Genomic DNA, 450,294 nt, shown 5'->3' on the forward strand with positions numbered 1-450,294 from the left:
TCGTAGTCAATGAGGCCGGCCTCCGCCAATTTTGGCAAGTGATTGTGGTGGAGGTACATTCGAATTCGCTCGTGCGTGGTGTCACGCATCCTCTCTTGTTCCTCCATGTCCTGCTGGTCTCGCTCGGCGACGTAGTCGGCTACCTCGTCGAGTGTGACGACATCAAACTCGGTTGCATTGAGGTGATAGAGCGTGTAACGGCGGTGTCTATCGGCCAAGAGTCGAAGCAAGTGGTCAAGTGTTCTCTCAGTTTCAACGTCGCTTTCTCTGGACATAGCGTCAGACACCTTGCCATGGACTACCAGGCGCGTTCGGATATAGATTGTTTAATCCGCAACTGATTGATTACGGCTTTTGGCCACTATCGGCCCAATTATTGTTTATTCGGTAGTATTATCCTTGGAGTATGGATGTGAACTGGCTAAAATTCGAGGTCGTCGAACGCTTGGAAGTGGTGGGAAACCATAATCTCGGAACTGACTATCTCAAGGCCGAGGTCGTTCAACTCCTCGGTGATGGCAGTCAAGTCGTGGGTGTTCTGTGCGATGACCTCAATGAAGAGGTTGCGCTGGCTGGTCATCATCTCGCGGACGTCGACCACCCCTCGGATGGCGAGGGCGTCTGCGCTCAATCGCGCCCGATTGTCGGTCCGGGCAGTCGCGACGAACATCACGCGAAGTTGGTAGCCCGCGTTTTCGTAGTTGATGACCGGTTGGTACGCCTCGATGACGCCGGTTTCTTCGAGGTTCGCGATGCGATTCCGAACAGTGCTGGCCGAGACGTCGACTTCATCGGCAATCTCTTGGGCGGTACTGTTTCGGGCGTCCCGCTGGAGCGCGAACAGTATGCCTCGGTCAACGTCATCGAGTGAATAGTCGGGGGTGTCACCACCTTCGTTCGCCATGTAGTACTATTCGAGGCCACGCTCATGAGTGTTGGCCGACGGGGAGGTGACGATTCTGGGTAAACGAGACACCGTCCTTCAGCGGTGTCAATACGATCTCGAATCGCGTAAACCAGGGAAGAGTAGTCAGTCAGTGGGTGATTTACCACGCGACGCAGCTCCACCATTACTGGCAGGTTCTTTTTCCTCATCAACTATTGTAAATTCGAGAGAAAGACATTCAGCGCATGCAGGTTCGAAGGGTAGTACGTCACCACTCTTTAGCCGTGCCGTCCGAATTTCCCCGCATTGGACGCATTCAATCGTAAAGACAACCATTGTTAGGAGTCACACAGTGAAGACTATTAAACGTCATTACCGTTATGATTATTCCAGCACGATGCAGGAGGGAACGTAGCGCGCACGGCCCGACGAACTCTGACTTGACTACGACACCGGATTTCCGGTGCAACATGGCCTCGACTTGCGTTGGGTCTGTGACCTCGCCGACGTAGAGGGGGTGCGACTAACGGGATGCCCGAGACACGCTCTCTATCTATCGGTGAATCGAGCCTCCGTCTGTCGTAGCGTTCCCACGAGGACGCCAGTGCGACGGACCGTGACCGTCGAAGCGCAGAACGTCCGTCCCACTCCCCCGGCGCACATCGTCACCTTTAGGCCGGACACCCGCACGCTTTGGACCGATGAGTCTGCGCAGCGCGGTCGCCGCCCCGTTCCAGCAGAAGGGCCGCGAGCAGATGGCAGAGAGCGAGTTCGTCGTCGCGCTGTCGCTCGACCGCGACTGGTTCTCGCCCGACCAGGCCGAGCGCCTGCTCGACGTCGCGGCCGGCCAGGGCCTGCTCGCCCGCGAGGACGGCGACGTGGTGACCCAGTTCGACCCCGCCGACGTGGAGATTCCCGAGGAGTTCGTCCCCGACGAGAACATCCTCCAGGAGCAGTCGACCTTCGAGAAGGTGCTCGAAAAGGTGGTTTCGGCCGGCACCGACAAGCAGACCGCCGTCGCCGAGGTCAACCAGCTACAGGGCCGACTCGGCGTCACCATCGAAGCCGCTGCAGTCGTCTACGCCCGGCGCAACGGCGTCGACGTCGGCGAGGAGGCCGCCGCCGCCCGCGAGGAATTGAAGTAGCCCGGCGGCGGTCGGGCACGACCCGAAAGCCGAAGACTAATCGGCTCGGTCGCCCTCCCGGAAGGTATGGTCGAGGACCGAACCACCGACGGAAAGCGCATCGCCCAACTGCTCTCCTCGGAGGTGGACGGCCGCGAGGACTCGGGGTTCGCCGCCCTCGCGGTCGTCGACGCCGACCCCGACGTCGAGGGTTCGGCCGACGGCGAACTCGCGTACCGGGTCGCTCGCCGGGCCGAAGAAGCGACCGACGAGAGCGGCGAGGCCGAGGACGACGAGAACGACGAGGCCGATGAGATTCTCGCGGAGGTGTACGTCCACGACGACCGCGTCAGAGTCGAGTTCCGCGAGGGCGTCGACGCCGCGGCCGAGGCCGCCGGCGATGTCGGTCTGCGCGTCCGCCCCAAGGCGGTGCGACCGCCGCGGACGCTCGTGTTCGTCGAGGACGGCGCGGAGGTCAAGCGCGCGACCGACGTGTTCGTCGCGGTGCTACGGGCTCTCGGCGGAGGCGGCGAGTCCGTCGAGGATTCTCGGTAGCTCAGCGGCGAGTTCGTCGCGCTCGACGTAGGCGTCGACCTCCGGGGCCGGGTCGGGACCGCCCTCGAAGACGACCTGGACCGCGTACATCCCTGCGCCCTTCGCCCCGCGGACGTCGGCGTCGGGGTCGTCGCCCACGTAGACGGCCTGCTCGGGTTCGACGCCGAGCGCGTCGAGCACCGCCTTGAACGCGCGCTCGTCGGGTTTGCCGGCGTCGAGGTTGCCGGTGATTACCACGGCCTCGAAGTCGTCGAGCCAGTCGAATCGGTCGAGTTTGCTCTGCTGGGCGCGGACCGACCCGTTGGTGAGCAGGCCGAGTCGATACTCCTCCTTGAGGTCGGCCAGCATCCCCTCGACGCCCGGGACGGACACGAGCGCGTCGCCGACCGCGTCGCGGTAGGCCGCCGCGAGGGCGGCGGGGTCGGCGTCGGAGCCCTCCGCTTCGAGTATCTCGGCGAAGATGGGTTCGCGCGAGTCGGCGTCGAGGTAGCGGGCGTGGACCTCCTGGTACCGCGCTCGGGTGATTGGCGGTGCCCCGACCGACTCGGCGGCTTCCGCGAGAATGTCGTCTCGCGGGCGGTTCGGCACGGCCAGTGTGTAGTCGAAGTCGAAAACGACGGCGGCGATGGACATCCACCCGTCCCTTCTCGACCCGGTGTCTTGACACCTGCGGCGGAGAGTAAGGAACTTGACCCGGCGCCGGCAACCGGGGGTATGACCGCGACCCCCTTCGAGCGCATCGGGGAGCGAATCCGGGCCACCGACAGCGTCCTCTCGGTCGGCCTCGACCCCGCGCTCGACCGACTCCCCGACGCCGTCTCCGACTACGACTACCCACGGCGGGCGTTCAACCGCCGCATCGTCGACGCGACACACGAGCACGTCGCGGCCTACTCGGCGAACCTCGCGTTCTACGAGGACCCCGACGGCTGGACCGCGCTGGCCGAGACCATCGCCTACGCGCAGGGCAAGGGCGTGCCGGTCGTCCTCGACGGCAAGCGCGCCGACATCGGAAACACCTCCAGCCAGTACGCGAAACTCGCCGACTCGGCCGACGCGGTGACGGTGAACCCTTACCTCGGTCGAGACGCCCTCGACCCGTTCTTCGAGCGCGAAACCGCGGTCTTCGTCGCCTGCCGGACGCCGAACGCCGGCGCGGTCGACCTCCAGACGCGGGAGCTCGCCGGCGGCGAAACCCTCGCCGAGCGGGTGGCGTCGCTGGTCGAAGAGTGGGCCGACGACGCCGCGGCCGACGTGGGTCTGCTGGTCGGCGGCGACGCCGAGGCCGTCGAGGGCCTCCGCGAGCGCGCGCCGGACCTGCCGTTCTTCGTCGTCGGGGGCGCGAGAAACGACCCGGAGGTCGCCGCGTTCGCAGTGCCGGAGGGCGCCGGCGTCGGCCTCGTCAACGTCTCGCGGGAGGTCATCTACGCGGGCGTGGGGGTCGCCGGCGGTCGGGGTGGCGAGGACGCCTTCGCCGCGGCGGCCGGACAGGCGGCCCGGCGGCTCGCGCGCCAACTGAACCGGCACCGGTGAAATCGGCACGTCAACTCGACATCGGACCGGCGAGCGCGTCGGGGCCGGCGCGCCGGCCCCGACGCGCTCGGACTCGGAGTCAGAACCGCATCACTTCGTCGTCGTCCAGGTCCTCGGGCGAGACGCGACCGCCCGGTTCGCGGTTGACACCCTCGACCGTCGCCGCGCACTGGACGCAGAGGTCGAACTCCTCGTTCCAGTGTTTCTCGCAGGCGAGCGTGCCGCAGTTTGGACAGGAGTGTTCGGCTTCGCGGCTCTCGCAGATCTGGCAGAGGCCGGATACGCTCATGGGATTCGAACAGTTGTGTTCGCGGGCGTATCAGTCTGTGGGTCGGTTTCGCACGGTCGCGCGTTCGTCAGGTTTCGAGGACCCGGACGTCGCTCGCATACCGAAACCCACTTGCGGGTGTGCGGTAAACGAAAATCCGCGCGAGGGTTGCCCAGCCTGGCCAACGGCGGCGGGCTTAAGACCCGCTCCCGTAGGGGTCCGAGGGTTCAAATCCCTCCCCTCGCATCTCACCTTCCGGAAGCCTCGAGTCACCGAGGCGCACCTCCGTCCCGCAGTCGAAACCCACATTCCGGCCAGTCCCCTACCACGATGCAAGATGACCGACGAGACAGTAGACCGCGCGTTCCGCGAACACCCGTCGTTCGAGGCGGTCGGCGACGGCGAGTACGAGACGACCGGCAAGCCGTTCGAGGGGACCGTGGTCGCGAATGAAACGCACGGGTCTACCGGCGCGTCCGGCGGTGACGCCGCCGCCGAGTATCGCGTCGTCGTCCGCGTCCCGGTCCTCGACGCGGTGGTCGAAGGCGAGGAGGTCGCCGACGTCGTCCAGGACGGCTGGTACGAGACGCTGGAACTCAGACTCGAAGACGTCCACACCGTCGCGCAGACCGACGCGGCGTCGCCGCCCGAAATCGAGCGCGAGGGCGAGGAGGTCGTCGTGACGGTGACCTTCGAGCGTTCGGACCCCGAACTCGCCGCCGAGGACGCGCTGGCGATAGTCGACTACGTCGAGGGGACCTGGGTACAGGGCATCATCCCCGGCTACGACTACCGCGAACCGGCGGCGGGACTCATCGACCGGGCGACGCAGAACTACGACGAGGACGGTGCGGGGAGTCCGTCGGGCGGGCCACCCCTGTAGGGTGTCGGCCTCGCCTCGGTTTCGCGCTCTTCTGGCTCGGTTCTCAGTCCATCGCGATGTAGGTCTGGGTGTCCTCGACCCCGCGAATGCTCTGGATGCCGTCGGCCGCGATGTCCTTGACCTCCGCGGGCGAGTCCACGTCGAGTTTGGCGATGATGTCGACGTCCCCCGCCACGATGTGGGCGTCGACCACGCCGTCGATGTCAAGCATCGCGTTCTTCAGCCTGTCCGCCTCGCCCGTGTTCGCCTTGACCATGACGTACGCGGTGACCATCTCAGTTCCCTCCTGAGAGCGCTTGTGCGGTTTCGCGGCTGGCGTCGCCGACCAGTATCTGTCGCACGTCGCCCAGCACCTCGAAGTCGGCCAGCACCGCGAGGCGGTCGCCGACTTCGAGCGAGTCGTCCGGCAGCGGGATGTCCATCGGTTCGTCGTGCTTGCCGAACGCCAGAATCCGGGCGTTCGCCGGGAGCGAGAGTTCGCTGATGGAGTAGCCCTTCACCGGCGAGTCGTCGGTGATGGTGAGTTCGACGACCTGCAGACTCTGGGCGATGTCGGCGATGGCCCGGATGTTCCCGCCGAGTAGCGCGTTCTTCGCGCCGATGGCGCCGAGGCGCTCGGGGTAGACTACCTCGTCGACCTCGCTGGCGAACTTCCGGTAGATATCCTCGCGGTAGTCCTCGTCGATGCGCAGGACGGTCCGACAGCCGTGGTGCTTGGCGACCATGCACGCCGCGAAGTTGGCGTTCAGGTCGCCCGTGAGCGCGCCAGCGGCGTCGGCGGATTCGAGGTCGGCCTCCTCCAGCACCGACTCGCGCGAGCCGTCGCCCTCGATGACGTCGAAGTCGTCGTTGCGGGCGCGCTCGGCCTTGGTGGCGTCGCGCTCGACGAGCGTGACCTCGTGGCCCTCCTCCCGGAGGACGCGGGCCGTCCGAAGCCCCACTCGCCCCGAACCAATGATAACGAATCGCATGGTAACGAGTACACCGGACGGGTTGAATAATGTTACTCCGAGCGCGACCGGCGGCGCGCGCCGCCCGAGCGCCGGAACGCGGCGGGTGCGAGCGGCCCCAAAGGCTTTTCTCGTATGGTAGTGAATCGCACACCACTATGGTTCACGCCTTTATCATGGTGAAGACCGCCGCCGGGCGCTCGGAGGACCTGCTGGCGTCGATCCGCGAACACGAGCGGGTCACCGAGGCCCACGTCGTCGCCGGCGACTTCGACATCGTCGTGGAAGCTGACGCCGAGGAGGTGTACGACGTGCTCCAGACCGCCTCGTCGGGCATCTCCGGGATGGAGGGCGTCGCCGACACCAAGACGTACATGTCGCTCGACTGAGCTCCTTCTGGCGCGTTGCAGGCCCTCGGAAACCGACGACAAGCGTCAGCCTCGGGAAACGTTTACGCCCCGGCGGACTCCAGTTCGGGTATGGCCGCGAAGAGTCCGCTCCAGTTGTACCTCGTCGTCGTCTTCGTGCTCTTCGCGTCGCTCGCCGCGGCCGTGCTGTACGTGAGCGGCGACCGGAACCTCCGACGACACGCTCGACGGGTCGGGGTGTCGCGACGACTCGGAGTCGCGGTCGCCGCGCTCGGCATCCTCGTTCCCGCGGGCCTCGCGCTCGCCGGTTCGCTCCACGAGTTCGGTCGGTTCGCCGAGATGGGTCGCTACGAGTTTCGCTCCCACGCGCTCGGACTCCTGTTCGACTGGGCGCTGTTCGTCGGCGGCCTGCTCGGATTCGCGGCCGCGGCGGGGAACGCCCGGACGTACTACGGACTGACCCGCTCGCCGTCGCGCGACGGCGAGCGGGTCGCCGTCTCCGGCGTCGCGAAGGGCGACCCGGCGACGACGCCGGTTCGACGCCGACCGGCGCTCTGCTGGCGCTGGCGCTTCGAGGTCCACGACCCCTTCGCCACCGGCAACGACACCTGGCTGGTCCGGGGCGAGGGGAGCGACGGGGTCCCCTTCCGCGTCGAAACCGACGCCGGCCCGGTTCGCGTCGACCCGACCGACGCGCGCCTCGACCTCCTCGAAGAGCGCACCCTGTCGCTCGGTCCCGACGAGTCGCTGTCCGACTCGGTCGACCACGAGGACGCTCGGAAACTCGACCGGGAGCACGCCGGGAACCAGCGCCGGTACGTCGAGTCGGCGCTCGCGCCCGGCGCCGCCGCGACCGCCGTCGGACCGTGCGTCGAACGCGCCGACGGTCTGGCACTCGAAGCCGATGCCGCCGGGACGACGACGATACACGAAGGGTCGGCGGCCGCGGTCCGGTCCAGATACCGACTGCGAATCGCGGCGGCCGCGCTCCTCGGCGCGGCGGCGACCTGGTTCGGGTTCGCTTCGCTCCGGGCGTTCTTCGGCCTGTGAGTCTTCGACTCAGGGCGCCCCGAAAGGAGTCGGATTCTCGCGACCGAACTCAGTCGTCGACTTCCTGCACGTCGTGGTCTTCGAGGAACGAGTCGAGCCACGCCCGCTGGTCGCGGAGGCGCCCGGTGGGTTCGGCGTACACGTGGTCGAACACGTCGTGGGGGTCGGCCTCGGCCACCGACTCGGCGCGTTCGACCGCCTCGTCGAGTTCGGCGTCGGCGGCCTCCTCGACTTCCGCGACGAACTCGTCGTCGATGACGCCCTGTTCGCGGAGGTACCGCTCGTACCGTTCGAGCGGGTCGGCGGTCCGCCACGACGGCAGGTCCCGGCCGGCGTCCTCGTACTGGCTCGGGTCGTCGCTGGTGGTGTGGGCGCCCTGTCGGTAGGTCAGGCTCTCGACCAGCACCGGAGAGCCGTCCCGGGCGCTCGCGAGCGCGTCGGCGACCGTCTCGCGGACCGCCAGCGGGTCGTTGCCGTCGACCTCCACGCCCTCGAACCCGTAGGCGCGGGCCTTCTCGGCGATGGTTTCGCTGGCGGTCTGCCGGTGACGCGGGAGGCTGATGGCCCACTCGTTGTTCTCGCAGAAGAAGACGACCGGCGCGTCGAAGACGCCCGCGAAGTTCATGCCCTCGTGGAAGTCGCCCTCGCTGGTCGCGCCGTCGCCGAAGTAACAGAGTGCCGCGCCCTTCTCTCCGCTCTCTCCGTCGCCCTTCACGCGCTTCTCGTAGTTCATCGCCATCCCGGCGCCCGCGGCGTGGGGAATCTGGGTGGCGATGGGGACCGCCTGCGGGAAGTTCGGCACGTCGTGACCCGAGGCGAACTCGGGGCGACCCCGCCGGAAGAGCAGGATGTCGCTCATCGGCACGTCGCGGGCGATCTGCATCGCGTTCGAGCGGTAGGTGGGAAAGAGCCAGTCGTCGTCGTCCATCGCCAGCGCGGCCCCGACCTGCGACCCCTCCTGGCCCTTGTACGGCGGCCAACTGCTCATCCACCCCCGCCGCTGGAGCGCCAGCGCCCGCTCGTCGAACGCCCGCGCCCGGACCATCCCGCGGTACACCTCGCGCGCCTGCTCTTCGGAGAACCGCGTCTCCGAGAGGTCTCGCTCGCCGATGATGCGGTTCATGCGCGGGCGGTTTGCCCGCCCGCCGCATAGTGGTTCCGGTAACACTTGCGTCCGGGACGCCCGCGGGTCCTCCGTCGGCGTCCAGAAGCGTATCGGAAGTCGGCGTCGAACCGACGCCGACCGCTCCGGCCGCCGGTTCCCCAACGGTTAACGCCTCCGGCCCGCACGTCTCGGGTATGACAGCGGCGGCAGACCTCATACTCACCAACGCGAAGGTACACTCGCTCGCGTCCGGCGACGGTGGCGACCCGGACGCGGAGGCGGTCGCGGTTCGAGACGGCGAAATCGTGCGGGTCGACCGGGCGTACGAAGTCGACTTCCTCGAAGGCGTCGAGACGACGGTCGTCGACCTCGGCGGGCGCGTCCTGCTTCCGGGGTTCGTCGACGCTCACACCCACCTCCAGCACCTCGGTCGCTCGCTCGTCCACGCCGACCTCTCGGCGGCCGACTCGCCCGGCGACTGCGTCGACCTGCTGGCCGACCTGGCCGAGGAGACGGAAGACGGAGGAGGCGGGAGCGACGAGTGGATTCTCGGCTTCGGCTACGACGAGAGCACCTGGGACGACTCGCGTTACCTCACCCGCGAGGACCTGGACCGCGTGAGCGAGACGCGCCCGGTCGCGGCGTTCCGCGAGGACATGCACATCGCGGCGGTCAACGGTGCGGCGCTCGACCGCTACCGCGGCGAGATGCCCGACGACGACGTCCGCACCGAAGGCGGCGACCCCACGGGCGTCGTCGTCGAGGAAGCCGTCGACGTGCTCTACGAGGCCATCGAACCCGACGCCGCCGAAACCCGCGAACTCCTCGACGCCGCCCAGCGCGAGGCCCACCGGAAGGGCGTCACGAGCGTCCACGACATGGTCCGGGAGTCCCGGGCGCCGGAGGTGTACCGCCAGATGGACGCGGACGGCGACCTCGCGCTCCGGGTGCGACTCAACTACTGGACCGACCACCTCGACGCCGTGATCGAGACGGGCCTGCGGACCAACCACGGCAGCGAGTTCGTCCGCGTCGGCGGTATCAAATCGTTCACCGACGGAAGCTTCGGCGGCCGGACCGCCAAGCTATCGGAACCCTACGCGGACGCCGAAGACGAAACCGGCCAGTGGGTCGTGACGCCCGAGGAACTCCGGGAGTTCGTCGGCCGAGCGGACGCCGAGGGCCTGCAGTTCACCGCCCACGCCATCGGCGACGCCGCCGTCGACGCGGTGCTCGACGCCTACGAGGCGACCGACGACCCCGGCGCGGCCCGCCACCGGGTCGAGCACGCCGAACTCGTCTCCGACGAGGCGCTCGACCGGTTCGCCGACTCTGGCGTCGTCGCCTCCATGCAACCGAACTTCCTGAAGTGGGTCGGCGAGGACGGTCTCTACGAGTCGCGTATCGGCACCGAGCGCAGGCTGAAAGCCGACCGCCTCGCCGACCTCGCCGACGCCGACGTCCCGCTTGCGTTCGGGAGCGACTGCATGCCCCTGGACCCGCTGTTCGGCGTCCACCAGGCCGTCAACGCCCCATCGGAGGCGCAGCGACTCTCGGTGACCGAGGCCCTGCGGGCCTACACCGTCGGGGCGGCCTACGCCGGGTTCGACGATGACCGTCTCGGCACCGTCGAGGTCGGCAAGAAGGCCGACTTCGTGGCCCTGGAGCGCTCGCCGTGGGACCATCCTGAGGACATCGAGAACATCGACGTGGCGCTGACGGTCGTGGACGGCGACGTGGTCTACGACGCCCGCAAGTGAGTTCGGGGGTCAGTCGCCACCTTCGCCTCCTCCGCTTTCTTCACCTTCGTTCCGGCCTTCTTCGCCTTCGACCTCCGCCTCTCGCACGGCGTCGACGACGGTGGGGTAGACGTCCACGAGCCGTTTCGCGGGAAGTTTGGTCATCGGAACGTCCGCATAGTACTCACGGGTTTCGTCGAGCACCGCCTTCAACCCGACGAGCGGGCCGGCGGGCGAGTCGTCGTCCGCATCGGAATCCGTCGCCGTGTCCGCGTCCGCGGTTTCGTCCGACTCCTCCGTTCGGTCCCGGTCGGTGGCGGTTTCCGACTTCCGCGGTTCCTCCTCGGAGGTTTCTGCAACTCGGTCGAGAAGCGCTTCGACCGCGTCCGACCGGCGGCGAGGGAACGATTGGGCGAGCGACTCGACGGAATCGGCCCGACGACGGACGGCGTCGTCCACGCCCTGAGGAACGACCGACGCGAGTTTGCAGAGGGCCTTGGCCGCGTTGCGTCTCGTCAGGCGTCGCTCTTCCCCGTCGACGAACCGCCCGGCGAGCGGTTCGACGGCGTCAGTAACCAGTTCGGCCCGCCACTCGGCGACGCGACGGAGTGCGATGGCGGCGTTCCGACGCCCGCGTTCGGAGTCGGCGGACGCCTGCCGGACGACTTCGTCGAGCGTCGGTCCGACGAGTTCCCGACCCGCGTCCGTGCCGGCGACTTCGACCACGAGTTCGCCGATTCCTTCGGCGGTGCCCCGCCCGACTTCCGGGAGGTCCGCGCGGGCGTCGTCCAGGACCGACCGGACGAACTCCGGCCGTTCGGTCCCGAGAACCGCGAGCGGCCGTTCGGACTCGTCGGAATCGACGTCAACGAGCGGGGTCGCGAACTCCGGAATCACGCTCGGTTCGGCCTCGCCGAGACGCGATAGCGTTCTCGCGACCGACCTGCGTGCGGTCGAGTTCCTCGTCGCTAACTGCGCGGCGATATCGTCCGCCGCGGCCGAGACGAGCGTCGGGTCCCGCTCGGCGACCGACCGAATCGCCGTCGAGAGGTCGGCACGCTCGAAGCGTCCGAGTCGGTCGAGCGACCCCGCCATCCGTTCGACGACGGGTACTACCGTCTCCGGATACTCCGTCCCCAACCGGCCGAGCGTCTCCGCCGCTCGGTCGCGGACGTCCGAATCTGGGCTCTCCAACAGGTCGGCCAACACCGGCACCGCGGGTTCGACCGTGCGCCGGTCGGTCTCTGCGAGTTGCACGAGCAGGAATCCCTCGGAGCGGCGTCCGTCCGCTCGGAGGTTCTCGGCGAGTCCCGCAACCCGCCGGCCGACGAACTCGGGGTCCTCGTCCGCGAGCACCGAGAGCGGGTCGCCGATTTCACCGTCGGCGTCGGCGGCCGCGAGCGCCCGGACCGCCTCCGAAGCCTCGTCGGAGCGCTCCCGCCCGACGACCGCGAGCGCCCGTGCGACCGCCCTGCGACCCTCACGGTCCGGGGTTTCGAGGCCGGCTATCAGGGCCGGCGCGACGGCGGAGGCGTCGTCGGGGTCGTGACGAAGCACGTTCTCGACGACCGACGCGGCGTACCGTACGAGCACCGCGTCCTCCACCATCTCCGCGCATCTCGGGAGGGCGTGAGCCAGCGCCTCGGGGTGGTCTTCGGAGACGGACGCGACGGCTCGCATGACGTTGCCCCGGAGCGGACCGGCGTCCTCGGAGACGTAAGCGAAGAGGTCGTCGACCGCGAATCGGAACGCGTCTGGGCGTTCTCGGGCGAAGCTCCAGATCAGGCTCGTCGCGCGACGAACCAGGAGTTCGGAGTCTGCCTCCAACGCGTCCGCGAGTGCGTCGGCAATGCGTCGCCAGCGGTCCGGACCGAGTTCCATCGCGCGGGTCAACCGCTCCGCCCGGTCCAACACCGTCGTCGCAGTGAGGCGAACGCTCGTTCGGTCGTCGCGCAGGTGGTAGACGGCGGCGTCGACCGTCTCGGCTGCGCCGCGGTCGAGCGTGTCCTCGGTATCGAAGACGAGTTCGCCGAGCAGCGCGAGCGCGTTCGCCCGCACCGCCGGGTTCGGGTCGTCTGTGAGTTCCAGCAACGTCGGATCCACTCCGTCCAGTCGTCGGTCCAGTTTCCGCCTCGCGTGGTACAGCGTCTTCACGGCGTACTCCCGCACGGTCTCGTCTTCGTCTTCGAGGCGGTCGACGAGGGCGTCCGTCGCCGGTTCGAGCGAACCGGGGCTGGTCTTGCTCACCCAGAACAGGTACCGTAGCGTCCGCCGATGAGTCCCCTCCGTCGACAGTTCAGCGGCGAGTTCCTCGACGGGCGGAACGACCTCGCCCGCCGAATCGAGCGCCTCCCGGAGCGCACCGCCCGCGTAGGGCCGCGTTCGCTCGTCGTCCAGATGCGGTATCAGTTCGAACGCGACGGACTGGACCGCGTCCCCGGAAACCCGTGAAACGGCGTGGATCTGACGCAATGCCGGAACTCGGACGTCCGGGTCGCCCGATTCGAGGTCCTCGGCCACCGCTTCGACGGCTTCGGCTAGCGTTCCCGGACGCTCGGCGGCGAGACGTCGAACCGCGTCGGCGGACCCCTCACTCGCGTCCGATTCCAGTCGGTCCGCGAACGCCGCGAGCAGGTCCATCAATGGCGCACCCCCTCGATGCCGTGTTCTCGGCTGAAGTAATCGAGAACGTCACGACCCATGTACGACTCCTCACCGTTCACCGCGTCGCTGAACCGGAGCGCTCCGTCGCGGCGCTCGTAGAGGTGTCCGTCGGAGGCGTTCACGGTGTCGTTCGACGCGACGACCAGCGCCCGCTCGGCCGGAACGTCGAGTTCGGCCACCGTCCGGTGGTCGAAGCGACCGGTTTCCTTCCAGACGAGGGTGCCGGCGCGCTCGAACGTCTCCGGGTCCACGGTCTCGTCCCGGAGCGCCGATTCGAGCGACTCCAGAGACGTTCCCTCGGTCGGTTCCAGCGTGATTCGGGTCCACGAACTCATGTACGCCCACGTGTAACCTGACACGAATATACTTTCTCCCGATACGTCGGTTCGATTACTCTAGCAGATTCTCGCCGGTCATCGCCGCTGGCTGGTCGACGCCGATGAGCGAGAGGAGCGTCGGCGCGACGTCCGCGAGCGTGCCGCCCTCGCGGACGTGCCTACCGGCACCGTCGCCGTCGGGCGAGAGGTAGACGAGGGGAACCGGGTTGTAGGTGTGGGCGGTGTGGGGATTCTCGGGCGTCCCCATATCGTCGGCGTTGCCGTGGTCCGCGGTGATGAGGACGTGGGCGCCGCGGTCTTCGAGGACCTCGACGAGTCGACCCAGTTGAGCGTCGACGGCCTCGACCGCCTCGACGGCGGCGTCGAAGTCGCCGGTGTGACCCACCATGTCCGGGTTCGCGTAGTTCAACACCAGCACGTCGGGGTCGTCGCTCTCGACCACCGAGATGGCGGTGTCGGTGACGCCCTCGGCGCTCATCTCCGGTTGCCGGTCGTAGGTCGGCACGTCCGGACTCTCGATTATCTCGCGAATCTCGCCGTCGAACTCCACCTCGCGCCCGCCGTTCAGGAAGTAGGTGACGTGGGCGTACTTCTCGGACTCGGCGATGCGAAGCTGGGTGAGTCCGGCGTCGGCGAGCACCTCGCCGAGGACGTCCTCTGGCTGGTGGGGCGCGAACGCGACGGGCAGGTCGAACTCCTTGTCGTACTCGGTCATCGTCGCCAGCCGAATCTCGGGCGGGTTCGTCTCGAACTCCCAGACCGGGTCGATGTCGGCGAGCATCCGGGTGAGTTGACGGGCGCGGTCCGACCGGAAGTTGAAGAAGACCACCGCGTCGCCGTCATCGAGCTTGCCTCGATTGCTCGTCGAGCTTCGCTCGACGGTGTCCGAGAGGGCGGGGCCGCCCTCGACGAGCGTGGGTTCGACGAACTCGTCGGTGTCGCCGCGTTCGTAGCTCTGCTCGACCGCCTCGACCGCCGTCTCGGCCTCCCACTCGGCCTCGCGGTTCACGATGGCGTCGTAGGCCCGGCGGGTGCGCTCCCAGTTCTGGTCGCGGTCCATCGCATAGTAGCGTCCGGAGACGGTCGCCACGTCGCCCGTGCCGTACTCGTCGATCTTCGACTGGAGGGCCGTGAGGAAGTCCGCGCCGCTCTTCGGCGGGGTGTCCCGTCCGTCGGTGAAGGCGTGGGTGACGGCGTCGACGCCGCGCTCGGCGGCGAGTTCGATGAGCGCGTAGAGGTGGCGCTGGTCGGAGTGGACCCCGCCCTCGCTGACCAGCCCCGTGAAGTGGACGCAGCCGTCGTGCTCGGTCGCGTAGTCGAACGCCGAATCGATGGCCTCGTTCTCGCCGAGTTCGCCGTTCGCGATGGCGTCCTGGATGCGGGTGTACTCCTGTTTGACCACTCGTCCGGCGCCGATGTTGAGGTGGCCGACCTCGCTGTTGCCCATCTGGCCGTCCGGGAGTCCGACCCGCCGGCCGGTGACTTCGAGCGTGCCGTAGGCTCCCTCCGCGGCGTAGCGGTCGAAGTTCGGCGTGTCGGCGGCTTCGATGGCGTTGCGACCCCCGTCTTCGCTCCCGAGTCCCCAGCCGTCGAGGACTATCAGCGCGCCCTTCATGGACGAATCGTGGACAGCGGGGCGTAACTAATCTTCGCTTACGTCGAAATACGCGGGCAAAGACGGCTCCAGAATCGGAGGAGAAGGCCGGTATGATGGTGAAGAACAGCTAGAAAGCCCCCGGGCGCTCGCGGTCGCTCAGCGACATATCCGGCTCACGCCTTCGGCGCTCGCCCGATAGGGGTCGCTGAGACGACTGAAATGAACGCGAGCGCCCGGCCCCTTTCAGTCCCGCCCCGCCGGTTAGTCAGTCGAGCGTTCGACGGTGGACCAGTCCACCGAGTGTTTCGAGGGTGAACGTTCAGCATGGCGCGCGTTCATCTCGCGCCTTCTCCGTGCGAGGTCTGCGCGAGCGAAGCGACCGAGAAGCGCAGTCGGTTGGGGAGGGCGTGGCTGTCGCGGTGCGGTGCTGTCCGGGCGGATGAAAGGGGCGGGGGCTTTCGAAGTGTTCTCGTTGTCTGTCGGTACTGAATCCGGTGGTAATCAACCAGACGTTTCCGTGACGCATCCACTCCTCACCCAACCACGACGCGGTCGATGGAACCCAATACTTTTTCCCCATCGGGCGGGACGAGAGTGCCATGACCCTCGACCCCGTACACTTCGACGGCATCGCGGGGCTCGCCGACCACATCGACTACGACGCCGAGGACCGCGACCACCGGGAGTTCGCCGAAACCGTCTGGGAGAACTACCTCGACCCGCTCCGAGACGACGACGGCGGAAAGGTCCTCGAACCGATGGACGAACTCCGGCGGCGCCGCGTGAGCGTCGAGGAGGTGGCCCTCGAAGATGACGCCTTCCCGACGATGCACAGCCTCGACTCGGGGACGCTCAACCCCCGGCCGTTCAAGAACGGCCTCGTCCTCGACGTGGCCCACGCCGCCATGAGCGCGACGCCCTCCGACCTGGACCTCCACAACTCCCGAACGGTGGTGAAGGCGGTCCACTCCAACGACACCTCCCGCAACTTCGACACCGAGTGGGACGAGTACGACGAGCGGAGCAAGCGCCGAATCGTCCACACCCACCTCCCGGAGAGCCAGTACGAGGAGGACGTGGTCCACGCGCTGGCGCTCTACCTCGCGGAGAGTCGCCACGCGCTGGACAACGCCGAGAACGTGTCCGATTTCCTGCTGCTCGACGGACCCATCTACCCCAAGGGCGTCCTGCGGTGGTACTACCGGAGTTCCGCGCTGACCGACCTCTTCGAGGAGTCCGACCACGTCATGCGCATCCTTGACAACTACGTCCGACTGGTCGAGACGTTCGCCGAGCGGGGAGTTCCGCTCGCGGGGTTCGTCAAGAACGTCTCGGCGAAGTCGGTCGTCCGGACGCTCAAGGACAAGTCGACGGTCGGACCCGTGCCGTGGGCCCACGACGCCGGCTTCTTCTCGCAGGTGCTCGAACGCCGGGAACTGGTCGACGGCGAGTTCGAGCGCCTGACCGACGACCTCACGCTGACGAACTGGTTCACCTCCCACGCGGGGACCGACCAGTTCTTCAGCGACGAGAACAACCGGCACCTCGACCGGGAACTCGCCCCCGAGCGGTACCGCGTGACCTTCTGCGTCGTCTACGACCCGCGCCGCGATCTGATATTCAAGGTCGAAGCGCCCGCGGCGTTCACCGAGGACGAGGCGATGCGCGAGCGAATCGAGCGCCAGATTCTCAAGGAGGTGGCGATTCGGGGCGGGCCGCCGCTGGCGCTCACCAAGGCCGACAGCCTCGCCGCCATCGACCGCGGGAGCGTCGACTCGCTGATCACGTCGTTCGAGCGGTCGCTCGACACGGAGTTGGACGAGAACTACAACGCGGTCCGGTGGGGCAGAAACTACTGATAGACGGCGAAGACTACCTCGGCTCGGCGTGCTCGGCCTTCTCGACGGTTATCTCGACGTCCTCGGGGTCGACGCCGATGCGGGCGAACTGGGTCCGGACGTGGTCGCGGGCGGCCGCCTCGGCCTGGTCGCGGGTGTCGAACCCCCGCGGCATCGGCGACTCGAAGGCCACGTGGACCTCCTCGCCCTCGACCAACTGGACGGTCCCGCCGCTCTCGACCTCGTAGAATTCGTCGCAGACCCAGACGTACGGGGCGTCCTCGTCGGGCGCACCCTTGAACCGCGGCGCTCGCTCACCCCGCTCGTAGAGCGTTCCCGTGAGAGTGGTTCCCCCCGCTTCGCCACGGATGAGTAACATGGGACGACGATACGGCGTGAGAAGGTAAAAGGGACGCGCCCGGGCCGTCTTTCGAAAGACACACACCGAGGCGTCCCCGAAGGCCCGACCTCGCCCCCGGAGGGAAACGCGTTTGTCCCATGCGCTCATTGCCGGGGAACGATGACTGACCTCGGCGACTTCAGCAGGTCCGGCGGGACCGACGAGGACGACTCGGCGACAGCCGAGTCGGACGCCCCCGAAACCGCCGCCCGCGACGCGGACGCCACCGAGACGAGCGCCGGCGACGCCGCGACCGACGCCTCGGAAACCGACACCTCCGCGACCGCCTCCTCCGAAACAGACACCAGCGCGACCACCGACGACGATGCCGCCTCCGAGTTCGGTCCGAGTACCGACATCGGCGACTTCGGGGCCGGCGGGTCGGCGACCGACGCGTCGGATTCCGGCGCGACCGACGATCGCTTCGAGGAGATGGCGACCAGCCCCGTCGGGAGCGACCGGGGCATCGGGACCCTGACCGCCTCGGAGGGCCTGCGGATCTCCGAGGACGGCGAGGAGACCCACCTCCAGGCGTACGTGACCGCCGACAACCGCGAGGACGTCCGGGTCGGCAAATATCTGCTGGTTCCCTACCCCGATGGCGAGAAACTGTTCTGTCGTATCACCGCTTTGGAGTACCAGCGGGAGTTCCACAGCGACGACGCGACCGAGATTCACTCCCGGCGAGCGATGCGCCGCGACTCCATCGAGGAGGCCGACTACAAGTTCATGGCGACGCTCGACCCCGTCGCCGTGCTCTACGACGACGACGGCGAACTCAAGCGCCGGATGACCGACCGGGTTCCCAAGCCCGAGGCGGTGGTCCGCGAGGCCGCCGACAAGGACGAGATAAAGACGGGGCTGAAGATGCCGGGCGACGGCGTCTTCCTCGGCCACCTCTCGGTCGGCGGCGAGAAGGTGAAGACGGCGGCGCGACCCCCGACCATCGACTACCGGCTCAAGGACGATTATCGGGACGGCGACCCGCTGGTCTTCCGCCACACCCTCGTGGCCGGCGGAACGGGGTCGGGCAAGACCCACGGCGCGAAGAACATCCTCCGACAGTTCCTCGGTGAGGAGCGCCGCTACGACATGGAGGACGACGCCGAGCGCCGGGCCGCGGTCGTCCAGTTCGACCCGCAGGACGAGTACGCCCAGATGCACGACGACAACCCCGACGTGACCCCCGACGACGAGCGCCGGTGGGAGCGCGAGGGCGTCGCCTGCGGCGGCCACGACGACACCGTGGCGTTCGTCCCGAAGGTCGGCCGGAGCAGTTACGCCGCCGACCACCACCGCGCCGAGCAGGTCGAGTTCACGATTCCGTTCTCGATGGTCCGCCGACGGCCGTGGCTGGTCGCGGGCGCGAGCCTCAACGACAACCAGTACAACGCGCTGCGACTCCTGCTCGACCGCTTCTTCAACACGCACGGCGAATCGGGCACCTACGGCGACTTCGTGGACTTCGTCGACGACCCAGCGCTCCGGGAGGAACTCGACGAGAGCGGCCACGTCCACGAGGCGACCTACGACGCGGTCAAGCGCCGGGCCATCAGCGCGACGTTCAACGACGTGTTCGACCAGGACGCCCGACCCATCACCGACCAGGTCAAGAAGTTCGTCCGGCCCGGCGGCCTGACGGTGGTGCCGACCTACCACGTAAACGACTCGCGGGCGACCGAAGTGGTCGTGCTGGCGCTGGCCAGCCTGCTCGTCGACGAGAAGCTCTCGAACGACCCCCGGTACGGTCGCATCAAGGAGACGCCGCTGGTGGTCGGGATGGACGAGGCCCACAACTTCCTCACCGACGCCGAGAACGTCCAGGCCCGGAAGGTCATCACGAAGTTCACCGAGGCCGCCAAACAGGGCCGCAAGGAGCGCCTCGGCCTGTTTCTCATCACCCAGGACCCCCAGGACATCGCCGACTCGGTGTTCAAGCAGGTCAACACCACCGTCGTGCTGAACCTCGGCGACGAGGACGCCATCAAGAGCGTCAACATCCCGGCGGAACTGGAGGGGAAGGTCCCCTACATGGAGAAGGGCCAGATGGTGGTCTACTCGCCGGACAACTCCGAACCGGTCGAGATAATCGGGCTTCCGAAGTGCGTGACCAAACACGGGCGGGAGTAGGGAGATTTGCCGGGGCCGAACCGGCCCCGGCAAATCTCCGAATACGAGCGGCGAAGCCGCGAGTAGGAAGATTCGGAGTGAGCGAAGCGAGAATCTCCGAAAGAAGAGTAAACTTCTCGGACGCCAAGAATTGCCTGAAAGGTTAAACGAATAGAGAGCCTATCTTCGGGCATGGCCAAGAAAGTGCTCGTCCCCATCGACGGGTCGTCCCAGTCCGACCACGCACTCGAACACGCACTGGAGGAGTTCGCCGACGACGACATCACCGTCATCCACGTCATCGACCCCATCGACGCGGGGTACACCACCTCGGTCGGCATGCCGGGCGGGTCCCAGGAGTGGTACGACAACGCCCAGAAGGAGGCCGACGCGCTGTTCGAGGAGGCCCAGGAGGTCGCCGACGAGTACGGCGTGACCCTCGACACCGCCGAGGAGATGGGTCGGCCGTCCCGGACCATCGTGGAGTACGCCGAGGACGAGGGCTTCGACCAGATAGTGATGGGGAGCCACGGCCGTTCGGGCGTCTCGCGCATCCTGCTCGGGAGCGTCGCCGAGAACGTGGTCCGGCGCTCGCCGATGCCGGTGACGGTGGTGCGGTAAGCGAAAGCTCCGGACGACCGACCCGCAGGGCGCGAAGCGCCCGCACCAGTGGTAGCTAGATGCGACCGAGATGGCCGCGCGATGCGCGGCCATCTCGGTCGCGTGTCCTTTTTTGGCCCAGATTTTTTCGAGGAGCGGTGGCTGATGCGCCGCTTTGCGGCGCATCAGCGACCCGACGAAGAAAAAAGGTGGGAACGAAAGGTGGGTTAGAAGATATTCGCCTGCCGGTAGACGCTGATGCCCTCGTTCGTGATGGAGTAGGGTTTTATCTCCCGGGAGTGGTTGGCGTCGCGAATCTTCTGAATCTCGACCGCCAGCCTCGTCTCGCGGAAGTCGTCGGTGCTCCGGATGTACCGGAGGACGAACACCGCGTCGACGAGGTACTCGATGATGCCGTGCCGGGAGGCGTAGGGGTTGTCCTCGCTGGCCTCGCTGGTGAGCATCGTCGTCACGCCCGCCTCCTTGAGGCTCTTGGTGAAGTCGTACACCTCGTTGCGCCGGGTCGCCTGATTGTCGTACATCATCTCCAGCAGCGACACCGAGTCGAGCACGAGGCGGGAAGCGTCGAACTCCGCGACCAGTCGCGGGAGGTCGTTGCGGATGCTGGTGAGGCTGTTCGCCATCTCGATGGGGTCGAGGTCGATGACCGCCAGCCGACCCTCTTCGACGTACTCCTCGAACGGCCAGCCCTTCTCGGTGGCGGTGTTGACGATGCGGTCGTGGCTCTCCTCGAGGGTGATGAACACGGCGTTCTCGCCCTCCCGGAGCGCCTCGTGGAGGAACTGCAGGCCGAACGTGGTCTTGCCGGTGCCCGCCGACCCGATGGTGGTCATCAGCGTCCGCTCGGGCACCCCGCCTTGGATCATGTTGTCGAGGCCCTCGATGCCGACGTCCACGCGCGGGATGTCCGAGTCGAACTCCTCCTCGGCCGCGAACGCGTCCTCGTCGGCCGGACCGGCGTCGCCGAATCCGCCGCCGAAGCCGGCTTGCGCGCCCGCGCCGAACGCGGCGTCGCCGCCCCCGTTCGAATCGTCGCCGACGTCGACGCTCGGGGCGTTCGCGAACGCGCTGGCGAAGTCCTCCTCGAAGAGGTCGTTCCCGTCGGCGTCGGCGTCGTAGGGGTCTGCGTCGGCGAAACCTCCGGTGTCAGCACCGTCGCCGGCGTCGGTTTCTCCGGCGGCGTCGAAACTCGGCGCGTCGGCGTCTGCGAAGCCGTCTCCGCCGTCGGAATCGTCGGGCTCGGTGTGCTCGTCGTCGCTCGCTTCCTCGGCCGAGTCGGCCGGTTCGGCCGACTCGGCCTCCCCGCGCTCGTCGTCTTCCGCGCTCTCATCGTCTTCGCGGAGCGCGCGCTCGAACCAGTCGTCGTCGCTCACGCGAGCCACCTCCGGGTCGTTCGAGCGCGTCCAGTCATGTTCGACCCGTCGAACCCGCTCCATTTGAATGTTACTCGCTCGGCGTCCGGCGGATTTTTGCCCGGCGGCCGAGAAAGGCCAACGATGAACGTCGGTATCGTCGCCCAGAAGGGGAACGCCCAGGCGACCGCGCTCGCCGCTCGGATTCGCGAGACGCTGCACGAGGACGTGACGGTGATGCTCGACGCGGCGACGGCGGAGGCGCTGGACGCCGACTCGGCGGTCGCGTCCGCGTCGGTCGAAGGGCTCGCGGTCGAGGAGATGGACGACTGCGACCTCGTCGTCTCCATCGGCGGCGACGGGACCTTCCTCTTCGCGGCCCGCGGGGCCGGCCCGACGCCCGTGCTGGGAGTCAACCTCGGCGAGGTCGGGTTCCTCAACGGTGTCACGCCCGGCGAGGCGGTCGAGACCGTCGAACGCGTGGTCGAGCGCTACCGCGACACCGGCGACATCGCCGCCCGCGAAGCGCCGCGCCTCCAGGCCTCGGGCGAGGGCGACTGGGAGATTCACCCCGCGTTGAACGAGATCGTCGTACAGGGCCACCAGCGCGGCCACGGCAACGGCGTCGACTACGAACTGCTGGTCGACGGTCGGGCCTACGCCAGCGGCCACGCCGACGGCATCCTCGTCTCCACGCCGACCGGAAGCACGGCCTACAATCTCAGCGAGGGCGGCCCGCTCGTCCACCCCGAAACCGACGCGCTCGTCGTCACGGAGATGGCGGCGACCGAGTCGATGCCGCCGCTGGTCGTCTCCACCGACCACGAGGTGACCATCGAGGTGCTGGGCGCCGAGAGCGGTTTCATCAGCGCCGACAGCACCCGCAAGGCCATCGACGTCCCCCAGACGATCACGGTCGCGCCGGCCGACGAACCGGCCCGGGTCGCAGAGCCCTCCAGCGACTTCTTCGAGGCGCTCGACAAACTCGACTGAGTTCGCCGAAACGGAAAGCACTAACCCCGCCCGGCCGCTACGCCCCGACAATGGACGGACAACTGCCGGACGTACAGGCGACCGAGCCCGACGTGACGGTGGGGTTGAACCGCGTCGGCGTGACGGGCGTGAAGAAACTGGTCGAGATCGCCCGCCCCGACAAGCGACCCATCGTGCTGACCGCCGAGTTCGAGGTGCTGGTCGACCTCCCGAGTTGGCGGAAGGGCGCCGACATGAGCCGCAACATGGAGGTCATCGACGAGACGCTGGAGGACGCGGTGAGCGAACCCACCTACCGCGTCGAAGACGTCTGCGGCGACGCCGCCGAGCGCCTGCTCGACAAACACGACTACACCACCAAGGCGGAGGTCAGCATGGAAGCGGAGTACATGCTCAAGGACGAGACGCCCGAGAGCGAGCGCCTCTCGCAGGCGACCGTCGACATCGTCGCGGGCGCGACCGCCACCGAGGACGGCACCCGCGAGGAGATCGGCGCGCGCGTCACGGGCATGACGGTCTGTCCCTGCTCGCAGGGGATGATGAGCCAGACCGCCCGGGACAAACTCGAAGAACTCGGCGTCGGCGAGGCCGAGGTCAGCGAGTTCCTCCGGGAGGTCCCGCAGGCGGGCCACTCCCAGCGGGGTCACGCCACCCTCACCGTCGAGAGCGAGGGCGCGCCCGAGGTGGACCTGCGCGACCTCGTGGAGGTCGCCCGCGACTCGATGAGCGCCCGCATCTACAACCTCGCCAAGCGCCCCGACGAGGACCACATGACCTTCCAGGCCCACGCGAACGCGAAGTTCGTCGAGGACTGCGTGCGCGACATGGCCGAGGGCGTCGTGACCGAGTTCCCCGACCTCCCCGACGACGCGGTGGTCACGATGAAACAGAGCAACGACGAGTCCATCCACCAGCACAACGCCCACGCCGAGCGCGTCGCCGAGATGGAGACGCTCCGAGAAGAGCTGACAGACAACTAAGGCCGAATCGAAGGTCTTGGTGGCCGTGGAGGAGTTAGGTCGCTGCCCAACGTTTCTCGATTCTAATTGGTTCGTCTCCTTCAAATAGACCCCCTAAACACTGTCCGGATTCAATACAGAGAGCATAGACGGTAGAGGCTATCGTATTGAATCAAGGTAGTCCGTGAATTCAGGCCATAGCTCAGCATAGAATATCACGCTCATCCTTTCGTCTGGCTCAACGACTGCGGTTTCGGCTGAAACAGTGAGAGCGTTCAGACAGAGATTGTAGAGATGTTCATCGACGATACGGGCGAGTTGAAATGTGGATAAAATAAGTAGCGGAAAACGACTACCAAGTACGTAGTCATTCCAGAACCAGACTGCGAGAAGGTCACCAGTACTACCGTGGGGGACATTGTCATAAGCAAGAGCGTCAATGAGTGCAATCCGGACACTAACTGAGATGATAAGCAGCAGGGTAACAACTCCAAGGGCATATGCCCAAAATACACCCCATGATTGATGGGTAGAAGTAATTGCAACACCTGTGATTAGCCAACTTGCTCCAAACTCCCCTATCTCGAACTTCTGTTGGTTACTTACAGTGGCCTCACTTGCTCGTCTGCGGATGTCCTCTAATACAAGCCGTTTAGGATAGCCCTCGATTTCATGTCGTTCAACAGCCGCTGCCCCTGCACCCGAAAAGGCAACCATCATATCATCACGGATTTCTCGAAGGTCAGTAATTGAGACAGCGAGATGAAGCAGGAATGAGGGCATTTTAGCAAACATTCTGAAACGGCCGAGAACACCGATTAGAAGTGAAAAGAGGGAGAGAAGGACGAGAAACATGCGGAGCAATCCTCGAAGAAAACCACCGATAAGTTTCACCAGATGATGAACCATGTTAGACCTGAGAAAATCTAGTCATATGAAATATGGTGGTTAAATCTTTGACCACTCCTTCTCTGAGGACCAAGGCGGTGCTCTCACTCTTCTATCTGCCAGTAGAGGTACTGCTGGACGAACGACGAGAAGTGGTCGTGACCGCAGTCGGGGCAGTCGTAGCCCGCGACTTCGTCGACGCCGACCGGGTAGACGTATCCGCAACCGTTCTGGCACTTCTTTCCGCGGAACGTGGTCGCGAACTCCGCAAGCAGTTCGTCGCGGTGTTCGTCTTCGAGGTGCGTCCTGCTCCGGCCTTTCACGCGTTCGCTGGTAGCGTCTCGAATCACCGTATCGCAGAACGCGCAGTCCAATTGAAATCCGCCCATAACACCTGTCAGGTATACTTACTTGCTATATAAAGTCGGAGTACGGTCCCGGTCCGTCCCGACGTCCGAAACGTTCGACGACCGTTCCGTCTGCCAGTCTGGAGCGATCCGCGGGTCACAGCAGGACGAGCGGAGCGCGGCGACCCGACGAAGAAAAGCGGTCGACCGAAAAGAGGGTACTACTCGTGAATCTCGACGCGTTCGAGGACCACGTCCTCCTTCGGCTTGTCGTTGGGGCCGGTTTCGACCGAACCGATCTCCCGGACGACATCCATCCCGTCGGTTACCTCGCCGAAGACCGCGTGGCGGTCGTCGAGGTGCGGTTGGGCGCCGAGGGTGATGAAGAACTGCGACCCGTTGGTGTTCGGCCCGGAGTTCGCCATCGAGAGTTTGCCCTCGTCGTCGTGGCGGAGTTCGTCGTGGAACTCGTCGTCGAACTGGTAGCCAGGACCGCCCCGGCCGGTGCCGGTCGGGTCGCCGCCCTGAATCATGAAGTCCTCGATGATGCGGTGGAAGACGGTGCCGTCGTAGAGGCCGTCGCCCCGGACCTCGCCCGACTCGGGGTCCTCCCAGGTGGTCGTGTCGCGGGCGGGGTCGTCGTTCGCGGCGGGGTCGTGTTTTGCCAAGTTGACGAAGTTCTCGACGGTCTTTGGCGCGCGGTCGGCGAACAGTCGGACCTCGATGTCGCCGTGGTTCGTGTGCAGCGTCGCGGTCGGGTTGTCGCTCATGGTTCCGGGATGGCGCGCCGGGTAGAAAACAGTGCTGGCTTCGACTCGCGAGCGCGCCTGCCGACTGGCGTCGGCGAGCGACTGCACGGGGACCGACCGGAACTGTCCGCGCCGAAAGCGTTGACCGTCGCGGGCCACACCTTCGCACCATGGAACACGACAGCGAGCGCGTCGCGCTGGCGCGACTTCCCTCCGGCGTGGAGGTTTCGACGACCGTCCACACCTACCGGGGGAGAGACGGCGACGGGGGAAGCGGTGACGGGAAAGGCGGCGACGACCCGACCGTCTACGTCCAGGCCGCCCAGCACGGCCGCGAGATAAACGGCACCGAGGTTCTTCGCCGGATTCACGAGCGGTTCACGGACGAAGACCCGGCGCTCTCGGGGACGGTCGTGACGGTTCCGGTCGCCGACCCGCTGACGTTCGACCGGGTGTCGTACACCACGCCCGAGCAACTCGACAGCGTTAACCCGAACATGAACCGGGTCTGGCCGGGCGACGCGGAGGGGACGCTCCACGAGCGGATGGCGGCTCGCCTCTGGGAGTACGCCGGCGCCGCCGACGCCGTCGTCGACCTCCACACCGGGAGTCCCGACATGCTCCCCCACGTGGTGTTCACCGAGGGCCACGCCGAGTCGCGCGCGCTGGCGGAGGCGTTCGGCACCGACCTGCTCCTCTCCGAACCGATGGGCGAGGACGCGGACGCGGAGTGGGCCGACCGCGCCTTCGACGGGAAACTCCGGGTGACGGCCGCCCGCGAGGACATCCCGACCATCACGCCCGAGCTCGCACACAACAAGCAGTTCGTCGAGAGCGCGGTCGAAACCGGCGTGACGGGGGTGCTGAACGTCCTCCGGCACCTCGGCGCGCTCGCGGACGACCCCGAACCGAACGGGACGCCGACGCTGGCCCGCAACCACCTCGGCAGGGTCACGACCGACGACGCAGGCCTGTTCCGGGCCGACCCCGACCGGGCGGTCGGCCAGCGCGTCGAGGCGGGCGACCGACTCGGGACCGTCTACGACCCGACGACGTTCGAGACGCTCCAGATCGTCGAGGCCGACCGCGACGGAATCCTCTACGCGCTGACCAGGGAGGCGACCGTCACGGGCGGCGAGAAACTGGCGAACGTCGCGTTAGAACGAGATGAGTAGTTCGTCGCTGGCGTCGTTCACCGACGCGCGGTGACGTACAGCAGGGGCGCGACGATGAGGAGCGCGAGGCCGAGGAACTTGTAGTGAAGCGGCGCGAGGGTCGCGGGCGTCACCACGAAGAGGAGGCCGAACACGATGGAGTTGATCGACAGCAGTTTCCGGGAACCGAGCGGGAGCGCCGCCAGCACCGAGAGGATGAACAGCAGCAGCAGCGCCTGCCCGATGTTGTACTTGATCAGGAAGTCGTCGATGAGGGGCAGTGGGACGAACTCGATCATCGTTGTTCGAAACTCGACCCGAAAAACCCTTTAAAGTTCCGCTATACGGCGGTCACTCGGTCGCACCGTGCAAATCGAGCGGCCGAATCCAGATGTACCAGATGAGCAGTATCGCGGTGAGGTAGCCCGTCGCCCAGACGACCTGCGCGAGCGACTCGTACCCCGCAGAGCTGAGTGCGTAGTCGGCCAGTCCCGGGACGGTCACCCCGATGGCGAGCGCCGCGCCGAACCGGAGCTTCTCGGCCCGACCCATCAGCGACCGCCTCCACGTTCGGTCATGGTCGACGCTACGTGTTCGAGCAAAGTGAACCGCTCGGTTCGTCGCGCGCCGCGGCGACCGCTCGGAGGCGGCGTGCGGCCCGAAGGTGGAGGGGAGAGAGCGGGAGGCGGCGTCGACTGTGGCTGGTCAGTGACGTGGCTGGCGTACACTGGCGCGCGTACGCCGTGGCGGACGTACGCTGTGGCTGGCGTGTGGCGTGCGCGATGGTGCAGATGACAGGGTCTGCGTTTCGCACGACGAGCGTTTCGAGGCGTTCCGTGGCGAGACGGCGGCGGCACGCCACGTTCGAGTGGTCCGACCGCGTTCCCAAATAGCTCGCTAAGTGGACAACGTACCGGTCGGTATCGCTCTATTGAGAGTCGTCCCCGTGCGGAGAGCGAAATGCTAACCGGTATCACGGGGGAGTTCGTACCGACCGTCATGCCGACAGTCCGATTCCGCGGCCAGCGAATCGAGTGCGAGCGCGACACGGTGTTGCGCGACGTGTTGCTCGACGCCGACAGTTCGCCGCACAACGGGACGAGCCGGCATCTCAACTGCCGGGGCCGGGCCGCCTGCGGCACGTGCGCCGTCGAGGTCAGCGGCCCGGTGAGCGAGATGGACGACGACGAGCGAAAGCGCCTGTCGCTGCCGCCCCACGGAATCGAGTCCGGGCTTCGACTGTCGTGCCGGACGAAGGTCCGGGACAACGTCGAGGTCGTGAAGCACTCGGGGTTCTGGGGTCAGAGGGTCGAGCAGGACGACGAGGGGGACGCGGGGGACGCGGGGTCGGACTCGGTCGAGTCCGAAGGCGAGAAGTGAGCGGACGAAACGACTAATCGAACGACAGTATCCGTTTTCACAGGAGTTCGTCGACGTCGGCGACCGAATCGAGGACGAAATCCGGCGGCGCGCTCGCCTGCTCGGCGTCCACCTTGGTCGCCACGCCGGTCAGCACCAGCGCCGTCCGCATGCCGGCGCGTTCGCCCATGGCGAGGTCGGTGTCGAGTCGGTCGCCGACGACGAGGCAGTCGCCGGGCGCCGCGTCCAACCGCGCGAGCGCCGCCCGTCCCGCGCGTTCGGAGGGTTTGCCGAGCGTCGCGTCCGGGTCGCGGTCGGCGGCGCCGCCGACCGCGGCGACGATTGCTCCCGACCCCGGCACGGGTCGGTCGACCGCCGGAATCGTCCGGTCGGGGTCGGTCGCGACGAACGTCGCCCCGTCGAGCGCCCAGAGGGCGTCGCGCAGTCGGTCGTAGTCGAACTCGCGGTCTATCGAGGCGACGACCACCTCGGCGGCGTCGGGGTCGGAGGTGAGGTCGATTCCCCGGTCGCGGAGGAGCGCCCGCAGGCCGCGTTCGCCGACGACGAACGTCGGCGAGACGGGGAACTCGGCGGCGAGATAGTCGGCGGTGACCGCGCCACAGGTGAGGATCTCCTCGGGCGCGACCGCGAAGCCGAGTTCGGCCAGCCAGTCGGCGTAGTCGACCGGCGCGCGGGTCGGGTTGTTCGAGAACAGCAACACGTCCCGGCCCGCCTCGCGCAGGCGCTCGACGGCGTCGGCCGCGCCCGGTATCGGTTCGTCGCCGCGGACGAGCGTCCCGTCGACGTCGAGGATTACGTTCCCGAAGGTCACGAACGTATCGACGGGGCGGCGGCGCTTAACCCTCGGGGGCGACGCGCCGACGAACGCCGACGAGGTCGGCGTTCGTCGGCCACCGCTCGCCGGCGATGCGGCGGAAACGGTCAGGAAACGGAAAATTACCGGCCGCCCGCGGTCGCGTGGGTGTCATTCTGTGTCACGAGAACGTACCGGTTAGATTAGCGATAACGCCGGGCTACGAGAAGCGTGGAGTATGTGGGGTCTTTAAGGCGGGATTTACTTACCAACTTCGGGACCGTTTATACCGTTTAATCGCAAGACGTGAACGGATTGCAACAGTCTGAAAGTCACTGCTATCGCCAATCCGTTTTATATCAACCCGGTGTCTGCCTCCAGTTGGCCAATGAGCGTCGAAACGCAATCACCCTCCGACGAACCGGCGACGAGTTCGAAATCCGAGACGACCGAGGAACTGTCGGTCGACCAAGTGTTTCACCTCCTCCAGACGGAGCGACGTCGGAACGCGCTGAAGTACCTCGCCCGCCACGACGGCCCGGTCGAGATGCGCGACATGGCCGAGCAGGTCGCGGCGTGGGAGTACGACACCACGGTCGAGGGGCTGACCTCCGACCAGCGCCAGCGCGTCTACATCGGACTCTACCAGACCCACCTCCCGAAGCTCGACGAGGCAGGCGTCGTCGAGTACAACCAGAGCCGCGGTATCGTCGAACGGACGCCCGCCGCGTCCCAGTTCGACCGGTACCTGGACGACGCGCCCGGCGGCGCGGACGAGGAGTCCGACGACTCCGACGGGCGCGGGTTCGCCGCGCGAGTCGGCGACCGCTGGCAAGCGTGGCGGCGCCGGACCACGCTGTTCGGCGCGGGCGCGCTCACCACGCTCTGGTTCAACCTCGCCCAGTTCGCCTCGTACTCGAACCGAGTGTTGAGCGTCACGATGGGCGCGCTCCTCGTCGCGTTCGCCGGCTTCCAGTACGGCGCGAACCGCTAACCCCGCCGCCCGACCACGACGACCCCCGAACCGCCCGCGCCGCCCGACCGCACGACGGCGCGCGAACGTCCCCGCGAGAAATCGGCGGAAGCCGAATCCACTAAGTGGTGGCCCTGACCACCGTCGAAGACAGGCAGACCTCCAACAAACATGGCGAGACGTAGCAACCGACCGACCGACCGCTCCCTCGCGAAGGTTGCCCTCCTGGCGTGCCTCCTCCTGGCGACCGTCGCATGGGCCCCGGTAGCCGACGCCGCGGCGCGCGACGAGCGCCCGCGGGGTGTGTGGATCACCGGAACGAACCGAAGCGGCGATTCGGTCGTCCGGACGACCAACGCGACCGCGTACGTCTGGCACTCAGAGCGGCACTCGGTCACCGTGGACTTCCACTCTCAGCGAAAGAAGACCACGTACTCCGTGTGTCTGTACGGGCTCTCTAACGGCGAGAAGGGGGACCAAATCGGTTGCGACGTCGCCGAACGGGTCGCCAACGGCACGAACGCCAGCGTCACCGTCGAAGTCCCGAACCGGGAACTCGCCAACGGGAGCGCGCTGGTCGAACTCCGGCCGGCGTTCGCCGACTCGGGTCGGGAACCGCTCGACGTGCGCGTCCTCCGGTATCAGGTGCTCAAACGCACCGCCGACCCGGACGGCGACGGACTCTCCAACGAACGCGAGGTCGAGGAGGGACTGAACTTCTCGAACCCCGACATCGACACGGACGGCCTCCTGGACGGACGGGAAGTGACGGTCTACAAGACCGACCCGAAGAGCCAGGACAGCGACGGCGACGGTCGACCCGACGGCGCGGAGATTCGGGACGGGACCGACCCCACCGCGCCGACGACCACGACCCGGTCCACCCCCAGTTCGACCACGACGGAGTCCGGGACCACGCTCGCCGGTCAGTCGGACGCGATTCGCCGGGTGGCTATCGTCGCGGGCATCGTCATCCTCGGCGGACTCGGCGCGGTCCTCATCTGGCGGCGGGGCGGCGTGCCCGCCGCCGCGTCGGACGACCCGGCGACCGCCGCGCCGCCGTCGGGGCCCGAGCCGACTCGAACGGGCGAGTCGCCCGAGGGTCCCCGACCGCAGCGACCGCCGACGCCGTCCCGGTCGAGTTCCGAGGAGGAGGGAGCAGACGACCCGTCACCGCCGCTCTCCGACGACATCCTCCTCACCGACGAGGACAAGATATACGAACTCGTCTCCGACAACGGCGGCCAGATGAAACAGGCCAAGATCGTCGAGGCGATGGACTGGTCGAAGTCGAAGGTGAGCCGCCTGCTGTCGAAGATGGAGCGCAACGGCCGCGTGAACAAACTCCGAATCGGCCGCGGGAACGTCATCTACCTCGACGGGTCGATTCCGGATGCGGCCCGGAGCACCCACGACGAGGACGCAAACGGCGACGGCCGGGACGACGGCGAAGACGAGTGACCGGACGCGGCGTTCGGACGCGGCGTCCGAACGCCGCGTCCGGCGCGTTCGCGAACGGTACGTTCGCGAACGGAACGACATTTTAGCGACCGTCACGTACCCACTTCCATGACCGCCGGAGTCATCGTGGCGGGCGGACGGTCGACCCGGTTCGGCGACCGAGACAAGGCCGTCGCCGAACTCGCGGGGGTTCCGATGGTCCGTCGGGTCGCCGACCGTATCGAGAGACTGGTCGACGAACTGGTCGTCAACTGCCGGAGCGAGCAGGTGGACTCGTTAGACGATGCGCTGGAGGGGTACGCGCGGCCGGTCCGGTTCGCCGAGGACGAGGAACCCGACCGCGGGCCGATGGCCGGCATCCGGACGGGACTGCGCGCCGCCGAGGAGACGTACGCGTTCGTCGTCGCCTGCGACATGCCGTTCGTCGACCCCGCGCTCGTCGAACACCTCGTCGACCGGGCCGACGGACACGACGCCGCGGTGCCGCGGTTGGACGACCGATGGTTCCAGACCACCCATGCAGTCTACCGCGCCGAACCGATGGCAGCGGCGTGCGAGGACGCGCTCGAACGCGGCGAGCACAAGATACTCGAACCGCTGTTCGAACTCGACTACGTCGTCGTCGACGACGAGGAAGTTCGCCGGCACGGGACCGCCGAGAGCTTCGAGAACGTCAACACGCACGAGGAGTTCGAGGCGGCGGCGGAACGACTGTAATTGGGGTCGGTACCGACCGCCGTTACCGTCAGTCTTCGCTCTCGAGCGGTTCGTCGTCGCCCGCCAGTTCCTCGGGCGACGTCGGTTCGACGTCGGGGTCCGCGCCGAGCGGCCGGACCTGGACGTTCGTCACCTTGTACTGGGGAATCTTGCTCGTCGGGTCGAACTCCTCCTTGGTCAGCGTGTTGACCGCGCCGTGGACGAAGTGCATCGGGATGAACAGCACGTCCGGTCCGGACGTCTCCTCGACGTTGGCCCGCACGACGATTTCGCCCTGGCTGGACTCGACGGCGACGTACTCGCCGTCGGAGACGCCGAGTCGTCTGGCCGCCTCCGGGTGGACGGTGACGAAGCTCTCGGGCACCTGCTGCATCGACGCTCGCGCGCGGCGGGTCATCGACCCCGTGTGCCAGTGGTAGAGCACGCGTCCGGTGGTGAGCGTGAACGGGAACTCCTCGGTCGGCGTGGGGTAGCGCTCCTCGGCGAGTTCGGCCGGCACGAACCGGGCCTTCCCGTCGTCGAAGTTGAACTCCTCCTCGTAGAGGTACGGCGTTCCGGGGTGGTCCTCGTCCCAGCACGGCCACTGGATGCCGTCTTCGCGCGCTTCGAGGCGGTCGTACGTGACCCCACCGTAGATGGGTGCGAGGTCGTTTATCTCGTCCATCACGTCGGCGGGACCGTCGTAGTTCCAGTCGAAGCCCATCCGGCCGGCGAGGTCCTGGAGGATGGCGGCGTCGGTGCGGGCCTCGCCGGGCGACTCGACGGCGGGCCGGACGAGTTGAATCCGGCGCTCGGTGTTCGTGGCCGTGCCGTACTTCTCGGCCATCGACGCCGCCGGCAGCACCACGTCAGCGAACTTCGCCGTCTCGGTCATGAACAGCTCCTGGACCACGAGGAAGTCCAGCGCCTCCAGCGCCTCGTCGGCGTGGCTGATGTCGGGTTCGGATATCGCGGGGTTCTCGCCGACGATGTACATCCCGCGCAGGTCGGTGTTGCCCGGAGTGTAGCCCTCCTCGGCGCTCGGGTCGTCGGTCCCCCGCTCGTGCTCGTCGGCGGCGTCGTCGCCGCCGTACGCGTCGCTTCCCTCCCCGCCGGAGACGGTTCGTTCGACGCCCGGGACGGCGCTGAACATCTCGGTGATGCGGAGGCCGACCCGGTCGGGCGGCCGGACGCCCCACGCGTCCTCGAACTTGTCGAGCACGTCTGGGTCGTCGACCGGCTGATAGCCGGGCAGGTTGTTGGGAATCGGCCCCATGTCCCCGCCGCCGCCCTGGACGTTGTTCTGGCCCCGGAACGGCGACAGCCCCGAGCGGGGTTTGCCGAGGTGCCCGCAGACCAGCGCCAGGTTCGCGATGGCGAGCGCGTTGTGGGTGCCGTGGGCGTGCTGGGTCAGCCCCATCGCCCAGCCGTAGACGCAAGTGTCGGCCGCCGCGATGGTTTCGGCCGCGCGCGTGAGCTGGTCGGGTGGCACGTCGGTCACGTCCTCGACCAGTTCGGGGGTGTAGGGCTCGACGGCCGCCTTCAGGTCCTCGAAGTGCTTCGTCCGCTCCTCGACGAACCGCTCGTCGTAGAGGTCCTCCTCGACGATGTGGCGAATCAGCCCGTTGAGCCAGACTACGTCGGTGCCGGGCCTGGTGCGGGCGTACTGGTCGGCGTGCTCGGCGATGGTCATCTTCCGCGGGTCGAAGACGAACAGGTCGGCGCCGTCCCGGACGTTCTGGACGATGCGCGTCGCCAGCACCGGGTGGGTTTCGGTGGTGTTCGACCCAGTGATGAGATAGCAGTCGGTTTCGCCGATGTCCTCGTTGATGCGGTTGGTCATCGCGCCGAAGCCGACCGTCTGCTTGAGCGCCGCGACCGTCGAGGAGTGACACAGCCGGGTGCAGTTGTCGACGTGGGGCGTCCCCAACACCTGCCTGGCGAACTTCTGGGCGAGGAAGTTCTCCTCGTTGGTCGCCTTCGAGGAGGAGGTCACCGCCAGCGAGTCGGCGCCGTGCTCGTCGCGAATCTCGCCCAGTCGCTCGGCGACGCGGTCCAGCGCCTCGTCCCACGACGCCTCGCGGAACTCGCCGTCCTCCTTCACCAGCGGCGTCGTCAGTCGTTCGTCGGAGTCGACGAAGTCGTAGCCGAACTTCCCCTTCACGCAGGTCGAGAAGTCGTTGGCCGGCGTCTGCTCGGGGTCGGCCGGCCTGACGCCCAGCACCTCCTCGCCCTTGCCGTAGAGGTCGAACCGACAGCCGACCCCGCAGTAGGTGCAGGTGGTGTCCGCCACCGTGATGTTGCGTTTTCGCGCGCCGGCGACGCCCTGAGCCACGTCGAAGAGTTGGCCGACGGTCATCGACTTCTCGGCGACCCCCTCCGCCGACTGCTCGACCGCCTTGAGCGCCCCGTCTGTCGCCCGCTTCGAGACGTCCGACGCTCGCCGCTTGGCCTTCGCCATGAACGCCGCGACGCCCGAGAGTTCCTCGCCGTCGGCCGCGGTCGGTGCGCCGGCCCCGGCGCCGTCGCGGCCCTCCCCGGGCACGTCGCGGTTCGGCGCTTCGGCCGTGTCGGCCGTCTCCACGGGGTCTTCCTCCTTGACCGTCCCGATGGAGTTCTTCTGCGTGAACCCCGGCAACGGGATGGTGGTCGCGTCGGTCAACCCGTCCTCGACCAGCGACCCGGTCGGACAGACCGTCACGCAGTGGCCGCAGGAGATGCAGGTCGACTCGTCCATCGACTCGGCCTCGGGCTTCTGGAAGTCGACGTGGATGTCGTCGCCCTTCCCGGACATCCGGAGGACGCCCGCGTTCTGGACGTCGTTGCAGGCCTCGACGCACCGGTTGCAGAGGATGCACTTGTTGCGGTCGATCTGGATGACCGACGTGCTGTCGATGGGGGCGTACTCGTCGCGCTCGTCGAACACGCCGTAGCGGGGCTGGTTGACCCCGTGGTCGATGGCGGTGTCCTGGAGTTCGCACCGGCCGTTCTGGCCGCAGGTCGTACACCGCAGGTTGTGGTTCGCCAGCACGAGGTCGAGGTTGACGTCCCGGGCCTCCTCGGCGTCGGGCGCGTCGGTGCGCACTTCCAGGCCGTCCTCGGCGGGGAAACTACAGGCGGGGACGACCCCGTGCTCGTCCGTCTCGACCATGCAGGTCCGACAGGTACCCCGCGGCCCGATGTTGTCGCTCTGCTCGGTGTCGCGGTCGTAGTAGCACAGCGCCGGCACGTCGGACTCGACGTCGACCGTCTCGATGGCGTCGACGAGCGTCGACCCCGGCGAGACAGCAACGGGGTTGCCGTCTATCGTCACGGTCGCCATCTCCCCGCCGTCGAGGCCGACGTCGGGGTCGTTGGCCGTCCCCGTCCGGAAGTCATCGGTCAGCGGCGTGCTCGACCGCGGGTCCTCGACGTCCGGGACGCCGGGCGTCGCCTCGGTCGGCCCGTGCTCGGTCGGGCCGGGCGGGTCGTCCATGCTCACGGCTCGCTCACCTCGCAGGCGCCGGTCGGACAGCGGCCGTCTGCGTGGGCCTCGAACTCGGTTTCGAACCGGTCGAGGGCCGTCCCGACGCTCCGGGCGGCCGACTGACCGAAGTGGCAGATGCTCGAACTCCGCATCGTACGGGCAAGTTCGCGTATCATGTCGTCGTCGTAGTCTCCGTCGTAGACGCCGCGGAGCAGGTCGAGGACCTGCTTGGACCCCTCGCGGCAGGGGAAACACCGGCCGCAGTTCTCCTCGCTGGCGAACCGGGCGCGCTCGCCGACGGTCGCCACCGCGCAACGGTCCTCGCCGAGTAGTTCGACCGCGCCCTCGGTGCCGAGGTCGGCGCCGGTCAGCGCCGGCGCGCTCACGCCGCGGTCGAGCGACCGGGTGAAGCCGCCGAACTGCCCGCCGACGCACGCCATCTTGACTCGACCCGCCGCGTCGACCGCGTCCCGGACGGCGGCCAGCGACCCGCCGGTCGGCAACTCGACTGTCGCCGGCGTCTCGACGTCGCCGGCGACCGTGAAGACCCGCGTCCCGGGGTCGGCGTCCGCGGGGTCGAACGCGTCGGGGTCGAGGAGCGCCCGCCGCACCTGCGCGAACGTCCGCGGCGTGTGGACGACGGTCGGTCGACCGTACAGGCCGTGTCGTCCCGGGCCGGGCGGGCGAAGTCGGGCTTCGAGTCGGTCGTTGCCCTCCAGCGCCTCCAGCGCCATCGTGAACTCTCCGGCGATGTACTCGTCGGGGCCGGCCACGACCTGCGGCGGGTCGTCACCGCCCACGGTCGCTTCGTCGTCACCTCGCTCGCCGAACGCATCGGTGACGGCGGCCGCCGCGCGTCGAGTCCGCCGGCGGGCGAGGTCGTCGACCTCGTTCGTGTACACGACGACGTCGCTCGGTTTCGCGCCGACGACGGCGGCGACGGCGAGCGCCCCGTCGAGCACCGCCGCCGGCGCGCCGCCAAGTAGCGTGCGGTCGGTTTCGTTGCGGCGGTCGCTCTCGTTGGCGTTCACCACCACGACCGGGTCGCCCGGCGTCTCGCGGACGGTGGTCAGGCCGTCGGCGACGGCCGCGTCCTGGCTAGCGTCGCCCCGCCCCCTGCCCAGCAGTCCGACGGTTTCGAGTTGCTCGAGCGCCGCGGTCGGGTCCTCGCGCGCGAGCGACGCGGCCGCCGCGTCGGCCGCGACTTCGCTCTCGGGGTCGACCCAGCCGCACCGTCCGAGAACGCGTCGGGTGCCGACCGCCAGCGGTCCGTCCGGTGGGGTCGGCAGCGTCTCGGCGTCGGGGTCGTGGTCGACGACCCACGTCGCGTCCTCGTCGCCGACGTCGCCCGACTCGGCGCGTTCGACGAGCGTGCGCGCCCGTTCGGGCGACGCTCGCGGGTGGTACGCCGTCCGGCCCTCCTGCGTGACGAGAACGAGCGGTTCGAGCGCCCTGACGCCGGTCGACCCGACTTCGAGCACCGCCGCCTCCTCGGCGGTGGTTCGAGCGGCCTGGAGGGTCCGTCGCCCCCGTTCGCGTCGAGGCGGTTCGCCGTCGGCGCTCGCGTCGTTCGACCGCGACCCGTCGCTCGGCGGTTCGTCGGGGCCGACCGTGACGCGGACTACGGTCGAATCGCCCTCGGAGTTGCCCCGGAACATGCAAATCCCGTAGAAAGTCGTGAACGACGGTGGAAAGCGTTGTGGCCACGGCGGGGCGTCGTCTCCGGTCGCCCGATGCGGTCGGCCGATTTGGCCCTTCGTCCGTCGCCGACCGCCGCGACTTTATATGGGGTCGGTTCCCGGTTCGCGCTCGGGGTTGGGCTCCCCGTCGTCGCTTTCGCCGGACCGTCGCCGCGTCGCGCGTCGGTACGTCCGCGTGAGGGGTGCCTGCTTCCGCCACGCCCAGAACGCGGCCCCGCCGGCCGCCGCGAGCAGTGCGGCCGCTCCGGCGAGCGTTCGGACGCGGTTCGACGAGACGCTTAACTGGTCCATACGGGACGTTGGCTCGCGATGAAACGTAGGAGTTCGGTCCGATTCCAGTCTCTCGGCCGGTCCTGACCAGCGGTTCGCGGACCGGCGAGTGGGTACGAATGCGACGTGTCCGAGAACGACGTGCAGAGAATTAGCCCACGCTGTCGAAAGTGAAGTGCCGAAGTTAGATGGCTGGGGAGTTGACGGCCCCAGGCTCCGGTCGGCGAGGCCGACCGGAGAGGAGGTGGGCCAACGCGGATTTGAACCGCGAACCTCCCGGTTATCAGCCGAGCGCTCAACCTGATTGAGCTATTGGCCCAGGCGAGCGCATTTTCCGATTGCCCCCTCGGAGGTTTAAGAGTTTCCTTTCACCCCGGCTTCGGTACGCCCTCACGCGGTTAACGGCCCGAATTCGGGGTCGGTCAGTCTTCCTTCTCGTCGTCGAACTCGATGTCGTAGGCGTCGTCGTCCACGCGGTAGGTGTCCTCGGACCTGGCGCGCGACCGCCCCGAAGCGTCGGCCGCCGTTCCGCCGGCGGTCGCGTCTTCGGGGTTCGGGAAGCCGAAGGTGTAGAGGTTGCCCGAGGCCAGTCCGCCGGTCTTCTCGTCGAGGTAGGGCTTGACGACCCACTTCTGGACCGCCTCGCGCACGAGGATGCGCGAGGGCGGGAACGCGAGCAGGAAGCCGACGGTGTCGGTGACCAGCCCCGGCGTCAGCAGGAACGCGCCCGCCGCGATGAGCAGCGCCCCGTCGGTGAGTTCGTCGGCGGGCACCTCGCCCTCCGCAAGCGTGCGCTGGAGTTTTCTGACGGTGTGGCGACCCTCGGCCCGGACGAACAGCGTCCCGACCAGCGCGGTCAGCACCACGAGCGCGACCGTGAGCGCGGCCCCGAGCTGTGACGCCACGTAGACGAGGAACAGCGCGTCGAGCAGCGGGATGAGCAGCAGGCCCAACAGGAGGCGTTTCACCATCGTTCTTGTCCCGTCTAGCGGTCCCGAGGCTAAAACGCTTTAGGTGCCGAGAGGTTCCGCGGCGAGAATTAGCGCGTCGGAGTTGACGCCGGGCGTCAGTCGGCCGACGCCCCGACCGCACCGCCGAGTGCCCCGAAGGCGAGCGGGTAGACCGCGCCGGCCAGCAGCACCGCCGTCACGAGGTCGGGCGCGATGGCGGCCTCGGTGTTGCCGATGGAGTGCGAGACGGTGAACGCGACTCCCGCCGAGAGCGGGAGATAGCCCAGGACGATAGTCGCCCCTGCCGTCGCGCCGTCGCGGGAGTCGCGGGCGGGCGACTCGCCCGCCCGCGCTACGAGCCACCCCGCAATCGCCAGGAGGAACGGCGCGAGCGCCAGCAGGAGGATCGAACCGCCGCCCTCGGCGGTCACGAAGTTCTCCGTCCGGGTTCCGCCCGCGACGGTCGGAATCTCCGTGGCGACAAAGTGGGCGTTCAGGAAGAGCCAGGCGACGCCCTTCCAGGCCGGCACCGCCTCGCCGCCGAGAAGTCGGGAGACGAAGCCGATGCCCGCCAGGGCCTCGCGGACCGCGTCGGCCTGCCAGACGTAGACGACCAGGTAGCCGAGTAACCACGTCGAGACGCCCGCGAGCGCGCCGCGGGCGTACGGAAGCGGCGCGTCGCCGACGGACGCCGACCGACGTTGCGTGACTGACATGAGCGAGGGCACCGACCGACGCGACGAGTACCTTGTGGCCGAACGGGGTCAGAGCGACGCGTTCGAGAACGCGAATTAACACCGAACCGACGTGAGAGGGGATCGTTCAGTAGATTCAAAGGCGAGGGAGAACAACTAGCGACACGATGATTCTACGCGACGTTCGCCTGCTTGACGGGACCGGGGAGGTCTACGAGGACGCGGCGTTGCAGTTCGACCCTGAGTCGGGGCGCATCGGGGCGGTCGGCGACGCCGACCCCGGCCCCGAGGAGGCCGTCTACGACCTCCGGGGGAAGACGCTGGTGCCCGGTCTGGTGGACGCCCACGTCCACTTCTCGCTGTCCGGCGAGGCGAGCGTGGCCGACGTCGTCGACATGAGCGAGGGCGAACTGATGCTGGTCGAGGCGCGCAACGCCCGCCGGACGCTGGAAGCCGGCGTCACGGGCGTCCGGGCGATGGGGGCGAAGGACCTCGACGTGATACTCGCCGAGCGCGTCGCCCGCGGCGACGTGCCCGGCCCGCGGATGGTCGCCAACTGCCGCTCCATCACCATCACGGGCGGCCACGGCCACCACCTCGGCCGCGAAGTCGACGGGCCGACCGAGTGCCGGAAGGCGGTCCGCGAGCAGGTCAAGCGCGGCGCCCGGTTCATCAAGTTCATGGCGACCGGCGGGGTGACGACGCCCGGTACCGACCCCGAGAGCCCCGCGTTCACCCCCGAGGAAACCGACGCGCTGGTCGACGAGGCCCACCGCCGCGGCGCCCACGTCGCGACCCACGCCCACGGCGCGGAGGGTGTCAAGCAGGCCGTTCGCGCCGGAGTCGACACGGTCGAACACGGCACCTTCCTCGACGAGGAGGCCGTCGACCTGCTGGTCACCGAGGACGTCGCGCTGGTGCCGACCCTCTCGGCGCCGTACCGCATCGTCCGCAACGCCGACCACGCGACCGAAGAGAGCCTCCGGAAGTCGAGCGACGTCTACGAGCGCCACATCGAGTCGTTCCGGCGCGCGGTCGAGGCGGGCGTCGACATCGTCGGCGGCACCGACGCGGGGACGCCGTTCAACTACCACGGCACGAACGCGACGGAACTGTCGTTCATGGTCGAACACGGCATGGACCCGATGGACGCGGTGGTCGCGATGACCGGACGGGCCGCCGACGAAATCGGACTGGCGGACGCGGGCGTGCTTCGGCCGGGCGCGCACGCCGACTTCCTCGTCCTCGACGAGGACCCCCTCGCGAACATTTCGACCGTTCGCGACCCCGAGGCGGTCGTGAAGGGCGGAGAGGTCGTCTCCGGACGGTCGTTAGACAGAGTCTCCGAGGAGTAGCCTTCGGCCGCTTCAGTGCGTGAACACCAGTACTCTGTCGGACTCCCGGACGACGCACAATGGTCCGTCGGGTCGATTGAATTGATTCCTCCGGCGCTCGGATATCAGGAGTTCGGCGAACGCCTCCTCGCAGGCCGGACAGTCGAGGCCCTTGCGATTCTCCCAGAGTTGCGTGTCGCCGGTGTCCCTGTGGAGTTTCAGCGCGTTCCGGACGGCGTGGACGTCGAAGCGCTCCGTCTCGTCGTGTTCGCTCATCTGTTTCGTTCCCACGCTTCGCGGCCGACGGTATAACGATGGTAGTCGTCGACCCGGTCGCCCATCTGCACCCGGTTCCGCAGGCGACCCTCGTACTCTCCGCCGTACTCGGCGACGTACTTCTCGATGGCCCGGCGGGATCTCTCGTTGCCGGCGTTACAACCCGCTTCGACGATTTCGAGGTCGAGGCGGTCGAAGGCGAGTTCGAAGAACGCCCCGGCGCGTTCGCCCGAGTACCCCCAGCCCCAGAACGGCCGCCGGAGGACGAGTCCGAGTCGCGCGACCCGGCGGTCCTACTCGCAGTGGAGCGTGGCGTAGCCCGCGAGTTCGTCGGCTCGCGGTTCGCCGTCTCCGAGACGGTCGGCGGTTTCACCGCCTCCGGTTCGTCGGTCCTCCGACCCGACGCGCACGACGTACTCCGCGGCCCGGCCGTCGCGCCAGTTGGACTCGGCCGAGTCGATGCGGTCGCGGGCCTCATTCGGCGTTCGGTATGGTTCCTGGGGAACGTACTCGAAGACCGCCGGGTCGACCGCGCCGTCCGCGAACGCCCCGTAGAAGGCGAGGACGTCGACGTTCTCGTGACAGAGACGTTCGAACCGAAGTCGGTCGGTTTCGAACGTCGCGGGGAACAGTTCAGTCACGGCCCGTCTCCCACTCCTCCCGGGTGACGGTGTAGCGGCGCACGTCGACCGGACCGTCCGGGTACACCTCGAAGTTCCGGAGCGTGCCCTCGCACCGACCGCCCGCGCGCTCGACATACTTCTCGATGGCCCGCCGGGACTTCTCGTTGCCGACGGCGTGGGTGACCGAGACGACTTCGAGGTCGAGGCGGTCGAACGCCAGTTCCATCAGCGCCGCGGCGCGCTCGCCAGAGTAGCCCCGGCCCCAGAACGGTTTACGGAGCCAAGTGCCGAGGTCCGCGCTCCGGCGGTCCCACTCGAAGTGGAGACCGGCCGCGCCGGCGAACTCGCCCGCTTGCGGTTCGCCCTCCCTCGGGCGAATCGCGTAGGTCGCGTCCTCGTGGGCGTCCCACGACTCCTCGACCGTCCGCACGAAGTCGGCGGTCTCCTTCGGCGTCTCGTGGGGCTTCCACGTGAGATACTCGGTGAGTTCCTCGATGTCGGGGTTGTGGTGCGAGCAGTGTTCGTACAGCGCCAGCACGTCGACGTTCCGGGCCGAGAGCCGTTCGAGTTGCAGACGCTCGGTTTCGATTCGCTCCGGGAACATGTCGCCGACGACGGAAGCGGGGGCGAAAAGCGTTGTCCGCTTGCGTCACCCGGTGGCAGGCGGTCGCGTCCGGAGAACCGCGAAACCCTCGAACCGTCGAAATCGTCGCGTCACAGGAGGCTCCCTATCGCGGGCCGGAGCGCCCACTGGACCTTCCGCCCGGCGCCTTTTAGGTAGTGTTTCGTGCTCCGGTAGAGGGGCTGGCGGCGGCCGTATATCTCGGCGTCGCCGTCCTCGATGGCGGCCACCACCCGGTCGCCGTCGAGGTCGGCCTTCGAGGAGACGCCGTCGACGGTGAGTTCGGTGTACGCCCGGCCGAGGAACCGCGCGGAGTGGGCGTCGCTGGCGGCGACGCCGGGGTAGTCGTTCCGCGCCGCGAACCGCCTGGCGCGGCGGTTCCGGTAGCCGGTGAACAGCCAGGAGTTGAACACCTCGATGGCGTCGCACACGCGTATCTTGTGCTTGCGAACCCCGTGGCGCGTCCGCTGGAACGGGTGGGGGACGACGGCGGCGCCGCCCAGTTCGCGGATGCGCTCGACCGTCTCGACGAACGGGCGGTGGGGTTCGGGGCGTTCCTCGACGCCGATGGCGAGCAGGTGGCCCGCGGCGGTCGAAACCTCGACGCCGGGGATGCCGAGCAGGCCGTACTCGGAGGCGAGTTCGGCCGCCCGGAGCGACTCGTCTATCTCGTCGTGGTCGGTGACGACGATGCCGTCGAGGCCGACCTCGCTCGCCTGTTCGAGGAGGAGTTCGACCGGTTCGTGGCCGTCGTAGGAGCCTTCCGAGTGGACGTGGGGGTCGATGGTGACGGTGACCTCGCCGGCCATGGATGTCCGAGGATAGGCCCACAATACCAAAAGTTCCGGCGGCCGAAACGGAGGACGACCGCGATGGCCCGGAACGTCGCCCTGGAGGCCGAGGAGTGGTACGTGCTCTGCAACTGGCTTCGCGAGCGGGAGAACCGCCTGATGTACGCGCTTCGGCCTCGGTCGGCCGAGTGGGAGTTCATCCACGGGACGCGCCGGCGCATTGAGGACTCGCTCGCCGACGCCGAGAAGACCGGCGCCGAAGGGACCGACGCCGCCGAGGAAACCGGCGGCGAACTCCGGACGGTTGCGCTCTCGGACGCGCAGTTCGCCGGACTGGTGTCGTACCTTCGGCGGCGGTCACTGGTCCTCCGGTTCCTGCCGTGGCGCTACCGGGAGCGCCGGGACGTCGTCCACCTGCGGCGTCACCTGCTCGACGCGGCGGTTCGCGTCTCGGCCGACGGTGCTCGGTCGGGCGCGCGAACCGACTCGGCCTGAAGTCCGTCGCCCGAGCGCGGTGCTCCGCAACCACTAAACGCCGCTCGCACCTACCTCCCTCCAATGACCGACTGGACCGAGAAGTACCGGCCCTCCACCCTCTCGGAGGTCCGCGGGAACAACAAGGCCCGCGACAAACTGAAGGAGTGGGCCGAGACGTGGGACGAGCACGGCGAGGCCGTCATCGTCCACGGGAGCCCCGGTGTGGGCAAGACCTCCGCGGCCCACGCGCTGGCCAACGACATGGGCTGGCCGACCATCGAACTGAACGCCAGCGACCAGCGCACCGCCTCGGTGGTCGAGCGCACCGCGGGCGAGGCCGCAAAGAGCGGCACCCTCACCGGCGGCGGCGCGGGCCGACGACTCGTCATCATGGACGAGGCCGACAACCTCCACGGCAACGTCGACCGGGGCGGGTCGCGGGCCATCACGGGCGTCGTCAAGGACGCCGGCCAGCCGATGGTGCTCATCGCCAACGAGTTCTACGACATGTCGAACACGCTCCGAAACGCCTGCGAAACCATCGAGTTCCGGGACGTCTCCGCCCGGTCCATCGTGCCCGCGCTCCGGCACATCTGCAACGAGGAGGGCATCGAGTACGAGAAGGCGGCGCTGAAGGCCGTCGCCGACAAGAACAGCGGCGACCTGCGGTCGGCGGTCAACGACCTCCAAGCCATCGCCGAAACCAGCGAGCGACTCACCGAGGAAGACGTCGACGTCACCGGCGAGCGCGACAGCACCAGCGGCATCTTCGACTTCCTCGACGCGCTGTTCAAGGAAGAGGACGCCCGGGGGGCGCTCCGGGAGTCCTACGACGTCGACGAGACGCCCGACGACCTGATCAACTGGGTCGAGGACAACGTCCCGAAGGACTACGAGGGCGCGGAACTCGCCGCGGCCTACGACTTCCTGGCGAACGGCGACAAGTGGCTCGGGCGGGTGCGGGCCTCCCAGAACTACTCGTACTGGCGCTACGCGGGCGACAACATCGCTGCCGGCGTCGCCGCGGCCCGCGGGGGCGAGAAGGGCGGGTGGACCCGGTACGGCCCGCCGAGCTACTGGCGGAAACTCGGCAGTTCGAAGGGCAATCGCAACAAGCGCGACTACATCGCCCGGAAGATCGCCGAGCGAGACGGCGTGAGCATGTCGACCGCCCGTAGGGAGATACTACCCTTCCTCGCGGCGATGACCCACCACTGCAAGAACCGCGAACTGACCGTGGCGATGGCCGCCACCTACGACCTCGAGGAGGAACACGTCTCGTTCGTCACCGGAAGCGGCAAGACCACCAACAAGGTCCAGAACGTCGTGGCCGACGCCGAGGAACTCAAGGAGAAAGAGGCGGTCGAACACTCGGGCGGCGCGTTCGACGGCGCGAAGGCTTCCGAACCGGGCGTCGATGAAAACGGGGAGGACGGGGAGGCCGCGGAGGCCGAAGCGTCGGCGGGGACCGACGAGGAGGACGCGAGCGCCGGCGGAGACGACGACGGCGACGACGAGGCCCAATCGGGCCTCACCGACTTCGCCTGACCGTCGCCGGTCGGTCGCGCGACCCCGCGGCGCGAGCGCCGCGGGGTCGCGCGGCCGGAGCGGAGTTTACCGCGACGGCCAGACCAGTATCTCGCCGTCCGAGCGAACTCGCACGTCGTGGCCCTCGTACTCGAACGTCACGCTCGTCTTCGAATCGCTCTCGCGCATCGAGACGACGTACTCGTGGAGCGCGTCGGGGTCCATGTACTCGTAGAGCGGTGCGAGTTCCGTCATCGGCGCACCCGTCGCCCGCGAGACCGCACACGCGACCGCCGAATCGAGCGTGTCGGTGTCCGACCAGTCCGTGTGCACTCGCAGTGGTGTCTCGCGTTCGTACTCCGCCGTGCGTCTCGTGCGTCTTTCTACTTTTGACATGCTATCTCGCCACTCGCGTCTTCTTCGGCGACGGCCATCAACCCCCCAAACGCTGAAAGCCGATTACCGGGCCTGCGTGCGGTTTGGGACCGAATTAACCCGAGTTCAGAATCGAACCGGTGGCGTAACGCGAGGTAAGCACCGCCGGGAGTCGAGTAGCGTCGGATTGACGCTCGGTAACGCGGCGTGGAACGTCGACAGGGACGATAGGACGACCCAAAACAGCGCAACCCCTTTTTCGGTCGGCGACGGATGGACGAACAGATGGGGGTGCGACAGTCCGAGCGTGTCGCCATCGCCGTGGTCCTCTGTCTGACCGCGGCGTTCGGCACGGCCAGCGGTGCGACGGCGGGTCAGCCGACCGCTCAGGCTCAGGCCCAGGGTGTGACGCCAGACACCGTCGTCATGCAGGTCGAGGTCCACGAGAACGGGTCTGCGACCTGGGACATCGCCTACCGGACGCGCCTCGACGACCCGGAGACGGCCGCCGCGTTCAGAGGGCTGAAAGCCGACATCGAGAACAACTCCTCGCAGCACACCAAGCAGTTCGTCCGCCGGATGCGCGACACCATCGCCGGGGCCGAGCGCGCGACCGGCCGCGAGATGAACGGGACGAACTTCAGCGTCGACGCCGAGATTCGCGAGTTCCCCCAGCGGTACGGCGTGGTCACCTACTCGTTCCGCTGGAAGGGGTTCGCCGCGGTCGACGGGAACGATATCCGGGTCGGCGACGCGCTCTCGGGGCTGATCCTGAACGAGAAGACCCGACTGCTCATCTCGTGGCCCGAGAGGTACGAGGCGACCACGATTCGACCCTCGCCCGACGAGAAGCGCGAAACCGCCGCGGTGTGGACCGGGCCGACCGAGTTCGCCGGCGACGAACCGCGACTCGTGCTCGACGGGCCGGGAATCGGCCCGTTCGACCTCCCGATGTGGGCCGTCGCCGCGGTCGTTGGCGTCACCACCGCGGCGCTGGCCGGCGTCGGCGGTCTGTGGCTGTACCGCCGCCGGGACGCCGACGCTCCCGTGCACGACGAACCCGACGACCCCGACCTCCCCGAGGAACTGCTGAGCAACGAGGAGCGCGTGCTCCGACTCCTCGAACGCCGGGGCGGCCGGGTCAAGCAGAAGGCGGTCGTGAACGAACTCGGCTGGACGGAGGCGAAGACCAGCCAGGTCGTCGGCCAACTCCGCGAACAGGGCGAGATAGAGAGCTTCCGTCTCGGCCGGGAGAACGTCCTCGCGCTGGCGCAGGAGGAGCATAATGCCTGAATCGGCGTTAAATCGGATTAATCCGGATACAGTAACGGCGGCTTATTCCCGTTCGAGCGCGTCGAAACGGGTGATGAAAGCCGCTGCCCTCACCCTCCTCGGGGCCGTCGCGGTCGCCCTCGTCGTCTTCTCCGCCCCCGTCGCGGCAGACGCGGGGGGACCGCCGCTGGTTCCGAGTCAGAACGCGACCGTGAACGAAACGCCGGACGAGGACCCGTCCGTCGACGAGACGGTCGGCGAGCGACCGTCAACTCCGGAGACGCCGCCGACCGAACGCCGCGCCCCCACCGAGAGCACCCCGTCCGACGACGCGCCGTCCGACGGCGACGACTCCAACGACGCCGGCGAACCGGACGCGATTCAGGACGGGACGACCACCGCGACGTCCAACGGCGAGTCGGACGTCGCCCCGGGCCAACAGCTCGCGGGAGCGGTCGGTGCACAGGGGGCCGCCGTCCAGGGCGAACTCTGGAACCGGACGCTCTCGGAGCGACTGGCGAGCGCCTCCACGCCCGACGAGCGCGCGCAGGTGCTGGCCGACGAGGTCGAAACCATCCGCGAGTACGTCGACGCGCTCGAATCCGTCCGCGAGAACCTGACCTCGGCGTGGGAGCGTGACCGGATTTCGGAGGGGGAGTTCAGGGCGTCGCTGTCGACGTTCGTCGTCCGCGCCCGCACGGTCGAGCGGCGGGCCAACCGGACCGCCGCGGCGGTCGCCGAACTCCCCCGCGACGTCCGTAGCGAGTACGGCCTGAGCGTGGCCGAGGTCCGGAACCTCTCGGTGCGCGCTCACCAACTGTACCAGTTCGAGGACGAGACGGCCCAGCAGGTGGTCGAGGAGACGCTTCGCAACCGGAGTCGGCTGGCCGAAGCCGCGCCGGGGTCCGAACGGAACGCCGGGCCGTAGTCGAAGGACCGTCGCCGCGCCGAACTGCCGTCGAACCGCGCAGGCGGGTCGCCGCCCACGCGGTCGAGTCACCGCCTTCGCGGCCGGGTCGCCGTCCGTCGGACGGCGACCCGGCCGCGTTCGTTTTCGAGTCCGGACGACCGTCTAGGTGGACTTCTGCGAGACGCGAAATCGGGTACTCATCGGCGGGCCGCGCTCAGTACGGGATGACTTCGAACCCCTGCGGGAGGACGAAGCCCAGCAGGAGGAACAGCGCGCCCGCGATGGTCGCCGACGCCACCGCGTAGGGAATCTGGGTCCTGACGTGGACCATGTGGTCGCTCCCGCTGGTCGAGGACGCCAGCACGGTCGTGTCGGAGATGGGCGAGGAGTGGTCGCCGAAGATGCCGCCGCTGAACACCGCGCCGAGCACCAGCGGGAGGTTCGCGCCGGTCGTGAACGCCACCGGGATGGCGATAGGGAACATGATGCCGTAGGTCGACCACGAACTCCCGTCGGCGAAGCTGATGGCCGCCGTCGCGAGGAAGACGATGAGCGGGACGACCTCGGGCGGGACGCCCGAGAACCAGTCGGTGACGAAGCTCGAGATGCCGAGCGTGGTGACGCTGTTCTGTATCGAGGAGGCGAGCGTGAGGATGAGCGCCGCCAGGAAGATACCCTTGAATCCTCGAAGCATCGCGCTGGTCGCGTCGTCGTTGCTCGGGATGTCGCCCCGGAGTCGATAGAGGACGAACGCGACGACCAGCGCGGTGGTCGCGGCCAGGCCGAGTTTCACGCCGCCGATGTTGAACGCCCACGCGCCCTCGGGCGGCACCATCAGGCTGTAGCCGCCGAGCGAGAACAGGACGTTCTCTGGCGCGCCGGGGATGTGGACCACCGGGCTTCCGCGCCAGAACATCGCGCCGAGGCCGACGACCACCATCGCGGCGATGGGAACCGCGAAGTTGCGCCAGTCGGGGTCGGCGGTTTCGGCCATCTCGTACTCGTCCATCTCCTCGGAGATCATCGGGTCGTCGTCCGGGCCGACCACGCCGCCGCCGTTTCTGGCGCGGTGCTCCTCCTCGCCCATGCCGAGGACGTTCGGGACCACCTGCCAGGCCACGCCTGCGGCGATGACCAGCGCGGCCCACGAGTAGAAGCCGAAGAAGAGGCTGTTGAAGAAGAGCGGCCATATCTCGGAGGTGACCGCCTGCGGGCCGTTGTTCGACGCCTGGACGAACCCGCTCAGCCCGCTGGGTAGCACGCCCTGGCTCCGGGCGGATTCGAGGCCCGCGCCGATGAAGCCGATGAGCGCCGCGCCCCACGTCGAGTAGAACGCCAGACGGGACGCCGGACTCCCCGCGCTGTCGACGTAGTAGGCCAGTTTGGCCCGCGAAACCTGGTAGCGGTCGGTCAGCGGGCGCATCATCGACCCGACCACCAAACAGTTGAAGTAGTCGTCGATGTGGACGGCGACGCCGGCGAGGAAGGCGGCCTTCTCGGCGTCGGCCGGGGAGTCGGCCCAGTTCGCCAGCGCTTCGAGCACGCCCTGGATCGCGCCCGCCCGGATCATCAGTCCGATGGTGCCGCCGATGGCGAAGATGGCCAGCAGGACGTTCTCGACGTACCACGCGTCGTTGAACAGCGGCGCGGTGGCGACGAGAGTGGGTATCAGTTTCAGTCCAAACAGCGCGCCGACGACCGGCGCGAGCGGCGTCCCGACGATGTCGGGCGGGACGCCCACCGCGCTGGCGGCGGGCCGGAGCGCGCCGTACACCGGACCAGTGCTCGCGATGCCGACGAACAGGCCGATGATGGCGTCGCGGGTGATCCACGCCAGCGAGATGGCCAGAAGCGCGGGCACGATCGACCAGACGCCCGCGTCGATGGTTTCGAGAGCCATTTACCGCGAGTATGGTAGTTTCTACCAGATAGAGGTTTCGACCGATAAAAAGGCCAAACGGCGAGAAAGTGTGCGATTCTAAGGTTTCGGTGTCGATTTCGAAACGGGTCGAGCGGTCCACGGCCCTCGCCGAGAGACGACGAAACGCGACGGCCGGGCGACGCGTCGCCCGGCCGTCGCGCTATCCTTCCCGGCCCGCGACGTTGCCGACGCCGGGGATGGCCACTCGCCGCTCGACGGTCCCCATCAGCTTCGACGCCGTGAGGACGAGTCCGAGGTACAGCAGCGCGGCGAACGCGTAAATCGCGGTGAACTCCAGGGTCTCGGAGGCGATGGCGTCGGCCCGCTCGAACAGTTCGGGGACGGTGATGAACGCCGCCAGCGAGGAGTACTTGATGAGGTAGACCAGTTCGTTCGACCAGCCCGGTATCGCGTAGCGGAGTCCCTGCGGGAGGACGACGTAGCGAATCCCCGATAGCTTCGACATGCCGATGGCGCGGGCCGCGGTCAACTGTCCGGAGTCGACGCTTTCGACGGCGGCCCGGATGTACTCCGACTGGTAGGCCGAGCCGTTGATGGTGAAGCCGATGATGGCGACCCAGACGGCCTGGTTCGGGACGAACCCGACGCCGACCAGCGGCAGTTCGCGAATCCAGGCCGACAGCCCCATGCCGTAGTAGAGCACGAACAGTTGGGCGAGCAGCGGCGTCCCGCGGATGAGTTCGGTGTACGCGAGCGAGAGCCACGCCGTCTTCTCGCCGTACACTCGCATGACCGCGAGCGGAACGGCGAGGACGAACCCGAGCGCGATGCTGGTCACCGTCAACACCAGCGTCAGCCACGCGCCCTTCGCCAGCGCGGGCAACGCCGACGCGCCGGTCGCGAGGAACGAGAACAGCCCCGCGACCTGCGCGACCGGCCAGCCGAGGACGCCGAGCGCGTCGGCGGTCGCCGACAGTGAGTCGGCGATTCCGGCGAACGTCGCGGCCGGAACCAGCGGTTGGCCCGGCGGAACGACGGCCCCGGCGAGCAGCCAATCGTTGACCCACCGGAAGACGAGCCACCCCCAGAACAGCGCGGCGGCCGCGACGCCGAGCCACTGGCGGAGTCCGAAGGAGCGCCACCGCGGGCGGGCCGTCGCACGGCGAGTTGCGTCACTCATGGTCGCCGTGGGCTGTACCGAGGCGGCCGAGGAACTCCCCGGTCCGGGCCTGCTCGGGGCGTTCGAACAGTCGTTCCGGCGGGCCGCGCTCGACGATGGCGCCGTCTTCGAGGAAGGTGACGGTGCTGGCGGCCGACCGGGCGAACCCCATCTCGTGGGTGACCACCAGCATCGTCATGCCCCGCTCGACCAGTTCGCGCATCACGCCGACCACCTCGCCGATGAGTTCGGGGTCGAGCGCGCTGGTCGGTTCGTCGAACAGCATCAGTTTCGGTTCCATCGCCAGCGCGCGAGCGATACCGACCCGCTGTTGCTGGCCGCCGGATAGCTCCGCCGGGTAGGAGTCGGCCTGGGCCGCGAGGCCGACCATCTCGAGGTGCTCGTCGGCGACCCTCCGTGCCTCCTCCTTCGAGAGTCCCTTGACCCGCCGGAGACCCAGCGTGATGTTCTTGCGAGCGGTCAGGTGCGCGAACAGGTTGAAGTCCTGGAACACCATCCCGATGTTCCGCCGGAGTTCGTTCACGTCGGCGTCCGGACCCGTCACGAGTTCGCCGTCGAGGTAGACGTCGCCCGAGTCGACCTCCGTGAGGCGGTTGATACACCGCAACAGGGTCGACTTCCCGCTCCCGCTCGGGCCGACGACGACTTCGACGTCGCCCCGTTCCATTTTGAAGCTCACGTCCCGGAGGACGCGCTCGTCACCGTAGCTCTTCGAGAGGTTCTCGACGCGTAGTAAACTCACGTGGAATCACCGGTTGGAATCGCAAAGATGCGGCCGACGTAGTCCAGCGTCCGGTTCGTGGCGAACGTCAGCACGAAGTACACCGCGCTGGCGAACAGGATGACCTCCAGCACGGCGTTGGTGTTCTGGACGAACAGGTCGTTGCTCCGTGTCAGTAGCTCCGAGAGGCCGATGGCGAACGCGACGCTCGTGTCCTTGAGGACGATGGTGAACTCGTTCTGGAACCCCGGAATCGACCGGCGGAGCGCCTGCGGAACGACGACGTGGCGAATCGCCTTCAGCCGGGACATCCCGACGGCGCGGGCGGCCTCCATCTGGCCCTCGTCGACGCTCTGTATCGCGCCCCGGAAGATCTGAGACTGGTAAGCCGCGCTTCGGAGTCCCAGACCCAGGACGGCGGCGAGGAACGCGCTCCCGATGTTCGTCCCGAAGTAGGCGAACAGCAGGATGACGACGATGGGCGTCCCTCGGAGGACGACGCCCACGGTTTCGACCGCACCGCTGGCGTATCGGCCCCCGTACACCTCGACGGTGCCCGCCGGGAACCCCGCGAGGAAGCCGAGCAGGATGCTGGCGACCGTCAGCGCGACGGTCAGCACCGTCCCGCCCAGCAGGTACGGGACGTTGTCGAGGACGAACGCCCAGTCGCTCGACAGTAGGGGGTTCAACACGGCTCTATGAGTCGCTGAACCACTTGTTCCGGATTTCGGCGTACTTGCCGCTGTCGCGAACCGCCTTCAGGCCGTTGTTGAGCGCCTTCTGGACGTCGCCGGCGTTCTCGCGCACGCCGAAGCCGTACTGCTCGCCGGTCTTGTACGTGAACGCGATGGAGACGTCCCGCTCGCTCTGGAACGTCTGGGCGACCGGCTTGTCGATGACGATGGCGTCGATGTTGCCGTTTCCGAGGTCCTCGACCGCCAGCACGTAGCTCCCGTAGGAGTTGTAGTTCGACTGCTTGAGTTTGCCCGTCGAGATGAGTTTGTCCTTGATGATGCCCTCGCCCGTCGTCCCCTTCTGGGCGCCGATGGGGTGGCCCGAGAGGTCGGCGAGTTTCGACGGCGAGAAGTTCCCGCCCTTGCGCACGAGGACGGACTGGTCGGCGCTGTAGTAGGGGTTCGAGAAGTCGATCTTCTTGTCGCGCTCGTCGTTGATGGTCATCGCGGCCGCGATGACGTCGATCTTGTTGCTGCCGAGTGCGGGCGTGAGCCCCTTGAACTCGAACTCCTCCCAGCCCGAGAGGGTGTACTCGCTCTCGGAGACGACCGCCTCCAGCAGGTCGATGTCGAAGCCGACGAGTTCGCCGCCCTTCTTCATCTCGAACGGGGGGAAACCGGGCGCGGTGCCCGCAGTCAGTTTCTTGTTGCCCCCCCTGCCCGTGATACCGCCGAGACAGCCGGCGGTTCCGGTCAGGCCCGCGACGCCGCCCGCTCCGACGACCTTCAGATAGGTCCGACGGTCCATATCGACGGAAGTTCTGCGTTCCATACTGCCAAAGGAGGAAGAGGACGCTTTTGAACCTTTCTCACCCGGATTCCCGTTCAAGAATTGCGGAAAACGGTCCGTTTCAAGAATGGTTCCGAAGGGCGTTCAGGCACGAAGTGAACCGACGGCGGAGGCCCCTCGGACGTCTGTTCGGCCTCGTAGGACCACAGCGTCGTCGCCACGAGCGCGAGAACGGAGTTTCGTCCGCAGAACACGACCTGAAGACGAAACCCGGGAGGTCCAACTGATTCGGGCCGGACCTACAGTACCCGCTGGAGGAACTGCTTCGCCCGGTCGGTATCAGGGTGGTCGAAGAACTCGGCCGGCGTCCCCGACTCCACGATTCGGCCCTCCGACATCAGCACCACCCGGTTGCCCACCTCGCGGGCGAACCCCATCTCGTGGGTCACGACGAGCATCGTCATCCCCTCCTCGGCGAGTTCGCGCATGACTTCCAGCACCTCGCCGACGAGTTCGGGGTCGAGCGCCGAGGTCACCTCGTCGAACAGCATCACCTCGGGGTCCATCGCGAGCGCGCGGGCGATGGCGACCCGCTGTTTCTGCCCGCCCGATAGCTCCGCAGGGTACGAGTCCATCTGGTCGCCGAGACCGACCTCTTCGAGCAGGTCCTCGCCCGTCCGGCGGGCCTCGGCCTCCGAAAGACCCCGCACTCGGACCGGCGCGAGCGTGACGTTCTGCAGGGCGGTTTTGTGCGGGAAGAGGTTGAAGTGCTGGAACACCATCCCGACCTTCTGGCGGAGTCGATTCACGTCCACGCCGGGCGCGGTGATGGACTCGCCCGTGATGCGAATCTCGCCGTCCTGAATCTCTTCGAGGCGGTTGGCGCAACGCAGGAGCGTGGACTTCCCGCTTCCGCTCGGGCCGACGATGACCACGACCTCCTGGTCCTCGACGGCGAGGTCGATGTCCTTGAGGACGTGCGCCTCGCCGAAGTACTTGTCCACGCCCTCGAACTCGACCTCGGGAACGTTCAGCCGTTGTGCAGTCGTCTCCTCGCTCATACGGTGACCCTCCGTTTGTCACGACGACGGCGCGTCATCCGCCGGTCCCCCACTCGGCGCGGTCTTCGAGGTACTGGACGAGTCGCATCAGCGGGAGCGTGATGGCCAAGTACGTCACGGCGACGAGGACGATGGGTGTCCACGCGTCGAACTGGTTCGAGTTGATCTCGCGGAACACGGTGATGATCTCCGGGAAGGCGATGACGGTCAACAGCGAGGTGTCCTTCACGAGGATCACCTGATCGTTGCCGATGGCCGCCAGCGCGTTGCGCCACGCCTGTGGCAGGATGATCTCGCGCATCGAGTCGACGTACGACATCCCCAGCGAGCGCGCGGCCTCCATCTGGCCCTCAGGGACGGCGTTGATGCCGCCTTTCACCGCTTCGCCGACGTACGCGGCGTGATTCAGGGTCAGCGCGACGACCGCCGTGATGAACGTCCAGTCGACGAGGAGGACCGGCGGTGCGACGGCCCAACCCTCCGAGATGGGGAACTCCCCCGGCGGCCACAGCGACGGGATGCCGAGGTAGATGATGAACAACTGGAACAGCAGTGGCGTCCCCCGGAAGAACTGGACGTACGCGCTGGCGATGGCGTGGGTTAGCGACGTGCGCGAGACGCGACCCAGGCCGACGAACACCCCAGCGGTGACCGCGAAGACGCTGGAGATGGCGACCACGATCACCACGCGCAGGAACGCCACGACGAACCGGGGCACCACAGCGACCAGCAGGTCGTAGTCCACGTATTCTAGCAGGATGAGTGCGATGAATCCGAGGATGACCGCCGTGAACACGAGTGCCACCGCCATCCCGGCCCACTTGACGCGTGCGTCGGTCAGGAGTCCCTCGTCGGTCGCGGCTTCCCCGCCCCGCTCGTCGGCGTACGATTCCGCCATTCGGGATTACCCGCTGGAGTTCGTGGTTTCGGTGGCGTTCCTGGCGGTCCCGTTGGCCGCGGTCGTCCCTGGTGCCGGCCGCGCCCGCGAGAGTATGCTCTGCGGCGGCGCCCCCGTGAAGTACTTCCGGTATATCTCTTCGTACCGGCCGCTCGCGATGACCGCGTTGAGCGCCTCGTTGACACGCTTGCGGAACTGGTCGTCGTTCTCCCGAAACGCGATGCCGTAGCGTTCGACTGTCAGCGTGAGGTACGGCGGCGCGCTCTCGAACTCCTTGGCGGCTTGCCCCTCGCCCTGCAACATCACGATACTGTCCCGTTCGTTGGCGTACTGGAGATTGACCGCGTTGTCGTTGATGACCGCGACGGCCTGATTGTTCAGCAGAGCGCTGAACGCGCCCGGAATCTGGTCGTACGCGTCGATGTTGAGATTGCCGTTAAACTGCTTTTTCAGCTTCTGGGCGGCGGCCTCTCCGGTCGTCCCCTTCTGGACCGCGACGGTCTTGCCCTCGAGGTCCTCGACGCTCTTGATGTCGCTGCCCTTCAGAATCGCCACGGTCTGGTAGGCGATGAAGTACGGTCGCGAGAAGTCGACCTGCTGGTCGCGCTGGTCGTTTATCGTCATCGCCGACATGATAATTCGGAAGTTCCCGTTGTTTAGACTCGGGATGATGGTGTCGAAACCCGTCTGAACGAATTCGTAGTTCCGATTCATCTGCCCTGTGAAGATGGCCTCCGCGAGGTCCACGTCGAAGCCCGTCAGCTTCCCGCTCTGCGTCCGGTACTCGAACGGCTTGTACGGGATGTCCGAGCCGATTCTGACGGTTTGCTGGTCCTGCGCTCCGGCGAGACCCCCGAACGCGAGTCCGCCGGCGACTCCTGCACTCCCCTTGACAAACGACCGCCTGTCGATGTCCATTCGTTTTCCCCCGATGTCACGTCCACCCGATACCATATAATCGTTGGCGCGAAACGTCCAAATTCGGACGGTAGAGGCGTTAAAATCAGCGTTTATCGTCGGACGACGACTTGTTCAGTCGTCACTCGGATAGCCGGCGGCCGAGTCGGCCGTGCGGGCGTCGGGCGAGCGCTCGGCGTCGTAGGACCACAGCGTCGTCGCCACGAGCGCCGCGAAGATGACCAGCGCGGCGGCGTGGTGGGCGACCTGCACGGCCGGCGTGTACGCGAGCACCGTCGCGCCGCCGAGCAGCACCTGGACCGGCGTGACCACGAGCGCCGCCGTCGCGGCCCACCGAATCCGGGACTCGGCGTGGTACTTCCACGCGCCGACCGCGGTGCCGATGATGAAGAAGCCGGTCACCATCGCGACCAGGCGGTGGAACCACTCGACGAAACTCGGGAACGTCTGGGGGAGCAGGCCGCCGTCGCAGAACGGCCACTGGGCCGAACACGACAGGCCCGCACCCATCGCGGCGGTGTAGACGCCGAGCAGGATGAGCGCGAACGTCAGGGCCGTGGTCGCGGCCGCGAGGTGACGGAAGCGAGCCATCAGCGCCCACCTCCGGCGCGAGTCGGCCGCCGCGGTCCGGGCCGGGTCGGTCGCACGGAACGGGTTCGAGCGGACATGATCTCTCCCTCGGACGTTTCGAGCGGTCGTACTTAGGCCTGTCCGAGTGCGTCCGAGCGACTCCGAGCGAGCGCCTACCGAATCTTGCGGACGTTACTCACGTCGAAGCCACCCTCGTGAATCTCGGTCTCGAAGCGGACGATGTCCTCCTGCTCGATTCGCGAGAGCACCCCGCGGAACTCCCGGACGAACATCACTCGGTCGCGCTCGTTGCCGCCGGTCTCCCACTCGAAGGCGATGGTGCCGTCGGCCGCGCCCATCAGGCTCCCCATCTCCTCGTCGGTCAACGCGTCCTGGTTGACCAGCACGAGGATGAGCCCGTTCCAGTCCCGGGAGGCCTTCTGGAGGCCCTTGACGAGCAGCGAGATGTCGCTCCAGTCGAGGTGTTCGGTCGGCGCGCGTGCAAGGTCGGTCAGCGAGTCCAGCAGGACGAGGTTCCCCGCCGCGTGCTCGGTCAGGTAGCTCCCCAGCGCCTCCAGCACTCCGCGCCGGTCGCTCCCCTGTCCGAGGTCGGTTATCGACTGGGTTCGGCTGGTGTACCACTCGCGCGGAATCGCCGACAACTGGAAGTACTCCTGGCTGAGGTCCTCGAAGGAGACGGCCTCGACGGCCGATTCGACCAGTTCGTCGCTCATCGTGTACTCGATCTCTCGGCGGAGTTCGTCGCCGCTGGCCGTGAACGAGACGTAGTGAATCTCGTCGGGAACCGCCGCGCGGTCGTCGACGTCGCCGTAGTGGAGTTCGAACTGGTCGGGGTCGGCGTGCGCCAGGGCGTTGACGGTCGCCGACGTGTAGCAGAACTCTCGGGCGCCCGCGCCGGCCTCGCCCGCCAGCACGACGACGCTCCCGGGGGGCGCGCCGCCGCCGATGATGGCGTCGAGCTGCGAGACGCCGAACGGGATCCTGTCCATGCTACGGCGTTTCGTCGGGAGCGCTTGGGTTTTTCGCCTCCCGAAGTCCGGCGAAGCGACGCGCCCGCGAAGGTTCAAGTGTAATGGCGGGACCAACTCCCGGCCGACGCCTCGCGCAGTTCGCCGTCGCGGCCGGGTGCGGTGATAATCGCTAGATGCGAGCGAACGGAGTGAGCGAGCGTATTCTTTTTTGGTCCAGGTTTTTTCGTCGTCGGATCGCCGAGCAGGCCTTCAGCCTGCTCGGCCACCACTCCTCAAAAAAAGGTGGGTTACTACCGTCGAATCTCCGCGCCTTCGTTCCGCGGTTCGGCGACCAGCACGTCGCCGCCGACGCCCGCCTCGGCGAGCGCGACCTCCGCGGCCTCGCGGGCCTCGGCCGCGAGGCCGCGGTTGGTCACGCCGTAGACCGCCGGCCCCCACGACGACTGGCCGGCCCCGGAGACGGCCGGCGACCGACCGAGTTCCGCGACCACGTCGCCGACGGGCGGGCGGTAGGTCCCGCCCTGCTCGTCGGCGTACCACGCGCCGTTGAGCCGACCGATCTCGGCGACCGCGGCGCCGAAGGTTTCCCAGTCGCCGCGGGCGACCGCCGGGAGCACCCGTCGTGTGACGACCGCCGCGATGTCGTCGGCGATGGCGGGGTCGGCGTTCTCGACGACCGAGCGCATGCTCGACTCCTCGTCGTCGCCGCTCCGGCCAGGTTCCGAGTCGGGGAGGACGACGACGAACCGCCAGTCGGCGGGCACGTCGTGGCGGGCCGCGACCAGCGGGACCGACCACGACCCCCGAGCGGGACGGTCGGCGGTGAACCGCTCGGTCGGGTGACCGGCGTCGAGGACGAACCCGCCCGACTCGAACGCCGCCACGCCGACGCCGCTCCGGCCGCCGCGGTCGAGTTTCGGCGCGCGCTCGCGGACCCGGGGGTCCCGGTCGTGCGCGACCGCCACGGCCGCCAGCACCGCGAGCGCCAGCTGGGTTCCGCTCCCGAGGCCGACGTGGGTCGGCAGCGTGCGCTCGACCGAGACGGTCGCTCCGGAGACGCCGAGCGCGTCGACTGCGCGCTCGGCGTACTCGCGGGCGCGGTCGTGGTCGCAGCGGACGCCGTCGGCGGGGTCGGCTTCGACCACCACTCGAGGGGTATCGAGGGACGTGCCGAGCGACCCGTACAGCCGCTCGTGGGCCAGCGAGAGGTTCTGGAAGCCGAAGTGCAGGCGGGCGCCTGCTGCGACGCGAACCATGTCCCGGCGTTCGGTTCGGGGGACGTTCCCCGTTCCGGCAGTGGCAAAAACTGGTCAGGTCAACTCGCCCAGAACGTGGTCGGCGACGCGGGTGACGCCGTTCTCGTGCCGGGGTTCTTCCGGCGGGTGACGGACCGCGCGAGCGACGTGGGCGATGGAGTGTTCGACCTGGAACCCCCGCACGCCGCGGCGTTCGAGGACGCGGGTCACCCCGTGTTGCTCGTCGGTGAACGGATAGACGACGCAGGGCGTGCCCGCGACCGCGGCCTCCATCACGGTGGAGTACCCCGAACAGACCACCACGTCGGCCGCTCGAATCCACGGCAGGAGCGACGGCACCGCTTCCCAGTCGTCGCCGCCGACCGCCGTGACGTCGTGGCCTTCGGTCCGGAGCGTCTCGGCGAGTACGTCGAAGTTGGTCGAGTAGACGCTGGGGACGACCAGCACCCCAATGTCGGCGTCGGGTTCGGGACAGTTTGGAGGGTCGAGCGCGATGGGCGGGACGTGGGTCACGCTGGGCGGGTCGCCGTCGTCGGGCGGCCACACCGCCGGATAGAGGAACGCCTCGGCGGCCCCGAGCTGGTACCGGTTCAGCAGCCAGGTGAACACCTGCTCGACCGCGGCGTCGTAGTAGGAGGCGGCGTTGTGCGTGACGATGTAGAGAGAGGTGCCGGTCAACGACGCGGCCATCGCGCCGAACATGTCGTCGGTGACCAGCGCCGCGGGGTCCTCCCGGCGGAGCCAACGGGCGAGGTCGCAGACGCGCTTGCAACTGTAGGGCAGACTCCGGGTCACCACGCGGCCCAGCGACCCCTGCTGGTAGTCGCCGATGTAGTCGACCGGCGCGGCCCGGAACACGTCGTACCCGTTGCACTCGATGAAGCGAGAACCGGGGCCGCCGCCCGCGAGGGTGACCGGCACGTCGGCGTCCTCGAACGCCTGCGCGATCGCGAGCATGCGAGTCGCGTGACCGGCACCCTCCGGATAGTGTGCGACGGCGACCGTCTGGTCCATGCCCATCCTTCGACGGCCGTGCGAAAAGTATGTTCCCATTCTAGGATTTCATCGGTTCGCCGACGGGTCGACAGAGGCCCGCAGTGGAGTGTCCCAGGGCATTCGTTTCCCGAGGCGACCGGCGGAATGCGGGACCGCGGTCGCCGACTTGACTGCGGGTTGAGAACACGTACCGCGGTCGTCTGTCGCCGGGGTCGAAGTCAGTGAACCTCCGGCGGACGACGACGCCGGCCGTCGCTCCCGAGCGACGCCGTCAGTAGTCGCCAAGACGGTTCGACGACCCCTAGATAGTAGAAAAAGTTATATCATACCGGTGTTGAATTTGCGCGAAATGAGCGATGGTGGAGTGCGATACCGAAGCGAGCAGGCCGGCGGCGAGGACGACGGGCCTGCCGAGTCGCCCGAGGACGACTTCTCGGACTTCCTCGGACTCCTCCACGAACTCAAAGTAGACGGTTGCAACATCCTCGTCGTGGGCGACGCGCGTCGCGAACTGTTCACGCGGGCGAGCACGAGCCTCCTCGGCGACGCGAGCGCGCACCGCTACCGCGTCCTCGCGGTCACCGACGCGAGTTCCCGGAGCGTCGCCGACCGCTTGCCCGCGCCGGAAACGACGCCTCAGCCGCTGTCGACGACGACGAAGCTGGTGAGCCACGCCGCGCCGCCGCGGTCGCTCTCGGCCGACGCCGACGCCGACGTCCGGTCGGCGCTCGCCGACATTCCGGAGGCCCACGTCGCCGACCCCGAACTCACGGGCCTCCGGGACGAACTGGTCGACGGGATGGCAAGGTTCGAGCGGCGGGCTGACGGCGGTCTCCGACCGGCGGAGTTACGGGTCGGCCTCGACTCGCTGTCGGCGCTGCTCGACCGCTACGACCGCGAGGTCGTCCGCGACTGCGTCGACCGGGTCACCGCGCGCGCTCGGGCCTACGACGCGATGGCGCACTACGTTCTTCCCGAACCGTACGGCGGCGACCGCGTCCAGTCGCTCGTCGACGGGTTCGACGCCGTCATCGAACTCCGGAGCGTCGACCCCGCGGGCCGGGGCCACGACGCCGAGGAACGGTGGCACGTCCCCGACCGCGACCTGACGATGGACTGGCTTCCGCTGTGAGAGTACCGTCGCCGTCACGGTAGACGCCGACCGATTCGTCCGTCGCAGTCGACTCGCGTCGCCAGCGCTCGACACACCATGCACCCACAGTTCGAAACGCTCGCCGCAGGGACCGGACTGGTCACCATCGACCCCGTCGAGAGCCGGCGGTTCGTTCTGTTCACGGCCGACCGCGTGACCCCGGTCGAAACCGACGTCGGCGGCTTCGTCTTCCCTGTTTCGGCCGCTGTCGCGGTCGAAACCAGTCGAGTCACGCTCCCCTACAACCTCCCGGTCACGATCCGGGACGGCGACGGCGACCACGTCGCCGACGTCGCCCACGAGACGAACCGGACGTTTCCCCCGGGGACGCACCTCCTCGAACTGAGCGCCCCGATAAAGCTCTACCTCCGGGTCGAGGGCGAACTCGCCGTGACCGCCGACGCCGACCGGGTACGATTCGACTTCGGCGAATCGACCCGCGTCGGCGTCGGCGCGCGGTCGTTCCACACCTCGCCGGTCGCGACCCTCACCGTCCCGGACGACCCCGAGTCGCTCCTTCGGGCGGTTTCGACGTTCTCCTCGGCGCTGAAGACCACGACCTGCGAGCGGTCCTGGCCGACGCTCCGGGGCCACCCGCCTCGGGTCGAAATCGGCGACGAACTGGCGATTCCCGACGGCCTGACCAGACCGGAGACGGGCGTGATCGTCCACGTCCCACCGGAGTACGAGTACGTCTACCCCGTCGCGCCGCTGGCGTACTACCTCGGCGCGGACGTGGTGCCGGCCGAGACGCCGCGCCTGACCACCGACGCGGGACTCGTCCACCGACTCGACACCGACCGGGGGTTCGAAGACGAGGTGATTCGAACCCTGCAACGGACGTTCGCCCTCGACTGCGTGACTCGGACCGAGGGCTACTACCCCGTGGCGTTGCACGAGCGGCGCCTCGCGGAGTCGAACCCGGCCGTCGACCTCGACTTCGCCGCGCTGTACGACGCCCCGCTGACCGCGCAACTGGAGGCGTACCTGTCGGTCCCCTTCGAGGCGGTCGAGGAACTGGTGCCGACGTGGCACCGGGTCACCCACGTCCGACCGACATCCGACAGCGCGGAACTGCTCCCCCACGTCGTCGACGACCTCTCGCTCGTCCGGGCGCGGACGCCCGCCGACCCCGGTTCACCGTCGCCGACCGAGCGCGTGGCGAAGGAGGCGGTCGGCGCGTTCAAACGCTCCGCCGGGGGTCGTCCCGACGGCGGAACGGTTCGCTCGGGCGACGCAGCGGGGTCGGGAGAGGGACTCGGACCCGGCCACGGGGAGGGCCGCGGCGTCCCCGGCCCCGGCGGGTACGTTCCGATGCCCGACATCGACGAGGCCATCGAGCAGGCCTGGGTCGGCGACGGCACCCCCGAACGCGGCGCGAAACTCGTCCGGGAGGCCTTCGAACACCCGCAGGGCGAACCCACCGACGGCACCATCGACGTGACCGTCGTCTGCAACGACGAGGAGATGCGCGCGGAACACGACACCGTCGCCGACGTCTACGGGACGCGCGAGGTGGTGCCGTTCGACCTCGACTGTCGGTTCGGCGTCGAAACCGACGAGCTCCGGGACCTGCTGGCGGCCGACACCGACCTGTTCCACTTCATCGGGCACATCGACGGCGACGGGTTCGAGTGTCCGGACGGGGTCGTGGACGCTACGACGCTGGCGAAGACGGGTGCGACCACGGCGCTGTTGAACGGCTGTCGCTCGCACGACCAGGGCGTCGCGCTGGTCGAGCGGGGGACGAAGGCGGCCGTCGTGAGTTTAGCCGACGTCGGGAACCGCGGGGCGTCGGAGGTCGGGGAGACGCTTGCGAGGCTGTTGAACCACGGATTCGGAACCGGGAGCGCGCTCGAACTTGCCCGCGAGTACACCTCGATCGGCAGAGATTACGTCGTCGTCGGCGACCCCAGTGTCGCTATCGCACAGCGGTCGGCGAACACGGCGATGACCTACGACATCCGGACAGGGTCGGCCGACGGACTGGAGATAACGCCGATGGTGTATTCGACCCGCGTCGGTGTCGTCGGAAGAATCGTGCGGTCGCACCTTCCGAAAGACGAGACGTACTTCCTTCGGTTCGGTCGCCTTCCGACGATGACGAGCGATTGGAAGCGGGTCAGACACGTCTTGGGCGATTCCGCTCCGCTCATCGTCGACGGGGATTTGCAGTGGTATAGAACGTTCTTCGACGGCCGGTGACCGCTACGGTCCGACGATAGCGACGCCGCCACCCGCCGACGCGTTTCCGCACGCGCCGAGGACGAGAAGCACCATCCAGAGCGCGCCCATCAGTTTCGGATTCTCTGCGAGCCATCCCGTGAGTCGGTTCGTACCGGACATACCACTTACTCCGACACTGCTAGATAATGAACAAGTTTCTATTACTTCATGACAGTAATGTCCAGTACTAAAGTGGTCGCGAAGAAACCCGGGTGCGCCGTCTCGCCTCGTCGACGCAACGTTTGTGCAGGTACGACAACTTAAGCCGCTTCGCCGCCACTGCTCCCGATATGACCGAGAAGGACGAGCGACTCCGCAGCACCGAAGTCACCGAAGGGGTCGAGCGCGCGCCCCACAGGGCGATGTTCCGCGCGATGGGCTACGACGACGAGGACCTCTCCTCGCCGATGGTCGGCGTGGCGAACCCCGCCGCCGACGTGACGCCGTGTAACGTCCACTTGGACGACGTCGCCTCGGCGGCCTACGACGGCGTGGACGACGCGGGCGGAATGCCCATCGAGTTCGGCACCATCACCGTCTCGGACGCCATCTCGATGGGGACCGAGGGGATGCGCGCCTCGCTCATCTCCCGAGAGGTCATCGCCGACTCGGTGGAACTGGTGGCGTTCGGCGAGCGCATGGACGGCCTCGTCACCGTCGCGGGTTGCGACAAGAACCTCCCGGGGATGATGATGGCGGCGATTCGAACCGACCTCCCGACCGTCTTCCTCTACGGCGGTTCCATCCTGCCCGGCGAACACGAGGGCCGGGAGGTCACGGTCCAGAACGTCTTCGAGGGCGTCGGCGCGGTCGCCGAAGGGTCGATGTCCGAGGACGAACTCGACGACCTCGAACGCCACGCCTGTCCGGGCGCGGGGTCGTGCGGCGGGATGTTCACCGCGAACACGATGGCCGCCATCTCAGAGGCGCTCGGCCTCGCTCCCTTGGGCAGTTCCGGCGCGCCCGCCGAGTACGAGGAGCGCTACGAAATCGCCGAGGAGTCGGGCGGACTCGTCCTCGACTGCATCGCTGAGGACCGCAAGCCCTCCGACCTGCTCGAGAAGCGCTCGTTCGAGAACGCCATCGCGCTCCAGGTCGCCATCGGCGGGTCGACCAACGGCGTGCTCCACCTGCTGGCGCTGGCCGCGGAGGCCGGCGTCGACCTCTCCATCGAGGAGTTCGACGAGATCTCCCGGCGCACGCCCAAGATCGCCAACCTCCAGCCCGGCGGGACGAAGACGATGCTCGACCTCTACGAGCAGGGCGGCGTGCCGGTCGTGATCCGCCGTCTCGTCGACGCCGGCCTGTTCGACGGCGACGCGAAGACCGTGACCGGTCGGACGATAGCCGAAGAGCTGGCGGAGCTCGACCTCCCCGCGGACGACGCCATCGACGCGGAGTTTATCCGGCCCGTCGCCGACCCGTTCCACGAGGAGGGCGCCATCAAGATTCTCACCGGCAACCTCGCACCCGACGGCGCGGTGTTGAAGGTCACCGGCGAGGACAACTTCCATCACGAGGGTCCCGCCCGGGTGTTCGAGAGCGAGGAGGACGCCATGAAGTACGTCCAGGAGGGCCGAATCGAGTCGGGCGACGTCATCGTCATCCGCAACGAGGGACCCCGCGGCGGACCGGGCATGCGCGAGATGCTCGGGGTCACGGCCGCGGTCGTGGGCGCGGGCCACGAGGACGACGTGGCGCTGCTGACCGACGGCCGGTTCTCGGGGGCGACCCGGGGCCCGATGATTGGCCACGTCGCGCCCGAGTCGTTCGTCGGCGGCCCCATCGGCGCTCTCGAAGACGGCGACCGCGTGACCGTCGACATCGCCGACCGCACCCTGGCGGTCGACCTCGACGACGACGAGATCGAGTCTCGACTCGACGCGCGCGAGAGCCCCGAACCCGCGTACGACAACGGCGTGCTGGCGAAGTACGGCGCGACGTTCGGGTCGGCCGCGAACGGCGCGGTCACCAACCCGGGCGCCAAGCGCGAGTGAGCGCTCGACTCGGAGTCGAGCGCTCACTCGCGCTCCGAACGCTGACCTAGACGGTCGTTAAACGCCGGAAGGAATTGGGTCGAAAACGCTTGACCCGGCGCCCGAAACTCGCTCCGTTTCGCGAACGTCTCACCGGTCGCTATTCTCTCCGCTTTTGCGGTGACGGCCGGGTGGGCCGCAACGGTCGCAACGGTCCGTACTACCCCGAGGGTTTACATAAGAAAGCAGCACAAGAGCGATTGGAGCCTGACGCCACTCGTCACGCCTGGTGTGTGTCCATGAAGAATTCAGACCCCCGAACGGACGACGTAGTACAGGTCGAACACACCGACGACAGACCGCTCGGTGTCACCGTGAGCGGCGCCATCGCGGAGGCGAAAGGCGTCTCCGCGCTCGACTTGCCGCGCCCGCTCGCCGAGTACGTCGACGTCGACGCGCTGGAGGCACTCTTCCGCGATACGGGGTCCCAGAGCGCCGTCTCGGTGCGGTTCTCGGCCTACGGCGCGACCGTCGTCGTCGACGGCGAGCGGAACGTGAGCGTCTCCGTCGAGTCGTAGCCGACCGGTCGTCGGAGCCGAATCGTCGTTCGTCCGGCCTACGACGCCGATTCCTCGCCGCGCTCGCCCGCCGTTTCGTCGAATCGTTCGCCTTCGAGTTCGGCCTCGATGTCCTCGATTCGCCGCTGCTGGGCGAGACACACCGAAAACAACACCACGACCATCGGGTTCGGATAGTTCAGCGCACCGCCCGCGTCGGCGTGCTCGCGCGCGTCCATGAACAGTCGGTCGAACCGGTCTTGATCAGGGCGTCCGAGCGCCCGCCGGTAGTCCTCCCAGTCGTTCTGAACCGCGTGAAGCACGTCGCGGTACGTCGGACTACTGCGAACCATCGGTAGTCACCTCCGGCGTCCCCGCGGTCGCGGCGTCGCACGTCCGCACCGCCGCCGTCGTTCCTTCGTCGGACTCTGCACGGTCGAGGACGAGCGAGCAATTCGTCTCGGCCCCTCGTCGGTCGGCCGCAACGTCGCGCCGACGAACCGCGTCGTCCGGGTCGGGCGACTCGGACGCTGGCTTCCATTTCGTTCGAGCGTTCGATCGCATAGCTACCGATTCAATCGGTTTCAGGTTAAGCGTCGGCGTGTGTTTTCCGGAAGTTCCGGAACGCGGATTCTCCCCGTGAAAGAGCCGGAAGACGGCCCGAAACGGTCACTCTCCGAGGTTACCGAACGATTCCGAAACCGAGTGATAGGTGCGGTTTCGACTCGTCCCCTCGGCCCGAATCACGTCGTACTGGTCCATCTTCGAGAGGTAGTTGCGGACCGTCCGGTCGGTCTTGGGGTCGTCCGTTCGGGACCGGTACTCCTCGTAGAGTTCGCTCGGCGAGATTTCCCCGCGTTCCTCGACGATCTCGTAGAGCGTCCGCTGGTGGGGCGTCAGCGTGTCCACGTCCTTCCGGTGGCGCTCGGCGCGCGCCCGCGGCATCGCGGACTCGACTATCTCGTCGGTGATTCGGGACTCGTAGTTCCGATGCGCCTGTCGGGCGGCAGTTCGGAGGATGCTGAGCGCGACTCGCGCGTCGCCCGCCGCGGCGTCGGCGATGGTCGCGAGTTGGTCGCGGTCGACGACCCCCGATTCGAGGCCGGCCTCGACGCGGGCCTCCATGATGGAGACGAGTTCGTCAGGGCCGTAGCGGTCGAAGCGCACCCGCTCGCACCCGGTGAGGCGACTCGTCAGGCGCTCGTCGGCGTTCGCGAACAGTTCCTTCTCGCGGTTGGCGACGAGCAGCATCGAGAACTGGGGGAGTTCGTGGAGGTGATAGAGGAGTCGCTTGTCGTCGAGTTGGTCGGCCTCGTCGAGGATGACGACGCACGGCGGGCCGTCGTACCGGCGGAGTCGCTCGAAGAGTTCGTCTCGCGGCGTCGACTGGCGGTGGACGTCGACGGTCTTGCCGAGGCCTTCGAGGATTCGATAGAGCGCGCGGAACTCCGAGAAGTTCTGCCAGCAGTTGACGTACTGGTACTCGACGTCGAGGACCTCCTGGCGGAGCTGTTCGGCGGTGTACTTCGCCAGACACGTCTTGCCGACCCCGGACGGACCGAGGAGGAGCGTGGTCGCGGCGGGGTCGCCGTCGGTGAGCGGAGCGAGAATCTCGGTGAGGTGGGTGACCTCCGCGTCCCGATGCTCGACTTCCCGGGGGACGAAGCCTGCTCGGAGGACGCGAGCATCGGTGATCATCGGTTGCGCTATCGAGGCGTTCGAACTTAAGTTCGGAGGCTCGTTTCCGGAACTTCCAGAAGGAGTACCAGCGTGTGGTCCGGACTCCGCTCCGAAGGATGTCCGCGACCACGACAAGAGTGGAGCGAAGAGAGAGAGAAAGAGAAGGGATTTCTCTTCTATGTGGTCGTAGGCGTCGGCGAGGCTCTCCATGATAATCGTACAGGCTTCTCGACACTCTCCGTCAATGGTTCGCTCGAAAAGGTTTCCATGGCCTCACGCGCGTCCGGCGCGTGAGTCCCTACCCATGGCGGCAATGCGGGGCAGCAGTGGTCTAACAGCCGACCGCTTCTCCAAACCGCACATTGCATCTGGAGAATTGTCAGAGGGGGTCTAATAACTATATGGTTTCAAATTGTCTGAATTTCTGTGTCAAAATAGTTCTAGGTATGATGGAAACACAAAGCATTTAATAGCTGGATTAGTTGTCAGAATCGTACCCCTACCCAGACAGGACTCGAGTAACGTTGTATGCCCACCCCGGGTAGCTCTCAACCGAAAGAACCTGTCGATAGAAACAACCAATCAAACCATGACAAACGACAAACTCCGCAGCATCTCCCTCGCTGCGCTCGTCGTCCTCTCGGTGTTCGCAGGCAGCATCGCCTTCGCTGGCTCGGCTGCCGCCGCGAACCTCGACGACGGAGAGCGTTACTGGCAGGGACAGACTGTAACAGCAGACCAACTCAAGTTCGATTCTGACGGTGACGGTACCGACGACAGTACTGTTAGCGGTGACACCAAGCTCGAAGTGATGAAGGTCGTTGACGAAGGCTCCAACACCCTCGCGAAAGAACTTTACTCCGACGAGGACGGTGGCCTCACGCTCGAAACCACGAACCTCGAGGGTAGCTACGTCCTTCAGCGCGCCTCGGACGACGCCGAGATCGCTACGTTCTCGGTTGCGTCCCAGGACCTGAGCGCGTCGTTCGACCCCGATACGGTCGACAACAAGTTCAGCACGAAATCGGACCTCAAGCTGGACTCGAAGCGCGCAGGCTACGACGTTACCGTCTCGGCCGACGGCCTCAGCAAGAGCGAACTCAGCAGCATCTTCGGCCCGTCCGACGAAGACCCCAACACTGACGGCTACCAGCTCACTGGTATCACGTCCGACACGATTTCGACGAACTTCGTCGACGTCAACGCCGGCAACTACACGATCGAACTCGAAGTTGTCGACACTGGCGCCACCGCCGAAGCCACCATCAACGTCACCAAGGGCGGCTCCGCGACCGCGTCCTTCGAAGACAGCGATGTTGTCGCCCAGGAGCGCGGTGACGTCGCGAACTTCACGGTCGATCTCGACAACGCCAAACAGAGCACCGTGACCATCGGTAGCTCGGAAGTCAACTGGGTCACGAACTTCACGGTTCACGACGACAACGACGACGGCAACGTCACGATTGACTTCAACACCTACAAGACTGGCAGCAACACCTGGACCAGCTCTCCGGCTAACGACCTGGAGACGGTCCAGAAGTTCATCACCGTCGAAGAGGGCGACAGCATCTCCCTCTCGTCGGTCGATGACGACAGCAACGGTAACAACGCCAACAACGACCAGGGCGTCCACTACGGCAGTGACCTGGAAGCTGGCACCACGAACAACCCGATCGCTGACGGCGACTACGAACTGACCGTCGGTGCGGCCGGTGAGGAGACTGACGTCAACCAGCTCGTGCTCAGCAAGGGCTCGGTCGACGGTGCTCAGTCCTGGACGTACCCCGAAACCGCCACCAACATCGACGGCCTCAACACCCTCCTGGACAACGTTGCCCAGGACAACTCGGTTGCGATGGACGACCTCGCGGTCGTTCAGATCGACGCGTCCGGCCTCTACGGCCACCTCGACAAGAACAACGCGAAGGATCTGCTCGACAAGGCCGCAGGTAACAACCAGGATTACTACTCGCTGAACTTCACCCAGACGAACGCCGGTGCGAACGCCGACGGAAACAAGTTCAACGGTGCGAACAACGACGTCGAGACGTACTTCGACGCGCAGAACAACACGTTCTTCGCGGTCGTCGACACTACTGGCGACACCGCTGGCATCCAGGCTGGCGACGAGTACAACGCGACGTTCACGCTCCACAAGGGTAGCCCGCTCACGAAGAAGGCTCAGTCGGCTACCACTGAGTTCACTGTCGAACAGCGCACCCTCGAATTCACGGGTCTGAACGAGAGCGACGTGCTCGAGATCGGTGCTGGCAACGCCACCATCAAGGGCGACACCAGCATGGCCGCAGGCAGCGAGTTCTCCGTGAAGGTCAAGTCCGACAGCTTCGTCCGGACCTCGACCGCCACGGTCAACGAGAACGGCACGTTCACGGCTGACTTCGACTTCAGTAACGTCAACGTCGGCACGAACGTCGAGGTTTCCGCGTCGAACGGCGACGCCAGCGACACGGTCGAAGGCGTCATCGTCGAGTCCACTGGCGGTAGCCAGGAGACCACGACGGCCACGACCAACGGTACGTCGACGACGACGACCACTACCACGACGACCACGACCTCGAGTACGACCGAGACTACGACGACCGAAACCACGACGACGGACACGACCACCACGAACGGTGGCAGCAGTGGCATCCCCGGCTTCGGCGTCAGCGTCTCGCTGGTCGCGCTCGTGGCTGGTGCGCTCCTCGCGCTCCGCCGCAGCAACTAGATAGCGAAGTAACCATCGGGACTCCCCCGATTCGACATTCCCTTTCTTTCGAGACACCGACCCACCAGCGACGGCCACGCCGCTCGCAGAAATCGAATCAAGCAGTCACCGACTTACTAGCCAACTACAATCACCGAGTTTGTAAACAGCAGACAGCAGACCGCAATTTACGTAGAGTAGCCATAGACGGCGGGCTGGTCTACTCACCCGTACACAGCCAATTCTCTGTCGATTTTAGTGGCTGTGCATATAACCGCAAGAAATTTTGCACTATGAGTGCCGAAGTTACTCGCTTCGGGTGATGAAATCCGGAAGGAATGGAAGTGGGACCGCCGAGATTCGAACTCAGGTCCTACCGACCCCATCGGCAGAGGATACCACTACCCTACGGTCCCGCTCACGCGTAATAGCGTGCAACTGGACGAAAGGCCGTCCCCGAGTTAAGCCCTTCGTTTCGCCCTCGGGCGTATCGGTCGCGTCGACTTCCCTCCGTCTTCACGCCGACTCGTCTTCTTTTCCCGCGTCGCGCGGAACCACGAGTTCGCCGTCGTCTCGCACCGCCATGCTCGCCAGCGCGTCGTTCTCGTAGGCCGCGACGCCGTGCATCCGGCCGAGCACGTAGCCGTCGTGGTCGCTCTCGACGCTCGTTTTCGCGTCTCCGTGGGGCGTCACGACGTCCGCGACGACGTCGCCTTCGGCCACGACGTCGCCCGCCTCGACACAGTGGCGGACGATGCCGGGCGTCTCGGTGCGGGGATGGACCGCACGCTTGACCGGGAAGTCGACGGGCGGCTCGGGACCGACCGCTTCGGGGTCGGGGTCGCCCGGTAGCACGCCGAGTTCGCACATGACGTTGCGAAGACCCGTCACGGCGGCCGCGCGAACGTCCTCTTCGACCACGTCGTGGCCACCGAGTTCGGCCGTGAACGCCGGGATGCCGGCGCTGTTGAGCGCCGCGCCGGCGGTCGAGCGCTGGAGGTTCTGCTCGACGTACTCCTCGGCGGCGTACTCGTTGACGACGGGCATCCCGAACGCGTCGACGAGGGCTTCGAGTTCGGCGGCGAGGTCGCGGGCCTCGTCTTCGTCCCGACGCGCACCGAACAGTACCCTGTCGCGAATCAGGAACGGCATCGACCCCGCGTGGGCGGTGTGGAGGTCGACGAGCGCGTCGGCGGAGTTGGCGAACGCCTCGTAGACGCGCTCGTCGACGAGTTGCTGGACGCTCGGCGGACGCGTCGAATCGGCGTCGGGGTCCGGGAAGTAGCGGTTGGGGTCCTCGTCGTCGTAGTAGGAGGTCCGAGCGTTGCGCCGGAGGCCGGCCGGGTTGAGGTTCGGAATGCAGACGACGGTACCGCGAATTTCGCCGGGGAGGTCGTCGGTCATCACGTCCTGGGCGGCCGCGAGGCCGGTGACCTCGTTGCCGTGAATCGAGGCCGTGATCCAGAGCGTCGGGCCCTCTTCCTCGCCCTCCGCGACCAAGACGGGGAGGCGTTCGGGGGTTCCGGTCGGGAGGTCGGTGACGTCGAACCACCCGGTGACGAGTTCGCCGGGTGCGGATTCCGCGGTGCCGATTTTCATGCTGTGGGTGTGGTACAGCGGCGGTAAAAAGGTGGAGGTGCCGGCAGTCAGACTAACACGCGCTCTAACTCCACGACCACGCCCGTCTCGGCGTCGGGGTCGCCGACCATCCGCCCGAGACAGACCGCGGCCCCATTCGGGGTGAGGCAGGCGACCAACTCGTCCTCCTCCGCGTCCTCCGCTTCGATGACGCCGGGCGCGTACACCTGTGCGCCGCGGGCGATCTCTTCCGCGGCGTTCGGCGCGACGGTGACCGCCGGGAGGTGGGCCAGCGCGCGCTCGGCGGGCGAGACGACCTCGCGGAGCCAGTCGTCCTCGCCGTCCTCGAACCACCTGGCCAGCGCGTCCGAGAGGTCCTGTAAAGTCACCAGCGTCGTGTCGTCGAAGGGGTCGGTCGCGGTCCGGCGCAGGTGGCCCATGTGGCCGCCCGTCCCGAGCGCGAGGCCGAGGTCGTGACAGAGCTTCCGGATGTAGGTGCCGCTCTCGCAGCGAATCCGGAGCAGTGTCTGCCGTCCCTCGACCTCCAACACGTCGAGGTCGTAGACCTCTCGGACGCGGAGTCGGCGGGACACCGCGCTCTTTCGGGGCGGCTTCTGGTACACCGGGCCTTCGAACTCCGAGACGATGGCTTCGAGGTCGCCGGGCGGGTCGTCGTGGAGTTCCAGCACCGCGACGTACTCTTTGCCTCCTTCGAGGAACACCTGCGAGAGGCGGGTCGCCGCCCCGGTGAGGACGGGGAGACAGCCGGTGACTTTCGGGTCCAGCGTTCCGGCGTGGGCCGCCTGGTCCACCAGTTCCGCGTGCGCGTCGGCGTGCTCCGCGGCGGTTAACGCCTCCCGCGCCATGTCGCGGACCCACCCCGCGATCTGGTGGGCCGAGGGCCCCGGCGGTTTGTCGAGGTTCACGACGCCGAACGCCAAGAGTTCGGCGGGCGACCGGTCGGCGGGAGGTCGGCGGAGCATGGGCTCAGAACTCGTCGTCGAGTTCGACGGGGTACTTGCCCTCGTCGAGGTCGGCGTCGTAGTCGTCGATGGCGGTCACGAGCATGTCGAGCACCGACTCGGCGTCCCAGCGGGCGGTGTTGATACAGAGGTCGTATATCTTCAGGTCGGTGATGTCGATGCCGTAGTACTCCGCGTAGCGGTCGGTTTCGCTCCCCTCGCGGGCGGCCGTCTCCTCGCCGGCCTTTTCGACGGACTTGCCTTCGCGCTCGGCGATGCGGGCCGCGCGCACGTCCAGGGGTGCATCGAGCCACACCCGGAAGTCGGCGTGGTCGCCGGCCAGCCATCCGGCGAGCCGCGACTCCAGGATAACGTCGTCGCGCTCGGCCGCGATTTCGGCCAGGCGGTGGTCGAGGTCCCGGTCGATCTGGTCGTTCTCCTCGGCGAGTTTGTTGAACTCCAGCGGAGTGTAGTCGCGCTCGTCGGCGAGTTCGCGAAAGATATCCCCGCCGCTGACGTGCTCCAGGCCGAGCGCCTCGGCCAACTCCGAGGCGGTCGTGCTCTTGCCGCTACCCGGGGGTCCGGAGACCGTTATCAACATATCCTACCTCGGCCGGGCGGTCTAAAAGAGGTTTTGAACTTGCGCGGCATCGCGGGGCTGGAGGCGCGCTAACACACCGCCTGCGACGACAGTCTGCCTTTCACCGGCGACGGCCGGCAAACCAGTCCACCCTGCTACGACTGGCCGAACGTTCCACGGGATGGGACTTTCGAGCCGCTCGCGTTGACCGTAGACTCGAAACGTCGATCGAGATAGATGAAATCGGCAAAATCCCGAAAACGGACGGCGAAGCGGTCGAAGAAGAAATCCGATTTACGTCGGCGTCGTCTGGATGTTCAGCGACTTCCGGATGAGCTGGGTGAACCCCATCGAGCAGAGGAAGTACCAGACGATCCAGAGCTGCATCGGACCGACGACCTTCGACTTCCAGCCGGCCTCGCCGATGAGCGGCGCGACTATCTGGTGTTCGTTGCCGTCGACGTGACCGGCGAACACCTTCCAGTATATCCAGAGGAAGACGGGGATGGTGAGGAACATCGTCCAGACCATCGGGCGAAACTGCTCTTTGAACATGCCCATCTGGTCGCCCATCGCGTCCATCTGCTCCTCGCGAATCTGTTCGAGCGCCTCGTCGTCGTCCCGCTCGCGGGCCTCCTTGCGCTTCTCCTGAATGTCCTTCATGCGCTGCTGGTAGGCGCTCATCTTCTCCATGTCCATGAGGTTCGCCTGCAGCAGCGTCGAGTACAGCCCCGTCAACAGCGCCAGAATCATCACGACCACGTAGAACGGCAACACCCCGTCGACCGGGCCGATGACCAGGTCGACGGTGCCCCCGACGATGTTCCGGACGGAGTTGATGGAGTAGCCCGCGAACAGTCCGAGCGCGCCGAGCGCCGCGAGTTTGTCCCACGTGGTCCACGACGACTCCTCGTCGTCGACGTCCACGTCGGTCGTCTCGGTCGAAACCGTCGACGTCGTCGAGCCGCCGTCGCCGTCGAGTGCCGACTGTACCGCGTCGGCGTCGGCCAGTCGGAACTCGTCGCCGTCACTCACCAACACGTCCTTCTCGATGAGACGACCCCACTGGCCGCTCGTGAGGTCGTCGTTGACGTCGGTCCACGTTATCGACTCGGACCCGCCGTCTGTGCGGTCGTAGAGGACCGCCAGCGCGTCGCGCATCCCCGGATTCTCGGAGACGAGCGACTCTATCTTGTCCGCCGTCCGTGCCATTGTCGGGACTTTTGTATCCCCCGTTAATCAACTTTCGCTCTTGGTCCGGGCCGTTCGGCGCGATTCGACCGCTCCGGCGACCGCCGGTCCGGCGACCGCCGGTCCGACCGCCGCCGCATCGACCTGACGGTCGACGGAATTATAACCCGCCTTTCATACTGGAACGTATGAACCGTCGGAAACTCGTCTCTATCGTCGCTGGGGCCGGTCTGTCGTCGCTCGCGGGATGTCAGTCGTTCGGTAGCATGCTCCGGCGCGAACCGGCGCGGTTCGAGGACGTCGCGGTGTCGGGTCCGGACGAAATCGGCCTCGGCGAATCCTTCTCGCTGACGGTCTCCGTGCGGAACGCGGGCGGACGGTCCGGCGAGTTCGTCGACGAACTCACCGTACCGGGCGCGGCCGACTCGCCGACGAAGGTCCTCGTGCCCGACGTCGCCGCCGGCGAGTCGAGGACGGTCGAGGTCGGCCCGTTCTCCATCGAGAGCGCGGGCCACCACCGACTCGCCCTCGCCGAGTCGGGCGCGACCCACGTCGTCTCGGTCCCGACCCGGCGACTCCGCGCCGGCGAGAGGTTCTCCGCCGCTGACGGCGCGAGTCTCGCCGTCTCGAACGTCTCCTACCACACCGCCACGTTCTACGCCGCGGCCGACGGCCGCGGCGTCGTCTCGCCCGCGGAGGGGTCGGTCCTCGCGGCCGTCGACGTCTCGGTAGCGAACCCCTCCGAGAGCGAGGTCGCCGTCGAACCGGCCAGGTTCTCCGTCGCCGACGGCGAAACCGTCGCCCTCGAACGCGAAGACGGAGCGCTGTCGGCGCTCCCCGGTCGGGACGCCGGGCCGCTCCGCGCCGGAACGCTCGCCCCGAGCGAGGTGCGGACCGGCTGGGTGCTCGCCGAGGTATCGCGCGAGCGGGCGACGAACGGCCTCAGCGTCGCGTGGAACCGCGAACGAGCTGACGGGGAGGAACGCGACTCGACGACCGAGAAACGGGACGAGCGCAGTTCGACGACCGGAACTCGGGACGAACGCGGTTCGACGACCGGAACTCGGGACGAACGCGGTTCGACGACCGCGGCGGACGACGACTCGACCCCAGAGGCGCAGTGGGCGTTCGACCTCGCTCGCCTCCCCGCATTCGAGGTCACCGACCTCACGACGCCCGCCGAAATCGAAGTCGGGTCGTCGTTCTCCGCGACCGCGACCGTGACGAACGTCGGCGACGCGCCGGGGACGTACCGGGCGGCCGTCGAGCGACGGGGCGACGACGAGTCCGACTGGCACCGAGTGGCGACGGTGGCGCACGAACTCGAACCAGGGGCGAACGCCACCGTCGCCACCGAGGCGAAGGCCTCGACGGTCGGCCACGCCCGGTATCGACTTCGGCCGGGGACGGCGACGAGTTCCGCGACCGTCTTCGCCGCCGAGCGCGCGCTGGGCGACCGATTCACGACGCCCGCGGGCGCGGCGATACGCGTCGACCTCGGAAACGACGCCTTCGACGGGTTCCTGTCGTCGTACATCTACGGCGACTCGAAGACCCAAACGATACGGGCCGAGCGGGGCTACACCTTCGCGTTCGTCCGGCTCTCGGTCGAGAACGTCGCCGCCGAACGCGCCGCGTTCCCCGACTGGAAGGACTTCTCGGTCGTCGTCGACGGGACCGCGCGCGCCGGCTTCCACTCGTCTTCGAGCGGCGCCATCACGCTGCGGTCGCCCGTCGACGGGTCGCTGTACCACCCGAAGGGCGCGTACGACCCCGGCGCGACGGACGCCGGTTGGCTCGTCTTCCGGGTTCCCGAAGGCCTCGCTCAGGCGGACCTCGCGGTCAGATACGCGCCGGACGGCGAGGTCACCGCGACCTGGTCGTAGTTCGAGAGGAAAGTACGCGAGTAGAACGTCCGAAGGAAGCGTTCGGCGGTCGGACGCCGGCGTTCAGGCGTTCTCCTCGATGGCGGCTTTGACGTCCTCCCACACCTCGTCGGGAGTCTGCTCGCCGTCGATGCGGATGAGGTCGCCGCGCTCGTCGTAGAACTCCACGACCGGTTCGGTGTTCTCGTGGTAGACCCGGATGCGCTCGCGGACCGTCTCCTCGGTGTCGTCCTCGCGCTGGACGAGTCGCTCGCGGACCGCCTCGTCGTCCGGCATGTCGAACTCGACGTGGTAAATGTCGCCCGTCTCGGGGTCGAGGCGACGGCCGGTGAGTCGCTCGACGAGTACCTCCTCGTCGACGTCGAGGTACAGCACGACGTCGAGGTCGGTCATCTCCGAGAGCGTCTCGGCCTGGTCGAGATTCCGCGGGTAGCCGTCGAGCACGTAGCCGTCGGCCTCGTCGAGGGCGGTGTCGACGATCTCGTTGACGACCTCGTCGGGGACGAGTTCGCCCTGGTCCATGTACTCGCCGGGCGTGTCGTACTCAAGTCCGAGGTGGCCGATGTCCATCTCCTTGTTCGCCCGGAGCGCGTCGCCGGTCGTGACGTGCTCGACGCCGAACTCCGAGACGATGTTGTCGCTCTGGGTTCCTTTGCCCGCGCCCGGCGCACCGAGTATCAGAATGTGCGGCTCCATGTACCGAGAACTGCACCGCCCACGCATAAAGGCTTAAAGAAACCGGACGGAATTCGGGGAATCTCCCTCTGTCGGTGTGGTTTTACATTCTCGTTCCTGTGACTACGTTCGGCTATGGATTTCGTGCCTGCACTTCGTGGAACGGTATTTTTGGTGAACGAAGCGCCCTGCTTGCACTTCACCAAAGGGTGTTTTTGACGGACGAAGCGCCCTGCTTGCACGATGCAAATGAGTCCCGCACCGCGACAGCACCGCAACCACACGCCTCCCCAACCGACTCCTTCGTTCGCTAACGCTCACTCGGTCGTCCCTCGCACGTGAAGGCGCGACACGGGGTCGCGCCAGCGCGCGCCGGTGACCCAAACCCGGTACCGCGAACCTCCACGGCCGCGGTGGCGCGTGCGGTCGCGCCCCTCGTGGGTGCGACGTAACCGCGCGAGGGCCGAGGACCGCAGTCGACTGGGGAGGCCTGTGGCTGTGGCGGTACGGTACTCAGTTGTGGAGTGTGAGTAGCGGTCGCAGTGGTGTTAGGTCGTAGCCGTCACACAGGCTCGGTCGTATCGTAGTCGCGGGAGTACTACGGTCCTTTCACATCGGTTTCGACCCTCACTGCAACGTACTGACTCCGCGAAAAGTCGACCTTTTTCAGCCGGCCGGACCTACCGGGAATCATGACCCGATTCGACGCCGACGTCCCCGACGAGCGCCGCGAACTGTACGCCGAGGCCATCGAGGCCCACCGCGAGCGGGCCAGCGCGTACGCGACTCTCGAAGCCGACGCCGACGCCACCGACGAGGAGGAGGAACTCCCGCCGTGGGTCCAGTTCGGCGAGAACCTGCTCAACCTCGACTGCACCGAGGCGGAACTCGACGCGCTGAAGGCGTTGCTGGGGGAGTTCCCGGCGTTCGAGATAGACGACATCACCCGACCCGAGGAGGCCGAGGGCGTCAACGTCCGCGTGTCGGCGCTGGCCGACCCCGACCGAATCGCCCAGTGCATCGAGGCGGTGTTCCGGGACGTGTACGACCAACCCGAGGACTTCCGGGTGTGGGCGGCGTCGGTCTGAGCCGACCGGCGAGACGGTGGGCGGTCGCGGTGCCGGCATCACGACCGATGCCGACCACCGGTGCCGACCCCGGTGCTGACCTCCGACGCCGACCCCATCACCGCCGAACGCACTTAATAGCTGTACGTGGTACTCGGAGTCGATGAGCCTCATCGCCGAGTTCTCGGTGCCGGCCGATAGCTTCGCGCTGGCGGAGTCGCTCGCGGCGACCCCGAACATCCGCGTCGAAGTCGAGCGGCTCGCGACCCACAGTCGCGAGTGGGTGATGCCGTTCGTCTGGGCATCCGGCGACGACGTCGACGCGTTCGGCGACGCGCTGGCCGACGACCCGAGCGTCGCCGAGGCCGAGGTACTCGACGAACTCGACGGTAGTTCGCTCTTCGTGGTGCGGTGGGCCGAGTCGGTCGAGCGGCGGGTCGACGAGATGATAAACCGCCACGCTATCGTCCGGCAGGCGATAGCCAGCGACGGCGAGTGGTTCCTGAAGCTCCGGTTCGCCGAGGACGACCAGCTCTCGGCGTTCCAGGACCACTTCGAGTCCGAGTCGTTCACGCTCCACCGCAAGTACCGCACGGCCGAACCGAAGGACGGCGAGTTCGGTCTGACGCCCGCACAGCGCGAGACGCTCGTTCTCGCCTCCGAGATGGGCTACTTCTCGGTGCCCAGAGAGTCGACCGTCGACGACATCGCCGACCGCCTCGACATCTCGGCGAACTCCGTCTCCCAGCGACTCCGGCGCGCCCACGACGCGCTCGTCCGCCACACCCTCGTCGTCGACGGCGGGCACCCGAGCGGCTGAACCGACGACGACCGTCCGTCGCGCTGGCCCGGGTCGCCGCGGTCGGCCCGACCGCGGCGACCCGGCATTAATATTGAACCCGAGTCCTTATGCCGTTTTTTTGGCTAGTAGTGTGATACATGGGACGGACGTCGTTCGTTACGTCGGTAATCGCGGAAGGTGGTCGTTCGACGCGCCCATCCGGGGAACCAGAATGAGCGGGGTGACGGTCTTCGAGGTCGAGGTGCCGGCGTCGACGCTGGCGCTCGGGGCGACGTTCGAGCGCGCCCCCGAAATCCAGTTCGAGATGGAGCGGTTGGTCGGCGGGTCCGACGACCGGGTGATGCCGTTCGTCTGGGTGTCCGGCGTCGAGGCGTGGCGCGCCGCCGAACTCCTGGAGAACGACCCGACGGTCACCGCGGTCGAACGGTTGAGCAGTGGCGACGAGGCGACGCTGTTCGAGATCACCTTCGACGGGGGTATCCGTTCGTTCGCCGAAACCATCTTCGACCGCGGCGGCGTCGTGTTGCAGGCCGACGGCGAGGACGGCGTCTGGTCGTTCGAACTCCGGTTCGGCGACCGCACCGACGTCGGGAGCGTCTTCGACGACGACTTCTGTCGGGAGTACGGCGCGACGGTCACCCGCCTCTACAGCGACCACCAGACCGCCTCGAACGGAGTCGGGCTCACGCCAAAGCAGCGCCAGGCGCTCATGGCCGCCCACGAGATGGGCTACTACAGCGTCCCCCGTTCGGTCGACCTCCGGGCGGTCGGTGAGAAACTCGGCGTCTCCCGGCAGGCGGTTTCCGAGCGACTCCGGCGCGCCCACGACGCGCTGGTCGAGGACCACTTCCGCGGCGCGCAGAATCGGTAACCGCCTTCTACGACCGCCGGTCTGACGCGGACCGTCGGAGTGTTCGGTCGGCTGACTGCTTAGACGGCCCATAACGAAGGGCGCCAGTCCCGTCCGACAGTCCATGGATGCCAGCCAAGCGAGCGCCCGCTGCGACGACGTGCTGACAGAGGTTTCGAACGCGGTCATCGCCGACCCGGACGTGCTCGAAACCGTGTTGACCGGCTTTCTCGCCCGCGGGCACGTCCTGCTGGAGGACGTTCCCGGCACCGGCAAGACCCTCACCGCGCGGACCTTCGCCGCCGCGCTCGGCCTGTCGTTCGGCCGCATCCAGTTCACGCCCGACCTCCTGCCGGCCGACGTGACCGGTACCCACGTGTTCAACGAACAGGACCGCGAGTTCGAGTTCGACTCCGGCCCCATCTTCGCAAACGTCGTCCTCGCGGACGAGATCAACCGCGCGCCGCCGAAGACCCAGGCCGCCCTGCTCGAGGCGATGGGCGAGGGGCAGGTCACCGTCGACGGCGAAACCCACGAACTGCCCGACCCCTTCTTCGTCATCGCGACCCAGAACCCCGTCGAACAGGAGGGCACCTTCCCGCTCCCCGAGGCCCAGAAGGACCGCTTCATCGTCAAGACCACGCTGGGCTACCCCGACGAGGAGGGCGAACTCGAACTGCTCGACCGCCGACTCGCCCGCGACGAGCGCATCCCGAGCGCCGACGCCGTCTGCTCGCCCGAGGCGGTCCGGGCGATGCAGGCCGCCCCGGAGACGGTCGACGTCGAACGCGACGTCCGCAGGTACATCGCCGAGGTGGCCCGGACGACCCGCGAGGACCCCCGCGTGAAGGCGGGCGTCTCGCCGCGGGGCACCGAGCGACTGCTCGAAACCGCGCGGGCGCGGGCGGTGCTGGCCGGCCGGGACTTCGTCACCCCCGACGACGTGAAGCGAGTCGCCCCGCCCGGCCTCTCTCACCGCCTCGTGCTGACCCCTGACGCGCAGGTGGACAACGTCCGGAAGTCGACCGTGATTCGGGACGTGTTAGAGGACGTGGAAGTGCCGACGGTGCGGTAGCGGGTCGGAGACGAATCGCGTTCGTCGAGACGGTGCTCGGATTCGATTTCTGACCATCGCCGATGCGCGGAGCGCCGCCGCCGGTCGACGCGGGCCCGGTCGACGCGGGGCCGGATTCATCCCGCCGCGGGGAGTACGTGTGGGAATGACCCGGAAACGCCGACTGCGGACGCTCGACTGGGACGCCGTCGGAGGGCTCGTCGCCGCGGTCCTCGCCGTGGGGCTCCACCTCCTCAACCTCGTCCAGGAACGGTTTCTGCTGGTGATCGTGACCTCGCTGTTGGCGCTCCTGCTCTTCCGCGACCTCCGGGAGGAGACCGCGACGCAGGAACTCGCCCAGTCGGTCGCGGACACCGAACGACGGGTGGCCGAAGTCAGGTCGGCGATGACCCCGCCGCAACTCGAACTCGTGGGACCGGACTCCCTCCGGCGGGTCAGCCGACAGTTCGGGCGCGACGCCGAAGGCGACCTGGTCTGGTTCAACCTCTGTCTGCTGATGGTCAGCCGACGCGAGACGTTCGACGTCCTCGTCCGACCCGCCGTCGAGAATCCAGACGTCTCCGCGCTCCAGTTCGTCCTCGACGAGAGCCAGCGCGGACGGTGGGAATCCGACGTCGAACCGCTGCTCGCGGAGGCGGTGGACGACCGGACGTCCGTCGACGTTCACTGGCGGAACATCGACGAGAGCGTCGCGTTCATCCACACCGCCTCTGAAGGCGACGCCGCGAGCGCGCTGGTCAGTTTCTGGGGGGAACCGTTCATGGCAGAAACCCTCGACCGGGACGTGACTCGGTACATCCTCCACGCGAAGGAGCACTCGGAACTCATCCCGCACCTCCGAGAACTGGCGCGCCGGTACCGGTTACAGTCCACCTCCTGACGGTTCGGGGGGACTCCGTTCGCCTCGTACCGTCCGAACGACGGAGACGAGACGCCCGCGACCTCGCTCAGTTGTACAGCGCCACCGCCAGCGAGATGGCGCCGCCCAACAGCAGCGCCAGCGCCGCGAGCGAGACGCCGGTCACGTTCAGGTCGTAGACGCCCACAGCCCCGACGACCGCCAGCAGCGCCACGGCGAAACTCGCGCCGCCGTGGACCGCCTCGACCGTCCACGTCCGGGCGCCCCGTCCGACCTGCTGGCCGAGGCTGACGGCGTTCTTTCCGGCGTCCCACGACAGTATCGCGGCGGCCATCGACCAGAGGACGTCTATCTTGGTCGCCTCCTGCATGATGACCGCGGCCATGACGCAGATGGCCAGCCACGCGAGGCCGACCCCGAGGAGGCGTCGCTCCCACCCCGCTCGCACCGGAACGAGCGCGGCCGCGACGAACGCCACGCCGACCACGCCCGGCAGGACGACGACCTTCTCGGAGAAGGACGGCGGGGCGCTCCAGGCGTAGCCCACCGCGCCGACCGCCGCCAGCGCGCCGAGGGCGACGAACGCCCACCCGAGGAAGTCCTGGTCGCGCTCGCGGACCGCCGCACCGACGCCGAAGATACCCGCGGCGACCGCGGCGAGCGCGAGCGGCGGGAGTTGACCCGACCCCGACGCGACGAACCGCACCGAGGCGAGCGCCGCCGCGATTGCGAGGACGCTCCCCGCGAGCGTCGGCCGCTTCGAAACCGCTCCAGAGGCGGTCACGCCGACCGCCTCCGGAGCGACGCCGCGATGGCCGCGCCGAGGCGGTCGTCGGGGTCCCAGTCGACGACCGGGACGCTCGACCGCCGGAGGGCGTGGACCCGGTTCTCGCGCTCGACCCGCGCCAGCTTGTCGCCCGGCGTCTCGTCGGCAGTCACGTCGGGGCTGACGACCGACACCGAGGTGCCCCGAGCCTCGAGTTCGAGCGCGGTTTCGACCGGGAACTCGTCGGCCAGCGGCGTGACGAACAGCAACTGGGTGTCGGCGGCGAGGCGTTTCTTGAGTTCGGTGACCTGCGACTCGACGGGCGACTGGTCGCGGTCGCGCCCGGCGTCGTCGCGTTCGCTCCCGCCGGACCTGAACCCGGAATCGGAACCGGACTCCGCGCCGGCGCGCGACCGCCCGCCGTCGGCGACCGCTTTCGCCTTCCGCTCGGCCGCAGCGTCCTCGGCCGTGTCGGCGTCGTCGGCCGCTCCCTCGCCGTCCTCGGTCGGGTCGACGGGCGCGACGCCCGACCTGCCGGGGTCCCACGCGTCGCCGTCGGCCGAGGCCCCACCCGCGGTTTCGGCCGCCTCGTGCTCTTCGGGGGGCACGGCCGACAGCGTCGGATGGGTCGCCAGCGTCTCCCGGGCGCGGGCGGCGTGTTCGGTGCCCGCGCCGGGCGCGAGCCAGCAGAACTCCCGGCCGATGGCCGCGATGCCGACCCGCTGGCGGGTGCCCAACAGCGCGGTGACGAGGCTCTCGGCGGCCGCCTTGCCGTAGGCGACCGCGTGGGGTTCGTCCTCGCGCGCCCGGTAGGCGGGCCGCCGGGCATCGATGCAGACGACCACGCTCGCCGCCCGTTCCTCGCGGAAGTCGACCGTGGTGAGTTCGCCGGTCCGGGCCAGGCGGTTCCAATCGATTCGGCTCATGGGGTCGCCGCGCTGGTAGCCCCGGGTCCGGTAGAACTCGACGCCCGACCCGCCCGAGTCGGTCGCCAGCGGGCCGACGCGAGCGTCGGTCTGCTGGCGGAGCGGCACCTCGGGCACGTCGGCGGTGCAGTCGATCTCCGTCTCGGTGCCGACGGTGGTCTCGACCTCGGTCGCGCCGCTCCAGTCGCGGGCGATGACCGTCGCGGGGTCGAACTGGTGGCGGCCCGCGACCGCCTCGACCTCGTAGGAGAACGTGGTCGTCGCGCCGGGTCGCAGGACCGCGGCGTGGCGCGCGCTCCCTTCCGCGACGGTGAGCATCGGGGGCACGCCGTCGACGATGCGGACGTCCGGGAGCGTCCGGTCGCCCGTGTTGCGGAGCGTGACGGTCACCCCGACCGTCTCGCCGCTCCGGGCGCGCTCTTCGACCGCCCGCTCGATGTCGAGCGACACCGCCGGCGTCGGCGAGACGCGGGGGTACACCGCGAACGCCACCGCCACGACCGCCGAGAGGAGCGCGAGCGGTCGCTTGGCGACGATGCCGACGACACCCGCGAACAGCGCGAGCGCGACCACGGCGCGCCACCGGTCGGTGGTCCGGGTGGTCGTCATCGCCGCACCTCCGTGGCCTTCTCGGCGATGGCAGTGGCGGTCCGGCGCGCCCCGCGCTGGAATCCGGATTCACCTCGGAGGGCGGCCCGAACGTCGCCGGCGAGGCCGAGCGACGGCGACTCGCTGACGAGGAACGACGCCGCCGCCCGGTCGTCGGTCCACTCGCCGGCCTCGACGCGCCGGCGAGCGGTTTCGCGGTCGCAGTCGTCGGCCCGCATCGTCGTCTTGACCGCGGTTTCGCGGAGTCTGTCGCGCATCTCGTCGGCGTCGTCGCCGAACAGGCGCTCGCGAATCGTCAGACCGTCGTCGACGTAGCGGTCGAACTCCGCACCCGGCCGAGGGCCGGAGGTAACCTCCTCGGGGTCCGGCGGGGCCGACTGGGAAACCTCCGAAACCGCCCGGAGGCCGACGACCGCGAGGGTGACGACGGCCGCGACGGCCGCGAACACGACGACGAAGAGGTAGTCGTTGCCCACCAGCGACACGAGGGGGTCGACCGGCAACGGGACCGGCATCCCGAGGAGCGCCCCGAGCGCCAGGCCGACCGCGAGGCCGCCGGCGAGGCCGAAGAGGTAGCGCAGCGACTTCATCGGTCGTCACCTCGCTCGTCGCCGGCCGAACCGTCGCTCGGACCGCCCCGTCCGTCGTACCCCTCGCCCGCGCCGTCGGTCGCGGGGCGACCGCCGCCGCGCAGATTCTCCCGGCCCTCTCTGGCCCGGCGCTCGCGGTCGTCGGTCACGTCGGCGCCGCGGTAGCGCACCGCCTCGAACTCGCGGGTGATGGTCTCGACCGCGTCGGGGTCCATCCCCTGTTCGACGGCGGCGTCGGCGTACTCCTCGGTGGTCGTCGCCCGCGGCCGGTCGACGTGGGTTCGGCGGGCCAGCGAGAGCCACGACCGCTGGACCTCGTCGCCGGGGTCGGTGTCGGCCCACGGTCGGCCGGGACCGCCGTCGCCGTCGTTCCGGCCCGAGGGGGAGAGCGCGGCCAGGAGCGCCGCGATTCGGTCGCGGTAGCGGTAGGCCAGTCCCCCGAGCAGGGCGAGGACGAGGAGGAGCGGCCCCCACTGCTTCAGGAACGCGAGCAGTTTCTCGAGCAGGCTCTGCTTCTCGACGGTCGGGTCCGTCTTCGCCTGCTTCTGTTGCTGTTGTTGTTGCTTTTGCTGCTGTTTCTGCTTTTGCTGTTGGGACTGCTGTCGTTGCTCGCCCTGTTTCTGGGCCTGGGCTTGCTTTTCGTTCTTCTTGTGGGCCTGGCGCTTCTGGTCGCCGGAACCGGCGGCCGCGCCCGTCCCGTCGGACTGGAACTCCTTCTTGAACTGCCTGGCGTCCTCCTGGCTTATCGGGACCTGGTCGTGGGAGAGCACGTCGTCGGGAGTCGAGGAAACCGACGATTCGAGCGTGGTCGCCGACATACCGACGGCGGCGATACACAGCAGTCCGACGACGGCGGAGACGAGCGTGTCGTTCATGGTGAACGTGGAACCGAGTCGTCACAGGCTAGTCCTGCGGGTCGTTTAGTTATAAGGCGGATAACGACACGGAAATGGACAATCGCAGGCCGTGACGGCGGATTTCCTCGGGAACGGCCCCGAGCGGCGGTCGAACCGGCGGTCCGGCCGTCAGCGGCGGTCGACTAACGACACCGAAAGCGCTCCCGTGAACCGTTTTCTCCTCGGGAGTCGGGGAGGTTCGGCGGTGTCGTCTCCGGGGACTTCGGCCTCGAGACGGTCGGCGTCAGGCACCGCCTGTAGCCGGGTTTGTCAACGGTTTCAGATTTTCAGACGGTGATTGACGGGGGGCTGATAGCCCGCGTCCGCGTGCCGGGGTCGGGAATTCGCGCGGGCGGGCGGTCGACGCCGCCGCATCGCCAACCATCATATAAGTTATAAACTTCAAATTGAACTCGAAACCAGTAACCTTTTAAGAGGTGCATAGGACCTTGAAATCGGCATGGCACGCGACACTGCGGGCGACCGACGAGAGCGGTCGTCCCTCCACCGCAGAGACTACCTAAAGTTAGCCGGCGCGGCGGCCACCTCGGCCGCCGCCGCGGGCGCGGCAGGCGCAGTAAGTGCAGAGCGAGAACGAGTGAACGTCGTCGACGCCGGGGCCGACCCGAACGGGAACGACCCGATCGACGGCGTCCTCCAGCGCGTCGTCGACAACGGCGTGGAAGCGTACTTCCCGGAAGGGACCTACCGGGTGAACAGCGTCCGCCTCTCGGCGAGCAACTACGCGCTCGTCGGCGACGGCGCGAAGCTGATTCCGGGCGACGAGGGCGCGACGATGCTCCACTGCTCGGGCAGCGACTGGACGGTCGACGGCTTCGAAATCGACAACACCGTCACCGGCCGGATGCCCTACATCTGGGTCCGTAGCTCCGGCACCGACTGGACGGTCAGGAACGTGGACGTGACGGGCAAGGCCGGGGGGAGCGGTTTCCGGGTCTTCTTCGCCAGCGTCCGCGATCCCGACGCTACCGGGCGGTTCGAGAACGTCTCGGCCCCCCACGGGTCGGTCTACGGCGTCAACGCCAAGACCACCTCGTCGGTCGGCTGTTACTACGTGAGCCAGCACCACGTCGGCACGCTGACGCTCGACAACGTCGACGTCCGGAACTTCTGGAGTCGGGGCATCTACCACTCCGGCGTCTCGACCGGCGCGGTCCGCATCGTCAACTCCTACTGGGAGAACAACCGCGTCAACGTCCGACTCGCCGGCAAGGACTGCGTGGTCCGGAACACGACCATCAAGCAGACGATGAACAAGCCCGGTCCGAACTACTGCGTCTGGCTCCGGGCAAACCGCCAGTCGCCGTCCGAGAAGGTCCACGCCCAGGCGTACAACGCCCTCATCGAGGACTGCGACCTCATCGTCGACGGGACGAACTCCGACGATCCGCCCCAGCAGGCCTCGGCGGTCAACGCCGGGACGGGCCACTCGAACCAGTACTTCGGCAGTTTCGCGGTCCGGAACTGTCGGATTCGCGTCGAAGGCGCGAACGCCCACGCCGGCGTCGAGGCCGGTCCGCAGTCGTACCCGACCGCCACCTCCGGCCGACCGCCCGAGGGCGTCATCGTCGAGAACTCCACCATCGTCACCGACGGCGACACCGACGGCGTCGCCATCGAGGGCCGGAGCGACTGCGTGGTCCGGTCGAACTGCATCGACGCGGGCGGGCGCACCCTCGACTTCGCGAACTCGACGGTCGACACCAGCGACATCACCCGCGGGTCCTGCTCGCTGTCGGGCGACGCGGGCGGGTCCGACCTCCCGAACCTCCTCACCGTCTCCGGCGGCGGCGGGGGCGACCTCGTCGAGTACAAGGTCGCCGTCAGCGGCGAACTCGGCAAGAGCACGGCCGGCGGCGCGTCCATCGACCCCGAGGACGTGATTTCGGGGAACACCGCGACCGGCGGCGTGGCCGGCGGCACCGACGCCTACCGCTTCTCGGGCGACATCACCGGCTTCGCGGCCAGCGGCGACGTCACCCTCGAACTGAACGGCCGGCAGATAGACGCCGCCTCGCTCCCGAACCTCGACGGGTCGGGGACGACCGACGAGACCACGACGCCCGAAGAGACGACGACGCCCGAAGAGACGACCACACCCGAGGAGACGACCACACCCGAGGAAACCACTCAGGAGCCCTCGCTCCCGAACCTCGTCGCCATCTCCGGCGGCGGCGGGTCGGACCTCGTCTCCTACGAGTTCAGCGTCACCGGCGCGATGCGCCGGAGTTCGGCGGCCGGCGCGACCATCGACTCCGAGGACTCGGTTTCGGGCAACACCGCGACCGGCGGCGTGGCGGGCGGCACCGACGCCTACGCGTTCGAAGGCGCGATCACCGACTTCTCGGCCGACGGCGACGTGACCGTGACGGTCAACGGCACCGAGGTCGACCCCGCGTCGCTCGGCACGCGCGTGCTGACCGTCTCCGGCGGCGGCCCGAACGAACTGGTCGAGTACGAGGTCGCCGTCGGCGGCGACCTCGCGAAGAGTTCCGCCGGCGGCGCGAGCGTCGATTCCGAGGACGCCGTCTCGGGAAGCACGGCGACCGGGGGCGTGGCGGGCGGCACCGACGCCTACCGCTTCTCGGGCGACATCACCGGCTTCGCGGCCAGCGGCGACGTGACGCTCACCGTCGACGGAACCGAAGTCGACCCCGCGTCGCTCCCGAGCCTCGAACCCGACCTCCCCAACGCCATCGTCATCGACGGCGGCCCGCGGACGACCGTCAGCAACTACGAGTTCAAGGTCAGCGGCGACGTCGAGAAGGCCGCCGACCTCGGGTCGGTCAACGCCTACGACACGATTTCGGACGGTACCGTCTCGGGCCGGGTCGTCGGCGGCAAGGACGGCTTCCGGTTCTCGGGCAGCCTGACCGGTTTCCGCATCGACGGCACCGCCAGCGTCGAGATGAACCGCACGGACTGAGCCGACTTCCGCACTCTTCTCCCCGCTTCAGCCCCCGTCTACCGCGAGGTCAGGCGACGCGTACGGCGACGCCCCGCCGTCCCTTCGGGGACCGCAGGAGCGACCTGTCGCACCCGCAGGTGACGTATAACAAACATGAACGACGGCATAGCGAACGGTAATCTCGTGATACACGATGCCAGGTATTAGCCTCGTCAGCGGTTCCGGCGTCCCGGAGGCCGCCGCGTCGTCGGCCCTGGACGCGGTGCGCTTCACCGACGAGTACGACGCCCAGACGGCGATCTCCGACGGTCGGACGTTCCTCGGGTTCAGCGGCTATCCCGACTACCCCGTTCGGACCGTCGAGACGCCCGAAGCGCTGTTCGTCCTCGAAGGACGCCTCTACGACGCCGAGGACGAGCGCCGCGACCTCCGGACGGTCGGCACCGCGCTCCTGGACGGCCGGACCGAGGAGGTCGCCGCCTGGGCCGGCGCGCGCGACGGGGACTTCCTCCTGGTCGCCTACGAGAAGGACACCGGCGCGGTGCGCATCGTCAACGACGTCTTCGCGCGCCTGCCGGTGTACTACGCCACGGTCGGCGACGCCATCGTGGTATCGCGCGAACTCAAGTTCGTTCGGGACTTCGCCCACCACGTCGGCGACGCCCCCGACATGGACCGACTGGCGGTGGCCCAGAGCCTGCTGTTCGGCTACCGCCTCGGCGACCGGACGCTGTTCGAGTCGGTACGCCGAGTGCCACCGGGGTCGGCGCTCCACGTCGAGGACGACGCCCACGGCGGGGAGTTCGGCGTCCGAGTCGACCGACTCCACCGCCACGACTTCGAGGGGACGCCCCACGCCAACAGGAGCGTCGGGGAGAACGCCGCCGAACTCGCCTCGCGGTTCGCCGAGGCCTGCGCCGACCGCGACGTCCCCGGCGTCCCGAACGTCGTCTCGATGTCGGGCGGCCTCGACTCGCGGGCGGTCGGCGGGGGCTATGACGCCGCGGGCGTCGACTTCACCGCCGCGACGTTCGAGAAGCCGGGCGGCGCGAACGACGCCGACGTCCGACTGGCCCGGGAGACCGCCGGCGTCCTCGACGTCGACTGGGAGCACTACCGCGCGGAGGGGTCCGAGGCCCACCGCGCCGACCTGCTGGAGATGAAACAGGGGATGAACTTCCTCGCCATGTCGTTCATCCTCGACTTCTTCGAGCAACTCCGCGACGCCCACGGCCCGCTGGTGTACGTCACCGGCGACGGCGGCGACAAGGCGCTGCCCGACATCACCGCGCCCCGGTCGTTCTCCTCCCGGCGGGACCTCGCGGAGTACGTCGTCGACGCCCACAGCATCTTCGACCCCGAGCGGGCCGCCGCCATCGCGGGGCTGGACCCCGAGGCGCTGGTCGACGCGGTCGAAACCCGACTGGCGTCCTACCCCGAGTCGTCCTACCAGGGCAAGTACGTCCACTTCCTCGTGCGCGAGCGCGGCATCAACTGGCTCAACCACGGCGAGGACCGCAACCGCTACTACTTCTGGAGCGTCTCGCCGTTCTACTCGCCGCGGTTCTTCCGCTACGCGATGGGCGTCCCCGCCGCCCAGAAGACCGGAAGCAAACTCCAGGCGGCGTTCCTCGACGAACTCGACCCCGCGCTCTGTGCGGTCGACGACGCCAACTACGGCGCGCCCGTGACCTCGCTCGAACACCGGGCCAAGCAGTTCGCCGCCGGACTCGTCTGTCGGTACCCCGCGGTCAAGCGGACGGTCGCCGGACTGCTGGGCGGCGGCGGGTCGCCCGAGGGCCTCGACGACGCCATCGTCGCCCAACTCCGGCGGGCCGACCGGACGCCGTTCGCCGACGAGGCGGTCGCGTCGGTGCTCCGCGGCGAGGGCGACTACGGCGCTCGAGAGCTGTACAACCTCCTGACGGTCGCCGCGATAGCCGACCGCGAACCCGACGAGGTCGTCGAGGACGTCGCGCCGCGCCTGGTCGCGTGAACGCTCGCCCGGCGAGGCGGCGGATTCCTCGCGATTCCTGTCCGGCGTAAGTCCGTTCACTGAAACACTCTTATCCGCCTGTTGCCTACCCACCCTGCATGGGAAAGGGAAACACGGCGAACGGCGGCGACGGGCCGCGCAAACCGCCAGACGGCGGCCCCAGCGGGCCGTCGGGGCCGCCGGAACCCCCGGAACCTCCCGAGGGCGGGGCCCCGGGGTCGGACACTTCGGCCGACTCGGCCGCCGACCTGCGGGCAGTCCTCGACCGGACGACCGACGCGGTGTACGCGCTCGACGCCGAACTCCGGTACGTCTACGTCAACGACGCCGGCGATACGCTCAGCCGCCGGTTGTTCGACGTCCCCTGCGAGGAGATGCTCGGCGAGGTCGTCTGGGAGGTCTACCCCGCACTCGAAGCCACGGAGCTGTACCGGGGGTGCCGCGAGGCGATGGAGACCCAGGCACCGGTCGCGTTCGAGGAGTATTACCCGCCGGGTGAGTCGTGGTTCGACGTCCGATGCCACCCCTCCGAGTCGGGGCTGACCGTCTACGTCCGGGACGTCACCGACCGCAAGCGCCGCGAACGCGCGCTCGAACAGTTCGAGGCCATCGTCGACACCACAGCCGACGGCGTCTACGTCCTCGACGACGAGTACCGGTTCACGCTCGTCAACGACGCCTACGCCGACATGGTGGGGTACGGGCACGACGAGTTGGTCGGCGAACACGCCTCGACGGTCCTGAACGCCGAGACGTTCGAACGGGCCGACGAGGTCCGCCGGGAGATGGGCGACGACGAGAGCGTGACCGTCGAAGTCGAGTTACTGCGGAGCGACGGGGCGACCGTCCCCGTCGAGGGTACGCTCACGCCGTTTCCGCTGACCGACGACAGTACGGGGACGGTCGGCGTCGTCCGTGACCTCACGGAACGACGGGCCCTCGAAGCCGAGAAGCGGGCGGTCGAATGCGAGAAGGCGGCCGCGCTGAACCGAGTGAGTGACGTCGTCTGGGCCCTCGACGCGGAGTGTCGGTACACGTATCTCAACAGCGGTGCGCGAGAGATTGCCGCCCAGTGGATCGGCGAGTCGGCCGACGACCTGTACGGGCGCGTCCTCTGGGACGCGATTCCCGAGACGAAAGAACTCGGTATCCACGAGGCGGTCCGGCGAGCACTCGACAGTCAGGAGTGCGTCGACCTCGTCGAACACCTCCCGCAGGTCGACCGGTGGTTCGAATCGCAGCTCTACCCCTCGGAGTCGGGCGTCACCATCTACTCCCGGGACGTGACCGACCGCAAGCGACTCGAATCCGAACTCGACGACGTCCTGGACCGCATCACCGACGGCTTCTACGCGCTCGACCGGGAGTTCCGCGTCGTGCGCTGGAACGACGAGATGGCCGCCCGCCTGGGCGTGTCGGCCGACGAACTCGTCGGCGAGAAGATCACCGAGTGCTTCCCCGAGTTCCGCGACGGCGACGTCTACCCCCGGTTCGTCGAGGCGCTTTCGACCCAGGAGGCGGTGACCTTCGAGAACTACGAGGAGCGCTGGGGCGTGTGGGCCGAGATCACCGTCTACCCCTCGGCGGCCGGCCTCTCGGTGTACTCGCGCGACGTCACGGAGCGCAAGGAGCGGGAACTCGAACTCGAAGCGACGCGCAACCGACTCGAACTCGCGCTGACGGGGACCGACAACGGCGTGTGGGAGTGGAACCGCCGAACCGACGAGGTGGTCTGGGACGAAACCGCAGAGCGCATCTTCGGCGTCGAACCCGGCGAGTTCGAGGGGACCGCCCAGGCGTTCTTCGAGCGGGTCCACCCCGAGGACGCCGACCGGGTCGCCGAGTGCGACTGGGTGAGCGGTCCGGGCGCGACCTCCACCCCGCTCGAACACCGCGTCCTGCGGGACGACGGCGACGAGCGGTGGGTCGAGTGTCGCGGCCGGGTCGACGACGCCGACGCCGACCGCGTCGTCGGCCTCATCCGAGACGTGACCGACCGCAAGGAGCGCGAGCGGGAACTCGAACGGTACGAAACCATCGTCCGGACCGCCAGCGACGGCATCTACGCGGTCGACGACGACCTGCGATTCACTCTGGTCAACGACGCCTTCGCGGAGATGACCGGCTACGACCGCGCGGAACTGCTCGACGCGGACCTCTCGCTCATCGTCGAGGAGGAGACGCTCGCGGAGTCGTTCGAGGTCAGAGAGCACATCCGCTCGGGCGAGCGCGAAGTCGGCGTCATCGCCGACGACCTGCTCCGGCGGGACGGCGAACGCCTCCCGGTGGAGTCCAGAATCGCGCTCCTGGCGGCCGACGGCGACTACCGCGGGTCGGTCGGCGTCACCCGGGACATCTCCGAGCGACTGGAACACGAGCGCGAACTCGAAGCCCGCACGGAGCGCCTCGAATCGCTGGTCGACAACGGTCCGCTGGTGGTGTACGCCCTCGACGCCGAGGGCCGGTTCACCCTCTCGGAGGGCGCGGGCCTCGACGCCCTCGGCCTTGAACCCGGCGAGGTCGTTGGCGAGTCGGTGTTCGACGTCTACGCCGACAACCCCGGCATCGTCGACTCCCACCGCCGGGCGCTCGCGGGCGAGACGGTCCACTCGACCCACGAGGTCGACGGGCGGGTCTTCGACAACGCCGTCAGACCCACCGTCGACGACGACGAGGTCGTCCGCGTGGTCGGCGTCGCCTTCGACGTGACCGAGCGGACCCGGTACGAGGGGGCGCTCACGGCGCTCCACGGCACGGCGCGACGACTGTCGAGCGCCGGGTCGGTCGAGGCCGTCTTCGAGGAGGTCGTCACGGCGGCGGCGGAGATCGCCGACCTCCCGTTCACCTGCATCTACGTCCCCGACGAAGCTGCGGGTGTCCTCAGACCCACGACGTACACCGAACACGTCTCCTCCGCGCTCGAAGACGCGCCGACGGTCCCGGCCGACGACAGCATCGTTGGCGCCGTCTACGCCGCGGGGACGGCCGCCAGCTTCGACGACATCCACGAGTCGCCCGACCTGTTCGACCGGTCGTACTCGGCCAGGAGCGGCGTGTTCGTCCCGCTGGGCGACCACGGCGTCCTCGCCGCGGGGTCGACCGAACTCGGCGCGTTCGACGAACACACCCGTCGGCTGACCGAACTGCTGGCCGCGACCGCCGAGGCCGCCCTCGACCGCGTCGAGCGCGAGCGCGAGGTCACCGAGTGGGGCGAGCGCCTCGAATCGGTCGTCGAGAACGCGCCGCTCGCGGTCCACACCCTCGACGCCGAGGGCCGGTTCACCCTCTCGGAGGGCGCGGGCCTCGACGCCCCGGCATCGACCCCGGCGAACTCGTCGGCGAGTCCGTCGACGACCTGTTCGGCGACGATCCGCGACTCAGCGCGCTCTACGACCGCGCCTACGACGGCGAACCGGCCCACGCGGTGGTCGAACGCGACGGCGTCGCGTTCGAGAACTGGACCAGGCCCATCTTCGACGACGACGGCGAGGTGGCCCGCGTCATCGGCGTCGCCCTCGACGTCACCGAGCGCGCCCAGTACGAGGGCGCGCTCGCCGCCCTCCACCGGTCGAGCCGCGACCTCCTGGACGCCAAAACCGGGAACGACATCGCGAGCAAGGTGGTCGAGGCCAGCACCGAGGTGCTCGATCTGACGGGCGTCGTGGTCTACCTGTTCGACGAGGACGAGAACGTCCTCCGGCCGGCGGCGTACTCGCCCGACGTGCCCGCCACGGTCGGCGAACCGCCGACGTACGGCCCGGCGTCCAGCATCACGTGGAACGCGTTCGTCACGGGCGAAACCGCCTCGTTCGACGATGTCCGCGAGTCCGAACACGTCGCGAACCCCGACACGGCGGTTCGGAGCGGACTCTACATCCCGCTGGGCGACCACGGCGTGCTGGCGGTCATCTCGCCCGAACACGACGTGCTCACCGACGAGACGGTCGAACTCATCGACCTGTTCGCCGCCACCGCCGAAACCGCCCTCGACCGCGTCGCCCGGGAGCGCGCGGTCCGAAATCACCGGTGGGAACTCCGGGAGCAGGCGGCCCGGCTCGAACAGTTGAACGAGATAAACGAACAGCTCCGGCGGGTCGAGCGCGTGCTGGTGTTCGAAACCACCCGGGACGACATCGAGCGCGCGGTCTGCGAGCAGTTGACGGCGAGCGACCGCTTCGCGTTCGCCTGGATCGGCGAAGTCGAAGACGGCGAGGTCGAGGACGGCGACCTGTCGCCGCGGGCCTGGGCCGGCACCGAGCGGGGCTACTTCGACGCCGTCTCCGACCCCGACGAACCGGCCGCTCGTACCGCCCGGACCGGCGACGTCACCGCGGTCGAGAACGTCGCCGACGGACTCAGGCGCGAACCGTGGCGGAGCGAGGCGCTCTCGCGGGGCTACCAGTCGGTCGTCGCGGTCCCGCTGGTCTACGACGACCTCGACTACGGGGTGCTCACCGTCTACGCGACCAGGGCCGACGCCTTCGACGCGATGTTCCGGACCGTCTTCGCCGAACTCGGCGACACCATCGCCCACGCCGTCGACTCCGCCGAAACCAAACACGGCCTGCTGACCGACGGCGTGGTCGAACTCGACCTCCGGGTGCCCGAGGCGGCCGACCCGCTCGCCCACGTCGCGCGCGAAACCGGCGGACGAACCACCTTCGAGGGCGTCGCACCTCACCCGGACGGAACGCGCGTCTTCTTCTCGGCGACCGGAACGTCGGCGGCGGAGATCGTCGACGCCGCCGAGGAGTCGGTCGCGGTCCGGTCGATTCGGGTCGTCTCGGACCGCGACGACGGCGGCCTCTTCGAACTCACGGCCGACGGCGAACTCCTCGCGACCACGCTGAGCGACCACGGTGCGCTCCCCCGCGAGATCGAAACCGAAAACGGCCGGACCCGCCTGGTCGTCGAACTCCCCCGGACCGACGACGTGCGCTCGTTCGTCGAGATGCTCCGGACCGTCTACCCCGGCACCGAACTCGCGGCGCGTCGCGACCACGACCGGCCCGTCCGGACCCGCGAGACGTTCGCCGACAGCCTGCGAGCCCAACTCACCGACCGCCAGCGCGAGGTGCTCCGGACCGCCTACTTCAGCGGCTACTTCGCCACGCCCCGCGAGTCCACCGGCGAAGAGGTCGCCGAATCGCTCGACATCACCCAGCCCACCTTCGCCAACCACCTCCGGGCGGCCGAGCGGAAACTGTTCGAACTCCTCTACGAATCGTAGAACGGTGTTCGAACCCCTGCCCCAGACATAGGACGCCCGCCGCGGGCGGGGGCTATCTATCTAGGTGCGGGTCGCCGCGACGGCTAGATAGCACGATAGAAGGGCTATCCCTCGGGGGTCCTTTGCAGAGAGTGTGAACGATGACCGCACGACCTACTGACACCGTCTGCCTGCCGCGCCGCGACTCGTCGGTGAGCGCGCTCGTCGTCGAGGCCCTCGCGGCGTGTGCGGACACGGACCCGACGGAACTCGGCGTGACCCTCTACGACACCGTCGACCCCGACGCACTCGACAAGATATTCTGTGCGAAGGCCGACGGGACGCCCCGAACGGGCGGCCGAGTCGTCTTCCGAATCGGCGAGTGTCGGGTCGAGGTCACCGAAGAGACGGTGAGCGCCACCCCCGAACCCCTCGCCTGACGATGGCCGACGACGAGACCGACGCGAAACACGGCGGCGCCGCCACCCGCCGCCACGACGCCCGATGCGCCGAGTGCGACGCCCGCATCGACACCAGCCGCTGGTACCCCATCGTCACCAGAATCGTCGACGACGAAGTGCGACTGCACTCGTTCTGCGACGAGCACTGCCGCGACGCCTGGGAACGAGCGGTCGAACCTCACGACGCACCATGACACAGAAACGAACCAGACACCAAGCCGACCCGGTTGTCCTCTACACCGAGTACGCCCACCAGACCGCCACGATAGGACTGCTGTTCGACCCCGACAACGACGCCGCCTGGATCGAATCCGACTGCACCGTGACCGTCGAATCGTAGTCCGTATTCGAGCGACACCCGCACCGCGAGGCGAACGACTGCCCGTTCTCTAACCGATTCGACGCGCGAGAATCGAGTTCCGAATCCGAACGCGAAAACCGAGTAATCGTCGAGCGAGGCGTCGCCGGACTATCCGCCAAACATCTCGCGCATCATCGGGTGCATCTCCATCAACTGCTCCTCGGCGATCTCCTCGTACAGTTTGTACGTGATGGAAACCGTCAGCAGCAGGCCGGTCCCGGAGACGCCACCGATGGTGCCGAGCATGTTGGCCATCACCGCGAGCAGGCCCACCAGCGCGCCGCCGATGACGGTGACCTGCGGGATGTACCGCTCCATCACCTTCTCGATGACGCCGGTGTTCTGGCGGAAGCCCGGAATCTGCATCCCGGAGTTCTGAATCTGTTCGGCCGTCGCCTCCGGCCCCATGTCGGTCGTCTCGACCCAGAAGACCGCGAAGATGGCGCCGCCGACGACCATGAACCCGAGGTCGATGAGGATGCGGATGATGATCTGCCAGGGCTCGTTACCGGTCGTCCCGGCCCACCACATCCACTGCTGGGGCGACTGGATGGGCGCGAGGTAGTAGAACAGCCCGCCGGTGGGCTGGCCCTGCGAGTACGTCCCCAGCCAGTCGGGCATCCCACTGGCCTGAAGCTGGCTGTAGAGGATGCGCCCGAGGAACTGGAGGTTCGCCTGGAGCGCCCGGACGAGAATCATCGGCAGGACGCTCGCGTAGATGAGCTTCACGGGGAAGCGACCGCGTGCTCCCTTCACCCGCGAGTGGCTGAGCGGAATCTCGACCCGGACGCTCTCCGCGTAGACGACGATGCCGAAGATGAGCAGCGTCGTGACGATGGCGATGAGGCCACCCGGCCCGGTCAGCAGGTACTGGATGCCGCCGCCGCCCAGCAGCGGGGGCATGTTCTGGGCGCTCCCGGTGACGATGGCTACCCACGAGGGGATGATACCGGTCGGCCCCTGGAGGCTCGGCCACGCGAACATGCCGCCGATGAGCCGCTGGCTCACGCCCGCGATGATGAACAGCCCGATACCGGAGCCGACGCCCCACTTGCTGACGATCTCGTCCATGAACAGGACGAGGATGCCGCCCACCGCGATCTGGGCGAAGATGAGCCACTTGACGCCCATCGTGCCGATGCCCAGACTCTGGGCGACCTGCGGGTCTGCGGGCAGGAAGTCTCCGGCGAACACCATCGGCAGGCCGGTCAGGCAGATCATCACCAGCACCAGCACCTTCTGGAGGCCCTGGTAGAGGATCTGGTCGCGCGGGTCGTTGGTGTCGAGTCCGAGGAGGTCGGCACCGCCGAGCAGTTGCAAGACGATAGACGCGGTGACGATCGGACCGATGCCCAGTTGGAGGACTGTACCCTGCCCGCCTGCGAGTATCGAGCGGAACTGCCCGAACAGGTCGGCGCCGGTGTTGGCACCGTACAGGTAGACGTTCGTCAGGAAGAAATACAGAACGAGCACTCCAGCGGTCCACCCCAGCTTTCGCTTGAAGGGCACGTGGCCCTCCGGTCTTCGCACGGAGGGCATCCGCGTGAGTACTGGTTCCGCCGCTTCTTTCCAACCCATATATCGCAATACATCGGACGGGGGCTTGTATGTGCTTCGCTTTGTGCCCCGATTGCGAGTCCGACCGTACGGCGATAGGAACGGCCTATACGGCGGTATTGCTCGTTGCGCGACGGCACCCTACTCCGGCGCTCAGCCGGCCGGTCACGACGTGGACTCGTCGACCCGAAACTCGAAGCGCGCGCCGCCCATCTCGCTCTCGGACACCGCACACGTCCACGCGTAGGCCGCCGCCAGCTGACCGACGAAGGTGAGGCCGAGACCGATACCGTCCGCGCACGTGGTGTGGCCCGCCTCGAAGACGGCCTCGCGGTCGGCGTCCGGGATGCCGGGACCGTCGTCGGCCACGAAGAACCCGTCTCCGTCCGGGAGGTCGCCGATACGGACGGTCACGTCCGGTCCGGCGTGTTCGACCGAGTTCGAAAAGAGGTTCTCCAGCAGGTGCCAGAGGTGAATCGCGTCGGCCGAAACCGTGCAGTCGGTGTCGACTATCAGCTCCGCCGAAGCGACGCCCATGTCGTCCCAGACGTCGGTGGCCGCGTCCGCCAGCGACACCTCCTCCTGGGCGAGCGGCGCGTCGGTCGTTCGCGTCGTGATGAGCAGGACGTCGATCATCTCCTCGATGCGCGAGAGCGCGGTCTCGACCTCGGCGACCGCCGCCGAGTCGCCCTCGGCCGCTCGCCGGAGGTAGATCTGGGCGATCTGGAGCGGGTTGCGGAGTTCGTGGGCGAGCATGCTCGCGAACGATTCGAGGCGGTTGTTCTGGCGCTGGAGCTGTCGTTCGTTCCGTCGGAGGTCGATGGTGGCCCGGGTCCGGTCGTGGAGCGTTCGGAGCATCCGGTCGACCTCGTAGGCCGGGCGGTCCGGGCCGAAGTACTCCTCGGGCGGCGTGTAGTAGTAGTTGTGACACACCGTGCTGTCGTACACCAGGTGCGGGTGGGTCCGGACGATGTCGCGGATGGTCTCCTCCGGCAACTGGTTGCGGTTGTACTGGCAGAGCGCGATGCAGTCCTCGTCGTCGAACAGCGCGTTCACCCGCGACTCGTACGCCATGAAGTCCTCGAGCGACACGCCGTCGGGCATCAGCCACGCGGTTTCGGCCGCGATGCGGAGGGCGGTGTAGTCCTCGGCCTTGGCCTCCTCGATGGCGTCGGCGTAGAGGTCGATCATCGCGCCGGGGTCGAACGTCTCGTCCTTCAGGTAGGTGTCGTACTGGGTGTGGAAGGTGAGCGCGCCCGACGCCATCGCGCCGTCGACGTCCACCCCGGCCTCGCGCATCGCCGCGAGCACCTCGGCCTTCGTGTTGTCGCCGGTGACGTACATGCAACGCTCGCCGCGTTCGAGGCCCTGTTCGACGAACGGCACGGCGGTCGCGAGTTGCTGGTCTCGGTCCTCGTAGATGAGCGCGAGGTGGTCGTTGCACTGGTGGTCGAGCGGTTCGACCGGCCCGCGGAACTCGGAACTCTCGCGCAGCGCTTCCAGGCCGCTCTCCAATCCGAGCGTCGGTCGCGGGTCCGGCGTCGATGATGTATCCTGACTCATTGTCTCCCCGGTGGTTCGAGAGTATCGACGCGAGGGACGTAGTCCAGCGCTCGGCCCGCTCGGGCCGACGGACCGAACTTTCCACCTACCACTCATCGTCGCGCGTAACGGCTGATTTCCCGAACTGGAATCCCACTAAGTAGCCGAAGTCCTTAAGAGCTCGGGAGCAAGCCGGGATTAAAAACGGAGTCGTCGGCCGAGTTACTCGGCTTCGGCGGCTTCTTCGTCTGCGTCGGCTTCGTCTTCCTCGGCTTCCTCGGCGCGGTCGCTGAGGACGGCGTCGCCGCCCGCCTCCTCGATGAGCTCGACCGCGGACGCCGAGAAGGCGTCGGCGGTGATCTCGAGGTGGTTGCGGACCTGGCCGTTGCCGAGCACCTTCACGGCGTCGGCGTCCCAGCCGTCCTCGACCACGTCGCGGGCGTCGACGGCGTAGCCGCCGTCGATCTCCTCCGCGACGCCGTCGGCCGCCAGCAAGGCGGCGTCTTCGTCGAGTTTCTGCACGTCCACTTCGAGGACGGTGTCCTGGACCTTCTCGGGCCGGGTGAACCCGTGCTTGCCGAGCGGTTCGTAGTTGTGGAACTCGTGTTTGGCGCGTCCCGCGCGACCGCGGCCGCCGCGGTGACCGGCGCCGCGCCGGTTCTTGTGGCTGCCGCCGCCGTGGGTTCGGGACCCGCGCTGTCGTCGTTTCTTGTCGGTCATGGTTATCGCATCGCCTTGAGCAGCGAGTCTATCTGCTCGGTGTCGTGCTTGCCGAGTTCGCCGCCCTCCGGGACGGGATGCTTGAGTCCGTCGTGGCCGCCGCGGGGCGGGTGGAGTCGGAGGACGGGGGTGAGCCCCTGCTCGCGCAGGGTCGTCTCCTCGTCTAAGAGCGCCGACGCGAGGTCGGCGACGTCGTCGTAGTCGGTGTTGTCGCCGACCCACTCGTCGTCAACCGCCTCCGAACCCTCGATGGGTTCGGCGCGCTTGCGGAGCACCGTCTCCAGGACGTCCTGGCTCGGCTCGCCGTACGCGGTGTAGTCGTTGACCTTGGTGATCATCCCGCGGTAGGTGTCCGTGTCGGGCACCAGCGCGCAGTGGTTCACCTTGTGGATGTTGAGCATCTCCAAGGTATCCTTGGTCTTCTGGGACATGTCGACCTCACCGCGGAGTTGGACGACGGCCTTCATCACTCGGCCACCTCCTCGAAGTCGGCGGTCCGGCCTCGCGGGCCGCGGGACTCCGCGGCGTTCTCCAGCGCGTTGTAGGTCGCCTTCGCGAGGTTGAGCGTCGTCCGGGTGTTGCCGTGGCTCTTCGTCCAGGCGTTCTCGACGCCGCCGAGCGCCAGGATCTTCCGGACGGTGTCGGTGGCGGCGAGTCCCAGCCCGGTCGGGGCGGGAATCAGTTCGACCTCGACGCTGCCGGCCTTGCCGGTCGTCCGGCGAGCCAGCGAGTGAGGTCGTTCGCTTCGGTCTTCCCAGGAGCCCGCGCCGCGGTTGACCTGGATCATGTTCAGCTTCGCGATCTCGATCGCCTTCTGGATCGCGCCGCCGACCTGGTCGTCGCGGCCCTCCGCGTAGCCGACGTAGCCGTCGCGGTTACCGATGGCGACGACACAGCGGAACTTCACGCGGCGGCCGGAGTCGGTCATCCGCTGGACCATGTTGATGTCCAGCACCTCGTCCTCCAGCCCCGGCAGGAGCTGGTCGACGAGTTCCGGCTCCTTCAGCGGGAGCCCGGAGTTGAGGGCATCCTCCATCGTGTCGATTTCGCCCTCGACGACTTTGCGGCCGAGACGGGTCTGGGGTTCCCAGCCGTTGTGGTTAGCACACATACGTTATTCCTCCTGAAGCGTTTCGAGCACGTCATCGAAGTGCTCGGGCAGTTCGGTCGCGTCGAAGTCGCCGCTGTAGAGCGGCTCGTCGAGCTGTTCTGCGTACTCGGCGATGTCCTCGCCGCGGTTGCGCGACCAGTCGGCCAGCACCGACTCGTTGTGCGGCACGTCGAGGCCGGCGTCGATGGCGCCTTCCTGCACCGCGAAGACTTTGCTGCCGGGGGTCGCCGTGTTGAGGCCGATGTCGAGCACCGCCTCGTCGAGGCCGGCTTCGACCGCGCGCTTGCCGAGCAGGTAGCCCGTAAGGTACGCGCTCGGAATGTTACCGGTCGGGGCTTCCCAACCGTACTCTTCGAGGTCGCCGGAGTACGCACTGACCTTCGTCTCGTCGCCGTCCGGGCCCATCGTGACCAGCTGCGCCCTGACGTGCTGGTTGCTCTTGCGAGCGACCAGCCGGGGCTTGCCCGATTTCAGCAGGCGCAACCTCTGATGGTAGTCGGTCCGGACCTCGCGGCGACGGCGCATCGGCACCGTGTATCGTGGTCCTGTTGCCATGGTTAGTAGTTGTTCTCGATGTAGTTGAGCAGGTACTGGACGCTCTCGAACTCCCCGCCCTTGGACTTGTCGTATAGGTCGCGGTACTGCGACTGCGTGACCTCGCCCTCGGCGCGAAGCTCCTTGAGCTTCCGTCGCTGTGCTCGGATGTTCTGCTCCCACTGTTCCTTGCGCTGCTGGCGGCCGCCGGCCTTGCCGCGGCGCTTGCCGGGGCCGGTTCGGTGGCCGTAGTCGCGCTTGGCCTTGCGCTCGCGCGCACGGCCGCGGGAGTTGCCTTTCTTCTCTTTCGCGGCGATGGAGCCGTCGTCGACCAGTTCGCGGATGTCCTCGCGGGTGATCGCCTCCGCGATGGCACCCTGTGCGTCGGGGTCGAACCAGACGCGGCTCTCGCCGACGTCCAGCACGTCGGATGCGAGTCGCTTCTGTGCACTCAGGTCAGTCATTCTTCGACCTCCACTTCGACGTAGGTCGGGTTCAGGACGCGGATGCCCTGCTCTTCGGCCTGTTCTTCGATGCGCTCGCGCTTGCGAGCGCCGACCTTCGAGCCGATTCGGACCGCTTCCACGTCGCCGTCGACGCCCTCTAGGTCGTCGACGTTGTGGACGCGAACCTCGTCGAAGCCGCTGGGGTGCTTGCCGCGCACCGCGGTCGGCGAGCGGAAGCCCGCCTCGACCTTCGGGCCCTTGCCCTTGATGCCGCGGCGCTGCTTGCTGAGTTTGCCGCGGGGGCGCCGCCACGAAGTCGGCGTCCGCTTCTTCTTGTGGTAGTCCTGCCGGTTGAACTGCGGCTTACCGACCCGCTTGCGCTGGGCGAGCAGTTCCTGCTCGCGCTCGCTGAGGTCGGGGGTCTTGGAAACCAGCCCGCGGGGCTGGAGTTCGGTCTCGACCTCCTCGGCCGGTTCCTCCTCGGCTTCGGTCTCTTCCTCTTCGATCTCGGCTTCGGTCTCCTCTTCGACTTCGAGACCGCCCACGTCGGCCTTGATGCGGGCCGCGAGCGCGTTCCCGATGCCCTCGACCTCCGCGAGATCGCTCTGTTCGGCGGCCTTGACGTCCTCGACGGACTCGAAGCCCGCCTCTCGGAGCGCCTCGGCCTTCGAGGAGCCGACGCCGCTGATGTCTTCGAGATTCTGGAGTTCGTCGTCTGCCATGCGTTAGGCACCTCCCGTCGAGGGTTTCTCGGTGATGTACACTCCGTCCTGGAAGACGCGAGTGTCCTTGCCCTGCACGCGGGTCAACTGCTCGATGTCGGCGGCCGTCTGGCCGACGTCTTCGATGTTGGGCCCGCTGAGCGTGAGCGTCTCGTCGTTCACTTCGACCGTCGTGTCGCCGTGGATGGTGGCGCGGCGCGCGGCCCGTTCACCGAGGAAGTTCTCGATGACGACCTCGTCGCCTTCCGAGCGGACCTGCATCGGGAAGTGGGAGTAGAACACCTCCATGGTGTACTCCCAGCCCTCGGTCACGCCGTGGATCATGTTTCGCACGTGGCTCTCGAAGGTGCCGATGGTCGCCGTCGTCTTGGCGTCCTCGGCGTCGCTCTCGATGGCCACGGTGTCGTCCTCCACCGATACGGACACGTCCGGGTACCAGAGGCGTCGCGTGACGCTCCCGTTGGGGCCATCGACGGTGAGGTCGAGGTGGTCCGTTTCGGCGGTCACGTCGTCCGGAATTTCTAGTTCTGTTCGTGCCATGGTTCTAGTAGACGTACGCGATGACCTGGCCACCGACGCCCTGTTCGCGGGCCTCGTAGTGGCTCATGACGCCGCGGCTGGTCGTGACGACGAGCGCCCCGTAGTCGCGGGCGGGGAGGAACCGCTTCTCCCACTTCTCGAACTCGTCTGCGCCCGCCGAGTAGCGGGGCTTGACCGCGCCGCATTCGTTGATCGCGCCTTTCAGTTCGACCTCGAACTCTCCGGCCTTGCCGTCGTCGACGAACTCGAAGCCGTCGATGTACCCGCGGTCGTAGAAGACCTCGAGTACGCTGCCGATCTCGTTCGAGGCGGGTTGTACGGTGTGGTCCAGGTGTCCGACGCTCTCGGCGTTGTCGATGCCCGAAAGCGCGTTGGACAGCGGATCGTTTCCTGCCATTGTTATCGGTACTTCTTGAATCCCATGCTCCGGGCTATCTCCCGGAAGCACTGGCGACACAGATTGATGTCGTACTTGCCGACGAGACCCTGCTTGCGGCCGCAGCGCTGGCACTCGACGTACTGGCCGGTGCGCTTCTCTGCGTGCTCGCCGGTCGCCTCGGTTTCGTTTTCGCTCTCGCTCATTGATCGACCTCCACGTCGAAGTTGGCTTCGAGGAACGCGACCGCGTCCTCGACGGTCAGCTGGTGGCTCGAGGGAATCGAGCGCGACACCTTGTCGCGCTTCGCGATTCGGTAGCCGGGACGGACGAGGTTGACCGTCACGTCCAGGCCGTAGATGCCGACGTTCGGGTCGTACTCCTGGCTCGGGAACTCGGTGTGTTCCGCGACCCCGAAGCTGAAGTTGCCCGTGTCGTCGAACTGCCGCTTGCGGATGTTCGCGAGCGGCAGGGCCGTCCGGAGGAACTCCTCTGCCTCCTCGTCGCGGAGGGTAACCTTCGCGCCGATGGGGTCGCCCTGCCGGATGCCGAACTCGGGCTTGGTGGACTTCGCCAGCGTCCGAACGCTCTGCTGGCCGGTGACGTCCTCGAGGATCTCCTCGGCGTTCGCGAGTTCGCGGCCGCCCTCGCCGACGCCCATGTGGACGACGACCTTCTCGATGGACGGTTCGCGCATCTCGTGGAAGTCTGCCTCGGCTTCGCTCATTCGTCGTCACCTCCGGTGAAGTTCTCGTCGATGACGACGACGTACTCCTCGACCGTCTCGAAGGTGCCGTCGTCGGTTTCGACGACGACGCTGTTCGAACCGCTGCCGGGCGTCACCTGGATCTCGGCGAGCTCGCCGACTTCGCCGGCGTGCTGGCCGCGAACCGCGGTCACGAGGCTCCCCTCTTCGTAGGGGAAGTGGGCGACGACTTCGCTGTCGTCGTTGTCGACGACGATGGAGTCGCCCGCGGCGTACTCGTTCGCGTCCTCGACGAGCAGGTTCTGCCCGTCGTGGAGGTTGAGTTGCGTCTGGCCGCCCGCGACCTGCGTCTTGTTCTCGATCTTCGCCAACTTGCTGTCGGCGGCGTCGGCGTCGATGGGCGTCAGCGCGAGCCGACCGCCCTCGTCGGGGAAGACGCGGTAGTACTCGTCGCGCTCGACGAACGCCAGGATGTCGAACATCCCGATGGGTCGGTCCTCGGCGGCGTTCTCGTCGCCGTTGACCAGGACGTTGCCCTGTTCGAGGGCGTAGCGCGCTTCCTTGCGCGACGCGACGTAGCCGAGCACGTCCCGCAGCACGATGAGCAGCGGGACGCCCTCTTCGCCGTGCGGGCCGGCGTCGGCCTTCACGGTGAAGGTTTCGGTCTTTCGCTCGACCGGCCAGGACTTCGGAACGGAGAGTCGTTTCTGGTGGTTGCTCATTCTTCGTCACCTCGCAGACGCGCTTCGCGTCGGTCGTCTTCGAGGTCGAGGTCCGTCACGCGGAGGTTGCTCGCGTCGAGCGACCGCTGGACTTCCTCGCCGTCGGCCTTCTCGACGGTCACGCCCTCGACTTCGATGGCGGCGTCGCGCAGGTCGACGTCCGTCACTTCGCCCTCTTCGCCGGCGAAGTCGCCGCGGAGCACCTCAACGGTGTCGCCCGCGTTGACGCGGACGCTCCGGGTGCCGTACTCCTCGCGGAGGTCGTCGGACAGCGTCGCCTTGACCTGCTTGTGACGCTCGTGCAGCGAAGCGTTCTGGGTCTTGTTTCGCTGTTTGCGTGGTTGTTTGGTCATACTATCATCGTAGCCGTGCTCGCAATGCTTCCGAACCGCTCGGCGACTTCTCGCGCGATGGGACCCTTGATCTCGGTCCCGCGAGGTTCCTCGACGTCGTCGATGATGACGGCGGCGTTGTCCTCGAACTTCACCCGGGTCCCGTCGGGACGCCGGATGGGCTTGCGCTGGCGGACGATGACGGCCTCCAGCACCTGCCGGCGCATCTCGGGGGTACCCTTGGTGACCGAGATGGTCACCTTGTCGCCGATACCCGCTTTGGGGTGTCGGCTCTTGGTGCCCGAGTAGCCGGAGACGCTGATGACCTTGATCTCGCGTGCGCCCGTGTTGTCGGCGCAGTTGAGGAGCGAGCCCTTCTCGAGGCCCTGAGTCACGTCAGCCTTCAGCGCTTCCATCAGTCGTCACCTCCGTCGGTGTCGCCGGTCGTCTCCTCCTCGGCGGATTCGGAGTGTCTGGTGCCGCCCGCCCCGAAGTCCTCCGTCGTGTCGAGCGTCTCGACGACGACGTGGCTCTTGGTCTTCGAGAGCGGTCGGGTCTCTGCTATACGAACCGTGTCGCCGACTTCCAGGCCGAGGCATTCCGGCGCGTGCGCCGGAACGCGGGACCGACGTTTCATGTATCGGTCGTACTTCGGCACCGGAACGTCGTACTCGCGTTCGACGATCACGGTCTTGTCCATATCTGTGGAGGCGACCTCGCCTTCGAGCGTCTGTCCTCGCACGGAGAGCGTTCCGTGGAACGGACAGTTCTCGTCGGAGCAGGTCTCCTCCGGTTCGTCTACGTTCAGTCCTATCGCCATTGTGATTCACCTGACTTCTCGGTGCGCAGTGCGGGTCGTGAGAGCAGCCGCGATCCATCCACCGTAACGTAGGCCGCGCCCTCGCAAGAGCCAGACTGACCGGCGCGGACGCCGGCAGTTTCCGACCCAAGTTCGGACGCGGTCCCCGACCGGTTACCCCGGTCGGCGGGTTCATCTGTGATCGCGAACTCGAACGTCGAGCCCTGCTTTTGCACCTGCCGCACCCGAGAGCCGGACTCGACGCTCAGGGTCCCCTGCGTCTCGGCGACCACCCGACCCTCGATTCCCACGAGGGACGGGTTGGCCGCGTCGACGACGCGGACGGGGAGGCCGATGAGCTCGTGTCGAGTCAGGTTCTCGGGTGTCAGTGGCATGGTTACGCTTCGGTTTCGTCTTCGAGGTCGCCTTCCTCGCGCTGCACCGTCTTGATGCGCGCGATGGTCCGGCGGAGTTCCTGGAACCGGCCGGGGTCCTCGGGCGCGCCGCCCGCGGCCTTCACGGCCTTCGCGTTGAGGAGTTCGGTCTCGAGTTCGTCGAGTTCGGACTCGCGCTCGGCCGGCGTCATGTCGCGGATCTCCTCGACGTGCAGGATGGCCATTATTCGTCACCCTCCTCGTCGCCGGACTCCTCGGAGTCGGCTTCCGCCTCGTCCATCTCGTCCATCAGTTCCTCGGCTTCCTGTTCGACCTCCTCCTCGAGTTCGTCGAGTTCCTCCTCGACGTCCTCTTCGGACTCGGCTTCCGCCGACTCCTCGGATTCGGTTTCGTCTTCGATGACCTCCTCGACGACTTCCTCGTCGAGTTCCTCTTCGCCGGGTTCGGCGGGCTCCTCGTCGGCGTCGGCCGACTCCTCGGCGCGGAGCTCTTCGAGTTCCTCGTCGGTGGGCTCTTCGAGGAGTTCCTCGACGCCCTGCTCGTTGGCCTCGACGGCCTCGGGCGTGAGCTCCTCGACGTCGGCGCCTTCCGACACCTCGAAGTCGTCGGGCAGGTTGGCTCCCGGCGGGATGATCTTGACGTCCACGCCGATGGTGCCGAGCTTCATCACCGCGACGCCTTGGCCGTGGTCGACGATGTCCTCGGCGGGTTCGCCGTTGTGCTTGATGTAGCCGCGGTTGAACTTCTCGACGCGCGAGCGCGCGCCGGTGACCTTGCCGCTGAGGACGATTTCGGCGCCGAGGGCGCCGGCGTCCATGATGCGGTCGATGGTCGTGTGGCCGGCCTTCCGGAAGTACCAGCCGCGTTCGAGCGCGTTCGCCAGGCGGTCGGCGACGATGCGGGCGTTCAGGTCCGGTTCGTCGACCTCCTGGACGTCGATCTGCGGGTCGTCCAGTTCGAACTGCTGTTCGAGCTGGGAGGTGATCTTCCGGATGTTCTTCCCGCCCTTACCGATGACCATGCCGGGCTTCTCGGCGCGCAGGATGATCTGGGTCCCCATCGGCGTCTTGGCGACCTCCATGCCGCCGTAGCCGGCGCGGCCGAGTTCGTCGGCGAAGAACTCGTCGATCTGGGACCGCTGCATGCCGTCTTCGATGAACTGGTGTTCGTCTGCCATTATTCTTCGACCTCCTCGAGGATGAGTTCGACGTCGACTTCCATCGTGTTCCAGGCGGTCGCGCGACCCATCGCGCGGGGCTTGCGACCCTGGACCTCGCCGACCTTGTGGGCGGCGACGTGCATGATCTCCATCTCCTCGCCGTCGAATCCCTGCTCGTCGGCGTTGTTGACGACGTTCTCGATGAGGTCGAGGAACGCCTCGCTGGCCTTCTCGGGGTAGCGACCGGCGTCCCAGCCGTCGATGTCGCTACGGTGGCCCACGCCGCTGTTGTGGGACTTGAACGGGACCGACCGTTCGCCGTCGATGACCTGCTGGAGGTACGCCTGGGCGTCTCCGGCGGTCATTCCCTTGATCTCGCGGGCGATGGCTTTGCTGTGCTTGTGGCTCATGTGCCGCTCCCGGAGCATCCCCTTGGCGGTGGTGTCCGGGTCGGCCTCGACGCTGTAACTGATTCCCATGGTATCACTTGAGTGGCACGAACTTCGAGGAGCGGGTCGCGCCGATACCGGCCTGTCCGTGCTCGACCGACGTCCGGGTCAGCTGGAACTCGCCGAGGTAGTGACCGAGCATCTCGGGCTCGACTCGCACGCGCTCGAAGCTCTGGCCGGTGTACACCGCGAAGGTCTTGTCGACGAACTCCGGCAGCACCGGCATGTCGCGCAGGTGCGTCCGGATGGGGTCGTTGGCCGACCCTTCCTCGGTGGCCTCGCGGGCCTCCTCCAGCAGTTTCTCCTGCTGGGCCGACAGACCGCGCTCGATGGTTCGCCGCTGGCGGGCGGGGAGCAGTTCCGCGACTTCTTCGACGCTCATGTCCTGCAACTCGTCGAGCGTGTGACCGCGGAAGGTGAACTCACCTTCTCGGCCGGTTCGGTATTCGTTTCCGCTCATGTTCAGTTACCTCCTCGTCCCGTGCGCCGGGACGAGATGTCGCCGACCTTGCGGCCCGGCGGCGCGTCGCGGGAGACGGACTTCGGACGTCCGGGGTGCTGGCGGCCACCGCCACCGAACGGGTGGTCGACGGCGTTCATCGCCACGCCGCGGACGTTGGGCCACTTGGTCCCGCGCGCTTTCATCTTGTGGTACTTGTTGCCCGCCTTCACCATCGGCTTCTCCGTGCGGCCGCCGCCGGCCACGACGCCGATGGTCGCTCGGCAGTCGGGCGAGAGTCGCTTGACCTCGCCGCTGGGCAACTCGACGACCGCGGCGTTGCGGTCGTGGGTGATCAGGTTCGCGCTCACGCCGGAGGAGCGGGCGAACTTCCCGCCGTCGCCGGGCTGGCGCTCGACGTTACAGACCGGGACCCCTTCCGGAATCTCGGCCAGCGGGAGCGTGTTGCCCTCCTTGATCTCGGCGGAGATGCCGATCTGGATCTCCTCGCCGACGCCGACGCCCTCGGGCACCAGGATCATGCGCTGGTCGCCGTCCTCGAACTCGACCGCCGCGACGGGGGCCGAGCGGGCCGGGTCGTGCTCGATGTCCACGATGGTGCCGGAGACGGTGTCGACGTCTTCGGGCTTCTTGTGCGTGAGGTCGGCCTTGTACCGGTGCGACGGGGCGCGGAACGTCGGTGCGCCGCGACCTCGTCGCTGTCCTTGGATTCGTCGTCCCATGTGTCAGAACACCCCAATTCTGGAGGCGACTTCCTGGGCGTCGTCGTCCTCCGAAAGGGTCACGGTGGCTTTCTTGGTGCCCTTCATCGTGACCTGCGTGTTGATCTTCTCGATGGTGACCTCGTACTGGTCTTCGATCTCGTCCTTGATGGTGGGCTTGTCGGCGTCGAGGTCGACGATGAACTGGAGCTTGTTCTGGAAGTCCATCTCGTTCATCGCCTTCTCGGTCACCCACGGGTACTCGATGACGCCGCTCATCGGTCGGTCACCTCCTCGATGGCGCTCTCGGTCCAGACGGTCAGCCGTCCGGGGTGGGCGCCGGGCGCGAGGTCCTCCGCGTTGACCTCGCTCGCGGTCGCCACGTCGGCGCCCGCGAGGTTGCGGGCGGCCCGCGACGGCTCGTCGCCGGTCACGAACAGCACCGACTTCGGCGTCTTGTACTTCCGGCCGCGGAGTTTGCCCTGGCCGGCGCGGACGGACTTGTTGTCCTCCGCGCGCGCGATGTCGTCGGCGACGCCGACGGCTTCGAGGAACGAGACGACCTCCTGGGTCTTGACGAGTTCTTCGAAGTCGTCGGAGACGACCAGCGGCAGGTCGAGATCCTCGTCGAAGCGGTGGCCGCGCTCGGCCACGAGGTCGGCGTCCGCGGTGGCCGCGACGGCCGAGCGGACCGCCTTCTTGCGCTCCTTCTTGTTGATGTTCAGCGAGCGGTCCTTCTCTTCTTTCGGCGGGTGGGCCTTGCGACCCCCGACGGTCTGGGGGACGCGCGCCCCCTGGCCGTTCGTCCGGGGGACGTGGGCCATGCCGCGGCCGCTGCCGGGCGACTCCGCCGACGTTCGCATGCCGGCGTAATCGTCGGCGCCGTAGTCCTGCTTGCGGTTTGCCTGAGCGGCTTGGACGGCTCGCTCGATGAGGTCCGGCCGGACGGTCTCTTCGAAGACCGCCGGCAGGTCCACGGAGCCTGCGTCCTCGCCGTCGAGGTCACGGATTGTTGCTTGCATGGTTTATCCCTGGTTGGATTCGGTGCTCACGTAGCGCACCTCGGGGTCGAGGCGCGGTTGGTCGTTCGGTCGGACGGCGGGCCGGAAGCGCAGGAGGCGCTTGTCCGGACCGGGGAGCGACCCCTTGACCAGCGCGTACGGGCCGTCGACCTCGCCGTAGTTGACGAAGCCGCCGTCGACGTTCACGTCGTCGCCCTCGCCCATCGAGACGAGGCGCTTGTTGAGTTCGGTACGCTGGTGGTAGCCGGTCTGACCCTGCTGGGGCACGGTCGAGCGCACGCGGCTGGGGTTCCACGGACCGAGGTTGCCGATCCGGCGCCGCCAGCCCTGGCGGGCGTGCTTGCCTTTGCGCTTCTGGACGCCCCACCGCTTGACGGGGCCCTGGGTGCCCTTACCCTTCGTCACGCCACTCACGTCGAGGTACTCGCCGGCGCGGAACACGTCGTTGATCTCGTGTTCGCCGCCGTCCTCGAGGAGTTCGAGCGCGAAGTCGGCGCGGTCGTCGAGCGACCCGCCGCCGACGCGCGTCTCCATGACGTCGGGCTTCTTCTTCGGCACGCTGGCGATGTCGCTCGGGACGGTGTGGGTGATGACGCGAACGTCCGCGACGTCACCGTTCTCGACGGCTTCGCGGAGTTCGTCCTCCGCGGCGTCGGCGTCGTGGTCCTGGGGCACGTCGAGCGTGCGCGAGAGTTCCTCGTGGAACTCCGAACCCCACACTTCCGTCAGCGGCTTCTTTCCGTACGGCGTATCTTCGTAGGCTCGCAGAGCGACCGCTCGCATCGGCGGCGTCTCGACGATGGTGACGGGCACCGACTCCTCCATCCCCTCTCGCGGGGAGTTGGACTCGTCGTTGACCATCACCACGTGGCTCATGCCGACCTTGTAACCCGCGAAGCCCTGGAGCGACGGATTGCCGTCGCCGTCGGGCCACGAGTTGAAGCGCGGAACCTCGCTGGCCGCACGCTGGCGGGGGCCGAACCCTAGCGAACCTTTGCGTGGTCTGCTTGTATCTGACATCGTATCACTTCTCTTTGAGGTTCAGGCAGGCGAGGGTGGCGAACATCGCTTCTTCGGTTCGCACCACCTCGCTGCCTTGATTCGGGATCGCGTTTAGCCAGAGGTCAAACCCGCCTGGTGCGTCGGATTCGACGTTGGACTCCGCGTCCGCCTCGTCTCCCGAGTGGACCGACTCCACCGGGAGGTCGAGCATCTCCGGCAACCCGCGACCGGGAGAGCCGAACGCGACGGTCACACCGTCGCGTTCGGTGCGGCCGACCAGTTCGGTCAACCGCCCGGTCGTGAGTTCGACCCCGTGGCGGGACGTCGCGATGCGAACGCCCGCGTCGTCGCGGTCGAGGGCCGCCGGAAGGTCCGTGCGCGTCACTTCGAACCCCGGAAGGGGCTCGTCTACGAGCTTCGCACGGACCGGACTTCGCGAAGAGATCCTGACGGTTACGCGCTCCCCCTCGGCGACCGTCATTTCTGACGGTACGACGAGGGAGATCGGGTGTTGCATGCCGCAATTGACCCGTACGCGCCCTTCAGGTCCGACCTCGGTCACGATTCCCTGTCTTAACGACCCCGAACCGTTCGATTCGGAGCCGGTCAGTGAGGGGGCGCGGAGCGGCGGTAGGACGCCCGCGAACTCCAATTCGTCTCGCCTGCCGAACGCCTCCTTTCGGAGGTACGGCGGCGTGGCCGCGTACTTCAGTACGGTGCTTACGAATCCGCCACCCCATCGCCGCTCGCCGTCGGGGTCCGGAAAGACCCCGAGGCGGTCGGCCCGGAAGACCGTCGCCGCACGGGCGACGTAGCCGAGTTTGCGAGTGGCCTCGCGTTTGTCCTCGGCTTCCCGGACGAGGGATGACGGCACGAGCACGCTGACTGTCATACCGTGGCGCTTCGACGCCCCGTCACTAGACTGTAGCGAATCTTTTCTGCTATGTCCTTAAAAGGTCATTGCTTCGCGTTCGGGGGTGCGACCGCCTCACAAGCGCTTGAAACGTCGAAATCGGTGATTGAATCGTGGTACCGTCCCTCGATTCTAGCTCGTTTCGGAAGGCTTTTTACTACCAGCGTAATACGATAGAGTGCAGACGCAGGGCGCTGGTAGTGTAGTGGTATCACGTGACCTTGCCATGGTCGCAACCTGGGTTCAAATCCCAGCCGGCGCACTTCTTACGGACACAACGTCACTAACGGAGTCTCCGTTTTCCGGGCTGCTTTCGGGTTCCGGAGATAACGCTACACGGAGAGTTCGGACAATTTCGTCTGCGCCTGGATTTTCCGACTCAACGTACACATCCACTTTTTAATTTCAGAGGCTCGTTCACCGTGAATCCGCCCGAACTCCCGATTCGCTACAGCTGAGGCGATACGCGTAGGGTGTACGTTTATCATGACAGAGGTTCTGGGTGAAATATCCGGTTCGAATGACGTCCCCATCGCGCGTTCGCCGCGGCTACGCTCTCGGTGGATTAGGTGTGGTAATTGCACTCCTCGGAATCCTGTTCGAGTCACCGAAGGACGCCGAGAGTTGGCTTTGGATTACGTTCACGTTCTTGGGTGGTCTGTACCTCATCGTCCGAGCGTGGATTGCTGACGATACTCGATAGATTTGATTCGTATCGCGAACCTAGTACCCGCTCCTCCGTCACACGAAGTACAACGGTGGATTCGACAGTCAAGGAACTCCAGTATCTCGCAGATTCCGATACGCGACCCGACCAAGGAGGAACATGAGGACGAAACTCAGAATCGGAGGGACCCAGCGAGCGAACACGACCCCAATCGGGTCTCCGCACTCTCCTGTACACGAACAAGTGGCCACTTTGTAGAAGCCGTAGCCGGTCAGGAGAGCGCCAACGACACCCCAGAGAGCCGCAAAACGCGTGACCGGTTCGTCCAATCCAAACTGAAGGAAACCATCGCGCGAGGAGGTCCGGCGGTAACGTCACCCCCGAAACCCCCAGAGCCGACGCTACGACGAACGCCGCCGGACGACCAGCAGTCCCGCGAGGAGCGCGGCCAGCGTCGCAGCGACGCCGAATCCCGGAGTAGCACCGCTCCCGCCGGAGTTCCGAGTCTCGTCGTCCGACTCCGTAGTCTCGCTCGTCTCGGCGGCGGCGACGCTCGTCACCGAGACGACGCCCGCGGCGGTGCCGCCGACCGAGATCTCGTACCGCCCGTCCGTCTCGAACGTCCGCTCGAACGTCACGGTCGTCGATTCGCCCGCCGCCAGCGTCACGTCCTTCGCGGCGACCACGGCGCCGTCGACTTCGAGTTCGACCGGGACGGTCCCCGTTCCGTCGCCGCGGTTCTCGACGGTCGCCGTCACGGTCGTCGACTCGCCGACCGCGACGGACGACGCGCCGAGCGACGCCTCGCTCACCGCGACCGACGGTGCGGCGAGTCCGACCGCGAACGTCCCGGTTCCGGACGCCGAGGCCCGGAAGAGGTACGAACCGCCGCGCTCGTGGCGGAACGTCGTCGGCAGGCGCTTCCACGTACCGTCGCGGTAGCGGTACAGTCCGACGTTCTTCGGACTCCGGGCCCTCTCGGCGTCGACGGCGAACGCGACCGAAACCGCCTCGAGTTCGGCGTCGGTGATGTACGTCGGCGTCGCGGTCACGTAGCCGAGGGTCTCGCTCACGCCGTCGAAGGCGGTCGCGCCGGCCGGCGGGGACTCGGTCGCGCGCACGTCGACCAGGAACCGCGCCTCGGGGCCCGAACTCGCGGGCACGACGGTCAGTCCCCGGACGGTCGCGTCGCCGGCGGAGAGTCCGCCGGCGAACGAAACCCGGCCCGGCGAGTCGGCCCGAGCGTTGGTGATCTTCGCCGTGGCGCTGCTGGCGGTCGGGTCGAGCAGTTCGACCTGCACCGACGGCGGCGGGACGTTCGAACCGCCGCCACCGCCGCCGTTTCCACCGCTCCCACCGCTATCGCCTCCGCCACCGTCTCCATCACCGCCACCGCCATTGCGGCCGGGCGACACCTGGGAGTTCGCGGCCCCGACTCTGAACGACGTGGTGTAGTTCCTCGCGTTTCCGGCCCGGTCCACGACCCTCACGGTCGCTTGGTGGTCGCCCTCCGCGAGTCCGGTCGCGTCGTACCGGACGTACTCGCCCGTGACGCTCGTCGCGGAGTCGTCGGTGACCCGCCGACCGTCGAAGTACACGTCGACCGCGCCGGCGTCGACGCCGCTGATGTCGTCGCCGTAGTCGAACTCGACGGTCGCCCGCGACGTCCCGGCGTCGTAGGTGACGCCGTCGGGCGACTTCCGGTCGAGCGTCGGCGGGGTATCGTCGGCGACGACCGCGCCGTACGTCGAGAAGTGCGTGACGTTCGCCACCCAGTAGCGCTTCGCCTCCCCGGTGACGTTCCGCGTCTCGACCGACGTGTCGAGCCGTTCCCACTCGCGCGCCGCTTCATCGTAGTAGCGAATCTCGACGTCGCCCTCACGGACGCCCTCCGGCAGATTCTCGACCGGGATGCCGATGGTCGCGTCCGTGAGATTGCGGGACAGTTCGCCCCCGAGTTCGCCGTTCAGGAAGTTCACGCCCGCGAGGTTCCGCGAGAGCGGTGCGAGCGCGTTCGAACTCCCCGTGACGGTCGCGGTGCTGTCGACGTCTCGCGCCGTCCGGAACTGGACGAACTGCCCGGAGTGCTCCAGGACGACCGTCGCGGTCCCGTTCTCGGTGTTTACCGACTCGACGTCGGCCGTCGAGTTCGCCCGCCCGACGTTCCCGGTGAGGTCGGTGCCGGTCGCAGTCGCGCGGTACGTGCTTCCGGCGTCGCCCAGCGCGAACGTGTCGGTCCAGACGTTCCCGGACCGGTTCACGTCGAGGTCGGTCGTCGTGCCGTTCGGCAGTTCGACGGCGACGGCCGGGTCGGACGCGAGGCGCTCGCTCGCCGAAACCTCGACTCGCCCCGTCGCGTCGTCCACCCGGGTTATCGTCGCGCCGAGGGCGGGCGACTCGCGGTCGAGCACGACCGTCGCCGCCTCCGTCCGGCCGACGTTCCGGTGGCGGTCGGTTCCCGCGACGCCGACCGTGTAGCTACCGTCGTCGGGGAGGTCGCCAAGGTCCCAGGTGGCCGTCCAGTTGTGACCGTCGTCGCTGGTCGCCGGCGCGCCGGCGCGGAAGTTGGCGAAGTCGGCCGACAGCGTCATCCCGACCGACCGCGTGTCGCCCGGCGTGCCGTCGACGGTCGCGTTCACGGTCAGCGTGCCGTTCGTGTAGATTGGGCCGGACGGAACGCCCGTGGGCGTCTCCGTCGCGCCGGCCGCCGTGACGGCGATGGTCGGGTCGCGGGCGTCCACCCGGAACGCGTCGAACGTCGTCACCTCGACCGCGTTGCCGCGCTCGTCGGTCGCCCGGAGCGCGAGGTCCACCGTCTCCCGGCGTTCGCCGATGTGCTCGGCGACGTCGAACGTCGCCCGGTAGACGGTGACCCGGTCGGTCGAGGCCGCTTCGAGGCGCTCGACCGTTCCTTCGCGCCACTCCCCGGCGCCGTCGAACGGGAACGGGACGTCGGCGGCGTCGGCGGCGACCAGCGCCCGGGCGCCGGCGTCGCCGCCAGCGACGGCGAACCGCACCCGGAGTTCGCCCCCCGCCGTGTTGTTCGTCGACCCGGCGAGCACCGCGACGTCCCGAATCGCGGGCGGAGTGCTATCTGCCCCGGGGTCGTAGGTCGCGCGACGGGTGGTCACGGTCCGGGTCGACAGCGGCGGCGCGCCGTTGCGACCGTCGACGGTCACCGCGATTCTGTCGCCGGACGAGACCGCGACGCCGGCGTCCCGCCACGCGGGCGTCGCCGGGAGCGTCCGGTCGAGGACCCTCGTCCCGTCCCGCTCGATTCGAATTCGGTCGTCGCTCCCGTCGACGAACTGGTGGCCCGCGCGGTCGCGTTGACCGACCGCGCGGTACGACAGCGTCCCGTCGGCGACCCGCCAGCGGAGGTCGCCGACGAACGGGTGGCGGTTGAACCCGACCTCTCGCGTCTCGCCTGGCGCGGGCGAGTGGGAAGTCGGCGACCTCAGGCGCCAGGTGGCCGACGCGTCGGATTCGGCGGTCGCGGCGACGTCGTGGGTCGCGACTCCGCGACCGAGGTAGACCGTCTGTCGCCGGCGGTCGCCGATACCGTCGACGACTGCGTGCGAGAACTGGCCGCCCGCAGGCCCCTCGCCCGTGGCGGTCAGCGCGACGTCGTAGGACTCGCCGGGCGCGGCCCGGTGGTAGGTCGCGTTCGTCGCCGCGAGGGCGGCGGGGTCGACCGACGTCGTCCCGCCCTCGCCGACGCCGTCGATGCGGTGAATCAACTGGTAGACGGCCGGCGCGTCGAAGGCGTCGGCGTCCGTCGACGCCACGGCTGCGCCGGACCCGGACTCGCCTCCCGCCTCCTCGCCCGCCGCCCCGCCCGCGACCAGGACGCGGCCGACGGTCGCGTTCAGGTCGGCGTTCCGGTCGAACATGACCGTCGCGTCGTCGGGAGAGGCGGTCGCGACCGTCCCGCCGTACCGCGCGCCGCCGGCCGTTCGCTTCGAGTAGCGAACCTTCACGCTCCGGGTCGCGACCGCTCCGGCGTTCGCTTCGAGGGCGCTCGCGTCGAGCGCGCGGCCGACCGTGTCGCTCTCGTTCAGGACGACGAGTTCGTCGCCGTCGACCGTCAGCGTCCGCTGGAAGACAACCGGCCGGCCCGTCGCCTCGTCGCGGCCGTGCGAGAGCACGTGGTAGGTGCCGCCCTCGACCATCCGGTAGGTGACCGACGAGTCGTTCGCGCTCGCCGCGCCGGCCGCACCATCGAGTCGGGCGTACCCCTCCTCGCCGGTCAGTTTCCACCGGCCCTTGCGGTCGGCGAACAACTGGACGGGGTCGCCGTCGACCGACGTGTTCGCGGCGCCGACCTTCCGGACGGTCACCTCGTGAAGCCGCAGGAAGCCGAAGACGACCGAGTAGTTTCTGCCGAGCGAGAGCCGTCCCGAGTAGACGCCGGGCGGGACGCTCTCGTCGAGGCCGAGTTCGAGGTGCGCGGTTTCGCCCGGCGCGAGCGTCACCGTCGAGCGGTTGACCGGCATCGACTCGGTGTTGCCGTCCTCGATGTCGGTCGCTTTCGCGCTCGCGTTCAGGCGTCTCGTCTCGTCGCCGACGTTGGTCAGCGTCACCGTCGCCGACTCGGGGCGGTCGCTCCGGACGGTGCCGAAGTCGACGGTGCCCGGCGAGACGACCAGGTCGGTGCCGACGGCGTCGGCGGCGTCGACCCCGCCCGCACCCTGGGTGTAGACGTCCGGCACCGGCAACGGGTCGGCGGTCGTCGTGAGCACGCTCTTGACCCGCTCGGGCGACCAGTCGGGGTGTTTCTCCAGGACGAGCGCGGCGACGCCGCTGACCACCGGCGCCGACATGCTGGTGCCGCTCTTGCGGGTGAAGCCGTCGGTGCCCGCCTTCGCGCTCACGACGCCCCAGCCTGGCGCGATGAGGTCGGGTTTGAGGAAGTGGCCGAACTTGGTCGGGCCGCGCGCCGAGAAGTACGTGACGCTACCATCGTCGTAGCTCGCGCCGACCGTGAGCGCGTTCGAGTGGATGCCGGGCGTGGTGACGGTGCGGTAGCCGGGGCCGTCGTTGCCCGCGGAGGAGACGACCAGCGTTCCCTGTGCGACGGCGCTGTTGACCGCCTGGGCGTACCGGTCGTTCGACCGCCGGGAGGTGACGGGGCCGCCGAGACTCATGCTGACGATATCGGCGCCGTTCCGGGTGGCGTACTCGATGCCGTCGACGATCCAGGAGGTGTAGCCCCAGCCCTCCGAGTTCAGCACGCGGACGTCCATGAGGCTCGCGTTCGGGGCCATGCCGGTGTACTTGTCGTCGTCACTGGCGACGATGCCCGCGACGTGGGTGCCGTGGCCGTTCGGGTCGTCGGTCCGGCCCTCATACGTGAAGTCGCGCTCGGCGATAACGCGGTCTATCGCGGGGTGGGAGTCGTCGATACCGCTGTCGAGGACCGCGACCGTGACCCCCTCGCCGCTGACGCCGTGGACCTCGCGGGCGAGCGACGCCGAGGCCGACTCGTCGGCGTCTTCGAGTTGGAGTCGGTACTTCACGTCGAGGGTGACCAGTCCGACGTTCGGGTCGGCCGCGAGCGCCTCGTACGCCCGGCGGGCCCGGTCCTTCGCGACGACCCCGGCCTCGGCGTCAATGCTCTCCAGCCGCGACCGGCGCTCGACGCCCGCGACGCTCTCCAGCGGACTCTCGACTCGCCCGTCGCTCCCGGCGAGGCGGGAGCGCTCGTTCGTACCGACGATGACGGGAATCGAGTCGGTATCGGCGTCGGCGAGGCCCTGGTCGACGAGGAACCCCACGTCGAACAGTTGGCTGTCGAACCGCTCGAAGTCGACGCCGACGGGGTAGACGTAGGCGGCGTCGGCGGTCGCGACCACTCGCATCCGGTCGTCGCCCGATACCCGATACAGGGTCCGGTCGCCCTCGCGGACGACCGTGACGGTCTGTCCGGTGACGAGCGTCACCCGGGTCGCGTTCGGCGGTGCGGCAGGCGGGTCGGCGACCACCGTCGCCAACCCGGCGGTTTCGTTCACGACGACCGTCCGGTTGGCATCGAGGGTCACCGCATCCGCGTCCGGGAACGCCGCCGGGTCGTTCGGTTCGCCGGACGACCCGGCGGTCAGTTTCCCGGGCGACTCGCTGACCGACCCGGCAATCGCCGGGTCGGTCGGCGAATCGTCGAGCGAAGACGCCCGGACGCTCGAAGCCCGGACATCCGACATCTGGACCCCCGGCGCCTCGCCCGCGTTCGACGCGGGCGAAGCGTCCACCGCGTGCGCCGACACGAACGACGGCGCGACGCCGCCGACCACCAACAATAGTGCGAGCGCCAGCGCCGCCGCTCGCCGCCCCACCCCGCGACTCGGTGCCTTCATGCGATTTGTCTGTCGCGAGGTCCCACCACCGGTATTTAAAACCATTCCTTTTCGGTCAAGAAGCAGACTCAATTTGAGTATCACTATTCAAATACAATATGGCGAATTCGACGGTCCGTCGGCCACTCGAACCGACCCGACCGACAGTTCTTCGGGGACCGCCCGCGTCGACCTGGACGCATGACCGTCATCGCACTCCTGAGCGTCGCACCCGTCACTGAAGGGAGCATGGCCGGCGAAGTCGCCAAGGCCGTGGCCGCGCTCGACGACTTCGACGTCTCCTACGAGACGAACCCGATGGGGACCGTCATCGAGGCCGACTCGGTCGACGAACTGTTCGCGGCCGCCCAGGCCGCCCACGAGGCCGTCGACGGCGACCGGGTGAGCACGTTCCTGAAAATAGACGACAAACGCACGCGCGAGCAACGCGCGCGAGACAAAGTAGATGCGGTCGAGGAAGCGCTGGGTCGGGAAGCGAAGCGCGAGCGATAATACGGCAGACATCCCCGACCGTACTTCTCGAACCCCGTCCATCGAACCAATTCTTTCGGATTCGGTAGGACTTATAACTACGTCCGGAGAGCGTTCGGAAGATGCCCTCCAGACGATACGTTCTCGGTGCGTCGGCCGTGACTCTCGGAAGCCTTCTGGCCGGTTGTAGCGGAGCACTACGAGCGTCTTCACCGAGTTCGGGCGGCGAAACGACGACTACGACGCTCCCGAAGAAACGTCACCGACTCCCTGACGGGCCGAAATCACCCCCGGACCCACCGGAGACGTGGACGGAGGAGTCGGCCCGAGAGTACGCCGCCGAATACGAGAAACGACACATGTACAATTGGATGTACACTCCAGACAGATCAGAGATAAACGTTGGCTGTAGTGTTAACGAGTCTGAAGCTATTGGCGGTGGGTATCGGGTTGTCCTCCTGTGTGGTGGGACCGCGTACTCTCAGAACACGACCACCCACGGAGACTACATCGGCAGACCGGTAATCTATCTGGTCGGAGAAGGGACTGCGATTCGACGGAAGTCCGAACGAACCACGTAATCGGAGTCCGCGACAGCACCGGCGAAAAAGCGATACGGGTTATCTCAGCGGGAGTCACCGGTAGTGCCGGTGTGGTCGACGAAGATGCGATTTGGCGGTGTGACTGATAAACTGTTTACGGGGAGACGCCCAACCCACGCCCATGGACAGTCTCAATCGGAACGCGCTCGAACTCGCCGACGAGGCGCTCGACTTCGCCGAGGAACTCGACATCGGCGCCCGCGAACTCGACAACGGAGCCACGGTGCTGGACTTCGGCCACGAGTTCGACGGCGGGATGGAGGCCGGACTGTTGCTCGCGGAACTCCAGACCGCCGGACTCGCGACGGTCCAGAGCGCGATGGGCGAGGTCGGGGGCGCGCCCGTCCCGCAGGTCGAACTCACCTCCGACCACCCCGCGCTGGCGCTGCTCTGTTCGCAGAAGGCAGGCTGGGAGGTCGCCACCGACGACTTCGAGGGACTGGGAAGCGGCCCGGCCCGCGCGCTCGTCGCCGAGGAGGACGAGTTCGCTCGGGTGGGCTACGTCGACGACTTCGAGTTCGGCGTGCTGGCCGTCGAGAGCGACGACTACCCGACCGCGGCGGTGGCCGACCACGTCGCCGACCTGGCCGGCCTCGACCCCGGAAGCATCTTCATCGCGGCCGTCCCCACGGCGAGTCTCGCCGGAAGCATCAGCGTCGGCGCTCGGGCGGCCGAGATGGCGGTGTTCCGCCTGGCCGAACTGGGCTACGACCCGCTGGACGTGGTCAGCGTCTCGGCGAGCGCGCCGGTCGCGCCGGTCGCCGGCAGCGAGGAGGGCGCCATCGCCCGGACGAACGACGCGCTGGCGTACGGTGGCCGAGTCCACCTGACGGTCCGCGAGGAGTTCGACCGCTTCGAGGAGGTCGTCTCGACCGCGAACGACGAGTACGGCACTCACTTCGCCGAGATATTCGAGCAGGTCGATTGGGATTTCTACGACGTCGACGAGAGCGTCTTCGCGCCCGCGCAGGCGACGGTCAACGTCGTCGGCGGCGAGACGTACGTCCTGGGCGAGCGCGACGAGGACCTGCTGGCCGAGAGCTTCGGCCTCTGAGGTGGTCGTGTGCAGTTCAAACTCGTCCCCGAACCCCCCGAGGACTTAGACTTCGTGGCGACCGCCCAGCGGGCCGTCCCGCTCGTGCCGGGCAGCGAGGACGACTGCTGTGCTCGCCTGCTCGACCGGACCGACCTCACCAGCCGCGACCAGGCCCGGACGTGGCTGACCTTCCTCCGGGCGCTCGGCCTCGCCGAGGAGGGAGCGTCGGGGTTCACCCGGACGCGCCGCGACCCCGACCCCGAGTTCCTGGCCGAGCGGTTCCGCGAACACGTCTTCGGCGCGTCGACGGTGCTGGCGACGCTGGCGTCGGCCGAGAGCGCGCTCTCGGCCGACGCCGTCTTCGAGGCGTTCCGCGACGAGGTGCCGACGTGGGAGCACTACAAGAATCCGAACACCTGGGAGGAGATCTGGCGCGAGCGCGTGGCGTTCGTGCTGGAGTGGTGCGTGCTCCTTGGACTGGCCGAAAAGCGAGACGACGGGTACGCGGCGGTCTGAAACGGGTCGCTCGCCCGAGACGGTCCGCGGCGCGCTACGACCCGAGCACCGACAGCGGCGCAGCGTCGTCCCACCGGGGCGCGAACTCCTCGCGCACGTCGGCCGCGAACTCGGGATCCTTGAGGTCTATCATGGCGAACGCCTCGCCGGGGTTCAGCGGGTTGTCGACCTCGATGCAGACCTCGATGCCGTCGATGAGGTTGAACGTCCCGCGGAGGTTCTCGGTGGTGCGGACCGCGAACTTCGGATGGTCGGCCAGCGTCTCGGTGTAGCGCTCGCCCACGCTCGGCGGGAGCGTCTCGACGAGTTCCGGCGTCATCAGCAGCGACACCTCGACCTCGCGGTCCAGCGCCGCTTCGAGATGTTCGGCCACCACTTCGCCGACGTTGCCGAGGTCGAACTGCGCGGAGGTCCGGCCTGCGACCATGACGATGCGGTCGTCGGCGGCGTCGAGGCGCTCGACCAGCAGGTCGACGGAGTCCTCGGGGCCGACCGCCGCGGTCCAGAACTGCTCTTCGACCGGTTCGGCCGCGTCGAGTTCGTCGGTGAGGTCGTCGACGATGCCCTGATACTGTTCGGCCTGCTCGCTCAGTTCGGCGAGTTTGTCGTCGAGCAGGCGGTTCAGCGCTGTCTCCGGTTCGACGGCGACGTACTTCTTGGGCCGACTCGCGCTCTGAGAGCGCGCAAGGCTGTGAGTCTCCAGGCTCGACAGCACGTCGTAGATACGACCCATCGGGACGTCGCTCGCGCGCGACAACTCCTTGGCGGTTGTCGGGGCGGTGTTCAACAGCGCCCGGTACGCCCGGGCTTCGTACTCGGAGAGGCCGAGGTCACGCAGACTCGCCATATGCGTGGGAATTACGCTCGCCCCACATAAACTCCCGCCCCGTTTTCACCGATGAGAATTCCACTCGGTTCGTCGCGGGGCCTCGGCGACCGCGGTCGCCGAGGCCCAGCGACTCGTCCCGCCGACGCTCCCCGCTCCGCCGCCCCATCGATTCCCGCTACTCCGCCGATTCGCCGACGCGCTCGCCGAGTTCGTCGGGCGTCCGGGCGGGTGCGGACGACTCGCCGTTCCGAATCACGTACGCGCACTCGTCCTCGTAGTCGCCGTCGCCGCCGGGAATCTCGCCCGCCGCCTCGGGAATCACGACCTTCTCGTGGTCGGCCATCCGGAGCGCAGCCCGGTGGAGGTCGGACCCGGCGTCGTCGGCCACCGCGATGACCAGCGGGTCGTCGCAGACCCGCGCGGCCGCCGTCGCGTAGCCCGCGACCTGCACGCCGAAGCGGTCGGCCGCACCAGCGAACGCGCCGACGGCGCCCTCGGCCGCCTCGCGGTAGCGGCCCTCGCCGGTCAGGAGCGCGAGGTCGACCAGCGCGTCGGCCATCTCGGCGTTGTCGTCGAGTGGCCGGAGCGGTTTCGAGAGCAGTCCCGGCCCCTCGCGCGGGCCGTCGACGAACGCCCCCGTCTCGTCCTGCAGATTCTCGATAGCCTGGTCGGCCACCTCGCGGGCGGCGTCGACGTAGCGGTCGTCGCCCAGCACCTGCCGGGCGGTCGTCAGCGCCGAGAGCAGGTGGGCGGCGTCGGCGAGCAGGCCCTCCTCGCCGACCGCTTCGTCACCTTCGTCGCTCGCCTCGCGGAAGTGGGTGGGAACGCCGTCCTCGACCAGTTCCGAGAGGACGTACTCCAGCGACCGCTCGGCGTAGGTCCGGGCGCGCTCGTCGTCGGTGTAGGCGTGGAGCGTCAACAGCGCGTCGGCGGCCATCGCGTTCCAGTCGGCGAACGCGGTCGAGTCGACCGCGGGCGGGTCGGCCGCCTCGCGGTCGCTCGGGTCGAGGCCGTAGTAACGGCTCACCGACCGGTCGTCCTCTATCTCCTCGCCCGGCGCCTGGCTCCCGGCGAACGCCTCGCCGTTCCAAAGCGTGGTCGTCAGATACTCGACCGTGCGCTCGGCGGGGTCGCGGTACTCCTCGTCGCCGGTGACCAGGTAGGCGTTCGCGAACGCCCGGACCAGCGCGGCGTTGGTCGACAGGAGTTTCTCGTGGTGGACCTCGGTCCAGTCGCGACCCTCGGCGAACCGGAAGAAACCGCCGTCGTACTCGTCGAACAGGTGGCGACCGACCGCGGTGAGACTCGCCAGCGCCTGCTCGCGCTCGCGCTTGAGCGCGAACTCGGCGGTCCGGGGCAGTGGGAACTTCTGGCTGTCGCCCCAGCCGCCGAAATCGCCGTCGAACTTCTCGTCCAGTTGCCCCGCCACGAGGCGCTCTATCTCGGGCGTGACCTCGCCCGCTGGCGGTTCCTCCCGGAGGCTCCGGGGGATTCGGGCGGCGTCCCGGCCCTTGTGGGTCCAGAGGTCGCGCACCCGCTCGACCACCTGGCGCATCCCGTCGACGCCGAGGTAGGTCGCGCCCGTCAGCAGGTCGCCCTCGGGCGTCGCGAACACGGTCGAGGGAAACCCGCCGACGTTGTACCGCTCGCGCACCCGGGGCTGGCGGTCGATGTCCACCCGGACGGGAACGAACGAGTCGTTGAGGTTCGCCGCGACCATCGGGTTGCTGTAGGCCTCGCGGTCCATCTCGTGACACCACGAACACCACGTTGCGGACAGCGAGAGCAGGAGGGGTTCGTCCTCGGCCGCGGCCTCCTCGAAGGCCGCCGGCCCCCACTCGCGCCACTCGACTTTGGTCCCTTCGGCGCTCTCGTTCATCGTTGGTTCGTGGTTGGCCCCCGCCCGGGATGGGTCTTGCTATGTGGGTCGTGGGAGCGGAACCGGACGCGGTGAGCGCCGCGCCGACCTCCGACAGCGGGACGCTTACAACCCCGCACGCCGATATCCTAGACGTGAATCAGACGCGGCTCCTGTTCGGCCTGGCGGCGGTGCTCGCCGGCATCGCCACCCTGGAGTTCGTCCTTGCGTTCGTCTACAGCCCCGCGCTGTTCGCCATCGCGGTGCCGTTCGCCGCCGCGGCGTACCTCGTGTGGTACCAGGCCAGCGGCCGCCTCCGCGACCGCGTCGAGGAGGGCCGCGCCGGGACCTACCGCCGTGCCGAACCCGACCGCGGCGGTTTCGGCGCCGGCCCCCGCGACTCGTTCTCCGGACGGCGGGGCGGCTTCGACGCGGGCGGCGCTCGAGGTGCGCGCGGCGGCCAGACGCGGGCCGGCCCCGGCGGCCAGCGGGTCCGCCCGCCGGGCGAGTCGTCCGGTCCGAGCGTGAGCGAGGCCTACCGCAGACTGGGGCTGGACCCCGGCGCCGACCAGGCGGCGGTCAAGCGCGCCTACCGCGAGAAGGTCAAGTCGGTCCACCCTGACCGGGAGGGCGGCGACCAGGAGCAGTTCAAGCGTGTGAAGGAAGCGTACGAGAGATTACAGGAGCGCGCGTAGGCGTTCGAAGTCCGAAACCGCCGCGAGCGAGGGTCTCGACCGCGTGAGTCGCCCCCGGGCGCGACCCCACCAATTTATTACGGGTGGCTCGTAACACATCGCTTACTTTCCGGCGACCCCGCCGTTTGCCCCATGTTCGACCAACGTCCACAGTCCGGTGCCGCCCTCGCAGCGGTCGTCGTCCTCCTGGCCGCGACGCTCCCGCCGCTGGCGAGCGCCGGGACCGCGGCGAACGGTTCGTTCTCGCCGTCGGTGGTCCGCGAGGACCGCGGCGACGTGATGAACATCACCGTCACGACGCCGAAGGCGGGCACGCTGAACCTGGGGTCGCCCGAGCAGCACTTCTGGATACAGGCCAGTGTCGGGAAAGGCACCACCGAGATTCGGCTGAACACGTACAAAGCCGGCCGCGCGGGACGCTACTCGGTCGGCGAGATGGTGTGGGCCGAGAAGGGGTCGCTCGGTAACCTCCGGCTTCGAACCGACCCGCTGAGCAAACCGCTCGAAACCGCCGAGTACCCGATGAACGTCACGGCGAACGGCCACGAACAGGCCATCGGTGCGTTCGTCGTCGAGGAGCGCGAAACCAATACGATGGACGCCCGCATCGCGCCGAAGGCGACGAAGATATCGGACCTGAGCAATCCCGACCAGATCGCGGACGCGACGGTGCCACCGTGGAACAACGGCTCCGTCGCGGCGGAAGACTGGTTCGTCGTCCACGTCAACGCGTCGGGGCTGGCGGGGATGCTGAGGAAGGACCACCTGGGTCCCGGCGGAAACGACGGCGTTCGGATGAAGTTCACCCAGTCGGACGGCGGGATGAACGCCGACTCCCACGAGTTCTGGGGCGACGACGTCGAGCGGTTCGTACGCGACGGCGGCGGTGACGGTTTCTCCGTGTTCGTCGATACGGGTGCACACGGAATCGAGCCGGGGTCGGCGTACAACGTCACCTTCACCGTCACCCCCGAGAGCGAACTCACCGACGAAACCGAAACCGTCTCGACGAGGATGCGGGTCGTGCCCCGGCGGATACACGTCAATCGGAACGGCCCCGGCGACAAGGTCGTAGTCGAAGGAAAGACGAAGATTAGCGGGACGACCACCTACACGCCCGGGACGACCATCAACATCAGCGCGCGCGACGAGGACCTTCCGCCGATTCTCATGTCGAAGACCGTGACCGTGAAATCCGACCGGACCTTCGCGACCACGTTCGACTTCTCTGACCTCGAACCCGGCAGAGAATTCGAGATTCGTCTGCCGGACCAGCGAGCGACGCTTCAGGCGGTCGTCGCTATCAGGAAGACGACGACCCCCGAAACAACGGAAACCGCGACTCCCACCGCGACACCGACGACGACCACCACGACGCCCGGCACGACCGCCGGGATGACGCAGGTGCCCGTCAGGGACACCGAACGCCCGCTGACCGCACGCCCCGTCGAGGAAGCGAACGGCGGAAGCAGTCTCGTCCCGGGGTTCGACGCCGGCCTCGCGGTGGTGGCGCTGGCGGTCGCACTGCTCGCGGCCCGGCGGAGGGCAGGGCGATGATTTTTATAGGGAGGCCGAGATGATGGAGTCGAACGACGCCGCCCCACGGTGAATACGATGTCGAAGGAGATGGATCGGTCAACGTTCGGTGAGTTCGTCGCGGCCCTCTGGGAGCAACAGGGCTGGCAGACGCAGGTCAAGCGCGACGGCCAGAAGGTGTTCGTCGCGGTCCAGCGCCCGCAGACGGGCGAGGAGGGTCTGCTGTGGGCGATTCCGGCGGGCGAGGACGAGATCGGCGGCAAGCAGGTCCAGCAGTTCGCGAAACTCGGCCAACAGTACGAGGTCGAGGAGTCGGCCATCGTGACCGCCGGCACCGTCTCCGAACACGCCCGCAAGGCGGCCTCCTCCACCGGCGTCGAACTCCTCGACGGGGAGGGCGTCGCGACGCTCGTCCGACAGCGGGGCCTCGAAGACCTCGTGCGGAAGTTCGAGGGTGACGCGACCGACGGCGACGGAGACTCAGACGCCGGGGCGAGCGGCGACGCGTCGCCGCTCGCCCCGGCGAAAGCCGTCGTCGGTCGCGTCGCGAGCGCCGTCGGAGGCGCCGACGGTCTGCCGGTTTCGGGGACCGTCGCGGTGGCCGTGGTGGTCGTCGCGGCCGTCCTCGCGGCGGGCGTGCTCTTCGGTCCGTCGCTGCCGATTCCGTTCCTCGGCGGCGGAGACGACGCCGGCGCGGCCGGTCCTGTCTCGGCCGCGCCGGCGCCGAACGGGAGCGCCACACTCCACGTCGGATGGGACGCGAAGGTCGTGGACACGATCGACCCGAACGAGAGCGACGAGGTCGCCTACTACCCGCCGGAGGGCGAGCGGTTCGTCGTCGTCTACCTGAACGTCACCCACGTCGGCGACGAGGAACTGGAACTCCGCCAGCGAGACTTCAAACTCCAAAGCGGGAACGAAACCCACGGCTTCCGGCCGCTGGCCGGGACCGACGGCTTCTTCGACCACCCGATGGGACCGGGCCGCAACTACAAGGGCTGGACCGCCTTCACGGTCCCGAAGGGGACGACGGGGACGCTCGTCTACGACGGCAACGCGAGCGTCGCCGTGGAGTTCGAGCGCGAACCCGACCTGGACGAGAAGATCTCGCTGAAAGTCCGGGGCTGAGAGGACCGAGCCACACCCGCGTTTTCGGCGACGCTCGGCCCCGAGGGACGCCTCCGGTTCGAATCCGGCGCGTGGGTAACGTAGACGTACGTATCCGGGCAAGGCTTTTCATGTATCCGCCCTAAACCGCGCGTATGTGCCCTGACCGGGCCGTGTTACAGCGAGCCCTCGACCGCGGCGAGCGGGAGGGCGGCAGCGTCGAATTCAAGGAGCGCCTCGCGAAGGACGTCCACCTCGTGGAGGGCCGGATGGAGAGCCTGGCCGCGCAACTGCGCCACCGGGTGCTGTCGGGCGACGGCGAGGCGACGTACGTCGTCGGCGTCACCGACGACGGCGGCATCGCGGGCATCAGCCACGACGCGTTCTCCGAGTCGATGGACGTGCTGAGCCTGCTCGCCGAGGAGGCGGGTGCCCACATCGAGGACGTACAGACGTGGGGCATCGACGCCGACGGCAACGCCAGCAGGAGCGGCGACGCCAAGGGACTCGTCGGCGTCGCCACGATTCGCGAAGGCGCCATGCTCGACACCGACAGCGACCACATCGTCGTCGGGACGGCGGGCCACGTCGACCACGGCAAGTCGACGCTGGTCGGGTCGCTGGTCACCGGCCAACCCGACGACGGCGAGGGCGGCACCCGCGGCTACCTCGACGTCCAGCCCCACGAGGTCGAACGGGGCCTCTCGGCCGACCTCTCCTACGCCGTCTACGGCTTCGACGACGACGGTCCGGTCCGGATGGACAACCCCCACCGCAAGACCGACCGCGCTCGCGTGGTCGAGGAGTCCGAGCGCCTCGTCTCGTTCGTCGACACCGTCGGCCATGAACCGTGGCTCCGGACGACGATTCGCGGCCTGGTCGGCCAGAAACTCGACTACGGCCTGCTCACCGTGGCGGCCGACGACGGCCCGACGAAGACGACTCGCGAGCACCTCGGCGTGCTGCTGGCGACCGAACTGCCGACCATCGTCGCCATCACGAAGGTCGACGCGGTGACCGACGAGCGCGCCCTGGAGGTCGAGCGCGAGGTCGAGCGACTCCTGCGGGACGTGGGCAAGACGCCCCTGCGCGTCGAGCGCCACGGCGTCGAGGCCGCCCTGGAGGAGATCGGCGAGAACGTCGTCCCGGTGCTGACGACCAGCGCGGTCACGATGGACGGCCTCGACGAACTCGACGAACTGTTCGAGCGCCTGCCGAAGACGACCGCCGACAGCGGCCCGTTCCGGATGTACATCGACCGGACCTACTCGGTGACCGGCGTCGGCGCGGTCGCCTCGGGCACCATCATGTCCGGCGAGGTCAAGGCCGGCGACGAACTGCTCGTGGGACCGATGGCCGACGGCGCGTTCCGCGAGGTGGAGGTCCGCTCCATCGAGATGCACTACCACCGCGTCGACCAGGCGAAGGCGGGTCGCATCGTCGGCATCGCGCTGAAGGGCGTCCGGGAGGCCGACATCGAGCGCGGGATGGTGCTGTTACCGGCCGACTCCGACCCGGAACCGGTCCGGGAGTTCGAGGCCGAGGTCGTCGTGCTCAACCACCCGACCCGCATCGGCGACGGCTACGAACCGGTCGTCCACCTCGAAACCGTGAGCGAGGCTGCCGAGTTCCACCCGCAGGGCGGCCAACTCCTGCCGGGCGACTCGGGCAAGACCCGCGTGCGATTCAAGTTCCGGTCGTACCTCGTCGAGGAGGGCCAGAAGTTCGTCTTCCGCGAGGGCCAGAGCAAGGGCGTCGGCACCGTGACCGACGTGAACCCGTGAACTAATCCTCTCGTCGGGCGGATACGTCCATGAACCGACCGCGCGCGGTCGACCTCGCCGCGAAACTGCTGGCCGCCGTCCTGTTCGCCCTGAGCCTCGCCGCCCTGGCGTTCGCGGTTCGGGGTGGGACGACCGACGAACTCGTCACTGCCCTGTTGGGTACCTACCTGACGGGCGCGCTCGCGGTCGGCGTCTTCCGCGACCTGACCGACACCCGCGGCTGGCGAATCGCGTTCTTCTCCGGCGTGACCGTCTGGGCGGGCTACGACTACGCCACCGGCGGCGACGCGTTCGCGCTCGTACTGCTCGTCGTCGGGGTCGCGATGGTCGCGGCGGCCGCGTTCGGCGTCGAGTAGCTGCTACTCCGACGCCGCCAGCCACGGTCGGTCGGCGAGCGCCGCCAGCGATTCGAACGCGAAATGGGGTTCGGGGTCGGGTTCGACGTCCGCTTCGGCGGGGTACCACACCGACCGGAGGCCGGCGGCGTGGGCGCCCGCGACGTCCGCCGACAGCGAGTTTCCGACGAAGACGGCGCGCTCGGGCCGCGACCCCAGCGCGTCGAGCGCGACCTCGAACGGTTCGGGGTCGGGCTTGGCGGCGGTGTCGTAGCCGGCGAACACGGCCGTCTCGAAGCGGTCGGCGAGGCCGCTGGCCTCCAGTTTCGCCGTCTGGGCGTCCGGCGGACCGTTGGTAATCACGCCGAGGGCGTGGTCGGCCGCCAGCGACTCGACGACATCGGCCGCGCCCGGGAGTGTACGAACGCGCGAGTGGTCGCGCTCCTCGCGGTAGGCCGCCGCGACCGCGCGGGCGTCCTCCGGGTCGCGGCCGCACTCCTCGGCGATGGCGGCGAAGCAGTTCGCCCGACCTTCGGTGATGGAGACGCCGGGGCCCATGTGGTCGTCGAAGCGGTCGAGGTACGCCTGGAACTCGAAGAAGGGGTCGACGCCGGCCGCCTCGAACGACCGGGCGAGCAGTTCCCCGGCGGGTCGCTCGTACTCCACGAGCGTCCCGTCGAGGTCGAAGAGCACGGCGTCGACGGAGCGGTCGGCGTCCGTGGCGGCGTGTACGTCGATGGAGGAACGGGCGTCCGACGTGGCGTCGGTCGAGGCGTCGGTAGGTGCGGGCATGCGGTCGTTGTTCGAGAGTAGGGTCGTCGGCGTGATAAGTCGTTTGCGGGTGTGCGGGGCCGGGTCAGTCAAATCTGGTAGAGCCGCGTCGTCCAGAACTGCCGGGAGGCATCCGCCAGCGCTTCGCGGGGCTTGCCGGTCGCGTCGACGGGCGCGGTCGCGTCGGCGGCGTCCGAGAACTCCCGGAGGAGCGTCTTCTCGCCGACCACGTACACGCGGTCGGCGTCGACCGCCGCGATGGCGTCCTCGCACTTCTCGAGGTGTTCGTCTATCTGGGCGTCCCGACGGCGCTCGAACCGGCCCTGCGAGAAACCCCCCTTCGAGTGGTCGCCCTTCACGTCGCTCTCGAAGCCCCGGAAGTCGACGCGCTCGTCGCCCTCGTAGACCCCGAGGGCGAACAGGTCCGAGCGAACGAGCGCCAGCGCGAACTCGCCGACGGGGCGGAACCACGACCGGTCGAGGTCGAACCCCTCGCCCCACTCGGCGAACGGGTCGGGCGCGACCGGCGGGGTCAGCGCGGCGGCGACGAGGCCGGCGTCGTCGGTCACGGCGAGGCAGGGCGCGGCCCGGGCCACTAGGTGGGCGTGGTCGCCGAACGCCGACTCGACCGCTTCGGGGAGGTCGGCGCCGTCGTCGACCATCGCGGTCAGCGCCCCCTCGCGGCCGGCTTCGACCGAGTCGAGGCGGTCCAGCACCGAGTCGAGTCTGTCGCCTCGCACCGTCTCGACGCCCCGGAAGTCGAGGTCGGCTTCGTCGCGTTCCGAGCGCTCGACCCTGTCTTCGAGTTCCGCGATGCGGTCCTCCAGCCGGTTGACCCGCTCTTCGGCCTCCTGGCGCGCGGTGGCGGCCTCCGCGCGGCGGTCCTCCTCGGCGTCGAGTTGGCGTTCGAGGTGGCGTCTCTCCTCTTCGAGTTCCGCGATTCGGTCTTTCAGTTCCGAGCGCCCGAGCAACTCGTCCAGCATTCGGCCCGAAGAGCGTGCGCGGGCGCCTTGTAGCTTCCGTCGGGAACGCGCCGGATTCCGGCGAACCCTCGCACAGAGAATATATAGAATAGGGCGGTAAATATATACTTTCGGCGGTGCCTTTAAGCCCGCGAGTCGGCTAGCCTCGACCGAGAAATGACCACAGAGGGAAGCGGAGTCTACCACCGCCCCGACGCCGTATCGCAGGGCGACGCGTCCGAAACCGACGCGTTCGCCCGGCCCGTCATGCTCGCCCGGTTCGCCCGACCGCGGACCGAGACGCCGACGACGCTCGCCGTCTTCTCGGACCCGCACCTCTCCACTGGAAAGGAGGGAACCTGGAAGGTCTTCCACCGGACCGAGGCCCGCCTCCGGGCCGCCGTCGCCGACGCCAACGACCGCGACGTGGACGGCGTCGTGATCGCGGGGGACCTGACCGAGGACGGCCGACCCGCCGACTTCGACGGCGTGGCCGACGTGCTGGCGGACCTCCGCGCGCCGTTCGCGGCGGTGCCGGGCAACCACGACGTCCCGAAGCGGTTCAAGGACCACGACACGCCGCCGGTCGCCGAGTTCGCCGAGCGGTTCGCGCCCGGAGAGTTCCCCTTCCGCGCGACGTTCGGCGGCGTGGACGTGCTGGGGTTGAACTCGGCGTCGGCCCCCGACGGGGAACTGGCGGCCACCCACGACGGCGCCGTCTCCGACGACCAACTCGCGTGGCTCGAATCGACCCTCCCGGAAACCGACGCCGCGCTCGTGGTTTCCCACCACAACCCGCCGGGGCTCGACGCCTGCGTCGGCGAGGAGGGGTACGCACCCCACCCGCCGGTCGGCGACGCGACCGCGTTCGTCGACGCCCTCGCAGACCACGACGCCCTCCACCTCTCGGGACACGTCCACCTGCCCGCCGCCATCACCGGCGACGTACGGGGACTCGTCTGCCCCGCGCTCTCGTCGTTCCCGCAGGCGTACGTCCTTCTGGAGGTCGGTCCCGAGGGGACGACGGTCCGGATGGTGCCGGTGGCCGACGACGAGGGCGTCGGCGAGGCCCGCGACCTTGCACAGCGGCACTCCGACCGGAGCGCCGACATCTGCGGGATGGTCGAAGCGCAGCTTTCGGACCTGCCGCTGGTGGACGAGCGGTAAGCGGTCGCGGCACGGGGCCGGACGAGCGGGGTCGAACGAGCGGCCCCGGTCGTGAGTACCGCCGATTAGAAGTTTCTCCTCGTTCGAAACCCGTGCTAGCCGCTCGGCTCTCGAATCGTCTCCTTCGAAAATTGTGTCCCGAGAAAAACCGAGGTATCGTGGGCGCGTCTCGGCGCTCAGTCGGCGGCGACAGGCGTTCGACGGCCGGCCATCGCCAGCACGTCGTCGAAGAACTCGAGCGTGTCGTTCGGGCCGGGGTTGGCCTCGGGGTGGTACTGGCGGGTGATGACGTCGAGGTCGTCGCTCTCCAGACCCTCGGCGGTGTCGTCGTTGACGTTGACCTGGGTCACGTCGAGTTCGGGGCCGGGTTCGGCGACCGTGTAGCCGTGGTTCTGGGTGGTCATGACGACCTTGTTCGACCGGAGGTCCCGAACCGGCTGGTTGACGCCGCGGTGGCCGAAGGCCATCTTCTCGGTGGTGCCGCCCAGTGCGCGGGCGACGATCTGCTGGCCGAGGCAGATGCCGGCCAGCGGGACTTCGCCGACGAACTCCGAGACGAGTGTCTCGGCCGCCTCGAAGTTGGCGGGGTCGCCCGGCCCGTTCGAGACGAACAGCACGTCGGGGTCGAGGGCGGCGACGTCGGCGACGTCGGCGTCGTAAGGCAGGACGTGGACCGCGGCGTCGCGCTCGACCAGCGAGGCGACGATGCTGTCCTTCGCGCCGCAGTCGATCAGCGCGACGTCGGTTTCGCCCTCAGGGTTGTACGTCTTCGGCTCGGAGACGCTGACCTGCGCGCCGATGTCGGTGTGGTCGCTCATGCCCGGACAGTCGGCGAGCGCGGCCTTCGCATCCTCGGGGGTCGCGTCGGGGCCGGCGGCGATACCGCACTTCATCGCGCCGCCCTCTCGAACCTGGCCCACGAGGTCGCGGGTGTCCAGGTGGTCGACCGCGGGGACGCCCTCGGATTCGAGCCACTCGGCCACGTCGTCGGTGAGTTCGCGCGCGACGACGGCGCGGGGGTGGACGCGCTCGCTCTCGAATCGCTCGGCTCGGACGCCGTAGTTCCCGATGAGCGGGTACGAGAAGGTGAGTATCTGCTCCTCGTAGGAGGGGTCGGTCAGGCTCTCCTCGTAGCCCGTATAGGCGGTCGTAAATACCAGTTCTCCGCGGGCCGTACCCGGTGCGCGACAGCGAGCTTCTACGACGCTGCCGCCTTCGAGTGCCACGTATGCGCCCGGCATTACGAGATTCATATGGGAACCGGGACAATAAACCTTGCTTTCGAAGCGAAGTTACGAATTTCGTAATCATCAAGTGGCCCCCACGTCTACCTTCGCATCTCAATGGACGAACTGGACCGCCGAATACTGTCCATCCTCCGCCGAGACGCCCGAAAACCCTACACGGAGATCGCCGAGACGGTCGGCACCTCCGAGGGGACCGTCCGCAACCGCGTCGAGCGCATGACCGGCGACGGCGTCATCGAACGGTTCACGGTCGCCACCCGGACCGGCAACGTCAAGGCGATGATCGAACTCGACGTGGCCGTCGACGTCAACACCTCCGACCTCGGCGAACAGGTCGCCGAGTGGGAGCCGGTGGACTTCGTCTGGCAGGTTTCCGGCGAGGAGGACATCGTGCTGGTCGTCGACGCCGCCGACACCCAGAGCGTCAACGAACTCATCACGCGCGCACGCGAACTCCCGGAGGTCGTCAACACGAAGACCAGGCTGATCCTCGACGAGAAGTTGGGGTGAGGGGACGTTCGCCGAACTGGGGCCATCGACGCCGGTCGCCGACGCGTGGCGTCGGCGACCGGCGTCCCCGCGCGTCACTCAGCCGTCGACCTGCCCGGGTTCGGGCGGTTCGCCCGCACCCGGGGAGTCGAGCCACTCGGGTCGCTGGAGGTAGCCTTTGTCCTCGTGAATCTGCCGGTAGAACCGCCGGAGCAGTCGGTTGAACGCGCCGCGGTGGACCCGCGGTTCGACTCGGCCGTCCCGGATGGCGGCCGCGACGCTCTCGGGGGTGAGTTCGTCGGCGTCGATGGCGGTGTAGGCCCGGCCGACCTCGACGGGGTAGTGAGCGTCGCTCCCGCCGACCAGCGGCAGGTCCTGGTCCTCGGCCAGTTCGCGCACCCACTGCTCGGTCCGGGGGTGTTTGCCGTTGACCTCGATGGCGTCGAAGTCGACGTCGACGTTCTTGACCGTGCTGTTGCGGTACGGGTGGGCCACCACGGCCGCACAGCCGCGGTCGTGGGCCAACTCGACGGTCTCCTCGGGCGAGAGCTCGCCCGGTTCGGTCCGCCGGGGCGGGTCGGGGCCGATGACGAGGACGTGGCCGTGGGTCGTCGACACCTCGACGCCGGGAATCGTCCCCGCGAACGGGCCGGTCGGCCCGCCGAGGTCGAAGGACCGGTAGTAGTCGTGATTCGTCAGCGCGACCGCATCCAGATTCCGCAACCGGGCGACCCCCGCGAGCAGTCGCACGCCGACCAGGTCGAAGTACTCCGCCGCCCGCTCGTGGCCGTGGAAGAACCGCGTGTGCGAATGTAGGTCGACGGCGTACACGCGAGGGAAAACGAGCCGGTAGACCTTTGTCTTTCTGCCCCAAAACGTTCAACATAATGACCGTCGACGGGGTCGGCTCGACGGGTGATTTGGCATCGACCGACGACGTCCACTACGACCGTGTCGTCGTCCTCAACCCCGTCAGCGGTAACGGCGGTCACCGCGACCGGGTCCGGAACCTCGCCGACGAGTTCGGCTACACGGTCCTGGAGACGCGCTCGCCCGGCGAGGCGGTCGAGTTCGGCCGCCTCCTCGGGCAGGCCGGAATCGACCTCGTGGCGGCCGCTGGCGGCGACGGAACCCTCAACGAGGTCGCCCGCGGTCTCGACGCCGCCGACGCGCTCGGGGAGGCGACGTTCGGCGTCGTGCCGACCGGGACGGGCAACAACCTCGCCGGCAACGTCGGCGTCCGGGACATCGAACACGCCTTCGAGGTGCTGGAGAGCGGCGAACGCCGCCGCATCGACGTGGGGACCGGCGACAGTCGACTCTTCCTGAACTCCTGCGTCGCGGGACTGACCGCCGACGCCAGCGCCTCGACCACACCGGAGATGAAAGAGCGACTGGGCGTGCTGGCCTACGTCGTCTGCGGCCTGCGGGCGGTGACGGAGTTCGACGCGCTCCCGCTCTGCGTGGAGGCCTCCGGCCCGGACGGCGACCGGATGTGGTCCGGCGAGGCCGTCACCGTCCTCGTGGGCAACGTGCGTCGGTTCCCCGCGATGGGGCGCTCGCAGGCCAACTGCGAGGACGGCCTGCTCGACGTGACCATCGTCGAGCAGATGCCCTCCGGGAGCCTGCTGGAGGAGGCCGCCGTCCAGCGGCTGTTCGGCGACGAAACCGAGCACGTCACCCACCTCACCGCCTCGGAACTCGGCGTGACTGTCCAGCGCGACGACCCGGTGGGATTCAGCTTCGACGGCGAGATAAACGATTACAACGCGCTGTCGATGCGGACGCGCGAGAAGGCGATGACGCTGTGCGTCGGCGAGGACTACGAGCCGACGCCCTGACCCCGACCGGCGCGCGTCACGCTTCGAGTCGATAGCGGTACGGCGAGGACCGGATGACCGTCACGTCGTCCTCGGCGTACCGACCGAGTACCGTGGCGACTCGGTGGGCACTGTCGAACTGCTCGCCGTTAGCTTCGAGCAACTGAAGAATCTCGCGCGCCGTCAACGGCTCGTCGGGGTCCGCCTCGGCGAGTACGGTGCGGATACGGTCGTACTCCCGCGCGCGGTGGCGCATACTACTCTGTCGGATGTCGTTACACTTAACCGTCAGTCAGACGCGCGTCAGACACACATACGAAGATGCACATTTCAGGCCGCGGTGTCGTGCGGCCCGGTGAAATCGCGCTCGCGGCGGTACTGTTCGACGAACTCGCTCACGTCGAAGTTCAGCATGTCGTCTTCGAACTGCGCCATCGCGTCGTCGTTCTCGGCGTGGCTGACGGCGTGTTCCATCAACTCCACGAGGAGTTCGACCACGATCTCGTGGAGGCGCCGCGAGTCAAAGTCGGTGACCCACACCAGCGCGTAGCCGACGTCCTGGTCGTCCTCGACGTTCTCGCTCGTCACATCGCCGGGGAACTCCTCCATCACCACGCCCATGATGTGGGCGGTGCCGAACTCCCCGAGGTCGTCGTCGGTATCGATGGTCTCCTGCAGCACGGCGACGAGGAACTCCGGGACGAAGCGCGACGGCGGATGGATGTCCATCACGACCGCGTGGGACTCCCCGCACGCGCAGTCGTACTCACGCATCCCCATGTCGAGTTCGTGGACGTGCACCGACTCGCCGCAAGGGAGGTCAAGCTCCGCGCCGCGGCCGCCCGGAACGCCCGGTTCTGCCATGTCCGGGGCTTGGAGTCTCGCGCGTTTAAAGGCCGCGGATAGGAGGCGTTTCGCCTTCGGAGGTCTGCTTTCCTGCTACGCGAGATAGCAACAGCAGTGACCGTGACCACCTCGAAAGCTCATACGTACGCTGAGAATTGCAATCATCGCAATGACTGCAACCGCCTCGAAAGCCCCCGGCCGGTCGCGGTCGTTCTGTGGGATATTCACGCCTCACTTCGTTCGGCGAGAATAGTTGCCCACAGAAGCGACCAAGGGCCTGCGGCCCGCGACCGGCCGGCCCTTTCAGTCCCACCCACGAGGAAGGTGACACCGAGCGTCTATGGTAGAATGTGTGACCGAGCGTTTGCGGTAGAGGGTGTCGTCGCGCGCTTCCGCGGCGTCGGCCCGTGGCTACAGCAACCTCAGAAGCCAGTACGAGAGTTCGAAAGGACAGTCAGGGCCAGTCGTCGCGCTGGTCCTCTTCGGGCGTCTCGTCGTCCTCGTCGGTGTCGCTCGCGAGGTCCCATTCCGCCGCCTCCGCGGCGTCCTCGACGTGGAGGAACTCCCACTCGTGCTCCTCGGCGACCTCGCGGTCCTCGTCGGACGTGCCGACGAAGACGTGACGGTCGGTGTCGAACTGCTCGCGGACGCTCTCTAAGCTCTCGCCCTTGCCCTTCGGTCCGGAGAAGAAGTCCTGGCGGATGCGGTTCTTCCGGGTGAAGTTCGTCACGACGTAGGTCGGTTCGTCCGAGACGACGCCGACGTAGCGACTCCAGCGGCGGGCGTCGTCGAACACCTCGCCGGGTTTGGCGAGCGCTTTCAGCGCCGTGAGTTCGAAGGCGAGGGTCATCTCGCCGCTTCCGTTCATACCCTCGAATCGGCGCGTCGAAGCCAAAATGGCTTCGGTCCGGAGTCGACTCGGCCGCCTCCCACGACCGACTTCGACTCCGACCGCCCGAACTCACGCGAGTTCGACCCGGAGATACTCGGAGAACACGACGACCGGTTCGTTCGCGAACGCCGCGGCGACGCTCGGCGGGACGACGACGCTCGCCCGTCGCCCGCACTCGGCCAGCAGTCGCTGTGCCGACTCGGGCAGTTCGTCGTAGTGGCACACCGGGACGCCCGGCGGAACGGTCTCTATCGGTCGGACGCTCAGCGTCCGGCACTCCCCATCTGCTCCAGAGGTCGTGTTCGAAGCCATCGTGCTACACGGTATCAAATACCTTGGCATATATTAAGCGTTCCGGCGTCGAGCAACTAAGCCGACAGGTCGACGGACGAACCATCCGCTCGAACGTCGAAGGGAAGAACCGGGAAAATCGACCGACTGCGGCGGGGAGTCACCGCATTCGGGGGACTCAGAAGCGGTACTCGTCGTCCTCGCCGCCGAACGACCGCTCGCTCGTCTCCATCATCTCGTCGGCGAACCCCATCTCGTCTTCGGGTTCGCTCTGCATTGTCGTCTGGTGCTCTTTGATGCCGAGCGAGAGCATCTCCTCGACCGCCTCTTGGCGGTCGACGAACTCCTCCTGGGAAACCAACTGATCGATCTGCATGTCCACGTCGTCCGACAGCGAGATTTCGACCTGAGGCATGATGCGTCGATAGGAACTCCAACTACAACAACGTTTGCTTGTCACGTAACCAGGGTTTAAGTGCCGTCCGTCGGCGGCCAGACCTATCCGTCCGCGGGTCGTGGACCGCCACATGGCGAGCGTCGACGCCCACCTGCGAGAGATAACGGAACTCGTCGACGAGCGACTGAGCGACCGCACGGCCCCCGCGCCCGAGGACCACGACTACCGAGTCGCCCTCGAATCGATGCGGGACCTCGGCGGCGAGGCCGCCGCCGACCGACTGGCCGAGGAACTGAAACGGTCGATTCGGAAGTCCGAAACCTTGCCCCAAGAACAAAGCGTCCGCTCGCTGGGACGCGACGTCCTCGACGAACGCGGCGAGGAGATACCGGACGACTCGTGGTTCGCGCGATAGCCGGACCGGAAGAGCGAGACGAAACGAGCGAGACGAAACGAGCGAGACGAAAAGGGGAGACGAAGAGGGAAGACGTCGACGGGAGCGGCCGACTACTGCTCCTGGGGCGTCGCGAGTTCTTCGGGGTCGAAGTCCTTCTCCAGCAGGACCTCCTTCTGGTCGGCGCACTCGACCTCGTTACGGATGAGGTCCTTGTACCGACCCTGCGGGGCGATGTCGCCGATGAGGACGCCGCCGACGAGTTTGCCGTCCTTGAACGCGAGGCGGCGCCACTCGGTGTCGCTGTACTTGCGCTCGCACTCGTCGTCGCCCAGCGTCGGGAAGCCGAAGCTGAGGAACGGGAAGTCGAAGTGGGTGATAGAGTAGGAGGACACCCAGCGGAACTCCTCGACCCCGTCGTCGGCAACCATGTTCCTCGCGGCGATCTGGCCCTGCTCCTTGGCCGAACCCCACGAACCGTTCTGGGCGTACTCGTCGAGGATGACGTCGTAATATCGGGTGATGTCGCCCGCGGCGTAGATATCCTCGGCGCTGGTCTGCATGTACTCGTCGACGACGATGCCGCTGTCCTCCTCGACGCCCGCGCCCTGGAGGAACTCGGTGTTGAAGTTCAGGCCGATGGCGACGCCGACGAAGTCGCTGTCGTACTCGTTGCCGTCGGCGTCGACCGTCGAGACGACCGTCCCATCGTCGTCGGTCTGGAAGCCGTCGACGCCGGACTCGAAGACGCACTCGACGCCCTTCTCTTCGAGGGCGTCGTGGATGATCTCCGCGCCGTCGAGGCTCAGGCCGTAGCGCCACCAGCGGTTGCCCCGCATGATGTACTTGGCGTCGACTTCCTGGGCGGCGCAGACCGCCGCGAGGTCGATGCCGAGCAGGCCCGCGCCGACGACGACGCCGGTGTCGGCCTCGCTGGCGTGTTCCTCGATGCGGCGGGCGTCCTGGAACGTCCAGAAGTGGTGGACGCCCTCGGCGTCGCTGTTGTCCACGGGGAGTTGCGTGGGGGTACCGCCGGTCGCCACGAGCAACTTGTCGTACTCGAAGGTGCCGCTGTCGTGGGTGTGGACCTCGTGGGCGTCGGGGTCGACGCTCTCGACGAACGTGTTCAGCGAGAGGTCGATGTCGCGCTCTTCGTACCAGTCTTCCTCGTGGATGGAGATGGGCGCTTCGGGCAGTTTTCCTTTGGCGAACTCCTTGATGAGGATGCGGTTGTAGAGGGCCTCGCCCTCGTCGGTGATGACGGTTACGTCGGCGTCGGGAGCCTCCTCGCGGAGTGTCTCTGCCGCGGAGCTCCCGGCGATACCGTCACCGATTATCACGTACGACTCGCTCATAGCCGAAAGTTCATCGTCCGGGTTAAAGTGGGTTGCTATCTGGCTATCGTGCTAGAGGACGACGAACAGAGGCGAGTATTGCACGACGCGGACGCCGGACGATTTTTCAACAGACGGGCTTTTGGGGTTCGCGCGCCAATCCCCGACCATGAAGATTCGTCAGAACGTCCGCCACTTCGCGTCCCGGAAGGCGCTGGAACTGCCGGTGGTTTCGGACTTCGTGAAAGACAAACTGGTGTCGATGCACACCGACATCTTCCTCCGGCGGGCCGACAAAGACCACCGCGAGGAACGTCGCGAACACCTGAACGCCTTCTTCGACGCGACGATGGACACCTACCTCACCGCGCTCCAGGAGGGCGCGCCCGAGGCCGAAGCCCGCGAGATAACCCACGTCCAGGCCAACTTCGACTTCTACAACCACGGCTGGACCGAGATGATGGAGATTCCGGTCGACGAACTCGGCGACCACTACGACCGCTACCGGACCTTCTTCGAGCGCTACGACATCACCATCGACGACCCGCTGGGCGAGTTCGGCCCGGTGGCGGGCCTCCCAAGAGCGCCCTCGACGCCCGAGAAACTCGAAGAGCCCGAACACCCCTACGCCGAACGCGGCTTCGCCGACGACGTGTACGTCCAGGACGAGGATGGCAACGTCCACGTCGGCGGACAAGACGAACCCGAGGACGTCGACGTCTCGCAGGCGCCCGGCGCGGGCGACGACGAGGCGTAACGGTAATCGCCGAACGACGCGCTAGCGCGTCGCCCGGCGACAAAGCCGAAAGACGAAACGCCGAGTCCGCGCGTCCGAACGCTCGAGTCCGTCGACGACCGCGGACTGCGGCGCGCCGGTCGGCTCCTCGGTCTACTGGCCGCCTTCGCTGCCTTCGTCGGAGTTCGAACCTCCGCTGACAGACTCCTCGGCCTTCTCCTCGGCGTTCTCTACGGTCTCGCCCGCGCCCTCTATCTGGTCGGCCGCGCGCTCGCCGCCTTCTTCCACTCGGTCGGCGGCCTTCTCGCTTCCCTCCTGGACAGTCTCGGCCGCCATCTCGCCGCGTTCCCGGATCGTGTCGGCGGCCTCGTCGGTGACCGTTTCGGCCCGTCCGGCGGCCTCGCCCGAGCGCCTGGCGGTCTCGTCGGCGACCGACCGCGCGCGGTCGGTCGCCTTGCTGGCGAGTTCGTCGACCGACCCCGACCGCTTCCGCAGCACGTACGCGAGGCCGACGACCGCGCCGACGAGGAACAGCCGCGAGAGGATGCTTCGGCCGCCTCCGCCGCTCCGGCCGCTGCGTCCGCGGTCGCTACTCTCCATCCGGGTCTCCAGCGTCTCCTCGACGCTGTTCGCGACCGTCTCGGTCGTCCCTCCTCGTTTCCCGCGGAGGTAACCGAGTGCCGCGCCCAGGTCCACCAGCAGGAACGGCCGGACGATGCGACCGTCCTGGGACCTGGAGCGTCCGGACTCGGCTTCCTCCAGCACGACCTCGAACGCTCGCATCAGCGGGTCGCTCGTTCGTTCTGCTCGACGCTTCTCCGCGTCTCGTGACAGAATGCTACTCATTGTTCTCCCCCGAACGGTATACGCGAAAATCGCGGAAAAGAATTTTGGGCGTTTTCGGACGCCTGCTGCGTCTGCTCCGCGGTTCGGTCTTCGAAACGGCGCTGATTCGACGGTCGTCGCCGACACCGCTACTCCGGCCGAATCACTTCCTTCCGGCCCGCGATCCGGTCGGCGCACTCGTAGCCCGCGACGATGCCGCCGTTGAGGCTCCGCTCGGGGTACTGGGCCCGACTCGCCATCCCGGCGTAGTAGATGCCCTCCGCGATGTCGTCGCCGAGGTCGTAGGGCACCACCATGTCGAGGTAGCCCCGCTCGTAGATGGGCGCCGCGCGCGGATTCCGGGCGAGGCGGAACTCCTTCACCTTCGAGCGGTCCCACTCGGGGAACATCTCCTCGATGTGGCCGAGCCACAGATCCTCTATCTCGTCGTCGTCCATCTGCCAGAGCTCCTCCTCGTAGTCCTGGATGTAGCTGGCGACGTACAGCAGGTGCTCGCCGCCGTAGTGGTCCGGCGAGATGTAGTTGGTGTGCTCGATGAGCGCGCCGAACGGCGCGTCGTGGCCGATGTTGAGCCAGTAGGTATCCGTGAGCTGGTCCTCCATCGTCACGAGCGCACAGACCGCGCCCTGGAAGTCGATGTCGCACTCATAGCCCGTGAGGTCTTGGAGGACGTTGGGCATCGCCGCGACCACGACGCCGTCGACGTCGTGGGTTTCGGCGGTGACGCCGCCGTCGGCCTCGGCCTGGCCGGCCTCCTGGGCGGCCTCCGCCGGCTCTCGGACCGCGACGGTCACGTCCCGGACCTCGCCGTCCTCGATGCCGACCTCCTCGACCATCGCGTTGGTCGTGATGTTCTCCCGGCCCACCGCGTCGACCAGCGCGTCGAGGAGTTTGCCGAAGCCGCCTTCGAGGTAGCCCAGCGGTTCGCCCCGGAGCAGGTCGCGCTCGCCGCGGAACTTGATGCGACCCAGCAGCCAGGCCGCGCTCACGTCGTCCTTCCGGGAGCCGAACTTCGCGTCGAGTAGCGGTTCGAAGAAGCCCTCGTAGACGCCGTCGGAGGTGTGCTCGCGGAGGAACTGCTCGATGGGCACGTCCTCGAAGTCTTCGAGGTTCTCGTACGTGTCGAGCTTCGGAATTCCACCGCGGACGTCTATCTCCTGGGTGAGCATCGTGAGCCGGAACTTGTCGTAGACGCTCATGTGGGGGTAGGCGGCGATCTCCCACGGCTTGTCCATCGGGTGGACGGTTCCGTCCCAGTAGTAGGCGTTCTTCCCGATGGGCCAGACGAGGTCGTCGCCCAGGCCGAGTTCCTCGATGAGGTCGACGATCGTCTCCTCGGACGCCGAGAGGTGGTGGTAGAACTTCTCGATGGGGTCGCCCGCGGTCTCGTACACCGCGGCGAGCCCGCCGACCTGGTCGCTGGCTTCGAACACCTGCACGTCGTGACCGTGCTTCTGGAGGCGGTAGGCGGCCGCGAGACCCGCGATACCCCCACCAACGACACCTATCATACGTCCGAGTTCGTCGTCGGCGGGCAAATGCCTTGTCACCGACGGCGAGAGGCATGATATCTAATGACAGGGATATTTCCTGAGCCAGTTCAAGGAGCAGGAGATGGTGAGAGACGTGACTCTCGTGGGAATCGTTGCGTACCAGTAACAACTGGAACGGGGATGATGAACAGCCAGAAAGCCCCCGCCCGGTCACGCGAGCGTAGCGAGCGTGACGTTGTCGTCGTGAACGCAGTGAACGACGGCTCGACGGACGTGTCCGTCGGTGTCGGAACTTGCTTCCGACAGAACTCGCGGTCGCTGCGAGACATATCCGGTTTGCGCCTGACGGCGCTCACCGGATAGGGGTCCCGCAAGCAACCAGGGGCCTGCGGCCCGCGAGCGGGCGGCCCCTTTCGTCCACCCAGACCGCCACCGCACCACGCCCTCCTCAGCCGACTCCCTCACTCGCTTCGCTCGTTCGGTCGTCCACCGGAAGACTTCGCTTCGCTCGACTTCCGAGCCTTCAGTCGTTTCACTCTTGAAGACCTCGCATGATTTGTCGCCGCATAAAGCGGCGACTGCACGCGTCGAGTCGGCTCTGGAAGTGCGCGAAACCTCCCACTTATCTCGTGCGGGACGATTACCAACCTCACGAACTACCCGGCCCAGAACGTAAATTCAACCGACTCTTCACCGCCCTGCGTCGGCAAGTTTTTGACTCGGCTGTGATAACGCACGGGCATGCTTACGGTGCGGGCACCAGCGACGAGTGCGAACCTCGGGAGCGGCTTCGACGTCTTCGGTGCGGCCCTCGCCCGCCCGGCCGACATCGTCCGCGTCGAGCGCGCCGACGAAACCACCATCGAGATATCGGGAGCGGGCGCCCAGTTCATCCCGACCGACCCCGCAGAGAACACTGCCGGGGTCGTCGCGCAAGAACTCGACGCGCCGGCGCGAATCCGTATCGACAAGGGCGTCCGGCCCTCCTCCGGCCTCGGCTCCTCGGCGGCGAGCGCGGCCGCCGCGGCGGTCGCTCTGAACGAACTCTACGACCGGGGGCGCTCCCGGGAGGAACTGGTCCGGGTCGCCGCCGAGGGCGAGGCGGCGGTTTCGGGGACGGCCCACGCCGACAACGTCGCGCCCGCCATCCTCGGCGGCTTCACCATCGTCACCGACGACGGCGTCACGCAGTTCGACGCCGACCTGCCGGTCGTGGCCTGCCTGCCCGAGGCGGTCGTCTCGACCCGCGAGGCCCGGACGGTCGTCCCCGAGTCGGTCGACACCGACCAGATGGTCGAGACGGTCGGCAACGCCGCGACGCTGGTCGCGGGGATGGCCCGCGACGACCCCGAACTCGTCGGTCGGGGCCTCGACGACCCGGTGGTGTCCCCCGCCCGCGCCGCGCTCATCGACGGCTACGACGCGGTCGCCGAGGCCGCGGTCGAGGCCGGCGCGACCGGCGTCACCGTCTCGGGCGCCGGCCCCGCGATGCTGGCGGTGTGCCGGAACGACCGGCGCAAGCGCGCCGTCGCGGCCGCGATGGTCGGGGCGTTCGCCGACGCAGACGTCGACGCCCGGGCCTACCCGACCAGCATCGGCCGCGGCGCCGAAATCTATCGCTCGTAGGTCGTTCCCGTGGGCTGACCGCCGCGTTCGCGGCGGTCAGTCCACGAGGTCCAACGGGTCGGCGAACGCGACGCCGTTCTCCAGGAACTGGTCGACGAACGCCTCGAACTGCTCGATGGTGTTCCCCGAATCGTGGAACAGGACGATATCGTTCGACGCGTCCTTGAGGCGGTCCGCGGCCGCCTCGACGCGATCGCGGAGTTCGGACGCCGAATCGGCCGTCCAGTCCTCGACGTCGACGGTCCAGTACCAGTCGCGGTCGTCGCCGCGGCGCTCCCGATACCGGTCGTCCCCGATTCGGGTCAGGTCCGGCGGGACGAACCCGCCGTCGGCCAGCATCCGCTGGAATCGCTCGCCCCGGTCGCCACCCGTATCGCCGTACGGGAACCGGAACACCCGGGCCGGACGGGTCGCCGAGGCGCGGTCGTAGACGTCGTCCAGAAGCGACTCGGTACGGTCGAGTTCGTCCCGGAACTCCTCAACGGAGAGGTCGGACGCGCGTCGATGGGCGTAGGTGTGGTTGCCGAGGTGGAATCCCGCCTCGACCGCTCGCCGGGCGTGGTCGGGGTGTTCGGCGAGTCGACGCCCCTCGCAGAAGAACAGCGCGGGAACGTCGCGGGCTTCGAGGACTGCTAGTTTCCGCGGGAGTTCGGCCGACGGCGCGTCGTCGACGGTGAGGTAGGCGGTCGGCATCGGAAACGGTGTTGGTGTTCGGTCCTGCATTACAAAATTCTTCGCGGGTCCCGCAAAGCCAGACAGAACTGAACGTCCGACGTAACGGAACCCCGAGTTCGCGGATAAAATTAACGCGTTGGAGCGAAGCGGCCGGGTTCAGTTCCCACGGCCCTGAAGCTTCTCTTCCTCGGGCAGGTCGACGTTGGCCTCGCCTTTCATGCCCGAACCGATGTCCTTGCTGATCGCGGCGAGTCGCTCGGGGTCGTCCCAGTTGTTCGTCGCCTCCACGATGGCGTCGGCCATCCGCTCGGGGTCTTCGGCACCGAAGATGCCCGACCCGACGAAGATGCCGTCGCAGTCGTGGTGCATCATCAGCGCCGCATCGGCGGGCGTGGCGATGCCGCCGGCCGCGAAGTTCACGACCGGTAGGCGGCCGGCCTCGGCCGTCTCGTGGACGAGGTCTGCGGGGGCTTCGATTTCGCGGGCGAGCATCTCGCGTTCCTCCTTGTTCATCCCCTCGAGCTCGCGAATCTGGCTCTTGATGGTGCGCTGGTGGTGGACCGCCTGATTGACGTCGCCCGTACCGGCCTCGCCCTTGGTGCGGATCATCGCCGCGCCCTCCTCGATGCGCCGGAGCGCCTCGCCGAGGTTGCGCGCGCCGCAGACGAACGGCGAGGTGAACTCGCGCTTGTCGATGTGGTACTTGTCGTCGGCGGGCGTCAGCACCTCCGACTCGTCGATCATGTCGACGCCGATGGCCTCCAGAATCTGGGCCTCCTTGGTGTGGCCGATGCGGGACTTGCCCATCACCGGAATCGACACCTCGTCGATTATCTCCTCGACGTCGGCGGGGTCGGCCATCCGGGCGACCCCGCCGCGCTTGCGGATGTCCGCGGGGACGGCTTCGAGCGCCATCACCGCGACGGCGCCGGCGTCCTCGGCGATGCGGGCCTGCTGGGGGTTCACCACGTCCATGATGACCCCACCCTTCTGCATCTGGGCGAACCCGCGCTTGACGAGTTCGCTCCCACGCTTTAGCTCCTCGATATCGGTAGGCTCTGCCATACCACTCGGTTTCGACGCGAACGGTTAATGCGTACCGATTGCTCGCGGAAACGGCGGGTTGCCCCGCTCTGGGCCGCTCCGCTCCGACCGCCCCGCGCCGGGTCGTTCGGAGTCCGAGAGCGGTCAGTTCCCGCCGGGGCCGACCGGTTCCTGCAGGACGGTCTCGTTCCCGTCGGGGTCTATCGCGACCGCCTGGATTCCCCACGGCATCTCCTGTGGTTCGTCGCGGAACTCGACGCCGCGGCCCCGCAGTTCTTCGTAGGTCGCCCGGCAGTCGTCGACCTCGTAGATGAGGCCCCAGTCGTTTCCGGTCGTCGCCCGGAGGCTCTCTACGCCCTCGTCGTCGAAGCCGTCCGGAGCGACGAGCACGAGTTCGACGTTCTCGTCGGTCTCCGGCGCGACGGTGACGAACCGTCCGTGCGGTCCGGGGTGGTCCCGCCTGATTTCGAATCCGAGGCTCTCCGTATAGAACGAAATCGCCTCGTTTTGGTCTTCGACGACTCTCGTTACCATCGACAGTTTCTCTATCATGGGAATTTCGCGTTTCCGCCAATTTTAGCCGATTGGCTAAACCTAGGGTGGCACGGTCGACTGATAACCGTTTCGGTGCCGAGTCGACGCGCAGTCCGCACGTTTGAACTACCGGCGGACCCGTAGACCGAGTATGCCCGAACAGGGGGACGAGGAGCGCGCGCCGGACGCCGACGACGAGGCGTTCTGGGAGCAGTTCGACACGCACGAGATGCTCATGGAGGCGACCGTCTGGGTCCTGGCCGAGGAAGGGTTCCGGGGCCTGACGCTCCGGAAGGTCGCCGAACGGGCGGGCAAGAACCGCGGACTGGTCCACTACTACTTCGACTCCAAGGACGACCTGCTCCGGTCGCTCCTCGACCACGTCTTCGACGGGACGAAGCGTCTGCTGGGAATCGAGGAGGCCGACGACCCGGAGGAGAAACTCTGGACCGCATTGCGCTTCTTTGCATACGGGCCGGGAGGAGTCGACGAACACGGGCGCCACTACCAGATGGCCATCTTCCAGCTTCAGGCGCTCGCGGCCCACGACCCGGAACTCCGCGAGCGGTTCGCGCGGAACTACCGCTACACAGTCGACCTGGTGGCCGACATCATCGAGGAGGGGATCGAGGCGGGGACGTTCCGGACCGTCGATCCGGAAGCGACCGCCGTCTTTCTCGTCGCGACCGTCGACGGCGCGCGCAACGCGGAGCTTTCCCTCGACGTCGAGGCCACGCGCGAGACGGCGCTAGATGGCGTCGAGCGGTTCGTCTCCGAGATGCTCCTCGTCTGACGCGAGTCGAGCCGAAACCGATTCGGCCCGCAACCGCCCCCACCGCCAAACCTATCACGTCGCCCCGTCATCTCGAAGCCAATGGCGACCGCGCTTCCGGACCGCGAACACCTCCCTTTCCCCCTCGCACCCCTGCCCGACCGCGTCGAAGATTTCGGCCTGCGCTTCGCGTGGGTCATCGTCGCTATCAACCTCGTCGGGACGGCCTTCGGCTTCTGGTACTACCGCTTTCAGTTCGCCATCGAACCGCAGGTGATGTGGCCGCTTATCCCCGACAGCCCGGTCGCGACCCTGTTCATCGCGGGGAGCCTCGCGCTCTGGAAACTCGGCCGTAGTCGGGAGTGGCTGAACGCGCTGGCGTTCTTCGGCTGTCTCAAACTCGGCCTCTGGACGCCGTTCGTCCTGCTGGCGTTCGCCGACGCCTTCTCGTACAACTCGGTCTGGATGTACAACTTCCTGTTCTGGAGCCACCTCGGGATGGTCGCCGAGGCGTTCCTCATCCACCGCTACAGCGACTTCCCGGTGTGGGCCGTCGCCGTCGCCGTCGTCTGGTACGGCTTCAACGACCTCGTGGACTACTTCGTCCCGCTGGTCGGCGACCCCCACCACACGACCATCCCCGCCGAGTGGACCGGCGAGGCGTACAACCACGCCGTCCACGCCCACGACGTGGCGGCCGCGGGTGCGGTCGTCATCACGCTGCTGGCGACGTTCCTGGCGATGGCGACGCGGGTGAAGAAGTTGGAAGCCGAATAGGGACGCGTTCTCGCGCGGTCACTCCTGGTGGGTGAACAGCACCGCGTCGTCGTCGACGGTCGTCACGCAGAGGTCCAAAATTCGGCTCAGTTCGAGGCTGTCGTACTCGCCCTCGCAGACGACCAGGTCGTCGAACGGATCCCCGCAGGCCGGGCAGGCGATGCTGACCGTGTTCCGGTACGTGTTGACGGTGTCGGCCGACTCGTGGGGCGTCAACGACGAGACGAGTTCCTTGAATTCGCTCCGGTCCATGGCTCGGCCTTCCGGAAGTGCGGAATCGTGATAATCCTATCGTTCGGCGCAACCTGCGACGCGTTCGGACGGGCGACGCCGCCTGAACGCGGATGCGAACCGGATGGCCGGACGACCGGAAACACCGGAGTGTGGATGACCGGAAACGCCGGGGCGACTACGAACCGCGCGGCGGCGGGTCGCCGCGCGGTTCGTGACGGCATTCGGTTCGCGATTTGGCGGTGGCCGAGGAGCGTCTCGCCGTTTCGTAGCGACGCAGGAACGTCTCGCTATCCGGCGACATCCTCCGGTCGGATTCCCTCGTTACGGTCGGACTCGCTCACTCCGTGTTGATTTCGCCGTTCGCGTGCGCCCGGACCCACAGTTCCCCGATACGCGACAGCCGCGTCCGATAGGACTTCCCGTGCTCTTCTTGCTCGATGTACCCCTTGCCGCCCGGTCCGAGTCGGTCGACGTTGTAGATGACCTTCGACCGGAAACTGTCGGTGTACTCCTCGTTTAGCTCCCGGGACAGCGCCTCGGCGAGTTCGCTCACGCTGGCGAACTGGCCGTCCTCGCCCAGTTTGAACAGGATGACCTCCTCGAAGGGCTTGACGTTCGAGAAGGAGGCGACCGGCAGTTCGACGATGTGGCCCTCGCCGACCTCCTTCGCGCCGATGGTGGTGCCCCGCTCGTCGAACTCCGAGAGCAGTTCCCGGGCGCTCTCCAGGCGGTCGCCGATGCGGTCGTCGAGGCCCACGGCGTCGTCCGAATCGGCGGTTCCGCCAGCGTCGCTCTCCAGCAAATCCGAGAGGAGGTCGACCTGCTCGTGGAGTTCCTCGGCGAGTTCGGTTTCGAGGTACTTCTCGGGGGCGGTGTAGTAGGTGTGAATCTTCTCGCGGTCCTCCTCGCGTTCGACCATCACCGAGTGAGCGGCCGTGGCGTACGCGAAGGAGACGGTGCGTGGCATCGAACTGATGTTGACCCACACCTCGCCGCCGCCGTCGAGTTCGGCGTTGATGAGGTCGTAGGCCTGCTCGAAGGCGGTGTCGTAGTCGTAGACGTCCTCGACCACGACGCGCTCGGTGGTCGCGCCGAGCAGGTTCCGGAAGTCCTGGTCGAGTTTGCGGGAGAGCCGCCGGGAGTACTCGACGTTGGCCTCGCTGCCGACCGCGCCCTCCAGCAGAACGACCCGGTCGACGTCCAGTTGGTCGCGCACCAGCGGCGCGATGAGCCGGTCGTAGTCGAAGCCGACCGGAACGATGTGGGTCTGCATACCCGCCCGTAGCGGTGAAGGACGGTTAAGCGTTACCAGCCCGTTCTGAAGAAGAATAGTCTTCGAACAGCCGTACCGACCCAATTATTTCCCTAATCTTAAGTATCTACGATTCGCAGTGACCGCTACGGAGAATCGAAAGCTATGGTAGGACAAACAGCGACGGAGGAACGCGTCACCGTCTCGCAGGTGATGGACCGAATCCCGGTCGGCCGATTCCACAGACGACTGCTGGCGATCTGCGGGAGCGCGTGGGCGTTCGACGGCATGGAGGTCATCATCATCAGCTTCACCCTCCCGGTGCTCATCGGCGCGTGGGGGCTGTCGGGGCTCACGGCCGGACTGCTCGGCAGCGCCAGCCTGATGGGGATGATACTCGGCAACTGGGCGTGGGGCCGGTACGCCGACGAGCGCGGGCGCATCGACGCCTTCCAGTGGACCGTCCTCACTTACTCGCTGTTCGCCGGGCTGACCGCCTTCGCCACCGGCTTCTACTCGGGGTTCGCGCTCCGGTTCCTGACCGGCGTCGGCCTCGGCGGCGCGCTCGCGGTCGACACCTCCTACCTCTCCGAACACCTGCCGACCGACCGCCGCGGGCGCTACCTGGTCTACCTCGACGCCTTCTGGCCGCTCGGTAACGTCCTCGCCGTGGTGCTGGCCTGGCTGTTCCTCTCGGCGCTCGCCACGCCCGCCGGCACCGTCGCGGTGCCGGTCCTCGGCGCGGTGGCCGGCTGGCGTCTGCTGTTCGCCAGCGCGGCCTTCCCGGCCCTGCTCGTGTTCGTCATCCGGAGCCAACTCCGCGAGACGCCCTACTACCTCGCGCGGCGCGGCGACGTCGACGCGGCCAACGACCGCATCCGCGAGATCGCCGAGGAGAACGGCGAGGAGTACACCCCCATCTCGGCCGACGCGGTCGAAACCAGCGACTCCTCGCCCGGCTACTCGCGGCTGTTCGAGGCCGACCTCCGGAAGCGCACCGCGATGATCGCGGCGGCGTGGTTCGCCATCAACTTCGGCTACTACGGCGTGTTCATCTGGCTCCCCCAGACCGTGGGCGCGGCGGGCGTCGTCTCCGACCTCCAGGTCGGCGGGCTGACGGTCGGCGGCCTCTACCTCTACTTCCTGCTCATCGGTCTGGTCCAGTTCCCGGGCTACTTCAGCGCCGCCTACCTCGTCGAGAAGGTCGGCCGGAAGGCGACCCTCGGCGGGTATCTTGCACTGTCGGGGCTGTTCACGTTCGTCTTCGCCGCTTCGATGCCCGGCGTGTCGCTGTTCGGTGCGGGGCTGTCGGGCTTCTGGCCCTTCTTCGTCGGCCTGCTGGCGGCGAGTTTCTTCACGCTCGGCGCGTGGGGCGCCATCTACGCCTACACCCCCGAACTGTTCCCCACCGAGGTTCGCGGGACGGGCAACGGTTTCGCGGGCGGCGTCGGCAAGATCGGCGCGGTCATCGGCCCGATTCTGGCTGGCGCGCTGGTCGAAGTGGGCTATCTGGCCGCGCTCGCACCCCTTGCCGTCGCGTTCGTCCTCGGCGGCCTGGTGGTGTTCGCGTTCGGCGAGGAGACGATGGGCGAACCGTTATTCTAGAGCCCCACCTTCCGTTCCCACCTTTTTTCTTCGTCGGATGGCCGTGAGTGCCTCCGGCACTCCGGCCACCGCTCCTCGAAAAAATCTGGACCAAAAAAGGACACGCGACTGCGCCGAGACGCACTGCGTCTCGGCGCAGTCGCATCTTCTATTACCAGTGCGATTTCCGCTCTTCCACTCGTGCGGGCGCTTCGCGCCCTGTCGACCGCGACCGCCACCGCACCGCCACGGCCACACGCCTCCCCAGCCGATTCCGGCGCGCCCCGAAGGGGCGCTCGGTCATCCCTCGCGCGCATGGGCGCGGCCCCAAACCGCCGGAAGACACCCCGCGTCTTCCGAGGTCACCCTCGCGTCGCTCGCGTGACCGCGGGGCCGCGCCAGCGCGCGCCGGGGGATAAATCGGTCCCGCGTCGAATCCCGGCGAACTCCCCCCGACCCCGGCCGACTTACGTATCCGGGTCTAACGTCCGTGCATGGGGTGGGTACGAGAGCTCTCGTTCGACCGCGAGCGAATCGCGTGGTGGCTCGTGGCTATCGCGCTGGCGGTCGCGGTCGGCTACGTCGTCGCGTCGTTCCTCGGAACGTTCCTCCTCGGTCTGTTCGTCTACTACGCGACCAGACCGATGTACCGGCGGTTGCTCCGGCGGGTCCACCAGCCGACGCTGACCGCCGTCGCCGCGCTGTTCGGCATCGCGCTCCCGGGCCTGATACTGCTCGGCTACACCGTCGTCGTCAGCGTCCGGGAACTCGGCTCGCTGGCGGGCGTCGGCCTCGACCAGTTCCAGGGCGTGCTCGGACCGTACGTCGACACCTCCGTCCTGCTCGACCCCGAGCAACTGGCGGACGTCGCGCGGGCGAACCAGCAGGCACTGCTCGACGACCGGAGTGCCGACGCGCTCCGGGAACTCCTCGGATCCGTGCTGGCGGTTCTCGGCGTGCTCGCCAGCACGGCGTTCGGCCTGGTCGTCATGCTCATCGTCGCGTTCTACCTGCTCCGGGACGACCACCGCCTCGCGAAGTGGTTCCGAACCGAGGTCGTCGGCGACGACAGCCCGACCGTCGCGTTCGCCCGGGCGGTCGACGGCGACCTGGAAACCGTCTACTTCGGGAACATCCTTACCGCCTTCGTCATCGCCATCGTCGCGGCGGTCATCTACAACGCGCTGGACGCGTTCGCGCCGGCCGCGGTTTCGGTTCCCTCACCGACGCTGCTCGGACTGCTCACCGGGCTGGCCAGTCTCGTGCCGGTCGTCGGGATGAAACTGGTGTACATCCCAATCGGACTCCTGATCGGCGTCACGGCGTTCCTGGCCGACCCCACGCTGGTGTGGTTCCCGGTCGTGTTCCTGATCGTCACCTTCGTGGTCGTCGACTCGGTCCCCGAACTTCTGCTCCGTCCCTACGTCTCGGGGCGGGACCTCCACACCGGCCTGGTGATGTTGGCGTACATCGTCGGCCCGGTGCTGTTCGGCTGGTACGGCCTGTTCCTCGGACCGCTGTTGCTCGTGCTGGTCGTCCACTTCGCGCGAACCATCCTGCCGGAACTGGTCGAGTCCGACCGGTTCGCGACCCCGGACGCCGACGCGCGCCCGATGACCGACGGGTGGTCGGCCGAGACGGACGACCGAATCCCGAAAGTGCGCCCGCCCGTCGGACCGCTGGCGAGTCGGCGGCGCCGCCGCGCCGCCGACTCGCGGGAGTCGTCCGACCCAGAGTCGGACGAACCGTCGCCTGACGACCCCCAAAGACGCGACGACGGGAGCCACGGCGGGGAGAACTGAACGCGGTTCGAAAGAGAACGTCGAGAGGGGCGGCTTCCGGCGTCACGGGCGGCCGGCGCGATTCGCGCCAGCCGCCCGTGACGCAGTCGGTCGCACCGTCCGGTCGCCGCCACCGACCGGTTGCGTTCGTCGGCGAGTCACTTCCGCCGGGCAGTCACTTCCACTCTCCGGTTACTTTCGCTCTCCGGTTACTTCCGCCGCGCGGTTACCCTCGATACTCGAACACGGGCGTCCCCGGCCGGCCGGTGTCCCGGTACCCGCGTCTCCGGAGCGCGAAGACGACCTCGCTGAGCGCGCACGGCCCGTCGAGTATCGGGTCGCCGTGCTCGGTGAACTCCGCGGTCCGCTCGTTCAGGTCGTCGAGCGCGAACGAGTCGCCCACGACCTCGACCGTCTGACCGACCACCGCGTCGTGCTCGTCGGGGGTGTAGGCCTCGACCTTCGACTCGACCCGGCGGGCCATGTCGTCGTAGGTGTTGCGCCCCGACCGCACCGGGTCGCGAATCTCCTTGGCGTACTCCAGCATCCGCTTGCTCTCCTCGACGGCCTCGTCCCAGTGCTCGACCGCCCACACCGCGAGGTCCGGTAGCTCTTCGAGGTCGCCGGCGAGTTCGTAGTCGTCGGGGATGCAGTCGAATATCCACGGCTGGGCGCGGGCGATCAGCACCTGCCCGCTGCCGGCCTGCTCGAACCACGTCCGGGCCAGCGTCTCGTACTCGGTCGCCGAGATGCAGATGTCGCCCTTCCGGAGCGCGCCCTCGAACTCCTCGCGGGAGGCCTGCGGGTAGGCCTCGACCCACGGCAGGTCGGCGTACTCGGCCGGAATCTTGCTCATGCTCGTCATCAGGGTCCGGATGCCGAACCGCTCGTGGAGCAGTTCGGCGATCTCCATCACGACCCCGACCTGCTTCTTGTCCCAGATGGAGCCCGCGACGTGGAGGTACTTCGGCTCGGCGGCGTACTCGGCGTCGAACTGCGAGAAGTCGATCGGACTACCGGTCTGGACCGCCTCGTCGAGCGCGACGTCGACCACCGACTCCTGCATGAACTGGTGGCCGTACTCGCGCAGGCCCGCGGCGTCGATGCCCGCCTTGAACCACATCCCGTCGGTGAGCACCGACTCGCTGATCTCGGTCTCGCGCTGGAAGTCGTTGCGGTAGCCCGTCCGGGCGTACTTGAACGGCAACTGGAGGTCGTGGACGTTGGTGATGATGTCGGTCTGCTCGACCTTGCCGGCGTGGTGGTCGTCGAGCGCCAGCAGCCACTTGTAGAGGTCGGCCCGGCCGCGCCTGAGCTGGTCGACCACGATGTCGACGTAGCCCAGTTGGTCGTAGGTCGCCTCGCGCAGCGCCTCGAACTGTCCTTCGGTGTAGCCCGACTCGGTGAAGACGTACTCGTACTCGTGGCCGGACATGAACGGTTCGGCCTCGACGAGCGTCACGCGCTCGCGGTCGGCGTGGACGTATTCGGGGTCGTAGTCCGCGACTTCGGGCGGCGCGAGCAACCAGTAGACGTGGACGTCGGGGTCTATCTCCAACCACTCGTCGACCCACACGATCGCGTCGTTGAGCGTGCCGTTCGCCGTCGCGTCGTCGGGCCGGTAGAGTTCCGGGACGATGAGTACGCGCATGGCAGTCTAAGTACTCCGAATACGACGGACGTGCCCTTGAATCTAGGTCGGATTCATATCACGCGATTTTCGAGTTCGCCGCGGTCGCCCGCGACGAACCGCTCGTAGTTCTCGGCGAACAGGTCGGCGCAGCGGGTCCAGTAGTGAGGCGTCGACCCGGCCATGTGTGGCGTGACGACGACGTTCGAGAGGTCCCAGAGCGGCGACTCCGGCGGGAGCGGTTCCTCCTCGAACACGTCGAGGGCCGCGCCCCGGATGTGGCCCTCCTGGAGCGCCTCCGTCAGCGCCACCTCGTCGACGATCTCCCCGCGGGCGACGTTGATGAGCACCGCCGACGAGCGCATCGTCCGGAACTCCTCCTCGCCGAGCAGTCCGCGAGTTTCGTCGGTCAGCGGGCACGAAACCACGACGTAGTCGGCCCGCGACAGCACCTCGTAGAGGCCGTCGGGACCGAACGCCTCGTCCACGGCGTCGGGAGCGGTTTCGGGCGTGCGCTTGGTGCCGATGACCTCGGTGCCGAACGCCCCGGCGAGTTCGGCCACGCGACCGCCGATTTCGCCGAGGCCGAGTATTCCGACCGTCTCGTCCCGGAACTCCTTGCCGCCGTAGTTCTCCCAGACGCCGCGGTGTTGCTGGTTCATCCCCTTCTGGACGTTGCGCTCGAACATCAGTGCGTACGCGAGCACCTGCTCACCGATGGGTTGGGAGTGGACGCCCGAGGCGCTGGTGAGCGCCACGCCCGCGTTCGACAGCGCGTCGAGGTCGTAGCCGTCGACGCCCGCGCTGAGCGCCTGCACCCACCGAAGTTCGGGGGCGTCGTCGATGCGCTCGGCGGGGAACTTCGTGGTCAGGAGCACCTCGGTACTCGGCAGGTGGTCGTCGGTCTCGGACGGCGTGGCGGCCACCGCGAGGTCCACGTCCGAGAGGAGGTCGAACACCTCGTCGCGGAGCGCGCTCCGCGCCCTGTCCGACACATAGTGGGGAACGAGAACGGTCGGGCGTTCGCTCATGGGTCGGTAGTCGGGCGACTCGTGCTAATAGCTGCCGACCGGCCCGAACTCCTCGGCGCGTCCCGTCGGCGCGCGCCTCGCCGCACGCGGCGAGACGTGCCCCGGACGTTCCGCCGCGTCACAACAATCGATTTACGCGCCCTCGTCGTACCCGACCGATATGCGACCAGCGATCCAGTTGTACACGCTCCGCGCGCTGGACGACTCGCTCCCCGACCTCCTCCGCCGCGTCGGCGAAACCGCCTTCGAGGGCGTCGAATTCGCCGGACTCGGCGACAGCGACCCCGCCGACGTCGCCGACGCGCTCGACGACGCCGGCCTCGAAGCGGCCGCCGCCCACGTCGGCATCGACGACCTGGAGGACGACCCCGGCGGCGTCGCCGAAACCTACCGGCAACTCGGCTGCGAGACGCTGGTCGTCCCGTACCTCCCCGAAGCTGACTTCGCGAACGCGAAGGCGGTCGCCGACACCGGCCGCCGACTGACCGAACTGGCGGCCCGACTCGACGAGGCGGGGGCGAACTTCGCGTACCACAACCACGACCACGAGTTCACGGAACTCGGAGAGTCGTCGGGGTTCGAACTCCTCGCGGGAGAAACCGACATCGACCTCGAACTCGACGTCGGTTGGGCCGACGCGGCGAGCCACGACCCCGTCGACCTGCTGGGCCGCCTCCGCGACCGCGTGCCGCTGGTCCACCTCAAGGACGTGGGCGACGGCGAACCGGTCGAACTCGGCGAGGGCCAGGTCGACGCCGAGGCGTGCGTCGAGGCGGCCCGCGACGCAGGTGCGGAGTGGCTGGTGTACGAACACGACGAACCCACCGACCCCGAGGCCTCGCTCCACCACGGCGCAGAGACGCTGGACTCGCTTTTGGAGTGACCGCGCCGGTCCCGCCGGGTCGACCGCGCGGGCCTCGTCCTCGACCCGCTCTACGACGGAGTGGCGTCGTTCGACTCGACTTCGGCTTCGTCGCCGGACTCGCGTTCGAACGCGAGTCCGGCGACGAAGCCGAACCACGCGAGGCCGACCCCGAGCGCCGCCGCCGCGAAGTTCGGCCCCGTCTCGACGCCGTTCAGCAACGCCACCGCGCCGAACGTCGCGACGCCAACGAACGCGGCGCTCGTCCAGTTCGCCCCGTCGGTCCGCCAGAGCGCCGACGGATATCGGAGCGCGATAGTCGCGCCTGCGACCGACACCTGCGCGATTCCGACGAGCAGGATGGGCGTTCGCTCGGCCGCGGGCGTGACGGCGGCGACGCCGCCGGTCGCGGCCGCACCGACGAGGAGGGCGACGGCGTATCGGAGGACTCTGTGCATGCGCGGGGCTCTCGGTCGACCAAGGTAGTCGTTACGCTCCAGTCGGGAATCTAATAAATCGGCGATGGCGCTGAACGCCGTTGGCGCAGGGGACTCACTCACCCTGCAGCGCGACGGCGAGTTGCAGGACTAGATAGACCGGAACCACGTACATGACGACGAGAGCGACGAGCGCGAACGCACCGACGACCGGGTGCCCGTCGCCCGAACCGGTCTGGAGGAATATCATCGCGGCGAACCACAGCGTCAGCACCTGGTACAACTCCGTTCTGTCCATGGAGATCATGTTAGCTACCGGACAGGAACGGGAAGTAGCTTTCGACGTCGCCGCGACTCGCCTCACGCGTCCGCCGGACGGAACACCGCCTCTCCCGGACTCCCGTCGTCGGCGTACCCGAGCGACCGCAGGCCGTAGACGAGGTCGGCGACCGGGGCGTCGACCGCCGCCGAAAGGTCGCCGAGGGCGACCGGCCCGGGCCGGTCGCCCTCGGCGGTCGGTTCCGCCACCGCGGCGTCGACCCGCCGCAGCGTCTCGTCGTCCTCGAACGCGTCGACCCGCTCCCCGACGCCCGCACGGAGGCGCTCGTAGGTGCGACGGCCGCACCGCTCGGGGTCCCGGACGCGGGTGACGTATGCCACGAGGCGGTGGTTCGCTTCGACGGCCGCCTCCCAGTCCTGGACTACCTGGACCGCCAGCGATTCGAGGTCGTCGAGGTCGGCGGTGAGTCGGTAGTCGTCGGGCGCGCAGTCGTATATCCATGGCCGGTCGCGGAGGAGTAGCACCTGGCCGCTGGCGGCCTGTTCGAACGGCGTGCGGGCCATCGTCTCGTGGTCGCTGGCGCAGATGGCGAGGTCGCCCGCGTCGAGCGCCCGCCGGTAGCGCTCCTTCGAGCACTCGGGGTAGGCGTCGACGAACTCCCGCTCGGCGAAGCCGTCGGGGATGGGGTCCATGTTGGTCATCAGCGTCCGGATTCCGAACTCCTCGTACAGCGTCTCGCCGGCGTCGAGCACCACGTCGAGGTTCTTCTTCCTCCAACCCGACCCCGCGACGTGGAGGGTTTCGGGTTCGTCGGCGTACGACTCCTCGAACGCCGAGAAATCGAGCGGACTCCCGGTTTCGAGCGCGTCAGCGACCAGGTCGTCGAGAAAGTCGTCGTCGAGGAACTCGCCGGCGTACTCGCGCATTCGGTCGGCGTCGACGCCCGCCTTGAACCACAGGTCGTCGACGAACGTCGCCATCGCGGTCTCGACCTTGGTCGGCGCGTCGTTGGGGTACCCCCGGCCGTGGCGCTTGAACGGGAGTCGGAGGTCGTGGACGTAGCCCACGAGTTCGACCGGTTGGACCGCCGCTTCGCTGCCGCCGCTGAGTCGGTGGAGCCACTTGTAGAGGTCGTACCGGCCCGTCACGTGCTGGTCGACCACGGCGTCGACGTAGGCCCCGCGGTCGTAGATTCGCTCCTCTATCGTGCGCAGTTGGGCCTCGGTGTAGCCCGTCTCGGAGAAGGCGTCCTCGTGCTCGTGGCCGGCCATGAACGGTTCGGCCTCGACGAGCGTTACGCGCTCGCGGTCGGCGTGGACGTACTCGGGGTCGTAGTTCGCGGCTTCGGGCGGCGCGAGTAGCCAGTAGACGTGGAGATTCGGGTCGCGGTCCAGCCACTCGTCGACCAACTGGACGGCGTCTTCGAGCGTGCCGTTGGCCGTCGCGTCGTCCGGGCGGTACAACTCTGGAACGAAGAGAACGCGCAAATCGAATCCACCCGTGAGAACGACGACGGAGGGCGTCTTTACCATAGTGGCCGGACGCGAATCCGCGGCGACGCCACCGCCCGCGGGCGGGCGGTCCCGGCGCACGTTCACCTTTATCCCCGGCGCGGCCCAATCGGGTCGCATGTCCGAACGAAAGGAGTTCCGGGACCTCGCGTCGCCCGCCGAGGCCCGGGAGGCCATCGCGTCCCTCGACCTCGAACCAGAGGCCGAGACGGTGCCGCTGGACGGCGCCCGCGGCCGGGTGCTGGCCGAGCGACTCGACGCCGGCATCGACGTCCCCGGGTTCGACCGCGCGAGCATGGACGGTTACGCGGTGCGCGCCCGCGACACCTTCGGCGCCGACGAAACCGACCCCGCCAGCCTCGACCTCGTCGGGGCGGTCCACGCGGGCGCGGAACCCGACGTCGAAGTCGGCGACGGCGAGGCGGCCGAAATCTCGACCGGCGCGGTGATGCCACCCGGCGCCGACGCCGTGGTGATGGTCGAGCGAACGGACGCGCCGGAAGGTGGCGACGCCGTGTCGGTCTACGACGCGGTCGCGCCCGGCGACCACGTGATGACCGCGGGCGCCGACATCGCGGCCGGCGAGCGCGCGCTCGGCCCCGGCACCCAGATTACGCCCCGCGAAATCGGGCTCCTGTCGGCGCTCGGTGTCGACGAGGTACCGGTCCGCGGGCGACCCCAGGTCGGCATCGTCTCGACCGGCGACGAACTGGTCCGGCCCGGCGACGAACTCGACGCCGACGCCGGCGAGATCTACGACGTCAACAGCTACACCGTCGCCGCCGCCGTCGAGGAGGCCGGCGGCAAGCCGGTGGTCTACCCCCACGCCGGCGACGAGTACGACGAGATGGAGCGGACGCTACGGCGGGCGGCCGACGACTGCGACCTGGTGCTCTCCTCGGGGTCGACCAGCGCCAGCGCGGTCGACGTCATCTACCGGGTCGTCGAGGACCGCGGCGAACTCCTGCTCCACGGCGTCTCGGTCAAGCCCGGCAAGCCGATGCTAGTCGGGCGACTCGACACGTCGGCCTACGTCGGCCTGCCCGGCTACCCCGTCTCGGCGCTGACCATCTTCCGGACCTTCGTCGCGCCGGCGATTCGCCGGGCCGCCGGCGTTCCGGAACCCGCGACCGCGACCGTCGAGGCCCGGATGGCCGCCGAGGAGCGCTACGGCGAGGGCCGCACCCGGATGCTCCCGGTGGGGTTGGTCGCGTCCGGCGAGTCGCGCCGCGACTCGCCGGACGCGAGCGGTGACGGTGCGGACGGCGACCTGCTGGCCTACACCGTCGACAAGGGCAGCGGCGCGACCACCAGCCTCGTGGAGGCCGACGGCGTGGTCGAGGTCCACGCCGACACCGCCTACGTCGCCGAGGGCGAGGCGGTCGAGGTCGAGTTATTCTCGCCGGACGTGCGGCCGCCGACGGTCCTCGGTGCGGGCGAGGACGACCCCGCGCTCGCGCGCCTGCTCGATGCGCTCGACCGACCGCGCTACCTCGCGGTCGGGTCCCGGGAGGGCCTGCGGCGGCTCCGGGACGGCGTGCCCGACTTCGCGGTGACCACCGGCGGCGACGCGACGGACCGGGGCGTCGAGGCCGAGGAACTCGGCTCCTACGAGCGCGAGTGGGGACTGGTCGTCCCGGCCGGCAACCCGGAGGGAATCGAGGGGCTGGCCGACCTGGTGGACCGCGAACTGCGATTCGTCAATCGCGGCACCGACTCGGGACTCCGGACGACGCTCGGTAACGCGCTGGCGGCCCTCGCCGAGGAGCGCGGAACGACGCGCCACGAACTCGTCGACGCCATCGACGGCTTCGAACTGACGACCAAGGCCCACGAGAGTCCGGCGCGCCGAGTCGCGGATGGGAAGGCCGACGTCGGCCTCGGACTCCGCGCGACCGCCGAGAAACTCGGCCTCGGATTCGTCTCGCTCGGGACCGAGACGGTCCGCGTGCTGGCGAATCCCGAGCGGACGGAGAAGACGGGCGTTCGCGAACTCGCGGACGCGCTCGACGAGGAGCTAGTCGGTGTACTCGACGGACTGGCCGGATTCGGCCAGTAGTTCGTCGAAGCTCTCGACCCGGTAGTCGCCGAGGACGCACTGCTCGCGGCGGTGGTGGCCGTGGCGCTCGACGTGGATGGCGTCGAGGCCGGCGTTCCACGCCGCGCCAACGTCGCTGGCGCCGTCGCCCGCGTAGACGCCGACGTGGTCGTCGGCGTCGGCACCGATTTGCTTGCGGGCGTGGTGGAGCGGCGCGGGGTCGGGCTTCCAGCCCAGGTCGGCGTCGCAGCAGACGACCGCGTCGAACCAGTCGCGGATGTCGAGTTCGTCAAGCACGGGGCCGGTGAGGAACGACTGGCAGTGAGTGACGAGGCCGACCGGACAGTCGAGGTCCCCGACGAACGCGGCGTCGTCGTAGAGGTAAGTTTCGCGGGCGCGGCGCTGGGGGTCCTCGACGTCGTGGAAGACCGCCCAGAACTCCTCGGGGTCGATGCCCCACTCGCGGAGTTGGGCGTCGCGGCTCCCGCCGAGGCCGTGCCAGAGGAGTTCGGCTTCGCGGTCGGTGAACTTCCGGCCCAGTCGGTCGCCGACACGGTCGAACACCGACCGGGGGTACGCCCAGTCGACGTCGATGAGCGTGCCGTCGAGGTCGAGGAGCCAGAAGTCGTATTCGCGGGCGACCATGAGGACACGCTGGTAAGCCCTCGGGAAAAATAAACGTTTCCGATGCACTGTCCGGGTCGGCGGTCCGGCGTCCCGCTCGAGTCGGACGCGGCTACTCGCGCTCGACCTCCAGCGAACTCCCGAGGTACTTGTTGAGCACCTCCGACACCGAGTCGGCCTTGAACGATTCGAGGTCGGCGGCGATCTCGTCCTTCAGCGCTTCCAGGTACTCCTCGTCGGTTTCCAACGCCCGGTACTCGACGCCTGTGACTGCGACGCCGAGCGCCTCTTCGGTGAGTTCGCGGAAGTGGCGCTTGTCGTTGACCTCGCCGCGCCAGAGGTTGTCGCGGAAGAACCGCCAGCCGTCCTCGCCCGGCGGGTCGGCTTCGCGATAGAGACGCGTCTCGAACTCCGCGGGGTCGACAGAGACGCCCTCGGCCGCGGGTTCGAGGCGGAAGCGCACGGCGAAGACGTAGCGGGCGTCCATGGCTCTCGCTCACCGGAGGTCGTTCGACAGCTCCGCCATGTCGACGTCCTTCTCGGTGATGCCGCCCTCCTCGTGGCTCGTGAACCGGATTTCGACCTCCTCGTAGCGAATCTCGATGGTCGGGTGGTGGAACTCCTCCTCGGCCAACTCGGCGACTTCGCTCGCGAACGCGACGCCTTCGAGGTAGTCGTCGAACTCGTAGACGCGGACGATCTCGTCGCCTTCTCGCGTCCACCCGTCCGGAAGCTGACTCTGGATCTCGTCGTCGGATAGCAGGTCGGCCATACGAGACGCTATCGGCGGCCGCGAAAATAAAGCTCCCCGCCGAACGCCGAACGTGGGCGACCGTCCGAGGGCGAGAGAGCGAGTACAGGTATGCAAGCGAAATTAGCGCAAGTCGTACGGGGAACACCCCGCGAGTTGGTCCCGGCTTCCCTCATAAAGGTTCGCGCAACCTCACAGCCGACCCGGCGCGCGCTGGCGCGACCCAGCGGTTGGGTCGCGCCCATGCGCGCGAGGGATGACCAAGTGAGCGACAGCGAACGAGGGAGTCGGCTGGGGAGGCGTGTGGCGGTCGCGGTGCGGTGGCGGAAGACGAACCGAGAATCGAAGATGCGCTGACGCCGAGTCGCCACGGCGACTCGGCGTCAGCGCGTGTCCTTTTTTGGTCCAGCTTTTTTCGAGGAGCGGTGGCCGGAGTGCCGGAGGCACTCACGGCCACCCGACGAAGAAAAAAGGTGGTGGCTAATCGTCGTCGTCCGCCGTAACGCTCGCCGGGGCGCCGTCGGGGAGCGCGCTCTCGGAGAGCTCGTCGGCGCCGTCCATCGCGCGCTCGACGAACTCCGGCGGACCGGCGTCGTCCTCCTCGCCGAAGTCGGGGTTGAACAGCTGGAGGGCGGTGTTGATGGTGGTCCAGTCGTCGTCGGCCGCGGCGTCGCGCAGGCTCTTGGTCGGGGCCGCGAGCAACTGGGAAACCAGCGCGTCGGCCATCGACTCGACCACGGCGCGCTGGTCGTCGCTCAGGTCGCCGTGGGCGTCGAGTTTCGAGAGCGCCTCGGAGAGTTCGCGGGCCTTGACCCGCTCGGCGCTCTCGTACATGGTCGAGATGACCTCGTCGGCGCGCTTGCGCTTGTAACCTTCGAGCAGGCGCTCGAACTCGCGGTCGATCATCGTTTCGACCGACTCGGCGGCCGCCCGGCGGCGGCGCTTCGTCTCGTCGGTGACCGACTCCAGGGCCGCCATGTCGTAGACGGTGACGCCGTCGAGCGCGCTCGCGGCGGGCGAGACGTCCCGCGGTTGAGCGATGTCGACGACGAGCGTCCGGCCGCGGTCGGCGAGCGTCCCGGCGTCGAGGACGTGGGACTCGCTGCCGGTCGCCGACACCACCACGTCGGCGGCGTCGAGCGCGGTGGCCAGCGCGTCGAGGCTCACCGCGCGGGCGTCGGCGGCGTCGACCTCCTCGGCCACGCCGGCCGCCCGTTCGACCGACCGGTTGGCGACGTACAGCGTCGCGACGTTCGCGTCGGCGAGCGCGTGGGCCGCGATGGTGCCCATCTCGCCCGCGCCGACGACGAGCGCCGTCGCGCCGTCGAGGTCGCGGTGCTCGTCGAGCAGCGACACCGCCGCGCTCCCGATGGAAACCGCGCCGTCGTTGATGGCGGTCTCGGTTCGGGCGCGCTCGCCGACGTGGATGGCCTTCGTCACCGCGTCGTCGAGCATCGGTCCGATGGCGCCGACCTCGCGGGCCGTCTCGTAGGCGCGCCGGACCTGGCCGATGATCTGGTCCTCGCCGACGACGAGCGATTCGAGTCCCGCCGCGACCCGCATGAGGTGGCGCAGGCTCTCCTCGTGGTTCATCTCGACGGTCGCGTGGCTCTCCATGTCGGGGGCGAAGTCGCCGAGGATCGCGCGACCGGTCGCGGCCGCGTCGGTGACGACGTAGGCCTCGAAGCGGTTGCACGTCTGGAGCACGTACGCCTCGCGGACGCCCGGCGCGTCGAGCAGTCGCCCGAGCGTGGTCGCCTCGTCGGCGTGGCAGGCGCTCGCGACGTCGTCGAGGCTCGCGCTCTCGTGGGTGACGCGCATCCCGGAGACCACGCCCGTCCCCGCCGTCACGGATACCGACCTCCCGAGAGTGTACCGGATAGTTTCCAGGTCATGTTTGCACCCTGCGGACGACACCGTCCGCTCCGTTCTTAGCGGGTCTAGGAATGGCCGGTACGTAAAGCCTTTCAAACGAAACAGATTCCGCCGGTGTCTCGGAGAGCGTGCCGGTCTTGCCCGACGATGTCACTCGCCTTCGACGCCCGTCACTTCGAAGCCGAGTTCGCGGACACCTTCGAGCACCGCCTCGTGGTCGGCGCTGGCCTCGTAGTAGAACACCACGTCGAACGTCCCGTCGCGGAGCAGTTGCTGGCACTCCCAGATGAACGCCTCGTCGTCCAGGGTCAGTCCCTGGTGCTGGTTCGACGCGAAGTCGGTGTCGTCGGTCCCCGAGTAGACGTAGGTGTCCCGGGGGTCGTGGCCCGCGGCCTCGGCGATGACCTCACCCACGTCGACGGTCATCTGGTGCATCTCGATGTCCTCGTCGCTCCCGTAGTCGGTGTGGACGATGGCGCCGTTGAGTTCGATATCGCCGGGTTCGAGCAACTGCTTGGTGCGCCGATACAGGTCGTCGTCGAGCACGTCGGTCATACTCGAACCGAACCGACGGGCGACTATACGCCCTGCGGTTCCGACGGAGCGACCGAAAGTGACGCCGGACGAGAGCGGCGGAACCGACGAGGCCGCCGCTACCCGAGTGGCGTCTCCAGAAATTGCTTCGTTTTTGCGAGCCGTTACCGTCTACAGGCGCGTGACGTTCGTCGCGCGCGGGCCTTTGTCGGCCTGTTCGATGTCGAACTCTACTTCCTGTCCTTCTTCGAGGTCGGGGCCGCCAACGTCTTCCATGTGGAAGAAAACGTCCTCGTCCGCGTCCTCAGTGTCGATGAATCCGTAGCCGCCAGTCTCGTTGAAGAAATCAACCGTACCTTTCGCCATTGCGTTCGTCTCAAGACGCCCCATACTTAAAAAGGTATGCAAATCCCGGGTGAGTTGTGTTAACAGTAGACTCGCACTTTCGGGTCGCGCGCTCGGCGGTGCATAACGTTGATGGCTCTCCGAAACCTCGGTCCGACTGACCGATGTTACGGTGGGCACGGCGACGGACGCGAGCCGCGTACGAGCGACTGCTCCGACGGGAGATATCCGGCGCGCCGACGCACGTGGCGGTGATCCAGGACGGTAACCGCCGGTACGCCAGCATGCAGGGCGGCGACGCCCCGGACGGCCACCGCGCCGGCGCGGAGACGACCGAGCGAGTCCTCGAATGGTGCGAGGAACTCGGCGTCGAGGAACTGACGCTGTACGCCTTCTCGACCGAGAACTTCGAGCGCCCCGAACACGAACGCGACGCCCTCTTCGACCTGCTCGAGGAGAAACTCTACGAGTTCGGCGACGACGAGCAGGTCCACGACGGCGAGGTCTGCATCCGGGCCATCGGCGACGTCGCGCGCCTCCCCGAACGCGTCCGCGAGGCGGTCCGGTACGCCGAGCGCCGGACCGCCGACTACGACGAGTTCACGCTCAACGTCGCGCTCGCCTACGGCGGCCGCAACGAACTCCTCGGGGCGGCCCGCGACGTGGCCCGCGCCGTCGAGTCCGGCGACCTCGAACCCGAAGACATCGACGTGGCCGAGATCGAGTCGCGCATCTACGACCGCCCGCTCCGGGACGTCGACCTCATCATCCGGACCGGCGGCGACGAGCGCACCTCCAACTTCCTGCCGTGGCACGCCAACGGCAACGAGGCCGCCGTCTTCTTCTGTACGCCCTACTGGCCAGAGTTCTCGAAGGTCGACTTCCTGCGGGGAATCCGGACCTACGAGTCCCGCGAGGAGTCCTGGCGGCAGGCCAGAGTCAAGCGCGCACTGGCGCTGGTCAAGGAACTGGGCGGCGTCGAACTTGACGACGCCCGTGCTGTCATCGAGAAGTTCCGAGACGCGGTTCCGGAAGGAGCTAGCGTCGAGGAGTTGGACGCCGACGGCGAACGCCCCGCGGAGTAAGGGCCGATTCTACCGGCCGAACTTACGTCAGGAGCGTAGCGAAGTGACGGCGTTCGACTTACCGACCGAACCGCCGGAAGACTCGCTCCGCTCACCTTCCGAGCTTCGACCTACCGACCGAATCGCCGCTGGCGATTCTTGTAGTCCAGTAGCGCCCGCAGGTAGTCGCGCTTGCGGAAGTCCCGCCAGTTCACGTCGGTGAAGTAGAGTTCGGAGTACACCGACTGCCAGATCATGAAGTCCGAGAGGCGCTCGGCGCCGGTCTTCAGCACGAGGTCGGGGTTTTCGGGGAACACCAGGTGCTCTTCGACCTCCGTCTCGCCGACCTCGTCGGGCGAGACGTCGCCGGCCTGCACGCTCTCGGCGATCTTTCGAACCGCCCCGGCGAACTCGTGTTTGCCGCCGAGGCCGATGGAGATCTGGAGCGGCGCGTCGGCCCGCCGGGTGTCGTCGGGGCCGCGAACAGCCAGTTGGCGCGGCGCGGCCACGTTCTCCAGTTCGCGTTTGAGGGTCGGCACCGCGCCCGAGTCCAGCACCGAGATGTACACCGTCACGCGCTCGGCGCCACGCTCGAACGCCCACCCGAAGAAGCGCTCCAGCGTCCGGTAAGCGCCCTGTTCGAGCAGGTCGCGCTCCGTGATGACCACGGCGACGTGGCGGGGCGGGTCGGCGTCGTGGCGGCGGAGACGGGCGGCGAGATATCGGTCGTACAGTCCCACGCGCGGCGGTTCGCACGCTATCGTCCTAAACGTCACGAACCGAATCGGCGAAAACGTACGCTCCGAATCGGGGAGGTTTCCGACTGTGACGACTCAGACAGTTGGTACTCGGAGAGAGCGACGAAAACTCCAACTGCAACCGCCTCGAAAGCCCCCGCCCGCTACGCTCCCGCGGCTCGCTGCGGTCCTCGGCACTCACTTCGTTCGTGCCTGCGGTCCTTGCATCGCCGGGGTTCGCGTAGCGGGCGGCCCCTTTCAGTCCACCGTCGGACCGGAGGTCCGACGAGCTCTCGTTCGCTCCGCTCACGAGAACCACCCTGCCGGTCGATTCACCGAGCTCTACCGGTGGTTCGTGTCGCCGAGCGCTTCCGATGGCCAGTTCCACCGAGCGCTCGCCGCGCGATTCGGGCGGCTTAGGCCGCCCGAATCGCGCCGGTCAGAACGGTCGTCGGTCGGGCTCGGTGGGTCGAAATCCCGGCGCACGACGCGCGTCTGACGGTACGACGCCCCAGACGGCCGTCTGCTTCGGGAAGATTAAGTAGGCGTCGGCGGAACGGGGGGATAACGTGACTACGAGAGTCCGGCGGGCGGCCGGCTACGCGGTCGTCTCGACGCTGTCGCTCGCCGCTCCGACGCTCGGGTGGGCGACCGCCGTCGCCTACGCCGCCGTCGCCGTGGGGGCGCTTGCCGTCACCGACGGGCCGCTGTTCGAACTGTTCGCGCGGCCCACAGACCGGCAGGAAGGCCGACTCCACGGACTGGCGGGGTTCGCCTTCGCCGCGACGGGACTGGCGTTGCTGACCACGCTGATGACGCTCCCCGCGCGGGTGTTCGTCGCCAGCGTCGTCCTGCTCGGTTTCGGGAACCTCGCCCAGCAGGTGGTCGGCGAGTACTCCAACGAGTCGATAGCCCAGGTCACCGCCTTCGTCTTCGGCGGGTTCCTCGCGGCGGTCGCCGGCCAGGCCGCCACGCTCGCCCTGGAGGGAACCCCGGTCGCCGGTGCGCTCCCCGAGATGGCCTTCCTCGCGGCCAGCGGCGTCCTTCTCGCCGGGCTCCTCCGGTCGGTGCTGTTCGCCCGCGACGACCCGCTGGTGATGCTCTCGGCCGCGATGCTGCTGTGGCTGTTCGCCGACCTCGCCGTCGAGGTCACCCTGACCAGCGTCGCGGTCGCCATCGCGGTGACCGCGCTGTTCGGCTACGTTTCGTGGGCGCTCGACGCCGCCTCGATTCCGGGGATGCTCACCGGCGAACTGCTGGCGATGCTCACCATCGTGCTGGGCGGCTACGGCTGGTTCGCCGTCCTCATCGCCTTCTTCGGCATCGGGAGCCTCTCGACGAAGTTCCGCTACGACCAGAAACTGGACCGCGGCGTCGCCCAGGAGAACGACGGCGCGCGCGGCAGCGGCAACGTCCTCGGGAATGCGGCGGTCGCGCTCGTCGCGGTGCTCGCCTACGCCGCCCGCGGAAAGCTCCCCGGCGACGGCACGCTGTTCCTGTTCGCGTTCGCCGGCTCCATCGCCACCGCGATGAGCGACACCCTGTCGAGCGAGATCGGCGGCGTCTTCGACGACCCCCGGCTCATCACCACCCTCAAACGCGTCGAACCCGGCACCGACGGCGGCGTGACCTGGCAGGGCGAACTCGCGGGCGTCGCCGGAGCGGCCGTCGTCGCGGCCATCGCCGCGGGGCTGTTCGAGAGCGTCGACCTCGTCGGCGCGGCGGTCATCGTGCTGGCCGGCGCCGGCGGGATGACCATGGACAGCCTGCTCGGCGCGACGCTGGAAGGCGACCGCCTCGGTAATCAGGCGGTCAACTTCCTCGCGACGCTCACCGGCGCACTTTTGGGTTCGGCGCTCGCTGTAGTCGTCCTGACGTGATTCGAGACGCCCGGCCGAGCGACCGCGAGCAGTTGCGGGCGCTCCAGACCAACCTCCGGGAGCCGAATCCCGCCCTGTTAGCCTACGCCGTCGAAGGGCCGCCGCTCGTACTAGTGTCCGCGGTGGACGGAACGCCCGCGGGCTACCTCGTGGCATTCTACGACGGGGAGTCGGGCTACGTCGCCGAAATTGCCGTCTCTCCCACCCACCGTCGCGAGGGTCGGGCAACCCAACTCCTGCTCGCGACGTTCGACCGCCTGCGCTCCGAGGGCTGTTCGGAAGTTCGACTCACCGTTCATCCGGAGGACGCGCCCGCCAGACGCCTCTATGAGTCGGCGGGGTTCGAGGAAGTTGGCCGGGAGTCGGACTACTACGCCGATGGGAGCGACGGTATCGTGATGGGTCGGAACGTACTCGCCTAGCGGCTACGCGACGCAATCGGACGCGAGCCTACGGAACGGCGGAGAATCACGGCGTCCTCCGACGGCTATCGCTCGAACCGGTCGGCGGCCCGAATCCGGACGCCCGCGGGTTGCTTGACGAACTCGCCCAGTTCGGCGGCGACGGCCTGCTCGACGCCGCGCTGGGCGGCCACGTCGAGCACGCGCTGGGAGAGCGTCCCGTCGAGGACGACCGCGTAGGGTACCTCCTCGGCGCTCTCGACCGCGTCGAAGGCGTTCTCGGCGGCCGCCTCCGCGAGCGTCCCGAACGACGAGTCGAGCAGTCGGACGGTGCCGGTTTCGCCGTCGACGACCGCCTCTACGTGTCCGCGGAGGCTCTGCGGCCCCCGTTCGGCGTCGGCCACGGCGTCGGCAGGGTCGCCGCGGCCATCGCTGTCGACGGCGGCGTCGGTTTCCGTCGGCTCCGACTCGTCGGCTTCGGACGACCCGTCGTCCGTCGAGTCGGTCGTCTCGCCCGAGCGTCCCGAGTCGGGACGCTCGGGCGATTCGGTCGTTTCCGGTCCCGCGCTCGCGGTCTCGCTCTCGGGGGCCGGCCGGGCGCTCCCGTCGGTCGCGGCGGTGTTCGCCTTGGTTTCGTCGGCGGACCCGGACGCGTCCGGGTCCGTCTCCCCCTCGCTCGACTCGGCGTCGGTATCCTCGACCATCGACTCGTCGAACCGGTGCTTGCTCCGGAGCGCCGACATGACCTCGCGGCGGTCCAGGTCCTCGACCGACTTACCGGCGGGCGCGAACGCCACGTAGTCGATGTCGCCGACCTGCGATAGCTCCTTGCGGATGAGGTCGCCGCCCCGGTCGCCGTCGAGGAATGCGGTGACGTTGCGGCTCTGGGTGAGTTCGGCCACCGCGTCGGGGACGTTCGTCCCCTCGACCGCGATGGCGTTCTTGACGCCGTAGCGAAGCAGGTTCAGCACGTCGGCCCGGCCCTCGACGACCACGATGGCGTCGCTGTCGGCGACCCGCGGGCCGGCGGGTAGCCCTTCGAACTCGACGATGTCCTCGACGCGGACGCTCTGGCGGACCTCCTCCAGAATCTCCCGGGAGGTCATCACGTCCTCGTCGAACGACTCGGATATGAGTTCCTTCGCGCGCTCGACGACCCGGCGGCGCTTGGCGGCCCGCACGTCTTCGATGCCGGCGATGGCGACGCTGGCCCGACACGGGCCGACGCGGCTGATGGTTTCGAGCGCCGCCGCGAGGATGGAAGTTTCTACCTTGTCGAGGCTCGAGGCGATGGTGATGGTGCCGTACGACTGGCCGTTCTGGCTGTCGACGTCGACGTCGATGCGTCCGAGTTTCGAGGACTGCTGGAGGTCGCGGAGGTCCAGGTCGTCGCCGAGCAGGCCTTCGGTCTGGCCGAAGACCGCGCCGACGACGTCACTCCGCTCTACCACCCCGTCGGCGGTGATGTCGGCGTGAATGACGTATTTCGCTGTGTCGTCCATGAGTGGTGAACTGCCCCGGTGAGGGGCTGGATAGTGATGTGTCCATGAGCAGCGCGGCCATGGATGTTTTAAAATCACGTGCGACAACTGAAATACCTGTCGTCGCTCCGGCCTCGTCCGTCGATTCCGGAACTTCGAGCGGGACCCCGAGGGACGGCGTTCACTTCCCTCGACGGTGCGGCGTTCGCTCGGTTGGACTCGGCGGGCGCGAGACGCGCCCGCCGAGTCCAATCGGGACTGAAATCCGGTGCGTTCTTCCGGCCGCTCCGCCCAGGTACGGGCGAGCGCATGTTCCGGCCCGGCCACTACGGAGTCACGCTGACGCTGTACGCGCCCGTCGGGTGTTGGCTCGTCGCCACGGGCGACCCGGTCGCCGCCTACCTCGGCGGCGCGGGCGCGCTGTGGCTCACGATGTCGCCCGACTGGGACTCGCGGGTGCCGTTCATCACTCACCGCGGGTCGACCCACACCCTGCTGTTCGCGGCGCTCCTCGGCGCCGCGGCGTGGGTCGCGGCGACGCTCGCGGGCGTCGGGACGACGCCGTTCGGCCCGACCGACCTCCGGACGTTCGCGGCGGGCGTCGCGTCGTTCGCCGTACTCTCGCACCTGGTCGCCGACCTGCTCACGCCGATGGGCGTCGCCGTGTTCTGGCCGCTGACCTCGCGGCGCTACACGGCGTCGCTGGTGCGAGCGAGCAACCGGACGGCGAACTACCTGCTGTTCGCGCTCGGGGTGTTCGCCACCGCGGTCGCGGCCTATCTGGGACTCTCGCGGTACGGCGGCGGGTCGTATTAGTCCCTCCGGCGACAACGCTTTTCTTGCTTCCGAACCTGCTTCCCGTGTGACCCGCGAAGCGAACGACTCCATCCCGTCGTTGGCAGACGACGCCCTGTTGGCCCCGTTTCGGGAGCGCGAGGACCCGGTGTTGACCACCGACGAACTCCTCGCGTCGCTCCCGTTCGGCGGTCCCGCGGTCCACGAGACGCTGGAGCGTCTCAACACGGAGGGCGTCGTCGAACGGAAGTCGGTCGGCGACGGCGAAGTCTGGTGGCTCCCCGGCCACACGAGCACCGACGAGCGCGCCGGACCGATGACCGGGGCGCACCAGCCCGCGACGAGCATCCCCCGAGAACTGGAGACGGCCATCCAGGCGCTCGACGGTATCGACGAGCGCCAGCGCGCCGCCATCTACGCGACCTGCCACTTCCTCTACGGCGAGGAGTCGGCCGACGCCGAGACGATTCAGGCGCGCGTCTACCCCGACCAACCGGCCGGCTACGACGACCCCGAGCGGTGGTGGGAAGAGTGCATCCGCCCGGCGCTCGCCGACCTTCCCGGCATCAGTCGCGTCGACGGCGGGTGGCGACTCGATTAGGACGCCGAACGGCGGGCGCCGCCGGCCGTGCCCCTAGTCGACGGGCACCCGTCGGCGCTGGTCACCACTCCTCGTAGGTGAGTCTGTCGGCCTTGGTCGTCACGGCCCGCATCATGCAGCCGTGACACACCCAGGCGTCGGCCCCCATGCGCGTGACGAGCTCGGTCCCCTCCGGCTTCCGGCGCTCGCAGATGTCACAGACGGGCATGCGTCGTCCTTCGAGACTCGGAGGCTTCAATCCCCTGCCCGGCGAGTCGCCCGCGTCGGCGCCGCGACGACCTCGAGCGCCGGTTCGGGTCGCCGCTCTTTTTATCCCGCACCGCCGACGTTCCGACGATGACGGTGAAGCCGAGCGACGACCCCGGTCGCCTCGGAGGGTCGCCCGAATGCTAGAGCGGTGGTTCACCGAGGTCGTAGGCACCGACCCCGTAGCGCTGGGACTGGCCGGCGGCGTCGTCATCGCGGCGCTCAACACGCTCGGGGCGCTGCTCGTCGTCGCCTGGCCCGACCCCTCCGAGGAGGCGCTCGACACCGCGCTCGGCTTCGCCGCCGGCGTGATGCTGTCGGCGAGTTTCACGAGCCTCATCCTCCCCGGCATCGAGGCCGGCGGGGTCATCCCGGTCATCGTCGGATTCGCGCTCGGAGTCGCCGTCCTCGACCGGGCCGACCAGTGGGTGCCCCACATCCACGTCGTCGTCACGGGCACGTCGTGGGCCGGCAACGGGGGCGAACCCCGCATCGAGGAGGACAGCCGAACCGGCCGCGAGCGCGTTCCCGCCGACGACTCGCGGGTCGCGTCCGTCCTGCTGTTCATCGTCGCCATCACGCTCCACAACATGCCCGAGGGACTCGCGGTCGGGGTCGCGTTCGGGTCGGGTCACGAGAACCTCGGCAACGCACTGTCGCTGATGCTCGCCATCGGCATCCAGAACGTCCCCGAGGGACTCGCGGTGTCGGTCGCCGCCGCCAACGCCGGGATGGGGTCGCTGTTCTACGCCACCTTCGCGGGAATCCGGGCCGGCCTGGTCGAGATTCCGCTGGCCGTCTTCGGCGCCGTCGCGGTCGGCGTCGCCGCGCCGATACTCCCCTACGCGATGGGCTTCGCCGCCGGCGGGATGCTGTTCGTCATCAGCGACGAGATCGTCCCCGAAACCCACGCCCGGGGCCACGAGCGCCTCGCGACCCTCGGAACGATGGTCGGTGTCGTCGTGATGCTGTACCTCGACGTGGCGCTGGCGTGAGGGCGGACGACCGTACGCTACGGAAATTCCGCGCAACCCCTAACAGCCTCGCGCCCTAACTCCCGAGTATGAGCAAAGAGAAGTCGCGAGACGACCTGCCGAACTCCGACGCCGAGTGGCGCGAGGAACTCACCGACGAGGAGTACGAAGTGCTCCGCGAGGCCGGCACCGAGCGACCGTTCTCCGGCGAACACGTCGACCGCAAGGACGACGGCACCTACGCCTGCGCCGGCTGCGGCGCCGAACTGTTCGACTCGGAGACGAAGTTCGACTCCGGATGCGGCTGGCCGAGCTTCTACGACACCGACAACGAGCGAATCGAAACCCGAACCGACACCAGCCACGGGATGGACCGCATCGAGGTGCTGTGTGCGAACTGCGGCGGGCACCTCGGCCACGTCTTCGACGACGGCCCGGAGCCGACCGGCAAGCGCTACTGCATCAACTCGGTCGCTCTCGATTTCGAAGAAGACGAGGAGTAGCGCAATTCGAAATTTCTCGGTTTTTCACTGCGAACGGCCGCAACGACCGCAAAGGAAAACGCCTCGAAAGCCCCCGCCCGCTCGCGGTCGCTGTGAGACATATCCGGTAAGCGGCTTTGCCGCTTACCGGATAGGGGCCCCACAGACGACCACGTCCTTCGGACGCGAGCGGGCGGCCCCTTTCAGTCCCACCCTGCCGGTTGGTTCATCGAGCGCTTTTGTGAACTGATTCACCGAGCGCAAGTTGCGCGAGGGGTGGAGACGCGCGATACTCGACCTTCGGCGTGGCGCGCGCTGGCGCGGCCTCGTGCCGCGCCATCATCGCGCGAGGGACGACTGAGCGACCGCAGGGAGCGAAGGAGTCGGCTGGGGAGGGCGTGGCTTGCGTCTGCGCGAGCGTAGCGAGTGCAGGCTCGTCGGACCGAAGGTCCGACGGCGGTGGCGGGGCGGTCACTCATTTGCATCGTGCGAGCAGGACGCTTCGTTGGTCAAACACCGTCGGTTGCGGTGCGGTTTCGGTTGCGAAGTTCGGGTAGACGTTTTCGTCCGACGAGACACCCCCTACCGCAGAGAATCGAGAAACGACCCTATCGCGAATCAGTTTGTCCGATTATAGATACCCCAGTTCCTTCAACTGCTCCTGGACGCCTTCGTCGAAGTCCATCTCCTGGTCGTCGGCCGCCGCCTCGCGCTTGTAGGTGTCGAGTTCGACCGCGAAGGGTTCGAGCGCCGCGGCGGGAATCGGCACGTCGCGAGCGACCTCCTCCTGCCAGGAGGGTCGGTCGGAGTCGAGGCGGTACTCGTAGGTTTCGCCGAGCGAGTTCCACTGGTACTTGGTTTCGCCGTCGTAGGCCACCCGCATCATTCGGTTCCAGAAGGCGTACTCCTCCTCGGAGAAGTCCCGGCCCCAGGTGGCGTTCTGCGCGCCGAGCAGGCCCACTGTCTCCGAGACGACCGTCTCCCGCAGGAGGTCCTCGGAGAACGGTTCGCCCCGGGCGAGCGACACCAGCAAGTCGCCCAGATCCGCGAGCGAGAAGTGGTCGGTGACCGCCGCGGGCCAGCCCTCGGGCGGATTCACGATCTCCAGCGGCGTGTGGAGGATGCCCTCGGTCATGCTGGCGGTGTGGTGGAACTGCTTCTTGTCGGCCTCGTAGCCGAGGTTGTGGCCGTGGTCGGAGATGATGACGACGCTCGTCTCCCCGTCGGTCTCCCGGCGGAACTTCTGGATGGCGGCCGCCACCTTCCGGTCGAGGTAGTCGATGGACGCCGCGTAGACGTCCCGGTAGTTGCGGGCGTACTCCGCGGTCGCCTTCCCGTCGTGGTTTAGCTCCCACTTGTTGAACTCGCGGGAACTCCAAGAGTGGGGCACGTCGTGCATCGTCGTATCGTGCTGGACGAGGTTCCGGAGCGGCGTGTGGGCGTCCATGTAGTTGGCGAACAGGAACAGCGGGTCCCGGCCCCGGTTCGCGCCCGACTCGACGACCAGTTCGGAGATGCGCTTGGCACCGTCGTCGACGAGTTCGGGCACCGGCCAGGACTTGGCCTTCGGGCCGACCTGCGACCAGACGCCGTTGGCGAAGCTCTTGACGGGCCGTTCGTGTTCGAGACACTCCTCCAGGAAGCCGAGGTAGCGCTTCCAGGCCTCGGGTTCGTCGGTCTTCTTCATGTACTCCTGGACCGACAGCGCCTCGTTGAACAGCGACTCGGCGGTGTGGCTCCCGATGGAGAAGTCGTGGTACTCGTCGAACCAGGCGTCGAAGCCGAACGGCGGGGTGAGATACGAGTTGGCGCTGAGCGCGACGGTACGGTACTCGTGGAGGTCCGCCAAGAACGTCTCGTCGGTATCGATTCCGGCGAAACTGAAGTCGGCGTCGAAGCTCTCGGAGTGGACGCCGTGGTCGCTGGGGAGTTCGCCGGTGAAGATGCTCGTGTGACTCGGGACGCTCCACGAACTCGCGGCGCGGGCGTTCTCGAACGACGAGTCCGACAGCGCCCGGAGTCGCGGGGCGTACTCGTCGAAGTAGTCCTTGCGCACCGTGTCGAGGACGATCAGGGCGACGTTGCGGGCCTCGCCGTGGTGGTCCGTCATGGTCCGGGCTAGGACGCGACCCGCGATTATTATGCGGGCGCTAAACGGGCGAGGCGACCGACCCGTCGCGGCAGAATCGCCGGAGGTCGGCGACGTCGCCGACCTCCGGCGATTTAATCACTCCGGGCGCTGGTTCGGCGTCGTGAACGGCGTGATGGCGGCCGTGCGCTGAGCGACGGTCGCGATGCGGAGGACGAACGCGAACAGCACCGCCAGCGGCGCGAAGCCGACCGTGACGGTCAGCGCGAGCGCGAGCGGCGGGAGCGTGGGAAAGAACGACCCCTCGGGGGCGCCGCCGGCGAGCACCAGCACCGCCGTCGAGACGACCGTCGCGGGGACGCCGACGTACAGCAGGATGCGCGAGAACGTCGCGAGTTCGCTCTGCATGTAGAGGGTCTTGAAGTACTGGCGGGCGACGTCGATTCGCTGGAGGCGCGTGACGAGTTCGTCGAGTTCGGCGATCTCCTCGTCGTCGAGGCTCTCGCGGTGGTTCTCGCGGATGCGCTGAATCTGGTGAATCTGCTCGCCGTAGTTGGTGTCGAGGGTCGCCGACAGCGCGTGGAACGTGCCGAAACTCGATTCGTTGAGCAGGCCGCTCACCTCGTCGATGTGGTCGTTCAACGACGATTCGAGGCGGTCTATCTCGTCGTCGAGGTCGTCGTCGCCCACGCCGCGGACGTCTTCGAGCGATTGGACCTGGTCGTGGGTGTTCTCGAGAAGTTGGGCCAAGAAGTCCGAGGGCGTCACCGGCGCGACGGACCCGCCGGCGTCGTTCTGGACAGCCTGGCGGTACTCAGTCACGCGGTCGATCTGGTCCAGGAGTTCGCCGGGCGACCCGAGCTGTCGCGAGAGGACGAGCTGATTGATGGAGAGGACCAGCGTGATGAGCGTGATGTTGCCCCCGACCTGGGAGCTGTAGACGTAGAGCAGCGGCACCGGCCACGCGATTCCGCCCACCGAGAATGACTCTACGAGGACGAACAGCGCGAACACGCCCGCCAGCACCACCGCCGCGATGGTCAGTCGGTGACCGTCCAGCAACAGCCACTCGGCGGGGTCGTCCCTGGCGACGCGAACGTCGTCGCGGAGTTGGTCCCGAAGCGTCCGAGCCATCTAACTACGGTACGGGAACGAGACGGGAAAGCCCGTCGGCGGAGAAGCGGGCGACCGAGTCCGCCGACTCAGACCCGCAACCGAACCGTCTCGTCGGTGATGTTCGAGACGAACTCGTCGGCGAGGCGCTCGGTATCCTGGTGGACGGGACCGTCCCACCGAAGCTCGGAGAGCGTCTCGGCGTCGGCGTCGGTGTCGACGGCGACGTAGAGGTCGCCGTCACGTACGTCGTCGACCGTGCCGACGGTGCCGCCGCTCTGGGAGACGACTCGCTTTCCGACGTGCTTCTCGGAGTAGTCGGCCATGGAGCGTGGTACGGCGTCGACGGGCGAATGCGTTGGGGCCGCTCGGTGTTCGGAGTGGAACGCGGCGAGGCCGACTTTTCGACCGAGTACGCGACCCGATTTACCGAACCGGCGCGCGCTGACGCGGGCAGGCGGTTCGCCCGCGTCCATGCGCGCGAGGGATGAGCGAACGAAGTGAGCGAATCGGTTGGGGAGGGTGTGGCTCGCGGTGGCGGTGCGGTCACTCAGTTGTGGAGTGTGAGTAGCGGTCTACGGTGCGGTTGCGGTCGCGGTCGGAGTGCGGTCACGTATCGTCCTAACGAAAGTCACGAGAGCGCTTCGGAGGAAACCAGCCAGACCCACCCCTCAGAAATCCAGCCGAGAAAGCGTCTCCCCCAACTCCGGGACGTACGACTCGCCGAAGTAGTAGACGTGGACCAGCAGGGGGTACACCGCGTAGGCGTCCCGGCGCTCCGGGAAGAACCCCGACGCGATGCCCCGGCGCTCCCGATACCTGTCGAAGAACGCCTCGCCGAAGGTCCCGGTCCAGTCGACGTAGGCGAGTTCGATTTCGGGGTGGGCGTAGTAGCACGCCGGGTCGAGGAACGCCCGCACTTCGCCCGCGTCGGGGTCGGCGAGGACGTTTCCGGTCCAGAGGTCGCCGTGGACCAGCCCCGGCGCGTCCGGTTCGACGAGGAGGCCGTCGAGCGCGTCGGCGAACTCGCCGACGCGCTCGGCCAGCGACGGCGGGAGGCGGCCAGACTCGCGCACGAGTCCGGCCGCGTACTCGACCCGACGGTCGCGGTAGAACTCGACCCAGGAGTCGGTCCACGGGTTCGGCAGGTCGACGGAGCCGACCAGCGTGTCGAAGGGGAAGCCGAACGTGGGGGCGCTCACGTCGTGGAGCGCGGCGAGGCGGTCGGCGGCGTCGCGCTCGACCGCCGGGGTGAATGTCGCCCGGCCGTCGACGTACTCCAGCACCAGCAGGTCATTGTCGGCGTGGAGCATGCCGGGCACCGGGAGGTCGCTCTCAGTCTCCAGGTACCGGAGCATCCGGGCCTCGACGGTCAGGGGCGCGTCGCCGGTCTTGGCGACTACGGTGCGGCCGTCGGCGAGGTCGACCCGGCGGACGACGCCGATCTCACCACCGTCGAGTTCGGCGACCGCCGTCGGCTCCGAGCCGACGGCGGTCGCGACGCGGTCGACGAAGTCCTCGGGAACGTCGGCCATCGCTCCGACCGAGGGGCCGACGCGACCTAAGTTCTCCCGAACCCCACCGAGTCAGATTTATGCTAACACGGCGCTTACTTCCGGCGGGACCCGCATGTCACAGGCCGCCCGCGAATCGGGAGCGACCGCCGACGAGAACCGAAACGAGACGGGAGACGAAAACTGGGACGAAACTGGAGACGAAAGCCGGGACGAGACGGCCGCGGAGTTCGAACGCCTCCGGACCAAGAAGAAAGAACGCCGAGGCAACGCCGAGGAGGCCGAGGTCGAGGACGTGTTCGTCGGCGAGAGCCGGGTCGTGCTCACGGTCGGCTTCGACTGGACGACCGACACCGAGCGACTCGCCTACGACCTCGACGACGACCGGGACGTGCTCCGGTTGGACGCGCTCGCCGACGCCCAGGGCTTCGAGTTCGAGCAGGTGAGCTTCCTGGAAGGCGAGAGTTTCCCCGTGGTCTACACCGGCGAGGAGTGGGTGCCGGAGGCCCACCTCGCCCACGTAGAGAGCCAGGGGTCCGCCGCCGAGACGTTCGCCGCCGAGTCGCGGTTGCTCGCACGCGAACTCGCCCGGTCGCCGGGCGTCCTGCGGAAGTTCGTCCGCGCGGTCCGGCGGATGACGACCAAGCAGTGGATTATCGCCGTGATTCTGGTCAAGAAACTGGTCGTCGTCGCGCTGGTGGCGTGGCTGGTACTGTAAACGTCGCCGTCACGCCGAGGTGCTTTTCCCGGCGCTGGGAGTAGGAGGCGTATGGACGCTCGGGTCGAACGCCTCTACTCGACGGGACGGGCGGTCCTGCGTGAGGTGCGAGCCGAGGACGTGACGTTCATGGCCGGGAGCGTCGCCTACCACGCGTTCGTCTCGCTACTGCCGGTGCTGGTGTTGTTGACGCTCGTGGTGTCGACCGTCGGGAGCGAGACGCTGGCGACCGAAATCGTCGGCCTGGTCGTCGCCTACTTCCCGCCGAGCGTCCAGTCGTTCGTCGGGACCGCGCTGTCGGGCGGCCCAGCGACCCACGTCTCGCTGGTGAGTTCGGTCGCGCTCCTGTGGGGGACGTTCAAGATATTTCGGGCGCTCGACGCCGCCTTCGCCGAGATATACGACGCCGAGCGCCGGTCGTCGCCGCTCCACGAAGCCGCCGAAACCGTCCTCGTCTTGCTCGCGGTCGTGCTGAGCGTCGTCGCGCTCGGAATCACCGGGACGGCGTTCGCCTTCCCCGACTGGCTCCCGCTGACGGGGGCGATGAACGAGATACTCTCGGTGGGCGTGCTGATGGCGGCATTCCTGCCGATGTACTACGCCTTCCCGAACACCGAGGTGACGGTCCGGGAGATACTGCCCGGCGTCGTGGTCGCCGCGCTCGGGTGGAAGGCGCTTCAGGTCCTCTTCCAGTTGTACGCCGCCGTCTCGACCAAGTCGACCGCCTACGGCGTGGCCGGGGGCGTCCTGCTGGCGCTGATCTGGCTCTACTTCGGCGGCCTCGTCCTGCTGGTCGGCGCGGCGGTGAACGCCGTGCTCGCCGGCAAGGACGGCGACGTGGCGCCCGGCGCACGACAGGAGACGAGCGCCGACCGCGGTCGCACCGAGCGCCCGTCCGAATCGGTCGAGAGCGAGCGCGAGTTCGCGCTCGCTCTCGACCGACTGGTCGCCGAAGCGCGCGACGGCGGCGTTCCGGAGGAGTCAATTCGGCGCGCGCTCCGGACTCGGGCCGACGACCGCCGCGAAGCAAGCGACGAGAAGTCGAGGTGAAGTCACCGAGCTACAGTCCCTCCCGCGGCGACCACGCTTTTGGGTCGAGGAGTCGAGCGTCCGACCATGGCCAGGTCGATTCCGCCCGAAGCCGAGCGACTCATCACCAGCGAACCGCTGATGGCCCACTTCGCCACCTGCGCCGACGGCCGCCCGCACGTCGCGCCGGTGTGGTACCACTACGACGCCGGCACGCTGGAGGTGCTCACCGGCGGACGAAAGCTGGCGAACGTCCGGAAGAATCCGCTGGTCGCCGTCTCGATTCAGAAGGACATCGGCGGGAAGACCGAGTGGATGGTGACGCTCCGGGGGACCGCGACGGTGGTCGAGGACGAGCAGGCGCGCCGGGCGGCCGCAGAGCGAATCAATCCCAGGTACGGCGCGCCGCCGGAGGAGTACTCGGAGAACGTGCTGGTCCGGGTCGACGTGGGGTCGGCGAGGTATCAGACGTACTGACGCTCTCGGGGAAATATTCACGCAGGTACGGCCGACAGTCCGACTCACTCGATGGGGAACCGCAGAATCGCGCCGAGGCCGTCGAACGCCTCGGCGAACCGTCGGCCGTCCTCGAAGTCGTTCGGAACGACGACGCACTCGCCGCCCTCGTTCTCGGCGCGCTCGCGCAGCGAGCGCACCTCCTCGACCGGGAGGGTCTCCGCGACCAGCAGCGTCTCGACCGCGTCGTACTCCAGCGCCTCGTCGACCGCGTCGCGGCCGTAGACGACCGACTCCGCTTCGCTTCCGGCACTGCTTTCTCCGTCGCTTCCGGTCCCGTCGTCGCTTCCGCTCTCGCCGTCGCTCCCGGCGCCGCCGGCCGCGAGCGCGCCGAAGAACCGGTCGACGAGTTCGCGGGTTTCCCGGCGCTCCTCGTCGGCGATGCGGTCGCTGGCTTTCTCCGCGAGCTGGCGCAGCCCCTGCTCGGAGGCGTACTCGACCGCGAGCGGGTCGCCGACCAGGCGGTCTTCGAGGCGGTGGTCGAGGTGGCCGCCCTCCCGGAAGTCCTCGACCGTCACCGACGTCCCGCCCAGCACCAGACCGTCGACGCCGTGGCCCGCGCTGTCGGACTCCGCGCCGTGGTCGCCGAGGAACGCCCGTTCGGCCTCGTCGGCGACCGACTCGAAGAACTCCTCCTTCTGGCGCTCGCGGTCGCGCTCGAACCGGTCGGCCGACTGGCCGCCCGCCTTTGTCTTGCCCATCACGTCGCTGTCGAACACCTCGACGACCCGCACGTCCTCGTTCTCGGTCAGACCGAGCGCGGCCCCGCCGCGTTCGACCACGAGCAGGCCGTAGGTGCCGGCCGACTCCTCGGCGCCCGACAGCGGGTCCGTCTCGAACTCGTTGCTCCGCTCGTAGACGAACTCCGAAACCGGCGTCGGCAGGTCGTCGAAGACGTACTCGACCACGTCGCCGTCGACCACGCCGGCGTAGACGACCAGTCCGTTCTCGGGGGTCGTCTCCTGGTGCTGGAGGATTCGGCGCACCGCTTCGAGGGCGTCGAGGTACGCCCTGTCGTCGCCGTCGTCGTCGATGTACTCGGCCTCGGCGCGGTCCTCCTCGACGCGTTCGAGGGCCTCGCCGAGGGGTTTGTCGGGCGGGACCGCGACGGTGACGAGGTCGTTCTCTGTCGCTTCGGCCGCTTCGACCCGCTCGATTCGCTCTCGGAGTTCGTAGGCGTTGGTGTCCATCGGTGGTCTGTGTCGTCGCCGCGGCTCCGGTCGTCTGTCTCGCAGGTGACGCGGGCGGGGACCGGCGACGGAAACCCCCGTGTTCGACGTCGAGTACGGCCCGCGCCGAATTGAGGGTTTGGGCCACCGGAACGCGGCGAGGGGAGCGAGGTGACGTCGGGCAGCGGCGCGCCGCCGCCCGACTCGACGCCCGGCGCGACCGGACCCCGAGTGCGTTCACGCCGAGTCCACGAGAGCGCTCACGCCGGGTCCACGAACGCGTCGAGTACCCCGGTCCCCCCGGCGACGGTTATCCGGGCGCCGTCGACGTTCCCGTCGCCGTCGGTCGTGTACTCGACGTCGCGAATCCCGCCGCCACGGCGGCCGAACGTCAACTGCGGCGGTTCGGCGTAGGGCTTCTCGAACTCGACCCGGACCGTCGAGCCCTCGCCGTCGACCGAGAGGCCGCGGTGGGCGTCGACCGGGGGCGCGTGGTCAACGACTGCCGAGGTCGGCGACCGAATCTGCCACAGGTCCGGGCCGTCGCCGTCAGCCCGGTTGTCGACGTAGCGGTTACGACCCGCGTCCGGGCGCTCGACTATCGCGGGCGCGCCGTCCCGCAGAATCCGGTTCCAGCCGACGGTCAGCCCCGAGTCGGCCACGAGGAACCCCGGCGGCGTCGAGTCGCCCGCGGCGGTTCCGAACGACCGCAGGTAGTTGCCCACGACCTCGTGGCGGGCGGGACCGTCGGCGTTCCGCGAGACGACGCCGGCGCCGCCGACCCGGTCGAGGCGGTTGCCCCGCACCGTCACCCGGCGCGCGGCGTCGAGCGCGACGCCGACGCCGCCGGTACCGTCGACGTAGTTGTCCCGGACCGCTCCGTCGGTCGCGCCCGAGACGCGGATACCCTCGGCTCCGGCGTCGTAGATGCCGTTGCCCGAGACGACGAAGTCGGCGATTCCCTCCCCGACGTTGATTCCCGGGCCGCCGTACCCGTAGAGGTCGTTGTCCCGGACGGTGACGTCCTCGGCCCGCTCGATTTCGAGCGAGACGCCCGCGAACCGGTCCTCGCCGGTCTGGACGCTGACGTTACCGGCGATTTGGATACCGCGGAGCGCCTGGCCGAACCCGACCAGACAGAGCGACTTGTGCCGGCCGAAGCCGAGGTTGTCCGAGACGTCGAAGTAGCCGACGTTCGATGCCTGCCGGCCGCCGCTCGCGCCGACCAGCGCGCCCTCGGGGTTGTTCCCCATCACGTTGCCCCGAACCGAGACGTTCCTGGCGTGGCGCTCGTCGGGAACCCACGCATCCAGGGCGATGGAGTGGTCGAAGCCGTCGACCACGAAGTTCCCCGTGACGAGGATGCGCTCGCCCGCGAGTTGGATGCCGCGGTCGCCGATGTCGTAGACGTAGTTGCCCGCGACGCGCACGTTCCGCGCCCGTCGCTCGACACTGATGCCGCTCCCGCCGGAGTTGTGCTCGTGGTAGGGATGGGTCCGGGTCACCGAGTTGCCTTCGAGGGTGACGTCGGTCGCGTCCCGGACGACGAACCCGTGGAGTCGCTTGGCGCCAGGGTCCTGGCCGCCGGGGTTGCCGGCGTACCCCACGCCCCGCACCTCGACGTTCTCGCAGTGGCCGCCGTGGCCGATTCGAATTCCGCCGACGTTCGCGCCGTCGGCCGGGACGACGAGTCGCCGGACACTCGGGCCGACCACCGTCACGCCGTCGACGTCGATATCGAGCCACTCGGTGGTCCGGTAGGGCGCGCCGTCGTCGGCGATCCAGACCGTCTCGCCCGCGTCGAGGTTCCGGAAGGCCCGGTGGAGTTCGTCGGTCGCGGTGACGACGGTGTCCGGGAACGACGGTCGGCCCGACCCTCCCCCGGACTGTCGCCACGCCGCAGCGGCCGCCAGACCGCCGAGGAACCGCCTACGCGACGGTTCGACCATCGGTCTCCTCCGGCGGAGTCGTTCGGTGTCCCAGTTCCGCCGTTTGGTTCGCCGCCCTATGCCTCGGCCGCTTCCCCCGGTGTGCGTGCGTCAGTTGCATCTGGTGTTCCCCCATCGACGCGCTGGCCGACCACCGCTGGCTCGCACGGTCGCTCGTCACCTCGACGCCGATTGGGGACCCGACCGGTTAGGCACTCTGGGGGTCTGCGCGAAAGTCGACCGATGGCCGGACCGCCCGACCCGAGGACAAGACAGAAGGGTGAGTCGGTCGTCGGTCCGACGATGCTCCGACAGCTGTTCACGTTCCTCGGCGTCGTGGAACTGCTCGCGCCGCGACCGCTCGTCGAGCTGGTGACGCGACTCGCATACGAGTCGCCCGAGGAGTTCGAGGTTCGGCCGTGGGTCCTCACCGCCGTGCGGGTCGAGGGAGTCCTCCTGCTGGCGGTCGCGGCGCGGATGCGGTGGCGAGAGTTACTGGTGAAGACCGGACGCGCCCCCGCCGAGGCCGAGGTGTAGGGCGGTCGAAGCGAGCGACTCGGATGCGGCGCGCCGTTCCGACCGTCGCCCGGCGACGGGCGCTCACCGCAGTTCGACTATCGCGCCCGCCGCGCCGACCGCGACCGCGAGCGCACCGTCTCCGTCGTGGTCGCGCTCACCGTCACAGTCGAGATTGCGCTCACCGTCGCGGTCCGGGGCGTCGCCGACGGCGACGCCCCGGACCGCCCCCGCGACCGGCGTGACGACGCGCTCCCAGTCGGCGTCCTCGTCCGCGCGCCAGTAAACCGCGCCGCCGTCGCCCGCGGCGACGGTCTGACCGTCGCCGCGGGCCAGCGCCCGGAGGGGTTCGTCGGCGACGCGCTCGGGCGTCCAGTTCGTCCCGTCGTAGCGGTGGCAGACGCCGTCGTCGGCCGCGACGGCGCAGTCGCTCCGCGACGCGGCGGCGACGTCGGCGAGGGTTCCCTCGGCCCCTTCGACGCCGACCCGGTCGAACGTCTCGCCGCCGTCGGTCGACTCGAAGACGCCGTCGGCGGTGTCACAGAGGTACGCCGTCCCGTCCGCGGCGAACGTCGCGCCGGAGAGGCTAGACCCGCTCCCGGGCTTTTTCGGCGCGTCCCAGGCCACGTCGCCGTCGCGGTACCGGCCGCGCAAGACCTCCCCGGAACCGTTCGCCAGCAGGAGCGTCTCGTCGCCGGCCGTGCCAGCGACGGCGACGTCGGTCCACGCGTCGGTGCGGTCGGCGGGCGCGGAGTGGTCGACGTGGCGACCGGTTTCGGCGTCGACGCGGCCGAGCGCGCCGCCGTCGCCGGCGACCCAGACCGCGTTTCCATCGTCGGTCGCGGCGGCCGCGCGCAGGTCGCTGGCGTCGGCACCCGGTCCGTCGGCGAGCGCGACCCTCCAGTCTCCGTCCGCGCCGTCGGCGAGGACGACGCCGCCTTCGCCGACCGCGAACGCGCTCGACCCGGCGAAGGCGGCGTCGAACAGCGCCGCGTCGGTCGGCGAGTCGGCGGCCGACCACTCGGGGTCGCTTCGGGCCGCACGGTCGGACGCTCCCTCGTCCGCCGACGCCCGCGAGTCGGTCGGAGACTCGGCCGGTTCCGCCGCCGGAGCGTCCGGGTTCGCCGCCGACGCGTTCTCGGACTCGAAATTGGGGTCGGTCCCCGAGAGGTAGAGCGCGACCGGCGGGAGCACGTAGACCGCGAGCGCGACCACCGCGAAACCCCGGTGGACGAACGTCAACGTCCCGAAGGCGGTGAGTCCGGCGGTGGCGGCCGCGTGCACCCACGTCTTCGCGTACCGGCGATAGTACCGCAGAAAGCCGCCGCGGGCGTGGTAGGTCATCGGATAGGAGTCGGGTTTCGGGACGGGTGGGTGTTACGCCCGTAATCGCCTCGATTTTCGGTCGGCCCTCACGACTCGCCCAGCACGTCCTCGACCTGCATCTCGGGCAGGACGAGCATCTGGTTGTTCTCCTGAAGGTCCGCGGTCGTGACGAACGTCAGTTCGTCGCCGCCCGTCACCGCGGTGCCGCCGCCAGCGACGTCGTCCCAGTGGTCGAACACCGCGTCGGGCACCGTGACGAGTCGGTCCTCGTCGTCCTCGACGACGGTACTTGTGAGGAACTCAATTTCGGGGTCGTCCTGAATCGGGTCGTAGAGCATCGAGACGACCACGAGGTCGTCGGACTCCCGGACGCCCCAGTACGCCTCGCCGTCGAGTTTCAGTAGTTCCATGTTGAGCGCCTGCTGGGGGACCGGTACCCGCCGAGACTGGCCGTCGACGGACGACGCTCCCAGTCGCTCGTACTCGGATGGCATGACTTCGGGGTCGGCGCGCACGTTGTTAGGTGATGTGGCCGCGGGCGCCGCGTCGATTCGTCACCCAGGCGGGCGCACGCTCACCACGAACTGTAGCGCTCCTCGTTCCACGGGTTCGCGGTGTCGGAGTAGCCGCGCTTCTCCCAGTAGCCCCGCTGTGGTTCCGTGAGGAACTCGACGGAGTTCACCCACTTGGCGCCCTTGTAGGCGTACTTGTGGGGCGTGACGACCCGGAGCGGTCCGCCGTGTTCAGACGGGAGCGGTTGGCCGTCGAACTCGTGAGTGAACAGCACCTCCTCGCGCAGACACTCCTCCAGCGGGAGGTTCGTGGTGTAGCCGTCGAGCGACCCGAACATGACGTGGACCGCGTCGTCTTCGACGCCCGCCTCCTCCGCGAGCGTCGGGAACGTCACGCCGCCGAACTCGTTGTCGAATCGACTCCACCCGGTGACGCAGTGGAAGTCCTGGCGCTGGGTTTCGCTCGGCAGGTCGGTGAACTCCGCCCACGACAGTGACAGTTCGTTCTCGACCGCGCCCGTCACCGTGAACTCCCACGTCTCGGGGTCCCACCGGGGCGTCCCGCTCTTCGAGAGCACCGGGAACCGCTCGGTCTCCCGCTGGCCCGGCGGGAGGCGCTCGCCGCCGAACTCCTCGTGTATCGAGGTGGCGTCCTTCATGACTGGCAGAGCCACGACGACCGGCCTCATATGCGTACGGGCCGACCCGCGGCCCGCGTGCGCGGGTCGGCCAACCCACGCGGGCCGAGCGTTTATCCCGGTCGCCGTGGTAGCCGCGACGACCAGACCATGCCACTCATTCGCTTCGAGGCGGCCGACTCGACCGAGCGCACCCAGATCGGCGAGGGACTCGTCAGGTTCGCGGTCCAGGCCGGGCGACTCGAAACCGGCCGGGCGGAGGGTCGGTACTTCCTCCAGCACGCCGACGGTTGCGGCGAGGACGGGAACCGAATCCGACCGGGCGACCCGTTCTTCTTCGACACCGACTCGGGCGAGATCCTCTGCGACGACCACGGACGCGAGCGAGGCGAAGACGGGGCCGGCGAGGAGTAGTCGGCGGTGGCGTCCGAGTCGCCGCTCCGGCGGGTGACGACCGGCGAGCGTCGCGTCCACGCCCTCGTCGCCGCGGCGTGTTTCCTCGTCGTGGTCGCCGTCACGGGCGGCGTTCGCACCGTGACGCGACTGTTAGCGGGGTGGGACACCGCCACCCTGATCTGGCTCGCGCTCTCGTGGCGGTTCGCCTGGCGGTCCTCGGCTTCCGGGACGCGGGAGTGGGCGCGCGGTCGGACGTACGGCGAGTCCCAGTTCGACCGGACGGTCGCGGTGCTGTTCAGCCTGTTCGGACTCGGTTCCGCGCTCGGACTGGTGACGCTGGCCGAACCGCCGACCGCGCCGGTCGACCACGTCCAGATATGGCTGAGCGCGGTCGCGGTCGTACTGGCGTGGCTGGCCCTCAACACGGAGTACGCCGCCCACTACGCCACGCTCTACTACGGCGACCGACCGCCCGAGCGCGGCCTGGCGTTTCCGGGCGACCCCGACCCCGAGGCCGACGTCGACGCCGACCCCGACCACCGGGACTTCGCGTACTTCGCGTTCACCCTGGGAACCGCCATCTCCACCTCCGACGTGGCCATCACGAGTTCCGCCATCCGGACGACGGCGCTCGGCCACGTCCTGCTGGCGTTCGCCTACAACACGGGCGTGCTCGGACTGGTCGTGAACCTGGCGAACCTCTACGCGTGACGCCGGGGGTTCGACCCCGTCACGCCTGGGGGTCGTACTCCTGGTAGATGATGTGGCCGCACGCCTTGCAGTGGGAGGCGTCGGGGTCGTGGCCCGTCAGCCCGCAGTTCGGACAGGTCACGTCGACTTTCTCCTCGCTCGTCCACTCCCGGACGATGTTGCGGGCCTGCCACGGAATCAGGATGACCGCGGTCAGGATGGCGGCGACGGTCAGCCACCGGCCGGCGACGGTGACCGGCGTGACGTCGCCGAACCCGACCGTCGTCAGCGTCACGACCGCGTAGTAGAACGCGTCGCCGAACGTCGAGACGCCGGGGTTGGCGGCGTGTTCGAAGCTGTAGAACAGCCCCGCCGAGACGAACAACAGCGTCAGTACCGTCAACAGCAGTTTCAATGCGCGCAGCGCCTCGTCCGAGACGGTCCCGAAGAGGAACTCGGCGTCGCGCGTGAACCGGTAGAACCGCACCACCCTGACGACCCGAATCGCCCGCAGGAAGCCGACGTTCACCCCGAGCGTCACCGGCAGCGCCAGCACCGCCAGCGTCGGGAGTATCGAGAGGAGGTCGACCATCGCGTAGAAACTGAAGAACTCGTCCACCCGGTCGCGGGCCGCGTACAGCCGGAGCGCGTACTCGACGAGGAACACCAGCGCGATGCCGACCTCCAGCCGCCAGAGCCACGCTTCGGCGGTCGCCGAGAGCGGATACGTCTCGGCCACGAAGATGCCGACGAACAGGAGGTTCAACCCGAGCAACGCCACGTCGACGGTCATCCCCAGCGGCGTCTCGTGGTCCGACAGGTAGAACCGCACCAGCGACCGGGTATCCGAGTCGCTCGGCGACGAGGAGTGACCGGCCATACCGGAGCCACGGGCCGGAGACGCTAGAGCGTATCGCCCCCGGAGGCGTCGAACGCCGCGACGAAAGAGACGGAGAGGGAGAGGAGGACGAAAGAGAAGAAGACGAAAGAGAAGGAGCGACGCCGGTCGTCAGTACACCGCGTCCCGAATCTCGTCGTCGAGGTCCTCGAACAGGTCGAGGTGGACCTTCCGCTCGGTGCGCAGGGTTTCGAGTTCGCGCTCGTGGTCGTCGACGTTCTCGGCCACGTCGTAGGCGTCGATGTCGATGCCCGGTACCGCGTCGGGTACCGCGAGGCCGGTCGCGTCGTCGTCATCGGTCCACTCGACGGTGCCCCGGGCGAGTTCTCGGAGGATGGTCACCGACTCCTCGACGCCGATGTCCCGCCCGCCGAGGTGGCCGGTGTTGAGCACGTAGCAGTCGACGCCGAGGTCGGCGATGAGGTCGCGGAAGACGTTGCCCTCCTCGCCCTTCGACCCGACGATGAAGGGGTTGGTGCCGACGACGCGGATGGATTCCCCGGCCTTCGAGGGGTCGCCCGCGCTGGTCTGTATCGACTCGCCGAGCATGAACGCCGCGGCGGCCTCCTCGGGCGAGAGTTTGGCGACCGGCGGCATCGTCGGGTTCCGCGTGATGAAGAATATCTGGTCGACCTCCGCCAGGTCGATGTCCTCGCCCGCCGACGCGAGCTGGTCGCGCTGGATGACGGCGCGCCCGTTGGAGGTGTAGCGGTCGCTGTCGAAGTCGACGGTCCCGTCGTCGGCCACGTCGACGTTCTCCAGCACCGCCGACTCGTGGGTCACGGCGTCGTACATCGCCGGTTGCTCGTCGGCGTCGAGGCCGATGGTCTTGACGAACAGGCCCTCGCCCTCGCTCCCGGCGACGGTGCCGTCGGGCAGGAGCGCACAGACGTCGTCCTGGAGCATCGTGGCCGACTCGCCGTCCGCCTCGTCGAGCCAGAGGCCGTGAGCGGTCAGCGTGGACTTGCCGGTGGCCGACAGGCCGAGGAACAGTTGGCCCACGTCTTCGAGGTCGCCCGCGTCGTTCCGGAGCGTGACCCGCTTGCTCCCGGCGTGCAGGCCGAGGCCGCCCTTCTTCTTGGCGTAGTACATGAACAACCGGAGGAACGACTTCTTGGCTTCGCCGGTGTAGTCGCTGCCCAGCACCGCGGTGACGCCCTCGTCGGGCAGGACGCGAATCGCGGTTTCGTCGTGGTCGGGCACCTGAATCGTGTAGAAGTCGGGTTCGCGGTCGCCCTCGACCGGTTCGAACAGTTTCGCCCACGCGAGCGCGATGCGGGCGTACTCCTTCGAGACGTACAGGCGGCAGACGTAGGAGTGGTCGGGGTGGCGGCCCATCTGCCGGTCGAGACAGACCATCTCCGTCTCGGCGGCGTACTCGACGGCCGTCTCGACGCGGCCGTGGTCGGCCGGGCCGAACTCGTCGTCGACGGCGTTCTTCGTCTTGTCGGCGTTGCGAGAGCGCTCGTCGCTGACGTACGACGGCGAGTCGAACTCGGTGGTCGTTTCGAGGTTGCGCGAGAACTCTCGGAGTCGCTCCGGCGAGGGGTCGTAGACGACGTTGTCGGCCTCCGCCGGATCGGGAAGTGTCGCTTTCAGCGGTCGGACTTTCTGCCCGGAGTCTGACATCGTGTCGAAGTACACTACGGGGACGTATAATTATGCACCGTTTACGCGGCGTCTCGGGGCCTCTGAAGCGGATTTATGATTTCAGAACCGAGTAAATCGTCGCGAGAAACGGCCATATTTGTCCGGCATTCATGACTAATTTCAGACACGTCGATTCCAGTCCCCGGCGTGGACGACGAGACGCACAGGGCCGGAACGACTTTGCGTCGGCCGACGCTCCAACGACCCGTGTTCACCGAACTCGCGCCCGACCTGTTCGTCCTCTCGGAACCGCTGTCGTTCTACGGCTTCGAGATCGGCCGGAACATGGTCGTCGTGCGACTCCCCGACGGCGACCTGTTCGTGAACTCGCCCGCGGCGCTGACCCGCGAACGCGTCGACGCGTTGAACGACCTCGGGACGGTCCAGTACGTCACCCCATCGAGCAAACTCCACGGCCACCTCCACATGGAGGACTACGAACGCGCCTTCCCGGCGGCCGAACTGTTCGCCGCGCCCGACCTCGACCGTCGCCGGGCGGACCTCGCGTTCGACGGCCTGCTCGGCGGCTCTCCGGACCCGCGCTGGGCCGACGTCCTCGACCAGACGGCGTTCCTGGGCAACCGGTGGCTCACCGAGATCGAGTTCTTCCACCGGCCGAGCGGGACGCTGATACTGGGCGACGTCTGCTACAACCTCGGACCTGAAACTCCGCTCGGGACGCGGTTGGTCGCGCGAGTGCTGGGGATGTACGGCGACCTCTCGGTGCCGCCCGACTTCCGGCAGACGGTGAAGAACGAGGCGGCCGCCCGCCGGTCGGTCGAGCGAATCCTGGCGTGGGACTTCGAGCGCGTCGTCGTCGGCCACGGCCGGGTCGCCGAGCGCGACGCGAAACGCCGGCTCCGCGAGGCGTTCGACTGGCTGTTGTGAATCGGGTCGGACCTCGACGGAGCCGGCGAGGTCCGACGGCGGGGTCCGATGGCTCGGTCGGTCAGTCGGCGGTGCTCTCGGACGCCGGCGCGTCGGCCGCCGGTTCGCCGGGCGGCGCGTCGAACAGCGGGCTCTGCTCACCGGGCGTGAGCGTGTTGAGCACCAGCGCGGTGAGCGCGGTGACGATGACCGGTTGACCGAAGAACGTCTGTGCCGCCTGCGGAAGGCCCTGGATGGCGTCGGGGGTCGTGGCGATGCCGAGGCCCAGGCCGAGCGAGACGCCGACGATGACCACGTTCCGGCGGTCGAGTTCGGTGTGGAGGAAGATGAGCCGTACCCCGCTGGCGGCGACCATCCCGGCCATCAGCAGGACCGCGCCGCCGAAGACGGCGCTCGGAATCGTCGTGACCGCCGCGCCGACCTTGGGGCTGAGCCCCAGGACGACCAGCAGGACGCCCGCGACGCCGACGACGTGGCGGCTCATGACGCCGGTGAAGTTGACGATGCCGGCGTTCTGCGAGAAGGAGGTGACGGGGAACGCGCCGAACGCCGACCCGAGCGAACTCAGCAGACCGTCGGTGAACAGGCCGCCGCGGAACTCCTCGTCGGTCGGGTTCCGGCCCTCGGCGGCGGTGACCCCCGACATGTCGCCGACCGTCTCCATCGCCGAGACCAGGAACAGGAAAGCGAAGGTGACCATCGCGGTCGGTTCGAACTCGAAGCCGAACTTGCCCGGCGCGGGGACCGCGAACCACGCCGCCTCCGCCACGGGAGCGAAGTTCACGAGGCCGAGCGCGACCGCGGCCGCGTAGCCGACCGCGATGCCCGCGAGCGTGCTGAGCAGTCGCGTGACGCCGTCGGTGAACAGGTTCAGGACGACCGCGACGCCCAGGACCAGCGCGGCGAGGCCGACGTTGTGGGCCGCGCCGTAGTCCGGGGCGCCGACGCCGCCCGCGGCGTAGTCCATCGCCACGGGAATCAGGTAGAGGCCGATGATGACGACGACGAGGCCGGTGACCAGCGGCGGGAAGAAGGGTTTGATGCGCTTGAACTGCCAACCGAGCAGGCCCTCGACCAGGAAGCCGGTGACCAGTATCGCGCCGAACACCGCGCCGAGTCCGGAGTTGACGCCGATGGTCGTCGCCGCGCCGACGAAGGTGAAACTGGTCCCCATCACGACGGGGAGGCGCGCGCCGACCGGCCCGACGGTGTACGACTGGACGACGGTCGCCAGCCCGGAGAACAGCAGCACCATCTGGACGATGTAGGCGGTATCGGCCGCGCCGAGGCCGACGGCGCCCGCGACGATGTACGCCACCGCGGTCGCGGGAACGATCATCACCGCGACGTGCTGGAGGCCCAGCAACAGAGACTTCGGCCACGGCGGTCTGTCGTCGAGTCCGTACTCGAGTTCGATCGCTCCGTCGGTGTCGGTCGGCATGCTATACGATTCACCAAACGAGTCCCGGCTGATAATAGTTTCGCGTTCGAGCTCATATTCGGTCTCTGAACCCTCAATATATACATGTTCGTGTATCAAAGGGCGGTGATCGAGTCGGCGTCGCTCGGTGACGCAGACTGTCGGAAGTGCTCGGCCGACCAACCGCCGGAAGCGCCCGGCGATGCATTCCACTTCGGGCGGGGCTTTCGATGCGACTGCAGTCAGGGTTCTCCAAATGCCACAGTCCACCGATCGAGCCTACCCAAAGCTACAATCAGGTCCTATCCTACGTTTCCGATATGAGAAACTACGAGGTCGTCTCGGTCTGGGGTATCCCGATTCGGATCAACGTCTCGCTGTTGGTCGTCCTGCCGATTCTGGCCTGGCTCATCGGCAGTGGCGAGCAGATCGGCCTCTACACCGATATCATCAACGGATTCCCCGACGTCGCCCTCGACGTCGGCGTCCTGCGGGCCGGGAACACGCCGTGGGTCATCGGCATCGCCGCCGCGGTCGGCCTCTTCGTCAGCGTGACGCTCCACGAACTCGGTCACGCGTGGGCCGCCCGGCGCTACGGCATCGAGGTCGAGTCTATCACGCTCTGGCTGCTCGGCGGCCTGGCGAACCTGAAGGTGATGCCCAAGGAGTGGAAGCAGGAGCTCTGGATCGCGCTCGCGGGGCCGGCGGCGAGCGTGGTCGTCGCGGTCGTCTGCTACGGCGCCGTCCTGGCGCTCCCGGCGTCGGCACCGGTGCTGACCTTCGTCGTCGGTTGGCTCGTCGTCACGAACCTCACGCTCACCGCGTTCAACCTCCTGCCGGCGTTCCCGATGGACGGCGGCCGCGTGCTCCGGGCGTTGCTCGCGCGCAACCGCCCGTACCCCGCGGCGACGCGAATCGCGGCGCGACTGGGGTCGGCGTTCGCGATACTGTTCGCCGTCCTCGGCGTCCTCTCGTTCAGTCCGATGCTGCTCATCCTGGCGCTGTTCATCTACGGCGCCGCCAACGGCGAGTCGCGGATGGTCGCGCTCGAGACGCTGCTCGACGGCGTGACTGCGCGCGACGTGATGACCGCCGACGTCGCCACCGTCGCCGCCGAGACGCCGCTGTCGGAGTTGGGGACCCGGATGGTCGAAGAGCGGCGGACGGCGTACCTCGTCGCCGACGAGACGGGGTCGGTCGTCGGGGTCGTCTCGCTCGAGCACCTCCGACGGCGACGCCGAGACGCCACGACCGTGCGCGACGTGATGACCGAGACGTTCCCCCGGGTCGACGCCGACGCCCCCATGTTCGACGTCGTCGGCCTGATGAGCGAGGGGCGCGCGAGCGCCGCGCTCGTCGAGGCCGGCGGCGAGGTGGTCGGGATTATCACCGCGGCCGATCTGGCGACGACGCTAGCGGTCCGGCGCGAGGCCGGGACCCCGGTCGAACCCCGCGTCGCGATGTGAACGGCGAGGTCACCGAATTCAGTACGAATTCTCTAACAGTAGCTGGTAACACGATCTCTTTACTCGTTTTACCGTCCGTAACTGATTCGGCGGTTCTGCTCGATACGTGGTGCGAGTCGGTCATCTCATAAGACGGAGTGGTGTCGATATCGGAACTGTTAGACCGGAACCCCATCACCTCTGCTAATAATGAATGTTCAACAGTCGATTCTCATCGAGTTGTTCGCGCTGGTTCTAGTCGCATTTGGAGGGTTCTACTGGCTCGCTGAGCCCGGAAACAGTTTCCAGTTGGTGGTCAATATTGGGCTAGTCGTCGGCGTGATTGGGGTGATTGTAGGATTCGTAGGCGAAAGGAAGTGAGTCATCCGTTTAGCACGCAAATCCAGTCTCTCGGTCGAATCCTTTCTGCTGAATACACGCTCTAAATCGAGCGGCAGTTGCACGGGTGATTCTGAAGAAAGAACTGCGCTACCAACTACTGCTAACCAGCATGGGATAGACGAAAGCGAAGTCGATGAACGCACGCTCCGTCTCGCCCGGCGGTTACACCAAAGAACCCGTGCTACCGTCTCCTGCTAGTGAATCGTGACCTCGTAGTCCTCGACGGTGATGTCTATCAAGCTCGTCGCCTCGAACTCGGTGTCGTCGAGCGCCGACTCGCCGACCTTCCGCATGACCACCGCGATGTCGGCGATCTCGGCGCCGATGCCGTCGAGCGCCTCGCAGATGGCCGCCAGCGTCCCGCCGGTCGACAGCAGGTCGTCGACGACGAGCACGCGGTCGCCCGCCTCGATGTCGTTGATGTACATCTCCGATTCGGAGTAGCCGGTGGTCTGGTGGAGACCGACCTCGCCCTCCAGGCCGTACTCGCGCTTGCGGATGACCACCAGCGGGACGTCGGTCTGGAGCGACAGCGCCGTGGCGATGTGGATGCCCATCGCCTCGGGCGCGACGATTTTATCGACGTCGAGGTCGGCCACGCGGATGAGGCCGACCACGACCTCCCGAAGCAGTTCGGGTTCGAGCATCGGGACGCCGTTGCTGATGGGGTGGACGAGGTACTGATAGCCGTCTTTGTCGATTATCGGCGCTTCGTGAAGGGACGCTTTGAGTCGGTCCATGTCGCCCGTTCGCACAAACGCAGGAAAAGCGATTCGCTCTCGGACGGCCCGCCGCGGCACGAGCGTGCCGCGGCGGGCCGAGATGTGTGAAGGGCGGGACCATCGCCTCCGAGGTGACGACCACCGCGGGCCGCGAGGACGCCCCGGGAACTATCGAGGACCGCGTGGTACGTACTCGCATGGTCAGATTCAGCGGTCCGTGGACCGAAACTCAGGTCGAGGAGTTCCTCGAGGAGGTGAGAGTGCCCATCCGACTGGCCTGCCACCGGCCGGACGAGTCGCTGTGGCTGCTCGCGCTCTGGTACCGCTACCGGAACGGCACCTTCGAGTGCGCGACGTGGGCGAAGGCCGACCTGGTGACGTGTCCTGTCGGCTGTAGTTCCGAGTGATAGTCGGCAGAAGGGACTCCCCCGAATCGGAAGACTGCGTTCTAAATCGCGAATCGTCCGCGAGCTACAGCCGACAGGCCACCTCAGGAACGACTCGGAGGTGGCCTTCGACGTGTCGGTGAACCACCCGCCGTACCACGGCGTCCGGGGTAACGGGACGACGGCGCTCTCCCGGGACGCCGACAAGGCGGTGCTTCGCGGACTCATCGAGCGCTACCTCGGCGACACCGACTCCGACCTCGCCGCGTGGTTGCTCTCCGAGGAGCGCGACGAGGTCCGCATCCGAATCAGCCCGCGCCGGATGCATAGCTGGGACTACACCGAGCGGATGCGGTCCGTGGTCGAGGAGAACTGACGGGCGCGCTTCGGCCGGCCCGTCCCCTTATCGACGACGAGCGCGAACCGCACCGGGATGGAACGATTCGTCTGTTACGGCGGGAAAGGCGGCGTCGGGAAGACGACCTGCGCGGCCGCGACCGGACTCGCACTCGCCGAGCGGGGCGAGCGGACGCTGGTCGTCTCGACCGACCCGGCCCACTCGCTGGCCGACGCCTTCGACGCGGCGGCGGGCGAGGGCCGCCGACGGGTCGCGGAGAACCTCTGGATAGACGAAGTCGGCCCCGACGCGGGCGAACGGGCGTTTCGCGGAATCGTCGAGGCGATGGCGGTCGAACTCAGGGAGGCGGGCATCCGCCTCGACGAGTCCGAAATCGAGCGGCTGTTCACCGTCGGCGTCGTTCCCGGTAGCGACGAACTCGCGGCGCTCGAACTGCTCGCCCAACTCGTCGACGACGACGAGTTCGACCGCGTCGTGGTCGACACCGCGCCGACCGGCCACACGCTCCGCCTGCTCGACCTCCCGGACGTCCTCCACGAGACGGTGGCGGCGGCTTCCTCGCTCAGAGGCCAAGTACGCCGGATGGTCGACGGCGCGCGGAGCGCCGTGTTCGGACCGGCGTACTACGTCTTCGGCGGCGACGACGAGGCGGCCGAGGACGACCTGACCGAGTTGCGCGAGCGCATGGAGCGGGTGCGGGACGCACTTCGCGACCCCGAGCGGTCGGAGTTCCGCGTGGTTTGCATCCCCGAACCGATGGCGGTCGCGGAAACTCGTCGGCTCGTCGCGCGACTCCGGGAGGCCGAGATTCCGGTCGGAACGCTCGTCGTGAATCGGGTGGCGACCGACCCCGAAACCGACTGCGAGCGCTGTCGGGCGCGAGCGGCGTCCCACCGCGAGCAGTTGGAGCGGATTCGTGAGGAGTTCGCCGACCTCGAAGTCGTGGAGTTGCCGGAGGTCGGCGTCGACGCGGCGGGCCGGGAGAGACTGGCGGCGCTGGCTCGGTCGTTGGCGATAGAGTGACCGGGCGAGGCCTGAACGTCCCGTGGCGATTCGAAGCGCACTCGACGCGCCGCGAGAGTTCGACCGTTGCGCAGTCGCGCTTGCCGGTCGAACTAATTACGTGTCTCGTTCCAGCGACGGCGGCCGACGCGCGACTTCTCGCGTCGGCGATATCTGTAACGATAGTTCCGAGAACGTAACCGCTCTTACGTCCTCGCAATCCGGCGTGGTTCCGACGCACGCGTTCGGCGAACGTACCTCGTCCCGGAGCGCCTGACGGGACGCGTATCCCGAGGCGATGAGACGCCCGATTCCGCGACTTCTCGCCGTCGTTCGGGAGTTCTCGCCGTCGAGCGTCACGCGGCCACGCTCATGCTATCATTTCGCACACGCTGGCGGGGCGTCCGGACTCGCCAACTGTTCGCGGAGCGGCAAGCGAAGCGGAATACCGACTCGGCATCCGAGCGATTCCGTCGGCGGCGGTCGGTTCCGTCGGAAGACGATTATCGACCGTTGAACGAACCCGGGTGAGCGCCATCGAGCGATTCGTTCCTGCAACGGCCGGTACGAGGCTGTATTCGACCTTGTTCGGCCGCCATGCAACTCTTGCCCAATCATGAAACACCGTATGGATTTTCGTCTGAGATACCGGACTCTTCGATTACATGTCCCTTCGCCGTCTCTATTGAAACCGTCGAGACGCCCCCTTCGTGGCCTCCCTCACCGATATGCTGGCAGATTCATAACCAAGTTGTCACTGCCGCGGGTTTTCCACCTCGAATTGTCCCATCTGGACGAAATGAACGCTCAGCGCCATTAATGCGGGACTCCGGCGTTCGGACAGAGCGGGCGCTCGACCGGTAGGAGGTCGGTCTGGCAGTGGGCCGACTCGTGAACATATCGCGCCCGACCGAACGGAGAGAGAAACCATGAAAAAAGGACTACGCGTGATGATTGCGCTCGTACTCGCCACGACGATGGTCGGTGCGGCACTGACCGGCGGCGCGGCCGCCTACGACTTCGGTAGCGAGGACGAGTGTGAGAACTGGGTCGACGACAACGAGGATTCGGCTAACGCCCAGCAGATCGACTGTGACGACTACGAGGTCGACCAGGACGCCGAGGCCGAGGTCGACCAGGACCAGGACATCGACCAGGACCAGGACTCCACTCAGAGCTTCGACCAGAGCAACGACGCTACCGCGAGCGGTGAGGACTCCGAGGCCGAGTCCGAGGACAACGAGAACGACGCGGACGACGTCTCGTTCGACAACGACCAGGACCAGGACGCGGACCAGGAGCAGGACGGCGAAGCTGAGGCCGAGAACGAGAACGAAATCGACGACGGCGACGAAGAGAACGAAGCCGAGAACGACTAAATCCGCGGCACTCTCGGTGCGGTAATCATTTTTTCGGCTCGACACGGATACCGGTTCGAAATCGACGTTCCACCACCGAGACACTTCTGCGACCGACGGGGTACCGTTCCGTACCGTCGATTCTGTCGAGGCCGCACTGCGTGAGCGACCGGCACCGGTTCGTTCGAGCGACGCTTCGCGTCGACGCCAATTCACGGCCACGGTCAGCCGACGGCGTGTTGGGTCGAACGGAAGCCATCGAGCGGTCGAAGGCCGGACCGACTCCACGTTACCGGGAAACGACGGTGCGGTAACGCGCATCCGGACCCCGACCGTCCGAGGCAACGGCGTAATAGTCCTCCGAAACGGGCGTTATTTCGCTGAACGATTTAGGGTACTTAGTCCGGCTATCGGTGTCATGCAGATTGGGGTTGAGATGAAAACGACATTGAACAAGATGCTTTGCCTGTTCGTCGTCGCGACCGTACTCGCGAGTACGGCGGGACCGGTGGCCGCTGTGGCCCCCGACGACCCGTGCCCGGACGACGGCGACGATTCAGCAGCCAGACTGGAAGTGTGTCAGGACGCAGACTCTGACACCTCCCAGGACTCGGACGCCTCGCAGGACGACGATTCCAACCAGTGGATATCCGACATCCTCGCCGGGGCGTCGGTGTCGAACGACCAGCGAAGCGACCTCGAATCCGACCAGGACGGCGATTCGGAGGCCCGAAATCAGTACGAAGGTGACTCCGACCACGTCGGGAGTAGCGGCCAGTCGGCCGACGCCGAGTCCGACCAGGAGGTCGCGTCGGACCAGGAGAGCGACAACGACCAGACGGCCCGGGACGGTACCGGCCCGACGGACCAGGACAACGAGCAGTTCAACCTGGGCGACTACTTCCAGGACTCCGATTCGGAGGCGACGAACAGTGACACCGACGGCGAAGGCTCCGAGGTGAGCGACCAGGACGCCGACGCCGAGGTCGAACAGGACGCCATCGGCGAACAGGAGAACGAGAACACCCAGCACGTCGACGGCGCCGAGTCCGAGGCGAGCCAGGAGAACGACCAGACGAACGCGGCCGACCTCGGACAGGGCGGCGACGCCGACGCGAGCAACGAGGACACCGCGTCGAACGGCGAACTCGAACAGGACGCCGACGCGGAGGCCGACCAGGGAGCGTCGGCCGACCAGGAGAACGACAACGCCCAGAGCGCGAGCGACAACGAGGGCCAGACCGACCAGGAGAGCGACCAGGACAACGCCGCCGAGGCCGACCAGATCGCCGACGTGGACGCGAACAACAGCGACGACGCCCGGAGCGAAGGCGAGTCGACCGATCAGAACGCCGACGCCGAGGCCGAGCAGGACGCCGTCGCCGAGCAGGACAACGACGGCTCACAGTCGAGCGAGGAGAACACGGGCAACGTCTCCCAGGAGAGCGACCAGGAGAACGACGCCGACCTGGGACAGGGAGCCGAATCCTCGGCGTCGAACGCCGAGGACAATGGCACCGCCGACGCGGAGTCCAACCAGGACGCCAGCGCCGACCAGGAGAACGAGAACTCGCAGTCGAGCGAAGAGGCCAGCGGCGACACCGACCAGACGAACGAGCAGGACAACGACGGCGACGTCGAGCAGAACGCGGACGTCTCGGCCAGCACTGACGGCGACAGCGAGTCCGCGGAGGCGTCTGCCGACCAGGACGCCAGCCTCGAGCAGGAGAACGAGAACACGCAGGACCGCACCGGCAGCAGCGACGTCACCCAGACGAACGAGCAGGAGAACGACGCCGACGTCGAACAGGACGCCACCGTCGCGGAGGAGTCGGGCAGTTCGTCGGCCGACCAGGACGCCAGCGTCGACCACGAGAACGACAACGCTCAGTCGAGCGACACCGACGGCGGCGAGGCCAGTCAGTCCAACGAACAGAGCAACACCGGCGAGGTCGACCAGGACGCCAGCGGCGACGTCGAACAGGACGCCGACCTGAAGTCCGACTCGTCGAACGAGCAGACCCAGGAGTCGTCGGGCGAGAACGCCGACCAGAGCCAGGCGTCGAGTTCGGACACCGACCAGAACGTCGACCAGTCGGCGACCGGCGACAACACGCAGGACGCCGACCAGTCGTCGTCGATCGATTCGACCCAGAGCCAGGAGTCGTCCGGCAAAGACGAAACTCAGAGCCAGGAATCGTCCAGCGACGTCGACCAGGAGAGCGACCAGACCGCGAGCGGCGAGGACAACACCCAGTCCCACGACTCCTCGGTGTCGATAGACTCGTCGCAGGACCAGGAGAGCGCAGACTCCGAGGAGGAGGCCGAAAGCAGTGCGAGTAGCGACGACGGTAGTAGCGACGACTCCGACGGAGAGGAGAGTAGCGACGGAGACAGCAGCGACGGTTCCAGCGAGAGCACCACCGAAGAGAGTCAGTCGGACGCGTAACCGGTTGGCGCTTCGAAAAAGCGATTCGACGATCTTCCTTTTTTAGTCACTGCGCGAAAAGCGTGCCGCGCCCGGACGTCGGTTACACGACGTACGAGAGCACGGCCAATACCAGGAAGGCGATTACCAGCCACTTCGCCGCGTCCATCGACAGCCCCGCGACCCCGCCGGCGCCGAGCGCCGCCGCGATGATCGCCAGGACGAAGAACGCGATTGCCAGTTCGATTATTGCCATACCTGCTCCAAGACGGTCAGCGAGGATACGGGTAGTGCCTGACCTATCCGGCCCACACAACCTCTTCGCTACTGTCGCGTTCGCTCGGGCGTGCGGACTCGCTCGCCTGCCTCGGACACCCACTCGAGCGGCGGACCGGGCCGTGCCGCGGTTTTTCGACAACGGACAACTATTTCGCCCGGCGGCGAAGAGGGCCGAACGAACGTGACGAGAGGAAAACGAAATCGAGCACCTCTACGGAGTTCTAGAGGAGCGAGACGGAGCGGTCGGCGAAACGCGAAACCCGGAACGTTGCACGAGGCTCACGGACCGGCTCGACGGCCACGACGAGGAACGCGACCGAGGCCTCTCCGGCGCGACGGACTCCGTCGAATCGACGGCGTCGGTGCGAGGTGGAAGCGATGACCGACGACGATTTCGAGCGACCGTGGTCGCAGAGCGACGTCAGTGAGATTCGGAAGTGATGGACATCGACGATATCGAACATTTCAATTGTCGGGCGAAGAGAAGTGAAGAGATATGACGAGAGGACAGGATATCGACCGTCTGTATCGACTTCTCGAGAAACTAGAGCAGACGGTCGGCGGAAAACAGAAACTCGAGGACTGCACCGGCTACATGGACTGGCCCGACCGAGGCGTCTACATCTTCTTTGCCTCGGACGGATACCGAGCGTCCGGCGACCAACTTCGAGTGACCCGTATCGGGACTCACGCCGTCTCCGAAGGGAGTAGCACGTCGCTCTGGGACCGGCTTCGAACGCATCGAGGAGCGATGCGCGGAACCTACGAAGGTGGTGGGAATCATCGAGGCTCCGTGTTCAGAAAACGAGTTGGAGAAGCCTTCGTGGAGCGTGATTCCTTGCACGACGAGTATCCTCACTGGGGCGAGGGTTCGAGCGCGAAGCGGGAACGCCGACTCGGTGAACTCGAGATGGAACGGCGAGTGAGCGACTATCTCCGGAACCTCCCGTTCCTCTGGTTGAACGTCGACGACGAGCCGAGTGCGGACAGCCAGCGGGCCTACATCGAGCAGAACACGATTGCGCTACTCAGCAACTACCAACGAGACGCCGTCGACGCGCGTGCAGACGATTGGCTCGGAAAACACAGTCGGAGTCAGAAAATCCGCGACTCCGGACTGTGGAACGTGAACCATGTCGACGAGGAGTACGAACCGGATTTCCTGGACGCGCTACACGAAGCCATCGAACGCACGGACCCGCTGTAGCAGAGTGAGCGTCACTGCCGACTGTCTCCACTGCTCTTCTCGGTATTAGGTCACGCCGAGCATTCGATTCGTCCGAACCAGAATCGGTGTACGCACCGCCGCCGTTTCACTCCTCCCGACCGTCGTCGCGAAGACGTCGCTGCGAGAGCGGCGCGAGAACGAACAGCGAGGCCCAGCAGACGAACGCGAGGTCGGCGGCGACGAACAGCGCGACGGGAATCGAGAGGCCGAACACTAGCGGCGTCAGGAAGTACTGCACCTCCTGTTCCCGAACGAATCGGTGGTCCGTTTCGGGGTCGAGGAGGCCGTCGGCGCGGGCGACGTACCGCCACAACCAGTAGACGAGCAGTCCCGTAATCGTCATCGAAGTCGCGTAGAACGCGACCGGGACCTGTCCGCCGTGGTCGCTGAGCACCGAGGTCGGGAACGGGAGGAACGCGACGGACATCAACAAGAACAGGTTGAGCCAGGCGAGGCGGGGCGTGTACCGACGGACGTACCGGAACATCCGCCTGTGGTCGAGCCAGTAGTTCCCGATGACGAGAAAGCTGACGACGTAACTGAACACGTCCCGCCAGAGCTGCGCCAACAGGGCCAACGTCACGGGGTCGCCCGGCCGAACGCTCGCGGGCAGGTCGACGTTCACGACGAGGAGCGTGATGGCGAAGGCGAACACGCCGTCGCTCAGCGCGACGAGACGGGTGAGATCCGTCGACGATTCGTCGTCGGACACGCACGTACTTGGCGGTACTACGCCTTAGTACTCCGCCGGAAACTGCTGGTGGTCAATTCTCGGTGAAAGGTCGGCCTCGGCACTCGAACCAGTAAATATTACCGGCTCGAGAAACCTTTTATAGAAGAAAACTCGATTCTTACTCGAATCGATGGACAGCGCAGGGATACTCATCGAGATGCGCCCTATGTTGTGGAATTCCTCTCGGCTGAAGGGAACCATCCGCGCTTCTCAATAGAAGTAAACCGATTTGCGCGCTTTTTGGACGAACACGCACTCGAACCAGTAATTATTACCGGCTCACGAAACTATTTATAGAAGAAACTCCGTTTTTCACTCAAATCGACATACGGCACTACGATACATTGAGCAATGCGCCCTATGTAGCGGAATTCCTCTCAACTGAAGGCAACCAGACCTGCTACGAAGAAGTAAAGCGAATCGCGTGCTATTGATTCAGACAATACGAGCCGCAAACGGAATCAGAGGAATTACTTGTTGACTTGGCGAACCATTGGAATGACTAACCGTGAGGGTTCAATCATTCACTACAAAGAACGGTGAAACAGTCGAGCTCGGGGACTTCACAGTCCTAGTTGGACCAAATAACACCGGGAAATCACAGACGCTCGACGATATTCGTCTCGAAATAAGAAATGATAATGGTAGCACGATTATCGACGAACTCACTGTCGAACTGCCAGACCAATTTGATGAATTGAAAACAGGAGTTAAGCGAGCAACTGACCAGCATGATCATGAAGTTCTACGTGGTATCGGATCTAATCTTTTAGATCGCGAGGTTAATCGTGCAAGCCTTGAGAGATTGGAAGAACAATTCCAACGGGGCAACCACCAGCCCATTCTGAACACCTTTGGATCATTTAAAGTTGCACATCTCGATACTTCCTCACGGCTACAAGTTGCTGAGTCCGGTCCAGCACACAATATGCACGAGGAAGCACCGAGCAACCTCCTCCAAGCTCTATTCGAAGCCGGTCCTGAAGTTGATGAAGAGCTTCGATCGGCATTTCAGAACGTGTTCTCGCGGCCTGACGAACCCAGAGATATCGCCTTTGACATTAGCGGAATGACGGAACTCTGTTTGCGAGTGGCAGAGGAGTTTGAGAACATTCCAAGCAATCCACGAAAAGCAGTTGGTGTAATGGAGGAGTACAGAATATTGGATGAGGAGGGTGATGGCTACAGAAGTTTCGTCGGTGTCGTACTCAGTCTCCTACTCTCTCAGAACCGTGTTGTACTCTTGGACGAACCCGAGGCATTTCTACACCCGGCGCAGGCAAGAGAGCTCGGCCGATGGGTAGCAAACCATTCGTCAGATACAGCTGGCCAGATCGTTATTGCTACCCACGACGCTGATTTCATAGCAGGGATTCTTAGCGAAGGTACAGAGGTAGATATTTACCGGTTAAACAGGCGGGAAGATCACACAGTCTATAACCAGATATCCTCCGATATTACGGAGAAACTGGCGAACGATCCTCTGCTATCAAGTCAGCGTGTTCTTGAAGCGATTTTCCACGAAGGCGTTATCGTCTGTGAAGGCGGTTCCGACAAAGCCGTCTACCGTTCTATCGCTGTAAATGAGATTGAAAACGACCAGCTGTTGTTCGTGAACGCTCATGGCAAGCACAGTATAAAGGACATCACTACGGTACTCAACGAAGCTAATATCCCCGTTGCCACGATAACAGATATAGACATTCTCCGGAATCATCACAATCTCAGATATCTGCTTGAATCCTTGGCAGACGGTGATTTCAATGACATATTGGAGATCCGAAGCGATATCGAGCAGGCGATTCAAGGGATTTCAGATGAGGAAGTGATCGAGCAGATGATTCCGGAGGTAGAGCAGTTCTTAGAGCAATTAGAGAACGGAGAACACACTCTATCTGGTGCCGACGCTGCGGTAGGCCGATTGAGTTCCGGGTTCTCGGAATGGAAGGAAGTGAAAGAACTGGGTGTCGATGGAATACCTCGCGAGAAATTAGAGGAAGAGGACCATCCAGAAGAACTTATCAAGGAGGCAAAGCAGCACGGCCTTTTTATTGTTCCCGTTGGGGAGCTGGAGGGCTGGATGGATCTTGGTAGAAGCAGGAAATCTACGTGGGTTGTTAAGGCCCTCGAAGTTATTGGAACGACGGATCGGGATGGCGATGATGAATATGCTTACAGCGATTTAACCCGCTTTGTTGAGGATATTGAACGGTACTTAGCAGACGAATACAGTCAGCTCATACGAGCACAGAGTGATTGACACATTCCTGAAATAGAGAAGGTACGAGCTTCCGCTCTTTTTCCAAATCGCAAGACGGCGAATACTCCACTGTATTGCGCCCTCTGTAGTGGAATCCCCATTGGTGAAGGAAAGAGTACTCGGCCAGCAAACGAAGTAACGCTGATTGCGCGCTTTGCTTGCCGGCTAACGGAATTGTTTATAGGAGAAAATACGATTCAGACTCAAATCGATAGACAGCGTAGGGACGTCTTCTCAGATACGCCCAGGTAATGGAATACTCTACGGCTGCTCACAATCGAATGTAAGAAGTCAACCAAGAAGGCATACACTACCGTTCCTCCTCGATTCTGAATTGGCTTATCCTACGATAGATATACGTAACTAAAACAATAATACCGGAATTAACGCATTATGGCTAATCCGGCTTGGTTCTTCTCGACGATTGCACAGGCTATTGCAGCGGCTATTGGATTCGTCTTAGCATTCACTGCATCAATCTATACTGTCCGGAAAAACCGGATACGACAGAAACTGGGACGGTTTTTAGATAGTATTGATGTGACCTATAGAGACTTCGATGAACCACTGCTCTCCATGACTGAGGACCTCCGAGAAAAGGGAACTTTTGCAGCCCCATTCGCAGGCCTAACAATTGCATTTTCGGACAATCCAGACATTGATGGTTGGGCAGAAGACGAGGACTCAACGGTAGGTGTTCTCTGGGCCAACCTGCTCAAAATCCATGGAACTCTCAACTCGGCGTCGTCCGCGTCGAATTCCGGGAATATACCGTCATCATTCGAATCGCTTACAGAGTATCTCAGGGAAGCGAAGCGAATCACCGAAGATGAAGAACTCACTATGGAGATCTACGAGGAGATTACAGGCGAATCTGCAGTCGATGACTATAGGACGACACCGATATTCGACTTTGCACAAGCAACAGAGGACCTCTTACGACGACGGAGTGGAAAACAACCACATACTGCCAATACCATCCAGGGAATTGATGACTTGTTGACTGAGCTGGAGATCGACGTAAGCAGTATTGAGCGGCGACATACACCGAATCGAATAGCGTTTGAGGACAAACCACCCCGAGACGTGTTTGAGAACGCAATCTCTCTTTTTATCATCGGTGTTTTGATTCCGATGGTATTTCTTCTCACCCCACCCTTCAGTCTGGGCCAACTCACCGTTTACCACACCGAGGTAGTGTTTACCCTTCAAATCCTACTCCTGGTGGTAATTGCTCAAAGGTCAGTTGGACTGTTTCGCTCGCTATGGGACCTTGTCGAGGTTGAGGAACTATAGTTCATTATCGCAGGGTGTATTGGGGGTAAATCTTTGACCGGTAATCCAAGCCCCAATCTTTGAGATTACTTTCACCCCGGTTGGATTGCATTCATAGTAGATGGACATAAAGTACAGAGTACACCGAATATGACCAATGTTATCTGTAAAGCTATTCAGGAGCAGAAAGCAATCGAATTCACCTACGATGGGCATCATCGAAAGATCGAACCCTATTGCCACGGCCGAAGCAAGAAGGGCAAGGAGTCGCTTCGAGGTTACCAAATTGCGGGAGAGAGCAACTCGCGGCAAGTTCCGTTCTGGCGTCTTTTTACCGTGGCGAAGATGGGGAACCTGACGCTGACAGAAGAGACATTCAACGGGAACCGTCCCCAGTATAATCCAAACGATAAGGGCCTGTCCCCGATTCATTGCAACTTCTGACAATGGACAAGGAGCGAGCGAAAGAACTGATGCTCGATGAACGAGAGGATGACGAGGGATTCAAAGACTCGATTGTCGTCCTCGAGATGGAACTAATCGAGGAAGACGCAGGCATCATCCGAGGTGATCTGATAATCGAAGGCGAGGTTGACACCACCGGAAGTCTCCTCATACCGCTCAACGAGCCAAAGCCGGAGAGTTGGCAAGATCTCGAAGTCGGAGAGACGAAAGCGTATGGCCTCCGGGTTGATTCTCGGAAGGAAACTCTACGAGAGAAGATGAGCGCCTTCTTCAATCGGAGTTTGGAGGAAGGGCGCGTACAAGATTTCGTCCCAGGAACTCCACCAGGGACATAGAAGCCTTCTCTTCACACTCAGGTAGAGATACTGGCGGATGTGCTAATACTGGTGTTCGAAGCTTAGTTCAGCATGCTCATAGGAGTACGATTTGATACCGGACTCTTCGCAGTGGGATCTAAGCTCTGCCGGAGGTACATACACTTGCTCTTCCGCTTCCTCCTCGAAATGGTGGAGGAACGCGATAGAGATATTTCGGCCCTCCTCGCTGACATCGACAACGACCGCTAAATCTGGGTCGTCGTAATCGGGTTTGATGACATAATCGCCCGGCGTAAATGGATTCTCCGCAAACTCCAGATTCGTGTGCTTGTAGGTGTAGAGCTTGATATCCTGGTCGTCGCAGTATGATGCGAGCTTCGCCGGGTGGATTTCGCGCCAATTCCCAGGGCCCTCATCGAGCATATTCGGGAACGCAACATTGACTGCTTCACCGTCCATCTCCTGCCCGTAGGCGGTGGTATTTTTCTCGGGTGGTAAAACCTCTACGACCACAGCGACTGACGCATCATCATTGTCTTTCTTCACGACACGGTCACCAGGTGAGAACGGATTCTCGGGTTTCTGGTTGAGGTGGGCTGTATTCGGCCCCAAGTCGTGCAATTCATTCATCGGACGAGCAGCCAAGTGTGCGAGCTTCTCGGGTTCCTCGCCAGAGTATGCTTCTTGAGTCTTCACCTTCGACTTGAGTGTTTCAGTTCGTTCCCAGCCGAGGAGGATGAGTGCGTCTTCGTTATCCCGATGCCAGACCATTACGATGATGTCGTCGTCCGGGTCGTTTTCAAGGATGTTCGTCGGCCGGAAAGCAGAGACGTCGCGGGAGGTCTTCACGTCAATTTCGTATCCGAATACCTCGAAGTCGTATCCTGAGAAACTCTCAGGATTGCACCGACGGATGGCTTCCTCATTTTGCCACTCCCACATCTCGACGGGAAGATACTCGCGACAGAACTGCTCAAACGCCAGCTCGCCGAGGTTGCCGATACGTTTGACGTCCAGATCGCCAGCGCCTTGAATAACTGCCTGATGATGGGCTCGTTCTCTGTCGATTTCGTCCGGCGTATACAGATACATTGCATCTGGATTGTTTCATGGCGTGATATATCTTATCTCTCGAAAATACTCCTTCGATAAGACTATCCTCATTATCTGTTTACCCTGCCTATGGTCGAAGGGACAATCAATATTGGAACGCTATTAGGTGCATTTATTAGTGGATTGATTGGGCTAGTCGTAGTGGAATATCGCTATTTCCGAGAGAAGCACCGTTCTGTTCGGGAATGGTATGACCATACAATTCAATATGCTAGACAAGGAAAAGTAGCTCGCTCAGGGGACAAAAAAACTGATTTGTGGAAGAACCATGGTGGGGAAATCTATGGTACTATATACGATAATCTGTCAGAACACCTCTCAGAAGCACCAGAGCATGTTGATACCGATGTTCTGGAGGCAGTGAACGAGTTCTGTATCACTTGCAGATATTTTAAAGAAGAGGCAGGTGATACCGAGATTGATGCGTCTGTAATGAACGTCAAAGCAGACGAACTCATTGATGCCTGTAATGCCTCAAAAGCTGAGGTTGGCTATATTACTCCACGACTGAGAAAGGTCGTTAAGTCATTCACTTAGAGAATAAGTTGGGATGTTCAGAAGTTCATCATAACTTCGCGACCGAAAATACGGTCTTCATCATCTGCTAAACTCCGGAAGAAATCCCACCCGTCATCAAGTGGTTGATTGATGTGTAGTTCGCCATTCGAGGGGAGAACATTTTCACAGATGTACTCTAATAATTGCGCTGCCACACCCTGTCGTCTCATCCCTTCATCAACCCATATCTGTATTAGCACATCATCTTCATTCAGTGTCGCAAATCCACAATAGACTCCGTTTTGACTTGCTAACCATACCCGATGGTTATTGGCATCGTAGCTCCAGAACCCGATTCCATCAACCTTAGTTTGGAGAGAGAATAGCCGTGCCACCTTTTCCAGAGATTCTCCATCTACAGGAGTCGCGTAGAACTGTCGACCGTGGTCATTTTGGAGGAAATCTATTGGCTGATGCATCTGGCCTTGGTGTTCTAACTCTGTGATGTTCTCGCAATCTGAACAGATGTATCCAGGAATGTCCCATTGTGTGGCTATTGCATCATCTCGAATATATCGAACATCATCTCCACACGAGGCACACTTTGCAACATCAACTGAGACGGTAGCCTGACATCGGTCTAAGGGTAGATGAGCATCGCACTCACGGCACGAGCTTCCGATAACTTCCTTGTACCGGCTTCCACAATTCGGACATTCAAAGACGCTTATGTCTTCTCGGCGTTTTTCAGAGTGACCTTTGAATAGTTGTGATTGAAGAGGCATACTGTAACCTGGATAGACATAACATATAGAACCTACTCAAACGAGACTAAACGGAGACAATTAGTTCCCGTACGTTATCTGGACTTGCTCGGATTCGTTTGAGATGTTCACTATCTTCTACTCTCTCAGCGAGAGTAAGTAATTCTCTGCCCCGTAGTTCGAGCCACGTCGTCTCATATCGACTTCGCTCCGCTTCAGTTGCAGGAATCCAATAGCAGTCCCCGATGAAATCCTTGCTCCCATTAGACGCAAATGCGAATGCAGCCGTCTCTTCCGGCAACGACGTCAACGCCTCCTGAGAAGCAATCAAATACTTGGTCCCCAATGCGACGAAGACCAAGTCATAGCCTTCGGCAAAGATTTGCCGGAGGTCTTGAGGGATATTCTTCTCCCGACTGACGGCAGCTACCAACTCCTTGTTGGTCATCTCCTTTACGTCTAGCCCGAATCTCTCCGCTCGTTCTCGAACCTGCTCAATTTCATTGAACGTGCACTCGTAGGAGGGAATCTCTGTACTGGAGGAGAGCACCCCAAATCCGGCGGAGATAATACGCCAATCGACGGTGGCGACCTCCGAAAGCCGCTCTACGGCAGACTGGATGTGTCCATGTTCTCTCCCCGTGTACATTTCAGCCGCCGAAGCCACAGACTCAGGAAACTCCTCAACCAATGTTTCCCTTGACTTCTCGTCGACTCGTCTACAGTCAGCTACTGCGTCGTATCGCTTGCTTCCAGAACAAGGTGAGACGACCAGTACGTCTGGTTCCATAGTTCCCGATGCCTCCCGATGAATCGTATATCCTACGAGACAGTCTGTACTATCAAGTTAAGTTGTTCATCACCAAAGGAGCCTCTATGGACCTGACACGCAACAAGAAAATCAGAAAAGCATGGCCCGGAGGTGGCTATGCGAGTGTCTACAGGTACAATCTAAGCGACGAGAAAGGCGATCAAATTCTCACCAGACTCCGGAACTCGGTTGACTCCGACTCGAATGACTACGACCAGCATCCTCAATCAGTTAGCCGAGAGTACTGGGTGAAGTACTACCTCGAGGAATTCGGTGATGAAATTGGCATCAGCATTCACGCCAACCTCGACAAGAAAGTATCCGGAAACCGTGGAGACTACGAAATAGTCCACGACGGCGAGCAGAAAATACTCGAGGTTGAGAAAGACGTTAGCGATTTTCTCAAGCACGGCCACTCAACGTCCGGAAAATCTGGATGGAGCGACCCAGCGAGTATCGACCTCGTGTTTGCAGCCACCGATAGGAACGACCGCAAGTCCGAAATCGATGTTCCTGTCATTGTCTCCGCCGAGCAGGACTACGATGATACCGACGCTCCCGCATTCTCCCAATGGTACGACCGAGTGAATGATATCAAATCAGCCAAAGAAGCCCTCTATTATCATCTCCTCAACGCGGTCTATAGCCACTATTGTAAAGGCGTACCGAGTCTTCCAGATTTCAATCGTCTCGCCGGGGACCTCGATGATTATAGTCTAAAGATGAACAAACGATATCTCACTGCGATTCACTCGGTGATGGGGGATCACGCAAAATTACACACCGATTCAGTGCTATTCGATTCAGACACCGAATCAATCCGGAGTGACGATTCGTTCTCTGATGTAAAAGGGAGAGTTATAGACTCAGTTGAGGAGTCGTACTCCGAAGGGGAGAGTTTGGATTGTCCAAAATGCAATCAGCTTATGGTAGCTCTCGGTCAGAATCGGTTCACGTACGAACCAGATATGCAGGAAATGACCGAGGGACAGTTTGCTGAGCAAGTTGCAGCCCAACAAGGAGGGTTCTTTGAAGAAGGCATACACGGAGAGACGCTTACCGTCTCGTACTGCTTCGACTGCCTCGTCGTTGGTGCGAAGGCTCCCCGAGATTCAGAAGCAATGTACATCGACAACACAGAACCATTTCAATTGCCGGACGAAGAGAACTGAACAGATATGACGGGAGAAGGGGATATCGAGCGTCTGTATAGACTTCTCGAAGAGCTAGAGGCAACAGTCGGAGGCAAACAGAAGCTCAAGGATTGCACTGGCTATATGGACTGGCCTGACCGGGGCGTCTACATCTTCTTCGCTCCGGACGAATACCGAGAGTCTGGCGATCAACTTCGGGTGACTCGTATTGAGACTCATGCGGTCTCCGAAGGAAGCAGTACTTCACTCTGGGACCGACTTCGGACGCATCGAGGGGCGATGCGCGGAACCTACGAAGGAGGGGGAAATCATCGCGGCTCCGTATTCAGAAAACGAGTTGGAGAGGCCTTAGTAGAGCGTGATTCCCTGCACGATGAGTATCCTCATTGGGGCGAGGGTTCAAGCGCGAAAAGGGAACGCCGACTTAGTGAACTTGAGATGGAGCAGCGAGTGAGCGACTATCTTCGGGACCTGCCGTTTCTCTGGCTGAATGTCGACGATGAACCGAGTGCCGATAGCCAGCGGGCCTACATCGAGCGAAATATAATTGCACTACTTAGCAATTATCAGCGAGACGCCGTCGACCCTCGCTCGGATGATTGGCTTGGAAACCACAGTCGAAGCAAGAAAATCCGAGAGTCTGGACTGTGGAACGTGGATCATGTTGACAAGAACTATGACTCCACTTTTCTCACTCAGCTTGAGGAATACATAGAGAGGACACAGCCACTATAGGCCAGTTTGAGACTGTGAAAGTCTATTCTCTTACTCCTATTCGATTTCCCTCCTCCAAAATTTTGCTTAAGCATCTACCTTGCTTGCGACCTACTTCAGGGAAGGATTTTTGAAAGCCTATCGCTTTGGTTGATGAATATGTACAGTTACATTAGGAGATATGATGCGAACCCGACAAGCACGTTTTTAGAAGACAGAGGCGCGATCCCCGACCCAGATTTTTGGTCGAATCAACATGAAGGCAAGACTGTACCCGTTTGGGCCGTATGTGGTCCACGTCCCAGAGACACATTAGAAAAAGGCGACCGAGTCTTCTTTACACCGATGAAGTCGAATATGAACGGTGAATACGAATATATCTGTACAGGCGCCTTAGTTGTTGAAGAAAAGCTGAGTTTGGAAGACGCGCTTGCTAGTCCTCGATTAAATGATGACTTCAAAAGCAAATATATGCGCGACCTCCTCCATTCTTCACACCTCATTCGAGATATCAAGAAGGACAATTCTGAGATCGCCAAGAAACGAATCAAGAACATCATTATCGGAAATCCGGAGGAGTCCGTGTGGTTTGGAGATAATGACCTTACGTTAGAGACGGTCCTCAAACAGCAGGGGAAGGAGGACATTGCGGATTCAGTAGCGAACGCAACCAGACAACCAAAGCGGTTCCGCCAAAAGGACTCTGATCTCCTCTATGATGCTCTTGTTTCAGAACTGGACGAGAGGAATGGACGGCCAGGAGCGTCGACAGATACCGATGGATGTCGCGCTTGTAGGGGAGGATAGCAGTTCTGCATCCGGTAATGATAATATATTGACAACCATCCAACTATATGGTGGTTCTCCATGACTGATAAACCCTTAGCACCCCGTCGACCAATGGACGACAACAAGGGATTAGGCGAGGGAATGACTAGTGTCGACATCTACTGCCACCGCCAACACAAAGGCCAATGGCAGGAGGAAGCCGACGAACAGGGACTAAGCCTGAGTCGCTATCTGATCGAGCTCATTCAGGAAGCTCGTTGGCAGCGCCACAACGATAGCTGAGACGAAGCAATTCGGAAATCCGTTTTCCTCCGAAATCTCGGACATAGACGATGCTACTACCGGTAATCTCTTTAACCTAACAATCCAATTATCATTTGGCGATTCTAGTATGACAGAGACGTCTATGGACAGCCCTAGCGACGAACGGGATTACCAAACACTGCACGAAAATACGACCCGAGCCGAACTCTTCCCCGCTAAGCAGCACAAAGAGGAATGGTCGGAGGAAGCCAAGCACGAGGGATCCAGTCTCAGCGGCTACCTCTACGATCTGATTCAAGAAGCCCGGATGTATCGAGATAGCGGTGCGCCATTCATTCAAACACAGGACCAGACGGTCAAGCAGCTCCAAAATAAAATCGACGATCTCCAAGCCCAACTCGAAGACGCCCAACAGGGTAGCAGCGGTCGAGCCCACCTCAGTATCGATGACCTCGTAACTCGGGTTCTGAACGAGCAGTATCAATCGCTGGACGAGCTCACGGAGCGAATCTCCGCTAGTGAGGACGTCGCTCAACACCTCCAAAGCCAAATCGAGCAGCGACTCTATGGGCTAGCCGAAAACGGGCAGGTCGAGTATCAGCGTGGACACGGCTGGCGGCTCAAGGAAGAGAACTAAGATGACAGCCGAACCCAACGCCTCGAAGATCTACGACAACAAGCATGACGAGGTCAACTACTTCATCACTCGCAAGGAGGCGACCGGCAGGAGCACGAGAACGCTCAACTCGTATAGTCGAGTCCTACGTGAGTTCTTCCACGATCAGTTCCCTGATCTCGAACCAGGAGAGGTAGAGATTCGGCATATCGAGGACTACGTGATGGCCCTCACTGAACGCGGCGTCTCCCAGAACTCGAAGAAGAAGTACCTGGAAGTTCTCTCCAGCTTCTACAGTTATACGATGAAACGACCGCAGTTCGAGAACATCACGAGCAATCCCGCTGCGGTCGTGATGGAGGAGATTCCTCGTATTCGACCGGACCGCCCCGACTGCGCTACGTGGGACAATGCCTGCAAAATCATCCACAGCATTCCGGACCCGCGAGACAAAACCGTCGCGATCATCCTCGCCAAGACTGGTGCTCGACTCTTAGAAGTCCTCTCCATCGAAAACGATGACGTTGACCTTGAGAAGGGATTTATTCGACTCCGAGAACGAAAGGGCGGCAAACAGACCGTCGTCCCCATAGACGACGAGACAATCTACGCGATCAAACGCTACCAGTTCGTCAACGTTGATTCTGATTCGCCGTACCTCTTCACAAGCAACCGAGGTGATCGCCTCTCCAAAGAACGGATTCGACGAGAGGTGAAGGAGGCTGCGGATAGGGCTGGCGTCGCGCCTAAGGAAGAACGGCGGTTTGAGAAGAAATTCACTCCTCACACGTTCAGAACTGTCTTCACGACTCTAATGCGGAAGCAAGGGATGAAGCCGTATATTCTGAAATACATTCGTGGCGACGCCAAGACCGAAACGATGGACATCTACACGCGGGTCGATCGTGAGGAGGCGAAGGAAGAATACCAGAACCACATCAAACGCCTCAATCTATGATTCTTGGCTCGTCACCCGTCGTCCTTCAAGTAATCCAGGGTCCGTGGGATATCGTCGCCTGGTTCGTGGGAATTGGTGTTATGGCCTTTTTGGGCTTGCTCACCCTCACGGTCATCGTCTTTGTGACCAAAATGGTGTTTGACTTCCTCGAATGGTGGTTTAGTCTATTTCCATGACGGACACCACTAATTGAACTCTGCCCGAGCATTGCCCTGCAATAGGTAAACGACATTCCGTAGTGAATCATGGTTGAAGTGATCATCTACGTAAATCGTGAGTCCGAGTTAGAAGAGGTGGCCAGAGTAACCATCGAGGGAGACGTACTCGGTGAGAGCCCAACGTCGACTGGTCTGCGAGAACGATTTGTGAACGACCCGCGCCTGGACTGCTTCACGGATGGTCGGGACCTCCTCCGATACATCAGCGCTTCCTATACGACCGGTTATCACATTGCTGTGTACGACAGCGAGGAGTCGAAGCGTATCGTCGAAGAATTGAGCGACGAAACTTACGAATCCTGGCGGGAGTCAACCGAACTCGAAACCCAACTCTAAACGCTCTAAATGCGTTAGAGAATACACGCTATAGGATGCTCACCGATTCTTTTGATTGCTCTGGGGAAGATCATTCACCCTGCTTTCAAACCGAGTGCTGTGTTTCACTCACGCACATGGAAACGCTGTTGTAGATTGCAGATGACGATGAATTGCCTAGTTCAGCATGACTTATTCTATCAGGTGCTGGATTTCTCGTCGTTTTTCCTGTGGGAGGTGCTCTTTACACTGTTCGAATACAGATTGAAGCATTCCTTGTTGAGTTGGTGCAGAGACATGTGTTTTGACAGCTTCCCCACCAGCGTAGAGAATGGCCCGTGTTAACCGTTCGAGCACCGTCCTGCGTAGATGGGACTCGTTCATGTACCTAATTGAGCTGAATCGTCGGAGGCGTGGCGTCGCCTGAAAACGGTCTCTAATCCCCTCTATACTTTCCCCAATCATTTCGACTAATTCATTGATACGGTCTGCGTCGAGGTGTTCGGGGTCTGGATATTTGGCCGGGAAACAACATCCGATAAGCTCCTCGAAGGCCCAGCCATGTTGGTTAAAGTAGGTTTCTTGATCGCCTGCAAGGTGATCCTCGACGATGATTGAGGCAAGAAGGAGATGCGGTGATACGTGAGTCTGCAGGCCTTGATAGACATCGTTTGCGATGTTAGCATCCTGACGCGCCGTGAGGCGGGCAGTCGCGCAAATGTATTCAAGTATACTTTCAAGCTGGCCTCGTTCTTGAGTTGAATAGGTCTCTTTCATCGAATTCCGACAAAGCTGCGTCGGCACTTCTGTTTCGGCAAAGAGTTCGTCGATCGCGAGCAGATTGAGCGTCGTCGCATTGATCGCCTGAAGACGATCCCCGATCGCTTCGAATGGGAGATAGGATTGACTCATCATCCGACCATAGTCGTTGAGATCTTCCTGCCACCCTTCGTAGAACGATTCAACGAGATCGTCCGGATCACGGCTCGTCGTTTGCTTCCACGATCGCACGTGAAGCCCACCCTTCGGCCCTTCTTGCTTAGTACTGCCCTGATTCGACGTCGACGATTCATCGCCGACCGTTCGCATTGCTTCGAGTAGTCCGTTCAGCGACTCCACGACCAGCGCCTTTTGCTCCGCATCACTATCGTAGAGTTTGTGAAGCGCAAAGGGAACGACCTTCTTTCCCGCGTCACTGGCGGCCGCATCTGCGGCTTGATCAGTCGAGGGGCGGTGTGTTTGGACCCAACGCTGTGAGGATTCAATCGCGTCACAAATTAGCCGCGCTCGAGCAGGCTGTCTGAACACCTTATCCTCGGCATTGGAATGGAACTCTTTCGAGACCGAGAATTCATCATAGTCTCCATCCTCATCAGCTTCCCAGGACAGATCAGTCCCTTGCAATACGAACGTTTGTGACCTCTGTTCACTGTTCCCGGGGGTCGCATCGAGACGTAACTCATCTTCCAACCTTTTTCGGAGCTCACTGCTTGCGACACCACTAATCTGGAGCGTTCCTCCATCATAGGACACATGCCTCGTGTACGTGACGCTATGCAGGACAAGCGATTCCGATGGCTCTTCACCACTACTTTGGTCATTCGGCTTTGAATCAACGTCAATTCCTGGAACGAACGATTCGGCCTCGAATGGCTCAGCTCCCTCAAAGGGCTTCCCTTCGAAGAGATATGTAAAGTGATCTGGATCAGGAACGCGACGGAGAACAACTGCCTCGACGTTCCCGTCATCAGTAATTGCGGTTTGGCGTAGTGCTGCAAGCGAGGCGTTCGCACTCCCGCTCAGACAATACGAAGCCGCGTCAGTCTCAATGACGAGTACTTTCCCATGGACATATCTACTAGCGGTAAATAGACTGGCACTCGCGGTCGGGACGTGAAGCCACTCCCTTAGGTCAGCGACTGGAAGCTGTGTGCGCTCGTCCTGAACCCAGAGGTGAACGTCGATCCCCTCTTCGGTGAATGTCTGTGGAATCCGGAGTGATGAGCCATAGAATGGTGCTGCGATTTGCACTCGGTTAATCGATTCATTATGATTGCTGATCCGATCACGGAGCTGCTCCAGAATGGGCCGTCGGAGGTTATGCAGGAAAGTGAGTTCACGCCATGCGTTCTTCCCTGTCTCAACGTTCTGTAGCCAGTCGCTTGCCGCGAGCGTTTCTCTCACCCGCTGTTCGGTGATCGGGTCGATCGAGCGCGCAAGTGGTGTGGTGAGGAATTCTTCGAAGAACTCTCTGATATTCTGGAGCACTTCAGCTTGTTCCCGTAGATGTGCGATGTCAGTATCATTGAGATCAGTTACGACACCATCCTCGGTGACATCGGTTGCCTCGACGGCGACCTTTGTCACGACCTCCTGGTTGCTTGTAAAGCCTAGTTGTGTGAGATTGGCACTGGAGATATACGCATAGACACGGTTCGATCCCGCGAAGTAGTGGATTTTCGGATGGAACGCTCGTCGTGGGCCAACATCGACTGGAGCAAGGGCGTATCGTTGCCCCACGTGTTGAGGCTGTGACTCTGGATCGGCTGTAGTGAGCGTCTGCTCGTAATGAGCGGCGTCCACGAGAACGGCGACGTTCGCCCCTACGTTCTTGTCACGAAGCGCCGGAAGGACCGATCGCTCGAAGAAACCAGCAGCGAATGGGAACGTCGTCATGATCGCCCCAGTGACGTTACGGTCGTCGGTATCGAGATCACGAAGCAGATTCATCGGTCTTCACCAAGATTGACGTCGAATGCCCGAATGAGTTTCCGACCACGTGGAGTCAGTTGAATCCCGCTCAGGTCGGCCCCCTCGGTCAGGCCGAGTTCATAGAAGATATCGCCGAGTCGCTCGAATTTGAGCGTCGGGGCGTTGGGTCGGCCGTTGTTGTACTGTTGCTCGAATGAGAGCGAACGGTCGACATCCATCGAGAGCAGCTGCGGGGATTTCCCATTACTCTCGCCCATCTTCTCGTACAGACGCTCAAAATAATGCTCGACCAGCCACCGTTCAGTGAGTTCGGCGACAGTAGTTCCGAACGCCGTCCCGTCAATGGATCCGACCTTCTGCGTAGCCCGCGGGATCAATTGTAGACTGACATCGTCATCGAGCAGTCGCCAGATCGTCAATGGCCCTGGATGAGTATTCGCCGTCCTGAACCACTCGACAAACGGTGCTAACTCGTCTTTGGCGAAGTACTGCACATACCGTGTAGAGAGACGAGCAAGTTGGAGGGCGCCGTAGGCCATCACACGTCGACTCTTCGATAGCGACGGAGATTCCCTGAGCGTCTGGTTGAGCACCTGCCGGTAGGCTCGCTCGCTCTGATTCGTGAGCTGGAAGGGATCACCATCTAGTTCGTTCGCTTGCAGCCGATCAGCAACATCACGCCATGTCCCCGTGAACGAGCCCACATCGTTGTCAATCTCGACCGTGATGTTACCACTGTAAGCCATCCCAAAGTAGATCGTGTCTCGGATCTGTGTAAGACGTGAGCGCTCTTTCTCGCCCTCAGTTACTGTGAGTCCGGAGAGTCCTCGTTCGATTGTATCGTCAAATTCCTCATGCCCGATGAGCATCTCAAGGAGCGGTTCCGGCTGAATCGGTTCTTCTTCCCGGACGGCCTCAAGGAGCCCAATAAACATCGCTTGAAAGGCATGAGACGTGTGTTCCGCATGGACCAGAAGGCGCCATATCTCACGAATATCCGCTAACTCGCCAAACATCGGCTGTGTTGTCGGCCTCGTCGTTACCCACTCCCCGAGCGCCAGCAACATGACGAGTGAGCACCGGACGTAGAAATCTCGTCCCGTTTCGAAGAACCGTCCGAGATCCTCGCTGAAATCAGCATCCTCGACAAATTCAGTTCCGACCAGCGTTGCCTCGATGGTCGTCTCAAGGCTCCGCTCTTCACGCACGTCGCTGGTCAGAAACGGACGCAGATCAAGTAGGTCCGGCTGCGGATCAAGATCGAACTGGAGTTCATCGTAGTGTCCTGTCCGTGTCACGAGATAAAAATACGAACGGGTGAGCAGCTCCTGTTCACGGTTGGAGAGCTGGCAGAGACACCCTCCGGAGGCAAACCGATGGATAAGCTCCATCTCGACCTCGTCATTTTCAACCGCCGCACGAACCTCGTCAAACTCGACGTCAATTGCATCGTCGAACGCCTCCGCGAGTTGTTCCCCAAGCGGAGTCACCGTCCATTCGTTTTCAAAGAGGTGGAGCCGATAGAGAATTCCCTTGTAGTACTGATCGAAGCGCGCCCTGTCAGCGCCGGCAATGGTCAGGTCCGCAGGCTCGATACTAATTCGGTCGACGGTCGAGTCATTGAGGGTCGTCTGAAGCTCGTCGGACACACCCATGATACCGTTTGTTTCGATTACTGAGGCAGGATGGTCATGGAGGATGCTCCCGAGTAAGAACACCTTCTCATATTGGGCGCGCTCAGATGGTGTGTGTTGGTCGAGGTGAGTGGTCACCCAGGCCCAAAATGAGAGATACCGGAGTCGCTGTGTGATCGCAAGACTCAGCACGGGGCGAAGAAGCCGATCCTGGAGATCACCCTCCGTAGACTCGGCTTCCAATGGATCGATAATCCGCATCCTATCTGGTTTCGCAGTCCAGGCTGGATCCAACGGTGAGCGTGACACGATAGTCCACTAATGTTGTCAATCCTGTATCAAAGTATCCCCCTCTCGGTGAGAGGATTCTCGCCTCGCAGTGGCTGTGAGATGTTTAAACCAGAATTCTACGGCGGTAACTTCGGTCGAATGCTCGGATGGCGTATAAGGCCATCATCGTTGGATCCAGAGACCGCGTCAGTATGCACGCTGAAGGATGCTCACCGATTCTTTCGAATCTATGACCGATACCCCTTACTCTCTCGTCGAACCGCTCTCTGCGTTAATTCACGCACACCAGAAGCGTCTGAGCAACATCCACGACGCATTCTTTCCCGTCAACATCTGAAGTTCGTAGTTTGCAATGATTCCTCAATACTTGTCAGAGACTGCGTGCTGAGAAACAGGCACCGATTTGGTCGGGGCATGATCAATATCATCTGGGAGACATTCACTGTTTGTGCTGCACCGGCTCACGCACCTCAGAAGCGTCTGAGCACCAGTCGCGGTCGAATCTCCGTCGGCAGGAACCTCAAGATGAAGGACGGTGAAAACACGTTCATGACCGTACTTTTCCTTGGCTTGAACGATGATGGGGATGGCTGGGAGAAGCTTGGGTATGTCGAAGACGGTGAGATCCGTGAAGACCCAACGGGCGACCTTGAGCAGCTCCTTGAGGGATTTCCTGATCTCAAAGATGAACACCGACTCACACGCCAGTTCAATAATCACTATGTCAATGCCGTCATCGTCAAGGAAGGCTCCGACGAGAATCCGCCAGCAGACCAATGACAGTCGTCTTCTATCTGGTTCAGGATATGGAGCGACACAAGTTAGGAGAAGTACGAGATGGAGAGGTGATCGAGGAGTCAAGAGAAGGGTTTTCGGATTGGGTGAAGCTCGAGAAGCGGGTTCCGACTGCACCGGACTTTGATAATGTCGACGAACTTCTTAGAGCATATGAGGGACCGACATTCGTTGCAACCTATAGCGACCAGTTCCCAATAGATAGCTAACTTCTGTCTCCTCAAACCGTGTGACAAAACATTATAAAGTTTTTAACAGTGGGTAGACGTCCGTCAGCGATTTCGGGCTATCTGTACGAGGAATCGTATGTCGTTAGCATATGGTCCCTGTGCGGAGTCCGACCTCTTGCAAAATTTCGCACATTGTTAGTCGGGTCTTCTGTTAGAGATGTATAGAGATTTCCGGATTTCACCTATTCAAGTGTAAAACCCTCTAAGGAGGTCTGCTACGGACGAAAACGAGATTCGGTGGACCGAACATTTACATACACGCATCTCTTCGGCGGAATATGCCGAACAAATACGGCTATACTACGATAAACGTCTATCCAGACGACCGGGATACAGCGAAGCGAGCAAAATACGGTGATGAGTCTTGGAGTGACTTTCTTAGACGGGCTGGAAAAGCTCTCGATTCGGACGCTCCAGAATGATTTCCTCGAAAGAAAAGCAGCGGATCATTGGTTTCCTACGCCCAGAAATCCGCCTTGAATTACATGACGTGTCGATTAATGCTCGAACCATATCCCAACATCATGTCATCGCCAGATAACCTGTCGCCGGCGACAATCAATAACGCACCGCCGCCGCAATCGGTGAAGGACAACATACAGACGGTATCCAAACGCTTAGCTGAAGCTGATTTAGGCGAATTTCGGTTTAATCCGCTCCAGTCTGGGAAAAAGGAGCCGATTTCCCATACCGTTTATAAACCAGGTGCTATCTCTGGGAACTACGGCGTGTATGCTGGAGACGGTTTAGTTCTCATCGATATTGATGACTATAAATCCGATGTTCAACGGCCAGCAGAGCTTGCAGACCTTCCGATAACGTTCACTGCACAGTCACCTCATGGTGGGGAGCATCGGTATTATTCGGTCGAGAACCAGGTCCAGAATAAACAACTTCCATGGGGAGAGATACGAGCTGAGAATCAGTATGTAGTCGGCCCTGGTTCAGAACTTGCGAGTTGTACAAAGGATAACCATGACTGTTCTGCCCCTGGTAATGGCCACTATCAGATTTTACGCGATCAACCCATTGCGACTGTCGACCGGGATGAACTTTTCCAGCTTTCTCCGAGTACTGACGATGCAAGTAAGGACCGAGATACAAGACATACGTTGGACGCCACGGAGACCACTGCTCATTCGGAGGCTGTGGAATTCAACGTTGAGCGGCGGTTGGAGAAGATGAAACGCTGTACGTATGGAAATAAAGTCAAGGCACTCTGGAAAGGTCGATATCGAGCTGCTGGCTTCAACGATAGGTCTCGTGCTGAAGCCTCTCTTGTCGCCTATCTTGGTTGGTGGATGCAGGGAAATCGAAAGATCGTGAAGCAGTTGATGGATCGAGCCTGCAAAGAGCATCCACAGGCCGATGTGAACGGATTGCGGAAGTGGCGTGAAGCTGGCGCATTATATCAAAATCTCACCCTGGATTTCGTAAAACACGACTCCTACTATGAGCCACCTCAACGGTCACGTCCATTTGACGAACGGCCGGCTACAAGCCACGTGACTCGTAAAAACTTCTATAACGCACTACTTGACCTCGGAATCGCTCGCATGGTCGAAATAACAGAGCATGAGTCGTTTGACCGAAGTGTGAGTGCAGCAAGGCGAGCCCGGAATTGGTATGAAGAGCAGGGAATCGTGAAGCGGATCAATGACCATCCGTACACGTACTACTATCTCGATGGTCTAGAAAGTCTCATAGATGAAGAAATGAGAAAGCAATTAGGAATCTAGTCTAGTAGTTTTACAGTCTATTAGTTCGTTTGCTATTGGAAGGGGGATTGTGGATAATGGCGACAGTAAAGAGATTCTGTCCATACATTTCAGAGGATTCCAAGAGCGATTTATATTAACGAATACCACTCACCTTTAGTTCAGATATTCGCTAGCAACGCTCCAAACAGCCATCCAAAGTGACTCCATACATATCAGATGATACTGACAGCCGTGAGCCACCGCGTGCATCGATTTCTCCATAGCTAATAGCCCAATGACCCCCGCATTTCCAATAACTGACTCACTGTCCAGAGAGAGCGTGTCCCTATCGCTCTGCTGGTGGTCATCGCACCTCTCTTGCCCTTGTTTGCAAAACTCAAATCTCCCCCGGACAATGGATCTCGTTCAGATTCCGATCTGAACTCGACGGTCGTGTTCTGACCAGCGCCAGCTTCATGGAGAGAATCCATACCTCAATTTAGAAATTTACCCTCTGGTCTTCATGTGGACTTCGGATAATATGTCGATGGGTGACTCCTTCTAATGTTGTCTTTGTAATCACTAGTGGGCCGTGCCGAAGTGCAGTTTGAAGGGTGACTCGCCCACTAATATTTCGGACTACTTCTTTCAAACCCATAGTATACATGTTATCCACATTCGGTCCAATGACGGAATCCGCAGGTAAGCTGCCTTTTATGGAGTGACCTCTCTCATCATCTTCCAAATGAATGCACCATTCTTCCTGTTGCACAGTAACTGGGTATCCTGACTTCCCTATCTGGTCAACAATCGACATCAGTTCCTCAATCTGATCAACTGTCGTCACAATCTCGACGGGAAGCGTTCGCGTACGCTCTTCGTTCAGAAATCGGTTTGACAAGTCGAATCGATCGATAATCATATTCTGAATTCGGTGAGGCGATACATCTAAGCTCTCAACTGCTCTCCCGATCGTCAAGTTACCTCGAATTTGAATCTGGGACGCAACCTCCACCCCCGGTAAGAAACAAAGGTCGATAGGGTTCCGCCAATCTAGCCAAGCTAATTGTTCAATGATGGAGCTATCGATAAGCGCTCGTACTGGTTCGGCGCTATAGAGTTCGAATGAGTCGAAGTAGGAACTGTGATACGTGCAAAAAGACTGGACTGCTGTACCTCCCTCCGCAATCACGTGCATTCTATCGTCTTGGACTTCAAGATAGATCCTTTCGTGGTGGGGGTTTGATCCTTGAGCAAGTGCTGATTCCTCAAATAATCGTTTCAGGTCGATACCTCTCGAATGAATGGCTGCGGAATACGGTTGTGTCATGGGATATCCTGTGAAAATGGGAAATTAAAGCTATTTTATTGATACTTCTCTATTTGTTCCTGAGTTGCCTGACCAAAGTCGTTCTTCCTCTTTGGAATTTCATCCTCAAATAACCAGTAATCAACCAGATCTGCATGAACGCCAAGCTGAACGGCGATCATTTGAGGAGTCCGATTGTGCTCCCAGTACCACTCTTCTAACGTCGATTTATCTGGCTTTCGCTGTACCAACGAGTTCGGCTCAGCAGATGAGGAATCCGAGCAGCTAATTTCCCCATCAGATTCGAGGAAATAAGCGAAGACGAAGGCGTCCCCTTGCTCAGGATTTTTGAATTTCTTCTCATACTCTCCAAGTAGAGAGTCTAATAGCTGCTCCCAATCTTTACTCCCAGGAAGCTTTGTTTGATCGTAAATAATTCGTCGCTGCCGGATGCTTGGATTAGCATCAGCCTTCTCAATAGTGTCCCATTCAACCGCATCTCCGAGTTTCTCGAGTTCTTCAATTCGCTTCAGTACTTTGTAAGCTCCATGGATACTTTGCTTGCCAGCATCGATGCGATCGAGTTCTTTCTTGAGCTTATCGGATTTTTTATGAGCCTTCTCCCAGACTTTCTTCGCCTTCCGATAGGTTTCGCCGGATCCAATATCAGTTTCTTGTGCGACTTTCTCTCGTGTTCTTCCGTATTCGCTTGCGGCAAAATCTTGCCCAATGTCAGTCCGAGCCCCTTGCCGTTCCTTCGCCCGCTTTTTCTCGATTTCCTCCAACTTGAGAGCTTCCCTCATCCGCTCCTTGAATGTCTTGACCCGTTGCTTATTGTAATGAATTACAGCCGCCTTTTCATCAAGCGAGTCCAGATTCTGAACAGTGACGTCAATTTTATCGATTCCAGTCTTGATCGCTGCATCAACCCGACGGTGGCCGCTAATAATGACGTTATTTGCGTTGATCGTAACCGGCTCCATGACGCCGTTTTCCTCGATGCTTCTAACGAAGTCATCGGTAGGGGGTTCAGCGCTATAGATATCGTCATGGATTGGATGAGGATCCAATTGCTCGGGATCTCGCGTCTCAATCGAGGGCTGGGCTTGATTGTTCTTCGTCTGCGTCTTCTCTGTCTCGTTCGCATCAGTAGTTTTGCTCATGGTTATCTCCTAGTTTAGTCCGTTCTGAGTCGGCTGCGAGAGATATCTCTGATTGGATGAATCTCCGCCTCGGGGAGCTGCCAGTCGCTATTCTCCAACGGGCAGCCGTCAGATCGGGGTCGCGTGTTTTGGTTGCGACCTATCAGATAATAGGTCACACACCACCTTAAGTGTAACGTCGTAATAGATATTGTAACGTTTGGAGTGGTAAGATCGGATAACCAGTATCCTTTTAGATACGGCATATGCATTACCGGATATGGCTACAGATCCAGAACGTGATCGGGGAATTTTGAGTACCAAAGACAGGCAGTTCCTCCTAGATGAAGCTGCAATCGAATCAAAGAGTTCCGCAGAGCGCGTTGCACGATCCCGCATTCGCGACCGCATCTTGAACGCACTCCTCGACTTTTCGATTATCGCGGACGAACTCGAAGACCGCGACAAGAAGAGGGTATTCGAGAACTTACCTCGGGACCTAGACCTCCGCCGCAGTATCGTGGCACTCCTCGGGTTCGTGTACCTCGGCGTGAAGGAGTGCGGAGAGGACTTTGGTGACCTCCTTGCCAAGGCTGTCGAGGAGGCGGAGAAAACCCGTGCAAGTGTCGACGATAGAAGAGCCGTCGAGGTTGACGTGACGTTCGATGTCGAGACGAAGCTTGTCCTCGAATCGACAGCAGATAACTTGGAGAAATATTCAGAGAGAGAACTAGCAGAGCTCGTAGTGAATGATGAACTCAGCGGCGATGAACTCTATCAAGAACTACAACGACGAAGAGCCGCGGATGCAGGAGAATAACCAGCACTGAGACGGGTTTGCGATGTGATCCCCGCACTGAAGTGAACCTTCGGCAAAGTTTTGCGCGACGTTACTGACAGCCGTGAACTGAAGCTAAGAAGCGGTTTCCCTGACTCCCTGATGAGTAAATCTTGGCTTTGGTGCTAGGTCTCAGCGGTCGTGCTGAATACCGCGTATCTTGCCGACGCTTTCGATTATGCCTTCGCTTTATCGAATGCCCAAAGTGCCATATCGATTTCCCGTGGGGAGAGTCCCCTTTCCGCAGCGAGTTCCCGAATGTGATTTATATAATACTCATATGTCTCTGCCTTCGTGAGGTACGTTCGGAAGTGCTCTAAAAACTCAGCATATGTGGTGTATTCTTCAGGGGTTGCTATCTCGGGTTTCGCAGCTGCAAGCCCTCGAAAAGCACGATAGTCAATAATTGCGTATTCGGTCGGACGACTCACTGTGAGTACGGTCGAGGCAAGTGGAACCCCAACCCCCGAGAGTCGAGTTAAACTCTCAATTGCTTCGTTATCATCAGAAACCTGTAGGGCAACCCGGCTCCGTCGTTCTACCTCAGACGTTTCGTTCTGAGTTATATTTGAGTCGTTTCTCTTCCCCTGAAGCTTCCACTGGCTGATTTTCTGCAACTCCGTAACTGAGATTTCTCTGCGGGACTGAATCGCTGCTGATATTGAGCTGAATAGCGGATCGGCGTCTTTCCTCCAACGGCCAGATTCATCTAAGTACTCAATCGGCTTGTCCTCCCACTGCTCCTCGAATTCGTTCACCCATTTTGGAAAATCAATTCCCATGAGATACCCTACTATTTACAATGACTAAGTGGCGGGGATGTACTGAGTATAACCTCTATATTCAGCATGACCGCGGAAACCTATCACCGTGTGAGGGTTTCAACAAAGCTAAATCCGCCACATAGTTTCTCGCTTTCGGCAAATTTTTGCACAACGTGACTGGCGGCCGTGAACAAAGAGCTAAAATCGATTTTTCCTGCATCCACGATAGATAGCCCTCGGAGTTCCATCAACCGCCTCGCTGTCCACAGCGAGCGCGTCTCTTCCGCTCTGCTAACCGTCGACGTCTTGGGGTCAACCCAACTTGCAATTCTCTGATTCTGTTATGCGACCAATTGAATGGATGGCACTTAGCTATCTTCCACCAGCGACCGAATCTTCTCGTTTACCATACCGTGTACTCGACCAGTATAGTCGTCAAAATCTTCAGCTACCGTCGGAATAGGAAATTCAACTAATTTAAGCGGATACTGTTCTACGACCGAGTACTGTGTCCCGATCTCTCCCCTTTGCTCAGGATAAATCAGTACTCCAGGAATATCATGAGCAAATTGGTACGAGACCATCTGATAAAAGTCCGAATTTGGAGGCCGACCTAGCTTCCATTTTGCATCACCCACAAGCAGTATTTGCTGATCGGAGTTTCGAATAACGATATCAGGCCGAATAGAGATTGTATGTTTTCCGTCCGTAACTAGATTACAAGTTGTCACTTGAGACGCCACCTTCCATCCGTCACGTTCTTCAATCGCCTCAGAAACTCCCCGTTCCACAGCCCGTTCGAATATCTGATTCATATCGATGAGGAGCGCGAACGAGCTTTGCTCCCCGGTCAGGAACTCTCGAACGTAGATACTCCGAAGGACAAGCTTCGTGAGACGAAGCAAATCAGCATAATATTCGTTGAGACGTGTAAGTTCAACGGACTCTAGTGCTGCAGGCTGTATCGGTGTCAAAGTAACTCGTTGTCGAAGGAGATGCCGATGCTTGAGCAGAGAGCGTTTCAGAGTTTGATCGCGAACAAATCGAGTTAAGATAGATGTCGCAAAGAGAACGGATTGATTCGGGAGAGTATCATAGGTTAGTTCCTCATACGAGCATTCAAACTGCGTCGGAGCAACACCCTGTTTCTGGATCTGCTTCTGTACATTTAGCCGTCCCCGAAGGTGCTCTTCGTTGGCTTCGACTCGGCGATAATCTCGGTGTAGTCCCTGCCGGATGACATTCTCGAGTTCAGCCTCATAGAGAGCTGCAAGCGCCTCGATAAACGTCCGCCCTGCAGAGATGGACGTCTCGCGCTCAATCGTCACGGACTCGACGCCATGGGCATACCGCAAGAAATGGAGTAAGTTTGTTCGTCCCGCTTTCGGGCGAATTTGTATTGTCGGACCATCTGGAAGCGAGACTATCCCTACGTATTGTGTCGCCTGAAGTACGGCATCTCCGTTTCGATCAAATGAAACGCTCAGACGCTCTCCATCGCTGTTGACTTCGGATCGAAGCATTCGAAGCGCTGAATCACTCAGGTCAAGCGGTTCCGTTTCCTCGTACTCTCGCAGAGAAATATCGACACTCTCCCCATCTTCCGCGTCGAGCAAGGGAAACGAAGCAGACTGAGCCATTGATCTACTATTCCTCTCTGTTCGCGGCTGTGAGGGTCCCCGACTGAACCTCTGTTCGGATATCAACTAGGCGCTTATTGTCGAACTCAGGATGCCGCCAATAGTCCGGGCCGGTCACCTCACCGGTGTGTTCTGAAGCCTGTTCGAGGATCGCCTGAGCCAACCCTGAGAATGAATACTCTTCGCCGTTGAGCAACCACCGGACGCCGTTACTCTGACCCGTTTTCCCCTTGATCTCACACCGCCAGAACGCTTCTGACTGATCGTAGGGCCGGTCAGCATCCGCGGGTACTTTCTCTTCATCAAAGACCAGCTCATCGCCTGCCTGGAGTATGTTCTCCTCCAATAGAAGATCCAGCGTATAGACTATGTCTGCACCCTCATCAGTGTCGCCGTTGACCTCCGGCTCTGCTAAACTAATATCGACAAAGCTTGCAAGTGCCCGTCGGAGGTCATCCCGCGTGAAGTCCGCAATTTCTTCGGTTTCCCAGTGGAACAACCGTCCCCCGCCCGCCTGGAAGAGTTCGTCTCGTATTCGTTCAAACTGCCCGAAGTAGTACTCCTCGAGAAGCGGGAGAATCTCGTATTTCCACGCATCGACGATGTCGGCCGCTTCGTCGAAGTTCATCAGGTATGAATGCCCGATCTGCTTTCCCTTGCCTAAATCAGGGGTAGCGACGATAGTTTCGTTGAGTTCTCGAGCTGCTAAGATCGAGAGAGCCACCAAGCTCCGATATGGATCCGAACTGGTTCGCGCCACATCATGAATCTCATCTAGGCCCTCGAAGCCATGGTGATCAATCAAGACAGAGTAGTTTGGCGGGAACGCTAAAAACCGGAATCGCCGTCGAAGGGCCGCATCAACCAATGCAATCGAGCGGTCTGCCGTATTCATAGTGCCGATGACGTAGAGGTTCGGGGGCACCGTGAACGATTTCCGGGAGTGAGCGAGCGTGATTTCTACCTCGTTGGGTTGATCGAGGCGCTTGTCGCTTTCGAGCAGCGTGATGGTCTCCCCGAATATCTGTGCGAGGTTCCCTCGGTTGATCTCGTCGACAATTAAGACGAAACGCCGTGCTTCATCGAGGTCGTCATTCTGCTTGGCATGTTGGTATGCGGTTTCGGCACGCCTACAGATCCGCTTGAACACACCATCCTTAATCCGATACTCAACCGCTCCATCGTCAGCTTCAGCGGTCAATCCCTCAATGAAGTCCTCGTACGAGAACGAGGGATGGAAAGTGACCGTTTCGAGCTGCTCTGTCGTCGGCGTGTACTCCGACTGCTGGTTAAGCCACCAGCGGGCGAACTGGCGAGCAGTGTACGTTTTCCCGGTTCCCGGCGGTCCGTAGAAGACAAGTTGTTGAGCCTGCTTCAATTGACGTTCGATCGTATCCGTTTCAGCCGGCTGTTGATCCGGGGGCGTGAGTTCATCGCTGCCGTCTCCTTTGTGCCGGCCCTGTAGTAGTGCCCCGAACTTCACGTGGTTCATGTTCGGGTTGATGCCACTCTCGCTCTGAAGATCACGGAGCAAGGCGACGAACAGTACTTGCCCCTTATCTAGGCTCGATTTTTGAATCGTTGCAGACCCGATTGTCTCTGCTAACTCTTCGAGTCTACGCGTATTGTCCCTGTAGACCTGGATGATCTGTTCGCACTTGACTGCATCAGGGGCGTCAACAATGCCTCCGATCAGGTCACTCCGACGAAGCGCGTCGGTCCAATCGTGAACTATAGTCTCAGCTATCTTCTCACCTAACCAGTTTTCAGCTCCGGATGTCTGGCTGACACGTGCTTTGATGTCTTTCGTCGCATCAGTGATTCCCTCGTAAGGGTCGGCAGGTACGATAGGACCGCCACCGTCGAACTTGAATCCGCGTTCCTCTAGCAGTTCGGCTAGATACGGCGATTCTTCAACGAGGATGTCAACGAGCTCATCTGGGCACTGAGTAAAGTAGTGCCCCTGGTTAAGCGACAACCGCTTGTCGTAGAATATCTTCCTACTTTGCTCGCGGATCTCGCGTAATCGTTCCTGGTACTCAGGCTTTTCGAGGAGGTCATCATAGACGTGGATGTGTGGTTCGATACCCTGATAGTCAGTTAGCCATCGCAGGTATCCTCCCTGCTCCTGTTGCTTTTCAGTCCAACGATCATCTGGTGGCCCTTCGAAATCCTCGTGCAATTCCGAATCAATTACTGAAATGCCGACGATTTGGTGCTGTTCCTGCAGTAGATGGAGAACAATATCACCCACCTCTGCCTCACGCACTGCCTCATAGCGCTTTCTCCCTCCCTTGTCCCTACTAGGGGACATAATCGCTCGTCCTAACTTGTATTGGCCTTCTTGTTTGTACGCTCGACCGCTAATTTGCGTCTTCTCGACCCAAACCGTTGGATTAGCTCGGTGGGCGTTTAGATAGCCTTCAATACTATCGTACTCGTCCTCGATCGCAGTGAGCCCCTTTTCATTGAGAGGGATGAAACTGATCGGATAGTTCTGATCGTACCCCGCATACGAGTGGAGATCGGTACTATCGATCTCAATTTTGAACGGTGCATCTAAGAAAATCAGATACTTATATGGATCGGTCGCGTCATCACTTCCGGCTGTCTGTCGAGCGTAATCAGGCCAAATCTCCTTCGCCAACTCAAGGTTCTGTGTCGTCCCAATGACCTGCGCGGCATATCGATACTGAAGATCTCCCATATAGAACAGTAAATAATCTCCCTGTTGAATATTAGACCATGTTCCCTTTTTCCCTGAAGACACCCCCCAGATTCGAAGATCACTACCGAAGTCTTGATCGAGATACTCGCTGTATCGTTCCTTCGAAACAGGGGTAAGGACGGATTCGTCGAAGTGTGTCTGTGGGCTTTCGCTGGCACATGGTGCGAGAAAGAGTTGTGAACGGGCCATTGGTATTTGGATTATATACGAGAAACTAATTACTTGCTAAATAAATCCATTTGCGGAATTCACCTGGCAGCCATAGAACGAGTATGCGAATCCATTTTCCGTGTTCCCGATAAATTGCTCTCGGAGAGACATCAATCGCTTCTCTGTCCGCAGAGAGCGTTTCTCTTCCGCTTTGCTGACCACCAATGCCTCGGTCCCAACCTTCATCTGCAAATAGCTACTTTATACCAATTGAGGAATCTATACTCTATCGAGCCAATGTGGATGCCACCTATTTGGACACCGTGCGATTCGCCTTGCTGGTCGCTGTCTGAAGCAGTCATCGTAATCTCCGGCCAAAGCCATTGCTGCTGAACGAGTAACAACAATAGGACCTATTCAGAGAGACGCCAGACACTAATATCAAAATTCTTGCCTATATTCGCGCTTCGAGTTTTGCCTGATTACGTCTGTAATATGAACATATTTGTAGCTCTGATTGAGTGATTACAGTCAACATGGTAGATGCCGCCCAAATTGGCGTCGTTCAATGCAAGGAAGACGGCGATTACGACATCCTCTCGAACATCAGTCAGTCCGACATGGACGACGGGGACTTCGAGGACGCCACAGAGGCGACACAAAGCATGCTCGGTTCCCTCGCCGAAAAAAGCTTCTCAGCAAACAAGCCGACTGCACGACTTCACGAGTTTGATTACAGCGATGTTGCCGAGGGCGATGAGCATCCTGCGAAATCACTACTGACGGAGCTCAAGGACGGCGACGAGTTTGAATCCAACCTGCGTGAATTAGCTGAACGGTATCTCAGAGCGGCAAATTCGGAGCCGGGAATCCTCATCGCAGTCCAGTTCTCTCACAAGGGCCACGAGTTGCTTGCAATAATCAAAGCACCATACGAGGACGTCTACGAACCGGACGATGAGGTAGGACTTTCCCAAATTAGTGAGATTATCGAAGACGAGCTGAAGAAGGGCGTCATCTATCCCAGAGTCAACTACTCGCTTGACGAAACACGTCTGGACGAAGCTGGAATCTACCAGAAAAGCTACTATGCTCAGCACTGGTGGAAGTTCCTCGGCCTCCAAGATACTAAGACCAATAACGAGGTCCTGAACGAGTGGATAGTCGAAGACGTTGAGGAAGGCGACGACGAGAACCTTCTATCTGAAGCTCAGAGCGTCGATGACTTCAATGAAATCCGGCGGGACCTCGATGACGAGAAGTTGGAAGGCCAGGTTACTATCACAATCTCGGGTATCGATATTCGTGTACGCCTTCGAGACGTATTAGAGCGTAATATCTTCCTCATCAACGATGGGTCGTACTACGTCGTCATCCCTGGAAATGAACCTAATGTCGCGGTTACAGGGCATGGTGGCGGAGACTACCGGAAAGAGATTCTAGAGAACCTGTCTGAGTACGATTCGTTCGATGACATTCAGTAATGACCGAAATAGAAGAGCACCTCTCTCAGCTTTCCCCACTGTGGGAAGGCCAAGAGATTGCGGAAGGACCTCGGATAATCGATGTCGATAGCCCTGTCTCCGATTTTCCTAAGAATGCGCTTAGTGGAATCCTCCAGTTAGCGCACGAAGAGGGGGCATATTTCGATGACTTTGAAGTGACATTCCACACGGATAGAACCGGAGAGCAGCCGATTATCCAATCAGGAGGGAGCCTCCGGGTACACAACTCTGGTTTCGACACCCTCCAAAGTGCGTACGATACCGAAGACGTAGATATTCAAGACTGGCGTCGAGTCGTCGGTGACATCCTCCGTGATGACGAAGCTGGAAGATTAGCTGATTTTCTGCTTGAGTGGTCCGGGACAGCCTCGATATCCCTATACGTAGATTGTATCGTAGACAAGTCAGAGGTTGGTGACCGGCTCGAAGCTGAGTTAGATGGTTTACCCTCCACCTCAGTATCCTTCTGGACAGAGGAGGAGAGGCTTCGAAGTTGGCTGGATCAGCATGGCTCAGATTACGCAACAGTCGCCGATGAGTTCTTTGAAGAACGAAATCTCCCGGCCTTTGTATTCTACGAGGAAATCGAACCAGAGTACGAATCACTGCTTCAGTTCCACTCCGTTAGCTTCTTGCTCAACGCGGAACCGGAAAAGCTCGATTTCGACGTGAGCCAATATCGGACGCTCATGGACCGAGACCGTGACATGCTCCAAGCCGGGCCCGAACTGTCGGTAGTGTCTCCCTCGCTCTTCAGCACACCCAAGGCGAGAGATTTGTTCGCGTCTGTATTCGTATACAGCGTCTTCGCCGGAGTCGCAAAGCGAGTGAGATTGACTGACGACGTCCTGGAACTCGAAATCAAAACACGACGCAAGACCATTAGTGACGAAATCGACGGGGAGACATTCACCGATGCCGTTCAAGGATATACAGTAGACGAACTAACGTCTCTTTACGAGTTCTATGAGTCGTTTGTAGAGAAGGGCACGCGAAACACGTATCGGGACTTCTGGCACCGTAGCATCGTCGAAGAGTGTGATTCATTCGAGGACCTGCCCCGGAAGACGGCGCAGATTCGTGAGTTCTACACGTTCTTGGAAGAGGAAGCTATCGAGAAGAATTTCGATGACCTCAACGATGCCATCCAAGACGCTCATGTGTTTACTGCTGATGTTACGAGTACTGTCTCGGAGACGACACGGAGCCTGACCTCAGAGATTCAGAAAGTGGTGCTGGCGCTCCTCGGTGCAGTATTCGCTAATCTCTTTCTCGTAGTCCGGTGGTCCAACGTGGATATGGTGCTCCCATTCTCGATATTCGTTATCTCCGGCGTCCTCCTGTTCTACTTCCCAACAATCCAAACTCGAATCGACGAACTGGACGGCCTGATAAGCGAGAGCAATGATGACTTCGAGGTCTACTCCGAGACGATTCAGGATTTCTCGGGTCATCTATTCGACTTCAGTCGATTCGATGACCGACGAGGGAGCTACGTCAACTACGCCGAGAAGCGTCGAAAGTGGGCTGTCGAGAAGCTACAACTAGCCTTCTGGTTACTCATCGTCGTTTGGGGGGGATTAGCGATAATCTCGATTCTCGGCTACCCGCGGTCTTCAGGACAATTTCTTATCGCAGCAACCTCAGTAGTGATTACAGGAATAATCTGGTTCAGACACAGGAATGCGGACTACTACCCCGAAACAACCGAGATGCGAATTATTGGAACCGTCCTCTCACCAGCAATCAGTCTTGCAATACTCATCTTGATTGTGACTGGAATTCGCTTGTGCATCGAACCTCTAACTGTTAGCGAAATCACATCCGGCCAAATTTTACAGGACGTCCTACCGTGAGTAACATCACCGCAGCGACTCAGCGTACGGTTTCCAATTTTCTGACCGAGTCCACCATCCAGAGGACGACTGAGATTCATACTCGGGAGCAATGCATTAGCGTTTGAGTCCCGTTACGCTCCGTACAGTCTGAAACCAACAAAGGCAGGTGTCAGAGACTCACCGGTTAGAGAAAATCAGAGACTGTCTCCGTCAAGTCCGCGAAAATTTCCTCGGCTGATTCGATCCTCCGACATCCCGTGATAACGACCTTACCCGTAGCGAAGAGCAACACAACACCTTCAGCGCCCTCAGGGCGATAAATTAGACCGGGGAACTGCTCCGGTTCGTACTCAGTCTTCTCGAGACCCAACCCGATGGCGAGTGCATTCAGATTGAGGTTTTGGTCTAGTTCTCCAGTACAGACGTAATTCTGAATAGCGAACCACTCGTCCTCCGGTTCCTCGATGACGTCCATATCGGAGAAGAGATTCAAGAATCGCTCTCGGAGTAAGTACGATTCTTCCTCGGAGTCTGCGCCGGTGATGATGAATTTCCCCGTTCTGTAGACCGTTATTAGCGGCGCGTCTTCCGCGAATCGGAGGTACATCCCCGGATACTTGTCCGGGTCGTAGCGAGCGACTGGCTCACCAATATCGTCAGCGAGGCATTTTAAATCGAGTTCGACATCTAAAGCACCCGATGCGACGATATTTACAATCTCTAACATCCTTTCCTCCGATTCACAGCTAAAGCTCGTTTCAATTCTGCTCAACCCACGTCTAAACACTTGCTGGTTTCCGTCCTCAGTCTCAGAACTACTGACCGAACAACGTGGGATTGGGGTTGATCTTTGGAATAGGAAAAAGCATTTGAATCACGTTAGGCTTCCCGCCGCCGAAGACCAGTTAGTGAGGTATGGATAAAATGGTAGTCTTACTGTACGAAATACGAATGTGATTTGTGGGGTCGCCGTCTATCCATTTAACACAATTCTTATTTGGGTCTAATCTGCAGTATTCGGTATGGCTATTTCGGGAGATTCCAACGGTGAACTTGAAAAGCGGCTCTGGAAGACCGCTGAAAAACTTCGAGGACCTGTTGACCCCTCCGAATACAAGGATTTCGCACTCGGGCTCTTGTTCCTCAAGAGTATGTCTGACTCCTTCAAGGCCCGACGACAAGAACTTGAAGAGAAAACCCGCAACTCCGACTCCCGTTATTATACCGAAGACGAGCAGGAACGTAAGTACATTCTCTCAGATAAGGACGAGTACAAACGAGAAAACGTATTCTACATTCCTGAAGAGGCACGCTGGCAGTACTTCGTCAACAATGCTACTGACCCGCAGATCGGGAAGAAAATCGACGATGCGATGCGGGCAATTGAAGATGAAAACCCGCGTCTCAAAGGAATTCTACCTAAAGGATACTCTCGCTCTTCTCTCTCCGACAATTCTTCTGACGCGTTAGAAGGCTTGATCAACCTCTTCGCAGATCTGGATATGGAAGCTGAGAACGGGGACAAAGATAAGGATGTTTTCGGCCGTGTCTACGAGTATTTCATTAAGCAGTTCGCGATAGAAGGCGGACAGAAGGGAGGCGAATTCTATACCCCGAAAAGCATCGTCGAATTGATGGTCGAGATCTTAGAGCCGTATGAAGGCCGGATATTCGACCCATTCAGCGGTTCAGGCGGAATGTTCGTACAGAGCCAGAAATTCATAGAAAGCCATGGAGGAGACACTGACAAGATCTCTATCTACGGCCAGGAAATCAAGGAGAGTACGCTGCAGATCTCTAAAATGAATCTCTATCTTCGAGGTCTTGACGGAAATATCAAACAGGGAGATAGCATTCTTAATGACCAACACAAGGGTCTTGAAGCGGACTACATCCTGACTAATCCCCCGTTCAACATGAGTGAATGGGGGAGAAGCTCTGTCTCTGATGATGATCCACGATTTATATATGGGTTGCCTCCAGCCACAAAACAGGGTGGAAACTTTGCTTTTGTACAACATATGTTGTCACATCTAAATAATCAAGGAATGGTTGGTACTGTTATGGCAAATGGATCATTATCTATACAAGGGGATGAAGGTGAGATCCGCAAGGAAATAATAAAAAATGATTTGGTAGATGTCATAGTAACCCTCCCAATCAAATTATTCTACACAACTGACATTCCGGTATGTTTGTGGTTCTTGTCAAATGATAAAGAAAATGACAAGTGCCGGAATCGAAAGGGCGAAACCTTATTCATTGACGCAACTGACATGTATGATGAAATGGGTGATTCTCGTCACGCTCTCTCAAACCGCCATATCAAATTAATTGTGTCAAAGGTCAGAGAGTTTCGTGGACAAACAGATCAGGAGTTTTCAGACGTGACTGGATTTGCATATAAAGCCACCACTGAGGAAATTTCAGAAAACAGTTTCATTCTAACACCAAGTCGATATGTTGGAATTGACCTGGATGATAATACTGTTCCTTTTGAAGCAAAAATGGAGAGCTTGAGCTCAAATTTGAGAGAGGAGATGCAGAAGTCGAACGAATTAGAAGAGCAAATTAAGAAGAATATCGAGGAGGTTGGATTCTAATGACCAACCAATCGAATATTAGCGAATACGACAATTCCAAAGACCAAATAGAATCATATAAAGATCTGACCTCGTCGCCGCGCGAAGTAGAGGAGAATGTACCCCTTAAGGATGTGTGTGATTTTATGATGCGAGGAAAACAGCCTACATACGTTGATGAAAGCGATATCCGAGCATTAAATCAAAAAGCCATCCGTGAGAATGTCATAGAAGAAAAGCACCTTAAATACCACGATCCTGAAGTCGACATGTTCGAAAATCGATTCATACGTGAGGGAGACATTGTGATCAATTCTACAGGCAAGGGTACTGTTGGTAGGACACACTACTTTCGCAAAACACCGGAGAACATGTTCGCAGATTCTCACGTGACCATTCTTCGAACAGACGAAAGTAAGGTCGACTCAGAATATCTCTATTACCTATTGAGCACTCCTCGTTACAAGGAAATATTGGTAAACGGGGCAACCGGTAGTACTGGGCAGGTGGAATTAAATAAGGGAACTTTGCAAGAGATTGAGATCACTTATCCGGATATCGAAACACAGAGAGAGATTGTCTCTGTCCTTCGACCAATGGGGCTACAAATAGAGAATAATAGGAGTATGAATAAAACTCTTCTTGAGATGATGAGCACAATCTTTGGACACCATCAGTCTGATCTGAGTTCATGAACTTGAGGTAAGAAACATGTGTATGGATTCCAAAAGGTGTCTTGGGAAGATCTGAAATGGCTATGAATGAGATGGAGCTGTCGGAGAAGCCGACCTTACAGACTTTTCAGGACATTGGATATGACTACAAGCACGGGTCTGAGCTGGGGCCAAACAGTGATGATCCTGAGCGCCAGTCTCATTCTGACGTGGTTTTGCATGGCCGTCTCAAGCGGAAGCTTCGGGAGTTTAATCCATCTCTGCCAGACGAAGCGATTGAAGACGCTATTTCTCAGCTTCTCGGGTTCAACTCGATAAGACTCCTAAAGAATAACAAAGACTTCCACGAGAAGCTGGTTAACGGGGTTCAAGTTGAGTACGAGGTCGGCGGCGAAACCCGCGGTGATTTTGTAGACGTTTTTGATTTTGAGAATCCTGAGGCGAACGACTTCCTCGTTGCTAATCAGGTGGTTATTCAGATTGGTGAGGGTCCGCAGCGTATCCCGGACATCCTTGTGTTTGTGAATGGTTTGCCTGTCGGTGTTTTGGAGTTGAAGGATCCGACGAATCCGCAGGCGTCGATGGGTAATGCGTACAAGCAGGTCACGGATCGGTATGTGAACGAAATACCGGACTTGTTCCACTACAACGAACTCATCGGTATTTTGGATATGAACAATGCTAAGCTGGGGTGCTTGTCTGCGGGCTGGGAGTGGTTCTCGCCGTGGCGGTATATCGACGAAGAAAAAGATGCTACGGGCGAGCTGCCGCCGTCCGAGGTATTGATCCGCGGTGCGTTCGACAAGACACGGGTATTGGATTTGATCGAGAACTTTGTTTTGTTCGCTGATGAGGATGGGAAGCTCAATAAGAAGCTTGCTGCGTATCATCAGTTCTATGCGGTGAACAGCGCGGTGGAGAGTAGCCGGAACGTAGTTCCGAATCCTGATGAGGACCGTATCGGGCTTGTGTGGCACACTCAGGGCTCGGGCAAGTCGCTCTCCATGGTGTTCTACGCGAAGAAAATCCGCCGAGAAAGCTCAATGGAAAACCCGACGCTTGTTTATCTTACAGACCGCAATGATTTGGATGATCAGCTGTACCGGGAGTTCCGGAAGCACGGCTTGAACGCGGAGTGGGCGGATAGCGACAACCGTGTTGAGCTCCGGGATCGGCTGGATCGGGAGGCAGGTGGCATAATTTTTGCTACTATCCAGAAGTTCCAGACTACGGATGACGAGGTCACGTATCCAGAGGTCAACGACCGGCAGAATGTGATCGTCGTCGCTGATGAGGCGCATCGGACCCAGTACAAGAGTTTAGCGACAAATGTTCGGGACGGACTGCCGAACGCTTCTCATCTCGGATTTACTGCTACACCTATCGAGAAGGAGGATCGGTCTACGACCAACACGTTTGGCGGATATATCAGCCAATATACTATCAAGGAGTCCGAGAAGGACGGTTCGACGGTTCCGATTTACTACGAGAGCCGATTGGCGAAGCTCCAGGTCAATGATCCGGAAATTGAGGACCGGTTTAACGAGTTGATGGAGTCGAAGTCCGATGACCTGAAGAATGAGATGAAGAGGAAGTGGACTCAGCTTCGTCGGGTCATTGAGAATAGCGAGGAGCGAACTGAGATGATTGCAGATGATATCGTGGAGCACTACAATAATCGGGAGATTGAGGGTAAGGCGATGACGGTAGCGATTAGCCGCCAAGCCGCTGTCAACCTAGCTGAGAAGATCCGAGAGAATCCTGATGCACCTGAAACCCGAGTTGTGATTTCTGGAGCTGAGGATTATATTGATGATCCGATTTCAAATGAGGAGTTGAAGCGCCGGTTCAAGGACCCTGATGATCCGTTCGAGATCACTGTTGTCTGCGATAAGTGGTTGACCGGATTCGATGCCCCTCACCTCCACACCTTGTACGTGGATAAGCCGATGAAGAACCACAACTTGTTGCAGGCCATCGGTCGGGTCAATCGGGTGTACAAGGACAAGCCGGGTGGTCTGATTGTGGACTATATCGGTATCAGTGAGCGTCTAAAGAAGGCGTTGGACAAGTACACGTCTGAGGTTCAGAACGATGCGATGCTGGATATCGAGGAAGCTGTGGAGGTGATGCGGCAGAAGCATCAGAAGGTTTCTGACTTCTTCGCTGCTGTAGACTACAGCAACTGGCCGCAGTTGGATCGGATGGAGCGCCAACGCCTGTTGTACAAGGCTCAGAATGAGGTGTTGATTACTGAGGAACGTGAGGAGAAGTTCCGTGAGTCGATGAAGGAATTAAAGAAGGCTCACTCTCTGGTTTCGCCTCACTCTGCGGCAGGTGGCATCCGGGCAGACGTGGCGTTCTTTGAGGCGGTTCTCGGCGCTATCAACAGCATTGAGAACTCCGGAAATCCGGATGAGATGGAAGACTTAGACTCAGCGATGAAGGAGTTGGTAGCTGAGGGCGTCGGTATCGAGGACTTGGTAGAGGTGACTGGCTTTGACAAATGGGAGAAAGAGAAACCGGTTCTGAGTGATGATTTCCTTGGTGATGTTGAGGAGGTTGAATTCGAGAACTTGCAGGTGAAGATGCTTCGTCAGCTCTTGGAGAATGAGATCACGACTCGGAAGCAGACGAACTTGGCGAAGTACGAGTCCTTCGAGGAGGAACTAGAGGAGACGATTAACGAGTACAACGAGGGTTTCCTCTCGACGCAGCAGGTGATCGATGAGCTGCGAGATTACGCTAACAGGATTCAGGATACGGATGATCGACAGGATGACCTCGGATTGAGTGATGAGGAGTATGCTTTTTACTCGGCTATCTCGTCGAACACGGATACAGAGATCCATGAGGAGACGTTGAAGACAATCGCCCGTGAATTGAAGCAGAATTTGAAGGACAGTGTGGAGTTGGATTGGACGAACCGTGAGAAGATCCGGGCCGAAATAAAGACTGAGGTAAAGGCTGTTCTGCGAAGCAATGGCCTAAGCTTGTACAAGCACGAGAATCTTGTCGATCCGATTGTCTCACAGGCAGAGGCATTCTATGGTGGGGCAGCTGCTTAACCGGATTTTGGCTACCCTTTGAAAACCGGCGATGACCAGTCAAATGATCGGTAAGAGGTTGAGTTTTGCACTTACGTTGTGCGATGCTGCTCGTTCCTATTGTTCTACGATGAACGATCGAAGTGAAGGGTCGGTAATAGTTCGGCCTCGGCACTCATAGGGTTCGTCACCACCGGATGCCGAGTCCGGTTCGGAGCGAGCGCCTCGTCATCGGCCACCGCCACCTACCGCGTCCGGCGAAAAGACCCTTACTCCTTCCGGTCGAACTCGTCTTCCGAATCTCGACCCCAGTTCGCCATGTCCGACCCAGCAGTAAGCTTCGTCGTCCCCGCGAAGGACGAGGAAGCCTACCTCCCCGCCGCGCTCGACAGCATCCGCCGCCAGCGCACCGACCGCGCGTACGAGGTGATCGTGGTCGACGGCGACAGCGCCGACGCGACGGCCGACGTCGCCCGCGAGTACGACGCCGCGCTCGTGGAGCAGTCGGGGACGACCATCGCCGACGCGCGCCACTGCGGCGCGAAGCGGGCCGACGGCGACTGGCTGGCGTTCGTGGACGCAGACACCGCGGTCCGGCCCGAGTACCTCGACTCGATGCTGGCGTTCGCGCGCTCGGAAGGGCTCGCGGCGGCCTCTTCTCGGTGTCGGATGGTCGGCCCGCGCAGGGCCAGGCTGATGGAGGCGACCATCAACCACGTCTTCCCGCGGCTCGACCGCCCGATTCTGCCGGGCTTCAACTGCTTCGTCGACCGGGACGCCTACTTCGCAGTCGGCGGCTTCCCGGAGGTCCCCAACGAGGACACGGCGTTCAGCCGGAAACTGGGTCGGACGCGAGAGACGGGCTACCACCCCGACGTGCTGGTCGAGAGTTCCGCTCGGCGAATCGCGGACTCGGGGTTGACGGGAACGCTGTATCACTACCTCAGACTAGACTGGGGCCGGATTCGGACGGAGTACTGAGTCGAGTCCTCAGGAACTACTTGGGCTCAACTTTCGTGACTGCGAGTGCCAACTAATCTAAAATGTCATTACGAATCTTGACAGCCACTGTGGCACGCGGCGGCGCAGGCGCAGCCTGCGACGTTCGCGCGAGGGACGACCGAACGAGCGCCGACCGGCGCGAGTGAAGGAGTCGGTTGGGGAGGCGTGTGGCGTGCGGTTGCGGTGCGGGTACTCATTTGAACCGGGCAAGTGGCGGTTGCCGTCGTAGTTGCGGTTGCGGTCGCAGTTGCGGTGTGATTCGGCATCTACATCGTGTAAGTAGCGGTCGCAGTCGCGGTACCGTCTTCACTCCAATTGTGTAAGTGGTGGTTACAGCCCCGTGAAACAGAAGCCAGTACTTACTCCCGAACTTGCTCACAGTCCACGCCCGCCCCGCAACAAGACGAGAGGTACTGCTCGTGTTCCCGGACCAGTTTGCACTCCCGGTAGCGCCGGCCGACCGTCGCCCCGCAGTCGGCACACGAGAGCACGAACTTCGGGTCGGCAAAGGGCGGACACTTCACCGTCGCGTCGACCGCCTCGGCCCGCGCCTTGAACCGCCGGCCGTGGTCGGTCGTGCCGAACCGCTGGAACTGCTCGACGTGGACCAGTTCGTGGCGGAGCGTGGCGGTCCACTCCGCGCGGTCGAACGCCGCGTAGGCGTCCCAGGTCAGCGAAACCGTACACTCCCGGAGCGTCCGGTCGCCGGGCGGTCGGCCCACACGCTCTGCGGCTTCGTCCCACGAAATCGGCGTGCCGACTTCCGCTCCGGGAATCCTGGGGCGCTTGACCGCGGCGGCCCGGCGCTTCGCGCGCGTCGACACCTCCCAGTCGACCAGCGAGAAGTCCACGTCGACGTCGTACTCGCGGGCCGCCTCCCGGCAGTAGGCCCGCGAGGCCAGCACCAGTTCCTCGCGGGTGCCGACGCTCTCCAGCGCCCGCGCGGTCGGCGACTCGGGCGGTTCCGGCGTGACCCGTCTGGATTCCGTCACTGTGTTCAGGTGGGCCGATGAACGCCACCCTCTTGACGGTTTGCTCTCCGGCTAGCGAAAGTCCGGAGTACTAGAATCGAAGTGGTCGTTGAAACTACCGGGGCTGTGACCGCCTCGAAAGCCCCCGCCCGCTCGCGGTCGTTCTGTGGGATATTCGGCTCGTGCCTGCGGCACTCACCGAATAGTTGCCCACAGAAGCGACCACGTCCTTCGGACGCGAGCGGGCGGCCCCTTTCAGTCCCACCCGGTCGGTTGGTCGGTCAGCTTTCGCACCCGAGAATTCGGATTCGGAACGTCGCCCGAAGTACCTGCGTTCGCCCGTCGTTCTACTCCCCGGCCTTCTCGCGGGCGGCCGCCACGACCAGCGGAAGCGTGATGGTGGCGTCGGCGTAGACGCTGGCGTTTCGCGCGGCCTTCTCCAGTTTGCCCCACGAGCGCGCCTCGTCGAGCGTCGCGCCCGAGAGCCCGCCGGTCTGGGGCGGGTCCATCGTCAACTGGACGGCGTAGTCGTACGCGTCCGGCGCGACGAGCATCGTCTGGAGGGTGTAGTTCTTCGGCACGCCGCCGCCGACCACCATCGCGCCCGACTCCTCGGCCTCGAACGCGAGGTCGGTGATGTCGGTCATGTCGGCCAGCGCGTCGAGCGAAAACTCGGAGGTCTGGGAGTACATCCACGCTTGCAGGCCCAGTACCGAGTCCTGGACCGCCGGACAGTAGACGGGCACGTCGTTCTCGTAGGCCGCGGCCGCGACCCCCGCACCCTCCTCGATTCCCTCGCTGTCGTTGACCTCGGCGTTCGCCCGGCCCAGTTCCTCGGTGAACCGCTGGATGCTGACGGTTCCCTCGTCTTCGAGGACCGGGAACACCTCGCTCCGGAGGTGACTCTCGAACAGCGCGAAGTGCTCCTGGGGGAGGTAGACGTTGTAGATGCGGTCGACCTGTTCGTCGCGCAGCTGCTCGTCGTGGTCGCGCATCGACTTGCCCTCGACCTCGTCGCGGCCGTGGTGGTGCTTGCCGCCGATGGCCTCGATGGCGTCGTGGGTGAGGTTCGCGCCGGTCGTCACCAGCGCGTCGATGTGACCGTCCCGGATGAGGTCGGCGACGATGCGGCGCATCCCGGTGGGAACCATCGCGCCCGCCAGTCCGAAGAAGTTGGTCACGTCGTCGTCGAGCATCTCGGCGTAGATGTCGACCGCCTCGTGGAGGTCGGCCGCGCCGATGCCCGCGTGACCGTACTCGTCGACGAGTTCGCCGACCGTCATCCCCGCCCGCGCTTCGGCGTGGGCGATGGGGTCGTGGTGGAACTCCTCGCGGTGGGGTTCGTGGTGGCCGTGGTCCTCGGGGTCGTGGTCGTCGCTCATGGCTCGACGTGCGGGTGCCAGTCGCTTGAACGGCGCGGTTCGCGGAGAACTGGACGACCGGGACGCCGCGCGACGGTGACTACCCGACTGGGACGCGTCGTCCGTCCCCGGCCGCGGTGGGCCTCGCTCCTGCCACGTCGGCGACCGGCGCGCGCCGGTCGCCGACGCGGGTGGCGCTCCCGATTCCGGTGACGTTCCCGTCGCCGGTGGCGTTCGAAGGGGCGGTCGCGTTTGCACTCCCGGTGACGTTCCCCTCGGTCGCGTTCGCGCTCGCGGTGACGTTCGGTGCGGCGGTCACCTCCCGCTGTCCCTCGTGGGCCGACAGCCACCGCCGATACGTCGCGGGGTCGACCACCACGACCCGCGCCCGCATCCGGGCGTGGCCCTCGCCACAGAACTCCGTGCAATAGGCGCGGTACTCCCCGGTCCGGAGGGGTCGCGTGCGAATCGTCGTGTTGTAGCTGGGGAACGTGTCCTGCTTGACCCCGAGTTTCGGGACGAAGAAGGAGTGCAACACCTGCGCCGACCTGAGCCTGAGCGTGGCGTTCCGGTCGCGCGGCAACACGAGCACTCCCTGGGTCGTCACGTTCGCGTTCGGGTAGGTGAACTGCCAGCCCCACTGGTAGCCAAGTACGTGAACGCGAACGCCCTCGCCTGCGCCCGCACTGCCCGCACCGTCCGCCGGCCCCTCGGGACTCGGCGTCGGCGAGATGTACGGACTCGCGAGCACGTTGTACGCCGAGAGGCCGACGAACAGCAACACGATGCCCGTCGCGACGGTCCACGTGATCTCGAGTTGCGGGTTCTCGGCGGTCGGCTCCGGGTCGTCGTTGTCCCGGAACCGGACCACCGCGTAGACGAGGATGACCTCGACGAACAGCGTGAGCGGCAGCGCGACGTACAGCAGTTGGCGGTTGAGTTGCCCGATGAGGTTGCGATTGACCGACTGGGCCGCCGCCGGCCCGACGCCGACGGTCAGCAGCAACGCGGCTCCCAGTGCGACGACTCGCCACCGCCTCGCGGCGCTCTGCAGTATCGACCCCCGTCGACTCCCCATGGCCCGCGTGTCGACGCCCCCCGACAAGAAACTGCCGTCCGACCCCCCGACCCGAGATTTTAACCGGCCGTGCGTCGACCCGTGAGTCGAATGGTGGGGGACAGAGGCGAGGCGCGCGTAGCGGAGGCGCCATGAGCGTGGCGCGGACAGCGGAGGCACGATGAACGCGACGGCGGTCGAGGCCGGCGGTCTGCTCGCGGTGGTACTCGGCGCCTGGGTCGTCTCTCGGCTGGCCCGAGGCGTCCGGCGCGCCGACGGCGGGAGTTACCGCGACCGGGACATCTCCGTCGACGTCGACTCGCTGTGGTCGTGGGTGGTCCGCTGGACCACGACCACCAACCACCGCGAGATCGGCCTGCTGTACATCGCCTTCGGGACGCTCGCGGCGCTGTGGGGCGGCGTCGACGCCATGATGATGCGCCTAGAGCTGCTCACGCCGCCCGCCGACGTCTGGAGCGAGAACACCTACAACGCCCTCTTTACGGTCCACGGGCTGACGATGCTGTTCTTCTTCGTCACGCCCGTCTTCTTCGGCATCGGCAACTACTTCGTCCCACTGCTCATCGACGCCGAGGACATGGCGTTTCCGCGGGTCAACGCCATCGGCTTCTGGCTGCTGCCGCCCGCGCTCCTGCTGGCTCGCGGCGGCCTCCCCGCCCAGGTGACCGGCCAACTCCTCGGCCTGCTCGCACCCGAGGTGTTCCCCGGCCTCCTGGAGTTCTTCCGGAGCCTCGAAGAACCCGGCCTCGGCTGGACGTTGTACACGCCGCTGTCGATCGTCAAGGACAACCCGCAGATCGACTTCCTGTTGCTCGGCCTCCACCTCTCGGGCATCGGCACCGTCCTCGGCGCCATCAACTTCATCGTCACCATCGTCTACGAGCGCGGCGAGGGCATCGACTGGGGCGACCTCGACATCTTCTCCTGGAGCATGATAACCACCTCGGGGCTGGTGCTGTTCGCGTTTCCGCTGCTCGGGAGCGCGCTCGTGATGCTCATTCTGGACCGCAACTTCGGCACGACGTTTTTCCTGAGCCCCGGCGGCGGTCCCATCCTCTGGCAGCACCTGCTGTGGTACTTCGGCCACCCGGAGGTGTACATCATCTTCCTCCCGGCGACGGGGCTGATGAGCACCATCCTGCCGAAGTTCTCCCGGCGCGCGCTGTTCGGCTTCAAGTACATCGTCTACTCGACGCTCGGCATCGGCGTCCTCTCCTTCGGCGTCTGGGCCCACCACATGTTCGTGACCGGCATCGACCCCCGGATTCGGGCCAGTTTCATGTTCGTCTCCATCGCCATCGCGGTGCCCAGCGCCATCAAGACGTTCAACTGGCTGACGACCATCTGGGACGGCACCGTCACGCTGACCGCGCCGATGGTGCTCTGTGTCACCTCCATCGGGATGTTCGTCGTCGGCGGGGTCACGGGCATCTTCCTCGCGGCGATTCCCATCGACATCCTCTACCACGGCACCTACTACGTGGTCGGCCACTTCCACATGATAATCATGGGCATCATCCCGTTCATGATGGTCGCGGCCGGCTACTACTGGTACCCCATCCTCACGGGCCGGATGTACGACCGGCCGCTGGCGCTGTTCCAGTCGGTCCTGCTGGCGTTCGGGTCCGTCGTCACGTTCGGGTCGCTCATCGCGCTCGGGTTCATGGAACTGCCGCGCCGCCACGCCGTCTACCCGCCGGAGTTCGCGGCGCTCCAGCAACTCGCCACCGTCGGCGCGTTCCTCATCGGCATCAGCGTCCTGCTCTGGCTCTACAACATGATCTGGTCGTACTGGAACGGTCGACCGGTTCAGACCGCCGACGTGTGGAACCTCAAGCGGACCGAGCAGTTCACCGCCGAGTGGGAGTGGTTCGAAGAGGAACTGGAGCGCAAGTACGGCGTCGAACCCACCGAACCCGAGACGACCCGGTCGGCGATGGCGACCGAACCCGGCGAGGGGAGCCCGAACGTCCTCCAGGAGGTCCCCTCGATAGCCTCGGCGGTGACCGACAACGCGGCCGCGGCCGCGCTCGGCGGACTGCTCGGGACGTTGCTCATGTCGGGCGTGCTGTTCGCGGCGACCATCCTCGGCGTCTTCGACCTCGCGTCGTTCGCGGAATTGGCTGAACTCGCCGGACTCCCGTCGTCGGTCGCGCTCGGCTACGGCCTGTTCCTCGTGGGCGGGATGTCGGTGTGGGCGCTACTGTTCGTCACGCTTGCGGCCTTCCTCCCGGGGCGCCCGCTCGTGGTTCGGGGCCTCTCGTACGCGACAATCGTCTCGCTCGGGTTCATGATCGCCTTCTACACCGGCCAGTCGGGACTCGGACTGGTGGGCTACGTCGTCTTCGTGTTCGTGGCCCACTGGCTCTACGGGTTCGGCCTGGCGGCAACCATCCAGTCGCTCGCGAACTACAGGAGCCAACGATGAGTCGGAGGGCGACGACGAGTCGGGAGCCGACCACACGGAGGGAGACGCACCGATGAGCCGGGACGCCGAGGACATCGACGCCGTCGAGCGCCTCCCGCTCCGAGCCGCGCTGCTCACCTACGGCGCGCCGTTCGTCGGCGCGCTGCTCATCACCGTCGGCATCGCGGGCAGCGTCCTCGGCGGCTACGCCGTGGTCCAGCAGGAGTTTCAGCTCTGCGGCGACCCGACCATCTCGGTGTCCTCGCCCGAGGACACCCAGAATCTGATAGACGGGCCGAACGCCCCCGTCCTGGACCGGTTCGCCTTCGAGGAACTCTCGCCGGCCGAACGGCGGGCCTTCGAGCACGCGCTCGAAGACGCGGACGGACAGGCCGACGTCCGCGGGGCGTTCCCCCACGAACCGGCGTTCCGGGACGGCGCGGTCGTCGAGTACCGCGGAGAGCTACGGTACGTGACCATCGTCTCCTACATCGAGTGTCTGGCGGTCGACCCGCTCGTGCTCCCGCTCGGCGTCGTCGCCATCCTGCTCGGCGTCGGCGGCGTGCTCACCCCGCCGGCCTACCGGGCGCTGCTGTCCCGCGAGGAGCGAGGCGGTCCGTGGAGCAGGTGAACTGACGGCGCTCGGGCCGCGTCTCACAGCCGCACCGTCGCGCCGACATACAGCACGACGACCAGGAAGAGCCACACCGCGTCGACGAAGTGCCAGTACAGCGACACCGTCGAGACGGAGGTGTCTCGTTCTGGGCCGTACTGCCCCCTCAGCGCCCGTCCGAGCACGATGCCGATGAGCACCACGCCCAGCGCGACGTGGAGGCCGTGGAGGCCGGTCAGGCCGTAGAACGCCGACGCGAAGACGCCGCTGGTCAGTGTGAACCCCTCCTCGACGACGAACTCGTAGTACTCTAGGACCTGCCCGCCGAGGAAGACGACGCCGAGCGTGAACGTCGCGCCGACGAGGCCGACGAAGGTCCGGCGCTTGCCCTCCGCCAGCGCCTCGTGGGCGAAGTGGAGCGTGAAGCTACTGGCGACGAGCAGTGCGGTGTTGACGAGCACCAGCGACCCGAGCAGGTGCGGGAGGTCGTCGGGCGACCACCCGTGGGCGCGGACCCAGAAGTAGTAGGCGAACCCCGCGCCGAACGTCGCAACGTCGGTCACGAGGAACAGCGCCATCGTCGCTCTATAGCCCCGTCGCTCGCGCTCGGAGGCGCTCCCCGCCCAGTAGTCCCGGAGATACGCCTGTTCGAGCCATCCGAACAGGCCGGTCAGGAGGCCGAGCGCGCCGACGGCGGCGATGCCGACGGCGATTCCGGTCGGGAAGATGGCGGCGGCTCTGCCGGCCAGCGCGAGGGCGGCGCCGGCGTAGAGCACCCCCGCGCCCGCCGCCGCGACGAACGGCCAGCGGCTTCGGTGGTGTTCCTCGTCGTGGTCACGGTTCTCGGCGGCGTCGGCTTTGACGTCGGCTCCCCCCATGCTGTCGGTCCAACGGGCGCGAGCGACTAAAGTTCGGGTGCCGTCGCGGAGTCGGCGGACTCGTGGAGTCGTTTCGGTTCGGTGTCGTCATCGGGCGGCGCTCGCGTCGCTCGTATCGCTGGCGGCGCTCCGGTCGACGGTCGGCGCAAAAACGGTGTTGCCAACTACCGTGTCGGCCCGCGTGGCGGCGGTCGGACGCCAGCGGCGGTTCAATTAGCCGCAACCGCGAAGCGGTTCGGCTGTCGGGGCCGGTTGGCCGCGGCCCGTGTCCGCCGAGGACCGTCGCGTGACCGGTTGCTCCGGCAACCCTGAGGGTTGTTGAAACCCGGGGGACACGTGATTCGAGTTGAAGCGAGGGGTTTTAATAGTATCTATTTCCCGGGAAAGCGAACGGCCAGCCTAGAGATGGTAACCGGTGCCGGAGAACCGGTCAACCGGCCCAGACTCGACAATTCGTCCCGAATCGCCGGCGTCGGCCACGGCCGACGCCGGCGATTCGGGGTTTACTCGTCTTGGTCCCACGAAGTCCGCTCGCCCTCACCGCGAAACCTCACGCCTCTCGGAACTCGACTCGGAACAGCGATTCGGGCGACGACGCGTCGTCGCCCGAATCGCCGTACGCGACCGTGGTTTCGCCGCAGTCGCGCACGCCGACGACCCGGTAGTCGCCGGGGCGGATGTTCGCGTTTCGCCCGTCTTTGGGGTTGATCCAGACGGTCGGGTCGGTGCCGTACAGGTCGACGTACAGTTTCGGTTCGCCCCCCGAGCAGTTGGGGGCGAACCCAGTCGCGCGAATCACCGCGCACTCCCGACCCTCGCACCGCGGGTCGACGGTTATCGTCCCGCCCTCGTCCGGCGACTCGCCGGTCGTGAATCCCACGTGGACGGTTTCGGTCGACTGTTCGGCCGCCGCGCGCGCGACGGGACGACTTCCGCCGGCGAGTCCGCCGGCGACGCCGACGAGGGCCGCGGTTCGTCTGACGATGTCTCTCCTCGAATACGGGGACCGCTGTCTCTCTCCCACCATCTTCGAGACGCACGCTCGGCCGGTTCTTAGTTCTTGGTACGGGTCGACGCCGGCCGGCGAAACTTTCGCCGGCCGGCGTCGAAGTTCGGCCGCAACCTCCTTTCTCCCCCTCGGCGTGCAGAGCGGCGTGACTCCGACACAGCGACCGAGTCGACGCGAACGATGACCCGCCGCAGTGTGGCTGGAACGCTCGCGAGCGCCATCGCCGGCGTCCTCGGGGCGGGCGCGTTCGCCGACTCGGCCGCCGGCCAGGACGGCGGTGGGACCGGTGGTGGCGGGGAGTCGGGGGGCGGTACCACTGCAGGCGGTAGTGGCGGGTCGGACGGCGGCTCGGCGGGCGGCACGACGACCTCACCTACGGTCCAACGGTTCGCGCTCGACCCGGCCGGAACGTCGTTCGCGCTCCCGTGCGTCACCGGGAAACTGACCGTCACCCGCGGGCGCATTCGGCGGACGTTCCGAACCGGGACGGACGACCGGGGGTCGGGCGCGGTCCCCATCGAGGTCCGCATCGTCTTCGACGACGTTCGCGCGACCGACGGCTTCGGGCGGGCGTACGTCGTCGACGCCCGGTCGACCGGAACCTACCGACTGCGCCCCGGCGCGTCGCGGTCGATGACGACGCGGGTCTGGTTCACGCCGCTCGATTCGGTCGAGTACGTCTCGCTCACGCTCTCGGAAACCGTCACCGTTGGCGGCGACGGCGCGGTTTCGGTGCGGGACGCCTCGCTCGACGCGGCGTGCAGGGGCGGCGGCACGACCGAACCCGGCCCGAACCGGTAGCTACAGACCGGTCGGCGCGTCGACGTAGGTCGTCTCCAGGCCCCAGTCGTCGGCGAGCGCCTGCAGCGACCGTACGCCGAACGTCTCGGTGGCGTAGTGGCCCGCGAGGAACACCGAGACGCCGGCCTCCCGGGCCTCGTGGTAGGCCTTCTGCTTGCCTTCGCCGGTGATGAGAGCGTCGGCGCCCGCCTCGACGGCCTCGTCAAGCCAGTCGACGCCGCTGCCGGTGAGTACCGCCACGTCCTCGACTTCCTCGGGACCGAAGTCGAGCACCTGGACGCCCTGGCCGAAGTGGTCGAGTTCGGCTTCGAGCGTTGCGCGGAGTTCGTCGGTCGGGATGGGGTCGGGTGCACGCCCGCGCTGGCCGACGTGTTCCGGGCCGACCGACCCGAACGGTTCGCGGGATTCGAGGCCGAGCAGGTCGGCGATTCCGGCGGCGTTACCGAGTTCGGGGTGGGCGTCCAGCGGGAGGTGCGAGACGTACAGCGCCACGTCGTTCTCTATCAGCGGCGCGATGCGGCCGTACTGGCGACCGGTCACGCGCTCGATGCCGCCCCACGAGAGGCCGTGGTGGACGACCAGCGCGTCTGCGTCCCGGTCGGCCGCGGCCTCGACGGTCTGCTCGGCCGCGTCGACGGCGAACGCCACCTTCTCCACCTCGCGGCGGTCGGGGCCGACCTGGAGGCCGTTGGCGCTGGCGTCGACGTCGGCGAAGTCGCTCGTGCGTAGTTCTTCGTCGTATCGGGAGACGAGTTCGGCGAGGTCCATGTTCCGTGGTGGGGCCGGCAGGGGCTTGTATCCCCGGTCTTCGGACGAGACGCATGCGGAGGGGGACGGCCGCGGGTGCTGTCCGCCTCGGCGGCCAGCAAGGCTTTTCGGCCGGCCGTGCTACTCTCGGGTGCCCGAGCCAACGGGCAGGAGTGATACTATGGGTAAATTCCGCAAGGCGATGTTCGCTTGGCGACGTCTGCCGCGTGGAGTCAAACGGCGTATCACTCGGAAGGCACGGCGGGTGGTGCGGCGCATCGCGCCGTAACCTCCGTCGTCTGCGTTTCTCGGGAGTTCGTGTTCTTCGGTTGTACTTGCAGACGTAACATCCAGGAGTAACCACTCTGGAAGCCACACTGCTCGTTACGAATGATACCGACGACTGAGACAAAGCCCCGCTCGCTACGCAACGACCACGTGATGCCTGAACCACCTCGAAAGCCCCCGCCCGGTCACGCGAGCGAAGCGAGCGTGACGTTGTCGTCGTGAACGCAGTGAACGACGGCTCGACGGACGTGTCCGTCGGTGTCGGAGCGTGCCTCCGACAGTACTCGCGGTCGCTGTGAGGCATATTTTGGCCGCGGCAGTGCCGCGGCCAAAATAGAGGTCCCACAGACGACCACGTCTTTCGGACGCGAGCGGGCGGCCCCTTTCAGTCCGCCCCGCCGGTTGGTCGGCCGAGCACTTCCGGCGGATGGTCCACCAGGCGTTTTCAACCCCGAATAGGCCTCCTAGCGCGCTGGCGCGGCTTCATGCCGCGCCATCTTCGCGCGAGGGACGACTACGCGCCCACAGGGCGCGCAGGAGTCGGCTGGGGAGGCGTGTGGCTGTCGCGGTGCTGTGGCGGTGCGGTCACTCATTTGTGACGTGCGAGCAGGACGTTCCGACAAAACAGAAACAATCGTCGCACTAGTGCGAGCAGAACGCTCGGGTCTTTCGAACACCACCCGGTGCCGAGCAAAAGCGAAACGTCGCGAGTGAAGCAGTACGACTCAGTCGGAAGCGTCTGCGTGCGAGAAGACGAACTCCCGGAGCAGTTTCCCACCCAGCGCCGCCGCCTGACCGTCGTCCCTGTCGTTGACCTCCACCACGTCGAACCCCGCCACCTGACCGCGTTCGGCCACCTCGCGCACCACGTCGCGCATCTCCCGGGGCGTCAGGCCGAACGGTTCCATCGTCCCTGTGCCGGGCGCGAACCCAGGGTCGGCGCCGTCGATGTCGACGCTGAGGTAGACCGACTCGTCGGCGTCGAAGTCCGGCGTCCAGTCGGCCGCGTCCTCGGGGGGAACCACCGTCACGTCGCTCTCCGCGGCGCGTTCCCACTCCTCCTCGCTACCGGTTCGCGCGCCGAGGATGACGGCCTCCTCCGCGACTTCGAGGACGTGGCGGGTGACCGTCGCGTGGCTCAGCGGGTTGCCGTCGTACTCCGCGCGGAGGTCGAGGTGAGCGTCGAGGCAGACGAAGACGTCGGGGTCGACCGCCCGCACTCCGGCGAGCGTGACCGTGTGTTCGCCGCCGAGCAGAAGCGGGACCGCGTCGTCCCAGACCGCGTCGGTCGCGACGCCCTCCAGGTACTCGAGATACTCCGCGGCGTCGTCCCACGCGCGAACGTCGCCGTGGTCGTGGACCGCGAGTTCGGAGAACCGGGCGTCCGTCCGGGCGTCGTAGTCGTCGTAGGTCCGGGCGAACCGCCGAATCCGGTCGGGACCGAACCGAGCGCCGGGCTGGAACGTCGTCGAAACGTCGAGGGGCGCGCCCACCACCACGTAGTCGGCGGCGTCGCGGTCGGCGGTCGCGCCGGGAAACATCGAAATCTACTCGAGAATCTTGCGCTGCTCTTCCATCTCGAGGTACTCGATCTCGTCGTCGGGCGAGAGCGAGACGTCGCCGGGCGTCTTGATGGTGATGGTTTCGTAGGTTTCGAGGTCCATGACCTGGGCGACGTCGTCGCTCTCGACGGAGACGACCTGACCCTGTTTGCGGTTGATGATGGGGACCCAGATCTTGGCGTCGACCGGCTGGGAGAGGCTGCGCTTCTTGCCGTCGAAGACGCCCTTGGCCTCGATGCGGGCCTTCGCGCTGCCGTGTTTGCCCGGCTTGGCCGTGCTGTAGGAGTTGATGACGCAGGCCGCGTCGTCTATCATCACGTAGTTGCCTTCCTGGAGGTCCCGTACTTCCTTCTGCTCTTTTGCCATACGGCCGGATAGCGTCCGGGGTAGTATAAACCGTTTGGAAACGCCTCGCGGGCGAGCGAGCGCCGCGAACGTGGGTGTTCGTGCCATGGCGAAGTCCGCGACCCGACCCGCTTCTCGGACGCCAGGAGTCACTCGCGCTCGTGGCCGTGGCCGACCACGAGCGCCGCGACGTGGGCGACCAGGAGCGAGAGGAACGCCGTCGCCTGTCCGGCGTCGAGGCCGCCGTAGAGCAGCGGCACGTAGAGCGCGGGCAGTGCGACGGCCGTCCAGAACCCCGCGGCCCGGACGAGCGCGACGACGGGTGCGGTCGCGCTGGTCGCGAGCGACTGGGCGGCGGCGAGCCAATCGACGGCGGTACGGTCGGACGAGACGGTGAGGGGTGAGGGGGAGTCGGACATCGTGACCTGTCTTGGTTACTCGAATATTTCGGTCGAAGAAAGCATATAACCGGCCGAACGTTGCACGAATTCGGACTGTTTCAGCGAATTTATCCGGTTACTTAGTGGTCCGGACGCCCGACCTTACGACCTCCATTAACCGGGGCGTGAGAGCTTATGGCGCGTCTAGTCCGGCGTTACAGACCGTCTAAAGTTGGGTCGGTGCGGTTTCCATGCAGGAGGTAGGCGGACGCGAGCGTCAGGGCACTGAAAGTGGTCGGCGGACGGGGAGTCCGAAACCCCTCGCACCGCGACGGCTACCGACGGAGCCACACCGCGGGTAGCGTCAGGACGGCAAGCCCCGCGTAGGTCGGTGCCAGCGGGACGAGCGCCACGCACCGTCCGATTTCGACGTAGAGGTGGTCGACGGTGACTTCCCTGATGCGGAACGGGTCGGTCGGGACCGGGAGCGGACAGACGCGACCGGTCAGATTTCTCGTCAGTAGCGCGACCCAGACGCCGACGAGCACCGCGAACGCCGCCGAAACCACGAGCTTTCGCCGACGCGTCCGGGCGAACGGTTCCGCGAGGCCGTCGAGCGGTTCCATACGAACACCCAGAGAACATTACATTTCAGCCTTTCGAACTTCCGGGAAAACTTCGGTCGGCCGGCGACGCGCCTGCCGTTCGGACGACTTCAGACGTACATCAGCGGCACCATGGCGGCGACGCCGACGGCGAGGCCGGCCACCAGTTCCAGATGTCCGCCGTTGGGCAGGTGTTCGCCGGTTTCCAGCGCCTCCGGGACGAACTCCGTGAGGACGAGGTACACCATCGCGCCCGCGGCGAATCCGAACCCGAAGGGGAGGAACGCCTGCGCCCAGCGGACGAACGCGAAAGCGATGACCGCTCCGATGGGCTGGGGGAGGCTGGAGAACACCGCCGCGCCGACCATCCGCCACCTGCTGACGTTCATCGTCTGCATCGGGATGGAGACGGCGACGCCCTCCGGGACGTTGTGGATGGAGATGGCGACGGTCATGAAGACGGCCAGTAGCGGAACCGAGAAGCCCAGTATCGGGACGCCGCCCTCGAAGCCCAACTCGGCGAACGAGACGCCGACCGCGACGCCCTCCGGGAAACTGTGGACCGTCAGGATGCCGAGGATGAGCACCAGCTTTCGGAGGTCTCCCTCGGCGAACGCCTCGGCCTCGACGGCGTGTTCGGCGTGGTCGTGGCCGCCCGAGTCGTCGTGGGCGTGGTCGTGACCGTGGCCGCCTTCTGCCGCCTCCCCGTCGCTCCCGTCGCCGATATCGACGGCGTCGAGCGCCCAGTCGGCAGCTTCGACCAACACGACGCCCGCGAGCAGACCCAGGACCATGAGCGTCGGGAAGCCGTCCGCGTAGGCCAGTCCCTCGTTGACGAGGCCGAACAGGGACGCCGACACCATGATGCCCGACGCGAGGCCCCAGAGCACGACGTTCCACCGGTCGCCGAAGTCGTCGACGAAGAAGAACGGAACCGCGCCGAGACCCGTGGCGAACGCGGTGAACAGCCCCGCCACGAACACGAGCGCGAGGTTCTCTACGAATCCCATGTGCGAAGTATAACCGTTAAAGGCAAAAAAGAGTTTCCAAAACAAAAATTGATTTTGGTTTGCCTAAAGCGTTCGTTTCCGGAACCGGCGACACCGCGCGTTCGCGCGATCGGCGGCGCGTTTCGTGTCCGACCCGCCGAGACGTGTAGTTTCCTGCCCGTTCTTCCGAAATTAAGTGACGCCGGCGCGACGTACGGAACGGAGATGAGGGGTTTCGAACGTCGAACGGCGGGACGGGGAGACGAACGCGGCGGAGCGGCGCACGCCGAGCGAGTCGAAGGGGACGAATCGGACGACGAGACGAATCGACTTGCGGCCACGCTCGCGTTTCTCGCCGGGCGCCGAGCGAACAGCACGAGGCGGGACACCGGGTATCCGTACCCCGGTCCGGCCGGAGGAGTTCGGAGGGAAGGGCCGTGAGCGGCGCGCCCGGGCGGCCGCGCCTACTCGCCGGCTCGCCGCCCCGTCGGCCCTACTCCCGGCCCTCGCGGCGTCGCATCTCGTGGCGGGTGAACTGCGGGGTGACCCGGGTCCCGCGGCGCTTGCGAAAGCTCCGGTAGAGGAGGGCGGCGACGGCGAGCGAGACGGCCGCCGAGACGGCCGCCGCCTGGAGGTCGGCGAACGCGTAGAGGATGGCGGTCGAGAGGCCGCCGACCGAGACGAACAGTCCGTAGACGATTCGCTTGGCGAGTCGCTCGAAGACGTCGTTGCCGTCCTCGACGTCGGCCCGGACGTAGAAGTCGTCGCGGTCGACCCGGTCAAGCGCCCGCTCCAACTTCGGCGCGAGGCGAACCGACGACCGGACCGACTGCTGTATCTGGTCGCCGACCTCGCCGGCGAACTGCTTGATGGACTCCTCGCGGTAGCCCTGCTCGGTGAGGTAGTCGGTCGCGACCGAGATGAAGTCGAAGTCGGGGTCGAGGGTGACGCAGACCCCCTCGACGACCGTCGCCACCCGAAGCACGAGCGCGAGGTTCGAGGGCAGGCGAAGCGGGAACTCGTAGATGGTGTCCTCGACCTGGCCGACGATCTGCTGGACGCGGTAGGTTTCGATGTCCTCCCCGCGGGCGTCCTCGATGGCGAGTTCCATCACCTTCCCCATCGTCGCCCGGTCGGCCTCCGGACTCAGGGTACCCATCTCGATGAGCGCGTCCAGGATACCGTCGATGTCCTGGTTGGCCACCGCGACGTAGAAGTCGACGATCTTGCGCTGGATGAACTCGTCGACCCGGCCCGACATCCCGAAGTCGTAGAAGACGATGGTGCCGTCGTCCCGGACCGCCAGGTTCCCGGGATGGGGGTCGGCGTGGAAGACGCCGTCCTCCAGCAGCATCTGGAGGTACGTCTCCTGGAGGGTCACCGCCAGGTCGTGGCGGTCGACGCCCATCTCGTCGAGCGCCTCGACGTCGTTAATCTTCGTCCCCTCGATGTACTCCATCGTGAGCACGCGCGGCCCGGAGTGCGACTCGACGACCGACGGGATGGCAACCCGGTCGTTGCCCTCGAAGTTCGCGCGGATCTCCGCCAGCATCTCGGCCTCGCGGTCGTAGTCCATCTCCTGGCGGATGGTCCGGGCGAACTCGTCGGCGAGGTTCTCGAGCGAGAACGCCCGGCCCTCCCCGAGGAACCGGAGCAACACCGGGAGCGACCACCGGATGACCCGCAGGTCGGCGTCGACGAGATCCTCGATGCCGGGCCGGCGGACCTTGACGGCGACCTGCTCGCCGTCGACCTCCGCGAGGTAGACCTGCCCGAGGCTCGCGCCGCTGATGGCGTCGGTGTCGAAGGCGTCGAAGTTGCCCTCGACCGACCCGAGTTCGTGCTCCAGCACCGCGCGGGCGTCGGCCCACGGCGCAGGCGGCACCTCGTCCTGGAGCTTCGAGAGCACGTCGACGTACTCCGGCGGGAGCACGTCGGGCCGCGTCGAGAGCAACTGGCCGAGTTTGATGAACGTCGGCCCGAGCGTCAACAGCGACGCCAGCAGGGTTTCGGCCCGCTCGACGCGAGTCTCGGCGGTGACCCGGCGTGAGCGGCCGAACAGCAGGAAGCGGCGGCGGTCGCGGGCGTAGCTGAACAGGAGGGGCAAGAAGTGGTACGCCACGACGAAGAACCGTCGGTACGCGCGGAGGTTGACCAGAGTGACCACCTCGCGCGGTCAGCGACCCGTGATCGGAATCTCCCGCTCGGGGGCGGCCTGTCGCTTGGGGAGGTGGAGTTCGAGGACGCCGCGGTCGATGGTCGCTTCCGCGCCCGCGCCGGTCGCGTCCGGCGGCAGGGGCAGGTCGGCGTCGAGGAACAGCGACCGCTCCTCCTGGAGGTAGGAGAACTCGACGGGCACGTCCTTCTCGCGGCGCGCCTCGATTTCGAGGTGACCGTCGGTGACGCTCACGTCGACCGTCCGGTCGTTGACACCCGGCAGGTCCACGACCAGCAGGTAGGCGTCGTCGCTCTCCAGCAGGTCCGCGAACACCGCATCGGGCAACTCGCGCATGGCATCGCGCAGCGCTGACATACCACCGTCTTGGGACGGAGGGGCGAAAAAGGATGTGGATGAGCGACCGGGCGTCGGGAGTCCCGGAGACGTCCCGCACCCTTTTATCCGATGACGCGCGAGTTCCACCCATGAGCGACCACCGGCCGGACCGAAAGCGGTCCGGTTTCAAGGACAAGACCCGCCTCGACGAGGCCCGCGAGCGCCTGCTGTCGACCGTCTCGGCCCACGGCCGGACCGAGGAGCTCGCGCTCGCGTCGGCCGACGGTCGCGCGCTGGCGGAGTCGGTCGTCGCGGCGCGGAGCGTCCCCCACTACGCCCGGGCGGCAATGGACGGCTACGCGGTCCGGGCCGCCGACACCTTCGGCGCGAGCGACCGCTCGCCCGAAATCCTCCGGGAGGCCGGAACCGCCGAGGAGGCCACGGAGGTTCCCCCAAACGCCGCGGTCCGCGTCCACACCGGGAGCGAACTCCCCGCGGGCGCCGACGCGGTGGTCATGATAGAGCAGACCGAGACGTTCGGCGGTGAAGTCGAAATCTTCGACGCCGTCGCGGAGGGCGAGAACGTCGCGCCCGTGGGCGAGGACGTCGAGGAGAGCCAGCGCCTCTACGAACCCGGCCACCGACTCCGGCCCTCGGACCTCGGCCTCCTCAAATCGGTCGGGGTCGACACCGTCGAAGTCGCAGAACGCCCGACCGTCGGCGTGGTGCCGACCGGCGAGGAACTGGTCCAGTCGGACCCCGACCCCGGCGAAGTGATCGAAACCAACGGGCTGACCGTCTCCCGACTCGTCGAGCGGTGGGGCGGCGAGGCGACCTACCGCGAGGTGGTGACCGACGACCGCGAGGCGCTCCGGGTGGCCATCCAGCGCGACCTCACCCAGGACGTGGTGGTCACGACCGGCGGGTCGTCGGTCGGCGAGCGCGACCTGCTCCCGGAGGTCGTCGACGACCTCGGCGAAATCCTGTTCCACGGCGTGGCGCTCAAACCCGGCCACCCCGTCGCGGTCGGCGTGGTCGAGGGGACGCCCGTGATAATGCTGCCCGGCTACCCCGTCGCCTGCATCGTCAACGCCGTCCAGTTCCTCCGACCCGCGCTCAAGCGCATCGGCGGTCTTCCCCTCGGCGACCACCCCACTACGACGGCACGACTCGACCGGAAGATACGGAGCGAACCCGGAATCCGGACGTTCGCGCGAGTCCAGTTACGGGACGAAAGCGACCCCGACGACGAGGACGAAGAAGACGGTCGGGACGGCGACGCGCACGTCGCCGTCCCGACGCGTGCCAGCGGGTCGGGCGTGCTCTCCAGCGTCGCACTCGCCGACGGGTGGGTCGTGGTGCCAGAAGAACGAGAGGGCATCCCCGCGGGCGAAATCGTCGAGGTCGAGGACTGGGAGGCGCTCCCGTAGCGGCCGGCGGAGTCGCCCCACCGCCTCAACTCACGGCCGAAACGGCGTCCGTATCTCGAACGCCGCGCCCGAGGAGTACCGCAAGAGCGGTTCGTCGGCGGGCGCCGGAAGCCCCGCCGCTTGCCACAGCGAGTCGGCGTAGACGGTCGCCTCGGCCTCGCGGAGTCGCCACGGGTCGCGGTCGACCCGCGCGCACCAGACCGTCCCGTCGCGGACGACGTACAGTCGATAGCGCTCGGCGAGGAACGCCTCCAGCGAACCGGGCGGCGCGCGGAATGGGTCGCCCGCGGGGCGATAGGTCGCGGAGAACCGCGCGGGGGCGTCGGCCGCGTCGTCGTCTCGCTCGGACGCGAAGTGACAATCGAACGTCGTTCCGTCTTCGCCACCCTCCTCGGCGGAGCGAGCGTCCGTCGGACGCTCGCTCCGCTCGAACTCGACGTCGGCGTGGTAGTACGGCAGGCCGTACGCCGACCGCGCGAGTCGGACGCCGAGTTCGGTCGTCGTGTCGAGGCTCAGGAAGTAGACGCCGGGTTCGGTCTCGTAGCGGACGTAGGTCCGGAGGTTCACCTGCGGGAAGGTGAGTCCGGCCGAGGCCGGGAACGACGCGGGGCGCACGCCCGCCGCGACCGACGGGAGCGCCGACACCCACGCCGACCCCTTTCGAGTGTCGACGTCGAGTTCGTCGGGCACCAGCGGTCGGACGCGGTCGGCCTCGACCGGCCAGTGGGCGAACAGGCCGTCCCGCCAGGTCAGCGAGAGCGCGGGAATGTCGCGCATGGCCGACGCTACGACGACCGGCGTCAAAGGTGGCGTGGCGGGAACGACGGGCATCGGAGCGCCCGACGCCCGATGTTCTCGCCTAAATCGCTCCGAATCCGGCGTACGCGATGAACCGACGGCCTTATTAATTCGGTGTTCGGAATTAACAACGTGACACTCTCACGGGTCGGACTCCTCGGATTCGCCGCGCTGGTCGCGCTGACGCCGCTCGCGCTGCTGGCGGACATCACGAAAGTCGTCGGCATCGCGTGGGTGGCGTTCGCGGCCATGGGCGGGGCGGCCGTCCTCGGCGGTCGCGAAGGCGACACGACCAGCGCGAGTCGCCTGGTCTGGGGCTACGGGCTGGCCAGCGGCGCGATGATAACCAGCGCGGCGGTGTTCATCGTCCCCGGCGCCATCGGCCACCACCCCGAGTACGGCGGCTTCGGCATCGCCTTCGGCGTTCTCGCGGGGTTCTCGGCCCACACGCTCGGCCACCGGGCGACTCACACCGACCTGCCGTTCGACCACACCGCGGCGGAACTCACCGCACACTCGCTCGCGGCGGGGGCCATCATCGGCATCGTCTACGGCAACATGCCGGGCCTCGGCCTCCTGCTCGGCCTCGCCATCGTCTCGCACAAGGGGCCGGCGGGCTACGCGGCGGCCCACCGCCTGCGCCGGGCGGGCAAACCGGTTTCGGTGCTCCTCTTTCCGGCCGCCGGGGTCGGCCTCACCGCGATTCCGGCCGCGCTCCTGGAACTGCCGGCCGGCGACCCCCTCAGGGGCGTCGTCTTCGGCTTCGCCGCCGGGGTGTTCCTCCACGTCGCGATGGACTTCCTGCCGCGGTGCGAACTCGGCGGCGAGGTCTACGAGGTGGCTTCGGTGTCCGAGAACGCCCACGCGCTGCTGGACAGACTCCGCGTCCGCGCGGTGGCGAGCACCGGGGCCGGCGCAGTCGCGGTGTTCGTGGCGTGGCTGGTGCTCCAGCCCGGGACGTGAGCGGCGCCCGTTCGGGACCTCACCGGGAACCTCCGGGAGCCAGCCCCAACGAATAACCCCGCGTCGGCCCTCTAGTCGGACATGTTCACCGTCGACCTGCACTCGCACACGCGATTCTTCCACGGGGTGCCGAGCCTCGGGCGCGCCTTCGACCCGGTCGGGGTGCGACTGCTCGCGAAGGTGGCGAAGTTCCGCGGCCTCGACGGCGTGGTCACGACGAACCACGACTACTACCGGGAGTTCGACGTCGGCGGCGAGTCGTTCTCGGTGATACCCGGCATCGAGGTCACGACGACGCGGGGCCACGTCCTCGTCGTCGGTCCGGACCCGCCAGAGCGCACCCCCGCGGGCGAACTCACGCCCACCGAAACCGTCGAACTGGCCCGCGACCGCGGCTGTGCGGCCATCATCGCCCACCCGTTCCGCAACAGCACGGTCCGAGAGGCCGACGCCGACTTCGACGCCATCGAGGTCAACGGGAAGGGGACCGACCCCGCAGAGTGGGTCCGGCGGCTCGCCGACCAGCGCGACCTGCCGCTAGTCGGCGGGAGCGACGCCCACTACCCCGTCGAGGTCGGCCGCGCGTACACGAAGGTCGACGCCGACGAACTCACCCCCGAGAGCGTCGCGGCCGCGATTCGCGAGGGCTGGGTCGCCCCGAAGGTCGACCGGAGTCCCTCCCAGCGCGCGTTGCGGCGCGCGTACAAGTTCATCCACCGCCAGAAGGGGTGGCTCGAACATCCCGCGCCGGAACCGCCGGGACTGGGAACGCCGCCGGGCGAGGAGGAGAACGCGCCGCCGCCCCGGAAGTAGGTGGAAGGGTCGGTGAATCGGTCCACGAAGAGCGACCGGTGATACGAACCCGGAGTTTCGCTCGATGACACGGCTCAGTTGCATCGGCGTCAGTTCGCTTCGACTCGGCCTGCCACCGAGGCGAACGAACTCGATTTCCCGAATCACGTCCCGCGAACTCACCCCGAACGGAAACGCCCCACGACACGCCGACCCCTTACCGCCACACCGACCTTTATACCTCGCTTCGTCCTCCCTCTACGCATGAGAGTCGCGGTACTCGCCCACGAGAAGTTCCCCGACCGCGCGAAGACAGCGGTCGGCCTGCTCCGCTACGCCGACTACGACGTCGAAGCCGTCCTCGACCGGGACAACGCCGGCAAGCGTGTCTCGGACTTCGTCCCGGACGTCCAGGACGCCCCCATCGTCGCCGAGATGGCCGACGCCCCGGAGGTCGACGCCCTCGTCGTCGGCATCGCGCCCATCGGCGGCGGCTTCGACGACACGTGGCGCTCGGACGTGACCACCGCGCTCGAACGGGGCTGTGACCTGATTTCGGGGCTCCACTACTTCCTCGAGGACGACGACGAGTTCGCCCGTCTCGCCGCCGAGCACGGCTGTGACATCTGGGACGTCCGCAACCCGCCCGAGGACCTCACGGTCGCCCAGGGCGCGGCCGCCGAGGTCGACGCCGAGGTGATCCTGACCGTCGGCACCGACTGCTCGGTCGGGAAGATGACCGCCACGCTCGAACTGCTGGAGGCGGCCCGCGAGCGCGGCGCCGACGCGGGGTTCGTCCCGACCGGCCAGACGGGTATCATGATAGAGGGCTGGGGCAACCCCGTCGACCGCGTGATCAGCGACTTCACCGCCGGCGCGGTCGAGGAGATGATTCTGGAGCGGGGCGACGACTACGACTACCTGTTCGTCGAGGGCCAGGGGAGCATCGTCCACCCCGCCTACTCCGCGGTGACCTGCGGCATCCTCCACGGGTCGATGGCCGACAAACTCGTGCTCTGTCACGAGACGGGCCGGGAGTCAATCCACGGCTACGAGGAGTTCGACCTGCCGCCGCTGGGCGACTACGTCGGCCTCTACGAGGACCTCGCCCGACCGGTCCACGAAACCGACGTCGTCGCCGGGGCGCTCAACACCCGGAGCGTGGACGACGACCGCCGCGCCCGCAACGCGGTCGACGCCTTCGGCGACGAACTCGGCGTCCCCGCCGCCGACCCGGTCCGGTTCGACGTCGACGCGGTGCTGGAGGCGCTCCTGTGAGCCTCGCCGCGGAGTTCGAGCGGGTGAGTCTGCCGCTCGAACACGCCTTCACCATCTCGCGTGGCACCCAGGAAACCGCCGAGAACGTCGTCGTCCGCATCGCCGACGGCGAGGGCAACGAGGGCGTCGGCGCGGCTGCGCCCTCGAGCCACTACGGCGAAACCGCGGACACCGTCGAGGTGGTTCTGCCCGACCTCCTCGACGCGGTCGAGGAGGTCGGCGACCCCCACCAACTCGAACGCGTCGAGCGCCGAATGCGCGAGACGGTCGAGCGCAACCCCGCGGCCCGCTGCGCCGTCAGCATCGCGCTCCACGACCTCGCGGCCAAGCGCGTCGACCTTCCCCTCTATCGCTACTGGGGCCTCGACCCCGAGCGGACGGTCGAGTCTTCGTACACCATCGGCATCGACGACACCGAGACGATGCGCGAGAAGACCGAGCAGGCTGTCGAGCGGGGCTACGCCACCCTGAAGGTCAAGGTCGGCACCGACCGCGACGAGGAAATCGTCTCGACGGTCCGGGAGGCCGCGCCGGACGCCACGATTCGCGTCGACGCCAACGAGGCGTGGTCGCCCCGCGAGGCCGTCCGGAAGGTCGAGACGCTGGCCGACTACGGCGTCGAGTTCGTCGAACAGCCGGTTCCCGCGGGCAACCCCGAGGGCATGCGGTTCGTCCGCGAGCGCGCCGCTCTGCCCATCGCCGCCGACGAGTCGTGCGTGACGCTCTCCGACATCCCGCGTATCGCCGACAAGGCCGACATCGCGAACCTGAAACTGATGAAGTGCGGCGGCCTGCTGGAGGCGAAGCGGATGGTCCACGCCGCGCGCGCACACGGGATGGAGGTCATGCTCGGCTGTATGATAGAGTCGAACGCCGCCATCGCCGCGGCGGCCCACCTCGCGCCGCTACTCGACTACGCCGACCTCGACGGGGCGTTACTCCTCGCGGAAGACGCCTACGAGGGCGTCCCGATGCCCGGCGGTGAGATAGACCTCGCGGGACTCGACCGTCCGGGAACGGGCGCCAGGCAGGTAGAATGACGAAACGTTGACGCCCGGTCGAGGCCGCGTCGCGGCCTCGACCGGGCGTCGACAGTTAGGCGGTCAGTCGTCGGCGGGCGACGGGCCGGGGGCCTCGCCCGGTTCCTGGCTCGTCAAGCCCCACCCGGTTAGCCCCATGACGACGAGGATGAGCGGCGAGAAGAACGCGAAGAAGTAGTAGGGGAAGTACGAACTCCAGAAGTGCGCCAGCGAGAGCGTCTGGACGCCGAAGACCCCCGACATGTACACCGCCCCGGCGTGCCACGGGATGAGCGCGCCGGTCGGCGTCCCACAGGCCTCGACCGCCCGCGAGAGGTTCGAACTCTCGAGGTCGTAATCGTCGTAGAGGTTCCGTAGCGACATCCCCGGAACGACGATAGACATGTACTGCTGAGCGGACAGCAGGTTGACCGCGAACGCGCCGAAGCCGGTGGTGACGACGAGGCCCGAGCGGCTCTGGACGCCGGCGGCGAGGTGGTGGGCCAGCACCGCGAGTACGCCCATCCCTTCGAGCAGGCCGCCGAGCGAGAGCGCGAGCACGACGATGACGATGGTCCAGGCCGACCCCGAGAGGCCGCCGTGGGCGAGCAAGTCGGTGACCATCTTCACGCCCGTCTGGGGACTCGTACCGTTGAGGAAGACGTCCCAGGCGGCGACGAATCCCACACCCTGGACGAACACGGTGGTGAACACGCCCGCGAAGACGCCCGCCACGAGCGACGGGAGCGCGGGGTAGCCGTAGAGTGCGAGGCCGAAGGTGACCACCAGCGGGAGGAAGACGAACAGCGAGAGGTCGTAGGTGCTCACCAGCGCGTTCTGAATCGCGCCGACTTGCCCCGCGGGAATCGACCCGCCGGCCCGCAGACCGAGCACCGCGTACAGGACGACCGAGAGGCCGAGCGCGAGTAGGGTGCCGTTTCGCATCGCCCGGATGTGGTCGTAGAGGTCGGTGTTGGTGACCGCGGCCGCGAGGTTCGTGGTGTCCGAGAGCGGCGACTGTTTGTCACCCGCGTACGCGCCGCTCAGGATGGCGCCGGCGGTCATCGGCGCGGGGATGCCCAGCCCCGACCCGATGCCGACGAACGCGACGCCGAGCGTCCCGGCGGTGGTCCACGACGACCCGATGGAGAACGCGACGAACGTCGCCAGCAGGGCCGACACCGGCAGGAATATCTTCGGGGTGAGCACCGACAGCCCGTAGTACATCAGCCCCGGAATCGTCCCGGCGGCAATCCACGTCGAGATGAGCGCGTAGATGGTGAACAGGATGAGGATGGCCTGCATCCCCATCAGGAGGCTGTCGGACATCCCCTCGTAGAGGTCGTCCCACGAGAGGCCGATCCAGTACTTGCCGACGAGTCCGGTCAGCACGATGCTCCACAGCAGCGGCGCGTGGGGGTCCATCCCGAGGTACCCCGACCCGATGCCGAGGAAGACCATGACGCCGAGGACGGGCACGAGCGCCTGCTTGAGCGACGGTCGTCTCTCCGGCGATAGCTCCTCGTACGTGAGCGGCTGGAAGTTCAGCGAAGGCACGGCTACCCCTGTGTATTACCTGTGCGTATTAAACAGTGTTGGCTTTATTCGTGTGAGCTATATTAAAAGTGGGTGGAGTTACCAAATGTCGGTGACCGCGGGACGACGGGGGCGAAGCGACTCGGTATTCGGTTCGACGGTACTGAACTGAAGAGCGTAGCTCCGGACTCGGGAGGCCGATCACCGACCGGTGAAGTGCGGGTGGCGGCTGACGTGCTTCGGGAGGTAGCGCGACCGCCGCGACAGACCTTCGATTTCCTCCGATACCGTTTCGACCAGTTCCTCGAAGGGCATCTCGCGCTCGACCTCCTCGGCACGGACGTTCACGCCCAGCACGTCCTCGTCGTCTTCGAGTTCCCGGTCACCGACCACCGCGTAGTAGGGCACCCAGTCGGTTTCGGCGCGCGCGATGCGCTTGCCGACCGTCTCGTCGCGCTCGTCCACGTCGGCCCGGACGCCCTCGCTTTCGAGGTCGGCGACGAGCGCGTCGCAGTAGTCGACGTGCTCCTCGCCGACCGGGACGAACCGGACCTGGGTGGGCGAGAGCCACGTCGGCAGGCGCGGCACGTCCATCTTCGCGGCCTCCTCCAGCAGGGCGGCCAACACGCGCTCGATACCGCCCGACGGCGAGTAGTGGAGGATAGGTGGGCGGTGGGACGCTTCGCCGTCGCTGTACTCGATGCCGAAGCGCTCGGCGCTCTCGACGTCGATCTGGACCGTGGGATTCTCGATGGGGCGGCCGAGTCCGTCGATGGCGGCGAAGTCCACCTTCGCCGACCAGTAGTGGTGACGCTCGGGGAGAACTTCGACGAGCGCGGGCTTGCCCAACTCCGAGACGAGTCCCTCGACCCACGCCTCATTCTCGTCGTAGAACTCGCGGGTGACCCGAATCGCGGGCTGGTAGTCGAGGCCGAGCGCCTCGCTCGCGCGCAGCGAGAGTTTGGCCTGGCGTTCGAGTTCCGCGCGGGCTTCGTCCATGTCCCTCGTCGCGGTGTGCATGTCGGGCATGGTGAACGCGCGCTGGCGTTTCAGCCCCATCACCTCGCCCTTCTGCTCGCGCCGGAACGAGTAGGTCGACATCTCGTAGATGCGCAGCGGGAGGTCGTTCTCCGAGACGTGCATGTCCCGCATGATGGAGAACTGCCCGAAGCAAGCCGCGAACCGCAACATCATCCGGCGGTCGCCCGAGTCGAAGCGGTACTGGCGCTCGCCGAACTTCTCGGAGTGTTCGCGGACGGCCCGCACGCCGAGGTCGTACATGACCGGCGTCTCGACCGGCATCCCGCCGTAGTCGACCACGAGGTCGGTGACCCACTCCATCAGCGAATCCCGGACGAGTTTCCCGCGGGGGTACCACCGGAGGTTGCCCACGTCGCTGAGTTCGTCGTAGCCGACGAGTTCCTTCTCGGCCATGAGGTCGACGTGCGGGGGCCGCTCGCCCGGACTCGCGGTTTCGCCCTCGACTTCGCTCGCGACGAACGCCCGCATGTCGTCGCTCACCCGGTCGTCTTCGTCCCTGGCGGCGACGGGGTCGACGGTTTCGCCGTCCGGAAACGCAAGCAACCACTCGCTCGGCGCACGCTCGGCGGCCTCCTCCTCGTCGGCGCGCTCGGGCGTGACGTGCCGGGAGAGCTCCGAGAGCGGGTGGCCCTTGCACGCCACCTCGAAGGCCTTGTACCAGCCGAAGGGCGCGCGCAGTACCTCGAACTCGCCGTCGAGGAGCGATTCGAGCCGCCGGAGGACCGCCTTGGCGCTGTCGGGGTCGGCGAGGTCGTCGCTCAGGTGGGCGTAGGGGTAGAGGACGACCTTCCGAGTGTTCAACTGCCCCGCCACGTCGCGGAGTTCGTCGGCGGCGTTCTCGGCCACCGCGTCGAGGTCGGCCGCGTCGGCCGACTCGACGCTCACGAAGACGGTCACGCAGTCCTCCATCCGGCCCGCCATCGGGACGCCCTCGGTTTCGCCCAGACCCTCGCCCGCTTCGGTCGTGGTTTCGAACTCGAGGTGGTCGGAGTGGACGAACAGCAGTCGCATGCGTGGAGGTCCGTGCGGTCGTGCAAAAGCGTGCCGGGAGTGTGGAAATCGTTCGGCTTCGGTGGAGGCTCGCTGGTGTCGTGGTTGTGAGCGAGACGACGAGAGTGTACGAACGAAACAGAACTACCGACGGAAGGCAATGTGACTGCGACCGCTACTTACACGACACAACTAGGTACTCGCATTCCGACCTCGCGCGAGTCCATCTCGCACGAGGCGGCGACCGCGAGCGCCGATTCGGTTTCGGAGACGCGTGATACTGAGCCAGGGTTACGGCGCGCGCTGGCGCGACCCGGCGGTTCGGGGTCGCGCCCATGCGCGCGAGGGATGACTGAACGAGCGCCGGCAGGCGCGAGTGAGGGAATCGGCTGGGGAGGCGTGTGGCTGCGGCTTCTCATTTGAATCGCGATTAGCTAGCTCTACTCCGGTTTTCTAGAGCGGTATGCTTCACACCGTTTCCACAGTCACCGAGAGAGTCGATCGCGGAAACCAAAATCCGAAGAAACGATGTTCACGACGGAAGTGGACAGAGGCTCGCGGTCAGCACCGCCGTCTCGTCGCCGTCGTTGCGCGCGCCGTGGATCTCCCCGCGCTCGTGGAGCACGACGCCCGGCGCGGAGATCTCCTCCTCGTCGTCGCCCTGAATCACGGTGACGGTGCCCTCCAGCACGTGGAAGACGTTGGTCGCGTCCGGGTGGTCGTGGGCCGACAGTTCCGCGCCCGGGCCGAGCGCGAACGCCTTCACGAGCACGTCGTCGGTCACGGCCAACTCCTCGTCGAGGACTTCGCCCGCTTCGGGGTGTAGGTCTGGGTAGCGGTCGAGCGCCATGCGTCTAGAGACGGGCCGGCGAACCATAAAACCCGAATCGACATCGACGTCGGCGCCGCTCGGAGTCGGTGAATCGCGGGAGCGGAAAGGAGGGTGGAAAGAGCGGGGTCGGGCGGCCCGGTGGTCCGAATCGGGTCGGTCCGAAGTTGGGTGCGGTCGGTGTTGGGTGCGGTCGGTGTCGGGTGCGGTCGGTCTCAGTTGGGTGCGGTCCGGAGTTGGGTGGTCCGGAAGCGGTCTCGGTCGGTGCTGTCGTCGCGAACGACGAGCGGTCAGTGAGGCGGTCGGCTGTCGCGCTGGCGGAAGCCAGGCCGGTTGGGCGGTGTCCGGCCCGGCCGGGTGTGTCCGTCGCCGCTCGTCGTCGCACCGGGATGTGCGGTCGGTCACGCATCGCCGGGAGCGGAGTCGGCGAGTGCGTCGGTCGCGCGACCGCATCAGTTTCTATGTGGCCGGTCCCACTTCAACCGAGGCGACCGTCCAGACGGTTCAGGCAGTTCACGCCCGAATGAACGGTCTTGAACGATTTGCGGCGATTCGAAGCCTCGAAGAAATCGGTCGTCAATCCGAGCGGTCGGCGAGGCCGAGGTGGCTGCCTCGACCCCGCCGACCGCGCCGAAAACAGACTTCGTAGCGGACGGTTCGGTCGCCTCAGGCGGACGCTCCGGACGGACGGCCGACTCTCGCACCCTCGTCCGAGGCCTCGACCGGCGTTCAGCGCTCGCTGAGAAAGCCCGTCGAGAAGGCGAACCACGCGATGACGCTCACGAAGAGGATGGGCGGCAGGATGGCGAAGCCCCACAGCGGGTCGACGCCCCACGCGAGCAGCAGCACCACGTCGGCCAACCCGAGCGCCAGGAAGGGGAGGACGGCCAGCGCCGCGCGCTTGCGGTTGCGCGACTCCCCGGTCGGAAATTGCGACTCCATACTCCCACAGCGGGCGCGCACGGACAAAAATCGTCCGTTCGAACCGGGTCGTCGCGTCGGTCCGGTCGGGAGTCGAAACCGGGACGGCCCCGGCGGCCCAAGCAGGTCCGGAGGCCACTCGTTTGGGAGCCAATCCTTTGTGGGACGCTCGCGTACCACGCCCATGGCGACGAAAACGACCGCGACTGAGGCGACCGAACTCGGCGAAGGCGTCTGGTGGTTCGACCTCGGGGGCGTCAACAGCTACCTCGTCGAGGACGGCGACGACCTGGTGCTCGTCGACGCCGGGACGCCCCGAGACGCCGACGCCATCGCGGCGGGCGTCCGCGAAACCGGCCACGCCGTCCAGGACGTCGCCCGCGTGCTAGTAACGCACTACGACCTCGACCACGTGGGCGCACTGTCGAGACTCGACCTCTCGGCGCCGGTGTACGTCGGCCGCCCGGACGCCTACGTGCTGGCCGGCCGGACCCGCCCGAACTGGCGCAACCACAAGGGCCTGCTCCAGCGGGTCAGCCAGTCGTTCGTCTCGCCGCCCGACCTGCCGATTCGCCCGGTTTCGGACGGCGACGAGGTGGGGGGTTTCACGGCCTACCACACGCCGGGCCACTCGCCGGGCCACCTCGCGTGGGTCGCCGAGGACCCGAGCGCGGCGTTCCTCGGCGACCTCGTGCGCGAGAAGGACGGCCGCCTCGAAGCTTCGCCGTGGGTGATGAGCTACGACCCCGCCGAAGTCAAGCGGAGCGTCAGGCGGCTTGCCGACGGGGTGCCGGACTTCGAGGTCGCCGCGATGGGCCACGGGACGCCGATAATGCGGAACGGGAGTGCGAGACTGCGGGAGTTGGCGAGTCGGGTGTAGCGCCAAGAGGAGAGCGAACGGTCGGAGGTGCGCGACTACCGCGACCCCTCGTCGGCATCTGACGGGTCGCCGTCGGGACGCTCGGCGGCGTCGGACGAGTCGCCGGATTCGTCCGACGCGTTCGCGGCGAGTTCGGTTTCCAGTTTCGCGACTCGCGCTTCGAGTTCGGCGATTCGCGCCGCGCTCTCGTCCTCATAGTCGACCATCCCGCCGACGACGAGCACGAGCGACGCGCCGACGAGGAACCCGAGCGGTCCCGCGGCGACGAATCCGAGGACGCCCGAAAGCGCGGGCAGGACGACGACCGCGACGACCGAATTATCGTCCCCTATCATCGAGCCAACAGTTCTGGCGCGCGGAGTTGTGTTTTTCGCTCGACTTCTCGCGTGAGAGAACGAGCGTGCGGAGACGAAACGCCTCGCTGTTACGAAACGTCCGGCAACTGCACGGCGACCGACCGAAAACTCCTATCCGAAACGATGGACGCCCGGATGGCCGCGCGGTTCGATTCGCCGGGTATCCGTCGGCCGGCCCCTTCCCGTCGGTGTCGCGGGCGCTCCTGTCGGTTTGTCGGCCGGCGATGCCCGGCCGCACGCGTCGCTACGTGACGTTAATTGGTGACAACCCGGATGCCGGAAACGAAAACCGAAGTAAGTTCGCCTCAGGCCGACAGTTCCTCGGCGACCGCCTCGGTCGACAGTACGTCGGGGTCGACGATGAAGTCGGCCTGCCCGCGCGCGAAGTCCGGCACGCTGTCGTCGGTGTAGACGACGACCCGCACGTCGTCGTTGAGGTCCTTCGCGATGGGGATGGCGGTCGCGCCGCCGGCCTCCGTCAGGACGAAGACGTCGACGTCGGTGATGCCCGCCTCCTCCAGCACCGGCCGGGTCGCGATGGCATCCACGCGGGTCAGTTCGACGCCCTCGGCTTCGAGGGCGTCGCTCAGTCCGTGTTCGTCGTCGCCGGAGACGATTGCGCGCATTCGAATCTCACTCGTACTCGATTGTGGCGGGCGGCTTGTGGGTCACGTCGTACACCACCCGCGCGACGTTCTCGTTCTCGCCGGTGATGCGACTCTGGATGCGCTGGAGGGTCTCCCAGTCGATCTCCTGGGCGCGGGCGGTCATCCCGTCGCGGGACTCGACCGACCGGACCGAGACGACCCAGCCGTGGACCCGGTTGTCGCCCTTGACGCCCGTGGCCTTGCCGATGACCGCGGCGAACGCCTGCCAGGGGTCGTACTCCTCCAGTTCCTCCTCGACGACGTGGCACGCCTCGCGGGCCACGTCGACCTTCTCGCGGGTGACCTCGCCGATGACCCGGACCGCGAGTCCGGGACCGGGGAACGGCATGCGCTCGGCGACGATTTCCTCCAGATCGAGCGCGCGCGCCACCTCCCGGACCTCGTCCTTGTAGAGGTCCCGGACCGGTTCGACGATGCCCTCGAAGTCCACGACGTCGGGCAGGCCGCCGACGTTGTGGTGGGACTTGATGTTGCCCTCGCTCTCGATGCGGTCGGGGTAGATGGTCCCCTGGACCAGGTACTCCGCGTCGGTCTCGCGGGCGACCGTCTCGAACTCCCGGATGAACTGCTCGCCGATGACCGCGCGCTTCTCCTCGGGGTCGACGACGCCCTCCAGCGCGCCGAGGAAGCGGTCCTGGGCGTGGACGACTTCGAGGCTCTCCATGTAGGAGAACGTCTCCTCTATCTGTTCGGTTTCGCCCTTTCGCATCAGGCCCGTGTCGACGTAGACTGGCGTCAACTGGTCGCCGATGGCCTCGTAGGCCAGCGCGGCTGCGACCGAGGAGTCGACGCCACCCGACAGCGCGATGATGGCGTGGGCGTCGCCGACCTGCTCGCGAATCTCCGCGACTGCCTCGTCGACGAATTCGTCGGTGTTCACCATCAGGCTTCGACCTCCGGAGCGTCCTCGTCGGCGGACTCCAACACCGCGTCGAGCAGGCCGACGAACGGCGGACTCGCGCGGGTCGGCCGCGAGCGGAACTCGGGGTGGAACTGCGTGCCGAAGAAGTACGGGTGGTCGGCCAGTTCCAGAATCTCCATCCGATTCCCGGAGCGTCCCGAGAAGACGAGGTCGGTGTCCTCGAAGGAGTCGAAGTACTCGGGGTTGACCTCGTAGCGGTGGCGGTGGCGCTCAGTGCAGGCGTCGGCGCCGTACACCCGCTCGGCGAGCGACCCCGGCTGAATCTCGGTTTCGTGGGCGCCGAGTCGCATCGTCCCGCCGAGGTCCTCGAGGTCGTACTGCTCGGGCAGGAGGTCGATGACCGGATGGGACGTCTCGGGCTCGATTTCGGCGGAGTGGGCGCCCTCCAGATCGAGGACGTTCCGGGCGAACTCCACGACCGCCAACTGGAAGCCCAGACAGAGGCCGAGAAACGGCACGCCGTTCTCGCGGGCGTACCGGATGGCCTCTATCTTGCCCTCAGTTCCCCGTGAGCCGAAGCCGCCGGGGACGACGATGCCGTCGGCCTCGCGCAGGCGTTCCTCGTGGTTGCGGGCCATTTCCTCGCTGTCGACCCACAGCACGTTCACGTCGACGCTCTTCTCCAGGCCGGCGTGCTTGAGCGCCTCGTTGACCGAGAGGTAGGCGTCTTCGAGGTCGTACTTGCCCACCAGCGCGATGTCGACATCGCCGGTCTTCTCACGGGTGACCAGTTCGCGCCACTCGTTGTCGCGCTCGGCCGCCGGAATCGCTCGGTCGGTCAGGCCGAACCGCTCCATCACGTACTCGTCCAAGCCCTCCTCCTCGACCATCAGCGGGACGTGGTAGATGTCCTCGACGTCGGGGTTCGAGAAGACGGCGTCGGTCGGCACGTCGCAGAATAGCGCAATCTTCTCCTTGGTCGAGGGGTCGAGTTCGTCCTCGCACCGGCCGACCAGGATGTCGGGCTGGAGGCCGATGGACCGGAGTTCCTTCACGGAGTGCTGGGTCGGCTTGGTCTTCTGCTCGCCGTTCTTCGAGTAGGGGACGAGCGTGACGTGGGTCAGCAGGAAGTCCTCGTCGTCCTCCTCGTGGGCGAACTGCCGGAGCGCCTCCAGGAAGGGCATCCCCTCGATGTCGCCGACGGTGCCGCCGACCTCCACGATGCAGACGTCGTGGCCCTCGGCGGCCTCGCGGACGCGCCGCTTGATGTCGTTGGTGATGTGGGGGATGATCTGGACCGTCTTGCCGAGGTAGTCGCCGGCGCGCTCCTTCTGAATGACGTGCTGGTAGGTCTTGCCCGTCGTGACGTTGTGGTCGAACGTCATGTCGATGTCGAGGAACCGCTCGTAGTTCCCCAGGTCGAGGTCGACCTCGCCGCCGTCCTTCAGGACGTACACCTCGCCGTGCTGGTAGGGGTTCATCGTACCCGCGTCCACGTTGAGGTACGGGTCGATTTTGACTGCCGTCACGTCGAACCCGGCGTTGGCGAGCAGACGGCCGGTGCTGGCGGCCGTGATGCCCTTGCCGAGTCCCGACATGACGCCCCCGGTGACGAAAATGAACTTGTTTCCGAGAGAAGGGTCGTACTCAGTTTCCGGTTCGGTCGGCATACCGAGTGTCGGCGGGCGCGATTCAAAACGATTTCGGAGCGGTGTAGCGGGTGACAACGACTGTCCATGCTCCGCTTCACGTTCCCGGAAGCACGTCGCCGAGCGACGCGCCCACCGCCATCACGATGGCGGTCACCGTGATTTGGCCCGCGGCGACCGACGGCGCGGCCCAGTCGGCTCGGCCCCAGATGGTCATCAGCACGGCGGCCATCCCCGCGGAGATGGTCAGCGTGCTCACCAGTCGAATCGGAATCACGCCGAACAGCAGGTCGGCCTCGACCTCCTCGAACCGGACCGCGTGGAGGATGCCGAGGACGAGCGTCACGCCGACCGCGACCGTGACGGCGAACAGCAGCGGACGTCGAGCGATGAACTCGCCGATCTCCAGCGTGCCCTCCTCGACGACCATCGGCATGCCGAACACGAAGGCGCCGACGAGGCCCTCACCCACGTCGCGGGAGTCGAAGCTGTCGCGGAGTCGCCCGAACGTCCGCCGGGTCCGGGTCCGGCGCAGCACCCGAATCGTCTCGCGGACCTGCTCGCGTTCGGCGGGCGTGTCCACGATCTCCTCCAGTTCTTCCAGTTCCTCGAACACGTCCTCGATGTCCGGGTCCGTATCGAGTTCGTCGGCGGCGGCCGTCGACTCCTGGCGGTCGTAGCTCATGGTCCGAGAGACGCACCCGGGAGGGTAAAATCCGGGGGCAGGGCTCCCGAGACGTCCGCGAACCTATCCGAGGCGCTCGGCCAGAAAGCCGCCCACCGCGTCGGCGACCTTCTCGTGTTGGCCCACGAAGAAGTGGTCGCCGGATATCTCGACGACCTCGTGGTCCAGTTCGCGGGCGCGCTCGACCACCGGTTCCCAGTCGACGGTGTCGTCGCGGGTCCCGTAGACGACTTGGATCGGGCTCTCGACGTCGTCGAGCGCCGCGACGGTGTCGAGGTCGTCGGCCAGCCGCGGGGTCGGCGCGAGCAACGAGACGGCTTCGGGTTGGGGGTCGACGCTCGCCGCGGCGAGCGCGGCGACCGCGGTGCCGAAACTGAACCCGAAGATGCCGACGCGGTCGTAGCGCTCGCGCGCCCACCGCAGGGCGTTGCGGGCGTCCTCGCGCTCGCCGTAGCCCTCGTCCCACTCGCCGTAGTCGAAGCGCAGGCAGGCGATGCCGCGAGCGACGAGATACTCGCTCACGGCCTTCAGGCGGGCGTCGCCGCGGTGGCCGCGGTGCTGGGGATGGGGCGAACACGCCACGACTATCGAGCGTGCGCTTCCCGAGTCCGGTTCGTCGAGCGTCGCGCGCACGTCGCGGCCGCCCGGAATCGGCAGGTCCTCGGAGTTCATGGTAGGAGAGGGTTCGCGAGTCGGCGTAAAGTGTCCTCGGCATTCGGAACGACTCGGGGACCGCCGCGTGCGGCGGTCCCCTACGCGACGCCTCCGGGCGATTTTCCTCGCTCGAGCGAGCAGCGCCGGGGAGCGATTCGCTCGGCCGACCAGCACCCGCGAACGCGGCGATAGCTGTTGTGGAAGTGAGGATTTTAAGGCCTTCGTCCCGAAAGACGGGGTATGGGAGTACTCTCACGCCTGTCGTACGTCGTCCGGTCGAAGATAAACGCCGCGCTCAACCGGGCCGAGGACCCCGCCGAAACCCTCGATTACTCCTACGAACAGCTACGCGACGAGCTACAGGAAGTGAAGCAGGGCATCGCCGACCTCACGACGCAGAAGAAGCGCCTCGAGATACAGAAGCGCAAACTCGAGGAGAACGTCGAGAAGCACAACGACCAGGCTCGTCAGGCCGTCAGCCAGGACCGCGAGGACCTCGCCCGCAAGGCCCTGGAGAAGAAGAAGACGAAGATGAACCAGATCGACGACCTGGAGAGCCAGATAGCGAGCCTGCAGAACACCCAGGACCAACTGGTCGAGAAGAAGGACGAACTCCAGAACCGCATCGAGGAGTTCCGCACTAAGAAGGAGAGCATGAAGGCCCGCTACCAGGCCGCCGAGGCACAGACCCGCGTCTCGGAGGCCATGACCGGTGCCGGAAACGAGATGGAGGACGTCGGCCGGGCCATCGAACGCGCCGAGGAGCGCACCGAGGACATGGAGGCTCGTTCCGAGGCGATGGACGAACTCCAGGATTCGGGCGTCTTCGAGGACGCGCTGTCGGACAAGGACAGTCTCGACCGCGAACTCGAAGAGGTTCAGGCCTCCGGCGAGGTCGACGCCGAACTCGAGACGCTGAAGGCCGAGATGGGCAAGGGGTCGACCGAGACGACCGAAACCGAGTCGAGCGCCGACGCCGAGTCCGAAACCGACCTCGAAGCCGAACTCGAAACCGAGACGGAAGCCGACTCCGACGTCGGCGACGAGGAGATAGAGCAGGAACTCGAAGAGATTCGCGACGACGAGGAGCAGTAGCGCGGTCGGACGGTCAGGACGACGGGTCGCCGGCCGGCGACCCGTCGCCCCGACGAACCGCGACTCAGTCGGCCGCCGCCGCGATTTTTCGCGCCGCCTCCGCGCTCCGAGCGGCGGTCACCCGCACGGTCGCGCCCTCGCGCTCGACCACGTAGGCGACCGCGGGCGCCGACTCGCTCGCGGACACCACCAGCACGTTGCGAGCGGGTTCGCCGGCCGCGTCGGTCGTCCCCGCTCTGCTCCCGTTCGACTCGGTCGCGCCGAGCGAGTCGAGCGTCCCGCGCCACGCCGCGGCGAACTCCGCCGCCTCGCTCTCGTTCTGCCAGACCGTGACCCAGTGGGTCGCCTTCCGGGGGCCGTCGCGGTAGTAGTACATCCGGTCGGCCGCCCAGCCGTCGGCCGCCTCCGCCGCCGTCCGGAACGACCGACCGTTCATCCGGAGCGCGTGCCGGACGACCAGTTCGCCGACCGTGTCGGTGTGGTAGCGCTCGAATCCGGCGATGTCGGTCGGCGGCGCGTCGGGTACCCCGGCGGCCGACCCCGCGTCCGTCGGCGCGCCGGGATGGAGCAACCCGGCCGACGCGCTCGGCGGGTCGCGGATGGCCGCCGAACGAGCGTCGGGCGCGGCGTCGGTCCGCTCGTAGTACCGGTAGCCGTAGTAGTACGGCGTTCCCCCGACGCTGTGGGGCCACGCCGCCCGCGACAGCGTGCGGTTGTACTCGGCAACTGAGTACTCGTTGCCGGTCGCGTAGCGGTCGTGGTACTGCCGGGTGACCCACATCGCGTCGCCCTCGACCAGCGACGTGGCGACCAATCGGGCGTCGGTAGTCCACCGCGAGAACTCCCCGCGGAGTTGGCTCCGAGTCGGCGAGATGAGGCCGTGCTGGAACTGCAATGCGTGGGTGAGTTCGTGGGCCAACACGACCTCCTGGCCGACGCCGTGGGCCGCCAGGTCCGAATCGTTCATCAGGTAGACGTGGACGCCGTCGCCGCGCCGGACGGTGTAGCCGAGCGGCGTCCGGCGGTCGGTCGAGCCGTTGGAGTACAGTTGCAGGGCGCGCGCCCCCGCCGGCCGGATGGCCGCGAAGCGGTCGCGGACGTCGCCCGCGCTCCCGTTCCGGTCGGGGTATTCGTGGAGCGTGATTTCGTCGGTCGCCGACAGGCCGCGCAGTTCCTCCACGCGGTCGAGGACGGCCTCGGCGTCGTACTCGGGGTCGAAACCATCGGTGACGATATCGCCCTCGTCGTCGCCGTCGTCCCCGTCGCTTTCGGCGGTCGTGTCGGGCGTGGTGACCTGGTCGAGGCTCGCGTTCGGGACGGCGAGTCCGTTCGAATCGGCGTTCGCGTGTTCGGCACTCGTTCCCACCGGCGGCGCGCCGGCCGCGGGCGTCGCGCCCGCGAGGAGGACGAGCGCGACCGCGGCGACGGCGAACCGGACGTGGCGTCGCATGGGGGAACCACGCGACGGAGTACCAAAAATGTCCCCGGGCGTCGGGGTCGAGTCGGTGCATTCGGGTCGACCGGTCGGGCGATTCTCGGGCCGCGAACCACACTTATCACGGTCGCACTCCAATTCCGACCGTCTACCGTGTCGACCGTCACGCTCCCGAGGGAACTCCGAAAAGAGATGGTCGCCCACGCGCGCGAGGGTGCGCCCGAGGAGGTCTGCGGAATCCTCGCTGGGATGGACGAGTCGGGCGCGCGCCGCGTCGAAGCTCGCCACCCCGCCGCGAACGTCGCATCGACGCCACGGACGAACTACGAACTCGACCCGCGCGAGCAGTTGGAACTGATGGAGGCCGTCGAGGACGCCGGCCGGGAGGTCGTGGGGTTCTACCACTCGCACCCGGCGGGGCCGACGGGGCCGAGCGCCACCGACGCGGCGGAGGCGACCTGGCCGGGAAAGTCGTATCTCATCGTCTCGCTGTCCGGGGACTCAGCGTCGGTCGGGTCGTGGCGCTGGACCGGCGAGGAGTTCTCGCGGGAGGAAGTGCGGGTCGTTGATTCGGATGGAAGATAGCCGTTCGCGTCGCGTGTTCGTCTCTCGTTTTCGGCTTCCAGTACTCTCACTGCGACCGCGATAGCACTCGTAACGCACCGCAGACCAACACTCGCACGACTCACATGAGAACCGCACCGCCACTGCACCGCGACCGCAGGCCACACGCCTCCCCAGCCGATTCGCTCACTGCGTTCGCTCATCCCTCGCGCACGAGGGCGCGGCTCCAAACCGCGGAGTCGCAGCGTGGGAGCAAAGCTCCCACGAGCCTGCGTTCGCTGCGCTCACGCAGACGCCAGCGCGCGCCAACGTCCAGAGGACGAAATTAGAAACGGCACGAAAGCCGATTCACTCGCTCCGCTGGGCCGACCAGACCGCGGTCAGCCCCAGTAGAATCGCCGGAATCAGCGGCAGGACGAGGTATGCGAACTTGAAGGGCCGGACCGGCGGAATCACGTAGATGGTCGCCGGGATGACCAGAAAGCAGAGCGCGATGACCCCGACCAGAATCCAGTCGCGGTAGTTGAACTCCTCCTGGCCGCGCTCGACGGGCGCGGTCGGGTCGGCGTGCTCCGCGTCGGCGTCCTCGCGGTCACCGTCTATCTTCCCCGGTCGGTGGGTGTAGGTGTCTTCGGCCATCAGCGGTCGTACTCGCTGTCGGGGACCACGACGACCTTCCCGAATCCCTCGCGCTCTTCGAGCATCTCGTGGGCGCGGGCGGCCTCGCTCATCGGCAGGACCTCCCGGATGGCGGGTTCGAACTCGCCCTCCCAGACGAGTTCGAGCACGTCGTCGGCCTCGCCGTGGGTCGCCATCGTCGACCCGATGACCGAAAGCTGGTTCCAGAAGATGCGGTTGAGCCCCGCGCCGGGGTTCGGGCCGGTCGTCGCGCCGCAGGTGACGATGCGCCCGCCCTTCGCCAGACTCTTGAGCGAGTCGGGGTAGGTCTGCTCGCCGATGTGGTCGACCACCACGTCGACCCCGCGCTTGTCGGTGAGTTCGCGGATGCGGTCGGCGAAGTCCTCCTCGGCGTAGTTGATGGCGTAGTCGGCGCCGAGGTCCCGGGCGTGGTCGAGTTTCTCGTCGGTGCTCCCGGTGGCGTACACCTCCGCACCGAGATAGTCGGCGATCTGGACCGCGGCGTGGCCGACGCCGCCCGAGGCCCCGAGTACCAGCACCTTCTCGCCGGGGTCGACGTCGGCGCGGGTGACCAGCATCCGCCAGGCGGTCTGGAAGACGAGCGGCGCGGCCGCGGCGGTTTCCCAGTCGACGCCCTGCGGGACGGGGACGAGGTTGTCGGCCGGAATCGCGGCCATCTCGCTGTGGACGCCCCGGACGTGTTCGCCGATGATGTGGTAGTTGACGCACAGCGAGTGCTCGCCGTGGCGACAGTGTTCGCACTTGCCGCAGGAGACGCCCGCAGACAGCGCAACGCGGTCGCCAGCCTCGAACCGGGTCACGTCCTCGCCGACCTCCAGGACGACGCCCGCGGCGTCGCTGCCCGGAACGTGGGGCATGTCGAGGTCGATGCCCGGCATGCCGCGCCGGGTCCAGATGTCCAGGTGGTTGAGCGCCCCGGCCTTGACGTCGACCAGCACCTCGTCGCGGTCGGGCGTCGGGTCGGGGAAGTCGCCGTACTCCAGTACGTCCCGGTCGCCGTGCTCCTCGAACTGAACGGCCTTCATGGGCGTGTGATTGGCTTGCGAAGGTAAAACTGTACCTCAACCGGAAGCGGGGTGAGTGGTTGTGAGAGGAGTGGGTAAAGGATAGTTACGCCGTAGATCAGAACGACAGCACAGCCCCGGATTACAGTCAGACGAAGTGCGGACCGCTACTCGCACGGTCCAACTGAGTACTGCCCCGCCACCGCAACCGCAGGCCACACGCCTCCCCAGCCGACTCCTTCGCGCCCTACGGGCGCTCGGTCGTCCCTCGCGCAATGAAGGCGCGACCCGAAACCGCCCGGGTCGCGCCGTGGGAGCTTCGCTCCCACGAGCCCTCGTTCACTCCGTTCACGAGGACGCCAGCGCGCGCCGTACCTCTCGTTCAACAGGACGTGGCTGCGGTGGCGGTGCGGTACTCACATGTATCGTGCAAGCAGGACGCTTCGTCGACCAAGATGCCAGTTGACCGAGTGCGAGTAGGGCGCTTTACTCGAACGAGCCCTCGCAGTCGCGGAGTACGAGCAGGACGCTTCGTTCGACGAACAATCGAGTCGGTGCGGAGAGCGCGAGGCGCTTCTACCTCCGAGAGTCCGACCGATACGAAATCGTAATTCTCGAATCACGAAACCGCTCTGGCGGCGGGGATTTTACGTGATGGCGGTCCAATCGTTCGCCATGGTCGATTTCCAATCTCGCGACAGGCGCCGCGGAACGGAAGACGAAGACGACGAGGACGACTCCGGACGACCCCTCGACGAACCAGAAGAGGAGCCCCACGACCACGAGGACCACGCGAAGAAGGGCCACCACCACGAACACGACGTGGAGTCGCTGAGCGCGGCCGTAGTCACGATTTCCTCGTCGCGGTCGCTCTCGAACGACCCGGCGGGCGACGCCATCGTCGCGGCGCTGGACGACGAGGGTCACGACGTGGTCAACCGAGAACTCATCGCCGACGACTACGACGGCGTCCAGAGTTCGCTGAACGCGCTGGTGCGGCGCGACGACGTGGACGCGGTGGTCACGACCGGTGGGACCGGCGTCACGCCCGACGACGTGACCATCGAGGCCGCCCGGCCGCTGTTCGACAAGGAACTGCCGGGCTTCGGCGAACTGTTCCGCACCCTCTCGTACGACGAGATCGGCACGAAGGTCGTCGGCACGCGCGCGACCGCGGGAGTCGCCAACGGTGTGCCGGTCTTCTGCCTGCCGGGGAGCGAGAACGCCGCCCGCCTCGGGGCCGAGGAGATAATCGTCGCGGAGGCCGGCCACCTCGCGGGGCTGGCCAAGCCAGACGATGAAGAAGGCGAAGACGAAGACGGGTCGTAGGAGAAGGGAGAGTCCCGGTTAGAAGCGATAGCCGACGACGTCCGTCAGTACGAACCTTCGGGCGGCGTGTGGTCGGGCGAGGTGTCCCGGCGCATCGCGATTTCGAACCACGGACAGAGCCGGAGCTGTCGGTACCATTCGGGGTGTTCGTGCAGGCGCTCGTAGGGCACCCACATCAGGCCCGCGACCTCCTCCTCGTCGGGGTCGAGCGAGACGTCGTCCAGCGTCAGCTTCAGCACGGCGCAGACCTCGTGTTCGACGCCCGCGTTCTCGAAGTAGCGCTTGTACTCGAACTGGTCGGTCAGGCGCAGGTCGTCGTACTGGTCGGGCGAGATGCCCAGTTCCTCTTCGAGTCGCTGGCGGGTGGCGTCCTCCTGGCTCTGGCCCTGGACGGGATGAGAGGCGACCGTGCCGTCCCACCACGTCCCCCAGAGGCGCTTGTCGGGCGCGCGCTGGGCTAACAGGATGTTGCCGTCGCCGTCGAACACGAGCGAGGTGAACGCCCGGTGGCGCGTGCCGTCGCCCGTGTGGGCGTCGAGGCGGTTGACGACGTCCTGTTCGTTGTCGTCCGCGTCGACCGCGACGACGTGCTGTCGGGCGTTCTTGTGGCGCTCCTCCCCGGCGGAACTGGCCGCGTCCCCGGCCGTGTCGTCCGTACTCATTGGTCGGGAGTTGAAGGGGATAGGTAAAACCGTCTTCGATAGTCCGCTCGCGCAGAACGGTCGGCCGACCGGCGGTCGCGGCGGGACGGGTGAGTCCAGAGTCGCGCGGCGCGACTCTGGACTCAGTCGTCGCCCGAGCGGGGCCAGACTCAATCGTCACCCGGAGCGGGGCCGGGGCCGCGCGCGAGGTCGACCTCGCGCCAGGTGTCGCGCTGGTACCACGCGTACGCGAGCGCGGCCCCCACGACGTTCGTCACCGCGAACGAGAGCCAGATACCGCTCGAACCGAGTTCGTTGGCGGCGACCCAGGCGAACGGGAGTCGGAGCAGGCCGAGCGTCCCCACCGAGATGGCGGCGGCGGTCAGCGTCTTGCCCGCCCCGCGGAAGCTTCCGTTGTACGAGCGCATGATGCCCATGAAGCCGAACGTCGGCGCGACGTAGCGCATGAACGTCACGCCGACGTCGACCACGTCGGCGTTGGTGGTGAACACCCCGACGATGGGTTCGGCCCAGATCCAGCCGACGACCCCGACTAGCGAGAGCACGACGAACATGGCCTTGGCGGCGAACTTGCTCGTCTCGGCGGCGCGGTCGTAGTTGTTCGCGCCGATGTTCTGGCCCGACATGGTTTCGACGCCGCGCGCGACCGCGATGGCCGGCATGAAGACGACCGACAGCACCCGGGTGCCGATGCCGAACGCCGCGACCACCGTCGTGGGGAACATCCCAACCACCAGCAGCATCAGGTTGACCGAGAGCGCCCGCCCGGTGCCCTCGATGGACGCCGGTAGGCCGATTCGGAGGATGCGCTTGGCGAACGCGAGGTTCGGCCGCATGTCCCGGAGGTGTATCTCGACGCCGCGGATGCCGGCGAACATGATGCCGAGGCCCGCGACGAGCGCCAGCGCTCGCGAGAAGATGGTGGCGTACGCCGCGCCCTCCAAGCCCATCCGGGGGAACGGCCCCCACCCGAAGATGAGGAACGGGTCGAGGATGATGTTCAGCAGAACCGAGAAGAACATCACGACCATCGGCGTCACGGTGTCGCCGTAGCCCCGCATCAGCGAGATGAACATCAGGAAGCCGAACATGAACACCAGCCCCAGCGAGATGACCCGCATGTAGTCGACCGCGAGCCGGTAGACGTCGGGGGCGGCGCCGAAGAACCGCAGGAGGTCGTCGACGACGAAGTAGCCGGCGATACCCAGCAGTATCGAGGCGACGATGGCGAACGCGACCGTCTGGGACGCGGCGTACTCGGCCTCGCGCTCCTCGCCGGCCCCGACGTTCTGGGCGACCATCACGCTGCCCGCGACCGACAGCCCCATCCCGAGCGAGATGAGCAGGAACACCATCGGGAACGCGAAGCTGATGGCCGCCAGCGCCTCGGTCTTGTACTGGCCGACCCAGAAGGTGTCGGCGAGGTTGTAGGCGGTCTGGAACAGGTTGGTGATGACGATGGGAACCGACAGCAGGAACAGCGGCGTGGCGATGCCGCCCTCGGTCAGATCGAGGCCCTCTTGGTCGAACGCCCGCGAGAAGAGCTGGCGAACCCGCTCGAACCCGTCGAGGCCGCTCACCGTTCGGCCCCCGGCGGGTCGGCCGTCGCGAGGACGTCCGATTCGACGTAGCGTTCGAGCGTTCGTCGGGTCCGTTCGGTCGAGCGGCCGACCGCGACGCTACGGGTCTGGGCGCCGTTGCAGACCGTCACGAAGAACTCGGCCGTCTCGTCCACGTCGAGGTCCGAGCGGAAGTCGCCCGACTCGACGCCCGCCGCGAGCGCGTCGGCGAAGCGGTCGTGGAGCGTCCGGTCGAAGTCGGCGAGTCGCCGCCGGAAGGCGTCGTCGTAGGGGCCCTGGGCTTTCATCTCCAGCACCGCGGTCTTGAACTCGCGGTCGGGCCCCTCGGCGTCCGGGTCGAGCACCGCGTCGACGGTCGCCCCGAGTCGGTCGCGGGGCGTCTCCCCGTCGACCGCGTCGAGGCGCTCGGTGAACGACTCCAGCAGGTCGTCGAGGAACGAGAGCAACAGGGCGTGCTTGCTCTCGTAGTGGTAGTGGAGCGCCGACTTACTCTTCTCGGACTTCGCGGCGATGTCCTCCATCGTCACGTCGGCGTAGCCGTGCTCGCAGAGCGCGCGGTAGGTCGCGCGCATGATATCGTCGGTGGGTGGTGAGTCCGACATGCTGTTCGGTCGTTAGTGGAACTGACTGGCTAGTCAGTCAAATGGCTTGTGAAGTCGGAAGTCCACCGGGGTTCCCGCGCTCCGTGCTACCCGATACCAAGTTCGAATTTCGAAACCCCACTTCGGAACTCGTAATCTATCGTCGGATTTATTACGATGAACGAACTTCCAACTACCAACAGATGACCGAGGAGACCGAAGCTGGCGAGGGGCAGACGATACTGCTCATCGGAAGCGGGCCGATTCAGATCGGACAGGCCGCGGAGTTCGACTACTCCGGCGCGCAGGCCTGTCGCGCACTCCAGGAGGAGGGCGCGCGAGTCGTGCTGGTCAACTCCAACCCCGCGACCATCATGACCGACCCGGAGATGGCCGACGAGGTGTACATCGAACCCATCACCACCGAGGCCATCGCCGAGATCATCCGGAAGGAGCGCCCCGACGGCGTCATCGCCGGACTCGGCGGCCAGACCGGGCTGAACGTCACCGCGGAGCTCTCCGAGGAGGGCGTTCTGGAGGAGTACGACGTCGACATCATGGGCACGCCGCTCGACACCATCTACGCCACGGAGGACCGCGACCTCTTCCGCCAGCGGATGGAGGACCTTGGCCAGCCCATGCCCCGGTCGACGACCATCGCGCTCGACGATGACGAGAGCGCGACCGGATTGAGCGAGGAAGACCTCGAAGAGCGCGTCGAGGCCGCCGTCGAGGAGGTCGGCGGCCTGCCCGTCATCGCCCGGACGACCTACACCCTCGGCGGGTCGGGGTCGGGCGTCGTCGACGACATGGACGAACTCCTCGCCCGCGTCCGGAAGGGCCTGCGCCTGTCGCGCAACAGCGAGGTGCTCATCACCGAGTCCATCTCCGGATGGGTCGAACTGGAGTACGAGGTGATGCGGGACGCGGGCGACTCCTGCATCATCATCTGCAACATGGAGAACATCGACCCGATGGGCATCCACACCGGCGAGTCGACGGTCGTGACGCCCAGCCAGGTCATCCCCGACGAGGGCCACCAGGAGATGCGCGACGCCGCGCTCGAAGTCATCCGCGACCTGGGAATCCAGGGCGGGTGTAACATCCAGTTCGCCTGGCACGACGACGGCACCCCCGGCGGCGAGTACCGCGTCGTGGAAGTGAACCCCCGCGTCTCGCGCTCGTCCGCCCTGGCCTCGAAGGCGACGGGCTACCCCATCGCCCGCGTGACCGCGAAGGTCGCCCTGGGCAAACGGCTCCACGAAATCGAGAACGAGATTACCGGCCAGACCACCGCCGCGTTCGAACCCGCCATCGACTACGTGGTGACCAAGGTGCCCCGGTGGCCCAAGGACAAGTTCGACGACGTCGACTTCGAGTTGGGCACCGCGATGAAGTCGACCGGCGAGGCGATGGCCATCGGCCGGACCTTCGAGGAGAGCCTGCTCAAGGCGCTGCGCTCCTCGGAGTACGAACCCGAGGCCGACTGGGCCGAAGTCGACGACGAGACGCTGGAAACCGACTACCTCGAAGCCCCGACGCCCGACCGCCCCTACGCGATGTTCGAGGCGTTCGAGCGCGGCTACACCGTCGAGGACGTCGTCGACCTCACGGGCATCAAGGAGTGGTACGTCGAGCGCTACGAGAACGTCGCCGACGCCTCCGTCGCCGCCCAGGACGGCGACTTCGAACGGGCCGCCGAAATCGGCTTCACGAACCAGGAGGTCGCCGCCAAGGCCGGCGCCGACGTCGGCACCGTCGAGGCGAGCGCCCCCGACCGCGACTTCAAGCAGGTCGACACCTGCGCCGGCGAGTTCGCCGCTTCGACGCCGTACTACTACTCCTCGCGGAGTCCGGGCGCGGGACTGGGCCGTGACGAGGTCCAGGTCGACCGCGACGTCGAGAGCGTCGTCGTGGTCGGCGGCGGCCCCATCCGCATCGGCCAGGGCGTCGAGTTCGACTACTGCTCGGTCCACGCGGTCCGGGCGCTCCGCGAGCAGAGCATCGACGCCCACGTGGTCAACAACAACCCCGAGACGGTGTCGACCGACTACGACACCTCCGACGGCCTGTTCTTCGAACCCATCACCGCCGAGGAGGTCGCCGACGTCGTCGAGACGACCGACGCCGACGGCGTGATGGTCCAGTTCGGCGGCCAGACCTCCGTCGACATCGGCCACCCGCTGGAGGACGAACTCGCCCGCCGCGGCCTCGACTGCGAGATTCTGGGCACCACCGTGGACGCGATGGACCTCGCAGAGGACCGCGACCGCTTCAACCGCCTGATGGACGACCTCGGCATCGCTCAGCCCGAAGGCGGATCGGCCACCAGCGAGGAAGAGGCGCTCGAACTCGCCCACGACATCGGCTACCCGGTGCTGGTGCGTCCGAGCTACGTCCTCGGCGGGCGCGCGATGGACGTAGTGTACGACGACGAGGAACTGAAGGAGTACATCGAGGAGGCCGTGCGCGTCTCGCCCGACAAACCCATCCTCGTCGACGAGTTCCTCGCCGACGCGGTGGAACTCGACGTCGACGCCGTCGCGGACGGCGACGACGTGCTCATCGGCGGCATCATGGAGCACGTCGAGAGCGCGGGCGTCCACTCCGGCGACTCGGCCTGTCTGATTCCGACCCGGTCGCTCGACGACGAGACGTTGGGGCGGGTCCGCGACGTGGTCGAGGACATCGCGGTGGCGCTCGACACCGTCGGCCTGCTGAACGTCCAACTCGCCGTGAAGGAGGGCGAGGTGTACGTCCTGGAGGCGAACCCGCGCTCCTCCCGTACGGTTCCGTTCGTCTCGAAGGCGACCGGCGTCCCCATCGCCAAACTCGCCGCGAAGGTGATGGCGGGCGAGACGCTGGCGGACCTCGACGTCGAGGAGCAGGTGCCCGAGCAGATCAGCGTCAAGGAGGTCGTCCTGCCGTTCGACCGCCTGCCGGGTAGCGACCCGCGCCTCGGACCGGAGATGAAGTCGACGGGCGAAGTGATGGGCACCGCCGACACGTTCGGCAAGGCATACGACAAGGCCCAGGACGCGACCGGCAAGCCCATCCCCGACGACGGCACCGCGCTGGTCGACCTCACCGACGACTTCGGCGAGTACTTCAGCACCGAGGAGTTCGCCACCCACTTCGACGTGGTCACGCCCGAGGAGTTCGGCGACGACGAGCAAGAGCAGACCGAGCGCGAGATTCAAGCCGTCCTCGACGGCGACGTCGACCTCATCGTCTCGCGCAACCGCGACCTGCTGGAGACGGCCGTCGAGGAGGAAGTGACGTACTTCTCGACCGAGGCGAGCGCCCGGGCCGCACTCGACGCCCTGGACGCGCGCGACGAACCGCTCGACGTCCAGTCGGTCGACGTCCGACCCAAAGACGCCCGCGAGTGGGGCCGGTAGGCCGGTAGTTCGAACGCTCAATTTTCACGTCCGAGGTGGCGCGCGCTGGCGGGACTCCGCTGTTTGGAGTCCCGCCCATGCGCGCGAGGGATGACTGAGGTCCCGAAGGGACCGAAGGAATCGGCTGGGGAGGCCGTGGTTTGTGGTGGCGGTGCGGTCTTCATGTGAGTCGTGCGAGTGGCGGTCTGCAGTGCGGTTGCGGTCACTGTGCGTTTTCCGTCCTCCGTGAAAATCGCAGACGTTCCCATCTCCGTTCTACCCACTAGCTCCACCGAACACCCCACGACGAAAGCTCAATACGAATAGTTCAGTTCAAGTCCCGACGCCCGGATGGCCGTCCTGATACCGGAGCAACTGGGCTGCCCGGTCGGCCTTCGCCAGCAGCACTTCCTTCAGCGCCGGGGGGTTCCGGATGTCGCTGTCCTCGATGACCGACTCGGGGAGCGCGAGCGTCCCCTCGGGGACGCCGTCGGCGCCCTGCACCGCGACGTGGCGGCGGCCGACCTTCATCACGAGCGGCGCGTCGAGTCGCTCGACGCCCTCTCCGGTCGCGTACAGCTGCTCGTTGATGTATTCGTGCTGGTCGCGGCGCATCACCGCTTGCTCCTCGCCGGAGGGCTCGACGTACAGCCGACCGAGGTAGTAGCCGCTGGAGAATTCCTCGAACATGACACACGGTGTCGTATAGCACCCTTAGACTTAAGCTCGTCGGGTGGTTTTATATGGTAGTTCAAACTTACTACTTAAGGATTCGCAGGTCGGAGCCGAAGATTCGAACGCGCTCCCGGACGCCGACCGCGAGCGACCGAGCGGAACTCCGGACACGGTACGCGACGCGACTCGGCCGACGCCTACGCGTCTGGGAAGACATTTGGCGCTGGCGCTCCGCCTGACCGGTATGGCGATTCCGGAGCGGTACGCGCGGACGTATCTCGAACGCGGGCCGAACCTGGTCTGGCTTCTGGTAGTGAACGTCATCGCGATGCTGGTCGGGGTTCGGTTCTACGTCGAGACGCTGCCGGAGGTCCCGACCTACCTCTGGCCGCTGTACGCCGACTCGCCCGCGGCACTCTTCCTGGCGACGCTCTCGCTCGTGACGCTGCTGCCGAACCTGGGTCGGCGACTCGCCGACGCCCCCAGCAACCGACCGCTCCGGTACCTCCACACGCTCGCGTTCGCGTCGCTGGTGAAGTACGGACTCTGGACGTTCGTCGCGCTCAACCTCGGCTTCTCGCAGTACTTCGGACCGCCGTGGGAGTCGGGGCCGCTGTGGGACTACTGGTTCATCGTCCTGACCCACCTCGCGTTCGTCGTCGAGGCGTACCTCCTGCCGTACTACGCCGACACGAGTCGCGGGGCGCTCGCGGCGGCGCTCGGAGTCCTCCTGGTCAACGACGCGCTCGACTACGGCCTCGGACTCCACCCGCCGCTCCGGTACACGCCGGACCTGCTGTTGCCCGCCGCGACCGTCGCGCTCTCGGTACTCTCGGTCGCCGCGGCCGCCCGCGCGCTCGGCCGCCGCCGGAACCGCGGCGGCCCCGCGTCCGCCGACTCGGCCCGGTCGCGTGACGAACCGAGTCGAGGAAGCTAATCGGTCTTTGAACACTCGCGGGCCGTCTGCTGGCTTCGCTCCCGTTCGTAAACGGAACGAACGAATCTCGGTCTTTTTAAGGCGAGCTGAACTACGCATTCTCGATGAGAACGTACCGAGCCGTCCTGTTGGCGCTGCTCGCCGCCTGCGGCGCGCTAGCGGTAGCCACTCCAACCGGTGCAGTCGCGACCGACGACGCGGTTCGCCCCGGCTACGACGCCGAGGGCGGTCCCTCGGCCGCCGTCCTCCAATCCGACGCGCCGAACGACAACGCCAGTGCGAACGCCACGCTCGGCGCGGACATCTCGGCGTTCATGCAGTCGAACGCCGCCGAAATCGGCGGTGCGGTCGAAACCGGCATGTGGACCGCGGCGTTCAACGCCACCGACAACGCGTCGGCCAAGGAGCGGCTCGTCGACCGCCGGACCAGACAGCTCCAGAAGGAACTCCAGGCGCTCCAGCAGCGGAAACAGCGACTCGTCGAGCGCCACGAGGCCGGAAACCTCGGCGACACGGCCTACAAGGCCCAGGTGAGCCACCTCCTCGGGCGCATCAACGCACTCCAGTCGGCGGTCAACACGACCATCAGCACGGCCGCCAGCGCGCCGCCACAGTCGACGGTCGGCGCGACCGCACAGGGGACCGCGCGCGGCAAGGGTAACCTGGGTCGGCTCCGGAACATCGGCCAGCAGGCCGCGAACCTCTCGGGGCCCGAAATCGCCGCCGTGGCGCGCAACACCTCGGGCGTCGGCCTCGAAAACGGCCGGTCGAACGGCGCGAAGAACGGCCTCGGCGTCGGCAACGCCACCGGCCCGACGAACGGTTCGAACGGCCTCGGCGTCGGTCCCGGCTCGAACGGGAATCGGGGCAACGGACAGGGGCCGCAGAACGGAGCCGGCAACCCCGGCGGTGAAGCCCCGCTCGCCGGCGACGGGACGAACGCGACCCTCGACGACCCCGTGACCGGACCGACCGTCAACGGGACGAACGGACTTGACGGACTCGTGAACGACTCGACCGACGGCCTCGACGCCGAGACGGTCGCCGACGCGTTCGACCACAGCGCGACCCCGTTCGGCGTATTACTGGCCCCGAACGTCGCGGCGTAATCGGCCGGTAGCCGACCCGATGCGCGGTCGTCGGGTCGGGCGGAGAGACACCCTTTTCAGCGCGCGTTTCTTAGGCCCGGTCGTGAATGGACTCCGCCGAGTTACTCGACATTCTGGGAAACGAAAACCGTAGGCGAATCCTCCGCCTGCTGGCACGCAAACCCTGTTACGTCACGGAGATTAGCGAGTACCTCGGCGTCAGTCCCAAGGCCGTCATCGACCACCTCCGGAAACTGGAGGACGCCGGTCTCATCGAGAGTCGCACCGACGACCAGCGGCGCAAGTACTTCAGCATCTCGCGGAACCTCCGACTCGAAGTCGAAGTTTCGCCCTACCAGTTCGGCATGAAGAGCGCCTACCCGGCGAGTACGAACCTCGACGTGAGCGCCTGCCGGTACGTCTCGCTCAACATCCAGTACGACGCCGACACCGCCGACCAGGAGAAAGACGCCGACGAGGCGGCCGCCGAATCGTCGGCGAAGCCGGACGAAACCGCCGACGAAGCCGACGGACGAGACGCTGACGAGACGGACATTGGCGAGACGGACGCCGACGCCCAAACCGCGGCGGGGCTCGCGGCGGAACTCACCCAACTCGAAGACCTCCAGAGCGAACTCTCGCTCGCACAGCGGTGGGTCCACGGCCGTATCGCCGACGTGCGCGACCGCCTCGCGAGCGAACTCGACGCCGAGGGCGAAAAGCGCCTTCACGCCGAGGTGCTGGCGGCCGTCGCGGGCGGCGCCGAGACAGTCGCCGAGGTCGCCCGCGACGTCGACGCCCCCGAACCGGTGGTCGAGGAGTGTCTCGACCTGCTGGCCGGCCGCGACGTGCTGACCGAAGACGGCGGACAGTGGTCGCTGGCGGAGTGACGCGGCGTCACGCGGAAATCTCTTCTGCGAGCGAACGCGGTCGAAAACTGGGGTTCAGATGTCGGCCGTCAGGCCGTCGCGAAGGTCGCCGCCGAAGTACGCGCCGAGCGCGCCCGCCAGCAGGCCGGTTCCGGCGCCGAAGACGGCGAGCTGAACTCCCGCGCCGCCGAACGCCGTGAGCGCGAGGTGTCCGAGGACGGCCGTCAGTCCGGCGACGACCGCGCCGGCGACCGCGGATTCGAGGACGGTCGAGCGCTCGACGGCGAGACCGAGCGCGAACGCGCCGGCGAAGACGCCGAGCAAGCCCGTGAACTGGTCGAGTATCGGGAGCGGGACGAACGCACTCCCGACGAACATGCAGACGCCGAGGAGCACGAGCGCGTAGCCGAACGTCTTCGGATTGAAGATGTTCGCCGCGCGCGACTTGGCGCGCTGACCGAGCGAGGCCGACTGGCTCTGGGTCTGCTCGCCGGACTCGGCGTCGAGCGTGGAGGTGAGGTCGTCCGCGAGCGAGTCGCGGGTGCGCTGGTCGGAGCGCTGGGGCATGCGTAGCTGTTGGGCGGGTGAGGTAATGGGTCTTTCCGTGGGCGCTCCGAACGGGAGTTACTACTGTTGGGTGACGGCTCGATTTTCCCACGAGATGATAGACTGTACCTGCCACGAACAGAGGACAGTAACCCTTCGAGCCCGTGTCTGTTCTATGAATTTCGATTCGGTCGTCGGTCGGGAGTCTCGCTACGCGCGCCTCGCCCAGTGGGCGTTGATCGAGGGCGATCGACTCCTCATCACGGCGGGAGTGTCCGCGGCGACCTTCGCGCTCACGTGGACGCTCATCGCGAGCGGCACGCTCTCGGTGAACCCTCGGAGTCCCATCGAGTCGATACTCGGGAGCGGGGTCGTCGCCGGCCTCTTCTCGCTCATCTCGGTGACGCTGACCATCAATCAACTCGTTTCCTCGCGGGTCTTCGGCGGACTGGACACGTTCCAGGAGAAGTTCGAGGGCGGCAACGACCTGCGGAACAAGATCGCGGAGATCTCCGGGCATCCCTCGCCGCCGATCGACGCGGCGGAGTTCATCGCCTTCATCGGCGAGACGCTCGGTGAGCAAGCGGTCGCGCTCCGGGACGAACGCGACCGCGACGACGAGGAGATGGGCGAGGAGATAGCCTCGTACGTCGACGATCTGGTCGAGTACGCGCAACCGGTCCGGGAGGTGTCGAACGAGATGTCGCCCGAGACGGTCATCCTGACGCTCGCGGGCCCCGATTTCGCGCAGTACCTCAATCGGACGGACGACCTCCGGAGCGGGCGGTACGAGGAACTCACCGACGCAGAGTCCGACCGACTCGACTCGATAGCCCACCTGCTGAGCGCGCTCACCGTGTTCCGGCAGTACTTCAAGACCATCTCGCTCCACCAGGAACTGGCCCGGCTGTCGCGGCAGTTCGTCTTCATCGGATTTCCGGCGGTGATGGTCGCGCTGCTCGCCCCGCTACTCTACAAGTCGAATCCGGCGGCGGTGCTCGTGCCGTACTCGCTGCCGCTGATCATGAGCGCCAGCCTCACCGTCGTCGTCACGCCGCTGGTGCTGTTGATGGTCTACATGCTCCGCATCGCGACCATCTTCAGGTACACCGTCTCGGTCGCCCCGTTCGTCCCGCCGGCCGAGTGGTGAACGGGTGCGCACTCGACCGACGGTTCCGGAAGAGCCGAAAAGATGGTTTGAAGTCCGGCGCGGCGGTAGCCCGTGGTATGAATCCCGGCGACCGCGTCCGCGTCGAGCGGGCCGACCAGACCTACGAGGGCGTACTGCTCCCCTCCACGACGAGCGAGCACCTCGTCGTCAAACTCGACGGCGGCTACAACGTCGGCGTCGACCGCGAGGCCGCAGACGTCGACGTGCTCGAAGACGACGTGTACGACATTGAGGAGGGCGAGACGAGCGACTCCTCGGCGGTCGAGTTCGACCCCGACCTGCCGACCGTCTCGCTCATCTCTACCGGCGGCACCATCGCCTCGACGGTCGACTACCGCACCGGCGCGGTCACGGCGCAGTTCGACGCCGAGGACGTGCTCCGGGCGGTCCCGGACCTCGCGGGCCGGGCCAACTACCGCGGGCGCGTGGTCGCCAACATCCTCAGCGAGAACATGACCCCCGACGTGTGGCGCGACCTCGCGGAGGCGGTCTACGAGGAAATCGAGGCGGGCGCCGACGGCGTGGTCGTGATGCACGGCACCGACACGATGCAGTTCACCGCGTCGGCGCTCTCGTTCGTACTCGACACGCCCGTCCCCGTCGTGTTCACCGGAAGCCAGCGGTCGGCCGACCGGCCCTCCTCTGACAACGTGATGAACGCGGTCTGCGCGGTCGAGGCCGCCAAGGCCGACGCCGCGGAGGTGCTGGTCTGCATGCACGCCACCGAGAGCGACGACGTCTGCGCGCTCCACCGGGGCACCCGGGTGCGGAAGAACCACACCTCCCGCCGGGACGCCTTCGAGACGGTGGGCCGAAAGCCCCTGGGAGAGGTCGACTACGACACCGGCGAAGTGAGCTTCCGCCGCGAGCACGCCGAGCGCGGCCAGAAGGACCTCGACATCGCGCCCGAACTCGAAGCCGACGTGGAACTGCTCAAGTTCACGCCCGGGATGGGCGTCGAAGCGCTCGACTTCGCCGAGGGGAAGGCCGGCCTCGTCCTCGAAGGCACCGGCCTCGGCCACGTCCACTCCGACTGGGTCGACCGCATCGCCGAACTGGTCGACGACGGCACGACGGTCGTCATGACCAGCCAGTGCATCGAGGGCCGGGTCTGCGACCGGGTCTACGACACCGGCCGGGACCTGCTGGAGGCCGGCGTCGTGGAGGGCGAGGACATGCTCCCCGGCACCGCGAAGGTGAAACTGATGTGGGCGCTGGCAAACAGCGCCGACGTGCCCGAGACGATTCGGGAACCGCTGGCCGGCGAGATACAGCAGCGGTCGGTGCCGTGGATTTAGGATGAGCACCGGCATCCAACTCCGGGAGGCGACCCACGACGACTACGAGGCCGTCGTCGCGTTCACCGAGAACACCTGGCCCGACCGCGACGGGGGCGACTACATCCCCCACATCTACCACGACTGGATAGAGGGCGACGACCGCCGGACGGTCGTCGCGGACGCCGGCGACGACATCGCCGGCATCGTCCAGTGCGTGCTCCTCTCCGACTGGGAGGCGTGGGGCCAGGGGATGCGAGTCAACCCCGAATTCCGCGGCCGGAACGTCGGCGTCGAGATGACTCACGACCTCTTCTCGTGGGCGCGGGACCGGGGCGCGACCGTGCTTCGGAACATGGTGTTCTCCTGGAACGTGGCGGGACTGGGCCACTCGCGGGCGACCGGCTACGAACCCGCGACCGAGTTCCGGTGGGCGCACCCGACTCCGGACCCGGACGCCGAACCGGCTGGCCGGGCCGAAATCACGAGCGACCCGAACGCGGCGTGGCGATTCTGGACCGACAGCGCCGCCCGCGACCACCTCCGCGGCCTGGCGCTCGACGACGAGGAGTCGTGGGCGCTCTCGCAGTTGACCCGCGACCACCTCCGTGCGGCGGCCGACGACGACGGCCTGTTCGTCGTTCAGGGCGAGAAGACTCGCGGGTTCGCCCACCGCGTCCGGGAGTACGACCGGCCGGACGAGGACGGCGACCCCGCTCGGTGGGTCGAGTACGGCGTCGGCGCGTGGGCCGACGCCGAGAGCGCCGCCGCGCTGTTCGGGGCGGTCGCGCGCGACGCCGCCGCGCGCGACGCCGACCGCACCCGCGTCCTGATTCCCGAAACCGTCGAGGCGGTCAGCGACGCCGCCGCCTGCCGAGTCGAGGTCGCCGCCGAACCGGACTTCGTACTCGCGGCCGACCTCACCGGAAAGTAGGAGTCGTTCGGCTCGCTCGCGCGCATCGGCGCGCGAGCGAGCCGTATCGCATCAGTCGTCGGTCTTCGCTTTCCCCGTCTCCGACTCGTCGCTCTCTGCGTCGCCAGTCGCCGCCTCGTTGCTCTCGTCCTCGCCTCCCTCGGCCTCCGCGGCCGGTTCCGGCGTCCCCTCGTCTGTGCCGGGCATGTTCCACTCGATGGAATCGGTGGCGGTGTCCCAGTCGACCGTCTCGCCCACGTCGCTCTGCTGGAGCAGGAACGGCCCCGCCGAGAGCGTGCGCTGGGTGATGGTCGCCGCCCGGACGATGTAGGCCGTGAAGATGAGGTACGGGCCGAGCGCGAGCGTGTAGGCGACGCTGACGAACACCACCAGCGGCGACACGCCGAACAGCGACATCTCGGGGATGAGCTTCGAGTCGAGCGCCAGCAGGACGTACGAGGTGAACACGATGGCCGGTAGCGAGACGTACAACAGCCTGCTCGACAGCCGCGCGAGTTCCCGCTTGTAGTACAGCGACTTGAAGTACTCCCGGCCGGTGGCGAAGAACTTCAGCGTGTCGATGAGGTCGTCGATGGCCTGGTTCTCGTCGTCATCGAGCGCGTCGCCGTACTTGCGCTTGAACCGCCTGGCGACGTTGAGTTGCCAGGAGTAGTTGTAGTTCAGCCCGGCCAACAGCACGTCGAACGTGCCGAATCGCGCGTTGTGGAGCGTATCTCCGGCTTTCTGGGCGTCCTGGTGGACGCGGTCCGCGAAGTCGCTCGCCTCTTCGGCGAACTGGCCGTCGTTGCCCTCGGCGTGTTCGGCGAGCGCCTCGGCCTGCCGGTCGATGGTGCCCAGGATGACCCGCAGGAACTCGGCGGGCCGGGTCGGACTCACCTCGGACTCGATGTAATCCTCGATGCGGTTGCGGTACTGCACCGACGCGTCGATGCGCTGTTCCTGGCTCTCGATGTCGGTTATCTCCTGCGAGAGAAAGACCGAGTTGATGGAGACGACGATCGAGACGAGCAGGATGATGCCGCTCAGTAGCGTGTTGAACAGCGTCTGGACCGTGTTCGTCTCTCTGAGCAACCCGCGCACGTCGACCGGCCGCACGACCGACAGCGCGACGAGCGCCACCAGCACGGTGGCCATCAGCACCACCGCGACCTTCCAGCGGTCGGCGCTGAGCAGCAGCCAGCGAGCGACGCGGCTCTCTCCCGGTAGTTCGAGCGACGACGGAACGCTCGGGACCCCCTCGCGGAGCTGCGACGCGTCGTCACGAAGCTCCCGAGCCCCGTCGCGAACCTCGTCTACCCGCGACTGGTCGTCGGTTTCTCCCGTCCCCATATTCCTCCCCCTACCTTTTGCAGGGACCCGGAGGCTAAGGTCTTCGGGTTGAAATGTCCGGGTCCGGCCGAGGAGAAAAGCCCGTCGTCGCGGACGCGCTCAGCCGCCGCTGACCGGCGGGAACAGCGCGAGTTCGTCGCCCTCGTCGAGTTCGGTGTCGAGCCCTCGCTGCTCGCCGACGCTCGTCCCGTTTCGCAGGACGTTGATGTGGTCGCGCATGTCGCCGTCGTCGTCGTAGATGCGGTCGGCCAGGCCGGGCCGGTCGGCGACCAGCGCGTCGAGGGCCGCCCCGACCGTCTCGCCCGGTTCGGCGTCCACGGCGATCTCCTTGTCTCCGGCGACCTCGGCGAGGTCCGCGAACAGCTTCCACTGCATACTCGACCCTGAGGGACGGGGGGACAAAGAGGGTTACCCAAGCCGACGCGTCCGGCCGGACGCGTCGGCCGGCCGCTCGCCGTCGGTCGCCGTCTCGCGCACGTCGGACTCCCCGTCGGCGACCGCCGCTTCCCCGGCGTCCGAGACGCCGGCGGCCGCGGCTTCGACCTTCCGGAGCAGGTCGGGCCGGCCGACGAGGTAGAGCGTGTCGCCCGCCGCTATCGAACGGTCGCGGGCCGGGAGCGTCTCGACGCCGTCGGCGCCGCGAACCGCGACGACGGTCGCCGCCAGTCCGCCGACCGGCGCGCCAGCGAGCGGGCTGTCGTCGGTCACGACCACGGCGCCGACCGTCTCGTCGGCCGCGCGGAGTTGAGCGGAGAACTCCCGGTCGGCGCGCTCCTCGGTCGGGAGCGTCACCAGCCGGTACGCGGCGTCGGGGTCGAGGGCGGCCGCGTCGGCGGCGTCGAGCGCGAGCGTCGCCACGTCGCCGACCGCCGCTCGGAGTTCCGCGGTCGCCACGCGCTGGGGACCGGGGGACGCTGCGGCGGACTCGGCGTCCGAGTCGCCCTCCGCAGCGTCGAAGGTGTCCTCCGCGGCGGCCGAGTCCGTCGACGGACTCGGCCGCCGCCAAACCTGGACGCGGTCGCCCGGACTCGCGCTGAACGCGGGGTCGGCCCGGACCGCCGCCGCGACGGTTCCCGGCGGCAGCGTCGGCCCGATGCCCGCCGCCCGGCCGCCGACCGCGAGGTACGAGACGGTGCCGTCGGCCGACAGGTCGACGTCCACGTGGCCGACGCCGTAGTCGTCCCGGAGCCGGGTTACCAGCCGGTCACGGAGTTCCGCCACGGTCAGCCCGCGCGGAAACCGGAGCGTGGTTTCGGCCAGCACGGCCTTCGTCTCAGGCGCGACCGGGTCGTAGCCGTCGATGTCCTCGACGCTCGCCGGGAGTTCGACCGCGACGAACCGCCCGACCGCCTGCACGAGTCGGCTCAGGTCGCCTTCGAGTTCGGCCGCGCCCGAGACCGCGAACGCGTTCGCTACCGCAGTGCCGACGTGCCCGCCCGCAACGGCGGTGACGGCGCCCAGCGCGAACGCCGCGACGTTGACGAGCGCGCGACCGGTCGACGGGACGGCGGTGCCGCTGTCGAGGAACTGATAGAGCGCCGTCTCGGTGTTGAGCAACGCGCCGACGGCGCCGAGACCGACCAGCACCGCCAGACCCTCGGGAATCCGCTGGCGTGCGTACGACCGGTAGAGTAGTCCGGCGAACGCCGCGACCCCGCCCGACAGCAGCGCGAGGCCGACGACGCGCGCGAGCGCCACGACGGGGCGCTCGAACGTGACCAGGAGGTTCGAACCCGCGGCGGCCGGGCCGACGAGCGCGGTCACGCCGCCACCTCCTCGAAGCGGTCGAGCGCGCTCCGCGCGCCGACCGCGTACAGTTCGTCGCCGGCCGCGAGCGCGGTCGACCCCGCCGGCGCGAACGTCCAGGTCCGGCCGCGCCGGACCGCGAGCACCGCCACACCGTACTCGTCGCGGAGCGCCGCCCCGCCGAGGGTCGCGCCGTCGACCGGCGACCCCTCCCGGAGTTTCAGCCGGCGGAACCGCTTGCCGTCCCGTCGCAGCAGCGACAGCAGTTCGAACTCGCGGCGCGTGCCGCGGGCACGTACCCGGAGCGCGGCCGACTCGGCGTCGAGCAGGGTTTCGGCGTCCCGCGGCGAGACGGCGACCGTCACCCGACCGTCACCGCCGGTGGCCTGGGGCGCGGGCGTCGAAACCGGCACGTCGGCGGCCGCCTCGTTCTCGGCGTCATTTTTCGTCGCGGAGTTGGCCCGTGAGACGACCGGGTTCGAAGCGCCGTCGTCGAAACTCGCGGCTCCGGCGGGTGACGCGGTTGCGCCGCCCGCTCCGTCGGACTTCGCGCTGATGACCGTGCCGTCGACCTCGCCGCCGTCGGTCGAAACCGTCACCTCATCGCGGCGCGCCAGCCCCGTCGGGACGAGCGTCTCTACCGAGACGGCCCGCCGGCCCTGCGGGACCCGCCGGGAGAGGCCGCCGACCGGCGGGGCCGCCGCGAGCGTCGCCCGCCCGCGCTCGTCGATGCTCGCGGTCACCTCTGCGAGGTCGTGGTCGGTTCGGAGTCGCTCCTCCAGGCGGAGTTCGAGTTCCGACAGCGGGAGGTCGGCGGGGAACGTCCACTCGCCGCCACGAAGCGTCGCCCGCAGGTCGGCGGTGAGCGGCGGGTAGCCCTCGACGTCGGCGACCTCGCCGGTCGCCCGGACGCGGACCTGGCCGAAGCGGCCGACCCGCTCTATCGCGTCGGCCGAGAGGGTGCGCTCGCGAAGCGACTTGAGCGTGAACCGGCGCGGGAACTCCGCGCCCATCCGGTCGCCCTGGGCGTGGGCGTACAGCGTCACCATCATCACGACCAGTGCGGAGACGAGCGCGGCGGGCGAGGCGGCGATCTCGGTTTCGAGCAGGCCGAGAAGTCCGCCCTGGACGCCGGCGACCGCGACCCCGAGGACCAGGACGGCGAACCCCGGAATCGAGACGCCGGTGAAGTACTTGAACGTGAACCCGAGCGACCACGCCACGAGCGCCGGGACGACGGCCGTCAGTACGCCGAGATAGAGACCGACCAGCAGTTGGCCGGGGAACGAGAGACCGAGCGCCATGGTTTCGGCGAGACGCACCGACCGTAAATCACTACCGACAGTTTATCTACCGGGACGCGCACAGGTTCGTGCATGGAGACGGGGTCGTGGCCCGACCGCATCAGCGTCCGCGTCACGGTCACCCTGACGTTCGCGGTGGCGGCGCTCTCGATAGCCACGGGCGTGTTCAGCATCGGGTTCAGCCCGGCCTCCACCGGGAACCTCTTCGGCGGCGAGATTCCCGAGTGGGTCCAGGAGACGGCCAGGTTCACCGGCGTGCTCACCGGCTTCACGATGCTCGTCAGCGCGATGGGAATGCGCCGGGGGCTGCGTGTCGCGTGGTACTCCACGGCGTTGCTGCTCCCGCTGACGGCCGTCCAGGGGCTCGTCCAGTCGAGTTCGTACTCGCTCCCCCTGGTCGCGGTGTCGCTGCTCGCGCTCCCGTTCGTGTTCGTCCGGCGGGACCGCTTCGACCGCGAACTCGACGTGACGATATCCCAGTTGACCGCGGTGGCGGCGCTCGCCGGCGTGCTGGTGTACGGGACCACCGGCACGTACGCGCTGGCCGACGACTTCGCCAACGTCGAGACGCCGCTCGACGCGCTGTACTACACGCTGGTCACCGCAAGCACCGTCGGCTACGGCGACCTGACGCCGACATCCCAGACGGCCCGGCTGTTCGGGCTGTCGGTCGTCGTCCTCGGCACGTCGAGTTTCGCCATCGCGCTCGCGTCGCTGCTCGGCCCGGCCATCGAGGCCCGCATCGCCTCCGCACTCGGAAGAATGACCGAATCACAACTCGAACTCCTCGAAGACCACGTCGTCGTCCTCGGATACGGCGACCTGACCGAACCGATTCTGACCGAACTCGGCGACCAGGTCGAGTTCGTCATCGTCACGCTCGACCAGCAGCGCGCCGCAGAACTCCGCGAGCGCGGCCTCAACGTCCTCACCGCCGACCCGAGCGACGAGGACCCGCTCCGGCGGGTCGGCATCGACCGGGCGCGGGCGGTCGTGGCGGCCACGAACGACGACGCCGAGGACGCGCTGGCGGTGCTGACCGCCCGCCAACTCAACCCCGAGGTGCGCATCGTCGCGGCCGCGACCGACCGCGAGAACGTCGACAAACTCAAACGGGCCGGCGCCGACACCGTCATCAGTCCGGCGACCATCGGCGGTCACCTGCTGGTGCGGTCGGCGCTCGGCACCGAGGGCATGGAAGACGTGGCCGACCGCCTCTCCGGCGAGTCCTCGCGTCGAAGGGGCTGACCGGACGCGCGCGAATTCACCACGTGACGGAAGCGCTCGGTGACATGTACCACGGGAAGCGCCCGGTGACGCGAACCCCCGGAAGCGCTCGGTGAATCAACCGGCAGGGTGGTTCTCGTGAGCGGAGCGAACGAGAGCTCGTCGGACCGGAGGTCCGACGGTGGACTGAAAGGGGCCGCCCGCTCGCGCCCGAAGGGCGTGGTCGTCTCAGCGACCCCTATTCGGCGAGTGCCGCAGGCGCGAGCCGGATATGTCGCTGAGCGACCGCGAGCGGGCGGGGGCTTTCGAGGCGTTCTCCTCTCCGTTGTCGCTAATATCGGTCAAAGCGGTCACCGTCGTTCTACCGTTCCCGTCGTAGACGCCACGGTGGTTAGGTGAACGAGAAGGAGGTGCCAGACAAACCCGATTTCGCCGGACTACCCCCGGTGAACCACGGCGACGTCGCACTCCAAATCCTGGAGACGCTCGAACGTCGGCGGAGAGATGAACCGCGAGGCGGTCGAGCGGTCGGTGCTCGCGCCCATCACCACGAGGTCGTAGTGGGCGTCGTTGGCCGCGAGGAACGACTCGATGGACGACCGCGAAACCCGGGTTTCGAACGACCCTTCGAACGCCTCGACGAGGTCGGCCAGCGTCGCCTCGGCCGACCGCCGCTCGTTCTCGCGGTCGATGCAGGTGCAGACGCTGACGCTGCCCGAGAGGCCGGTGAGTCGCCGCGCGAAGTCTATCATCGCGTGGGCGGTGTCGCCCGGCCGGGCGATGGGCACGAGGACCCGTTTCCAGCGCGAACGAAACGCGGTCTCGGACGCCGACCGGAACGCGATGGTGTCGATGCGCCCCTGGAACAGTCGCCTGACGAACGGCGACAGCGAACCGTGTCGCTCCTCGTAGGGCGTCACGACGAGGTCGCAGTTGGTCTCGCGGGCCGTCCTGATGACGGTCGCGGCCGGATTCGCGCCGTCGCCGGCGACCACCACCTCGCAGGGGACGCCGATTCGGGTCTTGATGCGGTTGGCCTCGGCTTCGAGTCGCTGGGCCGACTCGTCGGCGACCTGGACCTCCTCGACCTCCGCACCCTCGGCCTCGGCCGCATCGGCGTCGACGAATTCCGTCCTCTCGACCGCCCGCGGGTCGGGGTCGACGTCGCCGGCCTCCTCGGCGGCCGCGACGCTCTCCTCGTCCACCACGTCGAGGAGGACGACCTTCCCCGCGTCGTGGGCGGCCGCGAGTCGCGCGCCGAAGGTCGCCGCCGCGGTCGAGGCGTCGCCCCGCATCGGCACCAGCACGTGGTCGTCGCCCCGCGTCGACTGGTAGAGGTACTTCGAGCGACGCTCGTAGAACCGGTCACGCCAGAGGTGGAACGCGCCCGCGACGATGCTGCTGGCGAAGAAGACCGACCCGACGTAGTCGAGGAAGAACTCGGCGATGTCCGTCGGGCCGGTGAACGCCGGCGCGATGAGCGCCAGCAGCGCGGTCGAGAACGCCGATGGCTCCTCGTAGTCGAGCGCCCACGTGACCCCGCCGGTCAGGAAGATGGCGAGCGCGGCCTCGACCGGCGAGACCTTCAGCACGCCGGCGCCCATCGGGTCGCGCAGCGACGTGTGCATCCCCAGCCAGATGGCCGCCGTCCCGCAGACCGCCCCGGCGGTGAGGCCTCCGACGAACTTGGTCGGCGAGGCGTACTTGCCCTCGGGGTCGGCGAACAGCGTGTAGGTGCCCGACGCCAGCGGCGGGAAGAGGACGAACGGAAGGACCTCCTCGGAGTTCGCGATGGCGGTGACGAGCGCGATGAGCAGCGGCACGAACAACAGAATCGTCAGGTGAATGAGGTTGGTCGTGTGCTCTATCCAGCGACGGAACTCGGCGACCTCGCGTCGTTCGAACCGACGCACGCGCCGCAGAAGAGCGTGGTAGCGCGTACGCAGGCCGTCGAACATAACCGACAAATCGGCCGCGGGAAGGTAAATGTCTGCCGGCCTGAGGGGACGACGGCGGCGTCTCCCGGTCGGCGGAACGTTCGACCGCGGAGCTTTCGGTCGCTACTCCGCCAGCGAGCCCACCGCGTCGAGGCTGATTCGAATCGCGCGCTCGACGTTGTCCTTGGCCTTCTCGGGGAGTTCGTCGTCCTCGGTTTCGCCCTTCTGGGTGCCCTCGACGAGATTGCCGTCGACGGTGCAGATGGCCCCCGCGCGCATGCCCTTGCGCCGCGCGAGCGAGAACACCGCGGCAGCCTCCATCTCGACCGAGAGGATGTTGGCAGCCTCCCAGTCCTCGACGTACTCGTCGGTTTCGGCGTAGAAAGCGTCGTCGCTGGCGATGGGGCCGACGTGGACCGACTCGTCGTTCGCTTCCGAGGAGTCCACGAGCGCGGTCAGCACGTCGTACTCGGGCACCGCGGGGTACTCGACGGCCTCGTAGCGCTTGCTCGTCCCCTCGTTCTTCGCCGCGCCGGTGGCGACGATCATGTCGCCGATCTCGATGCCCGACTGGAGCGCGCCGGTCGTCCCGACCCGGATGACGGTTTCGACGCCGACGGCGTGGAGTTCCTCGACCGCGATGGCGGCGGAGGGACAGCCGATGCCGGTCGAGCAGATGGTGAGGTCGACGCCCTCGTACTCGGCGTTGACGACCTTGTACTCGCGGTTCTCGGAGACGACCGTCGAGTCGTCGCAGAGGCCCGCGATGCGGTCGACGCGGCCGGGGTCGCCGGGGATGAGCGCGATGTCGTTCACGTCGCCCGGTTCGACGAGGAGGTGGGGCTGTTTCGCCATGGGCGTGGCTTCTCGGGAGCGGGAGAAAAAGCGTACGGGTTCGCGGCCGACGCGCGGGGTTCGGAGGTTGGTCGCGCGGTGACTCGGCCGGCGGAAGCGCTCGACGACACCAACCACCGGAAGCGCCCGGCGACACCAACCATCGGGAATCGACCGGTGGAACGGACCACCAGGTATCGGCCGACCGACCATACCCCAAAAGCGCCCGACGACGCTACCGGCGGGGTGGGACTGAAAGGGGCCGCGCGCTGGACGAACCCCGGCGACGTAAGCACTGGAGTGAGCGCCGGAGGCGCGAACGAAGCGCGCAGCGAGCCGCGGGAGTCCAGCGCGCGGGGGCTTTCGAGGCTGTCTTCGACGGCGAGCAGTCGGAGACTCCCTGAACCCTCAGAACACCGGCCGTGAGTCACGTTATATACGCAAACGACTTCTCACCGCACTAACGCCTCTCGCACGCATGAGCCACTGTCCCGACTGCGGCGAGGAGGGAGAGAAACTGGTCGAGAGCGACGCCTCGGCCGGCGGATTCCTGAGTTCGCGACACGTCTGGGACTGCCCGCACTGCGGCGCGATTCTCGGCGTGAGCGGGCACATCTAGGCGTATCGGTCGAGGGCGTCCCACTCGGTGCGGATGAGTTCGCCGATGCCGTGTTTCATCACGGCTTCGCCGAGCGAGGTGGCGACGTAGTAGGAGTACAGACCGTCGGCTCCGCGCTCCTTCTGCAAGCGATTGCCGACGACGCCGACGTCGACTAGCTTATCGAGGTGGTAGTGGAGCTTGTTCGAGGGTAAATCCAGCGCCTCCGAAAGCTCCGTGGCGCTCATCTCGCCCTCGCGCAGCAGTTCCGCGACGATGCGGTAGCGCGTCTCCTCGCTGACCGCCCGCTGCATGGCGAGGTAGTCTTCGAGTTCGAGGATGCTCTCCTCGGGGAGCTTCGGGGGTTCGTAGCGTTCTGCTTTGGCCATGGTTCGAGGGTGCTCCGCCGGTTCGGTGACGTTAGGAGCCGCTCCTAACCTCGTCGGTAGTACGTTGGGGAGACGGCGACTTAACGGTTGTTGACTCAACGTTCGCTGAAATGGCCGCTATTTATAAGTATGGGCGGTGCGTCGGCCGCGAACGAATGCGAGAACGGCTCATATACGACCTCGAACCCACCTCCTACAGACGCTTTCTCGTCTACGTCATGGGGCCGTACAAGTCCCACGTGACCGAGGACGAGGAGATGTACTCGTTCCTCGAACGACTCCGCGACGACCTCCGGGAGGAGGGACTCAACGCCTTCCTCGCGACCGACCCGGAGATTCCGCTGGACGAGATGGACGCCGGAACCCAGACGCTCGAGTTCGCCCGGGCGAGCAACGTCGTGCTGTTCGTGGTCCCCCGCGAGGGGAAGAACCTCGGCGTCGGCATCGAGGTCGGGGCCGTCCTCGAAGATATCTCGGACCGGCGGCGCGAACGGATTCTCTTCGTCCACGAGGTCGGAATGCGGAGCGCGATGATCGGCGCCATCGGCGACCGGTGGGACGTCGAGCGCCGGACGTTCGACGACGAGGACGGGCTACTGAAGGCGGTGAAACAGTTCGTCGCGGACGTCGTTCGAAAGGAGGACACCGGCGAGCTACCGTTCCCACCCGGCGAAGAAGGCGACGACTAACCGAACTGCTCGTCGAGGAACCGGCCCACCTCGTCCCACGTCGGCGCGGTCTGTGCACCCTCTTCCGTGGCCGCCAGCGCCCCGCAGGCGTTGGCGAACTCCAGCGCACGCTCGTAGTCGGCGTCCGGGCCGAGCACGCCGTCCCGACGCAGCAACACCGCCAGGAACCCGGCGGCGAAGGCGTCGCCCGCGCCCGTGGTGTCGACGGCTTCGGCGTCGAAGCCGGGATGGCCGAACGAGGCGTTCGGCGTGTCGACCCGCGCACCGTCCTCGCCGTGCTTGATGACGACGATGCGGCTGTTGAGCTCCGAGGAGGGGTGTTCGAGGTCGCTATCGAGGATGGTCCGGGCCTCGCGATCGTTGAGGAACACCACGTCGGCGTACGCCAGCGCCTCGGCGTAGTCGCGCTCGCCGACCCGCCGTCCCGGGTCGAAACTGACGCTCAGGCCGGCCTCGGTCGCGATTCGGGCCAGCGCCGCCGCGGTTTCGGGTCGCTGGCTGGTGAGGTGGAGGTGGCCCGCGTCGGCGACGTACTCGGGGTCCACGTCGTCGGGCGCGACCGCCTCGTTGGCGCCCTCGTTGCCCAGCACCATCACCTCCCCCGCCTCGTCGACGATGAGGTACTTCGTCGTGGTTTCGGCGGCCGGGACTTCCAGCAGGTGCGAGCAGTCGACCCCCGCGGTTTCGAGTTCGCGCCGGGCGAGGTGGCCGGTTTCGTCGTCGCCGACGCTCCCGACGAGGCCGGCGTCGTACTCCAGGCCCGCGAGCGCCACGGCGACGTTGGCGGCGCTTCCGCCGCCCGAGCGGCGCTGGGAGTCGATTCGGGCCTCGCCGTCGGGCCGGGGAAGGGCGTCGACGCGGAGGGTCACGTCCCAGTTGACGTGGCCGGCGGTGATTACCTCGACCATGGTTGACGACGGGGAGGGCGGTTGACGAACAACATACCGCCTCGATACGAACCCGGCCGTCAAAACGCTTGGGCCGTCGGAGAAAGAGACGCGGTATCGGGGGCGCGGGATGCGCCAGCGAGAGGTGCGCCGGGGAAGCCCGTCAGCCCGCGAGCGCGAACAGCAGGAGGTTGTGGACGCCCGGACCGAGTCCGACGGCCGCGACGCCGCCGAGCAGGAGGTAGCCCTGCGTCGGGTCCTCGGCCACGAGGTCGGCGAACAGCACGACGACCACCTCGGCGATGGCGAGTTTCACGAGGACGAACAGCCACCCGACGCCGATGAGGTCGGCGGTCGGCAGGCCCGCCGCGACTTCGAGGACGACCCGCGAGACGGGCGTCCGCTCGCCGAAGCCCAGCAGGTCGACGCCGACTGCGGTCGAGACGGCGTCGAGCGCGTGGCCGAACAGCGCGAGCGCGCCGACCGCACCGGTGGTGGCGGCCACGCGGGGGTAGGTCGCACGCGTCGCGGCCCAGAGCGCCGCGGTCAGGCCGACGGCGACGACGAGGCCGACCAGCGGCCAGAACACGAGCAGTCCGCCGCTCGCGCCGCGAGCGAGCGCGTAACCCACGACGGCGAGCGCGGCGACGGTGCCCGTCGCCGCGACGGTCCGCTCGACGCCGGTTTCGGCGGCCTCGGCGACGAGCCAGACGGCTCCGGCGACGACGAACGTCGTGAGATACACCGACGGCGTGCCCAGCAGCGGCGCGATGGCCGCGGGTGCCCACTCGACCACGTAGAGGACGTGGAGGCTCGACCCGACCGGCACCCAGGGGACGAGCGCGAGGACGGTCCGGTCGGTGACGGTGGGGTTCGACCGAACTAGCGCCCACCCGACCAGCGCCACCGCCGCGAGCAGCGGAAGCAGGTAGCGTAACGGCGGGAGAGCGAACCCCTCTGGCAGTACCATGCCGGAAACGGCGGAGCGCGGGGCCGAAAGGCTTGCGGTCGCGCTCGAAGCGTCGAATTCGGTCCGGTCCGACCGCGGAATCGGAGTGCGGGCGACCGACGTGCCGGCGACCGACGACCGTAGTCGTCGGACGTCGGACGTCTCGCGACTCGTTTCACCAGCGACGGCAGAAAGAAACGTGACCGAGCGCCTCTACGCGTTGTTCATCCGCTGTTGGGTGGTTTCGCCGCAGACCCGACACTCGGTGACGCGGTACGGTTCGCGCGAGAACGCGGCGTTCTCTCGCTTCTGACTCTCGGTGAGTATCTCGATGGAGACGATGTGGGGCGTCTCCTCGCCGCAGGCCTCGCAGGCCTCGAGGACGCTGTCGGGGTCCTCGACGGGGTCGGCCGCGTCGACCGGGTCGGACGCTGCTTCGCGCCCGCCGAAGTGCTCGGGGTGACTCATGCGGACGACACCTCCGGAGCACCGCCGGACCTCGAACGCTCGCCGCCGCCGTCGGGCGGCCCGAACGTCCGAGACGGGAACTCGTCGTCGAGCAGCAGGACGAACCCGCCGTCCGAGGTCGACTCGGCCTCGTGCTGCGGTTCGCCGTAGAGCGTCTGCTCGGCCGCACCGTCGGCCCCGACCGCCTCGTGCTGAGAGTCGCCGTACAGTCGGCGTTCGTCGGACGATTCCTCGTCGGTGACGCCCTGAGGCGTCGAAGCGTTTCTGATCATCGGGGAAGGGCATAGTGTACCGACACCCATCACGACACGCCTTTCCTACACAACCCATTTATACGCTTCCGAGGGAAATCGCGTGACTGCGTCGGGGTGTTCGACCCGGCGAATCCTTCCGGTTCGACGCTCGTTCGCGGAGGCCACCACGCCTAAGAAAACTCGCGCCGTGTCTGTCTCGGGGGAGAACAATGGCAGACGACGACAGCACGACCACGACCGACCACGACGAGATTCGAGACTGGGTCGAGGAACGAGACGGCAGTCCCGCCCACGTCGAGGGGACCGGGGGTGGCGACGACCCCGGGATGCTCCGCATCGACTTCCCGGACCAGGGCGACGAGGACGAGGACCTCGAAGACATCGGGTGGGACGAGTTCTTCGAGGCGTTCGAGGACAACGACCTCGCATTCCTCTACCAGGAGGAGACCAACGACGGCGAGACGAGTTACTTCTGCAAGTTCGTCAGCCGTCAGCAGGCCCAGTAACCGCCCGCTTTTATGGCGACCCACGACCGAGCGACGGCCGGAACCGGGGGTATCGAACGCGCCGCCGACGCCATCGACGAACGCGCCGAACCGCTCGACGAGGACGCGGTGTCGCGCATCGCCGACGAACTCGAAGACGAGTCGTTCGTGCTGTTCGGCGAGGCCAGCCACGGCACTTCGGAGTACTACCGCTGGCGCGCCAGGCTCACCGCCGAACTCGTCGAGCGCGGTGAAGCCTCGTTCGTCGCGGTCGAGGGCGACTGGACCGACTGCTACGAGGTGAACCGCTGGATCCGAGGGAATCGGACGGACGAGAACGCCTCGGACGTGCTCGGCGAGTTCGACCGATGGCCCACCTGGATGTGGGCCAACTGGGAGGTCGCGGCGCTGGTCGAACGCCTCCGGGCGTACAACCGCGACAGACCCGCCGAGGAGGAAGTCGGCTTCTACGGCCTCGACGTCTACAGCCTGTTCGAGTCGATGGAGGCCGTGATAGCGTTCCTCGAAGACTTCGACCCGGAGGCCGCCGAGCGCGCCCGGGACGCCTACCGGTGTTTCGAACCGTACGGGGAGGACGCCCGGGAGTACGGCCGGTCGACCCGCATCGTCCCGGACGACTGCGAGGACGAGGTGATCGAGATCCGGGCCGAACTCCGCCGGGACTTCGAGGACGCGAGCGACGACGCCGAGTCCGAGGACCGCTTCGCCGCCGAACAGAACGCGCTGGTCGCGAAGAACGCCGAGGAGTACTATCGGACGATGGTCCGGGGGAGCGACGAGTCGTGGAACGTCCGGGACCGCCACATGGCCGAGACCCTCGACCGCCTCGCCGAGCGCAACGACGTCGCGGGCGACGGCGGCACCGCCATCGTCTGGGCGCACAACACCCACGTCGGCGACGCCCGCGCGACCGACATGCCCGACCGCGGGCGACTCAACCTCGGCCAACTCGTCCGCGAACGCCACGGCGACGAGGACACCGCCATCGTCGGCTTCGGCACCCACCGCGGGTCGGTCATCGCCGCCAACTCGTGGGGCGCCGACCACGAGGAGATGCGCGTCCCGGAAGCCCGCGAGGGGAGCGTCGGCGACGTCTTCCACCGGGGGCGCGGCGAGGACTGCTGGCTCGTCGACACCGACGACCCGGCGCTCAGAGAGCGCCGGGGCCACCGGGCCATCGGCGTGGTCTACGACCCCGAGCGCGAGAGCTTCAACTATGTGCCGACGAACCTCGCCGAGCGCTACGACCTGTTCGTCCACGTCGAGGAGTCGACCGCGCTCCACCCGCTCCACCCCGAACCGGAGATGCGAGAGAGCCCCGACCTGTACCCGTGGGGCGTGTGAAGGGTTCGGACGACGGGCGCTCCTCGCACCGTCGATAGCTGCCCGTCGTCCGACGTTCTCCGGAACTGACCGTCGAACTACGGTCCTGCCTCACGCGACTCCGCTCACTCCCGCTCGGAGATGCGGACGCGGTCGGTCCCCTGCACGTTCACCCTGTACGATTCGTAAGCGAAGGCGACAGAGCACCGGCCGTTTCGCGGCGTATCGTCTTCGCAAGGGGCAAAGAGTGCGTCCAGAGCGTCCGGACTGACGACGGTGTAGAGCGGGGTGAGTTCCGTGACTTCGGCCCCCGAAACCACTCCGACGGCGGTCGGAATCGCCTCGGAAACCGACTCGTCGTCGTCGATTTCGTAGACCAACTCACCGCTGTCGCCGTTGTTCCTCATCTCGCGCACGATTTCGGTTTTTCCTCGTATCATAGTCACACTGAAGCGGCTACCACACGCTACGGAGTGGACCGGAAAGGGTTCGGTGTGGTCGTGCTCCCACCGTTTATGGTCTCCACCGTCTCCCGAAGTCGCCCGATTCGGTCGCGAACGGCTACACCCGGTGCTCCTCGTCGTGGACGAGCGTGCGCGAGAGGAGATTGTGTTGCCCGCGTCGAAGGCGAGCGGACAACGCGTTCCGAGAGATTCCGAGTTCGTCCGCCAGTTCGGTCAGCGTTACGTCTCGCGGGACGCGGAAGTAGTCCGCTTCGAACGCAGCCACTAACGCTTCCTGCTGCTCTTCCGTGACCCCGTACTCGGCCTCCTCCTGCGGATTCTCGGAGTGGTAGATGCGTTCGACTTCGAACTGAATTCCGTTCTCCGCGCAGAAGTCGTGAAATGCGGACAGCGCGTCCTGGTCCGGGAACAGGATTTTGAGCCTCCACTTCGAGCCGTCGTCGCGGACGGCTTCGAGAATCGTCGCCTTGGCCTCCGAAAGCGCCGAGAGGAGGTCCGGAGGGTTCGACTTCCACGCCACGCGGTAGAATCGCTCGTCCCCCTGGCCGTCTTTGAGGGTGAGTACCTCTTGAATCGTCGAATCGCCGCGAATCGCCTGTTCGAACGCGGCGAAATCTCCACCGCTCGCCCAGAAGTACGGAGTGACGCGCTCTTCGCCCGCGACGACCCGCTGGATTTCGATGTGCATGTCCGGCACGGCGGTTAGAGTGTCCGCCAAGACGAACTCGTCCGCCGGGAAGACGAACTCTGCCAAAACGCTTATTCGCAAATCTCCACCCCCGCGATACGGTACGCGGGCGTAAGTACGTCGGGCCTGCGCTCGATTCCATCGACAGATTTCGCCTCGCATCGAACGCAGGACTTCCACCAGACGACCGAACGGTCGGGTCGGCAGCTATCGTAACGAGAGGCGGCACGGGAAAACGACGGTGGCCTCTCGCCGCCGCGCAAGCACGGCGCTCGGCGTCGTCTCGCCGTGCCCACCGCCGGGGCGATGCGACGCGACGCGGTTCGCCGCCGAGTCCGCGTACCGGACGGCGATAGCCGTATCGAGGTCGCCGCCTCCCCCGTTCCGCCGCTACGTTACCGTGTCCGTGTTGTACTCGTTCTGGTCGCGGCCGACGCGGTCGTCGCCGTCGGCCTCGACCAGCGACGTGGCGTAGTACGACCCGTCCTTGGGGACGTCCACGTCGATTTCGATGCGGCGCTGTTCGCCGGCCTCGATTTCGACCGGCGGCCCGCTGGCCGACCCCAGGTCGTCGCCGTGCTCGTCGTAGATGGTGACGACCGGCGCGACCGTGCGGTCGTCGCCGCCGTTCGCGACCGTCACCGTCACGGTGACCTCGCCGACCGGCAGAATCCGGTCCTGGGCGACCTGCCGACCGTCGTCGGCGTCGCTCGATTGGGCCGCGTTCCCTCGACGGCCGCTCCGGGCTTCGGTGCTCGACGCTTCCCCGCCGTCGGCGTCCGAAGTTTCGGGGTCGTTCGACGCCGCCGCGGCCTCGCGCTCGGCCCGGTCGCGAGCGGTCGACTCGACCACCGCGAGCCCCGACGCGGTCTCGTCGAGCGAGTCGCGGTAGATGTGGATTCGATTTCGGGCCGCGGCGATTCGGCGCGAGGCGTCGCCGTCGGTGCGCTCTTCGAGTCGAAGGAGCTGGTTGTCTATCTCGTCCAGCACCCCCTCGCTGTCCGAGCCAGCCCGGTCCCGCTCGGCGAACGCGTCGAGTCGGTCCCGAATCGTCTCGAACTCGTCGTTCAGGTCGTCGCCGGTACTCTCCCTGGCGGCGTCGAGGTCGTCTCTGATATCGATTACTGGCGGTAGCGATGACATTCTCCCACCCGTTCGAAGTTGTTGCGTCGGGGGCAAGTGTCCTCCGGCTAGGCGAAGGAAACGGGGTCGTTCCGAGTCCCGAAAGTCCCCATCGACTCACTGTCGAACGCAGTAGTGATATCGAGCGCAGCAACGGCAGTAACTGAGAACACCTCGAAAGCCCCCGGCCGCTCGCGGTCGCTCAGCGACATATTCGGTTCGCACCTCCGGTGCTCACCGAACAGAGGTCGCTGAGGCGACCACGGGCCTGCGGCCCGCGAGCGGCCGGCCCCTTTCAGTCCCACCCCGTCGGTTGGTTCGCCGGCCGTTCCCGTCGGCTGGTCCGCCTGCCCTCGCGGGTTGACTGGTCGGCTTTCGCCTCGCCGAATCCCGCGTTCCGCCGCCCCAACCGCTTTCCGGGGCGCCGTCGTACCGCCACCGATGTTCGTCAGCGTCGTCCTGCCGACCTACGACCGGGCGTCGGTCCTCGGCGGCGCCATCGAGAGCGTGCTGGCCCAGACCCACGAGGAGTTCGAACTCCTGGTCGTCGACGGCGGGTCGACCGACGGGACTCCCGAGGTGGTCTCGTCGTTCGACGACGACCGGATTCGGTACCGCCGCCGCGACGAGCGCGAGGGGGTGAGCGCCGCGCGGAACACCGGCATCGAGGCCGCCGAGGGGGAAGCAGTCGCGTTCCTCGACTCCGACGACCGCTGGCACCCCGAGAAACTGGCCCGGCAGGTCGCCGCCCTCGCGGAGGGCGGCGACGACTGTGGCGTCGTCTACACCGGCATCGTCAAGGCCGACGCCGACGGCGAACCGCTCTCGCGGTCGGGAGCGTCGGGCGACGTGCGCGAGGAGATTCGCACGCTGTCGGTGCCGACCTACACCTCCACGCTACTGGCCCGCCGAGACGCCCTCCGGGCGTGCGGCGGCTTCGACGAGCGACTCGGCTGTTTCGAGGACTGGGACCTCTGTCTGCGCCTGGCCCGCGACTGGCGGTTCGAGTACGTGGACGCTCCGCTGGTGGCCAAGGGCACCGACACCGCGAACGTCTCGGCCGACCCCGACCGCTTGGCACGCGCGGTTCGACGCATCTTCGAGAAACACGACCTGCCCGACGCCGCGCGCGCCCAGTTCCTCGCCGACGCGGGCAAGACCCACTGCGAGGCGGGCCGCCTCGCGGACGCGCGCCCCTACCTCCGGCGGGCGCTCGCGCTGGACGTCCGTCCCCTCGCAGCGGCCGCGTACGCCCTCTCACTGACGGATTCTCCGGCCGCGTACGACGCCGGAATGGCGGCAGTAAACACCGTCGAACGCCGATTCTCGGAATCAACGGGCGATTAATAACTTAAATAGCCGGTCGGCTTTTGAAGTTCAGGTCCTAACCCCCGCTCGGAGGTTCCAAACATGAGTAACACGAGAACTGCGAACGACAGAGCGACGACCGACGACGCCGGCACCACCGGCGGGTGGATCTCGGCGCTGGTAGCGCTCGTCGGCGGCTGGATCGTCGTCAGTGCGTTCCTCTTCGCGCCGATGCCCGCCGCGAACTTCTGGAACGACATCATCGTCGGCGCCGCCATCGGCATCATCGCGGGGTACAACGCCATCAAGACCGACGACTTCGAAACCATCAGCACCGGCGCGGCCGGCCTCGTCGCCCTGCTGGGGCTGTGGATGATACTCGCGCCGTTCGTCTTCGAGACCGCGACCGCGACGGCGTTCTGGAGCGACGTCATCTCCGGCGCCATCGTCGCCGTGCTCGCGGGCTACAACGCCTACCAGGCGCGCTCGACGACCCGCCGAACCACGACCGCCGAGGCCGAAGGTCGGTAGACGGCCGCGACGAACGTTCGCCGAAGCGAACCGAGCGACCGGAACGAATGGACCGTGAACGAAGCGACCGATTTTTCGCCGCTCGGGCGGCCCCCAGCGTTACGGCGGAAGCCGGCGTGCCTGGATTCATGGGACAGCGGAAGCCGAACGTCCTCCTCCTCGTCGTCGACGCCTGTCGGTACGACTACCTCCGGGGAGCGCGCGCCGAGACGCCCGCGACCGACGCGTTCGCCGAGGAAGCGACCGACTTCCGGCGAGCGATCAGCGCGGCGCCGTGGACGCTGCCGAGCGTCACGAGCATGCTCACCGGGAAGCTCCCCCACGAGCACGGCGCCACCTCGCGGGGGTTCGAACCGGACGACGGCTGGACGGTCGTCGACGACCTCCGGGAGGCGGGCTACGAGTGCGTGCACTTCTCGCCGAAGACGTGGATCGGCGACTGGCTCCCGCAGGGTCGGGGGTTCGACCGCGTCGAGGAGTTCACCGGGCCGGAGCATCGCTACTTCGAGGACGGCACCGACGTGCGCCACCTCTCGGAGGGCGTCGCCCGCGGGCCGGAGTGGTACGCGACCGTCCTCCGGCGAGCACTCGAGTCCGAGAACCCCGCCAAGAGCCTCGGAAACGCGGCGATGTACAAGTACCGCGAGGCGACCGAGGACGCCTGGCTGGACGACGTCCGGGCCAGCGAGCGCGCCGCCGAACTCGCCGACGCGCAGTTCGCCGACCTGGCCGACGGCGACGAACCGTTCTTCGCGTACGTCCACCTGATGGACCCGCACCTCCCCTTCTACGTCCCCGAGGAGTTTCGGTCGCCGGTTCGCCCGCCCGGCTGCGAGAGTTACGACGAAGAACTCGACTATCTCGACGACCTGATGGACGACCTCTGGGCGATTCGGCTCGGCGACCGCCGACTCTCGGACGCCGAACTTCGGTATCTCCGCCGACGGTACGCCGACGAGGTCGAGTACGCCGACCGCGTCATCGGCGAAATCCTCGATTCCATATCGCAACATGGGATTTACGACGACACGCTGGTCGTCCTGACCGCCGATCACGGCGAACACCTCGGGGAGGGCGACGGACGGACCCTGCTCGACCACCAGACCTCAGTCGGCCTCACGCTGGTTCGAGTGCCACTCTTGGCACGCTACCCCGGGCGATTCGGCCCCGCCGAGCGCGACGACCTCGTCCAGACGACCCACGTCGCCGAAACCGTCCGGGCGCTCGCTGGCCTGGAGTACGACCCGGCGCGTTCGCTCCTCGCCGAGGACCGGGACATCGACTCGGACGCCGACGAAGCCACCCGCCGAGGACCCGGCGACGCCGACGCGGAGGTCGCGCTCGCGGAGTACGCGGGCGTCGTCCCCGCCCATCCGCCCGAGGGGGTCGAGGACGAGCGACTGTTCCGGACCCGCAACACCGCCGTCGCCGGCGAGTGGAAACTCGACGCCGTGGGCGACGAGCGCCGCGCCCGGCGAATCGACTGGACCGAAAACGAAACCGAGGCGGTCCCGCTCGATTCGGTACCCGCACGCGTGCGCGAGAGGCTCGAAAGTGCGCTCGCCGAGGCGGCGCCGACGCCGCCTCGGCGAGCGCCGGGCGAGCAGTCCGTGCCCGCCTCGGTCGCGGAGAACCTGGAGAAACTCGGATACCGCTGATGCGCATCGCAATGCTCTCCGACGGCTACCCGCCGTGGGAGCGCGGCGGGGCCCAGAAGATCGCCGCCCAGTGCGCGGAGGGGTACGTCGAGCGCGGTCACGACGTGCTGGTCGTGACGGCGGTGACCGACCGCTCGGCCCGCGGCCGAGCGGTCGAGAACGGGGTTCGCGTCCGGAAGTGCTGGTCGCCGAAACCCCGGGCGGTCCTGCCGTATCTCACCCTCCACAACCCCTTCGTCGTCCGGAAGGTCGGGCGTGCACTCGACGCGTTCGACCCGGACATCGTTCACGCGCACAACGCCCACTACCTCTCGAACGCGAGCCTCCGGGCCGCGGCCGCGCGGGCGCCCGTCTGCAAGACCTTCCACGACGCCGGGACGGTTTCGTACGGCGAACTGACCGGCTACCTGGCCTCCCATCGGGACTCGGACGACGACGCCGAGTCGGGTCCGCCGGTCGGCGGACCCGACTCGCACGCCGACGTTCGACCCGCCGAGTACCGCGTGAACCCGCTCCAGCAGCTCCGTCGAGAGGGTCTGCGGTACAACCCGATACGCAACCGACGCAACCGACAAACCATTAATCGCTATACAGAATTGGGCGTCGGCGTGAGCGACGCGCTCCGAACCGCGCTCCGCGCGAACGGCCTGGACTGCGGGGAGACGGTTCGAAACGGCGTCGACGCCGCGGCGGTCACCGACGCGGGCGACCCCGCGGCGTTCTGGGAGCGCTACGGTCTCGACGGTCCGTTCGCGCTGTTCGGCGGGCGAACGAGCTATAACAAGGGCGGCGCCCATCTCGGACGGGCATTCGGGTCCATCGCCGACGAGGTACCGGACGCGAAACTGGTCGTAACCGGCGACGGCGAGTACGTCGACCGAATGCGCGAACTGGCCGACGCCGCAGGGTCGGACGAGGGGTCGGAGACGGCGAGCGACCGCGTAGTCTCGACCGGGTGGATTCCGCGGGAGGAACTGTGCGCCGCGCTCCGGGCCGCGACGGTCGTGGCCACGCCGTCGGTGCACCTCGACCCGTTTCCGACGCTGAACCTCGAGGCGTTCGCGGCGGGGACGCCCGTCGTGACCTCGACATTCGGCGGCGCGGACGAACTGGTGACCGACGGCGAGGACGGCCACGTGGTGAACCCCTTCGACGTCCCGGCGCTGGCCGACCGCCTGCGGGAGTTGCTCGCCGACCCGGGGCGAGCAGCGGCGCTGGGCGAGCGCGGCCGCCGAAAGGTCCGTCGGGAGTTCACGGTCGCCGAGCAGGTCGAGACGTATCTGGCGTTACTGGACTCGCTCGTCGAGGAGTAGACGTGCCGAGTGCTCGAGAACGGCCGCGGGCGGCGAATCACGCGTCGAAAGGTCGGGATACTCCGTCGGCGGCGCAGTCGGAGGCGGAAACGGTCGTCGCCTTTTTGCAGTAGGGCGTGTTACTTGTAGCACGCCCTTTATCAGATACGATCCGTCGACGGAGTAAACGGGGGCTCGGAGTCGACACAGCCGAACGGGGGGAAATCTATGCACGGACGTAGCAGCTACGAACTGGGGCATCGTGCGTCGAGTCGAGGAAGCGACGGGGGTGAGGCGAGATGAGCGGAACCGGCGTCTGGTTCGTCGGCGCGCGCGGCAACATCGCCACGACGGCGATGGTCGGCGCGCTGGCGGTCGCTCGCGGCGAAATCGACCGAACCGGCATGGTGACCGCCAACGAACCCTACGCCGACCTCGACATGCCGGCCGTCTCGGAGTTCGTCTTCGGCGGCCACGACGTCCGGGACGGGAACGTCCTGGAGACGGCCCGCGAGATTGCCGACCGGAACGGCACGCCCGCCGAGTCGGTGGTCGAAACCGTCGCCGCCGACCTCCGCGAAATCGAGGACCGTATCGAACGGGGTACCGCACGTAACTGCGGCGAGCGCGTCGAATCGCTCGCCGACGGCGACCCCCTCGGCGACCTATCGGCGGCCGAAACCGTCGAGCAGTTCCGCGAGGACCTCCGAGCCTTCGAGCGCGAGGCGGAGTTGGACCGGGTTATCGTCGTCAACGTCGCCTCGACGGAGCCGTCGGTCGCCGACCCCGGAAAGTACGACACCCGCGAAGCGTTCGAGCGGGCGGTCGAGGACGACGACTCGGACCTGCCCGCGAGTTCGCTGTACGCCTACGCCGCGCTCTCGGAGGGCTACCCCTACGCGAACTTCACGCCGAGCGCGGGGAGTTCGCTCGGCGGCATCCGCGAGTTGGCCCGCGAGGAGGGTGTCCCGCACATGGGCGACGACGGGAAGACCGGCGAGTCGCTGGTGAAGGCCACGCTCGCGCCCATGTTCGCCGGGCGAAACCTCCGAGTGCTGTCGTGGGAGGGTCACAACATCCTCGGCAACACCGACGGACAGGTGCTCGAAGACGACCGCAACAAGCAGGGGAAACTCGACAGCAAGGGCGCCATCTTAGACGAGATTCTCCCGGACATCGGCCACAACCGGGTGCGAATCGACTACACGCCCTCGCTGGACGACTGGAAGACGGCGTGGGACTACGTCCACTTCGAGGGCTTCCTCGACACCCAGATGAAGATGCAGTTCACCTGGGAGGGTTCGGACTCGGCGCTGGCCGCCCCGCTGGTGCTGGACATCGCGCGCCTGCTCGACCACGCCGACCGGAACGGCGAGGCGGGCCTCCAGACCCACCTCGCGTCGTTCTTCAAGGACCCCCAGGGCGTCGAGGTCCACGACCTCTCCCGGCAATTCGAACTGCTGGACGGGTACGCGAAGCGACACCGCGAAGGCGAGGGAGACGGCCGCGAGAAGCCCGAACCGGCCGCCGAACCCACGGACTGACATGCGCGTCCTGCAGGCGGTCCACGCCCTGCCGCCCGCCACCTACGGCGGGACGGAGCTGTACACCCGGGACCTCGCGGCCGCGCTCTCTGAGCGCGGCCACGAGGTGGCGGTCGCGGCCCCGCGAGGCGCCGACGAAACCGAGGTGCAGGGCGTCGAGACATTCGAACTGCCCGACCCCGGCGGCGAAACCGCGCCCGCCGTCGGTGAGCGTCCGGTGTCGGCGGTGCGCCGCGGGCGCACCGCCGACCGCTTCCGGGAGGTGCTCGCGGCGTTCGACCCGGACGCGGTCCACTTCCAGCACGTCAAGCACCTGTCGGCCGACCTGCCGCGACTGTGCGCCGAGCGCGGCGTCGCCAGCGTCGCCACGCTCCACGACTTCTGGACCATCTGCCATCGCGAACAGCTCTACCGACCGGAGGGACGGCCCTGCTCGGGGCCGGAGTCGGTCGAGAAGTGCGCGGCGTGCCTCCGGCGGGCGCGGGAGCAGAACGGCACGGCGACCGAAACCGCCGCCGGCGCCGAACTCGGGGTCGACGCGGAACCCACGACCGACGGCGGGACCGCCGCGCGCGGCGGTCCCGTCGTCGACGCGGTGGCCGAGCGGGACGCGCGCCTCCGGCGGGCGCTGGCGGCGCTCGACCGCCTCGTCGCGCCCTCGCGGTTCCTCGGCGAGACGTTCGCCGAGTTCGGCGCGCCGGCCGAGCGCCTCGTCCACCTGCGCAACGGCATCCGAGTCGACCGCTTCGACGGGGGAGCGTTCGACCCCGACGGCCCGCTCCGGGTGGGCTACGCCGGTCGGATCACCGAGACGAAGGGCGTCCACCTCCTGGCGGAGGCCGCCCGGCGAGTCGACGGCGTCTCGCTCGACGTCTTCGGCGAGTTCGACCCCGAATCGGACGACTACCACGCCCGACTCGCCGAGGCGGCGGGCGAGCGGACGACGTTCCGGGGCTGGTACGAGGCGCGGCCCGAACCCTACCGCGAGGTGGACGTGCTGGTGTTACCGTCGCTGTGGTACGAGAACAGCCCGCTCGTGATTCAGGAGGCGTTCGCCTCGGGCGTGCCGGTCGTGACCGGCGACGCGGGCGGGATGGCCGAACTCGTGACCGACGGCGAGGACGGACTGACGTTCCCGCTCGGCGACGCCGACGCGCTGGCCGACCGCCTGCGACGGCTGGCCCGGAACCCCGACCTCGTGGCCGACCTCCGCGAGGGCGTGGAGGCGCCGAAGCGACTGGCCGACCACGCCGAGGAGGTGAGCGCGCTGTACGGGGGCGCCGTCGAGCGCCGCGAGGAGGTGTCGTAGCGATGGCGCACGGACGTTCCGGCGACGGCGCGACGGTCCTCGTCCTCTCGCGCGAGGTGCCGCACCCGCCCGACGCGGGCGACCGCATCGTCACCCACGGCTTCGTCCGCGGCCTCGCCGAGCGCGGCCACGCGGTCCACGCGCTGACGTACGGGGAAACCGAAGACGACCGCGAGCGCGCTCGAACCCTCGCGGAAACCGCCGAGTCGGTCCGGCTGACGCCCCGGGAGAAGAGCCCGCTCCCCGCGCGACTCCGGAAGCTACGGAACTTCGCGGCGGGCCGGTCGGACGTGATGGCGATGTTCGAGTCGCCGTCGCTGGCGACGGCGACGCGGCGGGCGATTCTGGACCTCGACCCCGACGCCGTGCTGGCAGAACACCCCTACATCGGCCAGGTGTTCCGCGAGTCGGGCGTGCGGCGGGCGGCCCGCGAGGCCGACGCGACGCTCGTCACGAACGCCCACGTCGTGGAGTTCGCGGTCCACCGCCGGTACCGCGACCTCGCGCCGGACCTCGAAACCCGGGCCGAACTCGCGCTCGAAACCCCGCGACTGCGCCGGGAGGAACTGGCCGTCTACGAGGCGTCGGACCGTGTACTGGTGCTCGGCACCGAGGACCGTCGGGAGCTATCGGATTGCTCGACGCCCGTGGCGACCCAGCACGTCGGACTGGACCTCTCGAAGTACGAGACGAAAGACCGGTGGCGGGAGCGAGCGCCGGAGACGCCGGCGTCCGGACCCGGCGCGGGGGCCTCCGGTACGCCGGAGGCCCCCGCGCCGACCACCGACGACGCCGCGCCGACCACCGACGGCGGAACCTCCGCGCGCGCCACCGACCTGCTCTTCTTCGGCTCCTACGGCTGGTTCCCGAACGAGGACGCCGTCACGACCTTCGCCGAGGAGGCGTTCCCGGCGCTTCGACGCCGGCGACCCGACGCCCGCCTCGTCGTGGCTGGCCGAAACGCCCCCGAGTCGGTGCGGGCGCTGGGCGACCGGCCCGGCGTCGAGTTCCGCGGCGAGGTCGTCGACCTCGCCGCGGCGGTCCGCGAGGCGGCCGCCGTGGTCGCGCCGCTCCGCATCGGCGGCGGGACGCGCCTGAAGATACTGGAAGCGATGGCGTGGGGCGCGCCGGTCGTGACGACCGCGGCGGGATTCGAGGGCGTCGACGCCCGGCCGGGCGTCGACGTGGCCGTGGCGAGCGACTGGCCGGAGTTCGTCGACGAGTGCGTCGAGGTGCTCGACTCGCCGGAGCGCCGGCGGCAACTCGGACGAAACGCCAGGCGGCGCGTCGAGCAGGTGTACGCGCTGGAGGACGCGGCCGCCGAACTGGAGGCGAACCTGAGGCTGTCGTGAGTCGGGTCGACGCGTTCGGTACTGAAACTGTAAAAATCGGCGGTGTCCTCAAAAACTGGCGATGTTCCGAGCGGGGTCGAGCGTCGCTACGCCTGGACCCGGTCGCGGGTTTCGGTGCGGCGGCGCCGCGCCTCGTAGACGTTGTACGCGGCGAGCATCGCCACGACGAGGCCCACGACGACGTCGTTCCACAGCAGGAGGTTGCGGGCGACCTCGAAGAGGAACGGCACCGCGACCACGTACAGGCCCAACAGCAGGGTGACGAGGCTCAGTCCGCTACTACCTCGCTCGTAGGCGCTGTCGTCGTCGGCTTTCAGCCCGTTGTACGCGGCGAACGCCAGGATGCCCAGCCCCGCGATGACGTGGCTCCACATCACGACGTCGCGCGTTACCTCGAAGGCGAACGGTGCCGCGATCAGCCACGCGCCGAGCACCGCGATGACCCACGAGAACTTCTGTGCGTTGTTATCCATGATTTTTCTCCGAGGTGCTGGAAGGCGTCCAGCGGGCATAACCCGCGTGCCTGATACTACAAGGTGTCTGGCGGCGATTTCCGCGAAATCGAGCGGCGCGAACGCTCTCGGCGGACTCCGAATACGTCCGCGGACTCCCTCGACGTTACGTGCTCACTCGCCGGACTCCGCGCCTTCCTCGTCGCGAATCGGGACCGTGAGTACCTGGACGGGCGCGGTCCGGACCACGCGCTCGGTGACGCTCCCAAGGTGGAGCAGTCGGTCGAGGCCCGTCCGGCCGTGGGTGCCCATCACGACGAGGTCGGCGCCGTAATCGTCGACGGCCCGGTCGATTTCCTTGTGGGGGACGCCCCACCGGAGGTGCTTCTCGACGTCGACGCCGAGTTCGGCGGCGCGCTCGCCGACCCAATCGAGCGCCGCCTCGGCCCGCCGCTCGGCGTCCTCGACGACGTAGTCGTACTCTCGGGTGACGCGGCGCTCGTCGACGACGTACAGCGCGTGGACGTTCGCGCCGACCTGCGCCGCCAGTTCGAGGCCGGCCTCGACGCCCGCCTGCGCGCCCTCGCTCCCGTCCGTGGGGAGCAGCACGGTCGAGTACATGGGCTATCGTGTTCGCAGGCGGAGATAAAACTACCCCCGGGGAAACCCTGGACGTCCGGACCCGCGGGTCACGCCCGCGCGTCCTCGCGCACCTGCGTCATCAGTTCCAGCACCCACGCGCTGTGGGCCAGCGGGACCGGCGGTTGCTCGCCGCGCTCGATGGCCTTCGCCGCCTCGTTCAGCAGGTAGTAGTGGCCGTCAACGCTCGCCTCGCTGTGGCGGTCGAGTCGCTCCTCCGCGCGGTCGCGGCCGTACTCCGCGAGGGTGTCGGCGACGCCGCGGGCGACGTTCTCGGCGGTCGTCGCGCTCCGGCTGAGTTGCTCGTTGAGGAAGTGGAACGGCCCCTCGTCGGCGTCGTGGGCGTCGACCGTGTTGGTCTGGACGTCCACCGACGCCGAGCCGTCGGTGCCGTAGACCCGGACGCGGTTGTTCGGCGCCGACCCCGAGAGGTAGGTCACCGAGCAGAGGACGTCGTCGCCGGTGGTCCACTGGAGGCCGGTGCCGTCGTAGTCGAAGCCGTCGTAGTCGCGGGTCGCCCGCGTCTGGACGTCGACGTCCGCCGCGCTCTCCGGGACGCCGCCCAGGCCGAGCGCCAGGTAGAGCGGGTGGGGCATCCCCTCCTCCAGGTCGCCGCCGGGCAGGTCGTAGACCCACTCCCCCCGGTAGGTGTCGTCGGGCCGTCCCTCGCCGGTGAAGGTGACCTCGACCCCGCGAACCTCGCCGAACTTGCCCGCCGCGATTCGCCGCCGGAGGTCCCGAATCACTGGGTAGAACAGCCAGTTGTGGACGACCGAGACGGGGACGCCGGTCGCCTCGGCCCGTTCTCGGAGGTCGGCCAGTTCCTCGCGGTCGGTCGTCGCGGGCTTCTGGACCGTGACCGGGACGCCCTCGTCTATCGCCGCGCCGGCGAGCGCGTGGTGGCTCTGGACCGGCGTCGCGACGTGGACCCAGTCGAGCGACTCCTCGGCGAGCATCTCCTCGGCGTCGCCGTAGGGTCGGCCACCGTACTCGCGGGCCGCCTCGCGTGCACTCTCCTCGTCGAGGTCGGCGACCGCGACCAGTTCCGTCCGGGGGTTGCGACGCACCGACGGGAGGTGGTTGTTCTCCGACACGATGCCGGCGCCGACGACGGCGGTCCGAAGGGTCATGGCGACGGAACCACGACGGAGACGGTCTAATCGGTTGTGGCCTCCGTCGGCGGAGGGCGGTCGGGTCACCGAAACGTATTCGGCGCGCGGGTCGGTTCGTCCGGCTATGCCAGCGCCCTCCCGCTCGCCGTCCCTCTCGCGCCGGAAACTGCTCGCGCTCGGCGGCGGCGCGACCGTCGCCGCGCTCGCGGGTACCGCCCTTCCGTTCGTCGACAACCCCATCGACATGACGATCTTGAACCGCCACGCGGAACCGCTCGGCGTCACCGTCGAGGCGATTCGGCTGAAGGGCGAGTCCGAGTACAGCGAGGCGGTCGAACTCTCGGAGTACTACGAGCTTCCGGCCCAGAGCGACGACGGGCCGGGGACGGTCCACGAGGAGAACGTCCTCCCGAGCGCGGCCTACGTCGTCCGCGTCGAACTCGAAGGCCGAGCGGCCGGCGGCGACCGGTCGTTCGTCTTCCACTTCTTCCCGGACTGCACCGGCGGAACCGACGAGGACGGAGACGAGCGACCCGAGGACGAGTTCTACCTCGACGTCCAGTCCGGCGCCGAGGACGTGCTGTTCCAGCACAACAGTTGCAGCGACGATAGCTGGAGGTTGTAGCCCGGAGAATCAGGCCAGCGCCTCCGCGACGACCTCCCGAACCTCGGACTGGAACCGTTCACGGCCGAACCGCCGCTCTATCTCGGCGCTCTCGCTCCGGAGTTCGCGGGCGCGCTCGGAGTCCGACAGCACCCGGTCGACGGACTCGACCGCCTCCTCGACGGTGCTGTAGGTCAGTTCGTCGCTCCCGACGATCTCGCGCTGGCCGCCGTTGTCCGGGACGAACGGGACGGTGCCGCCCGCGACCAGTTCCGCGACCGCCATCCCGAAGTGCTCGTGGCGCTTGCCGTGGAGGCCGTACTTGTGCCGGCAGATGGTTTCGACGACCTCCTCGCGCGGGAGTTCGCCCTCGACGGAGACGTAGTCGCGCTCGGTGGCCGCCTGCTTCACCTTGCGGGTGTATTCATCGTCGTAGGCTGGGCCGACGAGGTGGAGGTGGACGTCGTGGCCCCGGTCGCGCACCCGGTCGATTATCTCGATGTCTTCGAGGACGTTCTTGTAGCCGGCGATGCGCCCGACTGTGACGAAGCCGTCCTCGCGTTCCTCGAACGGGCGCTCGCGCTCGCCGAATCCGCGGGTGTCGACCGGCGGGTGGACGACCCGCGGCCGGGCGTCGTAGGCGTCCTGGACCACGTCGGCCATCCACTCGGAGTTCGAGAGCAGGGCGCTTCCCCGAATCTCCTCGGGGTCGAACTCGCCGAGTCGCCAACACAGTCGGTCGTAGGCGTGGTCGGCGAAGCTATCCTCGCCGACGCGCTTCGAGACGACCAGGCGGGCGAACCGGGGCGTGTGGACGTACTGGACCAGCGGTCCCGCGACGCTGAGTTCGTTGTCGGTGCCGAACGCGAGGTCGAAGTCGTCGCGGCGGGCGGAGACGTACCGGTTGAGTAGCGCGTTCCGGAGGTTGTACCGCGGATTGTCGAGCCACGCCAGGAAGTCGTCGACCAGCGGCGGGCGGTCGACGGCGACGTCGCGCACGTCGGTCCGGAAGTAGTCGTTGAGTTCCGTCAGGTCCGGCGGCGTGAGCGTCAGCAGGGTCACCTCGTGGTCTTCCTGGAGCGCTTCGAGGACGTTCATGCAGACGCCTTCGCCGCCGCCCTTCGCCATCAAGTCCGTGTGTGCGACTGCGATTCGAGCCATTGACTGTCGTGTCGGAAACGTCGAGAGAGCGAGGAGAGGGGCCCTCAATCCCCGAAATCGGTGCCGTGGGATGGACGACCCGCCGGTAGTTAAGCCTGCGGGCCTCCTTCGTGCGGTTCGTATCTCACGGGTTTCGTGGAATCAGGTGTGACCACTACAATCACACGACGAAACTGCAACTACCACGACCACGACTTACACGACTCACATGAGTAGCCTCCCCGCCATAGCCACACGCCTCCCCAACCGACTCCTTCGCGCATGAAGGCGCGGCTCAAACCGCGAGCCGCGCCAGCGCGCGCCGTGACCCACGGACGAGGACTTGGACTCCTCCGCTTTCGGCGTGGAGTGCGAGTAGCGGTCACAGTCCAGCCCCCAACTGAACCGACAGAGCCACTCGCCGAGAAACCACGCGTTACCGATAGCCCAGGTTCGCCAACCGGCGCTCCACGTCGCGACTCGTCCGGGCGTCGCCCGACTCGCCCCGGTCGCCGTCCGGAAACGCCGGCAGCGCGTCGCGGAGCGACGACTCCACCGCCGGCGGAATCTCGGCCGTCTCTACCGCCGAACCTGACTCGCCTGCCGACAGCGCGAAGCCCTCGGCGTAGTCGTCGCCCTTCGACACCACCAGTTTCCACTCCCCGGCGTAAGCCGCCTTCTTCTCGTAACCGTAGCGCGCGCTCTCGACGAGCAGCGTCCGGTCGGCGGCCGGCGAGTCGAACAGCGACGTACCCGCGGCCTCGGGGAGTTTGAACCCGGCCGCGTCGGCCAGCGTCGGCGCGACGTCGACCAGCGAGGCGGGCGCCCCATCGACGCGCCATTCGCCGTCGAAGCCCGCGGTCCGGAGCGGGACGCGAGTCACCGCCTCGTAGGGTGGACCGCCGTGGCCCACCGAGTAGGCCGGCCGGGGGTCGGCGAAGTTCGCGGCGGCGTGGCGCGACCGCTCCCAGAACGCCTCGCCGTGGTCGCCCGCGACCACCAGCCCCAAATCGTCACCCGCGAGGTCGCTCGCTCGCCGGTGGTACGCTCCGAGGCGGTTGTCGACGTACTCGGCGCAAGCGCGGTAGAGCCGACGGCGGTGCTCGCGGTAGCGTTCGACCGCCGGGGTCGACTCGACCACGTCCTCGTGTCGCCACTCGCGGATTCCCGGAATCGAGTCGTCGACGTCGTGAGCCCACAGGTAGTGCTCGGGCGGAGCGAGTGGTTCGTGGAGGTCGGCGAGGTGGAGGTACGAGAAGGTCCGGCCCTCGGGGCGCTCGGCGAGCCACGAGAGGTGCTCGCCGAGCACGTCGTCGGCCGCGGCGCCCTCGCCGAGTCGGTGCTCGGCGAAGCGCCCCGAGAGCGCGAGGAACGGGACCAGCATGCCGAACCCGCCGTAGATGTCGTAACCCGCGGCGGCGAACCCCTCGGAGAGCGTCGGCACCTCGCTCCGGGGCGGCAGGCCGGTCATGTCGGCCACGGAGTTCGCGAAGTCGTCGGTGCGGCGAATCGCGCCGTGGTCGTGGGGGTACCGCCCCGTCAGCAGCGACGTGACGGAGGGGAACGTCCACGTCGAGGGCGCGAGGGCGTCTCCCCCCGCCAGCGAGTCGAGGAACGGCGTCGGCGCGCCGAGCGCGTCGGCGCGGAGGCAGTCGACGACCACGACGACGACGTGGTCCGGTGCGTCGTTTCGCCATTCCCTCGACCGTTCGCGAGCGCCCGACGCCCACGTCGCGGGCGTCGGGCGCTCGCGGAACTCCCGGTCGGCGCGTCGCTCTCGATACGTGTCCGCGAGATTCGTCTCCGCCGCGAGGCCGCGTTCGGCCGCGCGGTCTACCGCCGCGAGCGCGTCGGTTCGCCACCCCATGGTCGTCAGAGTCACGACGGCGGAAACCATAGTGGTGACGGCACAGCGGTTTTGTCGCCCACCGTCGAACGTCCCGCGGGAAACGATGGGGGAAGACGGAAGCACACCGACCGATGGAGCGACGCGACCGAGCGACGCGGCCGCGGGGGCGGAGGACCGGACGGACGAGGACGAGACACCCCCGGAGAATCGGCGAGAGACGACCGACCGGCCGACGGTTTCGGTCGTCGTACCGACCTACTACCGCAACGACCGACTTCGGGCGGCGCTGTCGAGCGTCGCCGACCAGACCTACCGGCCGGTCGAACTGCTCGTCGTCGACGGGTCGGGCGAGGCCCACGCCCGCCCGGTCGTCGGCGACTTCGCAGGCGAAGTCGCCGACGACTCGTACTTCGAGTGGACCTACGTCCCCCAGAAGCGCGACCGGGGACCCCAGGCCGCCCGGAGCCTCGGCGTCGACCGCGCTGCCGGGTCGTACGTCCAGTTGCTCGACGACGACGACCGACTCCGTCCAGGGAAGTTCGCGGCCCAGGTGCCGCGACTCGAAGCCGAGGACGACGTCGGGGTCGTCTACTGCGCGCTCGCCGACGAGGAGTGGGGCGAGATTCGCCCCGACGACCCGATTCGGGGCGACGCGCTCGAACGCGCGCTCCGAATCGACACCTTCCCGGCGATTCCCTCCTCAATGCTGATAGACGCCGGCGTGCTGGCCGACCTGCTCCCGCTGGGCAACCGCCACGGCGCCGACGACTCGGGCACGAAGATAGAACTCGCGCGCCGGACCGAGTTCGACTACGTCGACGAGGTACTGGTCGAGCGGGGCAAGCCCGACGACCCGCTCTCCTCGTCGTGGGCCCACGTCGAGGGCCGCAAGCGCCTCGTCGAGAAGTACGCCGACCTCTACGAGCGGTTCCCCCCGGATGTCAGGGCCACCGCGGTCCGCCAGACCTACTACCGCCAGGGCCGCAAGCACCTCGAAGAGAAGCCGTGGTCGGCGGCCGCGGTGGCGTCGCTCGCGCTCGCGGCCTACCACACCCCCGAGGACCGCCCGGAGTACGTCCGGGACGCGGCGGCGGCGGTGTTCGGCCGGCCCGGGATGGCGGTGGCCGACGCGCTCGGATAGGTCAGTCCTCGCCGGTCGCCAGCGACTGGAGCGTCCCCGAGAGTCGATTCAGCGGTCCCTCCAGGTCGTCGACGTCGTGGCGGTCCGCGAGGTAGTCGGGGTCGTCGTAGGTGACGTACGTCGAACCGTCGTCCTCCCAGACCAGTAGTTTGTGCGGGAGGTCGACGCCGACGGTCGGGCTGGCCTGCATCAGTCGCGCGGCGAGGGCCGAATCGCCGAAGACGAGCAGGGTCGCCGGTCGGACGTCCTCGCCGACTCGCTCGGCGTTCCGCGCGTGGTCGACCGTCTCGACGAGCGTCAAGTTCTCGCGGTTCCGGACGTCCGCGATAATGCGCTCGACGGTCCGGTCGAAACTCCGGTCGTTAGCCACGGTGACGAGTCCGTCGTCATCGTCGTCATCGTCATCGCCGTCGTCCGGGTCGTCGTCATCGCCGGTCGAATCGTCTCCGTTCTGGTCGTCGTCTCCCGGACCGTCGTCGTTTCCGCCGTCGTCTTGGCCGCTCGAATCGCCCCCTCCGTCGTCCTGTGCGGCCGAGGTACCTGCGAGGGTGAGGCCGGTGCCCGCGAGCGCCGCACGGAGGATTCTGCGTCTGTCGGGTTCTCGCATCGCTCGGGCCGAGCGACGACGGACGGGTCGTTAGTTATGAATCCGATTCGGGAACGAAACGTGGGTTACGGTCCGACGCACCGTCTCCGGCGGGTTCAACGCCCCGTTTCGGCCCGGCTCATTCCTCCCATGGCTCGCCGCCCTGCTGGTCGCCGAACAGTTCGCGCATCAGCGTGACGATGCTCTCGGGCGGGAACTGCCCGCGTTCGGTCACGATGGCGTCGACGTACCTGGGCGGGGTCACGTCGAAGGCGGGGTTCTCGACGGCCAGACCCTCCGCGCCGACCTCGCCGTTGATCTCGGCCTCCTCCTCGTCGGTGAGCACCTCGCGCTCGTCGCGCATCTCTATCTCGACCGTGTGACCGGTCATGGTGTCGGGGTGGAGCTTCAGCGTCTGGGCCGCGACCATGATGGGAACCCCGCGCTCGCGGGCGTTGACCGCGAGGCCGGAGGTGCCGATCTTGTTGACGACCGAGCCGTCGGCCGCGATGGAGTCGGCGCCCACCAGCACGTGGTCGACCTCGTCGAGGTAGCGCCGGGCGGCGTTGTCGACGATGAGCGTCACGGGGACGCCCATCTCGCGGAGCCAGCGGGCGGTGATGTGGCCCTGCTTGCGCGGGCGGGTCTCCTTGACCACCGCGCGGATGTCCTTGCCCTGGTCGAGGGCGTGCTCGACGCACGAGAGCGCGTCGGTCGAGTGGCAGTGGGTCATCACGGTGTCGCCGTCCCGGAGGCGATTCGCGCCGATGCGCCCGAGGTTGTCCTGAGCCTGGTCGAGTTCGGTTCGGAACTCCGCGGCGCTGTCGAGGACGCTCTCCCGGAGGTTCTCGACCGTCTGGCCCTCCATCCCTCGGAGGACGTACCGCAGGGAGTTCGGGAGGCTGACCGCGGTCGGCCGGGTTTCGACGAGTCTGCGGGCGGCCGCCCGCATCTCCGCGCGGAACGTCTCGGGGTCGGCGGCGTCGCTATCCTCGGCCTGGGCCGTGAGCGCCTCGGCCGCCGCGTCGGCGATGGTCGCCGCGCCGCGAATCTCCATGTCGGCGATGTCCTCGGCGACCTCCGCGACGGTCGGGTGGACTTCGGGTTCGGAGGTTGTCATGGGAACTCGTACGGGCCAGGAGTGGAAAAGTGAACGGGTGAAGTAGGCTCGTGGAACGAGTTAAGATTGGGGCCGTCTCGTGAATCTTCACGGCCGGCGTGGCGCGTGCTGGCGTGAGTTCATCTCACGCCAACCTCGCGCGAGGGATGACCGAACGAGCGCCGGCAGGCGCGAGTGAGGGAATCGGTTGGGGAGGCGTGTGGCGTGCAGTCGCGGTGGCGGTGCGGTACTCATGTGAGTCGTGTAAGTGGCGGTCTGCGTTGCGGTTACGGTGCAGTCGAGAATGCGTTGCTGTCGAAGAAACGGTGTGCCCTTCGTCCAACCCCGTCGAGCCGACTCCGCTCGGAACGTCTCCCATCGAGTCGAACGTCCCCATTTTTACCCCCGCGAGCGAAACCACGGGAACATGGACGAAGCCGACCTCGCGGCCAAGATAGACCACACGGTGCTCGGTCCCGAGACGACCCTCGACGACGTGAAGCGAATCCTCGACGAAGCCCAGGAGTACGGCATGAACGCCTGCATCCCGCCGTGCTACGTCGCCGAGGCCGCCGAGTACACTCCCGACGTCACGCTCGCCACCGTCATCGGGTTCCCCCACGGCCAGAACGCCACCGCCGCGAAGCGCGAGGAGGCGGCCATCGCCGACGCCGACGGCGCAGACGAACTCGATATGGTCATCAACGTCGGCCGTCTGAAGGCCGGCGAGCGCGAGGCGGTCCGCGAGGACATCGAAGAAGTCGTCGCCGCGGTGCCGATTCCCGTCAAGGTCATCATCGAAACCGCGCTGCTCTCCGACGACGAGAAGCGCGCGGCCTGCGAGGCCGCGAAGGAGGCCGACGCCGCGTTCGTCAAGACCTCTACCGGATTCGCCGACGGCGGCGCGACGGTCGCGGATGTCGAACTGATGAGCGAGTACCTCCCGGTGAAGGCCAGCGGCGGCGTCGGGAACTACGAGCAGGCGAAGGCGATGCTCGACGCCGGCGCCGAGCGCATCGGCGCGAGTTCGGGCGTCGAAATCGTCGAGGACTTCCGCGAGAACTACTGACCGCGCGGCCCGTCGGGACGAAACCCGACGACCCGTCCGGACACCGCAACTCGTCCGGGCACCGCAACCCGTCCCAACACTATCTTCTCGACCCGAGATAGCCCCGCGTCCGGAAGTACGAAGCGGCAGAAAGGGTTCGTTACGCATCGTCGCGGCGGACGCGGCGCGTCGACGCGCCGCGTCCGCCGTGTCTACCGTACGACCGAAGTCGCTACGCGGTTCAGTCGTCGCCGGTCGTCTCGGACTGCGACTGGGAGGTCGGCGCGCCCTGGCGCGCCCGGCCCGCCCACTCGCCGATGTGGTTGGCGACGTAGTCGTGGCCGCCCCACCCGAACGCGATGCCGATGGCGAGCGCGAGTCCCGCCGCGAGGCCCCACGCCAGCGCCCGCGCGAACAGGTAGAGTATCTGGACGTCGATACCCATCGTGTCGAGGCCGATGACGACCGCGGTGAAGTACAGGAACATCCGGACGCCGGTCGCGAAGTACTGGGTGTAGGCGGTCTGGGCCGCCGCGCGGGTCCGGTTAATTGCGTCGCCGATGAAGTCTGCGACGATGAACCCGCCGATGATGACCAGCAGGCCGGCGATGAACGCCGGGAGGTACGACACCGCGGTCGCGATCCATTGCGAGAGAATCGGGATGGCGAGCGTGTTCGCCGCCGCCAGGATGGCGAGCGCGTAGATGAACCACGCCGTCACCTTCCCGAGGAAGTTCGACAGCGCGTCGCGCGACCCGCCCATCATCCGACCGAGCGGGGTATCGCGTGCGTAGCCGTCGAGTCCGATCCTGTCCGCGACGCCGGCGACGACCTTCCCGAGCGCCGCGCCGACGATCCAGCCGATTATCAGGATGACTATCGCGCCGAGGAGTCGCGGGAGCGCCGCCACGATATCCGAGAGCGCGTTGCCGAGCCATCCCGGTAGGTTTCCTAACGGTCCGCCGTCCGCCTGAAGTACGATTTGTGGTACGTTCATGGGTTCTCGATAGTGCCGTTTCGGCATCGGAGACAGAGCACGGGGGTAGTTTGTTATTTGGTGCTGACCGTTCGGAGCGAGATTCGCCGGGAGCGGCGTTCGAGACGGCGTTCGGGAGTTCGCGTTCGGATACACGTCTTCAACCTGACAGTCGCGCGACCGCCGGTCGACTCCGACTCGGGGGAACGTGAAACTATCGAGTATCGTACGTTTCTCCGGCGCAGAGCGTCGAGCCGAGCGTTCGCGTCCGAGAACCGCAAGGAGCGTCTCCGATTCGCCCGCGCAACCGGTTTCAGTTATCAAGTCACGCTCCTGCCACGACCGCCGCCGGCGACCGGCGGCCGCCGGCGGCGGGACGAGTCCCCGCGAACGTGTCCGAGCACCGGAGAGTGAAACGCTCACTTTCCTCGCCAACGGTTCGCACGTCGCTCCGGCCCGGACCGTCGCGTTTTTGGCCGCGTAGCCGAAACGCTCCACAGCGAATGGCCCGCTATCACATCGAAACCTACGGTTGCACGTCCAACCGGGGCGAGAGCCGCGAGATAGAGCGGCGGCTCCGCGACGCCGGCCACCACCGGGTGGACGGCCCCGACGCGGCCGACGTGGCGATTCTCAACACCTGCACGGTGGTCGAGAAGACCGAGCGCAACATGCTCACCCGGGCCAAAGAACTCGAAGACGAAACCGCCGACCTCATCGTGACGGGCTGTATGGCGCTGGCCCAGGGCGAGGAGTTCCAGAGCGCCGGCGTCGACGCCGACGTGCTCCACTGGGACGAGGTTCCGACGGCGGTCACCAACGGGGAGTGTCCGACCACGACGCCCGACGCCGAACCCGTCCTCGACGGCGTCATCGGCATCCTCCCCATCGCGCGCGGGTGCATGTCCGACTGTTCGTACTGCATCACCAAGCGCGCGACCGGCAAGATAGACTCCCCACCGGTCGAAGAGAACGTCAGGAAGGCGCGGGCGCTCGTCCACGCCGGCGCGAAGGAGATTCGGATCACCGGCCAGGACACGGGCGTCTACGGCTGGGACAAGGGCGAGCGAAAGCTCCACGAACTCCTCTCGCGCATCTGCGACATCGAGGGCGACTTCCGGGTTCGCGTGGGGATGGCCAACCCGAAGGGCGTCCACGGCATCCGCGAGGAACTCGCCGAGGTGTTCGCCGAGAACGAGAAGCTCTATAACTTCATCCACGCGCCGGTCCAGTCCGGTTCGAACGACGTGCTCGGAGATATGCGTCGCCAGCACCAGGTCGACGAGTACGTCGAAATCGTCGAGACGTTCGACGAACACCTCGACTACTGGACGCTCAGCACCGACTTCATCGTCGGCTTCCCGACCGAAACCGACGAGGACCACGCCCAGAGCCTCGCGCTCCTGCGCGAGACGCGCCCGGAGAAGATCAACGTCACGCGCTTCTCGAAGCGCCCCGGCACCGACGCCGCCGACATGAAGGGGCTGGGTGGGACGCTCAAGAAGGAGCGTTCGAAGGAGATGACCGACCTCAAGATGGAGGTCGTCGCCGACGCCTACGACGCGATGGTCGGCGAAACCCACGAGGTGCTGGTCGTCGAACCCGGGACGGGCGACTCGGTGAAGTGCTACGACGAGGCCTACCGACAGGTCATCGTCCGGAACGCCCCCGAGCACGGGATCGAGGTCGGAGACTTCGTGGACGTCGAGATTACGGGCCACAGCACGGTGTACGCGTTCGGGGAACCGGTCTGAGAGGGTCGAGGTTCCCGTTTTCGCTCGAGACGATTCTGGTCGCTCGTCCGCAGGAGCAACCGCAAAGACGGCGAATGTGACAACTCCGAAAATTCGGACCAACTCGTTGTGAGCCGCGATAACCCGCGTGACTGAACGGCCCCTTTCAGTCTCACCTCGTGGAACCGGTAGCGGGCCGTTACTGCCGGTCGGTGAGTCACTCGTCACTCGCGGTTGATCGACTCGTCGTCGCTCGGGTCGGCCGCGGGGCCGTGCGGCCCCGCGGCGGGTTTGGTTGCCCCGTCGCCTACTCCTCCGTGACCGTGATGGTCCCCCGCATTCCGGCGGCCTTGTGGGCCTGGCAGAAGAACTCGTAGGTGCCCGGGACGTCGAAGGTGTGGGTGTACTCGTAGCCTTGGTCGTACATCTTCGACGACGGGCCGGGCGTCCCCTCCCAGTTCGCGCCCTCGGGTTGGGACTCGACCACGACGTTGTGGGAATCCGACTCCCAGACCCACTCGACCGTGGTCCCGGACGTGACGGTCAACTCGGCGGGTTCGAACGTCAGGCCTCCGCCGGGACCCACCTTCACGGGGAGGGAATCCGCGGTGGCCGAGTCGGTGGTGTTCTGGCCGGTCGTCTCCGCGGGAGGGTCGCCGACGACGATGGTACCGACCATCCCGGCGGTTTCGTGGGGGATACAGACGAACTCGTAGGTCCCCTCGACTTCGAAGGTGTGGCTGTACTCGTATCCCCGGTCGTAGACCGTGCCGTAGTCGCCCGGCGTTCCCTGCCACTCGGCGCCGTCGGGTTGGTCGTGGACGGCGATGTTGTGGTTGTCAGACTCCCAGACGAATCGGACGGTGGTTCCGGGGTCGACCGCCAGCGGTCGGTCGGTGCCGGGTTCGAACGTCAGGCGTCCGCCGGGGCCGACCTTCACGGGGAGGTCGGCCTCGGTCGCGTACTCGGCCTCCTCGCCGGTTTCGGTTTCTTTTCCGGTTTCAGTTTCTTCGGCGGTTTCGGTCGTCGCCTCGCGCGCGGTCGGTTCGTCGACGGTTCCGGAGACGACGATTTCGCCCTTCATGTCGATCGTCTCGTGTGGCACGCAGACGTACTCGTACGTTCCCTTGACCTCGAAGGTGTGGCTGTGTTCGTGGCCGGCGTCGTACGTCGCTCCGCTCTCCTCTTCGGTGCCGGTCCAGTCGGCCCCGTCGGGTTTGGTCTCGACCGCGATGTTGTGTGTGTCGGACTTCCAGACCCACGTAACGGTGGTGCCGGGCGGGACGACCAGCGTCTCGGGGGCGAAGACGTACTTCCCGTCGGGACCGACGGCGACGGTCGCCGTCGGCCCGTCGCCCGCGGTCGTCGTTCGAGTCGTCGTTTCGCCGCCGGCGCCGATGGCTTCGCGGGCGTTTCCGACGCAACCCGCCAGTGCGCCGACCGCGAGGGCCGACGCGCTCGCTCGGAGTACGGTTCGTCTATCCGCGACGTCCCGGTTCGGGGGGACCATGTTTTCGAGTCCCACCTTCGAAGGTAAAAGTCGTCCACCTCGTTTTCGAGCCGTGAGAATCGGGTTCGTCGGGAGACGCGTCGAACGACCGTCGCCCATTTCGACAAACTTCCGGCAATCGTTGCATCGGCCGGACGAAAAAGTTAGGATTCCGTCTTTTCGGGGTCAGTCGTCGTCCGAGGAGACGGGCGTCGCCTTCTCGAAGTCGTCTTCGAGCGAGGCGTCGGAGTCCTCGTCGTCGCCCGCCGAGTCGCCGGCGTCCTCCAAACCGCCGGCGACCGATTTCGCGACCGGCGTGCGGTCGCCCACCGGGTCGTCGGACGATTCGGGCGCGACGTCATCGGTCGTTTCGCCCCCGGAGACGCCGCCCGCTCGTCCGGCCCGGTCGACCCCTTCGGCCGCCACCTCGAACTGTGCGAGTGCGGCGTCGAGGTCCGCCGCCTTCCCTTCGAGTTCCTCGACGACCGTGGTGACCTCGTTGAGCGCCGCGGTCTGCTGCTGGGCGGAGGCGGCCACCCGCTCTGTCTCGTCGGCGGTGCGGTCGGCGGCCTCCGTCACGTTGTCGACCATCGCGGCGACCTCCTCGGTGCTGGCGGCCTGTTCGTCGGTCGCGGCGTTGATGTCCTGCATGCCCGTGTTGGTCGCCTCCACGCTGTCGGCCACCGCGAGCAGCGCGTCGCGGGCGTCTCCGACGGTGTCGGCGCCGTCGCCGAGTTCGTCGCGCGCGGTCCGCATCCGGTCGGCGGTGGTTTCGGTCTGGTCCTGGATGGCCTCGATGTGAGCCTCGATGTCGTCGGCGTGGGTCTGGGTTTCCTCCGCGAGGTTCTTGACCTCCTCGGCGACCACCGCGAAGCCCTCGCCGCCGGACTCGGCCCGAGCGGCCTCGATGTTGGCGTTGAGCGCGAGCAGGTTGGTCTGCTCGGCCACGTCCGAGATGATGTCGACGATGTCGCCGACGGCGTGGATGCGCTCGACCAGTTCGTCGACCTCCGAAACCGCGGTGCCGGCGGTGTCCTCGACGTCCTCGATGGCGTCGACGGCCTCCTCGGCCGCGGTGCGGCCCGACTCGGCCCGGTCGGCGGTTTCGCGGGCGGTCGTCGCCACCGAGTCGGCGGTCGAGGCCACCTCCTCGATGGTCGCCGAGAGGTTGTTGGTTTCGCTGGCCACGTCGCCGAGGCGGTCGCGCTGTTCGTGGGTCCCCTCGCTGATGGTGCCGACCGCCTCGCCGACCTCCTCGCCGGCGTCGCGGATCTCGGTCGCGCCGGCCGCGAGTTGCTCGGTCCCGGCGATCACCTCGTCGGCGAACGCCTCGACCTCGGCGACCGTCGCTTCGAGTTCGCCGAGCAGGTCGTTCAGCCGCCGACCCATCGACTCGACGACCCGGTTGTCGCTGTCGGGCGAAACCCGGGCGGTGAGGTCGCCGTCGGCGGCCGCGGCCATCGCAGTCTCGTACTCCTCGGCCTTGGCTTCGAGGTGCTCGTTGACCCGCTGGGCCTCCCTTCGGGCCTCCTCGGCGTCCTCCTGCTGGCGCTCGGCCTCGCGGCGGGCCTCCTCGGCCTGCGACTGGGCGCGTTCGGATTCGGCGATGCGCTCGCGGAGGTCCTCGCGCATCCGGTCGAACGCTCGGAACAGGTCGCCGATTTCGTCGCCGCGGTCGCTCTCGACCGCCGCGTCGAGTTCGCCCCGCCGAAGCGCCTCGGCGTGGTTCGAGAGCACGCCGACCGCCTTCACGGTCGGGCGCTCGACGACGACGGCGAAGCCGACGAGCAGCAGGCCGACTGCGCCGAGCAACACCAGAATCTGCTGGCCGACCGACTGGGCGACCGCGAACATGGTGGCGGGCGGCGCGTAGGTCACGAGCGCCCAGTCGGCGCCCTCGATGGCGTCGTGGCCGACCACGACGCGCTCGCCCGCGCCGGCCTGCTCGGCCGCGAGGACGGTCGTGTTCGCGTCGCCGGCGAGGCCGGCCGTCACCGCGGGCGAGTCGGCGCCGTCGCCCGCGACGTGCTGGGTGCCGACCGCCGACCCGCTCTCGGTGTCGAGGACGACGACGCCGTCGGCGTTGACCACGCGCGTCCGGGTGCCCTCCATCACGGCGTGGAACCGGTCGGTGACGGCGGCGACCGAAACCTCCGAAACCATCCAGTAGTTTCCGACCGGGACGAAGAACACCCACGACTTGCCCTCGACGCTCGACCGGAGCGTGACGACCGACTCGCGCTCTTCGAGCGCCGCGGTCGGCACGTCGTAGTTGAGTTCGGCGATTGCCTCGCCCTCGTAGGTGTCGTCTGAGCTGATTTCGATGCGGCCCGTCGACGAGTTCACGTAGTGAAGCCGCCGAACCGCGTCGGAGAGTTCGGCCTGCCGTTGGACGAACGACCGGATGTCCCGGCGCTCCTTCGCACTATCCTGGACCGCGGTCTTGATCTCGTACGCCCTGTTGGCGAACCGCCGAGTGTCCTCCATCCGCCCGGAGACGGCCGTGTCGACGATGTCGGCCTGGACGACCGCCTGCCCGCCGAGCGTGGCCTCCTTCTGGGCGCGCACCTGGTCGTTCGTACTCGTGTAGGTGTACGCGCCGACGGTGCCGCCGACGAGCAACACGACGGCGAGGCCGACGACGACCTTCGCCGTGTAGCTGTTCCGCGGGTCGATTTCCATACGCCGGGTGTCGGTTTCACCGACGTATAACCTTCGGTACGCTGGTAGTTCCCGATTTACTATCTAAGTTCGGCGGAAATTCAGCTATCGACGAGTCGGTCGACCGACGCGTCGTCCTTCCACTCGCCGAGTTCCTTGGGGTCGACGTGGACGAACACGTCGTCGACCTCGTCGAGCGCCCGGATGGACTCGACCACGGCGGTTTCGATGTCGTGGGCCTCCCGGAGCGTGCGGTCGCCCTCGACCTCGATGTGGAGGCTCACGTCTATCTCGGGGCCGACGTAGTGGGCGATGACGTCGTGGGCGCCCTCGACGTCGGGGTGGGCGAGCGCCCGGCGGATGATGGTCAAGCGGAGGTCGTCGGGCGGCGCGCTCCCGACGAGGTAGTCGACGTTGTCCTGGACGATTTCCAGGCCGGTGTAGAGGATGGATACCGCGACGACGGTCGCCGCGAGCGGGTCGAGTATCGGAAAGCCCAACCGGGCGCCCACGACGCCGACGAGCGCCGCGCTCGCGGTGAGGATGTCGTTGCGGTTGTCGAGCGCGGTCGCGCGCACCGCGGGCGACCGCGTCTCGTCGGCCCGAGAGAGGCAGTACCGGTAGAGGCCGAACTTGATGACGGCGGTTCCAGCCAGCACGACGACGGCCGCCGGCCCGGTGGTGACGACGACGTCGCCCGACAGAATCGAGGTCGCCGCGCGCCAGAGCACCGCGCCGCCGGCGGCGAACACGCCGACGGCGACGAACAGCGAGACGAACGGTTCGATGCGCTCGTGGCCGTGAGGGTGACTGAAGTCCGGCGGCCTGGTGGTGAGGTAGAGGCCCGCGAGGACGACCAGGCTGTAGGCAGCGTCGGCGAGGCTGTTGACCGCCTCGGAGCCGACGGCGAGGCTGCCGGTCGTCCACCAGACGGCGCCCTTGGCCGCGACGAGCAGGAGGTTGACCGCCAGCACGAGCGCGCCGACCCGGCGGACGACGGTCCTCCGGGACATGGGTTCTCGTGTTGGTACCGACGGGTCAAGGGCGTGTCGCTTTCGCCGGCCGCGACTAACAGCACCCCGGCCCGCAGCAGCAACAGTCGACGACGATTTCGCAAGTCGTGGTCCGGTCGGCGTCGGTTCGATTCGCGTCTGTCCGTCGGTCGGTGGTGCAACACTGGTTCGACATCGCGGTTGGGACTACGGGCGCCGACGGGATAAACGAGTCAGCTTCCCGAGAGGAACTGAGTTTCCTCACCGCGAGGCGGTTTCTGTGCGGAAACCGCCCGCAGACGCTTAAGGTGGCGCGCTTCCAAGGAGAGACGATGACCGACGACTCTCGCCCCGTCGACGGCGGTTCGCTCTTCTCGAACGACGCCGACCCCGACCGCGAGTGGCAGCGAACGTGGCACGCCGTCCGGGACGTGCTGGGGTCGAAGTGGGCGTTCCACGTCGTGCGCGCGCTCGGAGTCTCCGAGCGCGGGTTCAACGACCTCAAGCGCGAACTCGACGGCGTGACCGCCAAGACCCTCTCGGAGCGACTGGGGGAACTGCGGTGTCTCGGCTTCGTCGAACGGGAAGTTCACGCCACGTCGCCGCCGACCACGACGTACCGACTCACCGACCACGGCGAGCGACTCGCGGCCGTCATGGACGACGTGGAGTCGCTGGTCGAGGTGGTCGAGTGTCCGGACGGTGACTGTCCGATGGCGTCGGAAGTCGCGCCGGAGTGCGCCTGCGACTGTTAGAAGTCGAACCGAATCGCGCGCTCGTCGTCCTCGGGAACCGCCGCATCGTCCTGCTCGGCGAAGGCCGCCCGGAGTCGGTCGTAGCTCTCGTCTATCGCCTCGACGACGACCTTGGTGTCCGAGATGACCGGCATGAAGTTGGTGTCGCCCGACCAGCGCGGGACGACGTGGGTGTGGAGGTGGTCGTCGATGGACCCGCCGGCGCCCTCCCCGAGGTTCAATCCAGCGTTGAAGCCGTCGGGTCCGAAGGCCGAATCGAGCGCGTCGAAGGTCCGCTGTTTGAGTCGGGCGTGGTCGAGGAGGGTCGCCTCGTCCAGCGCGCGGTAGTCGCCGGTGTGGTCCCGCGGGATGACCATCGCGTGGCCCGGACTGTAGGGGTAGTTGTTGAGCATGACGAACGCCCGGTCGCTCCGGGCGACCACGAGGTGTTCGCGGTCGTCGTCGCCGTCGAAGAACTCGCAGAAGACACAGCCCTCGACTTCGGCCTCGTCGTCGCCGCGCTCGACCCACTCGATGCGCCACGGGGCGAAGATCTGATCCATGTCCCCGGATGGAGCGCGACGGTCTTAATCCTCAGCGGTTCGGTGCGCGCGAACCGGGACGACGTGTCCGCCCGAGATTGCGAACGATGATACGGCCGAGCCCGGGACTCCCAGTCCCTCTCGCGGCCACTTAGTTCAACGCTTCCGGCGGTGGAACGACTCGTTTCGCGCGGTTAGCCCGAGTCAACCGTCGTTTCCGACCCGTATCGTCTCGTTTCGCGGAGCGTAAATCGGCGAAACGGCGCGGAACCGTGACCGCGGCGGTGAAACGAACCGGCGAACGGAGCCGAACGAACTTCGCGTGCGGAACGGGAGCGGTCGAAGTCGCCGGAACGGCCACCGCACGCCTGCTCGGGCGCGAAGAAAGGTAACTTTTCAAACGACGGACTTCCTACGGGGTACACGGATGTATCTCATCATCGTCGGCGCAGGGAGCATCGGGTCACAGCTCATAGAGGTAGCGACCCGGGACAACAACGACGTGGTCGTCATCGAGAAGGACCCCGCGAGAGCCGACGCCGCGGCCGCAGAGTACGACGCACTCGTACTCAACGACGATGCGACCGTCCTCGACACGCTGGAGGAGGCGGGCGGCGACCGGGCGGACGCCCTCATCGCCACGACCCAGCACGACGCGACCAACATCATGGTGAGCCTGCTGGGCCAGGAACTCGAAATCCCCTCCATCGTCTCGGTGGTCCACAACCCCGAGCACATGAACATCTTCCGCCAGATCGGCGTGAACGTCATCGAGAACCCCCAGCGGCTCATCGCCGAGTACCTCTACCGGGCGGTCAAGCGCCCGTCCATCAAGGACTACATGCGGGTCGGCGAGCGCGCGGAGGTGTTCGAGATCACCGTCGCGGCCGAAGCGCCGGTCGCCGACAAGACACTCTCCGAAGCCGCGGGCGAGGGCCTGTTCGAGGACGGCATCCTCGTGGTCGCCATCGAGCGCGACGACGGGGTCCTGACTCCCCGCGGCGAAACTCGGATTCGGGCGGGCGACCTCGTGACCGTCTTCTCCGAGTTCGGCGCGACGCCTGACGTGACGGACGTGTTCGGCCACTACGAGGACCACGACTGATGACCCGTCGTCCTACCGTCCGCGGCGTGCCCGCCGACCTCGCCACCATCCTCCGGGACGTGGGGGCGCTCGTACTGATGCAGGCGGGACTGATGGCCCTCAGCATCGGCGTCGCGGTCGTCTTCCGCGAGTGGTATCCCGCGCTCGCCTTCCTGCTGGCGGGCGGCGTGACCGCGGTCGTCGGCGCGACCCTCCGGAGCGCGTTCGACGACGCCCCGAACCCCAAGATGAAACACGGGATGGTCATCGCCGCCGGCGGATGGCTCGCAACCGCGGTGTTCGGGGCGTTGCCGTTCCTCTTCGCGGCCCACCTCACGCCGCCCGAGGTGATGGCGAGTTACGTCCCCGCGGGCGTCGACACGTCCGGTTGGGAGCCGATTCGGGTCGGTTCGGCGGCGACGCTGTCGAGTCTGGCCTACTTCCAGAATCCGCTCCACGCCCTCTTCGAGAGCATGTCGGGGTGGACCGGGAGCGGCCTCACGATGGCGGTTCACGAACCGTCGCTCCCCCACGCCATCCAGTGGTGGCGCTCGCTCATTCAGTGGGTCGGCGGCGTGGGCGTCATCGTGCTCACGACCGCCATCCTCGCCCGTCCCGGCAGCGGGAGCTACACCCTCTACCAGGCCGAAACCCGCGAGGAGCGCATCCACCCGAGCATCATCCACACCGTCCAGACCGTCTGGCGGATATTCCTGGCGTACACCGTGATCGCGATCGTCGTGCTGTTCGGCGCCATCATGTGGACCGAACCGCTGTCGGCCCCGACCGCGTTCTGGCAGGCGCTCAACCACGCGATGACCGGGCTCTCGACCGGCGGGTTCAGCGTGACCGACAACTCCATCGCGTCGTACGACTCGCCGCTGGTCGAGACGGTGCTGTTGCCCATCATGACGCTCGGAGCCATCGCCTTCCCCATCCACTACCTCATGCTCACCCAGCGCGATCCGAGGGCGTTGTTCGCCGACCTCCAGACGCGGTGGTTGTTGATTCTTTTCGCGGTGGGTGTCGCGGCACTTACACTACAAAACGCGCTGACACCCCAACTCGCGACCGCGGCCTTCGACGGCCGCTCGGACGCCTTCCGAGACTCGGCGTTCCAGTTCGTCAGCGCGCTCACGTGCACGGGGTTCCAGTCCGCGCCCATCAGGCTGTGGAGCGCGGGCGGAAAGCTCATCGTCAGCTTCGCGATGGTGCTCGGCGGGGCGGCGGGGAGCACGGTCGGGGGCATCAAGATCATCCGGGGCTACACCATCAGCAAGGGAATCCAGTGGGAGTTCTCCCGGGTGTTCCTCCCCGCATCGGCTATCGCGAACGTGCGAATCGGCGAGCGGGTGCTCGGCCGCAACCAGATGGAGCGGGAGTTCTCCGAGGCGGCCATCGTGAGCATGCTGTGGCTCATCCTGCTGATTAGCAGCAGCGTAATCCTCGTCGACGTCGTCGGACCCGACTTCACCTACGCCGACGCGCTGTTCGAGGTCGCTAGCGCCCAGGGTAACGTCGGCCTCTCGACGGGCATCACCGGCCCCGAGATGCCGGCGGTCGCGGAGGGGATGTTCCTCCTCAACATGTGGGTCGGACGCCTCGAAATCATCCCGGTACTCGTCTTTCTGCGGTCGGCGCTCTTCGGACTCCAGCCCCGCAGGTGATATATAAACATTCCGGCCGTTCCGGCCGGTTTTTGTTTCATTACCTAATCTAATGGTCCTATAAACTGTTTCACCGCATCTCGCCGATTTCCGAAGTAAAATCGATAGACGGGAACGTAATGAACGGTTCGAACGACACCCAACGGAGGGGGGTTTTTATGCTCATATCAGCACAAGAAGATACTGAGTGGAAGGTCACAATGGCTACACAAAATCAGAACTTCCAGGCCATCACCGAATCGTGCGACGAGTGCGGACGCGACACGCCTCACGAGGTGTCCGTCCAGATTCGCACCGAGAGCCAGAAGCGAGAGAACGCGGAGTTCTCGCGCGAGCCCTACCGCGTCACCGAGTGTCAGGTGTGCGGTGAGACGAGCAGCCAGCGGATGAACAACGCGTAAGCGACTCGCGCACGTACCGCCGCGACGCAGACCGTCGCTCCCCGCGCGAACGAAAACCGTCGTCGAAGACCGCCGGACGTCGGGACGCCGCGTCGAGTGGGGTCGGAGGGGGAACGGACCGTCTTCGCTTTTCCAGAAGTCGACCGCCGAGCCGTCGGCTCGGCGGTCGACTCAGAGTGGGTGTCCGAACACTCCAGGGTCTAGACCCGGGGGTACGGCCGGGGAATCGTCCCGTCCGGAGTTCGGTCGTCGGCCGAGTTCGCGGATTCGGTTTTCGGAGCGACGGCGGGACTCGCGGAGCCGTCGTTCGGTCCCGCTCACGAATCTCCATCTGGGTCCGAAACTCCGCTCGCGTTCGAAAATTGCCTTCGTTCGAGGAGTCAGGAACTCGCCTTCGTTCGTAGCGCACCTCGCACTCGCACGCCTCCGCGGAGGCGTGCGAGTGCGAGGTGCGGCCACCGGTGGAACGTTCGCCACCGCCGGACCGGGACCACGTCCGGAAGAAGCGTTCCGCGATTCAGGAGCGGGCCAACCCGCGACCCGCTCCGGTTCGGGCGTGCTTATCTTCGATACTCACCGCCTGCACCCGCCGGCGTCGACCCTGGTCGGAGTCGACGCCGACGAGGAACTGCGTTTCGCGTCGCGGTCGACGGTCGTCGACCGCGACGCGAAGGACTCCGACGCGCCGAACCCCGGGCGCTACTCCGTGATCACGTCGCAACCGTCCTCGGTCACGATGACGGTGTGTTCCTTCTGGCTGACGAGACAGCCGTCGTCCTCCTTGAGTACCGGGTAGCCGTGGACGAGATTGGCCATCTTCAGCCGCCGCATCGCCATCTCCGCGCGCGGGACGTCGAGCCAGCGGGTGGCGAACGGGAGCGTCCTGAACTCCTCGGTAATCTGCTCCAGGGCCTTGCGGGCCTGCCGGTCGCGGACCGACCCCTCGTGTTCGAGCGCGAAGATCTGCTCCTTGTTGCCCTCGGTCACCTTCCCGGTGCCGTCGGTGGCGAACGGTTCGATAGCCACCACGTCGCCGACCTGGAGTTCGATGCCCTGGGAAACCGCCCGGTTGGGGATGTTGGGTTCGGTGTGCTGTTGGTACTGGTCGAGGCCGTGGCCCGAGAGGTTCACCACGGGGTTGAAGCCGTAGCCGTCGATGACCGACTCTATCTCGGCGCCGATCTCGCCGGTTTCGACGCCGGGTTCGACCACGTCGAGCGCGGCGTCGAGGGCCTCCGCGCTGGCCTCCGCGAGGTCGGGGTTGCCCGAGAGGTCGACCGTGATGGCGGTGTCGGCGATCCAACCGTCGACGTGGACGCCGATGTCGAGGTTGACCATCTCCTCGCCGAACTCGGCGTCGTCGTCGGCCGCGGGGGTAGCGTGGGCCGCCTCCTCGTCGATGCTGATGTTCACGGGGAAGGCCGGTTCGGCGCCGAGTTCGCGGATGCGGTCCTCGGCGTACTCGGCGACTTCGAGGTGGCCGGTGCCGACCGCGACGCGGTCGGCGGCCTCTTCGCGGACCTGGGCGAGTATCTCGCCGGCCTCGCGGTGCTTCTCGTACTTCTCGGCGTCGAGGTCGACCTCGGATTCGCTCATGGTTCACCGTTCGCTCTAGCGCAGGAAAGAGTTTCTGACTCGACCGCACCGGCCCGCGATTTCTATCTCTGCCTGTTAACACCACGCACATCCATCGACGCGCCGTCTCGCGGCAGAACTGTCCGAGAGGCCACGTGTCACCCAGCCGGTTAGGGCCGACGTACTGAATTCGTAACACGGCGGTTAACGCGGGTAATAGGCCGTCAACGCGGCAAACAGTTCGAAACGGTTGGCCCCGTTTATTGCCGTCAGCGGAATATGATGGGGCGCATATGCAACGTGAGACCGGTGCAGTAGTGATGGCGACACTCCTCCTGCTCGCTGGCGTCCCGCTAGCGACGCTCGGAGGCTCGTCGCAGTCAGCGAACGCGGAAAGCGGGGTAACGCTTCAGAACGTGGCCGTAGACCAACTCCAGTTGGGCAACGTCACGGTGAACGACGCGACCATCCAGGAGCTACACGTGGACACGGTCGAGATAGAGAGCCGCGACGAGACGCTCAACAACGCGACGCTCCGGAACGTCCGACTCCAGCAGCTCGCGTTCGAGAACGTCACGGTCCAGGACGTCCGGACCAACGACGGGACGCTCGCCCAGGCGCTGACGGGTAACGCGTCGGTCGAGTCGGCCAGCGTCCAGGACCTGACGATTCAGCAGATGAACGTCAGTCGGCTCACCGTCGAGAACCTGAACGTCCGGTCGCAGAGCGGCGGTCAGGCGACCACGACGGCCGCCGAGACGACGACCGAGGCCGCGCTCGCGCAGGAAACCACCACCGAAGCCGAGGGTGGCGCACAGACCACCATGGCGCAGGAAACCACCACGGCCGAGGCCGAGGCCGAAACCACGACCGCCGCCGCTGAGGAGACGACTCAGCAGGTCGGTTCGGTCAGCCTCGAAAGCGCGACCATCCAGACCGCGGACGTCCAGGAGATGACCATCGAGACGCTGACCATCGTGAACGTCCAGGGCATCAGCGGTGGCGCCCAGACGACCACGACGGCCGCGGCCGAGGAAACGACCACGGCCGCCGAGACGACGATGGCCGAAGAGACGACGACCGCCGCGGGCGAAACCACCACCGAGGCCGCGCTCGCGCAGGAGACCACCACGACCGCCGCCGCGGGTGGCGCCGAAACCACCATGGGTCAGGAAACGACCATGGCTCAGGAGACCACCACGGCCGCGGCCGGCGAGACGACGACCGCCGCCGCCGGCGGTCAGGGGACGACCATCGACAGCATCTCGGTCGGTAGCATCACCGTCCAGAACGCGACCATCCAGTCGGCGTCCGCCGACTCGGTGAACTTCGAGGAAGGCGACATCGCGGTCGTCTCCATCGAGAACCTGCAGGCGCCCTCGAACGTCCAGCAGGGCCAGGACTACACCGTCTCGGCGACCATCGTGAACAACGGTCAGAGCCGAGTCGTCCAGCAGGTGTCCTACCGCATCGCGGGGTCGGTCATCGAGTCCGAACTCGTGCAGGTCAGCGCCGGTAGTCAGAAGACCGTGACGTTCAACGTCTCGGGAAGCACCATCCAGAACTACCCGACGGGAACGTTCACGCACGGCGTCTACACTCGCGACGCGCGCCAGACCGGGAACGTGACCATCAGCGCTGGCGGCAACCAGACGACCACGGCGGGCGGTCAGGAGACCACCACCGCGGGTGGCCAGCAGACGACCACCGCCGCCGGTCAGGAAACCACGACAGCGGCCGAGATGGCCGCACCCGAGGTCTGACGACGCGGTAGCGAAGTCAAGACGGAGACAGTTGGACGCGACGCCGCACAGTCACGCGGCGTCGCGGTGGGGGTGCGACGAACTGGCGTCGCGGCGACGCCGGTTCGTCGCCCCGACCGACGGCGGTCCGTCGGTCGGTTCGAATTCTTTCTTTCGCGCGAGGCCGGACGGCCAGCAGTGCATCTCGGAACCGACCTGCCAACGGCGCGTCCGGGAGTCGTCGTCGGTGACGTATCTGTGCGCGAAGCGTCAGTGACGTATCTGTGCGAATCGCCAGCGGTACGTCTCGAAACCGGGTCGGCGGTTCACTCGGGGCCGCCGACGCTCGTCTGCATCGCCTCGCTGTTGAATGCGCTGCCGGTGTCGCCGTTCCGGTCAAGGACGATGACGCCCGCCGAGGAGCCGGTGAGTTCGGCGAACTCCTCGATAGCCAGGTCGGCCGCCCGCCGGGCGTCGTGGCCCGATTCGAGGTGACCGACCGCCCGCCGGGTGAGCGTGGCCCTTGCGATATCCTCGCCCGCGCCCGTGGCGCTGGCGGCGCCGGCGGGCGCGGCGTAGAACCCGCTTCCCACTTGGGGCACGTCGCCGACCCGGCCCGCGAGCGCGAGCCACCGGCCGCCCGTGGATGTCGCGGCCGCGAACTCGTCCCCGTCGTACGCCACCGCACCGACGGTGTCGTGGTCCTTGGGGTTCGGACTCGGGCCGCCGTCGTCGCGGGCGCTGGTCGCCGCATAGCCCCCGAACTTCTCGCGGAGCCAGTCGAGGTGTTCGCTCGGAGAGCCGTCGGGCGTCGAGTCGAGGTCGTCCCACCGTTCGCGGGAGTCCTCGGTCCAGAGGTCGACGTCGGTTTCGACGCCGAAGTCGGCGGCCAGGTCGACCGCGCGCTCGCCGCTGACGAGGACGTGGGGCGTCTCCTCCATCACGACGCGGGCGGCGCTGACGGCGTGTTCGACGCCGGGCATCGAGCAGACCGCGCCCGCCTCGCGGTCGCTGGTCATCAGGCCCGCGTCGGTGCGAATCACGCCGTCGCTCTGGACCGCGCCGCCGACGCCCGCGTTGAACCGGGGCGACGATTCGAGGACGCGAACCGCGGCTTCCGCGGCGTCGACGACCGACGCTTCGGCCGCGCCGGCGTCGGCCGCCTCGCGGAGGACTTCCTGTCGGGGTGTCGGTTCGTCGGGGGCACTGCCCGCGCCGCCGTGGACGATGACCTTCATGACTGCTGGTTCCGAGGCGCGGCGCTTAGTTCACGCGGTCCTCGGTCGAATCCGCGCCGCCGCCACTGTTCTCTCAGCACGAAATTCCACTTAGATAGAGCTTCTGACCGCCAAAATCCGTATTTACGCATCACGCCCTCAGTTAGCCCCGTAACATGTCCGACGACGAAGACGTGCGACTCGACCGTCGTGCCGTCCTCGCGGGGACCGCCGCGCTCGGCCTGTCCGGGAGTTCCACCGCCGTCGCCAAACAGTTCCGTACGGAAGCGACGACGGACCTCGACGCCGATACCAGCGTCGACTGGGACCGGAACGCGTGGCCGCAGGTCGGCTACGACGCGGGGAACACGAACTACAGCGCCGACGCGGACGGTCCGACGGGAGAGTTGACCGGCGAGTGGGTGTTCGAAGGTGAGGCAGACCTCGTCGAGAGGCCGATCGTAGCGAACGACACGGTCTACGTGGTTTCCGGGTGGCCCGCAAGCGGAGAGACGTTGCACGCCCTGGACGCAGAGAGTGGCGAGGAGCAGTGGTCCGCGGACCTTCCGCCGTATCAAGAGGGCTACTCGTTCAACGCCTCGGGACTCGCCGTCGCCGACGGCGTCCTCTACGCGAGCCGAGAGAAGCGGACTCTCGCCTTCGACGCAGCGAAGGGGACGAAGGTGTGGTCCGTCGAGCACGGCGGCGAGAACCTCACCGTCACGGACGAGTACCTCGTGACAAGCGGCGACCGAACGAGAGTCGTGTCTCGCGCGGACGGGAGCGTCCAGTGGAAACGGGACGTGCGCGGACCCGCCGTCGTCGCGGACGGCAAGGTCATAGTCAGCAAGTCGACGGACGGAGACGGCGGTACGGTGTACGCGTACGCCCTCGAGGACGGCGAGTTGGTCTGGAATCGCGATTCGTTCTCCAAAGACATCGCGGGTATCACCGCGACCGAGAGTCGACTCTTCGTCGCCACGACGAGGACGCTCTACATCTACGAGTTCGACGGGTGGGAGTTGGCGGGGAAACAGGAGTACCCCGAGTCCGACGTGACCGAACCGACGGTCGGCGGCGGGGCGGTCTACGTCACCATCGACGGGACATTACACGCGTACGACGCCAAGACCGGCGAGGAACGGTGGCACGTGCAGGTCGGAACGAACACGGGGAGGCCGACCGTCGCTGGCGACATACTGTACTACTCGGTCGATAAGAAGGACCACTCGGACAGCATCGACAGCGATGCGCACGACGAGGTACACGTGCGCGACCCGGCGACGGGCGATCTCATCGCCGAGCGAGACTTCCCAGACGTGACTGGCGAACGGGACGACGGCGACTCCCAGATACAGGGGCCGCTCATGCCCGCCTACGGGCGGATTTACACGGCTTCCGAAACCTACGTGACTGTGTTTTCGGAGCAGTCGAAGTCCGACGATAGCGATAGCGGAAATCAGGACGACGGGTCGGACGACGGCGACTCGAAAGGCGACTGTTGAGGAAACCGGGCGGTCCGCTTTTTCGACGGTAGACCCCGACTCCGCTTGAGCGACTCGGATTTCGGGCGACGAAGAGGCGGCGAACAGCCGATAGCAGTTACGTAGCGCGTCGGCAACTACCGACGTTCCACATTCTTAGAGTTTTTAACAGCCAGAATAGACTTGATACCAAATGCAGTAGTTCTCGCCATAACATGTCCGACGACCAAGGCGTGCGTCTCAGCCGTCGTTCGATCCTCGCCGGAACCGCCGCGCTCGGCCTGGCCGGGAGTTCGACCGCCCTCGGAAGGCAGTTCGGCGACACCGCCACCCGCGACGCCGACACCGACACCGGGGGCGACGCGCCGGTCGATTCCGAGAACGGAGACTGGCCGCTCCCCGACCACGACAACGGGAACACGAGGTTCAACGCGGGAGCGTCGGTTCCGACGGGGACGCTGACCGAAGCGTGGTCCGAGTCCGGCGTCGACGGTCCGCCGGTGGTCGCCGACGGCACGCTGTTCCTGTTGCGAGGCGACCCCACCGGTCCCGCCGACGGCGAGGCGGACCCGATGACGCTGTCGGCAGTCGACACGAAGACGTGGACTCGGCGGTGGACCCGGGACCTCCAGCCGACGACGAGCTACGTGCTCGGCGCGGCAGACGGAACCGTCTACGCCAACGCGAGGGACGGCGACGAACTGCGGGCGTTCGACGCCACGACCGGCACCGAACTGTGGTCCGTCGCGGAGAGCCGCGCGAATCTCACGGCGACCGCCGACGCGGTGCTGTACGAATCTCCCTCGGGGGTCGTCTGTCGCTCCGCCGAGGACGGGAGCGTCCAGTGGACCTACGAATCCGAGTCGGTCGCGTCGTTCGTCGTCGCGAACGAGGCGGTGTACGTCGCGGTGGCCGACCATCCGATGCCCATCCTGTCGCTCGAAGACGGAAGTACGCTGACTCGGGACCGTCACTACCATCGGGACACCACGCTGGTCGCGACGGAGAACACCCTGTACTTCCACCGACCGGGCTCCCTCACCGCCGTCGAGCGCAGGAAGCGCGACACCGGCGATACCCTGTGGACCCACGAGTTCGACAGGGCGATAACGGACCGGTACGAGGCCAACGAACTCGTGGCGAAAGACGGCACGGTGTACCTCGTCAGGGGCACGGAGGGCGAGGACAACCGGAACACCATCTACGCGTTCGACGCCGACACGGGCGACGAGCGGTGGCGCACGGAATCGGAGAACGGGTACTATCCGCTCGTCGGCGCGGCCAACGGACTGTACAGCGTCACGATGGCCGACCGCACCATCGTCCGGCGGGACCTGGACACCGGCGAGGTCCTCAGCGAGCGCGAAGGGCCGGGCGGATTCGTCGACCACCTCGTCGTCACCGACGACACCGTCTACGTCACCGACGACGGCGGAACGGCGTCGAGCAGCCACGTCCACGCGTACCGGGCGGATTCCGAACCCGGGTCGGGCGGAGGCGACGAATCGAAGGGCGGGCAAGGCGACGGGTCCGAAGACTGCTGATCGGTCAGGAGGCTTCCCTCGGGTGCCGGCCCTACCGAGCGTCGAGACGACGCCGACGGATGAGGAACCGTGACACATTAGGTGTTTTAGGAAATTTATCGCACACGCGCGGCCAAACGGTAGGCCTTTTATCCCTATCCCTCACACGTGTACACGTTCATGAGCCACGACTACGAGAAGGTCGAAGTCCCCCACGACGGGGAGCAGATCACGGTCGGCGACGACGGCGAACTCGAAGTTCCCGACAACCCCATCGTCCCCATCATCCACGGAGACGGTATTGGCAAGGACGTCGGTCCGGCGGCCCAGAAGGTGCTGGAAGCGTCGGCGAGCGCGACCGGGCGCAACATCGAGTGGATGCGCGTCTACGCCGGCGAGTCGGCCCGCGACAAGTACGACGAGAACCTCCCCGACGACACGGTCGAAGCCATCAAGCAGTTCAAGGTCGCCATCAAGGGTCCGCTCACGACGCCCGTCGGCGCCGGCTTCCGGTCGCTGAACGTCGCGCTCCGGAAGACGCTCGACCTCTACGCGAACGTCCGACCGACCTACCACATCGACGGCGTTCCCTCCCCGGTCAAGAACCCCTCCGCGATGGACATGGTCACGTTCCGAGAGAACACCGAGGACGTCTACGCCGGCATCGAGTGGGAGGCCGGCACCGACGAGGTCCAGGAGGTCAAGGAGTTCGTCGAGAACGAGATGGGCTTCGACAGCACCATCCACGACGGCCCGGTCGGCATCGGCGTCAAGCCCATCACGGAGTTCGGCACCAAGCGCCTCGTCCGCGAGGCCATCGACTACGCGCTGGAGAACGACCGCGACTCGGTAACCCTGGTCCACAAGGGTAACATCATGAAGTTCACCGAGGGCGCGTTCCGCGACTGGGGCTACGAGGTCGCCGAAGAGGAGTACGCCGAGGAGACCATCACCGAGGACACCCTCTGGGAGGAGTACGACGGTGAAGCCCCCGAGGGCAAACTGGTCGTCAAGGACCGCATCGCGGACAACATGCTCCAGCAGCAGCTGACCCGAACCTCGGACTACGACATCATCGCCACGATGAACCTTAACGGCGACTACATGTCCGACGCCGCGGGCGCCCAGATCGGCGGCCTCGGCATCGCGCCCGGCGCGAACTTCGGCGAAACCCGCTGTCTGGCGGAGCCGGTCCACGGCTCGGCCCCCAAGCACGCCGGCAAGGACAAGGCGAACCCGACCGCGATGATTCTCTCCGGTCGCCTGATGCTCGAGTACATGGGCTGGGACGACGCCGAACAGCTCGTCCACGACGCCGTCGAGGAAACCATCTCCAGCGGCGACGTTACCTACGACCTCGAACGCCAGATCGAGGGCGGCAACAAGCTCTCGACCAGCGAGTTCGCCGACGCCATCGTCGAGAACATCGAGAAGCTGTCGTAAGCGGCTCTTCGCGGATTTTCGCCTTCCTTTTTGCGATAACCGGGACTTCCGCTGCGGTCGAGTACGAATTCCTGCACCGCGAACGAGCGAAGCGAGTGAGCGGACGTGGCACGGACTGACGCCGAGCCGAAGGCTCGGCGGAAGGAGTACCGCGGTTTTGGTCCAGATTTTGCCAGGGAGGGAATCGCGCCGACAGCGCGATTCCGACCGCAGCAAAAGGTGGGGTTTAGTCCTTCCAGTCGGGGTTCTCGCGCGGCGGGCTGAAGATGTCGACGCCCCGAACCGGAATCTCGCCGCGGTTCTCCGCGGCGTGGGCCTCGTCGCCCGGAATCGCGTAGGAGTCGCCGGCGGTGACGTCTATCTCCTCGCCGTCGACGACGAAGGTCAGGGTGCCCTCGAAGATGTACCCCGTCTGCTCGTGGGGGTGGCTGTGTTCGGGGACTTGCGCGCCGGGTTCGATGTCGAAGTGCTGGACATTCATCTTCTCGCCGCCGGCCAGAATCGAGAGGTGGACGCCCTCGACTGCTTCGGTGGCTTCGCGGTCGGTGACCGAGACGCGTTCCATGTGCGGGGAGAGGAGGGCGAGCGACCTAAATGTGAGTGCAGTTTTGACGGGCGCCCGCGAGGGCGAAGTATGAACGCCGGAACTATGCCCGACGACGCCGCGGGACTGCTCGACCACGTCGAACTGTACGCCTCGGACTTCGAGGCCTCCGTCGACTTCTGGGGGTGGTTCCTCGACGAACTCGGCTACGAAACCTACCAGTCGTGGCTCGACGGTCGGTCGTGGAAGCGCGGGCCGACGTACCTCGTTGTCGTGCGCGCACCCGAGGAGTACGCCGACGAACCGTACCACCGGCGACGACCGGGACTGAACCATCTCGCGTTCCGGGCCGAATCGCGCGAGCAGGTCGACGAACTCACGGAGAAACTCCGCGAGCGCGGCCGGACCGTCCTCTACGAGGACGACCACCCCTACGCGGGCGGCGAGGACCACTACGCGGTCTACTTCGAGGACCCCGAGCGAATCAAGGCCGAACTGGTCGCGCCCGAGCGCGAGGAGTAGGCCGGGAGCAATATCGAGTTCCGGATTGGCGCAGAGCCGGCCGACTCTCCAACCGCCAGCGACGCTCGGTGAACCAACCGCCGGGAGGGACTGAAAGGGGCCGCTCGGTCACGCGAGCGAAGCGAGTGTGACGTTGTCGGAACTCGTTTCCGACAGAACTCGCGTCCGAAGGACGTGGTCGTCTGGCCGGGCCACTATTCGAAGAGCGCCGCAGGAGCGAGGCGTAAATATCCCGGCCAGCGACCGCGAGCGGGCGGGGGCTTTCGAGGCTGTCACTGTCAGAGCGGTTGTGGCTGTTCGTAGCGAACGAGTGCACGAACCGACGCACATCGAATCCCCGATCACCTCTAATCACGTTCCGAGAGAAGGTCCGAACATTCAGGTACGAGCGGGACCGACCACGAGTCATGTACGCCGTCGTGGGGTGTAGCGACTGCGGGGCGCTCAAGATTCTGAAGGGCCGCCCCGACACCACGCAGTGTCCCCGGTGCGGCAAGCGCCGCAAGTACGAGAAGTTGAAGAAGTTCGTGCAGACCGACGACGAGGACCACGCCCGGGAGGTCCGGGCGTCGATGCTCGCCAACCGGCAGGGCGAGGGCGAGACGTTCGCCGAGATGGACTCCTTTGAGGAGATGGAGTCGCAGGTCGACGACGCGGGCATCGGCGACGAGGAGTTCCTCGCCGCCTCGGGTATCGACACCGAGGAGGTTGCGGCCGCCGGCGAGCGCGCCGAGCAAGGTCGGGCCGGCGGGGGTCAGAGCCGCAAGGATACCGTGCTGGCGGCGCTCCGGGAACTCGACCAGCCCACCGAGGACGAGGTGGTCGAGTTCGCCGGCGAGCGGGGCGTCCCGGCCGACTACGCCCGGAAGGCCCTCGACAAACTGGTGCGTCGGGGCGAGGTCAGCGAGAGTCGCGGGCGGTATCGACTGCTCTAACGGACTGGGAGGTGTAGGGCGACCCTATCGAGATAAGCCGACCGTACGCGACGGCTTCGCCGGGTCCGAAACTCGCGGACTCACGCCAGCCCCGTGAGGAGCTTCCAGAGCGAGCAGACGAGCGTGAGAACCGTCAGTACGAGTTTCAGTAGCCGCAGCCACTGGACGGGCCGCGAGTCGGCGGGAGAATCGGTCTGGTCAGTCGCGGTTCGAGTCATGGTAGGGGTGGGCGGTCTCGAGGGAGCCCCGAGGCGGGCGCCCGGCGGTGCCGAACGCGTTCGGCACCGCCGGGCGTGGGGTACGAGCGAGGGTCGTCGCGGGATGACAGTGTCGTCCCAGGTGGCAGGCTGGCAGAGACGGGTCGGCGACGAACCGTCGAGTCGCGGGGAAGCAGGAACTAAGTGACCCCGCGAACTCGCCTCGAACGCGCGAACGGCCGTGGACACGGAGTCGACCCGCTCGCAGGCGGTCGAAACCGTTCGCGCGGAGCCGAGGTGGATCACACCTCGCGGCTCTCCGAGACCGAGTAGTGCTACGACTCGACCGGTGATAAACCTCTGCCAACCGCGCAGTGAAAGTAAAAGTGATTTATGTCAGAAGGTAGCGACTCGGCGAGAACTCCCGTCGAAACTGGGGCGTGATGTCCTCCGACCCAATCCGCCTCGCGCGACCGCGTGCGGTCGCGCGAACCGGCGCGAATGAGAACTGTTAGGGGCCGGCCCCGCCTTCGCCCGGACATGACCGACGCTTCCGAGCCTTCGGACGATTCGGACCCGAGCGACCTCGCCGAACGGGTGCGGTCGGGCGAACTTCGACTCCACGAACTCGAAGAGCACGTCGACGCGGAGACCGCCGCGGCGGCCCGCCGCCACCTGCTCGAAGCCGAAACCGACGCCAACCTCGACACGGTCGGCGACTACGCGCTCGACGCCGAGCAGGCCGCCGAGTCGGCTATCGAGAACATGGTCGGGGCGGCGCAGATTCCGATGGGCGTCGCCGGACCCGTGAACGTCGCCGGCGGCGCGGCCGACGGCGAGTACTACCTCCCGTTGGCGACCACGGAGGGCGCGCTGCTGGCCAGCGTCAACCGCGGCTGTTCGGTCATCGCCTCGTCGGGCGGGGCCGACGCCCGCGTGACCAAGACCGGGATGACCCGCGCGCCCGTCTTCCGGGTCGCGGGCGTCGCCGAGGCCCACGAGGTCGTCTCGTGGGTGGAGGAGAACGACGACCGCCTCCGGGAGGCCGCCGAGTCGACGACCAACCACGGCGAACTGCTCGAAGTCTCGCCCTACGTCGTCGGCGACTCGGTGTTCCTGCGGTTCGTCTACGACACCAAGGACGCGATGGGGATGAACATGGTGACCATCGCGACCCGCGAAGCGGCCGAACTCGTCGAGGCCGAGACGCCCGCCTCGCTCGTCGCGGTTTCGGGCAACCTCTGTACCGACAAGAAACCGGCCGCCATCAACGCGGTGGAGGGTCGGGGTCGGAGCGTGACCGCGGACGTCGAGATTCCCCGAGAGACGGTCGAGGACCGCCTCCACACCACGCCCGAGGCCATCGAGGAGGCCAACACCCGCAAGAACCTGGTGGGGTCGGCGAAGGCCGGGAGCCTCGGCTTCAACGCCCACGCCGCGAACGTCGTCGCCGCGGCGTTCCTCGCCACCGGCCAGGACGCCGCGCAGGTCGTCGAGGGCGCCAACGCCATCACGACCGTCGAGGCCCGTGAAGACGCGCTCTACGCCAGCGTCAGCCTGGCGAGCCTCGAAGTGGGAACCGTCGGCGGCGGCACGAAGCTCCCCACCCAGTCCGAGGCCCTGGACGTGCTGGGACTGGCCGGTGGCGGCGACCCGGCCGGAAGCAACGCCGACGCGCTGGCGGAAATCATCGCGGTGGGCGCGCTCGCCGGGGAACTCTCGCTGCTGGCGGCGCTGGCCTCCCGGCACCTCTCGTCGGCCCACGAGGACCTGGGTCGATAGCCCGGAAATCGCAATTCCTTACCCCGACGGGCGACTTCGCTCGGACATGAGCACGATTCGGGTCGTCTGGGGCACCGCGAGCGGCCCCACCGAGATGTCGTCGTACGACGCGGCGCTGGCCGAGGCGAACGTCCACAACTACAACCTCGTCCCCGTCTCGTCGGTGATTCCCGCGAACGCGGACGTGGAAGCGGTCGGGACCGCTCCGGACCTCGGTCCGGCGGGCGAGCGCCTGACCGTCGTGGAGGCCCGCGCGACCCGCGCCGGACCGGGTCGCGTCTCGGCCGGCCTCGGCTGGACCGAGAGCGAAGAGGGACCGGGACTGTTCTACGAGGCGGCGGGCGAGGCCGACGAGGCCGACGTCGCGGAGCGAGTGACCGCGGGCCTCGAGGCGGGCCGGGCGCTCCGCGAGTGGACCTTCGTCGACGAAGCCACCAGGACCGTGACCGCGGAGGCCGACCCGGGGACCTACGTCACGGCGGTGGTGCTGGCGGTCTACGGCGAGAGCGACCCGATCTGTTGAATCGCTGACTGCGGGCGTTCTCCGATGTAGTTCACTCCGTTTTCGAGATAACGACTAACGCATCCCTCAGTAACGACTACCGCGACTGCTACTCGCACTCCACAACTTAGCACCCGCACCGCCGTCGGACCGGAGGTCCGACGAGGTCACACTCGCTTCGCTCGCGTGACCGCAACCGCGACCGCACGCCACACGCCTCCCCAGCCGATCCGCTCACTCGCTTCGCTCGTTCGCTCATCCACCGTCGGAGCAAAGCTCCGACGAGCCTTCGTGAACGGAGTGAGCGAAGGCTCGTCGGACGAGTGAAGCGAGTCCGTCGGTGGACGACCGAACGAGTGCCGGCAGGCACGAGTGTGGGAGTTGGCTGGGGTGATGTGCGGTGCGGTCACTCGTTCGAATCGTGTGAGCAGCGGGTCGTCTCCCCGTCGTTCACACCGTCAGGTCTCCTCCGACTACCTCCGCGAGAACCGAATAGACTCGTCTTTAGGCGAGAGCTTTTATAACCTCGCGCACCTATGAACGAGCGTCAGACAGATGAACGGAAACACTCCCTACGCGGGCGTCCCCGGCACCACCCGGGCGGGCCAGCGCGCGAACGCCGACGTTCCGGACCTCTCCCCCGAACAGAAGCGGGCGCTGCGAGACAGCGTCGCGAGCATCGCCGCGCTGACCCGAGACTTCCTGCCCGACGAGTACGTCGTCGGGTCGCAGGTCGCCGACGGCGCGAGCGGACCGAAGGCGCAGGTGTCGGTCCAACCGCCGGTCGGCCACCCCGTCAGCGCCGGATTCCAACCCGAAGCCGACGACTTCGACGGCGAAGACTTGCTCAGTCACGAGGAAGGCGAGGTCGCCCGCGGACTCGCGGCCAGCGCCGCCCTCCAGGTCAAACAGGTCATGGGCGACGACGTGACGCCGACCGCGCGATAGTTCCGAGAGACAGTCACGCGGTCGGCCCGCGGTCCGACGGACCGCCCGAGCGCCGACCGCTCCGTTTCGAATCCTTCTTCGGCCGACCACCGGTCGGCGGGCGCCGGAACAGCGAGTGACCGAGCGCCAGCGCCGACAACAGCGCGCCGACGCTCACCGCGGTCTGGGACGGAATCCACAGCAGTTCGCCCGCGACCACGCCGACCAGGAGCGGCACCGGCAACAGCGCGAGCACGAGGTCGTAGTAGAAGTCGTTCGTCGCGCCGGCGTTACCACTTGGTGGTGTTTGGCTGTCGAGCACGAACTATCCCTCCGTGTGGACGTTATGACGGGGCTCGACTAAAAATTATCGCTCGGTGGTAGACCAGAACGCGGCGTCGTTCTCGCGGTTCGCGGTCACTTCCCCCAGAAGGGGTCGCGCTTGCGCTGTTTGTCGAGGTACATCTGGAGCGATTCGAGTTCGTCCGCCGGGATGTCATCGGCCAGTTCCTGTTCGAGAATCTTGGCGTGCTTCTCGGGGAGTTCGGTCCAGAGTTCGTCGCCCTCCTCGATCTGTCGGCCGACCGTCGGCCCGTCGATGGCGACGCTCACCCGGTCGCCCCGCCGGGCCTCGTCGACGTCCTCGCCCTGCTCCTGGATGCCCTTGACCTGGCCGACGCGGGTCGGTTCGTTGCCCTCGAACTTGGCGACGAAGCTGTTGTTCCGGAGCGTCCCCGAGAGCACCTCGACGCCGACGACCGCGGGGTCGTTCTGGCGGAAGGTGTGGTCGGGGAGTATCTGGAAGCGGGAGGGCCGGGTGATGTTGTCGAGCACCGTCTCCTGCTGGGCGCGCTCCATCTCCTCGACGTACTCCTCGTACTCCTCGATGAGTTGGTAGATGACGTCGCTCTCGAACAGTTTCACGCCGCTCTCTTCGGCCTGCTGCTCGGCGTCGGCCAGCACGTCGACGTTGAACGCCAGAATCGTCTCGTGTTTGTCCTCCTCGGCGGTGGAGGCGACGCTCACGTCTCGGGGCGCCACGTCGCCGACCTCCGCGCGCATGATGGGAATCTCGGCTTCGGCGAGGGCGTTGGCGATGGCCTCCAGGCTCCCGAGGGTGTCGGCCTTGACGACGACCCCCTGCTCCTGGGCCTCGACTTCGATTTCGGAGAGTTCCTCGCGCACCTCCGCGATGACGTCGTCGATGTCGCGGTTCCGGACGACCCGGACCGGCGCGCCCGCCATCGCGTCGTCGAGGTCGGGCGCGGCGATCTTCACCCCGGAGGCGGCCGCAATCTCGGACACCTTCTCGAAGCGGTCTTCGGTCCGGATCTCGGCGAGCGGTCGGGGCTTGAGGAGCGCGCGGACGTCGGTGACGATGGGGTCGTTCTTGCCGCCGACCACGATGGTCTCGTCCTCGCGGACGGTGCCGTCGTACAGCACCACGTCGAGGGTGGTGCCGAAGCCCTTCTCCTCCTTGACTTCGAGGACGGTGCCGGCGCCCGGGCCGGTCACGTCGATGGCCATGTCCTCTTTCATGTAGCGCTGGGCCAGGCCCATCAGCACCGTCAGCAGGTCGGGGACGCCCTCGCCGGTTTCGGCGCTGACGGGGACGACGCCGATGTTACCCCGGAAGTCCTGAACCCGCCAGTACATGTCCGCGGAGAACCCTTCGTCGCTGAGTTCGCCGATGATCTCGTAGAGGTTCTCGTCGAGCATCGAGCGGGCGCGGTCGCTCTGTGCCTCGTAGGTCTGCTGGATGGGGGCGTCCTCGTGGGGGTTCCACCCGGGCGTCGTGTCTATCTTGTTCGCCGCCACCACGAACGGCGTCTGGGAGTTCTTGAGGATGCTGATGGCTTCGAGCGTCTGGGGCTGGAAGCCGTCGTTGACGTCGACGACCAGGATGGCGATGTCGGCCAGCGCGCCGCCCCGCGAGCGCAGGGTCGTGAAGGAGTGGTGGCCCGGCGTGTCGATGAACAGCAGGCCGGGTAAGTCGAAGTCGTCTGGGTTGACCAGGCTCCCCGCGACCTTCGAGACGATGTCGAGGGGGATGGCGGTCGCGCCGATGTGCTGGGTGATGGCGCCCGCCTCCCCCTCGATGACCGTCGAACCGCGAATTTTGTCCAGTAGGCTAGTCTTGCCGTGGTCTACGTGTCCGAGCACCGCGACGATGGGCGTTCGGAGACCTTGTTCGTTCTCGCGTGCATCGGTGTCAGACATACTACCACCCGAAAGAAGGTTCTTAGTGTACTGGTACCGCGCGCGGCATATAATTCCATCGTCACGAGGCGGGTTCGCGGACAGGTGGCGGCGGTCCCGACGACCGTCGGGGTTCGGAGCGACCGGCGGAGTCCCGCGACCGGCGACTCCCGACCCGCCCCAAACAGTTTATGTAGGAGCGCTCAGTAACTGGCGCGTATGCCGGAAATCCTCGCCGAAAACCTCTCGGGGAAGGCGGTCATGGGCTCGGACGGAACGGAGCTAGGGATGCTCTACAACATCACGATGGACCTCAAGACGGGCGAACTCGCCGACCTGGTAATCGAACCGGACGAACAGATAGACCCCGAATCCGTCGAGTTCGGCACGGACGACCAGAATCGATTTCAGGTCCCCGTCAAGCGTGTGCAGGCGGTCAAAGATTACATCGTCGTCCAGCGGTAAATGTACGTTCTAGACTCCTCCGCGTTCATCAACGAGTATCACACCCAGCAGGACACCGCGACCATCCCGATGGTGCGCGAGGAACTCGAAGACGAGAGCGCCTATCGGTTCGACGCGATGGAAGGGTCGGGGATGCACATCCACATCCCCCGCGACGACGCCGTCGACCAGGTGCGCCGGGCCGCCGGCGAAACCGGCGACCTGGCCGAACTCTCGGACACCGACGTTCGACTCGTCGCCGCCGCCTTCGAACTGGACGCCACGCTCGTCACCGACGACTACGCGATGCAGAACGTCGCCGAGCACATGGACGTGACCGTCGAGGTCATCGCCCAGGACGGTATCGCCGAACAGCGCGACTGGAAGTTCCAGTGCCAGGGCTGCGGCCGGGAGTTCGACGAGAACAAGGACCGGTGCCCCATCTGCGGCAGCGAACTCAGCAGAAAGAACCCGTCGTAGGTCTGCGAGTCTCGCGCCGCTCGACGCTCGCCGTTTTCTCACTCCCGGGGGACTCGCTCGCCGCGTCCGACGCCGCGAGGCCCGCCGCTCGCGGCCGACTCGGTCACCAGTCGCCGTCCACTTCCTCGAGGCCGACCGAGATGAGCTGGTGCAGCACTTCCTGGGGAGTCAGGTCGTACTCGCGGGCCAGCGCGTCGATACGCGCGGCGATGTCCTGCTCGCAGGTGACGGAGTAACGACGCTCCATGCTCTTTCCAAAAGAAATTGGAGAGGTTAAATGTATGTCAGACGCGAAGCAGACGCGCGGCGGACCGCGACGGGGTCGCGGTCCGCCACGATTTCCAGCCGAGCGGTCGTTCGGCGTCCCATCGCGGCCTGACGACCGGGAACCGGTCACCACGGGAACAGGGCGGCCGCCGACGCGCCGGACAAGCGGAACCACAACGCCGCGAAGACCACGGCGTCGAACGTGCCGTGGATGAGCGCCGAGACGGTGGTGTTCTCGGTGAGGAGGTACGTCGCGCCGAGGACGAGCGAGAGGAAGAAGATGACCACCAGCGTGTTGAACAGCGCGAAGAGACTCGACCCGCCCGCGTAGGCGAAGACGTGGGCCAGCGAGAAGACGACGCTGGCGACCAGCACCGCGCCCCACTCGCCGAACGTGTCGTAGAGCGACTTCTGGATGATGTTGCGGTAGAGCAACTCCTCGCCGGGGCCGATGATGAGCCACGACGCCGGGATGAGCAACAGCAGGATGTCGGCGTTGCCGCCGCGGGCGGTCTGTTCGACGCTGTGACTGGCGGTCGAGAGGCCGAACTGCGAGAAGACGATCGAAACCACCATCTGCAGGCCGAACAGCGCGACGGAGCCGACCACCACGTACCCCAGGTCGCGCAGGGTCGGTTTCCGGAAGTCGAGGTACGCAAGCGTCTTGTCGGCGAGCCGGAAGTAGACGGACGCGACCGTGGCGGTGCCGAGTCCGAGCGCGACCGCGCTGACAGCGAGCCGGGAGGCCGTCCCCACCGACGGAACGACCGCGGCGAGCAGCGTCACCAGCACGCTGGCCCAGACCGCGATGGCGAGCAGGCCCGAGAATCCGATGACGAGGCTCCGGGCCGTCGCGACCAACCCCTTCTGGACTCGCGCCGAGATTCCCCGACCGTCGCCGTAGGCCGCGATGACGCCGCCGACGCCGCCGACCAGTGCGAGTCCGATTCCCCACGGCGAGACGCCGGCGCCCCCGCCGGCGACGACGCCGGACAGCGCGAGGACGACGTATCCGACGACGGCGAAACTCGCGACGCCGGCGAGGGCCGCGCCGGGGTTCGATCCGAGCAGGCCGTGGCGACGGAGCGAGAAGGCGGCGAACGCCGACAGGCCCAGGAGCGCGAGGACGGCGTTCTCCGCGGGGCCGGCGCCGACGGCGTCGCCCCACGGGAGCGCGGCCGCCGCGAGCGCGATTCCTGCGAGCACGACGCCGACGCTCGCTGCCGAGCGGTCTTCCATGTCACGAAAGAAGGGGTCGCGGTCTATAGGCCTTTATATGGCGAGTCGCGCCGAGCGGAAGCGAGGCGCGACGCGAAGATTCAGTCTCGACGGGAGGCGACCAGCGCGAGGGCCGCGAGCAGCGCCGCGAGCGCGGCCGGGGCGCCGAAACCGGGAATCGGCGCGTCGGCTTCGGTTTCTGCGGCGGTGGTCGTCTCGTTCTTTGCCGCTATCGTCACGTTCACCGAGTCGCTGACGACCAGCGAGCCACGCCGGACCGAGACGGTCGCATTCGCGCCCGGTGGCACGTCCGAGAGGTCGAACTCCGCGGCGAAGCTTCCGTTTTCTCTGACCGAAACGTTCCTCTTCCGTTCGAAGTCGTCGCCGTGGACCATCACGGTCAGGTTCGTTCCCGGTTCGGCGTCGGTGGTGCCGCGAACCGTGCGGTTCTCCGCCGTGCGGAACGTCGCGTCCTCACCCTCGATGGAGAGGTTCGCGGTGGCGTTGACGATGAACGCCATCGTCTCGAATGCCTCGCCCGACCCGTCGTGGTAGGCGCTCAACTCGACAGCCGTGTTCGGCGCGACGTCACCGAAGTCGAACGTGACGTTCGCACTACCGTCTTTCCCGACGACCGCCGGTTCGGTGTGGATGAAGTGATCGCTCTTCACTCGCACCGACAGTTCAGTTCCGGGGACGGCGTCGGTCCGAAGTCGGATGGTCTGGTCCGGGGCCGCGCGGACGACCGGCGGCGCGCCCGCCGAGGAGACGGCCGTCTGGAACGAAACCTGGATGTTGGACTGGTCCAAGACGGTGCCGCTCTCGCGAGCGAGGACGACGCCGTCCCGCTTGACGAGGATTTCGAACTCGGTCCCGGGGTCGAGCGCGCCGAAGCGCATCGCCGTGTCGAAGGTACCGTTCTCGGCGACGGTGACGACCGCGGGGTCGGTGAAGTCGCTGGCGTTCGACTTCAGGAACACGGTCAGTTTGGTTCCGGGGGCGGCGGATGTCGTCCCGCGAACCGAGGCGCTGTCGCTCGCCGGGACGGATAGGCCGTCGGCGTCGTGCTCGATGGTCACGTTGAGCGTCTCCGTCGCGTTCTGTACTGCCGCATCGCTCGCTGCGGCGAGCGATACGTCGGTTTTCGTCGGTGCATCTGCGGTCGCGCCGGCGGAGACGCCCGCGACCGCGCCGGCGGTCGTCACGAGGACGACGAGCGCGGCGAGGGTTACCCGCCGGTGGAGGGAAGTGTCGAACATGGTTCGGGGATCAGTTGCCGGCGGATATGGTTAGGAATAAAATAAAAATTTTCTGGTTTCACTCGACCGTCAATTCGGTCTTCTCGGCGACGGCGTCGGCCTCCTCGAAGTCGCCGCCGCCCAACAGTCCGCGCGCGGCCCGCTTGCCCCACTCGACCGCGGGCTGGGTGAACGTCTCGACGTCGGCGAGTTCGCCGTAGAGGACGCAGGCGGCCTCCATACCGTAGAGGAGTTCGCCGAGGCTTCGGGCGTCCACGCGGTCGATCTCGACGCGGACGTTCGGCAGGCCCGCGGCGGCGAGGCTGGCCTCGGTCGCCTCGAACTCGGCGTCGAGCAGTTCGCCGAGGGTGGAGCCGCCGAGGTAGGAGAGCCCCTCCAGGTCGGTTTCGGGGATTTCACGGTCGGCGCGTTCCTCGGGTCGGACGAGCGTCACGAGTTTGTCGCGGGGGCCGGCCCGGTAGAGCTGGAGCTGGGAGTGCTGGTCGGTCGCGCCGAGCGCGCGGGCGGGGGTCTGGCCCCGGCCGTCCTTGCCCAGGCTCTCGGCCCAGAGCTGGGCGAACCACTCCGCGAAGGTTTCGAGCGACTCGGCGTAGGGCATCATCGCGTTGACCGCCGCGCCGCGCTCTTCGAGGGCGTAGCTGACAGCACCGTACGCGTAGCCCGGCGAGTCGTACAGCGACCCCGAGAGCCGGTCGGCCTCGTCGGCCGCGCCCGCGAGAATCGCGTCGAGGTCGTGACCCTGGATGGCGGCGCAGGCCAGGCCGACCGTCGAGAGCGCCGAGAACCGGCCGGGCACGCCCTCGGGGACGGAGAGCGCGGGCAGGTCGTGCTTCTCGGCGAGGTTCCGGAGGTTCCCCTCTTCGCCCGTAGTGACGAAGGTCCGGTCGGTCCAGTCGACCCCTGCGTCGTCCATCGCGTCTCGGACGACGAGGAAGTTCGCGAGCGTCTCGGCGGTGGTGCCCGAACGCGAGACGACGTTGACCGCGGCGGAGCCGAGGTCCAGCGAGTCGAGCAGTCGAGTGGTGTGCTCCGGGTCGACGTTGTCGAGGAAGTACGCCACGGTGTCGGCGGGGAGCGCGTCGGCGAGCGTGGCCGCGCCGAGGGCGCTCCCGCCGATGCCGACCGTCAGGACGGCGTCGGCGTCCCGGAAGGGTTCGACCGCGGTTCGAATCGCGTCGGGGTCGGCCGTCTCGGGGAGGTTCAGGGCGGCGTAGCCGTGTTCGTCGTTTTCGCGGCCCCGTTCGATTCGTTCGTGGGCGTCGGCGACTCGCTCGTCGAGTCGGTCGAGGTCGGCCTGTGAGACGCCGGGGTCGGCGACTTCACCGAGTGCGTTACCGAGGTCTACGCGCATACCGTATTCGGGGACGCGCCGGGTCAAAAAGGAGACGGTGTCGGAGAGAACCGACGCGAGAACGGATTCGACGCGGGTTTTAGTTCGCGGCTACGGGACGGCACCGCCGCGAGACAATGTATACTAATCTGCCATAATTTCCCGATAACAAAGGGTTCCGGCCGCATCTCCGGGAGCGAAGCCATGACGAGGGACTTCCGGAACGACTCCGACGACGGAGAGCGCACGCCGACCGCGACCCGCCGCGCGATACTCTCGGCGGTCGGCGCCGGACTCGCGGCCGGCGCGACGGCGACGAGCGCGGGAGCGGAACGGCCGACCGCGAACGAGTACGTCCTCGAACAGGGGGACCGGTGCGTGCCCGTCCGGGCGTTCGACGGTGACAAACCCGTCGAAACCTTCTACGGCTACCACCTTCCGAAGCGGTACGCAATCGCAGCCAACGGCGCGATCACCGACCTGCGTTCGGACGCGTACTACGCGTCAGTCGGCACCGAGGCATTCCAGCGCCCGAACACGAGTATCGCGATGCTCTACCGGGGACCCGAGGGACTGAGCCTCGTCTTCGTCCACGGCGCGGTCGGCGAAAAGCAGACCGGCGGCGCGGTCTCCTTCGAGTTCTCGGGGCTCTCGGCCGACGGGGAGTGGGCCGTGAAAGACGACCTCTACCTGAACCCCGACACCGGGCGGCCGGCGTCGACGAACTACGACCGGTGGTCGACCGACGGGACGAGCCAGCGAATCGACTGGACGTGGGGCGCGAACGGAACCGACGGCGGGGCGTTCCGGGGCCTCGGCGACGACGTTGACGTGACCGTCGACCCGGCGTTCAACGAAGACGCCGCCCTCTACGGCGAACACTACGAGGGCGACGTCGAGCGCTGGCAGTTCCTCACGGGGTCGGCCGACGACCCCGAGCGGATTTCGCTCGCCATGGACGAGCCGATACGGATACGGGCCGGGAGTTGCGGGTCGAGCGGCGGTGGAGGTTCCAGTGGTGGCGACGGCGACAGTCGAGACCGCGACGAGGGAGCGGACCGCGAGAGCCACGAGGAGTCGGAGTCGGCGGACTCGGGCGAAGACCGGCAGGAGAAGCGAGAGCGAGAGGAAGACGAACGCGAGGAGAAAGGGGAACGGAACGAAGAGGAGCGAAACGAGGAAGGCGAGGACCACGGGAAGCACGAGGGGAACGGTCACGAGAGGGGGAAAGGAAGGGGTCACGAGAAGGGGAAAGGCAAGGGCCACAGCAAGAAGAGAGGAGAGGGTCACGAGAAGGAGAACGACGAGTGACGCCGTCGGGGCCGGGACGACCGGCGGTCGTCCCGGCCCCGTAGTATCGCACCCCTTATGGCGCTCACGCGCCAACCTCCGACAGAGATGCCCGCGAACGACGACGCAGGCGGTCGGAGCCTCCTCCTCGCCTCCTTCCGCGAGGCGTTTCGCGAGAGCGATTCGCGACTCCTCAAGTCCTACGCCGTCGTGAGCGCGCTCGTCGGAGGCCTGGTCGCGCTGTTACTCCTGCTGGCGCTTCCCATCTGGATCTTCAACACCGTCGGCGGGTCCGAACTGGCGACGTTCTCCCGGACGTTCCTGGTCGTCGGCGGCGTACTCCTGCTGGCCGCGCTGGCCGCGCCGGTGCTGTCGGCCGCCCGGCGACACCGCCGGGGGACCGAGAGCGCCCGCGCCGACCTCCTGCTCGCGCTGTCGGGCTACCTGTTCATCCTGTCGCTGTACCTCTCGTTGCTGGTCTCCGCGCCGCCGGAGCGCCGCGAGGCCCCGCCGCAGGCAATCGCTCCCGTCGTGGAGTTCCTCTACAGTCTGCCGCCGCGGTACGCCATCGCGCCGCCGCTGGCGGCGCTGGCCGTGCTGGCGGTCGTCCACCGGTTCGCGCGGTAAACAGAACCGTCGTTCTTCGCGTTCTTCGTGCCGACGCCGCGAGAAAGCGCAATCGGGAAAAGTCCGTCGCGCCTACCTTCGAGCATGACCGACGAGAGCGACGCCGAGAGCGAGAAGACGAGCACGTTCCTCGTCACCCACGCCGAGGACGACTCGGCGGTGTTGAAAGACGTCCACGACGGGCAGGTTCACACCCTCTCGTCGAACCCGGGCGTCGAGGAGTACGACGCGGTCGAGGCGACGGTCGCGCCCGACCCGCCGATGAACGTCACGTGGTCCGTCGTCGAGGTCGAGGAGCGACGCGCGCTGTCGGCGGAGAAGAGCGACGAACCGCCGACCGCCGACGAGCGCGAGATGGCCGACGAGCAGTCGGTCGGCGAGGTCGCCCGCAAGGAACGGGCCGGCACGGGCGAGATTCACGTGCTGACGGTCCCTCCGGAGGACACCGAAACCGCAGTGGGCGACGTGCTCGACGACGAGGGAACCCTCTCGCGGGCCGCCCGCCTCGGCGTGAATCGCGTCGAGGTGCGGAGCGAGGACGGCGTCGTGAGCGTTCGTTACATGCCCTAGGCGGCGGACGAGTTCATTCGGGGGAGGACGGGTCTTGGCAACTGTAAAATTTTCCTGCGAACTGCGACGGCAGAACGACAGCAACGCAGACCGCCACTCGCACGAATCAACTGAAAACTGCACCGCCACCGCGACGGCCACACGCCTCCCCAGCCGATTCGCTCACTCGCGCCTGCGGTGCTCGTTCGCTCATCCACCGTCAGAGCAACGCTCTGACGAGCCTTCGGTCGCTGACGCTCCCGAAGACCTCGCGCGCTGGCGCGGCCCTAAACCGCCGGAAGACAACCTGCGTCTTCCGAGGTCACCCTCGCGTTGCTCGCGTGACCGCAGGGCCGCGCCAGCGCGCGCCAAGAGGTAAGTCGAGACTTCTGTCAGACCTCGTTCGGCCCTTCCTTGCTCTGGACCTGCCAGCCGCCGCGGATGCCGCAGGCCTCGCGCACGTCGAACTCGACGTCCGTCTCCGGGCCGAACGTGTCGCCGCCCTCGATGCGCTCGATTCGGAGCGGCACGTCGAGCGTGCTACCGCAGCAGCCGACGCCGACGAACTCCTCCCACTCGTCGCCCTCGCGGACCTTGCCGGTCCGGGTCTTGCGGAGGTACGCCTTGAAGGGACTTCCTTCGACCTGGAATCGACCCCAGTCGCTCAGGTCCTCGGGGTACGAGACGACGACGCGGTCGGCGGGCCGCAGGTCGGCGTTCTCGGAGTCCGTGTCGGGTTCGGTAGCCATGGACGAACGTAGACGCGCGGGACCTATAGGGCTTCTTGCGGGGTCGGCGGCGCTCCGCGCGCGCTCGCCGGACTCCGCTGGTCGGCGGGCGCTCGGAAGGCGCTCGGTGAGCGCGAATCGCGCTCGCAGAACGTCCGATACCGTGCCATACGCTCCCACACGATGGATAAGAAGGCTTATTCGAAGCCGTCACGCAATCGGACAACAATGGTAGCGTTCGAAGTGCCGGAAGTCGACTACACCCGGTACACGAATCGGCAGTTGGCGGCCGTCCCGCTCGCGGTGTTGGCCGTCGCGCTGCTGATAATCGCCGGGTGGTACGTGACCACCGGTGCGCCGGTACAGCTCGGAACCGAGTTCACTGGCGGAACGGAGCTCCGCGTCCAGACCGCGACGCCCGCCTCCGAGATTCCGAACCAGTTCGACGCGGAGGTGGAGTCGGTCAGCCCCGTCCAGACCGAACCGAACACCTACATCGTGTCGTTCGGGCCGGAAGCCGACAACCTGGCCCAGCAGGCCCAGAACAACTTACAACCGGTGCAGGGCCAGCAGAAGGGCGACATCGTGAAGTCCGTCCAGGGTACCTCCGCGAGCTTCGGAGCGAATACCCAGCGCCTCGCGCTCTACGGTCTCGGACTCGCGTTCGCCGGCATGAGTGCGCTCGTCTTCCTCATGTTCCGGAGCTTCGTCCCCTCCATCGCCGTCGTGCTCTCGGCGTTCAGCGACATCGTGATTCCGGTCGCGCTGATGAACCTGCTGGGCATCGAACTCTCGCTGGGGACCGTCGCGGCCCTGCTGATGCTCATCGGTTACTCCGTCGACTCCGACATCCTGCTCAACAACCACATCCTGCGGCGTTCCGGTAGCTTCTACGAGTCGACCTACCGGGCGATGCGGACCGGCGTGACGATGACGGTGACGTCGCTGGCCGCGATGGCCGTGATGGCCGTGGTCGCCTACATCTTCCAGATCGACCTGCTGGCGTCCATCGGCGTCGTGCTCGTGCTCGGTCTGGCCACCGACCTGATGAACACCTACATGCTCAATCTCAGCCTGCTCCGCTGGTACAAGTACGAGGGGGTCGCACGATGAACTTCCGCGAGAACTGGCGCGTCCTCCTGCTCGTGTTCTTCCTGCTCGCCAGCAGTTTCGCGCTGCTCGCGCCCGGCGTCGGCGGGAACAGCAACCAGGACGGTGCTGTCGTCGAGCAGGGCAGCGACGGCCCGACCAACCTCCAGTACGGCCTCGAACTGTCCGGCGGCACCCGCATCCGCGCACCGGTCAACGGCCTGACCGCCGAGGGCGTCGACATCCCGCAGGGGACCCAGCCCGGAACCGTCGAACGGCGGGTCGCCGGGAACCTCTCGGGCGTGACCGTCTCCGACGTGACCGCCCGCTTCCCGGACCAGCGGGGCGAGTCGCCGACCGTCGAGGTGTTCGGCAGTAACGTCACGAAGTCGGAGTTCCGGTCGGCGCTCGACCGGGCGGGCTACAGTTACGAGACGGTCCGGCAGGGCGTCACCTCCCAGACCCGGGACACCATCGTCCGAATCCTGAGCGACAAGATCTCGAACGCCGGACTCTCCGGCGGCCGGGTCCAGCAGGTGACGACCGCCAACGGCGAGAACTTCGTCGTCATCGAGATGCCCAACGCCAACCGGAGTCAGGTCGAGGACCTCGTGACCCGGCGCGGGAAGGTCCAGGTCGTGGCTCACTACCCCGCGAATCGAAGCGGGAACACGACCGAGTATCGGAACACGCCGCTGCTCACCGCGGAGGACTTCGCGAGCATCGGTACGGCGGAGACGAGCCGCAGCGGACGGCCCTACGTCCCCGTGGTGCTCAACAACCAGGCCGCCCAGAACTTCTCGAACGCGATGAACCAGTTCGGGTTCACGGGCCAGGGCGTTTCGTCGTGTTACTACCCTGAGCGCAAGAACGACTCCGGATACTGCCTCTACACGGTCGTCGACGGTGAGGTCGTCTACGGCGCCGGGATGGGACCGAACCTCGCCCAGACGATTCGGTCCGGGGAGTTCACCCAGACGGGGAACTTCCGGATGCTGACGACGAACATGTCCGAGGCGCGCGAACTCCAGATTCACCTGAACGCCGGCGCGCTCCCCGCCTCGCTCGACATGCAGGCGGGCACGTCGTACTACCTCGCGCCCAGCCTCGCCGAGGAGTTCAAGCTGTTCTCGTTCATCACCGGCCTCGCGGCGGTGCTGGCGGTCAGCGGCGTGGTGTTCCTCCGGTACGGTGACCCGAAGGTCGCGGCGCCGATGCTCGTCACCGCGCTCTCGGAGGTCGTCATCCTCCTCGGGTTCGCGGCCGCGATCGGCTTACCGCTGGACCTGAGCCACATCGCCGGCTTCATCGCGGTCATCGGGACCGGGGTGGACGACCTCATCATCATCGCCGACGAGGTGATGAGCGAGGGCGACGTGAACTCCAGTCGCGTCTTCCAGAGCCGCTTCCGCAAGGCGTTCTGGGTCATCGGCGCGGCCGCCGCGACGACCATCATCGCGATGAGTCCGCTCGCGGTTCTCAGCCTCGGCGACCTCCAGGGCTTCGCCATCGTCACCATCCTCGGCGTGCTCATCGGCGTGCTGGTGACCCGGCCGGCCTACGGCGACATCCTGCGGAGCCTGCTGACCGACCGGTAGAAGTCGAGCGAGTAGGTTTTCTGCTCGCGTGCAGGCCGATTTCTCTCGACGACTGCAGGGCCGCGGAGACGACTAACCCCGCGCACTTCCCGAGGTTATGTAAGAACCCGACAAAAAGTGGGTGAGTTTATGCGCAGTATCCCCAGCAAGCGGGGTCGACACCGCAGGAGCAGTTCACGCAGCAATCGTTGCAGGCACAGATCGTGTTCGGCTCACAGCTGTCAACCGGACAGCAGCTCGCGTCGCAACACGGGTCGCTACACGACCACATCGTCGTAACGTCGTCGAGGACTTCGGCTTTGGTTTCCTCGGGCGAGTTGACGAGCGCGTAACGCTCGCCAGTCTCTGGCCGGATACCGATCGTCAACATGCCTTCCGGCGTCTTTCGCCCGATGACTATCTCCGGGGTTACGGTATCGTCGATCTTCTTCGCCACGACCTGTTCAGACTCCGTCTTCCCCTCCGGGTCGAGCGGGGATAAGGTGTCAACGCCGAGGTTGTCAACGTCTGCACTCTCCAGCAACCCTCGCTGTTGGAGTTCCTGCAGCATGTCGTCGTGCTCCGCGAGGACTCGGCGGACAGCGTCCGGATTGTCGTAGTCGGCGATGACGCGGTCGGCGTGAGCGCCTTCTAGCTCGGTCACCTCCGGTTGTCCTTTCGCAGCGGCGTTCACACCGACGCCGCCGAGAGTGGCGGCACCGGCCCCGAGACCCTTCAGGACGTTGCGTCGATTTATGTCGTTTCTCATGGGACTGCGAGAACACCTAAGTTCGGTAAACACTTATTATTTTCTGTATTTTTAGAGTTATAATATCCTGCGCTGGAGTTCCCGAATGAGTCACGGGAAGAGAATGTTCCTTGCGGAGGCATCCCGCGTTAACCCTCGCATTCTTATAGGATTGAGAACTATTCGCGGGTATGTCCTCCGACGCGTCCGACGAGGAACTCGAACGAACCGTCCGACGGGCAATCCGCGCCGAACTGACCGTCCTCGGCGAGCGACTGTTCTGGACGTTCGTCGCGATTCTCGGCATCTTCGCCGGCCTAGGGCTGGCCGCCGGCGGTATCAACGCCGCCGACTGGAACTACGTCACGGCGGGGTTCGTCGTCTTCGGCGTGGCGCTGGTCGGCCTCGGAATCCGGACGCTGTTGCTGAAGTGGGGACCGCGGTCGCTCGGGCCGACCGCCGAGTGGTGATTAACGCGGCCATCATCGCGACGAGTCGGTCGAGATTCTCCTGCTCGACGACCTTCGGGGCTCACCGTCGTCACCATCTACGAGTGCTCGTTCGTTCTGACTCGACCCTATCCCGCTCCATCAGTATCCGGCACGCTGCGTTTATTTCTAATTTCTAGACAAAATATTTAACTCCTATATGTTGTATATATGTCTTGATGTCTGGTGATAACGACCCAAGCCGATCCGAAGTGCTCAACAGTATCGTGAGTCGAAATCCCGACAGGCGGAGATTTCTGAAGACGTCGGGAGGGTTCGCCTCTGCGGCGGCAGTGGTTCCGGGACTATCGCGAGCGGCCGAAATGGCCGGACTGGAAGTAAAGCCCACCGTCGAACAACTGCGAGGGTTAGTAGCAGAATACAGTTCAGCGGATAGCGCTGAGGAAGCTTTCCGAGAGCACGGAACGGACATCCTCACCGTGCTGGCTAATCGTGGCCTAATCGAAAGTCAGGAGGTGTCAAGTTTAGGAATCGGCGAGGTGCTGACGGGAGCCGACGCTACCGAGATCGAAGAAGGAGTTATGGCTTTCTCGTATGTCCGCGGTAGTGAAGCAGTCGTCCAACTCCAGGTGGTGAAGCAACTCCCGAATTCGAAGCTCCGCATCGCTGTCGAACCCGAAAGCGACCGAAGCTTTGCGGTAGTAGAGTCGCAGACCGCCGATGGTGAGGCGAAGTTCATATCGGCGGACGGTTCGGACGTGGGAACCGAAGATTTCTGCCAAACGAGCTGGAAGGGTGACTGTTACCACAAACCGAGCCAAGACTGTGCATGTACGGAAAATAGCCCGTGTGGGTGTTTCCAAGTGAAAGTCGAGTGCTGTCAGAGTGGTCGATGCACGATTCTCGACTGGCGATACGGGAACTGCGTGACTACTCCGAGCGGTTGTTGCAGTTCCACTCCGCAGTGTCCGGACATCTGTCAGTAGACGAACGGACATCCCCCTCGTAACGGGGGGTTTCGACCGGTCCGGTTAGAATTGGTCAAGCCCCGACTGTTCGTGGGCCGCCAGCACGTCATCACAGGTCGACCAGCTACGGCGCGCGCAGTCGGGCAGGTCACCGTTGGCCTCGACGTAGTCGGCCAGGAACGCCCGCGTCTTGGGGTCACTGGGGTAGCCCGACCCGAGGTCGCCGTACTCGGCGTGCGCGTCGGCGAGCGCCGCGACGTGGGCGTCGCGTTCGACCTTCGCCACGATGCTGGCGGCCCCGACCACGGCGTGAGTCTCGTCGGCACCGTGTTCCGCGGTCACCTCGACGTCGGCCGCGACGCGGTCGGCGACCCGGCGGGCGAACCGTTCCTCGCTGGTGTCGCCGGCGTCGACGACGCCCGCGAGTGCGGCGGAGTCGGGCGACGCGTCGCCCGACTCCGCCCCGCCGTCGGTCAGGACCTTCGAGAGCGCGTCGGCGTGGGCCTCGACCGTGAGCGTGTTCATGTCGGTTTCCGGGCTATCGATTCGCGCGACCGGAATCTCTGCGACGCCGACCGCGACGCGGTCGGCGTCGCGGAGCGCGGCCGCCAGTTCCTCGCGGCGCGCGGGCGCGAGGTTCTTCGAGTCGTCGATGTCCGACGGAAGCGTCTCCGGGTCCTCGACCGCGACGCACGCCGCGAACATCGACCCCAGGACCGGTCCCTTGCCGGCTTCGTCTACCCCGAACACGGACGCACGGACGGACTCGCGGTAGTTGTAGATTACTGAACGGGGTCGGCGATTCGTTCGGGAAATCGACGGAGAGCGGCGGGGACGAATCGGCCCGAAGCGCTTTCCGAACGACGCCACTAACTTGGTGCGATGGAGAACGAACCAGACGACACCGGCCGACTCCGTTCGCTGGAGATGGACAAACTCCACGAACTGTTCGACCCCGACGACTTCCCGGTGACGACCGACGAGGTCATCGAGGAGTTCGGCGACGTGGAGGTCGAGTACCCGGGCGGGGGCTCCGAGCGACTCCGCGGGATACTCGACACGTCGGGCCACGAGGAGTACGGGACGACCGACGACCTCCAGCTCGCGGTGCTCAACGGCGTCGAGCGCGACGCAGTGGGCCGGCCCCGCTACAGCGACCGCGACCCGCCGGTGGTCGGCGAGGACCGCAACCCCGAGCAGGAGTCGTTCTGAGCGGGGACCGGGAATGGTCAACGTAGAAACGCTGTACGATCTGTTCGTGTACGAACTCGAGGGGATTCGGAGCGCCGAGTCGCACCTCGCGGAGCTGTTGGCGACGCTGGCGACCGACGCCGAGGTCGACTCGCTCGACGACACCCCGGACTCGGAGTTCCGGGACGCCGCCCGAGAACTGTTCGCGGACCACCGCGAGCGAACCGACGAGCGCGTCGACCGACTCGGCCGGGCGTTCGACGCGATAGACCACGTCGCCACGACGACCGACCGCGAGCGCGACGACCTCGTGGTCGACGCGCTCGCGCAGGAGAAAGAGCGGTTCAACAACGTCGTGCTCGACGACGCCCTGCGCAATCCGTACTACCTCGACGCGGCCATCAAGGCCGAGCAACTGGTGAGCCAGTGCTACGACAGCGCGTTCGCCGTCGCCGAACCGCTCGACGTGAACGACGAGGTCGTCGACGAACTCGAAGCGAACCGCGACGACATCGAGTCTACGCTCCGAGAATCGCGGGACCTCGACGAGAGCGACGACGCCCGGTCGCTGCTCGCGCACCTGGCCGACGAGACGCCGATGGACTGACCGGCGGCGCTGACTCGCTCTCCGACGAACCGCCGCACGGTCGGAGACGAACGTTTCGGCCGCACGAACGGGCGGGAGCCTGATACCGCTCGGCCGCGTACCGTCGGCCGTGCAACGAGTCGACTGCGTCGTCGACGACCGCGAACCCTCGGACGTTGTCCGGGCCTTCCGCGAGCATCCCGACGTGGCCAGCGTCGAAGTCAGGCGGCTTCCGGCGGCCGACATCGCGGTCGACGGAATCGGCATCGAGCGCAAGACCGTCGCCGACTACGTGAGTTCCGCGCTCGGGCCGACCGGGACCGTCCTCCGCGACCAGGTCGAGAAGATGACGGAGGCCTACGACCACACCTACGTACTGCTGGAGGGCGACCTCCGGGACGTCGGCGAGCACTGGCCCGACCTGAACCCGGCGGCGGTCCACGGGTCGATGGCCTCCTTCGCCGCTCGGTACGACACTCCGGTGATTCCCTGCTCGGACCGCGAACGACTGGTCGACGTGGCGGTCCGGTTGATCCGTAAGCACGCCGAGGAACCCTCCGCACGACCGCTCCCTGTCGGCGCGGTGACCGGCCGGACCGAACCCACCGCAAAGCGGATGTACGGCTGTATCGAGGGCGTCGGAACCCGAACCGCGGACGCGCTCTACGAGGCGTTTCCCACCGTCGAGTCGCTCGTCGCGGCCGACCGCGACGACCTGCTCGCGGTCGAAGGAGTGGGCGAGAAGCGCGCCGACGCGATTCTGGCGGCGCTTCGCGAGTGCGAGTGACTCGAATCCGACTCGACGACCGTCACTCGTTCCACGGGTCGTACTCCTCGCGCTCGTGGAACTCGTCGGCCGACCCCCAGATCACCTCGTAGCCGACGAGCGCGGTCGCCGCGAGGTAAAACGCCGCGACCGCGGCGACGACGGCGGAGCCGGGAATCCCGAGTATCCTGGCGGTCTGCCACCACGCCTGCTTCGGTTCGAACACCGTGATTCGCGTGAGCCACGCGGCCAACAGCACGAGCAACAGCGGGTAGTAGATGCGCCTGAGCCGCCTGGCGAGCGCGGTCAGCATCGAGGTCTTGAGCGCGGGATTCCGGAGGTCGGCCGAGAGGCGGGTGCGCCAGTCGGCGTGAACCCGCTCCTGGTCCGGGTCGAACATCTCCGCGAACAGGTCCTCCTCCAGCATGCGGACGCGCTCGCGCCACACGTCGTACGCCCGGTAGCGCCGCGCCTCGATGACGAGGAACACCATCATCGCGCCCATGGCGACCAGCAGGAGGTAGTGGGGGTTACCCGGACTGGAGAACACCCACGTCAGAATCGCGGCGATGATGGTCACCGCCCAGTAGGAGGTCTGGTCGAGTCGCCCCCGCCACGCGGTCACGCGGTCCATCTGCCCCCGGTAGAAGTGACCTAGCAGGCCGAGCATGTCCGAGGGGTCGCTCGCGACCGTCTCGCCGATGGCCTCGCTCAGTCGGTCGCCGGGGTCGTCGTCCGGTAGCTCGTCGCGCTCGCCCTCCTCGCCGCGGTCGTCGCTCTCCGCGTCCCCTGAGTCCCCCATGTCCGGGGTTACGGGCGACTCTCACCTACGGTTTGTGGCGCGAGGGTTCGGGGACCGCCGCGTTCCGATAGTTCGTCGTTCGGTTTCGTCATCCGCTCCGTGTTCCGGAACTCGGTCGGCGGTACCGCTCGACACGTCGTGCGCGTTCGTCAGTCACGGCTATCGAGATACAGTTCGTGCTGGCGATACACGAACCAGACGAACGCTGGGATGGGGAGTACCCATCCCCCATCGATGACCGTGAAGTGCGGGGAGACGTACGCCGCAAGCGGCCAGAAGACGAAGAACAGCGCCCACCAGATCAGCGCCCACCCCCACGCTCGACTTTTCAGTTGCCACAATCCAACGAGGAACGCGACGCTAACGCTGGCGAAGAGAAGCGGAAGTATAACCAGCGGTACGACGACCGCGTGAAGTGGACTCGTTCCTACTACGTTGGAACAGCGAGTAGTGCCTCGAAGGGCGCTGTCGAACGCTACATCGCTGAACAGGAAGGTGGCGGCGAATGAAGCGCGTCAACACCTTCGAGGTCGTGCCACAGTCCGAGAACGACAAAGAGTGCCTCCTACGGCTACTCGACGCCTCTGCCTCGCTATGGAACGAACTCACCTACGAACGTCGTCAGAACTACTTTGGGGACGGCGACGTGTGGGACACCTCCGAGTACCGAGGGCGCTACAACGGTGTCGTTGGTAGCGCGACCGTCCAACAGGTCACGCGCAAAAACTCGGAAGCGTGGCGGTCGTTCTTCGCCCTCAAGGAGAAAGGCGAGTACGCCAACCCACCATCGTACTGGGGCAACGAGGAGGACGGACGCGAACTCCGTACCTACATCCGAAACAACCAGTACACGATTCAGTGGGGCAAGCGTAGCCGTCTCGAAATCCCTGTCGGGCAAGAGCTGAAAGACGAATACGGACTCGGCTACCACGAACGACTCCGCCTCGAAGTCCGAGGCAACCCGAAGTGGGACGGGAAACAGGGTCGTCTGGAAATTGAGTACGACGAGGTTAACGGCACGTTCAGGGCTTTCCAACCAGTCACCGTCCCTGATTCTCGACTGGATTCACCACTGGCTTCCGAAGAAGCCGCCCTCGACGTTGGCGCGAACAATCTCGTCGCCTGTTCCACGACCACCGGGAACCAGTACCTCTACGACGGTCGGGAGTTGTTCGGACGGTTTCGAGAGACGACCGACGAAATCGCTCGCCTCCAGTCGAAACTCCGCGAGGGGCGCTACAGTTCCAAACGGATTCGGCGGCTCTACCGACAGCGGACGAAGCGCCGTGACCACGCACAGCATGCGCTGGTGCGCGACCTGGTTGAACGACTGTACGACGAGGGTGTGGCGACGGTATACGTGGGCGACTTGACCGACGTGCTGGAAACGCACTGGTCGGTCAGGGTGAACGAGAAGACGCACAACTTCTGGGCGTTCAAGAGGTTCATCCACCGCCTCGCGTGCGTCTGTGAGGAGTACGGTATCAGCCTCGAAGTCGAGTCGGAAGCGTGGACGAGTCAGATGTGTCCCGAGTGTGGCGACCACGACGAGACGGTTCGCCACGGGGATACGCTGACGTGTCCGTGTGGTTTCGAGGGGCACGCCGACCTCACGGCGTCAGAGACGTTCCTTCGAGAAAACAGCGATACGGAAATCAGGCCGATGGCACGGCCCGTGCGATTCGAGTGGGACGACCACGACTGGTCGGGGAAACCACACCCTCACGAAAGTCCCAAAGAAGTGCGCACGAACCCGCAAGTTGCCTCCGTGGGTCGGTAGCTGAACCCCCAACGGAGGGATCCTCGCGCTTTAGCGCGGGGAGGATGTCAAGCTTCTACCGACGCCTTCAGAAACTCGGGCGCGTCGAAGGGTTCGTCCTCGCCCTCGACCGCGACCACGTCGAGGGCGGTGACGACCGCACCGACGCCCAACAGGCCCGCGAGGCTCGGGTCGGTGCGGCCCTCGTCGCCGCTGACGAGTTCCTTGATGTAGAGGCCGCCCTCGCCGTGGGTTTCGAGTTCGGCGTGGCGGGGGTCTTCGAGGTGGCCCGACACGTCGTAGGCCTGCCGCGTCCGGGTCAGACTCGCCCGGCGATGGTCGACGCGCTGGGGCGTGTCCTGCTCGACGGTCGCGCCGTCGAGTTCCGCGATGGCCTCGTCGAGCGCCGACTCGGTCACGTCGTCGTCGAACTCCACGTCCATCCGGTAGGTCTTGCTCGCGTCGAGTTCCTTCACGCGCTCGACCATCGCGTGGGTCGCCAGCGCGAGGTCCGTGACCTCGACCTTCCCGTCGGCGAACTCGTTGATCTCGTCCTGAAGGGCGGTGGCGTCGACGTTCCGCACGCGGGGGCGCTTGACCTCGATGACGAACGGCCGCCCCGTCCCGAGCATCAGCGCGTCGACGTCCTCGCGGCCCGCGCCGTGGAACAGCGCCTCCCCGCCGTCCATCGCCGAGAGTACCGGCGGGGTCGTGAGCTGTTCGACGCTCTCTTCGTACATGTAGCCCGACCCGCCGCAGTAGTCGCAGGGCTCCTCGCCGCCGTCCTCGGCGAGTTGCTTGCCCGACCCGCCGCACTCCCGGCAGGGCCACTCGGTCTGGGGGATGTCGCGTTCGAGCTTCCGGTACCGGCCGTAGACGAACGCGGAGTTGATCTGGACGTCGACCGCGTGCGAGGAGATACCCTCGTCCGACCCGGGTTCGGGGGCGGCCTCGACGTTCAGCAGCGCCAGCACGTCGGGGCGCCCGAAGTCGACTTCGGCGCCGGTGAGCCGACCGACCCGCTTGCCGACCTCGCGGTTGAACTCGGACTTGAACAGTTCGCCGGCGTCCTCGGGGAGGCCGGCCGACTCCCGGAGGAGCACCTCGTTCTCCTCGATCAGCGGCGGGGTCCGGGTGCCGACCTGGTAGGTGTCGAACTCCCAGCCTTCGAGCGCGTCGGCGACCGTCTCGGCCCACAGGTCGAACCGGGCGCTCTCGCCCTCGCAGACCCAGCACTCGGCGTCCTCGTCCTCGTAAGGTTCGTCGTCCTCCAGCGCCGCCGCGACCCGGAGCGCGTTCCCCCGCTCGTCGTTGGTCAGTCCGAAGCTTCGGTCGGCGAAACACCGCCCGAGGCAGGAATCGCACACCGGGCCGTTCTCGATTACCCGGCGGGCATCGTCGAGGATGGTCATGTCCGAGACGTGGTGACGGGGCGGTTTACGGGTTTCTCATTCGACCGCCCCTCTCGGCTGGCTTTCGGACTTTTCTACTACTTCGGGAGGGAGGACGAGAATTACGCGGACCGCTACTCGTCAGCACTGCAGACCGCTGTTGGACAATCCCGCAGACTGCTACTTACACGATGCAAATGAGGGACCGCAACCGCAACCACGACCTCCCCAGCCGACTCGCTCACTTCGTTCGCTCGTCCCTCGCGCGTGCAGTCGGACCACGAGGGTCCGACTGCACGCGCGACAGTGGCGTGGAGTGTTCGCGCGAAACCCCACTTTTTGCGTGGCGCGCGCTGGCGGTGCGGGTACTCATTTGTGGAGTGTAAGTGCGGTCGCGGTTGCGGTGGCGGTCGCAATCGCAGTTGCAGTCGTAGTTGTTCGGTTTCAGTTGTAGTCGAAGTAATCTAGTTTCGGTCGCGGTCGCAACTACGGACGCCGTCGCACTCCGCTCTCGACCGCTAACTACCTCGCGTAGCGCCCACACCGATTTTGTACGCAGAGGTCGACTACCCGACCATGTCCCATCGCGCGAACTACGCGCTCGTGAACGTCGGCGCCCACCTCGGACCGAACAAGGACGCCCTCGACGTGCCGTGGGCCGACTACGCCGGCGACGCCACCGCCGAGTTCGACTTCGAGGTGCCGACCGGCGAGGCGGTCGACGCCTACGTCGGGTTGCAGGCGTTCCGGGTCGGCCGCTACGGCCACGAACTGCTGGTGAACGGCGAGGCGCTGAGCGGCTTCGACGTGCCGCCGTCCGATGGCTGGCAGTACTGGGAGGACGCCATCACCGACGTCGAACTGCGGGAGGGGACGAACACCCTGCGGGTCTTGCGAGACACCGAAACCGACGATAGCTTCGCGGTGAACAACGTGACCATCCACTGGCGCGAACCAGTAGAGGAGTGACCGACCAGAGGTAAATCGGTCGAAAAACCGACTCGCTTCCGATCGGCCGTCAGTTACTCCGCGGCGGAGCGCCCCCGAGGAGGTATGCGCGACATCGACGCGAACACCAGCCTGCCGGACCTCGCCGACTACGTCACCCTCGAAGACGTGCTCGAACTGCTTGGTCGACTCGGTCACCTCAACCTCCACGCCGCCGACCCGAGCGCCCCCGAGGACTCGCTGCAGTACAACACCGCGGTCCACCACTGGGCCGACGGCGACGTCGTCGCGACCACGGCCGCGGATGCGAAGCACGACCACTGGGGCGTCTACACCCGCCGCCATCCCACCGGACACGCCAACCCGAGTCGCCTCAAGCGCCTGAACGTCCAGGGCGGGAGCGAAGACACCGTCCTCCGGACCTACTCGCCGCGCGGCGACAACCAGTTCCGGATGAGCGCCGACGGGCACTCGCGCCTGCTGATGGAGGCCGGCGGTTCGACCGCGAAGGTCAACTGGTTGCTGGACCCCGACTGCGGTGAGGACGGCGCCTACCGGCTCCACGACCTCGAACACGGCCACGGGATTCTGGACGTCCACCTCCGCGAGGAGGGGCCGGTCATCGACCTGCTGGGCAATCCCGTCAGGAACGTCGGTCCCGTCCTGGAGTAGGAGTTTCCGCCGGGCTTCTCGATGCGCCCATTTCAGCGGTTCCGGCCCTGTTGAGGCTCTCACACGCCGATGAAATCGAGTCGACCGCGAGGGAGGCGGAACGCGCGGTTATCGTTCGGGTGGTGGTCACGTCAGTGCTACCCCCGGCCTCCGGGCGAACGTACAAGCAGGAGTTCCGCGCCGCTCGTTCGTACGGGCATCAGGTCTTTCCCGACGGAACACCATGAACCGAACCATGGCGACCGAGGCGACGTTCACGGTCCCGTCGGAGCAGTTTCCCCTGGGAACCGTGTTCGAACAGCTGCCGGGGGTGACGGTCGAACTGGAGCGAATCATCCCGTCGCAGGACGTCGTGATTCCCTACTTCTGGGTTCGAGGGACCGAAGTCGACGACATCGAGGGTGCGTTTCTCGACCATCCGGGCGTGGAGAACATCCGGTTCGTCGATTCGGTTACCGACCAGTACCTGTTGCGCGTCGAGTGGTCACTGGAGTACGACGGCGTTATGAACACACTGATGGAGACGGAGGTCCCCCTCATCGAAGCCGTCGGCACGGACGAGCAGTGGACGTTCGAAATCCGAGGAGACGATCGCCGAGACATCGGGTCGTTTCAGGACCGCTGTCGGGAGTTGGACATCCCGATCACGCTCACCAAGCTTCACGCGCTCACCCCGATCGAGTCCGAGACCGAGGCCGCGCTCACCGACACGCAGCAGGAGGCACTGGTGCTCGCGTACGAACGCGGGTACTTCAACACGCCGCGCGACGTGACGATGGAGGACATCGGCGACGAACTCGGCATCTCCCAGCAAGCGGTCGCGTCTCGACTCCGCCGCGGAATCAGTTCGATTCTCGGCAGCGCGCTGTCCGAATTACGCCCGTTGGATTGAAGGCTACTTAAAAAGAGGTTGTGTACTAAAAAGTAGCCGTGAACCGCGCAGGGCGTCTACAGAACTATGATGAGTGGAAATCCCCTCAAGTTCGACACGGTTCTCGACCTGTGTCAACACAATCATCGCCGAATCGTCCTCGCGGCGCTCGCGGATCGACGGCAGTCGGTGGCGACGAACGATCTTACGAAGGAGATCGTCAAACGCGACCACCCCGTGCCACCGACAGAAACCTCCGGCGAGACGGTGACGCGAATCGAAACCGCCCTGCATCACGTCCACCTCCCGCGGTTAGAGGACGCCGCGCTCGTGGAACACGACCCCGAACGCCAGTTGGTGAAACCGACAGCACAGTTCGCCCGGGGAGAGCCCCACCTCTCGGCCATCCTCGACGCCGATCCCGCGCTCGCAACGCCGCCCGAAGTATGAACTCGTTCAACGCACGCCGTTCACACCAGGTCATCGCAGTATGACGACTAGAAACCCCACAAACGACGAGACGCACGTGATCGAACGGGAAAGGGCGGTCGAAGCCCTCACCGAGGCGCTGGAAACCGAGGAGTTGGACGAAAAAGACTACCAGATTCGGGAGGCCCTCCAACTGCTCACGCTGAAGGACGAATAGGAAAATCGGTGTTGGTTCGTACCGCGCGCTGACCGCCGTACTGTTTTAGATACGGATGGGTTCGAGATTTACTGGATGCGCCTGCGCATCCGGTAAATCTCGCTACTCGCGACTTCGTTGTTCCTCGTTTCGTGATTCGCCGCTCGCTAATCCGTGATTCGGCCGAGGCGCGTCGCGCCTCGGCCGAATCACGCTATCCCTCGAAGCCGTCCTCGAACTGGAACGTCCCGTCGCGCTGGACGATTTCGCCGTCGACTTCGATGAACGACTCCTCGCTCATGTCGACGATCATGTCGGCGTGGCGCGCGCTCTCGTTGAACTCGGCGTCGTCGGGCACGGCCTCCTCGATGGCGTTGCCGAGCGCGAAGTGGACGGTGTCGCCCATCTTCTCGTCGAACAGCATGTTGTACGTGAATCGGTCGATGTCGCGGTTCATCCCGATGCCGAGTTCGCCGAGCCGGCGCGCGCCATCGTCGGTGTCGAGGATTCCGTCTAGCACGTCTTCGTTCCGGCCTGCACTGTACGCGACGACTTCGCCGCCCTCGAACTCGAAGCGGGCGTCGCGGACCTCCCGGCCGTTCGAGACGAACGGCATGTCCACGAACAGCGTTCCTTCGACGCTGTCGACGACCGGCGAGGTGAACACTTCGCCGCCGGGCAGGTTCTTCTCGCCGTAGTCGTTGACCGTCTTCATGCCGGCGACGCTCATCCGGAGGTCGGTGTCGTCGCCCGAGACAATACGGACCTCCTCAGCGGGGTCCAGGACGTCGACCATCTGGGCCTGGAACTCCTTCTGGGCTTGCCAGTCCTTGTTCACCGCGTTGTAGACGAACTCCTCGTAGGCTTCGGTGCTCATCTCGGCCTTCTGGGCGTCGGCGGGCGTCGGGTGCTGGGAGATGACCCACCGCGTTCCGAGGCGCTCTTCGAGCACGGGTCGGTGGGCGCGACCCCTCGCGGCCGTCTTCGCCGGGTCGACGTCGCTCTGCTCGGAACGGTTGGTCGCGCCGCCGATGAGGAAGACCACATCTGTTTCGGCCATCGCCGCGAGTTCGTGGTCCTTCGTCCGGAAGTCTTCTTCGTCCATCGCGCGTGCGTACGCCCGGCCGGCCCGCGCGTTCGTCCACGCGAGCGACGGGCGCGCGCCGCGCTCGCCGAGTTTCTCGTAGAGCGCGACGACCAGGTCGTCGGCGGTCGCGGGCGCCCGGACGAGGACGTTGTCCTCGGGACCGACATCGGTGCAGTGGTCGACCAGAATCTCGGCGTGTCGCTCGACGCGTTCGTCCATGGGGTCCGGACAGACGCGGGGGCAAAAAGGGTTCGCAGAACGAGATTTCTGTTCGGCGAGGAATCCAATTCGGGCCGTGACGGACAGACCACGAGCCACAGCGACCCGCGCGTCGCTCGTCGCACGCGGGGGATGTGACGGTGGGGCGCTGCCGAAGGTCACCGGTGCGCCCGACACCGTCGAGATATAGAACCGACGGATGGTTCGAGAGGGTGTAAATGCCATGCGAGGGCTGAAGTCGACTCATACCGGTCCACTTCGGTCCGACTTCGCACCCGCGGTTTCACTCCGGCAGTGTAGGAACTTGTGACATCCTCCCCGCCGTGAACGGCGGGGCTTCCCGTACCGCAGGTGGGATATTTGCCGGTCTACGATACGACTTGTTCTCTCGTGCGAAACGTCCCGCTCTCGCGGTCGAACAGGTGCACCGATGGCTGTGCCACACAGCCGTTACTCCTATCCTCGCCGTGAGGACTCGGAGTTATCTTCTGGCGCATATTCTCCGCCCCGTTACAATCCGCGTTTCCAACTAACCCGCACGACGAGCAAACGTACAAGCCACGATGCTTGCGGTTTGACTTCGTGTCGTCACCACACGCTGAACACGTTTTTGAGGTATTCCACTCGTTCTCTTTCAGCACTTCGACACCACGTATCTCACCTTTGTACGCGAGGTACTGATAGATACGGTCGAACGCCCACGTGTGGAATTTCTTGTTTCCAGTCTTCCCCCAGTCTGACTCGCGCACGTCTTCGGGCCAACTCACCGTGAGCGTGCCAACGTCGCGTTCGACACACTCTGTGATGATGGTGTCCGTGAGAACGTGGTAGAAGTGGATTTCGCGTTCTGCGAGTTTCCGACGCGCCCACATCGACTTCTCGGACGGACCGTTTTCACCCTCAGTGTCGTACTCTGCTCGCGTGAAGTAGTGCTTGTCTTCTTTGAGCGAGTTCCCCGGATACAGGACGTATTCGTCGGGGAAGGCGACGGTGGCGATGTTCTTGATGCCGAGGTCGATACCTGCCACTTCGTCGCCTGCGGAGTCGTCCGTTTCGAGGCTGACTTTGCAGACGAAGTGCAGTTCCCACTCAGCTTCGTTCCAGACGGCCCGAACGTTCTGCACCCTGTTGACTTCTGAGAGGTCAACGTCGGGGCGCGTCTTGTATTCACAGAGGATGAAGTCCGACCAACTCTCTTTGAGGTTCGAGCCTTTTGAGAGTCGGACGCGGTTGTTCGCTGGGTCGTGTTTGAACCCGTCTGCTTTGAACGTGACCGTACTCTTGGGTCGAGTATCGCCGTGTTTGCGGTAGCCGGGCGGATTCGCCTCGTCAAACTTGTGTCGCAGGTCGAACCATGACTGGAAAGCGTCGGAAAGTTCTTCGATGACTTTCTGACTGGATTGTGCATTCAAGTCTTTCCAGCACGACTGGTTCTTCATATACGATTTCAGCACGCCTTCGTCTGGGATTTCGCCGGTTTCATCCCAGATGCGGTCGGCTGTCCAGCGTGCGACGTTCCAGATTTTCGAGGCGGATTCTCCGAGCGAATCGAGGCCATCACACACCTGTTGGTGGTTTTGGATGGAACCAATGTAGGTGCGCGTGACCTCAATCGCCATGCATAGCCTATGTAGACAAACCTACTTAATGACTCGGATTAGCGTAGAATATCCGGCCCGAGTGCCGTCGGTGGGTTGTGGAGGAGTTGTCGGATTCACTCCCGCCGTAAACCGCAGGATTCTCTCCTCGCAGAAAGATAGACGCCGGGGCGATGGACGACGAGCGCGACGCGGAGGACTGAGCCGGGGGAGTCAAGGACAGAGTCGAAGTCAGAACGAGCCGAGGGAGAGGGGTTTCAACTGAGCAGGTAGCCCCACAGCGCCGCCCCGAGCATCGCCGCGAGGAACAGCCCGATGTAGAGGCCGTTCGAGCCGAAGCCGAGGCCGCCGCCGATTCCCGATCCGCTCGAGCCGCGAGTCCCGGGGGTGTTCGACGCCCCGTCGTCCTGTAGCGCCGCGCTGTCGGTCACCGTCAGCGTCCCGGCGGCGACGTCGCCGACCGAGAGCGCCAGGCGTCCGGCGTCGGGGAACCTCGGCGCGAACGACACCTGCCGGGTCGCGTTGGCCGCGAGCGTCACCCGCTTTTCGACGACGGTCGTCCCGTTGGCCACCAGCGCGACCGTGAGTTTCCCGCCGGAGCCGCGGTTCCGCACGGTCGCGGTGACACGGGCCGACTCGCCGGCGGCGATCTTCTTCGCGTCGAGTTTCGCGGCGGTCACGTCGAGTTCGGGCGGCGCGACGCCGACCGCGAACACCGAGAAGCCCGGACTCCGGGCCTCGAATCGGTAGGCGCCGTCGCTCCGACCGACGAGCGTCGTCGGCAGCACCTGCCAGCGCCCGCCGGAGTAGCGGTAGAGGCGCACCGCCGAGGGCGCGACCCCGCGAGCGTCCAACTCGGCGGCCGCGACCCGGAAGCCGAACCGCGCCGTCTCGACGTCGTCGTTCGTGAGTCGCTGCTTGTCCACTCGCATCCACGAGAGCACATCGCGGGCGCCGGGGTCGGGGACCGACTTCGGGCGGGTCGACAGCGACCGCACCGACAGCGAGAACGCCGTCGCGGTCGACTCCGCGGCGGGCGTCACGCGGAGCGAGTCGAGCGCCGAGCGGTTCGACCCGAAGCCGTCGGGGAACTCGATCTCCGCGGGGCGGTCGGCGCTCGCGGCCGAGACGGCCGCGAGCACGCGGTCGGCCGCCGGAACGGTCGTCCGGACGGCCGCGGCGTCGGGGTCGTCCCCGGACGCGGGCGACCCGTCGACCGACTTCGGTTCCGCCGAACCGCCCGAGTTCGAACCGCCCGCGGCGGTGGCCCCGCCACCGCCGCTACCGGCGCCAGCGGAACTACCGCCACCGCCGCCGGACGAACTTCCAGCGGACGAACTGCCACCGCCGCTACCGCCGCCACCGCTACCGGCGGCAGGCGCACCGCCACCACCAGCGCTGCCACCGCCACCGGAGTTCCCGCCTCCGCCGCCGGCTCCCGCCCCACCGTCGACGGCACCGCCGCCTCCGGCGGAACCACCGGTCGTCGGCGGGGCGTCGTTGCCGTCAGTCACGTTTCCACCGTCAGTCACGTTCCCGCCGTCGGTCACGTTCCCCAGGTCGGTGGTGTTCCCGCCGTCCGTCGCGTTTCCGGGGTCGGTGACGTTCCCTGGGTCAGAACCGTTCGTCTCGTTCCCGAGGTCGGTCGGGACGACGAACACCGAGACGGCGTCGGTACTCCGCTTGCCGTGTTCGTCGGCGACCGTCAACTCGAAGTCGAGGGTTCGGTTCTCCGTCACGTTCGGGGCGACGAACCGCGGCGACATCGCCGAAGCGTTCGAGAGTTCGACCGTGGGACCGTCGGTCTGGTTCCAGGCGAAGAGTCGCGTATCGTCGGGGTCCACGGAGTAGCCGCCGTAGAGGGTGACCTGCTCGCCCGGTGCGACGGTCTGATTGTGGCTGGCGTTGGCGACCGGCGCCCTGTTGGGCACCGTGACGGTCCGGGTGACCTCACTCGTCCGGCCGTACTCGTCTCTGACTTCGAGGGTGACCTCGTAGGTGCCGCTGTCCGAGAACTCCGAGTACGTCTTCACCCCGCCCTCGAACGTCGTCTGCTCGCCGATGGTCCACGTGTAGTTGGTGACGTTCGCGGCCGCGACGGTCACCCCGGCGTCGAAGGTGACGTTCTCGCCGATTCCAGGCGACGTAGGCGAGACGGTGAACTCCGCGATGGGCGGAGGTACCTCCACGCGGAGTCGCCGTGTCGCGGTGGCCGCGTTGCCGCTCGGGTCCTCGACGGTGAGGTTCACGGTGACGTTCCCGCGCTCGGCGAAGGCCCAGGTGACCGTCGGGTCCCGGGTGACGTTCTCAGGGTCGCCGTCGCCGTCGAAGTCCCAGCGGTACTCGGCGATGCGGTGGCCGTCGGCGCTCCCGGAGGCGTCGAAGCGGACGGTTTCGTTCATCGTGACGACGGGGAGCGTCCCGGCGTCGGTTTCGTTCCCCGAAGCGTCGGTTCCGCTCGGAGCAGTCGCGTTCGTCGCGAACGTCGCGTTCGGCGCCGTGCGGTCAACGGCGCGGACGGAGACGGTCGCGCGTCTGCGGTTGCCCGACCGGTCGGCGACCGTCAGTCCGACCGAGTAGTTCTTCGGGCGGGCGAAGCGGTGGGCGACCGACCGCTCGCGGACCGTCTCGTTCTCGAACGTCCAGGCGACGACGGTCGTCCCCGAGTCGTCGGTCGAATCGCTCGCGTCGAACGTCACCGGTTCGGAGACGTTCACGGTCCACGGGGCGTCGGCCGACCGGTTCGAGGCGTTCTGCCCGTCGACGGCGTACCGGAGCGTGGGCTTGGTGGTGTCGTTTCGCGGGAGGACGACGGTGACCTCGCGGGCGGCCGTCGCGTTTCCGTCGCCGGTTTCGGTTCCGCCGGGGTCGCTCGGGGCCGAAACCGTCGTGACGTTGCCGAGCAGGTCGGCGGTCGGCGACCGGACCGCGACGGTCACCTCGCCAGCGACGTCGACGCCGGCCGGTCCGTCGCCGGCTGTCAAGCGACCGCGCTCGTCAGTGGTCCCCGAGAGCGTCGCGTTCGCGCCCTCGACGGCGTGGACGACGCGCACGTGCGCGTCGTCCACGGGCGTCCCGTTCGCCGCCTCGACGGTGACGTTCAACCGCGTGGCGTTCGGGAGCGTGAGATCGAGCGGCCCGTCGTCCGAGGCGTTCACGGGGCCGAACGAGTAGAGGTCCGGCGCGCCGTCGCGGGCGACGGCGTGCCGGGTTCCGTTCCGGACCGCGACGAGGCCGTAGCTCCCGTTCTCGGGCGCTCGGAACTCGAACCGGCCCGCGTCGTCGGTCAGGTTCGTATCGACGGTCCCGTTCGAGTCGGCCCCTTCTGCGTCCGCGCCGGCGCCGTTGTCGCTCAGGTTCACGAGGCGGAGCGGGACGTTCGCGGCCGGGCCGCCCGCCGCGCGTTCGAGGGTGCCGGCAAGCGCGACCGTTCCGTCCGACGCGGTCGCGGCGTCGTTGGCCGCGGTCGCGGAAACTGCGCCGTCGAGCGCGACGGCTGTCGATGCGGGCGTGAAGGCGGCCAGCACTGCCAGCAGGGCCGCCGCGAGGGCGACCGAACGAGGAGTGCCGCCGCTACCGAGGGGAGAGTTTTCGCGTGCCATGTCTATCGCGTGCCAAACCGGGCGAGCGGTCGTCGTTCGTCGGTTCCCGCCACCCCTTATTAAAATATTGGATTTCAAATTGAATTCTTATATTTATTTATAGATTCGTTGACGCGAGGACCGCCGCGTCTACGATCCGTCGCCGCGGCGGTCCGACGGGGGTTCGGGTACTCGCCGTCGTCCGCGGCAGCGCGCCTGCTTGCGTTTTCCGCCACGGATCACCGCGCGCTTCCCGCCGAACGCCGCCTTCGTCCGGAACCGAACCACCTTTAACCGACCGCTGACGCCGACTCACCATGGACCGGTCTACCCTCATCGCCCTCGTCGCCGGACTCCTCCAGGGCGTCTTCGAGTGGTTGCCCATCTCCAGCGAGGGCAACCTCACCATCTTCCTGACCGCCATCGGGACCGACCCCGAGGCGGCGGTCGGCCTTTCGCTGTTCCTCCACGCCGGCACCGCCGTCTCGGCGGCGGCGTACTACCGCGGCGAACTCCGGGACGTGCTGGCGGAACTCCCGCGATGGCGGCCGAAGTCGGCGTTTGGACCCGACCGCGCGACTTTCACGTTCCTCGCGGTCGCGACGCTCGTCTCGGGCGTGGTGGGCATCGCGGCCTACCTCACCGTCGAAGCCGTGATGTCGGCGCTCACCGGCGGCGCGTTCGTCGCGGTCGTCGGCCTGCTGCTGGTCGCCACCGGCGTCCTCCAGCGGGTGGCCGACGACTTCGAACTCGGCGGCCGAGAGTACCCGGACTTCGCCGACGCCCTGCTGGTGGGCGTGCTCCAGGGCCTCGCCATTCTTCCGGGCGTCTCGCGCTCGGGCACGACGATTTCGGGGCTACTGTTCCGGGGCCACGACGCCGAGTCGTCGTTCCGACTCTCCTTCCTGCTGTCGATTCCCGCGGCGCTCGGCGCGGGCGTCCTGGTGCTCGCAGACGACGGCGTGCCGGCGATTCCGGTTGAGGCCGCGCTGCTCGCGCTGGCGGTGAGCGCGGTGGTGGGCTTCCTGACCATCGGCGCGCTGATGCGGGTCGTCGAGCGGGTCGCCTTCTGGGCGGTGTGCGTCGGCTTGGGCGCACTGGCGATGGTCGGCGGTGCAATAATCGCGATCGGGATTTGACTGCGCCGGTCGCGGCGGAGGCGACTGCACTTCTACAGGCGGAGAAGGTCGAGTGCCTCGGGGGACCCCGAGGCGGTTCACGACTACGGACGGCCATCGTACCGCGAAACCGAATCTTCGAAACTTGAGTTCGAGTGTGACGACATAGCCGTTTGCACCCCTGGACGGATAGGCGAGTCCTCCGACGTGCGGATCCGCACCGCCCGAAACTGCACCAAGGCCTTGAACATAACTTCTTGTAACACTCTCCGTTTTCGATAGTCGTGTATCGCGTGAGCGAGGAATTCTTCCGAGGTCACGATGTTCACGACAGCGTCGGAACGAACAATTAGGACGGAGCATCGAGAGTTTTCTCATTGAGTCGCTGCCATCCATCGCAGTAGAACAGGATAGATCCCCCATCCCGAGTTCTTTAACCGAAATAGGGGAAGTTATTTGCTGAATAAATATATTATTTCCGCCTTTCCTCTACTCAGGCCCATACACGTTCGATAGATAGCGCAAAATATAGGATATTAACCATTCCATCTTTTTACAATTACTTATGTCAATATCGCGTCCGAGGCCGAACGGGTGGGCCTCTCCGAGAACAGAATAGGTATATACGGGTAACAGACTTAGGATTGTTATTCTACGTGCCGCTCGTCAGACGCGATTCTACCGCCGACCTCCGTCCGAGAAGAAGTCAACGAAGATGAGAGGCGCGGCCGCAGGGTTTCTCATGAAGAAACGTGGAGGATTCCCCGGTAGCGTTTCTCAGAGGGAAACGCTACTGGGCGTGGTCGACTTCGATGCTCTTCGCCGTGCTGACGACGAGGCCGGTTATGTCTTCTTCGAGGCGTTTGCCCGACAGGCTCGCGGCCGAACCGCTAACCACGAGCGCGCCGACGGAGTAGTCGTCGGCATTTCGAATGGGCACTGCGACGCTGTTCCGGCCATCTTCGGAGCCGCTTCGTTCGATCGCCAGGTGTCGATCCCTGATGTGACGGAGTTCGGAGCGGAGAGTCCGAACCTGGTCCCCGTCGTAATCGTCTGGAACGCACTCTCGAACGTCGGACTCCGGTCGGTACGCGAGAAGCGCCCGGCCGGCGATCGATTCGACAAGCGGTTCCCGTCGTCCACCGGACGCAGTCGCACGGGCCTCGTTCCCCGGCCGCGCCTCGTAGATGCAAACCGCGTCCCCGTTTTCCTCCACCACGAGGAAGACCGTCTCGCCGGTCGTCGCGGCGAGATTGTCGACCGGTGGCCGAGCGATTCGGTACAGTTCGTTTCGCTCGCGGACTCCGTTTCCTAATTCGAAAAAGCGTAGTCCGAGTTCGTAGTGTCCATCGTCTTTCTGCACGTAGCCGAGGCGGCGCAGCGTATCGAGGTGTTTGTACGTCGCGCTCTTGGACGTACCCGCGACCTCCGCGATTTCGGTGACGCCCGCTTCGCCGAGTTCCTTGAGTGCTTCTACGATGCCGAACGTGGTGGTCGTCGATTGTATGGGTACGTTAGCCATTTTACTTCGAGTTCGATATCGACCCCCATAACGTTTCCCATAGGGAAACAGCCGACTCACGAAGCCAAGATACCCGTGCTTCTCCGGAATCGAATAGCGCTTCAGAAAACCGGCGAGCGACGATCAACCGGCCGAGAACCGCCACAGTCGCTCGCAGCGGAAGAAGAAAGGAGAGGTGTTTCCAAATGGGAAACGGCGGGTTCGCCGGTTACACCGCTGCCAGGTCCCGGTCGCGCTCTATGAGCAGGTTCTCCTCCGTCTCGCGGTCGAAGACGTGGATGTCGGACTCGTCGAACGTAATCCCGACGTCCTCGCCCGGGTCCGGATGCCACCGGTCGGTGATGCGGACGGTACCCTCCAGGTCACCCATGGTGAGGTAGACGTAGTAGTCGCTCCCGATGGGTTCGACGACGTCGACGTTCGCAGTCAAGTCTCCTTCCGCGGGGTTCTCGGAGATTTCCACGTGTTCGGGGCGGATGCCGAGGCGGAGATGGTCGTTTGTGCGGTTCGTCTCGATTTGAGACGCGGTTTCCTCCGTGAGTTCGTACCGAATCACCTCGTTGACCAGCGCCCGGTCCTCCAACCTGACGTCGTAGATGTTCATCGACGGACTCCCGATGAAACCGGCGACGAACTCGTTCGCGGGTTCGTGATAGACCTCTTCGGGCGTTCCGACCTGCTGGCACTGCCCGTTCGCCAGGATGACGATCCGGTCGCTCATCGTCATCGCCTCTTCCTGGTCGTGGGTGACGTACAGCGTCGTGGTTTCGAGATCGTCGTGGATCCGCTGCAGTTCCGTCCGCATGTGAATCTTGAGTTTGGCGTCGAGGTTCGACAGCGGTTCGTCCATCAGGAACGCATCGGGGTCGCGGACGATGGCCCGCCCGGTGGCCACCCGCTGTTGTTGTCCTCCCGAGAGATTTCCGGGCTTCTTGTCGAGCAGATTCTCGATGCCCATCATCTCGGCGGCCTCCTCGACGCGGCGGTCGATCTGGTCGTCGGACATGTCGGTGGTCAGCTTCAGCCCGTAGGACATGTTCTTGCGAACGTTCATGTGGGGGTACAGCGCGTAGTTCTGGAACACCATCGCGACGCCCCGGTTCTGCGGGTCGACGCCGTTGACCACGCGGTCGCTGATCTCTATCGTCCCGTCGGTTATCTCTTCGAGGCCGGCGACCATCCGGAGTAATGTCGACTTCCCCGACCCGGACGGGCCGACGATCGATACGAACTCGCCGTCCTCGATTTCGAGGTCGAAGTCGTCGACGGCGACGATAGACCCGCCGTACTCCTTTCTGACGTCGGTAAAGCTAACACCACTCATGAGAGCTTGTCTCATAAGGCTGTACGGACGAGCAAATAGTTTTGGGTGTGAGTGATCGCTTACAGCTTCGAGTGACGTTACGCCCGACGAATCGCGACGAACGGCGCCGAACGGGTCGCTGGCCTTCTTCGAAGCCGTTATCGCGCCCGTCGCGATGGCCTTCGACGCCCATATTCATGAAAGATGAGTACCAATTTGGAGAACTTTTATCTGCCAGTATCCAGTTGGTGACATCGTATGCCAAACAAAGACAAGCAGCCTTTCGTCGATAGACGAAGGTTCGTCAAAACGGTGAGTGCGGCCGGTGCGGCCGGCCTCGCCGGATGCATGGGCGGCAACGACGGGAACGGCAAAGAGTCGACCAAGAGCGGCGAGAACGTCGGCAACGTCAACGGCGGGAAGACGACCACCATCAAGTTCTGGACGCTGTTCGGCGGCGGCGACGGGAAGGCGATGAAAGCGCTGGTCGACGAGTTCAACAAACAGCACGACGGCATCCAGATCAAGCGCCAGCGGCTTCCGTGGGACAAGTACTACGACAAACTGTACACGTCGCTGACGGGCGGGAATCCCCCGGACCTCGGCGTGATCCACGCGACCCGACTCGCGAAGTACAAGGACGTCGTGATGCCGCTGGGCGATCACCTCGGATCAGGCGAGGGCGACAAGTACGTCCAGTCGATTTGGAAGAAGACGCAAGTCGACGGTAAGCGTCTCGCGCTTCCCCTCGACACCCATCCGGTCGGCCTCTATTACAACAAGGACATCTTCGAGAAGGCCGGTCTTGACTCGGCGAGTCCGCCGACGAACTTCAAGGAGCTCAAGGACGCGTCGAACGCGATCGTCTCGAAGACGGACAAGTACGCGTTCAACCCCGGTCCGTACGCCGGATCGTCGCTGTTGCGCACGTACCTCGCGTTCCTCAACCAGCACGGGGGGAAGCTCCTGACCGACGACAAGTCGAAGGCCGCGTTCAACGACAAACACGGTCTGGCGGTCGCGAACTTCTACTCCGACCTGACCGGCAAGTGGAACTGGGACAAGGCCAACTCGAGCGAAGACCGCGGTACCAAGGCGTTCCGCGCCGGCGACCTCGCGATGACCGTCAACGGAACGTGGTACTACGGCGTCGCCAAGGAGCAGAAGTTCAAGTGGGGCATGGCCAAACCGTTCGTCGGTCCCGGCGGGAGCGGAAGCGGACCCGCGTGGGCGAACAGCCACACCCTCGCGGTCCCGTACAAGAAGAACCGGAGCAAAGCGAAGACCAAGGCGGCCGTCACGGCCGCGAAGTGGCTCACCCAGCAGAACCAGAAGTGGGGCACCATCGCCGGCCACCTGCCGGCGAGCAAGTCGGTCCTCGAGTCGAAGAAGCTTCGGAACGCGGCCGTCTGGGACAAGACTCTGAGCACGTTCTACGAGATGGCGTCGAACGACCAACTGGTGTACATGCCCCAGACCAAGTCCATCACCGAGTACAAAGAACCCATCTGGAAGGCCTTAGAGAAGATTTACTCGCACAAGTCGAAGCCCAAGCCGGCCCTCAGCAAGGCCGAGAAAGAAGTCAACGGCATCCTGGGTAAGTAGAGCGAGATATCATGGCGTCGGAGTCACCAAACGAAACTCGCGCCCGTACGGTCAGCGACGCGCTTCCGGTGAACGTCGACCGAGAGACGGTCGAAGGGGTGCTGTTCGCGCTCCCGTATCTGCTCGTCTTCAGCGTCTTCCTGCTGTACCCGCTGCTGAAGGGGCTCCGGATGAGCCTGTACGACTGGAACCCGATCTTCCCGTCACAGTCCGAGTTCATCTGGTTCCAGAACTACGTGCGGATGTTCAACGACCCGGTGTTCTGGACCTCGGTGAAGAACACGTTCTACTTCGTCGTGCTGACCGTCCCGCCGCTGGTCGTCCTCGGCCTGCTGTTGGCGCTCGGCGTCAACCGGGAGGTGAAGGGCCAGCGGTTCCTCCGGGCGGTCTTCTTCAGCCCGTACATCCTGACCGTGTCGGTCGTCGCGCTGGTCTGGATGGAGATATTCGCGCCGCAGTACGGCCTCCTCAACTACTACCTGGAGCTGTTCGTGGCCAGCGCGCCGGCGTGGTTGAGTTCGTACCTGTTCGCGATGCCAGCGGTCGCCATCGCGACCATCTGGTGGACGCTGGGGTTCAACTTCGTGATCCTGTTCTCGGCTCGTCAGAACGTGCCGGAGCGACTGTACGAGGCCGCGAAGCTCGACGGTGCCAGCAACTGGCGGATGCTCCGGGACATCACCATCCCGCAGATGAAACCCGCGCTCGTGTTCGTGACGATCGTGCAGTTCATCGCGTCGTTCCAGATCTTCGGCCAGGTCTACATCATGACGGGCGGCGGTCCCGGTAACTCGACCCAGACCCTCGTGATGTACCTGTACGAAATCGCGTTCCAGCAACACGAGTTCGGATACGCCGCCGCGGTCGGCTACTTTCTGTTCGCGGTGCTGATCACGGTTTCGCTCGCCAACTACTTCCTCCTCGGAGGTGACCAATGACCGAGCAACCCACTCACCGGACCGAAGCGTCGAACGAGGACCTCGAGAGCCGGCTCCGCACGGCAGGCCTCTACGTCGCGCTGTACGGCGCCGCGTTCCTGTTCCTGCTGCCGTACCTCTGGATGATCTCGACGTCACTGAAGCCGAAGGGTCAGCTGTTCTCGCAGGTCCCCCACTGGATTCCGAGCGAGATCACGTTCGCGTGGTACAGGCAGGTCCTCACGCAGTCACTGATCGTCGAGTGGACCATCAACACGTTCATCATCGCCGTGAGCACCACGGTGCTGGTGCTGGTCGTCGACTCGCTGATCGCGTTCTCGCTGACCCGACTCGACTGGCCGGGCAAGAACGTCGTGCTCGCGGTCATCGTCGCGAGCTTCATGGTGCCGACCTACGTCAACATCGTGCCGCTGTACACGCTGGTGTCGGAGCTCGGACTGCTGAACAACTACCTCGCGGTCATTCTCCCGCTCACGGCCGGCCCGCTCGGGGTGTTCCTGCTCGTGCAGTTCTTCCGGGACTTCCCCGACGAGGTCGAGGAGGCCGCCCGGCTCGACGGCTTCTCCTCGTTCCAGATCTACACGAGACTCGTGTTGCCGCTGATGAAGTCGCCGCTGACGGCGCTCGCACTGTTCACGTTCGTCACGAGCTGGAACAACTTCCTGTGGCCGCTGCTGGTACTGCAGTCGAACAAGCTCTACACGCTCCCGATCGGACTGGTGACGCTCTCGAACAGTCAGGTGTTCCAACCCGGCCTCGCGATGGCGGCCACGCTCATCGCGTCCCTGCCGCTGTTCATCGTGTTCCTGATGCTCCAGGACTACCTGATCAACGCGATCCAGATCCAGGGGACTACGGGATGACGAGGATGAGAACGGCCACCGCCCGCTCGACCGACCGCCGCGACGCCGACGCCGACACCCTGCGCGAGGCGATCGTCGAAACCGCGCAGTTCGCGTACGCCCACGGCCTCTCGCTGTTGGCCGTGAGCCTCGCGTGGACCGTGATGGCGCTGCCCGTCGTCACCGTCGGCCCCGCGACGCTCGCGGCGTACGCGGCCGTGGGCTCGCTGAGAGCCCGAGGTTCGGTCGACTGGCGCCGAGTCGCGGCGACCGTCCGGAAGACCGGCGGCCACGCGCTGTTGCTCGGTTGGGTACTCCTCGCGCTGGCCGGAATCAGCGGCCTCTACGCCGCGGAGTTCCTCCGGACGGGCGACCTGCTCGCGGGGGTACTCACCGTCATCAGCGTCTACGGAACGCTCTACACCGGCCTCGTCCTGTCCGCGGCGTTCGTCGCACTGAGCGACGGGGCGGACGTCCGAACGGCCGTGGGCGCGGGCACCTCCTGGGTGAGAGCGCATCCCACCCTCGCGGTGAGCGCAGCGCTCGTCACCGCGGCGCTGTTCGTCGTCTCGCTCGCGCTGACCGTGGCGGTGGTGCTCGTGTTCCCCGCGGTGGCGTTCTCGCTCCACCACCACCTGCTGGCGCGAGCGCCCGAAGACGACGAGGGTTCCGCGGTGGAGTCGCGGGCGGTCGCCGGATGACACGTCACGACGTCCGGCGCCACCGCAGGCGCCGGCACTCTCCGTATTCGAGGGGACGTCGACCGACTCCCCGGAAGGTTTCGCCGCCCCAGCAGATGCCGAACGGGCGCCCACCGGGGGACAGTTCGACCGCCGACGAACCGCGACCGTCGCACGAATCGCCAGCCGACCACCGAACGAACGCACGCTGTAACGAAACACAATGACGATGGAAGTCGATCACGACGAAACGTATCGCACGCAAACCGACCTCTCCGGCGAGTGGGAGTTCGCCCCCGACCCCGACGACGTCGGATGGGCGGAGGGGTGGTACGAACCCGACGCCGCCTGGACCGACCGCGAGACGCGCTCGGTCGAGGTGCCCCACTCTTGGCAGGAACTGGACGACTACCGCGATTACGCCGGCGCCGTCTGGTACCGACGCGCGTTCGACGCCGAGGCGCCGCGGGAAGGCGAGCGGGCGTTCCTCCGGTTCGCCGCGGTCGACTACGAGGCGACCGTCTACGTGAACGGGACGGAACTGGGCACCCACCGGGGCGGCTACCTCCCGTTCGAGTTCGACGCCACCGAGGCCCTCGAACCCGGCGAGAACGTCGTCTCGGTCAGGGTCCACGACCCCGAGGACATCTCCGAGATTCCTCACGGGAAGCAGGGCGAACCGTGGTATACGCGCGTCAGCGGCATCTGGGGCGACGTCGAGTTCGCAGTTCGCCCGGCGACCCGGGTCGAACGCGCGGCGGCCACGCCCGACCTCGACGACGACACCGTCAGCGTCGCTCTCGACGTCGTTTCCGGGCAGTACGAGTCGTCCGACCTCGAGGCCCGCGTGACGGTTTCAGAGGACGGCGACCGCGTCGCGACGGAGACGGTCGACCTCGGGGAGACGGCGGAGGTCACCCTCTCCATCGACGAGCCGACGTACTGGACGCTGGAGACGCCACACCTCTACGACCTCCAAGTTCGGCTGTCGGCCGACGGCGGAACCGTCGACCGGTTCGCCGACTACTTCGGCATGCGGAGCTTCGAAACCGACGGCGACCGGTTCCTGCTCAACGGCGAACCGATTCGGATTCGGGGCGCCCTCGACCAGGCGTACTACCCCGAGACGCTGTACCGGCCGTTCTCCGACGACCTGTTCGAGCGCGAGATCGAGACGGCCAAGGAGCTCGGATTCAACCTGCTTCGCAAGCACATCAAGCCCGCCCACCCCGACTTCGTCGAGGCGGCCGACCGCCTCGGCATCCTCGTCTGGGAGGAGCCGGCCAACCCGTCCGTGGACACCGAGCGGTCCCGGACGGAGCTACGCGAGCAGTTCGTCGGACTCGTCGAGCGGGACTACAACGCCCCGAGCGTCGTCGTCTGGAGCCTCTACAACGAGGAGTGGGGGCTCGGCGGTCACGAGGACGAGGAGTCGCTCTGGACCGACGCCGAGAAACAGTCGTACCTCGCGGACTTCTACGAAGAGGCGAGCGAACTCGACCCGACCCGACTCGTCTGTGACAACTCGGGGTGGGCTCACGTCGCCACCGACGTCAACGACTACCACCGCTACTTCGTGAGCCCCGACCGCGCGGCCGCCTGGAGCGAGGACTTAGACCACATGCTCGCCCACCCCGCCGACAACTACGGCGCCACCAAAACGGATCCCGACGAGACGCCGATCGTCCTCTCCGAGTTCGGGACGTGGGGGTTCCCCGACCTGCCGGCGCTCCGCGAGCAGTACGATGGCGACCCGCCGTGGTTCGACCACGAGTTCTTCGACGACCCCATCAAGCGTCCGGCGGGCGTCGACGACCGACACGGAGAGACGACGCTCCCCGACGTGTACGACGGGTACGACGCGCTCGCCGACGCCTGGCAGGAACGCGAGTACGCGTCCGTCAAGGACGTCATCGAGCAGACCCGGATTCGCGACGGTGTCGCGGGGTACGTCATCACGGAGTTCTCGGACATCGAGTGGGAGTTCAACGGAATCCTGGAGTACGACCGCACCGAGAAGTCGTTCGCCGACGCGTTCGCGGCGGTCAACGACGCGGTGATGGTTCGGTTGTCCCCCGCACGCCGGTCGGCGTGGGACGACGAGACGATTCCCGTCTCCGTCACGGTCGTCAACGATACGACGGAGGCCCTCGACGCGACGCTGTCGTGGGAGGCCGGCGACCGGTCGGGGTCGCTTCCCGTCGAGGTGGACGGCTTCGACGCCACGACCGTCGAGGATGCGTTCGCGGTCGAGGCGGCCGACGTCGACGCGGTCGCCCGGACCGAGGTACGCGCGGAACTGTCGACTGACGTCGCTCCCGCGCATTCGACCGAACCTGTCTGGTTCGTCGAGCGTTCGACCGACGACGGGGCGGACGTTGACGGGGAGGGTGACGACCCTCTCATCTTCGTCCGCGGTGCGCTCGCGCCCGAACTCGCGGCGGACGGATTCGACGTTCAGCACGACCTCACCGACGAGGTCGACGTTGCGGTCGTCTCGGCGGTCGACGAAACCGTCCGCTCGTTCGCCGAGTCGGGCGGCGCGGTCGTCCAGGTGCCCGAGCAGGACGGCGGCATGGACGGCGGCGGTCCCTTCGAGTTCCGGGACCTCCCCGCGACCGAAAGCTGGAACCTCGTCGCCTCGTTCCACTACGCCGACTCGCCGCTGTTCGAATCGTTGACCGACGACGGGCGCCTCGGCTGGGCGTTCGACGATCTCTACCCCTACGCCGTCGCCTCGGACGTCGACGCGGACGTCGACGCGGTTCACGCCGGGTACGTCGAGGGCTGGCTCGCCAACTTCGCCGGGTCGCTCGTCACCCGGACCGTCGGCGACGGGACGGTCACCGCCTGCACGTTCCGGGTCCCCGACCGCTACGGGTCGAACCCGGTCGGGACAATCCTTATCAATCGCTTGCTGAAATCACTAGCTCACCGATGAAGATCACCGACTACGAACTGATGGAAGTACCGCCCCGGTGGCTGTTCCTGAAGGTCACCACCAGCGACGGCACCGTCGGCTGGGGCGAACCGGTCGTCGAGGGGCGCGCGAAGACGGTGCGCGCGGCCGTCGAGGAACTGATGGACAACTACCTCATCGGGGAGGACCCGCTCCCGATCGAGAAGCACTGGCAGACGATGTACCGCGGAGGCTTCTATCGCGGCGGACCCGTGCTGATGTCGGCCATCGCGGGCATCGACCAAGCGCTCTGGGACATCAAGGGCAAGCACTTCGGCGCGCCCGTCTACGAACTGCTCGGCGGGCGCGCCCGCGAACGCATCAGGGTCTATCAGTGGATCGGCGGCGACCGACCCGCCGACGTGGGCGACGCGGCCAAGGAGAAAGTCGACGCCGGCTTCACCGCGCTGAAGATGAACGCCACGTCCGAACTCCGGTTCGTCGACACTCCGGCGGCGGTCGAGTCGGCCGTCGACCGCCTCGCGCAGGTCCGCGAGGCGGTCGGCGACGAGGTCGACATCGGCGTCGACTTCCACGGTCGCGTGCCGAAGCCGATGGCCAAGCGGTTGGTGAAGGCGCTCGAACCCTACGAGCCGTTCTTCGTCGAGGAACCGGTGCTGCCCGAGCACAACGACGCCCTTCCCGACATCGCCGCCCACACGACGACGCCCATCGCGACTGGCGAGCGGATGTACTCGCGGTGGGACTTCAAGGAGGTGTTCGAATCGGGCGCGGTCGACGTCATCCAACCGGACCTGAGTCACGCCGGCGGCATCACCGAGGTCAAGAAGATCGCCAGCATGGCCGAGGCCTACGACGTCGCCGTCGCCCCTCACTGCCCGCTCGGGCCCATCGCGCTGGCCTCCTGCGTGCAGGTCGACGCCTGCTCGCCGAACACGCTCATTCAGGAGCAGAGCCTCGACATCCACTACAACGAAACCAGCGACGTGCTGGACTACCTCGCCGACCCCGACGTGTTCGACTACCACGAGGGCTACATCGAGATGCCGACCGACCCTGGCCTCGGCATCGAGATCGACGAGGAAACCGTCCGGGAGCGCGCCGAACACGAGGTCGACTGGCACAACCCCGTCTGGCACCGCGACGACGGGTCCGTCGCGGAGTGGTGACAGTGACGGGTGAATCCGCGTCCGGCAGGTTCGAAGGCGAGACGGTCGTCGTCACGGGGTCGACCCGCGGCATCGGAGAGGGGACCGTCCGTCGGTTCGCCGAGGAGGGCGCCGACGTCGTCGTCACCGGGCGCACTCGCGAAGACGGCGAGCGCGTGGTCGCCGAGATTCGCGAGGAAGGCGGCGACGCGACGTTCGTCCCGGCCGACATGCGCGACCCCAACGACATCGCGGCCCTGTTCGAGGCGACCGACGACGCGTTCGGCGGCGTCGACGTCCTCGTGAACAACGCGGGCGTCCAGACCGAAACCGCGGCCGACGAGGCCGACGTGGACGACTGGGAGTTCGTCCTCGAAACGGACTTCCGGTCGTACTGGCTCTGCGCCAAGCACGCGAGGGAGTACATGGACGAGGGCGCCATCGTCAACGTCTCCTCGAACCACGCTCACCTGACGATGCCGAGTCACTTCCCGTACAACGCGGTGAAAGCCGGCATCGACGGGATGACCCGCGCGATGGCGCTCGACTTCGGACCCGACGTCCGTGTGAACACGGTCAATCCGGGCTGGGTCGCCATCGAACGAACGACCGACGGGATGGACCCGGAGTACCGGCGTGAACTGGCGTCCATCCACCCGGTCGGTCGAATCGGAACGCCCGAGGACGTGGCCGGGGCGGTCACCTTCCTTGCCAGCGACGACGCGGCGTTCGTCACGGGAGCGAACCTGCTCGTCGACGGTGGACGCACGGCGGTGATGCAGGACGACACGCTCCCCGACTACCGCGCGCGCCGATAATCCGGCGCCGAACGACTTCGGCGGCCTCGTCGGCCGTCCCGTCAGTTCGGTCGTCCGTCGCCTCCGACGGTCCGTTCGTGCAGAATCGGACTTTCACACAGAATTGATTGTAATATGTGGGGGCCGTAGCCCGACGAGAAGAGGTAGTGGAACTATTCAATTTGAACGACGATGTGTGAACCAATTGACCCCAATAACCTCCATTTAGCGCCAATATGACTGGAATAACCCCTATATAGTTGATATTGTCGAATATAGACGCGCACCCACGAGGGCTGGCTGCTATGAACCTGACTTCAACGCGGCGTCGTCTCGGACATCTACTGTCTCTAGCCCCGACGACTGACCGTTCGTCGTGAACGACGACCGCTCGTCCGACGTCGACTTGACTCCCAAAGATGAACTCCGACACACCGAAAGTATACCGCCGAGCGTACAAATTATTTTGTCCACACCGCCTCGCTGGCACTTGAATCTCAGCGGTCGCTCCTAGACGGTCACGTTTCGTCCCGACGGAGCGACCGCCCGGCCACAGCGACGAGGTACTCGTAGCAGAGCCCCTGGACGACGACGAGCAGTTCCGCCTCGGGGACGTCGGCCGCGCCCCTGAGGTCGGGGAACGCCGCGACCGCGGCGACGAGATGGTGGGCGTGAACGTCGACCTCGACGTACTCCGCGTCCTCGTCGCCGGATTCCGAGTCGTTCTCCTCGGACACAGATTCACTCCCGTCGTCCTCGCCGGCCGTGTCCACGGGGTCGGCTTCGCCCAGTCGAATCGCGAAGTCCCGCAGGATTTCGAACTCGTCGAACGACCCGACCGCCGCCAGCGTCTCGACGTCGAACGCCTCGCTCGGCGGTCCCGCGACGTCGTAGCTCGCGAGGAGCGCGGCGATGGCGTTCACCAGGGTGTCGTACCGGCGTTTCCGGATTCGTATCGTGACGGCGTTCATGGCGTGAGTTCGAATCGGGCGGCCGTCACCCCGACCGCCCGTCGGCCTCGTCCCCGACGTCGAACAGCGACCGGAGGCGCGGAAGTTCGTTCGACTCGTCGTCGACCCAGCGTTCGAGCGACGGGTCGTTCCAGTTGCGAACCGTTCGAGTCTCCGAGTCGTAGTCAATGAGTCCGGCGTCGGCCAGACGGGGCAGGTGTTCGTGGTGGAGTTCGGTGCGAATCGCGTCCTCGCGGTTCCGGCCCGCCGCGTCCGGGGCGTCGTCCCAGTCCCGCTCGCGTTCCAGGACTGCCTCTGCGACCCGGTCGGTCGAGAGGTCGGTTTCCCCGGCGTCCGAGAGGCAGTAGAGGACGTACCGTCGGCGGCGGTTCGCCAGTAGACCGAAGAGCGCGTCGAGCGACTGCGGTGCGGTCATTCGAGGTCACCTCTCAGAACCGCGTGAACAGCGTCTGGACCGCGGTTCGGAGCGCCGACCCTTCGGGGTCGGGCGAGTCGGTCGCCGACGATTCGTGCGGGGGCGATTCGCGCCGGGGCGAGTCGGTCTTCGGACCTTCACGCTCGGCCGACGCATCGGTCCCGCGCTCGCGCTCCGACCGGTCGTCGGCGCTCGGTCGGCCCTCCGACGCGCTCCGCCCCCGGAGCTGGCCGAGCGCCTCGCCGACGTCTCGGACGAACGGCCCGGGGTCCGAGAGGTCAAGGTAGTCGAAGCGGGGGTGGCGGACGAGCGACGCCGCGACGGCGAGGGCCGTCCGCGCGAACGGCGGCCGGTCGACCAGCGGGTAGTCGTCGGCGAGGATGCTGCGGAGGTGGAGGAGTTCGCCCCGGAGCAGGTGGCCCGCCGTCCCTACGTCGTACTCGATCGGTCCCTCGACCGGGAGGCCCGTCGCCTGCGACCAGTAGAGGTAGGGGAAGTCGACGCCGGCCTGGACGGTGAAGGGAAGCGACGACCAGAACCGGGGGTTGACCTCCATGAGTTGGAACTCGCCGGTGTCGGGGTCGCGCAGGAACTCGACCATCGCGACGCCGTGCCAGTCCAGCGCGTCCAGCAGCGCGAGCCCCGCGGTTTCGAGGGCGAGGATGTCGACCGACTGGCGGTAGGCGCTCGGCCCGCCGCTGTACCGCCACCCGCGTCGCTGGCGGTGCTGGAACGTCGCGACCGCCTCGCCGCGGTCGTACAGCGCGAAGAAGCCGTACTCGTCCGACGACGGGACGAACTCCTGGACCATCGGAACGTGGCCCATCTCGGCGACCAACGCCTCGCAATCCGGCGATTCGTCCGGCGCGACGTACCGCGTCGAACTCCGCTGGGTGTGGCTCTCGGCGAACCGGTCGGCGTACTCGGTCGCGTGGACCGTGTAGCGGGGTTTGACGATGACGTCCCGGTCCCAGTCGTCCCACTCGTCGGCCGTCCGGGTTTCGGGCGTCGGGACGCCGGCGGCCTCCGCGGCGTCGAAGAGTTCGACCCGGTCCTGAACCTTCGAGAGGGTGTCGAGCGACGGCCACGGCGTGCCCACGTGTCGGGCGAACGCCGACCGATTCCGGGCCAGCGCGTAGACGTCGGCCTCGCGAAACGGGAGGACGGTCCGGACGTCGGGACGTCTGGCGAGTTCGAGCAACGCGTCTTCGTACGCTCGGAGGTCCGTCGCGGGGTCGGGGACGGCGATGGCTTCGTCGCAGTATCTGGAATCGAACGCCGGCGGAGCCGCTTTTTCGGAGACGGCGATCGTCCGAACGTCGCGGCGTCCCAGCGATCGGAGGGCTGCGGTGCTACTCGCCGTGTTGATCGCCGGCACGATCACCCCGGCGTCGGAGGGTTGGCGTGCACCCATGCTCCTGACATCGAGATTATGTGCGTTTGTTATACAGTCCTTGGCGGTGATACGCGACGAGCGGTGGTGTGAGAAATTGTAACAAGGCCCGGAGGCGCTTTAGAAATCTACCCCTGAACGGCCGCGAAGAGCCGATAAGTCGACCCTGCTGTCACGTATCGTCGCTGACGCTGCTCGAATCGTCGTCACTCGGGCGCGCCGACGGAAATCGGTCGGACTCCGACGCGCGAAGTCGACCGGGCGGAGTCGGACCGGCGATTCGGTTAACAGGACCGAGAAGTGTGGTCCGAGGCTGTCGCCCCCGGGATGGAGGGGTATCGGAGGAGGCAGGTGCGTATCGGAGGAGTCGGGCGAGCGACGGACACCGTCGCTCGCCCGACTCGAAGTCCCGCGACAGGTTGCTTCGCCGACTCCTTTTCTCCTCGGAGGCTGGCGGCCGAGTCAAGCCGAAAGTTGATACGGCTCGTTATCGATGCGCCACACATGACAGTTCGCGCCGCCGTCGTGCTGGCCGCGGGTGAGGGGATGCGACTCCGCCCGCTCACTCGGAATCGGCCCAAGCCGATGTTGCCCGCCGCCGACCGCCCCATCCTCGAACACGTCTTCGACGCCCTCATCGACGCCGGAATCGAGCGCCTCCACGTCGTCGTCGGGTACAAGCGTGACCGCGTCCAGGACCACTTCGGCCCGACGTACCGCAACGTCCCCGTCAACTACGTCGTCCAGGACAAGCAACTCGGCAGCGGCCACGCCCTGCTGCAGGCCCGCGAGGGCGTCGCCGGCGAGTCGGGTTTCCTGGTCGTCAACGGCGACCAGGTTGTCGAGCGCCAGATGGTCGCCGACGTGCTCGACGCCTTCGAGTCCGGCGACGCGAGCGCGACGCTGGCGGCCGCCGAGGGCGCCGACGTCTCCCACTACGGCGCGCTCGTCGTCGAGGGCGACCGCGTGGTCGAACTGGTCGAGAAACCCGAGGAGGACGACTACCGCCTGCTCAACGCGGGCGTCTACGCCTTCGACGAGACCATCTTCGACGCCGTCGAGGACACCCCGCGCGTGCGGGGCGAGCTCGCGCTGACCGACACCATCGAGCGACTCATCGAGGCCGACCTGCCGGTTCGCGGCGTCGCCACCGAGGGGCTGTGGGTCGACGCGACCTACCCCTGGGACCTGCTGTCGGTCGCCGAGGACCTCCTGCTCGCCGGGCGAGTGGTCGAACCCGCGCTCGAGGAGTCGGTCTGGGTGGCCGACAGCGCGGCGATCCACGACGACGCCACTCTCCAGGGGCCGGTCGTCGTCGGTCCCGACTGCGAGGTCCGGGCGGGCGCGGTCGTCGGCCCGTTCGCCGCGCTCGGCCGGAACGTCACCGTGGGCGCGAACGCCGTGGTCGAGCGGTCGGTGCTCGACACCGACGCGCGCGTCGGCGCGAACGCCACGCTGTTCGACTGCGTAACCGGCCAGGGCGTCCACCTCGGCCCGGCGACGACGGTGCCGGGCGGTCCCGGCGACGTCCGGGTCGACGACCGCGTCTTCGCCGACCGGCGCCTCGGCGCGGTGCTGGCCGACCGCGTCCGGGCCGAGGGCGACGTGAGCGTCGCGCCCGGAACGCTCGTCGGGCCGAACGCCCACCTCCGGACCGGCGTCACCGTCGACGAGAACATTGATGAGCGGGCGGAGGTCTTCCGCTGATATGTGCGGCATCATCGGGTACGCGGGGCCGAGCGGCGACGCCCTCGACGTGCTGCTGACGGGGCTGGAGGGGCTGGAGTACCGCGGCTACGACTCGGCGGGCGTCGCGCTGGCGAACGGGTCGCTCGACGTCTGCAAGCGCGAGGGCGAGATTCAACGCCTGCTCCGTGCGGTCGACGGTGACCTGGGCGGGCCGGCCGGCATCGGCCACACCCGCTGGAGCACCCACGGCCCGCCCTCGGACCAGAACGCGCATCCCCATACGGACTGCACGGGCGAGGTGGCCGTGGTCCACAACGGCATCATCGAGAACTACGATGCGCTCCGGGCGGAGTTAGTAGAAAAGGGCCACGAGTTCGACAGCGAAACCGACACCGAGGTCGTCCCGCACCTGATCGAGGACGCGCTGGCCGCCGGGAAATCGCCCGAGGATGCGTTCCGCGAGGCGGTCTCACAGCTGGAAGGGAGCTACGCGCTGGCGGCCGTCTTCGAGGGCTCGGACGCCGTGCTGGCGACCCGAGACGGTTCGCCGCTGGTCGTCGGCGTCGGCGACGACGCGGCGTACCTGGCGAGCGACGTGCCCGCGTTCCTGGACTACACCGATAAGGTGGTGTACCTGGAGGACGGCGAGTTCGCGCGACTGGAGAACGGGGCGTGGGGCGTGACCGACCGCGGCGGACGGCTGTTGAACAAGTCGGTGAGCCAGGTGGAGTGGGACGCCGAGGAAACCGCCAAGAGCGGCTACGACCACTACATGTTGAAGGAGATCCACGAGCAACCCCGGGCGCTCCGGCAGTGTCTCCGCGGGCGCGTCGACGAGATGACGGGGTCGGTGAATCTGGAGGAGTTAGGCGAGTTGGAGCCCTCCGAGGTTCAGTTCGTCGCCTGCGGAACGAGCTACAACGCCGCGCTGTACGCGACGCAGTTGCTCCACGAGGAAGGGATTCCCGCCCAGGCGTTCCTGGCGAGCGAATACGCCACCTCGCCGCCGCCCGTGCAGGAGGGGACGCTCGTGGTGGGGATTACCCAGAGCGGCGAGACGGCCGACACGCTGGCGGCGCTGCGGTCGGTTGCCAATCACGGCGTCGAGACGCTGGCGGTAACGAACGTCGTGGGGTCGACGGTCGCCCGGGGGTGTGACCGAGCGATGTACATTCGCTCTGGTCCCGAAATCGGCGTGGCCGCGACCAAGACGTTCTCCGCGCAGGCCGTCGCCGCGAACCTGGTGGCGCTGTCGCTGACGGGACAGACGAGGAAGTCCCGCGAGGTCGTCGAGGCGCTGCGTAATCTGCCGGGGCAGGTCCAGGAGATATTGGATTCGTCGCGCGCAGAGGAGGTTGCTGAACGGTTCCTCGACAGCGAAGCGTACTTCTTCATCGGCAGGGAGTGCCACTATCCCGTCGCGCTGGAGGGTGCGCTGAAGATGAAGGAGATCACGTACAAGCACGCGGAGGGGTTCGCTGCTGGCGAGTTGAAGCACGGCCCACTGGCGCTGGTGACCGGCGAGACGCCCGTGTTCGCGGTGGTGACGGGCGACGGTGAGCCCGCGACGAAGACCATCGGGAACGTGAAGGAAGTGGAGGCGCGAGACGCGCCGGTGGTCGCGGTCACAGATGGAAGGTCGGACGTTGCTCGGTACGCCGAGGAGGTGCTTGAAGTGCCCGAGACGCATCCCAGGTTAGCGCCGGTGCTGGCGAATGTCCAGTTGCAGTTGGTGTCGTACTACGTGGCGAAGGAGCTGGGGCGGAGTATCGATAAACCGCGGAATCTGGCGAAGAGCGTGACGGTGGAGTAAGGGTGACTCTTTTCTGGGGTACTCGGCCATTTGGCTACTGCGTTCGGGTTCACACGCCGATCCGATCTGGTTACCGATGAATCGCGAGAAATTTAACTTCGACGGAGACCCGTTCTAGGTCACTTAGCAGACGAAGTCAATTCTACGTGAACTATTGTACGACTAACACAGTTACCCCGGATGGCGTGCACTCAAAGAAGACGCCGAATTACATTTTTGACTGCATAAGACTGAGTGCCACTTCAGGGTCTCGGAATCGGTAGTCAATAGCATCGTATAATTGAGTTGAGTCAAGGGTGCTGTCTGTTGGCCGAGGGGCCTCTTGACCGAATTCTTCAGTACTAATCGGGGTTATTAGTTCGGAGTCAAAGCCGTAGACATTGGCTAGTATAATCGTAAAATCATATCGAGACATGGAACGTGGACCGGTCGCATGGTAGGTACCTGTAAGTTTCTCTTCTCCGATATTGAGGCAGGTCTGTGCTAAATCTGGCGCGTACGTCGGAGCAGAGATTTGGTCGTCCACGATAGTTAGCTCATTCCCCTCTTTGAGTTCCCCGAGTGCCCACGTGACGAAGTTGGAATTTGCCACTCCGTAAATTACGCTCGGTCGGAGGATAGTCGCTGCATCCGCAATTTTTGCCGCCTGTTCGCCTGCGTACTTGGTTTCGGCATAATAGTTCGGTGGGTCAATGGGGTCAGACTCAACGTAGGGTGAATCCTCCGGACGACCGGGAAACACGTAGTCGGTCGAGAGGTAGATTAGGTGAGCATTGACTGTATTTGCCGCAATGGCGACGTTACGTGTTCCAGCGGCGTTCACCGACCATGCGCGATTACGTTCAGACTCGCAGTTGTCGACCGCGTGGAACGCTGCGGTATCAACGATGACGTCCGGAGCGATTTGTTCAATAACGCTACTCGTCCGTTCAGAGTCGGTTTTATCTAATCTGACGTCTGTTTTGTCGGTTTCTGTAGTGAGATATGTTGCGTGAACCTCCATTCCGGCGTCAGAACCGATAGTAACGACGTTCGATCCGACAAGTCCAGAGCCACCAATGACGAGTAGTCTCATGCACAGTCGTTGCAAGCAGCGGATTAAAATACTACTCTATTCGGTCAAGGACCGCATCGGCAAGAACGTCGCCAAACGGGAGTGAGGATGTGAGTCCTGGCGAAACTGCGTTCAGGACATGGGTAGACCGTGGTCCGTGTTTGAAGAGCGGATCTTTGATGAGCGTACCGTCATTGCGAACAATTTGGGCGCGTATGCCCGCATAACTCTTCCGGAAATCGTCGGATTTAACTGCCGGCACAAGTGACTGTGCCGCTTCAACGAACGCATCCTTTCGGTAGGACTTGTTCAATTCTGAAAGTCCAACACTAACCATCTTTGTAGAGGTAAACAGCTTCCAGAACCCATTGTACCTGAGCGTTGAGATTAGTTCAGAGGTGTTAAATTGAGTGTTGTTGTATGCCTCGCGACCGAGTGCAAGTACGGCGTTCGGGCCGATGATCACCTTATCGTCTGTACGCCGCGTGAAGTGGACTCCTAGAAACGGTAGTTCGGGATCAGGAGTTGGGTAAATCATTGAGTTCACGAGGTTTCGCTTCTGGGGGACAAGTTCGTAGTACTCCCCGCGGAAGGGTACGATTTGATATTGCTCGCCGATTCCCATCTGGTAAGCAAGTTTATCGGCGTATAACCCTGCGGTGTTCACGATGTAGGACGCGGTGAGCGTTCCGTTGGACGTAAGGAGGTGGTGGATGTCACCTGATGTGCGGACTGCTTTAACTTCATAATCCATATAGAAGTCAACTCCAAGGTTTTCGGCATCGCCGGCAAGCGAATAAACGTACTTCTGGGAGTCCACGGATGCAGCTTCCGGACAGTACAAGGCGGCTTCTCCAGCCGCATGAGGTTCATGCTCACGTATTGCGTCCCTGTCATCTAAAATCCGAGTTTCGACATCGTTCTCAGTTGCCTGCTCCTGAATTTCCGTCAACCGTTGGCGTTCCACTTGGTCGGTTGCAACTACGAGAACACCGAGTTCGGTAATTGGAATATCGTTGTCCGCACAGTACTCCTTCATTCGCCGGGTTCCCTCGGTCGCAAACCTGGCCTTCAATGACCCTGGAGGGTAATTGAACCCAGGATGGATAACGCCGGAGTTCCGACCACTCTGATGTGCTGCGAGGTGATGTTCCTTCTCAATGACGCAGATGTCAAGAGCCGTCTGCTGGGCTAGATGATAGGCTACCGAACAGCCGATACACCCACCGCCGACGACCGCGACATCGTATTCGGGCATATTCGATAGTTGAAAAAGACCATCTTGAAGATTCTGTTTGAGGGATAGACTGGGGTTACAGGAAATCAGAAAAGCTAAGAACGGATGATGATATGCCCAGATGAACAGCATGATACACGATGTAGAGTTGAAAGACCTCCAAATTAATACGGACGAACGAGGGTCGTTGACAGAAATCTGGCGCGACGACTGGGACTTCTATGCCGGCAGAGACGAACCGGCGATGTCCTACTTCTCGGTATCGTACCCAGGTATCATCCGCGCGTGGCATCGCCACCACCGCGGACAAATTGACCATTTCGTGGTACCCCACGGGAAGGTGAAGGTCGGCATCTACGATGATCGCGACGATTCACCGACACAGGGTGAACTTGATACGTACATCATCGGGGAAGGGAATATGAAGGCGATTCGCATCCCCGGTGACTGCTGGCATGGTTTCAAGGTCGTTGGCGATGAGCGTGCGACCCTCATCAACTTTCCAACGAATCTTTACGACTACGACGATCCCGATGAGGAACGACTGCCATATGACACGGACAAAATCCCGCACGATTGGGAAGAACCACCGCACGAGTAACACATGAAAGGCGTCATTCTTGCTGGCGGGACCGGATCCCGATTGCGGCCCATCACCCACACTGGTCCAAAACAGCTTGTACCCATCGCGAATAAACCCGTTCTAGAGTACGCACTTGACGACTTAAAGGAAGCCGGCATCACCGAGATTGGAATCATCCTTGGTAACAAAGGCCGTGATGAGATTCAGGCGTACTTCGGTGACGGTAGCGACTTCGGCGTTAATATCACTTACATTGTGCAGGGCGCACCACTCGGGCTGGCCCACGCCGTGGGATGTGCGCGGGACTTCGTTGGCGATGACTCGTTTGTGGTCTACCTCGGCGATGATTTGATGCGCGGCGGGATTACGGAACTCGTCGAAGACTTCACCGCGGACGAGTACGCTGCCGGAATCGGCCTTCAGAAAGTCAATGATCCCTCTCGATACGGTATCGTCGATGTGAACGACGGTGGTGACGTAATCAAACTAGTGGAGAAGCCGGACGACCCACCAAATGACCTCGCACTCATTGGCGTTTACGTCTTTACACCGGCCATCTTCGACGAAATCGAAACTCTAGGGAAGTCGTGGCGCGGGGAGTACGAGATCACCGAAGCGATTCAGGGCTTGCTCGACGACGGTGAGCGGATTCAGAGCCACGTTGTCCAGGGTTGGTGGAAAGACACCGGGAAACCGAAGGATGTGCTCCACGCGAACCAGCTGGTGTTAGATGACATCGAATCATCAATTCGAGGTACGATTACGGCCGAAGAGAGCGTGCGCGGTCGTCTACAACTTGGTGCCGGAAGTATCATCGAGGAGGGGGCAATCGTTCGCGGACCAGTATCGATTGGCGAGAACACAGTAATCAAATCTGGCACCTACGTCGGACCGTACACGAGCATCGGAGACGAATGCATCATCGACGGTGCGCATATCGAGTCAAGCGTTGTAGTCGGGGAGTCAGAGATTAGCGCGGAACGTACCATCGTAGACAGCCTCATCGGCCGACGTGCTAATATCACCACAAACTATGAGAAAAAACCCGAAGGCGAACGTCTCGTTGTCGGCCAAAATTCATCGTTAGAACTGTAAACATGCCCAAAATCATTACGCTCAGCTGTCCGGATTGTGGGACGATCGTCGCCGGAAATGTCCTTGAGAACCGTCGGGAAATGAAGTGTCCCGGCAGAAACTGCGAAACTGTCCTGCAGTTCTCGTACTTCGACAAGGACGAACAGCAACATATACTTGAACATCGCAGCCAGTACAGGATGGAGGATTAATTATGACTACACTCATCACCGGTGGACTAGGGTATCTCGGTTCTCGACTTATTCGGGAACTTCCGAACAATCCCCAGTTTTCGCAGGAAACCATCCGAATTCTAGACAACTTTCGCCAACCGCGTTTTCATGCGTTGTGGGACCTACCCCCGTATGCGGACTACGAGTTCGTTGAAGCCGACATCCGTGACGAAAACGCGGTAAGAAGTGCGATGGAAGACGTTGACACGGTATTCCATCTAGCGGCGATTACCAACGCACCCGAGACGTTCGACATCCCCGAGAAGACGTGGGAAGTGAACTACGACGGGGCGTTGAACGTCTACGAGGCGGCCCGTGATGCTGATGTTTCCGAGTTCGTTAACGCGGTCACCTGCTCGGTTTATGGGACGACGGAAAAGAAGATAGAGGAAGACTTCGAATGTGACCCGGAGTCACCATACGGGGAAGCGAAACTGGAAGCTGAACAGGAGATGTTCGACCGCTACGACGGTGAGATGGGTCTTACAGGACTACGATTGGGAACGGTTTACGGTTGGTCTACTGGAATGCGGTTCGACACCGTGGTGGACAAGTTCGCACTATTGGCAGCGACGGGCCAACCACTGACGGTGTACGAGGGCGCGGAGGATCAGAAGCGACCGTATCTGCACGTTCACGATTCGGTCCGGTCGATGATCTTCGCTGCGAACAAGTTGGGGGACGGTGAGGCGTACAACGTGGTCGGTCAGAATGGCCGATTGCAGGATGTCGTGGACGCCATCGTTACACACTTCCCCGACGTAGATATCGGGTACACTGAAGTTGAGCATCTGAATCAGCTCTCGTACGTCGTGAGTGACGAAAAAATACGGAACGAAGGATTCGAGACATGTTACACGCTGGACCAGGGCGTTGAGGAGCTAGCGGATAAATTCAGAGCCTTCCTCTAGTCCCACTATTTTTAGTACTGTCGTAGTACTTTAGGATTATTACGTACGGAATGCTGTAAAGCGCTTTAAGGAGCGTCGAGAGCCATGTCGCAAGCGGCTCAGGGACGCCGAATCGCGCCAGCGGAATTAAGGGCGTTGCGTCGCCGATTAGTTCTGCGTCGTCGCGCTTTCGAAGTCGTTGAACTGCGGCTCGCTTTCTCTGAATAGCGCCGAGGTTGTTCATGACCCAGTACTGCGCCCGGAGCTTTGCTAGGACATGGCTGAACCCCTTCAATGCCGCAACACCCCAGAGCAGTAGCTCTGTAAGGAGTAGCGAGGGAAGGAGCAGTATAAGCGTCCGGACCTGAAGGTGTTTTAAGAGAATCAAGTATCTGTTCCGCTCCATGTTGTAGAACCGCCACGGTGGAAGCGGACGGTCGTACTTATGGTACACGACGGAGCTGGGTACGAATAGTACGTCCCGCCCTGCAAGCCGTGCGCGCCATGCCAGATCAAGGTCCTCGTAATAAAACTCAAAGTCTTCGTCAAACCCTCCTATTTCGTCGAGCAACTCACGGGTTATTACAAATGCGCAACCTGAGACGGAGGGGACGACCTCCTCTTCGGTGTACGCCGATGATTGGCAGTCAAGCCCTCGACAGAACCCGAGTCCGGTGTAGTGAGCGAGATTTCCGCAAGTGTTCACTTTCTTCGGATCCTCGTAGTACAGTACCTTCGACGTTGTGATTTCGGCCTGCCCGTCAGTCAGTGGGGCTACGAGACATTCGAGCCAGTCCTCTTCCACCACTACATCGGGATTTAATACGGCGATGAACTCTCCTTTTGCGGCAGCGAACCCAATGTTGTTTCCACCTGCATACCATTCGTTCGCGTCATTCACCACGAGACGGACTTCCGGATGCTCCTCGGTTACGTATTCAACGCTACCGTCGTCAGAATTATTGTCCACGACGATAACTTCGTAATCCTCGGCTGTTTGGGCGAGCAGGGACGGCAGGCAGTCCTGGAGGTCGTCTTTTCCGTCCTTGTTGACAACTACAACACTTGTTTTCGTCATATCGGAGGTTCTCTCATCGAGAAGAGGAGCGCTCCTTCAAAAATTGTCTGGAAATCTCGGAGAGCACGGCCCAAATCTGTCTAATTACGATTTTGACGTCAAGCCAGAACGACTGATTCTGAATATATTCGAGGTCGTATCGGAGCTTTTTCGCGGGTTCGGTGCTCTTCACATCGTTTATCTGGGCCAGCCCCGTCAGTCCCGGTTTGACAAACCACCGCATTCGCCACATCTTGGTCGTCATTTCCAGGAATTGTTCCTCGTCTGTCCACACCGCACGAGGTCCGACGACGCTCATCTCTCCCCATAGTATCGACCACAGTTGCGGTAGTTCGTCAAGGTGTGTTCGTCGAAGAATCTGACCGACTTGCGTAATGCGATCATTATTCTCATCTTCTTTCGGTACTGCTGACTCAGGTTCCAACGACATCGTCCGGAATTTGTAGACGGTGAACGTGTCTCCGAACTCAGCCGTTCGTTCTTGGCTGTATAAGACTGGGCTACCGCTATCGAACTTAAGAATGAGAGCTATCACTATAATAACTGGCATAAACGAAACAATACCAACGGTTGCGAAACCAATATCGAAAGCTCGCTTCAGAACGTAATCTTGCCAGTCCCAAGGCTCAAGATCGATATCTACAAGCGTGCTTTCGCTGCTAGCTGTCGAGATTAAAACACTTTCGGCGTGTTCTCTCTGGATTTTCGCTTCGACACCGTGTTCGTAGCAGGTATTGAGTACCCCAAAGAACTCCGCCCGGTCCGATTTTGAGAATGCGAGAATAACGGTGTCAATATCGTGCTGGATTAACATTTCGTTGAGACGGGAAACACCCCCGAGATAATTTAGTCCGTCAACCGAAGCACTGCCGCTTCCGTCCGTTACGGCTACGCGCTCAGGCACACTCTCAGCGGCATGGTTTTGATACCCACGTAACGATACATAACCCACAACGGAGATGTCGATTACCTCGTAGGCTTCCTGAATTCGGTGAATATCGTCACCGACAATGATCGCTCTTTTTTCATTGGCAGGTCGATTGCGAATCCCGACAAACCACACGGGTAAACTGACGAGCAGAACGGCCATCAACAGCACCAGCGTCGAACGTGGGAGTCGATAGGTATAGTCAAAGTACCCGATGGTCGCGAGCGCTAGCGTCGCCACGACCACCCGTTTCTGTGTGAGGAAAATTGTGTCGAGAATTCGCCGTGGCCGGGGTTTGAATAATGGAAATAGGCTGGCGACGGTGATGCTGATGGTCGATATCAACGCTAGCCGGAACTCAGCACCGGTCAGTACGGCTGCTGGCAACCGATTGAACACTGGCACAAACTCAGTAGAAAACCGCTGGACCGTCGGCTGATTTGAGAGAAGGACTGCAGAAGCACTCCCAAGAACCGCACCAATCACACTCAATGCACGATACTTCAATCCGGAAACCATCGTTACTGACGCAGGTTTTGGAAGGTGCTTAAAGGCTGTGCATTGGGGGTTGAGGTACGTCCCCTGATACCACCTCTTGGGCACCCTTCGACCACTTTACGCCTACTAGTTTGGTTTCAGTTCATGCGGCGGTTCGCTCCGGATGATTTCGTTGAGTAATCGCTCCATGTGTTCCGCCGGTCTTACTGCGTCGTAATTTTCCGTATTTCTACTTCGTGCTTCGACAAGTTCGGGGTTCGAAATAATATCCTCGATACGCTGTACAATAGCATCTGCCGATACATCCTCAACGATGAATCCCGCTTCATTTTCTCGAACTCGGTCCGCAGGTGCACCAATGTCGAAACACATAACCGGCAATCCCAGTAACATCGCTTCAGAAGTGGTGAACGAGAACGTCTCAGGCCAGATACTCGGTATAAGACATATGTCGACGTCATATCGCTCTATCTGGTCGTTCAAATCTGCATAGTCCTCGTATCTACCGTGGACCCGGAAGTCACCACCCGCCGCTTCGTATCCTGCAGGATAGTCTTTTGTCTCTCCGAGTACAACAATCTCAAATGGGAGGTGTTCGAGGCGTTCATCCTGGGCAAGTGTCGATAGGATATCCATCCCTTTGTGATAGCCGATAGCGCCGATTATGCCGACGGTCAGCAGGTCAGAATCGAATTCATGGACGCGTCGTTCGAGTTGGTCAATTCCCGTAATCCCATGTTCAATTTCTGTCAATTCCGTTGTATCGCCGTACGCGTCGGCGAGTATCCGTCTCGAAGACTCCGAAAACGCGACGATTGAATCAGAACTCTCTAAAAGTGCGCCCATCTCGCATCGCCATTCACCAATCTCGAAGCATTCGTCGTAGATTACGTTGTGATCGGAGTGGGTGTTGTTCTCCAGGCACTTGCGGCAGGTATCGAGATCGTCCGGGACGCCACAGAACTCACCGGTATCGTCGAGGAGATTCCAGCTCGGACAGACCCAGAAGTAGTCGTGTACGAAACAGGTCGTCGGCACATTTAGCTCGCGAACATGCTTTACGACTTCCGTGGGATTTGGCCATGCGACCACATTGTTGACAAACACGTGGTTAATCCCCAGTACGTCCTTCAAACCCTCGATATTCTCGTACTCGAACGCGTCGAAGACAAACTTTTGAGTCACCCCTTCGCCAATGTATTCGAGAACGAACTGATCGTCGTGGTACTGGAACGTCAGCAATATCGTCGGATGTCCCTCGCTTTGGAGGTGCTCGGCGATTGTCTCACGGTACATATTTGCACCGCCTCCGAGGTCGTGGTCGATGAGAAGGTAGCTCTCCTTCTCGGACGTGTCCGAATCAATAATCACTTTGAGCGCCTCTCGGACCTCTTTGAGCGGATTTCGGTCGTTGTACTTGTCGATGACGCGCTGATACTCAGGATGCTTTTCGAGGAGGTTGTTGAGGTTCTTCTCCAGGAGTTCTTGTTTCTCCTCGCCGAACGACGCACCGTGCTCGTGGAAAACGAACAGGTTCGGAGCGAGCACGTTCTCGAATCCTCGCTTATGGGCGCGTCGAGACCAGTCGTTCTCTTCGCCATATCCCCGTCCGAAGGTTTCGGCATCGAACAGTCCGATTTCCTTGACGACGTTGCAGTTGAACGCCATGCAGAAGCCGACTCCTGTCGGGATCTCGTACGTCTTTTCGGGGCCGTACTCCCGGAAATACCCGTCGAGCGTCTCGGTCGAGAGTTCTTTGAACAGCGGGTTGTCCTCCTGGAACTCCGGGAAACTTGCCAGCGTCGCGGCGTTAGAGAACGGAGTCACGCTCGCGACCTGCGTGGGCCTGTCGAAGATGGGCTTGAACAGCCGATCCAACCAACCCTCCGGGACGACAGTATCCGTGTTGAGTATGACGAAGTGATTCTCGGCGTAGGTCGCAGCCTCGTTGACTGTCTTGACGAAGCCATCGTTCTCCGACTTCTCTATCGTTTTAACCGTGATGTCCCGCTCCGGCACGTCGCGGAGAGACGACAACAACTTCTCGATGCGCTCGTCCGGGCTAGCATCGTTGACGACGATGAGCCGACAGTTGCTTGAGTTCTCGAGAACGCTTTCGAGGCATCGCTTCGTGTCGTCGAACGCATTGTACACTGGCACGATGATGTCGACCATTTCGGAACGAGATTGAGCAGTTCTATTCGATCTACTGCAAAGATTCCGCAGATACGTCCCGTCACAGGCCACCTCCGAATTCACCTCTTCGTCGCTTGTTCCGGCGGTCGCGTCTCGCTTTCGCCAAGAATCAAATCGACGGGCAAATTCTCGCGCCCCGCCGTGTTTGAGTATTCTGTATCCTTTAGAGGAGAGTCGCCGATACTCGCTCACCGTCTGGTCAGCAGAGAGAACCCCTTCCGTGAGTCGGTGATAGCTCCGACGACGAAAACTGTCGTTCGGAAGCGCCCGCTCCACGAACGAACGGTACTTCTGTATGAGATGCCACGCCTTACTGTGCTTGACTTGATGGAGTTCGTCTCTTAGTTCGTTGACGGTGTCGCTCTTTGATTGTAACTCGCCTTGCAGTTCGTCGACGGTGTTGCTCTTTGATCGTAACTCGTCTCGCAATTCGTCAATTGTTGTATCCTGCTCCGCTGTCCGACATTCCAATTCGTCGATGTCTTCCTCAAAATTGGTGCGTAGCTGTTGGACCTCCGGTTCGTTAAGGAAGAAGTCGGAATTTAGTCGTTGGCTCGCCGTCGTCTTTTTTAATACCTCGTGTTTGTATTGTGGTTTCTTTAATAGTCCGAGAACGAGATCATCTATTGTCGATACCGGGATGAGTTCCGATTCTTTCCTACAATCGGATAACTCCGAATGATTAGGAACCGCAAGTATCCCCGTTTCTTTCGCCTCCCCGAAGAAATTCTTCGAGTTTCCTTTGTAATTCGACGGATTGTAGGCGTCGGCGTGGTATAGAAAGGTGTCGTATCCGAAATCGGACATCGCCTCCACGACTTCCCATCCTTTATCTACGGAGTTACATTCGGCGAACACCACCGGCTTGTGAGCACGGATGGTTTCATCCCCTCCTCGAAGGATGTCGGCCTCAGCCCCCTCAACATCGAGTTTGAGGAGTTTGCAATCGGCGAGGTCCAAGTCGTCGAGTGTACTCACTTCGACCGACGTCGAACTGGTTGCATGCTCGATAGCGCCATCAAGCTCGTTGGCGCCGAAGTTCTGATTCTCTTCCACTTCGACATCGTCTATCTGTAGATTCCCTTGTTGGTCAGATAACGCCTCGTTGAAGACTTCGACGTTTGTGAGATTATTTAGTTCGACGTTCCGTCGCAGTAACTCAAAATATTCCTTCTGCGGCTCGAAGGCGTAGACAGTTCCTTCTTGACCGACGTAGTCAGCAAACGCCAGACTGTGTGTCCCGATAAATGCACCCGCGTCGACGATGGTATCTCCTGGGCTGACGAACTCTGAGAGTAATTCGAGTTCAAGTTCCGCCCACTCCCCATATGCTTCAAGCGAACGACCTATGACGGAGTCAGCCTCAAAAGCCAAGAGTTGCCCGTATCGGCAGTTAATCTGCTGTGCCATATTGCAGTCCACGATAGAAACGATCGGATTAAAAGCTGTCGGTCTCATCGAACTGGAATCAGGAGCACTCATACAGTTAAGAAACGCTAAAGTGACTGAGGGAGAACGGAAGTGGTGTACCGATGATCGCTAATATGTACGAGTATCGGGAGTTGATAAAAAATCTCGTCAGAAAGGACTTTAAGCTCAAGTATCGGTGGTCGATACTCGGATTCGCCTGGTCCCTCATCAACCCGATTTCGCTTGTTCTCGTCTACACACTCGCTTTCAACGTGATTCTCTCTGTACCGATCGAAAACTTCACGCTCTATCTCGTCTCCGGATTGTTCCCATGGATGTTCTTTGCCTCAACCATGCAAGGTTCAACTACCTCAATTCTAGGGAATTCAGGTTTAGTGAAAAATATGTCATTCCCTCGTGGGATTATGCCGCTAGCTGACCTCTTGTTCAACTTCGTGGAGTTCCTTCTGACGCTCACCGTCTTTTTCCCGATTGCGTTTCTCTTCTTCGGGGCTGACCTCTCGATGGCGATACTGGCATTTCCGGCCGTTCTGCTCTTACAGTTCATTTTTCTCTACGGAATATGTCTGACGCTTTCTGCAGGCACCGTCCTGTTCCGAGATCTTGAACACATTGTCGAGATCATCATTCGTCCACTATTTTGGATGACTCCGATTGTGTATGAAATGTCGCTCGTGCCGGGGAACTTCCGTTTTATATATATGCTGAATCCGTTCGCTCCGTTCGTGATTTCGTATCAGTCGATCTTCTACAGAGCTGAGTTTCCGCAACTAAATTACGTTGAGTCCATGTTGTTCTGGACCACCCTCTCGCTCATCGTCGGATCATTGGTTTTTAAGAGATACTCTCCTTATTTCGCGGAGGAAATATAATGAGGAGAGCTATCCATATCGAGAATCTCTCGAAGAGATTTACGTTACAGCGTGAGCAGAATCTGAAAACATTCGTGATGAATGCGCTACGAAACCGAATTACGCGCGAACAGTTCTGGGCCTTGCAGAACGTCAGTCTTGACGTACAGAAGGGGGAAACGTTTGGTATCGTCGGCGCTAACGGTTCCGGAAAGAGCACCCTTCTTAAGTTGGTTGCCGGAATCCTAACGCCGACCGAAGGGTCAATCGACATTGATGGAGTCGTAGCTCCAATTATCAACCTCGGTGTCGGATTCAACCCGGACCTCACCGGTAAAGAGAACCTATATCTCAATGCTTCGCTATATGGACTGGGAAGAGATGATATAGATCGCATCTACGACGACATCGTGGCGTTCTCCGAACTCGGTGAGTTCATTGAGGAACCAATCAAGACGTACTCTAGCGGAATGAAGATGCGTCTAGGCTTCTCCATAGCCGTCCATATTGACCCCGATGTACTCCTCATTGACGAGGTGCTCGCCGTCGGTGACGAAAAGTTCCAAGAAAAATGTATGGAAAAGATAAACCAATTACAGCGGGATGGGAAAACGATACTTTTCGTCTCCCACAGCGCGGCACAGGTGCGAGAACTCTGTTCGCGCGTTTGTCTACTCGAAAACGGTGAAGTAGTAGACGTCGGTCCCTCTGATACGGTTCTCGCAAAGTACGCAGGTATTCTAGAAACGGATGCTGACGCTCAAGTGAGAGAACTATGAACCCTACCGTCAGCGTTATTATCGTCAACTGGAACGGGAGAGAGTACCTCGGACCATGTCTAGAGTCGCTCCAAGCCCAGTCGTTTACCGACTTCGAGACAATCGTCGTTGATAACGGCTCCACCGATGGAAGTGTCTCCTTCGTTGAGCATAATTTTCCCACTATCACGGTAGTAGAACTAGAAGAGAATCAGGGATTCTGTGGCGGGAACAACGCCGGTATTAAGCGAGCAAACGGCGATTACATAGCGTTACTCAACAACGATACGGTCGTCGACTCCAAATGGCTGGCCGAATTAGTTGACGCTGCGGAAACGACCGATGCGGACTTTTTCGCTTCCAAGATGCTTCTCTACGACGACCGGGATGTCGTCGACACGTGTGGGGACTACTACTCAACGCTAGGAGTTGCGGGAAAGAGAGGCCACCTTGACGATGCCGAGAAGTTCAAGAATTATGAGGAGGTCTTCGGCGCGTGCGCAGGCGCTGCACTCTATAGCAGAGAGTTACTCGAAGACGTCGGACTGTTCGACGAGGACTTCTTCCTGAGCTACGAGGATGTCGACTTGGGCTTCAGAGCGCGACTGAGAGGATACCGGTGTCTCTTCGTCGCTGATGCTGTGGTGTATCACCACCTCAGTTCTACCATCGGTGAGAACAGCGAAACGTACGTGTATCACGGACAGCGCAATTTGGAATACGTCTTTGTGAAGAACCTCCCATCCCGACTTCTCATTCAATACCTCCCCAGACACCTCCTCTACAACGCGATTGCCTGTTTCTATTTTACCTTCGTCGGCCAATGGAGAGCATTCTTCCGAGCTAAATGCCACGCTTTGATGGCGTTACCAACCCTTCTTCAAAAGCGGCGAGAAATACAGCAGAGACGCCAAGTAGAGTCGATGGAAATCAGTTCGCAAATACAAAGCCATGGGTTGGTAAGCAAAATCATAAATAAACTCCAAAGACTGTAACGGTTCTCCAAGCTTCGCTCGACGGCCTCGGACTATTGAATGTACTCAGATTAAAGGGTCCGACACTGGATCTTCACCCCAGCCGCATGTTCGTATCACATAGGCTGGCGCATAATTGTTCGGCGCCAACGACGACCTAGACGTAGTTGTCGTGAATTCCACTATGGTTCACACTGTATCAAGTATCCGGCGCAGCCACGGCTTGAACTGCGAAATCAGATTAAGCACGACGATGACCACGACCGTCATCATGGCCACATGGAGTTTCGCCTCAATAGCACGGTCACGGGCAAGCGTCGAAACACCGAAACGACCGTCAAGAGGAAGCACTGAACGGCAGGGAAATTCGCAATCAAACCAATTAGACCACTAGGCGGTGCAGGAATAGTCCGGAAGACGGAAACCGAAATTACGCGCGGCCATCTTCAACTCCTAGTGGAATCGGCATCAGATTCCACGGTGGTCGAAACGGGCCTTCGGTAAGCGGAGATGACCAAGTACGCCAACAACACATTCTTCGCGACCAAGGCTAATCAACGAACTCAAGAACGTCTACAGGGAGTATAACGGTGAAGCTTACAATGTCGCTGAGTCAATCAGTCTAGACGGCCGTATCGGCGAGCGGTTCCTCCGCAGCGGCGTCGGCTGGGCGCCAATTGCTCCCCCAAGAACACGGCCGCGATGAGCGCGGCTGCCCGCGACGCTGGGTACGAGCCTTCACTGCTAGAGGCCACCGTCGAAGTGAACGAGAAGCAACCCGAGCACCTAATCGACCTTCTTGAATCACACATCAACCTCGGGGGTACGAGTGCGGCAGTCCCAGGACTCGCATTCAAACCCGGCATCGACGACGTTCGAAACCCCCGGGCGATTCCCGTTCTCGAAGGTCTGCAGGAGCGCGGTGTCGAGGTCGTTGGCTACGACCCAGTTGCGACCGAAAACATGGGCCAGCATTTCCCCAACAGGGTGCGCACACCGTTAGCCTCCACGACACTCGACGGTGCGGTCGTTGTCACCGACTGGGACGAGATCGCCGCGCTCAACGAGGAGTTCGACGCGATGGCCGACCCGGTGGTCGTGGACAGACGTCGGGTGATCGAACAACGAAAGGGAATTACCTACGAGGGATTGACTTGGTGAAGTTATATCTCTGAACGGTCACCTGAGAAGCAGAAGGATTCCATTCTCTGAGTCCCGTCCCAACGCATTGAAGCTTGCCTCGTCTCAACAGCGGAGGTACACCTTGAAGAAGACTTGCAACGAGCAGTACGATACAGAAGAACGGTCTACCAGCTACGCTGAGACGCTGACGTTCCCGCCGTTCTGAACTGCTGACTCGGGGACCGTCACCGACCGATCGCCGATGGAGTAGGTCCCCGGGTATGGTACCGTAATCAAGAACGACCCGTCTGCCTTTGTTTGAGTCGATTTAGTGTAAGTGAATGATGTACCGTCGACGTTCACCTGCTTCGAGAGTCGAACCGTCTCATTCGGCGACGCCTCGCCAGTAACGTTTGCGCCGGGAACGAGCGCGAAAACCTTCACGGAGCCGTCGTCGCTAGCGAACATCGCGCGGTAATGCGAAAGCCCTTCGTCGGTCGCGGTTCGCATGCCGAAGTTCCTGTGGAGGCGGACGTACATCGACTTCTTTGGAGCTTCCCGAACGAGGTTCAGGTCCTTCGTGACGACGAAGCCGACTCGATTGCGGTGTTTCTGATACTGCTTTTCGGGATTTTGTGAAGCGAGGAATTCACGGTAGCTGTGCTGGGCGTACCGATACGATCGGGCTTCTCCATTCACGAAGTAGTTGTACATCCGGTTTCGCCCCCACTTGCTTAGGACGAAGTTCTGGGGGTACTCCATCCCGTTCTCGTCGGAGTAGTCCGCCATCCACGCCGCAGCCTGGAACTGATCCCCATTGATCTTGACCTGCTCGTGTTTCACCGACGTCTGGACGGCCCCGACGCTGGAGACGAGCAGGAAGAGGACGACCAGCGGTGCGACCGTCTCTCGGTCGAGGGTGTCGAACGAGGGCAGCGAAACACGAGTTTCCTCCTCGCCCGGACGGCTGCTCTTTTTACGAACGAATGCGGGAAGCGCTACGATGTCGAGTTTCGCCGCGAACCAGACGAAGCCGACGCCGGCGAGTACGGCGAGGAACGACGACAATTCGCCCGAAAAGCGCCGCTGGAACAGCGCGAGCGTGAGGAACCATGTGGCGTAGGTCGTCACGACAAGCCAGCCCTCGTCACGGCGCTGGTAACCATATACCAGTCCCCAGACGAGAATCGGCAGTCCGACGAACCACGCAAGTCCGAGTTCGAGCGGCGGGCCGAGCAGGAAGCCGAGCGTTCCGCCCATCAGCGACTGAGCTTCGGCCGCACCGCCACCGTTACCGAGCAGGACACCGAACTGCTGGTTCAGTCGGTCGCCGTATGTCGGTAACAGTGTCTGAAGAACGACTAACCCTCCAAGCACCCCTGCAACTTCGGCCGCGCCGAGAACGAACGCGGGCATCTCAGCACGGTAAATCGCCTCTGCAAGTACCGAGACACCGAGGACGCCGACCAACAACAGCGCGGGGGAGTACGTCACTACGTCAGTGTGCCAGCCGAATCCGGTGTGCGCCAAGTGCGTGAACACGGTCGCCACTGCGAGTCCTGCGGCGATGGGCGCACTCGCGACCACCGGCGAACGTCCAGCGCGAACGTCCGCAAGTACTCGAACTGCGACGTAGAAACCGAGCGCTCCAATCAGAAGTGGTCCTGCCTCCCAGGACATTACCTGTCCGGCGACCGCGATCCCCAGCACGCCCGAAGCAAGCCACGTCTTCGGCTCTCGAAGCTCATCCTCCGAAACGTTCGAGAGCCAGACCAACGACAGCGCGGTCAGCGCGAGCCACGGATAGTCGAAGGCGTGGTGGTCAGCAAACCCGAGCCCAGTTCGATACGCGAAGCCCGGAACCGTCGCCAGCATCAACACCGACGCAACGCCGATTCGCCGGTCGTCGGTCACGCGAACCGCCAGTGCGTAGACCAAGACACCAACGATCACGCCCGCCACCACCGGATACCACGCGAGCACCCACCCCGACGCCTCGGCCCCGAACAGGTTCGTCAGCCACCACAGCGTCGCGACCATCAGCGGCTCACCCTTCGCAACTTCCCCGGGAAGCCCCGACAGCACGCTTAAGTCGAAGACGCCACTCGCTTCGACCGCGAGCTGGTCAACCCAGTAGCGGTAGTAGTAGGGGTCATTCGAAGAGAGTACGACGTACTTCCCGCGAAAGACGTTCGAGATGATGTATGCTCGCATCAGTGCAACGAACGCCAGGGCACCCCCGAGCGCGACTGCCGTCTCGCGCGAAATAGAGGGAAGCGATAGCGATGGGAGCGGCACCGAAGTTCCCTTCTCACCATCCTCAGACGCCGGTTCGCCGTCCAAGCTCGCTCGCACGCCGCGAGGGTCGGAGAGCGCGTACTCGCCGTCGTCCTTCGAGACGATGTTCCGAGACACCAGTTCGCCGAAGGTACCCGAGTCGAGGGGCACATCATCGAAGGTCCACCCATCGGTTCGCTCGTCGACCGAAAGGACCTCCCGGAGGTCGGCTTCGACTCCCGGTTTCTCCGCGAGGAGGTCGTCGGTCGCCTCCCGAGCTTCAGTCATTGATGTTCGCATGCTGTGAGGGTAGTATAAAACCTGCGACAATCACCTAGAGGAGCGGTTTGACCCCGCGGATTCTCGAGCTCTACACGGCAGAAGATTGCACCGTCCTCGTGACCACGCCCGAGGTCCCGTCGGCCGTCCGCTTACTATTTTGTCCTGAGTGAAGGTATTCGCCGCGGAAAAGTCGCGGGGCAGAGAGAAATTCTACACCCCCTCAAACGTCGTTTCGAACTCACAGAACCGACGAGAGGCACACTAGCGCAGCTAGAACTTCGCTACACCCTCCAATTCTTCCGGGAGAACGGTTGTAGGGTAGGGGTGTAGAAATATGGAGGTGGTCAGTTTGTCTGTCGCACCGCGCGCGTCGGTACGTCAATCCGTAGATTGAAGAGAGAAGGCCTAAACGTCCAGCACGGATTTTTACGGGTGAACGAATCGCTGAGGGCCGAATTGCCCGAAATCGACACAGAAGTGTGGGTGTATCCCCCGATCCTTCCTTTGGGAGAGTAGTCTGTTCGCTAAACGGCGATACCCACTCATTCGCCGGAACGAGCATTTATCCGAGAATGTGGCCCTCTCACGGCGGATCTGTGCATTCGCGTTATGTGGAGTAATCGGCGATTCTTTAGGCTGAAACCCCGGAATTCGACACAGATACCGGGGATGTACCGTCAAATTCGAGTTTCGGCGCGCTCCACATCGCATTCGAAGGTGGTTCCACATACTACCTTAGGCACGTTCGAACCTCGAATCAGTGCAGATAGTCCATCTCTGCCGTCAGAACAGCCAAAAAACTGCCTGGCATGCACGTGCCGGAACACCTGCTCTCTCGAACCTCGATTTCAGTACGCTACACCCCTTTCCACAGTCATACTCCCGGAAATCGGGTGGTTTCGTAACGAGGGTTACAGCGCCAGAAGCAGACGTTTTGACGAGAAGCAGAAGGAACGAATGGGGATAGCCGTGGTGTTCCAGAAGGTGTAGATAATCCACAAACTTGGTCAGTTCTATTCGTTAACACCGTAGAAGGAATATCGGAGGTACTAAGGCGTAAAATAATGAGCGCCCAATTGAAGGCACAGCATTTCGGAAGCGGCCTGTATTGGCTCTGCTGTATCAATGGCTTCCGATACGAAGTTCTCGCAGACTGAAACGAAAAACTCAGACTCGTCTGACGTAGCGAACGAGGGCGGAGCTTCTACGTTGTCTGCGACTTCGACCGGGCGAACGCGACGGTCTGTTCTAAAAGGAATCGCCGCCGCGGGGCTGGCCGCCCCGCTGGCGAGCGCGAACGCGAGCGCGCGCTCGCCGAGCGACTACGAGGATCGGTTCGGCACCATCGTCGACGTCACCGACGCGGGCGCCGACCCCAACGGCGACGAACCCATCACGGGCGTCCTGAACGAGCACACCGACGACGACACGCTGCTCTACTTCCCCGAGGGACGCTACTACGTCGACCGGCAGTTCCGATTCACCGGCTTCGACAACTTCGGGATGGTCGGCGACGGCGCGACGCTCGTGCCCGCCGACTACTCGAACTACCGCGACGACGGCGGCAACTGGCGGATGTTCCGCCTCGGCATTCACTACCGACCGGGCCGCGACCTGCTCTTCGAGGGGTTCACCGTCGACCAGACCGCCGACAACACGGGGCTGCGCGTCATCGAGGCCGACATCGCCGACGGACTGGAGGTCCGCGACGTGAACGTCGTGGGTAAACACGATAGCGGTGTGAAGGGGCCCGGACGCTTCTGCGTCAACGACGCCGACGGTAGCGGTATCGTCGAGAACTTCAACGCCCCCGACGGCGGCGCGTGGGTCCACAATACGCCCAACGAGGGTAATCTTTGGCGTGGCCCGACAGGCATCCTCTGTAACCACTACAACCGCGGCCAGATTACGTTCAAGAACTGCTCGCTCGGCAGCTTCCCCGACAACGGTCTCTACGCCCTGAGCGACGGCGGACAGGTCCGCGTCGAGGGCGGCCATTACGAGAACAGCTACGGCTCCAACATCCGCCTCGGCGGCCCGAAGAGCTACGTCTCGGGGGCGACCGTCGAGGTCAACGATGGCGGCGGCCAGAACACGAATCAAATCGGTATCCGACTTGAGCACGGCGACGTGCGTGTCTACGGGTCCACCGTCAACATCACGCAGCCGAACGGGGCCGCCATCCGCACGATTCGCCCCAGCAACGTCCACATCGACCGGACCGACATCGTCGTCCGCGGCGATATCGTCACGCGCGGAATCAACATCAGTCCCAGCACCGGAAGCGTCACCATCGACGAGAGTACCATCGACTTCGACACCGCCGGCGGGCCGGCCATCCGCATCGAAGACGCGGGCGACGACCCCGAGCGCGTCCTCATCGAACAGACGAAGATTACCGGCGATGCGGGCCACGAAACGAACCGCGCGGGCATCTGGAGCAACCGCGACAACGTGAAGTACCGCGCGGTCGACGTCCGCCAGACGGGATCGAGCCTGCGGCGCGCGCTCGTCAACAACGGTGACGACGCCCTCATCTACGACAGCAACTTCGTCGGCAGCGATACTGCGGTCTACAACGTCGGCAGTGACGCCTGGATCGAGTCCATCCGCGCCGAGACGAACAACGGCAACAAGGGTGTTTGCCTCAAAGACGGTAGCGACATCCTCGTCAAGAACAGCACCATCGAGAACGGCATCGAACTCGACGGCGTCGACGACTACCGCGCGTGGGGCAACGAGTACCCCTGATTTCGCTCGCGCCGATCCCGTACGCACCCCGATCTTTTGCTCGTGGGTTCAGGTCGTCTCGACACCGGTGATGCAGTTCCATTTCGAGGATTTTTGTCGGCGTGGCATCCGCAGTCCCGAGAAGTCACTCCTCCACGCGTTCTGCCGACGGATATTTCTGGACAATCCCTACGCCCGAGTGGCAGTTCGCAATCGACAGCACGCTACCACCTTCGTGTTGCGATCTCTGCCTCTCTATCACGTCATCGTCGCGTACACGTTCGGTCACGCGTTCAACCACGAACGATACGGGGCGTACGGCCGCGCATGGGCGGCGTACGTCCGCGACCCGGACGGACGGCGGGTCGAACTCAAGATTCACTGAAACCAGTGTGGTCCGCCACGAACGAGAGGACTCCCGAGTGCCAAGCAGCGTCGAAGCCACCGACCCACCACGGACCGATACTATTTGGCGATTGGCTTGGTACGACGTAGCAACGTATGTCCGCGACGCCCGACCGCGACTCGTTCGACCTCTGTGAGGCCACCGTCGACGATATCCACACCGCTTTCGAGGCAGGAACACTCACCGCCGAGGCGCTCGTCGAGCGCTACCTCGAACGAATCGAGGCGTACGACGACGAACTGAACGCGATTCTGACCGTGAACGACGACGCCCGCGTGCGAGCGGAACACCTCGACTCCCGTTTCGAAACCGACGGCCTCGTCGGCCCGCTGCACGGCGTGCCCATACTCGTGAAGGATAACCAGAACACCCACGACATGCCCACCACGGCGGGGGCGCAGGCGCTCGCCGAATCCGTGCCACCCCGAGATGCGTTCATCGTCGACCAACTCCGTGATGCTGGCGCCATTGTCCTTGCGAAGACGAACCTCCAGGAGTTCTCCTTCGGCGTTGACACCATCAGTTCGCTCGGCGGCGAAACCCGTAACGCCTACGCGCTCGACCGGCGTCCCTCGGGGTCGAGTGGCGGGACGGCCGCGGCGATCGCGGCGAACCTCGGGGCGGTCGGCACGGGCTCAGACACGTGTTCGTCGGTGCGGTCGCCGCCCGCGTTCAACAACCTCGTCGGCGTTCGACCCACTAGGGGACTTGTCAGTCGGACCGGTATCGTCCCCCTGAGCGAGACCCAGGACACGGCCGGCCCCATCACGCGGACCGTCGCGGACGCCGCACGGCTGCTGGACGCGATGAGCGGTTACGACCCGGACGACCCCGTCACTGCGCAGGGCGTCGGGCGGGTCCCCGAAGACGGCTACGTCTCCCACCTCGACGAGCGCGGACTCGACGGTGCGCGAATCGGCGTCGTCCGCCAGTTCTTTGGATTGCAGAACGAGACGAGCACCCATGAGGCAGCGGCCGAGCAGGTGACTGCCGTCATCGAGCACGCCATCGAAGAACTGGAGGCGGCGGGCGCGACGGTCGTCGACCCCGTCGCAGTCGCGGACACCGACTACCTGAAATCAGCTCGCGTCCTCCAGTACGAGTTCGAGCGTGACGTCGACCGCTATCTGGCGGCGCTGGACGACCCGCCGTACGACTCACTGGGAGAAATCGTCGAGTCGGGGACGATTGCACCGGCGGTCGAGGCCCGCATCGAAGCTGCCGGAATTCTCGATATCGACGTCGAGGCGCTCGAGCAGAACACGGGATACCTCCGGCGGCTCGAACGACGGCGGCGGCTCGCGGTCGACATCGAACGCCGACTGGTCGAGCAAGACCTCGACGCACTCCTGTATCCGCCGTCGACGATTCCGCCTGTGGAGATTCCCGAGAACCAACCGTTCGAAGAGATGAACTGCGAGTTGGCCGCCCACACGGGTTTGCCGTCGATCGTCGTTCCGGCCGGCTTCACGGACGACGGGCTGCCAGTCGGCGTTGAACTCCTGGGCCGAGCGTTCTCTGAATCTCGGCTGTTCGAACTCGCGTACGCGTACGAACAAACGACGAACCACCGACGGCCGCCCGAGGGCTTCGGCGAGAGTGCGTGAACGGTATGTAGAGCAGCGGTCGAAGGGGTCCTCATCGGGTGAGTCGAGTACCGCGAACTCGACAATCAATCGCTTGCCCCCAGACCGACCAAAACGAACACCGTTTTCCGAGTCCCAACCGCCCTATCACGTATGACCGAAACCGAACCGACCGCACACCACTTCGGCGTGACCGTCACCGACCTCGACCGCGCGGTTGAGTTCTACAACGAAGTATTGGGCCTCGACGTCCTCGACCGATTCAGCGTTTCCGGCGAGGAGTTCTCGAAAGGTGTCGGCGTCGACGGCGCGACCGGAAACTTCGCGCATCTGGACGGCGGGTCGGCCCGCGTCGAACTCGTCGAATACGACCCCGAAGGCGACGCCCACGACACAGCGCACGTCAACCAACCGGGCGCGAAACATCTTGGCGTCGCGGTCGACGACCTCGACCGTTTCTACGAGGAGCTCCCGTCGGATGTCAAAATGCTGAGCGAACCCCAGACGACCGCGAGCGGGACGACAATCTGCTTCCTCCGCGACCCAGAGGGTAATCTCGTCGAACTCCTCGAAGCCTGAGTAGAACTTCTGAGGAGCGTCGCTCCCGAGTGGAACCTCACTGGCGTTCGACACACGTAGGGTGATATCCTCACTCGCCGTACCCGGCGAGACTTCCTCACTATCGAGCAATGAGAGTAGATGCACCACTCGCGATCATAAGCGACGCATCGGACTGGAGGACTCCACAGGCTTCCACATTCGATGAGCGTCCCTGAGACGGTCGTTTCGCTATCGTCGGCGTCGCCTGCTGGTCCCTGTCGATTCACACTCAGCGAATTCACCCGCAAGAAGCCCTGTGTCGTGAGTCTTGGTGAAGTGTGAGCGGATGCATCCGAGAGGGAAAGAAAAGAGCGGTGTAAGTCGAAGTGCTGAAAAACGGGCGCAGTGCCCGGTGAGAAAGCAGCGTGCGCGCACTCTCTAACAGAGCGAACGACCAAGGCTCGTCGACAGGCTCACTGGTCGTGCATTCACACATGGCTGCTGTCATGCGGTTTTCCGGGATAGCGGGGCACCGACACGACAACCTATGCGAATACCCACGATTCTGCAATGGCGAATCACCGGCTATCGCCAGCGAGCGTCCGAATACCACCATCTCGTGGACGCGCACGTCCCATGGCCCACGGCCATCGAAAGACGTCACACTCTCCATCAAAACACTGGTCTTACCCTTTTTTGCGGGTGTTCAGGCCGGGTGTGAAGATTGAGTGACTCCCGGAGAAAGGGCGAGCAGTGATTTCGAGGCTGGAGAATGGTTTGATTCGACTGTGATTCAACCGTGACCTTCTGATGAAAGAAAGAGAGCTGTTCAAGAGGAGTGCTTCTGACTGAGAATTTGGATATCGCATCTGTTTTTCGAGCGCTTTCGTATTGGTACACGAGTTTGCCCATGGCCTCGGACAACTCCTCGCTGGGCGTCCTCGACCAGGAAGAAAACTCATCGAATTAGATAGTAGACACAACTACGGCCAGTACTCTTAGTATTCTCCGGAAAGTAGTGAAATATATAACGATGTACGACCTCACCGGCTTCCAGCGCGACCTGCTGTACGCCATCGCGGGCAAAGACGAACCACACGGCCTCGCCATCAAGGAGGAACTCGAAAACTACTACGACAAGGAGATCCATCACGGCCGCCTCTACCCGAATCTCGACACACTCGTCGAGAAGGGTCTGGTCGAGAAGGGGCAACTCGACCGTCGCACGAACTACTACGGACTCACGAGTCGCGGCGACCGAGAAATCAGCGCCCGCCTAGAGTGGGAACAACAGTACATAGACGACGAACAGGAGGAGTCCACGAGAGCCGAGTAGCTGCTCCGTGGTAGTGTCGTGGAACGATAACTCAGTGGAACTGCCTCCAGCGTCGAGGCCAACAGACGGCGGTACCACACCGAACCGCTCATTCTGCGAGTCCGAGTCGCTCCTCGCCCATCCGCTCGCCGCTCGCGGCGAGCCGTCGCCCGTAGTCCAGTCGGTCGTCGGCCCACGCCGAAAGCGCTCGGTCGAGTCGGTCGCACCGGTCGAGCGCCGCGTCCAGGGTCACCCCGTCGCCGGCGGCCTTCGAGGTGCCCGCCGCGGTGTGCGGTCGCGCGACGAACGCCGCGTCTCCGAGCAAGCACGTCCGGTCGAAGACCAGCCGCGGAATCCGAAGGTCGTAGATGGCCTGCACGAACGGCTCGTCGGTCCCGGCGACGAGACGGGTGAACACCGCCGGAAGCACGTCGTCGGCCCGTTCGAGTTGCGCTCGGACGACTCGCTCGCACGCCGCGCCGGGCGGCACCGAGAACGTCCGTCGAACGCCGGAGTCGTCGGTCAATAGCGCCTCGCGGTCGACCGTCGCGCCCGCGGGGTCGTACCAGACCCAGTTGAGCCGCCGCGAGCCGGAAGCCACCGACCCGTCTTCACCGGGAATCAGGTAGCCCAAAATCAGCAGGTTCGACCCGGAGTAGAAGACGAAGGTGTCCTCGAAGGCTTCGACGACCTCGTCCGGAAGTTCGGCCTCGGGGACCACCCCGCGCCACGCCACGTAGTCGGCGAACTCGGGCGAGACGTCGGGGAGGAGTCGCTCGCGGGTCGCCGACGGACCGCCCTCCGCGACGCCGAGGAGGTCGGCCGCGACCGTCTCCCCGTCGGCGAACCTCGCAGTGGCCAGGTCGCGCTCACCACCCGTCTGGACTTCGACGACCTCCCGGCCCATACGATAGCGGTCGTCCGGGAACGCCGAACGAAGCTGGCGGTATACGCCGTCCCACGAAGTGAAGGTCATCGACTCCTCGTACGATCGGGCGACGCTTCCGTCGCGGTCCAGGTACTCCCTGCGCTCGGTCGCGACGGTGAGGTCGTCGGGGTCGGCGATATCGTACTCCGAGAGGAATTCGAGGACGTTGGGCTGGGCGACGATGCCCGCCCCGCGACTCTTCAGTTCGCCGGCAGACTGCTCGTACACCGTGACGTCGTGGCCCGAGCGGTCGAGCGCGATGGCCGCGAACAGTCCGGCCATCGACCCGCCCGAGAGCACCACGTCGAGGGAGTCGGTGCCGTCGTACACGGTGTAGAGTACGGAACCCGAGACACGAAAGTCGCGCGGCCCTCGCGTGTTCGACGAACTTCGGTGCAGCGAGCGCGGGCGCCACCACGTTTTTCCCGTCGGAGTGAAACCATGGAGTGATGTCTCAGACCGAACTGGCGCAGTGTCCGATCTGCGGATGGACCGGCCAAGTCTCGGACCTCGAAGAATCCGGAGGCGGAACTGCGTGCCCCGCCTGTGGACAATCGATTCCGGTGTAGCGTCACGGGGTCACGAACGGAAGACGTTCGACCAATCTGCTCTTTTCGAAGGGCACGCTCGATAACCGAGAGGAAGTCTCGGAGTACCGATTCCGTTCTCGCCCTCGCTTTGAGGAGGCCATCGGTCGCTCTCTTCAGAGGACGTAGAAGGGCCCGTCGAGCTACGGCGAGAACGTCACGGACCCCGTGACGGGAACAGTCGCCGACGGCGACGGTGCGCCCATCTCGGGGGAGGTTCACTTCGACCCGTGGCTCGACCGGCCGGCGAACGCGACGGTGACGGTCGAGTCAGGGTCGTAATCGTCCTCGGATTCCCCTTGGGAACTCCGTTCTACTATTTCAAAACCAGAGCATCGACGCAGACCCACACCCCGTAACGAGTGACAACACCGACGACGGCAGGCGAAAATTGGCTGTCGAGACACACCCCACAACGAGTGACAGTGGGACCTCATCGAGGTTGGACTGAGAAAGTGGGAACAAAATACTGCACAAGATTCGCGCACTCGGTGCAGGTATGTTCGTTACGTTCTCACTCGGTGTCCGGAGTGGGATGCCAAGTGACTATATACATAAAGCCACTCTATAATACAAAATAGCGTAATATCGGCGGCTCTAAGACACCTCACTCGTTATGCGGTATCGCTGCCTTTATTACCTGAGTGTAATAGCTTTCACCTATGACGGGTGCGTCGGAATCGGACTTCAGCGATATATTCGAGACAGGAGATGTTTTTGCTAATCGGGAGTTGCTCCGTGTCGGTCATGTTCCGGAGTTAACCCGAGTTGTCGGCCGAGACGAAGAAGTACAAGAGGTCGGAAGTTCGCTGGGACCAGCGATACAAGGCGGTCCACCGGAGACGATAATCGTCTACGGGAAAACGGGGACAGGCAAGTCACTCGTTACGCGGTGTACCACTCGAGAGGCCCATCGGAGAGCAACCGAAAACGGGTACACCCTCCAATACTCATACGTTGATTGCTCGGACTACCAGACGGAAGCGAAAGCCAGCCGGGAGATGGCGAAGGAACTCGGCAAGAACCTTACTGCCGAGGTAGATATCCCACGCGTCGGCATCAGCGCCTCAGACTACCGAGACATCGCCTGGGAACTACTTGATGAACACGATGTTGATTCGTACATCGTCATTCTCGATGAAATAGATAAACTTGAAAACGACGAGATAATACGGAGTCTTTCAAGGGCACGTGAAAGCGGAAAAGCCGACGTGCACGTCGGAGTTATCTGTATCAGTAACAAAATCGAGTATCGAGAACGGCTCAACGAACGAGTCGATTCGAGTTTACAGGACAACGAGCTGTTCTTCCATCCGTATGACGCGAACCAGCTTCGGGACATCCTCGAGAACCGTCGAGACGCGTTCAGCGAGGGTGTCCTTGCGGGTGACGTGATTCCGAAGGCGGCAGCACTCGCTGCACAGGAGCACGGAGACGCTCGAAAGGCCATCGATATCCTGTACGAATCTGGACGGCTCGCAGAGAAGGTTGGCGATGAAACAGTCACCGTCGCCCACGTCGACGAGGCTCAGACCGAAGCGGAGGTCAACCGTTTTCAGGAGTTAATCAGTGGAACGACGCCGCACGTGAAACACACGCTTCGAGCACTTGCACTCCTCACCGAGAACAACGATCGAAACGCATTTCGAACACACGAAATTTACACCTGTTACGAGCGACTTGTCGAACAAGAAGGAAGTACTCCGCTTTCGGAGGACCGTGTGTACCGCCTTCTCAAAGAACAATCCTTCTTGGGAATCACAGAGAGTAATCACACTGGCGGTGGACCCGGGGAAGGAAGCTACCTCGAACACCGACTGATGGGTGACTCTCAGGTCGTAGTCAAAGCTGTGGAGCAGAGTTAGGTGAACTTGGTTTTTCGCATTGCCGTTTCAGAGCATTTATCGCTGATTCTAGTAAGTCACCCGCAGATTTGGTCACTCGGTACGAGGTGTGTCCATTCCTAAGATTCAATCTGGAATTGTAGCTGTCACTCGGTGTGAGGTGTGTCCGTTCTACGCAGGAAGGTGCCAGTCAACCACGGAGAGAGTGTAATACCTCATTCGGCATCCCAATGGAAGAATGATGATACGCAAACACGGCAGGTACTGACGTCAACCGACTACTCCGGTCGTTCGTCGAGCGGTTTCCGCATCTCCGGTTCGTCGAGATGGCAGGCGATGCAGTGCGACTCGGACTCGCCTTCGACGTCTGCTAACGACGGGTCCTCGGACTCGCAAATCTCACCGATTTTCTGGGGACAGCGCGTGTGGAACGAACACCCGCTCGGCGGATCGCGCGCGCTCGGAACGTCTCCCTCCAGTTTGATTCGATTCGTCTCCTCCTCGGGCGCGAGCGACGGAATGCTCGACAGAAGCGCCCGGGTGTAGGGGTGGTACGGCGGCCCGAAGATATCCGCGACCGGGCCCGATTCGATAATCTCGCCGAGGTACATGACCGCCACGCGGTCGCAGATGGCCTCGATGACGCTCAGATCGTGGCTAATGAGGAGGTACGACGTGTCGTACTCCTCGCGGAGTTCGTCGAGGAGATTAAGGATGCTCGCCTGGACGCTCACGTCGAGCGAGGAAACCGGTTCGTCGAGGATGACCAACGCCGGGTTCGCGGCGAACGCCCGGGCGATGGCGACCCGCTGTTGCTGGCCGCCCGATAGCTCGTGCGGGCGCTTCTCGACGATGTCCCGTCCGAGGTTCACCTGCTCGAGGAGCGACTCGATTCGCTCGGTTCGTCCCACTTCGTCTTCGTCGGTGAACAACTTCAGCGGTCGCTCGAGTATCTGCCGAACGGTCTTGTTCGGATTCAGGCTCGCCTCGGGATCCTGGAAGATGATTTGGCACTCTGCCCGGAAGTCGTCGACGCCCGATTTCGCGAGTTCGGAGATATCCTCGCCGCGGTACTCGATGGTGCCGTCGGTCAGCTCGTGAAGTCGGAGGAGCGTTCGACCGAGGGTGCTCTTTCCGCACCCACTCTCGCCGACTAGGCCGACGGTTTCCGACTTGCGGACTTCAATCTCGACGTCGTCGACCGCTTTCACCGGATCGTGGTCGCCGAGCAGGTTCTGGACGAACGACCCCTCGTCGTAGTACTTCTGTACTTCGTCGGCTTCGAGAATCGGCTCGCCGGGGTCGTATGTCCGACCGTCGCCTGTCTCGACTTCGATGGGATTGTCGACGACGGTTCTCCAGCGGTGGCACCGCGACTCGTGGCCGGACTCGACCGTCTCCATCTCGATATCCCCCGCGTGACAGTCCTCGGTCGCGAACTCACAGCGGTTGGCGAAGATACAGCCCCGAGGCAGTTCGAATAGGTCGGGAATCCGCCCGGGAATCGGCCGTAGGTCCTTGTTCGTCCCGAGTTCCGGCGTGGTCGCCAATAGCGCCTGCGTGTAGGGATTCGACGGAGACATGAACACGTCCTCGACGCTGCCCTTCTCCATCATCTCGCCGGCGTACAGGATGTTGACGCGGTCGGCGATCTCGGAGATGACGCCGAGGTTGTGAGTGATGAGGAGGATGCCCGAGTCGTACTCGGTCTTCAGCTCCTCTATCAGGTCGAGGATCTTCGCCTGGGTCGTCACGTCGAGGCCGGTCGTCGGTTCGTCGAGGATGAGCAGGTCCGGGTTGCACGCCAGCCCGATGGCGATGAGCGCTCGCTGCTGCTGGCCGCCCGAGAGTTCGTGGGGATACCGCGTCGCCGCGTCCTCGGGGTCGGGGATGTTGACCTGGTCGAGAACCTCGTGGACGCGGTCGGTCGCCGACGTCTCCGCCGCGACGCTTTGGTGGAGTTCGATGGTTTCCTCGATCTGTTCGCCGATGGTCAAACTGGGGTTCAGCGCCGTCGAGGGGTTCTGGGCGACGTGGGCGATTTTGTTCCCGCGAAGTGACCGGAGCTCGCCCTTCGACGCTGCCAGTAGGTCGGTGCCCTCGAAGTCGATCGAACCGCCGGAAACCCGGCCGTTGCTGTCGAGGTACCGGACGATGGCGAGCGCGAGCGTGCTCTTTCCACTACCGCTCTCGCCCGCGATGCCGAGGGTTTCGCCCTTCTCAAGCGTCAGCGATACGTCTCGGAGCGCCTTGATGCTGGTGTCGCCGACGTCGAATTCCACGTTCAGCGAGTCGACGTCCAGCAGCAGTTCGCCAGACTGTTCGGATTCGGTGTGTGTTCGTTGGGTGCTCATCGTGATTTGTTAGCCGTCTTCGGGTCGAGGACGTCTCTGAGGCCGTCGCCTAGCAAGTTCGTGGCCATTATCGTCAGCATCAGCGCGAGACTCGGCCAGATTAGGTACCACGGCGTCTCGTAGATGTGCTGGCGAGCCGTCGCGATCATGAAGCCCCAGTCGGGGTACGGCGGGCCCGAACCGAGGCCGAGGAACGACAGCGACGTCGCAATCATGATGGCGTAACCGACGCGGATGGAGCCCTCGACGACGATGGGCGCCGTGACGTTCGGCAGTATCTCCCGAAAGAGAATGTGAACGTCTGACTCGTTGCGCGCCTGCGCGGCGAGGACGTAGGGTTCCTCGCTCTCGACGAGAGTCGCGGATCTCGTGACGCGCGCAATACGTGGCGTGAACACGAGGCCGATGGCGATGATGACGTTCAGTACGTTCGAGGGGAGCGCGACGAGGATGAGCAGGCCGAGCAACAGCGTTGGCACGCTCATCACGATGTCCATCACGCGCATCAGCACCTCGTCGACGCGACCCTTCGAGTAGCCGGCCACGAGACCGATGGGCACGCCCAGCGACAGCGAGAGCGCCGTCGCGCCGAAGCCCAACAGGAGGCTCGTTCGCCCGCCGACGATGACCCGCGACAGCAGGTCGCGTCCGAGATGGTCGGTCCCCAGCAGGTACTGACCACTGGGCCCCTGATACCGGTCGAGGATGTGGTTGGCCAGCGGATCGTAGGGGGTGATCGTCTGGCCGAGCGCCGAGACGACGATTATCGGGACGAGTATCGACAGTCCGACGACGGCCTTTCGGTTGTGGAGCAGTTCGTACACGAGGTCGGGCACGCGAAGTCGGTCACGGAACGAAGTCGTATCCTTCGTCGCCATCAGCTATCACCTAAGGTGATTCGGGGATCCAACGCGGAGTACACGATGTCAGCCACGAGGTTCGCGAGGATGAACGCGGCCGTCGGGATGAGGATGCCTGCCTGGATAAGCGGCAGATCGCGATTCGAGATTGCCTGAACTACGAGGCGGCCAATGCCGGGATACGCGAATATCTCCTCGATTATTACCACGCTGCCCATCATCCAGCCGAAGTTCAGCGCCAGTACGGTGATGGTCGGCAGCAGGCCGTTGCGGAGCGCGTGCTTGAACAGCACCTTCGATTCGCCCATTCCCTTCAGGCGGGCGGTCCGGATGTAATCGGACTCGAGGGTTTCGACCATCGACGAGCGGGTCTGGCGGAGGACGTAGGCGAAGACGATGACGTTCATCGCCAGCGCCGGTAACAGCAAGTGGTAGAGCCACGGCCAGACCCCCTGATTGAGCGGGACGTGGCCACCACTCGGGAACAGGTTCAAGGGCGGCCTTGTCAGCGCGAGCAACAACAGCGTCGCGCTCACGAACGACGGGACGCTCACGCCGACGTACGCGAGGTTCGTGATGGCGCTGTCGACGATCGTGTCACGCTTGGCGGCGACGAGGACGCCGAGCGGGATCGCCGTGACGATGGACATGGCCATCGCGACGAATGCGAGTTGCATCGTCCGTATCAGTCGCGGCCATATCATCTGGAGGACCGGCTGGCCCGAGATGAGGCTCGTCCCGAAGTCCCCCGTGAAGACGCCGACGACGTAGTCGACGTACTGGACCGTGAGCGGGCGGTCGAGTCCGAGTTGGGCGCGGGTCTGTTCGATGGCCTGGTCGGTCGCCTGCGTCCCAAGGATGACGTTGGCCGCACTCCCCGGGAGGACGTGCGTGATGACGAAGACGGCGCTCGCGACGACGAACAGCGAGAGACACGCCACCGCCACCCGTTTCACCAGATACAGTTTGTTCATTGTTGTCTCTCTTCGATAGTGGCTGGGTTAGTTAGACTGTGAAATAGCGGCGTACTGGAGGTGATCCTTGATCAGCGTCGGGTACAACTCGTAGTTCTGGACGTTCTCGTTGTAGGCGCCGAAGATGTCGGGGAACACCGTCTCCAGCCACGCGCCCTTCTCGTGGTTGATACGCTGGCACTTCGCCAGCAGTTCCGCGCGCTTCTTCTCGTCGGTCGCGGCCACCGCCTTGTTTAGGGTCTTGTCGTACTCCTCGTTGCTCCACCTGGCGGTGTTCCACTTCCCGTCGGAGTGCATCGCGAGTAGCGGAATCGTACTGTCGACGACGCGCGTCGACCAGTTGCTCACGTACCAAGTGTCGTCCTTGTTCCAGTGGTTCGACAGCCAGTTCTCCTCGGTGAGCCGCTTGATCTTGAACGTGATGCCGATCTTCTGCATCTGCTGTTTGAACACCTGTGCCAACACCTGCTTCTCGGGACGGCCCGTGTCGTAGAAGAGAGTCGGGAGCTTCAGACCGCCGCCGTGGCCAGCTTCCTTGAGCTTCTGTTTGGCCTTCTTCGGTTTCGCGGTCGTCCCGAACATGTGGCCCTTGTCCAAACTGTCGTCGTAGTACTTGTGAATCGGCGTAATCGGACTGTGGTGACCGATTGAGCCACGGTTCGAGATCGCGGCGAGCATTTGCTTTCGATCCATCCCGTACTTCATCGCCTGGCGGACGGCCAGGCTCTGGAACGGTTTGATGGTCGTGTTCAAGACGATCGGCATCTGGAGCCCGCTGGTCCGCTGGGTGAGCTTGGCCTGTCCTTTGACCTTGTTGGTGAGCTTCGCTGGCAGTCGACTCAGGCTGTCGGCTCGCCCGTCGGTGAGCATGTTCACCCGCGCAATCTGGTCCGGCTGGACCTTCCACGTCATCTTGTCCAGATACGGGAGCGGCTTGCCGTCGACCCCGGCGAGGTGGTAGCTATCACTCGCTTTGAAGGTGGTCGAATTGCCTTTCTGCCAGTTCGTGACCGTGAACGGACCGCTGCCGTAGTCCGTCTGTTCGAGTTTTGAGGGGTCGTCTTCGAGCACGTTCTTCGGCGCGATGCAGAACGTGCTCCCCGTCTCGGAGATGCGGCGCGGATACTCGGTGTCCGAGCGCTTGAGGGTGAACTTGATCGTATGGTCGTCAATGACCTCGACGCTCTTCAGCGGCGAGAGGTCCTTCTCGCAACCCGAACACTTGTCCGACCGCATGAAATCGACGGTCGCCTTGACGTCCTCGGCGAGCACCTTCTGGCCGCCCGTGTTGGCGAAGGTGGCGTTCTTCTGCAGGTGGAACGTGTACTCGGTGTAGTCGTCGTTCGTGTCCCACTTCTTCGCGAGGTTCGGTTGGACTTTGAACTCCCGGTCGACGCGCGTCAGTCGATCGTACATCGTCTCCTTGGCGAGATAGTCCGCTTTGTACCCCTTAAACGGAGAGAGTGACTGCATTCCCTGCCCCCACGCGACTCGCATGTGACCGCCGCGCGGAAGGTTTTGTGGCGTCTCGGTGTCCGAATCCGTCGTCCCACTACTGCCCGAGTTCGCGGTCTGAGTCGTTCCGCTGCCCTGATCGTTGTTCTGCCCGGTACAGCCTGCGAATCCAGCCAAACCAGCGACGAGTCCGGTTTTGAGCACCGTCCGCCTGTCGTTCGGGGTGCGCGCCATACGTCACCACAACCCAGCAACAATGGTTAACAATTCGGTCGAATATAGTAGTCCCTTTTTATACTAAACCACCTCTCGGCCGAGAATCCGCACCTCTGACCGGAGAGAAATCGAAGAATTCGATTTCGGGCCGGAAGTAGCTCGAAGCGGTTCGTTCGGTCTTCGATCGGCGTTTTCGGCCGACTCGGATCGCGAGTAAATTCCGAAAGCCAAGCGAACGAAGCACTCCGACGAGCGAGATTGGGTCGAGAGTCGACGACCTCCAGGAGTACCGTTTGCTACCCGTACACATGTGCTCCCGAAACGTTAATTCCGGTATCCCACAATCAACGCTCGATTCCATGGTCGAACCCCCCATCGCGAAACAGTACATCGACGGCGAGTGGTGCACGGCCGGAACAGAATCGTTCGACGTGATCAACCCCGCGACCGAAGAAGTGGTCGCGACGGTGCCGTCGGCGACCGACGAAGAGGTATCGAACGCGCTCGCCGCCGCAGACAGGGCCCAGGACGAGTGGAAGAACCGCCCGGGAATCGAGCGAGCGAACCTCCTGCGCGAGATGGGTGACGTCATCGAGGAGAGCGTAGCCGACGTCGCGCCGCTACTGGTCGCCGAGCAGGGCAAGCCGCGTTCGTCGGCCGAGAGCGAAATCGTCGCGACGGCCGACCTGGCCAGGTACGTCGCCGGCTGGGGCCGACGCATCGAGGGCGACATCGTCCCCAGCGACAACGAGCGCGAATCCATCCACCTCCAGCGCCACCCTGTGGGAACCGTCGTCGGTATCGTACCGTGGAACTACCCCATCTCCATCTTCACTCGGAAGGTGTTCCCGGCGCTCATCGCGGGCAACTCGATCGTCGTGAAACCCAGCGAGGAGACGCCGCTGGCGACGATTCGTCTCCTCCAACGATTCGACGAGGAACTCGACCTCCCGGACGGGCTCGTCAACCTCGTTCTGGGGGGCGGCCAGGTCGGCGAGCGACTCGTGACCGCCGACCGAACCGACTACGTGACGATGACGGGGAGCACCGAAACCGGCAAGGCCATCATGCGCGCGGCGGCCGACTCGCTAACGCCGGTTTCGCTCGAACTCGGCGGGAAGGCGCCAGCCATCGTCTGCGCCGACGCCGACATCGACGAGGCGGTCGAGGACGTACTCACCGCACGAATCACGAACGCCGGCCAGGTCTGTACGTGCGCCGAGCGCGTCTACGTCCACGAATCGGTCGCCGAGGAGTTCACCGAGAAATACGTCGAGGCCGCCAGCGCGGTGTCGGTCGGCGACCCGACGACCGACCCGGACATGGGTCCGCAGGTGAACACGGCCGAGTTACGGAAGACCGACGACGCGGTCCGGTCGGCGGTCGACGACGGCGCGTCGGTTCGACTCGGCGGGCAGACGCCAGCGGGGAGCGAATTCGAACGGGGCTATTGGTACGAACCGACGGTCCTGACGGACGTCGACCAGTCGATGGACGTCATCCAATCGGAGGTGTTCGGTCCGGTCACCCCCATCGTTCCCGTCTCGTCTGTCGAGGAGGCGATCGAGTACGCGAACGACGTGGAGTACGGCCTCTCGTCGTACGTTTACACGACCGACTACCGGACGGCCATGCGCGCCGCCGAGGAACTCGAGTACGGCGAGACGTACCTCAATCGTACGCTCGGTGAGGCGTGGCAGGGCCACCACATCGGGTGGAAAGAGTCCGGGCTCGGCGGCGAAGACGGCAAGTACGGCGTGCTGAAGTACACCCAACTGAAGAGCGTTTACCACGACTACAGTTAATATGAGCCGAGCAGCAGTTCTCACGGAGTATGGCGAACCGCTCTCGATCAAAAACCGGGACGCGCCGGAGGTGACACCGGACGGCGTCGTCGTCGAAACCGAGGCCTGCGGTATCTGTCGAAGCGACTGGCACGGCTGGAGGGGCCACTGGCCGGGCACGCCTCCGGAGGGCCACGTACTGGGTCACGAACCCGCCGGAACGGTCGTCGCCGTCGGGGAGGAGGTCGAGACCTTCCGCGAGGGCGACCGGGTCGGCATCCCGTTCAACGTCGCGTGCGGCCACTGCGAGCACTGTTGGGACGGCGAGTCGCAGGTCTGTGCGAACGGACTCAGTCTCGGGTTCAGCCCCGACCTGCCGGGTGCGTTCGCCTCCGAGTTCGCGATTCCCCACGCCGATTTCAACGCCACGCACCTCCCCGAGTCGATGAGCGCCGTTGAGATGGCCGGCCTTGGGTGTCGGTTCGCGACGTCGTTCCACGCGCTGGCGCACAAGGCCAACGTCTCAGCCGGTGATTGGCTCGCCGTCCACGGTTGCGGTGGCGTCGGCCTCTCCGCAGTCCACGTCGCCGACGCGCTCGGCGCGAACGTCGTCGCGGTCGACCTCAGCGACGACTCCCTGGAGATGGCCGCCGCGGTCGGCGCGACCGCCACAGTCGACGCCGAAACGACGGACGTTCCGGCGGAGATCCAGTCCATCACGGACGGCGGCGCGGACGTCTCGGTCGACGCGCTCGGTATCGCCGAAACGTGCCGGAACTCGGTGGCCTGTCTCGGAACGCAAGGCCAGCACGTCCAGGTCGGGATGACGACGGACGAGGAGGCGGGCGAGATTTCGCTGCCCGTCGACGGGATGATCAACGACGAAATCGAGTTCGTCGGGGCGAAGGGGATGCCGCCGAACCGCTACGACGAACTGCTGGGGATGATCGCGACGGGGAAACTCTCCCCGGAGAAACTGATCACCGAGCGCGTGGCCCTCGAAGACGTCTCGGAGCGGTTGGCGGCGATGGACAACTTCGGCACCGTCGGCATCGAAGTCGTCACGTCGTTCTGAGAGACTGCCGGATGCGTTCCGGGTTTTCGATGGTGTCTGTCGACCCCGTTTTTCGTTCACTCCGACCGGTCGAGGTCGTGAATCAGGTCCCAGTTGAGTTCGACCCCGAGACCCGGTCCCGAAGGCGGTTCGACCGCACCGTCCTCGGCGACGATGGGGTCTTTCAGGAGGAAGTCCCGCGACTCGGGCGTCCAGCCCGGCGGTTCGATGGGATACTCACACCACCGCGCGTTCGTACACGCGAGCAAGTGGAGGTTGGCCGCGAACCCGAGGCCGTCGTTCCACGTGTGCGGAGCGAACTCCAGTCCGTGGGTTTCGGCCATGCCCGCGACCTTCTTCCCGTTGAGGATACCGGTCGCCAGCACGGCGTCGGGTTGCAGTACGTCGAGCGAACCCTGCTTCACGAACTCTCGGAAGTGGTGCATTCCGTTGTTGAACTCTCCACCGGCGATGGGGATGTCGGTCTTCTCGCGGAGGCGTGCGAGCCCTGCGTAGTCGCGACGGTCGAGCGGCTCTTCGAGCCAGCCGACGTTACCGATGTCCTCCAGTTCACGGGCCACCGCGAGTGCCTCGCCGAACGACCACTTCTCGACGTCGACCATCGGGACGCTCCAGCCCATGTTGGCGTCCATCATGAGCGTCAGGTCGGGGTACTCCTCGCGAATCTGCCGGGCGGCCTCCAGGTCGGGACCCGGGTCCTCGCCGTGGCAGCGGAGTTTCACGGCCTCGAAACCCTCGTCCACCCGGTCGCGGACGTACTCTAGTCGCTCCGCCGCGGGTTGGCGCTCACCGGTCGAGGCATAGGCCGGAATCGGGTCACCGCTCCCGCCGAGCAGTTCGTAGACGGGCTTGCCGGCGTCCTTGCCGACGATGTCCCAGAGCGCAACCTCGAAGTGCCAGGGCCGCGGCCCCCAGAGGTTGAGCGGGTCCATCTTCTCGATCAGGTGTTCGACGTTCCGCGGGTCCTCGCCGACGAGGAACATCTCGGCGAGTTCGAGGTAGTCCATCCGGCCCGCGAAGCCCGACGCCGACGCGACGCCGGAGATGCCCGCGTCCGTCACGAGTTCGAAGAGAAGGACCTCGTGTTCGGTCTGTTCGTATCCCGGCTTCCAGGCTGGCTCCCAGCCGTGTTCCATCTGGTATCGCAGGTGATACTGATTGACGTCAGTGATCTCCATAGGTGTCGCTCGAAGGTGGTGGGTAGATTCGTATAATAGTTCACCCGAACATGTGTGAACGAGTACCGAAACCGTGTCCGAACACGCCGCCGACCGGCTTCGTGCGGCGGAACGAATCGGAGGCTCCTTTTTGGCCGTACTCGTGCCGGGTAACTTATACCGACCTTCATGTTCAGCACAACGGGAATAGGGGTTTTGCCGGTTCGTTAGGACGATGTCGGTAGAGACTGAACTCAGAACCTACGACCTCCTCGTCGACGGCGAATCGATAGCGGCCAGCGACGGTGACCGATTCGAGACGCGTAATCCCGCGACCGAAACGGCGTTCGCTGAAGTCGCACGGGGAACCGCGGCCGATATCGACGCCGCCGTCGGCGCCGCGAAGGCGGCGTTCTCGAAGTGGAACTCGATGGCTCCCCAGGAACGCGGTCGGCTGCTCAACGACCTCGCCGCCAAGATTCGCGCCCAGAAGGAGAGTCTGGCGCTTCTGGAGACGCGCGACAACGGCAAGCCGCTGTCGCACGCCCGGAGCGACGTGGAGACGTGTGCGCGGTACTTCGAGTACTACGCGGGCATCGCCGACAAGGTCCACGGCGACAGCATCCCGCTGACCGACGAGTACGTCGACTACACCGTTCGGGAACCGCTGGGCGTCACGGGCCAAATCATCCCTTGGAACCTCCCGATAAACATCTTCGGACGGTCGGTCGCGCCGGCGCTGGCGACCGGGAACGTCGCCGTCGTGAAACCGGCCGAGCAGACCCCGGTGACCGCCCTGGAAGTCGGCCGGCTCGCGGTCGAAGTCGGCATTCCCGACGGCGTATTGAACGTCGTCCCCGGTTTCGGCGACGAAGCGGGCGCCGCGCTCGCCGAACACCCCGACGTCGACGGCGTCAGTTTCACGGGCTCGGTCCCCACTGGAATCGAGGTCGGTCGAACCGCCATGAAGAACGTCACGCAGGTCCACCTCGAGCTCGGCGGGAAGAGTCCGAACGTCGTGTTTCCGGACGCCGACTTCGAGAACGCCATAGAGAGCACGATGGCGGGAATCTTCGCGAACGCAGGGCAGGTCTGTTCGGCGGGGTCTCGACTGCTGGTCCACGAGGACATCCACGAGGAGTTCGTCGACGAACTGGCCGACAGGGCCGCCGACCTCGAACTCGGCTCCGGGGACGAGGACCCCGACATGGGGCCGCTCGTCTCGGAGGCCCAGTTCAAAAAGGTCACGAGCTATCTCGATATCGGGCGCGAAGAGGTCGGCGAGCCGGTCGTCGGCGGGGGCGTCCCCGACCGCGAGGGCTACTTCGTCGAGCCGACCATCTTCGACGACATGGACAACGACGCGCGCATCGCCCAGGAGGAGATATTCGGGCCGGTGTTGTCAGTCATCGAGTTCTCCGACGAGGAAGAAGCCATCCAGATCGCGAACGACGTCGACTATGGTCTAGTGGCGGGAATCCACACCGAGAACCACGACCGCGCCCACCGGTTCGCTCGGGACGTCGACGCGGGACAGATTTTCATCAACGAGTGGTTCGCGGGCGGCGAAGAGACACCGTTCGGCGGCTTCAAGCGGAGCGGCTTCGGCCGTGAGAAGGGACTGGCGGCCGTCGACGCCTACACGCAGGTAAAGAACGTCTGCGCGAACATCTCCCGTCGCTGAGAGTCGGCGGACTGCGGATTTTCTCCGTTTCGGAGTCGGTCGACGAGAACCGTTATAAACGGGATGCCATGTTCACCTCAAGCCGTATGTCACATCTTTCGTTACGAATGGGTGATGAGCGTCGAAACGGCCAAGCGGTACTTCGAACTGATGGATAGCGCTTCGGCGGGAACCGACGAGGTCATGGACCTCTACGCCGACGAGCCGGTTCTGCACTCCTCTCGAGAGGGTGTCGTCCGCGGACGCGACGACATCCGAGCGTTCTACGAGGCGAACGGGGAGTTCTTCACCGGCGGGGAACACCACATGGAGCGGTTCCACGAGGCGGGCGACACGGTCGTCTGCGAGGGGTATCTCGACGGCGAGACGCGGGTCGGTCGATCCGCAGACGGCGTGCCGCTCTGCGACGTCTTCCAGTTCAACGACGACGACGAGATCGTCGCCTTCCGGGCGTACCTGGACTACCGCGGGTACGTCGACGAAGTGCCCGAAGACGTCCCGAACGTCAAGGCGGAGGCAGAGGACTGAGATGGCGACCCAAGAGCACGACCAAGAATCCATCCCGGAAACCGGCGAACTGGTCTACATCGACGGTCCGAGGGAACTGGAGTTCAGAGAGTACGAAATTCCCGACCCTGACCCGGAAGCGGTCGTGACGGAAGTCGTACGGACCAACGTCTGTGGCTCCGAGCTCCACGTCTGGAAAGGCGACCATCCGCTGCAGGATTGCGTCCTCGGTCACGAGGCCATCTGTCGAATCAGCGAACTCGGCGAGAAGGTCGAAACCGACAACGCGGGCACTCCCGTCGAAGAAGGTGACCTCGTCGCGCCAGTCTACTTCCAGACCTGCCAGCGATGCGAACACTGCCGACGCGGGGAGTTCTACCGCTGCGAAAACGACTACGAACACACCGGCGAACACCCCGACGTCTGGCCGCACTTCCACGCGCCGTGGGCGACGCACTACTACCTTCACTCGCGAAATCACTTCTACAAGCTCCCCGAGGAGCTGGAATCGAATCCGGGCGTGGCGGCCGCCGCCAACTGCGCGCTATCGCAGGTGATGTTCGGACTCGACCGAACGGGTCTCGAATACGGGGACACGCTCGTCGTCCAAGGCGCGGGCGGACTCGGGTTGAACGCGACCGCCTACGCGAACGAGTGCGGAGCAGAAACCATCGTCATCGACGGGTTCGACGGACGCCTCGAACGTGCGCAGGAGTTCGGTGCCGACCACGTCATCGACTTCCGGGAGTTCGACACCGTCGACGCGCGGGCCGACCGAGTTCGCGAACTGACGGACGGCGTCGGCGCCGACGTCGCCATCGAAGTGGCCGGCGTCCCGGAAGCGTTCGGAGAAGGCATCGAACTGCTCCGAAAAGGTGGTCGGTACCTCGAGATGGGGAACGTTCGGCCCGGCCACACGATCGACTTCGACCCCGGGAAGCTCACTCGCAAGTCGATCGACGTGACGACGGCCGTCGAGTACGACCCTTGGAAGCTCTACGAAGCGCTGGAGTTCCTCGCCGACACCATCGACGACTATCCGTACGAAGACCTCCTCGACGCGGAATACGCACTCGCAGAGGTCGAAGACGCACTCAAAGCGTCCGAAGCGCGCGAGATAACGAGGGCGACACTGGTTCCCAAGTGGTAGCCGGCCGACGCACTGTCGTAGCACAACGGTTATCAGATATCGTCGTAGAACTCCAGCACAACACCGCGAAATTCGGTGCCGAGAATGTTAACGGCAAAAGTGACCGTTCGATACGAAGACGACTGGACGGCCGAGCTCCGGAAGTACGACGTGTTCGGCGAATTTCTCGCCTCCACGTTCCGCGACCGGCAGTATTTCGGTCTTCTCGCGCTCGAAACCGCGGCCGAGGACTACGACGCCGTCGTCCAGACGATCCGAGAGCACGAGAACACGGTATCGTTAGACGTCATCGAAGAGTACGACGTCGAGGGGCCGGATCGGATCTCGGCGACGCTGATGATACAGGGCCAACACTTCGAGTACACTCCGCTTCAACTGCTACTCCACGAAGGCTTCCTCCCACTCGGTGGATTCGGCGAACTCCAGAACGGTACCGAGAGTTTCGACCTGCTGTTGACCAGCCGAGACGACCTGTCGCTCGCCGTCGAACTGCTCGAACGCTTCGGAACCGTCGAAGTCAAATACGTCTCTCGGGAGTTCCAGCGGAAGATAACGCCGAGCGTGACCGTCTGGCACGAGATGCTTGAGTCGGTTCCCGCTCGCCAGCGTGAGATTCTGAACAAGGCACTCAACGAGGGATACTTCGAGATTCCTCGGCAGATCACACTCCAGGAGCTCGCAGACGAGATGGACATCGCCAAAACGACCGCGTCTCAACACCTCAGGAAAGCCGAGAAGAAGATCATGGAGTTCTTCATCAAGTACATCAACCTCTCGGCGACGGACGGCCGCCGAAAGTCCCTCGACCATGACAAGCGCGCCTAGCAGACAAACGGAAAGCCAGTCACTTTCGGCCGTAAGTTAGCACTTGGAGTAAATCGATTAGTAACCGATTGGACGAGTCTACGTGTAAAAGCGG

The 450,294-nt window shown here is 65.3% G+C and carries 426 protein-coding genes, 4 tRNA genes and 5 pseudogenes (1 of these 435 running past the window's edge); 199 read left to right on the top strand and 236 right to left on the bottom strand.

Going from position 1 to position 450,294, the window contains the following annotated elements; translation table 11 throughout:
• Together NGM07_RS06605 and NGM07_RS06610 are read right to left on the bottom strand one after the other, a co-directional pair.
• On the bottom strand, positions 1–287 hold the 5' portion of the coding sequence (locus NGM07_RS06605) for a DUF7344 domain-containing protein (RefSeq protein ID WP_253518611.1). It extends 127 nt beyond the left edge of the window; the window shows 287 of its 414 coding nt (coding positions 1–287); the start codon lies at positions 285–287; the stop codon falls past the left edge of the window.
• Positions 288–421: 134 nt separating this feature from the next.
• Positions 422–904 carry an Lrp/AsnC family transcriptional regulator gene (locus tag NGM07_RS06610; protein WP_253518614.1) on the bottom strand — a complete coding sequence of 161 codons (483 nt, stop codon included), beginning with the start codon at positions 902–904 and terminating at the stop codon, positions 422–424.
• A 683-nt stretch (positions 905–1,587) separates the two neighbouring features.
• Here NGM07_RS06610 and NGM07_RS06615 point away from each other — a divergent pair.
• Together NGM07_RS06615 and NGM07_RS06620 are read left to right on the top strand one after the other, a co-directional pair.
• Positions 1,588–2,031: a DUF2240 family protein gene (locus NGM07_RS06615; RefSeq protein WP_253518617.1), complete on the top strand. Its 444-nt coding sequence runs from the start codon at positions 1,588–1,590 to the stop codon at positions 2,029–2,031.
• Positions 2,032–2,097: 66 nt separating this feature from the next.
• The gene (locus tag NGM07_RS06620; protein ID WP_253518620.1) at positions 2,098–2,565 is read left to right on the top strand and encodes a DUF7993 family protein; all 468 of its coding nucleotides are present in this window, start codon (positions 2,098–2,100) and stop codon (positions 2,563–2,565) included.
• Here the strand turns inward: NGM07_RS06620 and NGM07_RS06625 are convergent.
• Positions 2,518–3,198 carry an HAD family hydrolase gene (locus NGM07_RS06625; protein WP_253518623.1) on the bottom strand — a complete coding sequence of 227 codons (681 nt, stop codon included), beginning with the start codon at positions 3,196–3,198 and terminating at the stop codon, positions 2,518–2,520. The genes NGM07_RS06620 and NGM07_RS06625 overlap by 48 nt on opposite strands.
• A gap of 81 nt (positions 3,199–3,279) precedes the next feature.
• On the opposite strand from NGM07_RS06625, the gene pyrF reads away from it, so the two are divergent.
• Positions 3,280–4,098, top strand: coding sequence for an orotidine-5'-phosphate decarboxylase (pyrF, locus tag NGM07_RS06630; protein WP_253518625.1), 819 nt, complete (start codon positions 3,280–3,282; stop codon positions 4,096–4,098).
• Between the two features lie 79 nt (positions 4,099–4,177).
• Here pyrF and NGM07_RS06635 read toward each other — a convergent pair whose 3' ends face one another.
• Positions 4,178–4,387: a hypothetical protein gene (locus tag NGM07_RS06635; RefSeq protein ID WP_253518627.1), complete on the bottom strand. Its 210-nt coding sequence runs from the start codon at positions 4,385–4,387 to the stop codon at positions 4,178–4,180.
• Between the two features lie 140 nt (positions 4,388–4,527).
• Between NGM07_RS06635 and NGM07_RS06640 the strand changes: the two genes are divergently transcribed.
• Positions 4,528–4,612: transfer RNA gene (locus tag NGM07_RS06640), tRNA-Leu, on the top strand.
• A 91-nt stretch (positions 4,613–4,703) separates the two neighbouring features.
• Entirely contained in the window at positions 4,704–5,249 is a 546-nt protein-coding gene (locus tag NGM07_RS06645) for a DUF5813 family protein (protein ID WP_253518629.1), read from the top strand.
• Positions 5,250–5,292: 43 nt separating this feature from the next.
• Here the strand turns inward: NGM07_RS06645 and NGM07_RS06650 are convergent, their stop codons facing one another.
• Positions 5,293–5,523 carry an Lrp/AsnC family transcriptional regulator gene (locus NGM07_RS06650; RefSeq protein WP_253518631.1) on the bottom strand — a complete coding sequence of 77 codons (231 nt, stop codon included), beginning with the start codon at positions 5,521–5,523 and terminating at the stop codon, positions 5,293–5,295.
• Between the two features lies 1 nt (position 5,524).
• Positions 5,525–6,220 carry a potassium channel family protein gene (locus NGM07_RS06655; RefSeq protein WP_253518633.1) on the bottom strand — a complete coding sequence of 232 codons (696 nt, stop codon included), beginning with the start codon at positions 6,218–6,220 and terminating at the stop codon, positions 5,525–5,527.
• Between the two features lie 137 nt (positions 6,221–6,357).
• Here NGM07_RS06655 and NGM07_RS06660 point away from each other — a divergent pair, with 137 nt between their 5' ends.
• Positions 6,358–6,588 (top strand): Lrp/AsnC ligand binding domain-containing protein, encoded by a 231-nt coding sequence (locus NGM07_RS06660; protein WP_253518636.1) that lies wholly within the window; start codon positions 6,358–6,360, stop codon positions 6,586–6,588.
• Between the two features lie 90 nt (positions 6,589–6,678).
• Complete coding sequence (locus NGM07_RS06665) at positions 6,679–7,617, top strand: hypothetical protein (protein ID WP_253518638.1); 939 nt, start codon at positions 6,679–6,681, stop codon at positions 7,615–7,617.
• Between the two features lie 49 nt (positions 7,618–7,666).
• Here NGM07_RS06665 and NGM07_RS06670 read toward each other — a convergent pair whose 3' ends face one another.
• Positions 7,667–8,740, bottom strand: coding sequence for a thiamine pyrophosphate-dependent enzyme (locus tag NGM07_RS06670; RefSeq protein ID WP_253518640.1), 1,074 nt, complete (start codon positions 8,738–8,740; stop codon positions 7,667–7,669).
• Between the two features lie 176 nt (positions 8,741–8,916).
• On the opposite strand from NGM07_RS06670, the gene NGM07_RS06675 reads away from it, so the two are divergent.
• Positions 8,917–10,482, top strand: a complete 1,566-nt coding sequence (locus NGM07_RS06675) for an amidohydrolase (protein WP_253518642.1) — start codon at positions 8,917–8,919, stop codon at positions 10,480–10,482.
• Between the two features lie 9 nt (positions 10,483–10,491).
• On the opposite strand, the gene NGM07_RS06680 is transcribed toward NGM07_RS06675, so the two are convergent.
• The 3 genes from NGM07_RS06680 to gpmI are packed head-to-tail and all read right to left on the bottom strand — an operon-like array spanning position 10,492 to position 15,078.
• The gene (locus NGM07_RS06680; protein ID WP_253518644.1) at positions 10,492–13,101 is read right to left on the bottom strand and encodes a HEAT repeat domain-containing protein; all 2,610 of its coding nucleotides are present in this window, start codon (positions 13,099–13,101) and stop codon (positions 10,492–10,494) included.
• Complete coding sequence (locus NGM07_RS06685; RefSeq protein ID WP_253518646.1) at positions 13,101–13,460, bottom strand: hypothetical protein; 360 nt, start codon at positions 13,458–13,460, stop codon at positions 13,101–13,103. Before NGM07_RS06685 ends, NGM07_RS06680 begins: the two co-directional genes overlap by 1 nt.
• Positions 13,461–13,515: 55 nt before the next feature.
• Positions 13,516–15,078, bottom strand: a complete 1,563-nt coding sequence (gpmI, locus tag NGM07_RS06690; RefSeq protein WP_253518648.1) for a 2,3-bisphosphoglycerate-independent phosphoglycerate mutase — start codon at positions 15,076–15,078, stop codon at positions 13,516–13,518.
• Between the two features lie 581 nt (positions 15,079–15,659).
• Between gpmI and NGM07_RS06695 the strand changes: the two genes are divergently transcribed.
• Positions 15,660–16,919 (top strand): DNA double-strand break repair nuclease NurA, encoded by a 1,260-nt coding sequence (locus NGM07_RS06695; RefSeq protein ID WP_253518650.1) that lies wholly within the window; start codon positions 15,660–15,662, stop codon positions 16,917–16,919.
• Between the two features lie 13 nt (positions 16,920–16,932).
• Here the strand turns inward: NGM07_RS06695 and NGM07_RS06700 are convergent, their stop codons facing one another.
• Positions 16,933–17,277 (bottom strand): DUF7113 family protein, encoded by a 345-nt coding sequence (locus tag NGM07_RS06700; RefSeq protein ID WP_253518653.1) that lies wholly within the window; start codon positions 17,275–17,277, stop codon positions 16,933–16,935.
• Between the two features lie 141 nt (positions 17,278–17,418).
• Between NGM07_RS06700 and NGM07_RS06705 the strand changes: the two genes are divergently transcribed.
• Complete coding sequence (locus NGM07_RS06705; RefSeq protein ID WP_253518656.1) at positions 17,419–19,428, top strand: ATP-binding protein; 2,010 nt, start codon at positions 17,419–17,421, stop codon at positions 19,426–19,428.
• A gap of 171 nt (positions 19,429–19,599) precedes the next feature.
• Positions 19,600–20,028 carry a universal stress protein gene (locus tag NGM07_RS06710; protein WP_253518658.1) on the top strand — a complete coding sequence of 143 codons (429 nt, stop codon included), beginning with the start codon at positions 19,600–19,602 and terminating at the stop codon, positions 20,026–20,028.
• A 206-nt stretch (positions 20,029–20,234) separates the two neighbouring features.
• Here the strand turns inward: NGM07_RS06710 and NGM07_RS06715 are convergent, their stop codons facing one another.
• Positions 20,235–21,401: a KaiC domain-containing protein gene (locus NGM07_RS06715; protein ID WP_253518661.1), complete on the bottom strand. Its 1,167-nt coding sequence runs from the start codon at positions 21,399–21,401 to the stop codon at positions 20,235–20,237.
• A 123-nt stretch (positions 21,402–21,524) separates the two neighbouring features.
• Here NGM07_RS06715 and NGM07_RS06720 point away from each other — a divergent pair, with 123 nt between their 5' ends.
• Together NGM07_RS06720 and mptA are read left to right on the top strand one after the other, a co-directional pair.
• A complete protein-coding gene (locus NGM07_RS06720) occupies positions 21,525–22,373 on the top strand; it encodes an NAD(+)/NADH kinase (protein WP_253518664.1) in 849 nt (282 codons plus the stop codon).
• A 50-nt stretch (positions 22,374–22,423) separates the two neighbouring features.
• A complete protein-coding gene (gene mptA / locus NGM07_RS06725) occupies positions 22,424–23,353 on the top strand; it encodes a GTP cyclohydrolase MptA (protein WP_253518668.1) in 930 nt (309 codons plus the stop codon).
• 138 nt (positions 23,354–23,491) lie between these two features.
• On the opposite strand, the gene NGM07_RS06730 is transcribed toward mptA, so the two are convergent.
• The 3 genes from NGM07_RS06730 to NGM07_RS06740 all read right to left on the bottom strand — a co-directional run bounded on the left by NGM07_RS06730 (position 23,492) and on the right by NGM07_RS06740 (position 25,337).
• Positions 23,492–24,226 carry a hypothetical protein gene (locus tag NGM07_RS06730; RefSeq protein ID WP_253518671.1) on the bottom strand — a complete coding sequence of 245 codons (735 nt, stop codon included), beginning with the start codon at positions 24,224–24,226 and terminating at the stop codon, positions 23,492–23,494.
• Positions 24,227–24,324: 98 nt separating this feature from the next.
• Positions 24,325–24,609: a hypothetical protein gene (locus tag NGM07_RS06735; RefSeq protein ID WP_253518674.1), complete on the bottom strand. Its 285-nt coding sequence runs from the start codon at positions 24,607–24,609 to the stop codon at positions 24,325–24,327.
• 179 nt (positions 24,610–24,788) lie between these two features.
• Entirely contained in the window at positions 24,789–25,337 is a 549-nt protein-coding gene (locus NGM07_RS06740) for a peptidylprolyl isomerase (RefSeq protein WP_253518677.1), read from the bottom strand.
• A 149-nt stretch (positions 25,338–25,486) separates the two neighbouring features.
• Here NGM07_RS06740 and NGM07_RS06745 point away from each other — a divergent pair, with 149 nt between their 5' ends.
• Positions 25,487–26,491: a succinylglutamate desuccinylase/aspartoacylase family protein gene (locus NGM07_RS06745; protein WP_253518680.1), complete on the top strand. Its 1,005-nt coding sequence runs from the start codon at positions 25,487–25,489 to the stop codon at positions 26,489–26,491.
• A 17-nt stretch (positions 26,492–26,508) separates the two neighbouring features.
• Here NGM07_RS06745 and NGM07_RS06750 read toward each other — a convergent pair whose 3' ends face one another.
• Entirely contained in the window at positions 26,509–26,769 is a 261-nt protein-coding gene (locus NGM07_RS06750) for a DUF8006 family protein (RefSeq protein ID WP_253518683.1), read from the bottom strand.
• 52 nt (positions 26,770–26,821) lie between these two features.
• A complete protein-coding gene (locus NGM07_RS06755) occupies positions 26,822–27,022 on the bottom strand; it encodes a DUF7996 family protein (RefSeq protein ID WP_253518685.1) in 201 nt (66 codons plus the stop codon).
• Positions 27,023–27,469: 447 nt separating this feature from the next.
• Here NGM07_RS06755 and NGM07_RS06760 point away from each other — a divergent pair, with 447 nt between their 5' ends.
• Positions 27,470–27,850, top strand: coding sequence for a 2Fe-2S iron-sulfur cluster-binding protein (locus tag NGM07_RS06760; protein WP_253518687.1), 381 nt, complete (start codon positions 27,470–27,472; stop codon positions 27,848–27,850).
• A 37-nt stretch (positions 27,851–27,887) separates the two neighbouring features.
• Here the strand turns inward: NGM07_RS06760 and NGM07_RS06765 are convergent, their stop codons facing one another.
• A complete protein-coding gene (locus NGM07_RS06765; protein ID WP_253518689.1) occupies positions 27,888–28,661 on the bottom strand; it encodes an HAD-IIA family hydrolase in 774 nt (257 codons plus the stop codon).
• Between the two features lie 370 nt (positions 28,662–29,031).
• Here NGM07_RS06765 and NGM07_RS06770 point away from each other — a divergent pair, with 370 nt between their 5' ends.
• The 3 genes from NGM07_RS06770 (at position 29,032) to NGM07_RS06780 (ending at position 31,794) form a co-directional block, all read left to right on the top strand.
• The gene (locus NGM07_RS06770; protein ID WP_253518691.1) at positions 29,032–29,637 is read left to right on the top strand and encodes a DUF7344 domain-containing protein; all 606 of its coding nucleotides are present in this window, start codon (positions 29,032–29,034) and stop codon (positions 29,635–29,637) included.
• 150 nt (positions 29,638–29,787) lie between these two features.
• On the top strand, positions 29,788–31,077 hold the full coding sequence (locus NGM07_RS06775; RefSeq protein WP_253518692.1) for a helix-turn-helix transcriptional regulator: 1,290 nt from the start codon (positions 29,788–29,790) through the stop codon (positions 31,075–31,077).
• A 108-nt stretch (positions 31,078–31,185) separates the two neighbouring features.
• Positions 31,186–31,794 (top strand): molybdenum cofactor guanylyltransferase, encoded by a 609-nt coding sequence (locus NGM07_RS06780; RefSeq protein ID WP_253518694.1) that lies wholly within the window; start codon positions 31,186–31,188, stop codon positions 31,792–31,794.
• 28 nt (positions 31,795–31,822) lie between these two features.
• On the opposite strand, the gene NGM07_RS06785 is transcribed toward NGM07_RS06780, so the two are convergent.
• The 6 genes from NGM07_RS06785 to NGM07_RS06810 all read right to left on the bottom strand — a co-directional run bounded on the left by NGM07_RS06785 (position 31,823) and on the right by NGM07_RS06810 (position 38,875).
• Entirely contained in the window at positions 31,823–35,248 is a 3,426-nt protein-coding gene (locus NGM07_RS06785) for a molybdopterin-dependent oxidoreductase (protein WP_253520160.1), read from the bottom strand.
• Positions 35,249–35,250: 2 nt separating this feature from the next.
• A complete protein-coding gene (locus NGM07_RS06790; RefSeq protein ID WP_253518695.1) occupies positions 35,251–36,897 on the bottom strand; it encodes an NADH-ubiquinone oxidoreductase-F iron-sulfur binding region domain-containing protein in 1,647 nt (548 codons plus the stop codon).
• A gap of 123 nt (positions 36,898–37,020) precedes the next feature.
• Complete coding sequence (locus NGM07_RS06795) at positions 37,021–37,230, bottom strand: hypothetical protein (RefSeq protein WP_253518697.1); 210 nt, start codon at positions 37,228–37,230, stop codon at positions 37,021–37,023.
• 224 nt (positions 37,231–37,454) lie between these two features.
• Positions 37,455–37,528 (bottom strand) — tRNA-Ile (locus tag NGM07_RS06800).
• 103 nt (positions 37,529–37,631) lie between these two features.
• Positions 37,632–38,180, bottom strand: coding sequence for an FxsA family protein (locus tag NGM07_RS06805; RefSeq protein WP_253518700.1), 549 nt, complete (start codon positions 38,178–38,180; stop codon positions 37,632–37,634).
• Between the two features lie 95 nt (positions 38,181–38,275).
• A complete protein-coding gene (locus NGM07_RS06810) occupies positions 38,276–38,875 on the bottom strand; it encodes a DUF7978 family protein (protein WP_253518703.1) in 600 nt (199 codons plus the stop codon).
• 146 nt (positions 38,876–39,021) lie between these two features.
• Between NGM07_RS06810 and NGM07_RS06815 the strand changes: the two genes are divergently transcribed.
• Positions 39,022–40,209: a metal-dependent hydrolase family protein gene (locus NGM07_RS06815; protein ID WP_253518704.1), complete on the top strand. Its 1,188-nt coding sequence runs from the start codon at positions 39,022–39,024 to the stop codon at positions 40,207–40,209.
• 12 nt (positions 40,210–40,221) lie between these two features.
• Here NGM07_RS06815 and NGM07_RS06820 read toward each other — a convergent pair whose 3' ends face one another.
• The 5 genes and pseudogenes from NGM07_RS06820 to NGM07_RS06840 form a co-directional block, all read right to left on the bottom strand.
• Positions 40,222–40,464, bottom strand: coding sequence for a DUF7385 family protein (locus tag NGM07_RS06820; protein ID WP_253518707.1), 243 nt, complete (start codon positions 40,462–40,464; stop codon positions 40,222–40,224).
• Positions 40,461–40,733 (bottom strand): annotated as a pseudogene (locus NGM07_RS06825) (GNAT family N-acetyltransferase); the annotation flags it as partial. The pseudogene NGM07_RS06825 and the gene NGM07_RS06820, both read right to left, overlap by 4 nt.
• A gap of 24 nt (positions 40,734–40,757) precedes the next feature.
• Positions 40,758–41,105, bottom strand: a complete 348-nt coding sequence (locus NGM07_RS06830; RefSeq protein ID WP_253518710.1) for a GNAT family N-acetyltransferase — start codon at positions 41,103–41,105, stop codon at positions 40,758–40,760.
• Positions 41,098–41,691, bottom strand: a complete 594-nt coding sequence (locus tag NGM07_RS06835; RefSeq protein WP_253518713.1) for a GNAT family N-acetyltransferase — start codon at positions 41,689–41,691, stop codon at positions 41,098–41,100. The genes NGM07_RS06830 and NGM07_RS06835 overlap by 8 nt, the downstream gene beginning before the upstream one ends.
• 110 nt (positions 41,692–41,801) lie before the next feature.
• Positions 41,802–42,518, bottom strand: coding sequence for a CehA/McbA family metallohydrolase (locus NGM07_RS06840; RefSeq protein WP_253518715.1), 717 nt, complete (start codon positions 42,516–42,518; stop codon positions 41,802–41,804).
• 63 nt (positions 42,519–42,581) lie between these two features.
• Here NGM07_RS06840 and NGM07_RS06845 point away from each other — a divergent pair, with 63 nt between their 5' ends.
• Together NGM07_RS06845 and NGM07_RS06850 are read left to right on the top strand one after the other, a co-directional pair.
• The gene (locus NGM07_RS06845; RefSeq protein ID WP_253518717.1) at positions 42,582–42,995 is read left to right on the top strand and encodes a hypothetical protein; all 414 of its coding nucleotides are present in this window, start codon (positions 42,582–42,584) and stop codon (positions 42,993–42,995) included.
• Positions 42,996–43,058: 63 nt separating this feature from the next.
• The gene (locus tag NGM07_RS06850; protein WP_253518719.1) at positions 43,059–44,525 is read left to right on the top strand and encodes a replication factor C large subunit; all 1,467 of its coding nucleotides are present in this window, start codon (positions 43,059–43,061) and stop codon (positions 44,523–44,525) included.
• A 66-nt stretch (positions 44,526–44,591) separates the two neighbouring features.
• On the opposite strand, the gene NGM07_RS06855 is transcribed toward NGM07_RS06850, so the two are convergent.
• Positions 44,592–44,900: a HalOD1 output domain-containing protein gene (locus NGM07_RS06855; RefSeq protein ID WP_253518721.1), complete on the bottom strand. Its 309-nt coding sequence runs from the start codon at positions 44,898–44,900 to the stop codon at positions 44,592–44,594.
• 264 nt (positions 44,901–45,164) lie between these two features.
• Between NGM07_RS06855 and NGM07_RS06860 the strand changes: the two genes are divergently transcribed.
• Both NGM07_RS06860 and NGM07_RS06865 read left to right on the top strand, forming a co-directional pair.
• Complete coding sequence (locus tag NGM07_RS06860) at positions 45,165–46,172, top strand: helix-turn-helix transcriptional regulator (protein WP_253518722.1); 1,008 nt, start codon at positions 45,165–45,167, stop codon at positions 46,170–46,172.
• A gap of 73 nt (positions 46,173–46,245) precedes the next feature.
• Positions 46,246–47,079, top strand: coding sequence for a hypothetical protein (locus NGM07_RS06865; RefSeq protein ID WP_253518724.1), 834 nt, complete (start codon positions 46,246–46,248; stop codon positions 47,077–47,079).
• A gap of 196 nt (positions 47,080–47,275) precedes the next feature.
• Here the strand turns inward: NGM07_RS06865 and NGM07_RS06870 are convergent, their stop codons facing one another.
• The 12 genes from NGM07_RS06870 to NGM07_RS06925 form a co-directional block, all read right to left on the bottom strand.
• Positions 47,276–48,961: a Na+/H+ antiporter NhaC family protein gene (locus tag NGM07_RS06870; protein ID WP_253518726.1), complete on the bottom strand. Its 1,686-nt coding sequence runs from the start codon at positions 48,959–48,961 to the stop codon at positions 47,276–47,278.
• A 181-nt stretch (positions 48,962–49,142) separates the two neighbouring features.
• Entirely contained in the window at positions 49,143–50,123 is a 981-nt protein-coding gene (locus NGM07_RS06875; protein WP_253518728.1) for an amino acid ABC transporter permease, read from the bottom strand.
• Positions 50,116–50,865 carry an amino acid ABC transporter ATP-binding protein gene (locus NGM07_RS06880; protein ID WP_253518731.1) on the bottom strand — a complete coding sequence of 250 codons (750 nt, stop codon included), beginning with the start codon at positions 50,863–50,865 and terminating at the stop codon, positions 50,116–50,118. The genes NGM07_RS06875 and NGM07_RS06880 overlap by 8 nt, the downstream gene beginning before the upstream one ends.
• Positions 50,862–51,536 (bottom strand): amino acid ABC transporter permease, encoded by a 675-nt coding sequence (locus NGM07_RS06885; protein ID WP_368410247.1) that lies wholly within the window; start codon positions 51,534–51,536, stop codon positions 50,862–50,864. Before NGM07_RS06885 ends, NGM07_RS06880 begins: the two co-directional genes overlap by 4 nt.
• Before the next feature lie 4 nt (positions 51,537–51,540).
• Positions 51,541–52,350: a basic amino acid ABC transporter substrate-binding protein gene (locus tag NGM07_RS06890; protein WP_253518734.1), complete on the bottom strand. Its 810-nt coding sequence runs from the start codon at positions 52,348–52,350 to the stop codon at positions 51,541–51,543.
• Between the two features lie 257 nt (positions 52,351–52,607).
• Positions 52,608–53,369 (bottom strand): amino acid ABC transporter ATP-binding protein, encoded by a 762-nt coding sequence (locus tag NGM07_RS06895; RefSeq protein WP_253518736.1) that lies wholly within the window; start codon positions 53,367–53,369, stop codon positions 52,608–52,610.
• Between the two features lie 34 nt (positions 53,370–53,403).
• Positions 53,404–54,267 carry an amino acid ABC transporter permease gene (locus NGM07_RS06900; protein WP_253518737.1) on the bottom strand — a complete coding sequence of 288 codons (864 nt, stop codon included), beginning with the start codon at positions 54,265–54,267 and terminating at the stop codon, positions 53,404–53,406.
• Positions 54,268–54,273: 6 nt separating this feature from the next.
• Positions 54,274–55,179, bottom strand: coding sequence for a basic amino acid ABC transporter substrate-binding protein (locus tag NGM07_RS06905; RefSeq protein WP_368410279.1), 906 nt, complete (start codon positions 55,177–55,179; stop codon positions 54,274–54,276).
• 120 nt (positions 55,180–55,299) lie between these two features.
• The gene (locus NGM07_RS06910; RefSeq protein WP_253518741.1) at positions 55,300–55,776 is read right to left on the bottom strand and encodes a COX15/CtaA family protein; all 477 of its coding nucleotides are present in this window, start codon (positions 55,774–55,776) and stop codon (positions 55,300–55,302) included.
• A gap of 152 nt (positions 55,777–55,928) precedes the next feature.
• On the bottom strand, positions 55,929–56,765 hold the full coding sequence (locus NGM07_RS06915) for an RAD55 family ATPase (RefSeq protein WP_253518743.1): 837 nt from the start codon (positions 56,763–56,765) through the stop codon (positions 55,929–55,931).
• A gap of 272 nt (positions 56,766–57,037) precedes the next feature.
• The gene (locus NGM07_RS06920) at positions 57,038–58,003 is read right to left on the bottom strand and encodes a beta-ribofuranosylaminobenzene 5'-phosphate synthase family protein (protein WP_253518745.1); all 966 of its coding nucleotides are present in this window, start codon (positions 58,001–58,003) and stop codon (positions 57,038–57,040) included.
• Positions 58,004–58,057: 54 nt separating this feature from the next.
• On the bottom strand, positions 58,058–59,017 hold the full coding sequence (locus tag NGM07_RS06925; protein ID WP_253518747.1) for a glycosyltransferase: 960 nt from the start codon (positions 59,015–59,017) through the stop codon (positions 58,058–58,060).
• A 331-nt stretch (positions 59,018–59,348) separates the two neighbouring features.
• On the opposite strand from NGM07_RS06925, the gene NGM07_RS06930 reads away from it, so the two are divergent.
• A complete protein-coding gene (locus tag NGM07_RS06930; protein WP_253518748.1) occupies positions 59,349–60,131 on the top strand; it encodes a DUF7504 family protein in 783 nt (260 codons plus the stop codon).
• 78 nt (positions 60,132–60,209) lie between these two features.
• Positions 60,210–62,357 (top strand): CHAT domain-containing protein, encoded by a 2,148-nt coding sequence (locus tag NGM07_RS06935; protein ID WP_253518750.1) that lies wholly within the window; start codon positions 60,210–60,212, stop codon positions 62,355–62,357.
• Positions 62,358–62,360: 3 nt separating this feature from the next.
• Here NGM07_RS06935 and NGM07_RS06940 read toward each other — a convergent pair whose 3' ends face one another.
• The gene (locus tag NGM07_RS06940) at positions 62,361–62,498 is read right to left on the bottom strand and encodes a DUF7503 family protein (protein WP_253518753.1); all 138 of its coding nucleotides are present in this window, start codon (positions 62,496–62,498) and stop codon (positions 62,361–62,363) included.
• Between the two features lie 170 nt (positions 62,499–62,668).
• Between NGM07_RS06940 and ilvD the strand changes: the two genes are divergently transcribed.
• Both ilvD and NGM07_RS06950 read left to right on the top strand, forming a co-directional pair.
• On the top strand, positions 62,669–64,375 hold the full coding sequence (gene ilvD / locus NGM07_RS06945) for a dihydroxy-acid dehydratase (RefSeq protein ID WP_253518756.1): 1,707 nt from the start codon (positions 62,669–62,671) through the stop codon (positions 64,373–64,375).
• A gap of 278 nt (positions 64,376–64,653) precedes the next feature.
• A complete protein-coding gene (locus NGM07_RS06950) occupies positions 64,654–64,932 on the top strand; it encodes a HalOD1 output domain-containing protein (protein ID WP_253518759.1) in 279 nt (92 codons plus the stop codon).
• A gap of 38 nt (positions 64,933–64,970) precedes the next feature.
• Here the strand turns inward: NGM07_RS06950 and NGM07_RS06955 are convergent, their stop codons facing one another.
• Both NGM07_RS06955 and NGM07_RS06960 read right to left on the bottom strand, forming a co-directional pair.
• Positions 64,971–65,264 (bottom strand): DUF8156 family protein, encoded by a 294-nt coding sequence (locus tag NGM07_RS06955; RefSeq protein WP_253518762.1) that lies wholly within the window; start codon positions 65,262–65,264, stop codon positions 64,971–64,973.
• Positions 65,265–65,580: 316 nt separating this feature from the next.
• On the bottom strand, positions 65,581–66,609 hold the full coding sequence (locus tag NGM07_RS06960) for a Cdc6/Cdc18 family protein (protein WP_253518765.1): 1,029 nt from the start codon (positions 66,607–66,609) through the stop codon (positions 65,581–65,583).
• Positions 66,610–67,180: 571 nt separating this feature from the next.
• Between NGM07_RS06960 and NGM07_RS06965 the strand changes: the two genes are divergently transcribed.
• Positions 67,181–69,319 (top strand): DUF7827 domain-containing protein, encoded by a 2,139-nt coding sequence (locus NGM07_RS06965; protein ID WP_253518768.1) that lies wholly within the window; start codon positions 67,181–67,183, stop codon positions 69,317–69,319.
• A gap of 324 nt (positions 69,320–69,643) precedes the next feature.
• Here NGM07_RS06965 and NGM07_RS06970 read toward each other — a convergent pair.
• From NGM07_RS06970 to NGM07_RS06990, 5 genes are all read right to left on the bottom strand, one after another.
• A tRNA-Pro gene (locus NGM07_RS06970) sits at positions 69,644–69,714 on the bottom strand.
• Between the two features lie 100 nt (positions 69,715–69,814).
• Positions 69,815–70,897, bottom strand: a complete 1,083-nt coding sequence (locus tag NGM07_RS06975; protein WP_253518771.1) for a succinylglutamate desuccinylase/aspartoacylase family protein — start codon at positions 70,895–70,897, stop codon at positions 69,815–69,817.
• A 47-nt stretch (positions 70,898–70,944) separates the two neighbouring features.
• Positions 70,945–71,859, bottom strand: a complete 915-nt coding sequence (locus NGM07_RS06980; protein ID WP_253518774.1) for an RNA-guided pseudouridylation complex pseudouridine synthase subunit Cbf5 — start codon at positions 71,857–71,859, stop codon at positions 70,945–70,947.
• 4 nt (positions 71,860–71,863) lie between these two features.
• Complete coding sequence (gene cmk, locus NGM07_RS06985) at positions 71,864–72,439, bottom strand: (d)CMP kinase (protein ID WP_253518777.1); 576 nt, start codon at positions 72,437–72,439, stop codon at positions 71,864–71,866.
• A 273-nt stretch (positions 72,440–72,712) separates the two neighbouring features.
• Positions 72,713–73,630: a DUF106 domain-containing protein gene (locus tag NGM07_RS06990; protein WP_253518780.1), complete on the bottom strand. Its 918-nt coding sequence runs from the start codon at positions 73,628–73,630 to the stop codon at positions 72,713–72,715.
• A 167-nt stretch (positions 73,631–73,797) separates the two neighbouring features.
• Here NGM07_RS06990 and NGM07_RS06995 point away from each other — a divergent pair, with 167 nt between their 5' ends.
• Positions 73,798–75,495 (top strand): hypothetical protein, encoded by a 1,698-nt coding sequence (locus NGM07_RS06995; RefSeq protein ID WP_253518783.1) that lies wholly within the window; start codon positions 73,798–73,800, stop codon positions 75,493–75,495.
• 63 nt (positions 75,496–75,558) lie between these two features.
• Here the strand turns inward: NGM07_RS06995 and NGM07_RS07000 are convergent, their stop codons facing one another.
• Positions 75,559–76,191: an adenylate kinase gene (locus tag NGM07_RS07000; protein ID WP_253518786.1), complete on the bottom strand. Its 633-nt coding sequence runs from the start codon at positions 76,189–76,191 to the stop codon at positions 75,559–75,561.
• Between the two features lie 671 nt (positions 76,192–76,862).
• Between NGM07_RS07000 and NGM07_RS07005 the strand changes: the two genes are divergently transcribed.
• The 5 genes from NGM07_RS07005 to NGM07_RS07025 all read left to right on the top strand — a co-directional run bounded on the left by NGM07_RS07005 (position 76,863) and on the right by NGM07_RS07025 (position 80,844).
• On the top strand, positions 76,863–77,258 hold the full coding sequence (locus tag NGM07_RS07005; protein WP_253518788.1) for a DUF7975 family protein: 396 nt from the start codon (positions 76,863–76,865) through the stop codon (positions 77,256–77,258).
• A gap of 142 nt (positions 77,259–77,400) precedes the next feature.
• Positions 77,401–78,057: a helix-turn-helix domain-containing protein gene (locus NGM07_RS07010; protein WP_253518790.1), complete on the top strand. Its 657-nt coding sequence runs from the start codon at positions 77,401–77,403 to the stop codon at positions 78,055–78,057.
• 193 nt (positions 78,058–78,250) lie between these two features.
• Complete coding sequence (locus tag NGM07_RS07015) at positions 78,251–78,910, top strand: bacterio-opsin activator domain-containing protein (RefSeq protein WP_253518792.1); 660 nt, start codon at positions 78,251–78,253, stop codon at positions 78,908–78,910.
• A gap of 103 nt (positions 78,911–79,013) precedes the next feature.
• Entirely contained in the window at positions 79,014–79,964 is a 951-nt protein-coding gene (locus tag NGM07_RS07020; protein ID WP_253518793.1) for an AAA family ATPase, read from the top strand.
• Between the two features lie 145 nt (positions 79,965–80,109).
• On the top strand, positions 80,110–80,844 hold the full coding sequence (locus NGM07_RS07025; RefSeq protein ID WP_253518795.1) for a hypothetical protein: 735 nt from the start codon (positions 80,110–80,112) through the stop codon (positions 80,842–80,844).
• A 67-nt stretch (positions 80,845–80,911) separates the two neighbouring features.
• Here the strand turns inward: NGM07_RS07025 and NGM07_RS07030 are convergent, their stop codons facing one another.
• The 5 genes from NGM07_RS07030 to NGM07_RS25315 all read right to left on the bottom strand — a co-directional run bounded on the left by NGM07_RS07030 (position 80,912) and on the right by NGM07_RS25315 (position 84,862).
• Complete coding sequence (locus NGM07_RS07030) at positions 80,912–81,607, bottom strand: DUF7519 family protein (RefSeq protein ID WP_253518797.1); 696 nt, start codon at positions 81,605–81,607, stop codon at positions 80,912–80,914.
• The gene (locus NGM07_RS07035; protein ID WP_253518799.1) at positions 81,604–83,124 is read right to left on the bottom strand and encodes a DUF58 domain-containing protein; all 1,521 of its coding nucleotides are present in this window, start codon (positions 83,122–83,124) and stop codon (positions 81,604–81,606) included. The genes NGM07_RS07030 and NGM07_RS07035 overlap by 4 nt, the downstream gene beginning before the upstream one ends.
• Positions 83,121–83,714 carry a DUF7269 family protein gene (locus NGM07_RS07040; RefSeq protein ID WP_253518801.1) on the bottom strand — a complete coding sequence of 198 codons (594 nt, stop codon included), beginning with the start codon at positions 83,712–83,714 and terminating at the stop codon, positions 83,121–83,123. Before NGM07_RS07040 ends, NGM07_RS07035 begins: the two co-directional genes overlap by 4 nt.
• A complete protein-coding gene (locus NGM07_RS07045) occupies positions 83,711–84,589 on the bottom strand; it encodes a DUF4129 domain-containing protein (RefSeq protein ID WP_253518804.1) in 879 nt (292 codons plus the stop codon). The genes NGM07_RS07040 and NGM07_RS07045 overlap by 4 nt, the downstream gene beginning before the upstream one ends.
• Before the next feature lie 150 nt (positions 84,590–84,739).
• The gene (locus tag NGM07_RS25315; protein WP_256524934.1) at positions 84,740–84,862 is read right to left on the bottom strand and encodes a hypothetical protein; all 123 of its coding nucleotides are present in this window, start codon (positions 84,860–84,862) and stop codon (positions 84,740–84,742) included.
• Positions 84,863–85,070: 208 nt separating this feature from the next.
• Here NGM07_RS25315 and NGM07_RS07050 point away from each other — a divergent pair, with 208 nt between their 5' ends.
• The 7 genes and pseudogenes from NGM07_RS07050 to NGM07_RS07080 all read left to right on the top strand — a co-directional run bounded on the left by NGM07_RS07050 (position 85,071) and on the right by NGM07_RS07080 (position 95,545).
• The gene (locus NGM07_RS07050; protein ID WP_253518806.1) at positions 85,071–87,557 is read left to right on the top strand and encodes an autotransporter outer membrane beta-barrel domain-containing protein; all 2,487 of its coding nucleotides are present in this window, start codon (positions 85,071–85,073) and stop codon (positions 87,555–87,557) included.
• A 175-nt stretch (positions 87,558–87,732) separates the two neighbouring features.
• Positions 87,733–89,535 (top strand): asparagine synthetase B family protein, encoded by a 1,803-nt coding sequence (locus tag NGM07_RS07055; protein ID WP_253518809.1) that lies wholly within the window; start codon positions 87,733–87,735, stop codon positions 89,533–89,535.
• Between the two features lie 98 nt (positions 89,536–89,633).
• A pseudogene (locus NGM07_RS07060) lies at positions 89,634–92,699 on the top strand (PAS domain S-box protein); the annotation flags it as partial.
• A 41-nt stretch (positions 92,700–92,740) separates the two neighbouring features.
• Positions 92,741–94,765, top strand: coding sequence for a bacterio-opsin activator domain-containing protein (locus NGM07_RS07065; RefSeq protein ID WP_253518812.1), 2,025 nt, complete (start codon positions 92,741–92,743; stop codon positions 94,763–94,765).
• Positions 94,766–94,905: 140 nt separating this feature from the next.
• The gene (locus tag NGM07_RS07070) at positions 94,906–95,184 is read left to right on the top strand and encodes a HalOD1 output domain-containing protein (RefSeq protein ID WP_253518815.1); all 279 of its coding nucleotides are present in this window, start codon (positions 94,906–94,908) and stop codon (positions 95,182–95,184) included.
• A gap of 2 nt (positions 95,185–95,186) precedes the next feature.
• Positions 95,187–95,399 (top strand): DUF7576 family protein, encoded by a 213-nt coding sequence (locus NGM07_RS07075; protein WP_253518817.1) that lies wholly within the window; start codon positions 95,187–95,189, stop codon positions 95,397–95,399.
• A complete protein-coding gene (locus NGM07_RS07080) occupies positions 95,396–95,545 on the top strand; it encodes a hypothetical protein (RefSeq protein ID WP_253518819.1) in 150 nt (49 codons plus the stop codon). Before NGM07_RS07075 ends, NGM07_RS07080 begins: the two co-directional genes overlap by 4 nt.
• 129 nt (positions 95,546–95,674) lie before the next feature.
• Here NGM07_RS07080 and secY read toward each other — a convergent pair whose 3' ends face one another.
• The 26 genes from secY to NGM07_RS07210 all read right to left on the bottom strand — a co-directional run bounded on the left by secY (position 95,675) and on the right by NGM07_RS07210 (position 111,753).
• Positions 95,675–97,144 (bottom strand): preprotein translocase subunit SecY, encoded by a 1,470-nt coding sequence (gene secY / locus NGM07_RS07085; protein ID WP_253518820.1) that lies wholly within the window; start codon positions 97,142–97,144, stop codon positions 95,675–95,677.
• 144 nt (positions 97,145–97,288) lie between these two features.
• Positions 97,289–98,686, bottom strand: a complete 1,398-nt coding sequence (locus tag NGM07_RS07090; protein ID WP_253518822.1) for an MEDS domain-containing protein — start codon at positions 98,684–98,686, stop codon at positions 97,289–97,291.
• Positions 98,687–98,887: 201 nt separating this feature from the next.
• A complete protein-coding gene (locus NGM07_RS07095; RefSeq protein WP_253518824.1) occupies positions 98,888–99,385 on the bottom strand; it encodes an uL15m family ribosomal protein in 498 nt (165 codons plus the stop codon).
• 2 nt (positions 99,386–99,387) lie between these two features.
• The gene (rpmD, locus tag NGM07_RS07100; protein ID WP_253518826.1) at positions 99,388–99,852 is read right to left on the bottom strand and encodes a 50S ribosomal protein L30; all 465 of its coding nucleotides are present in this window, start codon (positions 99,850–99,852) and stop codon (positions 99,388–99,390) included.
• Positions 99,852–100,496, bottom strand: coding sequence for a 30S ribosomal protein S5 (locus NGM07_RS07105; RefSeq protein WP_253518828.1), 645 nt, complete (start codon positions 100,494–100,496; stop codon positions 99,852–99,854). Before NGM07_RS07105 ends, rpmD begins: the two co-directional genes overlap by 1 nt.
• A gap of 3 nt (positions 100,497–100,499) precedes the next feature.
• Complete coding sequence (locus tag NGM07_RS07110) at positions 100,500–101,051, bottom strand: 50S ribosomal protein L18 (protein ID WP_253518830.1); 552 nt, start codon at positions 101,049–101,051, stop codon at positions 100,500–100,502.
• 2 nt (positions 101,052–101,053) lie between these two features.
• Positions 101,054–101,494 carry a 50S ribosomal protein L19e gene (locus tag NGM07_RS07115; protein WP_253518833.1) on the bottom strand — a complete coding sequence of 147 codons (441 nt, stop codon included), beginning with the start codon at positions 101,492–101,494 and terminating at the stop codon, positions 101,054–101,056.
• Complete coding sequence (locus NGM07_RS07120; RefSeq protein WP_253518835.1) at positions 101,491–102,198, bottom strand: 50S ribosomal protein L32e; 708 nt, start codon at positions 102,196–102,198, stop codon at positions 101,491–101,493. Before NGM07_RS07120 ends, NGM07_RS07115 begins: the two co-directional genes overlap by 4 nt.
• Before the next feature lie 3 nt (positions 102,199–102,201).
• A complete protein-coding gene (locus NGM07_RS07125; RefSeq protein ID WP_253518836.1) occupies positions 102,202–102,738 on the bottom strand; it encodes a 50S ribosomal protein L6 in 537 nt (178 codons plus the stop codon).
• A gap of 4 nt (positions 102,739–102,742) precedes the next feature.
• Positions 102,743–103,135 (bottom strand): 30S ribosomal protein S8, encoded by a 393-nt coding sequence (locus tag NGM07_RS07130; protein WP_253518838.1) that lies wholly within the window; start codon positions 103,133–103,135, stop codon positions 102,743–102,745.
• A gap of 2 nt (positions 103,136–103,137) precedes the next feature.
• Positions 103,138–103,320: a 30S ribosomal protein S14 gene (locus tag NGM07_RS07135; RefSeq protein ID WP_253518839.1), complete on the bottom strand. Its 183-nt coding sequence runs from the start codon at positions 103,318–103,320 to the stop codon at positions 103,138–103,140.
• Positions 103,317–103,841 carry a 50S ribosomal protein L5 gene (locus NGM07_RS07140; RefSeq protein ID WP_253518841.1) on the bottom strand — a complete coding sequence of 175 codons (525 nt, stop codon included), beginning with the start codon at positions 103,839–103,841 and terminating at the stop codon, positions 103,317–103,319. The genes NGM07_RS07135 and NGM07_RS07140 overlap by 4 nt, the downstream gene beginning before the upstream one ends.
• The gene (locus tag NGM07_RS07145; protein ID WP_253518842.1) at positions 103,838–104,542 is read right to left on the bottom strand and encodes a 30S ribosomal protein S4e; all 705 of its coding nucleotides are present in this window, start codon (positions 104,540–104,542) and stop codon (positions 103,838–103,840) included. Before NGM07_RS07145 ends, NGM07_RS07140 begins: the two co-directional genes overlap by 4 nt.
• Positions 104,539–104,895, bottom strand: a complete 357-nt coding sequence (rplX, locus tag NGM07_RS07150) for a 50S ribosomal protein L24 (protein WP_253518844.1) — start codon at positions 104,893–104,895, stop codon at positions 104,539–104,541. Before rplX ends, NGM07_RS07145 begins: the two co-directional genes overlap by 4 nt.
• Complete coding sequence (locus NGM07_RS07155; protein ID WP_253518846.1) at positions 104,892–105,290, bottom strand: 50S ribosomal protein L14; 399 nt, start codon at positions 105,288–105,290, stop codon at positions 104,892–104,894. Before NGM07_RS07155 ends, rplX begins: the two co-directional genes overlap by 4 nt.
• Positions 105,290–105,694 carry a 30S ribosomal protein S17 gene (locus NGM07_RS07160; protein ID WP_253518848.1) on the bottom strand — a complete coding sequence of 135 codons (405 nt, stop codon included), beginning with the start codon at positions 105,692–105,694 and terminating at the stop codon, positions 105,290–105,292. The genes NGM07_RS07155 and NGM07_RS07160 overlap by 1 nt, the downstream gene beginning before the upstream one ends.
• Positions 105,685–106,068 carry a ribonuclease P protein component 1 gene (locus NGM07_RS07165; protein WP_253518851.1) on the bottom strand — a complete coding sequence of 128 codons (384 nt, stop codon included), beginning with the start codon at positions 106,066–106,068 and terminating at the stop codon, positions 105,685–105,687. Before NGM07_RS07165 ends, NGM07_RS07160 begins: the two co-directional genes overlap by 10 nt.
• A gap of 2 nt (positions 106,069–106,070) precedes the next feature.
• A complete protein-coding gene (gene rpmC, locus NGM07_RS07170; RefSeq protein ID WP_253518853.1) occupies positions 106,071–106,292 on the bottom strand; it encodes a 50S ribosomal protein L29 in 222 nt (73 codons plus the stop codon).
• Positions 106,292–107,245, bottom strand: a complete 954-nt coding sequence (locus NGM07_RS07175) for a 30S ribosomal protein S3 (RefSeq protein WP_253518855.1) — start codon at positions 107,243–107,245, stop codon at positions 106,292–106,294. Before NGM07_RS07175 ends, rpmC begins: the two co-directional genes overlap by 1 nt.
• Positions 107,245–107,706, bottom strand: coding sequence for a 50S ribosomal protein L22 (locus NGM07_RS07180; RefSeq protein WP_253518856.1), 462 nt, complete (start codon positions 107,704–107,706; stop codon positions 107,245–107,247). Before NGM07_RS07180 ends, NGM07_RS07175 begins: the two co-directional genes overlap by 1 nt.
• A gap of 4 nt (positions 107,707–107,710) precedes the next feature.
• Complete coding sequence (locus NGM07_RS07185; RefSeq protein ID WP_253518858.1) at positions 107,711–108,136, bottom strand: 30S ribosomal protein S19; 426 nt, start codon at positions 108,134–108,136, stop codon at positions 107,711–107,713.
• Between the two features lie 2 nt (positions 108,137–108,138).
• On the bottom strand, positions 108,139–108,858 hold the full coding sequence (locus tag NGM07_RS07190) for a 50S ribosomal protein L2 (RefSeq protein ID WP_253518860.1): 720 nt from the start codon (positions 108,856–108,858) through the stop codon (positions 108,139–108,141).
• Between the two features lie 3 nt (positions 108,859–108,861).
• Positions 108,862–109,116, bottom strand: a complete 255-nt coding sequence (locus NGM07_RS07195) for a 50S ribosomal protein L23 (protein ID WP_253518862.1) — start codon at positions 109,114–109,116, stop codon at positions 108,862–108,864.
• The gene (gene rpl4p / locus NGM07_RS07200; protein ID WP_253518864.1) at positions 109,113–109,859 is read right to left on the bottom strand and encodes a 50S ribosomal protein L4; all 747 of its coding nucleotides are present in this window, start codon (positions 109,857–109,859) and stop codon (positions 109,113–109,115) included. Before rpl4p ends, NGM07_RS07195 begins: the two co-directional genes overlap by 4 nt.
• Before the next feature lie 3 nt (positions 109,860–109,862).
• Positions 109,863–110,879 (bottom strand): 50S ribosomal protein L3, encoded by a 1,017-nt coding sequence (locus NGM07_RS07205; protein WP_253518866.1) that lies wholly within the window; start codon positions 110,877–110,879, stop codon positions 109,863–109,865.
• Between the two features lie 4 nt (positions 110,880–110,883).
• A complete protein-coding gene (locus tag NGM07_RS07210) occupies positions 110,884–111,753 on the bottom strand; it encodes a putative RNA uridine N3 methyltransferase (RefSeq protein ID WP_253518868.1) in 870 nt (289 codons plus the stop codon).
• Positions 111,754–111,965: 212 nt separating this feature from the next.
• On the opposite strand from NGM07_RS07210, the gene NGM07_RS07215 reads away from it, so the two are divergent.
• A tRNA-Gly gene (locus NGM07_RS07215) sits at positions 111,966–112,036 on the top strand.
• A gap of 806 nt (positions 112,037–112,842) precedes the next feature.
• Here the strand turns inward: NGM07_RS07215 and NGM07_RS07220 are convergent.
• Positions 112,843–118,794, bottom strand: coding sequence for a S8 family serine peptidase (locus tag NGM07_RS07220; protein WP_253518870.1), 5,952 nt, complete (start codon positions 118,792–118,794; stop codon positions 112,843–112,845).
• Positions 118,795–118,974: 180 nt separating this feature from the next.
• Between NGM07_RS07220 and NGM07_RS07225 the strand changes: the two genes are divergently transcribed.
• The 3 genes from NGM07_RS07225 (at position 118,975) to NGM07_RS07235 (ending at position 121,419) form a co-directional block, all read left to right on the top strand.
• Positions 118,975–119,286 (top strand): MTH1187 family thiamine-binding protein, encoded by a 312-nt coding sequence (locus NGM07_RS07225; protein WP_253518872.1) that lies wholly within the window; start codon positions 118,975–118,977, stop codon positions 119,284–119,286.
• Between the two features lie 702 nt (positions 119,287–119,988).
• A complete protein-coding gene (mch, locus tag NGM07_RS07230) occupies positions 119,989–120,921 on the top strand; it encodes a methenyltetrahydromethanopterin cyclohydrolase (RefSeq protein WP_253518875.1) in 933 nt (310 codons plus the stop codon).
• A gap of 9 nt (positions 120,922–120,930) precedes the next feature.
• Positions 120,931–121,419, top strand: coding sequence for a double winged helix-containing putative transcriptional regulator (locus NGM07_RS07235; protein ID WP_253518877.1), 489 nt, complete (start codon positions 120,931–120,933; stop codon positions 121,417–121,419).
• Between the two features lie 34 nt (positions 121,420–121,453).
• Here the strand turns inward: NGM07_RS07235 and NGM07_RS07240 are convergent, their stop codons facing one another.
• Both NGM07_RS07240 and NGM07_RS07245 read right to left on the bottom strand, forming a co-directional pair.
• Complete coding sequence (locus NGM07_RS07240; protein ID WP_253518880.1) at positions 121,454–122,266, bottom strand: TrmB family transcriptional regulator; 813 nt, start codon at positions 122,264–122,266, stop codon at positions 121,454–121,456.
• 157 nt (positions 122,267–122,423) lie between these two features.
• Positions 122,424–124,127 (bottom strand): DUF255 domain-containing protein, encoded by a 1,704-nt coding sequence (locus tag NGM07_RS07245; protein WP_253518882.1) that lies wholly within the window; start codon positions 124,125–124,127, stop codon positions 122,424–122,426.
• 134 nt (positions 124,128–124,261) lie between these two features.
• Between NGM07_RS07245 and NGM07_RS07250 the strand changes: the two genes are divergently transcribed.
• The 5 genes from NGM07_RS07250 to NGM07_RS07270 all read left to right on the top strand — a co-directional run bounded on the left by NGM07_RS07250 (position 124,262) and on the right by NGM07_RS07270 (position 129,584).
• Positions 124,262–124,801 (top strand): J domain-containing protein, encoded by a 540-nt coding sequence (locus tag NGM07_RS07250; protein WP_253518884.1) that lies wholly within the window; start codon positions 124,262–124,264, stop codon positions 124,799–124,801.
• 132 nt (positions 124,802–124,933) lie between these two features.
• Entirely contained in the window at positions 124,934–126,358 is a 1,425-nt protein-coding gene (locus tag NGM07_RS07255) for a BGTF surface domain-containing protein (RefSeq protein ID WP_253518887.1), read from the top strand.
• Positions 126,359–126,427: 69 nt separating this feature from the next.
• Complete coding sequence (locus NGM07_RS07260; protein ID WP_253518890.1) at positions 126,428–127,465, top strand: restriction endonuclease; 1,038 nt, start codon at positions 126,428–126,430, stop codon at positions 127,463–127,465.
• Positions 127,466–127,599: 134 nt separating this feature from the next.
• Positions 127,600–129,228: a GTPBP1 family GTP-binding protein gene (locus NGM07_RS07265; protein ID WP_253518892.1), complete on the top strand. Its 1,629-nt coding sequence runs from the start codon at positions 127,600–127,602 to the stop codon at positions 129,226–129,228.
• Between the two features lie 29 nt (positions 129,229–129,257).
• Positions 129,258–129,584: a hypothetical protein gene (locus NGM07_RS07270; RefSeq protein WP_253518895.1), complete on the top strand. Its 327-nt coding sequence runs from the start codon at positions 129,258–129,260 to the stop codon at positions 129,582–129,584.
• Positions 129,585–129,587: 3 nt separating this feature from the next.
• Here NGM07_RS07270 and NGM07_RS07275 read toward each other — a convergent pair whose 3' ends face one another.
• Positions 129,588–130,355 carry an HAD family hydrolase gene (locus NGM07_RS07275; protein ID WP_253518896.1) on the bottom strand — a complete coding sequence of 256 codons (768 nt, stop codon included), beginning with the start codon at positions 130,353–130,355 and terminating at the stop codon, positions 129,588–129,590.
• Between the two features lie 68 nt (positions 130,356–130,423).
• Positions 130,424–131,317, bottom strand: coding sequence for a Vms1/Ankzf1 family peptidyl-tRNA hydrolase (locus NGM07_RS07280; RefSeq protein ID WP_253518899.1), 894 nt, complete (start codon positions 131,315–131,317; stop codon positions 130,424–130,426).
• Between the two features lie 156 nt (positions 131,318–131,473).
• Between NGM07_RS07280 and NGM07_RS07285 the strand changes: the two genes are divergently transcribed.
• Positions 131,474–132,463, top strand: a complete 990-nt coding sequence (locus NGM07_RS07285) for a metallophosphoesterase family protein (RefSeq protein ID WP_253518901.1) — start codon at positions 131,474–131,476, stop codon at positions 132,461–132,463.
• Positions 132,464–132,639: 176 nt separating this feature from the next.
• Here NGM07_RS07285 and carA read toward each other — a convergent pair whose 3' ends face one another.
• Complete coding sequence (gene carA, locus NGM07_RS07290) at positions 132,640–133,704, bottom strand: glutamine-hydrolyzing carbamoyl-phosphate synthase small subunit (RefSeq protein WP_253518905.1); 1,065 nt, start codon at positions 133,702–133,704, stop codon at positions 132,640–132,642.
• Positions 133,705–133,806: 102 nt separating this feature from the next.
• Here carA and NGM07_RS07295 point away from each other — a divergent pair, with 102 nt between their 5' ends.
• Positions 133,807–134,220: an Lrp/AsnC family transcriptional regulator gene (locus NGM07_RS07295; RefSeq protein WP_253518907.1), complete on the top strand. Its 414-nt coding sequence runs from the start codon at positions 133,807–133,809 to the stop codon at positions 134,218–134,220.
• Positions 134,221–134,298: 78 nt separating this feature from the next.
• Here the strand turns inward: NGM07_RS07295 and NGM07_RS07300 are convergent, their stop codons facing one another.
• Positions 134,299–135,030 (bottom strand): CehA/McbA family metallohydrolase, encoded by a 732-nt coding sequence (locus tag NGM07_RS07300; protein ID WP_253518909.1) that lies wholly within the window; start codon positions 135,028–135,030, stop codon positions 134,299–134,301.
• Positions 135,031–135,086: 56 nt separating this feature from the next.
• On the opposite strand from NGM07_RS07300, the gene NGM07_RS07305 reads away from it, so the two are divergent.
• Positions 135,087–136,040, top strand: coding sequence for a diacylglycerol/lipid kinase family protein (locus NGM07_RS07305; RefSeq protein WP_253518911.1), 954 nt, complete (start codon positions 135,087–135,089; stop codon positions 136,038–136,040).
• Between the two features lie 16 nt (positions 136,041–136,056).
• Here the strand turns inward: NGM07_RS07305 and NGM07_RS07310 are convergent, their stop codons facing one another.
• The 5 genes from NGM07_RS07310 to NGM07_RS07330 form a co-directional block, all read right to left on the bottom strand.
• Entirely contained in the window at positions 136,057–136,275 is a 219-nt protein-coding gene (locus tag NGM07_RS07310) for a hypothetical protein (protein ID WP_253518913.1), read from the bottom strand.
• Positions 136,276–136,349: 74 nt separating this feature from the next.
• Positions 136,350–136,883 carry a DUF5815 family protein gene (locus tag NGM07_RS07315; RefSeq protein ID WP_253518915.1) on the bottom strand — a complete coding sequence of 178 codons (534 nt, stop codon included), beginning with the start codon at positions 136,881–136,883 and terminating at the stop codon, positions 136,350–136,352.
• Positions 136,884–137,319: 436 nt separating this feature from the next.
• Positions 137,320–137,733 (bottom strand): DUF7124 domain-containing protein, encoded by a 414-nt coding sequence (locus NGM07_RS07320; protein WP_253518917.1) that lies wholly within the window; start codon positions 137,731–137,733, stop codon positions 137,320–137,322.
• 93 nt (positions 137,734–137,826) lie between these two features.
• Positions 137,827–138,069 carry a DUF7979 domain-containing protein gene (locus NGM07_RS07325; RefSeq protein ID WP_253518919.1) on the bottom strand — a complete coding sequence of 81 codons (243 nt, stop codon included), beginning with the start codon at positions 138,067–138,069 and terminating at the stop codon, positions 137,827–137,829.
• Positions 138,070–138,226: 157 nt separating this feature from the next.
• Positions 138,227–138,463, bottom strand: a complete 237-nt coding sequence (locus tag NGM07_RS07330) for a DUF7120 family protein (RefSeq protein ID WP_253518921.1) — start codon at positions 138,461–138,463, stop codon at positions 138,227–138,229.
• A 112-nt stretch (positions 138,464–138,575) separates the two neighbouring features.
• Here NGM07_RS07330 and NGM07_RS07335 point away from each other — a divergent pair, with 112 nt between their 5' ends.
• A complete protein-coding gene (locus NGM07_RS07335) occupies positions 138,576–138,860 on the top strand; it encodes a hypothetical protein (RefSeq protein WP_253518924.1) in 285 nt (94 codons plus the stop codon).
• Between the two features lie 92 nt (positions 138,861–138,952).
• Here NGM07_RS07335 and NGM07_RS07340 read toward each other — a convergent pair whose 3' ends face one another.
• A complete protein-coding gene (locus NGM07_RS07340; RefSeq protein WP_253518927.1) occupies positions 138,953–140,194 on the bottom strand; it encodes an NAD(P)/FAD-dependent oxidoreductase in 1,242 nt (413 codons plus the stop codon).
• 148 nt (positions 140,195–140,342) lie between these two features.
• Here NGM07_RS07340 and NGM07_RS07345 point away from each other — a divergent pair, with 148 nt between their 5' ends.
• Positions 140,343–140,930 (top strand): DUF6149 family protein, encoded by a 588-nt coding sequence (locus NGM07_RS07345; protein ID WP_253518929.1) that lies wholly within the window; start codon positions 140,343–140,345, stop codon positions 140,928–140,930.
• A gap of 132 nt (positions 140,931–141,062) precedes the next feature.
• On the opposite strand, the gene NGM07_RS07350 is transcribed toward NGM07_RS07345, so the two are convergent.
• Both NGM07_RS07350 and NGM07_RS07355 read right to left on the bottom strand, forming a co-directional pair.
• Positions 141,063–141,755 (bottom strand): prolipoprotein diacylglyceryl transferase, encoded by a 693-nt coding sequence (locus tag NGM07_RS07350; RefSeq protein WP_253518931.1) that lies wholly within the window; start codon positions 141,753–141,755, stop codon positions 141,063–141,065.
• Positions 141,756–141,883: 128 nt separating this feature from the next.
• Positions 141,884–143,266, bottom strand: coding sequence for an NAD(P)/FAD-dependent oxidoreductase (locus NGM07_RS07355; RefSeq protein WP_253518933.1), 1,383 nt, complete (start codon positions 143,264–143,266; stop codon positions 141,884–141,886).
• 723 nt (positions 143,267–143,989) lie between these two features.
• Here NGM07_RS07355 and NGM07_RS07360 point away from each other — a divergent pair.
• Positions 143,990–144,874, top strand: a complete 885-nt coding sequence (locus NGM07_RS07360) for a homoserine kinase (protein WP_253518935.1) — start codon at positions 143,990–143,992, stop codon at positions 144,872–144,874.
• A gap of 36 nt (positions 144,875–144,910) precedes the next feature.
• On the opposite strand, the gene NGM07_RS07365 is transcribed toward NGM07_RS07360, so the two are convergent.
• The 3 genes from NGM07_RS07365 to NGM07_RS07375 form a co-directional block, all read right to left on the bottom strand.
• Positions 144,911–145,597 (bottom strand): polysaccharide deacetylase family protein, encoded by a 687-nt coding sequence (locus NGM07_RS07365; protein WP_253518936.1) that lies wholly within the window; start codon positions 145,595–145,597, stop codon positions 144,911–144,913.
• A 108-nt stretch (positions 145,598–145,705) separates the two neighbouring features.
• On the bottom strand, positions 145,706–146,614 hold the full coding sequence (pdxS, locus tag NGM07_RS07370; protein WP_253518938.1) for a pyridoxal 5'-phosphate synthase lyase subunit PdxS: 909 nt from the start codon (positions 146,612–146,614) through the stop codon (positions 145,706–145,708).
• 123 nt (positions 146,615–146,737) lie between these two features.
• A complete protein-coding gene (locus tag NGM07_RS07375; protein ID WP_253518940.1) occupies positions 146,738–147,145 on the bottom strand; it encodes a VOC family protein in 408 nt (135 codons plus the stop codon).
• 133 nt (positions 147,146–147,278) lie between these two features.
• On the opposite strand from NGM07_RS07375, the gene NGM07_RS07380 reads away from it, so the two are divergent.
• Both NGM07_RS07380 and NGM07_RS07385 read left to right on the top strand, forming a co-directional pair.
• Positions 147,279–147,920, top strand: coding sequence for a TetR/AcrR family transcriptional regulator (locus NGM07_RS07380; protein WP_253518942.1), 642 nt, complete (start codon positions 147,279–147,281; stop codon positions 147,918–147,920).
• 81 nt (positions 147,921–148,001) lie between these two features.
• Entirely contained in the window at positions 148,002–148,676 is a 675-nt protein-coding gene (locus NGM07_RS07385) for a DUF1405 domain-containing protein (protein ID WP_253518943.1), read from the top strand.
• Positions 148,677–148,694: 18 nt separating this feature from the next.
• Here NGM07_RS07385 and NGM07_RS07390 read toward each other — a convergent pair whose 3' ends face one another.
• Together NGM07_RS07390 and NGM07_RS07395 are read right to left on the bottom strand one after the other, a co-directional pair.
• Positions 148,695–148,928, bottom strand: coding sequence for a DUF7385 family protein (locus NGM07_RS07390; RefSeq protein WP_253518946.1), 234 nt, complete (start codon positions 148,926–148,928; stop codon positions 148,695–148,697).
• 319 nt (positions 148,929–149,247) lie between these two features.
• Positions 149,248–150,183, bottom strand: coding sequence for an HFX_2341 family transcriptional regulator (locus tag NGM07_RS07395; protein ID WP_253518949.1), 936 nt, complete (start codon positions 150,181–150,183; stop codon positions 149,248–149,250).
• Positions 150,184–150,327: 144 nt separating this feature from the next.
• Here NGM07_RS07395 and NGM07_RS07400 point away from each other — a divergent pair, with 144 nt between their 5' ends.
• Positions 150,328–151,767 (top strand): MFS transporter, encoded by a 1,440-nt coding sequence (locus NGM07_RS07400; RefSeq protein ID WP_253518951.1) that lies wholly within the window; start codon positions 150,328–150,330, stop codon positions 151,765–151,767.
• 473 nt (positions 151,768–152,240) lie between these two features.
• Positions 152,241–153,548, top strand: a complete 1,308-nt coding sequence (locus NGM07_RS07405) for an AI-2E family transporter (RefSeq protein WP_253518953.1) — start codon at positions 152,241–152,243, stop codon at positions 153,546–153,548.
• A gap of 205 nt (positions 153,549–153,753) precedes the next feature.
• Here the strand turns inward: NGM07_RS07405 and NGM07_RS07410 are convergent, their stop codons facing one another.
• Together NGM07_RS07410 and NGM07_RS07415 are read right to left on the bottom strand one after the other, a co-directional pair.
• Positions 153,754–155,178 (bottom strand): hypothetical protein, encoded by a 1,425-nt coding sequence (locus tag NGM07_RS07410; protein WP_253518955.1) that lies wholly within the window; start codon positions 155,176–155,178, stop codon positions 153,754–153,756.
• A gap of 53 nt (positions 155,179–155,231) precedes the next feature.
• Positions 155,232–156,188, bottom strand: a complete 957-nt coding sequence (locus NGM07_RS07415; RefSeq protein ID WP_253518957.1) for a D-2-hydroxyacid dehydrogenase — start codon at positions 156,186–156,188, stop codon at positions 155,232–155,234.
• Between the two features lie 160 nt (positions 156,189–156,348).
• Here NGM07_RS07415 and NGM07_RS07420 point away from each other — a divergent pair, with 160 nt between their 5' ends.
• Positions 156,349–157,071 carry a sugar phosphate isomerase/epimerase family protein gene (locus NGM07_RS07420; protein WP_253518959.1) on the top strand — a complete coding sequence of 241 codons (723 nt, stop codon included), beginning with the start codon at positions 156,349–156,351 and terminating at the stop codon, positions 157,069–157,071.
• A 50-nt stretch (positions 157,072–157,121) separates the two neighbouring features.
• On the opposite strand, the gene NGM07_RS07425 is transcribed toward NGM07_RS07420, so the two are convergent.
• The 3 genes from NGM07_RS07425 to NGM07_RS07435 all read right to left on the bottom strand — a co-directional run bounded on the left by NGM07_RS07425 (position 157,122) and on the right by NGM07_RS07435 (position 159,254).
• Positions 157,122–157,508, bottom strand: coding sequence for a hypothetical protein (locus NGM07_RS07425; protein ID WP_253518961.1), 387 nt, complete (start codon positions 157,506–157,508; stop codon positions 157,122–157,124).
• Positions 157,509–157,602: 94 nt separating this feature from the next.
• Positions 157,603–157,794: a hypothetical protein gene (locus NGM07_RS07430; protein ID WP_253518963.1), complete on the bottom strand. Its 192-nt coding sequence runs from the start codon at positions 157,792–157,794 to the stop codon at positions 157,603–157,605.
• A 53-nt stretch (positions 157,795–157,847) separates the two neighbouring features.
• Positions 157,848–159,254 (bottom strand): hypothetical protein, encoded by a 1,407-nt coding sequence (locus NGM07_RS07435; protein WP_253518966.1) that lies wholly within the window; start codon positions 159,252–159,254, stop codon positions 157,848–157,850.
• 142 nt (positions 159,255–159,396) lie between these two features.
• Here NGM07_RS07435 and NGM07_RS07440 point away from each other — a divergent pair, with 142 nt between their 5' ends.
• Positions 159,397–161,337, top strand: coding sequence for a molybdopterin biosynthesis protein (locus tag NGM07_RS07440; protein ID WP_253518969.1), 1,941 nt, complete (start codon positions 159,397–159,399; stop codon positions 161,335–161,337).
• Here the strand turns inward: NGM07_RS07440 and NGM07_RS07445 are convergent.
• From NGM07_RS07445 to NGM07_RS07470, 6 genes are all read right to left on the bottom strand, one after another.
• A complete protein-coding gene (locus NGM07_RS07445) occupies positions 161,296–161,961 on the bottom strand; it encodes an HAD family hydrolase (RefSeq protein ID WP_253518971.1) in 666 nt (221 codons plus the stop codon). The two genes, NGM07_RS07440 and NGM07_RS07445, sit on opposite strands and share 42 nt — an antisense overlap.
• A 91-nt stretch (positions 161,962–162,052) precedes the next feature.
• A complete protein-coding gene (lwrS, locus tag NGM07_RS07450; protein ID WP_253518973.1) occupies positions 162,053–162,427 on the bottom strand; it encodes an LWR-salt protein in 375 nt (124 codons plus the stop codon).
• A 9-nt stretch (positions 162,428–162,436) separates the two neighbouring features.
• Positions 162,437–162,712: a 4a-hydroxytetrahydrobiopterin dehydratase gene (locus tag NGM07_RS07455; protein ID WP_253518976.1), complete on the bottom strand. Its 276-nt coding sequence runs from the start codon at positions 162,710–162,712 to the stop codon at positions 162,437–162,439.
• A gap of 459 nt (positions 162,713–163,171) precedes the next feature.
• Positions 163,172–164,512: a glutamyl-tRNA reductase gene (gene hemA / locus NGM07_RS07460; protein ID WP_368410281.1), complete on the bottom strand. Its 1,341-nt coding sequence runs from the start codon at positions 164,510–164,512 to the stop codon at positions 163,172–163,174.
• A gap of 204 nt (positions 164,513–164,716) precedes the next feature.
• On the bottom strand, positions 164,717–165,121 hold the full coding sequence (locus NGM07_RS07465; RefSeq protein WP_253518982.1) for a DUF5778 family protein: 405 nt from the start codon (positions 165,119–165,121) through the stop codon (positions 164,717–164,719).
• 150 nt (positions 165,122–165,271) lie between these two features.
• On the bottom strand, positions 165,272–165,466 hold the full coding sequence (locus NGM07_RS07470; RefSeq protein WP_253518985.1) for a cold-shock protein: 195 nt from the start codon (positions 165,464–165,466) through the stop codon (positions 165,272–165,274).
• Positions 165,467–165,609: 143 nt separating this feature from the next.
• On the opposite strand from NGM07_RS07470, the gene uppS reads away from it, so the two are divergent.
• Entirely contained in the window at positions 165,610–166,530 is a 921-nt protein-coding gene (gene uppS, locus NGM07_RS07475; protein ID WP_253518987.1) for a polyprenyl diphosphate synthase, read from the top strand.
• Positions 166,531–166,640: 110 nt separating this feature from the next.
• Here the strand turns inward: uppS and NGM07_RS07480 are convergent, their stop codons facing one another.
• Positions 166,641–167,249, bottom strand: coding sequence for an undecaprenyl diphosphate synthase family protein (locus NGM07_RS07480; RefSeq protein WP_253518990.1), 609 nt, complete (start codon positions 167,247–167,249; stop codon positions 166,641–166,643).
• 566 nt (positions 167,250–167,815) lie between these two features.
• Between NGM07_RS07480 and NGM07_RS07485 the strand changes: the two genes are divergently transcribed.
• On the top strand, positions 167,816–169,126 hold the full coding sequence (locus NGM07_RS07485; protein ID WP_253518993.1) for a DUF92 domain-containing protein: 1,311 nt from the start codon (positions 167,816–167,818) through the stop codon (positions 169,124–169,126).
• Entirely contained in the window at positions 169,123–169,548 is a 426-nt protein-coding gene (locus NGM07_RS07490) for a GNAT family N-acetyltransferase (protein WP_253518996.1), read from the top strand. The genes NGM07_RS07485 and NGM07_RS07490 overlap by 4 nt, the downstream gene beginning before the upstream one ends.
• A 65-nt stretch (positions 169,549–169,613) precedes the next feature.
• Here the strand turns inward: NGM07_RS07490 and dnaG are convergent, their stop codons facing one another.
• Entirely contained in the window at positions 169,614–171,029 is a 1,416-nt protein-coding gene (gene dnaG, locus NGM07_RS07495; RefSeq protein WP_253518999.1) for a DNA primase DnaG, read from the bottom strand.
• 288 nt (positions 171,030–171,317) lie between these two features.
• Here dnaG and NGM07_RS07500 point away from each other — a divergent pair, with 288 nt between their 5' ends.
• On the top strand, positions 171,318–171,824 hold the full coding sequence (locus NGM07_RS07500; protein ID WP_253519001.1) for a metal-dependent hydrolase: 507 nt from the start codon (positions 171,318–171,320) through the stop codon (positions 171,822–171,824).
• Positions 171,825–171,870: 46 nt separating this feature from the next.
• Complete coding sequence (locus NGM07_RS07505; protein WP_253519004.1) at positions 171,871–172,404, top strand: hypothetical protein; 534 nt, start codon at positions 171,871–171,873, stop codon at positions 172,402–172,404.
• A gap of 61 nt (positions 172,405–172,465) precedes the next feature.
• On the opposite strand, the gene NGM07_RS07510 is transcribed toward NGM07_RS07505, so the two are convergent.
• Positions 172,466–172,612 (bottom strand): hypothetical protein, encoded by a 147-nt coding sequence (locus tag NGM07_RS07510; RefSeq protein WP_253519006.1) that lies wholly within the window; start codon positions 172,610–172,612, stop codon positions 172,466–172,468.
• Positions 172,613–172,790: 178 nt separating this feature from the next.
• On the opposite strand from NGM07_RS07510, the gene NGM07_RS07515 reads away from it, so the two are divergent.
• Positions 172,791–173,645, top strand: a complete 855-nt coding sequence (locus NGM07_RS07515; protein WP_253519008.1) for a ZIP family metal transporter — start codon at positions 172,791–172,793, stop codon at positions 173,643–173,645.
• A gap of 68 nt (positions 173,646–173,713) precedes the next feature.
• Positions 173,714–174,127 (top strand): peptide-methionine (R)-S-oxide reductase MsrB, encoded by a 414-nt coding sequence (gene msrB / locus NGM07_RS07520; RefSeq protein WP_253519011.1) that lies wholly within the window; start codon positions 173,714–173,716, stop codon positions 174,125–174,127.
• 610 nt (positions 174,128–174,737) lie between these two features.
• Here the strand turns inward: msrB and NGM07_RS07525 are convergent.
• The 4 genes from NGM07_RS07525 to NGM07_RS07540 all read right to left on the bottom strand — a co-directional run bounded on the left by NGM07_RS07525 (position 174,738) and on the right by NGM07_RS07540 (position 178,843).
• A complete protein-coding gene (locus tag NGM07_RS07525; RefSeq protein ID WP_253519013.1) occupies positions 174,738–176,216 on the bottom strand; it encodes a sulfatase-like hydrolase/transferase in 1,479 nt (492 codons plus the stop codon).
• 117 nt (positions 176,217–176,333) lie between these two features.
• Positions 176,334–177,329 carry a DUF7972 family membrane protein gene (locus NGM07_RS07530; RefSeq protein ID WP_253519016.1) on the bottom strand — a complete coding sequence of 332 codons (996 nt, stop codon included), beginning with the start codon at positions 177,327–177,329 and terminating at the stop codon, positions 176,334–176,336.
• A gap of 68 nt (positions 177,330–177,397) precedes the next feature.
• Positions 177,398–177,634, bottom strand: a complete 237-nt coding sequence (locus tag NGM07_RS07535; protein ID WP_253519019.1) for a DUF8593 domain-containing protein — start codon at positions 177,632–177,634, stop codon at positions 177,398–177,400.
• A 345-nt stretch (positions 177,635–177,979) separates the two neighbouring features.
• Complete coding sequence (locus NGM07_RS07540) at positions 177,980–178,843, bottom strand: fructosamine kinase family protein (protein ID WP_253519022.1); 864 nt, start codon at positions 178,841–178,843, stop codon at positions 177,980–177,982.
• Between the two features lie 94 nt (positions 178,844–178,937).
• Between NGM07_RS07540 and NGM07_RS07545 the strand changes: the two genes are divergently transcribed.
• The 3 genes from NGM07_RS07545 (at position 178,938) to NGM07_RS07555 (ending at position 181,046) form a co-directional block, all read left to right on the top strand.
• Positions 178,938–179,540, top strand: coding sequence for a hypothetical protein (locus NGM07_RS07545; RefSeq protein WP_253519025.1), 603 nt, complete (start codon positions 178,938–178,940; stop codon positions 179,538–179,540).
• A gap of 51 nt (positions 179,541–179,591) precedes the next feature.
• Positions 179,592–180,590, top strand: coding sequence for a YihY/virulence factor BrkB family protein (locus NGM07_RS07550; protein WP_253519028.1), 999 nt, complete (start codon positions 179,592–179,594; stop codon positions 180,588–180,590).
• A gap of 66 nt (positions 180,591–180,656) precedes the next feature.
• Positions 180,657–181,046, top strand: coding sequence for a pyridoxamine 5'-phosphate oxidase family protein (locus tag NGM07_RS07555; RefSeq protein WP_253519030.1), 390 nt, complete (start codon positions 180,657–180,659; stop codon positions 181,044–181,046).
• A gap of 44 nt (positions 181,047–181,090) precedes the next feature.
• On the opposite strand, the gene NGM07_RS07560 is transcribed toward NGM07_RS07555, so the two are convergent.
• Together NGM07_RS07560 and NGM07_RS07565 are read right to left on the bottom strand one after the other, a co-directional pair.
• On the bottom strand, positions 181,091–182,275 hold the full coding sequence (locus tag NGM07_RS07560) for a Vms1/Ankzf1 family peptidyl-tRNA hydrolase (protein ID WP_253519033.1): 1,185 nt from the start codon (positions 182,273–182,275) through the stop codon (positions 181,091–181,093).
• Positions 182,276–182,514: 239 nt separating this feature from the next.
• Positions 182,515–184,203, bottom strand: a complete 1,689-nt coding sequence (locus NGM07_RS07565; protein ID WP_253519036.1) for a right-handed parallel beta-helix repeat-containing protein — start codon at positions 184,201–184,203, stop codon at positions 182,515–182,517.
• Between the two features lie 282 nt (positions 184,204–184,485).
• Here NGM07_RS07565 and NGM07_RS07570 point away from each other — a divergent pair, with 282 nt between their 5' ends.
• Positions 184,486–184,719 carry a hypothetical protein gene (locus NGM07_RS07570; protein ID WP_253519038.1) on the top strand — a complete coding sequence of 78 codons (234 nt, stop codon included), beginning with the start codon at positions 184,486–184,488 and terminating at the stop codon, positions 184,717–184,719.
• 63 nt (positions 184,720–184,782) lie between these two features.
• Here the strand turns inward: NGM07_RS07570 and NGM07_RS07575 are convergent, their stop codons facing one another.
• From NGM07_RS07575 to NGM07_RS07585, 3 genes are all read right to left on the bottom strand, one after another.
• Complete coding sequence (locus NGM07_RS07575; RefSeq protein ID WP_253519041.1) at positions 184,783–186,042, bottom strand: sialidase family protein; 1,260 nt, start codon at positions 186,040–186,042, stop codon at positions 184,783–184,785.
• A gap of 68 nt (positions 186,043–186,110) precedes the next feature.
• On the bottom strand, positions 186,111–186,518 hold the full coding sequence (locus tag NGM07_RS07580; RefSeq protein ID WP_253519044.1) for a hypothetical protein: 408 nt from the start codon (positions 186,516–186,518) through the stop codon (positions 186,111–186,113).
• A gap of 80 nt (positions 186,519–186,598) precedes the next feature.
• Positions 186,599–187,195: a sulfite oxidase-like oxidoreductase gene (locus NGM07_RS07585; RefSeq protein WP_253519046.1), complete on the bottom strand. Its 597-nt coding sequence runs from the start codon at positions 187,193–187,195 to the stop codon at positions 186,599–186,601.
• Positions 187,196–187,324: 129 nt separating this feature from the next.
• Here NGM07_RS07585 and NGM07_RS07590 point away from each other — a divergent pair, with 129 nt between their 5' ends.
• Together NGM07_RS07590 and NGM07_RS07595 are read left to right on the top strand one after the other, a co-directional pair.
• A complete protein-coding gene (locus tag NGM07_RS07590) occupies positions 187,325–187,588 on the top strand; it encodes a DUF8075 family protein (protein WP_253519049.1) in 264 nt (87 codons plus the stop codon).
• Between the two features lie 6 nt (positions 187,589–187,594).
• A complete protein-coding gene (locus NGM07_RS07595) occupies positions 187,595–188,281 on the top strand; it encodes a DUF1345 domain-containing protein (protein ID WP_253519051.1) in 687 nt (228 codons plus the stop codon).
• A gap of 19 nt (positions 188,282–188,300) precedes the next feature.
• Here NGM07_RS07595 and NGM07_RS07600 read toward each other — a convergent pair whose 3' ends face one another.
• Together NGM07_RS07600 and NGM07_RS07605 are read right to left on the bottom strand one after the other, a co-directional pair.
• Entirely contained in the window at positions 188,301–189,140 is an 840-nt protein-coding gene (locus NGM07_RS07600) for a potassium channel family protein (RefSeq protein ID WP_253519054.1), read from the bottom strand.
• A gap of 129 nt (positions 189,141–189,269) precedes the next feature.
• Positions 189,270–190,787, bottom strand: a complete 1,518-nt coding sequence (locus NGM07_RS07605; protein ID WP_253519056.1) for a phosphoenolpyruvate carboxykinase (ATP) — start codon at positions 190,785–190,787, stop codon at positions 189,270–189,272.
• 228 nt (positions 190,788–191,015) lie between these two features.
• On the opposite strand from NGM07_RS07605, the gene NGM07_RS07610 reads away from it, so the two are divergent.
• Positions 191,016–191,696, top strand: coding sequence for a DUF4336 domain-containing protein (locus NGM07_RS07610; RefSeq protein WP_253519059.1), 681 nt, complete (start codon positions 191,016–191,018; stop codon positions 191,694–191,696).
• A gap of 61 nt (positions 191,697–191,757) precedes the next feature.
• On the opposite strand, the gene NGM07_RS07615 is transcribed toward NGM07_RS07610, so the two are convergent.
• Positions 191,758–193,137, bottom strand: a complete 1,380-nt coding sequence (locus NGM07_RS07615; RefSeq protein WP_253519062.1) for a uracil-xanthine permease family protein — start codon at positions 193,135–193,137, stop codon at positions 191,758–191,760.
• Between the two features lie 299 nt (positions 193,138–193,436).
• On the opposite strand from NGM07_RS07615, the gene NGM07_RS07620 reads away from it, so the two are divergent.
• Positions 193,437–194,582, top strand: coding sequence for a site-2 protease family protein (locus tag NGM07_RS07620; protein WP_253519063.1), 1,146 nt, complete (start codon positions 193,437–193,439; stop codon positions 194,580–194,582).
• Between the two features lie 575 nt (positions 194,583–195,157).
• On the opposite strand, the gene hpt is transcribed toward NGM07_RS07620, so the two are convergent.
• Complete coding sequence (hpt, locus tag NGM07_RS07625; RefSeq protein ID WP_253519066.1) at positions 195,158–195,703, bottom strand: hypoxanthine/guanine phosphoribosyltransferase; 546 nt, start codon at positions 195,701–195,703, stop codon at positions 195,158–195,160.
• Between the two features lie 86 nt (positions 195,704–195,789).
• Between hpt and NGM07_RS25525 the strand changes: the two genes are divergently transcribed.
• The 5 genes and pseudogenes from NGM07_RS25525 (at position 195,790) to NGM07_RS07650 (ending at position 201,238) form a co-directional block, all read left to right on the top strand.
• A complete protein-coding gene (locus tag NGM07_RS25525) occupies positions 195,790–196,092 on the top strand; it encodes a hypothetical protein (protein WP_253519068.1) in 303 nt (100 codons plus the stop codon).
• Positions 196,093–196,174: 82 nt separating this feature from the next.
• Positions 196,175–196,447, top strand: a pseudogene (locus NGM07_RS07635) (pyridoxamine 5'-phosphate oxidase family protein); the annotation flags it as partial.
• A 57-nt stretch (positions 196,448–196,504) separates the two neighbouring features.
• Positions 196,505–197,452, top strand: coding sequence for an ArsA family ATPase (locus tag NGM07_RS07640; RefSeq protein WP_253519071.1), 948 nt, complete (start codon positions 196,505–196,507; stop codon positions 197,450–197,452).
• Positions 197,453–198,360: 908 nt separating this feature from the next.
• On the top strand, positions 198,361–198,810 hold the full coding sequence (locus tag NGM07_RS07645; RefSeq protein WP_253519073.1) for a hypothetical protein: 450 nt from the start codon (positions 198,361–198,363) through the stop codon (positions 198,808–198,810).
• Between the two features lie 397 nt (positions 198,811–199,207).
• The gene (locus NGM07_RS07650; protein WP_253519075.1) at positions 199,208–201,238 is read left to right on the top strand and encodes a midas domain-containing protein; all 2,031 of its coding nucleotides are present in this window, start codon (positions 199,208–199,210) and stop codon (positions 201,236–201,238) included.
• An 82-nt stretch (positions 201,239–201,320) separates the two neighbouring features.
• Here the strand turns inward: NGM07_RS07650 and NGM07_RS07655 are convergent, their stop codons facing one another.
• Positions 201,321–201,467 (bottom strand): DUF1328 family protein, encoded by a 147-nt coding sequence (locus tag NGM07_RS07655; protein ID WP_368410282.1) that lies wholly within the window; start codon positions 201,465–201,467, stop codon positions 201,321–201,323.
• A gap of 525 nt (positions 201,468–201,992) precedes the next feature.
• On the opposite strand from NGM07_RS07655, the gene NGM07_RS25450 reads away from it, so the two are divergent.
• Entirely contained in the window at positions 201,993–202,703 is a 711-nt protein-coding gene (locus tag NGM07_RS25450) for a GIY-YIG domain-containing protein (protein WP_368410248.1), read from the top strand.
• A gap of 106 nt (positions 202,704–202,809) precedes the next feature.
• Here the strand turns inward: NGM07_RS25450 and NGM07_RS07665 are convergent, their stop codons facing one another.
• On the bottom strand, positions 202,810–203,436 hold the full coding sequence (locus NGM07_RS07665; RefSeq protein WP_253519083.1) for a TMEM175 family protein: 627 nt from the start codon (positions 203,434–203,436) through the stop codon (positions 202,810–202,812).
• A gap of 529 nt (positions 203,437–203,965) precedes the next feature.
• Here NGM07_RS07665 and NGM07_RS07670 point away from each other — a divergent pair.
• The 3 genes from NGM07_RS07670 (at position 203,966) to NGM07_RS07680 (ending at position 207,792) form a co-directional block, all read left to right on the top strand.
• A complete protein-coding gene (locus tag NGM07_RS07670; protein WP_253519085.1) occupies positions 203,966–205,717 on the top strand; it encodes an ATP-dependent nuclease in 1,752 nt (583 codons plus the stop codon).
• Positions 205,718–206,110: 393 nt separating this feature from the next.
• Complete coding sequence (locus NGM07_RS07675; RefSeq protein ID WP_253519088.1) at positions 206,111–207,013, top strand: hypothetical protein; 903 nt, start codon at positions 206,111–206,113, stop codon at positions 207,011–207,013.
• A gap of 425 nt (positions 207,014–207,438) precedes the next feature.
• Positions 207,439–207,792 carry a hypothetical protein gene (locus NGM07_RS07680; protein WP_253519090.1) on the top strand — a complete coding sequence of 118 codons (354 nt, stop codon included), beginning with the start codon at positions 207,439–207,441 and terminating at the stop codon, positions 207,790–207,792.
• 42 nt (positions 207,793–207,834) lie between these two features.
• Here NGM07_RS07680 and NGM07_RS07685 read toward each other — a convergent pair whose 3' ends face one another.
• Complete coding sequence (locus tag NGM07_RS07685; RefSeq protein ID WP_253519093.1) at positions 207,835–208,866, bottom strand: DUF7961 domain-containing protein; 1,032 nt, start codon at positions 208,864–208,866, stop codon at positions 207,835–207,837.
• A gap of 90 nt (positions 208,867–208,956) precedes the next feature.
• On the opposite strand from NGM07_RS07685, the gene NGM07_RS07690 reads away from it, so the two are divergent.
• On the top strand, positions 208,957–209,424 hold the full coding sequence (locus NGM07_RS07690) for a hypothetical protein (protein ID WP_253519096.1): 468 nt from the start codon (positions 208,957–208,959) through the stop codon (positions 209,422–209,424).
• A gap of 17 nt (positions 209,425–209,441) precedes the next feature.
• On the opposite strand, the gene NGM07_RS07695 is transcribed toward NGM07_RS07690, so the two are convergent.
• Together NGM07_RS07695 and NGM07_RS07700 are read right to left on the bottom strand one after the other, a co-directional pair.
• Positions 209,442–210,170, bottom strand: a complete 729-nt coding sequence (locus NGM07_RS07695; protein WP_253519098.1) for a GNAT family N-acetyltransferase — start codon at positions 210,168–210,170, stop codon at positions 209,442–209,444.
• A gap of 46 nt (positions 210,171–210,216) precedes the next feature.
• Entirely contained in the window at positions 210,217–210,939 is a 723-nt protein-coding gene (locus tag NGM07_RS07700; RefSeq protein ID WP_253519101.1) for a hypothetical protein, read from the bottom strand.
• A gap of 86 nt (positions 210,940–211,025) precedes the next feature.
• Between NGM07_RS07700 and NGM07_RS07705 the strand changes: the two genes are divergently transcribed.
• The 7 genes from NGM07_RS07705 (at position 211,026) to NGM07_RS07735 (ending at position 216,009) form a co-directional block, all read left to right on the top strand.
• The gene (locus NGM07_RS07705) at positions 211,026–212,132 is read left to right on the top strand and encodes a hypothetical protein (protein ID WP_253519104.1); all 1,107 of its coding nucleotides are present in this window, start codon (positions 211,026–211,028) and stop codon (positions 212,130–212,132) included.
• A 6-nt stretch (positions 212,133–212,138) separates the two neighbouring features.
• On the top strand, positions 212,139–212,849 hold the full coding sequence (locus NGM07_RS07710; protein ID WP_253519107.1) for a GIY-YIG domain-containing protein: 711 nt from the start codon (positions 212,139–212,141) through the stop codon (positions 212,847–212,849).
• A gap of 138 nt (positions 212,850–212,987) precedes the next feature.
• Positions 212,988–213,635: a hypothetical protein gene (locus tag NGM07_RS07715; RefSeq protein ID WP_253519110.1), complete on the top strand. Its 648-nt coding sequence runs from the start codon at positions 212,988–212,990 to the stop codon at positions 213,633–213,635.
• Positions 213,636–213,728: 93 nt separating this feature from the next.
• Complete coding sequence (locus NGM07_RS07720) at positions 213,729–213,899, top strand: hypothetical protein (protein WP_253519113.1); 171 nt, start codon at positions 213,729–213,731, stop codon at positions 213,897–213,899.
• A gap of 124 nt (positions 213,900–214,023) precedes the next feature.
• Complete coding sequence (locus NGM07_RS07725) at positions 214,024–214,518, top strand: hypothetical protein (protein ID WP_253519115.1); 495 nt, start codon at positions 214,024–214,026, stop codon at positions 214,516–214,518.
• A gap of 1 nt (position 214,519) precedes the next feature.
• Positions 214,520–215,455, top strand: a complete 936-nt coding sequence (xerA, locus tag NGM07_RS07730; RefSeq protein WP_253519118.1) for a site-specific tyrosine recombinase/integron integrase — start codon at positions 214,520–214,522, stop codon at positions 215,453–215,455.
• A 245-nt stretch (positions 215,456–215,700) separates the two neighbouring features.
• Positions 215,701–216,009, top strand: coding sequence for a hypothetical protein (locus NGM07_RS07735; RefSeq protein ID WP_253519121.1), 309 nt, complete (start codon positions 215,701–215,703; stop codon positions 216,007–216,009).
• A gap of 171 nt (positions 216,010–216,180) precedes the next feature.
• On the opposite strand, the gene NGM07_RS07740 is transcribed toward NGM07_RS07735, so the two are convergent.
• Positions 216,181–218,718: a phospholipase D-like domain-containing protein gene (locus NGM07_RS07740; protein ID WP_253519123.1), complete on the bottom strand. Its 2,538-nt coding sequence runs from the start codon at positions 218,716–218,718 to the stop codon at positions 216,181–216,183.
• Positions 218,715–220,349: a hypothetical protein gene (locus NGM07_RS07745; protein WP_253519126.1), complete on the bottom strand. Its 1,635-nt coding sequence runs from the start codon at positions 220,347–220,349 to the stop codon at positions 218,715–218,717. Before NGM07_RS07745 ends, NGM07_RS07740 begins: the two co-directional genes overlap by 4 nt.
• 690 nt (positions 220,350–221,039) lie before the next feature.
• On the opposite strand from NGM07_RS07745, the gene NGM07_RS07750 reads away from it, so the two are divergent.
• The 4 genes from NGM07_RS07750 (at position 221,040) to NGM07_RS07765 (ending at position 223,389) form a co-directional block, all read left to right on the top strand.
• Positions 221,040–221,405, top strand: a complete 366-nt coding sequence (locus NGM07_RS07750) for a hypothetical protein (RefSeq protein WP_253519127.1) — start codon at positions 221,040–221,042, stop codon at positions 221,403–221,405.
• 26 nt (positions 221,406–221,431) lie between these two features.
• Positions 221,432–221,629 carry a hypothetical protein gene (locus tag NGM07_RS07755; RefSeq protein WP_253519129.1) on the top strand — a complete coding sequence of 66 codons (198 nt, stop codon included), beginning with the start codon at positions 221,432–221,434 and terminating at the stop codon, positions 221,627–221,629.
• 299 nt (positions 221,630–221,928) lie between these two features.
• Positions 221,929–222,072 (top strand): hypothetical protein, encoded by a 144-nt coding sequence (locus tag NGM07_RS07760; RefSeq protein WP_253519131.1) that lies wholly within the window; start codon positions 221,929–221,931, stop codon positions 222,070–222,072.
• 102 nt (positions 222,073–222,174) lie between these two features.
• Entirely contained in the window at positions 222,175–223,389 is a 1,215-nt protein-coding gene (locus tag NGM07_RS07765) for a bifunctional DNA primase/polymerase (protein ID WP_253519133.1), read from the top strand.
• Between the two features lie 1,326 nt (positions 223,390–224,715).
• On the opposite strand, the gene NGM07_RS07770 is transcribed toward NGM07_RS07765, so the two are convergent.
• A complete protein-coding gene (locus NGM07_RS07770) occupies positions 224,716–225,822 on the bottom strand; it encodes a ParB/RepB/Spo0J family partition protein (RefSeq protein ID WP_253519135.1) in 1,107 nt (368 codons plus the stop codon).
• A gap of 259 nt (positions 225,823–226,081) precedes the next feature.
• Here NGM07_RS07770 and NGM07_RS07775 point away from each other — a divergent pair, with 259 nt between their 5' ends.
• On the top strand, positions 226,082–226,621 hold the full coding sequence (locus NGM07_RS07775; protein ID WP_253519137.1) for a DUF8102 family protein: 540 nt from the start codon (positions 226,082–226,084) through the stop codon (positions 226,619–226,621).
• Positions 226,622–226,815: 194 nt separating this feature from the next.
• On the opposite strand, the gene NGM07_RS07780 is transcribed toward NGM07_RS07775, so the two are convergent.
• The 3 genes from NGM07_RS07780 to NGM07_RS07790 all read right to left on the bottom strand — a co-directional run bounded on the left by NGM07_RS07780 (position 226,816) and on the right by NGM07_RS07790 (position 231,960).
• Positions 226,816–227,421, bottom strand: a complete 606-nt coding sequence (locus NGM07_RS07780) for a hypothetical protein (RefSeq protein WP_253519139.1) — start codon at positions 227,419–227,421, stop codon at positions 226,816–226,818.
• Positions 227,422–227,771: 350 nt separating this feature from the next.
• Positions 227,772–229,043: an McrC family protein gene (locus NGM07_RS07785; protein WP_253519141.1), complete on the bottom strand. Its 1,272-nt coding sequence runs from the start codon at positions 229,041–229,043 to the stop codon at positions 227,772–227,774.
• 7 nt (positions 229,044–229,050) lie between these two features.
• Positions 229,051–231,960: an McrB family protein gene (locus NGM07_RS07790; protein WP_253519143.1), complete on the bottom strand. Its 2,910-nt coding sequence runs from the start codon at positions 231,958–231,960 to the stop codon at positions 229,051–229,053.
• Positions 231,961–232,457: 497 nt separating this feature from the next.
• Here NGM07_RS07790 and NGM07_RS07795 point away from each other — a divergent pair, with 497 nt between their 5' ends.
• Together NGM07_RS07795 and NGM07_RS07800 are read left to right on the top strand one after the other, a co-directional pair.
• A complete protein-coding gene (locus NGM07_RS07795) occupies positions 232,458–233,405 on the top strand; it encodes a hypothetical protein (protein ID WP_253519145.1) in 948 nt (315 codons plus the stop codon).
• The gene (locus NGM07_RS07800) at positions 233,405–235,282 is read left to right on the top strand and encodes a hypothetical protein (RefSeq protein WP_253519147.1); all 1,878 of its coding nucleotides are present in this window, start codon (positions 233,405–233,407) and stop codon (positions 235,280–235,282) included. Before NGM07_RS07795 ends, NGM07_RS07800 begins: the two co-directional genes overlap by 1 nt.
• Before the next feature lie 166 nt (positions 235,283–235,448).
• Here NGM07_RS07800 and NGM07_RS07805 read toward each other — a convergent pair whose 3' ends face one another.
• Positions 235,449–235,991, bottom strand: a complete 543-nt coding sequence (locus NGM07_RS07805) for a TATA-box-binding protein (RefSeq protein ID WP_253519149.1) — start codon at positions 235,989–235,991, stop codon at positions 235,449–235,451.
• Positions 235,992–236,286: 295 nt separating this feature from the next.
• Between NGM07_RS07805 and NGM07_RS07810 the strand changes: the two genes are divergently transcribed.
• The 4 genes from NGM07_RS07810 to NGM07_RS07825 all read left to right on the top strand — a co-directional run bounded on the left by NGM07_RS07810 (position 236,287) and on the right by NGM07_RS07825 (position 242,548).
• A complete protein-coding gene (locus tag NGM07_RS07810; RefSeq protein ID WP_253519151.1) occupies positions 236,287–237,867 on the top strand; it encodes a type I restriction-modification system subunit M in 1,581 nt (526 codons plus the stop codon).
• On the top strand, positions 237,867–238,541 hold the full coding sequence (locus NGM07_RS07815; protein ID WP_253519153.1) for a restriction endonuclease subunit S: 675 nt from the start codon (positions 237,867–237,869) through the stop codon (positions 238,539–238,541). The genes NGM07_RS07810 and NGM07_RS07815 overlap by 1 nt, the downstream gene beginning before the upstream one ends.
• 62 nt (positions 238,542–238,603) lie before the next feature.
• Positions 238,604–241,588 (top strand): type I restriction endonuclease subunit R, encoded by a 2,985-nt coding sequence (locus NGM07_RS07820; protein WP_253519155.1) that lies wholly within the window; start codon positions 238,604–238,606, stop codon positions 241,586–241,588.
• Positions 241,589–241,885: 297 nt separating this feature from the next.
• Complete coding sequence (locus tag NGM07_RS07825) at positions 241,886–242,548, top strand: glycosyltransferase (protein WP_253519158.1); 663 nt, start codon at positions 241,886–241,888, stop codon at positions 242,546–242,548.
• Between the two features lie 380 nt (positions 242,549–242,928).
• Here NGM07_RS07825 and NGM07_RS07830 read toward each other — a convergent pair whose 3' ends face one another.
• The 3 genes from NGM07_RS07830 to coxB form a co-directional block, all read right to left on the bottom strand.
• The gene (locus NGM07_RS07830; protein WP_368410249.1) at positions 242,929–243,561 is read right to left on the bottom strand and encodes a SprT-like domain-containing protein; all 633 of its coding nucleotides are present in this window, start codon (positions 243,559–243,561) and stop codon (positions 242,929–242,931) included.
• A gap of 326 nt (positions 243,562–243,887) precedes the next feature.
• Positions 243,888–244,922 carry a deoxyhypusine synthase gene (locus NGM07_RS07835; protein ID WP_253519160.1) on the bottom strand — a complete coding sequence of 345 codons (1,035 nt, stop codon included), beginning with the start codon at positions 244,920–244,922 and terminating at the stop codon, positions 243,888–243,890.
• A 79-nt stretch (positions 244,923–245,001) separates the two neighbouring features.
• Positions 245,002–245,979, bottom strand: coding sequence for a cytochrome c oxidase subunit II (gene coxB / locus NGM07_RS07840; protein ID WP_368410250.1), 978 nt, complete (start codon positions 245,977–245,979; stop codon positions 245,002–245,004).
• 160 nt (positions 245,980–246,139) lie between these two features.
• Between coxB and NGM07_RS07845 the strand changes: the two genes are divergently transcribed.
• Both NGM07_RS07845 and NGM07_RS07850 read left to right on the top strand, forming a co-directional pair.
• Complete coding sequence (locus tag NGM07_RS07845) at positions 246,140–248,407, top strand: DUF6789 family protein (RefSeq protein WP_253519163.1); 2,268 nt, start codon at positions 246,140–246,142, stop codon at positions 248,405–248,407.
• A 52-nt stretch (positions 248,408–248,459) separates the two neighbouring features.
• On the top strand, positions 248,460–249,017 hold the full coding sequence (locus NGM07_RS07850) for a DUF7979 domain-containing protein (RefSeq protein WP_253519165.1): 558 nt from the start codon (positions 248,460–248,462) through the stop codon (positions 249,015–249,017).
• A gap of 23 nt (positions 249,018–249,040) precedes the next feature.
• On the opposite strand, the gene NGM07_RS07855 is transcribed toward NGM07_RS07850, so the two are convergent.
• Positions 249,041–249,877, bottom strand: coding sequence for a cytochrome c oxidase subunit 3 (locus NGM07_RS07855; RefSeq protein WP_253519167.1), 837 nt, complete (start codon positions 249,875–249,877; stop codon positions 249,041–249,043).
• 550 nt (positions 249,878–250,427) lie between these two features.
• Positions 250,428–250,904 (bottom strand): hypothetical protein, encoded by a 477-nt coding sequence (locus tag NGM07_RS07860; protein ID WP_253519168.1) that lies wholly within the window; start codon positions 250,902–250,904, stop codon positions 250,428–250,430.
• Between the two features lie 162 nt (positions 250,905–251,066).
• Between NGM07_RS07860 and NGM07_RS07865 the strand changes: the two genes are divergently transcribed.
• Positions 251,067–251,687 (top strand): hypothetical protein, encoded by a 621-nt coding sequence (locus NGM07_RS07865; protein WP_253519170.1) that lies wholly within the window; start codon positions 251,067–251,069, stop codon positions 251,685–251,687.
• Here NGM07_RS07865 and NGM07_RS07870 read toward each other — a convergent pair whose 3' ends face one another.
• The 8 genes from NGM07_RS07870 to NGM07_RS07905 form a co-directional block, all read right to left on the bottom strand.
• Positions 251,688–252,455, bottom strand: coding sequence for a Nif3-like dinuclear metal center hexameric protein (locus NGM07_RS07870; RefSeq protein WP_253519172.1), 768 nt, complete (start codon positions 252,453–252,455; stop codon positions 251,688–251,690).
• A gap of 992 nt (positions 252,456–253,447) precedes the next feature.
• Positions 253,448–254,263 (bottom strand): agmatinase, encoded by an 816-nt coding sequence (speB, locus tag NGM07_RS07875; protein WP_253519174.1) that lies wholly within the window; start codon positions 254,261–254,263, stop codon positions 253,448–253,450.
• 6 nt (positions 254,264–254,269) lie between these two features.
• A complete protein-coding gene (locus tag NGM07_RS07880) occupies positions 254,270–254,650 on the bottom strand; it encodes a translation initiation factor IF-5A (protein ID WP_253519176.1) in 381 nt (126 codons plus the stop codon).
• Positions 254,651–254,778: 128 nt separating this feature from the next.
• Entirely contained in the window at positions 254,779–255,048 is a 270-nt protein-coding gene (locus tag NGM07_RS07885; RefSeq protein ID WP_253519178.1) for a DUF8028 family protein, read from the bottom strand.
• A 296-nt stretch (positions 255,049–255,344) separates the two neighbouring features.
• A complete protein-coding gene (locus NGM07_RS07890; RefSeq protein ID WP_253519180.1) occupies positions 255,345–255,635 on the bottom strand; it encodes a hypothetical protein in 291 nt (96 codons plus the stop codon).
• A gap of 89 nt (positions 255,636–255,724) precedes the next feature.
• A complete protein-coding gene (locus tag NGM07_RS07895; protein ID WP_253519183.1) occupies positions 255,725–256,624 on the bottom strand; it encodes a ZIP family metal transporter in 900 nt (299 codons plus the stop codon).
• Between the two features lie 472 nt (positions 256,625–257,096).
• Complete coding sequence (locus NGM07_RS07900) at positions 257,097–258,770, bottom strand: ABC1 kinase family protein (RefSeq protein WP_253519186.1); 1,674 nt, start codon at positions 258,768–258,770, stop codon at positions 257,097–257,099.
• A gap of 9 nt (positions 258,771–258,779) precedes the next feature.
• The gene (locus tag NGM07_RS07905) at positions 258,780–259,136 is read right to left on the bottom strand and encodes an Hsp20/alpha crystallin family protein (protein WP_253519188.1); all 357 of its coding nucleotides are present in this window, start codon (positions 259,134–259,136) and stop codon (positions 258,780–258,782) included.
• 110 nt (positions 259,137–259,246) lie between these two features.
• On the opposite strand from NGM07_RS07905, the gene NGM07_RS07910 reads away from it, so the two are divergent.
• Positions 259,247–260,527: a molybdopterin molybdotransferase MoeA gene (locus NGM07_RS07910; protein ID WP_253519191.1), complete on the top strand. Its 1,281-nt coding sequence runs from the start codon at positions 259,247–259,249 to the stop codon at positions 260,525–260,527.
• Positions 260,528–260,557: 30 nt separating this feature from the next.
• Here NGM07_RS07910 and NGM07_RS07915 read toward each other — a convergent pair whose 3' ends face one another.
• Entirely contained in the window at positions 260,558–261,304 is a 747-nt protein-coding gene (locus NGM07_RS07915; RefSeq protein WP_253519193.1) for a YqjF family protein, read from the bottom strand.
• Positions 261,305–261,448: 144 nt separating this feature from the next.
• Between NGM07_RS07915 and NGM07_RS07920 the strand changes: the two genes are divergently transcribed.
• The 4 genes from NGM07_RS07920 to NGM07_RS07935 all read left to right on the top strand — a co-directional run bounded on the left by NGM07_RS07920 (position 261,449) and on the right by NGM07_RS07935 (position 265,398).
• On the top strand, positions 261,449–262,288 hold the full coding sequence (locus tag NGM07_RS07920; RefSeq protein WP_382194468.1) for a ZIP family metal transporter: 840 nt from the start codon (positions 261,449–261,451) through the stop codon (positions 262,286–262,288).
• An 81-nt stretch (positions 262,289–262,369) separates the two neighbouring features.
• Positions 262,370–263,101: a PHP-associated domain-containing protein gene (locus NGM07_RS07925; protein WP_253519197.1), complete on the top strand. Its 732-nt coding sequence runs from the start codon at positions 262,370–262,372 to the stop codon at positions 263,099–263,101.
• A 243-nt stretch (positions 263,102–263,344) separates the two neighbouring features.
• Complete coding sequence (locus tag NGM07_RS07930) at positions 263,345–264,358, top strand: N-acetyltransferase DgcN family protein (RefSeq protein ID WP_253519199.1); 1,014 nt, start codon at positions 263,345–263,347, stop codon at positions 264,356–264,358.
• Positions 264,355–265,398 (top strand): dipeptide epimerase, encoded by a 1,044-nt coding sequence (locus NGM07_RS07935; protein ID WP_253519201.1) that lies wholly within the window; start codon positions 264,355–264,357, stop codon positions 265,396–265,398. Before NGM07_RS07930 ends, NGM07_RS07935 begins: the two co-directional genes overlap by 4 nt.
• Before the next feature lie 63 nt (positions 265,399–265,461).
• On the opposite strand, the gene arcD is transcribed toward NGM07_RS07935, so the two are convergent.
• From arcD to NGM07_RS07955, 4 genes are all read right to left on the bottom strand, one after another.
• Complete coding sequence (gene arcD / locus NGM07_RS07940) at positions 265,462–266,934, bottom strand: arginine/ornithine antiporter ArcD (RefSeq protein WP_253519203.1); 1,473 nt, start codon at positions 266,932–266,934, stop codon at positions 265,462–265,464.
• 180 nt (positions 266,935–267,114) lie between these two features.
• Positions 267,115–268,965: a threonine--tRNA ligase gene (locus NGM07_RS07945; RefSeq protein ID WP_253519205.1), complete on the bottom strand. Its 1,851-nt coding sequence runs from the start codon at positions 268,963–268,965 to the stop codon at positions 267,115–267,117.
• 511 nt (positions 268,966–269,476) lie between these two features.
• Positions 269,477–269,794, bottom strand: coding sequence for a cupin domain-containing protein (locus NGM07_RS07950; protein ID WP_253519208.1), 318 nt, complete (start codon positions 269,792–269,794; stop codon positions 269,477–269,479).
• Positions 269,795–270,502: 708 nt separating this feature from the next.
• A complete protein-coding gene (locus NGM07_RS07955; protein WP_253519211.1) occupies positions 270,503–270,715 on the bottom strand; it encodes a DUF8142 family protein in 213 nt (70 codons plus the stop codon).
• Positions 270,716–270,878: 163 nt separating this feature from the next.
• Between NGM07_RS07955 and NGM07_RS07960 the strand changes: the two genes are divergently transcribed.
• Entirely contained in the window at positions 270,879–271,574 is a 696-nt protein-coding gene (locus tag NGM07_RS07960) for an MBL fold metallo-hydrolase (RefSeq protein ID WP_253519213.1), read from the top strand.
• A 35-nt stretch (positions 271,575–271,609) separates the two neighbouring features.
• On the opposite strand, the gene NGM07_RS07965 is transcribed toward NGM07_RS07960, so the two are convergent.
• From NGM07_RS07965 to NGM07_RS07990, 6 genes are all read right to left on the bottom strand, one after another.
• Positions 271,610–271,909: a hypothetical protein gene (locus NGM07_RS07965; RefSeq protein ID WP_253519215.1), complete on the bottom strand. Its 300-nt coding sequence runs from the start codon at positions 271,907–271,909 to the stop codon at positions 271,610–271,612.
• Positions 271,910–272,235: 326 nt separating this feature from the next.
• Positions 272,236–272,556: a DUF7126 family protein gene (locus tag NGM07_RS07970; RefSeq protein ID WP_253519217.1), complete on the bottom strand. Its 321-nt coding sequence runs from the start codon at positions 272,554–272,556 to the stop codon at positions 272,236–272,238.
• A 7-nt stretch (positions 272,557–272,563) separates the two neighbouring features.
• Positions 272,564–273,481 carry a glutamine-hydrolyzing GMP synthase gene (gene guaA, locus NGM07_RS07975; RefSeq protein WP_253519219.1) on the bottom strand — a complete coding sequence of 306 codons (918 nt, stop codon included), beginning with the start codon at positions 273,479–273,481 and terminating at the stop codon, positions 272,564–272,566.
• Complete coding sequence (pyrG, locus tag NGM07_RS07980; protein ID WP_253519221.1) at positions 273,481–275,130, bottom strand: glutamine hydrolyzing CTP synthase; 1,650 nt, start codon at positions 275,128–275,130, stop codon at positions 273,481–273,483. Before pyrG ends, guaA begins: the two co-directional genes overlap by 1 nt.
• Before the next feature lie 76 nt (positions 275,131–275,206).
• A complete protein-coding gene (locus NGM07_RS07985; RefSeq protein WP_253519223.1) occupies positions 275,207–275,794 on the bottom strand; it encodes a DUF2391 family protein in 588 nt (195 codons plus the stop codon).
• A gap of 63 nt (positions 275,795–275,857) precedes the next feature.
• On the bottom strand, positions 275,858–276,466 hold the full coding sequence (locus NGM07_RS07990; protein ID WP_253519225.1) for an alpha/beta hydrolase: 609 nt from the start codon (positions 276,464–276,466) through the stop codon (positions 275,858–275,860).
• A gap of 222 nt (positions 276,467–276,688) precedes the next feature.
• On the opposite strand from NGM07_RS07990, the gene NGM07_RS07995 reads away from it, so the two are divergent.
• Positions 276,689–277,543, top strand: a complete 855-nt coding sequence (locus NGM07_RS07995) for a PspA/IM30 family protein (RefSeq protein ID WP_253519227.1) — start codon at positions 276,689–276,691, stop codon at positions 277,541–277,543.
• Between the two features lie 64 nt (positions 277,544–277,607).
• Here the strand turns inward: NGM07_RS07995 and NGM07_RS08000 are convergent, their stop codons facing one another.
• Complete coding sequence (locus NGM07_RS08000) at positions 277,608–278,993, bottom strand: hypothetical protein (protein WP_253519230.1); 1,386 nt, start codon at positions 278,991–278,993, stop codon at positions 277,608–277,610.
• Between the two features lie 138 nt (positions 278,994–279,131).
• Between NGM07_RS08000 and NGM07_RS08005 the strand changes: the two genes are divergently transcribed.
• A complete protein-coding gene (locus NGM07_RS08005) occupies positions 279,132–279,563 on the top strand; it encodes a desampylase (protein WP_253519232.1) in 432 nt (143 codons plus the stop codon).
• Positions 279,564–279,890: 327 nt separating this feature from the next.
• Here the strand turns inward: NGM07_RS08005 and NGM07_RS08010 are convergent, their stop codons facing one another.
• Positions 279,891–280,181, bottom strand: coding sequence for a DUF7977 family protein (locus NGM07_RS08010; protein WP_253519235.1), 291 nt, complete (start codon positions 280,179–280,181; stop codon positions 279,891–279,893).
• Complete coding sequence (locus NGM07_RS08015) at positions 280,181–281,227, bottom strand: zinc-binding dehydrogenase (RefSeq protein WP_253519237.1); 1,047 nt, start codon at positions 281,225–281,227, stop codon at positions 280,181–280,183. Before NGM07_RS08015 ends, NGM07_RS08010 begins: the two co-directional genes overlap by 1 nt.
• 654 nt (positions 281,228–281,881) lie before the next feature.
• Between NGM07_RS08015 and NGM07_RS08020 the strand changes: the two genes are divergently transcribed.
• The gene (locus NGM07_RS08020; protein WP_253519239.1) at positions 281,882–282,535 is read left to right on the top strand and encodes a MogA/MoaB family molybdenum cofactor biosynthesis protein; all 654 of its coding nucleotides are present in this window, start codon (positions 281,882–281,884) and stop codon (positions 282,533–282,535) included.
• 44 nt (positions 282,536–282,579) lie between these two features.
• Here NGM07_RS08020 and NGM07_RS08025 read toward each other — a convergent pair whose 3' ends face one another.
• The 3 genes from NGM07_RS08025 to NGM07_RS08035 all read right to left on the bottom strand — a co-directional run bounded on the left by NGM07_RS08025 (position 282,580) and on the right by NGM07_RS08035 (position 285,379).
• A complete protein-coding gene (locus tag NGM07_RS08025; RefSeq protein ID WP_253519241.1) occupies positions 282,580–283,197 on the bottom strand; it encodes an NUDIX hydrolase in 618 nt (205 codons plus the stop codon).
• 149 nt (positions 283,198–283,346) lie between these two features.
• Positions 283,347–284,777, bottom strand: coding sequence for an MATE family efflux transporter (locus tag NGM07_RS08030; protein WP_368410251.1), 1,431 nt, complete (start codon positions 284,775–284,777; stop codon positions 283,347–283,349).
• A complete protein-coding gene (locus tag NGM07_RS08035) occupies positions 284,774–285,379 on the bottom strand; it encodes a TetR/AcrR family transcriptional regulator (protein WP_253519243.1) in 606 nt (201 codons plus the stop codon). Before NGM07_RS08035 ends, NGM07_RS08030 begins: the two co-directional genes overlap by 4 nt.
• Positions 285,380–285,561: 182 nt before the next feature.
• Here NGM07_RS08035 and carB point away from each other — a divergent pair, with 182 nt between their 5' ends.
• Positions 285,562–288,759 (top strand): carbamoyl-phosphate synthase large subunit, encoded by a 3,198-nt coding sequence (carB, locus tag NGM07_RS08040; RefSeq protein WP_253519245.1) that lies wholly within the window; start codon positions 285,562–285,564, stop codon positions 288,757–288,759.
• A gap of 312 nt (positions 288,760–289,071) precedes the next feature.
• Here the strand turns inward: carB and NGM07_RS08045 are convergent, their stop codons facing one another.
• A complete protein-coding gene (locus NGM07_RS08045; RefSeq protein ID WP_253519247.1) occupies positions 289,072–289,428 on the bottom strand; it encodes a DUF5802 family protein in 357 nt (118 codons plus the stop codon).
• Positions 289,429–289,657: 229 nt separating this feature from the next.
• Between NGM07_RS08045 and NGM07_RS08050 the strand changes: the two genes are divergently transcribed.
• From NGM07_RS08050 to NGM07_RS08060, 3 genes are all read left to right on the top strand, one after another.
• Positions 289,658–290,350, top strand: coding sequence for a DUF1405 domain-containing protein (locus NGM07_RS08050; RefSeq protein WP_253519249.1), 693 nt, complete (start codon positions 289,658–289,660; stop codon positions 290,348–290,350).
• Between the two features lie 104 nt (positions 290,351–290,454).
• Positions 290,455–291,459 carry a DUF7096 domain-containing protein gene (locus NGM07_RS08055; RefSeq protein ID WP_253519251.1) on the top strand — a complete coding sequence of 335 codons (1,005 nt, stop codon included), beginning with the start codon at positions 290,455–290,457 and terminating at the stop codon, positions 291,457–291,459.
• A gap of 86 nt (positions 291,460–291,545) precedes the next feature.
• Complete coding sequence (locus tag NGM07_RS08060; RefSeq protein ID WP_253519253.1) at positions 291,546–292,328, top strand: ArsR/SmtB family transcription factor; 783 nt, start codon at positions 291,546–291,548, stop codon at positions 292,326–292,328.
• A gap of 54 nt (positions 292,329–292,382) precedes the next feature.
• Here the strand turns inward: NGM07_RS08060 and NGM07_RS08065 are convergent, their stop codons facing one another.
• Positions 292,383–292,874 (bottom strand): DUF8526 domain-containing protein, encoded by a 492-nt coding sequence (locus NGM07_RS08065; protein WP_253519256.1) that lies wholly within the window; start codon positions 292,872–292,874, stop codon positions 292,383–292,385.
• Between the two features lie 154 nt (positions 292,875–293,028).
• On the opposite strand from NGM07_RS08065, the gene NGM07_RS08070 reads away from it, so the two are divergent.
• The 3 genes from NGM07_RS08070 (at position 293,029) to NGM07_RS08080 (ending at position 296,235) form a co-directional block, all read left to right on the top strand.
• Complete coding sequence (locus NGM07_RS08070; protein ID WP_253519258.1) at positions 293,029–294,003, top strand: DUF7972 family membrane protein; 975 nt, start codon at positions 293,029–293,031, stop codon at positions 294,001–294,003.
• Positions 294,004–294,080: 77 nt separating this feature from the next.
• Positions 294,081–295,322, top strand: coding sequence for a Glu-tRNA(Gln) amidotransferase subunit GatD (gatD, locus tag NGM07_RS08075; protein WP_253519261.1), 1,242 nt, complete (start codon positions 294,081–294,083; stop codon positions 295,320–295,322).
• A 1-nt stretch (position 295,323) separates the two neighbouring features.
• A complete protein-coding gene (locus NGM07_RS08080) occupies positions 295,324–296,235 on the top strand; it encodes a GNAT family N-acetyltransferase (RefSeq protein WP_253519264.1) in 912 nt (303 codons plus the stop codon).
• A gap of 51 nt (positions 296,236–296,286) precedes the next feature.
• Here NGM07_RS08080 and NGM07_RS08085 read toward each other — a convergent pair whose 3' ends face one another.
• The 4 genes from NGM07_RS08085 to NGM07_RS08100 form a co-directional block, all read right to left on the bottom strand.
• Positions 296,287–297,564, bottom strand: coding sequence for a DUF7972 family membrane protein (locus NGM07_RS08085; RefSeq protein ID WP_253519267.1), 1,278 nt, complete (start codon positions 297,562–297,564; stop codon positions 296,287–296,289).
• 99 nt (positions 297,565–297,663) lie between these two features.
• The gene (locus tag NGM07_RS08090) at positions 297,664–297,939 is read right to left on the bottom strand and encodes a ubiquitin-like small modifier protein 1 (RefSeq protein ID WP_253519270.1); all 276 of its coding nucleotides are present in this window, start codon (positions 297,937–297,939) and stop codon (positions 297,664–297,666) included.
• A gap of 33 nt (positions 297,940–297,972) precedes the next feature.
• Positions 297,973–299,328, bottom strand: coding sequence for a cation:proton antiporter regulatory subunit (locus NGM07_RS08095; protein WP_253519271.1), 1,356 nt, complete (start codon positions 299,326–299,328; stop codon positions 297,973–297,975).
• The gene (locus NGM07_RS08100) at positions 299,325–300,614 is read right to left on the bottom strand and encodes a potassium channel family protein (protein WP_253519274.1); all 1,290 of its coding nucleotides are present in this window, start codon (positions 300,612–300,614) and stop codon (positions 299,325–299,327) included. Before NGM07_RS08100 ends, NGM07_RS08095 begins: the two co-directional genes overlap by 4 nt.
• Positions 300,615–300,686: 72 nt before the next feature.
• Between NGM07_RS08100 and NGM07_RS08105 the strand changes: the two genes are divergently transcribed.
• Positions 300,687–301,862, top strand: a complete 1,176-nt coding sequence (locus NGM07_RS08105) for an NAD-binding protein (protein ID WP_253519276.1) — start codon at positions 300,687–300,689, stop codon at positions 301,860–301,862.
• Between the two features lie 416 nt (positions 301,863–302,278).
• Here the strand turns inward: NGM07_RS08105 and NGM07_RS08110 are convergent, their stop codons facing one another.
• Both NGM07_RS08110 and NGM07_RS08115 read right to left on the bottom strand, forming a co-directional pair.
• Positions 302,279–303,799, bottom strand: coding sequence for a universal stress protein (locus tag NGM07_RS08110; protein WP_253519278.1), 1,521 nt, complete (start codon positions 303,797–303,799; stop codon positions 302,279–302,281).
• A gap of 102 nt (positions 303,800–303,901) precedes the next feature.
• Complete coding sequence (locus NGM07_RS08115; protein WP_253519280.1) at positions 303,902–304,633, bottom strand: guanosine phosphorylase; 732 nt, start codon at positions 304,631–304,633, stop codon at positions 303,902–303,904.
• 457 nt (positions 304,634–305,090) lie between these two features.
• Between NGM07_RS08115 and NGM07_RS08120 the strand changes: the two genes are divergently transcribed.
• Entirely contained in the window at positions 305,091–305,231 is a 141-nt protein-coding gene (locus NGM07_RS08120; protein WP_253519282.1) for a hypothetical protein, read from the top strand.
• Here the strand turns inward: NGM07_RS08120 and NGM07_RS08125 are convergent.
• Positions 305,228–305,599, bottom strand: coding sequence for a helix-turn-helix domain-containing protein (locus NGM07_RS08125; RefSeq protein WP_253519284.1), 372 nt, complete (start codon positions 305,597–305,599; stop codon positions 305,228–305,230). The two genes, NGM07_RS08120 and NGM07_RS08125, sit on opposite strands and share 4 nt — an antisense overlap.
• Positions 305,600–305,754: 155 nt before the next feature.
• On the opposite strand from NGM07_RS08125, the gene NGM07_RS08130 reads away from it, so the two are divergent.
• Positions 305,755–306,288, top strand: a complete 534-nt coding sequence (locus NGM07_RS08130) for a DUF7509 family protein (protein ID WP_253519286.1) — start codon at positions 305,755–305,757, stop codon at positions 306,286–306,288.
• On the opposite strand, the gene NGM07_RS08135 is transcribed toward NGM07_RS08130, so the two are convergent.
• The 4 genes from NGM07_RS08135 to NGM07_RS08150 all read right to left on the bottom strand — a co-directional run bounded on the left by NGM07_RS08135 (position 306,285) and on the right by NGM07_RS08150 (position 308,864).
• Positions 306,285–307,196, bottom strand: coding sequence for an ATP-dependent ribose-1-phosphate kinase (locus tag NGM07_RS08135; RefSeq protein WP_253519288.1), 912 nt, complete (start codon positions 307,194–307,196; stop codon positions 306,285–306,287). The two genes, NGM07_RS08130 and NGM07_RS08135, sit on opposite strands and share 4 nt — an antisense overlap.
• A gap of 142 nt (positions 307,197–307,338) precedes the next feature.
• Positions 307,339–308,145, bottom strand: coding sequence for a DUF63 family protein (locus tag NGM07_RS08140; RefSeq protein WP_253519291.1), 807 nt, complete (start codon positions 308,143–308,145; stop codon positions 307,339–307,341).
• Positions 308,146–308,337: 192 nt separating this feature from the next.
• Positions 308,338–308,592, bottom strand: coding sequence for a DUF7835 family putative zinc beta-ribbon protein (locus tag NGM07_RS08145; protein WP_253520262.1), 255 nt, complete (start codon positions 308,590–308,592; stop codon positions 308,338–308,340).
• Positions 308,589–308,864, bottom strand: a complete 276-nt coding sequence (locus NGM07_RS08150; RefSeq protein ID WP_253519294.1) for a hypothetical protein — start codon at positions 308,862–308,864, stop codon at positions 308,589–308,591. Before NGM07_RS08150 ends, NGM07_RS08145 begins: the two co-directional genes overlap by 4 nt.
• Positions 308,865–309,055: 191 nt before the next feature.
• On the opposite strand from NGM07_RS08150, the gene NGM07_RS08155 reads away from it, so the two are divergent.
• Positions 309,056–309,352 carry a hypothetical protein gene (locus NGM07_RS08155; RefSeq protein ID WP_253519297.1) on the top strand — a complete coding sequence of 99 codons (297 nt, stop codon included), beginning with the start codon at positions 309,056–309,058 and terminating at the stop codon, positions 309,350–309,352.
• Positions 309,353–309,364: 12 nt separating this feature from the next.
• Positions 309,365–310,696, top strand: a complete 1,332-nt coding sequence (locus tag NGM07_RS08160) for an erythromycin esterase family protein (RefSeq protein WP_253519299.1) — start codon at positions 309,365–309,367, stop codon at positions 310,694–310,696.
• Between the two features lie 104 nt (positions 310,697–310,800).
• Here NGM07_RS08160 and NGM07_RS08165 read toward each other — a convergent pair whose 3' ends face one another.
• The 4 genes from NGM07_RS08165 to NGM07_RS08180 form a co-directional block, all read right to left on the bottom strand.
• Entirely contained in the window at positions 310,801–311,082 is a 282-nt protein-coding gene (locus NGM07_RS08165; protein WP_253520166.1) for a HalOD1 output domain-containing protein, read from the bottom strand.
• Positions 311,083–311,236: 154 nt separating this feature from the next.
• Positions 311,237–311,908, bottom strand: a complete 672-nt coding sequence (locus NGM07_RS08170; RefSeq protein WP_368410252.1) for a helix-turn-helix domain-containing protein — start codon at positions 311,906–311,908, stop codon at positions 311,237–311,239.
• Between the two features lie 309 nt (positions 311,909–312,217).
• On the bottom strand, positions 312,218–312,970 hold the full coding sequence (locus NGM07_RS08175) for a DUF7553 family protein (RefSeq protein WP_253519304.1): 753 nt from the start codon (positions 312,968–312,970) through the stop codon (positions 312,218–312,220).
• 47 nt (positions 312,971–313,017) lie between these two features.
• A complete protein-coding gene (locus tag NGM07_RS08180) occupies positions 313,018–313,161 on the bottom strand; it encodes a hypothetical protein (RefSeq protein ID WP_253519307.1) in 144 nt (47 codons plus the stop codon).
• 229 nt (positions 313,162–313,390) lie between these two features.
• Here NGM07_RS08180 and NGM07_RS08185 point away from each other — a divergent pair, with 229 nt between their 5' ends.
• The 7 genes from NGM07_RS08185 (at position 313,391) to NGM07_RS08215 (ending at position 321,943) form a co-directional block, all read left to right on the top strand.
• The gene (locus NGM07_RS08185) at positions 313,391–314,296 is read left to right on the top strand and encodes a glycosyltransferase family 2 protein (RefSeq protein WP_253519309.1); all 906 of its coding nucleotides are present in this window, start codon (positions 313,391–313,393) and stop codon (positions 314,294–314,296) included.
• Between the two features lie 63 nt (positions 314,297–314,359).
• Complete coding sequence (locus tag NGM07_RS08190; RefSeq protein ID WP_253519311.1) at positions 314,360–314,788, top strand: SPW repeat protein; 429 nt, start codon at positions 314,360–314,362, stop codon at positions 314,786–314,788.
• 128 nt (positions 314,789–314,916) lie between these two features.
• Complete coding sequence (locus NGM07_RS08195) at positions 314,917–316,446, top strand: sulfatase (RefSeq protein ID WP_253519313.1); 1,530 nt, start codon at positions 314,917–314,919, stop codon at positions 316,444–316,446.
• Positions 316,446–317,759 (top strand): glycosyltransferase family 4 protein, encoded by a 1,314-nt coding sequence (locus tag NGM07_RS08200; protein ID WP_253519314.1) that lies wholly within the window; start codon positions 316,446–316,448, stop codon positions 317,757–317,759. Before NGM07_RS08195 ends, NGM07_RS08200 begins: the two co-directional genes overlap by 1 nt.
• Positions 317,760–318,037: 278 nt before the next feature.
• The gene (locus NGM07_RS08205; protein ID WP_253519316.1) at positions 318,038–319,282 is read left to right on the top strand and encodes an inositol-3-phosphate synthase; all 1,245 of its coding nucleotides are present in this window, start codon (positions 318,038–318,040) and stop codon (positions 319,280–319,282) included.
• A gap of 1 nt (position 319,283) precedes the next feature.
• A complete protein-coding gene (locus tag NGM07_RS08210) occupies positions 319,284–320,591 on the top strand; it encodes a glycosyltransferase family 4 protein (protein ID WP_253519318.1) in 1,308 nt (435 codons plus the stop codon).
• A 2-nt stretch (positions 320,592–320,593) separates the two neighbouring features.
• Complete coding sequence (locus tag NGM07_RS08215; protein WP_253519319.1) at positions 320,594–321,943, top strand: glycosyltransferase family 4 protein; 1,350 nt, start codon at positions 320,594–320,596, stop codon at positions 321,941–321,943.
• Between the two features lie 86 nt (positions 321,944–322,029).
• Here NGM07_RS08215 and NGM07_RS08220 read toward each other — a convergent pair whose 3' ends face one another.
• From NGM07_RS08220 to NGM07_RS08230, 3 genes are all read right to left on the bottom strand, one after another.
• On the bottom strand, positions 322,030–322,416 hold the full coding sequence (locus tag NGM07_RS08220; RefSeq protein WP_253519321.1) for an SPW repeat domain-containing protein: 387 nt from the start codon (positions 322,414–322,416) through the stop codon (positions 322,030–322,032).
• 153 nt (positions 322,417–322,569) lie between these two features.
• Complete coding sequence (locus tag NGM07_RS08225; RefSeq protein WP_253519322.1) at positions 322,570–323,016, bottom strand: universal stress protein; 447 nt, start codon at positions 323,014–323,016, stop codon at positions 322,570–322,572.
• Between the two features lie 68 nt (positions 323,017–323,084).
• The gene (locus NGM07_RS08230) at positions 323,085–324,164 is read right to left on the bottom strand and encodes a Gfo/Idh/MocA family protein (protein WP_253519324.1); all 1,080 of its coding nucleotides are present in this window, start codon (positions 324,162–324,164) and stop codon (positions 323,085–323,087) included.
• 106 nt (positions 324,165–324,270) lie between these two features.
• Here NGM07_RS08230 and NGM07_RS08235 point away from each other — a divergent pair, with 106 nt between their 5' ends.
• Positions 324,271–324,771: a hypothetical protein gene (locus NGM07_RS08235; RefSeq protein WP_253519327.1), complete on the top strand. Its 501-nt coding sequence runs from the start codon at positions 324,271–324,273 to the stop codon at positions 324,769–324,771.
• A 9-nt stretch (positions 324,772–324,780) separates the two neighbouring features.
• Here NGM07_RS08235 and NGM07_RS08240 read toward each other — a convergent pair whose 3' ends face one another.
• Both NGM07_RS08240 and NGM07_RS08245 read right to left on the bottom strand, forming a co-directional pair.
• On the bottom strand, positions 324,781–325,911 hold the full coding sequence (locus tag NGM07_RS08240) for a glycosyltransferase family 4 protein (protein WP_253519330.1): 1,131 nt from the start codon (positions 325,909–325,911) through the stop codon (positions 324,781–324,783).
• 415 nt (positions 325,912–326,326) lie between these two features.
• Positions 326,327–327,757, bottom strand: a complete 1,431-nt coding sequence (locus tag NGM07_RS08245; protein WP_253519333.1) for a sulfatase-like hydrolase/transferase — start codon at positions 327,755–327,757, stop codon at positions 326,327–326,329.
• 85 nt (positions 327,758–327,842) lie between these two features.
• Between NGM07_RS08245 and NGM07_RS08250 the strand changes: the two genes are divergently transcribed.
• Positions 327,843–328,880, top strand: a complete 1,038-nt coding sequence (locus NGM07_RS08250; protein WP_253519335.1) for a glycosyltransferase family 2 protein — start codon at positions 327,843–327,845, stop codon at positions 328,878–328,880.
• Between the two features lies 1 nt (position 328,881).
• On the opposite strand, the gene NGM07_RS08255 is transcribed toward NGM07_RS08250, so the two are convergent.
• The gene (locus NGM07_RS08255) at positions 328,882–329,487 is read right to left on the bottom strand and encodes a DUF302 domain-containing protein (RefSeq protein WP_253519338.1); all 606 of its coding nucleotides are present in this window, start codon (positions 329,485–329,487) and stop codon (positions 328,882–328,884) included.
• A gap of 118 nt (positions 329,488–329,605) precedes the next feature.
• A complete protein-coding gene (locus tag NGM07_RS08260; protein WP_253519341.1) occupies positions 329,606–330,586 on the bottom strand; it encodes a ribose 1,5-bisphosphate isomerase in 981 nt (326 codons plus the stop codon).
• 406 nt (positions 330,587–330,992) lie between these two features.
• Between NGM07_RS08260 and deoC the strand changes: the two genes are divergently transcribed.
• Positions 330,993–331,634: a deoxyribose-phosphate aldolase gene (gene deoC / locus NGM07_RS08265; protein WP_253519344.1), complete on the top strand. Its 642-nt coding sequence runs from the start codon at positions 330,993–330,995 to the stop codon at positions 331,632–331,634.
• A 220-nt stretch (positions 331,635–331,854) separates the two neighbouring features.
• On the opposite strand, the gene NGM07_RS08270 is transcribed toward deoC, so the two are convergent.
• A complete protein-coding gene (locus NGM07_RS08270; RefSeq protein WP_253519347.1) occupies positions 331,855–332,610 on the bottom strand; it encodes a mechanosensitive ion channel family protein in 756 nt (251 codons plus the stop codon).
• 482 nt (positions 332,611–333,092) lie between these two features.
• On the opposite strand from NGM07_RS08270, the gene NGM07_RS08275 reads away from it, so the two are divergent.
• The gene (locus tag NGM07_RS08275) at positions 333,093–334,343 is read left to right on the top strand and encodes a tRNA (N(6)-L-threonylcarbamoyladenosine(37)-C(2))-methylthiotransferase (protein WP_253519349.1); all 1,251 of its coding nucleotides are present in this window, start codon (positions 333,093–333,095) and stop codon (positions 334,341–334,343) included.
• Positions 334,344–334,629: 286 nt separating this feature from the next.
• On the opposite strand, the gene NGM07_RS08280 is transcribed toward NGM07_RS08275, so the two are convergent.
• The 3 genes from NGM07_RS08280 to NGM07_RS08290 all read right to left on the bottom strand — a co-directional run bounded on the left by NGM07_RS08280 (position 334,630) and on the right by NGM07_RS08290 (position 339,485).
• Positions 334,630–335,832 carry a plastocyanin/azurin family copper-binding protein gene (locus NGM07_RS08280; protein ID WP_253519351.1) on the bottom strand — a complete coding sequence of 401 codons (1,203 nt, stop codon included), beginning with the start codon at positions 335,830–335,832 and terminating at the stop codon, positions 334,630–334,632.
• 165 nt (positions 335,833–335,997) lie between these two features.
• Positions 335,998–338,493, bottom strand: coding sequence for a methyl-accepting chemotaxis protein (locus tag NGM07_RS08285; RefSeq protein WP_253519354.1), 2,496 nt, complete (start codon positions 338,491–338,493; stop codon positions 335,998–336,000).
• An 80-nt stretch (positions 338,494–338,573) separates the two neighbouring features.
• Complete coding sequence (locus NGM07_RS08290; RefSeq protein WP_253519357.1) at positions 338,574–339,485, bottom strand: cation diffusion facilitator family transporter; 912 nt, start codon at positions 339,483–339,485, stop codon at positions 338,574–338,576.
• 311 nt (positions 339,486–339,796) lie between these two features.
• Between NGM07_RS08290 and NGM07_RS08295 the strand changes: the two genes are divergently transcribed.
• Entirely contained in the window at positions 339,797–340,219 is a 423-nt protein-coding gene (locus NGM07_RS08295; protein WP_253519359.1) for a winged helix-turn-helix transcriptional regulator, read from the top strand.
• On the opposite strand, the gene NGM07_RS08300 is transcribed toward NGM07_RS08295, so the two are convergent.
• On the bottom strand, positions 340,216–340,761 hold the full coding sequence (locus NGM07_RS08300) for an HIT family protein (RefSeq protein WP_253519362.1): 546 nt from the start codon (positions 340,759–340,761) through the stop codon (positions 340,216–340,218). The two genes, NGM07_RS08295 and NGM07_RS08300, sit on opposite strands and share 4 nt — an antisense overlap.
• A gap of 406 nt (positions 340,762–341,167) precedes the next feature.
• On the opposite strand from NGM07_RS08300, the gene NGM07_RS08305 reads away from it, so the two are divergent.
• The 3 genes from NGM07_RS08305 to NGM07_RS08315 all read left to right on the top strand — a co-directional run bounded on the left by NGM07_RS08305 (position 341,168) and on the right by NGM07_RS08315 (position 343,892).
• Complete coding sequence (locus NGM07_RS08305; RefSeq protein WP_253519365.1) at positions 341,168–341,845, top strand: potassium channel family protein; 678 nt, start codon at positions 341,168–341,170, stop codon at positions 341,843–341,845.
• The gene (locus NGM07_RS08310) at positions 341,845–343,491 is read left to right on the top strand and encodes a TrkH family potassium uptake protein (RefSeq protein ID WP_253519368.1); all 1,647 of its coding nucleotides are present in this window, start codon (positions 341,845–341,847) and stop codon (positions 343,489–343,491) included. Before NGM07_RS08305 ends, NGM07_RS08310 begins: the two co-directional genes overlap by 1 nt.
• Before the next feature lie 200 nt (positions 343,492–343,691).
• Positions 343,692–343,892 carry a DUF7835 family putative zinc beta-ribbon protein gene (locus NGM07_RS08315; RefSeq protein WP_253519370.1) on the top strand — a complete coding sequence of 67 codons (201 nt, stop codon included), beginning with the start codon at positions 343,692–343,694 and terminating at the stop codon, positions 343,890–343,892.
• Between the two features lie 699 nt (positions 343,893–344,591).
• Here NGM07_RS08315 and map read toward each other — a convergent pair.
• Positions 344,592–345,488: a type II methionyl aminopeptidase gene (gene map / locus NGM07_RS08320; RefSeq protein ID WP_253519373.1), complete on the bottom strand. Its 897-nt coding sequence runs from the start codon at positions 345,486–345,488 to the stop codon at positions 344,592–344,594.
• Between the two features lie 299 nt (positions 345,489–345,787).
• Between map and NGM07_RS08325 the strand changes: the two genes are divergently transcribed.
• Entirely contained in the window at positions 345,788–347,230 is a 1,443-nt protein-coding gene (locus NGM07_RS08325) for a hypothetical protein (RefSeq protein WP_253519376.1), read from the top strand.
• Between the two features lie 305 nt (positions 347,231–347,535).
• Here NGM07_RS08325 and NGM07_RS08330 read toward each other — a convergent pair whose 3' ends face one another.
• On the bottom strand, positions 347,536–348,447 hold the full coding sequence (locus NGM07_RS08330; protein ID WP_253519378.1) for an isoaspartyl peptidase/L-asparaginase: 912 nt from the start codon (positions 348,445–348,447) through the stop codon (positions 347,536–347,538).
• Positions 348,448–348,602: 155 nt separating this feature from the next.
• Between NGM07_RS08330 and NGM07_RS08335 the strand changes: the two genes are divergently transcribed.
• The 3 genes from NGM07_RS08335 to icd all read left to right on the top strand — a co-directional run bounded on the left by NGM07_RS08335 (position 348,603) and on the right by icd (position 352,876).
• Positions 348,603–349,931, top strand: coding sequence for an outer membrane protein assembly factor BamB family protein (locus NGM07_RS08335; RefSeq protein ID WP_253519380.1), 1,329 nt, complete (start codon positions 348,603–348,605; stop codon positions 349,929–349,931).
• A gap of 194 nt (positions 349,932–350,125) precedes the next feature.
• Positions 350,126–351,454, top strand: coding sequence for an outer membrane protein assembly factor BamB family protein (locus NGM07_RS08340; RefSeq protein WP_253519382.1), 1,329 nt, complete (start codon positions 350,126–350,128; stop codon positions 351,452–351,454).
• A 159-nt stretch (positions 351,455–351,613) separates the two neighbouring features.
• Positions 351,614–352,876, top strand: a complete 1,263-nt coding sequence (gene icd / locus NGM07_RS08345) for an isocitrate dehydrogenase (NADP(+)) (RefSeq protein ID WP_253519384.1) — start codon at positions 351,614–351,616, stop codon at positions 352,874–352,876.
• A gap of 226 nt (positions 352,877–353,102) precedes the next feature.
• Here icd and NGM07_RS08350 read toward each other — a convergent pair whose 3' ends face one another.
• Positions 353,103–353,441 carry a cupin domain-containing protein gene (locus NGM07_RS08350; RefSeq protein WP_253519385.1) on the bottom strand — a complete coding sequence of 113 codons (339 nt, stop codon included), beginning with the start codon at positions 353,439–353,441 and terminating at the stop codon, positions 353,103–353,105.
• Positions 353,442–353,510: 69 nt separating this feature from the next.
• Between NGM07_RS08350 and NGM07_RS08355 the strand changes: the two genes are divergently transcribed.
• Both NGM07_RS08355 and NGM07_RS08360 read left to right on the top strand, forming a co-directional pair.
• Complete coding sequence (locus NGM07_RS08355) at positions 353,511–353,942, top strand: VOC family protein (protein ID WP_253519387.1); 432 nt, start codon at positions 353,511–353,513, stop codon at positions 353,940–353,942.
• A 407-nt stretch (positions 353,943–354,349) separates the two neighbouring features.
• Positions 354,350–354,877, top strand: coding sequence for a DUF5817 domain-containing protein (locus tag NGM07_RS08360; protein ID WP_253519389.1), 528 nt, complete (start codon positions 354,350–354,352; stop codon positions 354,875–354,877).
• Between the two features lie 80 nt (positions 354,878–354,957).
• Here NGM07_RS08360 and NGM07_RS08365 read toward each other — a convergent pair whose 3' ends face one another.
• Positions 354,958–355,095 (bottom strand): hypothetical protein, encoded by a 138-nt coding sequence (locus NGM07_RS08365; protein WP_253519390.1) that lies wholly within the window; start codon positions 355,093–355,095, stop codon positions 354,958–354,960.
• A 519-nt stretch (positions 355,096–355,614) separates the two neighbouring features.
• On the opposite strand from NGM07_RS08365, the gene hmgA reads away from it, so the two are divergent.
• The 3 genes from hmgA (at position 355,615) to NGM07_RS08380 (ending at position 358,306) form a co-directional block, all read left to right on the top strand.
• Positions 355,615–356,856, top strand: a complete 1,242-nt coding sequence (hmgA, locus tag NGM07_RS08370) for a hydroxymethylglutaryl-CoA reductase (NADPH) (protein ID WP_253519392.1) — start codon at positions 355,615–355,617, stop codon at positions 356,854–356,856.
• A gap of 46 nt (positions 356,857–356,902) precedes the next feature.
• Positions 356,903–357,379 carry a pyruvoyl-dependent arginine decarboxylase gene (locus NGM07_RS08375; protein WP_253519395.1) on the top strand — a complete coding sequence of 159 codons (477 nt, stop codon included), beginning with the start codon at positions 356,903–356,905 and terminating at the stop codon, positions 357,377–357,379.
• Positions 357,380–357,913: 534 nt separating this feature from the next.
• The gene (locus NGM07_RS08380) at positions 357,914–358,306 is read left to right on the top strand and encodes a DUF5811 family protein (protein WP_253519398.1); all 393 of its coding nucleotides are present in this window, start codon (positions 357,914–357,916) and stop codon (positions 358,304–358,306) included.
• Between the two features lie 13 nt (positions 358,307–358,319).
• Here the strand turns inward: NGM07_RS08380 and NGM07_RS08385 are convergent, their stop codons facing one another.
• Positions 358,320–358,607, bottom strand: a complete 288-nt coding sequence (locus NGM07_RS08385; RefSeq protein WP_253519400.1) for a DUF8015 family protein — start codon at positions 358,605–358,607, stop codon at positions 358,320–358,322.
• Between the two features lie 95 nt (positions 358,608–358,702).
• The gene (gene infB, locus NGM07_RS08390) at positions 358,703–360,505 is read right to left on the bottom strand and encodes a translation initiation factor IF-2 (RefSeq protein ID WP_253519401.1); all 1,803 of its coding nucleotides are present in this window, start codon (positions 360,503–360,505) and stop codon (positions 358,703–358,705) included.
• A gap of 198 nt (positions 360,506–360,703) precedes the next feature.
• On the opposite strand from infB, the gene NGM07_RS08395 reads away from it, so the two are divergent.
• Positions 360,704–360,949, top strand: coding sequence for a PRC-barrel domain-containing protein (locus NGM07_RS08395; RefSeq protein WP_253519403.1), 246 nt, complete (start codon positions 360,704–360,706; stop codon positions 360,947–360,949).
• A complete protein-coding gene (locus NGM07_RS08400; protein WP_253519405.1) occupies positions 360,950–361,408 on the top strand; it encodes an NOB1 family endonuclease in 459 nt (152 codons plus the stop codon).
• Between the two features lie 103 nt (positions 361,409–361,511).
• Here the strand turns inward: NGM07_RS08400 and NGM07_RS08405 are convergent, their stop codons facing one another.
• From NGM07_RS08405 to NGM07_RS08420, 4 genes are all read right to left on the bottom strand, one after another.
• Positions 361,512–361,655, bottom strand: a complete 144-nt coding sequence (locus NGM07_RS08405) for a CopG family transcriptional regulator (protein ID WP_253519407.1) — start codon at positions 361,653–361,655, stop codon at positions 361,512–361,514.
• A 146-nt stretch (positions 361,656–361,801) separates the two neighbouring features.
• The gene (locus NGM07_RS08410) at positions 361,802–362,914 is read right to left on the bottom strand and encodes a CPBP family intramembrane glutamic endopeptidase (RefSeq protein ID WP_253519409.1); all 1,113 of its coding nucleotides are present in this window, start codon (positions 362,912–362,914) and stop codon (positions 361,802–361,804) included.
• 80 nt (positions 362,915–362,994) lie between these two features.
• Positions 362,995–364,152, bottom strand: coding sequence for a BGTF surface domain-containing protein (locus NGM07_RS08415; RefSeq protein WP_253519411.1), 1,158 nt, complete (start codon positions 364,150–364,152; stop codon positions 362,995–362,997).
• Between the two features lie 58 nt (positions 364,153–364,210).
• Positions 364,211–365,503 carry a phosphoglucose isomerase-related protein gene (locus tag NGM07_RS08420; protein WP_253519413.1) on the bottom strand — a complete coding sequence of 431 codons (1,293 nt, stop codon included), beginning with the start codon at positions 365,501–365,503 and terminating at the stop codon, positions 364,211–364,213.
• Between the two features lie 183 nt (positions 365,504–365,686).
• On the opposite strand from NGM07_RS08420, the gene NGM07_RS08425 reads away from it, so the two are divergent.
• From NGM07_RS08425 to NGM07_RS08435, 3 genes are all read left to right on the top strand, one after another.
• Entirely contained in the window at positions 365,687–366,793 is a 1,107-nt protein-coding gene (locus NGM07_RS08425) for a hypothetical protein (RefSeq protein WP_253519415.1), read from the top strand.
• A gap of 87 nt (positions 366,794–366,880) precedes the next feature.
• Positions 366,881–367,399: a DUF8056 family protein gene (locus NGM07_RS08430; protein ID WP_253519418.1), complete on the top strand. Its 519-nt coding sequence runs from the start codon at positions 366,881–366,883 to the stop codon at positions 367,397–367,399.
• Between the two features lie 84 nt (positions 367,400–367,483).
• Positions 367,484–367,969, top strand: a complete 486-nt coding sequence (locus NGM07_RS08435) for a DUF5812 family protein (RefSeq protein WP_253519421.1) — start codon at positions 367,484–367,486, stop codon at positions 367,967–367,969.
• A gap of 371 nt (positions 367,970–368,340) precedes the next feature.
• Here NGM07_RS08435 and NGM07_RS08440 read toward each other — a convergent pair whose 3' ends face one another.
• A complete protein-coding gene (locus tag NGM07_RS08440; protein ID WP_253519423.1) occupies positions 368,341–368,697 on the bottom strand; it encodes a DUF7968 family protein in 357 nt (118 codons plus the stop codon).
• Positions 368,698–368,904: 207 nt separating this feature from the next.
• On the opposite strand from NGM07_RS08440, the gene secF reads away from it, so the two are divergent.
• A complete protein-coding gene (gene secF, locus NGM07_RS08445) occupies positions 368,905–369,789 on the top strand; it encodes a protein translocase subunit SecF (RefSeq protein WP_253519426.1) in 885 nt (294 codons plus the stop codon).
• Positions 369,786–371,363 (top strand): preprotein translocase subunit SecD, encoded by a 1,578-nt coding sequence (locus NGM07_RS08450; RefSeq protein ID WP_253519429.1) that lies wholly within the window; start codon positions 369,786–369,788, stop codon positions 371,361–371,363. The genes secF and NGM07_RS08450 overlap by 4 nt, the downstream gene beginning before the upstream one ends.
• A gap of 127 nt (positions 371,364–371,490) precedes the next feature.
• Here the strand turns inward: NGM07_RS08450 and NGM07_RS08455 are convergent, their stop codons facing one another.
• Positions 371,491–372,111 (bottom strand): twin-arginine translocation signal domain-containing protein, encoded by a 621-nt coding sequence (locus NGM07_RS08455; protein ID WP_253519431.1) that lies wholly within the window; start codon positions 372,109–372,111, stop codon positions 371,491–371,493.
• A gap of 170 nt (positions 372,112–372,281) precedes the next feature.
• On the opposite strand from NGM07_RS08455, the gene NGM07_RS08460 reads away from it, so the two are divergent.
• A complete protein-coding gene (locus NGM07_RS08460) occupies positions 372,282–372,560 on the top strand; it encodes a hypothetical protein (protein WP_253519434.1) in 279 nt (92 codons plus the stop codon).
• Positions 372,561–373,570: 1,010 nt separating this feature from the next.
• Here the strand turns inward: NGM07_RS08460 and rnhB are convergent.
• Positions 373,571–374,212: a ribonuclease HII gene (rnhB, locus tag NGM07_RS08465; protein ID WP_253520167.1), complete on the bottom strand. Its 642-nt coding sequence runs from the start codon at positions 374,210–374,212 to the stop codon at positions 373,571–373,573.
• A gap of 177 nt (positions 374,213–374,389) precedes the next feature.
• Between rnhB and NGM07_RS08470 the strand changes: the two genes are divergently transcribed.
• The 3 genes from NGM07_RS08470 to NGM07_RS08480 all read left to right on the top strand — a co-directional run bounded on the left by NGM07_RS08470 (position 374,390) and on the right by NGM07_RS08480 (position 376,071).
• Entirely contained in the window at positions 374,390–374,719 is a 330-nt protein-coding gene (locus NGM07_RS08470) for a DUF5789 family protein (RefSeq protein WP_253519437.1), read from the top strand.
• A 13-nt stretch (positions 374,720–374,732) separates the two neighbouring features.
• Positions 374,733–375,305 carry a DUF892 family protein gene (locus NGM07_RS08475; protein WP_253519440.1) on the top strand — a complete coding sequence of 191 codons (573 nt, stop codon included), beginning with the start codon at positions 374,733–374,735 and terminating at the stop codon, positions 375,303–375,305.
• A gap of 109 nt (positions 375,306–375,414) precedes the next feature.
• On the top strand, positions 375,415–376,071 hold the full coding sequence (locus NGM07_RS08480; protein ID WP_253519443.1) for an ERCC4 domain-containing protein: 657 nt from the start codon (positions 375,415–375,417) through the stop codon (positions 376,069–376,071).
• A 22-nt stretch (positions 376,072–376,093) separates the two neighbouring features.
• Here NGM07_RS08480 and NGM07_RS08485 read toward each other — a convergent pair whose 3' ends face one another.
• The gene (locus NGM07_RS08485) at positions 376,094–376,852 is read right to left on the bottom strand and encodes a DUF2270 domain-containing protein (RefSeq protein WP_253519445.1); all 759 of its coding nucleotides are present in this window, start codon (positions 376,850–376,852) and stop codon (positions 376,094–376,096) included.
• A 149-nt stretch (positions 376,853–377,001) separates the two neighbouring features.
• Positions 377,002–377,193 carry a hypothetical protein gene (locus NGM07_RS08490; RefSeq protein WP_253519447.1) on the bottom strand — a complete coding sequence of 64 codons (192 nt, stop codon included), beginning with the start codon at positions 377,191–377,193 and terminating at the stop codon, positions 377,002–377,004.
• A 27-nt stretch (positions 377,194–377,220) separates the two neighbouring features.
• Between NGM07_RS08490 and NGM07_RS08495 the strand changes: the two are divergent.
• Both NGM07_RS08495 and NGM07_RS08500 read left to right on the top strand, forming a co-directional pair.
• Positions 377,221–377,361: pseudogene (locus NGM07_RS08495) on the top strand (transposase); the annotation flags it as partial.
• Positions 377,358–378,632: an RNA-guided endonuclease InsQ/TnpB family protein gene (locus tag NGM07_RS08500; RefSeq protein ID WP_253519449.1), complete on the top strand. Its 1,275-nt coding sequence runs from the start codon at positions 377,358–377,360 to the stop codon at positions 378,630–378,632. The pseudogene NGM07_RS08495 and the gene NGM07_RS08500, both read left to right, overlap by 4 nt.
• A 47-nt stretch (positions 378,633–378,679) precedes the next feature.
• On the opposite strand, the gene NGM07_RS08505 is transcribed toward NGM07_RS08500, so the two are convergent.
• Complete coding sequence (locus NGM07_RS08505; RefSeq protein WP_253519451.1) at positions 378,680–380,023, bottom strand: tRNA pseudouridine(54/55) synthase Pus10; 1,344 nt, start codon at positions 380,021–380,023, stop codon at positions 378,680–378,682.
• Positions 380,024–380,578: 555 nt separating this feature from the next.
• On the opposite strand from NGM07_RS08505, the gene NGM07_RS08510 reads away from it, so the two are divergent.
• The 4 genes from NGM07_RS08510 to NGM07_RS08525 all read left to right on the top strand — a co-directional run bounded on the left by NGM07_RS08510 (position 380,579) and on the right by NGM07_RS08525 (position 382,943).
• On the top strand, positions 380,579–380,971 hold the full coding sequence (locus tag NGM07_RS08510) for a DUF7383 domain-containing protein (protein WP_253519452.1): 393 nt from the start codon (positions 380,579–380,581) through the stop codon (positions 380,969–380,971).
• An 84-nt stretch (positions 380,972–381,055) separates the two neighbouring features.
• On the top strand, positions 381,056–381,622 hold the full coding sequence (locus tag NGM07_RS08515) for a hypothetical protein (protein ID WP_253519454.1): 567 nt from the start codon (positions 381,056–381,058) through the stop codon (positions 381,620–381,622).
• A gap of 235 nt (positions 381,623–381,857) precedes the next feature.
• Positions 381,858–382,514 (top strand): helix-turn-helix domain-containing protein, encoded by a 657-nt coding sequence (locus NGM07_RS08520; RefSeq protein ID WP_368410283.1) that lies wholly within the window; start codon positions 381,858–381,860, stop codon positions 382,512–382,514.
• 69 nt (positions 382,515–382,583) lie between these two features.
• Positions 382,584–382,943, top strand: coding sequence for a DUF7344 domain-containing protein (locus NGM07_RS08525; RefSeq protein WP_253519458.1), 360 nt, complete (start codon positions 382,584–382,586; stop codon positions 382,941–382,943).
• 389 nt (positions 382,944–383,332) lie between these two features.
• Here the strand turns inward: NGM07_RS08525 and NGM07_RS08530 are convergent, their stop codons facing one another.
• From NGM07_RS08530 to NGM07_RS08540, 3 genes are all read right to left on the bottom strand, one after another.
• On the bottom strand, positions 383,333–384,424 hold the full coding sequence (locus NGM07_RS08530) for an aminopeptidase (protein ID WP_253519461.1): 1,092 nt from the start codon (positions 384,422–384,424) through the stop codon (positions 383,333–383,335).
• Between the two features lie 368 nt (positions 384,425–384,792).
• Positions 384,793–386,043, bottom strand: coding sequence for an RNA-guided endonuclease InsQ/TnpB family protein (locus NGM07_RS08535; protein ID WP_253519463.1), 1,251 nt, complete (start codon positions 386,041–386,043; stop codon positions 384,793–384,795).
• Between the two features lie 236 nt (positions 386,044–386,279).
• On the bottom strand, positions 386,280–389,624 hold the full coding sequence (locus NGM07_RS08540; protein ID WP_253519466.1) for a PKD domain-containing protein: 3,345 nt from the start codon (positions 389,622–389,624) through the stop codon (positions 386,280–386,282).
• Positions 389,625–389,920: 296 nt separating this feature from the next.
• Between NGM07_RS08540 and NGM07_RS08545 the strand changes: the two genes are divergently transcribed.
• On the top strand, positions 389,921–390,742 hold the full coding sequence (locus tag NGM07_RS08545; RefSeq protein ID WP_253519469.1) for an undecaprenyl-diphosphate phosphatase: 822 nt from the start codon (positions 389,921–389,923) through the stop codon (positions 390,740–390,742).
• Between the two features lie 769 nt (positions 390,743–391,511).
• On the opposite strand, the gene NGM07_RS08550 is transcribed toward NGM07_RS08545, so the two are convergent.
• The gene (locus tag NGM07_RS08550) at positions 391,512–392,243 is read right to left on the bottom strand and encodes an IclR family transcriptional regulator (protein ID WP_253519471.1); all 732 of its coding nucleotides are present in this window, start codon (positions 392,241–392,243) and stop codon (positions 391,512–391,514) included.
• Between the two features lie 208 nt (positions 392,244–392,451).
• On the bottom strand, positions 392,452–393,567 hold the full coding sequence (locus NGM07_RS08555) for an ABC transporter ATP-binding protein (protein WP_253519473.1): 1,116 nt from the start codon (positions 393,565–393,567) through the stop codon (positions 392,452–392,454).
• 291 nt (positions 393,568–393,858) lie between these two features.
• On the opposite strand from NGM07_RS08555, the gene NGM07_RS08560 reads away from it, so the two are divergent.
• The 7 genes from NGM07_RS08560 (at position 393,859) to NGM07_RS08590 (ending at position 402,497) form a co-directional block, all read left to right on the top strand.
• Positions 393,859–395,151, top strand: a complete 1,293-nt coding sequence (locus NGM07_RS08560) for an ABC transporter substrate-binding protein (protein ID WP_253519475.1) — start codon at positions 393,859–393,861, stop codon at positions 395,149–395,151.
• A 68-nt stretch (positions 395,152–395,219) separates the two neighbouring features.
• Entirely contained in the window at positions 395,220–396,089 is an 870-nt protein-coding gene (locus NGM07_RS08565; protein WP_253519476.1) for a carbohydrate ABC transporter permease, read from the top strand.
• On the top strand, positions 396,086–396,952 hold the full coding sequence (locus NGM07_RS08570) for a carbohydrate ABC transporter permease (RefSeq protein ID WP_253519478.1): 867 nt from the start codon (positions 396,086–396,088) through the stop codon (positions 396,950–396,952). Before NGM07_RS08565 ends, NGM07_RS08570 begins: the two co-directional genes overlap by 4 nt.
• Before the next feature lie 5 nt (positions 396,953–396,957).
• Positions 396,958–397,632, top strand: coding sequence for a hypothetical protein (locus tag NGM07_RS08575; RefSeq protein WP_253519480.1), 675 nt, complete (start codon positions 396,958–396,960; stop codon positions 397,630–397,632).
• Positions 397,633–397,834: 202 nt separating this feature from the next.
• A complete protein-coding gene (locus NGM07_RS08580; protein WP_253519482.1) occupies positions 397,835–400,552 on the top strand; it encodes a glycoside hydrolase family 2 protein in 2,718 nt (905 codons plus the stop codon).
• Positions 400,549–401,700, top strand: coding sequence for a galactonate dehydratase (gene dgoD / locus NGM07_RS08585; RefSeq protein ID WP_253519484.1), 1,152 nt, complete (start codon positions 400,549–400,551; stop codon positions 401,698–401,700). The genes NGM07_RS08580 and dgoD overlap by 4 nt, the downstream gene beginning before the upstream one ends.
• A gap of 2 nt (positions 401,701–401,702) precedes the next feature.
• On the top strand, positions 401,703–402,497 hold the full coding sequence (locus tag NGM07_RS08590) for an SDR family NAD(P)-dependent oxidoreductase (RefSeq protein WP_253519486.1): 795 nt from the start codon (positions 401,703–401,705) through the stop codon (positions 402,495–402,497).
• A 497-nt stretch (positions 402,498–402,994) separates the two neighbouring features.
• Here the strand turns inward: NGM07_RS08590 and NGM07_RS08595 are convergent, their stop codons facing one another.
• Genes NGM07_RS08595 through NGM07_RS08605 form a run of 3 tightly spaced genes read right to left on the bottom strand, consistent with a single transcriptional unit; the run spans position 402,995 to position 405,276 of the window.
• A complete protein-coding gene (locus NGM07_RS08595; RefSeq protein ID WP_253519488.1) occupies positions 402,995–403,447 on the bottom strand; it encodes a hypothetical protein in 453 nt (150 codons plus the stop codon).
• A 25-nt stretch (positions 403,448–403,472) separates the two neighbouring features.
• Positions 403,473–403,862: a DUF7344 domain-containing protein gene (locus NGM07_RS08600; RefSeq protein WP_253519491.1), complete on the bottom strand. Its 390-nt coding sequence runs from the start codon at positions 403,860–403,862 to the stop codon at positions 403,473–403,475.
• 13 nt (positions 403,863–403,875) lie between these two features.
• On the bottom strand, positions 403,876–405,276 hold the full coding sequence (locus NGM07_RS08605) for a carboxylate--amine ligase (protein WP_253519493.1): 1,401 nt from the start codon (positions 405,274–405,276) through the stop codon (positions 403,876–403,878).
• Between the two features lie 483 nt (positions 405,277–405,759).
• On the opposite strand from NGM07_RS08605, the gene NGM07_RS08610 reads away from it, so the two are divergent.
• Positions 405,760–406,962 (top strand): sugar phosphate nucleotidyltransferase, encoded by a 1,203-nt coding sequence (locus tag NGM07_RS08610; protein ID WP_253519495.1) that lies wholly within the window; start codon positions 405,760–405,762, stop codon positions 406,960–406,962.
• A gap of 1 nt (position 406,963) precedes the next feature.
• Positions 406,964–408,757: a glutamine--fructose-6-phosphate transaminase (isomerizing) gene (glmS, locus tag NGM07_RS08615; protein ID WP_253519497.1), complete on the top strand. Its 1,794-nt coding sequence runs from the start codon at positions 406,964–406,966 to the stop codon at positions 408,755–408,757.
• A 208-nt stretch (positions 408,758–408,965) separates the two neighbouring features.
• Here glmS and rfbD read toward each other — a convergent pair whose 3' ends face one another.
• Complete coding sequence (rfbD, locus tag NGM07_RS08620) at positions 408,966–409,832, bottom strand: dTDP-4-dehydrorhamnose reductase (protein ID WP_253519499.1); 867 nt, start codon at positions 409,830–409,832, stop codon at positions 408,966–408,968.
• A gap of 31 nt (positions 409,833–409,863) precedes the next feature.
• Complete coding sequence (gene lhgO / locus NGM07_RS08625; protein WP_253519501.1) at positions 409,864–411,069, bottom strand: L-2-hydroxyglutarate dehydrogenase; 1,206 nt, start codon at positions 411,067–411,069, stop codon at positions 409,864–409,866.
• A 109-nt stretch (positions 411,070–411,178) separates the two neighbouring features.
• Between lhgO and NGM07_RS08630 the strand changes: the two genes are divergently transcribed.
• From NGM07_RS08630 to NGM07_RS08640, 3 genes are all read left to right on the top strand, one after another.
• Positions 411,179–411,649 carry a dTDP-4-dehydrorhamnose 3,5-epimerase family protein gene (locus NGM07_RS08630; RefSeq protein ID WP_253520168.1) on the top strand — a complete coding sequence of 157 codons (471 nt, stop codon included), beginning with the start codon at positions 411,179–411,181 and terminating at the stop codon, positions 411,647–411,649.
• Between the two features lie 3 nt (positions 411,650–411,652).
• A complete protein-coding gene (locus tag NGM07_RS08635; protein ID WP_253519503.1) occupies positions 411,653–412,726 on the top strand; it encodes a glucose-1-phosphate thymidylyltransferase in 1,074 nt (357 codons plus the stop codon).
• A 193-nt stretch (positions 412,727–412,919) separates the two neighbouring features.
• A complete protein-coding gene (locus NGM07_RS08640) occupies positions 412,920–413,849 on the top strand; it encodes an NAD-dependent epimerase/dehydratase family protein (RefSeq protein WP_253519505.1) in 930 nt (309 codons plus the stop codon).
• On the opposite strand, the gene NGM07_RS08645 is transcribed toward NGM07_RS08640, so the two are convergent.
• The 3 genes from NGM07_RS08645 to NGM07_RS08655 form a co-directional block, all read right to left on the bottom strand.
• Positions 413,833–414,906 carry a glycosyltransferase family 2 protein gene (locus NGM07_RS08645; RefSeq protein WP_253519507.1) on the bottom strand — a complete coding sequence of 358 codons (1,074 nt, stop codon included), beginning with the start codon at positions 414,904–414,906 and terminating at the stop codon, positions 413,833–413,835. The two genes, NGM07_RS08640 and NGM07_RS08645, sit on opposite strands and share 17 nt — an antisense overlap.
• Positions 414,907–414,919: 13 nt before the next feature.
• On the bottom strand, positions 414,920–416,353 hold the full coding sequence (locus tag NGM07_RS08650; RefSeq protein ID WP_253519508.1) for a sugar transferase: 1,434 nt from the start codon (positions 416,351–416,353) through the stop codon (positions 414,920–414,922).
• A 105-nt stretch (positions 416,354–416,458) separates the two neighbouring features.
• Entirely contained in the window at positions 416,459–419,938 is a 3,480-nt protein-coding gene (locus NGM07_RS08655) for an FkbM family methyltransferase (protein ID WP_253519511.1), read from the bottom strand.
• A gap of 122 nt (positions 419,939–420,060) precedes the next feature.
• Here NGM07_RS08655 and NGM07_RS08660 point away from each other — a divergent pair, with 122 nt between their 5' ends.
• From NGM07_RS08660 to NGM07_RS08675, 4 genes and pseudogenes are all read left to right on the top strand, one after another.
• Positions 420,061–420,831, top strand: a complete 771-nt coding sequence (locus tag NGM07_RS08660; RefSeq protein ID WP_253519513.1) for an ABC transporter permease — start codon at positions 420,061–420,063, stop codon at positions 420,829–420,831.
• Entirely contained in the window at positions 420,831–421,589 is a 759-nt protein-coding gene (locus NGM07_RS08665) for an ABC transporter ATP-binding protein (protein WP_253519515.1), read from the top strand. Before NGM07_RS08660 ends, NGM07_RS08665 begins: the two co-directional genes overlap by 1 nt.
• Positions 421,586–422,563, top strand: coding sequence for a glycosyltransferase family 2 protein (locus NGM07_RS08670; RefSeq protein ID WP_253519518.1), 978 nt, complete (start codon positions 421,586–421,588; stop codon positions 422,561–422,563). The genes NGM07_RS08665 and NGM07_RS08670 overlap by 4 nt, the downstream gene beginning before the upstream one ends.
• Positions 422,564–423,013: 450 nt before the next feature.
• Positions 423,014–423,703 (top strand): annotated as a pseudogene (locus NGM07_RS08675) (UDP binding domain-containing protein); the annotation flags it as partial.
• A 153-nt stretch (positions 423,704–423,856) separates the two neighbouring features.
• Here NGM07_RS08675 and NGM07_RS08680 read toward each other — a convergent pair.
• Positions 423,857–426,229 carry an STT3 domain-containing protein gene (locus NGM07_RS08680; protein WP_253519523.1) on the bottom strand — a complete coding sequence of 791 codons (2,373 nt, stop codon included), beginning with the start codon at positions 426,227–426,229 and terminating at the stop codon, positions 423,857–423,859.
• A 1,203-nt stretch (positions 426,230–427,432) separates the two neighbouring features.
• Here NGM07_RS08680 and NGM07_RS08685 point away from each other — a divergent pair.
• The 5 genes from NGM07_RS08685 (at position 427,433) to NGM07_RS08705 (ending at position 432,821) form a co-directional block, all read left to right on the top strand.
• The gene (locus tag NGM07_RS08685) at positions 427,433–428,974 is read left to right on the top strand and encodes a hypothetical protein (protein WP_253519526.1); all 1,542 of its coding nucleotides are present in this window, start codon (positions 427,433–427,435) and stop codon (positions 428,972–428,974) included.
• 217 nt (positions 428,975–429,191) lie between these two features.
• Entirely contained in the window at positions 429,192–429,338 is a 147-nt protein-coding gene (locus NGM07_RS08690; RefSeq protein WP_253519529.1) for a VOC family protein, read from the top strand.
• A gap of 116 nt (positions 429,339–429,454) precedes the next feature.
• The gene (locus tag NGM07_RS08695; RefSeq protein WP_253519531.1) at positions 429,455–430,966 is read left to right on the top strand and encodes an amidase; all 1,512 of its coding nucleotides are present in this window, start codon (positions 429,455–429,457) and stop codon (positions 430,964–430,966) included.
• A 132-nt stretch (positions 430,967–431,098) separates the two neighbouring features.
• Positions 431,099–431,524: a VOC family protein gene (locus tag NGM07_RS08700; protein ID WP_253519534.1), complete on the top strand. Its 426-nt coding sequence runs from the start codon at positions 431,099–431,101 to the stop codon at positions 431,522–431,524.
• 994 nt (positions 431,525–432,518) lie between these two features.
• Positions 432,519–432,821, top strand: coding sequence for a helix-turn-helix transcriptional regulator (locus NGM07_RS08705; RefSeq protein ID WP_253519537.1), 303 nt, complete (start codon positions 432,519–432,521; stop codon positions 432,819–432,821).
• An 88-nt stretch (positions 432,822–432,909) separates the two neighbouring features.
• On the opposite strand, the gene NGM07_RS08710 is transcribed toward NGM07_RS08705, so the two are convergent.
• Positions 432,910–434,058 (bottom strand): FAD binding domain-containing protein, encoded by a 1,149-nt coding sequence (locus NGM07_RS08710; RefSeq protein ID WP_253519540.1) that lies wholly within the window; start codon positions 434,056–434,058, stop codon positions 432,910–432,912.
• A gap of 919 nt (positions 434,059–434,977) precedes the next feature.
• Between NGM07_RS08710 and NGM07_RS08715 the strand changes: the two genes are divergently transcribed.
• Positions 434,978–436,180, top strand: coding sequence for a Cdc6/Cdc18 family protein (locus NGM07_RS08715; RefSeq protein ID WP_253519543.1), 1,203 nt, complete (start codon positions 434,978–434,980; stop codon positions 436,178–436,180).
• A gap of 257 nt (positions 436,181–436,437) precedes the next feature.
• Here the strand turns inward: NGM07_RS08715 and NGM07_RS08720 are convergent, their stop codons facing one another.
• From NGM07_RS08720 to NGM07_RS08735, 4 genes are read right to left on the bottom strand one after another with little or no spacing between them, the layout of a single operon-like run.
• Positions 436,438–438,513, bottom strand: coding sequence for a dipeptide ABC transporter ATP-binding protein (locus NGM07_RS08720; RefSeq protein WP_253519545.1), 2,076 nt, complete (start codon positions 438,511–438,513; stop codon positions 436,438–436,440).
• The gene (locus NGM07_RS08725) at positions 438,510–439,391 is read right to left on the bottom strand and encodes an ABC transporter permease (RefSeq protein WP_253519548.1); all 882 of its coding nucleotides are present in this window, start codon (positions 439,389–439,391) and stop codon (positions 438,510–438,512) included. The genes NGM07_RS08720 and NGM07_RS08725 overlap by 4 nt, the downstream gene beginning before the upstream one ends.
• Entirely contained in the window at positions 439,391–440,347 is a 957-nt protein-coding gene (locus NGM07_RS08730; protein ID WP_253519551.1) for an ABC transporter permease, read from the bottom strand. Before NGM07_RS08730 ends, NGM07_RS08725 begins: the two co-directional genes overlap by 1 nt.
• A gap of 27 nt (positions 440,348–440,374) precedes the next feature.
• Entirely contained in the window at positions 440,375–442,036 is a 1,662-nt protein-coding gene (locus NGM07_RS08735; RefSeq protein ID WP_253519553.1) for an ABC transporter substrate-binding protein, read from the bottom strand.
• A 341-nt stretch (positions 442,037–442,377) separates the two neighbouring features.
• Between NGM07_RS08735 and aldA the strand changes: the two genes are divergently transcribed.
• Positions 442,378–443,823: an aldehyde dehydrogenase gene (aldA, locus tag NGM07_RS08740; protein WP_253519556.1), complete on the top strand. Its 1,446-nt coding sequence runs from the start codon at positions 442,378–442,380 to the stop codon at positions 443,821–443,823.
• 1 nt (position 443,824) lies between these two features.
• Positions 443,825–444,877 carry a zinc-dependent alcohol dehydrogenase family protein gene (locus tag NGM07_RS08745; protein ID WP_253519557.1) on the top strand — a complete coding sequence of 351 codons (1,053 nt, stop codon included), beginning with the start codon at positions 443,825–443,827 and terminating at the stop codon, positions 444,875–444,877.
• 56 nt (positions 444,878–444,933) lie between these two features.
• Here NGM07_RS08745 and NGM07_RS08750 read toward each other — a convergent pair whose 3' ends face one another.
• Complete coding sequence (locus tag NGM07_RS08750; RefSeq protein WP_253519559.1) at positions 444,934–446,055, bottom strand: mandelate racemase/muconate lactonizing enzyme family protein; 1,122 nt, start codon at positions 446,053–446,055, stop codon at positions 444,934–444,936.
• Positions 446,056–446,269: 214 nt separating this feature from the next.
• On the opposite strand from NGM07_RS08750, the gene NGM07_RS08755 reads away from it, so the two are divergent.
• From NGM07_RS08755 to NGM07_RS08770, 4 genes are all read left to right on the top strand, one after another.
• The gene (locus NGM07_RS08755; RefSeq protein WP_253519561.1) at positions 446,270–447,718 is read left to right on the top strand and encodes an aldehyde dehydrogenase family protein; all 1,449 of its coding nucleotides are present in this window, start codon (positions 446,270–446,272) and stop codon (positions 447,716–447,718) included.
• A 114-nt stretch (positions 447,719–447,832) separates the two neighbouring features.
• On the top strand, positions 447,833–448,246 hold the full coding sequence (locus NGM07_RS08760; RefSeq protein WP_253519563.1) for a nuclear transport factor 2 family protein: 414 nt from the start codon (positions 447,833–447,835) through the stop codon (positions 448,244–448,246).
• Between the two features lies 1 nt (position 448,247).
• Positions 448,248–449,375, top strand: coding sequence for a zinc-binding dehydrogenase (locus NGM07_RS08765; RefSeq protein WP_253519565.1), 1,128 nt, complete (start codon positions 448,248–448,250; stop codon positions 449,373–449,375).
• An 84-nt stretch (positions 449,376–449,459) separates the two neighbouring features.
• A complete protein-coding gene (locus NGM07_RS08770; RefSeq protein WP_253519567.1) occupies positions 449,460–450,200 on the top strand; it encodes a helix-turn-helix domain-containing protein in 741 nt (246 codons plus the stop codon).
• Positions 450,201–450,294 lie beyond the last annotated feature (94 nt).

Origin of the sequence: Halorussus vallis (assembly GCF_024138165.1) — an archaeon.
GTDB classification, from domain to species: domain Archaea; phylum Halobacteriota; class Halobacteria; order Halobacteriales; family Haladaptataceae; genus Halorussus; species Halorussus vallis.

Excerpts from the sequence above, each read along its gene's own strand:
- NGM07_RS06610 (WP_253518614.1), bottom strand. The coding sequence starts at position 904 with ATGGCGAACGAAGGTGGTGACACCCCCGACTATTCACTCGATGACGTT.
- NGM07_RS06615 (WP_253518617.1), top strand. The coding sequence starts at position 1,588 with ATGAGTCTGCGCAGCGCGGTCGCCGCCCCGTTCCAGCAGAAGGGCCGC.
- NGM07_RS06620 (WP_253518620.1), top strand. The coding sequence starts at position 2,098 with ATGGTCGAGGACCGAACCACCGACGGAAAGCGCATCGCCCAACTGCTC.
- NGM07_RS06625 (WP_253518623.1), bottom strand. The coding sequence starts at position 3,198 with ATGTCCATCGCCGCCGTCGTTTTCGACTTCGACTACACACTGGCCGTG.
- pyrF (WP_253518625.1), top strand. The coding sequence starts at position 3,280 with ATGACCGCGACCCCCTTCGAGCGCATCGGGGAGCGAATCCGGGCCACC.
- NGM07_RS06635 (WP_253518627.1), bottom strand. The coding sequence starts at position 4,387 with ATGAGCGTATCCGGCCTCTGCCAGATCTGCGAGAGCCGCGAAGCCGAA.
- NGM07_RS06645 (WP_253518629.1), top strand. The coding sequence starts at position 4,704 with ATGACCGACGAGACAGTAGACCGCGCGTTCCGCGAACACCCGTCGTTC.
- NGM07_RS06650 (WP_253518631.1), bottom strand. The coding sequence starts at position 5,523 with ATGGTCACCGCGTACGTCATGGTCAAGGCGAACACGGGCGAGGCGGAC.
- NGM07_RS06655 (WP_253518633.1), bottom strand. The coding sequence starts at position 6,220 with ATGCGATTCGTTATCATTGGTTCGGGGCGAGTGGGGCTTCGGACGGCC.
- NGM07_RS06660 (WP_253518636.1), top strand. The coding sequence starts at position 6,358 with ATGGTTCACGCCTTTATCATGGTGAAGACCGCCGCCGGGCGCTCGGAG.
- NGM07_RS06665 (WP_253518638.1), top strand. The coding sequence starts at position 6,679 with ATGGCCGCGAAGAGTCCGCTCCAGTTGTACCTCGTCGTCGTCTTCGTG.
- NGM07_RS06670 (WP_253518640.1), bottom strand. The coding sequence starts at position 8,740 with ATGAACCGCATCATCGGCGAGCGAGACCTCTCGGAGACGCGGTTCTCC.
- NGM07_RS06675 (WP_253518642.1), top strand. The coding sequence starts at position 8,917 with ATGACAGCGGCGGCAGACCTCATACTCACCAACGCGAAGGTACACTCG.
- NGM07_RS06680 (WP_253518644.1), bottom strand. The coding sequence starts at position 13,101 with ATGGACCTGCTCGCGGCGTTCGCGGACCGACTGGAATCGGACGCGAGT.
- NGM07_RS06685 (WP_253518646.1), bottom strand. The coding sequence starts at position 13,460 with ATGAGTTCGTGGACCCGAATCACGCTGGAACCGACCGAGGGAACGTCT.
- gpmI (WP_253518648.1), bottom strand. The coding sequence starts at position 15,078 with ATGAAGGGCGCGCTGATAGTCCTCGACGGCTGGGGACTCGGGAGCGAA.
- NGM07_RS06695 (WP_253518650.1), top strand. The coding sequence starts at position 15,660 with ATGACCCTCGACCCCGTACACTTCGACGGCATCGCGGGGCTCGCCGAC.
- NGM07_RS06700 (WP_253518653.1), bottom strand. The coding sequence starts at position 17,277 with ATGTTACTCATCCGTGGCGAAGCGGGGGGAACCACTCTCACGGGAACG.
- NGM07_RS06705 (WP_253518656.1), top strand. The coding sequence starts at position 17,419 with ATGACTGACCTCGGCGACTTCAGCAGGTCCGGCGGGACCGACGAGGAC.
- NGM07_RS06710 (WP_253518658.1), top strand. The coding sequence starts at position 19,600 with ATGGCCAAGAAAGTGCTCGTCCCCATCGACGGGTCGTCCCAGTCCGAC.
- NGM07_RS06720 (WP_253518664.1), top strand. The coding sequence starts at position 21,525 with ATGAACGTCGGTATCGTCGCCCAGAAGGGGAACGCCCAGGCGACCGCG.
- mptA (WP_253518668.1), top strand. The coding sequence starts at position 22,424 with ATGGACGGACAACTGCCGGACGTACAGGCGACCGAGCCCGACGTGACG.
- NGM07_RS06735 (WP_253518674.1), bottom strand. The coding sequence starts at position 24,609 with ATGGGCGGATTTCAATTGGACTGCGCGTTCTGCGATACGGTGATTCGA.
- NGM07_RS06740 (WP_253518677.1), bottom strand. The coding sequence starts at position 25,337 with ATGAGCGACAACCCGACCGCGACGCTGCACACGAACCACGGCGACATC.
- NGM07_RS06745 (WP_253518680.1), top strand. The coding sequence starts at position 25,487 with ATGGAACACGACAGCGAGCGCGTCGCGCTGGCGCGACTTCCCTCCGGC.
- NGM07_RS06750 (WP_253518683.1), bottom strand. The coding sequence starts at position 26,769 with ATGATCGAGTTCGTCCCACTGCCCCTCATCGACGACTTCCTGATCAAG.
- NGM07_RS06755 (WP_253518685.1), bottom strand. The coding sequence starts at position 27,022 with ATGGGTCGGGCCGAGAAGCTCCGGTTCGGCGCGGCGCTCGCCATCGGG.
- NGM07_RS06760 (WP_253518687.1), top strand. The coding sequence starts at position 27,470 with ATGCCGACAGTCCGATTCCGCGGCCAGCGAATCGAGTGCGAGCGCGAC.
- NGM07_RS06770 (WP_253518691.1), top strand. The coding sequence starts at position 29,032 with ATGAGCGTCGAAACGCAATCACCCTCCGACGAACCGGCGACGAGTTCG.
- NGM07_RS06775 (WP_253518692.1), top strand. The coding sequence starts at position 29,788 with ATGGCGAGACGTAGCAACCGACCGACCGACCGCTCCCTCGCGAAGGTT.
- NGM07_RS06780 (WP_253518694.1), top strand. The coding sequence starts at position 31,186 with ATGACCGCCGGAGTCATCGTGGCGGGCGGACGGTCGACCCGGTTCGGC.
- NGM07_RS06785 (WP_253520160.1), bottom strand. The coding sequence starts at position 35,248 with ATGGACGACCCGCCCGGCCCGACCGAGCACGGGCCGACCGAGGCGACG.
- NGM07_RS06790 (WP_253518695.1), bottom strand. The coding sequence starts at position 36,897 with ATGTTCCGGGGCAACTCCGAGGGCGATTCGACCGTAGTCCGCGTCACG.
- NGM07_RS06795 (WP_253518697.1), bottom strand. The coding sequence starts at position 37,230 with ATGGACCAGTTAAGCGTCTCGTCGAACCGCGTCCGAACGCTCGCCGGA.
- NGM07_RS06805 (WP_253518700.1), bottom strand. The coding sequence starts at position 38,180 with ATGGTGAAACGCCTCCTGTTGGGCCTGCTGCTCATCCCGCTGCTCGAC.
- NGM07_RS06810 (WP_253518703.1), bottom strand. The coding sequence starts at position 38,875 with ATGTCAGTCACGCAACGTCGGTCGGCGTCCGTCGGCGACGCGCCGCTT.
- NGM07_RS06815 (WP_253518704.1), top strand. The coding sequence starts at position 39,022 with ATGATTCTACGCGACGTTCGCCTGCTTGACGGGACCGGGGAGGTCTAC.
- NGM07_RS06820 (WP_253518707.1), bottom strand. The coding sequence starts at position 40,464 with ATGAGCGAACACGACGAGACGGAGCGCTTCGACGTCCACGCCGTCCGG.
- NGM07_RS06835 (WP_253518713.1), bottom strand. The coding sequence starts at position 41,691 with ATGTTCCCGGAGCGAATCGAAACCGAGCGTCTGCAACTCGAACGGCTC.
- NGM07_RS06840 (WP_253518715.1), bottom strand. The coding sequence starts at position 42,518 with ATGGCCGGCGAGGTCACCGTCACCATCGACCCCCACGTCCACTCGGAA.
- NGM07_RS06845 (WP_253518717.1), top strand. The coding sequence starts at position 42,582 with ATGGCCCGGAACGTCGCCCTGGAGGCCGAGGAGTGGTACGTGCTCTGC.
- NGM07_RS06850 (WP_253518719.1), top strand. The coding sequence starts at position 43,059 with ATGACCGACTGGACCGAGAAGTACCGGCCCTCCACCCTCTCGGAGGTC.
- NGM07_RS06855 (WP_253518721.1), bottom strand. The coding sequence starts at position 44,900 with ATGTCAAAAGTAGAAAGACGCACGAGACGCACGGCGGAGTACGAACGC.
- NGM07_RS06860 (WP_253518722.1), top strand. The coding sequence starts at position 45,165 with ATGGGGGTGCGACAGTCCGAGCGTGTCGCCATCGCCGTGGTCCTCTGT.
- NGM07_RS06865 (WP_253518724.1), top strand. The coding sequence starts at position 46,246 with ATGAAAGCCGCTGCCCTCACCCTCCTCGGGGCCGTCGCGGTCGCCCTC.
- NGM07_RS06870 (WP_253518726.1), bottom strand. The coding sequence starts at position 48,961 with ATGGCTCTCGAAACCATCGACGCGGGCGTCTGGTCGATCGTGCCCGCG.
- NGM07_RS06875 (WP_253518728.1), bottom strand. The coding sequence starts at position 50,123 with ATGAGTGACGCAACTCGCCGTGCGACGGCCCGCCCGCGGTGGCGCTCC.
- NGM07_RS06890 (WP_253518734.1), bottom strand. The coding sequence starts at position 52,350 with ATGGAACGCAGAACTTCCGTCGATATGGACCGTCGGACCTATCTGAAG.
- NGM07_RS06895 (WP_253518736.1), bottom strand. The coding sequence starts at position 53,369 with ATGAGCGAGGAGACGACTGCACAACGGCTGAACGTTCCCGAGGTCGAG.
- NGM07_RS06900 (WP_253518737.1), bottom strand. The coding sequence starts at position 54,267 with ATGGCGGAATCGTACGCCGACGAGCGGGGCGGGGAAGCCGCGACCGAC.
- NGM07_RS06910 (WP_253518741.1), bottom strand. The coding sequence starts at position 55,776 with ATGGCTCGCTTCCGTCACCTCGCGGCCGCGACCACGGCCCTGACGTTC.
- NGM07_RS06915 (WP_253518743.1), bottom strand. The coding sequence starts at position 56,765 with ATGGACAGGATCCCGTTCGGCGTCTCGCAGCTCGACGCCATCATCGGC.
- NGM07_RS06920 (WP_253518745.1), bottom strand. The coding sequence starts at position 58,003 with ATGGTTCGCGTCGCAGCAGGCGCCCGCCTGCACTTCGGCTTCCAGAAC.
- NGM07_RS06925 (WP_253518747.1), bottom strand. The coding sequence starts at position 59,017 with ATGGACCAGACGGTCGCCGTCGCACACTATCCGGAGGGTGCCGGTCAC.
- NGM07_RS06930 (WP_253518748.1), top strand. The coding sequence starts at position 59,349 with ATGAGCGATGGTGGAGTGCGATACCGAAGCGAGCAGGCCGGCGGCGAG.
- NGM07_RS06935 (WP_253518750.1), top strand. The coding sequence starts at position 60,210 with ATGCACCCACAGTTCGAAACGCTCGCCGCAGGGACCGGACTGGTCACC.
- NGM07_RS06940 (WP_253518753.1), bottom strand. The coding sequence starts at position 62,498 with ATGTCCGGTACGAACCGACTCACGGGATGGCTCGCAGAGAATCCGAAA.
- ilvD (WP_253518756.1), top strand. The coding sequence starts at position 62,669 with ATGACCGAGAAGGACGAGCGACTCCGCAGCACCGAAGTCACCGAAGGG.
- NGM07_RS06950 (WP_253518759.1), top strand. The coding sequence starts at position 64,654 with ATGAAGAATTCAGACCCCCGAACGGACGACGTAGTACAGGTCGAACAC.
- NGM07_RS06955 (WP_253518762.1), bottom strand. The coding sequence starts at position 65,264 with ATGGTTCGCAGTAGTCCGACGTACCGCGACGTGCTTCACGCGGTTCAG.
- NGM07_RS06960 (WP_253518765.1), bottom strand. The coding sequence starts at position 66,609 with ATGATCACCGATGCTCGCGTCCTCCGAGCAGGCTTCGTCCCCCGGGAA.
- NGM07_RS06965 (WP_253518768.1), top strand. The coding sequence starts at position 67,181 with ATGACAAACGACAAACTCCGCAGCATCTCCCTCGCTGCGCTCGTCGTC.
- NGM07_RS06975 (WP_253518771.1), bottom strand. The coding sequence starts at position 70,897 with ATGAAAATCGGCACCGCGGAATCCGCACCCGGCGAACTCGTCACCGGG.
- NGM07_RS06980 (WP_253518774.1), bottom strand. The coding sequence starts at position 71,859 with ATGCTCCGCCGACCTCCCGCCGACCGGTCGCCCGCCGAACTCTTGGCG.
- cmk (WP_253518777.1), bottom strand. The coding sequence starts at position 72,439 with ATGTTGATAACGGTCTCCGGACCCCCGGGTAGCGGCAAGAGCACGACC.
- NGM07_RS06990 (WP_253518780.1), bottom strand. The coding sequence starts at position 73,630 with ATGGCACGGACGGCGGACAAGATAGAGTCGCTCGTCTCCGAGAATCCG.
- NGM07_RS06995 (WP_253518783.1), top strand. The coding sequence starts at position 73,798 with ATGAACCGTCGGAAACTCGTCTCTATCGTCGCTGGGGCCGGTCTGTCG.
- NGM07_RS07000 (WP_253518786.1), bottom strand. The coding sequence starts at position 76,191 with ATGGAGCCGCACATTCTGATACTCGGTGCGCCGGGCGCGGGCAAAGGA.
- NGM07_RS07005 (WP_253518788.1), top strand. The coding sequence starts at position 76,863 with ATGACCCGATTCGACGCCGACGTCCCCGACGAGCGCCGCGAACTGTAC.
- NGM07_RS07010 (WP_253518790.1), top strand. The coding sequence starts at position 77,401 with ATGAGCCTCATCGCCGAGTTCTCGGTGCCGGCCGATAGCTTCGCGCTG.
- NGM07_RS07015 (WP_253518792.1), top strand. The coding sequence starts at position 78,251 with ATGAGCGGGGTGACGGTCTTCGAGGTCGAGGTGCCGGCGTCGACGCTG.
- NGM07_RS07020 (WP_253518793.1), top strand. The coding sequence starts at position 79,014 with ATGGATGCCAGCCAAGCGAGCGCCCGCTGCGACGACGTGCTGACAGAG.
- NGM07_RS07025 (WP_253518795.1), top strand. The coding sequence starts at position 80,110 with ATGACCCGGAAACGCCGACTGCGGACGCTCGACTGGGACGCCGTCGGA.
- NGM07_RS07035 (WP_253518799.1), bottom strand. The coding sequence starts at position 83,124 with ATGACGACCACCCGGACCACCGACCGGTGGCGCGCCGTGGTCGCGCTC.
- NGM07_RS07040 (WP_253518801.1), bottom strand. The coding sequence starts at position 83,714 with ATGAAGTCGCTGCGCTACCTCTTCGGCCTCGCCGGCGGCCTCGCGGTC.
- NGM07_RS07045 (WP_253518804.1), bottom strand. The coding sequence starts at position 84,589 with ATGAACGACACGCTCGTCTCCGCCGTCGTCGGACTGCTGTGTATCGCC.
- NGM07_RS07050 (WP_253518806.1), top strand. The coding sequence starts at position 85,071 with ATGGCACGCGACACTGCGGGCGACCGACGAGAGCGGTCGTCCCTCCAC.
- NGM07_RS07055 (WP_253518809.1), top strand. The coding sequence starts at position 87,733 with ATGCCAGGTATTAGCCTCGTCAGCGGTTCCGGCGTCCCGGAGGCCGCC.
- NGM07_RS07070 (WP_253518815.1), top strand. The coding sequence starts at position 94,906 with ATGACCGCACGACCTACTGACACCGTCTGCCTGCCGCGCCGCGACTCG.
- NGM07_RS07075 (WP_253518817.1), top strand. The coding sequence starts at position 95,187 with ATGGCCGACGACGAGACCGACGCGAAACACGGCGGCGCCGCCACCCGC.
- NGM07_RS07080 (WP_253518819.1), top strand. The coding sequence starts at position 95,396 with ATGACACAGAAACGAACCAGACACCAAGCCGACCCGGTTGTCCTCTAC.
- secY (WP_253518820.1), bottom strand. The coding sequence starts at position 97,144 with ATGGGTTGGAAAGAAGCGGCGGAACCAGTACTCACGCGGATGCCCTCC.
- NGM07_RS07090 (WP_253518822.1), bottom strand. The coding sequence starts at position 98,686 with ATGAGTCAGGATACATCATCGACGCCGGACCCGCGACCGACGCTCGGA.
- NGM07_RS07095 (WP_253518824.1), bottom strand. The coding sequence starts at position 99,385 with ATGACCGACAAGAAACGACGACAGCGCGGGTCCCGAACCCACGGCGGC.
- rpmD (WP_253518826.1), bottom strand. The coding sequence starts at position 99,852 with ATGAAGGCCGTCGTCCAACTCCGCGGTGAGGTCGACATGTCCCAGAAG.
- NGM07_RS07105 (WP_253518828.1), bottom strand. The coding sequence starts at position 100,496 with ATGTGTGCTAACCACAACGGCTGGGAACCCCAGACCCGTCTCGGCCGC.
- NGM07_RS07110 (WP_253518830.1), bottom strand. The coding sequence starts at position 101,051 with ATGGCAACAGGACCACGATACACGGTGCCGATGCGCCGTCGCCGCGAG.
- NGM07_RS07115 (WP_253518833.1), bottom strand. The coding sequence starts at position 101,494 with ATGACTGACCTGAGTGCACAGAAGCGACTCGCATCCGACGTGCTGGAC.
- NGM07_RS07120 (WP_253518835.1), bottom strand. The coding sequence starts at position 102,198 with ATGGCAGACGACGAACTCCAGAATCTCGAAGACATCAGCGGCGTCGGC.
- NGM07_RS07125 (WP_253518836.1), bottom strand. The coding sequence starts at position 102,738 with ATGGCACGAACAGAACTAGAAATTCCGGACGACGTGACCGCCGAAACG.
- NGM07_RS07130 (WP_253518838.1), bottom strand. The coding sequence starts at position 103,135 with ATGGCAGGAAACGATCCGCTGTCCAACGCGCTTTCGGGCATCGACAAC.
- NGM07_RS07135 (WP_253518839.1), bottom strand. The coding sequence starts at position 103,320 with ATGAGCGAGAGCGAAAACGAAACCGAGGCGACCGGCGAGCACGCAGAG.
- NGM07_RS07140 (WP_253518841.1), bottom strand. The coding sequence starts at position 103,841 with ATGAGCGAAGCCGAGGCAGACTTCCACGAGATGCGCGAACCGTCCATC.
- NGM07_RS07145 (WP_253518842.1), bottom strand. The coding sequence starts at position 104,542 with ATGAGCAACCACCAGAAACGACTCTCCGTTCCGAAGTCCTGGCCGGTC.
- rplX (WP_253518844.1), bottom strand. The coding sequence starts at position 104,895 with ATGACCAAACAACCACGCAAACAGCGAAACAAGACCCAGAACGCTTCG.
- NGM07_RS07155 (WP_253518846.1), bottom strand. The coding sequence starts at position 105,290 with ATGGAAGCGCTGAAGGCTGACGTGACTCAGGGCCTCGAGAAGGGCTCG.
- NGM07_RS07160 (WP_253518848.1), bottom strand. The coding sequence starts at position 105,694 with ATGGCGATAGGACTGAACGTAGACGAACCGGAGGAGACCTGCTCCGAC.
- NGM07_RS07165 (WP_253518851.1), bottom strand. The coding sequence starts at position 106,068 with ATGCCACTGACACCCGAGAACCTGACTCGACACGAGCTCATCGGCCTC.
- rpmC (WP_253518853.1), bottom strand. The coding sequence starts at position 106,292 with ATGGCCATCCTGCACGTCGAGGAGATCCGCGACATGACGCCGGCCGAG.
- NGM07_RS07175 (WP_253518855.1), bottom strand. The coding sequence starts at position 107,245 with ATGGCAGACGAACACCAGTTCATCGAAGACGGCATGCAGCGGTCCCAG.
- NGM07_RS07180 (WP_253518856.1), bottom strand. The coding sequence starts at position 107,706 with ATGGGAATCAGTTACAGCGTCGAGGCCGACCCGGACACCACCGCCAAG.
- NGM07_RS07185 (WP_253518858.1), bottom strand. The coding sequence starts at position 108,136 with ATGAGCGGAAACGAATACCGAACCGGCCGAGAAGGTGAGTTCACCTTC.
- NGM07_RS07190 (WP_253518860.1), bottom strand. The coding sequence starts at position 108,858 with ATGGGACGACGAATCCAAGGACAGCGACGAGGTCGCGGCGCACCGACG.
- NGM07_RS07195 (WP_253518862.1), bottom strand. The coding sequence starts at position 109,116 with ATGAGCGGCGTCATCGAGTACCCGTGGGTGACCGAGAAGGCGATGAAC.
- rpl4p (WP_253518864.1), bottom strand. The coding sequence starts at position 109,859 with ATGCAAGCAACAATCCGTGACCTCGACGGCGAGGACGCAGGCTCCGTG.
- NGM07_RS07205 (WP_253518866.1), bottom strand. The coding sequence starts at position 110,879 with ATGTCAGATACAAGCAGACCACGCAAAGGTTCGCTAGGGTTCGGCCCC.
- NGM07_RS07210 (WP_253518868.1), bottom strand. The coding sequence starts at position 111,753 with ATGACAGTCAGCGTGCTCGTGCCGTCATCCCTCGTCCGGGAAGCCGAG.
- NGM07_RS07220 (WP_253518870.1), bottom strand. The coding sequence starts at position 118,794 with ATGAAGGCACCGAGTCGCGGGGTGGGGCGGCGAGCGGCGGCGCTGGCG.
- NGM07_RS07225 (WP_253518872.1), top strand. The coding sequence starts at position 118,975 with ATGACCGTCATCGCACTCCTGAGCGTCGCACCCGTCACTGAAGGGAGC.
- mch (WP_253518875.1), top strand. The coding sequence starts at position 119,989 with ATGGACAGTCTCAATCGGAACGCGCTCGAACTCGCCGACGAGGCGCTC.
- NGM07_RS07240 (WP_253518880.1), bottom strand. The coding sequence starts at position 122,266 with ATGGCGAGTCTGCGTGACCTCGGCCTCTCCGAGTACGAAGCCCGGGCG.
- NGM07_RS07245 (WP_253518882.1), bottom strand. The coding sequence starts at position 124,127 with ATGAACGAGAGCGCCGAAGGGACCAAAGTCGAGTGGCGCGAGTGGGGG.
- NGM07_RS07255 (WP_253518887.1), top strand. The coding sequence starts at position 124,934 with ATGTTCGACCAACGTCCACAGTCCGGTGCCGCCCTCGCAGCGGTCGTC.
- NGM07_RS07260 (WP_253518890.1), top strand. The coding sequence starts at position 126,428 with ATGGATCGGTCAACGTTCGGTGAGTTCGTCGCGGCCCTCTGGGAGCAA.
- NGM07_RS07265 (WP_253518892.1), top strand. The coding sequence starts at position 127,600 with ATGTGCCCTGACCGGGCCGTGTTACAGCGAGCCCTCGACCGCGGCGAG.
- NGM07_RS07270 (WP_253518895.1), top strand. The coding sequence starts at position 129,258 with ATGAACCGACCGCGCGCGGTCGACCTCGCCGCGAAACTGCTGGCCGCC.
- NGM07_RS07275 (WP_253518896.1), bottom strand. The coding sequence starts at position 130,355 with ATGCCCGCACCTACCGACGCCTCGACCGACGCCACGTCGGACGCCCGT.
- NGM07_RS07280 (WP_253518899.1), bottom strand. The coding sequence starts at position 131,317 with ATGCTGGACGAGTTGCTCGGGCGCTCGGAACTGAAAGACCGAATCGCG.
- NGM07_RS07285 (WP_253518901.1), top strand. The coding sequence starts at position 131,474 with ATGACCACAGAGGGAAGCGGAGTCTACCACCGCCCCGACGCCGTATCG.
- carA (WP_253518905.1), bottom strand. The coding sequence starts at position 133,704 with ATGCCGGGCGCATACGTGGCACTCGAAGGCGGCAGCGTCGTAGAAGCT.
- NGM07_RS07295 (WP_253518907.1), top strand. The coding sequence starts at position 133,807 with ATGGACGAACTGGACCGCCGAATACTGTCCATCCTCCGCCGAGACGCC.
- NGM07_RS07305 (WP_253518911.1), top strand. The coding sequence starts at position 135,087 with ATGACCGTCGACGGGGTCGGCTCGACGGGTGATTTGGCATCGACCGAC.
- NGM07_RS07310 (WP_253518913.1), bottom strand. The coding sequence starts at position 136,275 with ATGCGCCACCGCGCGCGGGAGTACGACCGTATCCGCACCGTACTCGCC.
- NGM07_RS07315 (WP_253518915.1), bottom strand. The coding sequence starts at position 136,883 with ATGGCAGAACCGGGCGTTCCGGGCGGCCGCGGCGCGGAGCTTGACCTC.
- NGM07_RS07320 (WP_253518917.1), bottom strand. The coding sequence starts at position 137,733 with ATGAACGGAAGCGGCGAGATGACCCTCGCCTTCGAACTCACGGCGCTG.
- NGM07_RS07325 (WP_253518919.1), bottom strand. The coding sequence starts at position 138,069 with ATGGCTTCGAACACGACCTCTGGAGCAGATGGGGAGTGCCGGACGCTG.
- NGM07_RS07330 (WP_253518921.1), bottom strand. The coding sequence starts at position 138,463 with ATGCCTCAGGTCGAAATCTCGCTGTCGGACGACGTGGACATGCAGATC.
- NGM07_RS07335 (WP_253518924.1), top strand. The coding sequence starts at position 138,576 with ATGGCGAGCGTCGACGCCCACCTGCGAGAGATAACGGAACTCGTCGAC.
- NGM07_RS07340 (WP_253518927.1), bottom strand. The coding sequence starts at position 140,194 with ATGAGCGAGTCGTACGTGATAATCGGTGACGGTATCGCCGGGAGCTCC.
- NGM07_RS07345 (WP_253518929.1), top strand. The coding sequence starts at position 140,343 with ATGAAGATTCGTCAGAACGTCCGCCACTTCGCGTCCCGGAAGGCGCTG.
- NGM07_RS07350 (WP_253518931.1), bottom strand. The coding sequence starts at position 141,755 with ATGAGTAGCATTCTGTCACGAGACGCGGAGAAGCGTCGAGCAGAACGA.
- NGM07_RS07355 (WP_253518933.1), bottom strand. The coding sequence starts at position 143,266 with ATGATAGGTGTCGTTGGTGGGGGTATCGCGGGTCTCGCGGCCGCCTAC.
- NGM07_RS07360 (WP_253518935.1), top strand. The coding sequence starts at position 143,990 with ATGCTTACGGTGCGGGCACCAGCGACGAGTGCGAACCTCGGGAGCGGC.
- NGM07_RS07365 (WP_253518936.1), bottom strand. The coding sequence starts at position 145,597 with ATGCAGGACCGAACACCAACACCGTTTCCGATGCCGACCGCCTACCTC.
- pdxS (WP_253518938.1), bottom strand. The coding sequence starts at position 146,614 with ATGGCAGAGCCTACCGATATCGAGGAGCTAAAGCGTGGGAGCGAACTC.
- NGM07_RS07375 (WP_253518940.1), bottom strand. The coding sequence starts at position 147,145 with ATGATAGAGAAACTGTCGATGGTAACGAGAGTCGTCGAAGACCAAAAC.
- NGM07_RS07380 (WP_253518942.1), top strand. The coding sequence starts at position 147,279 with ATGCCCGAACAGGGGGACGAGGAGCGCGCGCCGGACGCCGACGACGAG.
- NGM07_RS07385 (WP_253518943.1), top strand. The coding sequence starts at position 148,002 with ATGGCGACCGCGCTTCCGGACCGCGAACACCTCCCTTTCCCCCTCGCA.
- NGM07_RS07390 (WP_253518946.1), bottom strand. The coding sequence starts at position 148,928 with ATGGACCGGAGCGAATTCAAGGAACTCGTCTCGTCGTTGACGCCCCAC.
- NGM07_RS07395 (WP_253518949.1), bottom strand. The coding sequence starts at position 150,183 with ATGCAGACCCACATCGTTCCGGTCGGCTTCGACTACGACCGGCTCATC.
- NGM07_RS07400 (WP_253518951.1), top strand. The coding sequence starts at position 150,328 with ATGGTAGGACAAACAGCGACGGAGGAACGCGTCACCGTCTCGCAGGTG.
- NGM07_RS07405 (WP_253518953.1), top strand. The coding sequence starts at position 152,241 with ATGGGGTGGGTACGAGAGCTCTCGTTCGACCGCGAGCGAATCGCGTGG.
- NGM07_RS07410 (WP_253518955.1), bottom strand. The coding sequence starts at position 155,178 with ATGCGCGTACTCATCGTCCCGGAACTCTACCGGCCCGACGACGCGACG.
- NGM07_RS07415 (WP_253518957.1), bottom strand. The coding sequence starts at position 156,188 with ATGAGCGAACGCCCGACCGTTCTCGTTCCCCACTATGTGTCGGACAGG.
- NGM07_RS07420 (WP_253518959.1), top strand. The coding sequence starts at position 156,349 with ATGCGACCAGCGATCCAGTTGTACACGCTCCGCGCGCTGGACGACTCG.
- NGM07_RS07425 (WP_253518961.1), bottom strand. The coding sequence starts at position 157,508 with ATGCACAGAGTCCTCCGATACGCCGTCGCCCTCCTCGTCGGTGCGGCC.
- NGM07_RS07430 (WP_253518963.1), bottom strand. The coding sequence starts at position 157,794 with ATGATCTCCATGGACAGAACGGAGTTGTACCAGGTGCTGACGCTGTGG.
- NGM07_RS07440 (WP_253518969.1), top strand. The coding sequence starts at position 159,397 with ATGTCCGAACGAAAGGAGTTCCGGGACCTCGCGTCGCCCGCCGAGGCC.
- NGM07_RS07445 (WP_253518971.1), bottom strand. The coding sequence starts at position 161,961 with ATGGTCGCCCGCGAATACGACTTCTGGCTCCTCGACCTCGACGGCACG.
- lwrS (WP_253518973.1), bottom strand. The coding sequence starts at position 162,427 with ATGGACGCCCGCTACGTCTTCGCCGTGCGCTTCCGCCTCGAACCCGCG.
- NGM07_RS07455 (WP_253518976.1), bottom strand. The coding sequence starts at position 162,712 with ATGGCCGACCTGCTATCCGACGACGAGATCCAGAGTCAGCTTCCGGAC.
- hemA (WP_368410281.1), bottom strand. The coding sequence starts at position 164,512 with ATGCGCGTCACCCACGAGAGCGCGAGCCTCGACGACGTCGCGAGCGCC.
- NGM07_RS07465 (WP_253518982.1), bottom strand. The coding sequence starts at position 165,121 with ATGACCGACGTGCTCGACGACGACCTGTATCGGCGCACCAAGCAGTTG.
- NGM07_RS07470 (WP_253518985.1), bottom strand. The coding sequence starts at position 165,466 with ATGGCGAAAGGTACGGTTGATTTCTTCAACGAGACTGGCGGCTACGGA.
- uppS (WP_253518987.1), top strand. The coding sequence starts at position 165,610 with ATGTTACGGTGGGCACGGCGACGGACGCGAGCCGCGTACGAGCGACTG.
- dnaG (WP_253518999.1), bottom strand. The coding sequence starts at position 171,029 with ATGGACGACACAGCGAAATACGTCATTCACGCCGACATCACCGCCGAC.
- NGM07_RS07500 (WP_253519001.1), top strand. The coding sequence starts at position 171,318 with ATGTTCCGGCCCGGCCACTACGGAGTCACGCTGACGCTGTACGCGCCC.
- NGM07_RS07510 (WP_253519006.1), bottom strand. The coding sequence starts at position 172,612 with ATGCCCGTCTGTGACATCTGCGAGCGCCGGAAGCCGGAGGGGACCGAG.
- NGM07_RS07515 (WP_253519008.1), top strand. The coding sequence starts at position 172,791 with ATGCTAGAGCGGTGGTTCACCGAGGTCGTAGGCACCGACCCCGTAGCG.
- msrB (WP_253519011.1), top strand. The coding sequence starts at position 173,714 with ATGAGCAAAGAGAAGTCGCGAGACGACCTGCCGAACTCCGACGCCGAG.
- NGM07_RS07525 (WP_253519013.1), bottom strand. The coding sequence starts at position 176,216 with ATGACGGACCACCACGGCGAGGCCCGCAACGTCGCCCTGATCGTCCTC.
- NGM07_RS07530 (WP_253519016.1), bottom strand. The coding sequence starts at position 177,329 with ATGGCTCGGACGCTTCGGGACCAACTCCGCGACGACGTTCGCGTCGCC.
- NGM07_RS07535 (WP_253519019.1), bottom strand. The coding sequence starts at position 177,634 with ATGGCCGACTACTCCGAGAAGCACGTCGGAAAGCGAGTCGTCTCCCAG.
- NGM07_RS07540 (WP_253519022.1), bottom strand. The coding sequence starts at position 178,843 with ATGGCCGACGTTCCCGAGGACTTCGTCGACCGCGTCGCGACCGCCGTC.
- NGM07_RS07545 (WP_253519025.1), top strand. The coding sequence starts at position 178,938 with ATGTCACAGGCCGCCCGCGAATCGGGAGCGACCGCCGACGAGAACCGA.
- NGM07_RS07550 (WP_253519028.1), top strand. The coding sequence starts at position 179,592 with ATGGACGCTCGGGTCGAACGCCTCTACTCGACGGGACGGGCGGTCCTG.
- NGM07_RS07555 (WP_253519030.1), top strand. The coding sequence starts at position 180,657 with ATGGCCAGGTCGATTCCGCCCGAAGCCGAGCGACTCATCACCAGCGAA.
- NGM07_RS07560 (WP_253519033.1), bottom strand. The coding sequence starts at position 182,275 with ATGGACACCAACGCCTACGAACTCCGAGAGCGAATCGAGCGGGTCGAA.
- NGM07_RS07565 (WP_253519036.1), bottom strand. The coding sequence starts at position 184,203 with ATGGTCGAACCGTCGCGTAGGCGGTTCCTCGGCGGTCTGGCGGCCGCT.
- NGM07_RS07570 (WP_253519038.1), top strand. The coding sequence starts at position 184,486 with ATGCTCCGACAGCTGTTCACGTTCCTCGGCGTCGTGGAACTGCTCGCG.
- NGM07_RS07575 (WP_253519041.1), bottom strand. The coding sequence starts at position 186,042 with ATGACCTACCACGCCCGCGGCGGCTTTCTGCGGTACTATCGCCGGTAC.
- NGM07_RS07580 (WP_253519044.1), bottom strand. The coding sequence starts at position 186,518 with ATGCCATCCGAGTACGAGCGACTGGGAGCGTCGTCCGTCGACGGCCAG.
- NGM07_RS07585 (WP_253519046.1), bottom strand. The coding sequence starts at position 187,195 with ATGAAGGACGCCACCTCGATACACGAGGAGTTCGGCGGCGAGCGCCTC.
- NGM07_RS07590 (WP_253519049.1), top strand. The coding sequence starts at position 187,325 with ATGCCACTCATTCGCTTCGAGGCGGCCGACTCGACCGAGCGCACCCAG.
- NGM07_RS07600 (WP_253519054.1), bottom strand. The coding sequence starts at position 189,140 with ATGGCCGGTCACTCCTCGTCGCCGAGCGACTCGGATACCCGGTCGCTG.
- NGM07_RS07605 (WP_253519056.1), bottom strand. The coding sequence starts at position 190,787 with ATGTCAGACTCCGGGCAGAAAGTCCGACCGCTGAAAGCGACACTTCCC.
- NGM07_RS07615 (WP_253519062.1), bottom strand. The coding sequence starts at position 193,137 with ATGCCGACCGACACCGACGGAGCGATCGAACTCGAGTACGGACTCGAC.
- NGM07_RS07620 (WP_253519063.1), top strand. The coding sequence starts at position 193,437 with ATGAGAAACTACGAGGTCGTCTCGGTCTGGGGTATCCCGATTCGGATC.
- hpt (WP_253519066.1), bottom strand. The coding sequence starts at position 195,703 with ATGGACCGACTCAAAGCGTCCCTTCACGAAGCGCCGATAATCGACAAA.
- NGM07_RS07640 (WP_253519071.1), top strand. The coding sequence starts at position 196,505 with ATGGAACGATTCGTCTGTTACGGCGGGAAAGGCGGCGTCGGGAAGACG.
- NGM07_RS07645 (WP_253519073.1), top strand. The coding sequence starts at position 198,361 with ATGAAAAAAGGACTACGCGTGATGATTGCGCTCGTACTCGCCACGACG.
- NGM07_RS07650 (WP_253519075.1), top strand. The coding sequence starts at position 199,208 with ATGCAGATTGGGGTTGAGATGAAAACGACATTGAACAAGATGCTTTGC.
- NGM07_RS25450 (WP_368410248.1), top strand. The coding sequence starts at position 201,993 with ATGACGAGAGGACAGGATATCGACCGTCTGTATCGACTTCTCGAGAAA.
- NGM07_RS07675 (WP_253519088.1), top strand. The coding sequence starts at position 206,111 with ATGGCTAATCCGGCTTGGTTCTTCTCGACGATTGCACAGGCTATTGCA.
- NGM07_RS07680 (WP_253519090.1), top strand. The coding sequence starts at position 207,439 with ATGGACAAGGAGCGAGCGAAAGAACTGATGCTCGATGAACGAGAGGAT.
- NGM07_RS07685 (WP_253519093.1), bottom strand. The coding sequence starts at position 208,866 with ATGTATCTGTATACGCCGGACGAAATCGACAGAGAACGAGCCCATCAT.
- NGM07_RS07690 (WP_253519096.1), top strand. The coding sequence starts at position 208,957 with ATGGTCGAAGGGACAATCAATATTGGAACGCTATTAGGTGCATTTATT.
- NGM07_RS07695 (WP_253519098.1), bottom strand. The coding sequence starts at position 210,170 with ATGCCTCTTCAATCACAACTATTCAAAGGTCACTCTGAAAAACGCCGA.
- NGM07_RS07700 (WP_253519101.1), bottom strand. The coding sequence starts at position 210,939 with ATGGAACCAGACGTACTGGTCGTCTCACCTTGTTCTGGAAGCAAGCGA.
- NGM07_RS07705 (WP_253519104.1), top strand. The coding sequence starts at position 211,026 with ATGGACCTGACACGCAACAAGAAAATCAGAAAAGCATGGCCCGGAGGT.
- NGM07_RS07710 (WP_253519107.1), top strand. The coding sequence starts at position 212,139 with ATGACGGGAGAAGGGGATATCGAGCGTCTGTATAGACTTCTCGAAGAG.
- NGM07_RS07715 (WP_253519110.1), top strand. The coding sequence starts at position 212,988 with ATGTACAGTTACATTAGGAGATATGATGCGAACCCGACAAGCACGTTT.
- NGM07_RS07720 (WP_253519113.1), top strand. The coding sequence starts at position 213,729 with ATGGACGACAACAAGGGATTAGGCGAGGGAATGACTAGTGTCGACATC.
- NGM07_RS07725 (WP_253519115.1), top strand. The coding sequence starts at position 214,024 with ATGGACAGCCCTAGCGACGAACGGGATTACCAAACACTGCACGAAAAT.
- xerA (WP_253519118.1), top strand. The coding sequence starts at position 214,520 with ATGACAGCCGAACCCAACGCCTCGAAGATCTACGACAACAAGCATGAC.
- NGM07_RS07735 (WP_253519121.1), top strand. The coding sequence starts at position 215,701 with ATGGTTGAAGTGATCATCTACGTAAATCGTGAGTCCGAGTTAGAAGAG.
- NGM07_RS07740 (WP_253519123.1), bottom strand. The coding sequence starts at position 218,718 with ATGAATCTGCTTCGTGATCTCGATACCGACGACCGTAACGTCACTGGG.
- NGM07_RS07750 (WP_253519127.1), top strand. The coding sequence starts at position 221,040 with ATGATCAATATCATCTGGGAGACATTCACTGTTTGTGCTGCACCGGCT.
- NGM07_RS07755 (WP_253519129.1), top strand. The coding sequence starts at position 221,432 with ATGGAGCGACACAAGTTAGGAGAAGTACGAGATGGAGAGGTGATCGAG.
- NGM07_RS07760 (WP_253519131.1), top strand. The coding sequence starts at position 221,929 with ATGCCGAACAAATACGGCTATACTACGATAAACGTCTATCCAGACGAC.
- NGM07_RS07765 (WP_253519133.1), top strand. The coding sequence starts at position 222,175 with ATGTCATCGCCAGATAACCTGTCGCCGGCGACAATCAATAACGCACCG.
- NGM07_RS07770 (WP_253519135.1), bottom strand. The coding sequence starts at position 225,822 with ATGAGCAAAACTACTGATGCGAACGAGACAGAGAAGACGCAGACGAAG.
- NGM07_RS07775 (WP_253519137.1), top strand. The coding sequence starts at position 226,082 with ATGGCTACAGATCCAGAACGTGATCGGGGAATTTTGAGTACCAAAGAC.
- NGM07_RS07780 (WP_253519139.1), bottom strand. The coding sequence starts at position 227,421 with ATGGGAATTGATTTTCCAAAATGGGTGAACGAATTCGAGGAGCAGTGG.
- NGM07_RS07785 (WP_253519141.1), bottom strand. The coding sequence starts at position 229,043 with ATGGCTCAGTCTGCTTCGTTTCCCTTGCTCGACGCGGAAGATGGGGAG.
- NGM07_RS07790 (WP_253519143.1), bottom strand. The coding sequence starts at position 231,960 with ATGGCCCGTTCACAACTCTTTCTCGCACCATGTGCCAGCGAAAGCCCA.
- NGM07_RS07795 (WP_253519145.1), top strand. The coding sequence starts at position 232,458 with ATGGTAGATGCCGCCCAAATTGGCGTCGTTCAATGCAAGGAAGACGGC.
- NGM07_RS07800 (WP_253519147.1), top strand. The coding sequence starts at position 233,405 with ATGACCGAAATAGAAGAGCACCTCTCTCAGCTTTCCCCACTGTGGGAA.
- NGM07_RS07805 (WP_253519149.1), bottom strand. The coding sequence starts at position 235,991 with ATGTTAGAGATTGTAAATATCGTCGCATCGGGTGCTTTAGATGTCGAA.
- NGM07_RS07810 (WP_253519151.1), top strand. The coding sequence starts at position 236,287 with ATGGCTATTTCGGGAGATTCCAACGGTGAACTTGAAAAGCGGCTCTGG.
- NGM07_RS07815 (WP_253519153.1), top strand. The coding sequence starts at position 237,867 with ATGACCAACCAATCGAATATTAGCGAATACGACAATTCCAAAGACCAA.
- NGM07_RS07820 (WP_253519155.1), top strand. The coding sequence starts at position 238,604 with ATGAATGAGATGGAGCTGTCGGAGAAGCCGACCTTACAGACTTTTCAG.
- NGM07_RS07825 (WP_253519158.1), top strand. The coding sequence starts at position 241,886 with ATGTCCGACCCAGCAGTAAGCTTCGTCGTCCCCGCGAAGGACGAGGAA.
- NGM07_RS07835 (WP_253519160.1), bottom strand. The coding sequence starts at position 244,922 with ATGAGCGACGACCACGACCCCGAGGACCACGGCCACCACGAACCCCAC.
- coxB (WP_368410250.1), bottom strand. The coding sequence starts at position 245,979 with ATGGGGAGTCGACGGGGGTCGATACTGCAGAGCGCCGCGAGGCGGTGG.
- NGM07_RS07845 (WP_253519163.1), top strand. The coding sequence starts at position 246,140 with ATGAACGCGACGGCGGTCGAGGCCGGCGGTCTGCTCGCGGTGGTACTC.
- NGM07_RS07850 (WP_253519165.1), top strand. The coding sequence starts at position 248,460 with ATGAGCCGGGACGCCGAGGACATCGACGCCGTCGAGCGCCTCCCGCTC.
- NGM07_RS07855 (WP_253519167.1), bottom strand. The coding sequence starts at position 249,877 with ATGGGGGGAGCCGACGTCAAAGCCGACGCCGCCGAGAACCGTGACCAC.
- NGM07_RS07860 (WP_253519168.1), bottom strand. The coding sequence starts at position 250,904 with ATGGTGGGAGAGAGACAGCGGTCCCCGTATTCGAGGAGAGACATCGTC.
- NGM07_RS07865 (WP_253519170.1), top strand. The coding sequence starts at position 251,067 with ATGACCCGCCGCAGTGTGGCTGGAACGCTCGCGAGCGCCATCGCCGGC.
- NGM07_RS07870 (WP_253519172.1), bottom strand. The coding sequence starts at position 252,455 with ATGGACCTCGCCGAACTCGTCTCCCGATACGACGAAGAACTACGCACG.
- speB (WP_253519174.1), bottom strand. The coding sequence starts at position 254,263 with ATGTTTCCCGGCGCGACCGCCGACCGCGACGCCGCCGACTACGTGGTG.
- NGM07_RS07880 (WP_253519176.1), bottom strand. The coding sequence starts at position 254,650 with ATGGCAAAAGAGCAGAAGGAAGTACGGGACCTCCAGGAAGGCAACTAC.
- NGM07_RS07885 (WP_253519178.1), bottom strand. The coding sequence starts at position 255,048 with ATGTCCGACTCCCCCTCACCCCTCACCGTCTCGTCCGACCGTACCGCC.
- NGM07_RS07890 (WP_253519180.1), bottom strand. The coding sequence starts at position 255,635 with ATGGAACCGCTCGACGGCCTCGCGGAACCGTTCGCCCGGACGCGTCGG.
- NGM07_RS07895 (WP_253519183.1), bottom strand. The coding sequence starts at position 256,624 with ATGGGATTCGTAGAGAACCTCGCGCTCGTGTTCGTGGCGGGGCTGTTC.
- NGM07_RS07905 (WP_253519188.1), bottom strand. The coding sequence starts at position 259,136 with ATGTCAGCGCTGCGCGATGCCATGCGCGAGTTGCCCGATGCGGTGTTC.
- NGM07_RS07910 (WP_253519191.1), top strand. The coding sequence starts at position 259,247 with ATGAGCGACCACCGGCCGGACCGAAAGCGGTCCGGTTTCAAGGACAAG.
- NGM07_RS07915 (WP_253519193.1), bottom strand. The coding sequence starts at position 261,304 with ATGCGCGACATTCCCGCGCTCTCGCTGACCTGGCGGGACGGCCTGTTC.
- NGM07_RS07925 (WP_253519197.1), top strand. The coding sequence starts at position 262,370 with ATGTTCACCGTCGACCTGCACTCGCACACGCGATTCTTCCACGGGGTG.
- NGM07_RS07930 (WP_253519199.1), top strand. The coding sequence starts at position 263,345 with ATGAGAGTCGCGGTACTCGCCCACGAGAAGTTCCCCGACCGCGCGAAG.
- NGM07_RS07945 (WP_253519205.1), bottom strand. The coding sequence starts at position 268,965 with ATGCGACTGCTGTTCGTCCACTCCGACCACCTCGAGTTCGAAACCACG.
- NGM07_RS07950 (WP_253519208.1), bottom strand. The coding sequence starts at position 269,794 with ATGGCGCTCGACCGCTACCCAGACCTACACCCCGAAGCGGGCGAAGTC.
- NGM07_RS07955 (WP_253519211.1), bottom strand. The coding sequence starts at position 270,715 with ATGGAGTCGCAATTTCCGACCGGGGAGTCGCGCAACCGCAAGCGCGCG.
- NGM07_RS07960 (WP_253519213.1), top strand. The coding sequence starts at position 270,879 with ATGGCGACGAAAACGACCGCGACTGAGGCGACCGAACTCGGCGAAGGC.
- NGM07_RS07965 (WP_253519215.1), bottom strand. The coding sequence starts at position 271,909 with ATGATAGGGGACGATAATTCGGTCGTCGCGGTCGTCGTCCTGCCCGCG.
- NGM07_RS07970 (WP_253519217.1), bottom strand. The coding sequence starts at position 272,556 with ATGCGCGCAATCGTCTCCGGCGACGACGAACACGGACTGAGCGACGCC.
- guaA (WP_253519219.1), bottom strand. The coding sequence starts at position 273,481 with ATGGTGAACACCGACGAATTCGTCGACGAGGCAGTCGCGGAGATTCGC.
- pyrG (WP_253519221.1), bottom strand. The coding sequence starts at position 275,130 with ATGCCGACCGAACCGGAAACTGAGTACGACCCTTCTCTCGGAAACAAG.
- NGM07_RS07985 (WP_253519223.1), bottom strand. The coding sequence starts at position 275,794 with ATGAGCTACGACCGCCAGGAGTCGACGGCCGCCGCCGACGAACTCGAT.
- NGM07_RS07990 (WP_253519225.1), bottom strand. The coding sequence starts at position 276,466 with ATGAACTCCGAGGACCTGCCGATTCCGGGCGGCCGCGACGTGCGCGCG.
- NGM07_RS07995 (WP_253519227.1), top strand. The coding sequence starts at position 276,689 with ATGGGAGTACTCTCACGCCTGTCGTACGTCGTCCGGTCGAAGATAAAC.
- NGM07_RS08000 (WP_253519230.1), bottom strand. The coding sequence starts at position 278,993 with ATGCGACGCCACGTCCGGTTCGCCGTCGCCGCGGTCGCGCTCGTCCTC.
- NGM07_RS08010 (WP_253519235.1), bottom strand. The coding sequence starts at position 280,181 with ATGGCCGAAGACACCTACACCCACCGACCGGGGAAGATAGACGGTGAC.
- NGM07_RS08015 (WP_253519237.1), bottom strand. The coding sequence starts at position 281,227 with ATGAAGGCCGTTCAGTTCGAGGAGCACGGCGACCGGGACGTACTGGAG.
- NGM07_RS08020 (WP_253519239.1), top strand. The coding sequence starts at position 281,882 with ATGGTCGATTTCCAATCTCGCGACAGGCGCCGCGGAACGGAAGACGAA.
- NGM07_RS08025 (WP_253519241.1), bottom strand. The coding sequence starts at position 283,197 with ATGAGTACGGACGACACGGCCGGGGACGCGGCCAGTTCCGCCGGGGAG.
- NGM07_RS08035 (WP_253519243.1), bottom strand. The coding sequence starts at position 285,379 with ATGTCGGACTCACCACCCACCGACGATATCATGCGCGCGACCTACCGC.
- carB (WP_253519245.1), top strand. The coding sequence starts at position 285,562 with ATGACCGAGGAGACCGAAGCTGGCGAGGGGCAGACGATACTGCTCATC.
- NGM07_RS08045 (WP_253519247.1), bottom strand. The coding sequence starts at position 289,428 with ATGTTCGAGGAATTCTCCAGCGGCTACTACCTCGGTCGGCTGTACGTC.
- NGM07_RS08050 (WP_253519249.1), top strand. The coding sequence starts at position 289,658 with ATGGCGATTCCGGAGCGGTACGCGCGGACGTATCTCGAACGCGGGCCG.
- NGM07_RS08055 (WP_253519251.1), top strand. The coding sequence starts at position 290,455 with ATGAGAACGTACCGAGCCGTCCTGTTGGCGCTGCTCGCCGCCTGCGGC.
- NGM07_RS08060 (WP_253519253.1), top strand. The coding sequence starts at position 291,546 with ATGGACTCCGCCGAGTTACTCGACATTCTGGGAAACGAAAACCGTAGG.
- NGM07_RS08065 (WP_253519256.1), bottom strand. The coding sequence starts at position 292,874 with ATGCCCCAGCGCTCCGACCAGCGCACCCGCGACTCGCTCGCGGACGAC.
- NGM07_RS08070 (WP_253519258.1), top strand. The coding sequence starts at position 293,029 with ATGAATTTCGATTCGGTCGTCGGTCGGGAGTCTCGCTACGCGCGCCTC.
- gatD (WP_253519261.1), top strand. The coding sequence starts at position 294,081 with ATGAATCCCGGCGACCGCGTCCGCGTCGAGCGGGCCGACCAGACCTAC.
- NGM07_RS08080 (WP_253519264.1), top strand. The coding sequence starts at position 295,324 with ATGAGCACCGGCATCCAACTCCGGGAGGCGACCCACGACGACTACGAG.
- NGM07_RS08085 (WP_253519267.1), bottom strand. The coding sequence starts at position 297,564 with ATGGGGACGGGAGAAACCGACGACCAGTCGCGGGTAGACGAGGTTCGC.
- NGM07_RS08090 (WP_253519270.1), bottom strand. The coding sequence starts at position 297,939 with ATGCAGTGGAAGCTGTTCGCGGACCTCGCCGAGGTCGCCGGAGACAAG.
- NGM07_RS08100 (WP_253519274.1), bottom strand. The coding sequence starts at position 300,614 with ATGGCGCTCGGTCTCTCGTTCCCCGGCCAACTGCTGGTCGGTCTCTAT.
- NGM07_RS08105 (WP_253519276.1), top strand. The coding sequence starts at position 300,687 with ATGGAGACGGGGTCGTGGCCCGACCGCATCAGCGTCCGCGTCACGGTC.
- NGM07_RS08110 (WP_253519278.1), bottom strand. The coding sequence starts at position 303,799 with ATGTTCGACGGCCTGCGTACGCGCTACCACGCTCTTCTGCGGCGCGTG.
- NGM07_RS08115 (WP_253519280.1), bottom strand. The coding sequence starts at position 304,633 with ATGGCGAAACAGCCCCACCTCCTCGTCGAACCGGGCGACGTGAACGAC.
- NGM07_RS08120 (WP_253519282.1), top strand. The coding sequence starts at position 305,091 with ATGAGCCACTGTCCCGACTGCGGCGAGGAGGGAGAGAAACTGGTCGAG.
- NGM07_RS08125 (WP_253519284.1), bottom strand. The coding sequence starts at position 305,599 with ATGGCCAAAGCAGAACGCTACGAACCCCCGAAGCTCCCCGAGGAGAGC.
- NGM07_RS08130 (WP_253519286.1), top strand. The coding sequence starts at position 305,755 with ATGCGAGAACGGCTCATATACGACCTCGAACCCACCTCCTACAGACGC.
- NGM07_RS08135 (WP_253519288.1), bottom strand. The coding sequence starts at position 307,196 with ATGGTCGAGGTAATCACCGCCGGCCACGTCAACTGGGACGTGACCCTC.
- NGM07_RS08140 (WP_253519291.1), bottom strand. The coding sequence starts at position 308,145 with ATGGTACTGCCAGAGGGGTTCGCTCTCCCGCCGTTACGCTACCTGCTT.
- NGM07_RS08145 (WP_253520262.1), bottom strand. The coding sequence starts at position 308,592 with ATGAGTCACCCCGAGCACTTCGGCGGGCGCGAAGCAGCGTCCGACCCG.
- NGM07_RS08150 (WP_253519294.1), bottom strand. The coding sequence starts at position 308,864 with ATGATCAGAAACGCTTCGACGCCTCAGGGCGTCACCGACGAGGAATCG.
- NGM07_RS08155 (WP_253519297.1), top strand. The coding sequence starts at position 309,056 with ATGGCAGACGACGACAGCACGACCACGACCGACCACGACGAGATTCGA.
- NGM07_RS08160 (WP_253519299.1), top strand. The coding sequence starts at position 309,365 with ATGGCGACCCACGACCGAGCGACGGCCGGAACCGGGGGTATCGAACGC.
- NGM07_RS08165 (WP_253520166.1), bottom strand. The coding sequence starts at position 311,082 with ATGAGGAACAACGGCGACAGCGGTGAGTTGGTCTACGAAATCGACGAC.
- NGM07_RS08175 (WP_253519304.1), bottom strand. The coding sequence starts at position 312,970 with ATGTCATCGCTACCGCCAGTAATCGATATCAGAGACGACCTCGACGCC.
- NGM07_RS08180 (WP_253519307.1), bottom strand. The coding sequence starts at position 313,161 with ATGTCGCTGAGCGACCGCGAGCGGCCGGGGGCTTTCGAGGTGTTCTCA.
- NGM07_RS08185 (WP_253519309.1), top strand. The coding sequence starts at position 313,391 with ATGTTCGTCAGCGTCGTCCTGCCGACCTACGACCGGGCGTCGGTCCTC.
- NGM07_RS08190 (WP_253519311.1), top strand. The coding sequence starts at position 314,360 with ATGAGTAACACGAGAACTGCGAACGACAGAGCGACGACCGACGACGCC.
- NGM07_RS08195 (WP_253519313.1), top strand. The coding sequence starts at position 314,917 with ATGGGACAGCGGAAGCCGAACGTCCTCCTCCTCGTCGTCGACGCCTGT.
- NGM07_RS08200 (WP_253519314.1), top strand. The coding sequence starts at position 316,446 with ATGCGCATCGCAATGCTCTCCGACGGCTACCCGCCGTGGGAGCGCGGC.
- NGM07_RS08205 (WP_253519316.1), top strand. The coding sequence starts at position 318,038 with ATGAGCGGAACCGGCGTCTGGTTCGTCGGCGCGCGCGGCAACATCGCC.
- NGM07_RS08210 (WP_253519318.1), top strand. The coding sequence starts at position 319,284 with ATGCGCGTCCTGCAGGCGGTCCACGCCCTGCCGCCCGCCACCTACGGC.
- NGM07_RS08215 (WP_253519319.1), top strand. The coding sequence starts at position 320,594 with ATGGCGCACGGACGTTCCGGCGACGGCGCGACGGTCCTCGTCCTCTCG.
- NGM07_RS08220 (WP_253519321.1), bottom strand. The coding sequence starts at position 322,416 with ATGGATAACAACGCACAGAAGTTCTCGTGGGTCATCGCGGTGCTCGGC.
- NGM07_RS08225 (WP_253519322.1), bottom strand. The coding sequence starts at position 323,016 with ATGTACTCGACCGTGCTGCTCCCCACGGACGGGAGCGAGGGCGCGCAG.
- NGM07_RS08230 (WP_253519324.1), bottom strand. The coding sequence starts at position 324,164 with ATGACCCTTCGGACCGCCGTCGTCGGCGCCGGCATCGTGTCGGAGAAC.
- NGM07_RS08235 (WP_253519327.1), top strand. The coding sequence starts at position 324,271 with ATGCCAGCGCCCTCCCGCTCGCCGTCCCTCTCGCGCCGGAAACTGCTC.
- NGM07_RS08240 (WP_253519330.1), bottom strand. The coding sequence starts at position 325,911 with ATGGCTCGAATCGCAGTCGCACACACGGACTTGATGGCGAAGGGCGGC.
- NGM07_RS08245 (WP_253519333.1), bottom strand. The coding sequence starts at position 327,757 with ATGGGGTGGCGAACCGACGCGCTCGCGGCGGTAGACCGCGCGGCCGAA.
- NGM07_RS08250 (WP_253519335.1), top strand. The coding sequence starts at position 327,843 with ATGGGGGAAGACGGAAGCACACCGACCGATGGAGCGACGCGACCGAGC.
- NGM07_RS08255 (WP_253519338.1), bottom strand. The coding sequence starts at position 329,487 with ATGCGAGAACCCGACAGACGCAGAATCCTCCGTGCGGCGCTCGCGGGC.
- NGM07_RS08260 (WP_253519341.1), bottom strand. The coding sequence starts at position 330,586 with ATGACAACCTCCGAACCCGAAGTCCACCCGACCGTCGCGGAGGTCGCC.
- deoC (WP_253519344.1), top strand. The coding sequence starts at position 330,993 with ATGGACGAAGCCGACCTCGCGGCCAAGATAGACCACACGGTGCTCGGT.
- NGM07_RS08270 (WP_253519347.1), bottom strand. The coding sequence starts at position 332,610 with ATGAACGTACCACAAATCGTACTTCAGGCGGACGGCGGACCGTTAGGA.
- NGM07_RS08275 (WP_253519349.1), top strand. The coding sequence starts at position 333,093 with ATGGCCCGCTATCACATCGAAACCTACGGTTGCACGTCCAACCGGGGC.
- NGM07_RS08280 (WP_253519351.1), bottom strand. The coding sequence starts at position 335,832 with ATGGTCCCCCCGAACCGGGACGTCGCGGATAGACGAACCGTACTCCGA.
- NGM07_RS08285 (WP_253519354.1), bottom strand. The coding sequence starts at position 338,493 with ATGGAAATCGACCCGCGGAACAGCTACACGGCGAAGGTCGTCGTCGGC.
- NGM07_RS08290 (WP_253519357.1), bottom strand. The coding sequence starts at position 339,485 with ATGTCCCGGAGGACCGTCGTCCGCCGGGTCGGCGCGCTCGTGCTGGCG.
- NGM07_RS08295 (WP_253519359.1), top strand. The coding sequence starts at position 339,797 with ATGACCGACGACTCTCGCCCCGTCGACGGCGGTTCGCTCTTCTCGAAC.
- NGM07_RS08300 (WP_253519362.1), bottom strand. The coding sequence starts at position 340,761 with ATGGATCAGATCTTCGCCCCGTGGCGCATCGAGTGGGTCGAGCGCGGC.
- NGM07_RS08305 (WP_253519365.1), top strand. The coding sequence starts at position 341,168 with ATGTATCTCATCATCGTCGGCGCAGGGAGCATCGGGTCACAGCTCATA.
- NGM07_RS08310 (WP_253519368.1), top strand. The coding sequence starts at position 341,845 with ATGACCCGTCGTCCTACCGTCCGCGGCGTGCCCGCCGACCTCGCCACC.
- NGM07_RS08315 (WP_253519370.1), top strand. The coding sequence starts at position 343,692 with ATGGCTACACAAAATCAGAACTTCCAGGCCATCACCGAATCGTGCGAC.
- map (WP_253519373.1), bottom strand. The coding sequence starts at position 345,488 with ATGAGCGAATCCGAGGTCGACCTCGACGCCGAGAAGTACGAGAAGCAC.
- NGM07_RS08325 (WP_253519376.1), top strand. The coding sequence starts at position 345,788 with ATGGCGACACTCCTCCTGCTCGCTGGCGTCCCGCTAGCGACGCTCGGA.
- NGM07_RS08330 (WP_253519378.1), bottom strand. The coding sequence starts at position 348,447 with ATGAAGGTCATCGTCCACGGCGGCGCGGGCAGTGCCCCCGACGAACCG.
- NGM07_RS08335 (WP_253519380.1), top strand. The coding sequence starts at position 348,603 with ATGTCCGACGACGAAGACGTGCGACTCGACCGTCGTGCCGTCCTCGCG.
- NGM07_RS08340 (WP_253519382.1), top strand. The coding sequence starts at position 350,126 with ATGTCCGACGACCAAGGCGTGCGTCTCAGCCGTCGTTCGATCCTCGCC.
- icd (WP_253519384.1), top strand. The coding sequence starts at position 351,614 with ATGAGCCACGACTACGAGAAGGTCGAAGTCCCCCACGACGGGGAGCAG.
- NGM07_RS08350 (WP_253519385.1), bottom strand. The coding sequence starts at position 353,441 with ATGGAACGCGTCTCGGTCACCGACCGCGAAGCCACCGAAGCAGTCGAG.
- NGM07_RS08355 (WP_253519387.1), top strand. The coding sequence starts at position 353,511 with ATGAACGCCGGAACTATGCCCGACGACGCCGCGGGACTGCTCGACCAC.
- NGM07_RS08360 (WP_253519389.1), top strand. The coding sequence starts at position 354,350 with ATGTACGCCGTCGTGGGGTGTAGCGACTGCGGGGCGCTCAAGATTCTG.
- NGM07_RS08365 (WP_253519390.1), bottom strand. The coding sequence starts at position 355,095 with ATGACTCGAACCGCGACTGACCAGACCGATTCTCCCGCCGACTCGCGG.
- hmgA (WP_253519392.1), top strand. The coding sequence starts at position 355,615 with ATGACCGACGCTTCCGAGCCTTCGGACGATTCGGACCCGAGCGACCTC.
- NGM07_RS08375 (WP_253519395.1), top strand. The coding sequence starts at position 356,903 with ATGAGCACGATTCGGGTCGTCTGGGGCACCGCGAGCGGCCCCACCGAG.
- NGM07_RS08380 (WP_253519398.1), top strand. The coding sequence starts at position 357,914 with ATGAACGGAAACACTCCCTACGCGGGCGTCCCCGGCACCACCCGGGCG.
- infB (WP_253519401.1), bottom strand. The coding sequence starts at position 360,505 with ATGTCTGACACCGATGCACGCGAGAACGAACAAGGTCTCCGAACGCCC.
- NGM07_RS08395 (WP_253519403.1), top strand. The coding sequence starts at position 360,704 with ATGCCGGAAATCCTCGCCGAAAACCTCTCGGGGAAGGCGGTCATGGGC.
- NGM07_RS08400 (WP_253519405.1), top strand. The coding sequence starts at position 360,950 with ATGTACGTTCTAGACTCCTCCGCGTTCATCAACGAGTATCACACCCAG.
- NGM07_RS08405 (WP_253519407.1), bottom strand. The coding sequence starts at position 361,655 with ATGGAGCGTCGTTACTCCGTCACCTGCGAGCAGGACATCGCCGCGCGT.
- NGM07_RS08410 (WP_253519409.1), bottom strand. The coding sequence starts at position 362,914 with ATGGAAGACCGCTCGGCAGCGAGCGTCGGCGTCGTGCTCGCAGGAATC.
- NGM07_RS08415 (WP_253519411.1), bottom strand. The coding sequence starts at position 364,152 with ATGTTCGACACTTCCCTCCACCGGCGGGTAACCCTCGCCGCGCTCGTC.
- NGM07_RS08420 (WP_253519413.1), bottom strand. The coding sequence starts at position 365,503 with ATGCGCGTAGACCTCGGTAACGCACTCGGTGAAGTCGCCGACCCCGGC.
- NGM07_RS08425 (WP_253519415.1), top strand. The coding sequence starts at position 365,687 with ATGACGAGGGACTTCCGGAACGACTCCGACGACGGAGAGCGCACGCCG.
- NGM07_RS08430 (WP_253519418.1), top strand. The coding sequence starts at position 366,881 with ATGCCCGCGAACGACGACGCAGGCGGTCGGAGCCTCCTCCTCGCCTCC.
- NGM07_RS08435 (WP_253519421.1), top strand. The coding sequence starts at position 367,484 with ATGACCGACGAGAGCGACGCCGAGAGCGAGAAGACGAGCACGTTCCTC.
- NGM07_RS08440 (WP_253519423.1), bottom strand. The coding sequence starts at position 368,697 with ATGGCTACCGAACCCGACACGGACTCCGAGAACGCCGACCTGCGGCCC.
- secF (WP_253519426.1), top strand. The coding sequence starts at position 368,905 with ATGGTAGCGTTCGAAGTGCCGGAAGTCGACTACACCCGGTACACGAAT.
- NGM07_RS08450 (WP_253519429.1), top strand. The coding sequence starts at position 369,786 with ATGAACTTCCGCGAGAACTGGCGCGTCCTCCTGCTCGTGTTCTTCCTG.
- NGM07_RS08455 (WP_253519431.1), bottom strand. The coding sequence starts at position 372,111 with ATGAGAAACGACATAAATCGACGCAACGTCCTGAAGGGTCTCGGGGCC.
- NGM07_RS08460 (WP_253519434.1), top strand. The coding sequence starts at position 372,282 with ATGTCCTCCGACGCGTCCGACGAGGAACTCGAACGAACCGTCCGACGG.
- rnhB (WP_253520167.1), bottom strand. The coding sequence starts at position 374,212 with ATGTTCGCGGCGTGCGTCGCGGTCGAGGACCCGGAGACGCTTCCGTCG.
- NGM07_RS08470 (WP_253519437.1), top strand. The coding sequence starts at position 374,390 with ATGGAGAACGAACCAGACGACACCGGCCGACTCCGTTCGCTGGAGATG.
- NGM07_RS08475 (WP_253519440.1), top strand. The coding sequence starts at position 374,733 with ATGGTCAACGTAGAAACGCTGTACGATCTGTTCGTGTACGAACTCGAG.
- NGM07_RS08485 (WP_253519445.1), bottom strand. The coding sequence starts at position 376,852 with ATGGGGGACTCAGGGGACGCGGAGAGCGACGACCGCGGCGAGGAGGGC.
- NGM07_RS08500 (WP_253519449.1), top strand. The coding sequence starts at position 377,358 with ATGAAGCGCGTCAACACCTTCGAGGTCGTGCCACAGTCCGAGAACGAC.
- NGM07_RS08505 (WP_253519451.1), bottom strand. The coding sequence starts at position 380,023 with ATGACCATCCTCGACGATGCCCGCCGGGTAATCGAGAACGGCCCGGTG.
- NGM07_RS08510 (WP_253519452.1), top strand. The coding sequence starts at position 380,579 with ATGTCCCATCGCGCGAACTACGCGCTCGTGAACGTCGGCGCCCACCTC.
- NGM07_RS08515 (WP_253519454.1), top strand. The coding sequence starts at position 381,056 with ATGCGCGACATCGACGCGAACACCAGCCTGCCGGACCTCGCCGACTAC.
- NGM07_RS08520 (WP_368410283.1), top strand. The coding sequence starts at position 381,858 with ATGGCGACCGAGGCGACGTTCACGGTCCCGTCGGAGCAGTTTCCCCTG.
- NGM07_RS08525 (WP_253519458.1), top strand. The coding sequence starts at position 382,584 with ATGAGTGGAAATCCCCTCAAGTTCGACACGGTTCTCGACCTGTGTCAA.
- NGM07_RS08530 (WP_253519461.1), bottom strand. The coding sequence starts at position 384,424 with ATGGACGAACGCGTCGAGCGACACGCCGAGATTCTGGTCGACCACTGC.
- NGM07_RS08535 (WP_253519463.1), bottom strand. The coding sequence starts at position 386,043 with ATGGCGATTGAGGTCACGCGCACCTACATTGGTTCCATCCAAAACCAC.
- NGM07_RS08540 (WP_253519466.1), bottom strand. The coding sequence starts at position 389,624 with ATGGCACGCGAAAACTCTCCCCTCGGTAGCGGCGGCACTCCTCGTTCG.
- NGM07_RS08545 (WP_253519469.1), top strand. The coding sequence starts at position 389,921 with ATGGACCGGTCTACCCTCATCGCCCTCGTCGCCGGACTCCTCCAGGGC.
- NGM07_RS08550 (WP_253519471.1), bottom strand. The coding sequence starts at position 392,243 with ATGGCTAACGTACCCATACAATCGACGACCACCACGTTCGGCATCGTA.
- NGM07_RS08555 (WP_253519473.1), bottom strand. The coding sequence starts at position 393,567 with ATGAGTGGTGTTAGCTTTACCGACGTCAGAAAGGAGTACGGCGGGTCT.
- NGM07_RS08570 (WP_253519478.1), top strand. The coding sequence starts at position 396,086 with ATGACCGAGCAACCCACTCACCGGACCGAAGCGTCGAACGAGGACCTC.
- NGM07_RS08575 (WP_253519480.1), top strand. The coding sequence starts at position 396,958 with ATGAGAACGGCCACCGCCCGCTCGACCGACCGCCGCGACGCCGACGCC.
- NGM07_RS08580 (WP_253519482.1), top strand. The coding sequence starts at position 397,835 with ATGACGATGGAAGTCGATCACGACGAAACGTATCGCACGCAAACCGAC.
- dgoD (WP_253519484.1), top strand. The coding sequence starts at position 400,549 with ATGAAGATCACCGACTACGAACTGATGGAAGTACCGCCCCGGTGGCTG.
- NGM07_RS08595 (WP_253519488.1), bottom strand. The coding sequence starts at position 403,447 with ATGAACGCCGTCACGATACGAATCCGGAAACGCCGGTACGACACCCTG.
- NGM07_RS08600 (WP_253519491.1), bottom strand. The coding sequence starts at position 403,862 with ATGACCGCACCGCAGTCGCTCGACGCGCTCTTCGGTCTACTGGCGAAC.
- NGM07_RS08605 (WP_253519493.1), bottom strand. The coding sequence starts at position 405,276 with ATGGGTGCACGCCAACCCTCCGACGCCGGGGTGATCGTGCCGGCGATC.
- NGM07_RS08610 (WP_253519495.1), top strand. The coding sequence starts at position 405,760 with ATGACAGTTCGCGCCGCCGTCGTGCTGGCCGCGGGTGAGGGGATGCGA.
- glmS (WP_253519497.1), top strand. The coding sequence starts at position 406,964 with ATGTGCGGCATCATCGGGTACGCGGGGCCGAGCGGCGACGCCCTCGAC.
- rfbD (WP_253519499.1), bottom strand. The coding sequence starts at position 409,832 with ATGAGACTACTCGTCATTGGTGGCTCTGGACTTGTCGGATCGAACGTC.
- lhgO (WP_253519501.1), bottom strand. The coding sequence starts at position 411,069 with ATGCCCGAATACGATGTCGCGGTCGTCGGCGGTGGGTGTATCGGCTGT.
- NGM07_RS08630 (WP_253520168.1), top strand. The coding sequence starts at position 411,179 with ATGATACACGATGTAGAGTTGAAAGACCTCCAAATTAATACGGACGAA.
- NGM07_RS08635 (WP_253519503.1), top strand. The coding sequence starts at position 411,653 with ATGAAAGGCGTCATTCTTGCTGGCGGGACCGGATCCCGATTGCGGCCC.
- NGM07_RS08640 (WP_253519505.1), top strand. The coding sequence starts at position 412,920 with ATGACTACACTCATCACCGGTGGACTAGGGTATCTCGGTTCTCGACTT.
- NGM07_RS08645 (WP_253519507.1), bottom strand. The coding sequence starts at position 414,906 with ATGACGAAAACAAGTGTTGTAGTTGTCAACAAGGACGGAAAAGACGAC.
- NGM07_RS08650 (WP_253519508.1), bottom strand. The coding sequence starts at position 416,353 with ATGGTTTCCGGATTGAAGTATCGTGCATTGAGTGTGATTGGTGCGGTT.
- NGM07_RS08655 (WP_253519511.1), bottom strand. The coding sequence starts at position 419,938 with ATGGCACAGCAGATTAACTGCCGATACGGGCAACTCTTGGCTTTTGAG.
- NGM07_RS08660 (WP_253519513.1), top strand. The coding sequence starts at position 420,061 with ATGATCGCTAATATGTACGAGTATCGGGAGTTGATAAAAAATCTCGTC.
- NGM07_RS08665 (WP_253519515.1), top strand. The coding sequence starts at position 420,831 with ATGAGGAGAGCTATCCATATCGAGAATCTCTCGAAGAGATTTACGTTA.
- NGM07_RS08670 (WP_253519518.1), top strand. The coding sequence starts at position 421,586 with ATGAACCCTACCGTCAGCGTTATTATCGTCAACTGGAACGGGAGAGAG.
- NGM07_RS08680 (WP_253519523.1), bottom strand. The coding sequence starts at position 426,229 with ATGACTGAAGCTCGGGAGGCGACCGACGACCTCCTCGCGGAGAAACCG.
- NGM07_RS08695 (WP_253519531.1), top strand. The coding sequence starts at position 429,455 with ATGTCCGCGACGCCCGACCGCGACTCGTTCGACCTCTGTGAGGCCACC.
- NGM07_RS08700 (WP_253519534.1), top strand. The coding sequence starts at position 431,099 with ATGACCGAAACCGAACCGACCGCACACCACTTCGGCGTGACCGTCACC.
- NGM07_RS08705 (WP_253519537.1), top strand. The coding sequence starts at position 432,519 with ATGTACGACCTCACCGGCTTCCAGCGCGACCTGCTGTACGCCATCGCG.
- NGM07_RS08715 (WP_253519543.1), top strand. The coding sequence starts at position 434,978 with ATGACGGGTGCGTCGGAATCGGACTTCAGCGATATATTCGAGACAGGA.
- NGM07_RS08720 (WP_253519545.1), bottom strand. The coding sequence starts at position 438,513 with ATGAGCACCCAACGAACACACACCGAATCCGAACAGTCTGGCGAACTG.
- NGM07_RS08725 (WP_253519548.1), bottom strand. The coding sequence starts at position 439,391 with ATGGCGACGAAGGATACGACTTCGTTCCGTGACCGACTTCGCGTGCCC.
- NGM07_RS08730 (WP_253519551.1), bottom strand. The coding sequence starts at position 440,347 with ATGAACAAACTGTATCTGGTGAAACGGGTGGCGGTGGCGTGTCTCTCG.
- NGM07_RS08735 (WP_253519553.1), bottom strand. The coding sequence starts at position 442,036 with ATGGCGCGCACCCCGAACGACAGGCGGACGGTGCTCAAAACCGGACTC.
- aldA (WP_253519556.1), top strand. The coding sequence starts at position 442,378 with ATGGTCGAACCCCCCATCGCGAAACAGTACATCGACGGCGAGTGGTGC.
- NGM07_RS08745 (WP_253519557.1), top strand. The coding sequence starts at position 443,825 with ATGAGCCGAGCAGCAGTTCTCACGGAGTATGGCGAACCGCTCTCGATC.
- NGM07_RS08750 (WP_253519559.1), bottom strand. The coding sequence starts at position 446,055 with ATGGAGATCACTGACGTCAATCAGTATCACCTGCGATACCAGATGGAA.
- NGM07_RS08755 (WP_253519561.1), top strand. The coding sequence starts at position 446,270 with ATGTCGGTAGAGACTGAACTCAGAACCTACGACCTCCTCGTCGACGGC.
- NGM07_RS08760 (WP_253519563.1), top strand. The coding sequence starts at position 447,833 with ATGAGCGTCGAAACGGCCAAGCGGTACTTCGAACTGATGGATAGCGCT.
- NGM07_RS08765 (WP_253519565.1), top strand. The coding sequence starts at position 448,248 with ATGGCGACCCAAGAGCACGACCAAGAATCCATCCCGGAAACCGGCGAA.
- NGM07_RS08770 (WP_253519567.1), top strand. The coding sequence starts at position 449,460 with ATGTTAACGGCAAAAGTGACCGTTCGATACGAAGACGACTGGACGGCC.